The organism is Arthrobacter oryzae, from assembly GCF_003634095.1.
GTDB lineage: Bacteria > Actinomycetota > Actinomycetes > Actinomycetales > Micrococcaceae > Arthrobacter > Arthrobacter oryzae.
In genome coordinates, this window is record NZ_RBIR01000001.1 from 55,740 (window position 1) to 508,689 (window position 452,950).

General features: G+C 66.5%; 422 protein-coding genes, 2 tRNA genes, 1 pseudogene and 3 riboswitches (2 of these 428 only partly in view). Of the genes and pseudogenes, 244 read left to right on the forward strand and 181 right to left on the reverse strand.

Annotated elements, in window-relative coordinates:
• Window positions 1-2,589, reverse strand: the 5' portion of a protein-coding gene (valS, locus tag C8D78_RS00310) for a valine--tRNA ligase (protein ID WP_120949919.1). The gene continues 30 nt to the left of window position 1, outside the view; 2,589 of the gene's 2,619 nt are visible here — the first part of the coding sequence; it begins with the start codon at window positions 2,587-2,589; the stop codon falls past the left edge of the window.
• Window positions 2,590-2,639: 50 nt separating this feature from the next.
• On the opposite strand from valS, the gene C8D78_RS00315 reads away from it, so the two are divergent.
• Window positions 2,640-3,029, forward strand: a complete 390-nt coding sequence (locus C8D78_RS00315) for a DUF488 domain-containing protein (RefSeq protein WP_120949920.1) — start codon at window positions 2,640-2,642, stop codon at window positions 3,027-3,029.
• A gap of 27 nt (window positions 3,030-3,056) precedes the next feature.
• The gene (locus C8D78_RS00320) at window positions 3,057-3,845 is read left to right on the forward strand and encodes an SDR family oxidoreductase (RefSeq protein WP_120949921.1); all 789 of its coding nucleotides are present in this window, start codon (window positions 3,057-3,059) and stop codon (window positions 3,843-3,845) included.
• A gap of 73 nt (window positions 3,846-3,918) precedes the next feature.
• Here the strand turns inward: C8D78_RS00320 and C8D78_RS00325 are convergent, their stop codons facing one another.
• Window positions 3,919-4,992, reverse strand: coding sequence for an endonuclease/exonuclease/phosphatase family protein (locus tag C8D78_RS00325; RefSeq protein WP_244208164.1), 1,074 nt, complete (start codon window positions 4,990-4,992; stop codon window positions 3,919-3,921).
• A 415-nt stretch (window positions 4,993-5,407) separates the two neighbouring features.
• Between C8D78_RS00325 and ileS the strand changes: the two genes are divergently transcribed.
• From ileS to ndk, 4 genes are read left to right on the forward strand one after another with little or no spacing between them, the layout of a single operon-like run.
• A complete protein-coding gene (gene ileS / locus C8D78_RS00330) occupies window positions 5,408-8,776 on the forward strand; it encodes an isoleucine--tRNA ligase (RefSeq protein WP_120949922.1) in 3,369 nt (1,122 codons plus the stop codon).
• Window positions 8,777-8,779: 3 nt separating this feature from the next.
• Complete coding sequence (locus C8D78_RS00335) at window positions 8,780-10,138, forward strand: bifunctional folylpolyglutamate synthase/dihydrofolate synthase (protein WP_120949923.1); 1,359 nt, start codon at window positions 8,780-8,782, stop codon at window positions 10,136-10,138.
• Between the two features lie 3 nt (window positions 10,139-10,141).
• On the forward strand, window positions 10,142-10,618 hold the full coding sequence (locus C8D78_RS00340; protein ID WP_120949924.1) for a DUF4233 domain-containing protein: 477 nt from the start codon (window positions 10,142-10,144) through the stop codon (window positions 10,616-10,618).
• 53 nt (window positions 10,619-10,671) lie between these two features.
• A complete protein-coding gene (gene ndk, locus C8D78_RS00345) occupies window positions 10,672-11,085 on the forward strand; it encodes a nucleoside-diphosphate kinase (RefSeq protein ID WP_120949925.1) in 414 nt (137 codons plus the stop codon).
• 96 nt (window positions 11,086-11,181) lie between these two features.
• Here ndk and C8D78_RS00350 read toward each other — a convergent pair whose 3' ends face one another.
• Window positions 11,182-11,853, reverse strand: a complete 672-nt coding sequence (locus tag C8D78_RS00350) for a vitamin K epoxide reductase family protein (RefSeq protein ID WP_120949926.1) — start codon at window positions 11,851-11,853, stop codon at window positions 11,182-11,184.
• Window positions 11,854-12,349: 496 nt separating this feature from the next.
• Here C8D78_RS00350 and C8D78_RS00355 point away from each other — a divergent pair, with 496 nt between their 5' ends.
• From C8D78_RS00355 to C8D78_RS00450, 20 genes are all read left to right on the forward strand, one after another.
• Window positions 12,350-15,574, forward strand: coding sequence for an Rne/Rng family ribonuclease (locus C8D78_RS00355; RefSeq protein WP_120949927.1), 3,225 nt, complete (start codon window positions 12,350-12,352; stop codon window positions 15,572-15,574).
• Window positions 15,575-15,751: 177 nt separating this feature from the next.
• Window positions 15,752-15,849: riboswitch (TPP riboswitch) on the forward strand.
• A gap of 36 nt (window positions 15,850-15,885) precedes the next feature.
• The gene (locus C8D78_RS00360) at window positions 15,886-17,505 is read left to right on the forward strand and encodes a PfkB family carbohydrate kinase (protein ID WP_425266670.1); all 1,620 of its coding nucleotides are present in this window, start codon (window positions 15,886-15,888) and stop codon (window positions 17,503-17,505) included.
• A 393-nt stretch (window positions 17,506-17,898) separates the two neighbouring features.
• Window positions 17,899-18,207 (forward strand): 50S ribosomal protein L21, encoded by a 309-nt coding sequence (rplU, locus tag C8D78_RS00365; RefSeq protein WP_018773353.1) that lies wholly within the window; start codon window positions 17,899-17,901, stop codon window positions 18,205-18,207.
• 61 nt (window positions 18,208-18,268) lie between these two features.
• Complete coding sequence (gene rpmA, locus C8D78_RS00370; RefSeq protein WP_120949928.1) at window positions 18,269-18,532, forward strand: 50S ribosomal protein L27; 264 nt, start codon at window positions 18,269-18,271, stop codon at window positions 18,530-18,532.
• Window positions 18,533-18,649: 117 nt separating this feature from the next.
• Entirely contained in the window at window positions 18,650-20,236 is a 1,587-nt protein-coding gene (gene obgE / locus C8D78_RS00375; protein WP_120949929.1) for a GTPase ObgE, read from the forward strand.
• Entirely contained in the window at window positions 20,226-21,422 is a 1,197-nt protein-coding gene (gene proB / locus C8D78_RS00380) for a glutamate 5-kinase (RefSeq protein ID WP_244208165.1), read from the forward strand. The genes obgE and proB overlap by 11 nt, the downstream gene beginning before the upstream one ends.
• A 26-nt stretch (window positions 21,423-21,448) precedes the next feature.
• Window positions 21,449-22,843 (forward strand): glutamate-5-semialdehyde dehydrogenase, encoded by a 1,395-nt coding sequence (locus C8D78_RS00385; protein WP_120949930.1) that lies wholly within the window; start codon window positions 21,449-21,451, stop codon window positions 22,841-22,843.
• A gap of 80 nt (window positions 22,844-22,923) precedes the next feature.
• A complete protein-coding gene (locus C8D78_RS00390; protein ID WP_120949931.1) occupies window positions 22,924-23,163 on the forward strand; it encodes a hypothetical protein in 240 nt (79 codons plus the stop codon).
• A 55-nt stretch (window positions 23,164-23,218) separates the two neighbouring features.
• A complete protein-coding gene (gene nadD, locus C8D78_RS00395) occupies window positions 23,219-23,899 on the forward strand; it encodes a nicotinate-nucleotide adenylyltransferase (protein WP_244208239.1) in 681 nt (226 codons plus the stop codon).
• A gap of 7 nt (window positions 23,900-23,906) precedes the next feature.
• Complete coding sequence (locus tag C8D78_RS00400) at window positions 23,907-25,094, forward strand: hypothetical protein (protein WP_120949933.1); 1,188 nt, start codon at window positions 23,907-23,909, stop codon at window positions 25,092-25,094.
• Window positions 25,095-25,280: 186 nt separating this feature from the next.
• A complete protein-coding gene (gene rsfS / locus C8D78_RS00405) occupies window positions 25,281-25,682 on the forward strand; it encodes a ribosome silencing factor (RefSeq protein WP_120949934.1) in 402 nt (133 codons plus the stop codon).
• Window positions 25,683-25,835: 153 nt separating this feature from the next.
• A tRNA-Ala gene (locus tag C8D78_RS00410) sits at window positions 25,836-25,908 on the forward strand.
• 197 nt (window positions 25,909-26,105) lie between these two features.
• A tRNA-Ala gene (locus C8D78_RS00415) sits at window positions 26,106-26,178 on the forward strand.
• 230 nt (window positions 26,179-26,408) lie between these two features.
• Window positions 26,409-27,230 carry an amino acid ABC transporter substrate-binding protein gene (locus C8D78_RS00420; RefSeq protein ID WP_120949935.1) on the forward strand — a complete coding sequence of 274 codons (822 nt, stop codon included), beginning with the start codon at window positions 26,409-26,411 and terminating at the stop codon, window positions 27,228-27,230.
• Between the two features lie 36 nt (window positions 27,231-27,266).
• The gene (locus tag C8D78_RS00425) at window positions 27,267-27,932 is read left to right on the forward strand and encodes an amino acid ABC transporter permease (protein WP_208641828.1); all 666 of its coding nucleotides are present in this window, start codon (window positions 27,267-27,269) and stop codon (window positions 27,930-27,932) included.
• A complete protein-coding gene (locus tag C8D78_RS00430; RefSeq protein ID WP_120949936.1) occupies window positions 27,919-28,716 on the forward strand; it encodes an amino acid ABC transporter ATP-binding protein in 798 nt (265 codons plus the stop codon). The genes C8D78_RS00425 and C8D78_RS00430 overlap by 14 nt, the downstream gene beginning before the upstream one ends.
• A gap of 73 nt (window positions 28,717-28,789) precedes the next feature.
• Complete coding sequence (locus tag C8D78_RS00435; RefSeq protein ID WP_120949937.1) at window positions 28,790-29,149, forward strand: zinc ribbon domain-containing protein YjdM; 360 nt, start codon at window positions 28,790-28,792, stop codon at window positions 29,147-29,149.
• Between the two features lie 458 nt (window positions 29,150-29,607).
• Window positions 29,608-31,047 carry an LGFP repeat-containing protein gene (locus C8D78_RS00440; protein WP_147429501.1) on the forward strand — a complete coding sequence of 480 codons (1,440 nt, stop codon included), beginning with the start codon at window positions 29,608-29,610 and terminating at the stop codon, window positions 31,045-31,047.
• 286 nt (window positions 31,048-31,333) lie between these two features.
• A complete protein-coding gene (locus C8D78_RS00445; RefSeq protein WP_120949939.1) occupies window positions 31,334-32,500 on the forward strand; it encodes a class I SAM-dependent methyltransferase in 1,167 nt (388 codons plus the stop codon).
• A 149-nt stretch (window positions 32,501-32,649) separates the two neighbouring features.
• Window positions 32,650-33,852 carry an ROK family transcriptional regulator gene (locus C8D78_RS00450; protein WP_120949940.1) on the forward strand — a complete coding sequence of 401 codons (1,203 nt, stop codon included), beginning with the start codon at window positions 32,650-32,652 and terminating at the stop codon, window positions 33,850-33,852.
• Window positions 33,853-33,880: 28 nt separating this feature from the next.
• Here the strand turns inward: C8D78_RS00450 and C8D78_RS00455 are convergent, their stop codons facing one another.
• Complete coding sequence (locus tag C8D78_RS00455) at window positions 33,881-34,078, reverse strand: hypothetical protein (RefSeq protein ID WP_120949941.1); 198 nt, start codon at window positions 34,076-34,078, stop codon at window positions 33,881-33,883.
• 409 nt (window positions 34,079-34,487) lie between these two features.
• On the opposite strand from C8D78_RS00455, the gene C8D78_RS00460 reads away from it, so the two are divergent.
• Together C8D78_RS00460 and metE are read left to right on the forward strand one after the other, a co-directional pair.
• Window positions 34,488-35,486, forward strand: a complete 999-nt coding sequence (locus tag C8D78_RS00460) for a methylenetetrahydrofolate reductase (RefSeq protein ID WP_120949942.1) — start codon at window positions 34,488-34,490, stop codon at window positions 35,484-35,486.
• A gap of 44 nt (window positions 35,487-35,530) precedes the next feature.
• Entirely contained in the window at window positions 35,531-37,864 is a 2,334-nt protein-coding gene (gene metE, locus C8D78_RS00465) for a 5-methyltetrahydropteroyltriglutamate--homocysteine S-methyltransferase (RefSeq protein WP_120949943.1), read from the forward strand.
• Window positions 37,865-38,025: 161 nt separating this feature from the next.
• Here the strand turns inward: metE and C8D78_RS00470 are convergent, their stop codons facing one another.
• Window positions 38,026-38,532: a DUF2004 domain-containing protein gene (locus tag C8D78_RS00470; protein WP_120949944.1), complete on the reverse strand. Its 507-nt coding sequence runs from the start codon at window positions 38,530-38,532 to the stop codon at window positions 38,026-38,028.
• 98 nt (window positions 38,533-38,630) lie between these two features.
• Between C8D78_RS00470 and C8D78_RS00475 the strand changes: the two genes are divergently transcribed.
• Entirely contained in the window at window positions 38,631-40,028 is a 1,398-nt protein-coding gene (locus C8D78_RS00475) for an aldehyde dehydrogenase family protein (RefSeq protein ID WP_120949945.1), read from the forward strand.
• Between the two features lie 15 nt (window positions 40,029-40,043).
• Here the strand turns inward: C8D78_RS00475 and C8D78_RS00480 are convergent, their stop codons facing one another.
• Both C8D78_RS00480 and C8D78_RS00485 read right to left on the reverse strand, forming a co-directional pair.
• A complete protein-coding gene (locus C8D78_RS00480) occupies window positions 40,044-40,265 on the reverse strand; it encodes a hypothetical protein (protein WP_120949946.1) in 222 nt (73 codons plus the stop codon).
• A gap of 99 nt (window positions 40,266-40,364) precedes the next feature.
• A complete protein-coding gene (locus C8D78_RS00485) occupies window positions 40,365-41,285 on the reverse strand; it encodes a LysR family transcriptional regulator (protein ID WP_120950613.1) in 921 nt (306 codons plus the stop codon).
• A 348-nt stretch (window positions 41,286-41,633) separates the two neighbouring features.
• Here C8D78_RS00485 and C8D78_RS00490 point away from each other — a divergent pair, with 348 nt between their 5' ends.
• From C8D78_RS00490 to C8D78_RS00540, 11 genes are all read left to right on the forward strand, one after another.
• Entirely contained in the window at window positions 41,634-43,058 is a 1,425-nt protein-coding gene (locus tag C8D78_RS00490; RefSeq protein WP_120949947.1) for an NAD(P)/FAD-dependent oxidoreductase, read from the forward strand.
• A complete protein-coding gene (locus C8D78_RS00495; RefSeq protein ID WP_120949948.1) occupies window positions 43,055-43,831 on the forward strand; it encodes a DUF1365 domain-containing protein in 777 nt (258 codons plus the stop codon). Before C8D78_RS00490 ends, C8D78_RS00495 begins: the two co-directional genes overlap by 4 nt.
• A gap of 2 nt (window positions 43,832-43,833) precedes the next feature.
• On the forward strand, window positions 43,834-45,306 hold the full coding sequence (locus tag C8D78_RS00500) for an SAM-dependent methyltransferase (protein ID WP_244208240.1): 1,473 nt from the start codon (window positions 43,834-43,836) through the stop codon (window positions 45,304-45,306).
• Window positions 45,303-46,541: an SAM-dependent methyltransferase gene (locus C8D78_RS00505; RefSeq protein ID WP_120949949.1), complete on the forward strand. Its 1,239-nt coding sequence runs from the start codon at window positions 45,303-45,305 to the stop codon at window positions 46,539-46,541. Before C8D78_RS00500 ends, C8D78_RS00505 begins: the two co-directional genes overlap by 4 nt.
• Before the next feature lie 443 nt (window positions 46,542-46,984).
• Window positions 46,985-47,230 (forward strand): glutaredoxin-like protein NrdH, encoded by a 246-nt coding sequence (gene nrdH / locus C8D78_RS00510; RefSeq protein WP_120949950.1) that lies wholly within the window; start codon window positions 46,985-46,987, stop codon window positions 47,228-47,230.
• A 93-nt stretch (window positions 47,231-47,323) separates the two neighbouring features.
• Window positions 47,324-47,788 (forward strand): class Ib ribonucleoside-diphosphate reductase assembly flavoprotein NrdI, encoded by a 465-nt coding sequence (gene nrdI, locus C8D78_RS00515; protein WP_120950615.1) that lies wholly within the window; start codon window positions 47,324-47,326, stop codon window positions 47,786-47,788.
• 56 nt (window positions 47,789-47,844) lie between these two features.
• A complete protein-coding gene (gene nrdE, locus C8D78_RS00520; RefSeq protein ID WP_120950614.1) occupies window positions 47,845-49,965 on the forward strand; it encodes a class 1b ribonucleoside-diphosphate reductase subunit alpha in 2,121 nt (706 codons plus the stop codon).
• Between the two features lie 84 nt (window positions 49,966-50,049).
• Window positions 50,050-51,024: a class 1b ribonucleoside-diphosphate reductase subunit beta gene (nrdF, locus tag C8D78_RS00525; protein WP_120949951.1), complete on the forward strand. Its 975-nt coding sequence runs from the start codon at window positions 50,050-50,052 to the stop codon at window positions 51,022-51,024.
• Between the two features lie 256 nt (window positions 51,025-51,280).
• A complete protein-coding gene (locus tag C8D78_RS00530) occupies window positions 51,281-51,931 on the forward strand; it encodes a hypothetical protein (RefSeq protein WP_147429502.1) in 651 nt (216 codons plus the stop codon).
• On the forward strand, window positions 51,928-52,119 hold the full coding sequence (locus tag C8D78_RS00535; RefSeq protein WP_120949953.1) for a hypothetical protein: 192 nt from the start codon (window positions 51,928-51,930) through the stop codon (window positions 52,117-52,119). Before C8D78_RS00530 ends, C8D78_RS00535 begins: the two co-directional genes overlap by 4 nt.
• 177 nt (window positions 52,120-52,296) lie before the next feature.
• Window positions 52,297-52,500 (forward strand): cold-shock protein, encoded by a 204-nt coding sequence (locus C8D78_RS00540; protein ID WP_120949954.1) that lies wholly within the window; start codon window positions 52,297-52,299, stop codon window positions 52,498-52,500.
• 1,145 nt (window positions 52,501-53,645) lie between these two features.
• Here C8D78_RS00540 and C8D78_RS00550 read toward each other — a convergent pair.
• Both C8D78_RS00550 and C8D78_RS00555 read right to left on the reverse strand, forming a co-directional pair.
• Complete coding sequence (locus C8D78_RS00550; protein ID WP_120949956.1) at window positions 53,646-53,987, reverse strand: hypothetical protein; 342 nt, start codon at window positions 53,985-53,987, stop codon at window positions 53,646-53,648.
• 659 nt (window positions 53,988-54,646) lie between these two features.
• On the reverse strand, window positions 54,647-55,453 hold the full coding sequence (locus C8D78_RS00555; protein WP_120949957.1) for a hypothetical protein: 807 nt from the start codon (window positions 55,451-55,453) through the stop codon (window positions 54,647-54,649).
• A 165-nt stretch (window positions 55,454-55,618) separates the two neighbouring features.
• On the opposite strand from C8D78_RS00555, the gene C8D78_RS00560 reads away from it, so the two are divergent.
• From C8D78_RS00560 to C8D78_RS00575, 4 genes are all read left to right on the forward strand, one after another.
• Window positions 55,619-55,834, forward strand: coding sequence for a hypothetical protein (locus tag C8D78_RS00560; RefSeq protein WP_120949958.1), 216 nt, complete (start codon window positions 55,619-55,621; stop codon window positions 55,832-55,834).
• Between the two features lie 87 nt (window positions 55,835-55,921).
• The gene (locus tag C8D78_RS00565; protein WP_120949959.1) at window positions 55,922-56,326 is read left to right on the forward strand and encodes a hypothetical protein; all 405 of its coding nucleotides are present in this window, start codon (window positions 55,922-55,924) and stop codon (window positions 56,324-56,326) included.
• Between the two features lie 338 nt (window positions 56,327-56,664).
• Window positions 56,665-56,964, forward strand: a complete 300-nt coding sequence (locus C8D78_RS00570; protein ID WP_120949960.1) for a hypothetical protein — start codon at window positions 56,665-56,667, stop codon at window positions 56,962-56,964.
• The gene (locus C8D78_RS00575; RefSeq protein ID WP_120949961.1) at window positions 56,957-58,054 is read left to right on the forward strand and encodes a zinc metalloprotease; all 1,098 of its coding nucleotides are present in this window, start codon (window positions 56,957-56,959) and stop codon (window positions 58,052-58,054) included. The genes C8D78_RS00570 and C8D78_RS00575 overlap by 8 nt, the downstream gene beginning before the upstream one ends.
• Window positions 58,055-58,397: 343 nt before the next feature.
• Here C8D78_RS00575 and C8D78_RS00580 read toward each other — a convergent pair whose 3' ends face one another.
• The 12 genes from C8D78_RS00580 to C8D78_RS00625 all read right to left on the reverse strand — a co-directional run bounded on the left by C8D78_RS00580 (window position 58,398) and on the right by C8D78_RS00625 (window position 64,423).
• Window positions 58,398-58,730 carry an XRE family transcriptional regulator gene (locus C8D78_RS00580; RefSeq protein WP_120949962.1) on the reverse strand — a complete coding sequence of 111 codons (333 nt, stop codon included), beginning with the start codon at window positions 58,728-58,730 and terminating at the stop codon, window positions 58,398-58,400.
• Window positions 58,731-58,739: 9 nt separating this feature from the next.
• The gene (locus tag C8D78_RS00585; protein ID WP_120949963.1) at window positions 58,740-59,072 is read right to left on the reverse strand and encodes a hypothetical protein; all 333 of its coding nucleotides are present in this window, start codon (window positions 59,070-59,072) and stop codon (window positions 58,740-58,742) included.
• Window positions 59,073-59,126: 54 nt separating this feature from the next.
• Window positions 59,127-59,378, reverse strand: coding sequence for a hypothetical protein (locus tag C8D78_RS00590; protein ID WP_120949964.1), 252 nt, complete (start codon window positions 59,376-59,378; stop codon window positions 59,127-59,129).
• 50 nt (window positions 59,379-59,428) lie between these two features.
• Window positions 59,429-59,935 (reverse strand): hypothetical protein, encoded by a 507-nt coding sequence (locus C8D78_RS00595; RefSeq protein ID WP_120949965.1) that lies wholly within the window; start codon window positions 59,933-59,935, stop codon window positions 59,429-59,431.
• Window positions 59,936-59,955: 20 nt separating this feature from the next.
• Window positions 59,956-60,120, reverse strand: coding sequence for a hypothetical protein (locus C8D78_RS19620; RefSeq protein ID WP_167467815.1), 165 nt, complete (start codon window positions 60,118-60,120; stop codon window positions 59,956-59,958).
• A gap of 39 nt (window positions 60,121-60,159) precedes the next feature.
• Complete coding sequence (locus C8D78_RS00600; protein ID WP_120949966.1) at window positions 60,160-60,429, reverse strand: hypothetical protein; 270 nt, start codon at window positions 60,427-60,429, stop codon at window positions 60,160-60,162.
• A gap of 171 nt (window positions 60,430-60,600) precedes the next feature.
• On the reverse strand, window positions 60,601-60,786 hold the full coding sequence (locus tag C8D78_RS00605; RefSeq protein ID WP_120949967.1) for a hypothetical protein: 186 nt from the start codon (window positions 60,784-60,786) through the stop codon (window positions 60,601-60,603).
• Window positions 60,787-60,862: 76 nt separating this feature from the next.
• The gene (locus C8D78_RS00610) at window positions 60,863-62,092 is read right to left on the reverse strand and encodes a hypothetical protein (RefSeq protein WP_279629517.1); all 1,230 of its coding nucleotides are present in this window, start codon (window positions 62,090-62,092) and stop codon (window positions 60,863-60,865) included.
• A 156-nt stretch (window positions 62,093-62,248) separates the two neighbouring features.
• On the reverse strand, window positions 62,249-63,313 hold the full coding sequence (locus tag C8D78_RS20040) for an LGFP repeat-containing protein (protein ID WP_147429503.1): 1,065 nt from the start codon (window positions 63,311-63,313) through the stop codon (window positions 62,249-62,251).
• 158 nt (window positions 63,314-63,471) lie between these two features.
• Window positions 63,472-63,792, reverse strand: a complete 321-nt coding sequence (locus C8D78_RS19540) for a hypothetical protein (RefSeq protein WP_147429504.1) — start codon at window positions 63,790-63,792, stop codon at window positions 63,472-63,474.
• Window positions 63,792-64,088, reverse strand: a complete 297-nt coding sequence (locus C8D78_RS00620) for a hypothetical protein (RefSeq protein WP_120949970.1) — start codon at window positions 64,086-64,088, stop codon at window positions 63,792-63,794. Before C8D78_RS00620 ends, C8D78_RS19540 begins: the two co-directional genes overlap by 1 nt.
• Window positions 64,085-64,423 (reverse strand): hypothetical protein, encoded by a 339-nt coding sequence (locus C8D78_RS00625; RefSeq protein ID WP_120949971.1) that lies wholly within the window; start codon window positions 64,421-64,423, stop codon window positions 64,085-64,087. Before C8D78_RS00625 ends, C8D78_RS00620 begins: the two co-directional genes overlap by 4 nt.
• 233 nt (window positions 64,424-64,656) lie before the next feature.
• Between C8D78_RS00625 and C8D78_RS19545 the strand changes: the two genes are divergently transcribed.
• The 3 genes from C8D78_RS19545 (at window position 64,657) to C8D78_RS00635 (ending at window position 65,861) form a co-directional block, all read left to right on the forward strand.
• Window positions 64,657-65,178, forward strand: a complete 522-nt coding sequence (locus C8D78_RS19545) for a hypothetical protein (protein ID WP_147429505.1) — start codon at window positions 64,657-64,659, stop codon at window positions 65,176-65,178.
• A gap of 93 nt (window positions 65,179-65,271) precedes the next feature.
• Window positions 65,272-65,457 (forward strand): YegP family protein, encoded by a 186-nt coding sequence (locus C8D78_RS00630; RefSeq protein ID WP_120949972.1) that lies wholly within the window; start codon window positions 65,272-65,274, stop codon window positions 65,455-65,457.
• Between the two features lie 77 nt (window positions 65,458-65,534).
• Window positions 65,535-65,861, forward strand: coding sequence for a hypothetical protein (locus tag C8D78_RS00635; protein ID WP_120949973.1), 327 nt, complete (start codon window positions 65,535-65,537; stop codon window positions 65,859-65,861).
• A gap of 310 nt (window positions 65,862-66,171) precedes the next feature.
• Here the strand turns inward: C8D78_RS00635 and C8D78_RS00645 are convergent, their stop codons facing one another.
• Window positions 66,172-66,915 carry a hypothetical protein gene (locus tag C8D78_RS00645; protein WP_147429506.1) on the reverse strand — a complete coding sequence of 248 codons (744 nt, stop codon included), beginning with the start codon at window positions 66,913-66,915 and terminating at the stop codon, window positions 66,172-66,174.
• Window positions 66,916-67,175: 260 nt separating this feature from the next.
• Between C8D78_RS00645 and C8D78_RS00650 the strand changes: the two genes are divergently transcribed.
• Window positions 67,176-68,015, forward strand: a complete 840-nt coding sequence (locus C8D78_RS00650) for a protein NO VEIN domain-containing protein (protein WP_120949975.1) — start codon at window positions 67,176-67,178, stop codon at window positions 68,013-68,015.
• A 490-nt stretch (window positions 68,016-68,505) separates the two neighbouring features.
• A complete protein-coding gene (locus C8D78_RS00655; RefSeq protein WP_120950616.1) occupies window positions 68,506-69,891 on the forward strand; it encodes a ferredoxin reductase family protein in 1,386 nt (461 codons plus the stop codon).
• 202 nt (window positions 69,892-70,093) lie between these two features.
• On the opposite strand, the gene C8D78_RS00660 is transcribed toward C8D78_RS00655, so the two are convergent.
• The 4 genes from C8D78_RS00660 to C8D78_RS00675 form a co-directional block, all read right to left on the reverse strand.
• Window positions 70,094-71,068 carry an aldo/keto reductase gene (locus tag C8D78_RS00660; RefSeq protein ID WP_120949976.1) on the reverse strand — a complete coding sequence of 325 codons (975 nt, stop codon included), beginning with the start codon at window positions 71,066-71,068 and terminating at the stop codon, window positions 70,094-70,096.
• A gap of 861 nt (window positions 71,069-71,929) precedes the next feature.
• Entirely contained in the window at window positions 71,930-72,820 is an 891-nt protein-coding gene (locus C8D78_RS00665) for an AAA family ATPase (RefSeq protein WP_120949977.1), read from the reverse strand.
• An 18-nt stretch (window positions 72,821-72,838) separates the two neighbouring features.
• The gene (locus C8D78_RS00670) at window positions 72,839-74,290 is read right to left on the reverse strand and encodes a Mu transposase C-terminal domain-containing protein (RefSeq protein ID WP_147429507.1); all 1,452 of its coding nucleotides are present in this window, start codon (window positions 74,288-74,290) and stop codon (window positions 72,839-72,841) included.
• The gene (locus C8D78_RS00675; protein ID WP_167467817.1) at window positions 74,287-74,874 is read right to left on the reverse strand and encodes a recombinase family protein; all 588 of its coding nucleotides are present in this window, start codon (window positions 74,872-74,874) and stop codon (window positions 74,287-74,289) included. Before C8D78_RS00675 ends, C8D78_RS00670 begins: the two co-directional genes overlap by 4 nt.
• Before the next feature lie 430 nt (window positions 74,875-75,304).
• On the opposite strand from C8D78_RS00675, the gene C8D78_RS00680 reads away from it, so the two are divergent.
• The 4 genes from C8D78_RS00680 to C8D78_RS00695 all read left to right on the forward strand — a co-directional run bounded on the left by C8D78_RS00680 (window position 75,305) and on the right by C8D78_RS00695 (window position 78,209).
• Window positions 75,305-75,625: a carboxymuconolactone decarboxylase family protein gene (locus tag C8D78_RS00680; protein ID WP_120949979.1), complete on the forward strand. Its 321-nt coding sequence runs from the start codon at window positions 75,305-75,307 to the stop codon at window positions 75,623-75,625.
• A complete protein-coding gene (locus tag C8D78_RS00685; protein ID WP_244208166.1) occupies window positions 75,615-76,064 on the forward strand; it encodes a (R)-mandelonitrile lyase in 450 nt (149 codons plus the stop codon). The genes C8D78_RS00680 and C8D78_RS00685 overlap by 11 nt, the downstream gene beginning before the upstream one ends.
• Entirely contained in the window at window positions 76,061-77,092 is a 1,032-nt protein-coding gene (locus C8D78_RS00690; RefSeq protein WP_147429508.1) for an alpha/beta hydrolase, read from the forward strand. The genes C8D78_RS00685 and C8D78_RS00690 overlap by 4 nt, the downstream gene beginning before the upstream one ends.
• A 94-nt stretch (window positions 77,093-77,186) precedes the next feature.
• Window positions 77,187-78,209, forward strand: coding sequence for an alpha/beta hydrolase (locus tag C8D78_RS00695; RefSeq protein ID WP_208641829.1), 1,023 nt, complete (start codon window positions 77,187-77,189; stop codon window positions 78,207-78,209).
• 226 nt (window positions 78,210-78,435) lie between these two features.
• Here the strand turns inward: C8D78_RS00695 and C8D78_RS00700 are convergent, their stop codons facing one another.
• From C8D78_RS00700 to C8D78_RS00710, 3 genes are all read right to left on the reverse strand, one after another.
• Window positions 78,436-79,038, reverse strand: a complete 603-nt coding sequence (locus C8D78_RS00700) for a flavodoxin (protein ID WP_244208167.1) — start codon at window positions 79,036-79,038, stop codon at window positions 78,436-78,438.
• 265 nt (window positions 79,039-79,303) lie between these two features.
• Entirely contained in the window at window positions 79,304-80,161 is an 858-nt protein-coding gene (locus C8D78_RS00705) for an aldo/keto reductase (protein ID WP_120949983.1), read from the reverse strand.
• 82 nt (window positions 80,162-80,243) lie between these two features.
• Complete coding sequence (locus tag C8D78_RS00710; RefSeq protein WP_120949984.1) at window positions 80,244-81,617, reverse strand: MFS transporter; 1,374 nt, start codon at window positions 81,615-81,617, stop codon at window positions 80,244-80,246.
• Window positions 81,618-81,748: 131 nt separating this feature from the next.
• Here C8D78_RS00710 and C8D78_RS00715 point away from each other — a divergent pair, with 131 nt between their 5' ends.
• The gene (locus tag C8D78_RS00715) at window positions 81,749-82,672 is read left to right on the forward strand and encodes a helix-turn-helix transcriptional regulator (RefSeq protein WP_120949985.1); all 924 of its coding nucleotides are present in this window, start codon (window positions 81,749-81,751) and stop codon (window positions 82,670-82,672) included.
• Window positions 82,673-82,808: 136 nt separating this feature from the next.
• Entirely contained in the window at window positions 82,809-83,357 is a 549-nt protein-coding gene (locus C8D78_RS00720) for a recombinase family protein (protein ID WP_120949986.1), read from the forward strand.
• Between the two features lie 200 nt (window positions 83,358-83,557).
• Here the strand turns inward: C8D78_RS00720 and C8D78_RS00725 are convergent, their stop codons facing one another.
• Window positions 83,558-84,139 (reverse strand): hypothetical protein, encoded by a 582-nt coding sequence (locus C8D78_RS00725; protein WP_147429509.1) that lies wholly within the window; start codon window positions 84,137-84,139, stop codon window positions 83,558-83,560.
• Between the two features lie 478 nt (window positions 84,140-84,617).
• On the opposite strand from C8D78_RS00725, the gene C8D78_RS00730 reads away from it, so the two are divergent.
• Window positions 84,618-85,340, forward strand: a complete 723-nt coding sequence (locus tag C8D78_RS00730) for an AAA family ATPase (RefSeq protein ID WP_120949988.1) — start codon at window positions 84,618-84,620, stop codon at window positions 85,338-85,340.
• Window positions 85,341-85,429: 89 nt separating this feature from the next.
• Here the strand turns inward: C8D78_RS00730 and C8D78_RS00735 are convergent, their stop codons facing one another.
• Window positions 85,430-85,702, reverse strand: coding sequence for a DNA gyrase subunit A (locus C8D78_RS00735; protein ID WP_120949989.1), 273 nt, complete (start codon window positions 85,700-85,702; stop codon window positions 85,430-85,432).
• Window positions 85,703-85,794: 92 nt separating this feature from the next.
• Between C8D78_RS00735 and C8D78_RS00740 the strand changes: the two genes are divergently transcribed.
• On the forward strand, window positions 85,795-86,649 hold the full coding sequence (locus C8D78_RS00740; RefSeq protein ID WP_120949990.1) for an aminoglycoside phosphotransferase family protein: 855 nt from the start codon (window positions 85,795-85,797) through the stop codon (window positions 86,647-86,649).
• A 50-nt stretch (window positions 86,650-86,699) separates the two neighbouring features.
• Here the strand turns inward: C8D78_RS00740 and C8D78_RS00745 are convergent, their stop codons facing one another.
• Window positions 86,700-87,032, reverse strand: coding sequence for a hypothetical protein (locus tag C8D78_RS00745; RefSeq protein ID WP_244208168.1), 333 nt, complete (start codon window positions 87,030-87,032; stop codon window positions 86,700-86,702).
• A 495-nt stretch (window positions 87,033-87,527) separates the two neighbouring features.
• On the opposite strand from C8D78_RS00745, the gene C8D78_RS00750 reads away from it, so the two are divergent.
• Together C8D78_RS00750 and C8D78_RS00755 are read left to right on the forward strand one after the other, a co-directional pair.
• Entirely contained in the window at window positions 87,528-88,550 is a 1,023-nt protein-coding gene (locus C8D78_RS00750; RefSeq protein WP_120949991.1) for an LLM class flavin-dependent oxidoreductase, read from the forward strand.
• Between the two features lie 161 nt (window positions 88,551-88,711).
• Window positions 88,712-88,945, forward strand: a complete 234-nt coding sequence (locus C8D78_RS00755) for a hypothetical protein (RefSeq protein ID WP_120950620.1) — start codon at window positions 88,712-88,714, stop codon at window positions 88,943-88,945.
• Between the two features lie 112 nt (window positions 88,946-89,057).
• Here C8D78_RS00755 and C8D78_RS00760 read toward each other — a convergent pair whose 3' ends face one another.
• From C8D78_RS00760 to C8D78_RS00770, 4 genes are all read right to left on the reverse strand, one after another.
• Window positions 89,058-89,909 (reverse strand): alpha-amylase family glycosyl hydrolase, encoded by an 852-nt coding sequence (locus C8D78_RS00760; RefSeq protein ID WP_244208169.1) that lies wholly within the window; start codon window positions 89,907-89,909, stop codon window positions 89,058-89,060.
• 8 nt (window positions 89,910-89,917) lie between these two features.
• Window positions 89,918-90,154, reverse strand: a complete 237-nt coding sequence (locus tag C8D78_RS19780) for a hypothetical protein (protein WP_208641830.1) — start codon at window positions 90,152-90,154, stop codon at window positions 89,918-89,920.
• A complete protein-coding gene (locus C8D78_RS00765) occupies window positions 90,151-90,447 on the reverse strand; it encodes a hypothetical protein (protein ID WP_147429510.1) in 297 nt (98 codons plus the stop codon). The genes C8D78_RS19780 and C8D78_RS00765 overlap by 4 nt, the downstream gene beginning before the upstream one ends.
• Before the next feature lie 194 nt (window positions 90,448-90,641).
• Entirely contained in the window at window positions 90,642-91,124 is a 483-nt protein-coding gene (locus C8D78_RS00770) for a sensor histidine kinase (protein WP_120949993.1), read from the reverse strand.
• A gap of 180 nt (window positions 91,125-91,304) precedes the next feature.
• Between C8D78_RS00770 and C8D78_RS00775 the strand changes: the two genes are divergently transcribed.
• Together C8D78_RS00775 and C8D78_RS00780 are read left to right on the forward strand one after the other, a co-directional pair.
• Window positions 91,305-92,495: a carboxylate-amine ligase gene (locus tag C8D78_RS00775; RefSeq protein ID WP_120949994.1), complete on the forward strand. Its 1,191-nt coding sequence runs from the start codon at window positions 91,305-91,307 to the stop codon at window positions 92,493-92,495.
• A 179-nt stretch (window positions 92,496-92,674) separates the two neighbouring features.
• Entirely contained in the window at window positions 92,675-93,544 is an 870-nt protein-coding gene (locus C8D78_RS00780) for a class II glutamine amidotransferase (RefSeq protein ID WP_120949995.1), read from the forward strand.
• 61 nt (window positions 93,545-93,605) lie between these two features.
• On the opposite strand, the gene C8D78_RS00785 is transcribed toward C8D78_RS00780, so the two are convergent.
• On the reverse strand, window positions 93,606-94,343 hold the full coding sequence (locus C8D78_RS00785; RefSeq protein ID WP_147429511.1) for a hypothetical protein: 738 nt from the start codon (window positions 94,341-94,343) through the stop codon (window positions 93,606-93,608).
• A 442-nt stretch (window positions 94,344-94,785) separates the two neighbouring features.
• Between C8D78_RS00785 and C8D78_RS19625 the strand changes: the two genes are divergently transcribed.
• From C8D78_RS19625 to C8D78_RS00800, 3 genes are all read left to right on the forward strand, one after another.
• Window positions 94,786-95,985 (forward strand): aggregation-promoting factor C-terminal-like domain-containing protein, encoded by a 1,200-nt coding sequence (locus tag C8D78_RS19625; protein WP_167467818.1) that lies wholly within the window; start codon window positions 94,786-94,788, stop codon window positions 95,983-95,985.
• Window positions 95,986-96,417: 432 nt separating this feature from the next.
• On the forward strand, window positions 96,418-97,107 hold the full coding sequence (locus tag C8D78_RS00795) for a hypothetical protein (RefSeq protein WP_120949998.1): 690 nt from the start codon (window positions 96,418-96,420) through the stop codon (window positions 97,105-97,107).
• 297 nt (window positions 97,108-97,404) lie between these two features.
• Window positions 97,405-97,947, forward strand: coding sequence for a hypothetical protein (locus tag C8D78_RS00800; protein WP_147429512.1), 543 nt, complete (start codon window positions 97,405-97,407; stop codon window positions 97,945-97,947).
• A gap of 100 nt (window positions 97,948-98,047) precedes the next feature.
• On the opposite strand, the gene C8D78_RS00805 is transcribed toward C8D78_RS00800, so the two are convergent.
• The 3 genes from C8D78_RS00805 to C8D78_RS00815 form a co-directional block, all read right to left on the reverse strand.
• Complete coding sequence (locus C8D78_RS00805) at window positions 98,048-98,803, reverse strand: polysaccharide deacetylase family protein (protein ID WP_244208170.1); 756 nt, start codon at window positions 98,801-98,803, stop codon at window positions 98,048-98,050.
• 161 nt (window positions 98,804-98,964) lie between these two features.
• A complete protein-coding gene (locus C8D78_RS00810; RefSeq protein ID WP_120950000.1) occupies window positions 98,965-100,047 on the reverse strand; it encodes a DUF1648 domain-containing protein in 1,083 nt (360 codons plus the stop codon).
• Window positions 100,044-100,436, reverse strand: a complete 393-nt coding sequence (locus C8D78_RS00815; RefSeq protein ID WP_120950622.1) for a GntR family transcriptional regulator — start codon at window positions 100,434-100,436, stop codon at window positions 100,044-100,046. Before C8D78_RS00815 ends, C8D78_RS00810 begins: the two co-directional genes overlap by 4 nt.
• A 189-nt stretch (window positions 100,437-100,625) precedes the next feature.
• On the opposite strand from C8D78_RS00815, the gene C8D78_RS00820 reads away from it, so the two are divergent.
• Window positions 100,626-101,180, forward strand: coding sequence for a hypothetical protein (locus C8D78_RS00820; protein ID WP_147429513.1), 555 nt, complete (start codon window positions 100,626-100,628; stop codon window positions 101,178-101,180).
• A gap of 158 nt (window positions 101,181-101,338) precedes the next feature.
• Here the strand turns inward: C8D78_RS00820 and C8D78_RS00825 are convergent, their stop codons facing one another.
• The 6 genes from C8D78_RS00825 to C8D78_RS00850 all read right to left on the reverse strand — a co-directional run bounded on the left by C8D78_RS00825 (window position 101,339) and on the right by C8D78_RS00850 (window position 107,712).
• The gene (locus C8D78_RS00825; RefSeq protein ID WP_120950002.1) at window positions 101,339-102,154 is read right to left on the reverse strand and encodes an ABC transporter permease; all 816 of its coding nucleotides are present in this window, start codon (window positions 102,152-102,154) and stop codon (window positions 101,339-101,341) included.
• Entirely contained in the window at window positions 102,151-103,134 is a 984-nt protein-coding gene (locus C8D78_RS00830; RefSeq protein WP_120950623.1) for an ABC transporter ATP-binding protein, read from the reverse strand. Before C8D78_RS00830 ends, C8D78_RS00825 begins: the two co-directional genes overlap by 4 nt.
• 142 nt (window positions 103,135-103,276) lie before the next feature.
• Window positions 103,277-103,615 carry a hypothetical protein gene (locus C8D78_RS19785; RefSeq protein ID WP_208641833.1) on the reverse strand — a complete coding sequence of 113 codons (339 nt, stop codon included), beginning with the start codon at window positions 103,613-103,615 and terminating at the stop codon, window positions 103,277-103,279.
• Entirely contained in the window at window positions 103,612-104,295 is a 684-nt protein-coding gene (locus C8D78_RS00840) for a DUF2306 domain-containing protein (protein ID WP_120950003.1), read from the reverse strand. Before C8D78_RS00840 ends, C8D78_RS19785 begins: the two co-directional genes overlap by 4 nt.
• The gene (locus C8D78_RS00845) at window positions 104,292-104,981 is read right to left on the reverse strand and encodes a hypothetical protein (protein ID WP_208641834.1); all 690 of its coding nucleotides are present in this window, start codon (window positions 104,979-104,981) and stop codon (window positions 104,292-104,294) included. Before C8D78_RS00845 ends, C8D78_RS00840 begins: the two co-directional genes overlap by 4 nt.
• 124 nt (window positions 104,982-105,105) lie before the next feature.
• Window positions 105,106-107,712: a winged helix-turn-helix domain-containing protein gene (locus C8D78_RS00850; RefSeq protein WP_244208171.1), complete on the reverse strand. Its 2,607-nt coding sequence runs from the start codon at window positions 107,710-107,712 to the stop codon at window positions 105,106-105,108.
• A gap of 409 nt (window positions 107,713-108,121) precedes the next feature.
• On the opposite strand from C8D78_RS00850, the gene C8D78_RS00855 reads away from it, so the two are divergent.
• The 3 genes from C8D78_RS00855 (at window position 108,122) to C8D78_RS00865 (ending at window position 111,683) form a co-directional block, all read left to right on the forward strand.
• Window positions 108,122-108,727 (forward strand): cysteine hydrolase family protein, encoded by a 606-nt coding sequence (locus tag C8D78_RS00855; protein ID WP_120950005.1) that lies wholly within the window; start codon window positions 108,122-108,124, stop codon window positions 108,725-108,727.
• A 198-nt stretch (window positions 108,728-108,925) separates the two neighbouring features.
• Complete coding sequence (locus tag C8D78_RS00860) at window positions 108,926-110,059, forward strand: alkaline phosphatase family protein (protein WP_120950006.1); 1,134 nt, start codon at window positions 108,926-108,928, stop codon at window positions 110,057-110,059.
• A 31-nt stretch (window positions 110,060-110,090) separates the two neighbouring features.
• On the forward strand, window positions 110,091-111,683 hold the full coding sequence (locus tag C8D78_RS00865; protein ID WP_120950007.1) for a S53 family peptidase: 1,593 nt from the start codon (window positions 110,091-110,093) through the stop codon (window positions 111,681-111,683).
• Between the two features lie 343 nt (window positions 111,684-112,026).
• On the opposite strand, the gene C8D78_RS00870 is transcribed toward C8D78_RS00865, so the two are convergent.
• A complete protein-coding gene (locus tag C8D78_RS00870; RefSeq protein ID WP_120950008.1) occupies window positions 112,027-112,881 on the reverse strand; it encodes an IclR family transcriptional regulator in 855 nt (284 codons plus the stop codon).
• A 121-nt stretch (window positions 112,882-113,002) separates the two neighbouring features.
• Window positions 113,003-114,256: a glycoside hydrolase family 1 protein gene (locus C8D78_RS00875; RefSeq protein ID WP_120950009.1), complete on the reverse strand. Its 1,254-nt coding sequence runs from the start codon at window positions 114,254-114,256 to the stop codon at window positions 113,003-113,005.
• A gap of 374 nt (window positions 114,257-114,630) precedes the next feature.
• Between C8D78_RS00875 and C8D78_RS00880 the strand changes: the two genes are divergently transcribed.
• From C8D78_RS00880 to C8D78_RS00940, 13 genes are all read left to right on the forward strand, one after another.
• Window positions 114,631-116,184 (forward strand): ABC transporter substrate-binding protein, encoded by a 1,554-nt coding sequence (locus tag C8D78_RS00880; protein WP_120950010.1) that lies wholly within the window; start codon window positions 114,631-114,633, stop codon window positions 116,182-116,184.
• Window positions 116,185-116,244: 60 nt separating this feature from the next.
• Window positions 116,245-117,198, forward strand: coding sequence for an ABC transporter permease (locus tag C8D78_RS00885; protein ID WP_120950011.1), 954 nt, complete (start codon window positions 116,245-116,247; stop codon window positions 117,196-117,198).
• Window positions 117,195-119,288 carry a dipeptide/oligopeptide/nickel ABC transporter permease/ATP-binding protein gene (locus C8D78_RS00890; RefSeq protein ID WP_120950012.1) on the forward strand — a complete coding sequence of 698 codons (2,094 nt, stop codon included), beginning with the start codon at window positions 117,195-117,197 and terminating at the stop codon, window positions 119,286-119,288. Before C8D78_RS00885 ends, C8D78_RS00890 begins: the two co-directional genes overlap by 4 nt.
• The gene (locus C8D78_RS00895; protein WP_120950013.1) at window positions 119,285-120,292 is read left to right on the forward strand and encodes an oligopeptide/dipeptide ABC transporter ATP-binding protein; all 1,008 of its coding nucleotides are present in this window, start codon (window positions 119,285-119,287) and stop codon (window positions 120,290-120,292) included. Before C8D78_RS00890 ends, C8D78_RS00895 begins: the two co-directional genes overlap by 4 nt.
• Window positions 120,293-120,359: 67 nt before the next feature.
• Entirely contained in the window at window positions 120,360-123,074 is a 2,715-nt protein-coding gene (locus C8D78_RS00900; RefSeq protein WP_120950014.1) for an alpha-L-rhamnosidase, read from the forward strand.
• On the forward strand, window positions 123,071-124,060 hold the full coding sequence (locus C8D78_RS00905; RefSeq protein WP_341867104.1) for an alpha/beta hydrolase: 990 nt from the start codon (window positions 123,071-123,073) through the stop codon (window positions 124,058-124,060). Before C8D78_RS00900 ends, C8D78_RS00905 begins: the two co-directional genes overlap by 4 nt.
• A 34-nt stretch (window positions 124,061-124,094) precedes the next feature.
• Complete coding sequence (locus tag C8D78_RS00910; protein ID WP_120950015.1) at window positions 124,095-124,454, forward strand: VOC family protein; 360 nt, start codon at window positions 124,095-124,097, stop codon at window positions 124,452-124,454.
• 182 nt (window positions 124,455-124,636) lie between these two features.
• Window positions 124,637-127,393 (forward strand): glycoside hydrolase family 78 protein, encoded by a 2,757-nt coding sequence (locus C8D78_RS00915; RefSeq protein ID WP_244208173.1) that lies wholly within the window; start codon window positions 124,637-124,639, stop codon window positions 127,391-127,393.
• On the forward strand, window positions 127,390-128,400 hold the full coding sequence (locus C8D78_RS00920) for an alpha/beta hydrolase fold domain-containing protein (protein ID WP_120950016.1): 1,011 nt from the start codon (window positions 127,390-127,392) through the stop codon (window positions 128,398-128,400). The genes C8D78_RS00915 and C8D78_RS00920 overlap by 4 nt, the downstream gene beginning before the upstream one ends.
• 134 nt (window positions 128,401-128,534) lie before the next feature.
• Complete coding sequence (locus C8D78_RS00925; protein ID WP_120950017.1) at window positions 128,535-129,425, forward strand: alpha/beta hydrolase; 891 nt, start codon at window positions 128,535-128,537, stop codon at window positions 129,423-129,425.
• Window positions 129,426-129,539: 114 nt separating this feature from the next.
• Window positions 129,540-130,412 (forward strand): fumarylacetoacetate hydrolase family protein, encoded by an 873-nt coding sequence (locus C8D78_RS00930; protein ID WP_120950018.1) that lies wholly within the window; start codon window positions 129,540-129,542, stop codon window positions 130,410-130,412.
• Window positions 130,412-132,172: an FAD-dependent monooxygenase gene (locus C8D78_RS00935; protein ID WP_120950019.1), complete on the forward strand. Its 1,761-nt coding sequence runs from the start codon at window positions 130,412-130,414 to the stop codon at window positions 132,170-132,172. The genes C8D78_RS00930 and C8D78_RS00935 overlap by 1 nt, the downstream gene beginning before the upstream one ends.
• The gene (locus C8D78_RS00940) at window positions 132,150-133,439 is read left to right on the forward strand and encodes a DUF3500 domain-containing protein (protein ID WP_120950020.1); all 1,290 of its coding nucleotides are present in this window, start codon (window positions 132,150-132,152) and stop codon (window positions 133,437-133,439) included. The genes C8D78_RS00935 and C8D78_RS00940 overlap by 23 nt, the downstream gene beginning before the upstream one ends.
• Before the next feature lie 107 nt (window positions 133,440-133,546).
• Here C8D78_RS00940 and C8D78_RS00945 read toward each other — a convergent pair whose 3' ends face one another.
• Entirely contained in the window at window positions 133,547-134,614 is a 1,068-nt protein-coding gene (locus C8D78_RS00945; protein ID WP_120950021.1) for a quercetin 2,3-dioxygenase, read from the reverse strand.
• A 139-nt stretch (window positions 134,615-134,753) separates the two neighbouring features.
• Window positions 134,754-135,266: a hemerythrin domain-containing protein gene (locus C8D78_RS00950; RefSeq protein ID WP_120950022.1), complete on the reverse strand. Its 513-nt coding sequence runs from the start codon at window positions 135,264-135,266 to the stop codon at window positions 134,754-134,756.
• A 170-nt stretch (window positions 135,267-135,436) separates the two neighbouring features.
• On the opposite strand from C8D78_RS00950, the gene C8D78_RS00955 reads away from it, so the two are divergent.
• Window positions 135,437-135,742: a hypothetical protein gene (locus C8D78_RS00955; RefSeq protein ID WP_120950023.1), complete on the forward strand. Its 306-nt coding sequence runs from the start codon at window positions 135,437-135,439 to the stop codon at window positions 135,740-135,742.
• Between the two features lie 63 nt (window positions 135,743-135,805).
• Here the strand turns inward: C8D78_RS00955 and C8D78_RS00960 are convergent, their stop codons facing one another.
• Window positions 135,806-136,792 carry a patatin-like phospholipase family protein gene (locus C8D78_RS00960; RefSeq protein ID WP_120950024.1) on the reverse strand — a complete coding sequence of 329 codons (987 nt, stop codon included), beginning with the start codon at window positions 136,790-136,792 and terminating at the stop codon, window positions 135,806-135,808.
• A gap of 270 nt (window positions 136,793-137,062) precedes the next feature.
• Between C8D78_RS00960 and C8D78_RS00965 the strand changes: the two genes are divergently transcribed.
• On the forward strand, window positions 137,063-139,561 hold the full coding sequence (locus C8D78_RS00965; RefSeq protein ID WP_208641835.1) for a bifunctional YncE family protein/alkaline phosphatase family protein: 2,499 nt from the start codon (window positions 137,063-137,065) through the stop codon (window positions 139,559-139,561).
• Window positions 139,562-139,717: 156 nt separating this feature from the next.
• On the opposite strand, the gene C8D78_RS19630 is transcribed toward C8D78_RS00965, so the two are convergent.
• The 3 genes from C8D78_RS19630 to C8D78_RS00975 form a co-directional block, all read right to left on the reverse strand.
• A complete protein-coding gene (locus C8D78_RS19630) occupies window positions 139,718-139,873 on the reverse strand; it encodes a hypothetical protein (RefSeq protein WP_167467810.1) in 156 nt (51 codons plus the stop codon).
• Between the two features lies 1 nt (window position 139,874).
• Window positions 139,875-140,360: a DUF6325 family protein gene (locus C8D78_RS00970; RefSeq protein ID WP_120950025.1), complete on the reverse strand. Its 486-nt coding sequence runs from the start codon at window positions 140,358-140,360 to the stop codon at window positions 139,875-139,877.
• A gap of 170 nt (window positions 140,361-140,530) precedes the next feature.
• Window positions 140,531-141,370: an SDR family NAD(P)-dependent oxidoreductase gene (locus C8D78_RS00975; protein WP_120950026.1), complete on the reverse strand. Its 840-nt coding sequence runs from the start codon at window positions 141,368-141,370 to the stop codon at window positions 140,531-140,533.
• Between the two features lie 203 nt (window positions 141,371-141,573).
• Here C8D78_RS00975 and C8D78_RS00980 point away from each other — a divergent pair, with 203 nt between their 5' ends.
• The gene (locus tag C8D78_RS00980) at window positions 141,574-142,398 is read left to right on the forward strand and encodes a DUF1206 domain-containing protein (protein ID WP_120950027.1); all 825 of its coding nucleotides are present in this window, start codon (window positions 141,574-141,576) and stop codon (window positions 142,396-142,398) included.
• A gap of 135 nt (window positions 142,399-142,533) precedes the next feature.
• Here the strand turns inward: C8D78_RS00980 and C8D78_RS00985 are convergent, their stop codons facing one another.
• Window positions 142,534-142,710: a CsbD family protein gene (locus C8D78_RS00985; RefSeq protein WP_120950028.1), complete on the reverse strand. Its 177-nt coding sequence runs from the start codon at window positions 142,708-142,710 to the stop codon at window positions 142,534-142,536.
• A 199-nt stretch (window positions 142,711-142,909) separates the two neighbouring features.
• Between C8D78_RS00985 and ggt the strand changes: the two genes are divergently transcribed.
• The 4 genes from ggt to C8D78_RS01005 all read left to right on the forward strand — a co-directional run bounded on the left by ggt (window position 142,910) and on the right by C8D78_RS01005 (window position 148,119).
• A complete protein-coding gene (gene ggt, locus C8D78_RS00990) occupies window positions 142,910-144,739 on the forward strand; it encodes a gamma-glutamyltransferase (RefSeq protein ID WP_120950029.1) in 1,830 nt (609 codons plus the stop codon).
• Between the two features lie 1,166 nt (window positions 144,740-145,905).
• Window positions 145,906-146,868 (forward strand): family 16 glycosylhydrolase, encoded by a 963-nt coding sequence (locus C8D78_RS19885; protein WP_244208174.1) that lies wholly within the window; start codon window positions 145,906-145,908, stop codon window positions 146,866-146,868.
• A gap of 381 nt (window positions 146,869-147,249) precedes the next feature.
• A complete protein-coding gene (locus tag C8D78_RS01000) occupies window positions 147,250-147,684 on the forward strand; it encodes a DUF7144 family membrane protein (protein WP_244208175.1) in 435 nt (144 codons plus the stop codon).
• Window positions 147,685-147,813: 129 nt separating this feature from the next.
• Complete coding sequence (locus C8D78_RS01005) at window positions 147,814-148,119, forward strand: putative quinol monooxygenase (RefSeq protein ID WP_167467819.1); 306 nt, start codon at window positions 147,814-147,816, stop codon at window positions 148,117-148,119.
• Between the two features lie 145 nt (window positions 148,120-148,264).
• On the opposite strand, the gene C8D78_RS01010 is transcribed toward C8D78_RS01005, so the two are convergent.
• The gene (locus tag C8D78_RS01010) at window positions 148,265-148,933 is read right to left on the reverse strand and encodes a response regulator (RefSeq protein ID WP_120950032.1); all 669 of its coding nucleotides are present in this window, start codon (window positions 148,931-148,933) and stop codon (window positions 148,265-148,267) included.
• Window positions 148,911-150,566 (reverse strand): ATP-binding protein, encoded by a 1,656-nt coding sequence (locus C8D78_RS01015; protein ID WP_167467820.1) that lies wholly within the window; start codon window positions 150,564-150,566, stop codon window positions 148,911-148,913. Before C8D78_RS01015 ends, C8D78_RS01010 begins: the two co-directional genes overlap by 23 nt.
• Before the next feature lie 408 nt (window positions 150,567-150,974).
• On the opposite strand from C8D78_RS01015, the gene C8D78_RS01020 reads away from it, so the two are divergent.
• From C8D78_RS01020 to C8D78_RS01030, 3 genes are all read left to right on the forward strand, one after another.
• Entirely contained in the window at window positions 150,975-151,832 is an 858-nt protein-coding gene (locus C8D78_RS01020) for an ABC transporter ATP-binding protein (RefSeq protein WP_120950034.1), read from the forward strand.
• A complete protein-coding gene (locus tag C8D78_RS01025; protein WP_120950035.1) occupies window positions 151,829-152,707 on the forward strand; it encodes an ABC transporter permease in 879 nt (292 codons plus the stop codon). The genes C8D78_RS01020 and C8D78_RS01025 overlap by 4 nt, the downstream gene beginning before the upstream one ends.
• A gap of 69 nt (window positions 152,708-152,776) precedes the next feature.
• A complete protein-coding gene (locus C8D78_RS01030; protein ID WP_208641836.1) occupies window positions 152,777-153,883 on the forward strand; it encodes an ABC transporter substrate-binding protein in 1,107 nt (368 codons plus the stop codon).
• Between the two features lie 276 nt (window positions 153,884-154,159).
• Here C8D78_RS01030 and C8D78_RS01040 read toward each other — a convergent pair whose 3' ends face one another.
• The 5 genes from C8D78_RS01040 to C8D78_RS01060 form a co-directional block, all read right to left on the reverse strand.
• Window positions 154,160-154,474 (reverse strand): carboxymuconolactone decarboxylase family protein, encoded by a 315-nt coding sequence (locus C8D78_RS01040; protein WP_120950036.1) that lies wholly within the window; start codon window positions 154,472-154,474, stop codon window positions 154,160-154,162.
• A gap of 17 nt (window positions 154,475-154,491) precedes the next feature.
• Window positions 154,492-155,322: an oxidoreductase gene (locus tag C8D78_RS01045; RefSeq protein WP_120950037.1), complete on the reverse strand. Its 831-nt coding sequence runs from the start codon at window positions 155,320-155,322 to the stop codon at window positions 154,492-154,494.
• Window positions 155,319-155,780, reverse strand: coding sequence for a (R)-mandelonitrile lyase (locus tag C8D78_RS01050; RefSeq protein WP_120950038.1), 462 nt, complete (start codon window positions 155,778-155,780; stop codon window positions 155,319-155,321). Before C8D78_RS01050 ends, C8D78_RS01045 begins: the two co-directional genes overlap by 4 nt.
• A 1-nt stretch (window position 155,781) precedes the next feature.
• On the reverse strand, window positions 155,782-156,672 hold the full coding sequence (locus C8D78_RS01055) for a helix-turn-helix transcriptional regulator (protein WP_120950039.1): 891 nt from the start codon (window positions 156,670-156,672) through the stop codon (window positions 155,782-155,784).
• A gap of 141 nt (window positions 156,673-156,813) precedes the next feature.
• Window positions 156,814-160,944, reverse strand: a complete 4,131-nt coding sequence (locus C8D78_RS01060; RefSeq protein WP_120950040.1) for a Pls/PosA family non-ribosomal peptide synthetase — start codon at window positions 160,942-160,944, stop codon at window positions 156,814-156,816.
• A 422-nt stretch (window positions 160,945-161,366) separates the two neighbouring features.
• Here C8D78_RS01060 and C8D78_RS01065 point away from each other — a divergent pair, with 422 nt between their 5' ends.
• Window positions 161,367-161,762, forward strand: coding sequence for a VOC family protein (locus C8D78_RS01065; RefSeq protein ID WP_120950041.1), 396 nt, complete (start codon window positions 161,367-161,369; stop codon window positions 161,760-161,762).
• A gap of 70 nt (window positions 161,763-161,832) precedes the next feature.
• On the opposite strand, the gene C8D78_RS01070 is transcribed toward C8D78_RS01065, so the two are convergent.
• From C8D78_RS01070 to C8D78_RS01085, 4 genes are all read right to left on the reverse strand, one after another.
• Complete coding sequence (locus C8D78_RS01070) at window positions 161,833-162,285, reverse strand: hypothetical protein (protein WP_147429514.1); 453 nt, start codon at window positions 162,283-162,285, stop codon at window positions 161,833-161,835.
• 98 nt (window positions 162,286-162,383) lie between these two features.
• On the reverse strand, window positions 162,384-162,941 hold the full coding sequence (locus C8D78_RS01075; RefSeq protein WP_120950043.1) for a hypothetical protein: 558 nt from the start codon (window positions 162,939-162,941) through the stop codon (window positions 162,384-162,386).
• A gap of 130 nt (window positions 162,942-163,071) precedes the next feature.
• Window positions 163,072-165,291, reverse strand: a complete 2,220-nt coding sequence (locus C8D78_RS01080) for a transglycosylase domain-containing protein (RefSeq protein WP_120950044.1) — start codon at window positions 165,289-165,291, stop codon at window positions 163,072-163,074.
• Window positions 165,292-165,305: 14 nt separating this feature from the next.
• A complete protein-coding gene (locus C8D78_RS01085) occupies window positions 165,306-165,812 on the reverse strand; it encodes an LURP-one-related/scramblase family protein (protein ID WP_120950045.1) in 507 nt (168 codons plus the stop codon).
• 179 nt (window positions 165,813-165,991) lie between these two features.
• Here C8D78_RS01085 and C8D78_RS01090 point away from each other — a divergent pair, with 179 nt between their 5' ends.
• Together C8D78_RS01090 and C8D78_RS01095 are read left to right on the forward strand one after the other, a co-directional pair.
• Window positions 165,992-166,507 carry a mycothiol transferase gene (locus C8D78_RS01090; RefSeq protein ID WP_120950046.1) on the forward strand — a complete coding sequence of 172 codons (516 nt, stop codon included), beginning with the start codon at window positions 165,992-165,994 and terminating at the stop codon, window positions 166,505-166,507.
• Complete coding sequence (locus tag C8D78_RS01095; protein WP_120950047.1) at window positions 166,494-167,633, forward strand: aminotransferase class V-fold PLP-dependent enzyme; 1,140 nt, start codon at window positions 166,494-166,496, stop codon at window positions 167,631-167,633. The genes C8D78_RS01090 and C8D78_RS01095 overlap by 14 nt, the downstream gene beginning before the upstream one ends.
• A 73-nt stretch (window positions 167,634-167,706) precedes the next feature.
• Here C8D78_RS01095 and C8D78_RS01100 read toward each other — a convergent pair whose 3' ends face one another.
• Entirely contained in the window at window positions 167,707-168,402 is a 696-nt protein-coding gene (locus C8D78_RS01100) for a maleylpyruvate isomerase family mycothiol-dependent enzyme (protein WP_120950048.1), read from the reverse strand.
• 165 nt (window positions 168,403-168,567) lie between these two features.
• Here C8D78_RS01100 and C8D78_RS01105 point away from each other — a divergent pair, with 165 nt between their 5' ends.
• Both C8D78_RS01105 and C8D78_RS01110 read left to right on the forward strand, forming a co-directional pair.
• Entirely contained in the window at window positions 168,568-169,389 is an 822-nt protein-coding gene (locus C8D78_RS01105; protein WP_120950049.1) for a nuclease-related domain-containing protein, read from the forward strand.
• Window positions 169,390-169,870: 481 nt separating this feature from the next.
• Complete coding sequence (locus C8D78_RS01110; protein WP_167467821.1) at window positions 169,871-173,344, forward strand: choice-of-anchor D domain-containing protein; 3,474 nt, start codon at window positions 169,871-169,873, stop codon at window positions 173,342-173,344.
• A 13-nt stretch (window positions 173,345-173,357) separates the two neighbouring features.
• Here the strand turns inward: C8D78_RS01110 and C8D78_RS01115 are convergent, their stop codons facing one another.
• Both C8D78_RS01115 and C8D78_RS01120 read right to left on the reverse strand, forming a co-directional pair.
• Window positions 173,358-174,212, reverse strand: coding sequence for an alpha/beta fold hydrolase (locus tag C8D78_RS01115; RefSeq protein ID WP_120950051.1), 855 nt, complete (start codon window positions 174,210-174,212; stop codon window positions 173,358-173,360).
• Window positions 174,209-175,711, reverse strand: coding sequence for an NAD(P)-binding protein (locus tag C8D78_RS01120; RefSeq protein ID WP_120950052.1), 1,503 nt, complete (start codon window positions 175,709-175,711; stop codon window positions 174,209-174,211). Before C8D78_RS01120 ends, C8D78_RS01115 begins: the two co-directional genes overlap by 4 nt.
• Before the next feature lie 109 nt (window positions 175,712-175,820).
• Here C8D78_RS01120 and C8D78_RS01125 point away from each other — a divergent pair, with 109 nt between their 5' ends.
• The 4 genes from C8D78_RS01125 (at window position 175,821) to C8D78_RS01140 (ending at window position 179,599) form a co-directional block, all read left to right on the forward strand.
• Window positions 175,821-176,576 (forward strand): TetR/AcrR family transcriptional regulator, encoded by a 756-nt coding sequence (locus C8D78_RS01125; RefSeq protein ID WP_120950053.1) that lies wholly within the window; start codon window positions 175,821-175,823, stop codon window positions 176,574-176,576.
• A gap of 35 nt (window positions 176,577-176,611) precedes the next feature.
• A complete protein-coding gene (locus tag C8D78_RS01130) occupies window positions 176,612-177,613 on the forward strand; it encodes a zinc-binding dehydrogenase (protein WP_120950054.1) in 1,002 nt (333 codons plus the stop codon).
• Window positions 177,614-177,748: 135 nt separating this feature from the next.
• Window positions 177,749-178,741 carry a dienelactone hydrolase family protein gene (locus C8D78_RS01135; protein WP_120950055.1) on the forward strand — a complete coding sequence of 331 codons (993 nt, stop codon included), beginning with the start codon at window positions 177,749-177,751 and terminating at the stop codon, window positions 178,739-178,741.
• A 93-nt stretch (window positions 178,742-178,834) separates the two neighbouring features.
• A complete protein-coding gene (locus tag C8D78_RS01140) occupies window positions 178,835-179,599 on the forward strand; it encodes a glycoside hydrolase family 16 protein (protein WP_120950056.1) in 765 nt (254 codons plus the stop codon).
• Between the two features lie 16 nt (window positions 179,600-179,615).
• Here C8D78_RS01140 and C8D78_RS01145 read toward each other — a convergent pair whose 3' ends face one another.
• Window positions 179,616-179,936: a hypothetical protein gene (locus C8D78_RS01145; RefSeq protein WP_120950057.1), complete on the reverse strand. Its 321-nt coding sequence runs from the start codon at window positions 179,934-179,936 to the stop codon at window positions 179,616-179,618.
• 315 nt (window positions 179,937-180,251) lie between these two features.
• Here C8D78_RS01145 and C8D78_RS01150 point away from each other — a divergent pair, with 315 nt between their 5' ends.
• On the forward strand, window positions 180,252-180,908 hold the full coding sequence (locus tag C8D78_RS01150) for an aspartate/glutamate racemase family protein (protein ID WP_120950629.1): 657 nt from the start codon (window positions 180,252-180,254) through the stop codon (window positions 180,906-180,908).
• A gap of 27 nt (window positions 180,909-180,935) precedes the next feature.
• Here C8D78_RS01150 and C8D78_RS01155 read toward each other — a convergent pair whose 3' ends face one another.
• The 3 genes from C8D78_RS01155 to C8D78_RS01165 form a co-directional block, all read right to left on the reverse strand.
• Window positions 180,936-181,763 carry a glycoside hydrolase family 16 protein gene (locus tag C8D78_RS01155; protein ID WP_244208176.1) on the reverse strand — a complete coding sequence of 276 codons (828 nt, stop codon included), beginning with the start codon at window positions 181,761-181,763 and terminating at the stop codon, window positions 180,936-180,938.
• Between the two features lie 502 nt (window positions 181,764-182,265).
• Entirely contained in the window at window positions 182,266-183,087 is an 822-nt protein-coding gene (locus C8D78_RS01160; protein WP_244208177.1) for an esterase/lipase family protein, read from the reverse strand.
• Window positions 183,088-183,386: 299 nt separating this feature from the next.
• Window positions 183,387-184,007, reverse strand: coding sequence for a DUF4430 domain-containing protein (locus C8D78_RS01165; protein WP_120950059.1), 621 nt, complete (start codon window positions 184,005-184,007; stop codon window positions 183,387-183,389).
• Between the two features lie 125 nt (window positions 184,008-184,132).
• On the opposite strand from C8D78_RS01165, the gene C8D78_RS01170 reads away from it, so the two are divergent.
• Window positions 184,133-184,813, forward strand: a complete 681-nt coding sequence (locus C8D78_RS01170; RefSeq protein WP_120950060.1) for a DNA alkylation repair protein — start codon at window positions 184,133-184,135, stop codon at window positions 184,811-184,813.
• Between the two features lie 33 nt (window positions 184,814-184,846).
• On the opposite strand, the gene C8D78_RS01175 is transcribed toward C8D78_RS01170, so the two are convergent.
• Both C8D78_RS01175 and C8D78_RS01180 read right to left on the reverse strand, forming a co-directional pair.
• The gene (locus C8D78_RS01175; RefSeq protein WP_120950061.1) at window positions 184,847-186,052 is read right to left on the reverse strand and encodes a cation:proton antiporter; all 1,206 of its coding nucleotides are present in this window, start codon (window positions 186,050-186,052) and stop codon (window positions 184,847-184,849) included.
• A gap of 166 nt (window positions 186,053-186,218) precedes the next feature.
• Window positions 186,219-186,473, reverse strand: a complete 255-nt coding sequence (locus C8D78_RS01180) for a hypothetical protein (RefSeq protein ID WP_120950062.1) — start codon at window positions 186,471-186,473, stop codon at window positions 186,219-186,221.
• A 193-nt stretch (window positions 186,474-186,666) separates the two neighbouring features.
• Window positions 186,667-186,869: riboswitch (cyclic di-AMP (ydaO/yuaA leader) on the forward strand.
• A 4-nt stretch (window positions 186,870-186,873) separates the two neighbouring features.
• Here C8D78_RS01180 and C8D78_RS01185 point away from each other — a divergent pair.
• The gene (locus C8D78_RS01185; protein WP_120950063.1) at window positions 186,874-187,566 is read left to right on the forward strand and encodes a C40 family peptidase; all 693 of its coding nucleotides are present in this window, start codon (window positions 186,874-186,876) and stop codon (window positions 187,564-187,566) included.
• Between the two features lie 154 nt (window positions 187,567-187,720).
• Here C8D78_RS01185 and C8D78_RS01190 read toward each other — a convergent pair whose 3' ends face one another.
• From C8D78_RS01190 to C8D78_RS01210, 5 genes are all read right to left on the reverse strand, one after another.
• Entirely contained in the window at window positions 187,721-188,731 is a 1,011-nt protein-coding gene (locus tag C8D78_RS01190; protein ID WP_244208178.1) for a sensor histidine kinase, read from the reverse strand.
• Entirely contained in the window at window positions 188,718-189,392 is a 675-nt protein-coding gene (locus C8D78_RS01195; protein ID WP_120950065.1) for a response regulator transcription factor, read from the reverse strand. The genes C8D78_RS01190 and C8D78_RS01195 overlap by 14 nt, the downstream gene beginning before the upstream one ends.
• Window positions 189,393-189,397: 5 nt before the next feature.
• Window positions 189,398-190,174: a DedA family protein gene (locus tag C8D78_RS01200; RefSeq protein WP_120950066.1), complete on the reverse strand. Its 777-nt coding sequence runs from the start codon at window positions 190,172-190,174 to the stop codon at window positions 189,398-189,400.
• A gap of 3 nt (window positions 190,175-190,177) precedes the next feature.
• Window positions 190,178-190,978 (reverse strand): phosphatase PAP2 family protein, encoded by an 801-nt coding sequence (locus C8D78_RS01205; RefSeq protein ID WP_244208179.1) that lies wholly within the window; start codon window positions 190,976-190,978, stop codon window positions 190,178-190,180.
• A gap of 176 nt (window positions 190,979-191,154) precedes the next feature.
• Window positions 191,155-191,712 carry a dihydrofolate reductase family protein gene (locus C8D78_RS01210; protein WP_120950067.1) on the reverse strand — a complete coding sequence of 186 codons (558 nt, stop codon included), beginning with the start codon at window positions 191,710-191,712 and terminating at the stop codon, window positions 191,155-191,157.
• A gap of 264 nt (window positions 191,713-191,976) precedes the next feature.
• Here C8D78_RS01210 and C8D78_RS01215 point away from each other — a divergent pair, with 264 nt between their 5' ends.
• From C8D78_RS01215 to C8D78_RS19790, 3 genes are all read left to right on the forward strand, one after another.
• Complete coding sequence (locus C8D78_RS01215; protein WP_120950068.1) at window positions 191,977-192,174, forward strand: helix-turn-helix transcriptional regulator; 198 nt, start codon at window positions 191,977-191,979, stop codon at window positions 192,172-192,174.
• A 13-nt stretch (window positions 192,175-192,187) separates the two neighbouring features.
• Entirely contained in the window at window positions 192,188-193,393 is a 1,206-nt protein-coding gene (locus C8D78_RS01220; protein WP_341867105.1) for a type II toxin-antitoxin system HipA family toxin, read from the forward strand.
• 149 nt (window positions 193,394-193,542) lie between these two features.
• The gene (locus C8D78_RS19790) at window positions 193,543-194,688 is read left to right on the forward strand and encodes a serine hydrolase (protein ID WP_208641837.1); all 1,146 of its coding nucleotides are present in this window, start codon (window positions 193,543-193,545) and stop codon (window positions 194,686-194,688) included.
• Between the two features lie 62 nt (window positions 194,689-194,750).
• Here the strand turns inward: C8D78_RS19790 and C8D78_RS01230 are convergent, their stop codons facing one another.
• Genes C8D78_RS01230 through C8D78_RS01245 form a run of 4 tightly spaced genes read right to left on the reverse strand, consistent with a single transcriptional unit; the run spans window position 194,751 to window position 202,546 of the window.
• The gene (locus C8D78_RS01230; RefSeq protein ID WP_244208180.1) at window positions 194,751-195,659 is read right to left on the reverse strand and encodes a hypothetical protein; all 909 of its coding nucleotides are present in this window, start codon (window positions 195,657-195,659) and stop codon (window positions 194,751-194,753) included.
• Window positions 195,660-195,700: 41 nt separating this feature from the next.
• On the reverse strand, window positions 195,701-198,856 hold the full coding sequence (locus C8D78_RS01235) for an efflux RND transporter permease subunit (RefSeq protein ID WP_120950069.1): 3,156 nt from the start codon (window positions 198,854-198,856) through the stop codon (window positions 195,701-195,703).
• Window position 198,857: 1 nt separating this feature from the next.
• Window positions 198,858-199,280, reverse strand: coding sequence for an efflux RND transporter periplasmic adaptor subunit (locus C8D78_RS01240; protein ID WP_244208181.1), 423 nt, complete (start codon window positions 199,278-199,280; stop codon window positions 198,858-198,860).
• Window positions 199,281-199,336: 56 nt separating this feature from the next.
• Window positions 199,337-202,546, reverse strand: coding sequence for an efflux RND transporter permease subunit (locus C8D78_RS01245; RefSeq protein WP_244208182.1), 3,210 nt, complete (start codon window positions 202,544-202,546; stop codon window positions 199,337-199,339).
• 317 nt (window positions 202,547-202,863) lie between these two features.
• Between C8D78_RS01245 and C8D78_RS01250 the strand changes: the two genes are divergently transcribed.
• The gene (locus C8D78_RS01250; RefSeq protein ID WP_120950636.1) at window positions 202,864-203,058 is read left to right on the forward strand and encodes a DUF1918 domain-containing protein; all 195 of its coding nucleotides are present in this window, start codon (window positions 202,864-202,866) and stop codon (window positions 203,056-203,058) included.
• Between the two features lie 24 nt (window positions 203,059-203,082).
• Here the strand turns inward: C8D78_RS01250 and C8D78_RS01255 are convergent, their stop codons facing one another.
• On the reverse strand, window positions 203,083-204,537 hold the full coding sequence (locus C8D78_RS01255) for a DUF5129 domain-containing protein (RefSeq protein WP_120950071.1): 1,455 nt from the start codon (window positions 204,535-204,537) through the stop codon (window positions 203,083-203,085).
• Between the two features lie 104 nt (window positions 204,538-204,641).
• Here C8D78_RS01255 and C8D78_RS01260 point away from each other — a divergent pair, with 104 nt between their 5' ends.
• The 4 genes from C8D78_RS01260 (at window position 204,642) to C8D78_RS01275 (ending at window position 208,807) form a co-directional block, all read left to right on the forward strand.
• Complete coding sequence (locus C8D78_RS01260) at window positions 204,642-205,235, forward strand: LpqB family beta-propeller domain-containing protein (protein WP_120950072.1); 594 nt, start codon at window positions 204,642-204,644, stop codon at window positions 205,233-205,235.
• On the forward strand, window positions 205,232-206,884 hold the full coding sequence (locus C8D78_RS01265; protein ID WP_244208183.1) for a DUF5671 domain-containing protein: 1,653 nt from the start codon (window positions 205,232-205,234) through the stop codon (window positions 206,882-206,884). Before C8D78_RS01260 ends, C8D78_RS01265 begins: the two co-directional genes overlap by 4 nt.
• 49 nt (window positions 206,885-206,933) lie before the next feature.
• Window positions 206,934-207,401: an SRPBCC family protein gene (locus C8D78_RS01270; protein ID WP_120950073.1), complete on the forward strand. Its 468-nt coding sequence runs from the start codon at window positions 206,934-206,936 to the stop codon at window positions 207,399-207,401.
• A 458-nt stretch (window positions 207,402-207,859) separates the two neighbouring features.
• The gene (locus C8D78_RS01275; RefSeq protein WP_120950074.1) at window positions 207,860-208,807 is read left to right on the forward strand and encodes an alkaline phosphatase family protein; all 948 of its coding nucleotides are present in this window, start codon (window positions 207,860-207,862) and stop codon (window positions 208,805-208,807) included.
• Between the two features lie 26 nt (window positions 208,808-208,833).
• Here the strand turns inward: C8D78_RS01275 and C8D78_RS01280 are convergent, their stop codons facing one another.
• From C8D78_RS01280 to C8D78_RS01290, 3 genes are all read right to left on the reverse strand, one after another.
• Window positions 208,834-210,024 (reverse strand): alkaline phosphatase family protein, encoded by a 1,191-nt coding sequence (locus tag C8D78_RS01280; protein WP_244208184.1) that lies wholly within the window; start codon window positions 210,022-210,024, stop codon window positions 208,834-208,836.
• Entirely contained in the window at window positions 210,021-211,280 is a 1,260-nt protein-coding gene (locus C8D78_RS01285) for an alkaline phosphatase family protein (protein ID WP_120950075.1), read from the reverse strand. Before C8D78_RS01285 ends, C8D78_RS01280 begins: the two co-directional genes overlap by 4 nt.
• A gap of 95 nt (window positions 211,281-211,375) precedes the next feature.
• Window positions 211,376-212,083: an endonuclease/exonuclease/phosphatase family protein gene (locus C8D78_RS01290; protein ID WP_120950076.1), complete on the reverse strand. Its 708-nt coding sequence runs from the start codon at window positions 212,081-212,083 to the stop codon at window positions 211,376-211,378.
• A 202-nt stretch (window positions 212,084-212,285) separates the two neighbouring features.
• Here C8D78_RS01290 and C8D78_RS01295 point away from each other — a divergent pair, with 202 nt between their 5' ends.
• The gene (locus C8D78_RS01295) at window positions 212,286-213,089 is read left to right on the forward strand and encodes a thioesterase family protein (protein WP_120950639.1); all 804 of its coding nucleotides are present in this window, start codon (window positions 212,286-212,288) and stop codon (window positions 213,087-213,089) included.
• Here the strand turns inward: C8D78_RS01295 and C8D78_RS01300 are convergent.
• A complete protein-coding gene (locus C8D78_RS01300) occupies window positions 213,086-213,475 on the reverse strand; it encodes a DUF2177 family protein (RefSeq protein ID WP_120950077.1) in 390 nt (129 codons plus the stop codon). The genes C8D78_RS01295 and C8D78_RS01300 overlap by 4 nt on opposite strands.
• A gap of 16 nt (window positions 213,476-213,491) precedes the next feature.
• Between C8D78_RS01300 and C8D78_RS01305 the strand changes: the two genes are divergently transcribed.
• Window positions 213,492-214,256, forward strand: coding sequence for a lipoate--protein ligase family protein (locus C8D78_RS01305; protein WP_120950078.1), 765 nt, complete (start codon window positions 213,492-213,494; stop codon window positions 214,254-214,256).
• Window positions 214,253-215,578: a carboxylesterase family protein gene (locus tag C8D78_RS01310; RefSeq protein ID WP_120950079.1), complete on the forward strand. Its 1,326-nt coding sequence runs from the start codon at window positions 214,253-214,255 to the stop codon at window positions 215,576-215,578. Before C8D78_RS01305 ends, C8D78_RS01310 begins: the two co-directional genes overlap by 4 nt.
• A gap of 27 nt (window positions 215,579-215,605) precedes the next feature.
• Here the strand turns inward: C8D78_RS01310 and C8D78_RS01315 are convergent, their stop codons facing one another.
• The 3 genes from C8D78_RS01315 to C8D78_RS01325 form a co-directional block, all read right to left on the reverse strand.
• Window positions 215,606-216,271: a hypothetical protein gene (locus C8D78_RS01315; RefSeq protein WP_120950080.1), complete on the reverse strand. Its 666-nt coding sequence runs from the start codon at window positions 216,269-216,271 to the stop codon at window positions 215,606-215,608.
• Between the two features lie 102 nt (window positions 216,272-216,373).
• On the reverse strand, window positions 216,374-217,000 hold the full coding sequence (locus C8D78_RS01320) for a cysteine hydrolase family protein (protein WP_208641838.1): 627 nt from the start codon (window positions 216,998-217,000) through the stop codon (window positions 216,374-216,376).
• Between the two features lie 56 nt (window positions 217,001-217,056).
• Window positions 217,057-218,130, reverse strand: a complete 1,074-nt coding sequence (locus C8D78_RS01325; RefSeq protein WP_120950082.1) for an alpha/beta fold hydrolase — start codon at window positions 218,128-218,130, stop codon at window positions 217,057-217,059.
• A gap of 142 nt (window positions 218,131-218,272) precedes the next feature.
• Between C8D78_RS01325 and C8D78_RS01330 the strand changes: the two genes are divergently transcribed.
• Entirely contained in the window at window positions 218,273-218,806 is a 534-nt protein-coding gene (locus C8D78_RS01330; protein WP_120950083.1) for a GNAT family N-acetyltransferase, read from the forward strand.
• Window positions 218,807-218,903: 97 nt separating this feature from the next.
• Window positions 218,904-221,717: a cation-translocating P-type ATPase gene (locus C8D78_RS01335; protein ID WP_120950084.1), complete on the forward strand. Its 2,814-nt coding sequence runs from the start codon at window positions 218,904-218,906 to the stop codon at window positions 221,715-221,717.
• Between the two features lie 5 nt (window positions 221,718-221,722).
• On the opposite strand, the gene C8D78_RS01340 is transcribed toward C8D78_RS01335, so the two are convergent.
• The 10 genes from C8D78_RS01340 to C8D78_RS01385 form a co-directional block, all read right to left on the reverse strand.
• Window positions 221,723-222,397: a response regulator gene (locus C8D78_RS01340; protein ID WP_120950085.1), complete on the reverse strand. Its 675-nt coding sequence runs from the start codon at window positions 222,395-222,397 to the stop codon at window positions 221,723-221,725.
• Complete coding sequence (locus C8D78_RS01345; protein WP_120950086.1) at window positions 222,394-225,042, reverse strand: DUF4118 domain-containing protein; 2,649 nt, start codon at window positions 225,040-225,042, stop codon at window positions 222,394-222,396. The genes C8D78_RS01340 and C8D78_RS01345 overlap by 4 nt, the downstream gene beginning before the upstream one ends.
• A 48-nt stretch (window positions 225,043-225,090) precedes the next feature.
• A complete protein-coding gene (kdpC, locus tag C8D78_RS01350) occupies window positions 225,091-225,702 on the reverse strand; it encodes a potassium-transporting ATPase subunit KdpC (RefSeq protein ID WP_120950087.1) in 612 nt (203 codons plus the stop codon).
• A gap of 9 nt (window positions 225,703-225,711) precedes the next feature.
• Complete coding sequence (gene kdpB, locus C8D78_RS01355; RefSeq protein WP_120950088.1) at window positions 225,712-227,838, reverse strand: potassium-transporting ATPase subunit KdpB; 2,127 nt, start codon at window positions 227,836-227,838, stop codon at window positions 225,712-225,714.
• Window positions 227,835-229,502, reverse strand: a complete 1,668-nt coding sequence (gene kdpA / locus C8D78_RS01360; RefSeq protein WP_120950089.1) for a potassium-transporting ATPase subunit KdpA — start codon at window positions 229,500-229,502, stop codon at window positions 227,835-227,837. The genes kdpB and kdpA overlap by 4 nt, the downstream gene beginning before the upstream one ends.
• Before the next feature lie 7 nt (window positions 229,503-229,509).
• Entirely contained in the window at window positions 229,510-229,608 is a 99-nt protein-coding gene (locus C8D78_RS01365) for a potassium-transporting ATPase subunit F (protein WP_084475820.1), read from the reverse strand.
• A gap of 327 nt (window positions 229,609-229,935) precedes the next feature.
• The gene (locus tag C8D78_RS01370) at window positions 229,936-231,912 is read right to left on the reverse strand and encodes an APC family permease (RefSeq protein ID WP_120950090.1); all 1,977 of its coding nucleotides are present in this window, start codon (window positions 231,910-231,912) and stop codon (window positions 229,936-229,938) included.
• An 80-nt stretch (window positions 231,913-231,992) separates the two neighbouring features.
• The gene (locus tag C8D78_RS01375; protein ID WP_120950091.1) at window positions 231,993-232,616 is read right to left on the reverse strand and encodes a hypothetical protein; all 624 of its coding nucleotides are present in this window, start codon (window positions 232,614-232,616) and stop codon (window positions 231,993-231,995) included.
• 167 nt (window positions 232,617-232,783) lie between these two features.
• Entirely contained in the window at window positions 232,784-233,404 is a 621-nt protein-coding gene (locus C8D78_RS01380) for an NADPH-dependent F420 reductase (RefSeq protein WP_120950092.1), read from the reverse strand.
• A gap of 59 nt (window positions 233,405-233,463) precedes the next feature.
• Window positions 233,464-234,204, reverse strand: a complete 741-nt coding sequence (locus tag C8D78_RS01385) for an SDR family oxidoreductase (protein ID WP_120950093.1) — start codon at window positions 234,202-234,204, stop codon at window positions 233,464-233,466.
• A 168-nt stretch (window positions 234,205-234,372) separates the two neighbouring features.
• On the opposite strand from C8D78_RS01385, the gene C8D78_RS01390 reads away from it, so the two are divergent.
• Window positions 234,373-234,957 (forward strand): TetR/AcrR family transcriptional regulator, encoded by a 585-nt coding sequence (locus C8D78_RS01390; RefSeq protein ID WP_120950094.1) that lies wholly within the window; start codon window positions 234,373-234,375, stop codon window positions 234,955-234,957.
• A gap of 28 nt (window positions 234,958-234,985) precedes the next feature.
• Here C8D78_RS01390 and C8D78_RS01395 read toward each other — a convergent pair whose 3' ends face one another.
• Window positions 234,986-236,359, reverse strand: a complete 1,374-nt coding sequence (locus C8D78_RS01395; protein WP_120950095.1) for an alpha/beta hydrolase — start codon at window positions 236,357-236,359, stop codon at window positions 234,986-234,988.
• Window positions 236,360-236,758: 399 nt separating this feature from the next.
• On the opposite strand from C8D78_RS01395, the gene C8D78_RS01400 reads away from it, so the two are divergent.
• Window positions 236,759-239,266: a bifunctional lysylphosphatidylglycerol flippase/synthetase MprF gene (locus C8D78_RS01400; RefSeq protein ID WP_244208185.1), complete on the forward strand. Its 2,508-nt coding sequence runs from the start codon at window positions 236,759-236,761 to the stop codon at window positions 239,264-239,266.
• A gap of 86 nt (window positions 239,267-239,352) precedes the next feature.
• Here C8D78_RS01400 and C8D78_RS01405 read toward each other — a convergent pair whose 3' ends face one another.
• Genes C8D78_RS01405 through C8D78_RS01415 form a run of 3 tightly spaced genes read right to left on the reverse strand, consistent with a single transcriptional unit; the run spans window position 239,353 to window position 242,497 of the window.
• The gene (locus C8D78_RS01405; RefSeq protein WP_167467822.1) at window positions 239,353-240,435 is read right to left on the reverse strand and encodes an ABC transporter permease; all 1,083 of its coding nucleotides are present in this window, start codon (window positions 240,433-240,435) and stop codon (window positions 239,353-239,355) included.
• Between the two features lie 17 nt (window positions 240,436-240,452).
• Window positions 240,453-241,562 (reverse strand): ABC transporter permease, encoded by a 1,110-nt coding sequence (locus C8D78_RS01410; protein WP_120950098.1) that lies wholly within the window; start codon window positions 241,560-241,562, stop codon window positions 240,453-240,455.
• Window positions 241,559-242,497 (reverse strand): ABC transporter ATP-binding protein, encoded by a 939-nt coding sequence (locus C8D78_RS01415; RefSeq protein ID WP_167467823.1) that lies wholly within the window; start codon window positions 242,495-242,497, stop codon window positions 241,559-241,561. The genes C8D78_RS01410 and C8D78_RS01415 overlap by 4 nt, the downstream gene beginning before the upstream one ends.
• A gap of 220 nt (window positions 242,498-242,717) precedes the next feature.
• Here C8D78_RS01415 and C8D78_RS01420 point away from each other — a divergent pair, with 220 nt between their 5' ends.
• Genes C8D78_RS01420 through C8D78_RS01430 form a run of 3 tightly spaced genes read left to right on the forward strand, consistent with a single transcriptional unit; the run spans window position 242,718 to window position 245,141 of the window.
• A complete protein-coding gene (locus C8D78_RS01420) occupies window positions 242,718-243,782 on the forward strand; it encodes a hypothetical protein (RefSeq protein ID WP_244208186.1) in 1,065 nt (354 codons plus the stop codon).
• A gap of 19 nt (window positions 243,783-243,801) precedes the next feature.
• Window positions 243,802-244,341 carry a methyltransferase family protein gene (locus C8D78_RS01425; RefSeq protein WP_120950641.1) on the forward strand — a complete coding sequence of 180 codons (540 nt, stop codon included), beginning with the start codon at window positions 243,802-243,804 and terminating at the stop codon, window positions 244,339-244,341.
• An 11-nt stretch (window positions 244,342-244,352) separates the two neighbouring features.
• Window positions 244,353-245,141: a GNAT family N-acetyltransferase gene (locus C8D78_RS01430; protein WP_120950100.1), complete on the forward strand. Its 789-nt coding sequence runs from the start codon at window positions 244,353-244,355 to the stop codon at window positions 245,139-245,141.
• Window positions 245,142-245,167: 26 nt separating this feature from the next.
• On the opposite strand, the gene C8D78_RS01435 is transcribed toward C8D78_RS01430, so the two are convergent.
• On the reverse strand, window positions 245,168-246,472 hold the full coding sequence (locus C8D78_RS01435) for an MFS transporter (RefSeq protein WP_167467824.1): 1,305 nt from the start codon (window positions 246,470-246,472) through the stop codon (window positions 245,168-245,170).
• A gap of 80 nt (window positions 246,473-246,552) precedes the next feature.
• Between C8D78_RS01435 and C8D78_RS19555 the strand changes: the two genes are divergently transcribed.
• Window positions 246,553-246,915, forward strand: a complete 363-nt coding sequence (locus C8D78_RS19555; RefSeq protein ID WP_167467825.1) for a ClpX C4-type zinc finger protein — start codon at window positions 246,553-246,555, stop codon at window positions 246,913-246,915.
• A gap of 433 nt (window positions 246,916-247,348) precedes the next feature.
• Here the strand turns inward: C8D78_RS19555 and C8D78_RS01445 are convergent, their stop codons facing one another.
• Complete coding sequence (locus tag C8D78_RS01445) at window positions 247,349-247,651, reverse strand: hypothetical protein (protein ID WP_120950102.1); 303 nt, start codon at window positions 247,649-247,651, stop codon at window positions 247,349-247,351.
• 15 nt (window positions 247,652-247,666) lie between these two features.
• Window positions 247,667-248,389 carry a GAF and ANTAR domain-containing protein gene (locus tag C8D78_RS01450; protein ID WP_120950103.1) on the reverse strand — a complete coding sequence of 241 codons (723 nt, stop codon included), beginning with the start codon at window positions 248,387-248,389 and terminating at the stop codon, window positions 247,667-247,669.
• Window positions 248,390-248,766: 377 nt separating this feature from the next.
• Between C8D78_RS01450 and C8D78_RS01455 the strand changes: the two genes are divergently transcribed.
• Together C8D78_RS01455 and C8D78_RS01460 are read left to right on the forward strand one after the other, a co-directional pair.
• Entirely contained in the window at window positions 248,767-249,381 is a 615-nt protein-coding gene (locus C8D78_RS01455; protein ID WP_244208187.1) for a GAF and ANTAR domain-containing protein, read from the forward strand.
• A 118-nt stretch (window positions 249,382-249,499) separates the two neighbouring features.
• On the forward strand, window positions 249,500-250,258 hold the full coding sequence (locus C8D78_RS01460) for a GAF and ANTAR domain-containing protein (RefSeq protein ID WP_147429519.1): 759 nt from the start codon (window positions 249,500-249,502) through the stop codon (window positions 250,256-250,258).
• A gap of 25 nt (window positions 250,259-250,283) precedes the next feature.
• Here C8D78_RS01460 and C8D78_RS01465 read toward each other — a convergent pair whose 3' ends face one another.
• From C8D78_RS01465 to C8D78_RS01480, 4 genes are all read right to left on the reverse strand, one after another.
• Complete coding sequence (locus tag C8D78_RS01465) at window positions 250,284-250,784, reverse strand: DinB family protein (protein ID WP_120950105.1); 501 nt, start codon at window positions 250,782-250,784, stop codon at window positions 250,284-250,286.
• A gap of 79 nt (window positions 250,785-250,863) precedes the next feature.
• Entirely contained in the window at window positions 250,864-251,508 is a 645-nt protein-coding gene (locus tag C8D78_RS01470; protein ID WP_120950106.1) for an MBL fold metallo-hydrolase, read from the reverse strand.
• Window positions 251,505-252,590, reverse strand: coding sequence for an S-(hydroxymethyl)mycothiol dehydrogenase (locus tag C8D78_RS01475; RefSeq protein WP_120950107.1), 1,086 nt, complete (start codon window positions 252,588-252,590; stop codon window positions 251,505-251,507). Before C8D78_RS01475 ends, C8D78_RS01470 begins: the two co-directional genes overlap by 4 nt.
• A 146-nt stretch (window positions 252,591-252,736) precedes the next feature.
• On the reverse strand, window positions 252,737-252,994 hold the full coding sequence (locus C8D78_RS01480; protein WP_120950643.1) for a mycoredoxin: 258 nt from the start codon (window positions 252,992-252,994) through the stop codon (window positions 252,737-252,739).
• A gap of 335 nt (window positions 252,995-253,329) precedes the next feature.
• Here C8D78_RS01480 and C8D78_RS01485 point away from each other — a divergent pair, with 335 nt between their 5' ends.
• A complete protein-coding gene (locus C8D78_RS01485; RefSeq protein WP_120950108.1) occupies window positions 253,330-254,076 on the forward strand; it encodes an SOS response-associated peptidase in 747 nt (248 codons plus the stop codon).
• An 81-nt stretch (window positions 254,077-254,157) separates the two neighbouring features.
• Window positions 254,158-254,484 (forward strand): chorismate mutase, encoded by a 327-nt coding sequence (locus C8D78_RS01490; RefSeq protein WP_120950109.1) that lies wholly within the window; start codon window positions 254,158-254,160, stop codon window positions 254,482-254,484.
• Between the two features lie 58 nt (window positions 254,485-254,542).
• On the opposite strand, the gene C8D78_RS01495 is transcribed toward C8D78_RS01490, so the two are convergent.
• Window positions 254,543-254,929 (reverse strand): hypothetical protein, encoded by a 387-nt coding sequence (locus C8D78_RS01495; protein WP_120950110.1) that lies wholly within the window; start codon window positions 254,927-254,929, stop codon window positions 254,543-254,545.
• Window positions 254,930-255,107: 178 nt separating this feature from the next.
• Here C8D78_RS01495 and C8D78_RS01500 point away from each other — a divergent pair, with 178 nt between their 5' ends.
• From C8D78_RS01500 to pdxS, 6 genes are all read left to right on the forward strand, one after another.
• Window positions 255,108-255,446 (forward strand): DUF6504 family protein, encoded by a 339-nt coding sequence (locus C8D78_RS01500; protein WP_120950111.1) that lies wholly within the window; start codon window positions 255,108-255,110, stop codon window positions 255,444-255,446.
• On the forward strand, window positions 255,443-258,955 hold the full coding sequence (locus C8D78_RS01505; RefSeq protein ID WP_120950112.1) for a DNA polymerase III subunit alpha: 3,513 nt from the start codon (window positions 255,443-255,445) through the stop codon (window positions 258,953-258,955). The genes C8D78_RS01500 and C8D78_RS01505 overlap by 4 nt, the downstream gene beginning before the upstream one ends.
• A 147-nt stretch (window positions 258,956-259,102) precedes the next feature.
• On the forward strand, window positions 259,103-261,112 hold the full coding sequence (thrS, locus tag C8D78_RS01510; protein WP_120950113.1) for a threonine--tRNA ligase: 2,010 nt from the start codon (window positions 259,103-259,105) through the stop codon (window positions 261,110-261,112).
• Window positions 261,113-261,131: 19 nt separating this feature from the next.
• On the forward strand, window positions 261,132-261,752 hold the full coding sequence (locus C8D78_RS01515; RefSeq protein ID WP_120950114.1) for an HIT family protein: 621 nt from the start codon (window positions 261,132-261,134) through the stop codon (window positions 261,750-261,752).
• On the forward strand, window positions 261,745-262,383 hold the full coding sequence (pgsA, locus tag C8D78_RS01520; RefSeq protein ID WP_120950115.1) for a phosphatidylinositol phosphate synthase: 639 nt from the start codon (window positions 261,745-261,747) through the stop codon (window positions 262,381-262,383). The genes C8D78_RS01515 and pgsA overlap by 8 nt, the downstream gene beginning before the upstream one ends.
• Window positions 262,384-262,591: 208 nt before the next feature.
• On the forward strand, window positions 262,592-263,518 hold the full coding sequence (gene pdxS, locus C8D78_RS01525) for a pyridoxal 5'-phosphate synthase lyase subunit PdxS (protein WP_120950116.1): 927 nt from the start codon (window positions 262,592-262,594) through the stop codon (window positions 263,516-263,518).
• A gap of 208 nt (window positions 263,519-263,726) precedes the next feature.
• Here the strand turns inward: pdxS and C8D78_RS01530 are convergent, their stop codons facing one another.
• The gene (locus tag C8D78_RS01530; RefSeq protein ID WP_120950117.1) at window positions 263,727-265,739 is read right to left on the reverse strand and encodes a M3 family metallopeptidase; all 2,013 of its coding nucleotides are present in this window, start codon (window positions 265,737-265,739) and stop codon (window positions 263,727-263,729) included.
• Window positions 265,740-265,906: 167 nt separating this feature from the next.
• On the opposite strand from C8D78_RS01530, the gene C8D78_RS19890 reads away from it, so the two are divergent.
• From C8D78_RS19890 to C8D78_RS01540, 3 genes are read left to right on the forward strand one after another with little or no spacing between them, the layout of a single operon-like run.
• Window positions 265,907-266,389, forward strand: a complete 483-nt coding sequence (locus tag C8D78_RS19890) for an alpha/beta fold hydrolase (RefSeq protein WP_244208188.1) — start codon at window positions 265,907-265,909, stop codon at window positions 266,387-266,389.
• Window positions 266,390-266,758, forward strand: a complete 369-nt coding sequence (locus C8D78_RS19895; protein WP_244208189.1) for a hypothetical protein — start codon at window positions 266,390-266,392, stop codon at window positions 266,756-266,758.
• Window positions 266,759-266,767: 9 nt separating this feature from the next.
• Complete coding sequence (locus tag C8D78_RS01540; protein WP_120950118.1) at window positions 266,768-267,604, forward strand: alpha/beta fold hydrolase; 837 nt, start codon at window positions 266,768-266,770, stop codon at window positions 267,602-267,604.
• A gap of 49 nt (window positions 267,605-267,653) precedes the next feature.
• Here the strand turns inward: C8D78_RS01540 and C8D78_RS01545 are convergent, their stop codons facing one another.
• Window positions 267,654-268,307 carry a methyltransferase family protein gene (locus C8D78_RS01545; RefSeq protein WP_244208190.1) on the reverse strand — a complete coding sequence of 218 codons (654 nt, stop codon included), beginning with the start codon at window positions 268,305-268,307 and terminating at the stop codon, window positions 267,654-267,656.
• A gap of 82 nt (window positions 268,308-268,389) precedes the next feature.
• Window positions 268,390-268,905, reverse strand: a complete 516-nt coding sequence (locus tag C8D78_RS01550; RefSeq protein WP_120950119.1) for a GNAT family N-acetyltransferase — start codon at window positions 268,903-268,905, stop codon at window positions 268,390-268,392.
• 80 nt (window positions 268,906-268,985) lie between these two features.
• On the opposite strand from C8D78_RS01550, the gene C8D78_RS01555 reads away from it, so the two are divergent.
• Complete coding sequence (locus tag C8D78_RS01555) at window positions 268,986-269,525, forward strand: P-loop nucleotide/nucleoside kinase family protein (RefSeq protein ID WP_120950120.1); 540 nt, start codon at window positions 268,986-268,988, stop codon at window positions 269,523-269,525.
• Between the two features lie 26 nt (window positions 269,526-269,551).
• On the opposite strand, the gene C8D78_RS01560 is transcribed toward C8D78_RS01555, so the two are convergent.
• The 3 genes from C8D78_RS01560 to C8D78_RS01570 are packed head-to-tail and all read right to left on the reverse strand — an operon-like array spanning window position 269,552 to window position 272,129.
• The gene (locus C8D78_RS01560; protein ID WP_120950121.1) at window positions 269,552-270,019 is read right to left on the reverse strand and encodes a GNAT family N-acetyltransferase; all 468 of its coding nucleotides are present in this window, start codon (window positions 270,017-270,019) and stop codon (window positions 269,552-269,554) included.
• 26 nt (window positions 270,020-270,045) lie between these two features.
• Window positions 270,046-270,843: a type 1 glutamine amidotransferase gene (locus C8D78_RS01565; protein ID WP_279629513.1), complete on the reverse strand. Its 798-nt coding sequence runs from the start codon at window positions 270,841-270,843 to the stop codon at window positions 270,046-270,048.
• Window positions 270,840-272,129 carry a Mur ligase family protein gene (locus C8D78_RS01570; protein WP_120950122.1) on the reverse strand — a complete coding sequence of 430 codons (1,290 nt, stop codon included), beginning with the start codon at window positions 272,127-272,129 and terminating at the stop codon, window positions 270,840-270,842. The genes C8D78_RS01565 and C8D78_RS01570 overlap by 4 nt, the downstream gene beginning before the upstream one ends.
• A gap of 92 nt (window positions 272,130-272,221) precedes the next feature.
• On the opposite strand from C8D78_RS01570, the gene pdxT reads away from it, so the two are divergent.
• The 9 genes from pdxT (at window position 272,222) to C8D78_RS01615 (ending at window position 282,271) form a co-directional block, all read left to right on the forward strand.
• A complete protein-coding gene (gene pdxT, locus C8D78_RS01575; protein WP_120950123.1) occupies window positions 272,222-272,923 on the forward strand; it encodes a pyridoxal 5'-phosphate synthase glutaminase subunit PdxT in 702 nt (233 codons plus the stop codon).
• A gap of 3 nt (window positions 272,924-272,926) precedes the next feature.
• The gene (locus tag C8D78_RS01580; RefSeq protein ID WP_120950124.1) at window positions 272,927-273,682 is read left to right on the forward strand and encodes a YebC/PmpR family DNA-binding transcriptional regulator; all 756 of its coding nucleotides are present in this window, start codon (window positions 272,927-272,929) and stop codon (window positions 273,680-273,682) included.
• 49 nt (window positions 273,683-273,731) lie between these two features.
• Entirely contained in the window at window positions 273,732-274,310 is a 579-nt protein-coding gene (gene ruvC / locus C8D78_RS01585) for a crossover junction endodeoxyribonuclease RuvC (RefSeq protein ID WP_120950125.1), read from the forward strand.
• A 138-nt stretch (window positions 274,311-274,448) separates the two neighbouring features.
• On the forward strand, window positions 274,449-275,093 hold the full coding sequence (ruvA, locus tag C8D78_RS01590; RefSeq protein ID WP_120950126.1) for a Holliday junction branch migration protein RuvA: 645 nt from the start codon (window positions 274,449-274,451) through the stop codon (window positions 275,091-275,093).
• Window positions 275,086-276,210, forward strand: coding sequence for a Holliday junction branch migration DNA helicase RuvB (gene ruvB, locus C8D78_RS01595; protein WP_120950127.1), 1,125 nt, complete (start codon window positions 275,086-275,088; stop codon window positions 276,208-276,210). The genes ruvA and ruvB overlap by 8 nt, the downstream gene beginning before the upstream one ends.
• A gap of 212 nt (window positions 276,211-276,422) precedes the next feature.
• A complete protein-coding gene (gene yajC, locus C8D78_RS01600; protein ID WP_120950128.1) occupies window positions 276,423-276,845 on the forward strand; it encodes a preprotein translocase subunit YajC in 423 nt (140 codons plus the stop codon).
• 105 nt (window positions 276,846-276,950) lie between these two features.
• The gene (secD, locus tag C8D78_RS01605) at window positions 276,951-278,726 is read left to right on the forward strand and encodes a protein translocase subunit SecD (RefSeq protein ID WP_120950129.1); all 1,776 of its coding nucleotides are present in this window, start codon (window positions 276,951-276,953) and stop codon (window positions 278,724-278,726) included.
• The gene (gene secF, locus C8D78_RS01610; RefSeq protein ID WP_120950130.1) at window positions 278,727-279,746 is read left to right on the forward strand and encodes a protein translocase subunit SecF; all 1,020 of its coding nucleotides are present in this window, start codon (window positions 278,727-278,729) and stop codon (window positions 279,744-279,746) included. It abuts the gene before it with no gap.
• Between the two features lie 131 nt (window positions 279,747-279,877).
• Window positions 279,878-282,271 (forward strand): RelA/SpoT family protein, encoded by a 2,394-nt coding sequence (locus C8D78_RS01615; protein WP_425266664.1) that lies wholly within the window; start codon window positions 279,878-279,880, stop codon window positions 282,269-282,271.
• A gap of 24 nt (window positions 282,272-282,295) precedes the next feature.
• On the opposite strand, the gene C8D78_RS01620 is transcribed toward C8D78_RS01615, so the two are convergent.
• The 3 genes from C8D78_RS01620 to C8D78_RS01630 all read right to left on the reverse strand — a co-directional run bounded on the left by C8D78_RS01620 (window position 282,296) and on the right by C8D78_RS01630 (window position 285,701).
• Window positions 282,296-283,054 (reverse strand): type IV toxin-antitoxin system AbiEi family antitoxin, encoded by a 759-nt coding sequence (locus tag C8D78_RS01620; RefSeq protein WP_244208191.1) that lies wholly within the window; start codon window positions 283,052-283,054, stop codon window positions 282,296-282,298.
• Between the two features lie 102 nt (window positions 283,055-283,156).
• Window positions 283,157-284,833: a DUF349 domain-containing protein gene (locus tag C8D78_RS01625; protein WP_120950132.1), complete on the reverse strand. Its 1,677-nt coding sequence runs from the start codon at window positions 284,831-284,833 to the stop codon at window positions 283,157-283,159.
• Between the two features lie 61 nt (window positions 284,834-284,894).
• On the reverse strand, window positions 284,895-285,701 hold the full coding sequence (locus C8D78_RS01630; RefSeq protein WP_120950133.1) for a peptidylprolyl isomerase: 807 nt from the start codon (window positions 285,699-285,701) through the stop codon (window positions 284,895-284,897).
• Between the two features lie 274 nt (window positions 285,702-285,975).
• On the opposite strand from C8D78_RS01630, the gene hisS reads away from it, so the two are divergent.
• Window positions 285,976-287,319, forward strand: coding sequence for a histidine--tRNA ligase (gene hisS, locus C8D78_RS01635; RefSeq protein ID WP_120950134.1), 1,344 nt, complete (start codon window positions 285,976-285,978; stop codon window positions 287,317-287,319).
• On the opposite strand, the gene C8D78_RS01640 is transcribed toward hisS, so the two are convergent.
• Window positions 287,316-288,683 (reverse strand): APC family permease, encoded by a 1,368-nt coding sequence (locus C8D78_RS01640; protein WP_120950135.1) that lies wholly within the window; start codon window positions 288,681-288,683, stop codon window positions 287,316-287,318. The genes hisS and C8D78_RS01640 overlap by 4 nt on opposite strands.
• 108 nt (window positions 288,684-288,791) lie before the next feature.
• Here C8D78_RS01640 and aspS point away from each other — a divergent pair, with 108 nt between their 5' ends.
• From aspS to C8D78_RS01655, 3 genes are all read left to right on the forward strand, one after another.
• Entirely contained in the window at window positions 288,792-290,576 is a 1,785-nt protein-coding gene (aspS, locus tag C8D78_RS01645; protein WP_120950136.1) for an aspartate--tRNA ligase, read from the forward strand.
• 92 nt (window positions 290,577-290,668) lie between these two features.
• The gene (locus C8D78_RS01650; RefSeq protein ID WP_120950137.1) at window positions 290,669-291,505 is read left to right on the forward strand and encodes a GNAT family N-acetyltransferase; all 837 of its coding nucleotides are present in this window, start codon (window positions 290,669-290,671) and stop codon (window positions 291,503-291,505) included.
• 208 nt (window positions 291,506-291,713) lie between these two features.
• On the forward strand, window positions 291,714-291,959 hold the full coding sequence (locus tag C8D78_RS01655) for a hypothetical protein (protein WP_120950138.1): 246 nt from the start codon (window positions 291,714-291,716) through the stop codon (window positions 291,957-291,959).
• A gap of 65 nt (window positions 291,960-292,024) precedes the next feature.
• Here C8D78_RS01655 and C8D78_RS01660 read toward each other — a convergent pair whose 3' ends face one another.
• Window positions 292,025-292,672 carry an acVLRF1 family peptidyl-tRNA hydrolase gene (locus C8D78_RS01660; RefSeq protein ID WP_120950139.1) on the reverse strand — a complete coding sequence of 216 codons (648 nt, stop codon included), beginning with the start codon at window positions 292,670-292,672 and terminating at the stop codon, window positions 292,025-292,027.
• A 68-nt stretch (window positions 292,673-292,740) separates the two neighbouring features.
• On the opposite strand from C8D78_RS01660, the gene C8D78_RS01665 reads away from it, so the two are divergent.
• The 28 genes from C8D78_RS01665 to C8D78_RS01800 all read left to right on the forward strand — a co-directional run bounded on the left by C8D78_RS01665 (window position 292,741) and on the right by C8D78_RS01800 (window position 323,170).
• A complete protein-coding gene (locus tag C8D78_RS01665) occupies window positions 292,741-294,210 on the forward strand; it encodes a replication-associated recombination protein A (protein ID WP_120950140.1) in 1,470 nt (489 codons plus the stop codon).
• 272 nt (window positions 294,211-294,482) lie between these two features.
• Window positions 294,483-294,881 (forward strand): cupin domain-containing protein, encoded by a 399-nt coding sequence (locus tag C8D78_RS01670; protein WP_120950141.1) that lies wholly within the window; start codon window positions 294,483-294,485, stop codon window positions 294,879-294,881.
• A gap of 187 nt (window positions 294,882-295,068) precedes the next feature.
• Complete coding sequence (gene rpsD / locus C8D78_RS01675) at window positions 295,069-295,695, forward strand: 30S ribosomal protein S4 (RefSeq protein ID WP_091251848.1); 627 nt, start codon at window positions 295,069-295,071, stop codon at window positions 295,693-295,695.
• A 178-nt stretch (window positions 295,696-295,873) separates the two neighbouring features.
• Window positions 295,874-296,248, forward strand: coding sequence for a DUF948 domain-containing protein (locus C8D78_RS01680; RefSeq protein ID WP_120950142.1), 375 nt, complete (start codon window positions 295,874-295,876; stop codon window positions 296,246-296,248).
• A gap of 20 nt (window positions 296,249-296,268) precedes the next feature.
• Window positions 296,269-296,535, forward strand: a complete 267-nt coding sequence (locus tag C8D78_RS01685) for a DUF6167 family protein (RefSeq protein WP_208641839.1) — start codon at window positions 296,269-296,271, stop codon at window positions 296,533-296,535.
• A 186-nt stretch (window positions 296,536-296,721) separates the two neighbouring features.
• The gene (alaS, locus tag C8D78_RS01690; protein ID WP_120950144.1) at window positions 296,722-299,400 is read left to right on the forward strand and encodes an alanine--tRNA ligase; all 2,679 of its coding nucleotides are present in this window, start codon (window positions 296,722-296,724) and stop codon (window positions 299,398-299,400) included.
• An 11-nt stretch (window positions 299,401-299,411) separates the two neighbouring features.
• The gene (ruvX, locus tag C8D78_RS01695) at window positions 299,412-299,996 is read left to right on the forward strand and encodes a Holliday junction resolvase RuvX (RefSeq protein ID WP_120950145.1); all 585 of its coding nucleotides are present in this window, start codon (window positions 299,412-299,414) and stop codon (window positions 299,994-299,996) included.
• On the forward strand, window positions 299,993-301,804 hold the full coding sequence (mltG, locus tag C8D78_RS01700; protein WP_120950146.1) for an endolytic transglycosylase MltG: 1,812 nt from the start codon (window positions 299,993-299,995) through the stop codon (window positions 301,802-301,804). Before ruvX ends, mltG begins: the two co-directional genes overlap by 4 nt.
• The gene (locus C8D78_RS01705; RefSeq protein WP_120950147.1) at window positions 301,801-302,745 is read left to right on the forward strand and encodes a shikimate dehydrogenase; all 945 of its coding nucleotides are present in this window, start codon (window positions 301,801-301,803) and stop codon (window positions 302,743-302,745) included. Before mltG ends, C8D78_RS01705 begins: the two co-directional genes overlap by 4 nt.
• 26 nt (window positions 302,746-302,771) lie before the next feature.
• The gene (gene aroC, locus C8D78_RS01710; protein ID WP_120950148.1) at window positions 302,772-303,971 is read left to right on the forward strand and encodes a chorismate synthase; all 1,200 of its coding nucleotides are present in this window, start codon (window positions 302,772-302,774) and stop codon (window positions 303,969-303,971) included.
• 68 nt (window positions 303,972-304,039) lie between these two features.
• Window positions 304,040-304,603 carry a shikimate kinase gene (locus C8D78_RS01715; protein ID WP_279629518.1) on the forward strand — a complete coding sequence of 188 codons (564 nt, stop codon included), beginning with the start codon at window positions 304,040-304,042 and terminating at the stop codon, window positions 304,601-304,603.
• Entirely contained in the window at window positions 304,603-305,694 is a 1,092-nt protein-coding gene (gene aroB, locus C8D78_RS01720; RefSeq protein ID WP_120950150.1) for a 3-dehydroquinate synthase, read from the forward strand. The genes C8D78_RS01715 and aroB overlap by 1 nt, the downstream gene beginning before the upstream one ends.
• Entirely contained in the window at window positions 305,694-306,212 is a 519-nt protein-coding gene (locus C8D78_RS01725) for a tetratricopeptide repeat protein (RefSeq protein ID WP_120950151.1), read from the forward strand. The genes aroB and C8D78_RS01725 overlap by 1 nt, the downstream gene beginning before the upstream one ends.
• 155 nt (window positions 306,213-306,367) lie before the next feature.
• Window positions 306,368-306,931: an elongation factor P gene (gene efp / locus C8D78_RS01730; RefSeq protein WP_018773146.1), complete on the forward strand. Its 564-nt coding sequence runs from the start codon at window positions 306,368-306,370 to the stop codon at window positions 306,929-306,931.
• Entirely contained in the window at window positions 306,931-307,341 is a 411-nt protein-coding gene (gene nusB / locus C8D78_RS01735) for a transcription antitermination factor NusB (protein WP_091251831.1), read from the forward strand. The genes efp and nusB overlap by 1 nt, the downstream gene beginning before the upstream one ends.
• A gap of 203 nt (window positions 307,342-307,544) precedes the next feature.
• The gene (gene pyrR / locus C8D78_RS01740; RefSeq protein WP_120950152.1) at window positions 307,545-308,144 is read left to right on the forward strand and encodes a bifunctional pyr operon transcriptional regulator/uracil phosphoribosyltransferase PyrR; all 600 of its coding nucleotides are present in this window, start codon (window positions 307,545-307,547) and stop codon (window positions 308,142-308,144) included.
• Entirely contained in the window at window positions 308,141-309,169 is a 1,029-nt protein-coding gene (locus tag C8D78_RS01745) for an aspartate carbamoyltransferase catalytic subunit (protein WP_120950153.1), read from the forward strand. Before pyrR ends, C8D78_RS01745 begins: the two co-directional genes overlap by 4 nt.
• Entirely contained in the window at window positions 309,169-310,551 is a 1,383-nt protein-coding gene (locus tag C8D78_RS01750; protein WP_120950154.1) for a dihydroorotase, read from the forward strand. Before C8D78_RS01745 ends, C8D78_RS01750 begins: the two co-directional genes overlap by 1 nt.
• Entirely contained in the window at window positions 310,551-311,069 is a 519-nt protein-coding gene (locus tag C8D78_RS01755; protein ID WP_120950647.1) for a PH-like domain-containing protein, read from the forward strand. Before C8D78_RS01750 ends, C8D78_RS01755 begins: the two co-directional genes overlap by 1 nt.
• 79 nt (window positions 311,070-311,148) lie before the next feature.
• Window positions 311,149-312,360, forward strand: coding sequence for a glutamine-hydrolyzing carbamoyl-phosphate synthase small subunit (gene carA / locus C8D78_RS01760; protein WP_120950155.1), 1,212 nt, complete (start codon window positions 311,149-311,151; stop codon window positions 312,358-312,360).
• On the forward strand, window positions 312,360-315,659 hold the full coding sequence (gene carB, locus C8D78_RS01765; protein WP_120950156.1) for a carbamoyl-phosphate synthase large subunit: 3,300 nt from the start codon (window positions 312,360-312,362) through the stop codon (window positions 315,657-315,659). Before carA ends, carB begins: the two co-directional genes overlap by 1 nt.
• Window positions 315,652-316,518: an orotidine-5'-phosphate decarboxylase gene (gene pyrF, locus C8D78_RS01770; protein WP_120950157.1), complete on the forward strand. Its 867-nt coding sequence runs from the start codon at window positions 315,652-315,654 to the stop codon at window positions 316,516-316,518. Before carB ends, pyrF begins: the two co-directional genes overlap by 8 nt.
• Before the next feature lie 225 nt (window positions 316,519-316,743).
• The gene (gene mihF, locus C8D78_RS01775) at window positions 316,744-317,061 is read left to right on the forward strand and encodes an integration host factor, actinobacterial type (RefSeq protein WP_208641840.1); all 318 of its coding nucleotides are present in this window, start codon (window positions 316,744-316,746) and stop codon (window positions 317,059-317,061) included.
• Between the two features lie 39 nt (window positions 317,062-317,100).
• On the forward strand, window positions 317,101-317,673 hold the full coding sequence (gmk, locus tag C8D78_RS01780) for a guanylate kinase (protein ID WP_120950159.1): 573 nt from the start codon (window positions 317,101-317,103) through the stop codon (window positions 317,671-317,673).
• Window positions 317,674-317,712: 39 nt separating this feature from the next.
• Complete coding sequence (rpoZ, locus tag C8D78_RS01785) at window positions 317,713-317,973, forward strand: DNA-directed RNA polymerase subunit omega (protein WP_090581074.1); 261 nt, start codon at window positions 317,713-317,715, stop codon at window positions 317,971-317,973.
• Between the two features lie 52 nt (window positions 317,974-318,025).
• The gene (locus C8D78_RS01790; RefSeq protein ID WP_120950160.1) at window positions 318,026-319,324 is read left to right on the forward strand and encodes a bifunctional phosphopantothenoylcysteine decarboxylase/phosphopantothenate synthase; all 1,299 of its coding nucleotides are present in this window, start codon (window positions 318,026-318,028) and stop codon (window positions 319,322-319,324) included.
• A 78-nt stretch (window positions 319,325-319,402) separates the two neighbouring features.
• Window positions 319,403-320,638 carry a methionine adenosyltransferase gene (metK, locus tag C8D78_RS01795; RefSeq protein ID WP_120950161.1) on the forward strand — a complete coding sequence of 412 codons (1,236 nt, stop codon included), beginning with the start codon at window positions 319,403-319,405 and terminating at the stop codon, window positions 320,636-320,638.
• A 396-nt stretch (window positions 320,639-321,034) separates the two neighbouring features.
• Window positions 321,035-323,170, forward strand: a complete 2,136-nt coding sequence (locus C8D78_RS01800) for a primosomal protein N' (RefSeq protein WP_244208248.1) — start codon at window positions 321,035-321,037, stop codon at window positions 323,168-323,170.
• A gap of 1,003 nt (window positions 323,171-324,173) precedes the next feature.
• Here the strand turns inward: C8D78_RS01800 and C8D78_RS01810 are convergent.
• From C8D78_RS01810 to C8D78_RS01825, 4 genes are all read right to left on the reverse strand, one after another.
• A complete protein-coding gene (locus C8D78_RS01810; protein ID WP_120950164.1) occupies window positions 324,174-325,259 on the reverse strand; it encodes a glycosyltransferase family 4 protein in 1,086 nt (361 codons plus the stop codon).
• A complete protein-coding gene (locus C8D78_RS01815; protein ID WP_120950165.1) occupies window positions 325,256-326,182 on the reverse strand; it encodes an alpha/beta fold hydrolase in 927 nt (308 codons plus the stop codon). Before C8D78_RS01815 ends, C8D78_RS01810 begins: the two co-directional genes overlap by 4 nt.
• A gap of 12 nt (window positions 326,183-326,194) precedes the next feature.
• On the reverse strand, window positions 326,195-327,064 hold the full coding sequence (locus tag C8D78_RS01820) for an aldo/keto reductase (RefSeq protein WP_120950166.1): 870 nt from the start codon (window positions 327,062-327,064) through the stop codon (window positions 326,195-326,197).
• A 98-nt stretch (window positions 327,065-327,162) separates the two neighbouring features.
• Window positions 327,163-328,125 (reverse strand): sugar-binding transcriptional regulator, encoded by a 963-nt coding sequence (locus tag C8D78_RS01825; RefSeq protein ID WP_120950648.1) that lies wholly within the window; start codon window positions 328,123-328,125, stop codon window positions 327,163-327,165.
• A 123-nt stretch (window positions 328,126-328,248) separates the two neighbouring features.
• Here C8D78_RS01825 and C8D78_RS01830 point away from each other — a divergent pair, with 123 nt between their 5' ends.
• From C8D78_RS01830 to holA, 9 genes are all read left to right on the forward strand, one after another.
• The gene (locus C8D78_RS01830) at window positions 328,249-330,033 is read left to right on the forward strand and encodes a glycerol-3-phosphate dehydrogenase/oxidase (protein ID WP_120950167.1); all 1,785 of its coding nucleotides are present in this window, start codon (window positions 328,249-328,251) and stop codon (window positions 330,031-330,033) included.
• A gap of 158 nt (window positions 330,034-330,191) precedes the next feature.
• A complete protein-coding gene (locus tag C8D78_RS01835) occupies window positions 330,192-330,944 on the forward strand; it encodes an MIP/aquaporin family protein (protein ID WP_120950649.1) in 753 nt (250 codons plus the stop codon).
• A gap of 42 nt (window positions 330,945-330,986) precedes the next feature.
• Window positions 330,987-332,501, forward strand: a complete 1,515-nt coding sequence (gene glpK / locus C8D78_RS01840) for a glycerol kinase GlpK (RefSeq protein WP_120950168.1) — start codon at window positions 330,987-330,989, stop codon at window positions 332,499-332,501.
• A 551-nt stretch (window positions 332,502-333,052) separates the two neighbouring features.
• Complete coding sequence (gene leuS / locus C8D78_RS01845) at window positions 333,053-335,584, forward strand: leucine--tRNA ligase (protein WP_120950169.1); 2,532 nt, start codon at window positions 333,053-333,055, stop codon at window positions 335,582-335,584.
• A gap of 121 nt (window positions 335,585-335,705) precedes the next feature.
• Window positions 335,706-336,824: a DegV family protein gene (locus C8D78_RS01850; protein WP_244208192.1), complete on the forward strand. Its 1,119-nt coding sequence runs from the start codon at window positions 335,706-335,708 to the stop codon at window positions 336,822-336,824.
• Between the two features lie 93 nt (window positions 336,825-336,917).
• Complete coding sequence (locus C8D78_RS01855) at window positions 336,918-337,103, forward strand: hypothetical protein (protein WP_120950170.1); 186 nt, start codon at window positions 336,918-336,920, stop codon at window positions 337,101-337,103.
• A gap of 750 nt (window positions 337,104-337,853) precedes the next feature.
• Window positions 337,854-338,939: a ComEA family DNA-binding protein gene (locus C8D78_RS19900; RefSeq protein ID WP_244208193.1), complete on the forward strand. Its 1,086-nt coding sequence runs from the start codon at window positions 337,854-337,856 to the stop codon at window positions 338,937-338,939.
• A gap of 760 nt (window positions 338,940-339,699) precedes the next feature.
• Complete coding sequence (locus C8D78_RS01870; protein WP_167467827.1) at window positions 339,700-341,250, forward strand: ComEC/Rec2 family competence protein; 1,551 nt, start codon at window positions 339,700-339,702, stop codon at window positions 341,248-341,250.
• Window positions 341,184-342,200 carry a DNA polymerase III subunit delta gene (gene holA / locus C8D78_RS01875; RefSeq protein ID WP_120950173.1) on the forward strand — a complete coding sequence of 339 codons (1,017 nt, stop codon included), beginning with the start codon at window positions 341,184-341,186 and terminating at the stop codon, window positions 342,198-342,200. The genes C8D78_RS01870 and holA overlap by 67 nt, the downstream gene beginning before the upstream one ends.
• A gap of 127 nt (window positions 342,201-342,327) precedes the next feature.
• Here holA and rpsT read toward each other — a convergent pair whose 3' ends face one another.
• Both rpsT and C8D78_RS01885 read right to left on the reverse strand, forming a co-directional pair.
• Window positions 342,328-342,588, reverse strand: a complete 261-nt coding sequence (rpsT, locus tag C8D78_RS01880; protein WP_120950174.1) for a 30S ribosomal protein S20 — start codon at window positions 342,586-342,588, stop codon at window positions 342,328-342,330.
• A 198-nt stretch (window positions 342,589-342,786) separates the two neighbouring features.
• Entirely contained in the window at window positions 342,787-343,392 is a 606-nt protein-coding gene (locus tag C8D78_RS01885) for a type II toxin-antitoxin system PemK/MazF family toxin (protein WP_208641841.1), read from the reverse strand.
• Between the two features lie 321 nt (window positions 343,393-343,713).
• Between C8D78_RS01885 and lepA the strand changes: the two genes are divergently transcribed.
• Complete coding sequence (gene lepA, locus C8D78_RS01890; protein WP_208641842.1) at window positions 343,714-345,567, forward strand: translation elongation factor 4; 1,854 nt, start codon at window positions 343,714-343,716, stop codon at window positions 345,565-345,567.
• Window positions 345,568-345,612: 45 nt separating this feature from the next.
• Window positions 345,613-346,851, forward strand: a complete 1,239-nt coding sequence (hemW, locus tag C8D78_RS01895) for a radical SAM family heme chaperone HemW (RefSeq protein WP_120950176.1) — start codon at window positions 345,613-345,615, stop codon at window positions 346,849-346,851.
• 85 nt (window positions 346,852-346,936) lie between these two features.
• On the opposite strand, the gene C8D78_RS01900 is transcribed toward hemW, so the two are convergent.
• Together C8D78_RS01900 and C8D78_RS01905 are read right to left on the reverse strand one after the other, a co-directional pair.
• On the reverse strand, window positions 346,937-347,356 hold the full coding sequence (locus C8D78_RS01900; protein ID WP_091560291.1) for a DUF4870 domain-containing protein: 420 nt from the start codon (window positions 347,354-347,356) through the stop codon (window positions 346,937-346,939).
• Window positions 347,357-347,498: 142 nt separating this feature from the next.
• On the reverse strand, window positions 347,499-348,350 hold the full coding sequence (locus C8D78_RS01905; protein WP_120950177.1) for a DUF3097 domain-containing protein: 852 nt from the start codon (window positions 348,348-348,350) through the stop codon (window positions 347,499-347,501).
• 334 nt (window positions 348,351-348,684) lie between these two features.
• On the opposite strand from C8D78_RS01905, the gene hrcA reads away from it, so the two are divergent.
• The 3 genes from hrcA (at window position 348,685) to C8D78_RS01920 (ending at window position 351,668) form a co-directional block, all read left to right on the forward strand.
• A complete protein-coding gene (hrcA, locus tag C8D78_RS01910) occupies window positions 348,685-349,698 on the forward strand; it encodes a heat-inducible transcriptional repressor HrcA (protein ID WP_120950178.1) in 1,014 nt (337 codons plus the stop codon).
• A gap of 63 nt (window positions 349,699-349,761) precedes the next feature.
• Entirely contained in the window at window positions 349,762-350,892 is a 1,131-nt protein-coding gene (dnaJ, locus tag C8D78_RS01915; protein ID WP_120950179.1) for a molecular chaperone DnaJ, read from the forward strand.
• Between the two features lie 2 nt (window positions 350,893-350,894).
• A complete protein-coding gene (locus C8D78_RS01920) occupies window positions 350,895-351,668 on the forward strand; it encodes a 16S rRNA (uracil(1498)-N(3))-methyltransferase (RefSeq protein WP_120950180.1) in 774 nt (257 codons plus the stop codon).
• Between the two features lie 60 nt (window positions 351,669-351,728).
• Here C8D78_RS01920 and C8D78_RS01925 read toward each other — a convergent pair whose 3' ends face one another.
• From C8D78_RS01925 to arsB, 7 genes are all read right to left on the reverse strand, one after another.
• Window positions 351,729-352,649 (reverse strand): GerMN domain-containing protein, encoded by a 921-nt coding sequence (locus C8D78_RS01925; RefSeq protein ID WP_120950181.1) that lies wholly within the window; start codon window positions 352,647-352,649, stop codon window positions 351,729-351,731.
• 322 nt (window positions 352,650-352,971) lie between these two features.
• Window positions 352,972-354,090, reverse strand: a complete 1,119-nt coding sequence (srmL, locus tag C8D78_RS01930) for a PheS-related mystery ligase SrmL (RefSeq protein ID WP_120950182.1) — start codon at window positions 354,088-354,090, stop codon at window positions 352,972-352,974.
• A 223-nt stretch (window positions 354,091-354,313) separates the two neighbouring features.
• Complete coding sequence (locus C8D78_RS19905) at window positions 354,314-355,177, reverse strand: DinB family protein (protein WP_244208194.1); 864 nt, start codon at window positions 355,175-355,177, stop codon at window positions 354,314-354,316.
• Between the two features lie 47 nt (window positions 355,178-355,224).
• On the reverse strand, window positions 355,225-356,595 hold the full coding sequence (locus C8D78_RS01945; RefSeq protein ID WP_120950183.1) for an FAD-dependent oxidoreductase: 1,371 nt from the start codon (window positions 356,593-356,595) through the stop codon (window positions 355,225-355,227).
• A 37-nt stretch (window positions 356,596-356,632) separates the two neighbouring features.
• Entirely contained in the window at window positions 356,633-357,607 is a 975-nt protein-coding gene (trxB, locus tag C8D78_RS01950) for a thioredoxin-disulfide reductase (RefSeq protein WP_120950184.1), read from the reverse strand.
• Window positions 357,608-357,617: 10 nt separating this feature from the next.
• On the reverse strand, window positions 357,618-358,040 hold the full coding sequence (locus C8D78_RS01955; RefSeq protein ID WP_120950185.1) for an arsenate reductase ArsC: 423 nt from the start codon (window positions 358,038-358,040) through the stop codon (window positions 357,618-357,620).
• Between the two features lie 23 nt (window positions 358,041-358,063).
• Complete coding sequence (arsB, locus tag C8D78_RS01960) at window positions 358,064-359,161, reverse strand: ACR3 family arsenite efflux transporter (RefSeq protein WP_279629514.1); 1,098 nt, start codon at window positions 359,159-359,161, stop codon at window positions 358,064-358,066.
• Window positions 359,162-359,264: 103 nt separating this feature from the next.
• Here arsB and C8D78_RS01965 point away from each other — a divergent pair, with 103 nt between their 5' ends.
• Window positions 359,265-359,615, forward strand: a complete 351-nt coding sequence (locus tag C8D78_RS01965; RefSeq protein ID WP_120950186.1) for an ArsR/SmtB family transcription factor — start codon at window positions 359,265-359,267, stop codon at window positions 359,613-359,615.
• A 35-nt stretch (window positions 359,616-359,650) separates the two neighbouring features.
• Window positions 359,651-360,136: a GNAT family N-acetyltransferase gene (locus C8D78_RS01970; protein ID WP_120950655.1), complete on the forward strand. Its 486-nt coding sequence runs from the start codon at window positions 359,651-359,653 to the stop codon at window positions 360,134-360,136.
• A 27-nt stretch (window positions 360,137-360,163) separates the two neighbouring features.
• Here the strand turns inward: C8D78_RS01970 and C8D78_RS01975 are convergent, their stop codons facing one another.
• The 4 genes from C8D78_RS01975 to C8D78_RS01990 form a co-directional block, all read right to left on the reverse strand.
• On the reverse strand, window positions 360,164-361,135 hold the full coding sequence (locus C8D78_RS01975; protein WP_244208195.1) for a Rossmann-fold NAD(P)-binding domain-containing protein: 972 nt from the start codon (window positions 361,133-361,135) through the stop codon (window positions 360,164-360,166).
• 131 nt (window positions 361,136-361,266) lie between these two features.
• Window positions 361,267-361,686 carry an NUDIX hydrolase gene (locus C8D78_RS01980; RefSeq protein ID WP_120950188.1) on the reverse strand — a complete coding sequence of 140 codons (420 nt, stop codon included), beginning with the start codon at window positions 361,684-361,686 and terminating at the stop codon, window positions 361,267-361,269.
• Window positions 361,683-362,273: a class I SAM-dependent methyltransferase gene (locus tag C8D78_RS01985; RefSeq protein WP_120950189.1), complete on the reverse strand. Its 591-nt coding sequence runs from the start codon at window positions 362,271-362,273 to the stop codon at window positions 361,683-361,685. Before C8D78_RS01985 ends, C8D78_RS01980 begins: the two co-directional genes overlap by 4 nt.
• A gap of 192 nt (window positions 362,274-362,465) precedes the next feature.
• Window positions 362,466-363,377, reverse strand: a complete 912-nt coding sequence (locus C8D78_RS01990; RefSeq protein WP_120950190.1) for an aminoglycoside phosphotransferase family protein — start codon at window positions 363,375-363,377, stop codon at window positions 362,466-362,468.
• A 136-nt stretch (window positions 363,378-363,513) separates the two neighbouring features.
• On the opposite strand from C8D78_RS01990, the gene C8D78_RS01995 reads away from it, so the two are divergent.
• A complete protein-coding gene (locus C8D78_RS01995) occupies window positions 363,514-363,741 on the forward strand; it encodes a tautomerase family protein (RefSeq protein ID WP_120950191.1) in 228 nt (75 codons plus the stop codon).
• A gap of 52 nt (window positions 363,742-363,793) precedes the next feature.
• Here C8D78_RS01995 and C8D78_RS02000 read toward each other — a convergent pair whose 3' ends face one another.
• Window positions 363,794-364,237 (reverse strand): GNAT family N-acetyltransferase, encoded by a 444-nt coding sequence (locus C8D78_RS02000; RefSeq protein ID WP_120950192.1) that lies wholly within the window; start codon window positions 364,235-364,237, stop codon window positions 363,794-363,796.
• Between the two features lie 156 nt (window positions 364,238-364,393).
• Between C8D78_RS02000 and C8D78_RS02005 the strand changes: the two genes are divergently transcribed.
• The 7 genes from C8D78_RS02005 to C8D78_RS02035 all read left to right on the forward strand — a co-directional run bounded on the left by C8D78_RS02005 (window position 364,394) and on the right by C8D78_RS02035 (window position 370,859).
• Window positions 364,394-364,909 carry a flavin reductase family protein gene (locus tag C8D78_RS02005; RefSeq protein WP_120950193.1) on the forward strand — a complete coding sequence of 172 codons (516 nt, stop codon included), beginning with the start codon at window positions 364,394-364,396 and terminating at the stop codon, window positions 364,907-364,909.
• A complete protein-coding gene (locus tag C8D78_RS02010) occupies window positions 364,906-365,154 on the forward strand; it encodes a hypothetical protein (protein ID WP_147429521.1) in 249 nt (82 codons plus the stop codon). Before C8D78_RS02005 ends, C8D78_RS02010 begins: the two co-directional genes overlap by 4 nt.
• Before the next feature lie 161 nt (window positions 365,155-365,315).
• A complete protein-coding gene (locus C8D78_RS02015; protein ID WP_120950195.1) occupies window positions 365,316-366,404 on the forward strand; it encodes a PhoH family protein in 1,089 nt (362 codons plus the stop codon).
• Window positions 366,401-366,874 carry an rRNA maturation RNase YbeY gene (ybeY, locus tag C8D78_RS02020; protein ID WP_120950196.1) on the forward strand — a complete coding sequence of 158 codons (474 nt, stop codon included), beginning with the start codon at window positions 366,401-366,403 and terminating at the stop codon, window positions 366,872-366,874. Before C8D78_RS02015 ends, ybeY begins: the two co-directional genes overlap by 4 nt.
• Window positions 366,871-368,202, forward strand: a complete 1,332-nt coding sequence (locus C8D78_RS02025; protein WP_120950197.1) for a hemolysin family protein — start codon at window positions 366,871-366,873, stop codon at window positions 368,200-368,202. Before ybeY ends, C8D78_RS02025 begins: the two co-directional genes overlap by 4 nt.
• Window positions 368,186-369,145: a GTPase Era gene (gene era / locus C8D78_RS02030; RefSeq protein WP_120950198.1), complete on the forward strand. Its 960-nt coding sequence runs from the start codon at window positions 368,186-368,188 to the stop codon at window positions 369,143-369,145. Before C8D78_RS02025 ends, era begins: the two co-directional genes overlap by 17 nt.
• Window positions 369,146-369,290: 145 nt before the next feature.
• A complete protein-coding gene (locus C8D78_RS02035) occupies window positions 369,291-370,859 on the forward strand; it encodes an LCP family protein (protein ID WP_120950199.1) in 1,569 nt (522 codons plus the stop codon).
• A gap of 122 nt (window positions 370,860-370,981) precedes the next feature.
• On the opposite strand, the gene C8D78_RS02040 is transcribed toward C8D78_RS02035, so the two are convergent.
• Window positions 370,982-372,934: a M13 family metallopeptidase gene (locus C8D78_RS02040; RefSeq protein WP_120950200.1), complete on the reverse strand. Its 1,953-nt coding sequence runs from the start codon at window positions 372,932-372,934 to the stop codon at window positions 370,982-370,984.
• A gap of 253 nt (window positions 372,935-373,187) precedes the next feature.
• On the opposite strand from C8D78_RS02040, the gene leuA reads away from it, so the two are divergent.
• Genes leuA through C8D78_RS02055 form a run of 3 tightly spaced genes read left to right on the forward strand, consistent with a single transcriptional unit; the run spans window position 373,188 to window position 376,648 of the window.
• Window positions 373,188-374,927: a 2-isopropylmalate synthase gene (gene leuA / locus C8D78_RS02045; protein ID WP_120950201.1), complete on the forward strand. Its 1,740-nt coding sequence runs from the start codon at window positions 373,188-373,190 to the stop codon at window positions 374,925-374,927.
• A 54-nt stretch (window positions 374,928-374,981) separates the two neighbouring features.
• Window positions 374,982-375,776 carry a DNA repair protein RecO gene (recO, locus tag C8D78_RS02050; protein ID WP_425266665.1) on the forward strand — a complete coding sequence of 265 codons (795 nt, stop codon included), beginning with the start codon at window positions 374,982-374,984 and terminating at the stop codon, window positions 375,774-375,776.
• Window positions 375,777-375,796: 20 nt separating this feature from the next.
• Window positions 375,797-376,648, forward strand: a complete 852-nt coding sequence (locus C8D78_RS02055; protein ID WP_120950203.1) for an isoprenyl transferase — start codon at window positions 375,797-375,799, stop codon at window positions 376,646-376,648.
• A 90-nt stretch (window positions 376,649-376,738) separates the two neighbouring features.
• Here C8D78_RS02055 and C8D78_RS02060 read toward each other — a convergent pair whose 3' ends face one another.
• Both C8D78_RS02060 and C8D78_RS02065 read right to left on the reverse strand, forming a co-directional pair.
• Entirely contained in the window at window positions 376,739-377,749 is a 1,011-nt protein-coding gene (locus tag C8D78_RS02060) for an alpha/beta hydrolase (protein WP_120950204.1), read from the reverse strand.
• A gap of 45 nt (window positions 377,750-377,794) precedes the next feature.
• The gene (locus tag C8D78_RS02065; RefSeq protein ID WP_120950205.1) at window positions 377,795-379,489 is read right to left on the reverse strand and encodes an FAD-binding dehydrogenase; all 1,695 of its coding nucleotides are present in this window, start codon (window positions 379,487-379,489) and stop codon (window positions 377,795-377,797) included.
• Between the two features lie 174 nt (window positions 379,490-379,663).
• Between C8D78_RS02065 and C8D78_RS02070 the strand changes: the two genes are divergently transcribed.
• Window positions 379,664-380,737, forward strand: a complete 1,074-nt coding sequence (locus C8D78_RS02070; protein ID WP_120950206.1) for a quinone-dependent dihydroorotate dehydrogenase — start codon at window positions 379,664-379,666, stop codon at window positions 380,735-380,737.
• A gap of 140 nt (window positions 380,738-380,877) precedes the next feature.
• Here C8D78_RS02070 and C8D78_RS02075 read toward each other — a convergent pair whose 3' ends face one another.
• A complete protein-coding gene (locus C8D78_RS02075; RefSeq protein ID WP_120950207.1) occupies window positions 380,878-381,477 on the reverse strand; it encodes a DUF3043 domain-containing protein in 600 nt (199 codons plus the stop codon).
• A 106-nt stretch (window positions 381,478-381,583) separates the two neighbouring features.
• On the opposite strand from C8D78_RS02075, the gene C8D78_RS02080 reads away from it, so the two are divergent.
• The 5 genes from C8D78_RS02080 to C8D78_RS02100 all read left to right on the forward strand — a co-directional run bounded on the left by C8D78_RS02080 (window position 381,584) and on the right by C8D78_RS02100 (window position 386,785).
• Window positions 381,584-383,014, forward strand: a complete 1,431-nt coding sequence (locus tag C8D78_RS02080) for a dipeptidase (RefSeq protein ID WP_425266666.1) — start codon at window positions 381,584-381,586, stop codon at window positions 383,012-383,014.
• Between the two features lie 172 nt (window positions 383,015-383,186).
• The gene (locus C8D78_RS02085; protein WP_120950208.1) at window positions 383,187-383,576 is read left to right on the forward strand and encodes a HesB/IscA family protein; all 390 of its coding nucleotides are present in this window, start codon (window positions 383,187-383,189) and stop codon (window positions 383,574-383,576) included.
• Between the two features lie 206 nt (window positions 383,577-383,782).
• The gene (gene ctaC, locus C8D78_RS02090; protein ID WP_120950209.1) at window positions 383,783-384,655 is read left to right on the forward strand and encodes an aa3-type cytochrome oxidase subunit II; all 873 of its coding nucleotides are present in this window, start codon (window positions 383,783-383,785) and stop codon (window positions 384,653-384,655) included.
• A 10-nt stretch (window positions 384,656-384,665) separates the two neighbouring features.
• A complete protein-coding gene (gene ctaD, locus C8D78_RS02095; protein ID WP_120950210.1) occupies window positions 384,666-386,387 on the forward strand; it encodes an aa3-type cytochrome oxidase subunit I in 1,722 nt (573 codons plus the stop codon).
• On the forward strand, window positions 386,384-386,785 hold the full coding sequence (locus tag C8D78_RS02100) for a cytochrome c oxidase subunit 4 (protein ID WP_120950211.1): 402 nt from the start codon (window positions 386,384-386,386) through the stop codon (window positions 386,783-386,785). The genes ctaD and C8D78_RS02100 overlap by 4 nt, the downstream gene beginning before the upstream one ends.
• Window positions 386,786-386,904: 119 nt before the next feature.
• Here the strand turns inward: C8D78_RS02100 and C8D78_RS02105 are convergent, their stop codons facing one another.
• Complete coding sequence (locus C8D78_RS02105) at window positions 386,905-387,198, reverse strand: HPr family phosphocarrier protein (RefSeq protein WP_120950212.1); 294 nt, start codon at window positions 387,196-387,198, stop codon at window positions 386,905-386,907.
• Between the two features lie 278 nt (window positions 387,199-387,476).
• Between C8D78_RS02105 and C8D78_RS02110 the strand changes: the two genes are divergently transcribed.
• The gene (locus tag C8D78_RS02110) at window positions 387,477-388,268 is read left to right on the forward strand and encodes a GntR family transcriptional regulator (protein ID WP_120950213.1); all 792 of its coding nucleotides are present in this window, start codon (window positions 387,477-387,479) and stop codon (window positions 388,266-388,268) included.
• A gap of 148 nt (window positions 388,269-388,416) precedes the next feature.
• Here the strand turns inward: C8D78_RS02110 and qcrB are convergent, their stop codons facing one another.
• The 4 genes from qcrB to ctaE all read right to left on the reverse strand — a co-directional run bounded on the left by qcrB (window position 388,417) and on the right by ctaE (window position 392,758).
• A complete protein-coding gene (gene qcrB, locus C8D78_RS02115) occupies window positions 388,417-390,096 on the reverse strand; it encodes a cytochrome bc1 complex cytochrome b subunit (protein WP_120950214.1) in 1,680 nt (559 codons plus the stop codon).
• Window positions 390,074-391,147 carry a cytochrome bc1 complex Rieske iron-sulfur subunit gene (qcrA, locus tag C8D78_RS02120; protein ID WP_120950215.1) on the reverse strand — a complete coding sequence of 358 codons (1,074 nt, stop codon included), beginning with the start codon at window positions 391,145-391,147 and terminating at the stop codon, window positions 390,074-390,076. The genes qcrB and qcrA overlap by 23 nt, the downstream gene beginning before the upstream one ends.
• A gap of 100 nt (window positions 391,148-391,247) precedes the next feature.
• The gene (gene qcrC / locus C8D78_RS02125) at window positions 391,248-392,033 is read right to left on the reverse strand and encodes a cytochrome bc1 complex diheme cytochrome c subunit (protein ID WP_120950216.1); all 786 of its coding nucleotides are present in this window, start codon (window positions 392,031-392,033) and stop codon (window positions 391,248-391,250) included.
• A gap of 86 nt (window positions 392,034-392,119) precedes the next feature.
• Window positions 392,120-392,758, reverse strand: coding sequence for an aa3-type cytochrome oxidase subunit III (gene ctaE, locus C8D78_RS02130; protein WP_208641843.1), 639 nt, complete (start codon window positions 392,756-392,758; stop codon window positions 392,120-392,122).
• Window positions 392,759-392,906: 148 nt separating this feature from the next.
• Here ctaE and trpD point away from each other — a divergent pair, with 148 nt between their 5' ends.
• The gene (trpD, locus tag C8D78_RS02135; protein ID WP_120950218.1) at window positions 392,907-393,968 is read left to right on the forward strand and encodes an anthranilate phosphoribosyltransferase; all 1,062 of its coding nucleotides are present in this window, start codon (window positions 392,907-392,909) and stop codon (window positions 393,966-393,968) included.
• Window positions 393,969-394,081: 113 nt separating this feature from the next.
• Here trpD and C8D78_RS02140 read toward each other — a convergent pair whose 3' ends face one another.
• Window positions 394,082-394,363 (reverse strand): Lrp/AsnC family transcriptional regulator, encoded by a 282-nt coding sequence (locus C8D78_RS02140; RefSeq protein ID WP_120950219.1) that lies wholly within the window; start codon window positions 394,361-394,363, stop codon window positions 394,082-394,084.
• An 88-nt stretch (window positions 394,364-394,451) separates the two neighbouring features.
• The gene (locus C8D78_RS02145) at window positions 394,452-394,895 is read right to left on the reverse strand and encodes a DUF3054 domain-containing protein (protein WP_120950220.1); all 444 of its coding nucleotides are present in this window, start codon (window positions 394,893-394,895) and stop codon (window positions 394,452-394,454) included.
• 136 nt (window positions 394,896-395,031) lie between these two features.
• Between C8D78_RS02145 and C8D78_RS19635 the strand changes: the two genes are divergently transcribed.
• The 4 genes from C8D78_RS19635 to C8D78_RS02160 all read left to right on the forward strand — a co-directional run bounded on the left by C8D78_RS19635 (window position 395,032) and on the right by C8D78_RS02160 (window position 398,074).
• Window positions 395,032-395,187, forward strand: a complete 156-nt coding sequence (locus C8D78_RS19635; protein ID WP_167467829.1) for a hypothetical protein — start codon at window positions 395,032-395,034, stop codon at window positions 395,185-395,187.
• 178 nt (window positions 395,188-395,365) lie between these two features.
• The gene (locus tag C8D78_RS02150; RefSeq protein ID WP_120950221.1) at window positions 395,366-395,740 is read left to right on the forward strand and encodes a PLDc N-terminal domain-containing protein; all 375 of its coding nucleotides are present in this window, start codon (window positions 395,366-395,368) and stop codon (window positions 395,738-395,740) included.
• 135 nt (window positions 395,741-395,875) lie between these two features.
• Window positions 395,876-396,268: an SHOCT domain-containing protein gene (locus C8D78_RS02155; RefSeq protein ID WP_120950222.1), complete on the forward strand. Its 393-nt coding sequence runs from the start codon at window positions 395,876-395,878 to the stop codon at window positions 396,266-396,268.
• 168 nt (window positions 396,269-396,436) lie between these two features.
• Window positions 396,437-398,074, forward strand: a complete 1,638-nt coding sequence (locus C8D78_RS02160) for an MFS transporter (protein ID WP_120950223.1) — start codon at window positions 396,437-396,439, stop codon at window positions 398,072-398,074.
• Window positions 398,075-398,183: 109 nt separating this feature from the next.
• Here C8D78_RS02160 and C8D78_RS02165 read toward each other — a convergent pair whose 3' ends face one another.
• From C8D78_RS02165 to C8D78_RS02175, 3 genes are all read right to left on the reverse strand, one after another.
• Window positions 398,184-398,879, reverse strand: a complete 696-nt coding sequence (locus C8D78_RS02165; RefSeq protein ID WP_120950224.1) for a response regulator — start codon at window positions 398,877-398,879, stop codon at window positions 398,184-398,186.
• Window positions 398,867-400,114: a sensor histidine kinase gene (locus C8D78_RS02170; RefSeq protein ID WP_167467830.1), complete on the reverse strand. Its 1,248-nt coding sequence runs from the start codon at window positions 400,112-400,114 to the stop codon at window positions 398,867-398,869. The genes C8D78_RS02165 and C8D78_RS02170 overlap by 13 nt, the downstream gene beginning before the upstream one ends.
• Window positions 400,115-400,303: 189 nt before the next feature.
• Complete coding sequence (locus C8D78_RS02175; RefSeq protein ID WP_120950226.1) at window positions 400,304-401,665, reverse strand: DJ-1/PfpI family protein; 1,362 nt, start codon at window positions 401,663-401,665, stop codon at window positions 400,304-400,306.
• A 324-nt stretch (window positions 401,666-401,989) separates the two neighbouring features.
• On the opposite strand from C8D78_RS02175, the gene C8D78_RS02180 reads away from it, so the two are divergent.
• The 4 genes from C8D78_RS02180 to C8D78_RS02195 all read left to right on the forward strand — a co-directional run bounded on the left by C8D78_RS02180 (window position 401,990) and on the right by C8D78_RS02195 (window position 405,150).
• Entirely contained in the window at window positions 401,990-402,385 is a 396-nt protein-coding gene (locus C8D78_RS02180; RefSeq protein ID WP_120950227.1) for a VOC family protein, read from the forward strand.
• 140 nt (window positions 402,386-402,525) lie between these two features.
• Window positions 402,526-403,740 (forward strand): Fic family protein, encoded by a 1,215-nt coding sequence (locus C8D78_RS02185; RefSeq protein ID WP_244208197.1) that lies wholly within the window; start codon window positions 402,526-402,528, stop codon window positions 403,738-403,740.
• 33 nt (window positions 403,741-403,773) lie between these two features.
• Entirely contained in the window at window positions 403,774-404,535 is a 762-nt protein-coding gene (locus C8D78_RS02190) for a MerR family transcriptional regulator (RefSeq protein ID WP_120950229.1), read from the forward strand.
• Window positions 404,536-404,703: 168 nt separating this feature from the next.
• Window positions 404,704-405,150, forward strand: coding sequence for a cupredoxin domain-containing protein (locus C8D78_RS02195; RefSeq protein ID WP_208641844.1), 447 nt, complete (start codon window positions 404,704-404,706; stop codon window positions 405,148-405,150).
• Between the two features lie 145 nt (window positions 405,151-405,295).
• Here the strand turns inward: C8D78_RS02195 and C8D78_RS02200 are convergent, their stop codons facing one another.
• Window positions 405,296-405,661, reverse strand: coding sequence for an ArsR/SmtB family transcription factor (locus tag C8D78_RS02200; protein WP_120950230.1), 366 nt, complete (start codon window positions 405,659-405,661; stop codon window positions 405,296-405,298).
• A 437-nt stretch (window positions 405,662-406,098) separates the two neighbouring features.
• Here C8D78_RS02200 and C8D78_RS02205 point away from each other — a divergent pair, with 437 nt between their 5' ends.
• The 4 genes from C8D78_RS02205 (at window position 406,099) to C8D78_RS02220 (ending at window position 409,435) form a co-directional block, all read left to right on the forward strand.
• On the forward strand, window positions 406,099-406,776 hold the full coding sequence (locus tag C8D78_RS02205) for a PAS and ANTAR domain-containing protein (RefSeq protein ID WP_120950658.1): 678 nt from the start codon (window positions 406,099-406,101) through the stop codon (window positions 406,774-406,776).
• A gap of 84 nt (window positions 406,777-406,860) precedes the next feature.
• A complete protein-coding gene (locus C8D78_RS02210) occupies window positions 406,861-407,475 on the forward strand; it encodes a TetR/AcrR family transcriptional regulator (RefSeq protein WP_208641845.1) in 615 nt (204 codons plus the stop codon).
• Window positions 407,476-407,522: 47 nt separating this feature from the next.
• Window positions 407,523-408,323, forward strand: a complete 801-nt coding sequence (locus tag C8D78_RS02215) for a GAF and ANTAR domain-containing protein (protein ID WP_244208198.1) — start codon at window positions 407,523-407,525, stop codon at window positions 408,321-408,323.
• Window positions 408,324-408,601: 278 nt separating this feature from the next.
• Window positions 408,602-409,435: a sulfurtransferase gene (locus C8D78_RS02220; RefSeq protein ID WP_120950232.1), complete on the forward strand. Its 834-nt coding sequence runs from the start codon at window positions 408,602-408,604 to the stop codon at window positions 409,433-409,435.
• Window positions 409,436-409,498: 63 nt separating this feature from the next.
• Here C8D78_RS02220 and C8D78_RS02225 read toward each other — a convergent pair whose 3' ends face one another.
• Window positions 409,499-410,452, reverse strand: a complete 954-nt coding sequence (locus C8D78_RS02225; protein ID WP_120950233.1) for a DMT family protein — start codon at window positions 410,450-410,452, stop codon at window positions 409,499-409,501.
• Window positions 410,453-410,508: 56 nt separating this feature from the next.
• Between C8D78_RS02225 and C8D78_RS02230 the strand changes: the two genes are divergently transcribed.
• Window positions 410,509-411,075 (forward strand): cysteine hydrolase family protein, encoded by a 567-nt coding sequence (locus tag C8D78_RS02230; RefSeq protein WP_120950234.1) that lies wholly within the window; start codon window positions 410,509-410,511, stop codon window positions 411,073-411,075.
• Window positions 411,076-411,215: 140 nt separating this feature from the next.
• On the opposite strand, the gene C8D78_RS02235 is transcribed toward C8D78_RS02230, so the two are convergent.
• Entirely contained in the window at window positions 411,216-412,922 is a 1,707-nt protein-coding gene (locus C8D78_RS02235; RefSeq protein ID WP_120950235.1) for a phospholipase C, read from the reverse strand.
• Window positions 412,923-413,033: 111 nt separating this feature from the next.
• A complete protein-coding gene (locus tag C8D78_RS02240) occupies window positions 413,034-414,062 on the reverse strand; it encodes a DUF6454 family protein (RefSeq protein ID WP_120950236.1) in 1,029 nt (342 codons plus the stop codon).
• 302 nt (window positions 414,063-414,364) lie between these two features.
• On the opposite strand from C8D78_RS02240, the gene C8D78_RS02245 reads away from it, so the two are divergent.
• Both C8D78_RS02245 and C8D78_RS02250 read left to right on the forward strand, forming a co-directional pair.
• Window positions 414,365-417,133: an MGH1-like glycoside hydrolase domain-containing protein gene (locus tag C8D78_RS02245; RefSeq protein WP_244208199.1), complete on the forward strand. Its 2,769-nt coding sequence runs from the start codon at window positions 414,365-414,367 to the stop codon at window positions 417,131-417,133.
• A 48-nt stretch (window positions 417,134-417,181) separates the two neighbouring features.
• A complete protein-coding gene (locus C8D78_RS02250) occupies window positions 417,182-418,711 on the forward strand; it encodes an alpha-amylase family glycosyl hydrolase (protein ID WP_208641846.1) in 1,530 nt (509 codons plus the stop codon).
• Between the two features lie 46 nt (window positions 418,712-418,757).
• Here the strand turns inward: C8D78_RS02250 and C8D78_RS02255 are convergent, their stop codons facing one another.
• The 3 genes from C8D78_RS02255 to C8D78_RS02265 are packed head-to-tail and all read right to left on the reverse strand — an operon-like array spanning window position 418,758 to window position 420,974.
• Entirely contained in the window at window positions 418,758-419,285 is a 528-nt protein-coding gene (locus C8D78_RS02255; RefSeq protein ID WP_120950238.1) for a DUF427 domain-containing protein, read from the reverse strand.
• Window positions 419,286-419,318: 33 nt separating this feature from the next.
• Complete coding sequence (locus tag C8D78_RS02260) at window positions 419,319-419,984, reverse strand: class F sortase (protein WP_244208200.1); 666 nt, start codon at window positions 419,982-419,984, stop codon at window positions 419,319-419,321.
• A 54-nt stretch (window positions 419,985-420,038) separates the two neighbouring features.
• Window positions 420,039-420,974, reverse strand: coding sequence for an ice-binding family protein (locus tag C8D78_RS02265; RefSeq protein WP_120950240.1), 936 nt, complete (start codon window positions 420,972-420,974; stop codon window positions 420,039-420,041).
• A 77-nt stretch (window positions 420,975-421,051) separates the two neighbouring features.
• Window positions 421,052-421,126: riboswitch (cyclic di-GMP riboswitch) on the reverse strand.
• Window positions 421,127-421,346: 220 nt separating this feature from the next.
• Between C8D78_RS02265 and C8D78_RS02270 the strand changes: the two genes are divergently transcribed.
• Together C8D78_RS02270 and C8D78_RS02275 are read left to right on the forward strand one after the other, a co-directional pair.
• Window positions 421,347-421,625: a YciI family protein gene (locus tag C8D78_RS02270; protein ID WP_120950241.1), complete on the forward strand. Its 279-nt coding sequence runs from the start codon at window positions 421,347-421,349 to the stop codon at window positions 421,623-421,625.
• A 488-nt stretch (window positions 421,626-422,113) separates the two neighbouring features.
• Window positions 422,114-423,493, forward strand: a complete 1,380-nt coding sequence (locus C8D78_RS02275) for a condensation domain-containing protein (protein WP_167467831.1) — start codon at window positions 422,114-422,116, stop codon at window positions 423,491-423,493.
• Window positions 423,494-423,574: 81 nt separating this feature from the next.
• Here C8D78_RS02275 and C8D78_RS19640 read toward each other — a convergent pair whose 3' ends face one another.
• Window positions 423,575-424,072 (reverse strand): GNAT family N-acetyltransferase, encoded by a 498-nt coding sequence (locus tag C8D78_RS19640; RefSeq protein ID WP_167467832.1) that lies wholly within the window; start codon window positions 424,070-424,072, stop codon window positions 423,575-423,577.
• A gap of 160 nt (window positions 424,073-424,232) precedes the next feature.
• On the opposite strand from C8D78_RS19640, the gene C8D78_RS02285 reads away from it, so the two are divergent.
• A complete protein-coding gene (locus tag C8D78_RS02285; protein WP_167467833.1) occupies window positions 424,233-424,961 on the forward strand; it encodes a class I SAM-dependent methyltransferase in 729 nt (242 codons plus the stop codon).
• 13 nt (window positions 424,962-424,974) lie between these two features.
• Here C8D78_RS02285 and C8D78_RS02290 read toward each other — a convergent pair whose 3' ends face one another.
• The 4 genes and pseudogenes from C8D78_RS02290 to C8D78_RS02305 form a co-directional block, all read right to left on the reverse strand.
• Window positions 424,975-425,736 carry a phosphotransferase gene (locus tag C8D78_RS02290; protein ID WP_120950245.1) on the reverse strand — a complete coding sequence of 254 codons (762 nt, stop codon included), beginning with the start codon at window positions 425,734-425,736 and terminating at the stop codon, window positions 424,975-424,977.
• A gap of 73 nt (window positions 425,737-425,809) precedes the next feature.
• The gene (locus C8D78_RS02295; RefSeq protein WP_244208201.1) at window positions 425,810-427,156 is read right to left on the reverse strand and encodes an MFS transporter; all 1,347 of its coding nucleotides are present in this window, start codon (window positions 427,154-427,156) and stop codon (window positions 425,810-425,812) included.
• A gap of 80 nt (window positions 427,157-427,236) precedes the next feature.
• Window positions 427,237-428,130, reverse strand: coding sequence for an aminoglycoside phosphotransferase family protein (locus tag C8D78_RS02300; protein WP_120950247.1), 894 nt, complete (start codon window positions 428,128-428,130; stop codon window positions 427,237-427,239).
• A gap of 78 nt (window positions 428,131-428,208) precedes the next feature.
• Window positions 428,209-429,260: pseudogene (locus tag C8D78_RS02305) on the reverse strand (S66 family peptidase).
• Between the two features lie 132 nt (window positions 429,261-429,392).
• Here C8D78_RS02305 and C8D78_RS02310 point away from each other — a divergent pair.
• From C8D78_RS02310 to C8D78_RS02320, 3 genes are all read left to right on the forward strand, one after another.
• Window positions 429,393-430,769 carry a sensor histidine kinase gene (locus C8D78_RS02310; RefSeq protein ID WP_120950661.1) on the forward strand — a complete coding sequence of 459 codons (1,377 nt, stop codon included), beginning with the start codon at window positions 429,393-429,395 and terminating at the stop codon, window positions 430,767-430,769.
• Window positions 430,762-431,445, forward strand: a complete 684-nt coding sequence (locus C8D78_RS02315; RefSeq protein ID WP_244208202.1) for a response regulator — start codon at window positions 430,762-430,764, stop codon at window positions 431,443-431,445. The genes C8D78_RS02310 and C8D78_RS02315 overlap by 8 nt, the downstream gene beginning before the upstream one ends.
• Before the next feature lie 74 nt (window positions 431,446-431,519).
• Window positions 431,520-432,941, forward strand: coding sequence for an MFS transporter (locus C8D78_RS02320; protein WP_120950662.1), 1,422 nt, complete (start codon window positions 431,520-431,522; stop codon window positions 432,939-432,941).
• Between the two features lie 76 nt (window positions 432,942-433,017).
• Here the strand turns inward: C8D78_RS02320 and C8D78_RS02325 are convergent, their stop codons facing one another.
• A complete protein-coding gene (locus C8D78_RS02325; protein WP_120950249.1) occupies window positions 433,018-433,434 on the reverse strand; it encodes a VOC family protein in 417 nt (138 codons plus the stop codon).
• Between the two features lie 155 nt (window positions 433,435-433,589).
• Between C8D78_RS02325 and C8D78_RS02330 the strand changes: the two genes are divergently transcribed.
• From C8D78_RS02330 to C8D78_RS02355, 6 genes are all read left to right on the forward strand, one after another.
• Window positions 433,590-434,006, forward strand: a complete 417-nt coding sequence (locus tag C8D78_RS02330; RefSeq protein WP_244208203.1) for an ArsR/SmtB family transcription factor — start codon at window positions 433,590-433,592, stop codon at window positions 434,004-434,006.
• The gene (locus C8D78_RS02335) at window positions 434,006-434,974 is read left to right on the forward strand and encodes a cation diffusion facilitator family transporter (protein ID WP_120950250.1); all 969 of its coding nucleotides are present in this window, start codon (window positions 434,006-434,008) and stop codon (window positions 434,972-434,974) included. Before C8D78_RS02330 ends, C8D78_RS02335 begins: the two co-directional genes overlap by 1 nt.
• Complete coding sequence (locus C8D78_RS02340) at window positions 434,974-435,678, forward strand: cation efflux transmembrane domain-containing protein (RefSeq protein WP_120950251.1); 705 nt, start codon at window positions 434,974-434,976, stop codon at window positions 435,676-435,678. Before C8D78_RS02335 ends, C8D78_RS02340 begins: the two co-directional genes overlap by 1 nt.
• 87 nt (window positions 435,679-435,765) lie before the next feature.
• Window positions 435,766-436,392, forward strand: a complete 627-nt coding sequence (locus C8D78_RS02345) for a cation efflux transmembrane domain-containing protein (RefSeq protein ID WP_120950252.1) — start codon at window positions 435,766-435,768, stop codon at window positions 436,390-436,392.
• 561 nt (window positions 436,393-436,953) lie between these two features.
• On the forward strand, window positions 436,954-437,700 hold the full coding sequence (locus C8D78_RS02350; RefSeq protein WP_244208204.1) for a transglycosylase domain-containing protein: 747 nt from the start codon (window positions 436,954-436,956) through the stop codon (window positions 437,698-437,700).
• A 162-nt stretch (window positions 437,701-437,862) separates the two neighbouring features.
• Window positions 437,863-438,333, forward strand: a complete 471-nt coding sequence (locus C8D78_RS02355; RefSeq protein ID WP_120950254.1) for a DUF7793 family protein — start codon at window positions 437,863-437,865, stop codon at window positions 438,331-438,333.
• A gap of 113 nt (window positions 438,334-438,446) precedes the next feature.
• Here the strand turns inward: C8D78_RS02355 and C8D78_RS02360 are convergent, their stop codons facing one another.
• Both C8D78_RS02360 and C8D78_RS02365 read right to left on the reverse strand, forming a co-directional pair.
• The gene (locus C8D78_RS02360) at window positions 438,447-438,953 is read right to left on the reverse strand and encodes a DUF1772 domain-containing protein (RefSeq protein WP_120950255.1); all 507 of its coding nucleotides are present in this window, start codon (window positions 438,951-438,953) and stop codon (window positions 438,447-438,449) included.
• Between the two features lie 121 nt (window positions 438,954-439,074).
• Complete coding sequence (locus C8D78_RS02365; protein ID WP_120950256.1) at window positions 439,075-439,365, reverse strand: hypothetical protein; 291 nt, start codon at window positions 439,363-439,365, stop codon at window positions 439,075-439,077.
• 481 nt (window positions 439,366-439,846) lie between these two features.
• Here C8D78_RS02365 and C8D78_RS02370 point away from each other — a divergent pair, with 481 nt between their 5' ends.
• Window positions 439,847-440,098: a hypothetical protein gene (locus C8D78_RS02370; protein WP_120950257.1), complete on the forward strand. Its 252-nt coding sequence runs from the start codon at window positions 439,847-439,849 to the stop codon at window positions 440,096-440,098.
• A 138-nt stretch (window positions 440,099-440,236) separates the two neighbouring features.
• On the opposite strand, the gene C8D78_RS02375 is transcribed toward C8D78_RS02370, so the two are convergent.
• The 3 genes from C8D78_RS02375 to C8D78_RS02385 form a co-directional block, all read right to left on the reverse strand.
• Window positions 440,237-440,731: a GNAT family N-acetyltransferase gene (locus C8D78_RS02375; RefSeq protein WP_120950258.1), complete on the reverse strand. Its 495-nt coding sequence runs from the start codon at window positions 440,729-440,731 to the stop codon at window positions 440,237-440,239.
• Between the two features lie 259 nt (window positions 440,732-440,990).
• Window positions 440,991-442,511, reverse strand: a complete 1,521-nt coding sequence (locus tag C8D78_RS02380; RefSeq protein ID WP_120950259.1) for an APC family permease — start codon at window positions 442,509-442,511, stop codon at window positions 440,991-440,993.
• Window positions 442,512-443,975: 1,464 nt separating this feature from the next.
• Entirely contained in the window at window positions 443,976-445,226 is a 1,251-nt protein-coding gene (locus C8D78_RS02385; RefSeq protein WP_244208205.1) for an MFS transporter, read from the reverse strand.
• A 75-nt stretch (window positions 445,227-445,301) separates the two neighbouring features.
• Here C8D78_RS02385 and C8D78_RS02390 point away from each other — a divergent pair, with 75 nt between their 5' ends.
• Window positions 445,302-445,844, forward strand: a complete 543-nt coding sequence (locus tag C8D78_RS02390; RefSeq protein WP_120950260.1) for an ArsR/SmtB family transcription factor — start codon at window positions 445,302-445,304, stop codon at window positions 445,842-445,844.
• Between the two features lie 54 nt (window positions 445,845-445,898).
• On the opposite strand, the gene C8D78_RS02395 is transcribed toward C8D78_RS02390, so the two are convergent.
• Window positions 445,899-446,819 carry an aromatic alcohol reductase gene (locus tag C8D78_RS02395; protein ID WP_120950665.1) on the reverse strand — a complete coding sequence of 307 codons (921 nt, stop codon included), beginning with the start codon at window positions 446,817-446,819 and terminating at the stop codon, window positions 445,899-445,901.
• A gap of 259 nt (window positions 446,820-447,078) precedes the next feature.
• On the opposite strand from C8D78_RS02395, the gene C8D78_RS02400 reads away from it, so the two are divergent.
• On the forward strand, window positions 447,079-448,512 hold the full coding sequence (locus tag C8D78_RS02400) for an MFS transporter (RefSeq protein ID WP_120950261.1): 1,434 nt from the start codon (window positions 447,079-447,081) through the stop codon (window positions 448,510-448,512).
• Window positions 448,513-448,630: 118 nt separating this feature from the next.
• On the opposite strand, the gene C8D78_RS02405 is transcribed toward C8D78_RS02400, so the two are convergent.
• Complete coding sequence (locus tag C8D78_RS02405; RefSeq protein WP_208641847.1) at window positions 448,631-449,143, reverse strand: MarR family winged helix-turn-helix transcriptional regulator; 513 nt, start codon at window positions 449,141-449,143, stop codon at window positions 448,631-448,633.
• Between the two features lie 241 nt (window positions 449,144-449,384).
• On the opposite strand from C8D78_RS02405, the gene lgt reads away from it, so the two are divergent.
• Together lgt and C8D78_RS02415 are read left to right on the forward strand one after the other, a co-directional pair.
• Window positions 449,385-450,323 carry a prolipoprotein diacylglyceryl transferase gene (lgt, locus tag C8D78_RS02410; RefSeq protein ID WP_120950262.1) on the forward strand — a complete coding sequence of 313 codons (939 nt, stop codon included), beginning with the start codon at window positions 449,385-449,387 and terminating at the stop codon, window positions 450,321-450,323.
• On the forward strand, window positions 450,316-452,424 hold the full coding sequence (locus C8D78_RS02415) for a transglycosylase domain-containing protein (protein ID WP_120950263.1): 2,109 nt from the start codon (window positions 450,316-450,318) through the stop codon (window positions 452,422-452,424). Before lgt ends, C8D78_RS02415 begins: the two co-directional genes overlap by 8 nt.
• Window positions 452,425-452,475: 51 nt before the next feature.
• On the opposite strand, the gene C8D78_RS02420 is transcribed toward C8D78_RS02415, so the two are convergent.
• Both C8D78_RS02420 and C8D78_RS02425 read right to left on the reverse strand, forming a co-directional pair.
• Window positions 452,476-452,730, reverse strand: coding sequence for a hypothetical protein (locus C8D78_RS02420; RefSeq protein WP_244208206.1), 255 nt, complete (start codon window positions 452,728-452,730; stop codon window positions 452,476-452,478).
• A 132-nt stretch (window positions 452,731-452,862) separates the two neighbouring features.
• Window positions 452,863-452,950 carry the 3' portion of a hypothetical protein gene (locus C8D78_RS02425; RefSeq protein ID WP_120950265.1) on the reverse strand. The gene runs 233 nt beyond the window's last position, so 88 of the gene's 321 nt are visible here — the last part of the coding sequence; its start codon lies beyond the right edge, outside the window; the stop codon is at window positions 452,863-452,865.

Sequence of the window (452,950 nt, forward strand, 5' to 3'; positions counted from 1 at the left end):
CAGCACGACGTCGCTGACGGCGAGCTCGCCCTCGCCGGCGACGAGCGCCAATTCACGCGCGTTGGCCGCGGCCTTGAGATCGGCGAGCCCGGCCTTCAGCTGCGTCGTGAGGGATTCAGAGGCCGTGATCGTCGCGGACAGCACCTCGGTGCGCTGCTTGACCTTGGCCTCGGACTTGGCCTTGCGGATGCCGCTGAGGGCAGTGCCGACCGTGGCCAGGAGGGTCGTGTCGCCGTCGACCGCGACGGCGGACGGCCACTGGGCTCGGTGCACGGAACCGGTGCGCCACCAGCCCCAGACCTCCTCCGTGGCGAACGGCAGGAACGGCGCGAAGAGCCGCAAGAGGGTGTCCAGGCTGGTCGCCAGCGCAGCCAGCACGGACGCCTGCTGCTCCTCGCCGGCGGCACCATAGGCCCGGTCCTTGATGAGCTCCACGTAGTCGTCCGTGAAGTTCCAAAAGAAGCTCTCCGTGATCTGCAGCGCCCGGGCATAGTCGTAGCCCTCGAACGCCTTCGTGGCCTGCTGGACGACGTCGGCGAGCTGGGCCAGGACGGCCCGGTCCAGCGGGTTGCTCAGCACGGACAGGTCGCCGGAAACCACCGAGTCCTCGGTGGCGCCCAGGTTCAGGACAAACTTGGAGGCGTTCAGGAGCTTGATGGCCAGGCGGCGGCCGATCTTCATCTGGGCGATTTCGTAGGCGGTGTCCGCGCCGAGTTTGGCCGAGGCCGCCCAGTAGCGCACGGCGTCGGAGCCGTATTCCTCCAGGACATCGGTGGGCACAATGACGTTGCCCTTGGACTTGGACATCTTCTTCCGGTCCGGGTCCAGGATCCAGCCGGAGATGGCGGCGTGCTTCCACGGCGCGGTCTTCTGCAGCGCGTCGGCGCGGACGGCGGAGGAGAAGAGCCAGGTCCGGATGATGTCGTGCCCCTGCGGGCGGACGTCGAACGGGTAGACCTTGGCGAAGAGTGCCTCGTCGGTGCTCCAGCCGCCCACAATCTGCGGGGTCAGCGAGGACGTGGCCCAGGTGTCCAGGACGTCCGCGTCGCCGGTGAAGCCGCCCGGCACGTCGCGCCGGGCCTCCTCGTAGCCGGGGGCTGCGTCGGCGGCCGGGTCCACGGGGAGCTGGGCATCGGACGGGACGATCGGCGCGTCGTATTCGGGGTTGCCGTCGGCGTCGAGCGGGTACCAGACCGGTACCGGCACGCCGAAGAAGCGCTGGCGGGAGACGAGCCAGTCGCCGTTGAGCCCGGAGATCCAGTTCTCGTAGCGGGAGCGCATGAAGGCGGGGTGGAACTCGATCTCGTTGCCGCGGCCGATCAGCCGTTCGCGGCGGTCCTCGTCGCGGCCGCCGTTGCGGATGTACCACTGGCGCGAGGTGACCACCTCGAGGGGCTTATCGCCCTTCTCGAAGAAGTTCACCGGGTGCATGATCTTCTTCGGCTCGCCGTCGAGCAGTTCCGCGGCGGACAGGAGTTCCACCACCGCTTCCTTGGCGCTGAAGACGGTCTTGCCGGCGATTGCGGCGAAGTTGGCGCGGCCTTCTTCGGTGGTGATCCAGTCAGGGGTCTCGCCCTGGATGCGGCCGTCACGGCCGACGATTGCGCGGGTGGGCAGCTGCAGTTCGCGCCACCAGGTGACGTCGGTGAGGTCGCCGAAGGTGCAGACCATGGCGGCGCCTGAGCCCTTGTCCGCCTTGGCCAGCGGGTGGGCCCTGACCTCCACCTCGACGCCGAACAGGGGAGAGGTGACCTTCTTGCCGAACAGCGGCTTGTAGCGCTCGTCGTCCGGGTTCGCCACGAGCGCTGCGCAGGCGGCCAGCAGCTCGGGGCGGGTGGTCTCGATGAAGATCTTCTCGCCGTCTTCGGTGAAGAACGGGTAGCGGTAGTAGGCGCCCGCGACTTCGCGGTCCTCCAGCTCGGCCTGGGCCACCGCGGTGCGGAAGGTGACATCCCACAGGGTAGGCGCCTCGGCCATGTACGCGTCGCCGGCGGCCAGGTTGGCCAGGAACGCGCGCTGGGAGATGGCGCGGGACTTGTCATCGATCGTGCGGTACGTCAGGTCCCAGTCCACGGACAGGCCCAGGGTCTGGAAGAGGTGCTCGAAGACCTTCTCGTCCTCGACCGCGAGCTCTTCGCACAGCTCGATGAAGTTCCTGCGGGAGACGACGTCGAAGTCGCGCTGGTTCTTGGCGGGCTCGGCCGGGGGGCGGTAGCCGGCGTCGTAGGCGATCGCCGGATCGCAGCGCACGCCGTAGTAATTCTGCACGCGGCGCTCGGTGGGCAGGCCGTTGTCGTCCCAGCCCATGGGGTAGAAGACGTTCTTGCCGGTCATGCGCTGGTAGCGGGCCAGGACGTCGGTCTGCGTGTAGGAGAACATGTGTCCGACGTGCAGGGATCCCGAAGCCGTCGGCGGGGGAGTGTCGATCGAGTAGACCTGTTCCCGGGTGGTCTCCGGGTTGAACTTGTAGGTCCCTTCGTCAAGCCAGCGCCGCGTGAGCGCTGCTTCCAGCCCCTCCAGGGCGGGCTTGTCCGGAACGTTGATGGGGGCGGTGGTGGGCGTGTCTGTACCCTGAGTGTCTTCAGCCATGGGTCAATTCTTCCACGGCGGGCAGTGCTGACCTGCAGTAGCACGCGCAGATGGACAATTCGCCGCAAAGTTCCGCCGGAATCTTCGTGATCAAACGCATCTACGATGGCCCTTCCGACGGCGACGGCTGCCGGGTCCTGGTGGACCGGCTCTGGCCTCGGGGCGTCAGTAAGGAACGGGCCCAACTGGAGCTCTGGCTCAAGGACGTGGCGCCGTCCCCGCCGCTGCGCACGGAGTTCGCGCACATGCAGGAACGGTTCGAGGCCTTCCGCGCGGCCTATGAAGCGGAGCTGGAAACCAATCCGGCCGTGCGGACGCTCCACGCCCTCGCGGCGGAGCACGGGAAAGTGACGCTGCTGTACGGGGCGCGGGACCCGGAGACCAACCATGCCCGCGTGTTGCAGGAGTTCCTGGAGCACGGCGGCAACAGTGGGAAATGAGCCCGGCATTGCCGTTACTGTGGTGCCATGACTGAGGGAATCGACAACAACGGAAATGTAGTCCGCGCCATGGGCACCAAAGCGGCAGTGGTCACCGGAGCCAGCACCGGAATCGGCGACGCCACGGTGCGCGCGCTCCGCAAGGAAGGCTGGACCGTGTTTGCCGTCGCCCGCCGCGCGGACCGGCTTGACGCGCTTGCCGCCGAAACCGGCGCCGTCGCCCTTCCCGCCGACGTTACCGACGACGCCGACGTCGCCCGGCTGCTCGAAGAGGTGACCCGGGCCGGCGGCGCCGACACCCTGATCAACATCGCGGGCGGCGCCCGCGGCGCCGACAAGGTCGCCGAAGCCAAGACCGAGGACTGGGATTGGATGTTCCAGGTCAACGTGCTGGGGAGCATGAAGCTGATCCGTGCGTTCCTTCCCATGCTGCGGGCCTGCGGCGAGGGCACCGTGCTGAACCTGACCTCCACGGCCGGGCTGTCCGCCTACGAGGGCGGCGGCGGCTACAACGCGGCCAAGTTCGCCCAGCACGCCCTCACCGGCGCCCTGCGGCTCGAAGAGGCCGAGCACAACATCCGTGTGATCGAGGTGGCCCCCGGCATGGTCTACACCGAGGAGTTCGCGCTGAACCGCCTTGGCGACCAGGACGCGGCCGCCAAGGTCTACGCAGGGGTCGAGAAGCCGCTCACCGCCGGCGACGTCGCGGACGTGGTCCGCTACGCCGTCTGCGCCCCGCACCACGTCAACCTGGACCAGATCGTGATCCGCCCGGTGGCCCAGGCCTCCAACTTCAAGGTGATCCGCAAGGCCTGACCCTGCGCCGGCCCGGCCGCCGCGCTGACGCCGTCCCGGAACGCTGGCGCGTCGCCGTCCGCGGCGCCGGCGCTCAGCCGTCCGCCGGGACGGTCAGGGTGGCCAGCACCGCCGCGTGGTCAGACCCGGCCACGGGCAGCACGGTGTACCCGCGGCTGCGGATCCCCGGGCTGGTCACTACGTGGTCGATCACCACGCCCGGCAGCGCGAGGCCGGCCATGGGCCACGTCGGAACCAGGCGGGCCAGGGCGGCGGAGCCGGCGTCGACGAGCGGGCCGCCGGGGGCGGTCCCGTCAGTCCCTGCACCGGCGGACCCCGCCAGCATCTGGCGGAACTCGGCGTGGTCCACGGTGGCATTGAAGTCGCCCAACAGCAGCACGTTCCCCGGACGCGCCGCGCGGAGCCCCACGGCCGCCAGTTCGGTCCGCCACTGACCGGCCTCGCCCAACACCGGAGCCGTGGTGTGCACGTTGGTCACGGCGAGGGAGACCGGCCGGCCGGCCGCGTCCTGGCCCAGGTCCACGCGCGCCGTAGGGATATCGAAGGCGGAACCGGGCACCGAGTCCATCGGGACGATCGGGCGGGAGGAGAACACGGCGCCGCCTCCGGCGCCGTCCATCGCGCCGCTGATCCGGTGCGGCAGCAGCGCGCCCAGCCCCTCCGCATCCAGGCGTCTTTCCAGGGCCGGCGAAAATTCCTGGACGGCAAGCAGGGCCACCCCGTGCTCCCGCACCAGCCGGACAATCTCCGCGGCGTCCGCGTGACCCTTCCAGGCGTTTAGGGTCATGACGGTCAGTTCGGCGCCGGGACCGGTCCCCGCGGCCTGCCCGGCGCCCTGGTCCTGCTGCGGCGGATCGGACTGCCGGTCCAGGAGCCCCTGCGCAATCCGGTCCGGCGGGAACAGCCAGAGCAGCTGGAGGGCCAGGAGGGCGCCTGCCGAAAGGACGGTCCACGGCCGCCGTACCGGAAGGGCCAGCACGAGTGCCGCGCCGGCCGGGAGCACGAACCAGGGCGTGAAGGCCACAAGCTGCACCAGGGGCGCCGGCCACGGCGCCGGAACCGTCCGGAAGACGGACACTGCCGCCACGGGAGCGGCGCACAGGGCCGAGGACACCTGCCAGAGGCGGCGTGAGCCGCGGCGTTTCACGGGTGGGCCCGAGGCGGCCGGGGGACGGTCATGGCAGCAGTCTATTCAGCCGGGCCGCCGGCGTCGCCCCTGACAGTGGAGTTTGGCGCGCTGTGAAACGCCGGATTTTCTCCGGTACCATCGACTTAGCAGCTTTGACCCGGCCATCACCGGTGAGCTTCCGGAAGAACGCCCTCTCGTGCGGTGCAGATTCAGTCGCCAGCGCGCGTGCCAGGGCCAGTAGAACCGGACGGGTAAGCCCGTCACAGCAGTAATGAGCGGCCGACGCCGGTGCAGCCCCTTTCTTGAAAGGGTGCGGACTGGCGGCGGTAAGTGAGGTGGTACCGCGGTGCCGGCGTTGTCGCGAGACAGTGCACGGGCCGTCCTCGCATCCTGAATGAATACATGTGTTCGCCGCTCAACCCAGGATGTCGAGATGACTTACTACCCCAAGGCCTCCGCCGCACCCGCAGGCGCCGGTTCCACCAGCTCCGCTTCCAACGCAGCTTCCAACGCCGCTGGCGTATCCGCCTCCGTGAAGTTCCCGGAGATCGAAGAGCGCATCCTCAAGTACTGGGACCAGGACGGCACCTTCCAGGCCAGCATCGACCAGCGTGATTCTGATCTTCCTGGCGGAAAGCCCGGCAGCAACGAATTCGTCTTCTACGACGGCCCGCCGTTCGCCAACGGCCTGCCGCACTACGGCCACCTCCTGACCGGCTACGCCAAGGACCTTGTGGGCCGCTACCAGACCCAGCGCGGACGCCGGGTGGAGCGCCGCTTCGGCTGGGACACCCACGGGCTGCCGGCCGAGCTGGAAGCCATGAAGCAGCTGGGGATGACGGACAAGACCCAGATCGAGGCCATGGGCATCGACAAGTTCAATGACGCCTGCCGTGCCTCGGTGATGAAGTACGCCGACGAGTGGAAGAGCTACGTCACCCGCCAGGCCCGCTGGGTGGACTTCGAGAACGACTACAAGACGCTCAACGTGGAGTACATGGAGTCCGTGCTCTGGGCCTTCAAGCAGCTGCACGAAAAAGGCCTGACGTACAACGGCTACCGCGTGCTGCCGTACTGCTGGAAGGACGAGACGCCGCTGTCCAACCATGAGCTGCGCATGGACGACGACGTCTACAAGAACCGCCAGGACCAGACGGTCACCGTCACGTTCCCCATCACGGCAGGGGAGTCCGGGCTGTCCCGGCAGCTCGCCGGGGTGCAGGCGCTCGCCTGGACCACCACGCCCTGGACGCTGCCCACCAACCTGGCGCTCGCCGTCGGACCCGGCATCAGCTACGTGGTCCTGCCTGCCGGCCCGCACGGGATCAAGGCCGCCGCGGCCGATGCCCCCGTCACGGGGAGCTTCCTGCTCGCCGCGGACCTCCTGGGCGCGTACGCCAAGGACCTCGGCTACGGCGACGGCGCCGAGGGCGCGGCCGCAGCGGAAGCCGCGGTCACCTCCCGCCACACCGGCGCCGAGCTCGAAGGCTTGAGCTACGAGCCGCTCTGGGACTACTTCCACGACGCCGAGAAGTACGGCACCGAGAACGCCTGGCGTTTCCTCGTGGCCGACTACGTCACCACCACCGACGGCACCGGAATCGTCCACCAGGCCCCCGCCTACGGTGAAGACGACCAGAAGGTCTGCGAAGAGGCCGGCATCCCCGTGGTCCTCTCGGTCGACGAGGGCGCCAAATTCCTGCCGCTCTTCGGCCACGGCGACCTCGCCGAGATCGCCGGGCTGCAGGTCTTCGAGGCCAACAAGCCCATCACCCAGGTGCTCCGGGCGCAGGGCCGCCTGGTCCGCCAGGCCAGCTACGAGCACAGCTACCCGCACTGCTGGCGCTGCCGCAACCCGCTGATCTACCGCGCCGTGTCCTCCTGGTACGTCGAGGTCACCAAGTTCAAGGACCGCATGTCCGAGCTGAACCAGAAGATCAACTGGATCCCGGGCAACGTCAAGGACGGCCAGTTCGGCAAGTGGCTCGCCAACGCCCGCGACTGGTCCATCAGCCGCAACCGCTACTGGGGAAGCCCCATCCCGGTCTGGCAGTCCACGGACCCGGACTACCCACGCACCGACGTCTACGGCTCGCTCGCCGAGATCGAGGCCGACTTCGGCCGCCTGCCGCTGAACAACGACGGCCAGGTGGACCTGCACCGGCCCTTCATCGACGAGCTCACCCGCCCGAACCCGGATGACCCCCGCACCCCGGAAGAAGGCCAGTCCGTCATGCGCCGCGTCGAGGACGTCCTGGACGTCTGGTTCGACTCCGGCTCCATGCCCTACGGCCAGGTGCACTACCCGTTCCAGAACGAGGAATGGTTCGACACCCACAACCCGGCGGACTTCATCGTCGAGTACATCGGCCAGACCCGCGGCTGGTTCTACATGCTGCACATCCTCTCCACCGCGCTGTTCGACCGCCCGGCCTTCCGCAACGTCATCAGCCACGGCATCGTCCTGGGCTCCGACGGGCAGAAGATGTCCAAGAGCCTGCGCAACTACCCGGACGTCTCCGAGGTCCTGGACCGGGACGGCTCCGACGCCATGCGCTGGTTCCTCATGTCCAGCCCGATCCTGCGCGGCGGGAACCTCGTGGTCACCGAGCAGGGCATCCGCGACGGCGTCCGGCAGGTCATCCTGCCGCTGTGGAACGTGTACAGCTTCTTCACGCTGTACACCAATGCAGCAGCCGGCGGGCGAGGGTACGATGCGAAGCTGCGCTACGACGGCTACGCCGACACCCTGGACCAGTACCTGATGGCCAACACGGGCGAGCTCGTCCGGAACATGACCGCCCAGCTGGACAGCTACGACATCTCCGGCGCCTGCGACGAGCTGCGCGGCTACCTGGACATGCTCACCAACTGGTACGTCCGCCGCAGCCGCCAGCGCTTCTTCGACGAAAACGTCGACGCCTTCGACGCCCTCTACACGGCGCTCGAAACCGTGTGCCGTGTCGCGGCGTCGCTGCTGCCCCTGATCTCCGAGGAGATCTGGCGCGGGCTTACCGGCGGCCGCTCGGTCCACCTGGCCGACTGGCCGGACGCGGAGCTGTTCCCGGCCAATCCGGAACTGGTCGAGGCGATGGACCGGGTGCAGCAGATCTGCTCCACCGGCTCCTCGCTGCGCAAGGCGGCGAACCTGCGCGTGCGCCTGCCGCTGCAGGAACTCACCGTTGTGGCACCCGGCGCGGACGCGCTCGGAGGCTTCGCCGGCGTCGTCGCCGATGAGTTGAACCTGCGCTCCGTCCGGCTGCTCGACGCCGACGCCGCCTCCCCGGAGGAGTTCGGCATCGAGCAGAAACTCGTGGTCAACGCCCGGGCCGCGGGACCGCGCCTGGGCAAGAACGTCCAGCAGGCCATCAAGGGCTCCAAGTCCGGCGACTGGTCCGTCAGCGACGCCGGGGTGGTCACCGCGGGCGGCCTCGAGCTCGAACCGCAGGAATACACGCTGGAAACCGTCGTGGCGGAAGCCGCGGAGGGCGAAGGGTCGCGCGCAGCGGCCGTGCTCCCCGGCGGCGGCTTCGTGGTCCTCAACACCGAGGTGACCCCGGAACTTGAGGCCGAAGGCATGGCGCGTGACATGGTCCGCGCCATCCAGCAGGCCCGCAAGGACGCCGGACTAAATGTCAGCGACCGCATCAGCACCTCCGTCACGGCGAAGCCGGACGTCGTCGAGGCCCTGCTGGCCAACGCCGAGCTCGTCAAGACCGAAACCCTGACCATCGAGCTGGAAACCGTGACGGCCGACGTCAAGGAACCGCAGGTCAGTGTTGCTAAGAAAGTTGGAGCCTAAGCCATGACCGACGAATTCTCCGTAGAAAGCGTCTACGCCGAGCTGCTGGGCCGGGCGCCGGAAAACAAGATGGAGCCGCGGCTCGCCCCGCTGTTCCGGGCCATGGAAATCCTGGGGGAGCCGAACAAGGCGTTCCCGATCATCCACGTCACCGGCACCAACGGCAAGACCTCCACAGCCCGGATGATCGAGGCCGGGCTGCGCGCCCACGGCCTGAGCACCGGCCGCTACACGAGCCCGCACCTGTCCAAGGTCACCGAACGGATCAGCATCGACGGCGCCCCGGTGCCGGACGAGACCTTCGTCCGGATCTGGGACGAGATCCGGCCGTACCTGCAGATCGTGGACAGCGAACTCGAGGCCGCGGGCCAGCCCCGGCTGACCTACTTCGAGGCCCTGACGATCCTGGGCTTCGCGGTCTTCGCCGACCAGCCGGTCAACGTCGCCGTCATCGAAGTGGGCCTGGGCGGCATCACCGACGCCACGAACGTCGGCGACGGCCAGGTGGCCGTGGTCACCCCGATCTCCCTGGACCACACCGAACTCCTCGGCGACACCACCGGGGACATCGCCTACGAGAAGGCCGGCATCATCAAGCCCGGCGGCTTCCTCGTCAGCGCGGCGCAGCCGGTTGACGCGGCCCAGGTCCTGCTGGAGAAGGCCAAGGAGGTCAACGTGCCGTTCCGCTTCGAGGGCGTGGAGTTCGGCGTCGAATCCCGCACCGTCGCGGTCGGCGGCCAGATGGTCACCATCCAGGGCATCGCCGGCCGCTACGAGGACCTGCTGGTGCCGCTGCACGGCGCGCACCAGGCCGAGAACGCCGCCGTCGCGATCGCCGCGCTGGAAGCATTCTTCGGCGGCGAAAAGGCGATCGACGCCGAGATCCTCCAGGAGGCCTTCGCCTCTGTCACCTCCCCGGGCCGGCTCGAGGTGGTCCGCACCTCGCCGACCATCATCGTCGACGCGGCACACAACCCGGAAGGCATCCGGGTTTCCGCCGAGGCCATCCACGAGGCCTTCAATTTCACCAAGCTCGTGGTGGTGGTCGGCGTGCTGCGGGAGAAGGACGCCGAGGAGATCCTCCGCCAGCTCAAGGAATCCCTGGGCGGCCTCGCCACGGAATACTGCTTCACCGAGTCCAACTCGCCCCGTGCCGTGCCGGCGGAGGACCTCGCCGAGATCGCGGTTGACCTCGGCTTCGGCGAGGAGAACATCCATGTCGCCGCGAAGCTCGATGACGCCATCGAATGGGCCGTGGAACGCGCCGAGGCCGATGACGAACTCGCTGGCGGGGTCCTCGTGACCGGTTCCATCACGCTCGTCGCGGACGCCCGGATCCTGCTGGGAAAGGCGGACGCGTAAGCGATGGCCAAGCTCACCAAAGCCCAGCGCGAATGGCGCCCGGGCATGCCCAAAAAGCGGCGCTCCACCAAAGTCATGTTCGCGTCCACGGTTCTGCTGCTGGAAGCCTTCGTGGTGCTCTTCGGCACACTGGCCGTCTTCGGACTGCACCGGAACGAGTTTCCTGCCGGCCTGGTCTTCTCCGTGGGGATCGGGCTGTGCCTGGTGTTCGTGTTCACCTGCGCCGTCCTCTCCAAACCGTGGGGGGTGGCCCTGGGCTGGATCCTGCAGCTCGTCCTGATCCTGGCCGGCATCGTGGAACCGGCGATGTACCTGGTGGGGGCGCTCTTCGCCGTTGCCTGGTGGTACGGCATCCGGACCGGCATCCGGATTGACCGGGAAGCGGCCCAGCGGGAGCGCGAGCAGGCCGACTGGGATGCGGCCCACCCGGCTGACAGCGGGCCGGATCAATCGCCCGAGGCCGGTGCCCGGAACGCGTAGCACGCACCCCGTAGACTTGACCCGAACCCCCACCCCAACACATTGGAGCAGCTGTGAGCATTGAGCGCACCCTCGTCCTGATCAAGCCCGACGGCGTCGCCCGCAACCTGTCCGGCACCATCCTCGGCCGGATCGAAGCCAAGGGCTACACCCTGGCCGAGCTCAAGAAGGTCGACGCCACCCGCGAGTTGCTGGAGCAGCACTACGAGGAGCACGTCGGCAAGCCGTTCTACGAGCCGCTGGTTGAATTCATGCTCAGCGGCCCCGTGGTCGCCGCGATCTTTGAGGGACACCGCGTGATCGAGGGCTTCCGCAGCCTGGCCGGCACCACGGACCCGACGACGGCGGCGCCCGGCACCATCCGCGGCGACTTCGGCCGCGACTGGGGCCTGAAGGTCCAGCAGAACCTGGTCCACGGCTCGGATTCGGTGGAGTCCGCCGAGCGTGAGATCAAGATCTGGTTCTAGGGGATTCCCTGGCCCGCATCCGCCGATAAACAGATAAGGCCAATGTCCGCGTGCGGACATTGGCCTTATCTGTCGCCTCCCGGCGTCTGCGTCTGCTCAGTAGCCGGAGGTCCCGATGAAGACCTGGATGAAGGCGAAGAAGATCGTGGCGATGACGGCGACGTACAGCAGCGCCGTGATGATCCAACCGGCGTCGCCCAGAACTTTGGTGGGGCCGGCGGGCAGGGCGATCACGCCGTGGGAGATGTTGCGAACGCTCACCCACACAAACAAGGGAATCATGATGGCCCAGACGATCATGCAGAACGGGCAGAGGATGTGGATGGCGTACAGGGCCTGGGACCAGAGCCAGACCACAAACGCGAAGCCCAGCGTCACGCCCGCCTGAAGTCCCAGCCAATACCACCGGGCGAATTTGGCGCCGGCAAGGATGCCCATCGCCGTGGTGATGATCACCGCGAAGGCGACAATCCCGATGAACATGTTCGGGAAGCCGAACACGGAACTTTGCGGCGTCTGCATGACCTGGCCGCAGGAGATCCACGGATTAACGTCACAGACCGTGACGTGGTGCGGGTCCTTCAGGACCTCCAGCTTCTCCAGGACCAGAGCGCCGGAGGCGAGCCAGCCGATTGCGCCGGTGAGCAGCAGGAGCCAGGCGAAGGGGCGGTCACGGGTCATCTTGGGAAGTGACCGGGCCTCCGGGGCCGCGCCGGACCCCGGTTGGTGCACGGTCGCGTCGCCGGCGGTGCTGGAGATGCTGGGCATGGAATTTAGGTCCTCTTTTGATCGTTTTGACCGGGTGCTTCTGGCCCTGATTCTAACGCCGCAGGCTGGGCGCCGCAGCAGAAGAGGCCGCCGGGGGCCCGCCGGTCGCCTCCCTCGGCGGCGGCTGATTCACTTCCGGGGCCGCCTACGCCAGCTTTGACGGCGCTTGTGAGACAATGAACGTGGCTGGAACCCGATCCACATCCGGATTCCGGTCCGGCGATTTTGTTTCAAGACCGCCAATGATGAGCAGGGAGCTGAGGATCCACTGATCCCAGCTGTCCCGCAATGCCATTGGACGGCACCTGGTTGTGGCGTGTAGGTCAACGGGTTCCACAAACAATCTCGCCGGCCCTCCAGGGCTGCCGCACCCCACTGCCGGTGCGAACCTGAGGGTATCCAATTGACTTCTGTCAATGCCTGCGGGTGTTGACGCATATTTGCCCCAACGGGCGCCGAATGTGGCGGCGCATCAGGGGCAGGAGTGTCGCCACATATGGATAATGACCAGGTTATAGCCGGTAACGAAGAACTAGTAGTTGCCGAGGGAACTCAAGAGACGACTGTCACCGCAGTCGCGGACGCTCCGGTCGCGCCGAAGAGGGCCGTCCGGACCCGCCGCAAGGCACCCCTCCCGAAGGTCGACGACGCCGCGGCCGCGGAGGCCGTGGCCGAAGCCACCGCCCTGGCCGCTGAGGCCGGCTCGGACGAACCCGTCGCCGGCGAATCAGTCGAAAAGACAGTTGCACCCGAGACCAAGGCAAAGGCACCCGCCCGGCGCACCCGCGCCCGCAAGCCGGTTGCCGCACCGGAACCCCTGCCCGCGTTCGCCGAAGAGCCAGCCACCACTGCCCCCGCCGCTGCCACGGCCCCGGCAGCGGCCGAAGCCGAGGTGACCGCCGACGCCGGCGCCGCCGCGGAGAAGCCGGTCCGGCGCCGGGCCAGCCGGGCGAAGGCCGCCCCGAAGGCCGAGGAAGCTTCCGCAGCGGCAGCCGAGGAAGCCGTCGCCGAAGAGGCAGCCGCCGAAGAAGCCCCCGCGAAAGCAGAAACGACAACGAAGGCACCAGTGACGGCGCAGGCCGCCGAGGCGGACCAGCCGGTGGAAAGCCCGGCCGCATCCCTGTTCATGGAACCCGGAACCCTCACATCCGTGATCTTCCAGGCCCCCGATCTCAGCACTGTGGTGCGCCCGGTGCCCGCTGCCGCAGCAGCGGAGGCCGAGGAGGAAGAAGGCGACGAGGACGAGGACGCCGGAAGCCGCCGTCGCCGCCGCAGCCGCGGACGGCGGGGCCGCACCCGCACCTCCGCCGAGTCCGGCACCGACGCCGAAGGCTCCCTTGAAGGCACGGACGAAGAGGGCGACGAGGGCCAGGAAGACACGCTGGAAGACGGCGTGACCTCCCGCCGGCGCCGTCGTCGCCGCCGCGGCGAACAGGACCTGGAGCTGACCGGCGGGGGAGACGACGATCCGCCCAACACCGTGACCCGCGTCCGCGCCCCGCGTGCGCTGGCCGAGACGCCGGTCAACAACCGCGTCACCTCGGTCAAGGGCTCCACCCGCCTCGAGGCCAAGAAACAGCGCCGCCGCGAATCCCGGGACACCGGCCGCCGCCGCACAGTCATTACCGAGGCAGAGTTCCTGGCCCGGCGCGAATCCGTGGACCGGCAGATGATCGTCCGCCAGCGCGACGACAGAATCCAGATCGGCGTCCTCGAAGACGGCGTCCTGGCCGAGCACTTCGTGTCCAAGACCCAGCAGGATTCCCTGATCGGCAACGTCTACCTGGGCAAGGTCCAGAATGTGCTGCCCTCCATGGAAGCCGCATTCGTGGACATCGGCCGCGGCCGCAACGCCGTGCTTTACGCCGGTGAAGTGAACTGGGAGTCCGTCAACCTCGAAGGCAAGCAGCGCAGGATAGAGAACGCGCTCAAGTCCGGCGACTCCGTCCTGGTCCAGGTCACCAAGGACCCGGTCGGCCACAAGGGCGCCCGTCTCACCAGCCAGATCTCGCTGCCCGGCCGCTACCTCGTGTACGTGCCCGGCGGCTCGATGACCGGCATCTCCCGCAAGCTGCCCGACGTCGAACGCAACCGCCTGAAGCGGATCCTCAAGGACCGCCTGCCCGAGGACGCGGGCGTCATTGTCCGCACCGCGGCCGAGGGCGCGTCCGAGGAAGAGCTGACGCACGACATCAACCGCCTGCGCGCACAGTGGGAAGGGATCGAGAGTCAGGCCACGTCGACCAAGATCCTGGCCCCGGAGCTGCTCTACGGCGAACCGGACCTGACCATCAAGGTTGTCCGCGATGTCTTCAACGAGGACTTCTCCAAGCTGATCGTCTCCGGCGAGGAGGCTTGGGACACCATCGAGGCCTACGTCACCTACGTGGCGCCGGACCTCGTGGGCCGGCTGGAGAAGTGGACCAAGGACACGGACATCTTCGCTGCCTGGCGCATCGACGAGCAGATCCACAAGGCCCTGGACCGCAAGGTCTTCCTGCCCTCCGGCGGTTCCCTCGTGATTGACCGCACCGAGGCCATGACCGTGGTGGACGTCAACACCGGCAAGTTCACCGGCAGCGGCGGCAACCTCGAGGAAACTGTCACCAAGAACAACCTGGAGGCGGCCGAGGAGGTCGTCCGGCAGCTGCGCCTGCGCGACATCGGCGGGATCATCGTGATCGACTTCATCGACATGGTGCTCGAATCCAACCGCGATCTCGTGCTGCGGCGCATGGTGGAGTGCCTGGGCCGGGACCGCACCAAGCACCAGGTGGCCGAGGTAACCTCGCTGGGCCTTGTGCAGATGACCCGCAAGCGAATGGGCACCGGGTTGCTGGAAGTCTTCGGCGAGCAGTGTGAAGCCTGCGCTGGCCGCGGAATCGTCACGCATGACGAGCCCGTCGAGCACCGCCGTGCCAACACTGTCGCCGCGGAGCACTACGTGCCGCGCGCCGAGGCCGCGCCTGCCGCCCGGACCGAGCGCAAGAGCCGGCGTCGCGGCCGGGGAGGCCAGGGCCCGGAGTCCGTGCCGTCCACGCCGGCCGCCGTCCACGCCGAGCCCACCGAGGCAGAACGCCACGCCAAGGCTGAAGCCACGCGTGCCGCGCTGGCGAACATCGCCGCCGCGGCACACGCCGCCCACCTGCACGACGGTGAGGCAGCCGCCGTCAGCGACGCCGGTGCCCGCCAGGCCGCCGTCGACGCCGTGACCAAGTTCGCGGCCACGGAGGAGGCGGCCGGCCGGCCCGCGACCGTGCTGACGTTCGGCGGCGAGGAAGTGGCGTTGCCCTTCGTCGAGCACGGCGAGGACACGCCGGCACCGTCCCTGACCCTGGATCTGCTGACCGAGGCCTTCGCCAACCTGGGCGATGCCGAGGCAGCCAAGCAGGGCCAGACCCGGGACGCCGCGGCTCCGCAGGCACCCGCATCCGCCACCGCCCCCGCCCAGGCGCCGGAAGCCGTACCGGCTGCCGAGGCTTCAGCGGCGGCTTCGGACACCGCGACGCCGCGCGGCCGCCGCGGGCGCCGCAACCGCAGCGCCAGCCGAGCCCAGGGGGCGGCCAACGAGACGTCCGTGGAGCATCGCGAGGCGACCCGCTCCGCCGCGGCCGGAACGGTGCACGAGGCCAAGGCGCCCGCCGCGGCCAAGCCGGCAGGCATCCCCGCAGGGAACGAGCCGATCATCCTCGGGGTCGGGGTGCCGGCCTCGGAACTGTAGTCCCGCAGCCGTAGGACCGTAGCCGTTGGGCCGCACTGACCGGGCACTTTTCACGCCTTGTCAGACCTCGGGCTGAACGCGCAGCGGGCCCGGCCCGGACCGGACGTAACATACGTCCGCTCCGAGCCGGGCCCGTCCCGGCTTAACCGGTCAGCCCGGCCGCAGCGGCTAGGCTGGAGTCCTGACACGGGGTGCCGCGCATCGGGCCGGCTGAGATCCAGACCCGTTGAACCTGTCCGGTTAGCACCGGCGAAGGGATGTCTGACGTGCCCGCACCATCGAATCCGTCCGAGTTTCTGCCCAGCGGGTTTCTGCCCGGGTACCTGCCAGCCGGGACGCGTCCGGCCGCGCCGCCCCGCATTCCCCGCGTGCTGGCCATCGCCGGCTCGGACCCGTCCGGCGGGGCCGGGATCCAGGCCGACCTGAAAAGCATTGCGGCCAACGGCGGCTACGGCATGGCCGCCATCACGGCCCTCACGGCGCAAAACACCCAGGGCGTGCGCGCCGTCCACGTGCCCCCGGCGGCGTTCCTCACCGCACAGCTGGACGCAATCAGCGACGACATCGTCATCGATGCGGTGAAGATCGGCATGCTCGGCGACGCCGCGGTGATCGGCGCCGTCCACAGCTGGCTCGAAAAGGTGCGCCCCGCCGTCGTGGTCCTGGACCCGGTCATGGTCGCCACCAGCGGCGACCGGCTCCTGCAGGAGTCGGCCGAGGCTGCCCTGCAGGCGCTCCTGCCGCTGGCGGACCTCATCACGCCGAACCTCGCCGAGCTCGCCATCCTGCTCAAGGAGCCTGCCGCGGAGGACTGGGCGGAGGCCCTGGCCCAGGGCAAGCGGCTGGCCGCCCGGACCGGGACCACCGTCCTCGTCAAGGGCGGACACCTCCCGGCCGGCCCGTCCGAGGACGCCGTCCCCGGGGACGGACGCCCCGGCGGCGACGCCGGTGGCGGGACCGGCCCGGGCGCGGGGTGCCCGGACGCGCTGGTCAACACCGGCGGGCTGCTGGGCCAGGAGACCGTGGTGGTGCCGGGGGAGCGGATCGCCACGCGCAACAGCCACGGCACCGGTTGTTCGCTGTCCTCGGCCATGGCCACCGTGCAGGCCCGGGTGGGGGACTGGGAAGCGGCGCTGCGCGAGGTCAAGCCGTGGCTGCTCGGCGCGCTCCGCGAGGCGTCGGCCCTGGAGGTCGGCACCGGCAACGGCCCGGTTCATCACTTCCATCACGTGCAGGGACCCGCACACGGCCCTGGCGGCCGGCACAGCCAGGGTCCCGCGGAAGGTGAGTTCGCCGCAGCCCTGCGCGCCGGGGCCGCGGGCGATCTGGCGGCCATTTACGGCCTGGAGTTCATCCGCGGGCTGGCCGACGGAACCCTGCCCGAGCACGAGTTCGCCTACTATCTGGCCCAGGACGCCATCTACCTCAACGGCTACTCACGGGTCCTGGCCCGCGCCGCCGCCATCGCCCCGACTGAGGCGGAACAGCTGTTCTGGGCCCGTTCGGCGCAGACTTGCCTGGAAGTCGAGTCCGAACTCCACCGCTCCTGGCTGCGGACCCGCCCCACGGCACCCGTCCTGGGCCCGGTGACCAAGTCTTACGTGGACCACCTGCTGGCCGCCTCGGTGTCCGGCAGCTACGGGGTCCTCACGGCCGCGGCGCTGCCGTGTTTCTGGCTCTACGCCGAGGTCGGCTCCACCCTGCACCGGGAGTTCCTGGCCGCCGGCGCACCGGAGGCGCACCCCTACGCGGCCTGGCTGCGGACCTACGCCGACGAGGACTTTGCCGCCGCAACCCGGCAGGCGATTGCCTACACGGATGCGGCCGCCAGGCGCGCCTCGGACGGCGAGCGGGAGGCCATGGCGCTGGCATTCCGGCAGTCTTCGCGGTACGAGGTGGACTTCTTCGACGCGCCGAGGCTGCACGCCTGAACCGACCGGGCGTTCGCAGCCGGTAGGATGGTGGGGCACGGTTCCGGTAGTCGTTGCGGCTTCACATCGTTGAGAGCATGGTCAAGATCCTGTCGAGACCACTGCATCACTGCGGTGTGGCGCCTATCACGGACTACCCGCCGGAACCAGCCTCATTTGCGGCCGAAGGCAAAATTAGCGTATTCTAGATCTTCGGTGCTTACGCCAACACTTGGGTTATGACCCTGAGAACAGTCTGTTTGGAATTCCAAATGGATTTGTTCCGGGGGTAGCTCATGGGTTCCCCCGGGGAATCCACCGGCGTTGAGGCACAGCGTGAGCCGGTTCAAACAATTTGGGCCCAGGTTCCGCACGCAAATCTAGTAATAAACGTCGAGAGAAGTGAGTTCCCCAGTGGTGTACGCGATTGTCCGCGCAGGCGGCCGCCAAGAGAAGGTTTCCGTTGGAGACTTCGTTACCCTGAACCGCGTCCCCGGTGGAGCCGGCAGCACCTTTGAGTTGCCCGCACTGCTCCTGGTGGACGGTGACAAAGTCACGTCTGCTGCTGCGGACCTGGCCAAGGTAACGGTTACGGCTGAGATCCTCGAAGACCTTCGTGGTCCGAAGATCGTCATCCAGAAGTTCAAGAACAAGACCGGTTACAAGAAGCGTCAGGGCCACCGTCAGGAACTGACCAAGGTCAAGATCACCGGTATCAAGTAACTCCTCGTTACTGTTCAGGTTCCAGCAGATTCCCCAGAATTTTTGAAGGCAGGCATTCCAAATGGCACATAAAAAAGGCGCGAGTTCCACTCGCAACGGTCGTGACTCCAACGCCCAGTACCTCGGCGTCAAGCGCTTCGGTGGCCAGGTAGTTTCCGCAGGCGAGATCATCGTCCGCCAGCGCGGCACCCACTTCCACCCGGGTGCAGGCGTAGGCCGCGGCGGCGACGACACCCTGTTCGCCCTGACCCCCGGTGCTGTCGAGTTCGGCACCCGCCGTGGCCGTCGCGTTGTGAACATCGTGACTGCTGCAGCTGCAGAGTAACAACACGTTCTTTATCGGTGGGGCGGGCCAATAGGTCCGCTCCACCGGTGTTTTAACCGCATTACAATCATCTTGGGTCCCTTTGGGAACCCGGGGAACAGCACTGAGGAGATCCACGTGGCTAGCTTTGTAGACCGGGTAGTACTGCACGTATCCGGCGGTACCGGCGGCCACGGCTGTGTCTCCGTTCACCGCGAGAAGTTCAAGCCGCTCGGCGGTCCCGACGGCGGCAACGGCGGCAACGGCGGCGACGTCATCCTGCGCGTCGACCCCCAGACGACCACCCTGCTCGACTACCACCACGCTCCCCACCGGCACGCCACCAACGGCGGTCCCGGCATGGGCGACTGGCGCGCGGGCAAACACGGCGAGACCCTGATCCTTCCGGTGCCCGTTGGCACCGTGGTCAAGTCCAAGTCGGGCGAAGTCCTCGCCGACCTCGTCACCGAAGGCGCCGAATACATCGCTGCCGCCGGCGGCATCGGCGGCCTCGGCAACGCCTCGCTCTCCTCTCAGAAGCGCCGCGCACCGGGCTTCGCGCTGCTCGGCATCGAGGGCGAGTCCAGCGACGTCGTCCTGGAACTGAAGTCCATCGCGGACATCGCCCTCGTCGGTTTCCCTTCCGCCGGCAAGTCCAGCCTCATCGCCGCGATGTCGGCCGCGCGGCCCAAGATCGCCGACTACCCCTTCACCACCCTGATCCCGAACCTCGGCGTCGTCCAGGCCGGCGACGTCCGGTTCACCATCGCCGACGTGCCGGGCCTCATCGAAGGCGCCAGCGAAGGCAAGGGCCTGGGCCACCACTTCCTGCGCCACGTCGAGCGCTGCGCCGCCCTGGTGCACGTCCTGGACTGCGGCACCCTCGAATCGGATCGTGACCCGCTTTCGGACCTCGCCATCATCGAAGCAGAACTCGAAAAGTACGCTGTGGACATGAGCTACAGCGGAACCGACGGCGAAGTCGTCCCGCTCAACCACCGCCCCCGGCTGGTCGCGTTGAACAAGGTCGACCTGCCCGACGGCAAGGACATGGCCGAGTTCGTCCGGCCCGAACTCGAAGCCCGCGGCTACAAGGTCTTCGAGATCTCAGCCACCAGCCACGAGGGCCTCCGCCAGCTCGGCTTTGCCATGGGAGAAATCGTCCAGGCCGCCCGCGACGCCCTCGCCGCCGCCCCGCCGAAGGTGCAGGCCCCTGTGCTGCGTCCCCGCGCGGTCAACGAATCCGGCTTCACGATCCGCCGTGAAGAGAAGAACCTCGAGCCGCTGTTCCGCGTCCTCGGCGACAAGCCCGTGCGCTGGGTCAAGCAGACCGACTTCACCAACGAGGAAGCGATCGGTTACCTCGCGGACCGCCTCGCCAAGCTCGGCGTCGAAAACGAACTCTTCAAGCAGGGTGCCGTGCCGGGCGACACGGTCGTCATCGGCGAAGACGACGGCGTCGTCTTCGACTGGGAGCCGACCATGATGGCCGGCGCCGAACTCCTCGCCGCACCGCGCGGCACTGACGTGCGCTTCGCCGACATCGGCGACCGCCCCACCCGCGGACAGAAGCGCGACGAGCAGGTCGAACGCCGCGAGGCCAAGGCCGCCGCCCGCGCCGAGCTCGAAGCCGAGCGCAAGGCCGGGATCTGGACCGAGTCCGTCAGCGGGCGTCGGCCCAAGCCGCTCAAGGAGAGTGGACTGGGCGAAACAGATGACGAGTAAAACCGTCACTGTGCACGGTGCGGCAGCAACAACGGATCCGCGCCGTGAAACGGACCCCGCTGCGTTCATCCCGGCCCCCGACCGGTCCGTGCTGTCTGCTGCCCGCCGGGTGGTCGTCAAGGTCGGATCGTCTTCACTGACGTCCATCAAGGGCGGCATCTCCGAAGAGGCCCTGACCGACCTCGCGGACGCCCTCGCCCACAAGCGCAACGCAGGCACGGAGATCATTCTCGTGTCCTCCGGCGCAATCGCCGCCGGGCTCGCCCCGCTTGGGCTGGCCAAGCGTCCCCGCGACCTCGCCACCCAGCAGGCCGCCGCGAGCGTGGGCCAGGGCCTGCTGATGGCCCGCTACACCCACGCCTTCGGAGCCCACGGCGTCACCGTCAGCCAGGTGCTCCTCACCGCCGAAGACTTCATGCGCCGCAGCCAGCACACCAACGCACTGCGCGCCCTCGACCGGCTCCTCAGCCTCGGCGTCGTGCCCGTGGTCAACGAAAACGACACCGTCGCCACCCACGAGATCCGCTTCGGCGACAACGACCGGCTCGCGGCCCTCGTGGCCCACCTGGTCCGCGCCGACGCCCTCGTCTTGCTCTCCGACGTCGACTCCCTCTACGACGGTCCGCCCGCACACGGCGCCAAGCGCATCTCCCATGTGGCCGGTCCGCAAGACCTCGAGGGGGTGACAATCGGACGCACCGGCAAAGCCGGGACCGGCACCGGGGGAATGGTCACGAAGGTCGAAGCGGCCACCATCGCCGCGGGCTCGGGCATCCCCGCCCTGGTCACGTCCACCGGGAACGCTGCCGCCGCACTGGCCGGCAAGGATGTGGGGACTTGGTTCGCCGTCAATGGCGCCCGCAAGCCGGTCCGGCTGCTCTGGCTGGCGCACCTCGCCTCCGTGGAGGGCACCCTGGTGCTCGACGACGGCGCCGTCACGGCCGTCCGCGACCGCCACACCTCGCTGCTGCCGGCCGGAATAGCCGCAGTGAAGGGCCGCTTCGAAGCCGGCGACGCCGTGGAGATGGTGTCCGCCGACAACACCGTGATCGCGCGCGGCCTCGTGAACTATTCCGCCGCTGAGCTGCCGCAAATGCTGGGCCGCTCCACGCACGAACTGGGCAAGGCGCTGGGCCGCGGATATGACCGCGAAGTTGTTCATGTTGACGATCTGGTGCTGGTCTAGGACCCCTGCTCGCCTAAACTGGAACCATGACTGAGGCCCTGACTTCCGCATCCGTGCCCGCCGCCGCGCCCGACACCAACGTCCCGGCCGGCAATCCCGGGTCCGCCCGGGGATTTGACGGCGCACCGGACCCTGCCCCCGCGGGGGCCGCGGCCACGCCGGCGGAAATCGAAGCTGCCGTCCATGCGATCGCGGACCGCTCCCGTAACGCCGCCCGGAAGATGGCGCACGCCAACCGCGCCTGGAAAGACCGGGGCCTGCGCGCCATCGGCAAGGCCCTGCTGGAACACAAGAACCTCATCCTGGCCGCCAACGCCAAGGACGTCGCGGCCGGCCGGGCCGGCGGCACGGGCGCCGCGCTGCTGGACCGCCTGACCCTGAACGAGCCGCGCATCACCGCCCTCGCCGCGGCACTGGAAAATCTGGCCACGTTGCCCGATCCGGTCGGGAACGTGGTGCGGGGCCAGACCCTTCCCAACGGGCTCCGCCTCCGCCAGATCAACGTACCCATGGGCGTGATTGCCGCCATCTATGAGGCCCGTCCCAACGTCACGGTGGATATTGCCGGACTGGCGCTCAAGAGCGGAAACGCCGTGATCCTGCGCGGGGGGTCCGCCGCCGCCGCCACGAACGCCGCCCTCGTCACTACCCTCCGGGATGCCCTGGAATCGGTGGGCCTGCCGGCGGACGCCGTCCAGACCGTCGACCAGTACGGCCGCGACGGCGCCAACGCCCTCATGCGGGCGCGGGGCCGCGTGGACGTGCTCATTCCCCGCGGCGGCCGCGAGCTCATCCAGACTGTCGTGACAAACTCCTCCGTCCCGGTCATCGAGACCGGCGAGGGTAACGTCCATATTTTCCTGGACGCCTCGGCCGGGGAAGACATGGCCGTGGACATCCTCCTCAACGCCAAAACCCAGCGGCCCAGCGTCTGCAATACTGTCGAGACGCTCCTGGTCCACTCCCAGTCCACCGTCCTCCCCGCCGTCGCGGCCGCACTGCGGGCTGCCGGGGTCAGGCTGCACGTGGACCAGCGCATCCGTGCCGCGCTGCCGGCGTCGATCGAATCCGTGCCAGCCACGGACGAGGACTGGGCCACCGAATACATGGATCTGGACCTGGCCGTGGCCATGGTGGACAGCCTCGACGAGGCGCTCCGGCACATCCGGAAGTTCTCGACCGGGCACACGGAAGCGATCCTGACCAACGACCTCGCCAACGCCGAGCGGTTCATCGCCGAAATCGACTCCGCGGCCGTGATCGTCAACGCCTCCACCCGCTTTACCGACGGCGGCGAGCTTGGCCTTGGTGCCGAGGTGGGGATTTCGACCCAGAAACTGCATGCCCGCGGCCCCATGGGGCTGACCGAGCTGACCACCACCAAATGGATCGTGCAGGGCGAGGGCCAGATCCGGGGCTAGCAACGCTGTAACATGGAACGGAAGACCGGAACGGCGGACACCTCCGCCGTCGTCAATTCTTAAACTCACTAGGGGAGAACATGCTGTCGCAGCAGATCGCCACTTTCGTCGCCGCAGCCGGCGAATCCGGCCACGAGGAACTCGCGCCGCTCATTGCACCGCCGTTTGTCATTGGCGGTTCCATGTTTTTGCTCCTCGTCGTCCTGCTGCTGATCACGCTGTCCTACTCCAACCTGGGCCGGCGTCACGAGGTCGTCGAAGAGCACTCGGACCCGCACCGCCAGCACCCGAACAAGCACGATCACAGCCAAGGCCACTAATATTTCCGCCACCATGAAGCAGCGCGGCGCTAAGCGCCGCCTGCGTCTGGGTGTGATGGGCGGCACGTTCGACCCGATCCATCACGGACACCTAGTCGCGGCCAGCGAGGTCGCGGCCAAGTTCGAGCTCGACGAAGTCGTGTTCGTCCCCACCGGCCAGCCTTGGCAAAAGATGGCCAAACAGGTCAGCGAAGCCGAGCACCGGTACCTCATGACCGTCATCGCGACGGCCTCGAACCCGCGCTTCACCGTGAGCCGGGTGGACGTGGACCGTCCGGGCCCGACCTACACGATCGACACCCTGCGCGATCTCCGCACCCTGCGCCCGGACGCCGATCTCTTCTTCATCACCGGCGCCGACGCCCTGGCCCAGATTTTGTCCTGGAAAGACATCGATGAACTCTGGTCCCTCGCGCACTTTGTGGGTGTAACCCGGCCCGGGCATGTCCTGGACGGCATGGGCCGCAAAGACGTAAGCCTGCTGGAGGTCCCGGCCATGGCCATTTCCTCCACGGACTGCCGCACCAGAGTGGCCGAGGGCAACCCCGTCTGGTATCTCGTCCCCGACGGCGTCGTCCAGTACATCGCAAAGTACGGGCTGTACCACACGCGTCACGACGCTGTCCGCCTCGATGCCCGTCACGCGGAGACCAGCAGGACCGGGAACGACGCGGAGCCCGACCCCGCACAGCACGATCCAGCCTTCGAGATAACCCAACCAGCCAGCACTGAATGAGTTTGCCATGAGTCAGGAACAGCCTCCCATCCGCAGCCGCCGCGAATTGCGGCAGGCCAGAGATGAACGCCTGGACACTGCCGGACCCGGCGAGCCGACCGAGGCCGAGATCACCGGCCGCAGCCGTCGGGTCTCCGACGCCCCCGCGGACTCCGTGCCCGACGCCCCCGCGGACTCCGTGCCCGCCGGCGCGGAGCGGTCCTCTCAGGTCCGCGCGCGGGACCGTGCCGCGCTGCGGACCATCAAGGAACTGGCTGAGAAGGAAGGCCACCTGGCGCAGGGAGGGCCGCCCACGCGCCGCCAGTTGCGGCTGCTGCAGCTCGCGGCCGAGACTGCCCCCGCCACCCAGGCCAACACCATTGTCCCGTCCTCGCCGCGGACCCGGGCTACCCCGGTTGTCCCCCCGGCTGTGAAGGACGCCGGCCGGAACGACACAGCCCCGGCGGCGGACGGCGTCGGACCCGGCGGTACAACGCCTCAGGACATGACCGTGGAGCAGGCCCTGGCCGCGCGCGAGCTTCTCGTGGAGCAGGCCAAGAACCAAATGGCCAAGATGGAGCCCATCGCGGCCACGGATCCTGACGCAGTAGATCCGGCCATCCTGGCCGAGCAGATCGCCATGGCCGAGCGGGCCGCGGTGCTGAACCGCCGCGCGGCTGCCAAGCAGAAGCTCGCCGAGCAAAACAGCCAGCCGGCAGCGCCGCGGAATGATCCCACCACGGCCAACAACCTGGCCATGGTGACACCTTTGGAGTTTGAGAAGGTCCCCGGCGTGGATCGGCCCGTCATGAAGCGCCCTGCCACGTCGTATGTGCCGGTCGTGACCAACCCGGGCCCCCGGGTGGACGCGCCGCGCAAACCCGGCCTGAGGCGCCCCGGACTGTCACGCCAGCGGGCCGCGGCCGCTGCTACGGGTTCTGCCGCTGGCAGGGCCGGCGTCCTGGCCCGGGCAGAAGCGGCCGCCAAAGCGGGCACCGCACGGCCGGCGGATGCCGCGGGGGCAACCGAGGAGAATGTGGTTGGCGGGCAGCCCGTGGCCGCGCATTCGGCCTACGGCCTCGATCCCCTGGACGCGGCCACGGCCGGCCTGGGCCGGGCACGTCGTCTGCGCATGCTGCAGCTGGGCGTCCTGGCCCTCGGGGTAGTTGCCCTCATCGCCGGCATCACGCTGATTGTCACCGGGCTGGCCCGCTAGGGGAGATCAGCCCGTGCCTACCACCGCGGAGCGCCAGTCCAGCCATCGGGCCCGGCTTCGCGCCCCGGCGCTCGAACAGAGCTTCCCTGTGAGGCGGCCAAGGTTCGACTCTTTGACCGCACATTTTCACCGCTTTGATCGCCAGAAATTTTTATCACCAGAATTTTCATCACTACAAGGAGTCCCGTGACTGCAACCGATTCATCCATCACTACTGCCCGCCATGCAGCCCGCGCTGCCTCGGAGAAGCTTGCCGAGGACATCGTGGCCCTGGACGTCAGCGAGCGGCTGGCCTTGGCCGACGTCTTCCTGATCGCCTCGGCCCCGAGTGAGCGCCAGGTCAACGCAATCGTGGACGGCATCGAAGACGAACTCGCCAAGTTCGATCAGAAGCCGGTCCGCCGCGAGGGCCGCTCCGGCGGACGCTGGGTGCTGCTGGACTATTCGAACGTGGTCATCCACGTCCAGCATGAGGAAGACCGCGTCTTCTACGCCCTCGAGCGGCTCTGGAAGGACTGCCCGGTGGTCGATCTTCAGCTCGGCGACGACGTGTCCGCCAAGGCCGCGGCCAGCACCGACACGGAGTAGTCAGCGGGCTCGCCGGCCGTGCCGAAATGGGCGAATATGCCCGATTTGGAATTTTCGGAATGGCTGGTCTAAGATATTTGAGTTGCTTCGGGGAGATCCGGCGGAAGACGGAACTTCACTCGTCACTAGACGTGGCCGGGGCAGCGAAAATTCGGGGCTGTGGCGCAGCTGGTAGCGCACCTGCATGGCATGCAGGGGGTCAGGGGTTCGAGTCCCCTCAGCTCCACCGGATAATCCGCCGGAATCGAAAGATTCCGGCGGATTTTTTTGTGTCCGCATTCTGTCCGAAAAGGTGCCATGCGGTCGCCGCGGGGCCATGCCGGGCAAAGAAAGTCACCGGCCGCCCCGCCGATTGGCGCAGGCGGCGATTCTGGTTTAGGCTATTCAGGTTGCTTCAGGGAAGACGGTTTTCCCGGCAAATGAGGGGCTGTGGCGCAGCTGGTAGCGCACCTGCATGGCATGCAGGGGGTCAGGGGTTCGAGTCCCCTCAGCTCCACGAACGAAGGGAACCACCGGAGACGGTGGTTCCCTTTTTTGTGCCCTTTTGCATCCAGCGATTTTCAGGCTGCCTTGAAGGTGCATCCGTCAAGACCGTCTCAGGACCGGACGTAACAATCTGTCATTTAGGGTCTTCACCCCGAGCGGGAGCTTGCTATCGTCGCTAGGAGACGGCCGCCATGCGGCTTTGCTGGAAGGCCATTTCCGGCTCCACGACTAAGGACCATCATGAAGCGCACAGGACTTTCCGTTATCGGCCTCATCGCAGCAGCAGGACTCGCCCTCGCGGGCTGCGGGTCTGCGTCCACCTCTCCGTCCAGCTCGGCGCCGGCGGCCGGCGCCGACACGTCCCTGAGCGACGTCAAGAGCTCAGGCGTGCTCAAGGTCGGCACGGAAGGCACCTACAAGCCGTTTACGTTCCACGCCAACGGCAGCGGCGAGCTGACCGGATACGACGTGGAAATCATGAACGCCGTCGCCGCGAAGCTGGGCGTGAAGCCGGCGTACCAGGAGACGCAGTTCGACGCCATCTTCGCCGGACTCGAGGCCAAACGGTTCGACGTCGTGGCCAACCAGGTGTCCATCACGGACGAACGCAAGGCGAAGTACGACTTCTCCACCCCCTACACGGTAAGCACGGGCGTGATCGTCACGAAGTCGGACAACAACGGCATCAATTCCTTCCAGGACCTGCAGGGCAAGACCACCGCGCAGTCCCTGACGAGCAACTGGTACAAACTGGCCCAGCAGAGCGGGGCAAACGTCGAGGCCGTGGAGGGGTGGGCCCAGGCGATCACGCTGCTAAAGCAGGGCCGTGTCGATGCCACCATCAACGACAAACTGACGTACCTGGACTCCCAGAAGACCAACGATGACGGCAGCATCAAGATTGCCGCGGAAACCACGGACAAGTCGCTGAGCGCCTTCGCCATGCGCAAGGGATCAACCACCCTGACGGAAGCCATCAACAAGGCCCTCGGGGAGCTTGCCGCGGACGGGACCCTGACGAAGATCTCCAAGAAGTACTTCGACGCCGACGTCTCGAAGTAGCCCGGTGCAGGCCGCTGAGGAACGCCGCGTGCCGGCATGAATATCCACTGGGATCTCGTCTGGTCTTCCCTGGGCCCCCTCCTGACGGGAGCCATTACGGGAACGATTCCGCTGGCGCTGGCGTCGTTCAGCCTGGGCCTGCTGCTGGCCCTGCTGGTCGCCCTCATGCGGCTGAGCCGCAATCGCGTGGTTTCCGCGGTCGCAAGGATCTACATCTCCGTGATCCGCGGAACCCCGCTGCTGGTCCAGCTGTTCGTCATTTTCTACGGCCTGCCCTCTGTCGGAATCACCATCAGCCCTTGGCCCAGTGCCATCATCGCGTTCTCGCTGAACGTCGGCGGCTATGCCGCCGAGGTCATCCGGGCGGCCATCCTGTCCGTCCCCAAGGGGCAGTGGGAGGCCGGGCACACCATCGGGATGTCTCGCCGGCAGACGCTGGTACGGATCATCTTGCCGCAGGCCGCCCGGGTATCGGTCCCGCCGCTGTCCAACACCTTCATCAGCCTGGTCAAGGACACCTCGCTGGCCTCGCTGATCCTCGTCACCGAGCTGTTCCGCGTTGCGCAGCAGGTGGCGGCCTTCAGCCAGGAGTTCATGCTGCTGTACCTGGAAGCGGCCGTGATCTACTGGGTCATCTGCCTCGTCCTGGCCGGCGGACAATCCGCCCTTGAGAAGAGATTGGACCGCTATGTCGCCCACTGAAACGCCGACGCCGGACTCCGCCACGCCGGACGCCGCCCTGTTGACGGTCACAGGCCTGCGCAAGGCCTTTGGCGACCATGTTGTGCTCAAATCCATCGATCTCGAGGTCCGCCGCGGCGAAGTTGTCACCTTGATCGGGCCCTCCGGATCAGGGAAAACGACCGTGCTGCGGTGCCTGAACGGCCTCGAGGTGCCTGACGCCGGCGTCGCGGAGTTCGCGGGGCAACTCACCGTGGACTTCTCCACTCCGGCGGCCAAAAAGCAGGTTTCCGCCCTGCGGGACCGCAGCGCCATGGTGTTCCAGCACTACAACCTCTTCCCGCACAAGACCGTCCTGGAGAATGTGATCGAGGGCCCGGTCCAGGTGCAGAAGCGGCCCAAGGCCGAGGCGATCCAGGACGCGCGGGAGCTGCTGGCCCGGGTCGGCCTCGCCGACAAGGAGAACAGCTATCCCTTCGAGCTGTCCGGCGGCCAGCAGCAGCGGGTGGGCATCGTGCGGGCACTGGCCCTGCGCCCGCAGCTGTTGCTCTTCGACGAGCCGACGTCGGCGCTGGACCCGGAGCTGGTGGGCGAGGTCCTGTCCGTCATCAAGGAACTGGCGGACGAAGGCTGGACCATGGTGGTGGTCACCCACGAACTCGCATTCGCCCGCGAGGTGGCCGATGAAGTCATCTTCATGGACGGCGGCGTGGTGGTCGAACGCGGCCACCCGGACACCGTCCTGCGTGACCCGCGGGAGGAACGGACCCGGCAGTTCGTGGACCGGCTGCTGAACCCGTTCTGACACGCTCCCACCCGGGGCGGTCCGCCAGCGAAGTCAACGCTAAAGTGCAACGGGGGCGACTAAACTTGGTCGGGTGAACGACTCCCTGCCTCCGTGCCCCGAATGCTCCAGCGAATACACCTATGAAATGGGGGCGCTCCTGGTCTGCCCAGAGTGCGCTCACGAATGGGCAGCGTCCGCGGAGACCGACACGGGCACCGGCGCGCCGGGGCCCGCTGTCGTCAAGGACGCGGTGGGCAACGTCCTCGCCGACGGCGACACCGTCACAGTGGTCAAAGACCTGAAGGTCAAGGGCAGCTCGACCGTGATCAAAGTCGGCACCAAGGTCCGCGGCATCCGTCTGGTCAACGGCGTGGGTGACCACGACATCGACTGCAAGGTGGACGGGGTAGGCCCCATGCAGCTCAAGTCCAGCGTCGTGAAGAAGATCTGAGTGGTCAAGAAGATCTGAGTCGTCAGAATGATCTGAGCAGCGGCGGCCCGGGTAGAAACTCCGTACAGATCCGAGTTGTCCCGCGTGGCCCCCTGCGCCCATTCAAGTAGCGGCCACATGGCCGTCGCCAGAACTCGAGTATTGGTTACGCGTGTGCCCAAAAGTCTCCGCCCTTAGGGTGGTGGTCATCGCCAGTTGCCAGGCGCAACTGGGCTGTCGGAAGCGGGTCTCTCACATGTGCAATCGGACCATCCCCTTGATCACATACGCACTCCCGCACGGCGGCACACCCGCGCCGTAATTTGCTGCACGGACTCCATGGACCGGGGCAAGCGGACCTGGGGTTTGGAGCGGCTTAGCCCGCTCGCTATTCAGTATTGGCTCGCTGTTCAGCATCGAACGGCGCCGGCTGCATCCCGGGAGCTGAACTACAGATCAAGATGGGGGAGGGCAGACTGATGGGAAAACTCTTTCGACTGTTTCTGGCCATTGCGCTCGGCATACCGCTGGCGGGGTCGCTTGCATTTAACGGCGCGCCGGCTTTAGCAGCCGCAGCCTGCACATCGGGCACGCCGGCGCCCGCCGATCCCTATCCCGGGACCACAGCGGCTGCCACGAACTTTGAGTCGGGCTCCTTGTCGCCGTTCACCTCCTTCACCGCGGTCACGGGAACGGTGTCCGTCTCCTCGGCCTTTTCGCACTCTCCGGGCTGCTCGGCATATCTGCATGCAACGACGGACAAGGGCTCAATCGCCAATATGTCGGTCGGGCTGGCCTCCGGGATGAAGGAAGCGTACGCGGACGGCTGGTTCGACATCACCAAAGAGGGCGTAGCGGGGAACAACGTTCCGTATTTCCGCTTCTTCTCCGGCGGCATCAGGTATGCCGACGTCTTCCGGGACAACGCCAGCCACGCCCTCGTGCTCCGGACGCTCGGGACGACGGGCGCGCAGCCGTACGTCTACAACACTCTGGTGCCAACTGTCGCCTTGGGCACCTGGCATCACCTGGTAATGCACGTCGTACCCAAAGGTGCGGCCACCGGGTTGCAGATCTGGTGGGACGGCAAATCCGTGTTTGCCCAAACGGTCAACATCAGCGCGACGACCTTCGACAAACTACAACTCGGGGCCGAGCACGATCAGCAGATGGGCGACATTTACGCCGACGATGTGATCGTCAACAGCGGCTCCGAGACTCCGGGGCCGGTGCCCGGTACGCTCCCCGGCGGAGGCGGGGGAGTGACGGTCCCGGCGGCGGCCGCCACCGCGATCAAGGCGGCTGCGGCCGCGAAGCCGGCCCTTGGATCGTCGACCGCATCGATCGTCTGCGGCCTGGTCAAGGGTGGTTGTTACCAGAGCTTCCAGGCCGGCGCCGTCCACTACGCCCCGGGCGTGGGGGCGTTCGCCACCTGGCGAGGCATCCGGACCGCCTGGGGCAAAGTGGGCTACGAAAAGGGCAAACTGGGGTACCCGACCGGCAACGAAGTCTGCGGGCTGCGCAACGGCGGTTGTTACCAGAGCTTCCAGGGCGGCACCATCCACTACGCTCCGGGCGTGGGGGCGTTCGCCACCTGGGGCGGCATCCGGACCGCGTGGGGCAAGGTGGGCTACGAAAAAGGCAAACTCGGGTACCCGCTCAGCAATGAAATCTGTGGGCTGCGCAACGGCGGTTGCTACCAGGGGTTCCAGGGCGGCACTATCCACTACGCTCCCGGCGTGGGGGCGTTCGCCACCTGGGGTGCCATTCGGGCCGCCTGGGGCACCCAAGGCTACGAAAGGGGACGGCTGGGCTATCCCACAACCAACGAGTTCCCCACCGGCGGCGGCAGCGTCGCGCAGAAATTTCAGGGCGGTCGGATCTCCTGGTCCCCGGGCACCGGCACCAAGATCACCTAAGTACACCGAAATTACTTAGGCCACCAGGATGACCTAGGCCACCAGGATGACCTAGGACACCAGGATGACCTACTCCACCAGCATGACCGAGTGAGCAGGCGCGGGTTCAATTCCCGCCCCTGCCGCCTCGGCGGGAATCCGCATCCTGCAGGTCCGGACCGGTATCCGGTATAACGTAAAACGTGAGACATCAACCCTGCTGTGCAGCACCAGGGGACGGCGGACACGCCCCGGCTCACACCAGCTCTATGACCCAGGCCCAAGAAGAAACGGCGGCACAACGCGCGTGGCGGACACCAACTTCGAATCCCTCTTTGCCCGGCTGAGACGATTCCCGGACGTCGAGGCCGCCAACCTGCAGGCATGGGACGCCACGGACAAGCTCCTGCTGGAAACAGCGGTTGAGATGCACGCGGCCGCCATGCCGCACCCCGGGGCACGGCTCGCCGTGGTGGGGGACCGGTACGGGGCCCTGACCCTCGGAGCACTGACCCTTGGCGCACCAAACCTTGGTGAGGGCGGCGTCCGGGTCCATCAGGACCTCATCACCGGAGAGCGGGCGCTCCGGTCCAACGCGGACGCCTTGGGAATCGACGCAAATTTCGAACAACTCCCGTTGGGCGCGGAACTTCTGGATGGCGCCTCCTTGGTCCTGCTCCAGCTGCCCCGCTCCCTCGCGGAACTCGAGGAGATCGCCGACGCCGTCGCCCGCTACGCGGCGCCCGACGTTGTGCTGGTGGCGGGCGGCCGCGTCAAACACATGAGCCTGGGCATGAACGCCGTGCTGGCACGCTACTTCGAGGACGTCCAGCCCCAACTGGCCCGGCAGAAATCGCGGCTCCTGCTCGCCCGGCGCCCCAAGCCCGTCCCGGCCGTGCCACCCTTTCCGGTCACCGGGACGAACGAGGAGCTGGGGCTGGCCGTCTGTGCCCGGGGAGCCGTCTTCGCCGGCACCGGGCTGGATATCGGCACCAGGTTCCTGCTGGACTTCCTGCCGCAGATGCCCCCCGTCACGCATGCCATTGACCTGGGCTGCGGCACAGGAATCCTGGCCGCGATGTACGCCCGGGCCAACCCGGCGGCCCGCGTCACCGCCACGGACCGGTCCGCGGCCGCCATCGACTCGGCCCTCGCCACGGCCCGCGCCAACGGACTGGATGCCCGGATCGATGTCCTCCAGGACGACGCCATGAGCTCCCTGCCGGATGCCAGCGCCGACCTGATCCTGCTCAACCCGCCCTTCCACCTGGAGGCAGCCGTCCACGCCGGCGCCGGGATCAAGCTGATCGAGGCGGCCGGCAGGGTGCTCGCCCCCGGCGGGGAACTCTGGACCGTCTTCAACAGCCACCTGCACTACCGGCCTGCGCTCGAACGCCTGATCGGGCCGACCCGCGAGGTCGGCAGGAACCCGAAGTTCACCGTGACGGCGAGCGTCCGCGGACCGCACACCTGAAACATTCGGTTAGGACAGCGGATGTGTGGGCGCACGCCTGCACGTAACGTACGATTCTGACAAGTGCTGTGCGTGGCCAAAGACGTTTAGAGGTATCAGTGACCGAGATCCGGCAACCTTCGCCGAAGCGGGGAACCAACCTACCGAAGATGGGGGATTTCAACCTCACGGTCATCCTCGACGCCATCCGCCGCGCCCCGGGCGGCCTGAGCCGCGTGGAACTGGCGCAGATCGTCGGGCTGTCGCCGCAGACCATTTCCAACATTTCCCGCCGCCTGCTGGACCAGCACCTGATTGTCGAGGCCGGCAAGGAAGGCACCGGCCCGGGCAAACCGCGGACCATGCTGCGGCTCAATCCTGCGGGGATGTACGCCGTGGGCGTCCATCTGGACCCGGCCGTGCTCACGTTCGTGGTGCTGGACCTCCTCGGCGCCGTCGTCAGGCACTCACGGATCTCCACTCCTCCCGGCACCGATCCCCGGGCGATCATCGACACCATCGCCGCCGAAATCAGGGGGCTCATCGCGGATTCCGGGGTGGACCCGGCCCGGATCGCCGGGCTGGGGGTTGCCTCGCCGGGCCCCATCGACCTCAATGAGGGCGCGGTGGTGGACCCGCCGCTGCTGCCGGGCTGGGACCACGTCGGGCTCCGGGCCGCCCTGACCGCGGCCACCGGCCTGTCCACCCTGATGGACAAGGACGTGACCAGCGCGGCCGTGGCGGAAACGTGGGCCGGCGGCCCCAGCGGCGAGGGCAGCTTTGTCTTTATGTATATGGGCACCGGGATCGGCTGCGGGATTGTCCTAAATGACGAGGTGGTCCGCGGGACCTCGGGCAACGCCGGGGAGATCGGTCACATCATCGTGGACCCCGACGGTGCGCTCTGCGACTGCGGCCAGCGCGGCTGCGTGAAGGTCTCGGCCATTCCGCAGGTCCTCGTCGCGAAGGCCGAGGCCGCCGGGGTGCTGGATGGTCCGGGCCAGGTCCGGAGCGCGCCCGCAGTCCAGGAGCGTTTCGCCCAGCTGTGCGAGCTCGCCTACGGCGGCAACGAACAGGCCATGGAAATCATCGCCGGATCTGCCGTGCTGGTGGCCCGTGCCGTCTCGGCCGTCACCAACGCACTGGACGTCGAGCGCGTGGTGTTCGGCGGTCCGTTCTGGACGTGCCTGTCAGCGGCGTACCTCGAACAGATGCCCGGGCTTATTGAAGCCAACAGCGCCACCCGGAAGATTCACGGCATAGAGGTTGTGGGCACGGGCGTGGGGGACGACGTCGGCGCCGTCGGAGCAGCCTGCCTCGTGCTGGAACACACCTTGGCGCCCCGCTCGCAGCGGCTGCTCCTGGGAAGCTAATAGGAAGCTAGGGCGGGCCGGGCAGGAGTCAGTCGATGTCTTCTACCACCGTCCCGAAGGGGATGGTTGGGTCCAGATGCGCCTGATGGCCGTGTGGAAGGACGAGGATCCGGACTCCGTGCGTCTTCTCTGCGGCCGACTGCATGAGGACCGGCCGGACGGTGTTGATGAAACTCTCGCTCTTGCCGGCGAGGTACTCCTGGTAGCTGGCTGGAAGCTGAATCATGGCAACAGGATAGTCCTGACCGGAGGCGATGGGGAGGGCATCCGGGAGCGCGACCGGGCGACGGAATCGGCCCGGTGGGCGAACATAATTCCGCGGCGACCCACAAATAACCGTAAAGGTGCGTCTTAATTCGGACACCGACTTGAAGGGCCCCGAGATTGGGCCTTAGAGTTCTATACAAGTTACCTCAGTAACGTGTCAGCGATCCTCCGTTGACGGCTTGCCCCAGGGCGGCCCAGGAGGGTGTGGGTGCCCCCATGTGGGCCTGACATTTGCTCACGGACAACTTCGTATCAGGCGTAACAGTCGCGGCTGCGTCCTGCAGGAGTTCCCTCCGTGTTCCCCAAACTCAATTCACTGCCGGCACCCCTTTCCGGGCCACCGGCAGTGTTCACAGCCAAGGACGCAAATGTCACCACCAAGCCTTATCGACACCCATCCCAACCTGGCCGGCGCGGCGCCCGTTGCGCTGTCCTACGAGCTGTTCCCGCCGCGCTCCGCCGCCGCCGCCGAATCCCTCTGGACCACCATCGGTGAACTGGAAGCCACGGACCCGGACTACGTGTCCGTGACCTACGGCGCCAGCGGCTCCAACCGCAGCACCGCCGTCGAGCTCATCAACCGGCTCGTGCAGGAAACGACGCTGCGGCCCCTGGCCCACCTGACGTGCGTCGGGAACTCCCCGCAGGAACTGGCGGACATCATCGGCGAACTGCTCGACGTCGGTGTCCGCGGCATCCTTGCCCTGCGCGGCGACCGGCCCAAGGACGGCGCAACCCCGCCGCCCGGATCGTTGCGGTACGCCCAGGACCTGATTGAACTCATCCGCCGCGTGGAACAGCGCCGATCGGCGCTCCTGTGCGCCGGCAAGGTTGCCGTGGGCGTCGCCGCCTACCCGACCCGGCACCCGGAATCTCCCAGTGAGGCGCACGACGTCGAGGTCCTGCTGGCCAAGCAGCGTTCCGGCGCAGACTTCGCCATCACCCAGGTCTTCTTCCACACGGAGCAGTACGCCGACCTCCTGGCCCGGTCACGCCGTGCCGGAGTGACAATCCCGATCATTCCCGGCGTCATGCCGCTGACCAGCCTGCGCCGGCTCGCCCGCCTCGGCGAACTGACCGGCGTCGAACCGGCACCGGAACTTATCGACCGCCTCGCGGCAGCCGATACCGACGCCGAACGGATCAGGGTGGGCGTCGGGGCGACAGTCGACCTCGCCAATGCCGCCTTGGATGCCGGCGCCCCCGGCATCCACCTCTACACGTTCAATGAGCACGCCGCCGCCCTGGATGTGCTGGACAAACTCGCTCTACCCCGCCCGCGCAGCGGCAAGAACATCGGCAACCGGCACGGCGCCGGACGCGCCAGCGGGCTCCGCCGCGCCGCCAGCGGCCAGCTCGCCAGCTGATTGCCCCCTCGTCATCTGTCAACGACAAACTCCAAGGACCTCCCATGACTGAACAGCTCACCACCCCCTTCCCGTCCGCCTCGATCCTGGGCTACCCGCGCATCGGCCGCCGCCGCGAGCTCAAGAAGGCCATCGAGGCCTACTGGGCCGGCAAGATCGACGCCGCGGCCCTCGACGCCGCCGCCAAAGAAATCCAGCTCGGCACCGCCAAGCGTCTCCAAGGCCTCGGCCTGACCGAGGCCGCGGCCGTGCCCGGCACCTTCTCCTACTACGACCAGGTCCTCGACGCCGCCGCCCACCTCGGTGCCGTGCCGGCCCGCTTCGGGAACCTGCTCAACGCCGACGGTCAGCTCGACATCGACGGCTACTTCACCCTGGCCCGCGGCAACAAGGACCAGCAGCCGCTGGAAATGACCAAGTGGTTCGACACCAACTACCACTACCTCGTACCGGAAATCGGCCCGGAGACCGCCTTCTCACTGACCTCCAACCGGATCGTGGAGGAATTCGAGCACGCCCTGGCCAACGGTGTTGAGACCCGTCCCTACATCGTCGGCCCGGTCACGTTCCTGCTGCTGAGCAAGCCCTCCGACGACGCCCCGGCCGGCTTCAGCCCCCTGTCCCGCCTCGAGGACATCCTCCCCGTCTACACCGCGCTGCTCGGGAAGCTTGCCGCCGCCGGCGCCAGCTGGGTCCAGCTCGACGAGCCCGCCCTCGTGGTGGACCAGGACACCCCGGCCGAGGAAATCCAGGCGGCCGTCGCCCGCTCCTACGAGGTCCTCGCCGCCGCGGCCCAGCGCCCGCAGCTCTTCGTCTCCACCCCGTACGGCGCCCTCAATGGCCAGCTCGGAACCCTCGCCGCCACCGGCATCGACGCCCTGCACCTGGACGTCTTCAAGGGCGAGGTCCCGTCCGCGGCGGCCCTGGCCGCGCTGGGCAACAAGACCCTCGTCGCCGGCGTCGTGGACGGGCACAACATCTGGCGCAACGACCTCGCGGCCTCCGCGAAGAAGATCGCCGAACTGCAGAAGGCCGTGGCCAAGCTCGCCATCAGCACCTCCACGTCCACCCAGCACGTCCCGCACGACGTCGACGAGGAAGTCCAGCTCTCCGAGCAGCTGCGCAGCTGGCTGGCCTTCGCCGACCAGAAGGCCGTTGAGGTTGTCACCCTGGCAGGACTGCTGACCGACCCGGCGGCCGTCCAGCCGGCCATCGACGAGGCCACCCGCATCATCGCCTCCCGCGCCGAGGCCGAAGGCGTCCGCCGCGGCGACGTCCGGGCGCGCACCGCCGCCCTGACCGACGCCGACTTCAACCGCTCCGCCTACGCGGTCCGCGAAGCCGCCCAGGAAAAGGCGCTGCACCTGCCGCCGCTGCCCACCACCACCATTGGCTCCTTCCCGCAGACCGGCGAAATCCGCACCGCCCGGGCCCGCGCCAACCGTGGCGACCTCACCACGGAGCAGTACGAGCAGCTCATGAAGGATGAGATCAAACGCGTCGTGGACCTGCAGGAAGAGCTTGGCTTCGATGTCCTGGTCCACGGCGAGCCCGAGCGCAACGACATGGTCCAGTACTTCGCCGAGAACCTCGAAGGCTTCGACGTCACCGTGCACGGCTGGGTCCAGTCCTACGGCTCGCGCTGCACCCGCCCCTCCATCCTGTGGGGCGACGTCACCCGCAGCGCACCGATCACGGTGGAATGGGCCAAGTACGCGCAGTCCCTGACCAATAAGCCGATGAAGGGCATGCTCACCGGCCCGGTCACCATCCTGGCCTGGTCCTTCGTCCGCGACGACCAGCCGCTCGGCGAGACCGCCAACCAGGTGGCCCTGGCCCTCCGCGACGAAATCGCCGACCTCGAAGCCGCCGGCATCAAGGTCATTCAGGTGGACGAGCCCGCCCTGCGCGAGCTCCTGCCGCTGCGCAAGGCCGACCAGGCCGCGTACCTGGACTGGTCCGTGAAGTCCTTCCGCCTGGCCACGGCCGGCGCCGCGGACGCCACCCAGGTCCACACGCACCTGTGCTACTCCGAGTTCGGCGCCATCATCGACGCGATCGACGGCCTCGACGCCGACGTCACCTCGATCGAGGCGGCCCGGTCCCGCATGGAGGTTGTGCACGACCTCGAATCCCACGGCTTCGGCCGCGGCGTCGGCCCCGGGGTCTACGACATCCACTCGCCGCGTGTCCCGGGCGAACAGGAAGTCACCGAGCTGCTCAGCACCGCGGTCAAGCACGTCCCGTCCCGCCAGCTCTGGGTCAACCCGGACTGCGGCCTGAAGACCCGCGGCTACGCCGAGACCGAGGAGTCCCTGCGCAACCTGGTCACGGCCACCCGGACGGTGCGCGCAGAACTGCTCGAAGCCGCGAAGTAGACAGCCGCCCGAAGCAGGGCCTGAGTAAACGACGCCGGCCGGTCACCTCACGGTGGCCGGCCGGCGTCGTACGTTTTTAGTCATCGATTGCTGGGCAGACGCCCTTCCGGGCCCTCAAAAGGGCACGTGTGGAGCAGCCGATGCAGGGTGCGCCGGGCGAGTCAGGATTCCCAGAGGATTTCGTCGTCCACGACGCCGTCCTCATCGGCGGAGGCGACGAGGACCTCGTCGGTGAAGTGCTGGCCCAGCGTGAAGTCGAGGACGAAGTAGCGTTCCGGCTGGCCGGGGTAGATGCCCACGTGGCCCAGTTTGAGTGCCTTGAGGAAGACGTCGTCGGTGAGCTGGCTCTTGTCCTCGACGCCGAAGACCGTCCTGAGGTGCTCGTCCTTGATGGCGTTGCAATGGAAGTGGCGGTACTCCTGCGGGCTGGTGCCTTCCTGCGCCAGTTCCTCGGCGATCATCTCGCGGACCTGGTCCACGAGTTCGGGCAGGAAGCGCAAACGGTAGTCAACCTTATGCATGGCCGCTTCGTCGAAATGGTCATGCGCGTCGACATTCAGGTCAAGCTCCACGGTCTGGCCCGCCAGTTCATGCTTGGCGGTGAGATTGTGATCCCTTCCGTGGTTGAGCTCGACCTCGCCGAAGTGCTTGCTCGCTACCTTGTTCATATCTTCAACATAGTCCTGAAAACCGGTCCATTCCAGCGTTGTCAGGTTTTATCCGGCGCCGCAACGGCGGAGCCGCTGAAGGACTGTACATTGATCGAATGCAGACCGTAGCCTCTCCCGTCGCCCGCGCCCGCGCCCTGTTCGACGCCGGCACCACCCGCCCCGTGACCTGGCGGCTTGAGCAATTACGCAACCTCCGGCGCATGCTGGCCGAACGGCACGGCGAGTTCGCGGCGGCCCTCGCAACGGATTTGGGCAAGCACAACACCGAGGCGCAGCTGACAGAGATCGGCTTCGTTGCCGCCGAAACGGCGCATCTGGAGCGCCACCTGGAAGGCTGGCTGCGGCCCCGCCGTGTGCCCGTCCCGCTCCCGGTGCAGCCGGCCCGCGCGTGGACCGAACTCACCCCGCTGGGCGTCGTGCTCGTGATCGGGCCGTGGAACTATCCGCTGCAACTGCTCCTCGCCCCGCTGGCAGGGGCCCTGGCCGCAGGCAACGCCGCCGTGCTCAAGCCAAGCGAACACGCCCCGGCCACCTCCGCCGCCCTGGCCCGGTGGATTCCCGAATACCTGGCCGGGGCCGCCGAGGTGGTGGAGGGCGGCATCCCGGAGACAGCGGCGCTCCTGGCCGAACGCTTCGACCACATCTTCTTCACCGGGGGAGAAACCGCGGCCAAGGTGGTGATGCGGGCCGCTGCCGAGCACCTGACCCCCGTGACCCTGGAGCTCGGCGGCAAGTCCCCGGCCTATGTCGATGCCTCCACGGACCTGGCCGCGGCAGCCAAACGCATCGCCTGGGGCCGTTTCATGAATGCCGGGCAGACCTGCGTCGCCCCGGACTACGTCCTGGTCCGGGAGGAGGTCCAGGCGCCGCTGCAGGCCCAGCTGGTCAAGGCCATCACGGCGCTCTTCGGCACGGACCCGGCCACGAGCCCGTCCTACGGCCGGATTGTCAACGACCGCCACTTCGCCCGGCTCTCGGCCCTGGCCGACGCCAGCACCGTGGTGCACGGCGGACAGCGCGACGCCGGCGGCCGGTACTTCGCGCCCACCCTGCTTCGGCCGGCACCCGGGGACGCCGTCATGGCCGAGGAAATCTTCGGACCATTGCTGCCCCTGGTGGCCGTGCCGGGGCTTGACGAGGCAATCGGGCAGGTGAACGGGAGGCCCAAACCGCTGGCGCTCTACGTATTTAGCAAGGACCCGGCCACCCGCCGGGCCTTCGCCGAGCGGACCTCGTCCGGGGCCTTGTGCTTCGATGTTCCGGCGGCCCACCTGTCCGTCCCCGGGCTGCCGTTCGGCGGGGTCGGCGGCAGCGGCATGGGCGCCTACCACGGGGAACATTCGGTGCGGACGTTCTCGCATGAGCGTTCCACACTGGACAAGCCGCTGTGGCCGGACACCCTGGAACTGATCTATCCGCCGTACACCCGGACCAAGCAGCGGGTCATCGACGCTGTGGTCGCGCCCGTGAGACAAGGGAACCGGAAGCGCTGAGTGCCTGCCGCGCGGCTACCCCGCTTGCTCGCCCTCCCAGTCGACATTGACCCACCGCTGCCCTTCATCGTCCCAGGACTCGGTGTGCCCCAGCAGGGCAATATCGTCAAAGCTGACGTCGATGCCGTGCCCGCGGAGGGTCTCGCGAAGCTCCTCGGTGGCGGCGCGGACGGCCGCGGCGACTTCCTGGGGGTTGTCGGAGGCGACGGGGCGGGAGGCTGAATAGGTTCGGCTCATGGGCCCATCCTTATCGATCTGTCTCCGCATGGGAACCCCGGCGCGCCTGGTCCCTGCGCACAGTCCGCGCGCCCGGCCCCAAGTCCGCGCGCCTGGGCCTCAGCCGTTGCCTGTGGTTCCGAGCCGGTGCATCGTTTCGGCCAGCAGTTCCACGAACAGCTGGACCTGCGCGGTCCGCTTCTCATTGATGAGCAGGGCGAAGATATTCCGGGCCAGCCGGATTTCCGGAACATCCAGGACCACCACGCCGGCCGGACGGTGCCGCAGGGCAAGCTCCGGGACCAGGGCGGCGCCGAGTCCGGCGGCCGCCATTTCCAGGCTGGCGTGGAAGTCGTCGCTGTAGGCCACCACGCGCGGGTGCAGATTGCAGCTGGCGAAGAGGCGCTCGATCACCGTGGCGTCGGACGTGCCCGGGTGGTGCATGATCCAGGGCATGTCCGAGAGGTGGGTCGCCGCCACCTTGGAATCCGTGCCGATGCCCCAGGCCGCCGGGAGCACCACCCTGAAGTCGTCGTCGCCGATCCATTGCCGCTCCACGGTGTGCGGCCAGGCCAGGCCGGACTGTCCCACCTGGTACACCAGGGCGACGTCGAGTTCGCCGCCGGCCCGCAGGCCCTGGATGGTCTGGGCCGGCTCCGCGACCGAGACCCGCAGGTCGATGCCGAGCTTCTTCCAATCCGGGTTGCGCAGGATCGGCGGCAGCACATACGTGGCCAGGCTCGGGAAGATGCCGAGCCGCAGCTCCTGGCTTGTACTTTCCTGGGCCCGTGAGGCTGCGGCCATGAGCGCCTCGATGTCGGTGAGCACCTTGGCCGCGTGCCGGGTCATGACGACGGCGGCTTCCGTCGGCTGGATGCTGCGGGCCGCCCGCTGGAACAAGGTGACGCCGGTGTCACGTTCCAGTGAAGACATTTGCTGGGAGACGGCCGAGGCCGTGTAGCCGAGCCGCGCCGCGGCAGCCGCAAACGATCCAAGCCGGATCACTTCCACAAGGGTCCGCAGATGCACGGGGTTGATCAAGGGCTGCCCTTCGCCAGGTAGCCGGTCCACGGGGGCGGGACCGGAAATCCCGCTTCATTGTATCCGCCGCCCCGGCGGCCCGCCCGGACGCCCGCAGAGCGGGCCCGCAGAGAGTGCCCGGCGCGGCACGGCCCTGGTCAGGCGCTTATGCAGGAGAATCCGAGTTGCCGGCCCGGACGGGCGGGTGGACGGACGTACAGGGGGCCCATCAGACCCAGTCCGGCTCCCCGACTTAACGGAGCCAAAAAAAATGCCGGAATCCAACTCATCCGGCGGCCCGGCGGTGACGAATTGCCCATAAGACGTTTGGGCGGGACAAGTTTTGGACGAGACAACAGGAGCAGATCAGTGTCGCAAGCAGCAGGGATTCCGGCAGGCCGGCGGGTCGCCGTCATCGGCAGCGGAGTGGCGGGGCTGACCGCCGCCTATGTGCTGAACGGACAGGACCGGGTAACGCTCTTCGAGGCGGACTCCCGGCTCGGCGGCCATGCCCACACCCATGATGTGCCGCAGCCGAACGGGCCCACGCTGGGCGTGGACACCGGCTTCATCGTCCACAACGAACGGACCTATCCCACGCTGCTGCGCCTGTTCGCCGAGCTGGGAGTCCAAACCCAGGACTCCGAGATGAGCATGTCCGTCCGCTGCGACGGCTGCGGCCTGGAATACGCCGGCGCACGGCCCAAGGGGATCGGCATCATTCCCCGGCCGTCCACGCTGCTGCGCGGCCGCTACCTGCGGATGCTGCTGGAAGTCACCAGGTTCCACCGCCGGGCCCGCGCGCTGCTGGCAGAATCCCCGGCGGGACACGGCGCAACCCCGGGCACGGCCGGTACCGGTCAGGAGCTCACGTTGGGGGAGTTCCTGGCCCGGGAGAGGTTCAGCAGCTACTTCATCTCGCACTTCATGACCCCCGTGGTCAGCGCCGTCTGGTCCTGCGATCCCACTACCGCGCTGGCCTACCCGGCCCGGTACCTGTTCACGTTCCTGGGCCACCACGGCCTGCTCGGCGTCAAGGGCTCGCCGCAGTGGCGGACCGTCACCGGCGGCTCGCGCAGCTACGTCGACAAGGTCGCCGCGACCCTGCCGGACATCCGGCTCTCCAGCCCTGTCACCGCGGTACACAGGCACGCCGACGGCGTCGACGTCACCTCGGCGCGGGGCACGGAGACCGTGAACGAAACCTTTGACGCCGTCGTGATCGCCACCCACCCGGCTCAGGCCCTGCGCATGCTTGCGGATGCCTCGGCGGCGGAGCGGGACGCCTTGGCCGGCATGCCGTATTCGGTGAACCAGACGGTCTTCCACCGCGACCAAGCCGTGCTCCCGGCCAGCGCCAACGCCCAGGCCTCCTGGAACTACCGCCTGCCGTCCTGCGACGCCCGCCCGGACAAGGTCCTGGTCAGCTACGACATGACCCGGCTGCAGCGGCTGGAACCCGTGGACGGCGGCCGGTACATCGTGAGCCTGGGCGAATCCGACCTGATCGATGCCGCGACGGTCCTGGACCGGATGGTCTACGAGCACCCGCAGTACACCCCGGAATCGCTGAAGGCCCAGGAGCGGATCCACGGCCTCGGCGACGAGCGCGTGGCCTTCGCCGGCGCCTACCACGGCTGGGGATTCCATGAGGACGGCGCGCTGTCCGGCCTCAAGGCCGCCGCCAGGCTGGGCCGTGACTGGGACCGGCTCCCGGCCGCCAGCGGCGCTGTAAATTTGCGTGCCGTCGCGGTCGACCCGGACCTGCAGCCGGCCTCGGTGGAGGGGCCATGAGCGCCCGGTACGCTTTTCACCCGGCCGCCGTCGACGGCACCGCCACGGACCGGGCCGCTATCTACCGCACCACCATCTCGCACGTGCGGCGCTCGCCGCTAAAGAACGCCTTCACCTACCGCAGCTACAGCTGGTATGTCGACGTCGACCACCTCCCGCAGCTGCCGCGCCTGCTCCGGCCGCTGGCCGGCTTCCGGGTGGAGGACCATCTGGGCGACCCGGACGGCACCCTGCGCGGGAACGTGGAACGCTACCTCGGCACTCAAGGCATCCGGCTCGACGGCGGACGCATCACGATGCTCGCCAGTGCCCGGGTATTCGGCCACGTGTTCAACCCGCTGAGCGTGTTCTGGTGCCACGACGCCGTGGGGAACCTGCGCTGCGTCGTCGTCGAGGTTCACAACACGTACGGCGAGCGTCACTGCTACCTTCTGGAAACGGACGGCGCCGGCCGCGCGAGCGTCCCGAAGGCGTTTTACGTCTCGCCGTTCAACGACGTCGAGGGCCAGTACCGCATGAAGCTCCCCGAACCCGGTGACCGTCTCGCCGTATCGGTGGTCCTGGAGCGGGAAGGCCACCAGCCCTTCATCGCCACCATGGACGGCGTCCGCCACGAAGCGACCTTGCGGAACATCCTGTCCGCGGCGCTCGCGGTACCCCTCGCCCCGCTGCGCGTCAGCACACAGATCCGCTGGCAGGGCATCCGGCTGTGGGCACGCCGCCTGCCCATCATCAAGAAACCACACCACCCTTCACAGGAGGCAGTTCAGTGACAATGACAGAAGCGACCGGATCCGGGACGGGGCGGGCCCAGGACACCACACGCAACAGCGCCGAAAACAGGGCCGTGCCCTACACGGTCCCGCAGCCGCCGGTCACCATTGACGCAGCCATCTGGCCCAGCATCGCCACGGTGCCCTCGAGCCTCAAAGCCCGGCTGGCCGGGCGCGCCGCGGACGCCATCTTCAAGGCCGCCGTGCGGAGATTGCCACTGGAGGTCCGCTACCCGGACGGCGCGGTCCTGGGCAAGGCGCCGCAGGGCCAGGCAGCACTGGTGCAGCCCGCCCCGGGCGAAGCAACAGACAGCGCCGCCTACCCCGTCATGACCATCAACCGGCCGGAAGCCTTCGCCACCCGGCTGGGCGACGGCGGCCTGATCGGCCTGGGCGAGTCCTTCATGGCCGGTGACTGGGACGCCGACGACCTCACCGCCGTCATGGAGGTGTTCGCCTCCCGCGTCGGCACGCTGGTGCCCGAACCGCTGCAGAAGCTGCGCGGACTCTACCTGCCGCGCCAGCCGCGGAAGGAGCGGAACACCGAGAAGAACACCCGTTCGAACATCTCGCGGCATTATGACCTCTCCAACGAACTCTTTGCCTCCTTCCTGGACCGCACCATGACGTACTCCAGCGCCCTGTTCCCGGAAAGCGGCGACGCCCTGCGGAACGTGGCCTGGGATGGACTGGCCGCCGCGCAAGAGGCCAAGATCGACCGGCTGCTGGACAAGGCTGGGGTGAAGGACGGCACCCGCGTCCTGGAAATCGGCACCGGCTGGGGCGAGCTCGCCCTGCGCGCCGCCGCCCGCGGCGCCACGGTCTACTCCGTCACCCTCTCCAGCGAACAACAGGAACTGGCCCGCAAGCGCGTGGCAGACGCCGGCTACGCCGACGCCGTCACGATCGAACTCAAGGACTACCGCGCCGTGGAAGGCGAGTACGACGCCATCGTCTCGGTCGAAATGATCGAGGCCGTCGGCTTCGAATACTGGGCCACCTACTTCCAGACGATCGAGCGGGTCCTGGCCCCCGGCGGCAAGGTGGCCATCCAGGCCATCACCATCGCCCATGACCGGCTCATGGCCACCCGCACCAGCTACACGTGGGTGCACAAATACATCTTCCCCGGCGGCGTCATCCCCTCGGTCCGCGCCATCGAGGACATCACCGGGAAGCAGACCGGACTGCGTGTGCGCGAGCGCCTCGCCATGGGCGAGCACTATGCGCAGACCCTGCGCCTGTGGGAGGAACGGTTCATGGCCCGCGCGGACGAGGTCGGCGCCATGGGCTTCGACGCGGTCTTCCAGCGGATGTGGCTGTTCTACCTGTGCTACTCCCGGGCCGGGTTTGAGACGGGGTATCTCGACGTGCAGCAGATCGTCCTCGACTCTGCCTATACGAACAACGCCCCCACAAAGAGCGCCGGCGCCAAGAGCGCGGCCAAGGGGGCAGCGAAGGGAGCCGCGGCATGACGGCACAGCTCGCGGAGACCATTGCCGAGGTCCTGCGGCCCGTGGTGGGCGGGGAGCTGCCGGTCCGGCTCGTGGTCTGGGACGGCAGCGAGGCAGGACCGTCCGGCGCGCCGGTGGTCCGGCTGAACTCCCCGGACGCCATCCGACGCCTGCTCTGGGCGCCGGGGGAGCTGGGCGCGGCGCAGACCTACGTCACCGGCGAGCTCGACGTCGACGGCGACCTCAACTCCGCGCTGGAGCACCTGTGGAAGGTGGTCCGGGACCGCGGCCTCGCCGGCATCCGCCCGACGCCGGCCCTGCTGGCCGGCGTCGCCAGGATCGCCGCGGCCGCCGGGGCCCTTGGCGCGCCGCCCCAGCCGCCCGCCAGCCAGGCGCGGGTCAGGGGTCGGCTGCACAGCGTCCTGCGCGACCGCGCCGCCATCAGCCACCACTATGACCTCAGCAACGACTTCTACGCCCTGATCCTGGACCCGCAAATGGCCTACTCCAGCGGCTACTGGACCGACTCCACCCCCGGATATGGCCTCGAGGACGCCCAGCGGGACAAGCTGGACCTCGTCTGCCGCAAGATCGGCCTGGCCCCGGGCATGCGGATGCTCGACGTCGGCTGCGGCTGGGGCTCGCTGAGCCTGCACGCGGCGCAGCACTACGGCGTCGACGTCGTCGGCGTCACCCTCTCGGTGGAGCAGAAGGCGTTCATCGACGCCCGCATCAAGGAGCGCGGGGTGGAAGGCCGCGTCGAGATCCGGGTTCAGGACTACCGCGAGATCCCGGACGGCCCGTTCGACGCCGTCGCCTCCCTCGAGATGGGCGAGCACGTCGGCCAGCGTAACTACCCCGTCTACGCCTCCGCCCTGTTCGGCAACGTCGCACCCGGCGGCCGGGTGCTGGTCCAGCAGATGTCGCGGCAGGGCAAACATCCCGGCGGCGGCCCGTTCATCGAGTCGTTCATTGCCCCGGACATGCACATGCGCCCGGTGGGGGAGACGCTGGGCTTCCTCGAGGGCGCGGGCTTCGAGGTGGAGGGCGTGCAGGGCATGCGCCGGCACTACGTCCGCACGCTGGAGGCCTGGTACGCGCAGTTCGAGGCTAACCACGACGCCGCCGCCGCCATGATGGGCGAGGAAATCGTCCGCGTCTGGCGGCTGTACCTGGTGGGGGCGATGCGCAGCTTCGCCGAGGCCCGGATGGGCGTGGACCAGATCCTCTGCAGCCGGCCGGATTCGCTCGGGTAGCTTCCTGCGGCGCCGGCCGGGGCGGACTGTGAGGACACCGGTGTTAGAACAATCACGATCGAATGAGGCGGGCACCACGGTGCCCGCCTCATTCGTGTGCCCGGACACCACATGTAGTGGTTGGCGCCACGGTCCGGCGGTTCCCGAAAAGACGCGCGACACGCCGTCTGCGGTGCGACACGCGGGGGTGATTAATGTGGCTAACTACTCCACAGGGTGTGGATTACGTCCCCCAAAATGGCGGAAATCCGGACATTTGGAGGGCCCCCTCCTGTGGATTAACGGTGGGTTAAATGACATACTTGTAATACATCATCTTGGGGTCCGCGTGAGGCTCTTGCACTACATGTAGTATCGACATACAGTTCCAGCAGAGCATCAGCGAGGGACATCCGGGGCCGGGATAGCGCCCCACAGAAGACTTCAACAAAGGGGACAGGACCATGACCGTTACGGTTTACACGAAGCCGGCCTGCGTGCAGTGCAACGCGACCTACCGCGCGCTGGACAAGAAGGGCATCGCCTACCAGAGCGTCGATATCTCCCAGGACGCGGAGGCCCTCGAACGCCTGAAGTCCCTGGGCTACATGCAGGCTCCCGTGGTGGTCACGGACCAGGACCACTGGTCCGGTTTCCGTCCGGACAAGATCGAAGAACTGGCGCAGGCTTCCGCCGTCGCTGTAGCCTGAAACGCTCCGGACGCCGCTACCAGGCAAGGTTTCACGGTAGATGAGGTGAGTCCAATGGTTGCCCTGGCAACAACTGATGATCGGGTGGCCGCAATGGCTGACAGCGGGGAAGCGGTCAGCACAGCGGCTCCCGAGCTAACGCACTGCCGCCTCATCTACTTTTCCTCCACCTCCGAAAACACGGCACGCTTCGTTGCGAAGCTGGGCATCGACGCCGCCAGGATCCCCCTCTACCCGAGGGACGCTCCGCTGGCGGCCCGGGAGCCTTACGTGCTGGTGCTGCCGACCTACGGCGGCACCGGGGGAGAGGGATCTGTTCCAAAGCAGGTCATCAGGTTTTTGAACGACCCGGGCAACCGGAAGCTGATCCGCGGAGTGATCGGCGCAGGGAACACCAACTTCGGGGACAACTACTGCATGGCCGGCGACATCATCGCCGCCAAGTGCAAGGTCCCGCACCTATATCGCTTCGAACTCATGGGGACGCCGGAAGACGTCGACCGCGTACAACAAGGATTGGAAGAGTTTTGGACACGACTGTCGCAGACACAGCAGTAACCGAGGGCGCGGGCCTGCACGCCGGCACTGCCGTCGAGAAGCAGGACAAGCACGAGATGCCGGCCGCGTACAAGGGCCTGGGCTACCACGAGCTCAACGCCATGCTGAACCTCTACGGCCCCAACGGGGAGATTCAGTTCGAGGCGGACCGTGAGGCCGCGCACCAGTACTTCCTGCAGCACGTGAACAACAACACCGTGTTCTTCCACGACCTCGAGGAAAAGCTCGACTACCTCGTCAAGAACGAGTACTACGAGCGCGAAACCCTCGACCAGTACACGATGAACTTCATCCGCGAGCTCTACAACCGCGCGTACAAGAAGAAGTTCCGCTTCGAGACCTTCCTCGGCGCGTTCAAGTTCTACACCTCCTACACGCTGAAGACGTTCGACGGAAAGCGCTTCCTGGAGCGCTACGAGGACCGCGTCTGCATGGTGGCCCTGCACCTGGCCCGCGGCGACGAGAAGCTCGCCACCCAGATGGTGGACGAGATCATCGAAGGCCGCTTCCAGCCTGCCACCCCGACGTTCCTGAACGCCGGCAAGAAGCAGCGCGGCGAGCTGGTCTCCTGCTTCCTGCTCCGCATCGAAGACAACATGGAATCGATCGGCCGGTCCATCAACTCCGCCCTGCAGCTGTCCAAGCGCGGCGGCGGCGTGGCCTTCGCGCTGACCAACATCCGCGAGGTCGGCGCGCCGATCAAGCAGATCGAGAACCAGTCCTCCGGCGTCATCCCCGTGATGAAGCTCCTCGAGGACAGCTTCTCCTACGCCAACCAGCTCGGTGCCCGCCAGGGTGCCGGCGCGGTGTACCTGCACGCGCACCACCCGGACATCTACCGCTTCCTGGACACCAAGCGCGAGAACGCGGACGAGAAGATCCGCATCAAGACCCTCTCGCTCGGCGTCGTCATCCCGGACATCACCTTCGAGCTGGCCAAGCGGGACGAGGACATGTACCTGTTCTCCCCGTACGACGTCGAAAAGGTCTACGGCATGCCGTTCTCCGACGTCTCGGTTACCGAGAAGTACTACGAGATGGTGGACGATTCCCGGATCAAGAAGACCAAGATCAAGGCGCGCGAGTTCTTCCAGACCCTCGCCGAGATCCAGTTCGAATCCGGCTACCCGTACATCATGTTCGAGGACACCGTGAACCGGGAAAACCCGATCGACGGCAAGATCATCATGTCCAACCTGTGCTCGGAGATCCTTCAGGTCTCCCAGCCCACCACGTACCACGATGACCTGTCCTACGACCAGACCGGCAAGGACATCTCCTGCAACCTGGGCTCGCTGAACATCGCCAAGACCATGGACTCGCCGGACTTCGGCCTGACCATCGAGACGGCCATCCGGTCCCTCTCGGCCGTCTCGGACATGTCCAACATCACCTCGGTGCCCTCGATTGCCCGCGGCAACGATCAAAGCCACGCGATCGGCCTCGGCCAGATGAACCTGCACGGCTACCTGGCCCGCGAGCGGGTCCACTACGGTTCCGAAGAGGGCCTGGACTTCACCAACATCTACTTCTACTCGGTGGTGTACCACGCGGTCCGCGCCTCCAACCGGCTGGCCATCCAGACCGGCCAGACGTTCGGTGGTTTCGAGAAGTCGAAGTACGCCTCCGGCGAGTTCTTCGACAAGTACACGAACCAGGAATGGGTCCCGCAGACCGCCAAGGTCGCGGAGCTGTTCAAGAACATCCACATCCCCACCCAGGATGACTGGCGCGAGCTCAAGGCCTCCGTCATGGAGCACGGCATCTACAACCAGAACCTGCAGGCTGTCCCGCCCACTGGCTCGATCTCCTACATCAACAACTCCACCTCCTCGATCCACCCGGTGGCGTCCAAGATCGAGATCCGCAAGGAAGGCAAGCTGGGCCGCGTGTACTACCCGGCGCCGTACCTGACGAACGACAACCTGGAGTACTACCAGGACGCGTACGAGATCGGCTACGAGAAGGTCATCGACACCTACGCCGCGGCCACGCAGCACGTGGACCAGGGCCTGTCCCTGACGCTGTTCTTCAAGGACACCGCCACCACGCGCGACATCAACAAGGCCCAGATCTATGCCTGGAAGAAGGGCATCAAGACCATCTACTACATCCGTCTCCGCCAGCTCGCGCTGGAAGGGACCGAGGTGGACGGCTGCGTCAGCTGCATGCTGTAGCCAGCATCGCTTGAGTACGACGGCGGGCGCCCGCCCGCCGTCGTACGCTTAACTTAACGAAGAACCCAACTTTTAGGGGATGACATGACCGAGAAGGTCAAGCTGCTTAGCCACGTCGAGGCGATCAACTGGAACCGCATCCAGGACGACAAGGACGTGGACGTCTGGAACCGCCTGGTCAACAACTTCTGGCTGCCGGAGAAGATCCCGCTGTCCAACGACGTCCAGTCGTGGGCGACGCTGACCCCGGACGAGCAGCAGCTCACCATGCGCGTGTTCACGGGCCTGACCCTGCTGGACACCATCCAGGGCACCGTCGGCGCCGTCTCGCTGATTCCGGACGCGATCACCCCGCACGAAGAGGCTGTCTACACGAACATCGCGTTCATGGAGTCCGTGCACGCCAAGAGCTACTCCTCCATCTTCTCCACGCTGGCCTCCACCAAGGAGATCGACGAGGCGTTCCGCTGGTCCACCGAGAACGTGAACCTGCAGAAGAAGGCCCAGATCGTCATGGACTACTACCAGGGCGACGATCCGCTGAAGCGCAAGGTGGCCTCCACGCTGCTGGAGAGCTTCCTGTTCTACTCGGGCTTCTACCTGCCGATGTACTGGTCCTCACGGGCCAAGCTGACAAACACGGCCGACCTCATCCGCCTGATCATCCGCGACGAGGCCGTGCACGGCTACTACATCGGCTACAAGTTCCAGAAGGGTCTGGAGAAGTGCTCCGAGGAGCGCAAGCGGGAAATCAAGGACTACACGTTCGAACTGCTCTTCGAACTCTACGAGAACGAGGTCCAGTACACGCACGACCTCTATGACTCCGTCGGCCTGGCCGAGGACGTCAAGAAGTTCCTGCACTACAACGCCAACAAGGCCCTGATGAACTTGGGCTACGAGGCCATGTTCCCGGCCTCCGTCACCGACGTGAACCCGGCGATCCTGTCGGCCCTGTCGCCGAACGCGGACGAGAACCACGACTTCTTCTCGGGGTCGGGTTCGTCGTACGTGATTGGCAAGGCTGTCAATACTGAGGATGACGACTGGGACTTCTAGTCCTCCTCCTTCTTTTCTCCCTCCTCCTCGAACAAGCCCCGCGCGTTGAATCCAACGTGCGGGGCTTTTCGTTGCCTATGTGAGATTCCACAGAAGTTGGCCATTTCCCAACTTGGATGGCCACGTTCCACAGTATTTGGCCAACCTCGTGATCCAGCTGAGGAGCGCGGATGGACATCTGATCACCTGTCACCGAAACCACGCCGCGCCCGTGGCGGCTCCGGGCTCTGCCATGCCCGCGGCCTAGGCTGGACCCATGCCGCCAACACCGTTACCGTCTCCGGCCCAGCTTGCTCCCGTGCCCCTGGAGTGGTGGCAGAACGTAGCGTTGTTCAGCCCTGCGGCGGTGCTCCTGGCCGCTCTCGTGGCGGCCCTGATCAACTGGCGGATCCTGCGTCAGCGCACGCTGGCGGACCGGAACGCACTCGAGCAGAAGCGTGAAGCCGACCGGAAGGCTCTGGAACAGAAGTCCGCCGCAGACAGCCGGGCCGAATGGTGGCGGCGGGCCCAGTGGGCGCTGGAACGGGCACTGTCGGAAGACGAGGCCTCGAAGGCCCTGGGGCTTGCCACCCTGGAGGTACTGGCCCGCAGTGAACTGGCCCGGAAGGAAGAGCTGGAGCTGTTCGACATTGCCTGGAAGACGGTCAACGGCAATGCGGACGCCGATGAAGTCGAACTCGGCGGATCCCTGGCAGCAGACGAGCCGGACCGAACGGTTCACATTGTCTTGGCGGATTCGTATTACCCGGACGGAGAACGCGTTGCGGAGGACCCGGTTGTTGAGCGACTCGGCGACTTTCTTCGACGGAGGGGACTCGTGCTCAACGCTGATGTCGTGGACTCTGGTGACAACATGGGCGACAATGAAGGCAAAGTCCCCGAAGGGAACGAGGAGGGCACGCGATGAGCACCAGCACATCGGAGCATAAGAACGACCATGCTCCCCGGCATGCCTCCGCGAAGGTTTCGGGCTCGACGACCGCCTCCCAGCACCGGGTTCAGGTGGCCGCGGCCAGACTGCGCGTCACCCTCGATGAACGCCTGGGTCGGCCGACGCCGGCTGCCACCAAAGCCCTGGCCAAAGAAGAGCTCTAGCCGACCCGGCCCACTTGATCTGCTATCCGATGAGCCGCTGAAACAGCGTGCCTCGAAGGCCCAACCGTTGGCAACTTGTTGCCCCAGCGGGAGCGGACACATAGGCTCGAGGTTGTGAGTGGCTGGGATGGCAATCCGAAAAGCGGAACCGACCAGCGACCCTTGAAGGAAATCAGCATGGCAACAGGTACTGTCAAGTGGTTCAACGCCGAAAAGGGCTTCGGATTCATCGCCCCCGACGACGGAAGCGCTGACGTGTTCGCACACTATTCGGCAATCGCCTCCAGTGGCTACAAGTCCCTGGACGAGAACCAGAAGGTTCAGTTCGACGTCACCCAGGGCCCCAAGGGGCCCCAGGCGGAGAACATCCAGCCGCTCTAAAGCTTCAACGAGAGACCGGCCAGCCATTACGGCGGGCCGGTCTCTCGTCATGTCCGGGCCTGGCTAATACAGGGTTGGCCACAGACTCCGGTCGAACGCCCGCGATGCCGGGCTGATGACGGGGTCCGCGTAGATACTGCCGTTCAGCGGTGAAGCTGCATCCGACGTCGTGGTCGAACCGGGCCGCCAGACGTCCCTTCGATGCTCGGTGCTGGAGATTGGAGCCGCAAAGCGGAACGCCGTTTCGCCGGCAGCTGCCGGATCCTCAATTACAGCCATAATCTCCCCCACGGATTTATGGTCGGCAGCTGCGCTGCACCCCTGATTTGGACAGCAGGGCTTGCGGCCCGCTGAAGGTTTTTGGTCAGGGACGCGCCGAAATGTGACGTCCATCCCAGACCCCTGCAAACAGTATGCGGTGTCGGCGGCCGTGAACATAGGACTTTCGGCCCCCCTTTCCCGTCAGCCGAGGTTGGCGGCGAGCAGTTGGTGGCCAACCATTCCTTGACCCCGGCCTCGTCGTCGAAGAGCCCGGCGTCCTGGGCCTCCTCGGACTGGGCGACGATGGCCGCCCACAGCTTGCCCCGGGGAATGCCTGCGGCCGCGTGTACCGCAACTTCGACATCGAACACGAGAACGGGGCCCCGGTCGTCCTGACCGTCGAGTTGCCACGGGCCCCATCGCGGACGCCATCAAGATCCACTGGCAGAACGCCTGAGCCCCGGGGAGCGGCCCTCGGCCGTCCGCACACATCAGGTTGGACAGTGTCGGACCCGGACTCACTACCCGCGTTCCGGAGCGGAATTCCTCCTCGCCCGGAGCGGTTCCAACAGTATGGTCCTTCCCCGGATTTCCATTCTCGACCGTGTGAACGCCCGGGACAGGTTGCCGAGCTGGGACCCGTCGAGCAGCCCTCACCGGAGTTCAAGGACGCTCTCATTTAGGCCCAGGTCGCCGCGAAGAACACCTTCATCGACAACCGGGGGGAGAGGGAGAAGTTCGCCAAGCTGCCGTACGAGGAACGCATGAAGCCGGCGAACAAGCCGCCGCAGATGCCTTGGATGGCGATCGTTGAGAAACTCGTCGAGCTCGGTTGGGCGCCGCCGGTCAGCACGCCGGAAGCGGCTCAGAACTACCTGACTGTCTCAGCCGCTGCGGATCATCATGAGGGTTCCGCGGCAGCCCGAGTCGCTCGTGCAGTGCTTGTAGCCGCTGGCAGGGTATTCACCCTCCGGATAGTCGGCCCGGGCGTCCGCCATCGATGTGTACTCGTGGCCGTCGTGGGAGGCGCAGTTCTTGCAGGTGTCGCCGTCGATGAGTTCGCTCGCCCAGATCTCCGAGTAGCCCTGCAGGGGGTCGGACTCACCGGCAGCCGGCCCTTGGGGGACAGCCTGCGCCGGTGGCTCAGGGCTTTGCTCCGGCGGCCATTCGGAAGTCTTCGGCGCCACCCCGTCGATGACCTGTTTCAGTCTGTCCCAAATGCCCACGATGCATCCCCGTCTCGCGTGTAGACCCCAGCCGGGTCCGCGCCAGATTGAGTCTATACTTGCCCACGAATTGCGGCGAGGAGCGGCGTTCACCATGCCGCACACACGAAAGATGTTGGTTGCCGCTGCGTAGGCCTATGCGCAGCCGAAGAGCCCATCAGGGGCCGGCGAATCACTATGTTTCGTTGGCCTTCCTGATGGCCAGCTCAATCACTACTTCACGTGAAGGCATGGGCTGACCGTGTACTGGTTTAGTTGATTACTGAAGGGGTCACCAAGATCTGTACCGAACGGGGCGGGCGCCACAAACTTCCAATTAGACGGACCGCTTTAGCGCCAGTTTTCAGGACAACTAACCCGCGGGATTCCGCTGATACGTTGCTGGAAGTTCTTCCAAATGGGTCAACATCTCACAATCATCGATTTCACGCTATTTGAACCTGTTCCGAGTTACATGAACAAGCGTTCCGTTCTTGTTGAACCAGCGACTGATTCTGTCTTCGCCGGCTTCGCGGCCAAGGCGTAGGAGGATTCCGGCTTGGACGGGAGGATGGACATCCGCGGCGTCGTCGACGACTGGCTGGCCCAGGAACGCCCGCTGGGCTAGAGATCTCCGGAGGCCCGGTCCCGTTTGGGGCCGGGCCTCCTGCGGTCCTGGACTACTTCGCGGGTTCTCTGGTCCGGACCGGCCAGATCAGGCCGTGGCTCTCGCCCCAGTGCCCGGGAAGCGCCACCAGAACCCTGCCGCTGCCATCCCCGGCCAGCCGAAGGGTGAACGTGCTTCCGGCGGTCGGTACGGGGAAGAAGCTGATGCCGCGGGTTCCGAACCTCATGCCGACATCAGACGCGCCCTCCACACCGAGCTCCAAAGCCAGTCCGCCGGGCTTCAGGGAGGCGGACCGGACAATCCCGGTGACTTCCTGCCACGGAGCGGCTCCGAGGCGGGTCACGCTTCGGAGCCGGCGGATGGCGAGCACTGTCCACAGGGCGCAGCCAGCGAGGGGAAAAGTCAGCCAGACCCCGGTGAGACTCACCGTAAATACCCCAGCACACTGACAACGCGTAAGATTCACCCAGCCGTGGTCGTCGGGTGAGTAGCTCATGGTGAGCACCGTGCCGATGGCGGGCGCCCTGTTGCAAGGATTCCCGACGGAGACGTGATTGCGCTGCGGCTTACCGTCGATGACTGAGCTCAGGCCGAGGTCGCAGTCGACATATTTCGCGACATATTCACGCTGGCTGACTACGGTGGCACCCACCTGGGGCCAGTTGCCCCAGTACGGCTGGCCGACGTGCCAGATGATTGCCGCCGCCGCGCCGGCGAGGATGAAAAACACGATGACAGATGTCCAGGCCTTCCGCACCATGCGGCGGCGGAGATTGTCGACCTCGAGTGCAGGAGTCTCCCCGAACGGCTTGCCGTTGACGGGTAGCTCGACGCCGGGCGCGAGTAAAACGGTGCTCATATTCCCCCGATACGGTGCGCCGTTGCGGCACAGTTATGGCGAGTATACGCAGGCGAACCCGACCCCATATGTGGCTCAACCCTTCTGGGCATATTTCTCTCGCCCAGAGCCCGTTACCCCCAGATAATATGGCCGAGGGAATCGTGCGTCGTCGTCGTCAGAACGGTGCAGCTGAGCAGCCGCGCCCGGACCGCCGCCGGAACGCACGGCGCCGCGGTCTGCATCCTCACCCCGCGCACCAGCGACGTCACCGCCTTGGCCGCCGACGGCACCGCCTTGGCCGCCGACGGCACCGACGTCGTCATCGGCTCCGGCACGCACTGGGCTGCGGTCTCCGTCGAGGACAGGGTCACGCTCCTGGGCGCCGGTCCCCGGGCATGATCCCTTCGCCTTCCGCGTTGCCCGCCCCGGCCAGTTTTCTGACCGGGGCACTGCTTTTTCGTCGGGGTCCCGCGTTACGCTGACGCCATGAAGAACCGGTCCCTCGTCGCGCTGCTGATGCTGCCGCCGCTAATGCTCGTCGGCTGCGCCCCGGAAAAGTTGGCCTGCCCCGCCATGGGCTACGTCAACCTGGACGCCGTGCAGCTCGACCTGTCGGGTGTTCCCGGCGTCCTCGCCGTCTCCGCCTGCTTCGGCACCAATGACCGCTGCACCCCGGTGCCGGTCACCCGCGACAGCTCCGGCCGCTGGCTGGTTCCGCAGAAGCCGCCGTTCGTTCAGCCCGCCAACGCATCGGTCCCCATCCCCCGGATCCGCGTCGTCGCCACCCGGGCGGACAAGTCCGTCACCGATCACTTCTACACGGTCGGGCACACGCCGCCGCGCGGCGGCTGCGACAACAGCTACGAACTCCTCCCGGTGAAGGTCTCCTGATCCGCTCGGCCGCTCCCCGACGGCCGGCGCGATAGCGCAGGCCGGGTCCTGGCCCGCCCCGGCGGGTGGTTGCTGAGCCGCAGGCGAAGCGCCGGCGATCGCCGTGGGCCGCCGGAATTGTTGGCGGAGGTGGCTGGGTCGGCATAGTTAAGAGGACTCGGGGCTTCGCCCCTCGCCCATTTCGTTGCTGTCCCTAATCGACGACCGGCTCTGGGTCTTCTTGTTCCCTGACGGATCGTTTCCTGTCCGTGCTGACCCCAGCCGGCGTTGGAGAGAATCTGATCCCGGTCATCAAAGCCGCCTTCGAGGAATTCCCGGACGCGGAAAACTAACTGGAAATGCAGCTCAGCGACCCGGAGGACGGACACCGCTACGTGCTGACGTTCTGCCGGTCCAAAGGACAGACGCCGGCGGCATGGCGGGAGGCTGCGGAGCGAAAGCTCACCGAAGCGCGTGGGGAGATCCACCGTGAATACAGTGCCGCCCGGTGTGGCCTGCGCAGCAAGCCGCGGTCCAGCGAGTTCGACGACAGCTATGAAGCAGGGGTGAAAGCGGCCCTGGACGTGGTGCGACGGTTCGGTTTCCCTTACGCTGACACCGGAACCGACGACGATGGGGGTACAGGCGCCGATGAATGAACCGGGGGAGCCAGGGGAAGAGCAGCGGATTCCGCTGTGGAGGCATGATGAGGCCGGAGCCCCGGTCGCGCCCGAGAGTTGGAACAACGCCGCATATGTGCCGCCGCCGGGCTGGGACGCACATCAGGCCAACACCCACCCTTTCTATCGGGACCCCCGCGCCTACGTCGGCCCCGGACCGGTCCGGCCTGTCCGGGGCAGGCTCAAGATCACCGCGGCCGTCACCGCCGGCACGCTGTTGTTCGGCCTTAACCTCTTTCTGCATGGCTACTTGAATCCGCCGGCATTCTCTGCTGGACCCTCGAAAGGCGGGACCAGCGAGAACGGGCCGCTGATTTACCACACGGGCCCGGATCCCACTGGGTCCCGGCCACCGGCTGCCGCCGACGGATCTGAGCCGTTGACCGACTACCCGACCCCGGGGCGAGAAGAGGCAGATACACCGCTCGGCCAGCCCGCACAGGTGTGGGTCACGTCCGCCGCCTACGCCTTTACTGATACCAACAAGGACGGGAAGCCGGTCAGGTATGACCCGTGCCGGCCCATCCACTACATCACCCGCGCCGCCAACTCGCCCGCCGCCGGATCGGAACTGATCCATGAGGCCATCACCGCTGTCTCCCAGGCGACCGGGCTGGAATTCATCGACGACGGGTCCACCACGGAGGCACCCTCTTCGGAGCGCAAGTCGTACCAGCCGGGCCGGTACGGGGACCGGTGGGCACCGGTGCTGATCGCCTGGGAGACCACGGCCGAGGAGCCCAGCTTCACCGATCTCAAGGGCGAGGGCACCGTCCTGGGTCGGGGCGGCAGCGAGTCGGTCAGCGTCGGGGGCAGTGACTACACGTACGTCAGCGGCCAGCTGGAATTGAACGCTCCGGCCCTGAAGTCCCTGATCAAACAGGAGGGCCCGGCCCAGGCCCGTGGCACCATCGAACACGAGCTCGGCCACGTCGTGGGGCTGGACCACGTCCACGACTCGACCCAGCTGATGAACCCGACCGACTCCGCAGGCCTGAACAGTTACCAGATCGGGGACCTCAACGGTCTGGCCATTCTCGGCCAGGGGGAGTGCCGCCCCGGGCTCTGACCGGTGGAGCGGGCGCGGCTTGCCGCACACATGTTCCGCATGAGTACACCGCTGATGATCGCCGTCCGTGACGACGGCACCACCTACCTTCCCGGGCACGTCCCTGGGTTCCGCCTCTACCGGGGCCACCTGCGACCGCTGGTGCATGCTCTCCGCCAAGCACGGCCTGATAAACCCGTGCACCGGTCTCGAGCCTATGACATGAAGCTCGGAACCCTGTTGGGTCCGCCGATGAGGCGCTGGGCGGCTGTCGTGCGGAACCAGTTGGCCGACGGCGGAGGCCACGCCTTTACTCCATACCGCAGCCTCGACGGGGCGATTCGACGTCTGCCTTTCAGGGGGATCACCCATCGTAGGCGTCTTCGAGCAGGGCCTTGGCAGCTGCCGCTGTTTCCTGGAACCGGTCCTCGCGGATCGCCTTGATGGGCGAGTCGTACCCGAGGCGGGGATTGATGGTCAGAGCCCAGGACTGGGCGGCCGACATCCCCTGAGTACCTGCGATTTCATGCAGGACCTCAAGGGCGAACCGGAGGCGCCGCTCCACGGGCGGGGTCGGTGCCAGGGCATCCTCGCCCCACGCACCGACTTGATCCGGATTCTCGACGCCGGCGAGGGCGGCCACGACCTTCGCGGTCAGGACATCGCAGAGCTCTCGGACGGCCTCGGTAGTTTCCATGGCGCAATCCTATGCGGCGGAAAGGTGCGCGATGGGGTGCTGCTGCAGGTCGGTCAGGTGCGTGCGGACCAGGGCATCGACGGCGTGGAAGCGGGTGGGGCCGTGCTGTTTGACGCCGGAGCCGGTCCGGGACGGGGTCCAGTCGCGGACGGTGCTGTTGGGCTTGAGCGCCCCCGTGACGGAGCCGATGAGCTGCCCGTCCAGGTAGACGTCGGCGGTGGTCAGGGAGGCCGACCCTTCACCGGCCTTATGGTCCGGGCCAAGCTCCGCGGTGCGGGTGCGGTACCAAGCGGGCTTGTTCATCTTGCCGGGGGTGACCGGGCGGCGTTTGATCTCAGGCATGGCCGTCATGTGTGCGGAGACCGCTACAGCCCTCACCACCCCGGCCGGCGGCTGTCAGTCCAGGAGCAGGCGGCCTTTGGCCCAGCCCCGCACGGCGAGCAGGTCCAGATCCGTGGCGATGGGCCCGTCGCGGAAGTACCGTGAGTACACCTCATCCGGGTCAAAGGACGCGAAGGCAATCTCGTCGATGACCTGTTCGTAGGCGTCGTGGATCCTGGGGTCATCGGGCGTGGACCCGAGCTCGTCGGCCAGGGCCTGGATCAGGTCGTCGCGGGTGTGGCGGATAACGTCGTCGGCTTGGGACATCGCTGAACCTCCGGTCACGGGAACAGCAGGTGCTGTGGCTACAGGATCAGCTATTTGGCCTTCCAAGGCAAGGTATCGGCGGAGGTGCCGGCCTCGACGTGCCCGACGGGGCAGAAATCGATGCGTTCCTTGTCCGTCCGGGCGTAGATGACCATGTTGTCGGTGGCGGTCCCGGCGCCGATCAGGGCTTCAATCTCGGCCCGGGCGTCGGCCAGGCTCGCGCGGGTGACCCATTCGGTGTCCCGGCCTCCGGGCTGGGCCCGGGTGAGGAAGTCGTGGGAGTCGGCGCCGCGCGGCGGGCGGACCGGCTGCGGGGCTGCGGCGTCGATGAGGACCCAGACTTCCCGGTCCTCGTCCAGGATGATCGTCTCGTAGGCGCCGGTCATGTGCTCCCAGACGGCGGCGGTCGTCCAGGTCTCCTCGCATCCGGGTTCGACCCATTCGTTCGTGTTCTGGTTCTCGAAAATGGTCCGCAGAGAATAGGCGGCGGAGCCGAGGGAGCCGGGGGCGACGGCTTCGAGCTCTGCCTCGGAACGGACGATACGGAACGGTTGCATGGTGTCTCCTACCAGGGCATCTAGGTCTTGGTCGTCCCCTTGGAGACGGCGAACAGGGTTTCGAACTTGCCGGTGACAGGGTTGAGCTCCTGGATCGACATGTCCTCGGCCGCGCCGCGGCGGTTGTCGACGCGGTGGGTAACTGCAGCTTTCGTATGCCCCAGGGTCGTGTGGGCCTTGGTCACCGGTCGGCGGGTCGGGATGGTGGAGGTCCAGTAGCTCGGCTACGGCGCGACGGCGGCCGGGTCCCACAACACCCAGACCTCGGGGACGCCGTCGGGGCAGTGCATGGTCAGGATCTGCCAGGCCTCGTCGCTGTTCCATTCGCGGGTCGATTCGAAGCCGACAAAGATGTCGCGGCGGCCGTGGTTGGGCGTGATGCTGGTCCAGGACTTTCGGAGCGCGGAGGTAGGCACCTGCGGCGGGCAGACGATCGAGTCGTGGCGCAGGGCGGCGAGCTCTTCGGGGGTCGTGATGGTGCGGAAGGGTTCCATGCACCCTATGTGTGGGGCACGGGGGAGAAAGCTTCCCGGTCAGGCCCGGGCGTTGTACTGCTCGAGCAGCTGCGTCAGGGCGACCAAGGTGTCGCCGGCCATCTCCGGGGTCAGGTCATCGGGGGAGAAGCTGACGTAGGGGCCGATCGTCTCGATGGGTCCGGCGCCTTCTTAGCCTTCCTGGCGGACGTGGAATTCCTCAACCCTTGCCGTGGAGGCGCCGACGGTGACTTCGAGCAGGAAGTGCCGTTCAGTCTGGCCGTCCGGGTCGGCAGCGTGCTTGGCCTCGTTGGCGAGGCCGGCGTCACGAGCCGCCGATGCGGGGTGCGCCGGCCAGTCCTCGTTGTTTGTACTCACGGCATGATGCTATTCCGTGGCCGTGGCACACGCGGGACCTTGACCTGGGCTTCTGCACCCAGGGCATGGCCGGCGCTTATTGGATCCAATAGTGGGTAGGACAGGAAGGGCAGTTCGCTATCCAGGAGTACATGGAGGTAATGCGATGAGTAGTCGGGCTGTAGGTGATGGAGCCGTTCTGGAATCTCTGATCAATTTGGCCGAAGGAGGGGAACTCTCCGGTAGTCGGGTAGCCGAAGGGGCCGCGCTCTGCACCGGTCGACGCCCAGGCGCTTCGGATCGCTCCTTGGACAGGCCAGCCACGGGTTGCGGGGGAGTAGTAGATGGCACCGTGCTGGAACAGCTGGTAGGCGCCGCCGCCTTTGAGTCCGCCCATCTCGTTGGTGATCGGGTAGCCCAGTTTTGCCCAAAAGCTGTATTCCCATTCCCACGTTTGGAGGATGCCTCCGAGGATAAAGTGAGCGCCAGTTTGGGGGGTATACAGGATGTCGCCATCGTGGGCGCCGAAGAAGTCGCCGCCATCAAACGCCTGGAACACGCCACCGCCTTTGAGTCCACCGGCCTCCTCGGTCATCGGGTAGCCGAGTCGGCCGCGTTCTGCTCCTAGCGATGCGTACAAGCCCCCGATAGCGCCGTGCGTGATCGACGCACCATGCAAGCTGTTCCAGTAGATGGAACCACCCTGATACCTCTGATAAACACCGCCCCTGACTCCGGCAATCTCATCGGTCGTCGGGTATCCGAGGAAGCTGTTTTGAGACCCGGCGCCAACCCACCTGTTGCCGATTCCTCCCCTGGCGGTGCGCATGCCGGTTGCGGGGGAGGAGACGATCGTGCCGCTGGCAAAACTCTGTGCCGAGCCGCCGTCCTTCAGGCCGGACCGGATGTCGGTCGTCGGGTAGCCTAGGACACCGTTTTGGGCCCCGGCGGCGGTCCACTTGGCCCCGATGCTGCCCTCAATGACGCGGGCGCCGGTCGCTGCCGTGTAGTAGATCGAACCGTGGTCGTACAGCTGCATGGAGCCACCATTGGCGAGTCCGGTGACTTCGGTGCCGACTTCGTTGCCGAGCCGTCCGAGCGAGCCCCCGATGGAAGCCCACTTGACCTCGATTGGCGTCGGGGCGGGGGTCGGAGACGGTGTTGGTGTTGGGGATGCCGTTGACGTTGGGGACGCTGTTGGCGCCGGACTAGCAACGAGAGTCGGAGCCGCCGTCGGGGCGACGGTGGGAGACTCCGTTGGGGTTGGCGAAACTGTGGGGTCTGTCGCAGCGAATGCCGGTGAGAGGGGCGATATGCCGACGAGCATGATTCCGGCGGCGGCAATGGCGGCGGACCAGACTTTAGCGGACCGGCGCTTCGTTGACTCCAAAGAAGTGACTCCTGGTGGTGGTGGTGGTGGTCATTTCGTCCTGACATTGAGCGAGCCGAACGCTGCCCGGAGGGGCTTTCCCATTGCCTGGCGCTATGGTGCGGCCGGGGACGCAGTCGGGGTATCCGTCGGGACAGCAGTTGCCGTGTCCGTCGGACTCGCCGAGGGTGTGGGTGTCGGTGTGGGCGTGGGAGTTCGCGGGGTTTCGGGCGGCATGTTGTAGCCGTAGTGGATCATCTGGATGCAGCCACTGACCGGGTTGCAGGTCGGATCGAAGAGGACGCGTGCGGCTTGGAAGTCAACCGTCGCGGGCCACCCAGCCACGTGATAAACATCGGTTGTGGGCTGACCCATCGTGTAGCCGCCCCCGTTCTTCTGCCAGAAGTCGAACACCGGGCCGGGGATAACGTGGGTGCCAAGGAAAGAGTCGACGATGAGGTTGCCGTCAAGGAAGTGCTGCACCATATCCCCGTCCACGACACTCTGGTCCGCCACGGCGTTGCCATGCACGAAGGGACCGCCGGTGGTCATGTACTTATCCCGGATTTGCCAGAGTTGGATCTCATGCGCGTGAGTCGGATCGGTATTCACCGCGTTGAGGGTGCCGTTCCAGGTGATGAAGGAGCTCTGGAAGGATTGGGTCACAATGTCCGCCCCGGATTGAGTTCTCACGGCCGTTTCGTCCGAGGTCGGATACCCCAGAGCTGCCTCGCTGGTCTGTCGGGCGTAGAGCGAACCGATGGCGCCATGGACGGCGTGCGAGCCGGCACCGGTTGCCCAGTAGATGATCCCGCCCGTAAACCGCTGGTAGATGCCGCCGTAGCAGCAGGCCTTGATTTCATCGGTCAGGGGCAGGCCGAGTTTTCCGCTGTCGCCGCCCTGGGCCTTGTATTCGCCAAGGTTCCCGCCGTGGACCCAGTGGGCGCCCGTGGTCGCTGACCAGTAAACCGATCCGTTCCGGAAGTCCTGGACCCGGTCGCTGAAGCCCGTGTGTTCGGTCGATGTCGGGGCGCCCAGGGCCGCGGTGTGGGCCTGGTAGTAGGCGCCGATCGCCCCGTACGTGGCGTATGCGGCCTGGGCGGGAGCCGCGGCGAGAAGGCCGCCGCTCAAGAGAAGGGCGGCCGTGCACAGTGCGGACAGGGAGCGTTTCCAGGACACTGCAGGACCTCGGATTCTGCAGCTGGACGCTGCTGTCGGAGCCGGTGATCTCGGGATCCACCCGGCCGAGACAGCTTCCCCGTCCAAAGATTGTTTCCCCCGGCAACAGACTAAGGGACGCGGGGCATTAAAACGAGAGTGTGCTTGCGGTAGTTGTATCAGGCCCGCCGGTTGCCCTGTTCCTTGACGGCGCGGTAGTCCAATGCCGCCACGGTGATGCTGCGGGTGGCCGCGGCAGTATCTGTGGCCGGTCCGGAATCCACTTCGACGGCCTTCCAGATCCGGCGCAAGCGGCAGGAGCGAGCCTGCATGGTCGCGGCGAAGGCCCGGGATTCTTCCAGGAGCTCGGCGGTCTCGTCGGCGGCGTCGTGGAGCCCGCGTTCCCGAAGGCTGTCGACCATGGAGGCCAGGGCATCGAGGCGCCGGAAGATCTCGGCGGGCGCGGTGACGCCGCCGATCAGGTCGTAGGCGCGGGGCATCAGGCGACTTCCTTAGCGGTGAAGGCGGAGGCTTCTTCGGCGATTGATTCCGGTCCCCAGTCACCGGAGTGGGTCCATTCGACGGCTTTCCAGACGCCGCGCAGGGCCTGGACCCTGGCGAGGATGGATTCTTCGAAGGTCTTGATGTCGGCGAGGACGGACTCCGTGGCCGCGGCAGCTTCGTCGTGGCCGGCGTTGCGGAGGGCCTGGCCCATCGTGTCGATGGAGTCAGTGCGGTCCAGCAGGTCCGTCAAGGCGTACTGGCTGCACAGGTAGTCGAAGGATCCGCCGCTCACGGTTTGATGATCCGTCCGGACTTCGGGTCGATGACCGGGATGTTCACGGGGCGGGCGAACGTGTTGGGGCGGGGCTTGGGGATCAGGCCCAGGCGTTCCCGGGCCGCGTAGGCGGTCAGGTCGTCCTTGTCCTCGATCATCATCCACAGGCTCTGGTCATCGAGCACCGGATTGTTCGCGGCGTTCCGGCGGGCCATGACGTCGTCCTTGTCGGCGGCGAGCTCCTGCAAGGTCGCCAGGGCCACGTTCTGGTTCGCCGCGACGTGCTCGCGGCACCAGCCGCCGTCCGAGTCGTGCTGGCCGCGGTCACCGGGGAGGTTGATCAGCTCGTGCAAGCGTTCGGGCGAGGTTGCGGGGTTCTGGGCTTCGTCACCGCAGTGGGGTCATGGGCCTCATGTGTACGGACGGGTGCGTGCATCTCACCGCGGGCCTGCCCAAGGTTAATCGTCGGACAGGTAGGGCCTACGTTTGTTGACGCCGCGGCGCGGGCCTATGATGCGCGGACATTCGTCAGGGATTTTCCCGTTCCCCTGGGGGACTTTTTCGAGACCCACTAAGGAGCAACCTCATGAAACGCGCCCTCATACCGATAGCCCTCCTGTTTGGCGTTTTCGCGGGGACGGGCGCCGCCGTCGCCGACCCACCGACTACAGGCCCGCCGACACCCAACGATCCGTCCACAGTTCAATTCCAATGCCCCGACTTCATGGTCAACGCAACGGCGACTGGCAAGAGCAAGACCATCGACTGGAACAGCCGCCCTTCCCCTGCTTCCAAGCCCTATCCAGTCGTAACAGCTACGGGCGCCGATACCACTGTCACCTATACATCTGTCACACCGACGCCGAAAACGGTCACCTACAAACTCAACGGGACTTACCGGGTGGCACTTCAGTTCGACCCCTCCTTCGACATTGTGTTCAAGTCGACCGGGTGGAACGTGATGTACGTTCAACCGGGTTACGGCACACCTGGCCTGTTTCTCTCAGTGGGTCAAGTGACGTGGACTGAATTCGGACCCGCATACCCGAATGGGGGAATGACCGGTCCAGGCAAAATAACGGACATCTGCGCCCTGCTGGCGCCGTAGATCCCAGCATTCCCGATCCCACCCCGGGCCGCAGGTAGTAATCTGTGCCCCAGCGGCCGACCGGCCGGATCCATCGATGCAAAAGAGCATCCCATGGCAGGGAAACACGAGGTCTGCAAGGATAAGTCCGGCGGGTTCCGGTTCCGGCTGAAGGCGGAGAACGGTGAGGTGATCGCGTCCTCGGAAAGCTACAAGACCAAGGCCAGCGCGATGCACGGGGTCGAGTCCGTGAAGAAGAACGCCGGGTCCGACGTCGTGGATCTCACCGAGGAGTCCTGACCAGTCGATCACGGCACGAGAAGGCCCGGCCGCCCGCTGCAGGACGGCCGGGCCTTCGTCTGACTAGGAGCGGTCTGATGAAGATCGGTGCCGGGTTGAACACTGCGGTGCTGGAGGCCTGCTCGGCGGACACGACCGCCGGCTCCGGTGTGGTCGACGTCGAGGCCATTGCCGAAGCTGACGGGCTCGGCATGGCACTGGCGCTCGGGGCGGAATGTGCGGCGGCCTTGGTCGCGGCCGGCGCTGACAGGGATGCCTTCACCGGAACGGAGTTGGAGATCCCCTCGGCGGGGGCGGCGGTCTGCGGGCCGATGGCCGGACCGTACTGCGTGCCGGGGACCGGGGCTGCGGGAGCCTGCGGCTGCGCCCACGTCTTGGCGGGGCGTTGTTCGGGGTCGCCCTGACGACCGGGGCCGGGGCCTGGTCCGGTGCCTGATACGCGGGAGCGGGCGAATGAGGGACCGGCGCTGGGGCGGGTGCCGGCTGGGGAGCAGGTGCCTGGGCACGGGGCGGGGGAGGAGGAACCGTGCCGTAGGCCCCGGACCCGGACCCGGACCGGGCGGTGCCGGACTTGGAGCCGCACGAAATTCTGCGAAACGCCGGCTTTCGCCCCCAATGCTTTGCCCAACAGCCGTTGCCGGCCCATGTGCGTCCCTATGGCCTCACTCCAGCCCCTCGGCTGTAGGCCGGCAAGTCCTTGCACTCCGGCGGGCATTACTTTGCCTCAAGCTTGGCGAGGCGTTCGGCGATACCACTTCCGGCCCTGAGGGTCTTCGGGCACCGTGCCAGCCACCTCTTCAACACCGCGATCTCCTCGTCCCGCTGGCGGAGCTTCCGGTGGACGATGGCTGCCTGCTCGGTGTACCCGGGCGCCGGAATGCTGTCGCCGGCATCGCCTTCGGCTCCCTCAATGGCCTTGTAGCAGAGGACCAGAGCCTCTTCGAACCGGCCTTCACGTTTCAACTGCTTAATTGGCTCAATGAGCTCCAGGTAGTGGACACCATCGACCATGCCCCGCCGGAACTGCGCCGCCCGCGCACCCCCGCGCGCCAGTGCTTCCCGAACCATCGCTGATTTCTCCGCATGGGAGCTGTTGATCCGCTGACCAGCGGTCAGCGCCGGCGGATTCTCCCTGCTGTAGGCCCATTCGGGCTCGCCGTCACCAAGCCACACGTACGCCTTGGCCAGGAGCTTCTGCTCCCGCAGGATGTGGAGCTGGTAGTGCACTGGCTGGCTTACACCCACCGGCAGGTGCACGTCCTCAGAAGCGTAGGAGGGGAGACATCCGACCCTCTCGCCATTCACGATGACAGAAACGGCGTGCGGGTTGACCGGGTTCTCAGGCTCGCGCTGAAGTTGGGCAGTTCCCTGGTAATAGCCGCGCTCACCAAGGCCCTTCCGGGCAGCAAGGTCTTCAACGGCCTCCTTGGCAAAGGTGGTCGTACCCGCGACCTCCACGCAGCCACTGTAGCCAATCGAGAGGGAGATGACGCGCCGTTCCGTCGGTTGCTGCTGTGGTGCCACCGCTGGCCTTCCAGGTTCGCGCTTCCCTCGCTGCCGCAGCCAGGTCACCAAACCCATCGACTCCCCCTATCGTCCTGGCGGCGCCTGCCGCGGGCCTGACTCTACCAAGGCGGGGCCCGGATGTCCGGGCTGCTGTGTCCGACAATGACGCCGCCGTGCACGCTTCCCGGGCTCCGTTCGGTGATACTCGACTTATGGTTATCCACATCAAACTCAGCGACCGCAAGACTGCCGACCCCGATGATCCGCTTGGACGCTCGTGGTACGGCTACGACCCCGAGGCGACACCAGCAAATCTCTGGGAGAACAACCGCGGGGACTGGAGACTATTGGCAGAGAGAGTTGCCGCTGAGCGCTGGGCAGCACTCAATTATCAAGGCCGGGTCGTCCTGGTCGCCGAACTTGAGGATCCCGCATACGAGATCCTTCCCGGAACGACACCCCCGAAGAAGGCTCTGTTCGGCCGCGTCCTGCCAGAGGGGCACCCGGTCCGCGAAGCCCTGATGCGAACACAGGTCGTGTACTCGAGCAGGAACGCCATTCAGTATGACCCGGGCCTTGACGTTGCCGAGCCCATAGAGGCAGATTCATCTTTGGCGCTGGATTCCGAAACGGCGGATCGACCCGGCGCCGCGGGCCAAGGGCTGCAGATGGACGCCGAGGTCCGCAAAGCGATAGAGGATGCCGCCCAGGATCGTTTGATGAACTACTTCCGGGACCGCTCCTGGGCTGTCACCGATACCCGTCACAACTCCCCATACGATGCCGTCGCCGACAAGGGAACGGAGCGGATCTACCTCGAAGCCAAAGGCACCCAGAGCCGAGGGGATTCTGTCATCGTCACCCGCAACGAGGTCAATCACGCGCGCCATCACCCCGGGGCGTGCGTCATGGGGGTCTGGTCTGACATGAAGCTGGTCGACGGCGTCGTGGACCGCGGGGCGGGCAAGTTCAGGGTCCTTCCCTTCAGCCCCGACGATCAGGACTTGCGTTCCCGTGACTTCGATTGGATGCTACCCGGCACTCTGTCCTAATGACGCCCCGAGCCCGGAACCCGCAGAGTCTCCCGGACCCGAGCTTGGTGCTCCATGATCGGTAACACCCGGGAGGATCGTCCGCCAAGTGCCGCGAAGGAAGTCATCAGCCGCGGCTTTTCCTGCACAGCCGCTTCACTAGCGGCCATAAAGCGGGCCCGTTCCTCCGCGTGCTCACGGTGCGGCCGCCATGATCCTCCTTACAACCTGACCTCACCGGAACGTGGCATCTTGAGGCTTAGCAAGAGCAAGATCGAGGGGGCAGCGGAATACCTATGCAGATGATTCGGGATGACGAGGAGCGGGTGCGAGGCCGTAGGGGAGGGTGCTGGGGTCCAGAAGGGGATTCGCCATGACGTAAACCTTTCACATCGGGGCACGCTGCTCAATCGGCCCGGCACAGCCACCGCCCATGCTGGTGCCTGGTTCTCCGCGCCGCCCGTGGCTGGCCTAGGATGACGGCTAGGCGGTGCTGCACGAGCAAGCCGTGATGAAGGAGCCGAGATTCTTGGTAGTTCCGCAGCCCGGAGCCAAACCGTTGACGTCGCTCCCGGGCGTGCCCCTGCGGCGCCTCGGCCCCACTGTGATCATCATCCTCGCGGCAGCCTACGCCCTGTATTGGCTCCTGGCCCGTCCCGCGGGGGAACCTGCCGCCGGATACGTCGGCCAGCTCTTCGGCGGGGAGTCGATCCTGCTGCTCTCCATCGCCCTGGTCCTGATCAGCACCCTTCCGCAGGTGGAGCACGTGTTCGGCGGGATTGACCACGCAGCCATCTGGCACCGGCGTGCCGCAATCACCGGGACCGTCCTTCTGCTTCCGCACATCGAGCTGGCAGCCAACCCGGAGGCGACCAGCGTGGGGAAAACCCTTGCCGTCATCGGGATCTCCGGGCTCGCGGCCCTGATGGCCTGGGCCATCCTGCCGCGCTGGCGGACAATGGTCCCCGCGCGGGTGCGTGACTTGGTCCTTGGCCTCGGAAGCGCCCGGCCGGTCCGCCTGGTGGCCCGCCTGCTGGGTGGTTACGAGCGCTGGCGTGGCTTCCACCGGTTGACGGGAATATTCGTTGCGGCCGGGTTCTTCCACGGACTGCTGGACGCCAGCGCGTTCGACGCCGCCCCCGGGCTACGGTGGAGTTACGTGGCCATCGGCGGCGTCGGGCTGGCGTTCTACGCCTACCGGGAGCTCCTGGCGCGCCACTTCCTGCCGCACCACGACTACCAGGTGGACCAGGTCAAAGCGGTGGCCCCTGATCTGGTGGAGCTGAGCCTTGCACCGCTCGGCAAACCGCTGGACTTCCGGCCTGGCCAGTTCGCCATGATCTACCTGGAAACTAAGCAGGGCTGGCAACGCCATCCCTTTTCCATGTCCGGTTCGGCCCGGGACCAGCACCTGCGTATCACCGTCAAGGCGCTTGGGGACCACACAACAAGGCTTCCTGACGTTGTGCAGCCCGGAATGCCGGCGGTGGTGGGCGGGCCCTATGGCCGGTTCGACAGGCACAGGGGAACGGAACACCAGGTCTGGATTGCCGCCGGTGTGGGAATCACACCGTTCCTGAGCTGGCTGCGGTCCCTGGAGGGGGACCTGCGGGAGTCAGTCCATTTTTTTGTCACGTCGGCAGGGCCGTCCCCGTTCGCCGCGGAAATCACATCCATCGCGAAAGACTACCCAAGCCTGACCGTGCACCTGGTGGACACCGCCGTCGACGGCCGGTTGACGCCCGAGCAGGTGCTTGCCGCCGTGGACAGCCCGCCCCGGAAGCTCTCGGTCTTCATGGGTGGGCCGGATCCCATGCTCAGGCAGTTCCGGAGGACCTTCCGTTCTGCAGGAGTCCGCACAGCCAACATCCACCGCGAGTACTTCCAGTGGCGCTGAGTTGTCCGCCAGGACGAATGGGGTTGTCTGCCGATTCAGCCGCCGGCAGGATACTCACCTGATGATGAGGGGCGAAAGGCCTACGGCCTGAACGCCGCGACGCCCCGTGTACTGACTTTGTCAGATCCGAGCCAGGCCGCGCTTCAGCGTCCGTCAATCGCGCGGTTGGTGCTGCCGTCGGGTCACCTCACGCCGTCGCTGCTCAGTATCCGGCGACCGCGTGCGGGACGTAGGGGCTTTCCAGTTCCGCCTTTTCCTCGGTGGTGAGTGTCAGTTCCAGGGAGGCGACGGCGTCTGTAAGATGTGCCGGCTTGCTCGCCCCGACAATCGGCGCGCTGACCACGCTGTTGGAGCGGACCCATGCCAGGGCGACCTGGGCGCGGGGCAGGCCGCGGCGTTCGGCAATGACGCGCACGGGTTCGGCGACCGCCTTGTCGCTTTCCTCCGTGGTGTAGAGCGTCTTGCCGAACTCGTCCTTCTCCGAGCGGTTGGTTTTCTCGTCCCAGTCCCGGGTGAGCTTCCCCCGCGCCAGCGGACTCCAGGGCAGCACCCCGATCTTCTGGTCCGCGCAGAGGGGGAACATTTCGCGTTCCTCCTCCCGGTAGACCAGGTTGTAGTGGTCCTGCATGGTGACGAAACGGGTCCATCCGTTTAATTGCTGAAGGTAGAGCGCTTTGCTGAACTGCCAGGCGGCCATCGAGGATGCGCCGATATAGCGGACTTTGCCAGCTTTGACGAGGTCGTGAAGGGCTTCCAGAGTCTCCTCGATCGGCGTGGCGGGGTCCCAACGGTGAATCTGGTACAGGTCCACGTAGTCCGTTGCCAGCCGGGTCAGGCTGGCATCGAGTTCGGCGAAGATGGCCTTGCGGGACAGTCCCCGCCCGTTGGGTCCCTGCCGCATCGCGCCGTGCACCTTCGTGGCGATGACGGTTTCATCCCGGCGGGTGAAATCTGCCAGGGCCCGGCCTATGATTTCCTCGCTGGAACCGTTGGAGTACACGTTGGCAGTGTCAAAGAAATTGATCCCCGCCTCCACGGCCTGGCGGATCAGCGGCCGGCTCTGGTCCTCCGGCAGCGTCCAGGGATGCGGGCCCCGGCCCGGGTCCCCGTACGTCATGCATCCCAGTGCCAGCGGGGAGATGTCCATGCCGGTGTTGCCGAGTTTGATGTATTCCATGTTCGTCCTCCGTCAAACAGTCCCAGGCCCGGCTGCGGCCCTTGCCCCCACGCTATGTGAAGAACGGCCAACTGTTTGCACGCAAGGGGTCCCGGCCGATCCCACCGTCGCAGCGTCGCGGGCAGATGCCGCCGGGTTTGGAGAACCAGCCAGGTTGGAGCGGAGATCAAAGGCCGCCGGCTCAATGCCGAGCCGGCCGGCAGTGTCGTCGCAAGGGACTTAGACGACCCGTGACGGCAGCTTAATTCGGTCCGCTGGCCCGTGCTGTCCGGCTGCGAGGATGGCTTCGGAGACGGCGGGGCACACGCCCGATAAGGTCGATCCGATCCGTCAGAAACGGAGGTTGTTGGCCATTCGGAGCTACCCCCATCAACGCGGTTCAAGTGCGTCAGCCGACCGACTTCGAAAAAGGGCCAACTAAGTTGGAACAACCGCTCATTGAAGCGATCGAAAGTTCCCGCGAACACTGGGGTCAATTATGGAGATTTGTATAGATAGATCGGAATCTCACACTAAGTTCAAGAACGGGCATCCATTTGGAAGAACTTGTCGGCCTATTTGCAAGACTTGCAAATAGGCCGACTGTGAACTCGGTGTGAGGTTTCACGCTATTTGAACCTGTTCCGATTTACATGGAAAAGCGTCCCGATCTAGTTGAACCAGCGACTGATTCTGTGAGGTCGAAGGCTAGTTGGCGGTTTGAACGCTGGTTGGCGTAAGGGGACTAGTGGTTTGGTCTCACAACGATCGGTTAATGAGACAGGCGGGCGGCCTTGCCCGGGCTTCGGGAGTTCCCGGCGCGGCAAGGATTGTAATTGTCCGCGGTATTTGGCGGGTATTTAGCGGCGCTATTTGGCGCGCTCATGTGCCGATCAGTAGGGTTTCGCGGGCGGTTTCGACGACTTCCTTGGTGATGCTGTGGAGCTGGTTGATGTCGCGGATGCGCGTGATCTGAGTGAAGAGGCGTTGGATGAGCCGGAAGTTGCCATTGGTGATGCGGGCGACAGCGGCGAGGGCTTCGGCATCGGTGAAGTCGTCGGGGTCGATGGTGAGGCCGAGTTCCTGCCAGCGGTTTGCCAGGACGAAGGTGAGTTCCTCGGTGCTGAGGGTCCGGTAGTGGTGGGCGAAGCCGATGCGGCTATAGAGCTGGGGGTAGCGGGCGAGGCGTTTTTCGATGCCGGGCATGCCGATAAGGATGACCCCCATGGTGTGGCGGTCGTAGTAGTCCCTGACCTGCTCGAGCGCTGGAGGTTTGAGCCGGTCGGCCTCGTCGATGATGAGGAGTTCGGTCAGGCCGGATGCCCGGGAGTCGCGGTGCTCAAAGATATCGATGTTGCCCTCCCGGGCGTATTCGACCGCCCAGGAAATTCTCTGGCAGATCCGAGGCAGTTGCCGGTCGATCTCTCGGGGGCTGATAGTCACGGTGGGGGTCCAGAACGCTGTTCTGGCCTCGAGCACACGGGCAGGGACGGGCTCGGTGTTGGTTTCACCGGTCCGTTGCCATTGTTCCCATTCGGTCGCACCGGCGTAGGCGCGTGCGGAGAGGGTCTTACCGACGCCGGGCGGCCCGTAGCAGACGCCGATGTGGCGGTTGGTGCGTACCGCAGTGACGAATTCGATGAAGCGCCGATGCTCCTTGGTGATGAGAAATGCCGGCGTCTCGGGCGGGACCGGTGGCGGAGCGGCGGAAATTTCGCCGAGATTGTTGAAGAGGAAGCGGCGTCCGTCGTCATTCTCATCCTTGGCGGTCATGGGCGTTCCTCTCATGGGTCAGTCTTCGGCGTAGGTGCGGAGCCGATGCCGTTTTGGATCCGCGGGTCGCCCACCGGTTTCGGCAGGTTCGGCGGATGCCGGCGCTGCGTACCGGTCGTCGGCGGGGAGTGCGTCGGCCAGGCTGAGTTTGGTGCGCAGCTGCTTCTTCAGTTCGTTCCGACGTGCTGATCGGGCCGCCTTGAGCTGCTTGAAGGTGACAGAACCGGCGGCGAGTTCCGGGGCGATGGCACGGCAGAGGAACGTGTCTTGGTGCCAGACGCGGATCTCGGCCATGTCACGGGGGCTATAGCGGATGGTGACGCTCTCTCCGACGAAAGCGGAAAGTGTGAGGTCCAGGTAGCGCAGGCCATTGAATTGAATGCCGTCGCGGTGGACGATGCGCTGGTGTGCGACGGTCAGGAGCAGAAGGTCAAGGTCCTCGGGCCGGGCTGGCATTCTGGGGATCCATCCGCCGGCCTGCCAACGTGCTGTGGGGATCTCTCCGGTTTCGGAGTGCGTGCGCTGGTTGTACTCGTCAACGATGAACCGCTCGAGCGCGGTGTCGAGCTGTTCGAGGGTCATCGTCGGTGCCGTCACCGGGATCCCGCGGGTGCCGTGCGGGATGAAGCCGGGCAGGTGCGGCAGGAGCCCGTCGGTGAGGGTGCGATAGAACCGCTCGATCTTCCCGCGGCCCTGCGGCACGCCGGGGAGGGAATGGATGAGGCGGATGTGGGTGTCAAGGCAGACGCGATCGAGGTGGGTGCTGGTGAAATCGGCGCCGTGATCGCTGTAGAGGAGATCGGGCAGACCCATGACGGGCCAGGCCGGATGCTTCTTGCGCTGCACGGCCTGGTGAAGGGCCAGTGCCGTCTGGAGCGCGGTCGGCGCACCGGTGAAGACGGTGTAGCCCGCGACGGCGCGGGAGTAGTCATCGAGTACGACGGTCAGCCACGGGCGCGCGCGGGCGCCGCCGGCGTCGACGATCTCGATGTCCAACTCCGTGTGGTCGCACTGCCACTGCTCGTTCGCGCGGCTGGCGGTGCGCCGGTAGACCAGCTCGAACCGGTCACGGTATGCGGCGTCGCCTTCGAGCGCGATGGTGCGCAGTCCGGGATCGATGGCGGCAACGACCGCTCGGACCGTCGAGTAGCCGGGGGCGGGAAGGCCGCGGTCGAGCGCGACGTCACCGATCCGCCGGTGGATGAACGCTATGGTCGGCGCCGGCCGGCGGAGCGCGAGGCCTTCGATCGCGCCCACGATTTCGGGCGGGAGCGAATGACTCCCGCGGTCCGAGCGTGGCTGGCGGACCAGGGCCTCGACCGAGCCGCAGGCGCGGAATTCTGCCGTCCACCGTTGCAGCGTGCGGAGGGGGATGTCGGCCTGACTGGAGATCCGGGCGAGGGGAACACCGTCATCGAGGTGCTGCCGGAGCAGTGCCGCGCGGTCTTCGGCCGACAGCCGATGCTTCATAACCGGCGGTCTTCGGCCGCCTGACGGTGGCGGTAGAGCGTCGCGCGGCTCCAGCCGACAAGTCGGGCCGCGTCCTCAGCGGAGCGACCCTTCGCGCGTGCATCCTGGGCGATCGCGAGCTTATCGGCGATAACGAGCGGGTCGGACAGGGGCCGGCCGAACCGGGTTCCGCCCTGCCGCGCCGCGGCGATGCCCGCGTTCACGCGTTCGACGATCAGCTCCCGCTCGTACTCGGCAAGGGTCGCGAGCATGTTCAGCATCAGGCGGCCCGACGTTGTTGTGGGGTCAATTCCGTCCGAGATGGACCTCAAGTTCACACCGCGCTCCCGCAGCAGGTTCACCGTGTTCAACACATCGATCAAGGACCGGCCGAGCCGGTCCACCCGCCACACGACGACGGTGTCCCCCGGCTCCACATACGCGAGGAGCTTTTTCATCCCGGGCCGCTCAATAGCGGCCTTGCTCCCGGACGTGACGTCGGCGAACACATCGCGTTTCTGAACCCCGGCGTCGACAAGTGCATCGAGCTGCAACTTCGCGTCCTGGCCCGACGTACTCACCCGCGTATACCCGAGATGTCTCACCCGGCCATTGTGCCTCAGAAACCCCCGTCCGGCACGCGCCTGAGACGATTCACGGTGAGACATCTTTCCAAGACACGGGGCGGCCCGACAGGACGCCGATTCCTTCGACCCTCCGGGACACGACGTCCGTGTCTCGAAAAACTGTTGCTTTTCGAGACAACCCATCCCGGGCTCGTCGCCAGTCAGCTGTCCCACTCCTTGGCGCTGCCGGATGTCGGAACTCGGACGCCGCGCTCGTCGTCGTGGCGACCGTCGCGCTGCTGACCAGTCGCAGCAGTGATATACAGACGCTGGCCCGTGGAGGCCGATGCGACGGCCTCGCGCGATGAGCGCCCGATAGGTGTAATGACAGTTCCTCCCTTCTTCCGTCGAGCACGCGTAGCGTCGGAGGCGGGAATGACCGGTTCTCGCTTATCTCAGGAGGGATTGCATGGCACAGGAGAAGAGTCGGGCGCAGCAGTTGGTGGGGGACATCGCGCCGAAGTTGGCGGAGCTGACCGACGAGGTGTTGTTCGGCGATGTGTGGGCGCGCCCCGGGCTCTCGCCGCGGGATCGCAGTCTGATCACCGTCGCAACGCTCACGGCACTCGGACGCACCGATCAGCTCCGGTCCCATCTGGGTCTGGCGCTGGACAACGGCGTGACCCAGGAGGAGCTGGCCGAGCTCGCTACCCACCTCGCCTTCTACGCCGGTTGGCCGGCCGGGATGAGCGCTGCCACGACGCTCAAGCAGGTCCTCGATGCCCGCTGACGATGTGAGCGAGGACCCGATGGTCGTCCTGCCCGCGCCCGCCACGGTGAAGGCGGCGGCGGACCGGTTCACGGGCGACGTGTGGGTAGATGGCATCACGAACGGTGCCGGTCCTGGCACGGCGACGCTCGCGGCCGTGCGTTTCTCGCCGGGCGCGCGCACCGCGTGGCACCGCCACGCGAATGGCCAAACCCTGCATGTGACCGACGGCCGCGGGATCGTTTGCAGCCGCGACGGGCATGCGATCGCCATGAAACCCGGAGATACCGTTTACACCCCGCCTGGCATCTGGCACTGGCACGGCGCGGCGCCCGATTCGTTCATGACGCACCTCGCACTCTCCGTCGCCGGCGGCGATGTCGAATGGGACGAGCACGTCAATGATGACGAGTACACCAACGCCACAGCCAGTGTTGAGGCCAAGAGTAGGACCCGATGATGGTCGAGGATGCGAGAGCATCCGGGGAGCCTGCCGCTCCGCTGGCGATCGCGGCGCAAGGCAGCTTCGCCGTCGGCGGCGCCATCGTGACCAGGGACGGAAGCTTTGACCCTCGGAACCCGATGGATCCTGCCGGGCAGACGCTGCACGGCGACCACGCCCGTGTCAGCTATCAGGTCCCGGTTGCTGCGCGCCCGTTGCCGCTGCTGTTCTGGCACGGCTGGTGGGTGGACAGCAGTTGCTGGGACACCACACCTGACGGTCGTGAAGGGTTCCGCACCTTGTTCCTACGCCGCGGGTACGGTGTGTATCTGCTTGATCAGCCCCGGCGCGGTTCGGCGGGCAAGACGACGAGGGCCGCCGAGATCAGCACCGGGCCGAACGAGCAGTGGTTCTTCAACCAGTTCCGCCTCGGTCTGTGGCCGGACCTGTACGAGGGAGGCCAGTTCTCCTCCGATCCGGCGGCGTTGGAGCAGTTCTTCCGGGCGATGGTGCCCGACACCGGCCCGTTGGACACCGAAGTGATCGTCGCGGGGGCATCAGCGGCGATCGACCGCATCGGTCCGTTGGTGCTGGTCACGCACTCCCACGCCGGCGGTTTCGGGTGGCTCGCCCGGCTGCGCAACGACAACGTGCGCGCGGTCGTCAGCATCGAACCCGGCAGCGGGTTCGTCTTCCCCGAGGGCGAGCTGCCCGGGACGATGCCCAGCTCGAACGGCACGCTGGAGCCGGTGTCCATTCCGCTCGAAGAGTTCGAGGCGCTGACGCGGGTGCCGATCATCGTCTACTACGGCGACAACATCCCGACCGCGCCGACCGACATCGCCGGCCGCGACAACTGGCGTGTGCGCGTGGAGATGGCCCGCATCTGGGTCGACACGATCAACCGCCACGGTGGCGACGCGACGTTCGTGTCGCTGCCGGAGCGGGGCATTCACGGCAACACCCACTTCGCATTCAGCGACCTCAACAACCACGAGATCGCCGACCAGATCGCGGCGTTCCTCGCCGCGAAGAAGCTCGACTGATCACCGATCAGTCAGGGCCGCCCGGGCGCGACGACGACGGCGCGAGAAGCAGCAACCGTCCCGGCCCGGGCATCCGAGTGAAAAGGAGATGAACATGAACGACACGAACTTCGCCGCGGAAGCGGGGCCGGTGCACGACTACCGTCAGAACCCGTTCGGCCTCGTCTACGAGTACGCCATCACGGAGAACGAGCCGGGGAAGGTCAACATCCACCCCGTCAATTACATGTTGCGTGGGCTGAACATCGCCGCAAACGTCTACACCCCGGCAGGCTACGACCCGACCGGCAAGTATCCGGCGATCACTGTGGCCCACCCCAACGGTGGCACCAAGGAGCAGGTCGCCGGCCGGTACGCGCAGCGCCTCGCGGAGCAGGGCTACATCACGGTCACCGCGGACGCCGCCTACCAGGGACACAGTGAGGGCGAGCCCCGCAGCGTGGACAAGCCCTTCTTCCGCACCGACGACATTCACGGCATGGCCGACTTCATCGCCGGTTTCCCGGGCGTGGACGCCGACCGGCTGGGCGCACTGGGCATCTGCGGCGGCGGCGGGTACACGTTGAAGGCGGCCCAGTCCGACAAGCGCTTCAAGTCGGTCGCCACGGTGAGCATGTTCAACTCCGGCCGCGTCCGACGCAACGGCCTCCAGGACTCGGCACTGGACACCATCCAGGACCGGCTGCGGCAGGCATCCGCTGCCCGCGCCCAGGAAGCTGCCGGCGGCGAAGTCCTCTACGCCGGGGATGCTGACCTGACGGACGAGCAGATCGCGGCCCTGCCGTTCGACCTGTACCGGCAGGGCTACAAGTACTACTGGGGGACTCACGCCTGCCCGGGCTCGACCTTCAAGTACACGCTGAGCAGCCTGCTGGACCTGATGGCCTTTGACGCTACCGACCAGCTCCAGCTCATCGACGTGCCGTTGCTGATGATCGCCGGAAGCGAAGCCGACACGAAATATATGAGCGAGGACGCGATCCCGAAGGCGACCGGCACCGAGGATAAAGAGCTGTTCCTCATCGAGGGCGCCCGGCACATCGAAACGTACTGGATCGACAAGTACGTGGATGCTGCGCTGGAGAAGCTTGTGGCCTTCTACGCCAGAAGCATCTAGACGCAACAGAAAAGCCCCGGCGACGCCGCAGCCTGGATCAGGTGAGGGCGCCGCTGCCGCGCAGGGCGACACGGGACTGCGGTGTTCCCTCCGTTCGCCAGGCCCTCAAGCATCGGCGCGAAAGCTCTCGCGTGAGCCGGTTTGGCTGCCACGAAGTCCACTGCGAGAACCCACACCCACGTCGGCGCGCCCGTCACGGAAACCGGGAACCGGTTGGTTGGCGGGATCAGCCTGTGGCGCGTGGTCGATCTTGAAGGAGTCCGGTGCGGCGCAGCCAGGATTCGATGGCCGGTCCGGCGTCGCGGACTTCCTCCCCCCGCACTGCGAGTCCTTCGCCGATGGTCGCTCCGGGGCAGGATCCGGCGTAGTCCCTTTCGGTGGTGCCGAGTCCGCTCATGGCGTGGGTGGTGACGGGGTGGATGGATTTTCCGCTGAAGTCGTGGCTTTCGGTGAATGTCGTCATGATCATGGGTGCCCGGACGTTCCAGATGCCGCTGGCCAGCAGCACGGTGTCGTACTGGTCGATGGAGGGCAGATGGTTGACGATGGCCGGCCGGGCGTTGGTGTTTTGTTCGCGGACGTTCCGTGCCACGGTGGCGTCGTAGCTGTCCGGGTAGGGATCGACGGCTTCGATGCGGTGCACGTCGCACTTAATGAGTTTGCTGATGGCATCGGCCAGGACCTGGGTGTTGCCGACGTCGAGGCTGGTGCGGCCCCCGTAGAAGTAGTTCTCCCCGGCACGGGAGAAGTAGGCCAGCAGAACCCGTCCGCCATTTCCGGGACCCGGAATCCCCTGGGCGGAGCCGAGGGTGGTTGGGTTTGGGGGCATGGGCGTGTTCCTTTCGTCCGGTGCGCAGGCTGATGTGCCGGTAGCGATCATGGCAGCGCCCAGCCCGGTGGCAGCGGAGTGCAGGACCGAGCGCCGGCCAATAGTTCGTGGATTTGTGGTCATCACGGGTCTCCGGGTCGGGTGAAGGGCCAGCGTTGGCATCCCTGCTCGCGGTTTAGGGTGCGTTTCAAGGTGCGGCCACGGCCCGGTGCGGACACTGTCCGTTGGGGTGACCGGCCGTCACCCCAACGGACGGAGGGTCCGTTTAGTTGTAGCGGCGTCCTCCCAGCCAGCTGACCATGGCGGGGTCGCGGTGGTCGAAGAAGAGGCTGGCACCGGTGTCCAGGGTCGCGATCTGGCTCATCTGCTCCTCCGTGAGCTCGAAGCCGAAGACGTCGAGGTTCTCGGCCATCCGATCGGGCCGGACGGATTTGGGGATGACGACCACCTCGCGCTGGATGAGCCAGCGGAGCACCACCTGGGCGACAGACTTGCCGTGGGCCTCTGCGATGGCGCTGAGGACCGGATCGGTGAAGAGGTTGTTCTTGCCCTCGGCGAAGGGGCCCCAGGACTCGATCTGGACGCCGCGTTCGCGCATCAGCGCCTGGTCGGCGGCGCGCTGGTGGAAGGGGTGGGTCTCGATCTGGTTGACGGCCGGGACGATCTCGTTGTGGTCGATGAGGTCCACCAGCCGGTCGGGGTGGAAGTTGGACACGCCGATGGCACGGGCCAGGCCTTCCTTGTGGAGATCCTGCATGGCCCGCCACTCGCTGTAGTAGTCCCCGAGCGGCTGGTGGATCAGGTACAGGTCGAGATAGTCCAGTCCGAGCCTGCTGAGTGAGTTTTCAAAGGCGCGCCTGGTGTCGTCCTGGACGCTGCCGGTCGGGGCGTGCTGGATCCAGAGCTTGGTGGTGATGAAGAGGTCCTCGCGGGCGATTCCGCTGGCCTTGATCGCGGCGCCGACGGCGGCCTCGTTGCCGTAGGAGGCGGCCGTGTCCAGATGGCGGTACCCGGCGGCGAGGGCGGCCTCGACGGCGGCCTGGGTTTCGTCGTCGGGAATCTGGAAGACGCCAAAGCCCAGGATGGGCATCTGGACGCCGTTGTTGAGGGTGACGGTCTGCATGGGGTTCCTTTGTGCGGGTGTGCGGGTTATGGGTTGGTTTAGGGACGGGGTCGTGGCGGGGGCTGTGGTTCTGGGACCGTCCTTAGTGCTGTGGTCGTTTCGCGTGCCGTAGTCGCAGGGACGCGGCGATGAGGATGAGCAGGACGACGGCAGTGATGCCGAGACCAAGGCGGAGCCCGTCCATGAAGTCGTGCCCGGCGAGCAGGGCGCCATAGATCGCGACCCCGAGGGAGCCTCCGACCTGCCGGGCGGTATTGACGACTCCGCTGGCGGTCCCGGCCCGTTCCGCGGGCACGTCGTCCATGACGAGAGCGATGATCGGGGGAACGGTGAAGGACCCGCCGACGCCGACGGGAACCATGACGAGCGCCACGGCCAGGACCGGGGCATCGGCGGGTAGCAGCCACAGTCCGGCCAGGCCCAGGGCCATGAGTAGTTGGCCGGCGGCGATCATGGCCACGTTGCCGTAGCGGGCCATCAACCGGGCGGCCAAGGGGTTGAGGAGGGCGACGAGGCCGGTCATCGGAAGGAACAGCAGCCCGGTTTCCAGCGCCGTGGCGCCGCGTTGCTGCTGGAAGTAGAGGCTCTGGAGGAAGACCACGCCGTAGAAGGCGGCCATCGTGACGACGGCGATTGCCAGGGTGGTGGAGACCGTGCGTGAGCGGAACAGGTCCAGCGGGACCATGGGGTGTTTTCCGCGGGCCTGCGCCAGCACGAAGACGGCCGCCGATGCCGCGGACACGGCGAACAGGGTGAGGATTCCGGGGTTTCCGTAGCCGACTTCCGCGCCTTCGATGATGCCGTAGGTCAGGCTGGCCAGGGCCAGCACGGCGGTGACCTGCCCGACCCAGTCAAAGGGTGTCGGACGCCGGGGCGACGGCATGACGCGGGCGAGCACGAACAGTGCTGCCGCCCCGACGGGAAGGTTGACGAAGAAGATCAGCCGCCAGTCGAGCTGGGTGAGGACGCCGCCGAGCACCGGGCCGGCCGCCGCGGCGACGGAGCCGCCCAGTCCCCAGTACACGATGGCCCTCCCGCGCTGGGCCGCGTCGTGGTACGCCTCCCGGATGAGCGCAAGGGAGCTGGGGGTGATCATCGCCGCGCCGATGCCCTGCAGGATGCGGCCGGCGATGAGTACCTGGAGATTCGGGCTGAGCCCGCATGCCAGGGACGCAACGGTGAACAGGATCATGCCGAGGCCGTAGGCGCGTCGTGCCCCTGCCCGGTCGGAGAAGGTCCCGGAGAAGAGTTGCAGGGCCGAAAACATCAGGGTGTAGCCGGTGACGATCCATTGCAGGCCGGACAGGCCGCCCCCGAGGTCGTTCCGGATCGCGGGCAGGGCGACGTTGACGATCTGGGCATCCAGGGCAACAACGAAGAATCCCAGCATGGCGACCGCCAGCGAGGCGCGCGGCCGGGCCGCTGTTTGCGAAGGGCTGAGCGTGGATACAGACATGGTGTCCTTGCAGGATGGGGAAACTGGACTCCTTCAAGACAACCAGCCAATTCCTGCGCGCGGCAGTGCCTCTTGTGCGGTGTACTGGCAGTTCCTGTTAGGCCGGACCGGGCCGCCGTAGCGTAGAGGCCATGGAGAACAGTAAAGACGTCCGCGAGTTCCTCATGAGCCGGCGGTCACGCATCACTCCGGCCCAGGCCGGGCTGCCCGCCTACGGCGGAACCAGGAGGGTGGCCGGCCTCAAACGCGAGGAAGTCGCCATGCTCACCGGCGTCAGCACCGAATACTATGCCCGGCTAGAACGCGGGAACCTGCGGGGAGTCTCCGAAAGCGTCCTCGAATCCCTCGCCGGCGCCCTCCGGCTCGATGAGGCTGAACGGGCCCACCTGCTCGACCTCGCCAGGGCAGCCGGGCCAGCGCGGGCGCCGGGAACACGCCGTGTGAGGGCGGAACTGCGGCCCAGCGTTCAGCGGATCCTGGCCGGAATGACCGGCACGCCCGCCTACGTCCGTAACTCACGCATGGACATCCTGGCCGCAAACAGCCTCTGCTTCGCACTCTACGACGGCATCCTCAGCCCCGAGACGCTGCCCCTGAACCTCGCACGGTTCATGTTCCTGGACCCACGCTCCCAAGACTTCTTTCTCGAATGGGACACCCTCGCTGATGACCTCGCCGCCGCGCTCCGCACCGAAGCAGGCCGCAACCCGCGCGACAGGGCCCTGAACAGCCTCATTGGTGACCTCGCCACGGGAAGCACCGAATTCTCCACCCGCTGGGCACGGCACAACGTCCGCTTCCACCGCTCGGCGACCAAGACACTGCACAACCCGCTCGTTGGAGACATAGAACTCACCGGCGATTCCCTCGAACTCCCCGGCGAGGATCTGACCCTCATCGCCTACACCGCCGAACCCGGATCCCATGCCCAGGAACAACTCGACTTCCTCACCAGCTGGAACATAACCGGAAAACGTCCGGCAGAACCGACTCCAGCCAACGCACACACCCCAACGACCCCGCCAACTGAAGGCGAGTCGCAGGACCGGCCATGAGCGCCAAATATCGCTGCGAATAACACGCCAAATATCTCTGCGATTCACAGTCCTGGATTGTCTCGATATGCCGTCTAACAACCAGTAGTCTCACAATGGCAAATTGCTCGGGAATAAGAGAATAATGAGGGCGGCTATGGCTGTGATCGGGTACGCGAGGGTTTCCACGACGGAACAGAACCTTGACCTGCAGCTCACGGCACTTCAGGCCGCTGGCGCAGCCCGGACCTTTGCCGACAACGGAGTCAGCGGTTCCACGGTGGAACGTCCTCAGCTCTCCAAAGCCCTCGACCGGCTTGAAGCTGGTGACGTGCTCACCGTGTGGAAGCTCGACCGTCTTGGCCGAAACACCCGGCACGTCCTGGACCTCATCGAGAAGGTCCGGGCACAGGGCGCAGGTTTCCGGTCCCTGACCGAGGGACTGGACACCACGGGGCCCATGGGCACTGCCATGTTGACGATCATGGCCGCATTCGCACAACTGGAGCGCGACACCATGATCGAACGCACCAGGGCAGGACTCGCCGCGGCCGCCGCCAACAACCGCCACGGCGGCAGGCCACGCAAGGTCGATGACGTTGCCGCTGCCAGGGCCAAGGAGCTTAAGGGCAAAGGAGTCAACGCCTCCGATATCGGCAAGATGCTCGGAGTCTCCCGCGCAACCGTCTACCGGTACCTTGCATAGGCAATACGGAGAGGGGCTCCGGCACCCCGCCGACACCCAAACGGGCGCCCGTCACGGTCAGGCAGGTCGCTTCGAGCAGGTGACGTTCTGGCCTGCCGAACCTTCGGGCCGTTCCGCCAGCGATTCTGATGTTCGAACGCTCAGAGACTGAAGCCGTGTCGCAGGACGCCCAGTGGCTGGACGGCTGTTACTGCTAAGGGCTAGGGCCGATTCAGAGCCGTGTACTCGGCCCCCAGTTCCTTTGCGAGTTTCTGCAGGTCCTTGCCGCTGGCCGGCGCATGCAATGCCTCGGACGTGTCTACGACCAGCCAGTTCTTGCCAGACACGACAGAGACGGGCTGGGTTTTGGCGTCTGCGTATACCTGGTAGTCCGCTTTCCGGCCCGCTTCATCCTTGAACCAGTCGATCTGGACGTGGCCCGAGCACACGGCGGATTCGGCTTTGATCCCTTTCTCGTCCAGGGCCTTGTTGATGATCGGATCGGTCGTGGGCTTCTTCTCGCAGCCCAGGACTTTGTCAACGGCGTGGAGGGCATCGTCGAGGGAGCCGAATTCGGGTAGTCCCTGATCTACCGACTGCTGTGCAGCTGGCTGTTGCGTTGCTGGCTGTTGCGTTGCTGGCTGTTGTACAGCTGCCGGCTGTCCAGCGGCCGCGCAACTTGAAAGCAGGCACCCCAGCGCCAGAGCGGCGGCGGCATTCCTGTATTTGAGCTTGCCCATCGTCTTCAGGCCCCCACTTGTTTCGCTGAAATTATCCTGACTGCTGGTTGAAAAGTAACACATAAAGGGTATGTGAAAAACGATTCATAAAATCGGTTTACTTTCCCGATGTCTCTGGCCTTGGCCTGGCGTGTCCCGTTCACGTTAGGGCCGTGCTGCCCGACTTGCCTGGAGTGTTCAGCGCCACGAGATGGTACTCAGAACGCCTCTTTTGAATACCGCACCATCGGAGCCCTTGACCATGCAACGGTAGCTGTGGAGCGGCCTAAGCGGGACAGTTTTGCGGGCGGGGTGTACGCGAATTTCGGATTCCAGCATCTGTATGGGATTTTTCGCGGCGGGAGATCGGGCCGAGGGTGTCGCGGTGGGGGACCGGCTTACGGGCAAGTCTGTACGGACGGGGTGCGAGACATGATTCGCCGTGTTTCGAGGGTGGTGGGTGCCCGGAGGGGTGCCGTCGATGGTTCGGGCCACTTCTTGCCTCCCGTTCACCCCCTCTCAGTTGGGGGAAGACAGCGAGAGGTGCCTGTAAGAATGGGGCATGCCTCCACATAATTTTCCGATCAGACGGGTGGCTGAAGACCCGGCCCACCTTCTCGGCCGCGGTCGGTGGCCGGGTGCCCTGGCCCCTGTCGCCCAGGTTCTCGACCAGGGGCTCGATCTGACTCCGGCCACTATCTTCGTCGGTGAAAATGGGTCGGGAAAATCCACTCTCGTGGAAGCCATCGCGCTGGCTTATGGCTTGTCTCCTGAAGGCGGATCTACAGGGGCCCGCCACAGCACTAGATCTACCGAATCCATACTCGCCGATCACTTGCAGCTCGTCCGGAACGCCGGCGCCACAAGACGCGGCTACTTCCTGCGGGCGGAGACAATGCACGGCTTCTTCACTTACCTCGAGAAGAACCCGAGCACGTCCGGTCCGGACATCTCGTTCCACGACATGTCACACGGCGAATCGTTCTTGGAACTGGCGGTGGATCGTTTCCGAGGACGTGGATTGTGGGTGCTCGATGAACCGGAATCGGCGCTCTCCTTCGCCGGATGCCTCAGCCTCCTCACTGTCTTGAAAGATCTCCTCGCCGAAGGCTCCTCACAGGTCATCATGTCAACACACTCGCCTGTCCTCGCAGCACTTCCCGGCGCGCAGATTCTCGAAGTCGGCCCGTGGGGACTTCGGCAGCAGAAATGGTCCGACCTCGATCTGGTTTCCAACTGGCGGTCGTTCCTGGACTCGCCTGAAAGATACCTGCGCCACCTTTAGGGAAGGCCCGGTCAGGGATCGGCTTCCGAGCATCCCAGTCACTCGAGCGGCGATGAAAAAAGCAGCAACTGATGGACGACGCCGAGTCTTCAGCGCCCATCAGGCAGCCTTGATCTAAGTTCTTCTGCAAAGGAAGCGATGGCCTGACGCCGGTCTCGGGTAAATGCTTTCGCCTGCAGCTCCAGGACTGCCCGGCTGCCAAGCTCGCCCAAGCCCAACAGCTGACCCACCCGACGGATCGCTTCGTCCATGTCCTGTGAATCCTCGATCACCTTGAAGACCTCGTCCCGCCGATCCATCGCCTGCACCAGAGCCTCGTGGAGCATCAACTGCTGCCTCATCTGCCGCTCGTCCTCATCCATGCGGCGATTCTCGCACGACAAAGGTAGAGGACATGAGGTCCCGGTAGGGGATCCCTCCGCGGGACGTTCGGTGTAATGGCAGACTGCTGGCTATGAGCACTCGTGAGCGTGACGCCTCCGCGGCTTGGTCGGCTCTTCGGAGTGTTTGGTCGGATTTGGCGTGGACAAGCCCCGTCTACAGTCATGGAGCTTTTCATCATGTCGCGGTGCTGGGCTCAACCGGCGCCGTGCGTGTGTCCTTTGCCGCTAACCATGAGGCGCAGATCGCCCGCGAGAGCGCTGTGCTCCTCGCCGTCAGCAATGTCGGGCTCAAGACCCGCATCCCGCAGCTCCTTCGAACACTGACCGGTGGCACCTGGTCAGCGATGGCGTCCACAGTCATCGAGGGAGCCCATATGGCGGATCGGCCGTGGCATGAGGTCCGGCACTACTTCGCCGATATCCTCGACGACCTCCAAGGTGCGCAGCTACCGGCTGGCTTGCCTGCTGCACGCTCGTGGTGCGGCGGAAACTCCTGGCCTGACGTCGTTGAGCGCATCACGGCAGATTTCGGCTCTCCTGTGCGGGACGCTGCTCAAATTGTGGTGCGGGAGGTTCTCAGTCTCGAGGAAGATGTGACCCCTTCCCTCGTCCATGGTGACTTCGGTCCGCACAACATTCTGTGGGATGAGTCAGGCGCACCAGGCCTTATCGACTTCGACAACGCGTGTACGGCAGACCCTGCTATCGATGTTGCTCCCCTCATCGGGTTTTACGGCGCGGCCAAAGTAGGGGAAATTGTGGACGCAGACGTGCTGGCGCGAGCGAAGGTGTACCGCGCATCTCTACCCCTGCAGGTAGCGGCGGCCGCAGCGCTTGGCGCAGACCGCAAGCTCCAAAGCCACGCACTGTCGAACTTCGCGCGCCGGCTTGAGGCAGGAACACTTCACGATCCAGCAGCTACCTAGACATGCACGATCAGGGATCCTCGTACGGGACGCTGGCGCCGAGTCTGGCTCTACCCGTTCTCACGTCCAGGAAGAGGGGCCCCGGCCAAGAATGCCTCATAGGCTTCGCGGGCGTCCTCTTCCACCATGGGTTGTTGAGAGCTGTAGCGGCCGTCAGTTCGGTCACGCTTGGGTCCTGAGAGCCAGTATTCCTCGCCCGAGTCGACGTCGTAGAAGTTTGAGTCGAAATTTGCGTGAGAAGTACCCGTCACCCGATGCAGTGTGCGCCCCTGAAAATACGCGGTGCGCCAGGTCTCACTGAAGCGCACGCGCGAGATCCAGGACGGTCCTTTGTCCGTTCCATGGCCTGTCTTCAGCTGGACGTACATGATGCGTTCATTCACCTGCTCAGAGTAGTGACACTTAGCGTCCCAGTCGACGATCCCTTCCGGGCCCCACCCGGGCGCCAAATAGCGCCGCAAGAAGACCGCCATTTACCGCCGAAAGTCACAGCAAGGATCGCCGCTGTTTCGAAATGCCGTCCAACAACAGGCAGTCTCACAACAGCGAGTTGTTCGGGTTTAAGAGAACATGGGACGGCTAGTGGCTGTGATCGGGTACGCAGGGCACGGGCGTACTGGCGGCGGTTCACGAAGCCTTCGGCATCCTCAAGACGGCCATATGGACCGGCGGGACGCCGGAACCCTTGCCGGAACTGCCACTCTTTCTCCGCCAGGAAACTGCGACCCTGAATGATTCACTGCCACTGTGCGACCCGTAAGGGAGGCGACGGGCGGGCCGCGTCTCCGGCCGTGGCGGGGGCGGCCAGTGTCGCCGGAGGGGTGCGGGGCTGAGGCCCCGCGGGAATAAGAACCCCCGCCAAGAGGTTGGTTTGTGGTGTGAAAAACATCGGATTCCTATCCTTCGGCCATTGGACTGACCACCCGGAGTCCGGCACGCGCAACGCGTCGGATGCGCTGTTGCAGGCGATCGACCTCTCGGTCGCTGCCGAGGAGTTGGGGGCGGATGGCGCTTACTTCCGTGTCCACCACTTCGCGCAGCAATACGCCTCCCCGTTCCCGCTGCTCGCTGCGATCGGGGCACGGACAAACGGCATTGAGATCGGTACCGGCGTGATCGACATGCGCTACGAGAACCCGCTCTACATGGCGGAGGACGCCGGCGCGGCCGACCTGATCTCGGGGGGACGGCTGCAGCTGGGCATCAGTAGGGGTTCACCCGAACAGGTCATCGACGGGTGGCGTCACTTCGGCTTCGCCCCCCGCGAGGGCGAGTCGGACGCCGATATGGGCCGCAGGCACACCGAGCGTCTGCTCGAGGTGCTCACTGGCGAGGGCTTCGCGGCGCCGAGCCCCCGCCCGATGTTCCCGAACCCTCCGGGACTGCTGCGCGTGGAGCCGTACTCGGAGGGCCTGCGCGAGCGCATCTGGTGGGGTTCCGGTTCGAACGCCACGGCTATCTGGGCGGCGAAGCTCGGCATGAACCTGCAGAGCTCCACGCTCAAGGATGACGAGAGCGGCAAGCCGTTCCACGTCCAGCAGGCCGAGCAGATCGAGCTCTACCGGCAGGCCTGGAAGGAGGCGGGGCATGAGCGGGAGCCGCGCGTCTCGGTCAGCCGCAGCATCTTCGCACTGACGGACGAGCGCGACTGGCAATATTTCGGCCGCGACCGCCACAGCTCCGACCAGGTGGGCAACATCGACGAGAAAACGCGCGCGGTCTTTGGCCGGTCCTACGCGGGTGCCCCGGATGAGCTGGCCGCGAAGCTGGCGGAGGACGAGGCGATCGCCAGCGCAGATACCCTGCTGCTCACGGTCCCGAACCAGCTCGGTGTCGACTACAACGCCCACGTCATCGAGTCGATCCTGAAGTATGTGGCGCCGCAGCTCGGCTGGCGCTGACCCCGAATGGCAGATTCCCCCTAGGAGACTGCTGAATTAGGGGCTTGGTCGCCTGCGGGGGTCGCGAACGTGGAAGCTGCGCTGGATAGCCGGCGCCCTTGCCTGAGCCCGTCCCACGGCGGAATCTGTACACGCGACTTCGTCGGTGCCACACTGCGTTGATGAACATCCTCGAGTGGTGGCCTCTGGTCGACGCGGAAACACGCGGCTGGCTCATCGAGCACAACGGCGAGACGCTGCCGCCGGATGTCATCGCCGACATCATGGCGGCTACCGGAGGCACGACAGAATCTGCGTGGTGGGCTGGCGAAGCAGCAGACGGTCCCCAGCTTTCCGACCAGGCTGTGGATTGGATCGAGGCTGTCGCCAACGATGAGGAGCCGACTGCCGGCTGATATCTTCCGCCGCATCCCGCAGGCGTTCCTCTATCGGACCGGCTTGCGGGCAGTCGATGCGTCTTGGAGGCCCGCCGGAAGAACCTTGGATAGAGCGCCTCTCGCAGTTGCTTTAGCCCAGGACGGCCCACCCCCGTGGTGGAACCAGGACGACGTTCGCACCGTCATCGAGTGTCGCTTGTCCGGCTACGACGGTGGTGGCGCCCGCGGCGCTGATCCGCTGGGTGTCGTGCGAGAGGTTCAGTGCGACCACAAGCGCATCGGCGTCAACCGCGACGCGGTAGGCAAGCACCTCATTGGAGAGCTGGAGGACGTCTGTGGTCGCACGGTGCAGCCATGGGTTCCGCCTCCGCACCCCTATGAGCTCCTGGTGCACGGCGAAGATGGGTCCTCCCACGGCCGAGAGCTGGTCGGGAGAGGGCGGGAAGAGCGGCCTCACGTCGTCGTCGCCCCCTGCCCTGTCCTCCTTGACGCCCCGGTAGCCCTGCTCGTCGCCGTAGTAGATGGACGGCGTTCCGCCGACCGTGAGCAGGACGACGACGGCATGCGGGACGAGCGCTGCATCGGTGAGCTTGCTCGCGATGCGGGTGACGTCGTGGTTGCCGATGAAGGTGAGCGGTGCGTAGGAGCCCAGGAGCGCGTTGTGTCGTTCGAATGCGGCTGCGAGTTCGAAGAAGTTCGCGTCGTTGAGCGAACTCCAGACAGCCTTCCAGAGCTCGTATTGCGTGGCGGAATCGAGGCCGCCGGACCGGACCGCTGCTGCATAGTCGCCGTGGATGTACTCGCCCACGAAGTACGCGTCCGGATGGGATGCGCGGACGTGCGCCGTGACCGTGGCCCAGAACGACGACGGGACGGCATAGGCGGCGTCGAGTCGCCAGCCGTCCGCACCCCGGCGCAACCAGTGCTCCATGACTTCAACGACGAAATCAGCGACTGCGGGCTCGTCATGGTTGAGCGCCACGAGGTGACTTAGTATCCGAGGTGGTCACGAAGGTCTGCTCCCTTGGGCTCCCCGGCGTGAGCGCGACGATATAGTTCCTGATCGACCAGGCCGAGGAGTTCGCCGGCGACGGCCTGTCCCACGAGTTTCTGCACCTGGCGCAGCGACTGGCGCAAGTTCAGAAGGTCTTCATCGGGTACCAGCGACCACATTCCAAAACGGCAGAACAGCCGGCCCCCGCGCTCGGGTTTTACTTGTCCGCTCATGCGGCCACCCTCCCGGCAAGATCCGGGTGGTGTCCACGACGAGTGCGCCTTGAGCGTTGCGCCGTAAGGGTTTTGACCCCGGCCCCGGAGAGGGTCTTGAGCGCATCCGGGGAGCCGGGGTGGAGCTGGCCTGGGTCCAGGTGAACATCGAAGCCGGGCAGGACGCGCCCGGCGCGCCCCACTAATGCGAGGAGGGCGCGAACATTGTCGGACGTGAGCCGGCCGGCAGGACTTAGAGTGACGGTCGTGGCGTCCATGTCGACTGCAACGGTGACGGCGAGTTTGGCGGTCATAGAAGTCGGGTCCTCAACGAAGAACTGGAAGCCTTCTGCCTGACCTGTTTCCAGAATACAGAGACTGCCGGTGGCACCCAAAGTTTCTCGTGCCGCACGTCACATCACGTCACGCCGTCCGTGAATCCGCACTCCCATCCGACGCCAGTCTTGAGCCTGCGCCGGCCCCGAGCAGAAGAACGGCGCAGCCGATGCTAGTCCAGAGGCAGTGTTATCGTCACACAGGTTCCTGCGGCGGGGGACGATTCGATGATCATGTCTCCGCCGGCAAGGCCTACGGCCGCTCGCATGAGGCGCAGTCCCATCCCCGTGTGCCGACCAACCATGGCTGCCGGCACGTCGAAGCCACCGCCGTCGTCGGTTACTTTGAGTTGGATGCTGTGGCTCAGGCCCTGAGTGACGCAGCCGAGCCGGATTGTCACAGTTGAAGCGTGGGCGAATTTGTAGACATTGCTGAGGAGTTCCTGTGCGGCCCGGTACAGAAGAGTTGCGGATTGCCGGTCCACTTCCATTCCGTGGTGCGGAGTCTCCAGGTGCACCGCGGCTCCGCGTTCGCGGAGTGGAAGAGTCAAGCGGTCGATTGCGCCGGTTACCCCGAGGGCATGGAAGTCGACCGGGTGCGTATCGGTGAGGACGCCACGTACGGCGACGACGTCATCGCTCAGTAGTGATTTCATGCTCTAACTCTGCGCTTGCTTCGTTGGGATTTTCTTGTGCCGCGCCGAGGATGGCGCACTTGGGGCTGCATGTCGATCGCGCGGTCGGATTTGTTTCCCGGCCGGCGGGTGACCGTCGGCCTGCGCGCGGACCCTGACCTGTGGTCCTTCGCTGTCGCTTTCGTCGGTCACACTTAGCATGTGCGTACTTTTGGTGTTGAAGAAGAATTCTTGATTGTGGATCCGGACAGCGGATATCCTCTGCCCCTGGCGGGGGAGCTGCTTCGCCTTCACGATCCGGACCAAAAGCTGGCGGACCATCCGGCACCCTCTCAGATGCTGGCCGCGGAGCTTCAGCAGGAACAGCTCGAAGTCATCACACACCCACATTCCAGTCTGAGCGGACTCGCGGCCGAGATCCGGGCCGGGCGGGCTTATGCCGACTCGCTGGCCCGGATGACGGGCGCGCGGATCGCTGCCCTGGCCACGTCTCCGCTGCCGGCCACACCGACGGCCACCCGCAACGTCCGTTATGACGCCTTGATGGAGAAATTTGCTCTGACGGCCCGCGAGCAGCTGACCTGCGGATACCACGTCCACGTCTCCGTGGGCTCCGATGAGGAGGGCGTCGCGGTCCTGGACCGGATCAGATCCTGGCTGCCGCCGCTTATAGCCTTGAGCTCAAATTCCCCGTTCTGGAACGGCACGGACAGCGGGTACGCCAGTTTTCGAACCCAGGCCTGGAATCGGTGGTCCACAGCCGGGCCCACAGACGTCTTCGGCTCGGCAAAGGCCTACTATTCGCTGGTGGAAGCCCTTTCGGGCACCGGGGTGGTCACCAGCCCTGATTTTGACGCGCGTCTGTCCGTCCGTCACCCGACCGTCGAAATCCGGGTGGCCGATGTTTGTCTTGATGCGCGCGACGCCGCACTGATTGCCGCGTTGGTGCGGGCGCTGGTGGAGACCGCCGCCCGGGAATGGGAAGCCGGGCATCCACCGGACATGGTTCCCGCCGCAATCCTGCGACAGGCAGCCTGGCGGGCCAGCCGTTGGGGCTCGGAGGGTGAGCTCCTGCATCCAGTAACGCACCGGCCAGCTACCGCCAGAAACGTCGCCGACGCGCTCCACGGCCATGTCCGGGAGGCTCTGGAGGATACCGGCGATGCCTCCTACGTCGCGGAGGCACTGCAAAGGATCCTTGGGCAGGGCACGGGGGCCGGCCGGCAGCGGCAAGCGTTCGAGCGCAACCGCAGACTCTCCGACGTCGTCAAACTCGCCACGGGCCTTACTCATCAGGAATCCGCCGACTACTCCAGCCTCGATAACCCGCTCCTCGAAGGGGACATGGAAACGACTGGTCCAAGCCCGGATTTGGCCGCCGTCTCCGTCTAACGATGGCACGAGGTGCCAATTCCGGCGACAGGCGCCTTTCATGGAGCCGAAACCATGACGCCGGTGCAGTGACTTTTCCTCTTAATTGGAGTTTGGGGGCGGCAGCACGCCGGCGTGCCGGGCGGGGGCGATGATGGGGGAGCCAGATACTGTCAGCAGGGAATCTATGAGGAGTGACCATGTGCCGACTGTTCGGCCTGCACGCCGGCCCCCGGCCGGTCCGGGCCACGTTCTGGCTCCTTGATGCCCCGGACAGCCTGTCCGACCAGAGCAGGCGGGAGCCGGACGGGGCGGGCATCGGTACCTTTGACGCCGCCGGTAAGGCCCATGTGGCCAAGCAGCCGCTTGCGGCGTGGGAGGACCACGCGTTCGCCCGCGAGGCCCGGGATCTGAAGAGCACCACGTTCCTGGCCCATGTCCGGTATGCCAGTACCGGGGCGCACACGCTTCTCAACACCCACCCGTTTGAACAGGACGGGCGGCTGTTCGCGCACAATGGCGCCTTCGGAGACATCGAACGGCTCGAGCAGCGCCTGGTCGGGCTGGGGGTCGCGGATCTGGTGCACGGGCAGACCGATAGCGAACGGCTCTTCGCCCTCATTACCGCCGAGACCCGCCGCGCGGGCGGAGACGTCGGAGAAGGCATCACCCGAGCCGTCACCTGGATCGCCAGGGAGCTGCCGGTGTTGAGCCTGAACCTGATCGTGACGACCGCGACGGACCTGTGGGCTCTCAGGTACCCGGCCACGCACGAGCTGTATGTCCTGGAACGGAACCCTGCCGGCGTTCCCGGCCCCGCCGCGCCTCTGGAGGCCAGGAGCCGCCGTATCCACGCCCGTAGTGAAGAGCTCGCCATGTCCCCGCACGTCCTCATCGCCACCGTGCCGATGGATCACAACCCGGACTGGCGTCCCATAGCGGCGGGTGAGATGGTCCGCGTGGGCCCGGATCTGACGGTGATGTCCAGCTTCCCCTTCCCGGAGGCCCCGGCACATCCACTCACCCTCACGGATCTGGACCCGGCTGCGGCCGAATCCCAGAGGCAGTGACCGCGGCAGCTCCGGGATGGCCGCCCGGCAGCGGACCATGTTGCTTCAGAGGGACGGGCGATCAGGCGGCGGGCGTCGTTGCGGTCTTCTTTTCGAGCGCCTGGGCCGCATTCTGGATCTTGGCACCATATCCGCCGTTGAGCGCGGTGTCCTTGATCTTGTTGGCCTGGGTGTCCAGGTCAGCAGGCGCGGCGGCCTTGAGCGTCTTGAGGTCCGTCTGCAGGTTGGCCGGAAGCTTGGCGAAGAGCTTCGGGTGGCTGACAAGCTGGTCGGCCACCTTCTGCATTCCGGCGCCCGGGTTTGCCGAGGTGAGGGCGTTCCGCAGCTCCTGCCGCAGACCGGCCCCGGCGGTGGCGCTCTTCTGAATGTGGACGGCCCGCTTCTGGATCCCGGCGCCATACCCGCCTGACAGTGCGGTCGTCTTGATCTTGTAGGCGTCTTTCACCCGGTCAGCGGGTGCGGCGTTCTTGAGGGCCGTCAAGTCCGCCTGCAAAGCGGACGGAAGCTTGGAGAAAACCTCCGGGCGGTTGACCGCGGCTGTCGCGGCCTTCGCGGCGCGGTCCCCGGCAGCCTGCGGGCTGTCGGCTTTGAGGCGCAGGAAAGCCCCCAGGTTGCCGGCGCCTGCGTGGGCACCGGTTTTGGCGCCGGAGAACGGGGCCTCAGTTGCGGACGGTGCCGGGGCGGACGGTGACGCAGATGCGATTCCGACGCCGACTGTGGCCATTGCGCCGGCGGCCAGTACGGCGGCCGCTCCGATTCCGATACGGGTCTTCAGTGATTTCTTTGAGGGCATTGCCACTCTGTGTCCTTCCACGTGCAGTTCGTCTCTGCCGTTTCATTGCGCAGACAAGTAAGCCCTTCGACCCTATGTATCCACTCTGGGCGCAAGCTGGGTGGAACCCTCCGCACGGTCGTGTTTCGGCTCAGACCTTGAGGAGCCCATTCTGCATGCACTGGCCGGCGCTGCGTTCCCGGGCGGCCCGGGAGACCGTCAAACCACGGCGATCGCTGCGAATGGCGCTCGGCCGTCCGTGACGGGTCCGGTCAGTTCGAGCACTTACCGCTTCCAGCCCGTCAGATGACGCCCTTGCCAGGGCGGCCACGGCGTCGAGTGGACGCAGTAGAGCGCCACGCCGCGGACCGGTGCCGGGCATATCGCGGTGACCCAGTAGGCTCATCGGGATATGCCCAGGTTCAAGTTCAGGTTGAAAGTGCCCGCCCGGAAAGTCTGTGCGGCGGTGATGAGCGCCGCGCTGCTGGCGGTGGCTGTCGTGCCGGTGGCCAGTGCGGACGACGCTCCACCGTCCGGCTACCCTTCGTGGGCCGATGTCCAGGCCGCCAAAGACAATGCCACCGCAAAGAGCGCAGAGATCCAAAAGATCAACGACCTTCTGGACGGCCTGGAGCAGCAGGCGTCGTCACTCGGCGCTGCTGCGGTCAAGGCGGGCCTGGCCTACGCCGTGGCGCGCAACAATCTTGATGCCTCAACGTCAAAACTGAACGATCTGAAAGAGAAGACCAGCAAGGCCCATGCCACAGCGGCGGCACTGAGGCGGCAAACAGGAACCCTCGCAGCCCAGGACTACATGGCCGGGGGCATCAACCTGGGACCCTTCACGGTAATGGATACCCTGCAGAGCCGGGACGGGCTGCAGAAGCTGGACATGATGCAGATCGTCACCCAACGGACCACCGACACGTACAACAGTTCGCGCGCCGCGGAGGCCGTTGCCTCGTCCCTGGATGAGCAGCAGGCAGTGGTGCAGACCGAGAACCAGCGGCTCACGGGGGATGCGCAGGCGAAACTTGGCGCCGCGCAGGACGCCCAACGGGCGGCCCAGCAGAAGGTGGCCGAGGAAAAGAAATACAGCGGCACCCTCACTGCACAGCTGGCGACACTGAAGAACACCAGCGCGACCGTCGAACGGAACTACCGCGCTGGCGTCGAAGCCAGGGCGGCCTACGAGGCACAACAAGAAGCCCGCCGGCGAGCAGCCGAGGCCGCCGCCCAGGCTGCGGCCGCCGCCCAGGCTGCGGCAGCAGCAGCAGCCGCAGAGGCAGCTGCCCAGGCTGCCCCGCCGCCGAGCCCCCCGGCCACCGTGGTGCTGCCCGACATCCCCGGCGGTGCCGCCAACGATCCGGGCGGCGCCCAGGCATACGCCTCGAGCCAGCTAAGCGCCCACGGCTGGGGCGGTGACCAGATGACCTGCCTGATGAATCTGTGGACCCAGGAGTCGAGCTGGATGACTAACGCCACCAACCCCTCGAGCGGCGCTTACGGTGTGGCGCAGGCCCTCCCGCCGGAGAAGTATTCGTCCACCGGATCCGACTGGCTGACCAACTATCGCACCCAGATCGATTGGGGGCTCGGCTACATCGCGGGACGGTACGGCTCACCTTGCGGGGCCTGGGCCCACGAGACTTCCAATAACTGGTACTGACCTTGCCGCGGCGGCCACCCACAGCGTGCTTCACCCGGGCGGTTTCAAGGTCTAACAAACCCGGTTTCGGACTGGCCCAAGATCGACGCCTCCAAGGTCAACGGCAACGGCTGGTACCAGAAGTTCCAGGGCGGCACGATCTGACAGGACACCAAGGGCGCTGAACGAGCCGTCTTCAAGAGGTAGTTTTTTGGGGCAGCCAGGACGCGCCGGGCCATCGCCCGCGTCTCGCCGTTGAGCAGAGTGCCACTTGGCGGCTTGGACGAAACATATCTCTTCGGTATGGCCCGGATCACCGACGCCGAAGCGTTCAAGCGATCCCTGCGCGTCGCACCGCGCAACTGGTCACGGGAAGGGGGACGATGTTTCGGCGTCCTCCCGCTTTCTGCATGTCCGGGGAGGCGTTCCCGATCCGCCCTACACATAGGACCCATGAAGACTTCCGCCGCGCTGGCCGCCACCGCCCTTCTCCTACTCGGCCTCACCGGCTGTTCGACCGCAGCCCACAAGGCCGAGGGGGCCGCCACCGCGGCGGTAGCCCACGCCGCGAAAACAGCTGCCCACGCGTCCGCCTCGGCCGGCGCTAGCGCACCCCAGGTGTCGGCCGGCGTCGTGTCCTCCAGGGTGAAGTCAGTGCATTCCCCGGACAAGGTCGCCGTGGATGAGACCCTGGCCCCGGGCCAGTGCAAGGTCCGCGTCGTGGACGCGCACGCCGGATTGGACCTGCCGGACGCGGCCTGCACCCCGGGCGCGGTCGATCCGGCCGTTACCGAAGGCAATCTCGCCTCCACCATCTGCAAGTCCGGGTATACGACCACGGTCCGGGCACCTGCTTCGGACACCAACAAGGAGAAGGCCCTGAGCCTGACCCAGTACGGCCAGACTCGCGTCTCCTCCACGGAGTACGATCACCTAATCTCGCTCCAGCTCGGCGGCACCAACGCTGTCTCCAACCTGTGGCCGGAACCGAACCGTGCCAATGCCCCGGGCACCACCAACCCGAAAGACGCCGTCGAGACGAAACTGAACAAGGCCGTCTGCTCGCACCAGGTCACCCTGGCCGCCGCGCAGAAGGCGATAGCAGCCAACTGGGTGACCGCCGTCAAAGACCTCGGCCTCTGATCCGCCGCACCGGCCGTCAAAGGCTCAACCGCACCGACCGCGTCGTGGAAAGCGAAGGCCCCACACGCCTGGCGATCACCTTTGGGGACCTAGCCGGGGGGACCGAGTCTCCGTGCTCGTCACCTTCAGCATCGAGGAATACACGGAGATCGTGAAGCTCTCCATCGTGCATGAAAATATACCCACACTGCGGGGGCGCCACGGCCTCTGTGTGCCCCGAGATGCATTGCACAGCGTAGGCTCTGCTTGTTGGGGGGGGCACAGGAGGTGCTCCTGCACGCCAGAAGGAGCAGCCGCATGAGCCATGACCAGCAGTCTCCCTACCAGAGCCCTTGGCCTCCGCAGCCTTCTGCCCCGTGGCCCCCAGACGGGATGCTCTCCCCGCAGGACGCCGAGAAGTCGAGGCGGTGGCGCGTCGTGCTGGGGTGCAGTTCGCTCTTCCTCGCCCTCTTCTCCGGCTTCTACGCCTACATGAACATCGCCTCGGTCGCCCGGGCCACGAATGCCGTCGCGGCCGCGGGCGGCTACATCCCGCAGACCGCCATGGCCCTTGCCGTCGCCATCATCGGTGTCTTCTGCGCTCTGGCCCTTGCCTATGCGGGCATCGGGACCTGGAATATCGCCGCCCGAGGATCCACGGCCAAATCTCCCCTGATCGCCGCGATCGTCCTGGCGGGCGCTGCGTTCGTCCTCATCGTCGTCTACATGGTGACCAGGTCCACCGGGGGGTTCCAGGTCGGCGGGCTCGGCCTTAACGCCCTCATCATCGCCCGGGGCGCTATCGTCCTGCGGATGAAGAAGCTCCCTGCGTATCCCGCAGCCCCTAACTGGGCCGCCTGACTACTCGTCTGTAGGTGCGGCGCCCGATCGTCGCCCCCAACAATGCCCTTCAAATGCGGCGCCACCGGGAGTGCGGAGGCAGCATCCTGCCTCAGTCCGTCTAGCCGCCGGCGGGCGCGACGACGACGGCAGGCGAGCCCTGGTTGATCGGGTTGGCCGTCGCGGAGGGGGCCACCACCCCGAACTCGTAGCCCTTGGCCCGCAGTGCGTCGATGGTCTTGGCCAAGTAGGCCCACTGGCTCGAGGAGCAGGACAGGACGTCCCCAGCATCGTGCAGCAGGATGATTGCGCCGGGCGTCGCCTCCGCCATCACATACCTCTGGACGCGGGTCGCACCGGGGCACTCAAAGTCGCCGGGGTTGCCGACGTCCCAGTGCCAGATAACCCCGCCGCTCATACCGATGGTCTTGAGGTAGTTCGTCGCGTAAGGAGTGCTGTCGCCGTACGGGAAGCGCATGAGCTTGGGTGCCTCGCCTGTGATGGCTTTGATGGCGGCGTTCGTGCGGTCGATCTGCAGCTTCTGGCTGGCCTGGCTGATATCGGGGAAGTCGGGGTGGTTCCAGGAGTGGTTGCCGATCACGTGCCCCTCGGCCTTGATCCGGCGGACGAGGTCCGGGTACTGCTGCGCGTGGGAGCCCTCGAGGAAGAACGTCGCCTTGACGCCCTTCTGTTTGAGGACGTCGAGGACGAACGCGGTGCGCTGGGGCGACGGCCCGTCGTCGAACGTCAGGCCGATCAGCGGCTTGGTGGCGGCCTGGGCAGCCGCCACGGTGGGGCCTCCGGTGAGCAAGGCCATGACCAAGCTCGCGGCGGCCAGGGCCGCGAAGGCAATCCTGTTCTTCTTCATGGCGCTCATCTCCCGTTCCCAAGGCTGCCTGCAACCTTGCTAGGTGTGCACCATACGGCGCCGTTAAGGCGCTGTAAACACATACTCGTTAGGCGTGCCTGACGAGCGATCATCCGTCGGATCGGTTCCGGTGCCGGAGGTCTCCTCGCCGTCGCTAAGCTGTGGTGGGGTCAGCTGCCGAATCGTAGGCTGATCAGCAGGCCGATCAGCGCGGCCGCACCGGCCAGAAGCATCGCTGCCTTGGGATTGCCGAAGTTGAGAGTCCATCCCAGGCCGAACCTGCGCGGAACGAATAACGTGCGGTCTTCGCGGTTGATGTAAAAGAGCCCGCCGCGCCAGTATCTGTCGTCGTCCCGGTGGATCAGTCCGGTGTTTTCCTCGCCCTCGTTCTGCTCGCGGTTGTTCCTGGCCAGGACGACGACGGTTACCGCGACGGCGGTCAGGACCGGGAGCACGATTACCAGCGGCGCCCACGGGGTGACGGTCCCGGTCCACATGAGAAGCGATGATCCCAGCATCCCCAGATCGATCATCGCCACCAGCCCGAGAAGGGCTTTGGCGCTCAGTGTCATGTACTGGCGGTACCAGTGCGCCGAGCCGGCAGGGTGCGCCGGGTCAATGTCGGGCCGGCCGCGGAAGATGGCCGCCGCGATGCCCACGAGCAGCGCTGTCACACCGATCTGCACGAACACCAGGGAGAAAGCGGTCCCCACGGACTTGGCGGCCAGCCTGTTGGGCCTTCCCCCCGCGCCGTAGTGCACGGCGAGTATCTCGGGCATCGAGGGGTAACTGATCACGCCGATGATCACGGTGGCGGCTGTGATGATCAGCGCCGGGACCAGCCAGAGCCAGGGAAACCGCGGGGGATTGGTCCGCAGCTCGGTGTCTACTGCGATGCCTTGGTGTTGGCCCTCGTACCAGCGTCCCGCCGCCTTGGCGGCCCGGATCTCGTGGTTGGCCAAGAAGAAGCAGCCGTACCAGACGCCGACGAGCACCAGCGCCGACAGCGGCAGCAGCAGCGTCTCACCCGTTGCGGCGAAGATGATGACGCAGACCCCGACGGCGGCGATTCCGCCGAGGAGCACCCGCCATCGGTATACACGGGTCTGCCGGACCACCGTCGGGTCCCCGGCACGCTGGGCCGGCACCCGGACCCCGAACGGCACGGTCGGGCTGTTGATCGAAGGCAGCGCCAGGGCGATTGCGAGCACCAGCGCAGACAATACGGAACTCAGCACGATGGCAACGGTCATGGCGTGCCCTCTGGCTTCCTGGCGTCAAACGAATCGAGTATTGACCGGCAAATAGTGAGAACCTCGTCGGCCGGCAGGCCTCTGGCGACGGCCTCGGCCAGCAGGGTCCGAGCCCGCGCCGTCCACTCGGCCGGAAACGGCGGGTCCGCGACCGTCTGGGTCACCACCGCACCGCTCTTGCGGTTGAGCCGGATCAGGCCTTCCTGACGGAGGAGGTCGTAGGCCTTGTTCACGGTGTGGAAGTTGATTCCGAAGTCGGCGGCGAGCGTCCTGGTGGCCGGCAACGGGCTGCCCTCGGCCAGCACGCCATCGGCGATCGCCTCCACGATCTGGTCCCGGAGTTGCTGGTAGATCGGCACCTCGCTGGCCAAGTCGACGTTGAGAATCATGACTTCCACCACCACTGTTTGTTCTATAAGTTATAGAACAAACAGTGGTCGGTGGCAACGTCGCGCCGGTTGGATTTGGCAGTCCGACCCGTCTTCGGCCGGCCCGGGGGTCTGGAGCCTCCAACGGCCATTAGTTGACTGGCTGGGGCCTGCCGTGCAGGCTGTGAGGACATCGGACGAGGGGGGACCATGATGACATGCAGGCGCGGGGTGGCCGCTATCGCGGTGCTGGTCGGGCTGGCCCTTGCCGGGTGCCAGCCTGCTGCCGGGCCGCTCCCGGCCGCAGCTCCCGTAGTGGCCGTGCCCAGTCCCTCATCCGCCGAGCTCACGGCCATCATCCGGACTGCCGTCGAGGACCGCAACGGCACTGCCCTGAACGTTCCCCCGGCACCGCATCTAGCCGACGCGCAGACGACGGCGGCATATCGGGCCAAGCGCGCGCGGGATCTTCCGGTGGTGGCCCGGTCGAAGGCCGGATTCAAGTCGATGGGGTTCTGGTACACGGACTTTTCGACGACGATCACGGTGGAATCCATCGAGGTGACCGGCTCGACGGCGAGCGTGCACTTCAAGGAACTGACCGAGGAACACCAGGCCTCGGCCGCGAACGGGCCGAGCAACGTCCCGTCCGGCTACTCGCTGCCGCAGACCGCAACGTTCCGGGCATCCGCGCACGGCTGGCAGCTGGACAGCATCAGCCCTTCCGTGCATGGGGGCGGCCTGCCGATGTCCGTCGTCGAGTAGGAGGGCGGGGCCGTACCGCCTCCCGCTGTGACAGCGCATCCCTTAGGCTCTGACCGGTCCTGACGGACGGGCGTCAGGTGGGGAACGACGGCCGGGGCTGGCGGGACAGCGATGGCCCCGCGCCGCGTTCGCCGGCGATGTCTGGTTGCGGCGCGCTGTTAGACGCGTTTGGTGTCGCGGCGGAAGGCCAGGGCCGCGCCGGTACCAAAGACGATGAGCCAGACCAGGACGTTCCCGGCCGCGGCCCAGTTGAAGGCGTCGCCGGTGAGCGGGGCCCGGGCGATTTCGCCGATGCCGTACGTGGGTGTCCAGACGCCAATGTTCTGCAAGGCGGGGGTCATGGTTTTCAGGGGCTGGAAGAGTCCGCCGAAGAACGCGAGGAAGGCCAGGACCGGTCCCATGAACTGCATGACGTTTTCGGAGGGCACGAGGTAGCCGGCGAGCAGGCCCAGCGCGGTGAAGACGAGGGATCCGAGCCAGGCGGTGAGTCCGGCAAGGATCCAGATGTGCAGCTCCATGCGGACGCCGAGGAAGATCCCTGTGGCGAAAGTGCCGAGCACCGCGAGTAATCCGACGGCGAGGCCGCCGATGATTTTGACGGCAATGTTGGCTACGGGGGTCAGCGGGGTGAGCCGGAGCTGGCGGCTCCAGCCCTGGGCCCGTTCGATTGCAACGGCGCCGCCGGCGGAGGTGGAGGCCAGCATCGCCCCGTAGACAGCCATGGAGATCATGATGAACGCCGTGACGGAGGTGCCGCCCTTACTGACCGGCAAGGCTGCATTGAGCGGGGTGTCTTTGTATTGGCTGCCGAAGGCGATGAGCATGATGACGGGGAAGGCGATGGTGAAGAACAGGGTGCGCCGGTTCCGGAGGCGGCGTTTGATTTCGATGCCCAGCAGTGTCCGGTTGAACCCGCCGAAGCCCGGGACCCGGCGTTCCGTCGAGAGGGCTGCCGGGGCGGGGGCGGGGATCATTTGGTGCCTTCTTCTGCTGGCCGGGACGGTTCATCTGAGTCGGCGCCGCCGGGGTCGGACGTGAGTGCGAGGAACGCGTCTTCGAGGTTATGGGAGGTGATTTCCAGGTCGCTGGCGTCGGTGTGGGTCAGGAGGTACCGGGCCGCGGCGTCGGAATCTCTGGTGCGGATGCTCACGGTATCGGCGCGGACCTCGAACTCGTCGACGCCGGGCAGCGCTTCCACGGCGGCGGCGTCGAGGTTGCTCACGGACGCCCGGACGGTGCGGCCGGAGGCGAGGGACCTGATGTGGGCTGCGGTGCCGTCGGCCACGATCCGTCCGCGCCGGAGAAGAATGATCCGGTCCGCGTAGGCGTCGGCTTCATCCAGATAGTGGGTAGCGAAGATGACCGTCCGCCCGCGGGCGGCATCGGACCTGATCGCATCCCAGAAATCACGCCGCCCCTCGACGTCCATGCCGGTGGTTGGTTCATCCAGCACCAGCAGCCCCGGATCCGAAACCAGTGCCATGGCAAAGCGGAGCCTTTGCTGTTGGCCGCCGGAGCATTTCTCCACCCTCCGGTCCGCGATCTCGGAGATCCCGGCCCGTCCCAGGACCTCGTCCACGGGCTGGGTGTCGGCGAACAGTGACGCTGTCAGGGCCACGGTTTCACGCACCGTGAGGTCTTTGAGCAGTCCGCCGGTCTGCATGACGGCGGAGACCTGTCCGCGCGCAATTGCGCCGCGGGGCGTGTGACCGTAGATCCGCACGTCGCCGCGGTCCGGCTTGGCCAGTCCCAGGAGCAAGTCGATAGTGGTGGTCTTGCCTGCCCCATTGGGGCCAAGGAGCGCCACGATTTCGCCCGGGGCAATGGTGAGGTCGATGCCATTCACCGCGTGAACGCTGCCGAAGGATTTGTGCAGGCCGCGGGCGTCCACGGCAGCTACCGGGGCAGCCGTCAGCGCTACGGGGCCCGGTTGGGACAGAACAGCCTCGGACATCATGAACCTTTGCATCGAAGAGAAGGGGCGGGCGGACGGTCCTGCAAACGTGCCGACGGGTTTCGCCGGCGAGATGGGCAACCACACGGAGGCCCGAGTTTGTCTATAACGTACTTGGTTAGCTCACAGGCAGACCAGACGGTCATGGTGTCGGGGGTAAGTTTTTGGGTGTGAGGAGGCTACGGACTCTCACATGGTCACGATCTTGGGTTTCGCCGTCCCAAGACCTGGTGTCCCCGGAGCCGCTGCCGCTGTGGTCTGTTGCGTCGATGGGTTCCACGGAAATCAGGAGGATGCCGAGGTCCCGGATCTTTGTGAGCAGCCCGTGCAGGGCGGCTTGGTCGGGCACGGCCCCGCTGAGGCTTGTGGTGCCGTCGTCTTCGCGGGCCAAGGCAAGGCAATCGAACCAGGCTGACCAGTGGTCGTCGAGGTGACCGCCGACCCGAATCCGGTAGCCGTGGGGCACGTGGGATCCAGTCATGGGAGCCGGGCCTCGCCCGTTGACGGGGATGTCCGGTTGCCGCCGCGGCGGATGATGAACTCCGCGACAATGAGATTCAGGGCCCACCCGGCCCCCAGCATGAGGTCCGTGGTGAGTGCGCTGACGCCAAAGACGGCGTTCCCGATGCCTTGGGTGAAGACCTGGGTGCCGGCGCCGAGAGCCAACGCATAGGCGCGGGTCATCCAGGCCCGGTGACGTGCGACGTCGGCGCGACGGATCGCCGCGAAGCCGAGGATGAGGCTGGTCGCCATCCCAGTACCGAACGCCAGCCGGAAGATGTAGGCGAGTGTCCCGGTGCCGGGCTGGCGCGGATAAAACTGCGTCATCCACAGCGCGGAGAACGCGACGGCGAATCCCAGAACCAGCACGACGCGTCCGGCCGCACGGTGCCAGGCGGGCCAACGGCGTCGCAACCGGGACGAGAACTGAAAGGCGCCCAGGACCGCGTAGGGGACCGCCCCGACGATGTGCACGACCACGGGCACGGGTGAGGCCGTCATTCGCGCGTTCACCGGGAGGAGAGAGGGGCCGCCCGCCAACTCGATAAGCCGTAAGGAGCCGGCCGCGGCGGGGATCAGGACGAGGACGATGAGGGCGAACGGCACCCACCCGGTCGACCGCGTCGACCAGGCGGGGCGCGCTGCCTTGTGCAGGGTCATTTGGTGCCAGCCGGGTTGAGCGGGCGACTTGCGTCCCGGGGCAGGATTCGAATAGCACAGGCGCGCTGGTCACGCCACAACGAGTATCCCAGGCCCACCATTGCCACCCCGGTGGGTATGGCGAACAGCCTTTCGTTGACCTGCGGCAGCAAGGGAATGGCCAGTGTCGCCACGGAGCCGGCGGCTAGAAGGGCGGCGGCCCAGCGGGCGAGGACCTTGGCGCGGAACAGCCCGATCCCGAACAAGAGCCCGCCGCCCAGGAATGTGGCCGCGGACGCCAGGTTAAGGGCTTGCATCAGGCCGATGTCTCCGCTGGCGCGCCCGCCCGTGAACACGGCAAAGACGTCGTTGACGTAGCCCGGCGCCGTGTGGGCAAGAGTGGAAAAGACAACGGCCCCGATCACTTCAACACTCATCATGATGAGGTAGCCGGCGCCAAACACGAGGTACCCGATCAGGCCCAACACGCCGGCCTGCCTCACCTGGCGCAGGTACATCCCGGTGATGCCGGCCAGCGACAACCCGGCCATGAGCACCTTCAGGCTCTGGCGGACCGTGTACTCGGTGGTGGTGGCGAACTCCGCATCCAGGTGGGGATGGTTGAACTGGACGCCGATGAACAGCAGGCCTGCCGCCACGGCGGACAGGCCGGCCGCCCGGGTGAGGTTGGTGGTGGTGATGGACATCTTCGACTCCTGGGTCTGGGTTTCCGCGTCAGGGTGTCGCGGGATACTTCAAACCTAGGGAAGGGCCGGGTGAGCAAGCATCACCCCATGATGTGAGTGACAGGGTGAGATTTGGCTTTCCCGGTCACGTGAGGCCTCGGTCGCGCGCCTTGCGGACCGCGGCCCGCCGGGTGGTGACGGCGAGCTTCGCGAAAATGTGCTTGGTGTGCGTGCGGAGCGTGTTGGTTGAGATGAACAGCGCTTGCGCGATCTCCGGCCCGCTCAAATCGCCGTCGAGGAGCCGGAGCACCTGCAGCTCGCGCCCGCTCAACTTTTCTCCCACGGAGGAGGGCAACCGATGCCCCTGAGCGGGGGCTTGGGCGTAGGGCGGCGCAGCCACGTTGAGCAGCCGCTGGACGTGTCCTTCGGCGATTCCGTGGGCGGCGGCGTCGCGCAGCAGCTCCATCATCGGCGTCCCCTCGGCTAAGAAAAGCCCGGCATACCCGCCGGGTTCGGGCGCCTCCGCGAAAGCCCGGCCAAGCATCGCGCGGGCCTGCTCCCAATGTCCCTGAACGGCCAGGGCCAGAGCCTGCAGCATGCGGATCTCCATCACGCTCCCGGCGCGTCCGCCCGTCTCCGCGGACTCGAGCAGCCGCCCTAACAGGTGATCGGCCTGCCGGGGCATGCCGCCGTCGGGATGTTCCCGGTGCTGCGCGATGAGCAGCCGCACGAGCGTGAGGTGATCGAACTCGCTCAGGTAGCTCGCTTTATCCGTTAATGCCACCCCTCGTGCCTCGGCCCAGCCGGCTGCTTCCGACGTCTTGCCGTGGACGATCCAGATCCGGGCCCTCATCGCCCCGATCGGCTGCACGTCCGGAAAGAATCCAGGCAGGTAGAGCTGCTCAGCCTGGCCAAGCAGGGTAGCGGCGTCGTCGAGCCTTCCGTCGGCACGGGCAGCAAGCGCCCTGGCCACGAACCACCGGTAGCGGCTCTCAGTCATTGGCGCCCGTTCGAAGTACTCGCCAGCGGTCGTGAGGTGCCCCGCCGCGGCAGCGAAGTCTCCGGCTTCCAGGTCAAGCCCACCCAGCCCCACATGCAGTTCGGCGGTTGCCCGGGCGACCGGCTCGCCCTCGGCCTCCGCAAGCTGCAACGCGTCCTGGTAGAGCCGCCGCGCCTTACCGGGCCGGCCGGCCACGAGCCACATGTCAGCGAGCACGACGGTGCTGCTGATGGCGTCAACGAGGTTTCCGGAGGCGTGCAGACTCGCCACGGCCTGCGTGAATGTATCCAGCGCAGAAGACATCTCCCCGTTCGCCCACGCAGCCAGCCCTAGAAAGCCCGAGGCAGCGCCGCGCGCAAGATGGTCGCCGGGGCCGGCCAGGGCAAGGGCGTGCCGGGCGTGCTCGGAAGTGCCGGCCGCGTCGCCCCGCGCCTGTGCAAGCGAGGCACGATAAACGGCGATGGTTGCCGGCAGCGTCCGGAGTTCCTCAGTCTCGGGCCAGGGCGGAACTGCCCCGGACGGGACCGCGGCCAGTGCACGTTCCGCATCCTCCAGACGCGGTTCCACCCCGTGGAGGTCACCGGAGGCCATGAGCATGAATCCGTAGAAGACGCTAAGCACCGGGCTGCACCGGACGACGTCGGCGGGAAGCGCCCTCAGCCAGCCGAACAAGATTGCCTCCTGCCGGTTGCGCCGGATCATCGGCACGGCCCACTCCATCAAGTGGGCCGCCCTATTGAAGTCTTGGGCTTCCAGGGCATGCCGGACCGCTTCTTCCATCAGGTCCTTGTGCGCGTACCACGCGCTGGCGCGCTGATGCAGCAGCGGAACTAATCCAGGCTGTTCGTTGAGCAGACGCGCCCGCAGCACGTCCGCGAAGAGGTGGTGGTAGCGGTACCATTCCCGCCGGTCATCCAACGGGACGATGAATAGGTTGGCTCGCTCCAGTGCTGTGAGCATCTCTCTCCCGTCGGCGCGGCCCGTCACAGCATCGCAAAGCGGTCCGCTGAAACGGTCGAGAACGGCTGTGAGCATCAGGAAGGTGCGGACGTGATCGGGCTGATGCCCGAGTACCTCTTCGACCAGGTAGTCGACGACGTAGCGGTCAGTTCCGGCGAACCCGGCAATGAAACCGGCGACGTCCTCGCGTCCCTGGAGCGAGAGCGCGGCCAGCTGCAGTGCCGCCGCCCACCCTTCAGTACGCTGCTCCAACGCCACGACGGCCCCGGCGGAGAGGTTCAGTCCTGCCACCTCATTGAGGTATGCGCTCACCTCCTCTGCCGTGAAACGCAGGTCCGCTGCACGGAGCTCGACAAGCTCGCCGCGCACCCGCCAGCGGGGCATCGGCAGCTCGGGGTCAGCGCGGGTGCTGATCACAACGTGAACGTGGGACGGAAGGTGCTCCAGCAGGAAGACCATCCCCTTGCCCACCTCGTGACTGTCAACAAGGTGGTAGTCATCGAGCACCAACCAAACATCAGCCGGCACCATGGCCAGCTCGTTTAGGACCGTGGTCAGCACTGACTCAGTCCAGCCGTCCGATGGGGAAATGAGCTCGAGAGCAGATGACCCGATGCCTGGCACCGCTGTTTGCAGCGCGGACACAACATAGGTCCAAAAAGACGCAGCGTCGGTGTCGGAGGCGTCGAGCGAAACCCACGCAATGCGACGGTCATCCGCCTGCATTCCGCCCAGCCACTCGGCCAGGAGCGTTGTCTTACCGAACCCGGCCGGGGCAGATACCAGCGTCAATCGCGACCCGGCACCACGGCGCAGGCGATCCAACAGCCGCGTGCGTGTCACAACATTGCGTCGGGCTGGCGGGATGAACAGCTTCGTTGCGATCAGCGGACGTGCCATACGGACCCCGTTCTAAGGCACAACAACTTGGGAAGGTACGGCCAGCCGGTGCTTAAACTCCGGCAAGGGCCCGGATAGTCGAATGATACTCAGGAAGCAGGGGAGTGCAGCCCGAGGGCTGCGGTTTCGGCGTGAAAGAAGATGGGTGCCCTCACCTTACAGTCAGATGTGGCCACGTATCCGGCTACGCGGACCATTCCATGGGTCAACCCGAGCCCTTGTCCTGTGTAGGGGCCGCGGCTAGTCTGACCTCGACCGTCGGCTTTGCTGCGGGCGCTTCACCCCCGACCAGGAGGATGCCTTGAAATTTGATCCGAACACCACCGCCGTTGTACTCATCGAATATCAGAACGACTTCACGTCCGAAGGCGGCGGGCTGCATGACGCGGTCCGACCGGTCATGGAAAAAACGGACATGCTCGCCAACACGGCTCGCGTTGTAGAGGCAGCCCGCGCGGCCGGGGTCACGATAATGCACGCGCCCATCACGTTTGCCGAGGGCTACAACGAGCTCGGCAAACATCCATACGGGATCCTCAAGGGGGTCGTCGACAGCGGCGTGTTCGTCAAGGGAACCTGGGGTGCAGCCATCATCGACGAGCTGGCGCCGGCTGAGGGCGACATCGTCATTGAAGGCAAAAGGGGTCTCGACACCTTCGCCAGCACAAACCTGGACTTCATCCTTCGCAGCAAAGGCATCACCACCATCGTCCTGGGCGGGTTCCTGACCAACTGTTGTGTCGAGTCAACCATGCGCAGTGGCTACGAGAACGGGTACGAGGTGGTGACGCTGAGCGACTGTGTGGCTGCAACGTCGGTTGAGGAACACGACAACGCGATCGCATACGACTACCCGATGTTCTCCACCCCGATGACTGCCGAGGAGTTCTCCAGCCGGCTGTCCTGACTTTGCCCAAGCACGAAGGCCGCACCGTCCGGCACCCAGCCGTGGTGCGGTCCTTTGTTCTTGCCTTGGTTGAGCCGCCACGAGGGGCGCGCCGCCGCATTCCTGCTCTAAGTCATTCACCGAATGATTCCCCTGCGGTAGCGTCGTCGAATGACCGGTTATGCGGCCGGGTGATCCGGCCGAGGAAGCGGGGACGTCATGGCGAGCAGCAGAATCAAGCACGTTATGGTGATGGTCCAAGAGAACCACACCACCGATAATTACTTCCAGGGCCTGGCCCCTTACGGGGCGAACGTTGCGAAGGACTGGCCGGCCCAGGTCAACCCGCCCGCGTCGGATCAGCCCCATGACCGGCACGCCTACTACCGCTGGCTCGCCGGAGAGCACAAGGCGACCCGGACCCAGTTCGACACCGCGGCGGTCATCCCGTTTTACGCGTATCTGGCGCTGACGGGGGCGTTCCTGGAAAACCATTGCAGCGGCTTCGGCACTAACTCGACGCCTAATCATCTGCTGATCCTTGGCGGCCAGTCACCGACGCTGCGCAACCCCTCTCGGACCCAGCCGCCGCCGCTGTGGGACATGCCCTCCGTCCCGGGCCTCGCGGATGAGGCGGGCATCGGCTGGGCCTGCTACACAGGCACCGACAGCTACCCGGCCGGGTTCTACCAACAACTCAGCGGCTCCAAAAACCTGATTCCCAACGCGCACTTCGTCGCCGACGCCGCCGCCGGGAAGCTGCCGCCCTTGACTTATCTGTGGCACGACGCGCCCGAAGACGAACACCCGACCGCCGACGTTACGATCGGAATGAACAAGACCTGGGAATCCGTGGACGCCGTCGTCAGATCCGGCGGGTGGGATGAGACGGTGTTCCTGCTGACCTGGGATGACTGGGGCGGCTGGGATGATCACGTGGCCACGCCGAACATCGAACATACCCTGGACGGGGTACAACTCGCGTACGGTCCGCGGGTCCCGCTGATCATGTTCGGCGGCCCGGTCAAGCCGGGCATCGACAGCCGCTGGTCCAACCACGCCGGCATACCGAAGACCGTCATGCAGCTGCTCGGACTGCCCGAACTGGGGGTGGACCGCGTCGACAAGGATCCCGGCCTCGCCGACCTCATCGACCCCACCCGGCACAACCCTGCACCGCCGGTGTTCGGGTCGAAGATCAGCCTGCCTGCTCCGCCGCAGCCGGAGCGCAGACCCAACCCCTTGCCACCCCCTCCCGCGGCGACTTCAAATCCGGTCCCGCCGGTGGTGCTGCGTAGCGGCGGCACACTTCCGCCCCCGAACGACGTCACCCTGACCCCGAACAAGCCCTGAGCGAGAACCGTCCCACGAACGGAGCACAATCATGTCTGAGCAGAACACCACCCCGATGACCGCCGTGCAGAGTGTCCCGCTGCCAGGTTCGGAACGCAGTGCGGCGGCCGGGATCCAAGCCACGCACGGACCCGTCGATCCCTCCCGCAGGATTGAGGTGACCGTGATCCTGCGCCGGCAGGAGCCATTGACGCAGATGCCCGCCGAACCGATGTCCGGCGCCGAACTCGCCGCCCGCCACGGGGCCTCGGCCGGGGACTTGGGCCTTGCTGTCGAGACGTTCACCCGGCTCGGAGCGGAGATCCTCGAAGCGGACCCGGCCTCCCGCCGGCTGCGGCTGGCCGGAACTGTCGAACAGCTGGGCCGGATCTTCGGCACCAGCCTGGAGGACGTGACCAGCAGCGGGCCCCACGGTCAGGACGTCACGCACCGGCACCGGACCGGGGGCCTGCAGATCCCGGCAGAGCTGGACGGAATCGTCACGGCGGTCCTGGGCCTCGATGATCGTCCTCAGGCGCGTGCGCAGTTCCATGCGATCCCGCTGGCCGCAGCCGGGACCAGCTACACCCCGCCGGAACTGGCCAGGATCTACAACTTCCCTGCCGGCGCCGATGGCAGCGGTCAGAGCGTGGCCATCATCGAACTCGGCGGCGGTTTCGGTCAGGCGGACCTGGACGCATATTTCGCAGGTCTCGGGATCACCGGGCCAACGGTGACTGCCGTGGGCGTCGATGGCGCCGCCAACCAGCCCGGGCAGGACCCGGCCGGAGCCGACGGGGAGGTACTGCTCGACATCGAAGTCATCGGGGCCCTGGTACCGGCGGCGGAGATTCTGGTCTACTTCGCGCCGAACACGGATGCCGGGTTCCTCGACGCGATCATCAATGCCTCTCACGCCGCGCCGACACCGGCGGCTATCAGCATCAGCTGGGGTCAGAACGAGGACGACTGGACCGCCCAGGCACGGACAGCGTTTGACCAGGCCGTCGCCGACGCCTCGGCGCTGGGCGTGACCGTCACGGCGGCGGCGGGGGATAACGGCAGCGCCGACGCAGCCACGGACGGCAAGGACCACGCGGACTTTCCGGCCTCCAGCCCGCACGTGCTGGCCTGCGGCGGCACCCGCCTGAATGCCGACATCGTTACGGGAACAATCAGTTCGGAAACCGTCTGGAATGACGGACCGAACTCAGCCACGGGTGGCGGCTACAGCGACACCTTCCCCGTTCCGGCCTGGCAGCGCGGCCTGCCCGCCCATGCCCGCCACCGCAAACCGGCACCAAAGCCCGCCCCCAGGGGCCATGGCCGCGGCGTCCCGGACGTCAGCGGCGTCGCCGACCCGCAAACCGGGTACAGGGTCAGAGTCGACGGCGAGGACATGGTCATCGGCGGCACGAGCGCCGTCGCACCCCTCTGGGCGGCACTGATCACCCTGTTCGCCCAGTCGACGGGGCGGCGGTTCGGCCAAATCCAGCCTCTGCTCTATAGCCGGACGAGCGGGTTCCACGACGTCACCACGGGAAACAACGGCACCTACCGGGCCGCGACCGGCTGGGATCCCTGCACCGGCCTCGGCAGCCCCGACGGGACAGCCCTGCTCGCTGCGATCAACTCCGGCCTCTAAACCTGCAACCGGGTGTCCGCCGGCTTGCCCGGTTGACCGGCCGCCCTGCTCAACGCCGTCGCCCTGCAAACAGCTACGCCCCGAATTTCCGTTTCCGGCTACGGCGCACAGACCGAAATGCCAGGATGATGAAGGCCGCAAAGAACGCGACCGGCAAGAGCACGAGCGGGTTCCAGCCTTTAAGTGTCATTGATGTTCCCTCCGGTCCGCTCGAAATGCCATGCGCAGACTATATGCCCACGCAGCGGGCCGCCTCCGTGTCCCGGCCTGCGGGTCGTGGGAGTTCCCGAAGGCTGCTCCCCGGACGGCTCACCCTGCAGTTCCACTGATTGGCACGTTTGCCTTAGGCGAGCGCCTGCTGCCGCATTCCGGCGCTGGTCTCGGCGTTGAACCCGAGATTTCGTGACACCGCCCTGGCCGTGGCCTGGACCGCAGGCGCCAGCACGTTCGGGGGAGTCGCGCCGTCGGGAACCACAATGGAAAGTGCTGCGACGACGGCGCCCTGGGCATCGAAAATGGGCGAGGCCACGGAGACGGTCCGGGAGGGCGCCGATCTTCTGATCATGGCGACCCCAGTGCGGCGCACATCGGACAGCGTGCGCCGCAGTTGCCCCTCCGGCATGGCGTCCACGCCGGCCTCCTCATCAGCGGGTTGCTTGATGACGGCTTCCTGAAATGCCGTATCAGCGCCGGCGAGCAACACCAGCCCTACGGCCGTGGACCGAAGGGGTACCCGGCCGCCCACCCGGTAAGCCACCTCCGTAGCCTGCTTGGACGACAGCCGTTCAATCAGCACGGCCTCGTCCTTGTCGCGCACCGCCAGGAGGACGTGATGACGTGTCACTTCGAACAGGTCCTCGAGATAGGGCAGTGCGATTTCCCGCACGCCATGGCCGCGGGGCGACAGCGATGCGACTTCCCACAGCCGAACTCCCACAACGTATCGCCCGTCGTCGAGCCTTTCCAGCGCACCCCAGGCCACCAGTCGGGCGATCAGCCGGAGGGCCGTCGGCGCCGGGATGTCTGCGTACCTGGCCATTTCGGAAAGCGTCAGGGCGCGACGCCGGTCCGAGAACACCGCAAGCAGGCTCAACGCACGGTCGATCACGGGTTCGCCCTGCTTCGGCCGCTTGCCGCGCGCAGGGGCCGGGGTTGCGGGCCCGGCGCTGTCCGGATCCCTTTCGGGGACTGCTGTCATCTCAAATCGTTCCTAGTTCGTCGCCAGTGACCCCCACCACAATAGTGTTTCGCCCAATGAAACTCGTAGCCGGTGCGCCATGGCCGCGGCACTGTTGCGGTGGGGCGTCATCTGCGCCGGTTCACACGGACTCAGCCACCCTCCTCCCGGCCAGGCTGCCCAGGAACTTGGCGCTCTCCTTTGGGGTCCGTTCCTGCGTGGTCCGGTCCACGGCGATGAGGCCGAACTTCGGCCCGTAGCCAAAGATCCACTCGAAGTTGTCGAAGGCTGTCCAGGCGATGTAGCCGCGGACGTCGATGCCGTCGGCCAGGCAGGACTCCACGCCGGCTATCGCCGTGCGGAGGTAGGCCAGCCGCTGGGAGTCGTCGTCAGTGGACAGGCCGTTCTCCGTGACGATGACAGGGATGCCGGCGATCGTGGCTGCCTCCCGGATGGTCGCTTCGAGGGCCTCGGGGTAAATTTCCTCGCCCATCTGGTTCGTCGCGGCTCCCTCGGGGGCCGGCATCACCCCATCCGGGCCGAAGACCGTCCGGCCGTACGTCTGGATCCCCACGAAGTCGTCGTCGCGGGACGCCACGAGGAAGCGTTCGTTGACCTCTCGCCGGATCCTGTCCGCACGGTCCTGGCCGCCTTCCGTTGCCTGGATGTCGGTGTTGGCCAGGGTCCACCCGACCGGGAGCTCCGGCCGGATCGCTTTGATGGCGGCCCGGCCCTCCCGGTGCGCAGCGAGCTTGATATCGAAGCCGGCCTCGGAGACCGTGAACTGGAAGGGCGCCACGCGGCTTGCGTCGATCCCGAGCCGGTCCGCCGCCGCCGCCCACAGCGGCACCTCTGCCCTGCGATCAGGGGCCTCGCCACCCAGGCCGAGCTCCTTGAGCAGCCATGGGAGGTTGGGTTCATTGAGTGTGCAGGCAACGCCGATGAGGTCGCCGAGGTGCCTCATGGCCCGGTCGCAGAAGCGGGCAAACCGTGCGGGCGTCTGCGGGTCCTCCCAGCCGCCGGCCGCCAGCAGCCATCTGGGCGACGTGAAGTGATGAAACGTGACTACCGGCGTGAGGCCGTGCTCATGGCACGCCTCCAGCATGCGGCGGTAATGGTTGAGTTCCGCCACGGAGAAATAGCCTTCCTCGGGCTCGATGCGGGCCCATTCCAGCGAGAAACGGTAACTGGTAAACCCTAGGCCGGCGATCAGGGCGATGTCCTCGCGGTATCGGTGGTAGTGGTCGACGGCGTCCCCGGACGGTTCGGCGAAGATCGTGCCGGGAAGCCTCTCCAGGAACCAGCAGTCACTGTTGACGTTGTTTCCCTCGACCTGGTGGGCTGCCGTGGCGACGCCCCACAGGAAATCGCTCGGGAAGGCAAAAGAGTCGGTCATCTGGTTCCTTTCGATCTGAGCGCCAAGCGGCTGTGCATGGGCTGACTGTCCATCCTCCGTGGTCAATGCCGGGGGAGGCGCGGCCGTTTTCATTGGTTGAAAGGGTCGTCCCTCAGCACTCGGACACTGTGCGTCCGCCCGGCATCCGTCCGGAGTGACCCCCACCACAATACTTTTCCAATCAATGACATTCTCGTGTTTCCGTTTGAGGCGTCGCCGTGATCCTTGAGTGAGCCGGTCACCGAGCCCCATCTGACGAGAGGGGCACCGGCGCAACGGCCCGGAAGCCGGTCACGGACGATCGGCACACAGGCCGCCAAGCTCCTCCGGATGTTGACCCCCGTTTGCTGAGAAAGAATGCGAAGGCGCACTACATGAAACTTCTGAACTCCACCGCACGACGGAGCGCGGCCGTTCTGGCCGGAGCGCTTCTGCTCGGCCCGCTGACCGCCTGCGGCGGCGGGTCCCAGGCGGCATCCGCCGTCAACAAAGACGCATTGACCATCGCCGTCGACAGCGACAGCGCCTCCTTCGGCTTCGATCCCCTGCGTGTCGCCGACGCGCAGCGGCAGTTTTTTGAAGGTCTCTACGAAAACCTCATGACCCTGCAGCCGGACGGTTCCGTTGGGCCGGGCCTGGCCAAGGAGTTCCACTACAGCGCGGACAACACGGTCCTCACCTTGACCCTCAAGGAAGGGGTCACCTTCACGGACGGCGAGACCCTTGATGCGGCACTGGTGAAGGCCAACCTGGACCGCCGCAGCGACCCCGCACTCAGTGCCTACTCCGCCATCGCCAAGGGCGGCGCACAGGAAATCACGTCGGTGAGTGTTGTCAGTCCCACCCAGGTGGCCATCAAGTTCGCCAAGCCGCAGCCGGGGTTCGAAAAGAACCTCGCCTCCACCATGGGCATGGTTGTCGGTAAGAGCGGTGTTGCCGATACCGCCAGCCTCGCCAAAACCCCGGACGGCTCGGGACCCTACACGCTCGACCCCTCCACGGTTAAGGGCAACAAGTACGTCCTGGTGAAGAACGCCAAGAACGCCGACGCCGCAGACTACGCCTACAACAAGATCACCTTCAGCGTCATCCAGGATCCCCAGGCACGCGCCAACGCCCTCGTCTCCGGCCAGGCCGACGTCGCCATGCTCACCTCCCCCACGGTGGACTTCGCAAAGTCAAAGGGCCTCGGCGTGTCCCAGATCGGCGGAACCCTCCACACCATGGTTTCCTTCGACAAGACGGGGAAGACCGCACCCGCCTTTGGCAGCGAAAAAGTCCGCCAGGCGTTCCAGTACGCCATAAACCGCCAGTCGCTGGTAGACGCCCTGCACAAAGGTGATATCGCGTCCTGGAATGCCCTGCCCAAGGATTCCGCGGGCTTCACCGAAACGCTTAACACCAAATTCGCCTACAACCCGGAGAAGGCCAAGAGCCTGCTGGCTGAGGCCGGCTACGGCAACGGCTTCGAGTTCACCATCGTTGGCAGCGCTGAAACCCAGACGGACCTGCAGGCGGTCCAGAAGGATCTGGCTGCCGTCGGAATCAAGATGAACATCAAGATGGCTTCCTCCACCGATGAAGCCTTCGCGGCCGTCGCAACCACACCCCTCGGCTACGCCGCGCTCGGCTGGGACAACCCGGTGGGCCTGATGTACGGCGTGGTCCTGAACGGTTTCACCAATGTGCAGAAGGCCACCGATGAGCAGCTGACGGCCGCCACGGGCGAGGCCGCAGCCGCGAAGGACGACGCCGCCAGGAAGACCGCCCTGACCAAGCTCAACACCCGTTTGCTGGAATCCGGCTGGATGATCCCGCTCTACGAGTCACTCACCAACCAGGGTTACAACACGAAGAAGGTTCAGCAGGTGAAGTTCGCAGGTTCGAACGCCTACCCGCTGCTCTCGTCGTACGCACCGGCCAGCTAAACACCGAACCTGCCGGACGGCCACCCCGCCTTCGGGCGGCCGTCCGGCAGGACCTGACCGATGGAGGTCACCATGGCACTATTCATCACCAAGCGTCTGCTGATGGCGCTGGCCACCGTGCTGGTTGTTGCGGTGCTGGCATTCCTGCTGGTGCACGCGATGCCCGGCAGCCCCGGCGCCGTGTCGCTTGGCGCCGGGGCGTCCCAGGACGCTATCGACGAGGTCAACACACGGCTTGGCTGGAACGATCCGCTCCCCGCCCAGTTCTTCCGCTGGCTCGGTGACGCCGTCCAGGGAAACCTGGGGGCGTCCCTGATCGATGGCCGCTCGGTTAGTGCGGACCTGGGCAACAGGCTTCCGGTGACGGCCTCACTCGCGGCCGGCGCCACCGTGCTGAGCGCGGTCCTCGGGATCGGCCTGGGCGTCACGGCGGCGGTCCGTGGCGGCCTGGTGGACCGGATCGTCGGCGCGATCTGTGGCCTGGCGGTTGCCCTCCCGGCCTTCTGGATCGGCATCATCTTCGTGTACCTGTTCGCCGTCCAGTCCTCGGTCTTTCCCGCCACCGGGTACGTGCCGTTCGAGGTCTCGCCGCAGGACTGGGGCCTGTCCCTGGCTCTCCCAGTCATCACGCTTGCCGTCGGCGGAGCGGCCTTCATTGCCCGCCAGACCAGGGCCTCGATGCTTGAAGCGTTGCAGCAGGAGCACGTCCGGACGCTGCGTGCCACGGCCACCCCCACCTGGAAAATCCTCTACGTCCACGCCCTGCGCTACGCAAGCCTGCCCATCGTGGCCGGCATCGCCCTCCAATTCATCGGCCTGTTTGGCGGCTCCGTCATCGCGGAGCAACTCTTCGCCATGCCGGGTCTGGGCCAGGCCGTCCAGACCTCCGTCAGCACCCACGACGCCCCGGCCGTCCAGGGCGTGGTGGTCATCGCCACGGTCGTGGTGGTGGCCGTGAACCTCGTGCTGGAACTCGCCACCAAGTTTCTCGACCCGAAGTTGCGTGCCTCATGATCCCCAACGTCGCCCCCGCCCCTGCAGACAGTGCGCAAGCCACGGCTGCCGCAGCTGTGCAGCCCAATTCAGTGCAGCCCAAGCCCGGCCAGCGGACCGCCTTCAGCAAAGTTTCCGCGAGCCGACTCGTCGGCTCGCCCGGGGGTGTGGCCGGCATCGTATGGCTGGGAGCCCTGGTGATCGCGTCGCTGACTGCCCCGTGGTGGCTGCCGTACAAGACCGAAGACCAGGACTTCACCGCCGTCCTGTCCGGCCCCACCGCCGCGCACTGGCTGGGCACCGACGAGCTTGGCCGGGACCTCCTCAGCCGGATCTTCGCTGCCGCCGCAGGCACCTTGGGAACCTCCCTGATCACGGTGATTGTCGGCGTCGGGCTTGGAACGGCCCTGGCGATGGTGGCCGCGGGTGGAGACCGGACGGAAGGAGTGATCAGCCGCGTCACCGAGGTCATGATGTCGCTGCCCGGCACCGTCATCATCCTGGCGGTCATTGGTGCCGTCGGTACCAACATCCCGCTGGTCATGGCCATCCTGGGTGTCCTGATCTCCGCCGGCATCTACCGCGTCATGCTGGGCCAGGCCAAGTCGCTTCAGTCCCAGCTCTACGTGGACGCCGCCAAGGTGGACGGCGTAAGCACCCTGGGCATCAGCCTCCGCCACGTCCTGCCCGGACTGACCAACACCATCGTGGTTCAGTCCGCCCTCATCTTCGCCGTCGGCATGCTCATCCAGGCCGGACTGGCGTTCATCGGCTTCGGCCCGCCCATCCCGCAGCCCAGCTGGGGCGGCATGATCCAGGGCGCCTCGCAGCACGTCTACGACGCCCCGTGGCTCATGGTTCCGACAGGTGCGGTCCTTGCCCTGACCGTCCTTGCCGCGAATGCCATCGGCAACGCCCTGGGGAAGGCGCCGAATACCGCGGCATCGCACCTGCCGTCGGCAGGTGCGCGCCGCCAGCGTGGTGGTTCTGTGGCATCGGCAGGTGCCGCAGCGGACGCCGCCGTCGGCGCAGCGGCTTCGGCTGCCGACCCCCGAGCCATGCCGGCCAAAGGCCAGCTGAGCGTCCGCAACCTTTCGGTAGGGGTCGATGGAGGGACTCCGCTGGTCACGGGCGTCTCGTTCGACGTGGAGCAGGGAACGGTGCTGGGGCTGGTGGGGGAGTCCGGCTGCGGCAAGACCATGACGGCACTGTCGTTGCTGGGACTGCTGCCCGCCGGGGTGTCCGCCGCCGGCGGGCAGATCCTGTGGAACGGCAAGAACCTGGCCGCCGCCACGGAGCGCGAGATGGAAGGCATCCGCGGCCGGGACATCGCCCTGATCTCGCAGGAACCCATGCGGGCCTTGGACCCCATGTTCACCGTGGGCTACCAGCTCGCCGGGGCCATCCGCCGGCTGCGCAAGGTAGGCAAGGCCGAGGCACGTGCCGAAGCCCTCAGCCTGCTCGAAAAGGTGGGCATTGTGGACGCCAAACGCATCCTCAAGACCTACCCGCACCAGATCAGCGGCGGCATGGCCCAGCGCGTCGCCATCGCCCTGGCACTCTCCGGCCGCCCCCGGCTGCTGGTGGCCGATGAACCCACCACGGCGCTGGACGTCACCGTGCAGGCCGAAATCCTCTCGCTGCTGCGCACCCTGGTGAAGGACACCGGGATGTCCGTGGTGATGGTGACGCACGACCTCGGCGTGGTGGCGGACATCTGCGACAACGTCGCCGTGATGTACGCCGGTCAGGTGGTGGAAAGCGGCCGTACCGCCACTATTCTCGACAACCCCCGCCACCCTTACACCTTGGCGCTTCTGGCCGCGGACCCGCACGCCAACACCGCGGCGGACATGCCGGAACGGCTGGCCACCATCAGCGGGCAGGTGCCGCAGCCAAAGGACTGGCCCACGGGCTGCCGTTTCATGGCCCGCTGCCAGTTTGCCGGCGCCGCGTGCGCCGCCCCGGTGCCGCTGCTGTCCTCGGGCTCCGAGTCCGGGATGGTCCGCTGCGTGAAGGCGGACGAACTGGCCGTGGAGGGCCTGGAATGGCTGGCCACCGAAGTGCCGACTCACCGTGTACTGAAAATCGTCGAAAAGGATCTGGCATGAGCATCGAGACGGCAGAACGGCAGGACACGGCGCCAGCTGCGCCGGAGCAGCCCATGCTGGAGGTCAAGGATCTGGTGGTCCGGTACGGCCGCGGCCGGAAAGCTGCAGCAGCCCCGGCAGCGGTGGACGGCGTCAGCTTCTCCATCCGTCCCGGCGAGACGGTAGGCCTGGTGGGGGAATCCGGCTCCGGAAAGTCCACCATCGGCAAGGCGATCCTTGGCCTCCAGACGAGCGCCGGCGGCATCATCAGGTTCCAGGGCAAGGACATCACCCATGCCGGGGCTGCAGAGCGCCGCGCCCTCGGCGGCGAACTCCGGGCGGTCTTTCAGGACCCCAACTCCTCGCTGAACCCGCGCCAGAGCATCGGTGCTTCGTTGGCGGAACCGCTGCGGCTCCGCGGCGTTACGGCCGCAGTGGCACGCCAAAAAGCAGAAGCCATGCTGGAACGTGTCGGGCTGCCCCGCGAGGCCGTGGACCGGTACCCCAGCCAGTTCTCCGGCGGGCAGCGCCAGCGCATCGCCGTGGCCCGTGCCCTGATCTGCGAACCCAAACTCGTCGTCTGCGACGAAGCAGTCAGCGCACTGGACCTCTCCACCCAGGCCCAGGTGCTCAACCTCCTCGCCGACCTCCGGGATGAACACGGGCTCAGCTACCTGTTCATTGCCCACGACATCTCGGTGGTCCAGTTCCTCGCTCAGCGCGTCGTGGTGCTCTACCGCGGCCAGGTTATGGAAAGCGGGCCCGCGGCAGCCGTCACGGAGTCGCCCGTGCACCCCTTCACGCAGGCCCTCGTCGCCGCCTCACCCGTGCCGAGGGCCGCCGAACAGGCCGAGCGGAGGATGCTGCGCGAATCCCTCGGCGTCCGCACGGCTGCTGCGGTGACGGCGTCGCAGGCGGGCTGTCCCTTCAGCCAGCGGTGCCCGCTCGCCACGGAACTTTGCACCGCCGAGCGTCCGGCCCTCCGTCGGGTAGGTGCCGCCGACGTCGCCTGCCACTACGCCTGACCCCCGGCGCAGCCCAACGTCAGAACCGCGCTATCCAGCTGAACCGAATTTCAGGGAGCTTCCCCGCATGAACCACCCCACGCACCTTCGTACCGAGCACCTCAGCGAAGCCTTCGGGATTACCAATACGCTGCCCAGATTCAGCTGGACCCCGCCGCAGGGCACGGTCCGGCAGGTTGCCTACCAGCTGACGGCCAGCAACGGCTGGGACACCGGCCGGGTGGCGAGCGGCACGCACAGCTTCGTGCCGTACGGCGGGCCGGACCTTGGCTCCCGGGAGCGGTTCGACTGGACGGTCCGGACCTGGAACGTGGCCTCTGACGGTACCGAGGTTCTGTCAGCCTGGTCCGCGCCGATGACCGTGGAACTGGGCCTGCTGCATCCCGGCGACTGGACCGCGCAGTGGATCGGGCCGGACGAACCGGCGGTTCCGGAACCCGGGGAGCGCCCCGGACACGCGCTGTCGAAGACCTTCACCCTAGACGCCGCACCGGATCTTGCGCGCGTCTACGCCACAGCCCACGGCATCTACGAGCTCTTCATCAACGGCGTACGGGTGGGGGACCAGCAGCTCACCCCGGGTTCGACGAGTTACCATAGCACGCTCCAGGTGCAGGCCTTTGATATCGCCGGCCTGCTCCGGCCCGGCTCCAACGCCGTCCGGGCCGTCCTCACCGACGGCTGGTATCGCGGCACGTTCGGGTACACGCGCGTTGCCGACATGTACGGAACACAGACGGCTTTCCTGGCCCAGCTGGAGCTGGGTACGGGCGGACAACGGACGGTCATCGGCACCGACGTCTCGTGGCACGTTTCCGCGACGGAGATCGTCAGCGCCGATCTCATGGCCGGGCAGCGAGTGGATTTCCGCCGCCGCCACCAAGGAGCAGGGCGCGCGGTCCTCCGGGACGGCAGCTTCGCTGGCCTGACCGGCCCGGTGGCGCCGCCCACCCGGATTGTGGAGGAACTCGTGCCGATCTCCATCACCCGGCTCAGCAACGGCAACCAGGTCGTGGACCTGGGCCAGAACATCAATGGCTGGATCCGCCTGAGCCGGCTTGGCGCCCCGGGCGCGACTGTCACGCTGGTGTACGGCGAAGCCCTCGACGCCGACGGGGACGTCACCCAGGACCACCTCCGCCCCCATGATTTCCGCAATCCGGGGCAGTTCCTCGGCGCCGGCCAGGTGGATTCCGTGGTGGCCTCGGGAGCGCCGGGGGAGGTCTTCGAACCGCGCCACACCACCCATGGTTTCCAGTACATCGCCGTGCAGGGACTGGACGCAGACCTGGAACCGGGGGACATCACGGGCTGCATGGTCCAGACCGACCTGGAACGCCTGGGCACCTTCAGCTGCAGCGACCGCCGGCTCAACAGGCTCCACGACATTGTTGAATGGAGCTTCCGTGGCAACGCCTGCGAGGTCCCCACCGACTGCCCGCAACGCGAAAAAGCCGGCTGGGCCGGCGACTGGCAGCTGTTTGCGCCCACGGCCGCCTACCTCTTCGACGTCGCAGGATTTACGGCGAAGTGGCTCAACGACGTCCGCAAGGACCAGTGGGACAACGGGGTGGTCACGAACATCTCTCCCTCGCCGGGACCGGAGCTAACCGGGGCCGAATTCATGGCCTTCACGAACGGATCCTCAGGGTGGGGAGATGCGGTGGTCATGGTGCCCTGGGAGATCCATCTGGCCACCGGTGACACCGGCATCCTGGAACAGAACTGGGAGGCCATGGAACGTTGGCTCGGCTTCATCCGCAGCACCGCGGAGGGCGCCCGGCACCCGGCCAAGGCGGCGGCACATGGCGCGCCGGCCCCGCACGAGCAGTATCTCTGGGACACCGGCTTCCATTTCGGGGAATGGATGGAACCGGGCGGCCCGGCGCCGGACCTGTTCGCCTCCCGGTCCGCCGACAACGGCATCGTGGCCACCGCCTATTACCGGCACTCCTCCGCCATCATGGCCAGGATTGCCGCCGTACTGGGTAAGGAGGACAAAGCCCGGGAACTCGGGGAGCTCTCCGAAAACGTCCGCCGCGCGTGGCAGCGGGAATACCTGCGGGCCGACGGAACAGTGGGGAACAGGACAGTGGGGAACGGAACGGTGGGAAACAGAACAGTCGACGGCGGTACGCAGGCCAATTGTGTGCGGGCGCTCGCCTTCGACCTCGTGTCCGACGACGTTCGCGCCGCAGTCGCCGGGCAACTGGCAGGACTGGTCCGCGACGCCGGAACCCATCTGGGTACCGGGTTCCTGGCCACGCCGTACCTGCTGCCCGTCCTTGCCGACAACGGGTACCCCGACCTCGCCTATGAGCTGCTCATGCAGGACTCCGAGCCGTCCTGGCTTGCGATGGTGGACCGCGGTGCCACCACCGTCTGGGAGGCCTGGAACGGCCTCGACGCGGACGGAACAGCCCGCCAGTCGCTGAACCACTACAGCAAGGGTGCCGTTATCTCGTTCCTGCACCGCTACACCGCCGGCCTGCGCCAGGCACCCGGGAGCGCGGCCCACGAACGGATCATCATCGAGCCCCGTCCCGGCGCCGGGATCACCTCCGCGGCCACGTCGCACCGCGGCCCGCAGGGACTCATCGGTGTCAGCTGGGCGATCGACGACGACGAGATCACCCTCACGGCGACCATCCCGTCAGGAACCACGGCGGAAGTCAGGCTGCCCGGCCAGCCGAACGCCGTCGTCGGGCCTGGAACCCATACCTTCACCGCCCCTTCCGGCGGCAATGACCACCAGCCCCGACTTGCAAGGAGTGCATCGTGACCCCGGACGCCGCCACAGCCATAGAAACCGCCCCCGGCGAAACGGAACAGGCCGCACCAGCGGGGCTGCCGGCCCCGGCCTTCCCGGCGTTCCTGCCCCCGGGCGCGGCCGACGTCGTGTCGGAAAACTCTGCCGTCCACCGCGAAGTCAGCTATGCGATCGCCATCGGCTTCCGCCGGCTCGCCATGGATATCTGGCTGCCCCGCAACGCCGCCGAGACACCGGTGCCGCTGGTGGTATGGATCCACGGCGGTGCCTTCCAGCTGGGGGACCGCCGCGAGCTGCCGCCCACCTTCGCCCCCGATTCAGTGTTCCGCCGGCTGAATGAGGCCGGCATCGCGTGCGCCACCGTGGATTACCGCCACGCCCTCGAAGCGCCGTTCCCGGCGCAGCTGCACGACCTCAAGGCCGCCGTCCGGTACCTCCGCCAACACGCAGGCTTCCTGGGGGTCGACGCCGGACGGATCGGCGCCTGGGGCGAATCGGCAGGCGGACACCTGGCCGCCCTGCTGGGACTTACCGGCGCCAGGGAGGACCTGGAAGGCGGCCTCGGAGTCCAAGGCCACTCCAGTGCCGTGAGCGCAGTCGTCGACTTCTACGGGGTGTCCTCGCTGCCGGACATGCCGGCCATGAGCATTCCCCCGGGCATGATGAACGGGCCGTTGAGCGCGGCCGTGCCTAACGGCATGACGCTCGAGCCCGGCCCCATGCTGGTGGGCGGCACCGCCGACGCCGCCCTGCTGGCCGCCGCCAGCCCACTGGGCTACGTCGGCGCCGACGCGCCGCCGTTCCTGCTGGTCCACGGCGACAGCGACGGCCTGGTCCCGCTCTCGCAGAGCGAACTGCTGGCCACTGCGCTCGCCGATGCGAACGTCCGCCATGAACTCATCTCCGTCCAGAGCGGTGACCACTGCTTCTTTGGCGCGGAGGACCGGCTGGACGGGATCCTCGGCTCAGCGGTGGATTATTTTGCCCGCGAGCTCTAGGGACGGGCTCAATTTCCGGCGGTAGCATTCCGATATGGCTACCGCACGCTTCCCAGGTCTCGTCATTGATTGCCCCGACGCCGGCGCCCTCGCGGGCTTTTACGGTGCCCTGCTCGGCTGGAACGTGAAGGACGACGGTGACTGGGCCGAAATCCGCCCCGAAGACGGCAGCGACTGTATTTCCTTCCAGCAGGTGGACGGCTACCGGGCACCGGAATGGCCGGGCCAGGAGGTGCCACAGCAGATGCACCTGGACTTGATGGTGCAGGACTTGGACGAGGGCGAGAAGGCCGCTGTCGAGATGGGGGCCACGAAAGCGGATTCCCAGCCCGGCACCACCTTCCGGGTATTCCTCGACCCTGCCGGCCACCCCTTCTGCCTCTGCGTGGACTAAAGATTCTGCACTGACCAGCCACTTCGCCATGCCCGTTCAGACCCGGCAGCAGCGGGGCAGCGGAACAGGCCGGCCCTCCCACCCGGTTTCCAGTCAATGAAACATCGCTAGCGGTCGCAGTAGAGTTCCCGGGACGCTGGGGGGAGCCCAAGTCTTCCCCTTCGTGACGAATCGAGCCGACGTTGACTCCAAACACCCTTCGCTTCCCCTTGCAGGGCGCCGCCCTCCCGCTGGCTGCCGTTCCCTCCGCCCCCCGTTTCGAACACCATGAGGAGCCCCTCGGTATCGGCGAGGACCGGCCGCGGCTTTCCTGGCAGGTCGCCACCGGACTACCTGACTGGGTCCAGACCGCCTACGAACTGGAGCTCGGCCCCGATGAGGCCAGCCTGACAAGCTACGGCCGCACCGAGACCAGGGAGCAGCTCCTGCAGCCCTGGCCCGCACCGCCACTGGAAAGCCGCCAGCGCGTCGCCGTCCGCGTGCGTGTCTGGGGCAATGCCGGAGACGTGCCCTCCGAATGGAGCCCCGTTGCCTACGTGGAGGCGGGATTGCTGACCGCGTCAGATTGGCAGGCAGCCATGATCCGCCCGGCCTGGGACGAGGCCAGCGACGCCAACGAGCCGGCAGCGCGGCTGAGCCGGACGTTCGAAGTGGCCGGACCCGTGGCGTCCGCCCGGCTCTACGCCAGCGCCCACGGGGTTTACGTGGCGCACATCAATGGGCGCCGCGTGGGCCGGGACATCCTGACGCCGGGCTGGACCAGCTACCACCACCGCCTGCGCTACCAGAGCTACGACGTCACTGAATATCTGCGGCCAGGCACGAACGTGATCGGCCTTGAGTTCGCGGACGGCTGGTGGCGCGGCAATCTGGGCTTCCAGGAGAAGCGCAACACGTACGGCAACCGCACCGCCGTGATCGCCCAGCTGGAAATGACCGACGCCGGCGGGGCAGTGAGCGTGATTGGCTCGGATGCGTCGTGGCTGGCCGGGCGGGGGCCGGTGCTGTCGGCAGATCTGTACGACGGCGAAACTTTCGATGCGCGGCTCGTGAACCGTGGCTGGGCCGAGACCGGAGCGGACACCGGCGCAGGCACGGACACGCTGCAGCCCGCCGTCGTGGTTGACGGCTTCGACCCCGCAGTCCTGGCCGCACCCGACGGCCCGCCCGTCCGGGCCACCGAGGAGCTGCCGGTCAAAGCCGTGCTGGGAACGCCGTCCGGAAAGACCATTCTGGACTTCGGCCAGAACCTGGTGGGACGGGTGCGTTTCACTGTGATCGGTGCGGCCGGCACTGAGGTGGTGCTGCGGCACGCCGAGGTTCTGGAGCACGGCGAACTCGGCGTCAGGCCGCTGCGCGTGGCCAAGCAGACCGACTGCTACATCCTGCGCGGCGATTCGGACGGCGAGACCTGGGAGCCCGAGTTCACTATCCACGGGTTCCGCTATGTGGAGGTGAGCGGCTGGCCCGGCGAGCTGGACCCCGAAGCCTTTACCGCCGTCGTAATCCATTCCGATCTGGTGCGGACGGGCACGTTCGAATGCTCCGATCCGATGCTGAACCAGCTCCACTCGAACGTGGTGTGGGGGATGCGCGGGAACTTTGTCGACGTGCCCACGGACTGCCCGCAGCGCAACGAGCGGCTCGGCTGGACCGGCGACTTCCAGATCTTCGCCGCCACCGCGTCCTTCCTGTACCGGATCCCCGGTTTCACCACATCCTGGCTCAAGGACCTTGCCGCGGAGCAGGGGACCGACGGGCCGCCGCCGCTGGTGGTCCCGGAAGTGGTGGCCGAAAAGCCGCCGTTTCCGGACCGTCCCGTCATGGCCGCCTGGGGTGACGCCGCCGTACTTGTCCCCTGGGTGCTGTACCAGCGCACGGGTGACCTCGAGTTTCTCCGCCGGCAACTGCCGGGAATGGTCGCCTGGCTGGAAGCCGCGGCCCGGGCCGCCGGCCCGGAAATGCAGTTTGAGCACGGCTTCCAGTTCGGCGACTGGCTGGACCCGGCCGCACCGCCGGATTCGCCCGGTGACGCCCGCACCCCGTGGCAGCTCGTGGCGCAGGCCTACCTGGCGTACTCGGCGGCGGTGGCGGGCGAGGCCGCCGGGCTGCTGGGCCAGGACACGGAAGCGGAGCGGCTGCGCGGGCTGTCCGCCCGGTCCCGGGCGGTCTTCCGCAAGCGCTACCTCCACGACGACGGCCGGCTCCTGCCATCGACGCAGACAGCCTACGCGGTGGCCCTGCGCTTCGGCCTCCTCGAGCCGGCGGAACACCCTGCCGCCGGTGCCCGGCTGGCCGAAACCGTGGAAACAGACGGCTACCGCATCGCCACCGGGTTCGTGGGAACGCCGCTGGTCTGCGACGCGCTCAGCGATGAAGGATACACAACTGAGGCCTATCGCCTGCTCCTCCAGACCGAGTGCCCGTCCTGGCTGTACCCCGTAACAATGGGTGCCACCACCATCTGGGAACGCTGGGACTCCATGCTCCCGGACGGCAGCATCAACGCCGGCGAGATGACGTCCTTCAACCACTACGCCCTGGGCGCGGTAGCCGACTGGATGCACCGCAGCGTGGCCGGCCTGGCACCGGCTGAACCCGGGTACCGGAAGCTCTCCATCCGGCCGAAGCCCGGCGGGGGACTGTCATGGGCCGCGGCCCGGCACGAGACTCCCTACGGGGAGGCTGCGGTGCGCTGGGAGCTCGCGGGCAGGGAATTCTCGCTAGCGGTGACGGTCCCTGCCGGTTGCACCGCCGCGGTGTACCTGCCCGACGGCGGGACCACCGGCGTCGAAGTCGGTTCCGGGTCGCATTCGTTCAGCTGCACAGTTCCTTTGGACGCAGTTCCGTCAGACGCAGTTCCTTCAGACGCAGTTCCTGCAGACGCTGTTCCTTCAGCGACTGCCGATGGGGCGCGCGAGCCGGTGTTTCTGCCATGAGCCTCGACGTGGAGCTGGAAGGCCTCATGCATCACGTGGCTGAAGTGGACTCCTTCGCCGATCTCCTGGCCGATCCTGCCGGGATGCGGCGGCTGGAGGCGTTCAGCGGCGCGGATCTGCCCTACTCGGCCCCTGCCGTTCCTATCCGTTCGGTAGAAGCACCGGGGCCCAACGGACCAGTGCCCGTCCGGATCTATGGCCCCAGCGGCCGGGTGCTGGACGGTGACCGGGGTTCCACGGCTGCGGATGCGCCCGGTGCCGGACTGCCCGGCCTGGTGTGGCTGCATGGCGGCGGGTTCGCCGGAGGGACGCTGGACATGCGGGAGGCTGACCAAGCCGCCCGTGAACTGGCTGACCGGACCGGGGGCCTGGTGTTCTCGGTCGACTACCGGCTGGCCCGCGACGGTGTCCACTTCCCGGTTCCACATGAAGACGCGCTCGCGGCGTGGATCTGGGCGACGGCCCACGCCGAGGAGCTTGGCGTGGCACCGGGAGCTCTGTGCCTTGGCGGTGCCTCCGCCGGCGGGAACCTTGCCGTCGGCGCCGCCATGTATCTCAAGGATGCCGGCCGGGGGCTGCCCGCCAAGCTGCTCCTGGCCTACCCGCTCCTGCACGCCGTGCTTCCCCCTCCGGAGCCTGCCGCGCCCGACGGCAGGGTGCTTTCTAGCCTGCCGCGGATCCTGCGCTTCACCGAGGACGACTGCCGGGCAATGGTGGAGAACTACATTGGCGGGCCCGCCGGGATGGCGTCCTCGTATGCGCTGCCCGGCCATGCCGACCCTTCGGGACTTCCCCCGGTGGCGATCATCGCCTGCGAATACGATGACCTGCGTCGGTCGGCTGAGCTTTTCCGGGAATCGCTCCGCGCGGCCGGCGTTCAGGTGGCCTTCCGGCTGGAAGCGGGAGCTACGCACGGCTACCTCAACCACTCGGCGGCGCTTGGGATCGTGCAGCAGGGCCTGGCCTTCCTCGCGGCGGAACTGGACTCGGCAAAGCCCTTTCAATGATTGAAATCCGTGGTTTGCGCTGGCCCGGTGATCCGACAGTCTTAGGAGAAGACGCCGGGGCATCACGGAACCGGCGCACCAAGCGAACCAGCGCAGGAAGTGAACCGGCGCAGAAAATACCGAGGGAGTCGACCATGACGGAAGGCCGGGTGCTGAGCGGCATCGAATTCGCCCGCGCGGGCGACGACGATTCCCGCCCGCTGCTGCTTGACCTGTACCTTCCCGGTCCTGGGAGCCGGGCGGCTCTCCGGCCCGCGGTGGTCCATTTCCACGGGGGCGGCTGGCGCATGGGGGAGCGGTCTTCCCTGGGCCCGGTCCTGGACGGATTCGGCATTAGCGCCTTCGAAACCCTCACTGACGCCGGATTCGTGGTGGCATCGGCCGACTACCGGCTTAGCCATGAGGCGCACTTCCCGGCCCAGCTGCACGACGCGAAAGCCGCCGTCCGCTGGCTGCGGAACCATGCCGCCGACTACAACGTGGACCCGGACCGGATCTACGCGTGGGGTGACTCCGCGGGCGGCCATCTCGCCAGCCTGGTGGGTCTCACCGCCCATGCCGACGGCGTCAATGCCGGCGCCGCCGGTGCCGATGCTGCCGTCGCCGCGGTGGCGGCCTGGTACCCGCCCACGGACCTGGGCAGGATGGCCGAGCAAAGCCTGCCGGCCGCCGTCGCCCGGGCCGACGATCCCGGATCCCGCGAGGAACTTCTCCTCGGCGCCGTCCTGGCCGACCAGCCGGCGAAAACGGCGGCGGCCAGCCCCATCAGCTACGCCAGCGCGGCGGCCCCGCCGTTCTTCCTGGCTCACGGAACTGGCGACCGCTTTGTTCCCCACGCCCAGTCAGAAACGCTGGCCGCCGCGCTGGAAGACGCCGGTGCCGAGGTCGAGCTTCTCCTGATTGAGGGCGCGGACCACATGTGGATCCTCCCGGACCACAATCGGGCCGCAGCCGAAAAGGTGCTGGCGGCAACCGTCTCCTTCTTTCTCCGGCAAAGCCGGCCCCCGCACGCTCAGGCCATCTGACCAGCCACTCCACTGCTGCACTACAACTACAGGTTCTCTGACTACAGGGCCTCTCATTGGCGTGCCCACCTACCACCGCCGCCCCCTCCGGGCGGCACCAGAAAGGCCCACTACATGCAGTACATAGGCATCAACCACGACGGCGGCGCATGGGCGGCTGCCCTCCTCGGCTCACGGGTGGTTCCGCTGGCCCCGGTTCCTGACTTCTGGGCCGATGCCGCCGGTTGGCAGGAGAAAGCGCTCTCCCTGTCAGCCGACGCGCTGGTGGATGACTCCGGTGCCGGGCTGGACCGCGCCGACGTCACTGAGATCCCGCTGGTGCCGGCCTCCGCGCGGGTGATCTGCGTCGGCCTGAACTACAGGGCCCACGCCGCGGAAGGCAGCTACAAGGACCAGGATCTGCCTCCTTACCCCACACTGTTCGGGCGCTGGACAGCTTCCCTTTCCGTTTCAAACGTGCCGGCCCCTGTACCCCGGGGCGAAGACGGCCTGGACTGGGAAGGGGAGGTGGCCGCCTACATCGGCCGGCGCGTGGAAGCCGCCGACGAGGCCACGGCCGCAGACTCGGTCTTTGGCTACTCCACGTTCAACGACCTCACTGCCCGCCGGGCCCAGAAACTCACTTCCCAGTGGACGCTGGGCAAGAACGGTGACTTCAGCGGGCCGATGGGCCCCGTGGTCAGCCGTGACGAGGTGGGGGACCTGCGCGACGGACTGCAGGTCCGGACCCGGGTGAACGGCTCCGAAGTCCAGAACGGCAACACCAGGGACATGATTTTCTCCGTCCCGGCCATCATCGCGCTCATCAGCCAGACCTTCACCCTGCACCCCGGCGACGTCATCGCCACGGGAACCCCTGAAGGCGTGGGCTATGCGCGGACCCCGCAGTGGCTCCTGCAGGCCGGCGACACCGTTGAGGTGGAAATCGACCGGCTGGGAATCCTCACCACGCCCATCGGCACGCCGGACCTCAGGGCGAGGGCCTGATGACGGCCATCGAGAACGCCTCCCTTGAGGACCTTCCGGCGGACGTCCCGGTCCTGATTGCCGGCGGGGGACCCAGCGGGCTGTTCCTGTCCCTCGACCTCGCCCGGCGCGGCATAAGCAGCCTCGTCATCGAACCCCGGACGTCAATCGATCCGGACAGGCCAAGGGCGAAGACCACCAACGCGCGGACTATGACACACCTGCGCCGGCTGGGCCTGGCGGACACCCTGCGGAACGCGGCGCCCCTGCCCGTCTCCTACGCCCAGGACGTCATCTTCTGCTCGGGGCTGACGGGGGACGCCGGCCGGGAGATCACCCGGTTCCGCCACGCCTTCCAACTGGTTCCCGGCCGTTACGAACACCAGCCCGAGTGCGGGCAGCAGGTTCCGCAGCCCGTGATGGAAAGAGTCCTGCGGGACGCCGTGGCAGAATCGCCGCTTGCCACCCTGCTGACCGGGCTGAGCGTTGGAGACGTTGACTATGGCCACCGAAGTTCCCCCCGGGACATCTCCGGTCAGGACGGCCCGCCAGCCCGCATAAAAGTCTCGAACACCGCCGGACGCCGCCGCGCCGTGGAGTGCCGTTTCCTGGTCGGTGCGGACGGCGCAACCTCCGCCGTCCGGCGTAGCCTTGGCATCCGGTTGGAGGGCGGCTCGGCGGAACTGTCGAACATCAGCGTCCTGTTCCGTTCCCGGGACCTGGGTAACGCCATCACCCTGGATCCCGCCGTACAGTACTGGGTCCTGGGGCCGGAAGTTGCCGGCATGGTGGGGAGGATGGACCTCGAGGGCACTTGGTGGGCCATTATCCAAGGCGTGGACGGCCGTGAGTCCTTCGATGCCACCGCACTAGTGCGCTCACTGGTGGGTGCGGACGTGGACCTCGAAATTGTCGCCACCGACCCCTGGACGGCGCGCATGCTGTTGGCCCCCAGCTATGGCCGCGACGGCGTTTACCTTGTGGGCGACGCCGCACACCTGAACCCGCCCTGGGGCGGCCACGGCTTCAACACCTGCATCGGCGACGCCGCCAACCTGGCCTGGAAGATCGCCGCCGCCCTGGACGGCTGGGCAGGGCCCGCCCTGACCGGCAGCTATGAACTGGAACGGCGGCCCGTGGCGGCCCGGACCATCCGGGACGCCGCCGCCAACGGGCAGTCGCTCGCGTACCACTTCGCGGATCCCGCCCTGCGCAGCGGCGGAGCTGGCGGTGAGGCGGCGCGGCTCCAGGCGAAAGAGTCGCTCGCGGTCAAGCAAAGTGAATTCGATTCGCTGGGCCTGGTTTTGGGCTACGACTACGCTTCCTCACCCTTGGTGGTCCCCGACGCCTTGCCCGTCCCGGCCGAGGACCCCATCAGGTACTTTCCCTCGGCCAGCCCCGGTGCGCTGCTGCCTCACACCTGGCTGGACCGCTCGACGTCGCTCTACGACATCCTCGGGCCCGGCTTCACGCTGCTCGTGGACGCCGGGAGCCTTGCCGGCATGCCCGCACAGGAGGCCTATGAGCCGGTGCTGGCTGCGGCAGCCCGGCACGTCATTCCGGTAACTGTCGCCGCCGTTGGGCCTTCCGACGACGGAACCGCCATGGCCACGCACTGGCAGGCCTCCGCGGTGCTGGTCCGCCCGGACCAGCACATCGCGTGGCGGGGGACCGACCCTGCCCAGGCCGCCGCGGCCCTTGGCGTAGCCGCCGGCTGGCCTCTGGCCACCCCATCCGAAGACCCAGACAGGAGTTCGCATGTCCGAGCCGTCGTTCCGTGACTATCTTTACCCGCCCGGCCACCCGAGGGTGGCCCAGATCCGGGGCCTCGATGCACGGGGTTATGCCGAGGCGGCGAAGACTGACTCGTTCGCGGGCCCGATGATCCAGGGCTGGGCGGCCCAGTATCCCGAGCCCTTCACCGGGGTGACCAGCGATGGCAACCTCCGGCCCGGGCTGTACACCCTCGCGGAGGCACCCGCGGGGGAGGAAGCGCCCGCAGCCGCGATGACATCGGCCGCCCGGGACCTGTTGGCCGGTCTCACCCCGGACCAGACCCGCAGGCTCTGCTACGGAGTGGACGCCCACGAATGGCAGAGCTGGGCCAACCCGGAATTCATGCAGCATGACACGGGCCTGCGCCTGGAGGAGCTGGCCCCGGACGCCCGGGACCGGATCCTGGCCGTTTTGGCAGCGAGCCTGAGCGAAGCCGGCTATACGCTGGTCCGGAACCTCATGCGGATCAACGGATTCCTCGGCGACCTCGTGGAGCTGCCGGAGCTCATGAACGAGTACAGCTACAACTTCGCCCTCTTCGGTGAACCGTCCGAGACGGCACCGTGGGGCTGGCAGCTCTTCGGGCACCACGTGGCGCTCAACGCGTTGGTGGCCGGGACCCAGCTCGTGATCTCCCCGGTGTTCCTGGGCGCTGAACCGGACGTCATCGACGCCGGCCCGCACCAGGGCGTTGCGGTTTTCAAGGAGCGGATCGCCCTGGCCCGCCGTCTCATGGAATCGCTCCCCGGGCCGCTGCGGGAACAGGCCACCCTCTTCGCGGAGATGCAGGATCCGGCGATGCCCGAGGGCCGGCTGCATGCCGGGGACGAACGGCACCTGGCCGGCTGCTTCCAGGACAACCGTGTGATTCCTTACGAGGGCATCCCGGTCAGCGCGATGCCCGCGGCGGCGCGTGCGATCCTCGACGAGCTAGTGGCAGATTTCATCGCGGCCCTCCCCGACGGGCCGCGGTCCGCCCGTCACCGTGAAATCGCCGCACACTGGGACGAGGCCTGGTTCTGCTGGATCGGCGGATGGAGGGGCCAGCACGCGTTCTACTTCCGCGTGCAAAGCCCCGTGCTGGTCATGGAACTGGACCACCATACCGGCGTCTTCCTCAGCAACGACACGCCGGCTCCCTTCCACATGCACACGGTGATGCGCACGCCCAACGGCAACGACTACGGCCGCGCCCTGGTCCGCCAGCATCAGAAGGCCGGCAAGTCTCAGGAGGCCAGTCGATTTCAGAGAGTCGGCCAGGACGGAAGCTGAATCTGCGGGCCGCCGCCGACTAAACAGCCGCCGACCAAACAGCCAGGGTCCGGAACTCCGAGGAGTTCCGGACCCTGGCCGTTGCTGACCTTAGATCCTTGGCCGGGCTAGAGATCCAGCGCCGCGCGGCGCTGCGGCGGGGGACCCACCACCGTCAGATCCATTTCGGCCTGGGCCCGGCCGAAGCCTTCCATGTCCATGTAGGGCTCGCCGCCCTCCGTGTACATGTAGTCCTCGGTGGGCTTGTTGAAGTACTCGAAGAAGCCGTTGAACACCGACGGCGTCAGGAAACCGACCATCTGGGTATTGTGGGAATCGAAAGCGAAGGAATGGATGGTTCCGGCCGGAGCGTGGAGGAAGTCACCCTTGGTGAGCAGCACCTCGCGGCCGTTGGCGTAGATCCACATCCGGCCCTCCGTACAGAGGAAGTTTTCCGTGTGCTGTTCATGGAAATGCAGCGGAATGTAAGGCGATTTGGCGCCCTTGGTGTGGACGGCGAAGTAGTTCGATCCCGTGTTCGCCGGCCGGGACAGGTAGGTGAACATGGTCTGGTAACTGACCAGCCGTTCGCCCTCGCCGGCACTGAGGAAGTACGGGCTCTGGGCGGCCGGCAGTCCGACGTCCTGCCGGAAGGACGGCGCCACCCGTTCGACGTCGGGGAACGTCATGCCGAATTCCGCGCCCACCTCCGCGCACTCCCGCAGGCTGAGCTTCCGTCCCGCCGTGACAGGAGGGACGTGCGAATCGATGAGGGTGCCGACGCGTTCGTAGTAGGCCTCGGCTCCGCCGGGAGTCATCCAGTTCAGGAACCGGGTGTAGTGGCTTGCCATCCGGTACGCATGCGGGGTTCCCGGCGGGATCACCACGGAATCCCCGGGAGTCAGGATCCGGCTTTCCCCCGGCAGCCAGACATGCAGGATGCCGTCGAAGACGTACAGCGTCTTGTGTTCCACAGCATGCGTCACAAACGGCGATTCGGCTCCCATGCCGCCGGAGATGTACGCAGCGCTGAAAATTCCGCCGGTATCGGCCGCCCGGGCGATGACCGTGACCAACTGGCCGTTGATCTCATAACGGGCCCCCTCGCCCGACGCCATGTAGTACGGGACGGCGTCGCCGGGCAGCACGTTCGCAACCGGCAGCTGCTTGTTCATTTCCTCAACGCTGAGGGACATCGCATCCTTCTTTCCTGTCAATGGACCGCGGGCTGTCCCCAAGACTGCCTTGGATTCTCCGCCGCAGCGACACCCATTTCCAATGGATGAAACACTTCTGCCGCTTCGCCATGCCAGATTAGCCGGACGCTGCTGAGTGCTAGCGGTGCTCTCGGACGTAGGTGTCGGGATCGACGTCGTGTCCGGTGATACCGCCGGCGTGGGCGGCCTCGAAGGAGCAGAAGGCCAGGGCCAGGGCGTGGCGGAGGTCCAAGCTGGCCTGACGGCGGAAATCTGTCAGTCCCTCACGTTCCTCTTCGGCCATATGGTCCCCGTTGACCTTGTTCACGTTCGCCGCTGCATGCCACCACGCCGGCGAGCCTGCCTGGTGCGAGTCCACCTCGGCAATGGCGTCCCGGATCTCGTTGTGATCATGGATTGCATCGGTCGTCTCGTCCTCCGGGGAGTCCTTGCCGCCTGCGCCTGCGCCCAGGGCCAGCAGTTCGGGATAGAACAGCACTTCCTCGGCCTTCGCATGGACCTCCAACAGGATGCGAAGCCTGGTCCAGACCGCTTCCAAATCCGACGGTGGGGAGTCCTGCATCTCATCCAGGAGCGCAAACATGCGGCGCTGGTCATGGTGGTCGTTGAGAATCACATCGGTGATGTCCATGGTTGTCCCTTCTACACGCTTATGGCCCGGTGTCCGCGGTCCAGAGGCCACTCTATCCAGCCGGTGTCCGATGACGGACCGCGACCGCGATCCGGCCCCGCCCGGCCCTACCCGGATGTTGCCGTACGTCCTATCGTGGTCCTGACACATCCCGAGGGAAAGGAACGACGATGTTCACCCTGCAGATTAGCTATCCGGTCCGGGACTACGAGGCATGGAAGAAGGTCTTCGACACCGATCCCGCGGGCCGCGCCGCCTCCGGCGCCCGGTCCGTCCGGGTGTACCGGGATACGGAGGACCGGAACAGCGTGGCCGTGCTCCTTGACTTCGACACCAAGGACGTTGCGACCGCATTTCTGGATCGGCTGCGCAGCCAGGTGTGGGACAAGCCGGAGGTGATAGGGCAGCTGATGGCGGCAGCGCCGTCGGGCAGGATTCTGGAGGAGGTGGCCCGCGAGGGCCAGGGCGCGGGCTGACCGGTGGGATCCGGGCGGGTTCCCGCCCGGATCCGCTTGACGTCCCGCTCGGGTTCGTGGGCGTCAGTGCCAGAATTCGGTGAGCTGCCCGGCGAGGGTCCTGCCTTGTTTGTAGCCGGCTCGAGCGGCGGGCGGCCGCGTCGACAGATCCATCAGATTGGTGCCGAACGCGTTCAGGGAGCCGCTATCCGGCAGGATGCTTTCGACTCTGCCGCCGCCCGCACGGAGCTCGTTGACCTGCGCTGCAAGCTGCATGCCCCAGTCCAACGGGTGCCGTGTTCTGCCGCCAAGCGGTGACAGCACCAGCACCCGTCCATATCCGGCAGCCAGGTCGGCATTCTCGTTGCGGCGGTAGCCGCCGTCGATGTAACTGCTGTGGCCGGTGCTGTAGGCGAAGCTGCTCGCACAGCTGGCGGCGACGGCGTCCACCAGGTCAACCCCGCTGTGGCGGTCGAACACGACCGGTTCACCGGTATGGGCATTGACCGCCGTGATGAGCACCGGTTGGTCCGGCCAGTGCTGACTGGGCAGCCGAGTGGCGACTGTGGCGCGCCACCGCGGCCCGGAACCGTCCAACGCCGCAGCCATTTCGAGCGCCGCCGCACCCATTCTGCGGCGCATGTCGGCTGCGTCCTTAGCGGCGGCGATAATTCGGCTCGTTCTCTCCATATGGTTCGCCTGCCCCATGCCAGCGCGTCCGCCGTCGGAACCCGTCGACGCAGGCCGTGGCTGGGGTGCAGCGGAAAGGATGGCGGCAAACAGGTCAGCGGGGGTCGCGCCAGTTATCTGGGCCGCGGCCGTCGATCCGGCCGACGTACCGATGATCAGATCGGCCCCGGTCACATCCAGCCCGGCGTCGAAGAGGCCGGCGATGACGCCTATCAGCCAGGCATTGCCTGCCGATCCGCCGCCACCGAGGACCAACGCCCGCTGATCTGCGGGGCGTGCCGGCCGTGCGGCGGCGGCCTCGACCTGATCCTGGTCGGGGCCCGGCAGGCCGGAGACCGTCGTCGAAATGGAATGCAGGGGTGAAGAAGGTGTTGTTTTCATGGGAGTCGCCTTTCGCGAATTGCCTGTCGGGCGCTCCCGGTGGCGACTACCTCAGTCGCGCAGTCGTGAACTGCGGGGGAGCACCCACTACGGATACTGCGTTCATGGGACTCACCTCCAGTCGATAGATCACGATCACTGAAACGCTAGCACTAGAGCGCGCGGGCCGTACAGGAGCCTGGTGCGTGCCGGGCACTAATCGTTTTTCATTCACCCGAAAGTCACCTTACTTAGTATCTGGGTTCACGGGGCGGGCTTAGCGTCAGGGGCGTGAAAACCAATGTTAAAGTAACTGTGCGCCGAGCCGTCGTTGCGACCACGGCTCTTGCCCTCGTCGGCGGCGGGGCCGCTGCCGCCGTCGGGATTGTGGCCGGTCCCAAAGGGGACGGCACCGCCATCACTCCCATCGGCCAGGCTGTGAGCCCTGCCGGGGACCAGATCCCGTTGGGGGACCTGCCGCTAAACTCGGCGCTGTCTCCGGACGGCAAACGACTGCTCGTCACCAATAATGGCCAAGGAACGCAGTCTCTGCAGCTGGTCGATCCGGCCAATCACGAGGTTGACCAGACCATCGCCTATAAGTCCCCCGAATCGCTCTATATGGGCCTGGCCTGGAGCCCCGACGGCACCAAGGCCTACGCCAGCGCGGCAGCCAACGCGAAGATCCGCACCTACTCGTTGGCCGGCGGAAAACTCACCGAGGGCAATTCCTTCGAGCTTCCGACCAAGACGCCGGCCGGGAAGCCACTGAACCTGTACCCCGCAGGGCTGGCAATCACACCGGACGGACACAAGCTCGTCGTCGCCGACCAGCTCGGCGATGCGGTGTCCGTCATTGACACCGCCACCGGGTCCGTAACCACGACGCCGGCAGGCCACCGCCCGTTGTCGGTCACGCTCTCCAAGGACGGCAGGACCGCCTATGTCCTCAACCAGGGCGCTTCGGACGTCTCCGTCGTGGATGTAGCAGGGACAGCCCCGGTGGTGGTCAAGACCCTTCCGGTCGGACTGCACCCGAACAAGTCCGTCCTCTCCGGCGACGGCAACACGCTCTACGTGGCCAACGGCGACGCCGACACGGTCTCCGCCGTCAACCTGGGCACGGGACGCGCGAGGACGATCAGCGTCGCCCCCTACCGGGGCGCGCCGGTGGGCTCCAATCCCGACGGGCTGGCCCTGGACGAAAAGGGGGGGCGGCTGTTCGTCGCCAACTCCGGCAACAACGACGTCGCAGTTGTCGACACGGCGAACGGCACGGTTGAGGGCCTGATCCCCACCGCCTGGTACCCCTCTTCCGTCACCTACGCCAACGGCAAGCTGAACGTGACCAACGCCAAAGGCCTGGGTGCCGGACCGAACGATGGACCGGGACACCCGGATCCGGAATCCACGGCAAAGACCTCGGAAGACCAGTATTCCGGTTCAATGATCAAGGGGACGCTGAGCAGTTTCGACGCCGTCACGGGCGGTCAGCTGCAAAAAGCCACCGAGGAAGTCAAGAACAACAACCGCGCCGGGAACGCCCAGGGCGCGGTGGTGCCGCGGCGGCCTGGCGGCGAAACTCCGATCAAGCACGTGATCTACGTGGTCAAGGAAAACCGCACCTATGACCAGGTGTTGGGCAGCCTCGGCAAGGGCAACGGTGACCCGTCCCTGAACCTCTTCGGCGACGATACCGCTCCGAACACCCGTGAATTGGCGCGACGTTTCACCACGATCGACAACTTCTACGCCGACGCCGAAGTGAGCGCCAACGGCTGGAACTGGGTCACCCAGGCCAACTCGAACCCGTACGCGGAGCAGATGTGGCCTGCGAACTACTCCGGCCGCAAGGCGCCCTACCCCAGCGAAAGCAACGATCCGGAAAATGCCGCGCAGGCCCCGGACAACAGCTACGTCTGGCAGCGCCTGGCCAAGGCCGGAGTCAGCTACCGCAACTACGGCTTCTTCACGACCAACACCGCGGCAGGATCCAAGGCTGTAGACCCGGTGCTGGACGCTCAGACCGACCACAACTTCCATGGCTGGGACCTGTCGTGCCCCGACGCTCCTGACACCTTCACCCCGCAGGCGGGCGACTGCGGCGCACCACGCGTCGAGGAGTGGGCCAAGGATTTCCAGGCGAACGTAGCGGCCAACAAGGTGCCCGCGGTCCAGTTTCTCCGCTTGCCCAATGACCACACTCAGGCCACCAAGCCGGGTGCGCCGACGCCGCAGGCCTATGTCGCGGACAATGATTACGCCCTCGGAAAGCTCGTGGACACCGTCTCACACTCAGCGGCATGGAAAGACACCGCCATCTTCGTCACCGAAGATGATGCCCAGAACGGCGCGGACCACGTCGACGCCCACCGCACCCTGGGCCTGGTGATCAGCCCCTACACGCAGACCGGCAAGGTGGACTCGACCTTCTACAGTACCGCCTCCATGGTGCGGACCATCGGCCTGATTGCCGGCATCCAGCCGCTGACTCAGTTCGACGCGTACGCGACGCCGATGAGCGCATCCTTTACGGCGAAGCCGGACAACGCCGCCTACACGGCGGTCAGGCCCAGCTACGACATGAAGGCCATCAACGCTGCGACCGCTCCGATGGCCCGGCAGTCCTCGGTGCAGGACACCACCAAGGAAGACCAGATCAACGAGCAGGAATTCAACGAGTCAGTCTGGAAATCCGTCAAGGGCAACGATTCGGCCGTGCCGACCGCCCAGCACAATGTGATCGGCAGCGCCGCGACCGGAAGCGACCCCGACGGCGACGGCAAGTAGCTACACGCGCACCTGAAGCGCAGCGGTAAAGAGCGCAGCGGCCGGCCGCATCCAGCGGCCGGCCACTGCCTGCATAGTGCTTGCAATTCGTGCGGGTGCGCATGACCCCAGACGGGTCATGCGCACCCGGGTGTACCGGGAACCGGCTTTGTGGTGTCAGTCGCGGCGGTCGCGGCGGTCTTCGCGGCGGTCGCCGCGGTCGTCCCGACGGTCCTCACGCCGGTCTCCGCGACGGTTGATTCCGTGGGCGACGACAACTGCCCCGCCGACCGCGGCGGCGGTCCTGCGCCTGCGTCGTGCTGCCAGTGGCATGTCAGGCTCCTTCCTTCATTCCTTCGGCTAACTGGGCTCCGGCTTCAGCGTCGGCGTCAGCCTGGAAGGCGGCGATGACAGCCTGGGTCGGGATCCGGCCGCTGGCCACGAGCTGGCCGCCGGCCTTGCGGACGGCCGCGCCGAACGGGGCAGCCCACTGGTTCTCCCAGACGAGCACAGCGGCGGAGTGGCCGGGCTCGATCGTCTCGGCCAGGTCCATGACGTCCTGCTCCGAGAGCACCATGGCGAGGTCGGCCTCGGCCATGCGGACCGCGCCGAGCTCGCTCGGGTCAAGGTCGGAGATCTCCGCGGTCTCGAGCGTGCCGTCCATGGTTTTCCTCAGGAACACCATGTCGAGCACCCTGACCAGCTCACGGTTGACCAGGTCCTCCAGGAACGGGGCGATCTGGCCTTTCCCAAAGTCGGGCCCGGGGAACTCCACGACGAGCCAGTCCACTGGCCCTAGTTCATCCATCGTCTCAGGCATGCTGATGACCTCCGATTCTCATTGGGTTCAACGCGATCCGACGGACCGCCACAGTTCCATCCTGTTCCCCGGTGCGGTGCGGCGCCTCACCCTCGCCGGGTGAGAGTCGCGCACCCGCCCCGGGCGAGCCACGCATTTAGGGGGCCGTGCCAAGAGACCCGTGTCCCGGATCACCGAGTGTCCAGGACGGTGACGTCCAGGGGCATGCGGTTGGCGCGCCGCAGTCGTCCCGCCAGGACATTGCGCACCCCGCGGGTCACCATCGTCGTCTTGGTCAGGTCGCGGAACTCGGCGGTGTCCGACGTTACGAGGGCCAAGAGAGGGCGCGCGGCGTCGTCGGGACTCTGCCCCCACAGCCCGACGACGACCTGCAGGCCACGCAGCCGGTGCTCATACCCGGGCTGGGACGTCACGTGCCCCAGCATGTCCGTCATCACTAAACCCGGATTCAGGCCATGCACCCGGACGCCGGTGTCCTTGGATTCCAGCCGCAATGTCTCGGTGAACTGGCGGACCCAGCGTTTGCTGGACGCATACGCGTTCTGCAGCGCCACCGGGCCCTGGTCGCCGTGGCCGTAGACATTGACGAGATCGCCGTGGCCCTGCCCGAGGAACACGGGCAACGCAACCCTCGACCCGTGGAAGGTGCCGAGAATGTTCGTGCGGACCACCCGCGTGAAATCGTCGGCCGGCGTGGACGCGGTGGGCCCGAAGACGCCGGAGGCGCCGGCGTTGTTGACCCAGATATCAAGCGTTCCCAGGCCTAGGGCCTCGTCGCGTAGGGCCTCGACGTCGGCCAGCTCCCCGGTGTCACAGCGACGTCCGGACGCTGCGACTCCTTCCGAACGCAGCTGTTCGACGGCGGCCTCGACGTCGCCGGCCGATCTGGACGCAACCACCACCGTCGCGCCCTGCCGCCCCAGCTGCCGGGCCATGGCCAGCCCCAGCCCGCGTGTGGACCCTGTCACCACTGCCACGCGTCCGCGGAGGGCATCTCTTTGCAAACCCATGCTTCCCTCATACGCGCAGCGGCCGGGGAGGGCAAGTGCGCCGGCCCAATGACAGTGCCGAGACGATTGGCCGCTGGTTGGCTCCCGGAAGGGCTGTCGGGACGCCGCCGGCCGGATTTACACTGAATCATTCCGTGACGCTGGCGGGCTGGCGAGGCTGAGCGGGCAACTGAAGATCAAGTGGATATCGGGAAGGTCTGGCCATGGGCAACGCCTCGCAGAAGGCTAATCGGGCGGTATCCGAAGCAGCGTCGGCGAGCCGAAGCCCCGCCTTGCGGATCCTGGCGCGTGCCGGGTTCGTCTTCATCGGCCTGGTCCACATTCTGATCGGTTTGATTGCTGTGCAGATCGACCGGGGGCAGGGCGGTGAGGCCGACCAGTCCGGAGCCATCGGATCGCTCGCCTCGAAGCCGGGCGGTCCGTTCCTGCTCTGGGCCGGGTTTGCGGGGTGCGCTGCGCTGGCCCTCTGGATGCTCAGCGAGGCCGTCTTTGAGGTCCGCTCGGAATCCGACCCGAAGAAGAAGCTGCAAGAGGCAGGGGCGGCCGTGGGCAAGGCCGTGGTGTACGGCTTCCTGGCTTTCACGTTCTCGGTGTTCGCCTCGGGCGGCAGCAAGAGCTCCAGCCAGTCGGCCAGTGACTTCACCGCGAAGATAATGGGAGCGCCTGCCGGCGTGGTGCTGCTGATCGCGGCTGGTCTCGCGATCATCGTCTCCGGTGCCTTCTACGTCTACCGGGGCGTCACGCGGAAGTTCATGGAGGACCTGCAGGACCCCGGCAGCGCCCGCACTGCGGTCGAGTGGATCGGAATCATTGGCTATGCCGCCAAAGGCGTGGTGCTCGCCGTCGTCGGGATCCTGATCATCGCGGCCGCGGCCACCGCGGATCCATCGAAATCGTCTGGCCTGGATGGCGGCCTGAAAACCCTCGGCTCCCAGCCGTACGGGGTGTTCCTGCTCGCCGCAACGGCGGCAGGGCTTGTCTGCTACGGCGTTTACTCGATGGCCCGTGCGCGCTATGGACGGTTCTAGGTACCGCTCCAGTCTGCGGCGTCGATTACCCGGGAGTTGTGGTGCGAGCCGGATGCGGGGGACATGTTCGTCCGGACACAGCAACGGGCGCACCCCCTGTGTCAGAGTTGCGCCCGTCACTTCGCTGCAGCCAGGTCAGTCCTTTTTGAAGGCGTCCTTGACCTTCTCGCCGGCCTGCTTCAGATCGCCCTTGGTCTGATCAGCCTTGCCTTCGGCCTGCAGGCTCTTGTCGCCCGTGGCCTTCCCGGCAGCTTCCTTACCCTTGCCGCCAGCCTTTTCGGCGGCGTTCTCGATCTTGTCGCCCAGTCCCATGGTGTTTCCTCCTCTGGTTGGCAGCCGTCCGCTGCGGCCGTGACTCCATCATAAGCATGCTTATGATCAGGATTTCAAGCCCCTGGCGCCACCGGTCTTGGCTGGGACCATGACCGGCGGCCCAGGTGTTGAGTGTCGTAGGCCGGCATAGTAGCGTGACAACAACTGTCAATACGCATAACAATTAACCGGAGTGATCATGGCACATATGACACGGGGGCTGGCGGCCGTCACGGCAGTCCTGGCATTGAGCGTGACCGGCGGCGTAGTCGCCGCACCTGCCCTGGCCGAGCCGCGAGACACTACTAAGACGGCAACCGCCACGGGATACGGCGGCGCGGTAAGCACAGTGGACCCGGAGGCATCCGCCGCCGCGATTGAGGTACTCCGCAAGGGCGGTAACGCCGCGGACGCCGCCGTCGCCGCGGCCGCGACCCTAGGGGTTACCGAACCCTACAGTGCCGGAATCGGCGGCGGTGGCTACTTCGTGTTTTACGACGCGAAGACCGGCAAGGTGGGCACGATCGACGGCCGGGAGACCGCGCCGGCAGTAATGCCGCACGACGCATTCATCGATCCGGCGACCGGCAAGCCCTACAATTTCACACCCGAACTCGTCACTAGCGGCGTTTCCGTTGGCGTCCCCGGCACCCCGGCCACCTGGAAGCGTGCTCTTGACCGGTGGGGAACGTTGAGCCTCGGCGATGCCCTGAAGCCTGCCATCAACGTGGCTACCCGGGGTTTTGTGGTGGACAAGACGTTCCGCCAGCAGACCCTGGACAACAAGGCCCGATTCGAGGCGTTCCCCTCGACCAGCAGCCTTTACCTCCCTGGCGGTGACGCCCCTGCCGTCGGCAGTGTCTTCCAGAACCACGACCTCGCCGAGACATACCGGCTCCTCGCCAAGAAGGGCACCGGAAGCTTCTACGGCGGCCCGCTCGCGGCCGAGATCGCGGCCACGGTGCAGGCGCCGCCCAAGGCCTCCGGCACAAAGCTGCCGGTTCCGCCAGGCCACATGACGACGGCGGATCTCGCCAAATACCGCGCCCTGGACCAGGCGCCCACGCACGTGGACTACCGCGACCTGGACGTCTACGGCATGGCGCCGTCCAGCAGCGGCGGCACCACGGTAGGCGAGGCGCTGAACATCCTGGCGCCGTCCAACCTGTCCGGGATGTCCACGGCCGGCGCCCTGCATCACTACCTCGAGGCCAGCGCGCTCGCCTTCGCGGACCGGGGCAAGTACGTGGGGGACCCCGCGTTTGGCAGCGTCCCCACTGCCGCGCTCACAGACCCGCTCTTCGGCAAGGAGCGTGCCTGCCAGATCGACCCCCTGCATGCGGCGGCGAAGCCCGTTGCGCCGGGTGACGTGTCCTCGTACGACGGCGCCTGCCCGGCCGCCGTCGTGGCGCCTGCCGAGGAGAAGGACACCGAGAACATCTCCACGACCAACCTGACGGTCGCGGACAAGTGGGGGAACGTGGTCGACTACACACTCACGATCGAGCAGACCGGCGGATCCGGCATCGTGGTCCCCGGCCGCGGCTTCCTGCTCAACAATGAGCTGACCGACTTCTCGACCGTATACAACCAGAGCGACCCGAACCGGATCGAGCCTGGCAAGCGCCCGCGCTCGTCGATGTCGCCGACCATCATCCTCAAGGACGGCAAGCCGTTCCTCGCTCTCGGCTCGCCCGGCGGATCGACCATCATCACAACCGTCCTGCAGACGATCCTGAACCGGGTGGACCTGGGCATGACCATCTCCGAGGCGATCGCTGCACCGCGTGCCTCACAACGCAACACGGCCAAAGTCACGGCCGAGCCGGAGTTCATCGCCGCATACGGCAACCAATTGACACCCTTTGGCCACCAGTTCACGCCGTCGGGGGATGCGTTCACCTCAGCGGCCGAGATCGGCGCCGCGACCGCCATCGAGTTCCTGCCCGACGGCGGCATGGTCGCGGCCGCCGAACCCGTCAGACGGGGCGGCGGATCAGCCATGGCACTCAAGCAGTCGATTAGGTAGTGCCGGGCAGCCTGGGAAGTAGCCACGCAGCCCCCGGGCGCGTGGCTACTTCCGTTTCACCACTGCAGGAGGGATGCGAAACGGCACAACCTCAGTGCCAGCGGCGAGTATCGCTAAGATCCTGGCAAGTGAGAAGCAAGCTTTAACAGGTAGCCGCCACTGAGGATGTTGCTGCTCTGCAGTCGTTACGATGGGCTCTGCCGGGCCGGTTATTTCGGCCGGATGAATTCGGCGGCATTAGTGAAAGCCGCCGCAGTCAGGGCTTTTGTCCCGAATGTTCACGGCGAATCGTCGCCGTCCCCAGATTCCGGCGGCGCGCACCGCCGTCGTTGTTGAGCTTCTTGTCCGCCGCTGTGATGACGGACGCAAATCTACTTAGCCGCGGCATCTCCAGCAGGCCATGGAGGGTTTTACCGATGGCCGGCAGGGCAAATTCACTTCAATAAAGACTTTGCGAGGAATTCATGCGGCGACCGATTTTTGCACCTCTAGTCCTTATCGCCACAATTATCGGTCTCACTTTGGTGCCTCTGCCCGCCAAAGCAGCCGGCGGATTGGCGACCGATAAAGTGGTGAGCGGGCACCAGGGCACGGATTCGTCGACCGTCGTTTCGCCAACCTTCACAACAACTCAAACCAACGAACTGCTGGTCGCATTTGTGTCCACTTCCGGCCGGGCAGTCTCCCGGTCCCAGCAATTCACTTCCGTCACGGGGGGCGGGCTCACATGGCGCCTGCGCCAGCGGGCAAACGACCAGTACGGGACGGCTGAAGTCTGGCAGGCCGTATCTAGCGGGATTCTCACGAACGCAAGAGTGACTGCGACGCACAACGGTTCATACCCGGGGTCCATAACGGTTGCCACCTTTACGGGCGCGGACACCGTTACCGACGGGGCGGTCAAGGGAGCCAGCGGCGCCACCGGCGCGCCCACCGCCACGCTTACGTCAACCCGCACCGGTTCCTGGGTCTGGGGTGTGGGCAATGACTGGAGCCGGGCCACCCCCCGGACTGTCGGAAGCGGTCAAACAAAAGTCGATGAGTTCCTAGCCAGCAGCGATGATACGTTCTGGACACAACGTCAATCCGCACCAGGCGCAGCGGCAGCGCCGTCGAACGTGACGATCAATGACACGGCCCCCACTACAGACAGATGGAATCTATCTGTGATCGAAATTCTGCCCGCCCAAGGGGCCCAGGCGGCGCCGGTGTTTACGGCGTCCTCACCGCCGGGGTCGGCTACGTTCGGGTCGGCGTATTCGTACACGTTTGCCGCGAGCGGTAATCCGGCGCCGACGTTCCGGGTCGCTTCCGGGGCCCTGCCTGCGGGGCTGGGTTTGAACACGACCACCGGGGTTCTGTCGGGCACGCCGACGGCGTCCGGGGCGGCGACGTTCACGGTGGCGGCGGCGAACGGGGTCAGCCCCGACGCCGTCACGCCCTCGATCACGATCACGGTCAGCCCGGCCCAGTCTGCCGACGGTACTCAGGCCGCCGTCGTCTTCGGCTGGGGTCCGGTGGTTAATGGGGACGAGTTTTCCTACACCGGAGCGCCGAATCCGTTGAAGTGGGGCGTCTACAACAGCGCGGGACATGCGGGCAACGGGATCCGGAGTCCGAATGCCTGGTCCGTGGACGGCAACGTTGCCACCGTCAGTGGCGACTCTGCCGGCACTACCGGCGGCATGTCAGCGAAGTTTGCCCAGCAGCAATACGGACGCTGGGAAGTCCGAATGAAGACCAGCGCCCGGGATCCGAAATACCACCCAGTCCTGATCCTCTGGCCGAACAACAACACGTCCCCCAATTGTGCTGAGGTTGACTACGCCGAGGGAACCTCCGACACGTCCAGGATCAAGTTCTTCCTGCACTACGCGTGCAGTGGTTCGAGCTTCCAGACTCAGGCAGTGCAGCCGATCGATACCACTCAGTGGCACAACTACGCGGTCCAGTGGACCCCGGCCGGGATCACCGGCTACATCGACGGCGTGCAATGGTTTACCGACACGGATCCGGCGCACCAGCCCACGGTCGGCATGCATCAAACTATCCAGCTGGACTGGTTCCCGGACGGGACCGCCACCCTACCAAGCCAGATGCAGATCGACTGGATCCGCGTCTACAACTGACCCTGATCGCCACGGGCCGTTTGACCCTAACTGGAGTCCCTGATTCGGGATAGGCATGGTGTACCGCGGTGGTGCGTTTGTATGAATGCGGTTGAAGCCGGGGTAGGCGGCCCGGGCAGGGTGTGGGAGCACGCCCGGGCCGCCACGTTAGCCGGGCCCCCCGGGGGCGAGCAGCGCGCCGCGCCCCTCGCAACGGGTGGCCGCCGGGCACCTTGTCATGAAAGTCATGGCGATCGGCCAGCCCTTCCAGATTCGGCTGGATCCGGTTGTTTCCATCACTAGAACATCATCGGAACCGGTACTGGCTTCACGACACGACTGCGCCGCCCGTGAAGGCGACGGCAGAATATTCAACGGAAAGCGGTCGACACAATGAGTAAAATGAGTGCTGTTCATCATCCTGTTGCTTCCAGCGGCTGGACCGGTTGGGTCAGTTTCGCCGGAATCATTCTGATCATCAACGGCGTTTTCATAGGCCTTCAAGGCCTCGTCGCACTCACCGGTCCCGATACCTACTATTTGTCGACCCCACGCGCGTTGTTCATTTTCGATGCGAAGGGGTGGGGCTGGTGGAATGTGGCCCTCGGAGTGCTCCTAATCCTCACCGCCGTCGGGCTCTTCTCCGGCGCAACCTGGGCCCGAGTCGTTGCTGTGGTCGTTGCGGGCCTCAGCGCGGTCGTTCAACTGATGCTCATTCCGGCGCAGCCATGGTGGTCCCTGATCGTGATCGCAATCGACGTGCTGATCATCTTCGCGGTCATCGCCCACGGCGAGGAGCTACGGACCGGTGGAGCGGAGTCGAACGTCGATTCCTGAACCTGAAACGGCTCCCCTTGGCCGGAGTCGTGCCGTCGACGGCTCAGGCTCTCGAAGGAATCTTTATCCGAAATTTGCTTAGCTGGGAGGGACAGGCCCACCCGGGCCATCATCAGCGGAGGAGACAAAGTGCCTATCTGCCAGACAGCCCAGTATCAGGTTCAGCCCGATGCCGTCGACCGGGTCAAAGAGGCCATCGAAAAATTCGTTGACTACGTGAAGGCGAACGAACCGGGAACCCGGCTTTACTCTGCCTGGCAGGATGTCGAGGATCCCACCAAGTTCGTCCACGTCTTCATCTTCGAGGACGAGGTAGCCCACGATGCCCACGGGAGATCCGCAGAAGTAGCGGCATTCGAAGCCGTCTACCAGCCTGTCCTTACAGCCCGTCCGGTCGTGTTCACGGACTACGCGATGGTTGCCAGCAACATCTGAGGACCCGCACCTACGCGCGTCCGTGGTGCGTTTTGCAGACCCTGGAGGCTGCCTGACCGCCGTGCGTGCGCTCACTGCAAGGACCTACCTTGGGCAACCCTGCCCGCTTCGATTCGCGTCGGCAGGGGAGGCCAGAGCCGTATGGCTACGGCGTGGTGTAGGAGTTCAGTGGCCGGCCGGTGCTGCCGTATTTGAGATTTAGGGTGAGAAGGTCCTTACGTTCCAGGGCGCTGAGGTAACGCTGAGCCGTCGGGCGGCTGATACCGAGGTGGTCGGCGATCTCCGCGGCGCTGACGGGACCGCCGGCGGCGCGGACGGCGTCGAGGGCTTTCTGCATGGTGGGCTGCAGGCGCGGCCCCGGCACTGCAGCCCGGGCCCCGGCCGAACGTGCGTTGTAGAGGCTGTCAACGGTTGCCTGGTTGGCGGCTGATGCGGATTCAAGCTCGTGCCGCCACTTTTGGTAGGACTCCAGCTGTGTGCGGAGCCGGTCAAAGCTGAAGGGCTTGACGAGGTAATAGACTGCGCCGCTGTTCATGGCCGATTTGACGGTGGCCAGGTCTTGGGCTGCGGTGATGATGATGCAGTCAACCTCGGTTCCGGCCGCCTGCAGGGACCGCAGCAGGGAGATTCCGTCCTCGTCGGGAAGATGCACGTCCAACAGGAGCAGGTCCGGGGTGAGACGCGCGATCGCCTCCCGCGCGGCGGCGGCGCTGTGTACCTGGCCCACGCACTCGAAGCCTTCAACCCTGCCCACACGGGCCGCATGAATTCCGGCGACCCGGAAATCGTCGTCAACAACCAATGTTTTGATCAATGTTTGCGCTCCTGTCCTTGTCTTCAATGTCCGGGTTCGCCGGTAGCCACACCTCAAAGTTGCCGCCGGGCCCGGGGAACACGTCGAGGGTTCCCCCTGCCCGGTGCACGATTCTCTTCACTAGGGCCAGTCCGATTCCGCGGCGCATGCCCGGTCGAGGGTCTTTGGTGGAATAGCCGTCCACCACCACCTGGTCGATCTTGTCGGCGGGGACGCCGGCTCCGTTGTCGCGTACGGCGATGAAGACGCCGTCGGCGTCGTCAAACTGTACGGTCACCATGCGTGGCCGGGGCGTGTCGGCCAGCGCATCCACGGCGTTGTCCAGTAGGTTGCCGACGATCGTCAGCAGTTCTGCCTGGTCAACCTGGGGACGTTCCAGCCGGGACTCGGCCGTGACCTCGATTTGCACGTCTTGTTCGGCGGCAACGGTGATCTTCGCCAGAAGCAGGGCTGCCAGTTCTGGCGGTGCGATCCGTGAGCGCAGTCCTTCGCCGAGTGACCTTGACATGGAGGATATTTGCGAGACGTAGCCCCGGGCCTGGCCCACGTCCCCCATCTCCAGGAGGCCGTCGACGATGTGCAGCCGGTTGGCATATTCGTGTTCCAGTGCGCGCATTGCCTCCATCAGGCCCTGAACGGAGTGCAAGTCCCGGACCAGACTTTCGATCTCTGTGCGGTCGCGCAGGGTGACAACGGACCCAATGCTCCGCCCTGCGGTCGAGACGGGCATGCGGTTGACCACCAGCAGGGACTCCTCTGTCAGCGCCACCTGGTCGGCGCCGGAGAGCTTGCCCGTGAGAAGGTCCCGAAGGCGCCCTTCCGGAACCAGTTCGGCGACCGGTTTTCCCAGCGCCGCCCCGTCGATCCGGAGCAGCCGCCGGGCCTCCCCATTTATTACTGTCACCCTCCCTTTGTCGTCGAGCCCGACGACGGCCTCCCGGATCCCGTGCAGCAGCGCCTCACGCTCCTGCAAAAGCGAGGCGATCTCGGCCGGCTCAAGATCAAAGGTGACACGTTTGATCCGGCGGGAGAGCAGAAGCGAACCGCCCACGCCCAGCGCCAGGACCAGCGCGGAGAAACCCACTATCAGCCAGTTGTTCTGGACCTGGTTGTCCAGGACCTGGGTGTCCTCAATGCCCACCGACACCTGGCCTATGACCGAGCCGTCCGTCCCGAAGATCGGGGCCTTGGCGTTCGCCGACATGCCCAGGCTGCCCGCGTCGAACCCCACGTGGGTTTCGCCGTCCAGCACGGCGACGGGTTCCTCCAGCTTCTGACCGATCAGCGCCGGGACCGGGTGGGAAAACCGGATGCCGTCCCGGTCGGTAACCACGACATAGGCGGGCTGAGCGGCGGCCGCTATCTCCTTGGCGAGCCCGTCGATGACGTGCTTGGGATCCCCGGCCGCCAGGGCGGACCGGATCTCCGGCATCTGTGCGGTTGCGGTCGCAATGCCGAGGGCACGCAGCTGATACTGCCGGTCCAGGGTCTGGTTGCTGATCAGCGTGAACAGAAACCCGCCCAGGACGACTGTGAACACCAGCAATGACAGCGAGGCCAGGAGGATCTGGGTGGTCAGGGTCGAAGATTGGGCCCCGGCCCGGATCCGCCGTACTACCGACGCGGGCCTCACCGGTCTCCCGATCCAGGCGTCGCATTCACGGTGCCGCAGAAAAGGCACAAAAGGTGCATTTTTGCACTTAAAGCGCACAACTTACCGAAGCCTTCTGCCAAAAAGAATCATTTTCTAAGCTTCACATAGTTTCCGTGATTGACATCACGCGGGACACCCGAAGAAGGGAAATGACAAGGGCGTCAGAACTACCAGAAACACCCGCCTTAACCCATCCCGGCGGCCGGCGGCGTAGAGCGGGCCTGAAGCTCCAACGTCCGGTCAACGTCACAGCTGCAGGCACCGCAGCTCACTGCCGCTGTATCGAAAAGACACCCATCGAAATGGCCTGGTTCCCGGGACACCCCCTGTCGGCGTGTCTCCCAACCATTGGTCACAAGAACCGAAAGACGAAGAGGTCTTAGCACCATGAATGCTAATAATCCCAAGCGGCCCCCCGAGGTCCCCGAGAGAGCCGAGGACGCGGCAGGCATCGACATTGTCGGGCTGACCAAGCGTTACCTCACCCCCAAGGGCGAGACATTCACCGCCATTCGTGACGTGACGCTCAAGGTCGAACCTGGCCAGTTCTGCGCGATCGTCGGACCCACCGGCTGCGGCAAGTCCACGACCCTTGCCCAGGTCTCTGGCCTGGAGCAGCCCAGCGCCGGATCAGTTAGCGTCCACGATCAGATCGTTGACGGCATCACCAAGGGCGTCAGCTACATGTTCCAAGCGGATGCGCTCTTCCCCTGGAAGACCGTTCTTGGCAATGTGTTGATCGGTCCGGTACTGCTCGGCACGCCCAAGCGCGAAGCCACCGTGCTCGCCAGGGACTGGCTGCGCCGCGTCGGTCTGGCCGGGTTCGAGGACCGCTATCCGCACCAGTTGTCCGGCGGCATGCGTAAGCGTGTCGCCATGGCGGCGGCGCTGATCAACAACCCAAGGATTCTGTTGATGGACGAGCCGTTTGGCGCCCTCGACGTGCAGACCAAGGCCATCATGCAGAACGAACTGCTGCAGCTTTGGGAGGAACTGCGCCCCTCTGTCCTGTTCATTACCCACGACCTCGACGAAGCGGTCGCGCTCTCCGACAAGGTCGTCATCATGACCAGCAGCCCCGGCACCATCAAAGATGTCTTCGCCATCGATCTTCCCCGGCCACGCGGCGACGTCCAGCAAATCCGCCACGAGGGGCGCTTCCTGGAGCTCCAGGGCCAGATCTGGGAATCCCTGAAGGACGAAGTCACCCGGGCCTACAACCTATCGGCAGGTGCAGCGGCATGACCACCACAACGGCACCCCGTAAGGGCGCGCCCGCGCACGAGCAAGCGGCCGAGCTTCAGGCCTCCGCCCGGCGTGCCATGACCCGCCGCAAGACGTGGGTATGGATCGGCCGGGCCGCGCTCGCGGTGATCATTGTTGGGGGCTGGCAGTGGTTCACCTCAGCCGGCTGGGTCGACAAGTTCTTCTTCGGGCAGCCCACTGAAATCTGGACCAGCCTGGTTAATCTCGTCACGCAGGGCACGGCATTCGGCACCATCTGGGAAAACCTCGGGATCACAGTGCAGGAGGCGATCTACGGCTTCCTGCTCGGCACGGCCGTCGGCGTCGTCCTCGGGATCCTCCTGGGCTCAAACAGGTACCTCTCAGAGGTCGTCGGCCCATACATCCGGATAGTGAATTCGATCCCTCGAATCGTGCTCGGGTCCATCTTCATCGTGGCCTTCGGCCTCGGAGTCTTCCCGAAGGTGCTGCTCGCGGCGGTGCTGGTCTTCTTCGTTGTCTTCTTCAACGCCTTCCAAGGCGTCCGTGAGGTGGATCAGAACCTGGTCGGGAACGTGCGCGTCTTGGGCGCATCGCCGCTTCAGGTCGCGATTCACGTGACCATTCCATCGGCCATGACGTGGATCATCGCCAGCCTTCACACGGCGTTCGGCTTCGCGATCATTGGCGCCCTCGTCGCCGAAGTGCTCGGCGCCCAGCAAGGAATCGGCCTCATCATCAGCCAGGCACAGGGGACCTTCGACCCCAACACGGTCTTCGCCTGCATGGTCATCATCGCCATCGTGACGCTCGGCGCGGAATACCTCATCGGCCTGCTAGAGCGCTCCCTGCTCAAATGGCGGCCGCCGAACCGCTCCGAAGCCCAAGCGGTCTGACCCTCTCCGTCATCCATTCCACTTACCCACCGCTCGAATCCCCAAAATAACCAAAGGAAAAGTACACCCATGATGAAGAACAAGATCTACGCCGTCGGCGCTGCCGGAGTGATCGCGCTCAGCCTCGCTGCCTGCGGCACCAGCACAGCAAGCAGCACCAGCACGGCAACCGGAAGTCCTGCCGCCGACACCGGCTCAATGCCCACAGTGAAGCTCATGGTTGGCGGCATCGACAAGCAGATCTACCTGCCGTACCAGCTCGCGCAGCAGCTCGGCTACTACCAGAAGTACGGAGTCAAGGTTGAGCTCTCCACCGAATCACAGGGCGGCGTTGGTGCCGAGGAAGCGATGGCGTCCGGACAGGTCGACATGGCCGGTGCGTGGTACATCCACACGGTCGACTTCCAGGCAAAGGGCAAGGCCGTTACCAACCTCGTGCAGCTCTCCGGCGCCCCGGGCGAACGCATCATGTGCAGCCCGAAGGCCAACGTCCACTCGGCGGCCGATCTCAAGGGTAAGACCGTCGGCGTCACCGACCTCGGGTCGGGGACCGATGAACTCACCCAGTTCATCGCCTCGAAGGCCGGTCTTTCGAAAAGCGATTACCACACCCTCGCCGTCGGGTCCGGAGCAACGGCCATCGCGGCCATCCAGCGCGGATCAGCCGACTGCGTCATGACCACGCAGCCGACCGTGGGCGCACTCGAGAACAAGAACCTCGCTGTTTCGGCGATCGATCTCGCCACCGCTGATGGAGCCAAGGCGGCCCTCGGCGGGGAGTCTCCGGCCGCAGGTCTCCTCGCACAGTCCGACTGGGTCAAGACCCACGAGGACGCGGCGCAGAAGGTTGTCAACGCACTTGTCGACACCATGCACTGGATCAGCAGCCACTCCGCGCAGGACATTGCCGACAAGCTGCCCGCCTCCTACGTTCAGAACAGCACCATCAGCAAGGACCAGTACGTGTCCGGGCTGAACCAGGACAAGGGCCAGTTCCTGCCGGACGGGATCATGCCGGCCGGCGGTCCCAAGGTGATCTTTGACATGGAGAAGACCATCGGAGTCGACACTTCCAAGGTCACCATTGCCAACACGTTCGACAACAAGTACGCACTCGCAGCGAACAAGTTGGAAGGCTACTCGACCACCACCACGCCTGCCGGCAACGACGGCTGACCTAAAACCAGCACGGAAAGGTGTCTGCATCACAACCGTGCCGGGCAAATGACGCCTCACGATCGGCCTGCGTGGTAACACCTCACGCAGGCCGATCGCATGAAAATGAGGCCTGCAGCGTCAGCCTCCTGGAACGGGGGCAAAACGTCCCCGTGTTCAGACTTGTAGAAGTTCCTGTCGAAGCGATTCGGACCACGGGTCGATGCCCCATTTTGTGGCCGCGTCGACGCCGTTCCCGTTGCGGGCCGTGCGTCTGAGGTGCGTCGGCTGGGTCGGCTATTCGGCGAAGACCTTCTTGGCGACCTGAATGGCGGACATCGCACGGGGCCAGCCGGCGTAGAAAGCGAGGTGGATGATTGCTTCCTTCAACTCGTCCTCGGTCAGGCCGTTCTGTTTGGCCAGGCGCAGGTGGTTGGGGAGTTGCTCGAAACTTGAGGACGTGATCAGGCTCGTGACGGTGATGAGACTGCGGTCGCGTTTAGATAGTTCGGGTCGTTCCCAGACGTCGCCGAAGAGCACATCATCGGTGAGGTCGACGAGTTTCGGGGCGAAATCGCCGATGGACCGCTGGGCGGGGCTCTGCTCGGTCATGGTGTTTTCCTTTCGTCTCAGGCGTCGAAGTCAGTGCTGCGGCTGACCGAATCCCACTTGTCGGCGTCGGCGCGCAACGCGTCGAGCGCGGCACGGAATCCGTTTGAGGCGTCATTTCCGAGTAGCAACAGGTAGGGCGGGTCCTCGGATTCGACGACGTGGATTAGCGCAGCCGCGGCCTTGGCGGGGTCGCCGTTCTGTGAGCCGTGCATGGTGTCATGTTCCTTGCGCCGCTTTCCGGCGGTGTCGGCGTAGTCGGCGATCGGTTCGGCGGCCTGGGTGAGGGAACGGCCGGCGAAATCGGTGCGGAACGCGCCCGGCTCGACCGTGATCGCGCGGATGCCCAGAGGTGCGATCTCTTTGCGCAGCGACAGTGTGAGCGCTTCGATTGCGGCCTTCACTGCCGAGTAATAGCCGGACCCTTCCGGGGAGATTCGGGCGCCGATTGAGGAGAGGTTGACTATCGTGCCGGAGCGACGGGCGCGCATTCCAGGCAGCACGGCCTTGATGGTGCGGACCGTGCCGAACACGTGTGTGTCGAACAGCCGGCGCACGGCGTCGTCCTCGCCCTCTTCAACGGCGGCACGGTAGCCGTAGCCTGCGTTGTTGACGAGCACATCGACGGCGCCGAACCGCTGTTCTGCTGCCGCGACGGCAGCGGTGACCTGAGCGTCGTCGGTGACGTCGAGCGCGAGGGCGACGGCGGTGTCCGGGTAGCGCTCGGCGAGGTCCTGGATTTTCGCGGTGTCGCGGGCAGTGACGACGACGTTGTCTCCGTGCTCGAGCACCGCGACAGCGAGGGCGCGGCCGAGGCCGGTGGAGCATCCGGTGATGAGCCAGGTGGTCATAGGGCTTCTTCTTTCTGATCGTTCGTTTCGTCATCTTGTTGAAAGGCGAGCATCTGCGCGCGCCGGTATTCTTCGTCCGTGACGTGTTCGCCCCAGATGACGGTCGCGCCGTCCTTGTCGGGGAGCAGTTCGGAGAGGGCAAGGTGGGCCATGAAGTTCTCGACGGTTGCGCCGTGCCAGTGCCATTCGCCCGGTGGCGTGTAGACAGTCTCACCGGGATGCACGGCGACCGTTTCTCCGCCACGTGTCTGCACGATCGCGACGCCGTCGGTGACGCGCAGTGTCTGTCCGCGGGCATGCACATGCCAGGCGGTCCGCGCTCCGGGCGCGAAGCGCACCATTGCCGCGGTCAGGCGCGAAGGCTCCGGTCGCGGTCTGGCGACCGGGTCCACCCATACTTCGCCGGTGAAGCGATCCGGAGGCCCTTTTGTGGTCGCTGTCCGTGGTTCGATCTCCATGTCAGCCTTCGCGTGTCGACGTCGGCGCCGGGGTTTGTGTGGTGCTGGCGGCGAGGCTGCCCAGGAGGCGGAGCCGTTCCTCGGTCGGCGAGCCGGCCCGGGCCGTGTAGGCGAAAATCATCCAGCCGGGGTGATCCGGGATTTCGAGCCCTTCGTAAATGAAGTCAAGTTCACCGACGTCGGGGTGCACGATCCGTTTCACCCCGGTACGGTGCAGGCGAACATTGTGGGCGGACCAGCGGCTTCGAAAGGAGTCGCTGCGCGTGACCAGCTCACCAATCAAATTCGTGAGGCCAGTATCGTGCGGGTTGCGGCCCGCGGCGGTGCGCAGGGAGGCTACGGTGCTGTCGGCCGCGCTTTCCCAATCCGGGTAGAAAGTGCGCGATGCCGGGCTGAAGAAGATGAACCGCGCGTTGTTGCCGCCGTTCGCAGGGTCAGCCAGGAGCGGTGCCATCAATGCCCGGCCGAGCGTGTTCGTGGCGAGGATGTCCCGTTGCGCGTTCATAACCCATGCAGGCGCCCCAGTTATGGCGTCCAGGAATGCCTGCAGCGAGGGCCGCACACCGCTTGGCGCCGGGCGCCGGGCGGATACAGAACGGCGGGCGGCTGCCGGAGCAGCCGACCGGGCGAGCTCGTGCAGATACTGCGTCTCGGCCTCGTCCAAACGCAGAACCCGGCCAACAGCATCAAGGACCTCGGCCGAAACGCCGGCGAGGTCGCCGCGTTCCATCCGCGCATAGTATTCGCTGCTCGTGCCCGCAAGCATCGCGACTTCCTCGCGGCGCAGGCCCGGCACACGGCGGCGACCGCCGCTAATAATGCCTATCTGCTCTGGAGTCAGGCGTGCCCGCCGACTGCGAAGGAACTCGCCCGCTTCTATCCGATTACCCATGCCACCACTGTAGGAGCTGGCCTACGGGTAGAAACAGGAACTATCAGTTAGTGGATAACCGGCTCGCACGAACCCCAAACCGGCTCGGAACTGGTGGCCTTCGGACAGTCTGCCGGGTGCAATCATCTTTCTCGTCCCGGATCAGAGGGTCCGGACTAGCGTAATTTCGCCGGCCGGATTGCCGCCGAACCGCTTTTTGGCCGGAATCTCCTCGCCTTTCATGACGAATGAGTCGGTCTCGATCACAGCACCATCGCCCACGGTCACCCCATAGTGGATGGTGGCGTTCGTGCCCACCGTGCAGCCAGATCCGAGCCTGATGACATCGGATTTGAACGTGCCCTCCTCCAGGGAATGGCATTGAAGGCAGCTGCCGGTGTTCAAGGTGCAGTCGTCGCCGATGGTGATGAGGGTTTTTTCCGGCATGGCACAACCGTCATCGAAAACGCGCTTGCCAATCCGGACCCCCAGGAGCCGCCAGATCAGGGTCTTGAACGGTGTCCCGTTGAAAAGCTCAATCGCCGCGCCCGCACTGAGCTTCCAGAAGCGTTCGTGCCACCAGAAGTACGGCTCATAGATGGAGCAGTATTGGGGGCGAAGGTCACGGAAGCCGGCGCTGGCGCGCTCCACCACACCGAAATAGAGCACGGAGAACACCACGCTGACCACCACTGCTACAGCCATGGCGGTCGCGCCGAATGCGGGCTCGAAGGTTGCAGCCACCGTGAACAATACGTTCATGCAGAAGAGGTAGATCCAGCGGACCAGAAGGAACAAGCCAATGGTGACGGTGTTGTGACGGGTCATGGCGCCAAGCCGGCGCCGGAACTCATCTCCGGTCTTCATATAGTCAAACCGGGTATCGCGCTGCACATAGCGGGGAATCTCGAACGGTGGCGATCCGAGCAGGCCGACATTTTCCCGGAGCGGTCCATCGATGGGGATCATCACTTTGGTGGCCAGCAGACAGTTATCACCTGTTCTGGCCCCGGTAGGGAAGTACACGTCGTTCCCCACGTAGTTGTTGGCGCCGATGGTGGCCCGGGAAAGCCGGAAGGACGTGTTCGAGACATCGGTGTTGATCAGGGAGAGGCCGTCGGAAACCATGGTCCCGCTTCCAACGGCACTCAGGAAGGGAGTGTCGTGCTTCACCTCGACACCGAAGTTCGAGCCGGTCTGCTGGACTTTGCCGAGGTCGTAACCGAGCGCTTGGAGGTAGTAGACGATGTAGGGGCTGTCACCGAAGAGGTACTTGAAGAACTTCTGGTTCGAATAACGGCTGATTGCCCGGAACGCCGAGTAGTGAAGGCCATAGAGCGGGTACAACCGGTCCGGCTTGAGAATGAGGTTCTCCAGGCGGGGCAAGGTGAGGACAAGGATCAGGCCTGCCACGATCGGGACAATGAGGAGTATCAGCGATGAGTCCAGTTCATTTTGGTAGTACGTCCATCCGCTGAGGACGTCGTGGTCCGCCACCACGAAGTTGAAGACCACCCCGCCGATGCCGAGCACCAGGGGAAGGGTGATGAAGAGCAGCGTGGCGATCTGCATGGTGCAGTACGCGATAGCGCGCAGCCGGCTGCCATCTGGTGCATCGATTCTCAGGTAGTTCGTTGTGGTGGGTTGCGCCGGGGTTCCGTGCCAGTGCTGACCTTCCGGGATCGCCTGCGTGGACTGTAGACAGGATGAATGGCCCAGTTGGGCGCCGTCGCCAATGGAAGTTTCGATGTCGATGACGGTCGCTTCGCCGATGAAGGCGTTCCTGCCGATGGTGATCTGCCCAGTCTCGATAACTCCACCGCGCGCCCGGTAGCCGGAGTAGATGGAATCTTTTCGGATAACGGTTCCTTCCCCGATGGTGAGGAGGTCCGTGCAGATTGGTGCTGCCCGGGACAGGATGGCCACGTTGCGGCCGATCTTGGCCCCCAGGGCCCTCAGATAGACCACATAGAGCGGCGAACCGGCGAACAACGCCAGCGGGCTGAACCTGAGAAGCATCCGTACGGTCCAGAACCGGAAATATGGCAGGCTCCAGATTGGAATCTGCCGGCGCTTCCATCGACCGATAAGCAGCCATTTCGCCAAAAGCGGCACCAGGCACATCGCGAGGAAAACCGAGCCGCCCAGCACTATCGCCCGGAGGTAGATCTCCAACAAACCGTTGCCGTTGGCCACCCACCCGTAGCCCGAAATGATGGCGAAGGCATCGACGAAGGCATAGCCGCACAACACCAAGCCCTGCAACATCCCGCACAGCACGTACTGGACAGTGCCGGGGCTGACAATAGTCCCGTCGGACACCGGGAGCGAAGGCTGTCCCTCTATCGATTCATTCACTGGCACGTTGGTTACGCGGCCGGAAAGCAGCTCGGCAAGGCTTCTGACGGTCGGTTGCAGATAGACATCCTGCATGGCCACGGAGGGCAGGCCGCCGTGATTCCTGACCCGGGCACAGAAGCGAGCCAACAGCAACGAGTTGGCGCCGAGATCGTTGAAGAAGTTTGCCTCTGCCGACACCGATTTCATGCCGAGAGCCACGCCCAATTCGGCGGCGATGATTTGTTCCATCTCATTAGAAGGGGCCACGTACTCTTTAGCGGCGGCGCCTGCCCGGTCCCCGGTGGGAGGTGGAAGGCTCTTCCGGTCGGCCTTGCCGCTGGGGAGCACGGGGATTGCGTCCAGGCATTCCAGATATGCCGGGATCATGTAGCCTGGCAGCCGCTCGCGCAGCTTGTCGCGGATGACCGCCGGGTCCACGGCGCCGGCATCGGCGCGCAGGCTGTAGTACGCCACAAGTTCCACCAGCCCGGCCACGGGTTCGTAGGTCTTGACAACCGTCTGCGCCACTCCGGGCACCTGCAACAAGGCGGATTCAATTTCGGCCAGCTCTATTCGGTATCCGCGGATCTTTACCTGGGTGTCGATGCGGCCGTGGTACTCGATCTCTCCGTCCGTATTGAAGCGGCCGAGGTCGCCGGTGCGATAAATCCGCCCGCTGGGGTTGTTCGGTAGGCCCAGGAAATCAGGGATGAACGCCCTTTCGGTCAGGTCCGGGCGGTTCACGTAGCCCCGGGCCAGGCCGACACCGGCCAGGCCGATTTCTCCCAGTTCTCCGGCAGGAAGGGCCTGATTCTGGAGCGGGTCGAGGATGACGGCGGAGTAGGTAGGCAGCGGCACGCCGAGGGTGACCGGACGGCCCGGGTCCACGACGCTCCACGTTGCTGTCACGGTGGCTTCGGTGGGTCCGTACACGTTGAGGAACCGCCTCCCGGCCCTGTGCCAGCGCCGGACAAGATCGTCAGGGCACGCCTCGCCTGAGACCAAAAGGAACCTCAGCCCGGGGAGGTCCTCATCGATCGTTGCCAGCAGCGTGGGTACGCAACACAACGCACTGATCCGCCTGGTCCTGACATAGTCGGCGAGATCCGCGCCGAGCAAAGTAGAACCCGCCGGTTTGGGTACCAAAGTGGAGCCTGCCATCCAGGGGACCCAGATTTCCTCAACGGAGAAATCGAAGGCAATGGTCAGCCCCTGGTAGACCCGGTCCGCGGGCACATAGCCATACACCTCTGCGGCGACCCGGACGAAGTTGCAGATGCTGGCGTGCTCAATGGCCACACCTTTGGGCCGGCCAGTGGAACCGGAGGTGTAGATGATGTAGGCGAGTTCGTCCACCGGAGCGCCTTTCTCCGCGTCCGTCAGCCGCGAATCGTCCAGCATGGCCACCACAGGTTCCTCGTCATCGAGTGGCAGGGATGGCGCCGCCTCCGGCAGCTTGTCCAGCAGATGCGACTGCGAGAGCACCAGCCGCACGCCGGCGTCGTCGATGATGAACGAGAGCCTCTCAAGCGGGAAACCGGGATCCAGCGGGACGTACGCGGCCCGGATTTTGAGGACAGCGAGCATGCCCAAATAGGCGTCAACAGCGTTGTCGAACAGCAGTGCTATCCGGTCCCCGGACCGGCACCCTGATGCCGCAAGATGACGGGCCAGCTGGTTTGCCCGTGCATCCAGCTCATCGTAGGTGAGGATCTGTTCGCCGGTGTCCACCGCGATTTGGCCGGCTTTTCCCGAGGCACGCAGCCGGTCGCAACGGTCCTCGAAAAATTCGTCCAGCCGCTCTCCCGGACTCCAGTGGATGCTCTGGCTCAGCTTCGCGGCCGCCAAGGCCGGCTCGGGCTCGGGGCCGTGCCGGCTGGCGGAAGGGCCTGGTGAATGGTTCCGCCGCCCGTACCGCTTCAACACCCCGGTTGCGGCCGTGTGCTTACCCATTAGCTTCTCCTGTCATGCTCCGGGAAGCGGTTCTTGCGATACGCACAAGGGGGGAGACGCACCGGCGGCTCAGGAATGGCCGCGGATCTGAGATATGTGATTCAGGTGAAGGCCGGGGCCGGCGGACGGTCCCTGTGCCGGGCGCCCCGAGGCCGGGTGCGATGCCGTCGGCTCAAATTTCACCGGTTGTGCCACTAGGGCTGCGTGAGCCATCGCTTGTGGTGTCGCTTTCTTGATGATACGCGTGAGCTGCGACGGGCGCACCGGGTGCCGGAAAGTGGAATCGAACGGAGGCTGGCTGCTGTCCTCGACGCTGCAGGCGCGGATCAGGTGCTGGGGGAGTGACGCGGGCGCTGGCTCCCAACTCCAGCTCGAAATCCTTACCGGTTCCAAAAGGATTCGTGCGGGAATAGCATCCCGTCATGAATGCAAAACTCTTTGCCTACCTCAGTTACCCGGATGCGCCGGCGGCGCTGGAATGGATGGAGCGGATCGGGTTTGACGTGGTCCGCCGGCAGGATGGGGCTTCTGGCCAGGTCCTCCACGCGGAGGTCCGGCTCGGTGATGCCGTGCTAATGGTGGCGAGCGATGATGCCCACTATCAGCGCCCCGCCCTGATCGGCCAATCCACTGGCCAGGGGCTTTACCTGCTGGTCGACGACGTCGACGGCTTCTACCGCAAGGCCGTGGCCGCGGGGGGAACAGGCGTGATCGAGCCCGCAAGCACTGAATGGGGTGCGCAGCGCGCACGGGTACTGGACCCTCAAGGGTATGAGTGGAGTGTGGGAACCTATGAACCCGGCGCCGCCGTTCAGTAGGCGGCGCCGTTCAGTAGGCGCCGCCGTCCAGTAGGCGGCGCCGGAGGAACTGGGCCCGGGGATGCGGCGGCTACGCCACGTTGGTGTGCGCGCTCCCGGGTCCGGCATTAATTGCCGCCGCAACCAAGCGGTCGAAGCTTGCGGTCCCGTTCTCGGGAGGGACCACCGTAAAGACGGCCACCCATTTCTCCGGTGCGTTCTTCTCCAGCGTTGACGCACGGGCCACATGCAGTTGCAGCCCTGGCACTCCGCTGACAACGAGGGGTAGTTTCTCGCCGCTCTTGGCCAGGTGCCGGAATTGCTTGGCTGAAAGTTGGTCGCCGGGCCTGTTCGTGACCTCGGCGATGGCGTCATTGACCCTCTTGGTCAGCCCCCGCATGAACCTTCTCCGGGCCGAGACCGAGCGCACCGTCAGGAGTGCGGCGAAGCAGAAAGTAAACAAAATCAGGGCACCGAAACTTCTCAGGCCGGCCAGGAAGATCATCAGGAACAGGCACAGCATCATGCCAAAAATACTGGACACGATGAACTTGCCAACGGGGTTTTCGCCCGGTTGCCTTGACCAACGAACAAGAGCGACGGTGTTCTTGCTAGGCCGGTCCCGCCTTGATATTTCCATGATTAGTGCCCCTTAACTTCAATCAGCGCTTCGGCCAGGATGATTGCCTCGCGTGCGTCCTGGAGGTCGCTCAGCAGCCCCATATCCGGAACGGCTCCGGCGGCAACCGTGGAGCCGGCGAGGTCGGAGAAGATGCCGCTCAACTCTTCACGGTCCTGCGAAAGCATCCGGGAAGACGTCAGCTTAATTCTGCTCAGCTCAAGTTCCAGCAGCGACTTGTCAATCGCCTCGCGGCGCCCCTGAATGACCGCGAGTTTCTCCATGACGCGATCGACGCGGCCCCGGAGCATTCCTTCCATCTTGCCCGCCACGATGTGGAGCTCGCACAGGGCGGTGTAGGACTGCGGCGACCCCGAATGCGCGGCGAGCTGCTCACCGACGTAGCGGCGTCGTCGCTCCCAGTCCCGGACGGCGGCTTCATAGGGTTCCAACAGCAGCGCGACGGCGGCCTGGGCCTTGTCCAACGATGCGGCCCGGGCGCTCAGGCTGGTTGTGGCGGCGTCCAGCCTCGACAGGAAAGCGTCGTAATTGTCGCGAAGCTGGGCGTTATCGGTACTCATGAGCAACCGGCGCGCAGCGGCGCGGTTCCCTTCGGCGGAATTTGCCCCCGTCTCTCATGGCAAGAGAATAGAGCCTCCGAGGCCGCTGGCATAGGGTGCGGACTCGGCTCCCGCCGATTCCGGACCAGCATCACCGACACGGTGCGCGATAGAAGTTGCGGTAGCAGGGCCTCCGTGCCGCGGCGGGCGCCCGGGCAGCGGACTGCTTCCCGGTCATGGACTCGGGCGGCGGCCGGAAGGCAGCGGCGGGATAGTATCCGGCCACCTGCATCATGTAGTTCGCCCATTGCGGGCCGGCCAGCATGTACCCGTCAATGGCCTTGTAGAACTTGCCGTTGATGGTGATGTTCTGCCCGGGCCGCTTCTGGCCTTCCAGGGCGTCACCGAAGAAGGACGCGGTGGCTATTCCGCTGGTGTAGCCCACCACCCAGGTTGCGCCGTTGGTATTCGACGTGCCCGTCTTGGCCGCGGTGGGGAAGCGGCTCTGCACCTTGGGTTTGATGTAGACGCCGGACCCGCGCTTCAGCACGTCCTGCAGCACGGAGGTCACGCCGCGGGCCACCTCGGGCTTGATCGCATTCCGGCAGGAGCTGGTCTCGGCCGGAAGCTGTCGCCCTGCCGCATCGGTCACCGCCACAATGGCAATCGGTGCGCAGTACCTGCCGTCGTTGGCGAAAGTGGCAAAGGCGTTGGCCAGGTGGAGCGGCGCCACGCCTATGGCACCGAGCAGGTTGCCCAGCTGGTGCATGTTCACCCGGGCGTTATCCACGCCGCTATGGATCCCCGCGGCATCAACCATCTTTTGGATGCCGCAGAAGTCGAGTTGCGCGGCCTCGGCGAAGGTGGCGGTGTTGATGGAGTTGTACACCCCGTAGTCCACGCGCATGCGGCGGTAGTACCCGGCGTCGTTGTTCTGGAGATCGTCCGCCGCGCCGAGGCTCCTCTGTCTGGAGCTGTAGGCCCCGAGTATCCTGCCGCAGCTGGACCTCCACGGATACCCGAGCGGGTAGGAGCGCCGGGAGGCGTCCACCATGGCGTTGAGGGGCTTGCCTTCGTTGAGCCATTCCGCCAGCGTGAACGGTTTCATGGTGGAACCAGGCTGAAACCCGCCGGCGCCATTGAGGTCATTGCCGTTGGCATCCTTGGAATCGACATTGAAATTCAGCTGGCTGTCGAATTTCCCGGGCGTGGGGAGGAACACGGTGTTTTGAGCCATCGCCAGGATCTTGCCCGTGCCGGGGGCGATCGAGACCAGCGACGCGCCCCACTTGTCCGGGTTAGCGCCCGCCGTGGCATCGACTTGCGCCTGCGCAGCCAGCTGCAGCCGGCTGTCCAGCGTGGTGCTGATGGTCAGACCGCCGCGGAACAGCTTCCGCTCACGCTCCGCAAGGTCGGCGCCATAGGCCGGGTTGTTGAGGATGAGGTGGGACACGTAGTCACAGAAATAGGGCGCCATTTGCGCGCCGGCGCAGCCCTGCCTCCCCGGTGTGATCTTCAGATCCACCCGGGCGGCGACGGCGGCATCGTGTTCCTTCTTCGAAATGGAGTGGTGGCTGAGCATCTTGTCGAGAACCTGGTTGCGACGGGCGATCGCGTTTTCCGGATGGACGGCGGGATTGTAGAAACTGGGGCTGTTCACCAGGCCGGCGAGCAGCGCAGCCTGCGGCAGGGTGAGGTCCAGGGCGGTGGTGTTGAAGAAATAGCGGGAGGCCGCTTCAATGCCGTAGGCGTCCCGGGCAAAGAACACGATGTTGAGATACCCCTCGAGGATCTGGTCCTTGGTGTACTTCTTCTCCAATTCGACGGCGAGCTTCATCTCCCGGATCTTGTCGGCCATGCTCTTCTGCCCGTTGAGGACAATCTGATCCCCCCGGTCCGTCGCTACCAGGGATTCGTTGAGCACGTTGTTCACGTACTGCTGGGTCAGGGTGGAGGCGCCCTGTCTGCTGCCGTTGCTCAGGTTGGATACCAGCGCCCGGACAATTCCCTGGGGGTCGATCCCGCCGTGCTCATAGAAGCGGCGATCCTCGATCGCCACGATCGCGTCCTTGATGTAGTGCGACATCTGGTCGAGCCGGACCTTGACCCGGTTCTCCGCATAAAACGTGGCGATCGGCTTCCCGTCGGCGCTGAGCACCCTGGTCGACTCCGACGGCGGATCAATTGTCAGTTCGGAGGGAAGGCTGTTGAACAGCACGATCGATTCCTTGACGGCGACGCCGGCCCCGGCGACGGTGGGGACCAGGAGACTGGCGGCCAGAACGCCGCAGACCGCGCTCGCAGTCATGAACCCGAACAACCGCAGAAGGGTCGCGGCTACGAGGGCTCCGGTGCGTTTCCTGGGCGCCATGATGCCTGGGCAGGCTAGGTCAACGAGTCGATTGCCACGGTGATCGCAAGGAGGAGCGGAACATCCTCTCCCGCCGCGACTTCGACGCCGTAAGACTCCCGCACGCGGAACCACTTCTTCGAGATCGTGGCGACGTTATGGCCGTCACGCTCGATCTCGTACTCGTGGTCCACGATGTTGCCGTGCGCCTTCAGGTCCGCACCGTCCTTCACGTCTATGGCGAAGCGGTCCCGGAGCCCGATCAACGCCTTGTGAACGGTGGCCGCGGTATCCCCTCCGCGCTCTATTGCAACCTTGTCCCGCAGCGAAAGCTTGCGCTCCTGGATGCGCGCCACCTCGTTTCCGGAGGCGTCCTCCAGAACGAACGTGTCCCGGACGCGGATGGCCTTGCCATCGACCTTGTAGGCACGATTGCCTTGGTCGTCTTCGATCCAGAAGTCATCCCCGATCGACAGCAGCTTCTCGCGCATCTGAAACCGTTGCCCTGCCGGCTCGTCATGGCGGTGCCGTATTAGTCCCATGCCCCGACCATAGGGCCGCTTCTCCAACCGGCGCCTCACCCTAACAGGGTGGTTCGGGTGCCCCGGGAAGGGCCCGCCGTTACGCGGCAACCGGCCGGGTCAGTCGTGCCCGGCCCTATCCGCCGGTACGGCCGCCGTGCAAGCATGGCCTCAGCGACGACGCACTGTGAGGGGACCCGATGAAAGCCAACGAACTGCTGCTGGACGCCTTTGGCCGGATCCATGAGGCCGTGACCGACGCCCTTGACGGCGTCGACGATCCGGCCCTGCTCCGACGGCCGGCAGGCAACGGAAACTCCATGGCCTGGCTGATCTGGCACCTGAGCCGGGTCGAGGACGCCCAGCTCGCGTCAGCAGCGGGCCTGGAGCAGGTGTGGACCTCGCAGGGCTTTGCCGGCCGGTTCAACCTGCCGCTTCCCCAACGCGACACCGGCTACGGCCATTCGAGCAGCCAAGTCGACGCGGTGCAGGCGCCGCCGGAGCTCCTGCTCGGCTACTACGACGCCGTTCACCGCCAGACCGTCGGCTTTCTGCAGGACCTCCGCGACGACGACTTCGACCGTGTGGTCGATACACGCTGGGATCCGCCCGTCACGCTCGGCGTGCGGCTGGTCAGCATTATTGCCGATTGCCTCCAACATGTGGGGCAGGCGGCGTACGCCCGGGGCTTGAAGTCCGCACATGCCGGCAGCTAGGGGAGCCACGGACCCCGCCGACGTCCGTCAACTCTTTCCCGGACTCGCGGACACTATCTACCTCAACACCGCCACCATGAACGTCGGCAGCGCCCCTGCCAAGGCCGCCTATGACCTCGCCGTCCAGCGCTGGTCGGCCGGCCGTTTCGACTGGATGGAAGCCGAACGGGCGGGGGAAGCCGCACGCGCCATGTTCGCCGAGATCATCGGTGCGACCGCGGGGGAGATCGCCATAGTTCCGGCGGTGAGCACAGGGGCCGGGATCGTGGCGGCGAACCTGCCGCACGCGCAGCACGGGGAAAACATCGTGGTGGCCGAGAACGAATTCACCTCGAACTACTTCCCGTGGCTCCTGCTCAGGGAGCGTGGCTACGAGGTCCGTACCGTGGCACCTGACGGTGACGGCGTGTCGGCCACGGCGTTCGGCCACGCGGCCGACGGCGGCACCCGCCTGATCGCTGTAAGTGCGGTGCATTCGGCCACCGGCTACCGGGCCGACCTGCCCGCACTCAGCCGGATCGCTGGCCGTTCGGGCGCCTGGTTCTTCGTCGACGCATGCCAGGCAGCCGGTGCGGTGCCGCTGGACGTGGTGCGCGACGGCGTCGACTTCCTGGCCGCGGCCAGCCACAAATTCCTGCTGGGGTCCAGGGGCATGGGCTACCTGTACGTCCGCCGGGGGCTCCTGGACAGCCTTCGGCCAATCGTCCCAGGATGGAAGGCCGCCCGGAATCCGGCCGAGAGCTTCTACGGACCGCGCATGGACCTCTCGCCTACCGCGTCGAAGCTCGATGCGTCCCTGGCGTGGTTTCCCGCCCTGGCAGAAGAGGCGGGGCTCGGGATCTTTGGCCGGTTTGGGACCGCGGCACTGCTTGATCGCAACGCCCGGCTCGCTCGGCACCTGGAGGACGCGCTCGCGGCACAGGGCTCGGCCTACCGCCCCTTCCCCGAACAGCACCGCTCCACGATCGTCTCGGTGCCGGTGCACGACGAGGAGGCGATCCTGGCACGTTTCCGGCAGGCCAATGTGGTGGCGTCCGTCCGCGGGGGCAGGATCCGCTTGGCCGTGCATTTCTACAACCTGGAGGAAGAACTCGACCGCGTGACCGAGCTCATTGGACACAGGTGAGCGGCATCGGTCGACCCGTGGGAGTGACTGTGTCCTCCCGGGCCGGGATCGTTTCCTGAGCCAGGACCGGACCTCAGGGTGTGAGCGGGCCCCGAAGCACGCGCAGTGCCAGGGCGGTGTCACCGTCGATGACAGCGGAGTCTTCGAGGCTGGTGCGGCCCCAGAGGCCGAGGTACATCGCGGGCAGCGAGGCGGTAACCGATGCCGCGGCGGGGCCCGGGCCCAGCATCCAGCTCCGGGACCCGGCCACGTGGAAGCTCACGGCCTTTTCCGGTTGAGGCATCCGGTCCAGTCGCAGCTGCCGCGGCGCAAACATTGCCAGGACTTCATCGACGCCGTCGAGCATGAAGTCCTCGGCGAACGCCGGGACCGCCAGGCCCAGGGCCTGGCATGCGTCGATGAGGTGGATGGCATGTTCATGCGCCTGCCGCCGCAGCCAGAACCCGGCCGTGCGCGGCGGCGGCCCGAAGTTCCAGCACGCCATCCCCGGATCCAGCGCCCTCATCGCTTCGAGGAAGGACTCTGCGCCGTCGAGGAACCATTCGGCTGCAGCCGCAGCCGGCGGAACCGGCTCCGGGACAAATATGCCCTCGTGAACCACTGCGGCGGCCCACCGCTCGATCGACCCCACATGTCCGAACAGCTGGTCAAGTGTCCAGCCGGGGCAGGCCGGAACAGAGCGGGCCAGCGAGTCCTGCGGCTGGCAGGCGAGGTCACTGAGACGGTCCAGGGAGGCGGCCAGCTCGGCCAGATATTGATCAGGGGACATAGCATGAGCCTAACTCGGTGCGGGTGCGTGGATTGCAGGGCCCGTAGTTGGCCGCAGAGCCAGGAGACCCGGGGGAAAGTTTCCGGCGCACCGGCCTCCGTGCCGCGGTGGCCGGCCCCGTACCAGTAGGCTGCCTCGCATGCGTCCCACAACAGAGCCTCGGCCATGAGCGCAGGGCCGGGGCCCAGACCGCTGACCGAACGATTTGCGGCCCAGTCCGTGATCGAAGAGGTGCTGGCTCTCCAAGACCTCGTTCCGCCGCGTTCACTGCCCCGGCGGATTTTCGGGGGCAGTCCGCTCAGTGATGCCAGCCTGCCCTGGTACCAGGGTGCGCTGGGCGAAATTGCCGTGGGCCGGATTCTGGCGGGCCTGGGGCCTGAATGGCTTGTGCTCCACGCCGTCCCGGTCGGCTCGGGCTGGTCCGATATTGACCATGTCCTGGTCGGTCCGGCAGGTGTCTTCACCCTCAACACCAAGAACCACGCGGGGCAGTCGGTCTGGGTGGCAGGACAGACCCTGATGGTGTCCGGAACCAAACAACGCCATCTGTACAACTCGGCGCATGAGGCCGCCCGGGCCGCCAAACTGCTCAGCACAGCAGCGGGAGTGACGGTCCAAGTCACGGGTGTCCTGGTGATCGTGGGACCCCGGCGGCTCACAATCCGGGAGAAGCCCCGTCACGTGATGGTGCTGACCGAGCGGCAACTCCTGGCCTCCCTGCAGCGACGCAAGGCCGTATTGAATGCGGCACAGATTCAAAACATCGCCTCCGCCGCCGTCACGGCCCGCACGTGGCACACGAAACCGGCGGCGCCTGGCAACACGGAAGAACTCAGGCGAAAGTTCGCCGCCCTGCAGCACCTGGTTGACCAGGCACGACGGCGACGGGTCGCCTGGCTGCTCGGCGTTCCGGCAGTCGGCTTCCTGATGCTCAACCCCGCGGGTCCGCTCGCAGCCGCGATCGTGAACGCACTGACGAACCGTTAGCAGACCTTCAGCGCCGCGCGCGTTCCGCCGCCGCTAAGCGCCATTCCGGACGTTGAACTCGAAACGGTTCCGCACGCCCGACCCATTCCTGCGCGCGCCCGGGAACGCGTGGCCTCATCCATGCGCGCCGCCACGGTCCGGCGATCCCTCGCCCGCTGCGGGATCCAAGTAGCCGGCCGGGTTTGCCCCGGGGACGGCAAGTAGTGCCCCCAAAAAGACGAGTAGGCATCACTCGCGCGCTCCTCTGTACCGGCTTTTAGGCTCCTGAGTACTGGGTTTGTGCAGTCAATGTAGTGGTCGGAATTGGGTCTCAACCATGCGTGATCAAACAGGATTTCGAGTGATTTACGGTCATTTCGGTGACCGTGTGTGCCGCGGACGCAGGAGTGGGGCGGCGCACCCGCCACGGCACCGTGCGAGCCTGGTTTCCGCAGGGCCGTCCCGGCTCCGTCCGTGGTCCCGAGGCGCCTGGGCTGCCCTGGTGTCGGCGTCGCTCGCACTTGCCGGACTGTCCGTTAGCGAGGCCGGCGTCGCGGATGTGGGGACCATCGCCTACGATTCGCTGCGGACGGGGTGGGATAACGCTCAGCCCACGCTCACGCCGTCGGCGGTCGCGTCCTCGAACTTCGGCAAGCTCTTCTCCGCGACGGTAGACGGCCAGGTGTATGCGCAGCCGCTTGTGGTTGGCGGCACCGTGATCGCCGCGACGGAAAACAATGCCGTCTACGGACTGGACAGTGCCACGGGTGCGGCGAAGTGGACGCGCAATCTTGGGCCAGCATGGCCCGCGTCAACCGTGGGCTGCGGCGACCTTACGCCTAACATCGGAATCACCTCGACGCCGGTCTACGACCCGGCGACGAATAGCGTGTTCCTGCTGGCAAAGACCAACGACGGACCGACTGCCCAGCTCCCGCACTGGTACATGCACTCCCTCGATGTGGTCACGGGAGCCGAGAAGCCCGGGTTCCCCGTCACCATCGAAGGTGCCCCGACGAACGACCCGGGCCGCCTGTTCAACGCGATGACCGCGATGCAGCGGCCCGGGCTGCTGCTTTTGGGCGGGGTGGTGTACGCCGGCTTTGCCAGCCACTGTGATTACACGCCGTTTGTGGGCTACGTCGTCGGAGTGTCGACCGCCGGGCGGCAGACGACGATGTGGGCCACCGAGTCCGGCAACAGCACGGCCGAGGGCGGAATCTGGCAGTCCGGCGGCGGCCTGGTGTCCGACGGTCCGGGCCAGATCCTGTTCTCCACGGGCAACGGCATCTCGCCAAATCCGGGGCCGGGCTCGAATCCGCCCACCACCCTGGCGGAATCGGTGGTCCGGCTCAGCGTCGGCACCGACGGCACCCTGAAACCCACCGATTTCTTCAGCCCGGCGAACAATGCGAAGCTCAACCTGAACGACGCTGATCTGGGCTCCGGGTCTCCGACCGCGATTCCGGACGGCTACGGGACCGCCGCACATCCGCACCTGATGGCCCAAATTGGCAAGGACGGCCACATGTACCTGCTGGACCGGGACAACCTGGGCGGCATGGCGCAGGGGCCGGGCGGCACCGACGCCGTCCTGGACACGGCCGGTCCGTACAGCGGGGTATGGGGGCGCCCGGCGTTCCTCGGGACGACCAGCGGCGGGTACCTCTACATTGTCGAGAGCAACGGGTACCTGCGGGCGTTCAAAGTCGTTGCGGGGGCCACCGGCGGGGTCAGCCTCGCCGCCGTCGCAACGTCGGCGGGCACATTCGGCTTCAGCTCCGGAGCCCCGGTGGTGACGTCCACCGGGACGGACGGCTCATCCGCCCTTGTCTGGGTGATTTACACCAGCGGAGGCACCGGGGCCAACGCGGAGCTGCGGGCCTACCGCGCACTCCCGGACAGCACCGGGAACCTCAAGGAAGTGTTCAGCGCCCCCGTGGGCACGTCCGCCAAGTTCACGTCGGTGGCCACGGACAAGGGCCGTGTTTACGTGGGCACACGGGACGGACACGTGATGGCGTTCGGCGCCCCGACAACGTCAGCGGTGGGGGCGAAGAACACGGACCTCGGCAGCGCCAATGTCGGTTCCACCGCGACCGGAACCGTGACGATCACGGCGTCGCGGGCGGTAACGATCTCCTCGGTCACCGCTGGCGCCCCGTTCACGATCGGAACCGGGCTCACGCTGCCCCAGAACTTGGCTCAAGGCGGAAGCATGACGGTGCCCGTGGGCTTCGCGCCCACGGCGCCAGGACAGGCCGACGGCACGCTGACCGTCATCACGGCTGACGGCGAGACCGACCTCCTCGGCGTGCACGGCGTCGGCACGAAGGACGGCCTCGGAGCGACGCCGGCCGCGGTCCAGTTCACGGACGTGCCGACGCAGACGGTCAGCCGTGCGACGGTCAACATCGTGAACACGGGCACCTCAGCGGTCACGATCACGGGCGTCACGCTGCCGGTCAATGCGCAGCTCAGCGTCGACCCTGCGACCATGCCGGTTGTCGGGCAGACTATCCAACCCCTTGCATCGCTTCCGGTGTCCCTGGTCTTCGCTCCGACGACGGCGGCTCCTGTGGCCGACTCGCTGGCTGTCGCCAGCAACCTCGGCGGAGTGAGCGTGAACGTGACTGCGACCGCCGTCTCTGGCGCCGCGCACCTGCAGATGCCCAGCTCCCTGGACTTTGGTGACGTCCCGGTCGGGACGACGGCCACGAGGGCATTCCAGATCACGAACACCGGCAACGTTCCGATGACCATCACCAAGGCAAAGGCTCCGCAGGGGGACTTTTCAACCACCACTCCCATTGCCGAGGGTTTGAAGATTCCGGCCGGTGATTCGGCATACCAGAGCGTGACCTTCAAGCCGTCCGCCGTTGGACAGTCGGGGACGCCGGATACCTACTATCTGATCACCGCGGACGACGGCCAAGGCGCCCTGAAGGTGATGCTGACCGGCTATGGCACCGACGACCCGATAGCGGCCTACGCCTGGAAGACCGGCGCGGGCGACCCCCGGTCGGCTCTCGGCCGGTCGCTCACCCTGGAATACGCCGTGGCCGACGGAAAATGTCAGGACTATGCCCGGGGGATCATCTGCTGGTCGCCGGCGACCGGGGTGCATTCTGTCGGCGGGGGGATCTACGGCAGCTATCAGGCCGCCGGGGGCGCCGCGGGTGCGCTCGGCTTTCCGACCACCGACGAGACTGCGACGCCGGACGGCGTCGGGCGGTACAACCACTTCTCCGGCTCGGGCGGGTCGTCGATTTACTGGTCGCCCAAGACCGGGGCGCACTGGATCAAGGGCGCGATCCGGACCAAGTGGGCGTCCCTGGGCTGGGAGAAGGGACCGCTGGGGTATCCGATCACCGACGAGTCGGCTTCGCCGGACGGCGTGGGGCGGTACAACCACTTCTCCGGTGCGGCCGGGAACTCCATCTACTGGTCGCCTCAGACCGGGGCGCATTGGGTGGCCGGCGCGATCCGGACCAAATGGGCGGCCCTGGGCTGGGAGACAGGACCGCTGGGCTATCCGACCACCGATGAGAAGGCCACGCCCTCCGGTGTGGGGCGCTACAACCACTTCTCAGGTGCGAACGGGAACTCTATTTATTGGTCTCCTCAGACGGGGGCGCATTGGGTGACCGGTGCCATCCGGGCGAAGTGGGCTGCGCTGGGCTGGGAGGCAGGGCCGCTCGGCTATCCGACCACGGACGAGTCGGCCTCGCCGGACCGTGTGGGGCAGTACAACCACTTCTCCGGTGCGGCCGGCAACTCCATCTACTGGTCGCCTAAGACCGGGGCGCACTGGATCAGGGGCGCGATCCGGACCAAATGGGCGTCCCTGGGCTGGGAACGAAGCCGACTCGGCTATCCGGCGTCCGACGAGTACTCCGTTTCCGTCGGCCGGGCATCGAATTTTCAGAACGGCCGCCTGACCTGGAACTCGAAGACTTCGTGGGTCAGCGGATAACCGCGGCAGCCCGTCAGCGCAGGAATTCCCGAATCAGTTCGGCCGTCTCGCCGGCCCGTTCAAGGTGCGGCATGTGTCCGGTCTGCTCGAAAAGATGAGTCGTGGCGCCGGGCAGCAGCCGGCGCGCCTCCGCCAGGTGACCGGCCGGCAGGATGAGGTCCGAATCGCCCCACAGCACCATCACCGGTTTGCCCGCTGCGGCAATGCCGGCGAGCAGGCGGGACCGCCACCCCGGACGGATCCCCCTGAAGGTCCCAAGGTCGTGGGCCACCTCGCGGAAAGCCCGCATGGCTCCCCGCTGCGAGCCGCGGGCCACGCTCGCAGCCATCCGCTCCCGGGAGACGAAGGACCGGTCGACGAAGAGCGCACGCTCCGTCTGGTAGGCGGCCTTGGGGGTCGGCCGCAAGAGGACCCTTCCCACCACAGGCAGCGCGATCAGGCGCAGCGCCGGAGCCACGGTGGCGCCAAATCCGGCACTGTTGATCAGTACGAGGCGACGCACCTGATCCGGCCGCAGCACGGACAAACGCATCGCGACGGCACCGCCGAGCGAGTTGCCGACGACGTCGACGGCACCCAAGTCGCCCCGGGTGTCCACGGCATCCAGGAACCGGGAGACCCACGCGGCCAGGGCATCGAGGGTGTGCCGTCCGGACAGTGCGGCCGAGCCGCCGAATCCGGCGAGATCCACACTAATGACCCGATGGCTGGTGTCCAGCAAACGGTGCTGAACGTCCCAGTCGGCCAGGCTCCGGCCGATGCCGTGCAGCAGGAGGACCGGAGACCCGGTGCCGGTGTCCCGGTAGCGGGCCGGACGGCCGTCCACAGTGACGGTTTGTGGTGCTGCCAGTACCCGGTTCGCGTTCATGAGGCCGCCAGCCGTTCCGGTTTGTTCGAGCGGGATGTGGTGGACCGTCCGCTGAAGCGCAGGCCGTTGCCCAGGAGCCTGCCGAGCCGGAACATCGCGACGTCGCGGGGATAGTTCTGGTGCAGCCGCCACGGGGTATGGCCGCCCTGCTTGGGCATCTGGTCGATGCCGCGGCGGATGTAGCCGGAGGTCAGATCGATCAGCGGCCTCAGTTCGCCGACGTCGGCCGGCGCCACCGGCGTCACCGTGGTGTGGCGGCTCCGGTCCAGGTGGCGCAGGATCCGGGCCACATAGTGCACCACGAGATCGATCTTGAGCGTCCAGGACGCATTCGTGTAGCCGATCGCAAAGGCCAGGTTCGGCACGCCCGCCAGCATCATGCCCTGATACGTGACCTTCTCCGACGGGTCGACCGGGACGCCGTCGATGCTCAGGGTCATGCCGCCGAAGAGCAGCAGATTCAGGCCGGTGGCCGTCACCACGGCGTCGGCGGCCAGCTCGGTGCCGGACGCCAGGCGGACACCCGACGGCGTCAGGGTGACGATCGTGTCGGTCACGACGTCGGCGCTGCCCGAGCGGATCGCCTTGAAGAGGTCGCCGTTCGGCACGATGCACAGACGCTCGTCCCAGGGGTTGTACTTTGGCTGAAAGTGCTTGTCGACGTCGTATCCCTCGGGGAGGCGCTTCTTCACCTGGTGCCGGAGGATGCTCTTCATCTTCTCCGGACTCCGCCTGCTGATCTGGTAGCTCAGCAGTGCCCGCGCGATCCCCTTCCATCGGGAGACGACGGCCGCCAGTCGCCGGGGGACGTGCCGCGAGACGAGGGTGTCGAAGCCGTCGTCGGTATCCGGGAGGACCGCGACGTAGCCTGGGGAGCGCTGCAACATGGTGACGTGCTGTGCGGTGGAGGCCAGTGCGGGAACCAGTGTCACGGCGGTGGCACCGCTGCCGATCACGACAATCCGCTTGCCGCCCGCATCGAAGTCCGCAGGCCAGTGCTGCGGGTGGATGATCCGGCCGGCGAAGCTGTCCTGGCCGGGGAACACCGGGCTGTAGCCCTCGTCGTAGCGGTAGTAGCCGGAGCAGATGAAGAGAAAAGAACACGTGAACGTCACCGGAACGTCCGTGCCCCGGATGACCTCGACCGTCCAGAGCGAGGTTTCCGAGGACCAAACGGCGCTCACCACTCGGTGCCCGTAGCGGATCGCGCGGTCAACGCCGTAGGCGGAGGCGGTCTCACGCACATACTGAAGGATTGACGCTCCCGGAGCGATCGACGTGGACGTTTCCCACGGCCGGAACGAATAGCCGAGCGTGAACATGTCGCTATCGGACCGGACCCCCGGATAGCGGAACAGATCCCACGTGCCGCCGCTGGATTCGCGGGCCTCCAGGATGGCGATCGATTTGGCGGGGAAGGCCGTCGTCAGCCGGCAGGCCGCGCCGATGCCGGAGAGGCCGGCTCCGACAATGAGGACGTCGAGATGTTCGGCGATGATCGTGCTCCCTGATCGTTGCGGGGCGGCAAGTGCCCACCCGGTTCCCGCAGTCTACGAACAGGGTGTTGATGTAGTCAACACCCTGTTGAGAGGGTGCTACGCTGACGCCATGAACCCACCGTCCGCGGCAGAAAGTGCACCGGCCGGCGGCCCGGTGCCCGGTGCCGCCGCTCAAGTAGTCCCCAACCGGGGGCGTCGGGCCGCCAGACTTTCCGGCGACGAACGCCAGCGGGCCATTCTGGTCGCCGCGGAGCGACTGCTCGGTGGAAAGGACTTTGCCGACGTCACGATCGATGAGCTCGCGCGGGGTGCCGGCATCTCGCGGCCGACGTTCTACTTCTACTTCGCTTCGAAGCAGGCTGTGCTGCTGGCGCTCCTCGACCAGGTGGCGCACGAGGCCGAAAAGCGGACGGCTGATGTATTCAAAGATCTCTCCACGGCGCCGTCGGCCGCCTGGCGCAGGGCCATCGAGGCCTTCGTCGGGACCTTCGCGGCGCATCGGGGCGTTTCAGTGGCTGCCGCGGCGGCGCGGTCCTCGGAACCCGAACTTGCCGCCGAGTGGGCCACCCTGACCAACCGCTGGATCGACGCCACGGCGGCCGCGATCCGGGCCGAACGCGACCGCGGCGCGTCGCCGGCCGGCCCGGAGCCGCGGCTGCTGGCCAGCGCGCTCAACCTGCTCAACGAACGGGTGATCACGGCGGCCCTGACCGGGCTCGATCCGGCAGGACCGGATCCGGCGGGGCCCGCACGGTCGGCGGCGGCCCTTCCGAGCGCCGTCGATGATGCCGTCGATGACATCGTCGAGACCTTGCTCCACATTTGGCTCACCAGCATCTATGGAGCGATGCCGCCCGGCCTTTGACGGTCCCACGCACAGCCCACTTCGAAGGAGAAATCATGCTCGCAGGCCGACTTAACGTTAGGACCGCCGCGTTCGCGGTCGAGGAGGTGCCGGACCCGGTCGCGGGTCCCGGCCAGATCCGGATCGCCGTCGCCGCGGCCGGCGTCTGCCTCTCTGACGTCCACCTCATCGAAGGAATGCTGAAGCCGCTCTATCTCAGCGGCGATACCGTGACGCTCGGGCACGAAGTGGCAGGCGTGATCGATCAGCTCGGCGACGGCGTCGAGGGACTGCGGCTCGGCCAGCGGGTCCTCCTGCAGGCCGGCGAGGAGCGGGACGGCACCGTCCTGACCCGCGGCGTGGACTACGACGGCGGCTGGGCCCAGTACGCGGTGGCCTCGGCCGGCACGGTTGTTCCGCTGCCGGACAGTCTTCCCTTCGAACAGGCCTGCTTCATCCCCGACGCTGTCTCGACCCCCTGGGCGGCCATCACCTCGACCGCCGGGGCCCAGCCGGGCAAGTCCGCCGGAATCTGGGGCGTGGGTGGCCTCGGTGCCCATGCCGTGCAGCTGCTCCGGCTCGTGGGCGCCGCGCCCATCATCGCCGTCGACCCGCTCGAAGCGGCCCGTGGCCGCGCTCTGGCATTCGGTGCCGACGTCGCGCTCGACCCCGGCGATGCCGGATTTGCCGCCGCCATGAAAGTGGCGACGCGGGGCCGGGGGCTCGCCACGGCGTTCGACTTCGCCGGGGTGCCGGCGGCGCGGGAACAGGCTGCGAGGTCCTTGGGTGCCGGCGGCAAGATGGTGCTCGTGGGTCTGACGGATCAGCCGCTGCACATCAGCAACGGGACCCTTTTCAGCTACCTGAGGCAGCAGATCCTGGGCCATTACGGCTCCGCTCCCACGGACGTGACCGATCTCGTCGCGCTCTATGAGCTGGGCCGCATCGAGTTCTCGCGCTCGGTCAGCCGCGTGATGCCGCTGGCCGAGGCGGCCGAAGCGGTGCGGATGCTCAGCGAGAAGGAGGGCGATCCGATCCGGATCGTGCTCAAGCCGTAGCAGGCCCCGCCACTCGGCCGGCCGGTCCTGCGGGCCCGGTTGGCCGAACCGGGTGGCGTCGGGCTCCGGCTTGCCGCACCCTTGCCGGGAGGCATCCATCGGAGGAGGATGATCGGCACATGCAGGAGGCCGGTCATGATCCAGCTTGGCAAGTTTGAGAAGTATCTGATTGAGGAATTCTTCGACGATTACCGCTCCGGCGCCATGAGCCGCCAAACGTTCACTCGCCGGGTGGCGTTCATCACGGGCAGCATGACGGCGGCCTCGGCGGCGATGCTCCTGGTTGGATGCACCCCCGAGGAGGTTCCCCGAGGCACCGACCCCATGCCGGCGCCGGTCCCGTCGTCTTCAGGATCAGCTGCGGGCAGCGCGCCGGCCGGTGGCTCGCCTGCGGGCGCCGTTCCGGGGGCCAAGAGCCCGCTCTCGGTCCCCGAGGGCGCGGCCGGACTCACGACGGCGGTCATCCGTTTCCCGGCAGGCGGCACCGGCATCAGCGGCTATCTGGCCCGGCCGGAGCATGGCGGACCCGGACCCGCCGTGCTCATCTGTCATGAGAACCGCGGGCTGACCCCACATATCCAGGATGTGGCCCGCCGCTTCGCCAAAGCCGGGTACGCGGCATTGGCCCCGGACCTGCTCAGCCGGGAAGGCGGAACGGCGGGCATGGACCCGGATGCCGTGCCCGGGGCCCTGACCAAGGCCGGAGCCCGGCGCCATGTGGCCGATTTTGCCGCAGGATTCGATTACCTGAACGCCCAGGGCTTTGTTGACCACGGGCGGATCGCCATGAACGGCTTCTGCTTTGGCGGCGGCATCACCTGGCAGGCCGCGACGGCCCTCCCGGGGCTGAAGGCAACCTCCGCGTTTTATGGACCCGCGCCGGATCTGGACAAGCTGTCAGCCATCAAGGCCGCAGTCTTTGGCGTCTACGCAGAACTGGACCAGCGGATCACCGGCGCCATGCCGGCACTCCGGGATGCCTTGGCCGGAACCAGCGTCCGGCACGAGCTCAAGGTCTATCCCGGCGTGGACCACGCGTTCCACAATGACACGGGGGAGCGTTACAACCAGGAGCAGGCCACGGCCGCGTGGAACGACACCTTGGCCTGGTTCGGCAGGTATGTCTGAGAGCCGGGGGCCACGGCCCACAGCCGCCCGATGCGGCGGGCAGCTTGCGCCGCCACTTCCGCACCCAAGCTCTAGCTGTGAAAGGCAGGAGTCATGATGTTTGCCATGCGTACGGCGGCGGCATTGGCCGCGGCCGGAACTTTGGTCCTCACCGGGTGTGCCGCCGCCCCCGCCCCCGAACGGCAGTCCGTCCTGGCCGCCGTGGCGTACAGCACCCAAGCCGCCGTCGTCCGCGGATGGGGACCGGTCCTTGCAGGGGATGAGTTCAATTATGCCGGCCGGCCTGACCCCGCGAAATGGAACGTCTTCGACGGCCCGGGGCATGCGGGCAAGGGGATCCGGAGTCCGGGCGCGCTGGTGGTCGGCGGAGGCGTGGTGACGGTCAGCGGGAACGCGGCGGGTACCACGGGCGGCATGTCGGCCAGATTTGCCAACCGGAAGTACGGGCGCTGGGAGGCGCGGATGAGAACCAGTGCGCGGGATTCGCAATATCACCCCGTCCTGCTCCTGTGGCCCAACAACAACAAATCGCCCACCTGCGCCGAGGTGGACTACGCGGAAGGCACTGCGGACACCACCCAGATCAAGTTCAACCTGCACCATGCCTGCCACGGCCCGAACTTCCAAGCGCGGGCCGCACGGCGGATCGACACGAGGCAATGGCACAACTATGCAGTCGAGTGGACCCCCGCAGGGATCGTCGGATACCTCGACGGGATGGTGTGGTTTTCGGATTCCAGCCCGGCGCATCAGCCCACGGTGGGAATGCATCAGACGGTCCAGCTGGACTGGTTCCCCACCGGGGCCCACACCAAACCCAGCCAGATGCAGGTCGACTGGATCCGCGTCTATCGGTGAAGGACCCGGGCCACGGCTACTCTCCCGCGGCGCGGTCCCGTTCGACCCAGTTGATCGCTTCAAACGTCCCCTCGGCGGGGGCCGTTGCAGCTTTCAACGCCGCGAGGTGCTCCGCCAGGGCCCTTTCGGGCTGATCGGGATATACCGCTAGCTGGCGGCGAAGCATTTCCCGGGCGTGCTCATGTTCCGGCTCGGCGTCGGCGAGGACGGCTTCGATGATTCTGGCGACTTGATTGCGGATTCCGACGGCAGCAGCGGCACGTTTCGCGCCGGATGCCAAGTCAACGGAATCATGTTCCTGGGGGTGTCCAGGAACGGACGATGGCTCCACCGACATGGGCTATTCCTTTGATCATAGTTCCGGCTGAGCCCGGAACCGGTCTTCCGCCTTCCCCCCATCCCGGGTGCGGCCCCGGATCCAAAGGCGGACCACCGACTCACACCATATATCGGGGCCGGGCCGCCAACCTGAAGGGATGCGAAGTTTTTCCCAAGGTGATGCGCAGGTCGCGGCGTCGATGCGGTGGATGTCCCCTTCCGTCGTCATCACAACAGCACCGCAGTGCTTGCGTTGGTCATCTTCCGGAAAAGACATGGAAATACTCCCCGGGTAGCCTCGCCCCATCGAATCCGTTCGGAAAGGTTGTACATCATGCGAGTTGGACTGATCCGGGTGATGACGACGTCGGACCGCCGCCTGCTCAACGCCCACGGGAAACTCCTGCAGGAGGCATTTGGCTTCACCGTCACCTCCCGCTGCATTCCGGACCAGCCGTCCGGCGTCTACGATCAGGCGTCGCTGGAGTCTGCGGCACCCAAAGTGGTTCATCTGGCCCGGGAAATGGCCGGCGACGCCGATGCCCTGATCATTAGTTGCGCGTCCGACCCCGGACTTGCCGCAACCCGGGCAGCCGTGGACATCCCGGTGATCGGCGCGGGCTCGGCAGCCGCGGCTGCGGCACTGACCTTTGGCGGCAGAATTGGTGTCCTGGGGCTCGGATCCCATGTACCGGGCCCGATCGCGGAATCCCTGGGCGAACGCATGCTGCTCATCGACGGTGCACTTGGGCAGGTCGAAACGCCCGACGCCTTCCTCATGCCCGCCGGGATCTTCGAGGCTCTCGCCGCGGCCCACATGCTTGTTGATGCCGGCGCCGACGTGATCGTCCAGGCCAGCACGGGCCTGAGCAGCATCGGCATGGCGGGGGTGCTCCGCCGCCGGCTCGGGGTGCCCGTCATCGACGCCGTGACGGCAGCAGGCTCCATGATCGTCTCGGCGGTGGTTTCCCGCGAACTGCAGCAGGTTTGAGCCCGGGTAGAGCCCGCTTAGAGGCGCCTACTTGTAGACGCGGACCCAGTCGACCTGCATCTGGGAAGGCTTGGTGGCCGATCCGTCCGGGAACCAGTCCAGCTGCAGCGTCTGGTGCATGCCCACAGAGGGCAGGTGTGCCAGGTTGGTGTCGGAGAAAGTCTTCACGCCGTCGATGTATCCGGTGATGCCGGCCGGAGTCCATTCCACTGCGTAGTTGTGCCAGAGCGTGGTGTCGATGGTCTTGGCCGCCGTTGTCTGGAAGTTCGAGCCGCCGCAGCCATAGTGCAGGAAGAACTTAATCTGGGCAGTGTTAGTGGTGCCCTCGGCATAGTCGATCTCGGCGCAGTTGGGGGAGGTGTTGTTATTGGGCCACAGGATCATCACGGGGTGGTACTTCGGGTCCCGGGCGTTGGTCCGCATCCGTGCTTCCCACTTGCCATATTTCTGTTGCGCAAATTTGGCGGACATGCCGCCCGTGGTGCCCGCCGAGTCGCCTTTGACCGTGGCCACACCATTGGCAACTGACCACGCCTGCGGACTCCGCACCCCCTTGCCGGCGTGCCCTGCGCCCTTGAAGACGCTCCACTTGGTGGAGTTCGGGGCGCCGGTGTTGGAGAACTCGTCGCCCGCAACAACCGCCCCCCAGCCGCGGGCGGTCGCGGCCTGCACGCCATCGGTCGCCGCGACGGGGGCCTGAGCGGTAACGGGAGCAGCCGACGCCGGACCCTTCAGGGATGCAGCCCGCGCGCGGCTGGCCGGAGCCGGAACGACAGCCGCGGCGGTCCCTGACGGGGCGGCTCGGTGATTCGCAGCCGCGGAAGCTGTCCCCGCGACCGCCTTGGGGGCGGACACGCTGGCCGCAGCCTTGGGCGCAGTGAGTGCAGTTGAAGCCGGAAAGGTAGGGGCCGCGGCGGGGCGTGAGACCGGGCTGGCCGCGGATGTGGCCGCAGTTTCCGTCATGGAAGCTGCGCTGCACCCGGTCAGGGTCACTGCGCCCAGGGCCAGCGCGATGGCTATCTTATTGAAAGGTGCCTGCTTGAAACGTGCTTGCTCTAACGGTGTTTGCTTAAACAACGGACCCCTCCGGGCAGTGACTGGCACGCTCCACCGTCGTTTCCAGTGCGGCGGCGAGTGCGGGAAGCTTCATCCGGCCCCTGCCGGAAGGGCATGGGCGAGCAGACGCCGAACGGCGCAACCAGGCCCGGAATACGGGCGGCCCGGGGCCCTGCATTGGGGCCGGCCATTCACGGCCAGCGGCCAACGTTACTTGAGCGTTACCTTTGGCTGCAACCCGGGCAATAGGCGGGCCCACGCCTGATTCGGCGTGGGCCCGGAATTCTTTTTTGAGTTGCCGTTACACGCAGGCGGGTTGGTACGCGGCGTCGGCGGGGCGCCCGGACCCTTGAGCCAGCGCGTCGGAGACGAGTCGCTGGACGACGGGGTCGTTTGGAGTCTGATCATGATCGATCACGTCAGCGGGGCACTTGTCCTGGATGGTGATGTTCGTGACCTGCTGGGGCGAGCCGGCGAGGAACTGGCTTTGGTAAGGCGTCACCACCTCGTCATGCGTGGTGGAGATGACCGTGTACGCGGGCCCGGGAACAGTATCCCCGATGGAGTTGAGCTCGGCGAGGAAGGGCGAACCCGCCTGCTGGTCCGAGCAGGCCTGGCAGTTGGAACCGCCCACGGAGGTGGCGGGCGGGACGTAGCCGGGTGAGGGGACGATCAGTCCGCGGGTGCCGTGGTTGGACGGAGCGATGCCGATCAGCTGGTTTACCTTCTTGGCGCCATTGAGGAATCCCATGTAGTAGCGCGGCATCATGCCGCCCTGGCTGTGGCCGACCAGGTCGACCTTCTTTGCCCCTGTCGAGGCCAGTACGGCATCCACAAACGGGGCGAGCTGCCGGGCGGAGTCGGCGACCGGGCCCGTGGCGTCGACGCCGTTGGTCGCGCCGTAGTTCAGCGCGTAGACGCAGTAGCCCTGGTTCTTCAGTGCCGGCGCCATGGTGGCCCAGTTCTTCGCCATGTTCTCGAACGTTCCCGGAACCAGGACCACAGGGTAGGGGTGGGCCGCAGAGGGCTTGCAGGACCAGTCGTTTGCCCCGGGAGGCGAGACGTCGACGGTGGCGGCCTGGGTTGCCGGGGCGGCGGCCATGGATGCGCAGAGCAGTGCCATAGTCGCAAGGATTGCGGGTTTGATCAGATGGGGCACGGAAATACCTCTTCGTTTGGACGCGTCGGCAATGACGGTCTGCATGGAAAGAAGCGAGGTAGGGGATCACTCCCCGCTGTGATCCGGCTCACTTCTATCACTTCATGCTAGGAAAGGCATCCGCGGGCCCCGGTAGTTCTGAACGTTTGTGCACCGCTTTCTCGCTCGTCGGCGACTTTTAGGCGTTGCTCGTCACCTCGTTGCACGTTCGTGCAGTTGGATGCCTGCGAGGGCCGGGTGCTGGCCCGGAACGTTTAGGTGCCCTATTCGCCGGCGGGGAAGTCGTAGGCGGCCGGGATCGTTGCCGGAGCGGCGCCGTAAGACAGGACGATCTCGTCGTGCCCCTTCAGCGGGAGGTCCCGGATGCCGGCGTCGTGCTTCTGGCCGTTCACGTAAAGGGTCCAGCCGTCCAGGGAACCGGTCCCGGTGCCGGCGGCACCGCTGCCGCCGAGGACGCCCCATTCAGTCAGGAGCTGCCCGAGCGTGAAGACCTGACCGGCCGTGGGGGACTCGATGTGGATCACGCCGGTGGTGTCGTGCGTGTGCAGGGCTGAGATGCCGTTGGCCCTGTTGTCCGGGCCTGCCGTAATGCCGATATTGGCGGGCACCGGAACAGGCTTGCCGTCCTTGAGCACGTCCAGATGGGCGTGGTAGTGGTCCACGTTGCCCTCGGCGGTCAGCACCGAGAGGCCTGCCTGCGCGATCCGGCCGGGCGCTCCCGCGATGTCCAGTGCAAAATCCGCGGCGGGTGCCGACGACGTCCCGGTGGGCTCGGGCGACGGCCCTCCGGCCGACGTCGCAGTGGACGGCGCGGGGGCGGCGCAGGCGGCGACCCCCATCGTCATGGCGGACAGTGCGACGGCGAGTGCCAGTTTGGTGTGCATGGTTGCGTTAACCGCTTTCGATCGGAGGCTTGCCCTAACAGTCTAGGCAGAAGGGGCGCGCGGGACTCTCCGGGCGGACATGCGCCGCGTTTCCGCTACGGGCCGCGCCGGGAAAGAATGGACGCGTGAGTGATGCTGGCGAATTCATCGACGCCGCGCTGCAGCGGGAGAGTTCCTGGAGCCGTGCCGAGGAGCTGCGGTCGCGGCTGGGAAAGGAACCCGGGGCGGACGGCCTGCGCTTCTACGGCGCCTCCGTGGGCGCCGTCCGCGGAACCGTCCGCAATGCCGGGCGCCGCTATCCGGGGCTGTCCCATGATGAGATCACGGCGCTCAGCTCGGAACTGTGGAGTGTGCCGGTTTTCGAACGGCGCCTGGCGGCCGCGGTGCTGCTGCAGGCCAATGTGACACTGTTGACCAACTCCGACCTCACCCGGCTGGAGGGCTTCATCCGGGAGGCGCGGGCGCGTGACCTCGTGGATCCGCTCGCCGTCGAGGTCGTCGGGCCCCTCCTGGACGGACTCGACCTTCTGGCCAGGCTGCGGGCGGACAGCGTCCTGGACCGGTGGATGCGTGACCCCGATCCCTGGTTGCGCCGGGCCGCGCTGCTCTCGCCGCTGCTGGCCCTGCGCGCCGGCCGCGGGGACTGGGACAGGTTCGTCCGCCACGCCGGTTCCGTGTCCGGGGATCTTTCCGGGCGGTCCGCCCCTGACTCCGACGCCGCAGTGGTCCGGGAGGCAGTCTCCAGGGTTCTGGCGGACACGGCGAAAAAGAGGCCCGAGCTGCAGTTCACGTCCGTCGGAGGGTGATGATCCCACGCCGCGGTGCCGGCGCGCCCTCGTTCAGCCTTTTGGGTCGCCCGGGTCGCCCTGGCCGACCGCGCTGCCGGCTCCGCCGGATTTTCCGCGGGCCTCCGCGGGTAGCGCGAACCTCTTTGCCGCCCGTGATCCGGCCACCGCGCTTGCGGCGATGGTGATCAGCGCGCCCATCAGCAGGGCTGCTGCCTCGCCGGGGAGCAGGACCTCAAGCTGCGTGCCGATGCTCGCGGCCGCCACCGGGACACCGAGTTGGGCCGCTGACAACACGCCGAGCGGCAGCGGGAGCCCCAGGAATGCCAAACCGGAGTGCGTCAGCAGCGTCCCTACTCCCAGGGCCACTCCGAGCGCAATCATGTCCGGATGCCCGGCCAGGTCCTTGAGTGTGAGGGAGGCGCCCAGCCAGACGAAGAACAGCGGGCTAAGGAAGCCGTCGCTGAGGGCAAACAGCTGCCGGGCCAGCCGCCGCGGCTCGCCGACGGCTGCCACTACCAAGCCGAAGGAAAAGCCCGCCATCATCACGGAAATGTTGCCGAAAGTCGCCACACCGGCAAGGGCAAAAAGGACCGCCAGTTGTAATCTCAGCTCCAGCGCGAACTTGCGGTTTTCCGAGAGCCGGTGCACGCGCCCTCGGATTCCTGTTCCATCCAGCCAGCGCAGCACGAGAAAAAGCCCCAGAGCGCAGCCCATCACGATGAGTAGGGTTAGGGCCGACCGGCCGGCGTGCGGCGGATCCACCAGGAGCGGCAATGCCACAATGCAGGCTATGTCAGCGATCGCCACCTGCGCCGTCATCGAAACGACGTCGGGTCCGCCGAGGCGAAGGGAATCTACGATCGGCAGGACCAGGGCAGCCGACGAGGACGCCAACAGCACGACGTAAAGGGGAGCATGTCCAGTCCCGAAAAGCAGGCCGATGCCGGTTCCGACCGCCACCCCTGCCGCCGCGGCCGCCGCGGCCCGGCGGGCACCTTTGCCGAGAGCCGACCGGATCTGCGGATCCCGGACGGGAACATGGGTTCCGGCCACAAACATCATCAGCGCAAACCCGATGTTGGCCAGCAGGACGAACGTCGGATCCGCAGGGTTCACCAGGCCCAGGCCTGACCGGCCGATCATGATGCCTGCCAGCAGTTCGCCCAGCACCACCGGCAGCCGCCAGCGCACCGGCAGGGCCAGCAGTGGACCGGCCAATGCAACGACGGCGATCAGCGATAGGGTCAGGAACGTCATGGCTCGCCGCACCGCCCCGGCACCTGGCGCAACGGGGGAGCACCCGTGGCCGGGACGTCCCCGTGGGTCGAGTCCTTCGTCATGAATTGAGACTAGTCCCGTCCACCGCGAAGTGCGCCTACTGTGGTGTGCGCCGACTGTGCTGTGCGCCTACTGCGCCGTGCGCCTAGGGCGCGGGCCGCCGCTCCACCACCGCGTACGCCTTGCCGTCCAGAAAGGCCCAGTCATTGACCACCATGAACCCGAGGGCGTCCACCCGATCGTTCAGGACGTGCTCATCGAAGCCGCCGTCCCGTGGCTCCGCATCCCAGGTGGACACATGGACGTCGCCGCCGTCCAGGATGAGCAGTTCGGTGTTTACGTCGAAATCCTCCTGGGGCTGATTGCTCAACTGGCAGATGGCGACACAGTGGCTGTTCATTTCGGGCCTCCGGTTCGAGGGTTCGACGGCGGTGCTGGTGGCACCATCCTATGTTCGACATGCGGCGCCGCCCTATGGGCATTTGGCCGGGCATTTGACGGACGGCACCAGATCTGCCGTTATCTGAATGTGACATTGGAGTCCGGTTCGCGTTAGCGTGGAGATATGCCCGTTGTCTCCGATACGGGCGCTCCCCAGCCGATTGCCTAACTCTGCCGCGGCCCGGGGTAACTCGCATCAACGACCGGCAGAGACGGGGAAACCACTTTTTGGCCTGCTGATACGCAGGTCTCGGGGTGAAGCCGCACGGTGCCCGCAACGACGGGCCCGGGAGAGCGGCCGGGTGACTCCCATCCGAATCCGACAGCTCACCTCGCAGGCATTGGGAGAGGCTACATTCATGTCTTCAATCAGTACTTTTGCGCGCCATGCCGCCGTCTTCACCGCCGCGTCCGGTCTGGTCCTCACCAGCGGAATGGCGGCCAACGCCGCAGCAGCACCTGCGCAGCGCGACTCCGCCCCGGCGTCCAATGTGGACGTCAAGACACTCGTCAGCGCGCCGGTGAGCGCCGATTCGAGCGTCAAGATCAGCTTCGACCGCCCGGCGGTGGCCACCGTCGCCGCGCCGGTCATCGAACAGCCCAAGCCTGCTGCCGTGGCTCCGGAAGCGGCGGCTCCCGCAGCACCGGCCGCCCCCGCGGCTGCACCCCAGGCACCGCTCAAGGCAGTGGTGCAGGTGAAGGCCGCTCCCGCCGCCCCGGCGGCGGCACCGGCCAGTGGCCGCAACGCCATCATGCTCTCGTCCGCCTACAGCCAGCTGGGCATCACCCAGGACTGCACCGCCATGGTGGAAAAGGCCCTGGGTGCCGCAGGCAAGCCGGTCGGCGACATCGGTCCGCAGGCCTTCCTTGGCCTCGGAACCGTTGTGGCGACTCCCCAGCCCGGCGACATGGTGGTCCAGTCCGGGCACGTTGGCATCTACGCCGGCAACGGCCAGGTGATCAGCGGCGGCATGAACGGCACGAACCAGACGATCGTCCACCCGCTGTCCTGGCTCACTGCGACCGGCGGCGTGACGTTCGTGCGGGCCTAGGCCGAACGGGCCCTTAGAAGCCTGGATAGTCCGGAAAGACCGGCGATCGATTTCCCTTGGGGGCAAGCGATCGCCGGTCTTTTCTCTGTCCTCATGCACCGCGTGAGCGCTGCGTTGCCCTGTTTACGGTTGCCCTGCCTGGCTACGGGACTTCTCAGGCATTCCCGATCCCGGCTAGCGGGAGCGTCATCTTCATGACGGTCCCCTCGGGACCGGTCGACGCCACCTCTACGCTGCCCCCGGCAGCGACGGCAATCTCCCGCACCAGGGCCAGGCCGATGCCGAAGCTCCGCTGTCCCTGGGATCCGCCGGCGCCGGAAGTCCGCACGAAGCGGTCAAAGATCCGGGCCTGGTCGACGCCGGTGATTCCTGCACCCGTGTCCGCCACGGTAATGACCGCGTGACCCTGCTCCACCGACGTCGTGATGTTGACCCGGCCGCCTGGAGGGGTGTGGGCAAGGGCGTTGTCGGCCAGGGCCAGCACGGCACGGCGCAGCGCATTCGCGTCGATCCGTGCCAGCGGGCGGGCATCGGCGGAGAAAGCGAGGCGCACGTCCCGCTGGTCCGCCACCAGCCGGAGGCTCCCGGCGACGCCGGCGGCGGCGTCCGCGAGGTCTGCGGGCGCCGCCGAGCGGTCCGGGGCGTCAGCGGTTGCCGCGAGGAGCAGCTCGTTGACAATCCCGGTCAGGGTGGCGGCGTCCTCCCGGATCCGGGCAAGGTCCTTTGCCTGCCTGGAGCCGGGCTCGGTGTTGCGCTGGGCCAGCTGGATCCGGGTGTCCAGGATGGTCAGGGGCGTCCGCAATTCGTGGCTGGCGTCCTGGACGAAGCGCCGTTGCCGGGCCAGGGCGTCGCCGAGCGGACGGATGGCGCTGCGCGCGCTGAGCCACCCGACGAGGCCCGCCAGTACTACGCCGGCAACCCCGGCGATGACCATGGCCTTGAGCACATCCCTGGAATCCAGGTACGCGTAGGCCGTTCCCGCTGCCGGGCCCGGCACTTCCGGATGGGACAGCTGATTCATGAGGTACAGGGCCGTGACTGCGAGGAGCCCCAGGACCATGACGGCACACGCGGCGCTGATCCGGAGGGCGACCTTCAGCGAGGCCTTGCGCAGTGTGACGTGGTCCGGATTTTCGGGCAGTGTCCCCGCGTTACTCATGCGCATCGCCGATCTGATAGCCGACGCCGTGGACGGTGCGGATGACTGCCTTGGAGATTTTGCGGCGCAGATGGTGAACGTAGGTATCGATCACGCCTGGCTGGTCGGAGGCATGGAAGTGCGCGGCGAGGAGTTCGTCCCGGGTAAAGACCCGGCCGGGCTCCGCGGCAAGGGCCGCGAGGAGCTGGCCTTCTTTCGCGGTCAGTTGCACCGAGTGCCCGTACACGGATCGGACGGAGCGCAGTGCCGGGTCGAGCTCCCAGTTCCCGATCGTCAGCGCTGCTGGGACCGGGGCGAAGGTGCGTGTCAGGGCGCGCAGCCGGGCCGCCAGTTCGCCGGCGTCGAACGGCTTGGTCACGTAATCGTTGGCACCGGCGTCCAGGCCCCGCACTTTCTCCTGGGCATCGCCGAGCGCGGTCAGGATCAGGATGGGGGCGGTAATGCCTTTGGCCCGCAACGCCGCGATGAGCGAGATGCCGTCCATCACGGGAAGCCCGCGGTCGATCACCATCACATCCCAGGCCTCGGTCAGCCCCAGATGCAGGCCATCCTGGCCGTCGGTGACCAGCCGGACGCGGTAGTCAGGGTCCAGGAGTTCGGCGATGAGCGGTCCCAGCACGGCGTCGTCCTCGACGAGCAGCAGGGACGGACGGTCAGCGGTTGTCATGGCACCTATTCTTCCGTGGCCATTTCCTTGCTCCGCAGTCCGTCGCCGCTTGGATCCGCCGTGTCGCTGGCTGCCCCGGTGACTGTGGCTGCCCCGGTGACTGTGTCTGCGTCGGTTCGTGGGGCTGCGCCGCGGGTATTGCGCCGGCGCCGCAGGAACTGCACAAGTGCCGGCACCACCGAGACGAGGACCATGGCCACGGCGATCACGTCGATGTTCTTGGCGATAATGTCAAAGTGACCCAGCCAGGTTCCCAGAAGCGTGACCGAGGTGGCCCAGGCCAGCGCGCCGACGACGTTCCAGAGGGCAAAGGCCTTGTATTCATAGCGCGCGATCCCGGCACTGAGCGAGGCGAAAGTCCGGACCATCGGCACGAAACGGGCCAGCACGACGGCGGCGCCGCCGTGCCGCCGGAAGAAGTCCTCCGTGGTGGTCAGGTGCGCCGTCTTCAGGATCCGGGCATCGTCCTTGAACCATCGCCGGCCAAAGGTCCGGCCCAGCATGTAGCCGATCTGGTCGCCGGCGATGGCTGCCGCGGTGACGACGCCGATCAGCACCGGCAGGGTCAGTTGCAGTTGTTGATGCAGGAGGCCCGCGGTAAACAGCAACGAGTCTCCGGGCAGGAAAGGGAAGAGAACACCGGATTCGATGAAGACCATGAGCGCAATGACGCCCAAGGCGGCCGGGCCGAGGCCTGTGAGCAGGCTTGCCGGATCCAGCAGCGACGGCGTTCCGGTGGACTGCGCGGCCGGAAGGGCCGCCCAAACGTCAACGATATGCATCTCTTATGTCCTCTCGGAGCCCGGCGACCGGGTGGCCTGGCGGGGGGCAATCCGGGTGGCGAACCGCGGGGCGGCAAGGTTCCACAGCCCGGTGAGGACTACCACCGCTGCGCTCGCAGCGAGGAAGGACGCCGCGACGTCGGTGGGGTAGTGGACGCCGATGTACAGCCGTGACCAGGCCACGACCAGCGCCATCACTGCGGCGCCGACTGCCGTGACTTTGGCCAGGCGGGTGCCGCGGGCCAGGAAGTACAGTGCGAATCCCAGGGCCACCGCAAAGGACACATGGCCGCTTGGGAAACTGTTGGAGCCCGTTTCCGGAGACAGGGGATCGAACAGCAATGCCGGGTTGGGCCGCTGGCGGGCCACGATGGTCTTGAAGATTTCACTGGCCACCCAGCCGGACGATGCCACCAGACCGAACGCTATCGCCTTGAACAGGCCGCCGCGGAACAGCCAGATAAAAAGAGCCGCCGCGCCAATGAGTGCAACGCCGGCCACCGGACCAAACACCACGTTCAGCACCATCGTGACGGCGGTCAAGGCGGCGACGTGATGCTGGCTGAGATCCTGGTCGACACCGAGCTCGGCGGCGCTGAATCCCGGCGTCAGCTGCACCGTCAGGCCCAGGGCCAGCACGGCTGCGGACAGCAGGACGCCCAGCAGCAGCCAGTGGCGGACCCGGGGGAGCGCCCACGGCCGTGGTTCCGCAAGCCGTGGTTCCGCAGCGGTGCGCAGGGCGGCGGGATGCACGGCGGGACTGCTAGGCGCAGTATCGCGTTCGACAGGGGCGGGTCCAGTCATGGGATCCTCCGGTTCGGGACAAGGGCGCCCGGATCGGCACCGTGTTCCACTCTTCCGCCTGCCTCTTAAGAAACGCTTAAGAAGTGTCGGCCCCAGTGCTAGCGGGCATTGAGCGCCACTGGGGGGTGTTGAGTGCCATCGGGTGTGGAGGGCGGCCGGGTGTTGCGTGCCGCCGGCTATACGGCGTAGCGCAGCAGCGCGACCCCGTTGCCAAAGCCACGCGTCTCCATGAGGCGGAACTGTGCCCGGGTATCCGCTGACTTGAAGAGGGGGCGCCCCTGGCCAATCAGGACGGGATGGACGTACAGCCAATACTCATCAATCAAGCCGAGCCGCCGGAACGTGTCGGCAAGGTCGGCCCCGCCGAGGGCGAGGTCTCCACCCGGCTGCGCCTTCAGCTCCAGAACCTCCTCTGCCACCACGTCCCGGACCACGGTGGTGTTCCAGTCCGCCGCCGTCAGCGTCCGGGAGTAGACGATCTTGGGCATGTCCCTCCAGATCCGGGCAAACTCGGCCACCGGGGCGGGACTGGCGGGATCCGCATCCGCCGTCGGCCAGAACTCTGCCATCAACTCGTGCATCACCCGGCCCTCCAGAAACGCGCCCATGGTGACGAGGTGGTCGTTGAAATGGCGGTGCAGCTCGTCGTCGACCATGTGCCAGCTCAGGTCACGGTCCGGGCCCTCGAAAAATCCGTCGAGGGACACCTGCATGGCAAGGATGATTTTCCGCATCGCCGCTCCTTCCTCCGTCTCCAGTGGCACCAGAGTACGCCGCGGCGAGATCCTGCCGGTTGGGGCCGGGGGAGAGCCGGCGGACCGTTGAATGCCTCAGTCCGGCAGGATCTTGCCGAATTTAGAGCAATGCGGCAGGATGGGAGCCAGCAATCGATAGACCGGCAGCATCCTGCCGGACTGTGGAGTGCCGGGCTGAGGAGAGCGGGGCTGAAAGGCGCCGGGCGGCGGATATGGAAGGCGGGCGTAGGAGTGAGTACCGGAATGGATGATGCGCTGGCGGTGGCGGCGGGGATCCGGCATGCCCGTAAGGATGCCGGACTTACGCAGGAGGACCTTGCCCACCTGGCCGGGACGTCGGTGCGCACCGTCCGGGCCATTGAAACAGGCGCCGGCAATCCGTCGCTGCTGGCCGTCATCGCTGTCAGCAATGTTCTCGGCCTGCATCTGGCTGTCCAGTGATTGCAGTCCAGTGATGGCCCTCCTCATGCCCGGGGACCTGCAGGACCTGAAGTTTGTCCGGTCCGCAGACGTTTACAAAAACGGGATTTTAGCCGGTCACCTGAGCCGGTCCGGATCCGGCGGGGTGAGATTCGAATACCTCCCGGACTATGCCGATTCAGGCCTCCCCGCCGTGGCTGTTTCCCTCCCGGTATCCGCGACGACGGTGGAGACCCCCGCCGGGGCGCTCCCGGCCTTCTTCGCCGGACTCCTGCCGGAGGGTCACCGCCTCACGGTCCTGAAGAATGCGATCAAGACGAGCTTCGACGACGAACTGACCCTCCTGCTGGCTGTGGGCGCCGACGTTCCGGGGGACGTCCAGGTGGTCCCCGCGGGCGTGCCGCCTGTGGAGCCGCCCAGCCTGGCTGATACGTCCCGGCCGGAGGAACTGGACTTTTCCGAGCTGGCCAACGCCGTGGATCTCCATGGCCTGCCGGGAGTCCAGCGCAAGACGAGTGCTTCCATGCTGACCACGCCGCTTGCCGTGCGGGGCCACCGGTACCTGCTCAAGCTGGATCCGCCGGAGCATCCGCATCTGGTGGTCAATGAGGCCGCGCACCTGCGGGCAGCGAGGTCGTTGAAGATACCGGTGGCCAGGAGCAGGCTCATCGCAGACCGCAACGGCGTTCCGGGGCTCCTGGTGGAACGCTTCGACCGGGTGAAAGATCCGGCCGGCACGTGGGTCCGGCTTCCGGTGGAGGACGGCACGCAGGTGTTGGGGCTGCCGCCGGCGGCCAAATATGGCCTCAGTTCCGAGCAGGTTGCCTCGGCCCTGGCCGGGATCTGCAAGGCCCCGGTGGTCGCGAGCCGCAACCTCTACCTGCAGTTTCTCTTCGCGTGGCTGACCGGCAACGGGGACCTCCACGCCAAGAACCTGGCAGTCCTTGGCAACGGTCGTGACCGGACCATGGCCCCGGTCTTCGATGTCCCGTGCACACTGTTGTACGGCGACGAGACGCTCGCGCTGCCGGTCTCTGGAAAGACCAGGAACCTCAGGGCCAGGCACTGGGCCGAGTTTGCCGCCGCGCTGGGCCTTCCGCCGAGAGCGGCGGCCGCAGCCAACAGCACCGCGCTCGCCGCCGCCGGCACGGTCCGGATTGAAGATCTGCCGTTCACCGGATCCCCGCTGCGGGGGACGCAGCGGGAGTTGGGATTCCGGCGTCGGGAACTGACCGGCTGACCCCAGCTTTTCCCAAGGTCCGGCCCTTGCCCCGGGAACGGCGAGGGTAAAGAATGCAGGAACGTCATGGCCATACCGCGGTCAGTCACTTTCGGGGGGAAGAATGATGCGGGCGAACTTCTGCGAACCGCAACCCGGGCGGTGCCCGGATGAGTGAGCCGGCACGCGACGACGCGTCCCGCGGATACCGGGACCACCCCCGATCAAAGCCCGGGCCGGGGTCCATTACCCGGCGTTTGCGGCGGCACCGGCCGCACTACCTGACTGCGGCCGCCGTCGCGTTTGCCCTCGTTGTTGCCGGTGTCTCCGCCGGCGTCCAGTCGGGGGCGCCGGTTGATTCTGCGGCCGCCGCGGCGACGCCGTCCGGCACTGCCGCTGCGTCCCCTCTTACGGCCGTCCCCGCATCGCCGGCCCCGGCCGCCAGCGGCGCCGGCCGGGCAGCTTCGCCGAAAGCCACTCCTCCGCCCGCAACCGCGGCCGCGCCGAAGGCCGGCAAGGTCCCGGCTGCCGTTGCCCCGGCCGCCGCCCATAAACCCGCTAAGGTGCCCGCGGCGGCCGCCCGCAAGCCCGCTGCGGTGCCGGCAGCGGCCGCCGTCGCGGCGCCGGCGATCAGTCCCGAACTGGACGGCCAGATCGGCGCGATCATCGCGGCCAACAGCGCGTACGCGCTGGGGGTGTCCCTGATTGATCTTTCGGACGGCGTGGTCCACGGCTACGGAGTCCAAGGCAATTTCGTGGCGGCCAGCACGGCCAAGATCCTTGCCGCATCGGCTTACTACCACCTCGTGGAAACCGGCCGTGCCTCGCTGGCCGCCCCGATGGGCGGCACGACGGCGGGGGACCAGATCCGGCAGATGGTCCAGCAAAGCAACAACAATTCCTGGGCGCTGATCCTCTCAGCGGTTGGCTACTGGGGCATTGCCGCCTACGCGGCGTCGATCGGGATCACCTACGACTGCACGGTGAACCTGCTGACCCCGGAAGAAATGGCCCGGACCTTGGAGTTGCTCTATGCCGGTCGGCTGCTCAGTGCCCGCCACACCGCCCAACTGTTGTCCTACATGCAGAACACGAACTTCGAGACGCTGATCCCGCCGGCGGTTCCGCCGGGGATCGAGGTCTTCCATAAGTACGGGCTGCTCTATGGAAACCTGCACGACGCCAGCATCCTGGTCAAGGGCAGCCGGGCGTTCGTGTTCGTCGTGTACACCCGCGGCCTGAGCGAATCGGACATGGGCCCGCGGACCCGCATTATTCAGAAGCTCACCCGGACAGTCACCGGCGCCCTGTTCTAGCAACGCCCTGTTCTAGCAAACGCCCCGTTCCAACAAACCCATTCACGTGGAACTAGACGCCGTCAGCACCCGGCACGGGCCCTTTCCGTGGTGCCGTAGACCGCCGGGCTGACCGTGTAGCCGTGGTGGTCCTGCGCCAGCGCTTGCTTGTTGACGTCGGCAAGGGCGTCCTCGTCCAGCATCGTGGTCGAGTCCAGTTTCAGGAACTCCTGGCTGTCGCCGCTGGAGGCCGTGACTTTGACGGTCCCTACTCCTGCGCGGTAGTACTTCTGCTGGTGGCCGGCCGCCGACCCGTCGAGCGGGTTGTACTCGTCGACCTTGAGCGTGCCGGATTTCCTGCTGACCACCCGGCCGCAGTCCAGGAAGCCAATCGACGGCGCTGACGCCTGCGTATAGGGGCCATTTTTGGTTGACGGGCGCGCCAGCATCGCGAGCCCGGCCCGGGCCTTGTGCACGCCGGCGATGAATGTGCTCGGCGCGCCGGCAAACTTTCCGGCGTCGAACTCCTCCGGGTACTCGCCCAAGAGCCAGACCGCGCCCTTCTCGGTCTGGGCAAAGAAGGCCAGTTCTGATTCTTGCAGGATTCCGTCGGAGTAGTCACGGTCCCACAGGACAACCGTGCGGACGTCGTCGATCACCTTCGTCAGCCCGGTGACGATTGAGACGATGCGGTGTGCATGGACCTTCGGCGGGCTCGTGGTGAGGTCCTTGACGGTGCCGTTGTACTCGGAACGCGTCCCGGGTTTCATCGGGAGCCACGCGTTGTCCACCTCGGGTTCGTCCGGGAAATTTCCTGCCTTGAAGTCCGGGAGCGATCCCGGGCCGCAGTCGGTCGGGGCGCCGGCGCTGGCGTGAATACCCGGCTGGGCGCCGGGGACCGCCGCGCCAGTGCCGGCTTCTGCCGCGTTGGCGGTGAAGAGTGAAAGCGGCAGTGCAAAGCAACTGGCCAGGGCAATCATTTTGCGGAACATCGGATTTCCTTTGCGGCTTAGACCGCGGCCCGTAGCCGCGGTCAGGCTGGCGTTGGCGCGGCTGCGGCGCGCTCCCGTTCACGTGTCTTCCTGGATTTGGCGAACCGGAGATACAGCGAGGGGACGATAAACAAATTGAGCAACGTGGAAGTCGCCAGGCCGCCCAGGATGACGACGGCCATGGGGTGTTCAATTTCGTGGCCCGGAATATTACCCATGACCACCAGCGGCACCAGTGCCAGGGCGGTAGCCAGGGTAGTCATAAGAATCGGCGACAGCCGTTCCGCGGCCCCGCGCAGCACCAGGGCACGGCCAAACGTCTCTCCTTCATACGTTTCCAGGTGCTGGCAGTGGTTGATCAGCAGGATGCCGTTGCGTGCCGCGATCCCCATCACCGTGAGGAAGCCAACGAGGGAGCCGAGGGACAGGACTCCGCCGGTCAGGTAGGCGGCGATGACCCCGCCCACGAGGGCTACGGGCAGGGTGAGCAAAGACAACACTGCCAGCCGCCAGCTCCGGAAGGACGCCTGCAGAAGCAGCAGGATCACGGCAAGGGCCGCCGCGGAGTAGATCATCAGGCGGTTCGCTGCTGCCTCGCGCTCGGTGTACTCGCCAAGGAGCTGCACGCTATAGCCGGTTGGCAGATCCAGGCTCTGCATACGCGACTTCAACTGGCCCACCACGTTGCCCAGGTCTGCTCCCCGGGCCAGGAAGGCGCCAACTTCCACGCGGCGGGATCCGTTGGTGCGGTCGATCTGGTTCGGCGTCGCCTGCAGGCTCACGCTCGCGACGTCGGCAAGGCGCACCCGCTGCCCGCTCGGCGTATCGATGGGCAGGTCCTGGATGCTGGTAACGCTGGAGCGGGTGGCCGGGGTGCTCCAGACCTGGACGTCGTAGGCACGGCCGTCCCGGAACACGTCCCCCACCTCCTCGCCGGCCACGAGCGTCGCGGCCGCACGCCGAACGTCACCTGGTTTGAGCCCGTACTTCTGGGCGGCGGCCAGGTTGACCGTGACGGCGATCTGGGGAACTTCCACTTCAAGGGAGACATGCGCGTTCTCGGTGCCCTCGATCTGGTCCATCAAGGCCTTGACCCGCTGCGCCTGTTCCCGGAGCACGGTGAGATCGTCTCCGTAGACCCGGACCAGGATCGGCTCGCTGGCACCGGTGATGACCTCTTCAATCCGCTCCTTCAGATAGGTCTGGACATCACGGTGCAGCCCCGGGTAGCCGCTGACCACTGCCTCGACGGCGGCCACGGTTTTGTCGTAGTCCGCGTGCCGGTCGATGCTGATCCAGTGTTCGCCGGCGTTGACACCGACGATCTCGTCGGCGGCGAAGGCCTGCCCAATGTGCGTGCCGCAGTTCAGGACGCCCGGGATCTTGAGGAACTCCTCGCAGCCGCGCTGCGCAATTCTGTACTCCTCCGCGGCAGAGGTTCCCGGTTCCGAGATCCAGTGCATCAGGAAGTCCCGTTCCTTGAACACCGGGAACAGGGACGAACCCATCTGGGGGGCGAGGACTAGGCCCACCACCGCCAGCACGCCAAAGCCCACGTAGCCGTAACGGGGCCGTTTCATGGTCCGGGACAGGACACCGTGGTAGCCGCGTTTGAGCACACGGACCAGTGGGGGATCGCGCTCTTCAAGTTTGGCGTTGCCGAGCAGGATCAGGGCCAGGGCAGGCGTGAGCGTCAGCGCCACGAGCATGGAGGCGAGGACGGCCAGGGTGTAGGAGACGGCCAGCGGCCGGAAGAAGACGCCGGTCAGACCGTCAAGGAAGAAGATCGGTACGGCGGCGACCACAATGATCAAGGTTGCGTAGACAATCGGGCTCCGCATCTCCAAGGAGGCTTTCAGGACCACCGATGACGCGGATTCGACACCGCCGGAGCCCTTGATAGCCGCGGCACGGCGCTGCCGGAGCCGGCGCATGATGTTCTCGACGTCGATGATCGCGTCATCCACCACGACGCCCACGGCGATGACCAGTCCAGCGAGGACCATCGTGTTGATCGAACTGGACGTGAAATAGAGCACCAGTGCGGCAGTGAGCAGGGACAGGGGAATGGCGATGATGCTGATCAGGGCCGTGCGCCATTGGAAGAGGAACGCGACCAGGATCATGACGACGAGCAGGCAGCCCAGCAGCAGCGCGACGCTGAGATTGGAGATTGCCTCTTCAACGAAGCTGGCGGGACGGAAGATCGTGGTGTCGAACTTGATGCCGCTCAGGCCCGGCTGCAGCTCGTGGAGGGCCTCTTCCACTCCCTTGGTCACGTCCAGGGTGTTGCCCCAGGGCAGCTTTTCGACGATCAGCATGAGCCCGTGCCCGTTGTTGATCACGGCATCACCAATGAGCGGCTGATGGTCCTCCACCACCCGGGCCACATCTCCCAGATGCAGCGCCACACCGTTCTTTTCCCGGATGGTCACCTGGGCCAGATCGGCGGGCGTCTGGATCGGCTGGACGTGGCGGACCCCCATCCGCTGGGTCGGGCTGTCAATGAAGCCGCCCGTTCCGATGAACCGTCCGGGCGAGTATTTCAGCAGGCCCGCGTCGAGGGCGCCGGCGGTGACTTCCATGACCTGATTGAGCGAGACGTTCTGGGCCTTGAGCTTGTCCGGTTCCACCTGGACCTGAAGCATTTGGAGCCGCTCGCCCCATATGGCCACGTTGGCCACGCCGGGGACCCGCAGCAGCCGGGCCCGGATGGTCCAGTAGGACAGCATGGACATTTCGATGAGCGAATGCTCCGAGGACGTCATCCCGATCTTCATCACGCGGCTGGTCGCAGAGAGCGGCTGGAGCATCACGGGCGGGGCGGCCCACGTGGGGAGCGCCGCGGTCACCGAGGCCATCCGTTCCGAGACGAGCTGGCGGGCGTTGAGAAGGTCCGTGCCTTGGTGGAAGAGCAGCACGATCGATGACAGTTGCGGCACGGACTTGGAGCGGATCTCATCCAGGCCGGGCATGCCGCTCACGGCGGCCTCGATCGGCACACTGACAAGCTCCTCGACCTCCTGGGCGGTCAACCCGAGGCACGCGGTCTGGATTTCCACGCGCGGCGGGGCGAATTCCGGGAAGACGTCCACGGACGCGGCGCCCAACTGCAGCGAACCGAGCAGCATCACGGCGCAGGCGAGGGCCACGACGACCGTCCTGAACCGCAGGCTGATCCCGATGAGCCAGCGCATGTCACTCGCCCGTGTCGAATTCGGCGCCGAGAAGTTCCGCGGCGCCTGTCGTGACCACCACTGTCCCTGCCCGCGGCCCGTCCGTCAGGACGGCGACGTCGCCGTTGATGCGCTGGACGGTGATGGACTGGCGGATGTAGACCCGGGGCTGGGGGTTGGTGTAGACCCATGTGTTTCCGGTGCTGTCGTACAGTATGGCCGCGTAGGGAACCGTGAGCTTCCCGGAACGGGGATCCACGGCAGTCTTGGCCGTCGCGATTCCGACCCGTTCAATGGCGTGCTCAGTGAGGGTGAGCCGGTGCAGGTCCGTACCCGGTACTGCGGCGACCACCGCCGGGTCGCCTTCGGGCGGGGCGGCCGCCGGGGCTTGGCCGCACCCGGCGACGCCTAGAGCGGTGAACACCGTGAGAAGCGTTCCGACCATAACTTCAGTGACCTTATTGCCCCGACTCGAGGATGTTAAGGGAGACGATGTGGAGTTCATGACGGTTCCTGGCTTTCAGTTCGTTCAGCCGCGCCCGGGCCGGGCTGCTCGCTCGGGGCTTGCTTCGGCTCGGCGCGAAGCAGCACGGCGGGCACCACAACCAGGGTGAAGAAAGTTGTTGTCAGCAGGCCGCCCCAGATGATCACGGCAAGCGGCTGGATGATTTCGGTTCCGACGACGCCGCCGGCGAGGACCAGCGGCAGCAGCGCCAGGCCGGTGATCAGCGTCGAGACCAGGACGGGTCCCAACCTCTCCCGGGCCCCGCGGACCACAAGATCGGACCACGGCGCCGCGGCGTCCCCGGCCCGCAGGCTGCGGATATGGCTTGTCAGCAAGAGGGCACCGCGGACGGCGATTCCCAGGACGGCGGCGAAGGCGACGAGGGTGACCAGCGAGTTGATTCCGCCCGTGGCCTGGGCGGCCAGCACACCGCCGGACAGTGCCAGGATCAGGCCCAGGAAGAGCGGGGCGGCAAGCCGCCAGGTCCCCGTCGCCGTCTGCAGCAGCACCAGGATGCCCGCCGCGGCGACCGCCGCGAGCAGCCAGAGCCACTGGTAATTGCTTTGCTGCTGGGCATACTGGGTGAGGATCTCCGCGTGATAGGACATCGGGAACTGCATCTGCTGCAGGCCGGCGTCGATGTCGCGCTGGATGTCCGCCAGCGGGCGGCCCTGGATGTCGGCCTTGACGTCGACGCGCCGGGAGGTGTCGTCGTGCAGGATCACGGACTCATTCGCCACCATGTTCACCTGTGCGACGTCGCCGAGGCGGGCATGGCCGCCGTTGGGGGTGTCGATGATCAGGTTGCGCAGACTGTCCAGACTGTTGCGGGTGGCCGCGGCCCCCTTCACGATGACCGAGAAGACTTTTTGCTGTTCGTAGAGGTTTCCGACTTCAATGCCCTGCACGAGGGCGGCAGCCGCACGGCGTACGTCGCCGGGGACGACGCCGGCCTTTTGTGCCGCGGCCAGGTTCACCTTGACCTCGGCGATCGGCTGTTCGGCGGGCAGGTCGATGTGGGGATTTACGACACCCGCCGTGTGTTCCAGAAGCTTCTGGACCTCTGCCGCCTTTTGCCGCAGGATAGCCGGGTCGAGGCCATAGACCCGGACGGCAAAGCCGCTGTCCGCTTCCTCCCGGATCTGGTCAATGCGTTCCTGCGGGTACGTCGAGATTTTGCTGGTGAGGCCCGGATACCCGGCGATCACGCGGTCGACGGCGGCGGCTGTGTCGGCGTACGACGCGTCACCTGAGACTGTCACCCACAGCTCGCCGGAACTGACGTCGCCGACCTGGTCGGAGGTGATGGCGCGCCCGACGTGTCCGCCTACATTGGCCACGCCGGGCAGGGCCCGCAGCTCGGCGGCGGCCGCCTGGGTAATCCGGCTCATTTCCTGGTCCGAGGTGCCGGCAATCGCATTCCAGTGCACCACCAGGGTCTTGTCCGCCAGCACCGGCACCACGGGATGGCTGCCGGCCAACTGGGGAGCGAGCGCGAGTCCGGCCAGGGCCACCACCGCTGCGGCGGCAAACACCCAGCGGGTTCTCCCCGCCACACGGGTCACGAATCGGCCATAACGGCCCTCAAGCCGCGTCAGGGACCGCCGGTCCGGCGCCTTGGAACCGGCAGGAAGGACAAACGCGAGCGCTGCCGTGACGGTGAGGGCGACGATCATCGAGACAACCAGGGCAATCAGGTAGCTCTGGACCAACGGCCCGAAAAGTGCGCCGTTCTCACCGGCAATGAAGAGCGCAGGAGTGAGCGCCAACGCCATGATCAGCAGCGAGTAGAGGATCGGCGTGCGCACTGTTCGCAGGGCCTCCGGGATCACCGAGTCCCGGAATTGCCGGTCCCGCGCCTGTGCGGTGTCCATCCCGGTGCCGTCCGTCCCATGCTGGGCCGAACCGTGGCGGGATCCTGCTTCGGCGTTCCGCGCCCGGGCGATGCCGGTGAGGTCTTCCGCGACATCGCCCACGATGACGGCCAGGGCCAGCACCATGCCGGCCAGGACCATGGTGTTCATCCCGGTGCCGCGCCAATCGAGGACCAGCGCGGCCGCGGTGAGCGATACCGGAATCGTGATCAGGCTGATCAGGGCCGTGCGCCAGGAACGGAAGAACCCGCCAAACATGGCAACGATCAGCAAGAGCGTAATCAGCACGGCGATGCCGAGCGTCCCGACTGCGTCGTCAATAAAGGACGCCTGCCGGTAGACGCTGGTGTCGATCGTGACCCCGGGCAGGCCCGGCTGGAGGGCGCGGAGGGCCTCGTCAACTCCCCGGGTCACGTCCATGGTGTTCGTCTCGGGGAACTTCTCGATGACCAGCACCAGTTCGGCGTCCTTGCTGAGCAGGGCGTCGCCGATCAGCGGCTGGTGGTCGGTGGACACCGTGGCCACATCCTTGAGCAGGATATTCCCGGCCGGGCCCTCGATGGGGACCTGGCCCAGATCCTCCGGTGTGGTGATGGGCAGGACATGCTGGACGCCGATCCGCTGGTGGCCCGTCTCGAAGAAGCCGCCGGTGCCAGGTGTCGATGCCTCCAGGTAGCTCAGGGGGGAGACCCACACGGAGTTGCCTGTCGTCTTGATGACCTCGTCCAGGGTGACGCCCTTGTCCTGGAGCCGCGCCGGGTCCACCAGGACCTGGAGTTGCTGGTCCCGCTGTCCCCAGATGGCCACGTTCGCGACCCCCGGCACGGCCAGGAGCCCGGGTTTCATGGTCCAGCGGGCCAGGACGGACATGTCGATGGCCGACATCGTTTTGGAGGTGAGCCGGATCATCATGACGCGGCTCGTCGAAGACAGCGGCTGCATCAGTACCGGTGCTGCCGAAACGTTGGGCAGCGCGCGTGCCTGGGTCAGCCGCTCCGAGACCAGCTGGCGTGCGCGCATGAGGTCTGTCCCGGGTTTGAAGACCATTTGGATCGAGGACAGCCCGGGCACGGACTTGGACCGGATGGCGTCCACCCAGGCCACTCCGTTGAGCAGGTCGGCCTCCATGGGGGAAGTGATGAGCTGCTCGACCTCGGCCGCCGAGAGTCCCAGGGCTTCAGTCTGGATCTCCACTTGCGGCGGGGCGAATTCCGGAAAGGCGTCCACGGACATGCTCGGCAGGGTGGTGAGCCCGAGGGCCAGGATGCCTGCTGCCGCCGCCAGAACCAGGATCCGGAACTGCAGAACCCAGCGGATGATTGCGCTCATCATGGCCAGCACCCCGCTGACCGCACGGGAGTGAGCGCGTCAAACGAATCAGTGTCGAGAGAATTCGCGTCTGGATAATCGGGGTCGAGGTGCCGGCATCGTCGGGGGTCCGGGTCGTCGCGGTGAGGCGGGCCGTGGAGCGGGCCGGTCACGAAACTGATCACCGGGAAAAGTGATTTGAAGGCTTTTCCTGTTTGGCCAACTGCTCCGATGGAATTCACGGCGCGGCTCCTCAACTCAAGGCCATAGCGCCCCCCAGCCGTCAAGAGCAATAATGATCTTCGGGCACACACGCGTCAATAGAGATATAGGTGATGGCCATGAAGGCAGTCGCAGGGGACCGCATCGTCATTCGGGGAACCACCGTCGAGTCCACGGACCGGCATGGCCTGATCGTCGAGGTGAAGGGGGCCGATGGGGCGCCTCCGTACCTTGTCAGGTTCGATGACGGCCACGAAACGATCATGTTCCCGGGCGGTGATTTCGTCGTCGAACGCACCGGGGAAGGGCCCTAAAGGCGCTATACGGCAGGCTCGTGACTAGAAACCCGACGAGCTCCCGGACCCGGAAAAGCTGCCGCCAGTGGACCCGTAGCCGGTAGTGGTTCCGCCGCCGCGGGCGCTACTGACGCTGCTGACGCCGGTGCTGAAGCCGGAATTGAAGCTCGGGACCGAGAAGAAGTAGTAGGACGGATACACCGTTCCGAGGATGCTCGGCTCGTAGGATCGGCCGTACCGCGCCTTCGTCCCGGCCTGCGCGCTCTCCATCTCGGTGCGCATGAGTTCGGCTTCCTTCTCATTGCGGGCATAGGCGTCGATCACGGTGTCGGCGTGATTCTTCAGCAGCTCCGCGAGATGGGTCCGAGCGTCGCGCAGCCGGTCCAGCGCCGTCTCAGGAGTGATCGCGGCGTCTGCCAGTTCCGATGACCAGCGTTCAAGATCGCTGCGGCTTTCATCGCGGAAGGACCTCAGCGCTGCCGCCGTTGCTGTGGTTCCCTCGCCGCGGGGCTGGCTCAGCAGTTCCTCGAGGCCATCCAAGTCATGACGGAAGGGCGCGACCTGTCTGTCCCACGCGGACTGCCAGGAGGCTCCGCGGTTGAGCAGCGCGTTAGTATCCGCGATCACGTCATCCAGCACGTCGAGTTCCGCGGCGGCATCGGCGTAGCTCCGGATGAGTTTGAGGGTGGGCCGCCGGCTCAGGTCCCGGCTGCTGAAGGCATGCACCTGGTTGGAGAGTTCGGTCGCTGCGTTGTAGCGGGTCATGAACGTGCGGTGTTTCTCCAGGACCGTGCTGCCGTACCGGGAGGATTCGGGAATGGTGCTGGCGTTGAGCTCGGTCACCTGCAGGTCCATGCTGACGTTCGCGAAACTGGCGTCGCCGCGGGCGAGTTCCTTCCGGCTGGCCACCCGGGTCCGCCACCGGACGATCAGCCACGCCGCGGCGCCGCAGACCGCGGCCGCCACGGCCGCCAAGGTTGTCACGAGGAAAGCGGTGGACCGGTACCACGGCTGGTTGATGAGTTCGGCGCCGCGGCGGATTCCTGCGATGGTGCCGTCGGTCCACTGGGCGTCGTGGAAGAGCTCCTTGGAGGCGTTCTGGATGTCCTCACGCTGTTGCGGGGAGACCTTGCGGTCCTCACCCATATACGTCCCGACATGCCGCCCCACCGGGTCCAGCGCGAAGATGAACAGCCCGTCCGCCCACTTCTGTCCGTCCGGGCTGATCCACTCGGGGTGTTCGGCGCGGGCGAAGCGCAGGACTTCCTCATTCAGGTTGTCCGCGGCGGTGCCGTTGTACGTGTAAACCGCCACCTTGGTGGGCTGGTAGAAGTCCGTGGACTGAACGGCGGGCAGGAGCGTCTTCTGATCCAGGACTCCGGCGCGGTCTTCAACCACGACGGCGGTCGGCGTCACGGCGAGCGCCGCGTGGGCGCCGCCGAGGAGCCCGACCATGAGCACAACCACAACGGCGAGGGCTTTCCGCATGATTCCCATTTCCCGAGCGTAGTGGCTGGCACCAACCGCGTCGACGAGACGCCGTGGAAGGGGGGGCGAATGACATCGTGACCGGGCGCGGGCCCGGCGTCCATACTTGCGGCATGAGCCCGCAGCCTGAAGGACCACCGGAGCAACCCCGGACAGAGGATTCCCCCGCAGAGGAACCCGGACCGGAAAGACCCCGGACGGAGGAACCCGGACCGAAGGGACCCCGGACCGAGGAACCCGGACCGGAGAAGCCGCGCCGCGCTAGGCCGGATCCGACGCTCCTGGGCGTCCTGGCCGCGATCGCGCTGATCGTGATCATCGCGCTTGCCGTGGTGTTCACCCGCGGGGAACCGGCGCCCCTGGCCGCATCAACGCCCGCCGGCGTCGCGCAGCGCTATGCCGCCGCCGTCATTGCCGGGGATGAGGCGGCCGCCTCCGTCTACCTGACTCCCGCCGCCCGGAACAGGTGCACGGCCGAGCCCCGCCCCATGGCCCGGAATCTGCGCGTCACGTTGGTTTCCACCACCGAGCGGGCGGAATCCGCGGACGTGCGGGTGCTCATCACCGTGTCAGAGCCCGGCGGCCCCTTCGGCAGCGCCGAATACCAGGTTGAGGATGTCTTTGACCTTGTCAGGTCGGGAAACGGCTGGCTGATCGACACCGCACCCTGGCAGCTGACAGTGTGCCCGGGGCAGGTGAAGCAATGAGCGCCCAGCGGACCGTGCGCCGGCTCATCACCTATGCCCTGCTGTTCGCGCTGGTGGTGATCACCGCCGTCGGGCTCAGCGGGCTGCTGGGCCGGCTGTTGGTGGCGGGGACGGAACTGGCCACGGACGACGTCGCCGGGCTGGCGCGCTCGCTGGCTTTCGCCTTGATCGGCGGGCCGCTGGCGGCGCTTTTGTGGTGGGCGGTATGGCGGCGGCTTGATGACCCGGAGGAGCGGTCCGCCGTCGGCTGGGGTCTCTACCTGGCTGGCGCCTACATGCTCGCCCTGCTCCTGGCCTCCACCAACGTGCTGAACACCATCTCTTCGCTGATCGGCGGGGAGGGCCCGGAGTGGCGGCTGTCCCTGGCCACCGGCCTGGTGTGGTCCGCGGTTTGGGCCTGGCACCGGTGGATGTGGCGTCACCCCCGGAAGAATCCGACGGACCTGGCCGACGTCCCCACGGTGCTCGGCGCGGTCCTGGGGCTCATTCTGGGCGTGGGCGGTGCCGTCTCGGCCCTCTCCACCCTGTTGGATACCGCCCTGCGGGGAGCAGCGACTGAGATCTCCGTCGGCAAGCCGTGGTGGGTTTCGGCGCTGCAGGCCCTGGTCTGGGCGGCCGGCGGAACCGCCGTCTGGTGGTGGCATTGGAAGCACGACGGCGGCCGGCAGCTGCGGACCGGGCTGGCCGACGTCGCGCTCATCACGGTTGGGGTGCTCGGCGCGGGCGTCCTCACCCTGGGCGGAGCCGGCGTGGCGCTCTTCGTGGTCCTCCGGCTGCTGTTTGACCGCACCGAATCCCCGGAACTCCTGCTGGAGCCCCTCGCGCCGGCCGTGTCCGCGGCCGCCATCGGCTGCCTCGTCTGGGTCTACCACCGCAACATCGCGCGCGGGCGCTCGGAGGCCACCTTGCAGGGCGGCAGGCTGGTGACCTCCGGCGTCGCCCTGATCGCGGCGGCGTCCGGGATCGGCGTGATCGTCAACTCGGTCCTCGCCATGACGGCCGCCCCGCTCGCTGGCGCCGGGGCCAGGACCCTGCTGCTGGCAGGCATCAGCTCCCTCCTGGTTGGCGGGCCGGTGTGGTGGCTCGCGTGGCGTCCCCTGGATCAGGCGGCGGCGACCGGCACCGGACAGTCTGCGCGGCGCATCTACCTGGTGGCCGTGTTCGGCCTGAGCGCCGTGGTGGCGGTGGTCACGCTGCTGGTGATCGGTTTCCGGATGTTCGAGTTCTTCCTGACCGACGTCGGCGGCGGAATCCTTGTGGACCGGATCCGCGCACCCCTGGGGCTGCTGGTCGCCACCGGACTCGTGTTTGCATACCATTTCGCGGTGTGGCGGCAGGACCGTGCCGGCCTTGCCGCGGCTGGCCCGGTGCCTCCGCGAACCATCGGCCACGTGATCCTCGTGGCGGGTTCAGACCCCGCACCGCTGCGGCGCGTCATTGGCGAGGTCACCGGGGCCGGGGTCACAGTCTGGACGCGGGCCGACGGCCGTGCCGGCGGGGCTGCCGGCGCTGCCGGCGGGGCACTTCCAGGGAACGCCGGGGCCGCGGAGGCCCAGCTCGCGGCCGCCCTGGAAGGCGTGGCGGCAGCCCGGGTTCTGGTGATCGCGGATCAGCACGGCGGAATCGACGTCATCCCGCTGCGGGGCTGACCGGCCTGCCCTGCCCCGGCCCGGGGCCGCCACCGCCTAGGATTGCGGCATGTCTACCTATGAAGTAACCCGCAGCGCAGTCATTCCAGCACCGGCCGAGGCCATCTTTCCGCTGGTCAACAGCTTCCATGAATGGACCAAGTGGTCCCCTTGGGAGGCGGTCGACCCTGCCATGGAACGCAGCTACTCCGGCAGCGAATCCGGCGTCGGCGCCAAATACGCCTGGAGCGGGAACCGCAAGGCCGGGTCCGGCACGATGGAAATTGTTGACACCGCCGAGCCGCGGAACATCAAGATCCGGCTCGAGTTCACCAAGCCCTTCAAGACCGTCAACCCCACCTCGTTCACGTTCACCCCGGCGGGCAACGGCACCCAGGTCACCTGGACCATGACCGGAGAAAACAAGGGCATCGGCAAGGTCTTCGCCCTGTTCATGAACATGGACAAGATGGTCGGTGCGGATTTCGAAAAGGGTCTCGCCGCACTGGCCACTGCCGCCGCACAGCCAGGAGCCTGACAGGGAGTACCCGCCACCGGGCCCGGAACCTGTGCCGCGTTCTTGGCCGGACGTTCCCTGCCCCGGCCGTTCCTGGACCGGTGGCGGAGCCGGCTGAGTCCATTCACAGCCAGTGCCGAGGCTGTTCGCGGGTTTTCTTGATTAGGCTGTGTCAGAGTGCAACCACGAATGCCGCCATTGCCACGCTGATCGGATGAACGAGAAAGCCGGAATCCATGAGTCGGAACGCCGCCAGACCCCAACGACGAATCGCCGTGCGGCTGCTTGTTGCAGCAGTCCTCGTGGTGTCAGCAGCGGCGTGCACGCCCTCACCACCCGGCGGCCAGGCAACCGCCTCCGGTACTCCCAGCACGGCACCCGGCACAACACCGGGTGCCGGCACTCCGTCCGGTAGCCAGTCTCAGGGACCCACGGCCGGGGAAAGCCCAACCGGGCAGGCCGGCTCCAAGCCGGGGCACGTGTTCGTCATCAACCTCGAGAACAAGGGCTACTACAAGGTCTGGGGCGAGGGCTCCGAGGCCACCTATCTCTCACAGACGCTCCGCAGCCAGGGCGTCCTGCTGTCCGACTACTACGGGATCGCCCATAACTCGAACCCGAACTACCTGGCCCAGATCTCCGGGCAGGCATCCAACGAGATGACCCGCGCCGACTGCACCACCTACGACCCGTTCCAGCAGACGGGGACGGCTGCCCTGGGTCAGGTTGAAGGAACCGGCTGCGTGTATCCGGCATCTGTCCCCACGGTCGCCGGACAGCTCAGCACAGCCGGCAAGACCTGGAAAGGCTACATGGAGGACATGGGAACACCGTGCCGGCATCCGGACCTGGGCGCGAAGGACACCAGCCAGAGCGCCCAGGTGGGTGACCAGTACGCTACCCGCCACAATCCGTTCGTGTATTTCGAATCCATCACCTCGTCGGCGGACTGCCAGCGCAATGTGGTGGATTTCAGCGAACTCGCCCATGATCTCCAGTCCGTGGCCACGACGCCGAACCTGTCGTACATCTCGCCCAATCTCTGCAATGACGGCCATGACGAGCCGTGCGTCGATGGCAGCGCCGGGGGACTGGCCGCCGCGGATGCCTGGTTGAGCCGGCAGGTCCCGGCAATCCTTGCCTCCCCGGCGTTCAAGCAGGACGGCATGCTGGTGATCACCTTCGATGAATCCGAGGGCAAGACGACGGGACCGTCCGGGCTGCTGCCCGGAGGGACTGCCGGCGGCAAGATCGGTGCGCTGGTGATCTCGCCGCTCACGAAGGGCGGAACGACGTCGGACCGGGCCTACAACCACTTCAGCCTGCTGGCCAGCATCGAGGACGCATTCTCCTTGCCCCGGCTCGGGTATGCCGGGGCGCCGGGTTTGAACAGCTTCGGCGCGGACGTTTTCAACGCCGGCTCCTGACTTCGCTGCCGCCGCCGCATTGCCTCTCAGACGCCCGCGTTGTAGACATCGAGCCCGAAGCGGTTCAGCCCGGGTGCCCCCGCGTAGCCCAGATAAGGCAGGCCGAACGTGTCTTCAATGCTGGCCAGCAGGCTGTAGTGGTTGTAGGGGGTGGTGGACCAGGTCCCGCCCTTGGTGAAGGGTGAGAGCACGAGCGCGCCGACGCGGCCGCCGCCCGGGCCCGTGATGCCCGGCTCGGGGGAGTTGGGCCCGGAAGTTTCGCCGCAGCAGGCGGTGGCGTCCGACTGGGGTCCGTCGGATTCGTCGAACGTGATCACCAGGACGCCGTCTTGCTTGAACGCGGGGGAGGAAGTGATGGCCGGCACCCACTGCTTGAGCCACTCGTCCGCGCTGGCCAGCCCGCCGGGCTGCCCGTCGACGCAGGGGGCGTCGTGTCCGTCATGGCAGAGGTTCGGCGTGATCATGGACAGGTTCGGGGTGGTGGCGGCTGAGGTGAGGTCCGTCTTCAGCGCGGTGAGGTCGACGTCGTTCCGGGCACAATCCGGCGAATCGGTGATCCCGGCAAAATAGACGAACGGGTTGTGGCGCGCCGCGTACTGGTCGCCGACCCTTGCCTTCTGAGTGTCATCCACCGCGCCGAGGGCCGGGTGGCGGCATGGCGTTCCCATGTCCTCCATATAGCCCTTCCACGTCTTGCCTGCCGCCGTTAGCTGTCCGGCGACCGTGGGCACGCTGGCCGGGAAGACGCAGCCATCTCCGACGGCTTGGCCTTGGCTGGCCGTCCCGGTGCCGGCGAACGGCGAGTACGTCTGGCAGTCGGCCTGCATTTGCGGGTTGGGTCCCTGTCCGGAGATCTGGGCGACGTAGTTCGGCTGCGAATTGTGCGCCGTCCCGTAGTACTGGTTCAGCAGCACCCCCTGGCTGCGCAGCGTCTGCGAGAGATACGGCGCGGCCGAGGCCGGGCCCCAGGTCGTGTCGTAACCCTTGTTTTCGAGGTTGATCACGAAGACATGCTTGGCCCCGGGCAGGAAGCCTTGGCCCGCGGTGGTGGCGGCGGGGGCTGCCGCATTGGCTGGCGTACCCGCCGTCGCGGCCTGGGAGCCGTAGCTGAGCGACGCGGCCGCGAGCACGAGCAGCGCGGCCGAGGCGAACCGCTTCAGGGTGCGGCGGCTGCGCTGCCGGCGGGGTTCGGGGGCGGTTGCGGTGGTGGGGTTCACGGGAGTTTCCATCCGTCGGCGAGTGCTTTCTGTTTGAGGCCGGACCATTCTTCGGCCGGAGGCGGGCCCACCGGGGCGCAGGCCGGGCCGGCCGCGAAGGGCGGGACAAGGTACTTGGGCGCGTTGAGGTTGGCCGGTGTGCCGAAGTCCAGGACTTCGGCAATGTTGCGTGCTGCCTTGTCCCGCGGCGTCAACGCCGGCAGGTTCCAGCGCCATTCGATGGCTTTGAGAACGGAGGTGTGGTCGTAGACGTCGTGGGCGACGTACCGGCGTCGGGCCCGCGGGGAAATGACGACCGAGGGCACCCGGAAACCGCGCAGGGCCGTGTCGGGGCTGGCATCGGGGGCCGATGCCGGCGCGACGTGGTCGTAGAAGCCGCCCCACTCGTCGTAGTTGACCACCAGCAGGGTGTTGGCCCAGCCCGGGCCGGTGGTGACGGCGTTGTAGACCTCGGCCAGGAATGTTTCGCCGGAGCGGATGTCGGCGTGCGGGTGGTCATCGCCCGACGTTCCCGAGCCCTCGTCCGTGAAGCGCGGATCCACGAAGGAGACCGCCGGAAGGGTCCCGGCGCCGGCGTCGGTCAGGAACTCGGAGTAGTGGTGCGAGATTCCCTGGTATTTGGTGCCCCAGAGCGCGGTGAAGGGGATGTCCCCGTAGTAGTACTTGCCGGAAACTCCGGCCGCGGCCAGCCGGTCCCAGATGGTCGGCAGGGTGCTGGTGACGGTGGAGTTGTGGATCCGGTCCGTCGCTGCAGCGTGCTGGTAGAACCGGTTCGGGTAGGTCTCGGCCATCGTGGCGGCGAAGTACCGGTCGCACACCGTCCAGTCCGGAGCGGCCTGCCGCCAGAAGTCGAGGTCGGCGGCCTCGTAGTAGCCGACCGCGAATTCGTCGTTTTCGCCGGCCCGCAGCCAGCCGTTGTTTTTGCCGTCGTTGTACTGGATGCGGCCGCCCTCGTAGGAGTGGTCCGGATCCGGGTGGCCGCAGCCCTGGAAGTCTGTCAGGTGGTGCGTGCTGTGCGGGATTCCGTAACGGTCCGTGTACGTCAGGCCGGACTGGATGCCGTCGGCACCGGGCAGCCAACCCAGGAAGTGGTCGAAGGAACGGTTTTCCATCATCAGCACGATGATGTGCTCGATGCCCGACGTGTCGGCCGGGGGCAGGGCGGGTGTCGCGGCCTCGGCGGGCCGCCAGCTGGTGCCGGCGGCCAGCGTGGCCGTTCCGGCGGCGGTCAGAAATGTACGTCTCGAGAAGGTCACGCCCAGCAGTAGATCACGGAGAGGTTACGAAATGAACGCCTTCGGGGCCGGGTTCATCGTTTGTTCACCGGGTGTTCGTCTGCCCTGACCTGCGGCTAAGGCGCCGTGGGGTCCGAACCGTTACCGGACGCTTCCTGGCCGTATTCGGCTGAGATGAGGATGGGGAGGTGATCCGATGCCCCGCGGGGCAGCGTCTCAACGCTTTCGATATCCAGCCCCTGGGAGGTGGCGAAGTCGAAGTGGCCCTTGAAGACCTTGTACCGCGTGTAGGTGCGGCGGTCGCTCATCGTGAGGTCGTAGCCGGCGTCCTTCATCTGCGCGGTCAGGGACTTGGTGAAGAACGGATAGTTGAAGTCACCGACCATCAGCGACATGAGGCCGCCGCCCATGCTGAGCAGCTCGGCGTGGGCGGCATGGATCTGGTTTCGGCGCAGCGAGTTCGACGCCGTCAGGGGTGCCGCGTGGAAGGAGGCGATGACGAGCTCGTGGTCGGTCTCGTTGTCCGTCACGCGGGTGCCGATGAGCCGCTCATGCGCGGGTGCCAGGACCCGGTCATGGAGGGACTTCTTCAAGGCGAACGTCTGGGTGTCATAAGCCGTGAAGCGGTCCTTGCGGTAATAGATCGCCAGGCCCAGCCGGTTTCCCCGGGTGGCGTCGGCCAGGTGCAGGTTGCCGATCGTGGCCGGCAAGTCCTCGGTGTCGCACTCCTGCAGGCACAGAGCATCAACCTCGAAATCGCGGGCCAGATCGGCCAGCTCTCCACTGGCTTTGTGCTTGCGGAGGTTGTAGCTGATGACTCGAATCAGGAGGGCACCCCTTCGGATGATAGTTTCGGACGCTGTGACCGAGTCTACCCAGTCCGGTGCCCTGAAGGGTGCGCATTGACACGGGAGCCGTCCATAAATGGTCCGCTGCGTCCCCGGTCGGAAAGCGCAGCGCGGGGCTGCCCGCGGCTCAGGCGATAGGCTGGGGGAAATTTCTGATGGAAGCTGCGAAAGGTCGATGTTGACTGCTGAACTACCTGTTCTGGCCGAGGGCGATTTCTACTATGAGGCGCTGGGCGGCGGGCGTTACCGCTCCACGATCCACGCCCAGGGCGCCTGGAACGAGCACGAGCAGCACATGGCCCCGGCGTCCGGGATTATGGCCGACGCCCTGGCCAGGCATGAGCCGCGCGGGGATATGCGGATGGCGCGTCTTAGCTACGAGATCCTCGGCCTGATCCCCGGCGGGGAGTTCGACGTCGTGACCTCCACGCTCCGCCCCGGCCGGACCATCGAACTGGTCCAGGCCGAACTCGTAGCCGGCGGCCGGACGGCCATCCGCGCCACCGCCTGGCGGATGATCACCTCGGACACCTCCGCAATTGCCGCCTTCGAGGATCCGCGGATCCCGGCTCCGGACGAGTGCGAACCCTACGACGCCGCCAGCATCTGGCCCGGCGGCTACATTGCCTCGCTGCACATGCGGATCGCCGAGGGCCACCGGGCCGGCTCAGGGACCGTGTGGCTGCACACCGACTATCCGCTGACCGACCAGGCGGACACCGGTGACCTCGCCCGGCTGATCGGCCTTGTGGACACGGCGAACGGCATTGCCGCCCGGGTCCCGCCGGGCAAGGGCAGCTACGCCTTCCCCAACCTGGACCTGCAGATCCACATGTACCGGCAGCCGCAGGGGGAGTGGCTGGGACTGGATAACGAGGTCTCGTTCGGCACGGACGGGATCGGCCTTACCTCCACCGTCCTGCACGACCTCAGCGGCCCGTTTGGGCGCGCGGAACAGATCCTGACGCTGCGCAAGTCCTAGTTAGAGTGGAAGACGAGCCAACCGGCCAGCGTGGCCAGCGCTGTCAGAGCGGCGCCCCACAGGATGTCGACGACGATTAGTTGCCACGGCCAGGTCTTGAGCGTGGCGGCGTTGGTCAGGTCGTAGGTGGCGTAGCCAAACACGCCTAGCGCGGCGCCGTAGCCGACGGCGCTGAGCCAGCTGCCGCCGTCGAGCGCTGGTGTCAGGGCGAAGAACACGATCCCGGCAATGTAGATCACGTAGAACACCACCGCGTACCCTAGATTGGGCTTGTCGGCCAGGAGACCGCCGATCTGGCGGCGGTAGAACGGATTCATCGACTTGAGCCAGATAGCGTCGATTATGGCGAACGCGGCGGCTACGACGAGGAATTGCAGAATGACCATAAGGGAGCATAACAACATGCCGCAGGCGCCAGCCGGACCCCGGACGCTGACGGTGGTGCGGCAGAAGGAAACCCTTGGCGCCGCGGCCGACCTCGACTTCGCGCTCGGGCTCCTCCAGAAGGTCAAGACTGGTTCGCTGGGTCCGATGCTCAGGCTTTACCGCCCGGTTCCCACCGTGGCCTTCGGGCAGCGCGACACTCACCTGCCCGGTTTTGAGGCCGCCGCCGCAGCCTGCCGGGACCAAGGCTTCGAACCGCTGGTCCGCAAGGCCGGCGGCCGTGCCGCGGCATACCACCAGGGAACGCTCGTCATCGATCACCTGGAACCGGATACGGACGCGATTGCCGGGGCCAAGGGACGATTTTCGCTCTTTGGCGGACTGCTCGCCGGCGCGCTGCGCGACGCCGGCGTGGATGCCGGCGTCGGCGAGATTCCGGGGGAATACTGCCCCGGCGAGTTCAGCGTGCACGGCAGGGACCCCCGGGTCCCGGACCATCTCGTCAAGCTGGTGGGAACCGCCCAGCGGGTTGTTGCCGGCGGCTGGCTGTTCAGCTCCGTGATCGTGGTGGAGAACTCCGCCCCGATCCGCGCGGTCCTGGAAGCCAGTTACGCTGCGCTCGGCCTCGATTGGAACCCGGCGACGGCGGGCGCGGCCGACGACCTCGTGCCGGGCCTCGACGTCGACGCGGTCGAAGCGGCCGTCGTCGCCGCCTACGGCCGCTACGCCTCGCTCAGCGACGCGGAATTTGTAACCGTGCTGAATAAGGTTGAAGCGGTATGACTGTGAACCTTTCCTTCGACGCGCCGTGTGGCCCGATCACGGGATGGCGCGACGGCGCCGTCGTGCGTGCCACCGGCATTCCCTACGCCACCGCGCGGCGGTTTCAGCCGCCCGCGCCGGCAGCCGACTGGTCCGAGGTGCTGGAGGCGACATCCCTGGCCCCGGCGTGCCCGCAGGCTCCGGTGCCCTTCCTGGACGACGTCCTGGGTACCCGCTACGGCGAGCTTCCCGGCAGCGAGGATTGCCAGCGCCTGTCCATCACCTTGCCTGCCGGCCTCGACGGCGGCGAGCGGCTGCCGGTGATGGTCTGGCTGCACGGCGGATCCTATACGTCCGGATCGGGCGACCTGGCGATCTTCGATCCGTCGGCACTGGTGGCTGAAACCCGCGTGATCGTGGTCTCGGTGACGTACCGGCTGGGCCTTTTCGGATATTTGTCCACCAGCACTGGCCGGCCCGCCAATCTGGGCCTGCTGGACCAGATCGAGGCGTTCCGCTGGGTGCAGCGCAACATCGGCTCGTTCGGCGGGGACCCAGGCAGGGTCACCGCGTTCGGACAATCGGCGGGGGGCGACGCCGTCGCGCATCTCATGGCAACGCCTGGCGCCGCGGCTCTCTTCCAGCGGGCCATCATTCAAAGCGCGCCCCTGGGAATTACGCGCGGGCGGCAAAAGATGAACGCCGCCATGGGCGTCGCTGCGGAGGCCGTCACGGACGCCACTCCGGCGATGGACGTCGTCGCCCTCGAGGAGGATGTTGCCCGGACCGCGAGGAAGTTCGGCCTGATGGCGGCCATGCCGTTCGGGATCCAGTACGGGCATGCACCGCTGCCCGGGGAGTCCGAACTCGACGAAGCCTGGAATGCTGCTGCGCCGGGGATCGATATCCTGATCGGCCATACGGCGGAGGAGGCCAGGCTGTTTCTGCCGCGAAGCCCGCACCTGAGCACCGTGGCGAGGATTCCGGTGATCGGCAGCGCCCTGCTCAAGGCAGTCTCCTGGCTGGTCACGGAAAAGGTGTACGGCAAGGCGGCCAGAGAATTTGCCCGGCGGCATGTTCGCGCGGGCGGACGGGCCCACAGCTACGTGCTGTCGTGGGGGGCGCCGGGGAACCGGTACGGGGCGGCGCACACCATTGACCTGCCGCTGCTGTTCGGTCACCAGCAGACGTGGGAGGCGGCCGGGCTGCTTGCTGGTGCCACCTGGGAGGACATCAACGCTCACGGCCGGGCGATGCGGGCGCTCTGGGCACGGTTCGCCTACGGCGACAGCCTCGGCGCCCGCGGGGAGATTTCCGGCTCCCTCCGGTACCGCTCGGTCTGAACCGGAGCCCTAAGGAGACCAGCACGCTCAAGGCAGCGAGGTCAGCGCGGCGGCGATCACCCACAGCAACGCGAGGGTTCCGACGGCGATCATCGGCAGGTTCCACGTCGCGGTCACTGTGCCTGCGGAGGGGCGGAGTCCGGCGGTGCCGGCGTCCTGCCAGGCCTTGGCGATCTGGTCACGGCCCGTCGCTACCGCCGGCTGGTGGCTGATCCGTTCATTGCCCGGGAGGATGCTGAAGGGTCGGCTTTTCAGATCGCTGACGTGCTGAAAACCGGATTCGAACGAGCCAGGCGGGGTCGGCGCACCCCAGCTCACGTACTTCTTGCCGCCGGCCCTGACAGCTACGGCGTAGCGGACCTCGATGTCCTCGATCGTATCGAACGGGATCCGGAAGCTACGCAGTCCGTTGATCACCTCGAACCCGTCGCTATCCGCGCGGAGGCACGGCCGGCACTGGGCCACGTAGACCAACCAGGACACCAGAACCAGCCAGGGGGCGGCGTGCAACGCGGCCCCGGATTCGCCGCTGGCCGCCAGCCAGCACAGCGTGCCCGCAACGGCGGCCCACGCGATCGCGGCGACCGGGCGGCTCGACGCCGAGCGATATGTTCTGGATTGCTGCGCTGACCGCTGGGTGGGCGCTGAGCCGTTCGCCTGCGGCGGGCGCGCGGTATCTTTTGACGCTTTCAATGGTCCCCCTCCATGCCCGAGTCGTCGTCGGGGTGAGAGAAATGTACCGCAGCATTGCCCGGCTGGCTGGTCATGGCCGCGTGCGATTGCGGCAGCTGCGGATTAATCGCGGTTTGCGGCGGCGTCGCGTCCTGCCTGCGTGCTCGCGAAGATGTCCGGCCTCGGCGTGGGGGTGCCGTGCTTCACGGCCTGGATCCACTCGTCGGTTGAGAGGACAGAGGCGAAACGCGACTGCAGTACTACGAGCACCGCGGTGTGCAGTTCCTCGGCTCCAAGGGATCCGGCGCGGTTGGACATGGCCAGGGTGCCGGTGGCGTCGGAGAGGAACTCGACGTTCAGGCCGCGGTGTGCTGCGTCCCGGGCCGTTGATTCATCGCAGTTCTGCGTCATGTACCCGGCGATCACGATCGTGTCGATGCCGTGGTCCGTGAGCCACCCGGCGAGGTCGGTGCCCGTGAAGCAGGAGGGGAGGGTCTTTTCCATCACGTGGTCGTGACCGCGGCTGCTCACGACGGGATGCAGGTCGAATCCGTGGCTGCCGCGGGCGAAGATCGGTGAGCCCTCGGGTGCCGTTTGTTGAACGACGACGACGGGAATCCCCGCTTCTGCGGCGGCGTCCATGGCCTTGCCGACGTTGGCCAGGCTCACCTCCGGGTGTGGGAAGCCGATGGGCAGATTCCCGGAGATGTATTCGTTCTGCACGTCGATGACGAGAAGGGCGCGGTTCACTTGGCTCCTTGCGTGGGCGTAGTCAGCGGGCGAGGGGTAGCCCGCCGATTGCGATCCTAACGGCCTTTCCTGGTTCCCGGCAGCGGCGGCCATCCGCGCCGTCTGACTCGTCCCCTGCCGGCCCGGTTGGAAGGCAGGATCCGGCCATGGGCGTCCTTGTTCCGGCCGATGTCTTCAGGGCTGCTGTGTTCAGCGCTGGAGTGTTCAGCGTTGCGGTGGCCGGACCGCAGGTCATCGAGCAGTGACTGCACTTGCTCCGGACTCTCGATGTGGGCGAAGTGGCCGCAGTGCGGGAGCGTCACCGTCCGAAGGTGCGGGACTAAGCCGGCCAAACGGCTCAGGTCCGTCGGAGGTGTCAGCACATCGTTGTCCCCGCGGATCGCGAGAACCGGGCAGAAGATGCTGCGCCACCGGTCAAAATCGTAGCCCGCCGCAGCCCGGGCGGCTGCGGAGAAGCTGGCCGGCCGAGCCTCGTCGCCGAGCCCGCGGATCACCGTCCCGGGAATGGCCGCGGCGTCCGCGAAGAACGGGGACATCAGCGGTCCCATCACTGGTGTGGCGCTGATTCCGCGGACGAGTGCCGACCCTGCCGGACCGAGGACGGTCATCGCGCGCATGACCAGCAGCAGACCAACAAAGGCCGGAAACCTGAACAAATTGTGCATCGGCCTGCGTGCAGCCTCTGACACGCCGAATGTGGTGGCCGAGATGGCGGCGACGCTGGCTGTCCGTTCCGGCCACGCCGCGGCAATGTGGAGCGCCAGGAAGCCTCCCATGGAATGACCCACAAGATTCCACCGCTGGTAGCCGAGCGAGTTCAGTACCCCGGTGACGGCGCGTGCCATCGCCTCGATGCTGAAATGTTCAAGCTGGGCCCCGTTCGTGGATTCGCCCCAGCCGGGCAGGTCAATCAACACCCGGGCACGGGCAGGGGCCACCGAAAGCAGTGCACCAAAAGTGGTCCAGGATCCCGCGGCGCCGTGAAGATAGACATCCGCTGCATCGGACGCTGGCCCGGGGCCTCCGGCGCCCTGCTGGACACGCACCGTGCATGGACCCAGCTCTGTGGGAAATGTTTGCCGCCGCAGCCCTGCCGTTTCCGGGGGTACGGTTTCCTGCTCAACGTTCATCGTCACCCTCTGCTCTTTGTCTCGGAAAGTGGTTCGGAGCCGCACAGGCGCCGGACCGGCGACGGCGTCAACTAAACGCCGGAGTCCGCCGCCTCGTGCGCGTCGCACGGAACCGCGGGCCCAAGTTGATACATTCGGGATCATGAGCACTCCGGATATCAGCGTCAGGGCCGCGACCGAAGACGACGCCGCCCGGCTGGCCGAGGTCCATGTTGCGGCATGGCGGGCAACGTACCGCGGAGTCATGACCGATGAATATCTTGACGGTCTCGACGTCGTCCGCGCCGCGGCCGCGTGGCGCCGCAACATCGGTGCGCCCGCGGTGGGGATTGAGCACCTTGTTGTCCTCAGCGGCACGGACGTTGCCGGATTCGCCATTCTCGGCCCTGCCTCCTCCGGCTCCGCCCCGACTACCGGTCAGCTCCATGCGATCAATGTGCATCCGGACTGGTGGGCGCAGGGCCTGGGTTCCGTCCTCTTTGAAGCCGCCGAACAGAAGCTGATTGAACTCGGCTATGACAGGGCATTTCTCTGGGTGGAGAAAGGCAACACCCGGGCCATCAACTTCTACAGCAACCGCCGCTGGCTCGCCGACGGGGAGACCCTCGAGGACGCGAGATTCGATCCTCCCGTGGCCGAGAACAGGCACAGCCGGACATTTCCGCGCGTGCATTGATCGCGGGCGCCGACGTCCTCCTGTAAATCTTCACGTCAACTCATGTGGGCCGTTGGTCTCTACCAGCCGGGGCACCGGAAATTATGGAATGGCTAGCATGAGCCCGGACGGGAGCGTCCCAGATAGTGCCGCGCTTCCGGTCGGGGCGGGATCGGGGGACGAAGCGCCGGTTGTGCCGGATCCGCAGGAACCACTTGAACGGTTGCTGAGGGATCTCCGAAGCCGGCGCGAGGGACTCTCAGAGCGGGAAGCGACGCGGCGGCTTGTCGTGTTTGGCCCTAACCGGCTGACCCGGCGCGGGAAGAGGAACTGGGCAGCCGAGCTGGGCCGGCAGTTCGTTCATCCGCTGGCTTTGTTGCTGTGGCTTGCGGCGGCGCTGGCGTCTGCGACCGGCACGGGGGAGTTGGCCGTCGCGATTTTGGCCGTGATAGTCCTGAATGCCCTGTTTGCCTTCTTCCAGGAGCGCCATGCCGAGCGCGCCGTCGAAGCTTTGTCGGCATATTTACCCGCACAGGCGCTGGTACTTCGCGAGGGCGCCGAAATCCTGGTTGATGCCGTGCGGCTGGTTCCCGGCGATGTGATTGTGGTCAGGGAAGGTGACCGGGTGTCGGCGGACGCGCGGCTCCTGACGGGTTCGGTGGAGATGGACATTTCCACGTTGACCGGCGAGTCGCTGCCGGTGTCCAGGAGCGCCGACGTGCACCCGTTTGTGAAAGTTCCGCTCCTGCAGGCCCGGGATGTTGTGTTCAGCGGCAGCAGCTGCACCGGCGGCGAGGCGGCGGCGGTGGTCTACTCGACCGGAATGCGCACCGAGCTTGGCCGTATTGCGGCGCTTTCGCAGCGTGTCGGGCAGGAACCAAGCCCGCTGGAGCAACAGGTGGCCCGGGTCGCCCGGCTGATCGCCATCATCGCCGTCGGCATGGGGGCCGCCTTCATCCCGGTCGGCATGCTTCTGGCCGGACTCTCGTTTGGCGACACCTTGGACTTCGCCATCGGGCTCCTCGTCGCGAATGTGCCCGAGGGCCTTTTGCCGACCATTACCTTGGCTCTCGCGGTCGGTGTCAGGATCCTCGCCCGCCGCGGGGCCCTCGTGAAGAGGATTTCGGCGGTTGAGACTCTTGGCTGCACGAGCGTGATCTGCACGGACAAAACGGGCACCCTGACCATGAACCGCATGCAGGTCCTCAACTTCTGGACCTCGGACGGGCAGCAGGATCTCCTTGCTCTGCGCCCGCCGGCTGCACCGGATTCGGCAGCAGGGCGCTTTGCAGTTGCGGCGGTGACGTGCAGCAACGCCCGGCTTCCAGACCTGGCGGGGGAGGTGGAAACCGGTGACCCGACCGAACTGGCTCTACTTCATCTCGCGGCGGACCTGGGCGCCAATCCCGACAGGTCCGGGGTTGAACGGCTGTCTCAGTTCCATTTCGATCCGGTCCTGCGGCGGATGTCCACCCTGGACCGTGACGGCTCCGGGACAGTCCTGCACACCAAGGGTGCACCGGAGGAGATCCTCCCGCTCTGCTCCCTCATCGCAGCCGGCGGAACAGACCGTCCCCTGACAGAGGCAGACCGACAAACGATCATGGCGGTCACGGACGAGTGGGCCGTGCAGGGACTTCGCCTGCTCGCGGTGGCCGACCGGCTGATGCACGATCAGACACCCGTGGGAATCCCGCGCGCGGACGCCGAGAAGAACCTGACGTTCCTCGGGCTGGTGGCGATGTTCGACCCGCCACGACCCCAGGTTGCCGAGGCCGTGGCCCAGTGTCATTCGGCCGGCATCCGGCTCATTGTCGTCACGGGCGACAACGGGCTGACCGCGGCCGGCATCGCCCGGCGAGTAGGCATCGGGGGCGACGGGCCCCAAATCATCAACGGCGCCGAGCTGGACCAGATGAGTGAAGCCGAGCTGGACAAGTTGTTGGGAACCGGAGCCGAGCTCATCTTCGCCCGCAGTTCACCCGAGGCAAAGCTGCGGATCGCCGACGCCCTCCAGGATCTGGGGCATGTCGTTGCCATGACCGGCGACGGCGTGAACGACGCACCGGCCCTTCGCCGCGCCGATATCGGCGTCGCAATGGGAAAGTCCGGGACCGATGTGGCGCGCGAGGCGGCGACCATGGTCCTCACAGACGACGACTTCGCTTCAATTGTCAGCGCCGTGGAAGCGGGCCGCCGGGTCTACGACAATGTGCGCAAATTCATCGTCTACATCTTCGCCCACGCCACCCCAGAAGTCGTCCCGTTCCTGATCTACGCGGCCTCCGGGGGAAACATCCCGTTACCGCTGACGGTGATGCAGATTCTCGCCATCGACCTGTTCACCGAGACACTGCCCGCCCTCGCCCTCGGGCGCGAGGCTCCGGAACCGGGCCTGATGCAGCGTCCGCCCCGGCTCCGGAGTGAGAACGTCATCAGCCGCCTCATGCTGGTGCGCGCCTGGGGAGTGATGGGCGGAGTATCCGCGGTGCTGGTGAGCGGCATCTTCCTGGCAACGCTGCTGGCCGGAGGCTGGACGTACGGAGCGGACGTCGCGGCAGGACCCCTGAACCTGGTGTGGCGGCAGGCCACCACGATGACCTTCCTGGGAATTGTTGCCTGCCAGGTCGGAACCGCCATGGCTGCCCGCACGCAAACCGTGTCCCTCTTCACGATCGGCCTGACCACCAACCGGCTCCTGCTCTGGGGGATCGCCTTTGAAATTGTGTTCGCCGCAGGCGTCGTCGTCATCGAACCCCTGCAGGCCATATTTGGCACCGCCGTGCCCGAAGCCTGGGAGATCCTGCTGCTGCTCCCGTTTCCGGTCCTGGTCTGGGGCGGCGACGAGGTCCTGAAATTATGGCTCCGGCGGCGGAACGGCACGGTGCCTGGGGCCGCGGAAACCGGGACGGCGCCCGCAGCTGAGCAATGACTCCGTCAGGGCTGGAACCTATACCCGATGCCGGCCTCGGTCATGAAGTGCTTGGGGTTGCCGGGGTCTGGTTCGAGTTTGCGGCGGAGCTGGGCCATGTAGACGCGCAGGTAATTGGCCTCCGTGGTGTAAGCCGGGCCCCAGATTTCGGTGAGGAGCTGTTGCTGGGTGATGAGTTTTTCGGGGTTGCGGACCAGGAGTTCCAGGATTCCCCATTCGGTTGGCGTCAGGCGCACGTCCTGCCCGTTCCGGGTGACACGTCTCATGGCCAGGTCGACGGTAAAGGAGGCTGTGGTCACGACGGGCGCTTCGTCGGCTTGGATGCTCCGGCGTTGGACGGCGCGCAGCCGGGCAAGGAGTTCGTCCAGTCCGAAGGGTTTGGTGACGTAGTCGTCGGCGCCGGCGTCCAGCGCCCTGACCTTATCGTCGGAGCCGTGCCGGGCGGAGAGGACCAGAACAGGCACGACGCTCCATTGCCGGAGCCGGGTGATGACCGTGGTTCCGTCGATATCGGGCAAGCCCAGGTCGAGGATGATGACGCCGAAGGCGTGCCGGGCCGCTGACCGGACTGCGGATTCGCCGTCCGGGGCTGTCACGACCGTGTATCCGTGGGCGTGCAGGGTGATCTTGAGGGCTTTGAGGATGTGGGGGTCGTCGTCGACCACCAGCACGTCGTTCACAGCGTGCCTTCCGTGCTGGCCGAGGGCTGTGTGTGGTGGTGGCGCAGGAGCGCCGACTGGGCCCGAAGCGGGGCTTGGGTGGCTTCCGGGTTGAAGGCGGTGCCGGCGGAGAGGGGCAGCCGGATCACCATGGTCAGTCCACCGCCGGGTGTCTGTTCGGCGGTGAGGGTTCCTCCCATGGCCTCGGTGAAGCCCTTGGCCACGGCCAGGCCGAGCCCGACCCCGGTGGTCTGGGGGAGGTCGTCGAGGCGCTGGAATGGCTGAAACATCCGGATGACGCTTTCTGCGGGGACGCCCTGGCCGTGGTCGATGATGCGCAGTTCTCCCGCGGGGCGCCCGCGCAGGCTAGCATGGCTGAGCCCTCCGGCCGCTCCGACGAGAACGACGTCGGAATCGGGCGCATATTTGACGGCGTTCTCCGCAATGTTCGCGATGACGCGTTCGAGCATTCCAGCGTCGGCGTCGACTTCGGGCATGTTTCCCGGCAGCTCAACCCGCACCCTATGTGCCGGAATTCCGCGGAGGGCGGCCGGTATCACTTCGTACCAACGCACCGGTTTGATGAGTGGGTTGACGGAGTCGGAGGTGATACGTGACATGTCCAGCAGGTTGCCCACCAGTGCGTCCAGCGTGTCAGAGCATTCATCGATGGTGGCTAGCAGGTCCTGTTGCTCGTCGTCGGTGTAGTGACTGCCAGGCTGTCGGAGTCCTCCAACGGCCAGTTTGATGCCGGCCAGGGGGGTGCGGAGGTCGTGGGAGACCGCACGGAGGATGGATGTGCGCATGGTGTTGCTTTCGGCCAGCCGCACGACTTCGCTGCGGCTGGCCGCCAGTTGCTGGCGTTCGAGTTGTGCGGCCAGGTGCACGCCAAAGGCTCCGAGAAGTCGCCTGTCGCTGGCCGGCAGGGTCCGGCCGCAAAGCACGAGGCGGGTGGTGGGGTCGATCTGTTCGTTGTTTTCCGCAGTGTCGGGTGCGCCGGGTGGGATTTCTCCGGCCTCGGCGACGAGCCGCCAGCCAGTGTCTGCCGCCGTTCCTGATCCGGCAACCCCGACGGAGGCGTAGAGCGCGGCGCCGCTGACCTGGAACACGTCAAGGGCCTGTTCCAGGAGACCTCTCAAGCTGTCCTCGGCGCCGGCTGCGCCGCGGATGAGGTCGCCCAGGGTGGTGGCCTCCGCGCGGGCCCGGGCGGCTTCTTTGGACCGTCGGGCGGAGAGGTCGACGACGACGGCGACCGCCGCAGAGACCCCGACGAAGAGCAGAAGTGCGAGGAAGTTCTGCGGGTCGCTGATGGTCAGGGTGCCCACCGGAGGAGTGGAGAAGTAGTTGACCAGCAGGCTGCTCCACAGGGCGGCGAGGATTGCGGGCCAGAGTCCGCCGACGAGGGCGACGGCAACGGATCCGGCGAGCTGGACCAGCGCCGCCGTGGCCACGGTTTGATCAGGGTTCAGGGAGATCAGCATCTGCAAGATGACTGGAAGCAGGGCGGCCAGGATGAAGCCTGCGGTGACCCGGATACGCCCGAGGTCCCGTTGGTGCCGCGGGCCGGCGCCGCGGCCGCCGAGCGGGTGGGAAACCATGTGGACGTCGATGTCGCCGGAATCGCGGACCACTCTGGTTCCCACCCCGCCGCCGAGCAGCGCGCCGAGGAGCCCGGCGAGCTTTTTGTGGCGGGAGATGCCGACGACGATCTGGGTGGCGTTGACGCTTCGGGCGAAGTCCAGGAGCGCGGCCGCCGGGTCTTCACCGGTCACGACATGGTAGCTGCCGCCGAGGTCCAGGATCAGGCGGCGCTGGGCCTCCAGTGCCGTCGGTGACTCGGAGGCGACACCGTCGGCGGCCCGGACGTGGACGGCCAGGAGGTCCCCGCCGTTGACCCGGTTGAGGATCCTGGCACCGCGACGGATGAGGACCTCCCCTTCCGGGCTGCCGGTCAAGCCGACCACGATCCGTTCCCGGGCGGGCCAGCTGGCGTCGATGCCCTGTTCGGCCCGGTACCTGGCCAGGCCTTCGTCCACTCGGTCCGCCAGCCACAGCAGCGCCAGTTCGCGCAGGGCGGCGAGATTTCCGAGGCGGAAATAGTTGGTGAGGGCGGCGTCGATCTTCTCGGCCGCGTAGATCTTCCCGTCGCTGAGCCGCTGGCGCAGCAGCTCGGGTGGAATGTCGACCAGATCGATCTGGTCCGCCCTGCGCACGACGTCATCAGGCACCGTCTCGGCCTGACGGACGTCGGTGATGGCGTTGACGACGTCCCCGAGGGATGCCAGGTGCTGGATGTTGACCGTGGAGAGGACATTGATGCCGGCGTTGAGGAGTTCGTCGACGTCTTCCCAGCGTTTGGTGTGGCGGCTGCCGGGGATGTTGGAGTGGGCGTATTCATCCACTACCGCGGTTTTCGGGGCGCGGGCCAGAACAGCGTCGAGATCCATTTCCTCGAACTCAGTGCCCCGGTAGGGCAGGCGCCGGGGCGGAATAATTTCCAGCCCCTTGAACAGGGCCCGGGTGTCGGCCCGCCCGTGGTCCATGGCGAACGCGACGACGACGTCCTCACCGCGTTCGCCGAGCCGGTGCGCCTCTTCGAGCATCTCGTAGGTTTTGCCGACCCCGGGCGCGGCGCCCAGGAAGATCCGCAGTGTTCCGCGTGCCATCGGGCTATCCTCCCGCCTCGACTCTCACCCGGATACTCACCTGGACGCTCACTTGGCTTGCGCCGTGGCGGACAGGTCGACGTTGAGGGCGGTCACGTTGACGGAGGGCTGGCCCAGGAAGGCCGTCAGGCCGCTGGTGGTGTGCTTGGTGACCAGGGACATTACGGTGTCGGCGCTCAGATGCCGGGCAGCGGCGACGCGGCGGACCTGCAGCTTCGCATAGGCCGGGGAGATGTCCGGGTCCAGCCCTGAGCCGCTGGCCGTGACGGCATCGGCGGGCACCTGGTCCTTGCTGATGCCTTCGGCGGCGGCGACGGCGGTCCGGTTCGCGGTGACTGTGTCGAGGAGTGTCGGGTCGTTGGGTCCGAGGTTGGACGCCGAGGACGATGCCGGGTCCCATTTCACGGCCGAGGGCCGGGCATGGAACCACCGCGGGTCCTGGGCTCCGGCGTCGGTGGTAGAGACTTGGGCGATCAGCGCGGAGGCGGCCGGCGTGCCGGCGCTGTCCCTGATGATGGAGCCGTTGGCCTGGTAAGGGGCGATCAGCTGCCCTGCGCCGAAGACGGCCAGCGGGTAGGCCACGCCGAGGACCAGGGTGGCGAAGAGCAGGAACCGGACTGCGGTGCCTGCCTGCCGGAGGTAACCGGTGAGTGCGTTCATGAGGGATTCCTAGCCGATTCCGGGGATGAGGGAGATCATCAGGTCGATGATCTTGATGCCGATGAAGGGCGCGATGAGCCCGCCGAGCCCGTAGATGAGCAGGTTCCGCCCCAGGGCCCGGTTGGCGGACACGGCACGGTATTTCACGCCGCGGAGCGCGAGCGGCACCAGGGCAATGATGATCAGGGCGTTGAAGATCACCGCGGACAGAATCGCCGAGGACGGGGTGGCCAGGCCCATGATATTCAGCAGTCCGAGCCCCGGGAAGGCGGCGGTGAAGAGGGCCGGGACGATTGCGAAGTACTTAGCGACGTCGTTGGCGACCGAGAACGTGGTCAGGGCGCCGCGGGTGATGAGCAGCTGCTTGCCGATGCCGACGATGTTGATGAGCTTGGTGGGGTCGGAGTCGAGGTCCACCATGTTGGCGGCGTCCTTTGCGGCCGGGGTTCCGGAGTTCATGGCGACGCCGACGTCGGCCGCGGCCAGGGCCGGGGCGTCGTTGGTGCCGTCCCCGGTCATGGCCACCAGCCGGCCCTGGGACTGCTCGTTCTTGATGACCGCGAGTTTGTCCTCCGGGGTTGCTTCAGCCAGGAAATCATCGACCCCGGCTTCGACGGCGATGGCCTTGGCGGTGATGGGATTGTCTCCCGTGATCATCACAGTGCGGATGCCCATCTGCCGCAGTTCCGCGAAGCGGGCATGCATGCCGGGTTTGACGACGTCGGCGAGGTGGATGGTTCCCAGGATGTCCGCGCGGCCGTCTTTGCCCACCTGGGCGACCAGCAGGGGAGTGCCGCCCTGTGCCGAGATCTCCGTGACCCGGTGGTCGACTTCTGCCGGGGTGTGGCCGCCGTATTCTGCGACGAAGGCCGCCACGGTGGAGGCGGCGCCCTTGCGGATCTGCAGGCCGTCAAGGTCCAGCCCGCTCATGCGGGTGCTGGCGCTGAAGGGGACGACAGCGAAATTGCCGGAGCTGCGTTCCAGCGTGGCCAGGTCAGATCCGGTCACGCCCTTGTCCGCGGCGAGGTCCACGATGGAGCGTCCCTCGGGGGTCTCGTCTGCCAGGCTGCAGACCCGGGCGGCGTCGATGAGTTCGGTTCGCTCCACGTGGTTGGCGGGGTAGAAATTGACGGCGCGGCGGTTGCCGTAGGTGATGGTGCCGGTCTTATCCAGCAGGAGGGTGGTGATGTCCCCGGCTGTTTCCACGGCGCGGCCTGAGGTGGCCAGGACGTTGTGTTGGACCAGACGGTCCATGCCGGCGATGCCGATCGCCGGGACGAGCGCGCCTATTGTTGTGGGGATCAGGCAGACCAGCAGGGCCACCAGCACGATCGGGGACGGCGTCGCGCCGGCCAGGGACGCGAACGGGGCCAGGGACATGGTCACGGCCAGGAACACGATGGTCAGGGACACGAGCAGCACGTGGAGGGCGATTTCGTTGGGGGTCTTCTGCCGCACGGCGCCCTCGACCAGTTTGATCATCCGGTCGATAAAGGTTTGTCCGGGCTCGGCGGTGATGCGGATGACGATCCGGTCCGAGAGGACCCTGGTTCCGCCGGTAACGGAGGAGCGGTCGCCGCCGGACTCGCGGATCACCGGGGCTGATTCGCCGGTGATGGTCGATTCGTCGACGCTGGCGAGGCCTTCGATGATTTCGCCGTCCGAGGGGATGACGTCCCCGGCTTCGCAGATGACGATGTCACCCTGCCTCAGCTCCGTGCCGGGGATCTCCTTGGCGGTGCCGTCGGGCTGGCGGAGCCGGGCCTGGACACCCTTGCGGCTGGCCCGGAGGCTGTCGGCCTGGGCTTTGCCCCGGCCTTCGGCGATGGATTCGGACAGGGTGCCGAAGAGGACGGTGAGCCACAGCCACGCCGTGACCGCGATGCCGAACACGGAGGGCCGGTACAGGGAGATCGCCGTGCACAGGGCGGCCCCCGCCAGCACGGTGAACATGACCGGGGAATGGATCATCTGCCGTGGGGAGAGTTTCCGGACGGCGAGCGGCAGGGCGGCGATGACGGATGCGAACGTCAGTTTTGCCGGCGCCTTGGTGTGGTGTTTGTGTTCGCCGGGGGTGCCGAGGGGGTTGCCGTCGGCATAGGTCTGGGCGGCGATGTCCGTTCGGGACGGGGTCATTTCAGGAGTCCTTCTGCGAGCGGGCCCAGGGCCAGGGCCGGGAAGTAGCTGAGCGCGGTCATGATCACTGTCACGCCGAGCAGCAGTCCGCCGAACAGCGGGCCGTGGGTGGGGACGGTGCCGGCCGAGGCGGGAATCTTGGCCTGACGGGCGAGGGACCCGGCCAGGGCCAGGACCAGGACAATCGGGAGGAAGCGGCCCAGTAGCATCGCCAGGCCCATCATCGTGGAGAGGTACGGACCCGAGGTGGTGATGCCGCCGAACGCGGAGCCGTTGTTGTTGGCCCCGGAGGTGAAGGCGTAAAGCACTTCGCTGAACTGGTGCGGACCCGTGGCGGGTGCGTTGGCCATGGCGTCCGGGAGCAGGACGGTGATACCCGCCAGGGCAAGGACCACGGTCGGGGTGACCAGGATGTACATGGCGGCGAGCTTCATTTCCGTCGGTCCGATCTTCTTGCCGAGGTACTCCGGGGTGCGTCCGACCATGAGCCCGGCGATGAAGACGGAAATAATTGACAGGATCAGCAGGCCGTAAAGACCAGACCCGGTTCCGCCGGGTGCGACTTCACCGAGCATCATATTGACCATGGCCACGCCGCCGGCCAGCGGCGGCAGGGAGTCGTGGGCGACGTTCACGGCGCCGGTGGAGGTCAGCGTCGTGGCCGTGGCGAAGATCGCGCTTGGCGCGGGGCCGAGGCGCTGTTCAAAGCCTTCACCCAGACCACCGGCCGCCGCCGTCGCGGTTCCCTGGCCGGTCGAGACCGCCCAGCCCATCAGGGCGGTGGAAGCCAGCCACAGAATGCCCATGACGGCCGCGACCGTGTAGCCCTGCCTCTGGTCACCGACCATCCGGCCGAAGGCGTAGGGCAGCGCCGAGGGGATGAGCAGGAGCAGGAACACCTCAAAGAGGCTGATGAGGGCGTTGGGGTTCTCGAACGGGTGGGCGGAGTTCGCGTTGAAATAGCCGCCGCCGTTGGTCCCGAGCTCCTTGATGGCTTCCTGGGACGCCACGGGGCCGCCGGGAATGCTCTGGCTTATCCCGGCGGCGTGGTTGGTGACGTCGGTGGGCCAGAAGTTCTGCACCACCCCGCCGAGGACCATCACTATGGCCGCGATGAACGCGAGTGGCAGCAGGACCCGGAAAGTGGTCCGGGCCAGGTCAACCCAGAAGTTCCCCAGCCGCTGCGTCCGGGTGCGGGCGATGCCGCGGATGAGGGCCACCACGACGACGATGCCGACCGCGGCGGAGAGGAAGTTCTGCACCGCAAGCAGGGCCATCTGCACGAAGATGCCCACTGTGGCCTCCGGGACGTAGGTCTGCCAGTTCGTGTTGGTCACGAAGGAAATGGCGGTGTTCATGGCAATCCACGGGTCCACGCCGGGCAGCGATCCCCTGCCGGGCAGGACGCCCTGCAGCCGTTGAAGGCCGAACACGGCCAGGATGGAGACGGCCGAGAACGCCAGGACGCTGCGCAGGTAGACGGACCAGGTCTGGTCGGTGGTGGCGTCGACCCCGGCGAGCCGGTAGAACAGGCGCTCGGGGCGGCTGGACGTCGTGCCCACGAAAACCCGGGCCAGATAGACGCCTAGGGGTTTGTGCAGAGCCGCCAGGACAATGAGCAGTGCCGCCACCTGGAGGATAAATGAGCCGGAGTTGAAGGTCATGATCCGGTCACCATTTTTCCGGATGGATCAGGACGGCCAGAAGGTAGCCGAAGAGGCAGAGCCCGGCGATGAGCAGGACGAGCCACATGATCGCGTCGGCGCTCATCGTCCGGCCTCCGGCCCGTCATCGGTAGCCCCGACCATTCCGGCCAGGACGTGGCCGATCCACATGACGAATCCCATGGCCACCATGAGGATTCCAATAACAGCCAGGTCGGCCATTGCAGGTTCCTTTCATCCGCGCCCCGTTTGCGGGGCTACTGAAAGTCAACTCCCCTCCGGAGGCAAATAACCGGGTCCTGATGGTTTCTTAACACCCTGCATGCGGATTTTGATGCGGTCTTAACGTGCGCGGAAATTGAGGACAGATTCTGAGTCCTCGCTTCGTGTATTTGGGGGGCCGAGTCCGGCCGACGGTGCCAGCAGACGGCGCTTAGCCGACGTGGACCCAGGGCCGTTTGGTCACGTCGGGTTCGGCTTCCCGGAGCACTTCGCGGGTGACGGGGGCGATTTCGCCTTCCCCGAACGCGAGGAAGCGCAGGAGATTGCTGACCGGGTTGCCCTCGGTCCAGCGGAAATAGATGTGCGGCATCAGGCCGGTGACGTCCCGGATGTGCAGGAGCACGGAGGCGATGGTGTTCGCCACCACGGGCCCGTGGACCTCCAGGATATGGAAGCCGTGCCGGGTCACGCCGTGGACCTCCAAGGCCGTCTCAAAGTCGGAGGAGTCGTCCACCACCACTTCCAGGAACAGGGCCTGGTAGTCCACCGGCAGATGGCTGACCTCGATCGCGGAGGTCAGTTTGTCCCGGTACGCCTCCGGGCTCAGGCGCAACGGTTCGTGGGCAATGATCGCAATGGGGCCGTCCAGGTTGGAGGAGACAAACTCCAGTGCCTGCCGGTCCATATGGACGTGGGTGGCGTGCAGCTCGAAGGAGCGACGGATGCGCGAGAGCAGGGAAATGACGATGATCCCGACGATGAAGAACGCGGCGATCCGGATGCCTTCGGGCCGTTCAAAGATGTTCGCCACCGTGGTGTAGATGAACACGACGGCGATAATCCCGAAGCCGACGGTGCGTTTGCGCTGTTTCCGGCGCCGGGCGGAGAGCGCCACGGCAACCGCCGCGGAGGTCATCAGGACCAGGACGCCGGTGGCGTAGGCACCGCCCTGGGCGTCGACGTCGGCGTTGAACAGCCAGGTGATCAGGAACCCGACCAGTGTGAACACCAGGACCAGCGGCCGGACCGCGCGGGCCCACCCCGGCGCCATGCCGTACCGGGGCAGGTACCGGGGCACGAGGTTCAGCAGCCCGGCCATGGCGGAGGCGCCGGCAAACCAGAGGATGGCGATGGTGCTGATGTCATAGACGGTGCCGAAGCCAGCGCCCAGGTACTCGTGGGCGAGGTAGGCCAGAGCGCGGCCGTTGGCCGGTCCGCCCGGCTGGAAGTCCTGCTCCGGGATCAGGATGACCGTGGTGAAGCTGGTGGTGATCAGGAATGCACTCATGATGACGGCCGCGGTGGTCAGCAGCCGCCGGGCGCCCTCGATCCGGCCTACGGGCTTGTCCTCGGTGTCACCGGCGCGTCCCTGGATCTGCGGCATGACCGCGACGCCGGTCTCGAAGCCGGACAGGCCCAGGGCCAGCTTGGGGAAGACGAGCAGGGCGATGCCCACCACCATCAGCGGGTTTCCGTGTTGGGTGGTCAGGGCCAGCCACCAGTTGTCGACGGCGACCGGCTGGGCAAACACCTCGAAGATGGTGGTGACAACCACCACGACATTCAGGCCCAGGTAGACGCCCACGAGCACGACGGCGACGCCGATGGCCTCCTTGAACCCGCGCAGGAAGACGGCGCCCAACAGGGCGAGCAGGAAGAGCGTGACCGGCACGTTCTGTCCCTGCATCCAGCCAGGAACCAGTGGGTTCTGGATCGCGTGGGCGGTGGCGTCGGCGGCGGAGAGCGTCATGGTGATCATGAAGTCAGTTGCCGCGAACCCCAGCAGGACCAGCACGAAGAGCTTCCCGCCCCAGCGCGGCAGGAGCCGCTCCAGCATCGCGATGGAACCCTCGCCCCGGTGGCTTTCCCCGGCCACCCGGCGGTACACGGGCAGCGCGCCCAGCAAAGTCACAGCCACCAGCACCATGGTCGCCAGCGGCGAAATCACGCCGGCCGCGAGCGCGGCGATGGCGGGCTGGTAGCCCAGGGTGGAGAAGTAGTCCACGCCGGTCAGGCACATCACCTGCCACCACCGATGCTTCTTCAGGTGCGAGTCACTGACCGCGCCCGGTCCTTGGTGGATGCCCTTGGCGTCCTGCAGGCCGAACAGCAGCCAGCTCCTGAAGTTCTCCTTGGCCCCCGGTCCTGGTGCCGACGGATCCGCGGGCGGTCTGCTCATTGTGGTCATCTATGCCTCTCCGCGCGATGCCCACCATCGTGATTACTGCCGACGATACACCGGCCCCGGGAGCCACTGACAGGCCGTCATCAATTTTGACGGATCCTTAACGCCGGGACTTCGATGTAGAGGATGGCGCCGGCGGCGGCCGGCAGGTACCAGTGACTGCGAAGTCGCGCCGGCCGGTAGATGTGTCCGAACGGGTCCTTCACCTTGACGTGCCCGAGGGGCTTCAGCCGGGCGAGCCGGCGATCGATCTCCTCGATGCCCGGCACTGACGAGCCAACGCCGTCGATGTCCAGAGACCACGCTCCCTCCGCCGGACCCCGCCCGTGTTCCAGGGCGAGGGTTTCGAAGAGGTCCGACACCACCTCGTCCCCCGTCCGGGGGTAGAAGCGCCGGAGCCGGTGCTCATCGGGATGGGCGCTCTGCGCATGGAGCCACGCGTGGCGAAGCCAATGGAATTCCACCGGTCCCAGCGCGGGGCCGAGGACCATGTGACGGTCCGGATCCAGCACCAGGCGGTAAGCGATGCCGCTGCGGTCGATGATGCACGCAGCTTCATCGACGTATTCAAACGCCCCCATAAGTTCCTTTTCCGACCGGTGGTAGGAAAAGTCCCCGCCGTCATCGACAGCGACGAAATCCCGGTTGGGGCCTGCTGTGGCCGGAAGGCCCGATGCGTCCCGTATCCGCCGGGACCTGGTGTTCATTCTGGTTGGCTCCTGCCGAGGATCCGGACTGCGGCCACGGCGGCTGCAGTGTCCTCTTGTTTCATCACACCACCGCCGAGTCCTCACGGGGACGGGCCTTAACGCTATCCATATGCCGGAGGCCCGGATATTTGCGCGTTCTTAACGCCCCGGACCAGCCGGAACCCTCAGATGTCCCGGGTGAGGATCTTGAAGCCCACGCCGCGGCCCAGGCCCTGCTCGAACGCGAGGGTGAACCAGAGTTTGACGAAGTCATCGACGATCCCGGCCTTGGTGGCGTCGCCGACGCGGACGGGGCGAAGTCCGGTGGCGCCAATGAGCTCTTCGACGGTCTCCTGGCCGGGGCCCGCGGGACCGGCGTAGAGCATGTCGCCGTTTACACCCTGGTAATCGGCGTCGGCGAAGTTCTCCCAGCCGAGGCTGTTGAACGCACGGTAGATGCGGGCGGCCGGTGCGTGCTCGCTGATCAGGGCGATGCTGTTCATCGTGGCGCCGCCGGTGTTGTTGGTGGCGTCGATGACGATCTTGTTCTCAATCGCGGCGGACATGGCGGGGACCGCTTGATCCATGGCGGCCCCGTTGATGGCCAGGAGGACGACGTCTGCGGCGGCGATTGCGCCGTTGATGGTGTCGCGGCCGGCACCGATGCGGTTGGCGTAGGCGGTGAGGTCGGCGTCGTCGGGGGAGCGGACGCCGAAGGTCACCCGGTAACCGGCCTCGGTCCAGCGGCGGGCCAGCGTCCGTCCGATGATGCCGGCGCCGATCACGGCGAGCGTGGGCTGTGTCATGAGGATTCTCGATTCTTGGGGGTAGGTGTGCGCGGCGGCGCAGGGGTCGCAGGGGAGCGTTAGCTCACGTGGACGCCGCCGTCGACGTCGATGACCGTTCCCGTGACGAAGGTGTTTGTCATCAGGAACAGCGCGGCGGAGGCCACGTCCTCGGCCTTGCCGACGCGGCCGGCCGGGACGGCGTTGCCGTAGCCGGCGTACATGCCCTGGCGCATTTCCTCGGGCATGCCGGAGTACGCCGGGGTGTCTACGAGGCCGGGGGCGATCACGTTGACCCGGATCGGGGCCAGGTCCAGGGCGTTGGCCTTCCCGAAGGCCTCGAGGGCGGCGTTCACGGCGGCCATGACGGGCCGGCCTGGGGCGTGTTTGCGGCTTGCGCCGCCGCCGACCATGGTGATCGACCCGTCCTGGGCGATTGCGCCGGAGGCCGCACGGACGGCGTCGTAATAGCCCCAGAACTTGATGTCCATGAACGGCCTGGCATCGGCGGACGAGAGGTCGCGCACCGAGCCCATCGCACCCGGCCCCGCGGACAGGACCAGGTGATCAAATGCCCCGACGCGGTTGAACAAGGCCTCAACCGAGGCGGTGTCTGAAATGTCGACGTGTTCAGTCCGCACGGGCGCACTGAATGTGCCGTCAGCGCGCTGCGGGTCGCGGCTGGCGACTGTGACGCTCGCGCCGGCAGCCAACGCCTTTTCCGCCGCGGCGCGGCCGATGCCGGATGTGCCGCCGACGACGAGGACATGCTTGCCCGCCAGGGCGGGTTCGGCCTGCAGGTTCTGTGAAACAACACTCATGGTGGGATTCCGTTCAGTTCGGTGGCGCCCCGACGATGTGACGGAGCGTTCTCAAACCATCTTGTGACGGAACGTTCCGTCTGTCAAACTGGAGGGGAACGAATCCCTTCCGCCCGTCGTCGGGCCGGAGAGTGACCGAGGACGCTGAACAGGACAGGCAGGAAAAACATGGCGCGCAAGACGGCCGCTGAAAACCGACAACACGTGCTGGCCTCGGCCGGTCCGTTGTTCTACCGCCAGGGCATCCGGGCCGTCGGCATGGACCAGATCATCAAGGAAGCCGGCGTTGGCAACGCCACCGTATACCGTCAGTTCCCCACCAAGGACCATCTGGCGACCGCCTACGTCCAAGAGCGCGCGGACGCCTGGTTCACGCGGATGCGGGAGGCGGCCGGCGCCGTGGAGGATCCGCGCGGAAAGATCCTGGCCGTCTTCGAAGTCACCGCAGGGGATATCGGCGGAGCGACGTATCGGGGTTGCCCGATGCTCAATACGCATACCGAGTTCCCCGACCCTGCCCATCCGGCCCACGCCGTCGCGGTTGCCCACAAACTGCAGGTGTGCGACTGGTTCCGGGCTTTGGCGGAGGGCGCCGGCGCAACCAACCCTCAAGAATTGGCGGAGCAGCTGCTGCTGGTACTCAACGGCACCCTGTCAACGGCTGCGGTCCTGGGCCCGGACGGTCCGGCCAGGCAGGGCCTCGCCATGGCCCGGCAGCTGGTCACTGCCGCATGCGGCCAGACTGGGCAGTAACCGGGTCCGTCAGTAGCTGCCGGCACGGTCAACGATGAGCCAGGCCGAACCTCTGAAACAGCACCGGAAAGCCGGTCTTGAGCCCGTAGGTCACGGCGTCTCCGCGGTGGCCGATCCCGGCCCCCACGAACCGTTGCGTCGTCATTCCGGCGGCTTTTGCAGCAGCCGCCGCCGTGGCGCTTTGCGGCCCGTACTGCGGGTCGATTGCTCCGCTGGTAAAGATGGCGAGCTCATCGGTGTACGTGTGGGCTTTGAGGATTGTGGAGGGCTTCTCCGCAGTGAACGCGGCCTCGTTGCCGCCAAAGATGGTTGCTATCGTATTCTCCGGCGAGCCGTCCACCGGATCCAGTTCCCCGGAGATGCTGAGCATGGAGCCGAATATCTCCGGCCTCTTGGCCGCGAACGAGAGTGCGCATTCGCCGCCGTTGGAGTATCCGGCCACCGCCCACTGGGTCCGATCGGTGGCCACGTTGAGGTTCTTGCGGATGTAGTTCACGACGTCGGTTGTGACATACGTGTAGACGTTTCCCTTGGGGGAGTCAACGCAGACAGGGTTCCGGTAGGGGTTGCCAAGCTGGTCGATGGTGAGGAGCAAAGGGGCCAGGCCGTGGTTTTGCCGCGCCAGGGCATCGAGTTCCCGAACCGCGGACTTGCTCTGTTCGGGGCCGCCCGGCTGCCCCATCATCATGACGATGATCGGCAGATCCGGCGGATTAGCCACCAAGGCAGCGGGTGGGAGGTAGAGGAAAGCATCGCGGGCATGGAATCCGGAGGCGTCGGCAGGAATCGTCACAGCGCCGCTCCGCCCGACGGCCGGCATTCCCGCAGGCGGCTTCCAGGCCTGCCACAGGGCGGACTCGAGCCCTGAGCGGTGCACGGGGTTCAATTTGGGCAAAGTCAGGTGCTTCGTCAGGTTTATCCCCAACATTGCTCCCAGCGTCGGGTTGAGCCCATACCCGTTATTGATGCCGAGTGCCGCCGTCGCAATGAAGAGCACAGCGGCGAGGACGGCCACCGCCTTCCGCCACCAGCGGGACCGCCACAGGCTGACGGCAGCCAGTCCGACGCCCGCGAACGCGCAGACCACCCAGACGCGGGTGTCCGAGTCCAGTGGGAGCCCGAAGACGTCCAGCATGACTTCGGAGACGAACAGGACGACGGCTCCGGCCAGGGCGCCGCCGGCCACGGCCGCAGCCGCAGTGAGGAGCCATTTGCGCCAGGGCGGCAACTGCGAAGCGCGCGACGGAGAGCCGCCCTCCCCGGCTGATGCCGCGGCGCGGCCGGTCGGACGCCACCGAAGTCCGGCGCGCAACACCAGAAACAGGGCTGCCAAGGCGGAAAGGGCATAGAAGGCGTAGAGCAAGGGGCTTTCGATGACGCTGAGGCTGAGAAGCCGCTCCATCCCGTCTCCTCCTGTCCGCCATTTGGATTCATGGCCGCCGGCCGGTTCGCCGGGCCCGGGGTGCCGCTCCGGAGTGACCTCAGCTCCCTTATGACGCTGTTATAGCACGCCTGCCACCGACGAAGCTGGGAACGTGAGCGCTGTTCCCATCGCAGTATGTCGGCCCTGCGAAGTCTGCGCGTGCCGGCCCTGTGGCGACGGTGTATGGGCAGAAAGGATCTATGCCGGCGCGCACGTCGGTGATCAAATGGAAGCTACAGGATGGGCCTGTCTGATTGTCCCGAAATCCTGAAAGGATGCATCGTGCCAGAATCGCCGCCCGTAGCTAAACCCAGGCGGTTCCGTCGCCGCAGTTTAGTGCGCTGGCTGGTGCCGGTGTTGCGCGGGGCTCCTGTCACGGTGTCGTTCGTTGTTGTCTTCTGGATCCTGGGTCTGCTGTCGTCGAGTATCGTCTCCGGCCCGGCAGTGCAGTGGAGGGCGAATGTGGCGGCGACGGCGCATTCCTTGCCCAGTCATTGGTGGGCGGTGCTGGCTGCCGCCTTCTGGGCCAGGAACCTGCTCGGCTACGTGACAGGCACGGTCCTGGTGCTCCTGGTTTGCATTCCGCTGGAGCGGCAGATGGGGAGCAGGAATTTCTCCGTCGCGGCCGTTGTGACGCAGGTCGCGGGCATGCTGGCCGCGGCGGGATTTTGGGAGGCCACCCGGGCACTGATGGGGAGCTGGGCCCGGGAGATGAGTGGGTTGTTCTTTCTGGGCCCGAGTGCGTTCATTTGCGGCACCGCCATGGCTGCGACGGCGTCCATGGGGGCGCTGTGGAGGCGACGAATTCGCCTGGCCCTCTTCGGGCTGCTGATCCTCCTCGCCCTCTACAGCGGCGGTTTCGCCGATCTGGGGCGCCTTGGAGCCGGTGCCGCGGGCGCACTTCTGGGCCCGATCCTTTTGGGACGTCGCCCCCGGCTGGTGCGCCCGGTCAGTTCAAAGCACGAGGGAAGGGTGCTCGTAGCCCTGCTCGTGGCGGTTTCGGCCGTCGGTCCGGTCGTCGCCGGTCTGGTCCCGCACGCCGTGGGGCCGCTCGCCGTGTTGCGCTTCCTGTTCACGGACATTCGGCCGGTGGACCCCCAGACGCTGCAGAAGATCTGCGCAGTCCCGGCCCAGCATCGGGCCTGTGAGGCTGCGCATCTGCAGCTGAGAGCGGGGGCCGGCGCTATTTTCATGGCGATTGTTCCGTCATTTCTGCTCCTGCTGCTCGCCGAGGGCCTCCGGCGCGGACGGCGCTTCGCCTGGGCCGGCGTATTGGTGGTCCAGGCCGGACTGTCACTGCTGGCATTCACGACGCTGGTGGGGGTGCTGCAGGCAGCCGGTCCGAACACGGTCGCCGGACAGTTGGTGGACGCGAGCCAGCCTGGCCACAGCACCCAGCCGCTGGCACTTGTTGTCCCGCTGCTTGTCCCGGTGATGATATTCGTTGTGGTTTTGGCATGCCGTGAGTTGTTTCCGGTCACCGCACCCCGCGGCACCTATACCCGGCTCGCCCTGCAGGTCCTGGCCCTGGCCGGACTCCTCAGCCTCGTTTACATCGGCGGCGGGCTGGTCCTCGCGCCGGGCTTCACCCCGGTCCCCGCCGCGGCCGATCTGCTGGCGGATACGCCCGACAGGTTCCTGCCGCTGGGCTTCGTTGGAGACGTTCCGCCTGCCTTCTTTCCCGAGACCACGCTTGCCGTTTTGCTCTATGAGGGAGTCGGCATAGTGTTCTGGGCCGTCACGGGGGTGCTGATGCTCAAGTCCTTTGTGCGCCCGAGCCAGCCCCGGCACGGCGATGACAAGGAGAGAGCCCTGGCAATCCTCAAATCAGGGGAGGGAAGTTCTATCTCGTGGATGACCACCTGGGCCGGGAATACTTATTGGTTCTCCGCCACCGGCCGGAGTTTCGTCGCGTACCGCGTAATCGCCGGCATTGCGCTGACGGTCGGCGGGCCTGTCGGACCCGGGAACCTGACTCCGGCCGTAGTCACTGAATTCTCTGAATTCTGCAGGTCCAATGGGTGGACACCCTGCTTCTACTCAATTTCGGCGGAGGTCCGGGACGCCGCATCGCGCCTGGGCTGGGATTCGGTCCAGGTTGCCCAGGAAACCGTCCTGCCTTTGGATTCCCTGTCCTTCAAGGGAAAGCGGTTCCAGGATATTCGTACTGCCTTGAACAACGCGGCCAAGGCCGGAATTTATGCTGAATGGGTTCGCTATCCCACAGCAGGCCTGAATCTTCAGACGCAGATTCTGGCGATCTCGGAAGAATGGGTGGCCGACCGGACGATGCCGGAAATGGGATTCACCCTTGGCGGCGTCGACGAACTGAACGACCCTGAAGTCCGCTGCCTGCTCGCCATTGACGCCCAGCAACACGTGCACGCGGTCACGTCGTGGCTTCCGGTCTACCGCAACGGACGGATTGTGGGCTGGACGCTGGACTTCATGAGGAGGAGGAGCACCGGGTTCCGGCCGGCAGTCGAGTTCCTCATTGCTTCTGCGGCAATGAGCTTCAAGGGCGAAGAGTGCGACTTCATCAGTCTCTCTGGTGCGCCATTGGCCCGAGTCGCTCCGGCCCTCCACCCGGACGCGACGTCGCCGGGGCCGGCAGAGGCCGCCGGCCTGGGAAGATTGCTGGATCGCCTCGGATCCGCGCTGGAACCCGTCTACGGGTTCCGGTCCCTCCTGGCCTTCAAGAGCAAGTTCCACCCGGTCTATGTCCCCCTCTTCATGGCCTATCCGGACTCGGCGGCCCTGCCCGGAATCGGAAACGCACTTACCCGCGCCTACCTGCCCGATCTGTCCTTGGGCGAGGGGTTCAGGATCCTGCGGAGCATACTGAGCGAACATGTAGGGTCCGTTGGCCGCGCGGGCCGCCGCTGACGCTCCCGGGAGACGGTCGGTGTCCCAAGGAGTGCCATCGAGCCCCAAAATTCTCCCGTTTGTCCGACCCAAGGCTTGCAGCGGCCTTAGAAGGCGTCGAGCCGCCGCCGCAGTGACACGATGCCCAAAGCCAGGCCGCCCGCGGCCGTCAGTACCAGCACCGCTACGTCACGGCCCAGGTTCTCAGTCGACTGGTAGAAGATTGCGGCCTCCAGCGCATCCACCCCGTAGAACGTAGGGGTGAAGTGCGCCAAGGCCTGAATCCAATCGGGCAGGAACGCCGCGACGCTGATTCCGCCGCTCAGGAAAAACAAGTAGATCGCCACGTTGATGCCGACGGCCGATACCGGGGCGAACCGGCGGAAAGTGCCTCCAAGGGCGGCCCCGACGCCGGCCGCCGCGAGTGCGATCAGCCCGATCACCGCCAGTGCCGGCAGCCAGTACCACCCCGCAGGCTGCAGGAAGCCGGAAACGGCCGCCAGGATCAGCACCACCATTGCCACCAACATGGTCATCACCCAGCACCCTAGGATCTTCCCGGCGATCAGGACGCCGCGGCCCACCGGCGCGAGCAACAGCGCCTTGATGGTCAGGTCCTCGAACTCCCGGGCGGTGGCCAACCCGCCGTTGACGATGCCCATGAGCGTGAGGAGCAGCACGAGGACGGGCACCAGTTCGAACTGCACGAGGTCGACGTCGTGCGGCCTCAGATCGGACTCGGCGACGCCGACCATGACGGGGTTGTCCGGTTGGCCAGCGTAGAAGCGCGTGATTGCGGCCGGCAGCGACCTGCGAAGGTCGTTGGTGAAGTCCAGGTTCAGATTGTTGATACGGATCCGCACCGGGTCCGGCCGGTGCATCCGGTAGTCGTCGTCGAAGGAGGCCGGGATGGTGATAACGGCCGCAACCTGGAGGGTGTCGAGCAAATGCGCGGCCTCATCCGGGGCCGCCGCCTGGACGCGGAACGCGTCGGAGTCATTAAGGATTGAGACCAGGCGCTGAGCCTGCGGACCGTTGCCCTCGACCACGACGGCCACCGGATTGCGCCCGGTTGCGCCGGCCACGATGAAGATGATGAGCAAGAAAGCGATCGGCGGCAACAGGCTCACGGCGATCGCCGACGGCGTGCGCGCCCACGTCACAATGTCTTTGGCCGCGATTGCCAACACTGCCCGGAGCGATCCCATCAGCGCGCGACCCCCCTCCGGCCGAAAACAAGGGCGGTGATCACGACCGTCAGAACCGTGAATCCGGCCAGCACCAGGGTGTCGACAGCCAGGTCCTGGGTGGCCGTCTGGTAGCCATGGAAGGCGTGCTGGAAGGCGGCGATCGCATAGGTCAGCGGGGACACGGCGGCGATCGCGCCGGGAACGGCGCCGAGCCAGTTCGCCGGTCCGAACGGCCCGCTCAGGAAAAACAGCGGCAGGACGCAGGCGACGGCGAGCGGGATGGCCTGCTGGCGCCGGCGCACCAGCGTTCCGGCCAGAACGCCGAGGGCAAGAAAGGCGGCGATCATCAGCAGGCCGAAACCGAGCACCTCCCAGGGATGCAGGGGGTGAACCCCGATCAACAAGATGACGACGCCCAGCACCAGAACTGCCGAGGCTGCGGTGAGCGCGGCTGAGCCGAGTATCTTTCCCAGCCCGATCGTCAGCCGGCTCACCGGCGCCAGTGCCAGTTCCTTGACGGTGCCCAGCTCATAGTCCCGCGCGGCGTTGACGCTGCCCTGCAGCAGCGCGGCGAGCATCAGCCCGGCCACCACAATGCTCACGGCCAAGTAGGGAACGTAACCGGTGTCGTGCGCCTGGACGTCGGACTCAAGCGCACGCACGACGACTTGTTCAGGGAACGCATTGGCGTAGAAGGATGTTATCGAGAGCGGCAGTGCCCGTCGGATGTCGTTGGTGAAGTCGACATTGAGGTTGTTGACCTCGACCGGGATGTCCACCCTTGTCCCGGCGCTGACCGCGGCATCGAAGTCCTGGGGCACTGTCACGACGGCGACGACCGATCCCGCCCGGATCTCGCGCTCCGCGTCGGCCGAGGAGGCCGTGTGGATGAAGAAGGACTGCGAGTTGTTCATGGCCTGGAGGAATTGCCCGGCCAACGGTCCCGGGTCGTTCATGACCACCGCGACCGGCGCCTGACCTCCGCTGAGGGCGAAGAGAAGGAACAGCAGAAGGAAGTTGATTGGGATGATGAGGCCGGCTATCGCGAACAGCGGTTCCCGGAGGGTGAGGCGGATGTCCGCCGCTGCGACGGCCCGGACCACGCGCAGGTTGTGCCGGAGGCTCATTCCCTCAACTCCTTGCCGGTCAGGCTGAGGAAGACCTCGTCCAGGCTTGGCTCGCGGCTCTGGATCTCCTCGAGGCTCGTGGATGCGACCACCGCAGTCACGACCTTGCCGGTGACGTCACCGCCGCCTTCAACCGTGACCTGAATTGATCCGTTGGACGCAATAGCGGAGACCACACCTTGTAGGGCGCGGACCTCCCGAACGAGGTCTTCCGTGGGCGCCGGCTGGGTGCGTATATCAAGTACGGTGTCACCGAAGCTGCGGCGCAAGTTCGACGGCGAGTCCAGGGCGACGAGGCGCCCGCGGTCGATAATTGCCAGGCGGTCGCAGAGGACGTTCGCCTCTTCAAGGTAGTTCGTGGTGATGAGCACGGTGGATCCGCGTTCCTTGAGCTCGAGGATCCGGTCCCAGAGCGCGCGCCGGCTCTGCACATCGACCCCGAGGCCGGGCTCGTCGAAATAGAGCAGCTCGGGGTCGTGGAGGAGCGCCCGGACCAACGCCAACCTTCGCTTCATGCCGCCGGAAAAGGTGGAGACGCGGCTCTTCCGCCGTTCCTCCAGCTGTGCGAGCTCGAGCAATGACGTAATCCGCTCCTGGAGGCCTTTCCGGGGCACGTCGAAGAGGTCCGCGTGAAAGCGCAGGTTGGCCTCTGCCGTCAGCTCCTCGTAGAGGGCATTCTCCTGCGGCACCGTCCCCAGGGACCGCCGGATCCTCTGTGGATCCGCAACCATGTCCACGCCAAGGACCGTAACCCTGCCGGCGGTCGGCCGGCTCAGGCCGCTAATCATGTTGATGGTGGTTGTCTTGCCGGAGCCGTTGGGCCCGAGCAGGCCGAAGACCTCCCCGCGTTCCACGCGCACGCTGAGGTTGTCGATTGCGGTGAAGGAGCCGAATCGTTTGGTGACTCCGATGAGCTCGATGGCCGTTACGGTCATGCCCTTATCTCCTAGGCCACAGGCACACGGTGCGGCCACCAGCCTGATCGGGCGGGGCCTCGGCTCCATGATGGGACCGGGTCGAATAAAACACAAGCGGCAGGGGGTGGAGGGCTCTGGCGGTCGGCCCCCGGGAGGTCCACGCTTTAACTTATCGGCGCTGGCCCGTGGGGCGGGGCCCGACCGCCGTCGGCGGCATACGGGGTGGAAGGAGAACGAGATGGTTGGCACAGCAGTCCCGGCCCTTAGGGCCGGCATGCGGCGGGATCTGGTGACACAGCTGCTGGGGATCTGGCTCCTACTGGCGGTCTTCCTGGACGGCTGGGCACACCTGCACGTTCCCGGCCTGGAAACGTTTTTCACCCCCTGGCACGCCGCTCTCTATTCCGGCCTCCTGGCTATGGCCGCGTGGCTGGCCTCCCTGATCTGGAGGAACCGGGAGCCCGGGCAGCCACTCGCGCGTGCAATACCGGCCGGCTACCGGGGCACCGTTGCCGGAGTGGTCCTCTTCGCCCTCGCCGGCGTTCTGGATCTGCTCTGGCATGAAATCCTGGGCATCGAGGTCTCCCTCGATGCGCTGGTCAGCCCCACCCACCTGCTGCTCGGGTTCAGCCTTTTCCTCATTCTCGGCACCGGCGTCCGCAGTGCCCGGGCCGGGAGCGGGCGGGACGCCTTCGCCTGGACGCCGCCGGCATTGCTCTCTGTCGCCCTGATGACCGGATTGGGCGCCTTCTTCCTCATCTACTGCTCGGCTTTCGTCCGGGCAGCGCCGGCCCTGCCGTACCTCCCGACGCCGATCGGCAGCCCCGGCCACAGCCAAGCGGAGCTGCCGGCGGCGATCGGAATGGCCAGCTACCTGGTGACCACCGCGCTGATCATCGTCCCCTTCCTCTACACCTGCTCCCGAACCCAACGGCCGCCTCGCGGCATCGTCACCCTGCTGGTCGCCGTCGTGGCGTGGCTGCCCATCGCCATGTCGGGGTTCCGCCCGGCGGCGCTCGCCGGGGCGGCGGGGGCCACGGTGGCAGCAGTTGTGGCGGATGTGGCACTTGCCCGCGCGGCCGGGCGCATGACCGGCCGTCGGCTTCCGGGGGTGAGCGCCCTGCTGGTGGCGCTCCTCTGGACGGGCCAGCTGGTGGGCATTGCCTTGGTGTCAGGGATTGGATGGCCTGTGTCCATGTGGCTTGGAGCCATCGTGTTGAGCTCGGCAGTGGCAGCCGGTCTCGCTTTTGCCAGCTCCTGGAACTTTAGGAGCCCGCACATTCCCGAGGCGTCGCACCCATAGGAGGTCCAAAATGATCAGCATGGCCGCATCCGAAGAGACCCCGCGGGAGAAGAGACGCGCAGCCATTGGCACGGCGCTGTTCGCCGTCGCGCCGGCGACGGCGGCCGGACTCGTTCCGTGGTTGCTGACGCGCTGGCAGGTGAAGCGGCCCGTGCCGGGAGGGCTGCCCGCACAATGCGTCGGCGCCGTGCTCATCGGTGTGGGCGCAGCAGTAATCACGAGTTCCTTCGTCCGGTTCGCCGTCGAAGGACTCGGGACTCCGTCCCCGTTTGCGCAGACGAAGCATTTGGTGGTCGGTGGTTGGTACGGGTACGTGCGCAACCCCATCTATGTTGCCCTCACCGCTTCGATTACCGGACAGGGCCTCTTGCTTGGGCAGCCCAAACTTTTTGGTCTTGCCGCCTTGGGCGCCGTTCCGGTGGCCGCATTTGTGGTGTTCCATGAGGAGCCGACGCTGGCACGCAAGTTCGGTCCTGAGTACGAGGTTTACCGCGAAAACGTCCCGCGCTGGGTGCCCAGACTCACACCCTGGCGGGTGGGGCCCGCCCCCGCGATGTAGCGTGGAGGCCGATGACTCTTTCTGAAGAATTTCTCACTGCGTATGACCGGCAACTCCGCACTGATGCGGAAACTCCAAGCGCGATCGCCGTTGAACATCTTGGGCCGTTGCGCCTGGTGACTTTCGCAGGCGGCCGGGGCTTCGTGACGTATCAGGATCTCGGCGGGGCAAGCGCCCAGACGATCGCGCAATGGGTGGCCGAGGCCCTTGCGTTCTACCGGAGCGATCCGGCAATCGTTCGGGTCGAATGGAAGACCCGTGGACACGATTATGCGCCCGGACTCCGCGAGACGCTGCTCGCCAACGGATTCGAGGCCGACGAAACCGAGTCGATCATGATCGGGCCGGCAGGCGCGTTGACTGCCGATGTGCGGCTCCCGCCCGGAATCAGCCTGCGGCGGATCACCGAAGAGCCGGACATTCGCGCCATGAGCGCCATGCAGGACGAAGTTTTCGGGGACGCCGTCTCCGCCGGCAACGCCGAGGCTATCCTGCGCCGGGCGGCCCTCGACGACGGCATGGAACTGTGGGTGGCCGAACACGAGGGATCGATTGTGAGCGCCGGCCGTCTCGAGCCGGTGCCCGGCACGGAATTCGCGGGCATCTGGGGCGGGGCGACCCGGGCCGGGTGGCGCGGCCAGGGTATCTATCGCGCCCTCACCGCGGCCCGGGCGCGGGCCGCGGTGACCCTGGGCAAAACACTCATCCATAGCGATTCAACGGAATATTCACGCCCCATCCTGGAACGCTACGGATTGCTCCGGGTGTCAACAACCACCCCGTATTACTGGCGTCGCTGAAGCCCCGGAAGCGCGGCAACGGCCGGTCAGCCGGCCGCCTGGACGGTTTGGTTGTCCAAATCCGCCGGAAATTCTCGCCAGGTCCGCACCGGTGAGAATGCGATGGGAATTGCAGAGCCTCCGGCAAGCAGTGCCCAGATCCAGAGCACGGATTGAACGCCCAGCCAGGCGGCCAGGGCGCCCCCGGCGAGGCTGGCGACCGGCATGACGCCGAGGACAAACAGCCTGTTGCTGGCCATGACTGTTCCGATCGCGTGGGGCGCTGCGATGCGCGGGATTATGCCGGCGCCCGCCACGGAGGTGACCACCACCAGGAAGGCCCACCCGAAGGCGGACGCGCCGAGCCAGAGTGCCGGGAACCAAGGCAGGACCGCGGCAAGCGGAGTTAGTGCGGCGGCCGGACCACAGGCGATGCCGGCAAGAATCCGCGTCTTACCAATGCCGTGCCGGTTGAGGATGGCCGGTGCCGCGAAGGATGCTGCGAGTCCGCCCAGGGCCGCGAAGGTGCCCAATGCCGCGAAAACAGCCGGGCTGATCCCCAGCACGGTGAGGGCGTAAACCGCCGTGGCGGCACTCCCAACCATGGTGGCCGCATTAAGAATCATCCCGGACAGGAAAAGACCCCTCAGGGCCGGGTGGTGAATCGTGAAAGACAAGCCCGCCCGTGCCGCCGGCCAGAACCGCTCGTGCTCCCGCGGCGGGGTCATGTCCTCATTGGCCTGGATGCTCATCAGGGACAGGGCGGACAGCGTGTAGGAAATTCCGGCCGTCACCAGGACGAACGGTGCGGCGATGACGCCAAGGAGCGCCCCCGTCACAGACGGGGATCCGGCGGCGACCGCGCTCGCAGCGGTCTGCAGCCGGGCATGGGCATCGCTGATCCGCTCCCGGCCCACCACGGACGGCACGAAGGCGCCGTGGGCGGTCGTGAAGACGACGTCGGCGACGCTGATCAGGGCCGCGCAGACCAGCAAGTGCCCCATCGTCATCGCACCGGCCAGGTAGGCTGCGGGAACGCTGAGGACCACCAGCGCCCGGACGACGTCCGCGATGATCATGAGCCGGCGCCGGCGGTGCCGGTCCACCCAGACCCCGATCGGCAGGCCCAGGACGAGGAACGCGCTCATCCCCAGTGCGTTGAGAATCCCCACTTCCAAGGGGCCGGCCCCAAGCATCGAGACGGCAACGAGCGGGATCAACACCCTGCTGGCTTCGTCTCCGATGCCCTCGAACGCGCTGGCAATCCACAACTTCCGGAATGCGACCAGCCGCAGGAGCGGAGTGCTGGCGGGTGGCCTGGTTCCGGCGGATACAACGTTCTGTAAGGTCACGCCTGACAAGGTGTCAGGATTTACCTGACAAGTCAACTATGCTGGACGGTAGTATCCGATCACCCGCAGGGAGAATCAACTTGAACCAGGAACCGCCGCTGGCAGGACCCCTGCTGTGCAGCTTCTGCGCGAGATCGGCCGGCACCTCGGGACCCCTTGTTGCGGGCCCCGGCGTCGCCATCTGCCGGGATTGTGCCGAGGCCTCCGTGAAGATGCTCGACGGAAACGATGGCACGCCGGCGGACGCTCCTTGGACACGGATGAGTGACGATGAACTCCTGGCACACTTGCCGGAGATCGCCGCCGTCGCCTCTCAGGTCGAAGAGCGCCTCGGCGCCTGGGTGGGGACCGCGCGTGAAAGAAACGTCAGTTGGGCCCGCGTAGGTGCGGCGCTGGGCATGACGAGGCAATCAGCGTGGGAACGCTTTCAGCACGCGCGCTGAACCTGAAATGCGTCAGCCGAGGTCTTTCATGCTGCGCGGGGAATTGATATTCTGAATCCGGTCAGGAAGGGGCCCTCACTTCGTTGTTGGGAGCCCCTAGCTCATGGCCACAGGACTCGGTGTCACCGTCATTGCCGACGCTGGCACTTTGACGTCCGCCGTGAGGCCGCCCGGACCCCGGGCCGAAGCCCCCATCCCCGACCTGCGCGCCGCCTCCGGCGGGCTTGGTTTCCTGCACGCCCGTCCGCGCCTGGCCGCCCGGCCTGGCCGGCAGCGCCCAAGGCCGGGTCCCGGCGTCCCCTAGACCAGCGCGGATGCGACCCTGTGAAAGATCACGCGTCGGGGGCGGGCCGCATCCGCGCTAACACCCAGTTGCAGCGAGTGGCGCCTTGAGCCCGGGAAGTCAATGAGCAGCATCCCGTGAACCGTTGCACTACGGGCTCTGTTCAGGACCGCTGCCCTCGTCTGCTTTGCCTGTATCTGGTGTGCTGTAGGGCGCCCGCGGCGCGGGGGAGTTGAGCGCATCCAAGCGTTCATTGACGGCGTGGGCGAGGATGTCGCGCTGGAGGTCCGGAAGTGACATCGCCCCGTGCAGGTATGCCTCCACCTCGAACTCGCCGGCCTGTCCACCCAGCGTGAAGTATTTGAGCCACAGTTCATCGAGGCTTAGCCCGGTGTACGGCAGTGAAGCAGCAATGCCGCGACGTTGCTCGCTTTCCTCATTGCTTAGGGCCATAGTTTCGCCTTGTGATCACGTGCCGGACGACGCGGCAAAGCGGACCAGCGCCGCTGCGGTCTCGTGCAAGGTCTCCCCTGACCGGCGTGACATCGCGATCAGGGTTCGGAAGGCGTCATCCGCTCCGGTGTTGTCCCGGGCCATGAGCAGGCCTTTGGCCACGCTGATCGTGTCGCGTTGAAAAAGAGCGTCCTGGAGTTGATTGCTCAGTGCTGACGCGGCCTCGCGGGCCTGGGCGTGGATGACAAACAGCGCTGCCTGTTCAGCGAACAAGCCCAGCAGCCGGACGGCGTGGCCCGTGAAGTGCCCCGGCTCGCGGCCGTAAACCTTGACCGCCCCCACAGCCGTGCTCCCGGTCAGAAGCGGGCTGCTGGCGACCGACCCGATGCCCAAGGAAGAAATTGCGGCGCTCCACGTCGGCCACCGGTGGTCGGCGGAGGCATCGGCGACGAGCACGGGATGACCCGAAGCCCACGCTGTGAGGCACGGACCCTCGCCCAGTTCGAACTGGAGCGAGTCCGCCCGTGCAACGATCGCTCCTGATGAGGCCGCCGTGAGCCGCTGACCCGAGGCATTCATCAGGCTGACGCCGGCTCCCGTCGTGCCGGGAACGGCGGCGACGGCGGCATCCGTGATCAGGTGCAGGGCGTGCGCAACCGTTTCCTCGGAAAGTAACATCCGCGACGCGCGTGCAAAGACCGCGGTAAGTTCATCCGCCAAGGGCAGATCGGTATTCATGTTCCACCTCGACAGGTTTCACTGTGCCGTGGCGGGGCGCTCCGGCTGCGGATTCCAGCATAACCGGCCTCGGGCGGCGGGACACCTGTTCACTACGTTGCGGCACGCGTAGTGTGAGAAGAGGAGATACCCCCGGGAAATTCCCACCGGCCGTCGTTCTTCACAGCCAGGTTGCGTACGAGCTAGAGCGCGCATCCGCGAGACAGGGCCTCCGCAGGGTCGGCCCCCAGGAAGAGGACGCCGTCACGTTACAACCAGGGGCTGCACCCACCGCGGAACAGCTCCAAGACCTGTTGCTGGAGAGCCCGGGTTTCACCGATTTCCTCCTCAGCCTTTCCACGCTGGCTGCCGCAGCATTTGGAGGTAAGAATCCCATGATGTGTGCCATCACCGTTGAACGCGACGGAAGCCCGGCCACGGTCGCCAGCAGCGGACCCGAGGCCCAACGCCTGGATGAAATCCAGTACAGCCTGCATGACGGGCCGTGCCTGACCGCGCTGCGGACCGCTCAGACAATCCTGGTGACCGATGTGGGTGCGGATCCGCGCTGGGCAGCCTACGCCCGGGACATGTCGGCGGAAAACGTCCGATCGGTACTCGCCGTGCCGATACCCACCGACACCGGGTCGGGGGCGGCCCTGAATTGTTACTCGTCCGAATCGGGGATTTTTGAGCCTGGCACCGTCGAACGGGTGCAGACGTACGCGGCGTCGATTTCCAACATCCTGCGCCTTGCCCTGAGGGTTCATCCGGCGCCTCCCTACCCGGAGCATCTGCGGTCAGCCCTGCAATCGCGTGCCGTGATTGATGCCGCCGTGGCGCTGGTCATGGCCCAGAACCGGTGTAGCCATGACCAGGCACTGGCCCTGATCAGCCGGGCGTCCACCATCCAAGGCACGCGGATGCATGACATCGCCGCTGACATCGTCGCCGGCACGTCGCCGGACTCCGGTTCGACGGAGCAACACGGCACGGATCCGGCGGGGAACTAGCCGGGCGCCATCGATCAGTGCGGTGCCCTGGCGGGGGACTGCGCACCGATGCTGTCCAGCGGGGCCCGCTCCTTGGCCAATGTAATATGATTTATTCTCATGGCGGAAGGGGGCCGGGGTGAAACTCGAGGAACAGCGATTGGGCGGCACCACTACCGCCGACGCACTTCAGGAGCTCGTGCTGGCCAGCGCGGACCTGGACGAATTTCTTGGCGAACTGGCCCGGCTGGCCGCCGACGGACTTTCCAGGGGAGGTCTGCCCGTCGTCTGCGCCGTAAGGGTAGCGAGGCCCAAGAAGCCCGCCCGGACCGGCGCGGGTGGCCCGCACGCACTGGCCCTGGCGCAGATGCAGAGCCGGGACGGCGATGGGCCCGCCATCGCGGCCATGGGGGAGGCACGCACGGTTTACATCAGGGATCTGACGCAGGGTAACGAGTGGCCCGAATTCGGCAAAACGGCGGCCGCAGGGGGATACCTCGCCGTCCTCAGCATCCCGATTACGCTGGACGACAAAGGTGGGAGTGATCACCGGGCCGCCGTCAGCTTCTACGCCGGGCGCCGTTCCGGGTTTACGGCCGGCGATATCGGCACCGCGGAAGACTTTGCCAGGCAGGCCTCGCGGCCCTTGCGCCTGTCCCTTCGTATCGACCGGCTGCAGGAGGCCCGCGACGACCTGGAGAAGGCCATGCAATCACGTGCGGTGATTGACATGGCAATCGGCGTCATCATGGCGCAGAACAGGTGCCGCCCGGATGAGGCCATCACGGTGCTGCGTAAGGCCTCCAACGCACGGAACACCAAGGTCCGCGACGTCGCGGCGTCAATTGTTGCCTCAATCGCCGGTACCACGGATATCCATTCACGCTTCGAGGTGTAAACGCTGAAGGGATCGGCCAGCGCCGTCAGGCGCGCGCCGCGAGGATCTGTTCACGCAGGATGTCCGCGTGGCCGCAGTGCTGGGCGAGTTCCCTGAGCATGTGCAGGTAAACCCACCGCAGCGGCAGCGGGCCGCGCCGGTTGCCCCTGACGACGTCGTCAAGACCGAGCGCTGCGGTCCGCCGTCGTGATTCCTCGCAGGCCCGGCTGTGGGCGGCCTGCAGTGCCGTGACGGTGTCGGCCTCTTCGAGGATGAATGATTCATCGGGGGTCGCCGGGATGCCGATCTCCTGCCGGCTCCTGCACGTGATCGCCTCGTCGAACCAGACCTTCTCGACGAAGGTGGCGTGCTTGACCAGTCCCAGGAGGGTGGTCCGGGAAGGCACCAGCGACGCCCGGGCTTCCTGCTCCGTCAGCCCGTCCAGGCAGTCATGCAGGGCCGCCCGGTGTTCATCGAGGAAAGCATCGAACTGGGTCTTGAGGTCTGCGGTGAAGGTTGCAGGATCTGTGCTGGCGAAGGGGCTCATGGCCCAACAGCCTATTGGCGGGAGGCCCGATCCGGAAGTCCGGACCGGGCCACCGGATCAGCCCCGTGCCTGGACGCCGTCAGTGTCCCCGCGCGATCCATTCCTCAAGGTGCGGGGATTCCGCTCCGATCGTGGTCGGATCCCCGTGGCCGGTCCGTACCACCGTGTCCCCGGGCAACGGCAGGAGCCGGTTCCGGATGGACTCGATGATGGTGGGGAAGTCGCTGAAGGAACGCCCCGTGGCCCCCGGCCCACCCTGGAACAGGGTGTCGCCGCTGAACACGGTGCTGTCAGATTCGGTGCCTTCGCCCGCCAGCAGGAAGCACACGGACCCGGGTGAATGGCCGGGGGTGTGAAGCGCGACGAGGGTGGCGCCCCCGACGTCGAACGTGTCGCCGTCGGCGATGTCGCGGTCCGGTTCTGTCCCGGGGAAGACCCGCTCCCAGAGCATCCAGTCCTCCCGGTTCAGGTACACGGGGGCGTTTACGGCCGTCCGGACCTCGCCGACGGCGCGGATGTGGTCATCGTGGCCGTGCGTGAGCAGGATGGCCGTGACCTTCCGGCCCGCGACGGCGGCGGCCACGGCAGCGGGATCGTGGGCGGGGTCGATGATGACGCATTCGGCGTCATCCCCGACGATCCACACGTTGTTCTCGACGTCCCAGGTTCCGCCGTCGAGCGAAAACGTCCCGGCGGTGACCAGCCGGTCGATCCTGATGCTCACAGCTCCACCACCGAGCGCAGCACCGCTCCGGCGTGCATCTTCCCGAAGGCTTCTTCGATCTGGCTGATGGTGATCCGTTCCGTCACGAAGGCGTCGAGGTCCAGCTTGCCCTGCCGGTAAAGGCTGATGAGCATGGGGAAGTCGCGCGAGGGCAGGCAGTCGCCGTACCAGGACGACTTCAGCGAGCCGCCGCGGCCGAACACATCCAGCAGCGGCAGCTCAAGGGTCATTTCGGGGCTTGGCACGCCGACCAGGACCACGGTGCCCGCGAGGTCGCGGGCGTAGAAGGCCTGCTTGTACGTTTCCGGGCGGCCGACGGCGTCGATCACCACATCGGCGCCGAAGCCGCCGGTCAGTTCCCGGATCGCCTCGACCGGGTCGACGGCGGAAGAGTCCACCGTGTGGGTGGCGCCGAGATCCTTGGCGCGCTGGAGCTTCTTGGCATCGATGTCGACGGCGATCACGGTGGTGGCGCCGGCAAGCACCGCGCCCGCGACCGCCGCCACGCCAACCCCGCCGCAGCCGATCACGGCAACCGAATCGCCGCGCTGGACGTTTCCGGTGTTGATCGCGGCGCCGATGCCGGCCATGACGCCACAGCCGAGCAGGCCGACGGCGGCAGGGTCGGCGTCGGGGTCCACCTTGGTGCACTGACCGGCCGCCACAAGGGTCTTTTCGGCGAAGGCGCCGATGCCGAGCGCGGCGGTCAGCTCCGTGCCGTCTTCCAGCGTCATCTTCTGGGTCGCGTTGTGGGTGTTGAAGCAGTACTGGGGCTCACCGCGGCGGCAGGCCCGGCACTCGCCGCAGACGGCGCGCCAGTTCAGCACCACGCGGTCGCCGGGGGCAACCTCAGTGACGTCCGGCCCCACGGCGCTGACAACGCCGGTGGCCTCGTGGCCGAGCAGGAAAGGGAAGTCATCGTTAATAGCACCCTGCTTGTAGTGCAGATCGGTGTGGCAGACACCGCAGGTGAGGATGTCCACCAGGGCCTCGCCGGGGCCCGGATCCGGCACCAGGATCGTCTCCAGGGTGACGTCAGCATTCTTGGAACGGACTACGGCGCCTTTGACTTTATGGACCATGGATAAAGCTCCTCTGCTCTGAACGCGGGGTACCCGCACAATTTATCTGCACAATTTATCGGCACAACGTATCGGCACAACGCGCGACGGCGCGGCCCTTGGGAGGCCGCGCCGTCGTGGTTTGCTGTCGTTTTCGGGAGGAAGGGCTAGGCGGCGAGCCGGCTCTTGACCTCGGCCGCGGAGGGGTTCGTGGCGGCCGTGCCGTCGGGGAACAGCACGGTGGGGACAGTGCGGTTGCCGCCGTTGAGCTGCTCGACGAGATCGGCGGTGCCTTCGACTTCCTCGATGTTGATCTCGGTGTAGCCGATGCCCTGCGCGTCCAGCTGCTTCTTCAGCCGGGTGCAGTAGCCGCACCACGTGGTCGAAAACATGGTGACGGTGCCGATTTCGGGGGTAAAGTCCACGAAGTTCTCCTCAAGCTGGTGGTCGGGGCCGGCCCGGAGCGCCGGGTCCCCGCTGAAGTCATACATCACTTCAATAACCGTACAGCGCAGCGCGCTATTCCCGCACGGCGGTCCACGGCGGTCTGCTGCGGCCACTGCGGCCACTGGGGAGCAGGGCGGCGTCGGACCCCAATTCGCGGGAAAGCTGCGGGGTCGCCGGAAAGTTCCGGCGACTCCGCACGTGTCCGGCGACCTCGGCGGCCCGACTCCGCACGTGTCCGGCGACCCCGGCGACCCTCGGCGGGCACGGCGGCGGCGCGGATGACATGGGATAGGTGCGGTGGCATGCTGGGGGCATGTGTGGACGCTACGTGATGGCCCGGGCCGTCGGAGACCTTCTGGCCGAGTTCGATGCCCGGCTCGAAGAAGAGATCGTGATCCCGCCGTCGTGGAACGTCGCCCCGACGGCGGACGTGCCCATCCTGCTTGAACGGCTCATCGACGGCGCACCGGTGCGGCAGCTGCACATTGCGCGCTGGGGCCTGGTTCCGTCCTGGGCGAAGGACCCGGGCATCGGGTCGAAGATGATCAACGCCCGCAGCGAGAGCGTGCTGGAGAAGCCCGCCTTTCGGAAGGCGACCCGTTCCCGCCGCTGCGCCGTCCCCGCAGACGGTTACTACGAGTGGAAGGGCGAAGGACGCAGCAAGCAGCCGTACTATGTGCACCCCCGCGACGGCGCCCCGATCGTGTTTGCCGGGCTGTACGAGTGGTGGAAGGACCCGACGAAGGCCGACGGCGACCCGCACCGCTGGATGCTTTCGACCTCGATCATGACCACCGACTCCCCGCCGGAGGGCTACGCCGGGGGGATGCTGGCAGAGTTGACTGCTCTGCATGACAGGGTTCCGCTGCCGATGAGCCGCCAGACGATGCAGGCCTGGCTGGAACCGGACGCCGGGGACGCCGCGGCCCTGGTGGACCTGGTCCGCGCGGGGGCGCACGATGTTGCGGAGGGCTGGACAATCGACGCCGTCGGAACCGCCGTCGGAAATGTGAAGAACGATTCCGCCGACCTCATTAAGCCCGTTGGGAGCCTGTTCTAAGATCCCAGGGGTCAGGACCCGCCCGGAGGCGGACGGCCCAGGAGTTGGAGTCGACTCGCGACGGCTTCTTTGGATACTGTCATGGACATGTCCACAAATCACGGATACGACAAAGACGCCCAGGCCGACAAGGCACAGCTCGCAGCTGTGCGGGTGGCAGTGGACGAGGTGGATGAGCAGATTGTGGCGCTGATCGGCCGCCGGGAGCGCCTGATCAGAATCGCCGGCACCCTGAAGGCGGACAGTGCGGAAGTGCGTGCGCCGGGCCGCGTGGAGCGCGTGATCGAACACGTCAGGGCCACCGCGGAGAGGAAAGACATCGACCCCGAGATCGTCGAGAAGACCTACCGCGCCATGGTGGAGGCTTTCACCGCCCTGGAACTCGAAGTATACAAAGCCGGCAGCTAAGGCTCCCTGCCGGCTAAGACCCGCGGACCTTGGTCGCCGCCGGGCCCGCCCCTGGGGGTTAGAGGGACTCTTCCACAGGCACGTTGGCCTGGTACTCGCGGCCGTCGGCGTCGCTGAACGCCGTCATGAGATGCCCCTTCGGCAGACCGAGCACGGTCGTGAGCGGGAAGCGGCCGGTAATGGTGTTGCCCGAGTGCTCGACGCCCTTGAGATCGAAATTTTCCTCGGTGCCGTCATGGCTGAAGCAGTAGAAAGACACAGCCTCGCCGTTCATGAACTCGATCCCCATTCTGCGCTGATGGGAATAGTCCGGGGTAGCGGCCAGGAGCCCCACCACGTAGGCACCCTGGCCGGGAATGTTTCCGTCTATATCAAAAGTCGCCACCAAGATTGAATCTTTGGCGGCGATGCTTACGTGCTTCAGGAGTGCGTTGTGGGAGCTCATGGCTCAATCCTGCTACCTGCACCTGCGTCCGTCCACCCCTGATCTGGGTTTTGTCGCCTCTCCGACGTAGACTGGTTTTATTCGAATATATGTTCGAATTTTGGGTGTGAACATAAGTTCTCAACAGGGAATGCCGGCAAGCGACGGGCTGGTGGCATGCGGACGCGCGGGAGGCAGTATGGGGATGTTTAGCGAGTCCGTGGAGGTCGCCTGCACTCCGTCCGGGCTGCCCCTGCGCCTTCACTGGGCGGGCCGGCAGTACACGGTGTGCGCGGAACCGGTCCGCTGGTATGAACGCCGCCAGTGGTGGACGGAGGAAAGCCGGGCGCCGCTCGGGAGCGGCCCGGGCCTGGTGGACCATGAGATCTGGCGGATTCAGGTGCGTGCCGCCGGGCAGGACGCGGCGGACCACACGGTCCTCACCCTTGACCTGAGCCGGCACGTCGGCAGCGGCCGCTGGCGGCTGGTGAGGATCCACGACGCCCTGCAGCCCCTCCGGAAGACCGGAACAGCATGAACTTCACCCACCTGCACGTCTCCACCGCCTTCAGCGCCCACTATGGCGTCTCCTGGCCGGAGGAACTGGCGGCGGCCGCGGCCGCCGACGGTGCCACCGCACTGGCCTGCACAGACCGTGACGGGCTGTACGGCACCGTCAAACACCTGAAGGCGTGCATGGCCGCCGGGCTGGATGCGATCGTCGGGGTGGAGCTTGCGGTCTTTGACGACGACGGCGACCTCCGCACCCAGCTCGGGGGACGCGTGGTCGTGCTGGCGCACGGACACAACAATGGCGCCGGCTACCGGGCGCTGTGCCGGCTGATCTCCGACGCCCACGCCCGCACCACGGGCAAGGCGCAGGGAGCGGTGCCGGTGGCCGTCACCCGGGCCGAGTTGGCCTCCCGCACGCTGCACCCGGAAACCCTCCAGCCGGTCCTGACGGTGCTGATCGGCCCTGATTCCGACGTCGGGCGTGCCATGGGCGGCCGGCGGTACCTGCGGCCCCGCACCCTGTTCAAACGCTGGCTGGATGCCATGCCGCCCGGAACGCTGGCAGCAGAGGTGGTATCCCAGCTCAGCCCGCCGGGGGAGCCGCTGAGCACCGCCCATGCGGTGCGCATGCTCAAACTCGCCGCAGAACACGGTGTGCCCGCCGTGCTGACCAACGCCGTCCGGTATGTCGCCGAGGACGGCGCAGCCACCGCCGATGTCCTGGACTCGGCCCGCACCCTCAAATCCCTCCACGAGCTCTCCGCCGCCCCGCTGCTGCAGCCCAACGGGCAGGGCTGGCTCAAATCGGCGTCCCGGATGCTGCAACTGGGCAAGGAGATCATCCACGCCGCCGGGTACGGCACGGCAGACCTCAAGCGGCTCCTCGCCCAGACCGAGGCGCTCGCGGACCGTTGCCGCATGGATCCGGTGGCAGACATGGGCTGGAAACAGCCCGTTGTCCCGGAAGCGTCCGTGATCGGAATCGACGGGGACGCGCTCGCAGAGTTGACCTTGCGCTGTGAGGCCGGCATCGGCCGCCGGTTCCCGGGAATCTCCGGGGAACGGGAACAGCAGATGCGGAACCGGCTGGAGCACGAGCTAAGGATCATCGACTCGCTGGGCTTCGCCTCCTACTTCCTGACCGTCGCCGAGGTCTCCCGGATGATCCTTGCCATGGGCGTCCGGGCGGCCGCCCGCGGTTCGGGCGCCTCCAGCCTGGTCAACTACCTGATCGACGTCAGCCAGGTGAACCCGCTCCAGCACGACCTCATCTTCGAACGCTTCCTCTCCCGTGACCGCGCCACCCTCCCGGATATTGACATCGACGTCGAAAGCGCCGAACGGCACAACGTCTACCGGAAGATCTTTGAGCGCTTCGGAGCCGAACGCGTCACGCTGATGAGCATGCAAAACGGCTACCGCGCTCGCGGTGCCGTGCGTGACGCCGGCATGGCCCTGGGGATGGACGACGGCGAGATCGGGGAAATCGCCAAGCAGCTGTGGCGGTTCTCGGCCCGGCACTTCCGCGAAGCCCTCGTGGAGAAACCCGAGCTGAAGGAATTCGCGGACCGGGTGGATCAGCGCGGCTTCGGCGAAAACCAGCAGCTGGACCTGCTGGTGGACCTCACGGAACGGCTGGACCGGCTGCCCCGCCACATTTCCATGCACCCGTGCGGCGTCATCCTCGGCGACGCCACCCTGCTTGACCGCACCCCCGTACAGCCCAGCGGCCTGGGCCTGCCCATGAGCCAGTTCGACAAACACGACATGGACCCCATGGGCATGCTCAAACTCGATGTCCTTGGCGTCCGGATGCAAAGCGCCATGGCCTTCGCTGTCAGGGAGGTCATCCGGCTTCACCCTTCCAAGGCCGAGGTGGTGGCCGCCGGCGCGCACCCGGCCGGCCCGGACGGGGCGGGCCCGGATTACATCGCCGAGGACGGGCACATCGACCTCAATGCTGTCCCGCTGGATGACGAACCCACCTTTGAACTGATCCGCAGCACCCACACCCTGGGCTGCTTCCAGATCGAATCCCCGGGCCAGCGCGAACTGATAGGCAAGATGGCGCCCCGGGAATTCAACGACCTCATTATCGACATCTCGCTGTTCCGCCCCGGCCCGATGAAATCGGACATGGTCCGGCCCTTCCTGGAGCACCGGCACGGATTCGCCCCCGAGGTCTACCCGCACCCGGACCTCAAGCCGGTCCTGAAGGAGACCCACGGGGTCACGGTTTTTCACGAACAAATCCTCAAGACCTTCGACGTCATGACCGGGTGCGGGCTGGCGCGCGCCGACGAATTCCGCCGGGCGCTGGGCAACGAGGTTCTGGAAGCGCAGGTGGAGGAGTTCTTCCGGAAGGAGGCACGGGCCCGGCATTACAGTCCCGAGGTGGTGGACAAGGTCTGGGGCACGCTGAAGGCCTTTGGCAGCTTCGGGTTCTGCAAGGCCCACGGCGCCGCCTTCGCCGTGCCCACCTACCAGTCTGCCTGGCTCAAGGCGCACCACCCCGAGGCGTTCCTCGCCGGGCTCTGGGAGCACGACCCCGGCATGTACCCCAAGCGCCTGCTCGTCGCCGAGGCCCGCCGGCTGGGCATCCCCATCCTTGCCCTCGACATCAACCGGAGCCAGGCGGAATACCGGGTGGAGCGGGTGGAATCCGGGCCGGACCGGGGCAAACTGGGCATCCGGCTGAGCCTGAACGGCATCTTCGGCCTCTCCGGCGCCGAGCTGAAACGGATTGTGGCCGGCCAGCCCTACGATTCCCTGGCGGACCTGCGCGCCCGGTCTCGGCTGAGCAGGCCGAGCATCCAGCGGCTGGCCCAGTTGGGCGCCTTCGATTCCCTGCACAGGGCATCCGGGGGAGCCGCCAACCGTGCGGACCTGGTCCAGCACCTGCAGAAGCTCCAAGCCCGGCCCCAGCGGAAAGGCATTGAGGTCATCGAGGGACAGCTGGCGTTGCCACTGGGGGACGTGGAGCTGAAGAACCTCAAGGCGGTGCTCCCCGCGCCCAGCATGGTGGACAACGTCCGGGCGGAGCTGGACCTCATGGCCGTGGACGTCAGCGAGCACCTCATGACCAGCCACCGTCCGTTGCTTGACCGGCTGGGCGTCACCACGGCGGACAGGCTGCTGGGGCTGCGCAACGGCACCGAAGTGCTCGTCGCCGGGGTCCGGGTGGCAACCCAGACCCCGCCCATGCGCGGCGGGAGGCGGGTGGTGTTCATCAGCGTCGACGACGGCACCGGCTGTGTGGATTCGGTCTTCTTCCACGAGGCACAGGAGCAAGCCGGTTCCTTGCTCTTTGGCACCCGCCTGCTGCTGATCCGCGGCACCACCCGCCGGACCGGGCCGCGGGGGATCAGTATCAGCGCCAACATGGCCTGGGACCTCAGCCGGCCGGAGACTCTGCCCTTCCCTGAAACGGCATCCGGGGGCGCCGGTCAGCACGAGCCCTGCCTGCCCGGCCCCCTGCCCGGCCCCTTGGACGGGATTAGCAGGAACTTCGCCATCACCGGGCTGGGCGGCTGACCCTGTCCCGGGCGCGGCCGGCGCTGCGTTGCGGCCGGGCCGTGGCGCGTTGGTTGGCCTCCGGAGAAACCGATAGCATGGACGAGGCTGGCTGTGGTCCCCGTACGCCACAAGCTACGAAGCCTTAACTTTGAATAGGAGACACCCGTGTCAGATGCCCAGCAGATCACCCTTCTCGTCGACGGCGAAGAGACCAAGGTGACTACCGGGACCACCGGCGCGGAACTCTTCTTTGAGCGCCGCGACGTCGTTGTGGCCCGCGTCAACGGCGAGTTGAAGGACCTGGACCAGCCCCTCCCCGAGGACGCCACGGTGGAGGGCGTCACCATCGATTCCCCGGACGGGCTCAACGTCCTGCGCCACTCCACCGCCCACGTCATGGCCCAGGCCGTGCAGCAGCTGCGCCCCGACGCGAAGCTCGGCATCGGGCCCTACATCACGGACGGCTTCTACTTCGACTTCGACGTCGCGGAACCCTTCACACCGGAAGATCTCCGCCAGCTCGAAAAGATGATGCAGAAGATCATCAACCAGAACCAGAAGTTCGTGCGCCGGGTGGTCGCCGAAGACGAGGCCCGCGCTGCAATGAAGGACGAGCCCTACAAGCTCGAACTCCTGGGCAAGAAGAACGCCGCCGCCGAGGCCGGCGAGGGCGTTAGCGTCGAAGTGGGCGCCGGCGACATCACCATTTACGACAACGTGGACCGCAAGAGCGGGGACAGCGTCTGGTGCGATCTGTGCCGCGGCCCGCACCTGCCGAACACCAAGCTGATCTCCAACGCCTTCGCGCTGACCCGGTCCTCGGCAGCCTACTGGCTGGGAAACCAGAACAACCAGCAGCTGCAGCGCATCTACGGCACCGCGTGGCCCACGAAGGACGCGCTCAAGGCCTACCAGGAGCGCATCGCCGAGGCCGAGCGCCGCGACCACCGCAAGCTCGGCGCCGAACTGGACCTGTTCTCCTTCCCGGACGAGCTCGGCTCCGGCCTGCCGGTGTTCCACCCCAAGGGCGGCATCATCCGCAAGGCCATGGAGGACTACTCACGGCAGCGCCACGTTGATGCCGGCTACGAGTTCGTCTACACCCCGCACATCACCAAGGGTCACCTGTACGAGGTTTCCGGCCACCTGGACTGGTACCGCGAGGGCATGTTCCCGGCGATGCACATCGACGCGGAACTCAATGAGGACGGCACGGTCCGCAAGCCCGGCCAGGACTACTACCTCAAACCGATGAACTGCCCCATGCACAACCTGATCTTCCGGTCCCGCGGCCGGTCCTACCGCGAACTGCCGCTGCGGCTCTTCGAATTCGGCTCGGTCTACCGCTACGAGAAGTCCGGCGTGGTGCACGGGCTGACCCGCGTCCGGGGCATGACCCAGGACGACGCCCACATCTACTGCACCCGCGAGCAGATGAAGGACGAGCTCACCACCACGCTGAACTTCGTCCTCGGCCTGCTCAAGGACTACGGCCTGGACGACTTCTACCTCGAGCTCTCCACCAAGAACCCGGACAAGTTTGTAGGCGACGACGCCGTGTGGGAGGAGGCCACCCGCACCCTGGCCGAGGTGGCCGAAGCTTCCGGGTTGGAGCTCGTCCCGGATCCGGGCGGAGCCGCGTTCTATGGCCCCAAGATTTCGGTCCAGGTCAAGGACGCGCTCGGCCGCACCTGGCAGATGTCCACCATCCAGCTGGACTTCAACCTGCCCGAGCGCTTCGAGCTCGAGTTCCAGGCCGCCGACGGCACCCGCCAGCGGCCGGTGATGATCCACCGCGCCCTGTTCGGTTCCGTGGAGCGGTTCATGGGTGTGCTGACCGAACACTACGCCGGCGCGTTCCCCGCCTGGCTGGCGCCCGTGCAGGTGGTGGGTATCCCGGTGGCGGAGGCCTTCAACGACTACATGTTCGACGTCGTGGGACAGCTCAAGGCCGCCGGCATCCGCGCCGAAGTGGACATCTCTTCGGACCGCTTCCCCAAGAAGATCCGCACGGCCAGCAAGGACAAGATCCCGTTCGTGTTGATCGCCGGCGGTGACGACGCCGAGGCCGGCGCGGTTTCCTTCCGCTTCCGGGACGGCAGCCAGGACAACGGCGTGCCCGTCGCCGAGGCTGTCCAGCGGATCGTCGACGCCGTGCGCAACCGGACCAGCTAGGCCAACGGAAGGGCAGTTCGTGCAGGAATCCACAGGGGCCGGGCCGGAGTATCCGGGCGACCACGCCGTGACGGACGACTTCGGCCTGGCCGGGGTCCCGGACGCTTTCCAGCGTCTGTGGACCCCGCACCGGATGGCGTACATCAAGGGGGGCCAGCACCAGTTCAAGGACCCCAATGACTGCCCGTTCTGTGCCGCGCCCGAGCGGGGGGACGAGGAATCCCTGATCGTGTACCGGGGACGCACGAGCTATGTGGTGCTGAACCTCTTCCCGTACAACCCCGGGCACCTGCTGATTTGCCCCTACCGGCACATCCCCGATTACACGGATCTCACGGTCGAGGAAACGGCGGAATTCGCCGAACTGACCCAGACCGCCATGCGGGTGCTGCGCAAGGTCGCCAACCCCACCGGTTTCAACCTCGGGATGAACCAGGGCGTCACCGGCGGGGCGGGCATTGCCGGACACCTGCACCAGCACGTTGTGCCGCGCTGGGGCGGGGACGGCAATTTCTTCCCCATCATTGCCCAGACCAAGGCGGTCACGCAGACCCTCGGCGAGGTCCGCCAGCAGGTGGCCGACGCCTGGCCGCAGGAAATTCCAGCGCGGCAGGACGCAGCCGGGGAGCAGGATGCTTAACCGGCACGCGCGCGGGTTCTTCACCGCCCTGTTTTCTCCGGTTGCCCGCTGGCTGTTGAAGATCGGCGTCTCTCCGGACGCGGTCACGATCGTCGGCACGCTCGGGGTGGTGGTCGGCGCCCTGGTCTTCTACCCGCTCGGGCAGCTGTTTTGGGGAACCGTCTTCATCACCGCCTTCATCTTCTCCGACGTCGTTGACGGCATCATGGCCCGGATGCAGCACCGCGGCGGACGGTGGGGCAACTTCCTGGACTCCACCCTGGACCGCGTTGCCGACGGCGCCTTGTTCGCCGGCGTCGCCGTCTGGTTCTTCACGGGCGGCACCAATCCGCCGATCGCCATCGCCGCCGTCGTCTGCCTCGTGCTGGGCATGGTTGTCTCCTACGCCCGGGCGAAGGCCGAGGCGCTCGGTTTCCAGGCCAACGTCGGCATCGCCGAGCGGGCCGAGCGCCTGGTGTCCGTGCTGGTGGTCACGGGTCTCACCGGACTGGGCCTGACCCCGGTCGTGCTGCTCGTAACGCTGTGCCTGCTCGCAACCGCGAGCCTGGTGACAGTGATCCAGCGGATCGCGACCGTCCACCGCCAGTCGCTGGAGGAACCTGACGGCACCGCCTCCGAACGGGCTGCCTGACGGCGCCACGCGTCGCAACGGAGGCCGGGCCGAATGCCCGCCGCCAGGCGGGATTCGGTTGCTGTAACCAGAATTCTGCGGCGCCCCGGCCGGGGGCTAGTATTAGCTTTACCGGCCAATGGATCCGGTAATCCGGTGTGTGCGAGACACGGCATGAACGTGCTGTCCGCGCCCCGGCGAGGTCATCTATCTACCCATAGGGGTTTTTGTGTCTACACCTGATGTAAGCAGCGAAGCCGGCTCGTCCGCGAAGAACGTCACGGGCAGCAGCCGCGTCAAGCGCGGCATGGCGGAGATGCTCAAGGGCGGCGTCATCATGGACGTCGTCAACGCCGAGCAGGCCCGCATCGCCGAAGACGCCGGTGCCGTGGCCGTGATGGCGCTGGAACGCGTTCCCGCCGATATCCGCGCCCAGGGCGGCGTGTCCCGCATGTCCGATCCCGACATGATCGACAAGATCATCGCCGCCGTATCCGTTCCGGTCATGGCCAAGGCCCGGATCGGCCACTTCGTCGAGGCGCAGGTCCTGCAGTCCCTCGGCGTTGACTACATCGACGAGTCCGAGGTCCTGACCCCGGCCGACTACACCAACCACATCGACAAGTGGAACTTCACCATTCCGTTCGTCTGCGGTGCAACCAACCTCGGTGAGGCCCTGCGCCGCATCAACGAAGGCGCGGCGATGATCCGCTCCAAGGGTGAGGCCGGCACCGGCGACGTCTCCAACGCCACCACGCACATGCGCCAGATCCGCGCCGAGATCAAGAAGCTCGCCAACATGGCCGAGGACGAGCTCTACGTCGCCGCCAAGGAACTGCAGGCACCGTACGAACTGGTCAAGGAAGTCGCCGCCACCGGTAAGCTCCCCGTGGTGCTGTTCACCGCCGGCGGCATCGCCACCCCGGCCGACGCCGCGATGATGATGCAGTTGGGCGCCGACGGCGTGTTCGTCGGCTCCGGCATCTTCAAGTCCGGCAACCCGGCGCAGCGTGCCGCCGCCGTCGTGAAGGCCACCACCTTCTACGATGACCCGGACGAGATCGCCAAGGCCTCCCGCGGCCTGGGCGAGGCCATGGTCGGCATCAACGTCGACGAGATCCCGCAGCCGCACCGCCTGGCCGAGCGCGGCTGGTAACTCGCGTTGGGGGCGCCGGACGGCGCCGATCCTCTGCCGTTCGACTGCTTCTCCACAGACTCGGCGCCGAGGCGCCTCGCCAATGGAGCCTCTGCACCCTCTCTTATTAAGCCAAGAGAGTTTGGCGCGATAGTCGCCAGCTGCTAACGACGACGCCGGCCCGTCACCTTTCCAGGTGGCGGGCCGGCGTCGTTTGCGGATTGGACGGTTATTCGAGGCCGCGGCGCTTGAGGAGCGGTTCGAGTTCCGCGTCGCGGCCGCGGAAGGCCCGGAACGACTCCAGCGGGTCCCGGCTGTTGCCGCGGGACAGCAGCTCGGCGCGGAAGAAGTCCCCGTTGGCGCGGCTGAGTCCGTCGTGTTCCTTGAACCATTCCACGGTGTCGGCGTCCAGAACCTCGCTCCAGATGTAGGAGTAGTACCCTGCGGCGTACCAGCCCCCCGCGAATATGTGCTGGAAGTAGCCGGTGCGGTAGCGCGGGGGGATCAGGCTGTGGGCGATCCCCGCCGCTGCCAGGGCCTTCGCCTCGAACTCGACGGCGTCGTCCGGGATGTCGGAGCCGTCCAGGACATGCCAGGCGAGGTCCAGCAGGGCCGCGCCGAGGTATTCAGTGGTGCCGAAGCCTTCACCCCAGAGCTGCGCGGCGTTCAGCTTGTCCACGGTTTCCTGCGGCAGGGCCTCCCCGGTCGCGTGGTGCCGGGCATAGTTCGCCAGGACTTCGGGCCACATGATCCACATTTCGTTCACCTGCGACGGGTATTCCACGAAGTCCCTTGGCACGTTCGTACCGGAGAACCGCGGATAGGTGACGGCCGAGAACAGGCCGTGGAGGGCGTGGCCGAACTCGTGGAACGTGGTGCGGAGTTCGTCCAGCGTCAGCAAGGTCGGCTCACCGGCCGGCGGCTTGGAGATGTTGAGGTTGTTGATCACCACGGGACGGGTGTTCAGGAGTCCGGACTGTTCCACCAGGGAGTTCATCCACGCGCCTCCGCGCTTGGTGTCCCGGGTGTAATAGTCGCCCAGGAAGAGGCCAAGGTCCGTGCCGTCGGAATTCTTGACCTCCCAGACCCGCACGTCCGGGTGATAGCCGGCGAGGTCCTTGCGTTCGTGGAAGGTGATCCCATACAAGGCGTTCGCTGCGAAGAACACGCCGTCGTTCAAGACTCTGTCCAGCTCGAAGTACGGGCGCAGGGCCTGCTCGTCCACGGCATACCGCTCACGCTTGACCTTGGCCGAGTAATACGCCCAGTCCCAGGCCTCGAGCGGGTGGCCGGCGGCCTCGGCCAGCGCCTCCGCCTCCGCGTCGGCATTGCGGACGGCGGCAGGGGCCAGCCGGCTCATCATGTCCTGCACGGCCTGGAAATCCGGTGCCGTCTGCCGGTCCACTGTCAGCTCGGCAAAGTTCGCGAACCCCAGCAGGGCGGCCTTCTCGGCGCGGAGCCGGACCATGTCCTTGACCAGGCCGAGCACGTCGAGGCTGCCGCCGTCGCTGCCCCGTCCGATCGAGGCCTCGTAGAGCCGACGGCGGACATCCCGGTTTGCCAGGGCGGCCATGGCGGGCTGGTTGCTGGGCTGGATGAGCGTCAGCAGGAACTTGCCCTCATGCCCGGCGGACCGCGCTGCCTCGGCGGCGCTGGCGATGTCGTCCGCAGGCAGGCCGGCGAGGTCGGCGGCGTCCTCCAGCAGGAGGGCGGCGGACTTCATGCCTTCCTTGACGCGCTGGCCGAATTCGGTGCCGAGCCGGGCGAGCTCGGCGTTGAGCTCTTTGAGCCGCGTCTGGCCGGCGTCGTCCAGTTGGATGCCCGAGGCCCGGAACTCCTTGAGGTATTCCTCCACGAGCCGTGCGGACTCCGCGTCCAGGACGGTGCCGTCCAGCGAGGCGAAGCGTTCGTAGATCCTGCGGTTGAGGTAGACGGCGTCCTGATGGGCGGAGAACAGCGGGGAGAGGCGGGTCTCGAGCTCGCGGATGGCATCCGAGGCGTCCGCGGACACCAGGGTGAAGAACGACGCGGCCGCTCGTTCCAGGAGCCGCCCGGAGCGCTCCATGGCCAAGGCGGTGTTCTCAAACGACGGCGCCTGGGGATCGTCCACGATCGCCTGGATTTCGGCAAGATGCTCGGCCAAGCCGGCCTCAACGGCTTCGGCGTAGTGCGCGTCCTCGATGTCCGCGAACGGCGGCAGGCCGTATGGCAGGGGGCTGGGGCTCAGGAGGGGATTGGTCATGAACCGACTCTTCCATGCAGGACACGGGTTCTCAATGACCGTCTCAGTGTGTTGTGATTGCGCTCACCGTAGGATGGGACGGCAGGGACTACCGCCACGGGAGGCAGAAGCTGGAAGGCGCCGGCTGTTGCGTGTAAGGCCGCTTCCAGGAAGCCGAAGGGGAACATATGGAGACGCTGAATGAACGACGCCGGGCGGTCGCCGTCCCCGGGGCCGTCCTCGCCGTGTTCGAGTTTGGCCCGGAACCGGGCCCGGACGTGCCCACCCTGCTCCTGGTGCACGGCTATCCGGACGACCACCGGGTGTTCCTGCCAGCCATCCGCGAACTGGCGCGGACCCATCACGTCGTGGCCTATGACACGCGGAACGCGGGCGCCTCGGCCGTCCATGCTCCGGATGGGGACTATTCGTTGAAGACCCTTGTGGACGATGCCTTCGCCGTAATGGCCGAGACCGACGCCCGGGCAGTGCATCTCGTGGGACACGACTGGGGATCGATCCAGGGCTGGGCTGCCGTGCAGGACCCCCGGACGCCGGCGCGCATCAGTCGGTACACAAGTATTTCCGGGCCCGACCTGGGGCACTTCTCCCGTTGGGTCCGTGACCGGGCCAGGGACCCGCGGGCCTGGCCGGAGCTGGGCGGCCAGTAGGTGCGCAGCTGGTATATCGCGGCGTTCCTGGTCCCGGCGCTTCCAGAAGCCGCCTGGCGCCTGTTCCTAACGCGGCGCTACGAAAAGACGGCTCGGCGCGGCGTCGGCAGCGATCCGATCCGCGGCCTCGCCCTGTACCGCAGCAACTTCCGCGGCCGCCGGCCGCCGGCCTCGACCGGCCGGGTGGGCATTCCCGTGCACGTGGTGGTTCCGCTGAAGGATCCCTTCCTCTCGCCGGCCCTGGTCAAGGGGCTCGAGGCGTGGGTGGACGATGTGACCATCACCAGGGTTGACGCCGGACACTGGTGGCCGGCCGCCCGGCCGGCCGATTTCGCGGAACTGCTGCGGCAGTCCGAACAAGCTCAGTAAGGCGGCGTCATGGCGGGGGCAGCCAGGCGCGATCGGGCAGTTCAGAGCGGGGTATTCCGCAACGGGATGGAGTACGTGACGTGGGGGCGGGGTGCAAAGTCGTTGCTGTTCATCCAGGGCGGACCGGGGAGCGTCGTGCCCCATGGGCTGCTGGGCGGACTGTTCCGGCGGGAGTTTGATCCCTACCTCGACGCGGGTTACGCCGTCTGGATCGTCACCCGCCGGCGGAACATGCTGGCCTCACACACGAGCGCGGACATGGCCGAGGACTACGCGCATGTGATTGCGGAGCAGTTCGGCGGCCGAGTCGATCTGGTGTTGGCCAAGTCATTCGGCGGGATGATCGGGCAGCATCTGGCCGCACGCCACCCGGAGTCCTTCCGGCGCATCGCCCTGGTGGCCACGGCAGCCGAGCTCAGCGCCTGGGGCAAGGACGTGGATCATCGGATGGCGGCCGCCATCGCCGCGGGAGACCCTGGCGGCGCCGGAAGCGTCCTGGCGGAATACGTCCTCCCCGGTCCACGGACCCGCTGGCTCCGGGACCTGCTCGGACCCGTCGTCGGCAGGCGCGTGCTGAGCCGTCCCGGCTGCCCGGCCACGGACGTCCTCACCGAAGCCCGGGCCGGGCAGGCTTTCGACGCGCGGGCGGAGCTGCCGCTCATCCGTCCGCCCGTCCTGCTGCTTTGCGGCGGGCGTGATTCGTTCTTCCCGAGAACGGTTGCGGAGGAAACTGCGCGGCAGATTCCAGACTGCACGCTCGTCGTCTATGAACGGCTGGGACACCTCCGGGCGGCGTCCAGCAGGAGGGTGCCGCGTGACGTCCTGGCCTTCGCCCGGGCCCGCTAATGGCAGGCTGGGCCGATCGGCAGCCGACACGCAGAAGTCTTCGAAATCTCTATGTGCGCTGGGGCCTCGACACTTTTGGAATCCAGCAGCGAACCGTGTCGCGGTATTGCTGGAATTCCTCGCCGAACCGTTCCTTGAGGTCAGATTCCTCAAGGGGCCTGACGGCGTAGTTCCACACCTGCGAGCCCACGACCGCGTAGGCGATGACAAGCCATGACTGCAGAATGAGTCCAATCGCGGCGCCCTGGACAATGCCCGCGACCGCCATCGGATTGCGAATCCACCGATACGGGCCCGCGATGACCAGGCGGTTGGGCATCGCCGATGGCAATGGAGTGCCGTCTCCCCGCGTCGACATCACCACTGCCGACCAGAGGCCAAGAGCGCTGGCGGGTACCAGAACCGCGGCACCTAAAGGACCTGCAAACGATGCTAGAGGTAGATCCACCTCCCAGCGCTGTGCGAAGAATGCTATGGCCAGAGGAAGCACCGCCAGGACGAACCCCCAGAAGAGGACGATTTGCCCAAATGTTGCCGCCACGTGGATGGCAGCGGTCGAGCGGTTGACGGCGGGACGGAAAGCGAACGGACCGCTGATGATCCAAGCGATCGGAACCCGCCCCAGCATGAGGAGGCAGAGCGCAATCAGGGAACCTGCGGTTGCAGCCCCCACCGAACCAGGGGCTTCACCGGCTGACTCCAATCATCAATGGTCCGTGCCTGCTTGTGGATGGAGTTCGTTGCGATGGGGGAGTGTCCTGTGTGTGCCCCGGCCGGGAGACGCGCTAACTGGACGGTGCTGAGGGCGTGGCATGCCGGACCATCCGCAGCTCGGGGAGTTCGTGCCAATCGGGCGGCAGCAGGGTGCGTTTCCCGTCGGGACGAAACCCGTGCTTGCCATAAAAGGTTCGCGCCCGCGGGTTTGCCTCAAGGACCCAAAGGTAGGCCGGGGAGTCGCCCAAGGCGGCCGCCAGCAAGGCGGCGCCGAGCCCGGCGCCGTAGGTGCGGTTCAGGGTGTAGAGGGCGTACAGCTCCAATGCCTGGGGCAACTCCTCGTCACGCCCGGGGCCGGCATCGGCAAATCCCACGATTTCGCTGGTTTCGTCCAGGGCGATGATCCGGGGTTGCGGGCTGTCCAGGTATGGTCGGCGTCGTTCCACCCGTTCGGCCATGGTGGCGCGCCGGGCCTCGAAGAACGCCGGGGGCAGGAGGTGGCCGTAGGACTCCTCATGGGCAAGGGTGTGCATCCGGACCAGGGCATCAGCATCGTCAGTCGTGGCCTGGCGGATCTCATATTCCATCTGCCCAGCCTAATGTCGGCCGTGCCGCCCCATACAGCCGCCGCGCCCCATCACCTGCACGCTAATGGCAGACTGGGCCGGTGGACAGCTACGCGAACCAGAAAGCCACCCGCCGGCCGGCCATGGTGCATCCGCGCCCCACGGTCCATTTGCTTTGCGGACTCAACGGTGCGGGGAAAACGACGCTGGCCAGGGAACTGCAGACGGCACTTCCCGCCGTGCGCTTCAGCCTGGACGAATGGATGCTGCGGCTCTATCCCGGCGTCCACTTCGCAGCCGCGGAATACGCGGGCCTCGCCGAGACCTGCAAGCTCCTGATCTGGGAAACCGCACGGCAAGTACTGGATTCCGGCACGGACGTTGTCCTGGACTGGAACCAGTGGAGCCCTCAACGCCGCGCTCTCTGGCGGGAAAAGGCCGCAGCAGCCGGGTTTCCGGCCGTCCTACACCACGTACAGACACCGCTGGAGACCGCCATCGAACGCGTTGTTACCCGAACCGCGGGCGGGGACCCCTGGGCCCACCGCCTGGACGCGGGCGGCGTCCGGCATCTGGCCGGCATCTTCGAGCCGCCAGGGCCCGACGAAGGGCTGGAAATTCGGTCGGTCTCCGGGCGCTAAGCGGACCATTCGGCCAAGGCCGGCGGCTACCCGGCGTCGAGCCCGAGGGTCATGAAGACGCTGTTGGGGTCGGGCACGTAACCGGCAAACGGCGGGCAGGCCGCGAAGCCGTGCCGCTCGTACAGCCGCCGCGCGGGGGCAAAAAACTCCTGGCTCCCTGTCTCCAGGTACAGCCGCCGGTACCCGCCGGCCCGGGCCTCCGCAACGAGATGGCGCAGCAGCGCCGAGGCAACCCCCCAGCCGCGCGCCCATTCCGCGGTGCGCATTGACTTGATCTCGCCGTCGCCGGGGGCCAGGCGTTTCAGCGCCGCGCAGCCCAACAGCCGCGAGTCCGCCCGGGCCGTCCAGAAGCTGATCTCCGGCCCGGCGAGTGCGGCGGGGTCGAGGGCATGGACGCTTTCCGGCGGGGACGTCGCGTACATGTCGGCGAGGTGGCCGGCCAGGAGTTCCTGGACGTCGGCCCGTTCCGGTGAGTCGCGGTCAATCAGCATCATGCCGCCGGATGCGCCTGCCACAAACGTCAGCGGGGCCGCCGGGCGGCGTGCTCACGGGCCAGCACCGCGTACGAGTCGTCCGGGTTGCCTGGCGTGAAGCTTCCGTATTTACGTTCGACGGCGGTCCGAATCAGGAAGTCCGCCAGCGCCGGGTTCTTGGGAAGCAGCGAGCCGTGCAGGTAGCTCGCCACGATGTTACGGTAGCGGGCCCCTTCCTGGCCGTCTGCGCTGTTGTTGCCGGTGCCCTTGGCCGTAGTTCCGAGCGGCTCGACGCCGGGTCCGAGCGTGGTCTGGCCGCTGTGGTTCTCGTAACCCAGGATGCTGCCGAACTCGGGGGAGGAGACGGTGACGTTGCCGATCAGGCGCTCGTCGGTGCCGTGTGTTTCCACGTCCAGGACGCCGATGCCCGGAATGACCGAACCGAGGCGGGTCTTGAAGAATTTTCCGAAGAGCTGGTAGAGGCCGCAGATGACGAGCATCGGGGTCCCGTCATCGGCCAGCGCCTTCAGCGTGGACTCCCGCGAGAGGAGGTCGTCCTGGATGACGAGCTGTCCGCTGTCCTGTCCGCCGCCGCCGACGATGAGGTCCACGTCTGCGGGGAAAGGGTCACCCACGTTGTATTCGAGCAGCTCCGGCGTGTAGCCGTGCCAGCGCAGCCGCTGCGCCAGCACCAGGGCGTTGCCCCAGTCGCCGTAGATGTTCATGTCCCGCGGGTATAGCTGCAGGACCCGGATGGTTCCCTTGCTGGGCGCGGCCGGTTCTTCGGGCGGGAGTTCGTGCCCGAAGGAGGGCTGGTGCGGGGTTTCGGGGGACTGGGGGGTCATGAGACCACCTCCACTGTGGTGATTTTGGACAGCTCGCGGCGGATGGCGAGCATGGCCGTGTAGGTGCAGAAGATCCGTTTCGGTTTGCCCTGGCCGCCGCGGATGAACGCGGCCAGCGCCGGCGCGATTTCTGTGTCGACGGCGCCGATGGCGACGTCGTCGTACTGCAGCCGCAACGCCATGTCGTAGGCGCGGGAGCCAGTGAGCTGATCCACACCGCCGTCGCGAAGGGTGTCGAATTCGACGTCCCACAGCCAGGACATGTCCCGGCCGTCGGCGTAGTTGTCGTTGATGGCGATCATCGTGGCGTAGCCGGCTGCCGGGAAGGACTTCAGGCCGAGCCGGAACCCGCTGGGGTTCTTGACCAGGACGAGCTCGAGCGGCAGCCCGTCGACCACAAGGCTTTCGCCGCGGCCGAACGCCGGCGCCACCTTGGACAGCGCCGCGACCAGCCCGGGCTGGTCGGTGCCCGTGCCGCGGGCGGCCGAGACCGCCCGGGCCAGGGTGAGCGCGGCGGCGGCGTTGAAGATGTTGTAGACGCCGCGAAGCAACATCGGCGTGGTGACGGTCGCGCCGTCGAACTCGAAGGAGGCGTCATCGACGCCCACCCGGCGCAGCACGACGTCGGCAGCCGGCCGTGCCGGGGCGTCCGGCACCGGGCTCCCCGGGGCCGCGCGCATGTCGTCGTCGTTGGGGAAGGTGCTCAGCAGGGAATCGTCAAGCCCGAAGTAGAGAACGTCCGGTCCGTCCAGGGTCGCGGCGATCCGGGCGACGCGCGGGTCTTCGCGGTTCAGCACCACGGTCCCGGTGGTTTTGGACGCGATGTGCTGGAGCAGCTCGGCGGTCTTGTCGATCTCGCCGAAACGGTCCAGCTGGTCGCGGAGGACGTTGAGCAGGAGGCTGTACCGCGGCGGGACCTTGTTCACGAAGTGGACGGCATGCGCCTCGTCCAGCTCCAGGATTGCGACGTCGGCATCCAGCCGGCCCCGCCAGTCGACCTCGCCCAGGAGCGCCGCGGCCACGCCGCGGGTGAAGTTGCTGCCGGTGCGGTTCGTGAAAACCTTCAGCCCCTGGCTCTCCAGCAGCTCCACCACCATCTTCGTGGTGGTGGTCTTGCCGTTCGTGCCGCTGACGACGGCGACCCCCAAGGGGAGCGCGGACAGTGTCCGCTGCATGAAACCGGGATCAATTTTTTCGACCACAAGCCCGGGGAGGGCCGAGCCTCCGCCCCTGAGCCGGGAGACCCGGCGGACGAGCTTGCCGAGCGGAACGCTGAAGTAAAGCATGCTCTGTAATATATCCCAGCAGCGGCATGGAACCCGGACGCCGGGGGCCGGTGCATGCCTTCCGGGGGTGCCCGGCACATTATGCTGTGGGGATGACCACCCCCTCTTTCTCCCCTGAATCCCGCGCGGGTACAGGCCTCCGGGTCGGAGTCCTGGCGCTCCAGGGCGATTTCCGGGAGCATCTGCACGCCGTGGAGGCCACTGGTGCTTCCGGCGTCGGAATCCGCCGCCCCGCTGAACTTGCTGGCCTGGACGGGCTGATCATTCCCGGCGGGGAATCGACCACGATCGACAAGCTCTCCAGGATCTTCGGTCTCCGCGATCCGCTACGCGAACGGATCCGGGAGGGCCTGCCCGTCTACGGCTCCTGCGCCGGCATGATCCTACTGGCGGACGAGATCGCGGACCCGGCCACGGACCTGGCCGGAAATCCGCAGAACACCTTCGGCGGACTCGACATCACCGTCCGCCGCAACGCCTTTGGCCGGCAGCGCGAGTCCTTCGAGACGGACCTCGAATTCAGGGGACTGGAGTTCAGCGCCGTCGGCGGCGCCGTGGCACCCGTCCACGCCGTCTTCATCCGCGGCCCCTGGGTAGAGCGCGTGGGCGACGGCGTTGAGGTCCTCGCCCAGGTGGAACCGTCGAAAGCCGGTCATCCCGAGTCCCTCGACGGGACAGCTAGAATTGTTGCTGTGCGTTCCGGCCAGCTGCTGGCCACCTCCTTCCACCCGGAAGTGACGGGGGAGAAGCGCGTGCACGAATTGTTTATTCGAATGATCAGAGGGGAAGCGTAAAGCATGTCAGGCCACTCCAAATGGGCGACGACCAAGCACAAGAAGGCTATCCTCGATAGCCGCCGGGCCAAGTCGTTCGCCAAGCTGATCAAGAACATCGAAGTCGCCGCCCGCATGGGCGGCCCGGACCTTTCCGGCAACCCGGGCCTGGAACTCGCCGTCACGAAGGCCAAGAAGACATCGGTGCCCGCGGACAACATCGACCGTGCCATCAAGCGCGGTGCCGGCCTCACCGGCGAGGTCGTGGACTACACCGAGATCATGTACGAGTGCCGCGGCCCGCAGGGTTCGGCGCTGCTGATCGAGTGCCTCACGGACAACAAGAACCGCGCCGCTTCCGAGGTCCGGCTTGCCATCTCCCGCAACGGCGGCACAATCGCCGATCCCGGTTCGGTCAGCTACCTCTTCAGCCGCAAGGGCGTCGTATCGCTGCCGAAGAACGGCCTGAGCGAAGACGACGTGCTGATGGCAGTCCTGGACGCCGGAGCCGAGGAAGTCAAGGACAACGGAGACTCCTTCGAGATCCACTCTGAGCCCACCGACCTGCAGGCCATCCGTGATGCGCTCAAGGAAGCCGGGATGGAGTACGACACCGACGAGGCCGAGTTCGTGCCCTCGATGCAGGTTCCGCTGGACCTCGAGGCCGCCAAGAAGTTCATGAAGCTCGTGGACGCCCTGGAAGAACTCGACGACGTTCAGAACGTTTACAGCAACGCCGACCTCAGCGACGAAGTGCAGGCCGCACTGGAAGCAGAGTGACGCTGTCACCTCGCCGCGACGCGCGGGGCCCGGCCGTGACGGCCGGCCCTTGACGCTGCGCGTCCTGGGGGTCGACCCGGGCCTCACCCGCTGCGGCATCGGCGTCGTGGATGTCGAAAAGAACCGACGGGCCACCATGGTGGCCTTCGGCGTCGTGGGGACCTCCCCCGAGGAGAGCCTGGACCAGCGGCTGCTGGTCATTGCCACCTCCATCGACGAGTGGCTGGACCAGTACGAGCCGCACGTCCTGGCCGTGGAACGGGTCTTTTCCCAACTCAACGTCAGCACGGTCATGGGCGTGGCCCAGGCCTCCGGGGTGGTCATTGCGGCCGCCGCGCGCCGCGGCATCCCGGTGGCCCTGCACACGCCGTCGGAAGTCAAGGCTGCCGTCACGGGGAGCGGTACCTCGAACAAGGACGCCGTCACCAAGCTGGTCACCAAGATCCTCCGGCTCGATGCCCCGCCGCGCCCCGCCGATGCCGCCGACGCCCTGGCCCTGGCCATCACCCACGCCTGGCGGGCCGGGAGCGGCGCCGCTGTTGCCACCACTGGACCAGGCAGCCTGTCCCTCACCCCGGCCCAGCGGGCATGGGCCGACGCGGAGGCAAAAGCGCGCCGTGCGCGCTGAATGTCCGGGCCCCTTGCTACGCTATTCGTAGATATGTTCGGATAGCCGGGTTGCCGGCAGTACGCGTCTCTGATGTATCTGTTCGCTGTTGTATCTGTCGCTGTTATTTCTTTTCGCTGTCATCCCAGGAGCCCGGCCTTGATCAGTTTTCTTCGCGGAACCGTAGCCCATGTCGGCCTGTCTTCCGCCGTGATCGACCTCAACGGCGCCGGCATGAGCGTCAACGCCACGCCGCAGACCCTCAGCGGCCTCCGCGTGGGGGACGAGGGGAAGCTGTTTACGTCCCTGATCGTGCGGGAGGACTCGCTGACCCTCTTCGGCTTCGCCAGCGACGACGAGCGGGAAGTTTTCGATGTCCTGCTCAGCGTCAGCGGCGTCGGGCCCCGCCTTGCCTTGGCCGTGCTGGCCGTCCACGAGCCGGAAGCCATCCGGGTGGCCGCCCACTCCGGTGACGGCAAGGCCTTCACGAAGGTCCCCGGAATCGGGCCGAAAGTGGCCGGCCGGATCGTGCTGGAACTCGCCGGCAAGCTCGTGCCGCACGGCACGGCCGGCGCCCCCGTCGCATCGGTGTCCGCCGAATCCGTCTGGAAGCCGCAGGTCATCGCGGCCATGACAAGCCTTGGCTGGTCCGAAAAGGACGCGGCCGCCAGCATCGACAAGTCCCTCGCCGATTCTCCGGACCTCGCCGCGAACGGCAATGTGGCGGAAATCCTCCGCGCGACGCTGCGCTGGCTCGGGCAGGACGGCGCCCGCGCAGGAAACCGGGTAGGCGCGCGTGGCTGAGCCGTCGATCGTCGCGGGCGGAGAGGAACCGGAGGAGCGCGCCATCGAAGCCGCCCTGCGGCCCAAAAACCTGCACGACTTCGTGGGCCAGCACCGGGTCCGGAAACAGTTGTCCCTCGTGCTCGAAGCCTCGCGGATGCGCGGCCGCAGCGCGGACCACGTGCTGCTCTCCGGCCCTCCAGGCCTGGGCAAGACCACGCTGTCCATGATCATCGCCGCCGAAATGAACGTTCCCCTGCGGATCAGCAGCGGTCCCGCCATCCAGCATGCCGGCGATCTCGCCGCCATCCTCTCCTCACTTTCCGAGGGCGAGGTCCTGTTCCTGGACGAAATCCACCGCATGTCCCGCCCCGCTGAGGAAATGCTGTACATGGCCATGGAGGACTTCCGCGTCGACATCGTGGTCGGTAAGGGAGCCGGCGCCACGGCCATCCCGCTGGAACTGCCGCCCTTCACCCTGGTCGGCGCCACCACGCGGGCCGGTCTGCTCCCCGGGCCTCTGCGTGACCGCTTCGGCTTCACCGGCCACCTGGAGTTCTACTCCGTTGAGGAGCTGGAGTTGGTGTTGCGTCGTTCGGCCGGCCTTCTGGACCTGAAGGTCAACTCGGCAGGCTTCAGCGAGATCGCCGGACGGTCCCGCGGCACGCCCCGAATTGCCAACAGGCTCCTGCGCCGGGTCAGGGACTGGGCGCTCGTGAACGGCCTGGAGCAGATTGACGCCCGGGCGGCGTCCGCGGCCCTGGACATGTATGAAGTGGACAAGCGCGGCCTGGACCGGCTTGACCGCGCCGTTCTGGAGGCTCTCATCACGAAGTTCGGCGGGGGACCGGTCGGCCTGTCCACACTCGCGATCGCCGTGGGCGAGGAAACGGAAACGGTGGAGACCGTCGCCGAGCCCTACCTTGTGCGCGAGGGACTGCTGGGCCGCACACCCCGGGGACGCATTGCCCTGGCACCGGCCTGGACGCACCTGGGGTTTGCCGTTCCGGCCGGCGTGTTCGGGCAGGACCCGCTGGAACTCTTCCAGACCGAGGAGCTGGACGACGGTCCGTTCGGCGGATCCGGCGTCGCGCTGGGTGAAGAAACCGGTCCGGAGCGGATCCGAAACGGCCGCTAACACCGTTCCTTCAGCTTTTCCCTTTAGACTGGTATGACGCTCGGCACGTTCGGGTTCGTTTCCGTGGGCGGAGAGCAGGGTGCCGCCGGCGGCTGGGGGATGGTTTCGCTGCCAGCTTGCTGTGCAGAGCGCTGCCCGCGCCGCCCGGAGCAAACGGACGTTGCTGAAAACCAGCTATGCAAGTACAGAACGGAACTTTCCCCTTGGATCCAATGACAATTCTCCTGTTCGTCATGCTTGGCGTGTTCGTCTTTATGATGTTCCGCCGCAATAAGAAGACGCAGCAGCAGCAGGCGCAGCTCCAGTCGAAGTTCGGCCCCGGCGTCGAGGTCATGACGAGCTTCGGGCTTTTCGGCCGGATCGTCAACATTGACGAAGCGGAGAACAAGGTCACGCTGGAACTTTCCCCGGGCAACACGGCCACCGTGCACCGCCAGGCTGTCACCAAAATTGTGGAGCCTGTGGTTGCGGCCGAGGAGCCGACCGTCGTTCCCGACGACGCGTCCTCTCTCACCACCGAGAAGGTCAACGCTGAGAACACGGACAGCGCCTCCCCGCTGAACGAAGCCCCCAGCGCTGAAACTCCCGAGGAAACCCTGCGCCGCCTCAACGACGAAGGCAAGAAAGACAGCTAGTCTGCCTAACTTAGCTATCCCGCGGAAGCAACGGCTGCGGGCATCCGCCGGCGGGGTCCAGTGCCCGCGCCGGCGGATCCGCCGTAAATAATAGAAAGATCGACAATGGCACGAACTGCCCCCAAAAACTCAGCCATCAGGATGCTGGTCTGGCTTGGCGTAATCATCGCCGCCATGACGGCTGTCCTGGCGGGCGGCACCATTGCCGGCCAGGCCAGCTGGGCTCCCAAGCTCGCCCTGGACCTTGAAGGCGGTACCCAGATGATCCTGGCGCCCAAGGTTGAGGGCGGTTCGGGCATCACCGAAGACCAGCTCAACCAGGCCGTGGCGATCATTCGTCAGCGCGTGGACGGCTCGGGCGTAGCGGAAGCGGAAATCAGCACGCAGTCCGGCCGCAACGTCGTGGTCAGCCTCCCGGGAACACCTGCCAAGGAAACCCGCGCCCTGATCCAGGCCTCCGCCGACATGAACTTCCGGCCCGTGCTCCAGACAGGCGCCGGCGCAGCGGTCCCCGCGGCCTCCAGAACTCCGGACGCCAAGCTGCCCAAGCCGACGGCCGCGCCCGCCAACAGCAGCGACCAGAACTGGATTACCCCCGCGATCTACAAGCAGTTCGAGGCACTCGACTGCGACCACCCGTCCCAGGACAAGCAGCAGCGTTCCGACCCGGCCAAGCCGCTGGTGACCTGTGAACCTGCATCGGCCAAATCCCCGGCCATCAAGTACATCCTCGGTCCGGTAGAAGTCAAGGGCTCGAACATCAAGTCCTCGTCGTTCCAGCTGCAGCGCGGCGCCCAGGGCGCGGTGACCAACGAATGGGCTGTGAACATCCAGTTCGACGACGCGGGCACCACCAAGTTCAAGGAAGTCACGCAGCGGCTGTACCAGTTCTATTCCGCCGGCGGCGGCCAGACCGGCTCGGATCCGCGGGCCCAGTTCGCCATCGTCCTGGATGACCAGGTCATCTCCGCCCCGCGTTCCCTCGCCGTCATCACCGACGGGCGGCCGCAGATCACCGGCGGGTTTACCGAGGAATCAGCGAAGGCACTCTCCGATCAGCTTCGTTTCGGTGCCCTGCCAATCAGCTTCGAGATCCAGAGCGAACAGCAGATCTCGGCAACCCTCGGCGGGGAACAGCTCCGCATGGGCATGCTCGCCGGCCTGATCGGCCTGCTGCTGGTGGTGGTGTACTCGCTGTTCCAGTACCGGGCCCTGGGCTTCGTGACCGTGGCTTCCCTCGTGATCGCCGGTGTGCTGACGTTCCTGGCCATCGCCATCCTCGGCTGGACCGAGAACTACCGCTTGTCCCTTGCCGGTGTCGCGGGCCTGATCGTGGCGATCGGCCAGACGGCCGACTCGTTCATCGTCTACTTCGAACGCATCCGCGATGAGCTCCGGGAAGGCCGCGGTCTGGTCTCGGCCGTGCAAAACGGCTGGAAGCGGGCCAAGCGCACCATCCTCGCGTCCAAGGCCGTGAACCTGCTGGCCGCTGTGGTGCTGTTCTTCGTGGCGGTGGGCAACGTCCGCGGCTTCGCATTCACGCTCGGCCTCACCGCGATCGCCGACCTCATCGTCGTCTTCATGTTCACCCACCCGACCCTGCAGCTGCTGGCCCGGACCAAGTTCTTCGGCGAAGGCCACCGGTTCTCGGGTCTGGACCCGAAGCGTCTGGGTGCGGTCCCGCTGTACCGCGGCGCCGGCAGAGTCCGCACGCCGGAGGACAAGCCCGTGGCAGTCGTGCGCGCCAAGAACACCGGCGCCGCCGCAGAGGCAGAGCGCCGGATGACGATTGCAGAACGCCGCCTCGCCGAAAAGCAGGAGCAGGCACAACAGGCGCAGCTCGCCGGTTCCTCCAAGAGCGCGTCCAAGGAGGGCAAGTAAATGGTCAACTTCTCAACGTTCGGCAATGAGCTGTACACGGGCAAGCGCTCGTACGACTTCGTCGGTTACCGGAAGATCTGGTTCCTGGTTGCCGGGATCGCCGTCGCCCTCTCCATCCTGATCCCCATCGCCAAGGGCGGCTTCAACCTCGGTATCGAATTCCGCGGCGGATCGGAGTTCACGGTCTCCAACGTCCGGACCACCGATAGCTCGCTCGGCGAGAAGGCCGTCAAGGACGTGGTTGCGGGAGCCGTGCCGCGTGTGGCCAACGTCGCCGGCACCACCATGCGCATCCAGACGGACAAACTCACCGACGACCAAACGCTGCAGATCAAGGAAGGCCTCACCAAGGCCTACGGCGTGACGGACAACGAGGTAACTTCCACGTTCGTCGGCCCCACCTGGGGTGCGGACGTCACGAAGCAGGCGCTGCTGGGCCTGGCGATCTTCGTGGGACTCGCCGCCGTGCTGATGGCGCTCTATTTCCGGACCTGGAAGATGTCGCTCTCGGCCCTCGTCGGCATGGCGGTCACGATGTTCATTACCGCCGGGGTCTACGGCCTCAGTGACTTCGAAGTGACACCGTCCGCCATCATCGGTTTCCTGACCGTGCTCAGCTATTCGCTGTACGACACCGTGGTGGTGTTCGACAAGATCAGGGAGAACACCTCGGACATCCAGGCGTCCACCCGGCGTACCTTCGCCGAAGAGGTCAACCTCGCCATCAACCAGACCCTGGTGCGCTCCATCAACACGATGGTGGTGGCCATTCTCCCGGTCGGGGCGATCCTCTTCATCGGTGCCGGGCTGCTCGGCGCCGGAACGCTGCGGGACCTCTCCCTGGCGCTGTTCGTGGGCATCCTCGTCGGCACCGCCGCAACCATCTTCATCGCGGCCCCGCTGTACGCCGCACTCCGGCAGGGCGAACCCGACCTGGCCAAACAGGCCAAGCGGGTGGAGCACCGGCGCGCCGAGGCGGCAGCCAAGACCGCCTCGGCGGCCACCCCCGCCACGGCCTAGGCGGGCAGCAGGCGGGCCGGAGAACGTCGTTTACGGCGGACTCCGGCCCGTCGTCGTATCCCGGCGAGTTATCGAAGTATCCTGCTGCGGGAATACACTTGAATAATTAACCGGTCGCGAGAGGTGCTCCATTGGAAGAACGTTCGACGCCGGTGCCGGAGGCACCAGCGGACAAGGGCCAAGGCCAGGGATCTCAGACTGGCGTGGTGGCTCCCGGACGTCCCGATGTTGCCGTGCCGGTCGACAATTCGGGTGCCCGGCCGACCTTCCCCGGCCGACGGGAACGTACGCGGTCCCGTCTGGCCCGGCTGACCGGGCGGGGTGCCCCCGCGTACTCCCCGATCCTGGAGCCCTTGCTGCGCACCGTGCGCGCCAATAATCCCAAAGAGGACTTCGACCTCATCCAGCGCGCCTTCGTGGTGGCCGAGCGTTGCCACCGGGGCCAGAAGCGCAAGAGCGGCGACCCGTACATCACGCACCCGGTGGCAGTGGCCACGATTCTGGCCGAACTCGGACTGAGTGGCACCACGCTGGCAGCGGCCCTGCTGCACGACACGGTCGAAGACACCTCGTACACGCTGGCAGACCTGAAGGCCGAGTTCGGCCCGGAGGTGGCCATGCTCGTGGACGGGGTCACCAAGCTGGACAAGGTCAGCTTCGGTGAGGCGGCCCAGTCCGAGACTGTGCGCAAGATGGTCGTGGCCATGGCCAAGGACATCCGGGTCCTGATGATCAAACTCGCCGACCGGCTCCACAACGCCCGCACATGGCGTTTCGTCTCCGCCGAGTCGTCGGCCCGCAAGGCACGCGAAACCCTGGAAATCTTCGCGCCCCTGGCCCACCGGCTGGGCATGAACACCATCAAGTGGGAGCTGGAAGACCTCTCCTTCGCCGCGCTGTACCCCAAGGTGTACGAGGAAATCGTGCGGATGGTGGGGGACCGGACCCCGGAGCGGGAAAAGAACCTGGCGGTGATCCGCAACCAGATCACCGAGGACCTCCGGGCGGCCAAGATCAAGGCCACGATTACCGGACGGCCCAAGCACTACTACTCCATCTACCAGAAGATGATCGTCCGCGACAAGGACTTCGACGACATCAACGACCTCATGGGCGTCCGTGTCCTGGTCGACTCGGTCCGGGACTGTTACGCGGCGCTCGGTGCGATGCACTCGCGCTGGAACCCGTTGCCCGGGCGGTTCAAAGACTACATCGCGATGCCCAAGTTCAACATGTACCAGTCCCTTCACACCACGGTGATCGGCCCCGGCGGCAAGCCGGTGGAAATCCAGATCCGCACGCACGAGATGCACCGCCGGGCCGAGTACGGTGTTGCAGCGCACTGGAAGTACAAGGACCAGCCGAACCGGACGGCCGAAGGCCCCGGCAGCCCGCGCGACGGCGACATGGGCTGGCTGCGTTCCCTCGTGGACTGGCAGCAGGAAACGTCGGATCCGGGCGAGTTCCTCGACTCCCTGCGCTTTGAGATCAACGCCCGGGAAGTGTTCGTCTTCACCCCCAAGGGCGAGGTCATGGCCCTGCCGGCCGGATCCACCCCGGTGGACTTCGCCTACGCCGTGCACACCGAGGTGGGCCACCGGACCATCGGCGCCCGCGTCAACGGCAAGCTCGTACCGCTCAACAGCGAACTGAACCACGGCGACTGGGTGGAGATCTTCACCTCCAAGGCCGAGGGCGCCGGTCCCAGCCAGGACTGGCAGCACTTCGTCAAGAGCGCCCGGGCCCGGAACAAGATCCGGCAGTGGTTCAGCAAGGAACGCCGCGAGGAAGCGATTGACCGCGGCAAGGACCTTCTCACCAAGGCCATGCGGAAGCAGAACCTCCCGCTGCAGCGGCTCATGACCCACGACGCCCTGGCAGCGATCGCGGAGGATTTCAAGTACGCCGACATCTCCGGGCTCTACGCCGGCGTGGGCGACGGCCACACCTCCGCGCAGTCCGTCATGGAACGTCTGGTCGAAAGCCTCGGCGGGAACGAGCATCCCGACGATGAGCTCGCCGAGGTCTCCATCCCCACCCAGGTCAGCAAGGTCCGCTACTCCGACTCCGGAGTTGTGGTCCGCGGTGTGGACGACGTGTGGGTGAAACTGGCCCGGTGCTGCACCCCGGTCCCGCCGGACCCGATCCTAGGCTTCGTCACCCGCGGCTCCGGCGTCTCCGTGCACCGGACCGACTGCACCAACGTCAGTGGCCTGATGGACCAGCCGGACCGGATCGTGGAAGTCGACTGGGCGCCCACCCAGTCCAGCGTCTTCCTGGTGGAAATCCAGGTCGAAGCGCTGGACCGCAAGTCGCTGCTCTCCGACGTCACACGGGTCCTTTCGGAAAACCATGTCAACATCCTGGCGGCCAGCGTCCACACGTCCACGGACAGGGTGGCGATCTCCAAGTTCGCCTTCGAGATGGGCGATCCCAAGTACCTGAGCCACGTGCTCAGCGCCGTCCGCAGGATCGACGGAGTCTTCGACGTGTACCGCACGACGGGAAACCGCCGCCGCAGCTAGCCGTCACAACTTAGCCCGCGGCAGCTAGCCCGCGGCCGCGGGGTCGCCCGGCCGCGGCCTGATGGCGGCCAGCTTGGCCAGCGCCGCCCTCTTGTACGGCAGGCGCGGGCTGGCGTCGATAGCGAGCCGGAGCAGCCGGAGCCGCACCCCCAGTTCGGGACGGGCCAGTAGCGCCCGCAGAGCCGGCACAGCCCGCTCCTGCTCCACGTGGAGGGCGACATCCACAGCCGTGCGCAGCGGGCTGGACACCATCAGCCCGCCCATGCTGACGACGTCGAGCGGCCCCAGCCGTACCTCATGGAACGTGCAGCCGCGCATGGATCTCAGGCTGGAAATGCGCCGGTTGGCGTCCACGAGCAGCGCAAGCCGGTCAGGCTCCGCGGCGCAGCCGTAGATCCAGGCCGCGGTCATGCGTCCCGCCACCACCCGTTGCCGGATGGCCGGAGCCACCGCCAAGGACGCGGCACGGGCACGCAGCTGCGGACTGGCAACGACGCCGGGCGGCAGGTAGCCGCGTTGATACAGCTGCGTCAGCAGTCCGTCGGAGGCCATCGCCTGCAGCTCCGGCCAGGAGAACATTGCGCCGGGGGAGTAGAGCGCGCAGTGTTCAGGCCCCGGACCCGGCGGGCCCGGGGCGCCGTGACCCAGACCGGGCGGCCCCAGAACGGTGGTTGCCGAAGGGGCCGTGTTTGCCTGAGGAGCGGTGTTTTCCGTACCTGCGGTGATTGCCGGAACTGTGGTGTTTGCCGGAACTGTGGTGGGAGCGCGGGGCCTGACTGCCATGCCGCCATCGTTCCCGGTTACCCGGGCACGGAACAGGCCCCGCATCGGTCATGTGGATAAACCGAAACGAGGCCTGGACTGGATCTTTGGCGTGCTGCTTGTTTAGGAGAGTTCGCTCGCCGAGCGTTCGAGCTGCTCAAGCCACGCTTCGCGGGCCTCGAGGGCCTCCTGGGCTGCCTTGATCTTTCGTTCGTCGCCAGCCTTCTCCGCCTTGGCGAGATCGTCCTTCAGACCTGCAATGGCGGCTTCGAGCTGGGACAGCGCGCTGTTGGTGCGTGCCTTGGTCTCCGGGTTGGAGCGCTTCCAGTTTTCGTCCTCGGCGTGGCGGACTGCGTCCTCCACCTTCCGGAGGCCGGCCTCGATGCGGCTCATGTCGGCGCGGGGGACCTTGCCGGCTTCTTCCCAGCGGTCGCGGATGGACTGCAGCGCCTTCTTGGCGGCCGCGAGGTCCTTGATCGGCAGGAGCTCGTTGGCCTCGGCCAGGAGCGCCTCCTTCACGAGGAGGTTTGCACCGTATTCCTGGTCGATTTCGTCGTTGGCTGCCTGGCGGTTGGTGAAGAACACGTCCTGGGCGGCGCGGAAGCGGGCCCACAGGGCGTCGTCGTCCTTGCGGCTGGCACGGGGCGAGGCCTTCCACTCATCCATCAGGCGACGGTACTCGCCGGCGGCAAAGCCCCAGTCGGTCGAGGAAGAGAGTGCCTCGGCCTCGGTAATCAGCTTCTCCTTGGCGGCCTTGGCTGCCGAGTTGTTGCTGTCCAGCTGGGAGAAGTAGGCGCGGCGGTGCCGGTCAAATACCGTGCGGGCGGCGCGGAACCGCTTCCACAGCGCGTCTTCGTTGCTGCGTCCGAGCCGGACGCCGCTCTTCTGCGCGGCCTTCCAGCTTTCGAAGAGCTCGTTCATCCGCGCACTGGAGGTCTTCCACTGGATCTGCGCGGGATCGTGCCCGGCGATTTCCTCGGCCTCGGCCACGATGGCCTCGCGTGCAGCCAGCTCGGCGGCGCGGACGGCGTCGTGCTCGGCCTTCTCGGCCTTCTCGAGCTCACCGATCTGGATCACCAGGGCGTCCAGCCGGGCCTCGGCGGAGCGGAAGTCGCCCACCATGTTCCGCTCGGCGAGCTGCTCGCGCAGGTGGGTTACGGTCTTCTGCATGTCAGCCGTGGGAGCCTTGGAGCTCACGCGCTGTTCAAGCAGGACGATCTGGGCCAGGACGTCCTCGAACTTCCGGGCGAAGTAGCCCAGCGCCTCGTCGGCGCTGACGCCGGGGTACTGGCCTACCGGATACTCCGTGCCGTCAACTGTCAGGAAGACGTGACCGTCACCCTCAACGCGGCCCCAGCGGGCAGCTTCGGCCAGCGAAGCCGCGGAGGACACTGCCGCCGGCGCGGGAGCCGGTGCGGCCGCCGACGGCTTGGCCTTCGGGCGGGCAGCGAACGCTGCCGGGCTCGGCGCGGGGCGGGCAGCCGTCGATGGACCCGGCGACGGGGCGGGAACAGCAGAGGGCGCGGTCTCAACGGCCGCGACCGGATCGGTGGCAGGTTCCACGGCGGTCTCAGCCAGGGTCTCAGCCGGGGTCTCGGCCGGCTCGGCGGCGTCCTCGCCTGCTGTCGCCGGGGCTTCCGGTGTCTCGGCGGCGTCCTCGCCTGCCGTCTCCGGTGCTGTCGGTGCCTCGGCCGCCGTGTTTACGGCAGCGCCTGCAACGTCGGCAGGGGTTGCCTCGGCTTCGGTTTCGTTGGCAGCTGCTGTTGCCAATGTTTCGTCGGATTTCTGACTGTCTGTCACCGCTAGAAGTCTTTCGCTTGGAGGGAAATACCGGGACCACGGCCCTCAGGGCCGCGGCTGGTTACTTCAGTGAGAACGAGTCTATCGTGACTGGTTCCGCAGGTGCGCCGTCGGTGGCGCTGGCGCCCGGCTTCAGCCCCGCGGCAGCGACCTTGCTTACCACGTCGAGTCCCGAGGTGACTTTGCCCACCACGGTATAGCCGCCGGCGGCATCCGCCGGGATGACGGTGTCCTTGTACACAATGAAGAATTGGGTGCCGTTGCCGTTGGCGTTGCCGCTCGTCCGGGCCACGGCGATGGTGCCTGCCGGGTATTTATTGTCCGCCGGCGTGTTTTCCAGCGGACCCCACGTGTAGGCCGGATCGCTGCTGCCGTCACCGGTCTTGGATCCGCACTGCAGGACCCCGAAGTTCGCTCCCGTGGTGAGCCGGTGGCAGCTGAGGCCCTTGTAGAAGTTCTGGTCGGCGAGGGATTTGAAGACCGCCGCGGCCTGCGGGGCCTTCGTTCCGTCCAGTGCTAGGCCCAGCGTGCCGCGGTTCAGCTTCAGGGTCCCGGTAAAGGTCTTACCCGCGGCGGTTTCCGGCTTGGGGATGTTGGCGGCATTCGTGGCGGCGGCCGTCGGCGTGGCGGAGGCTGACGGGGCGGCAAGTCCCTCCTGCGCGGCCTTGAACTCTTCCTCGGTCGGGTTCGACGAAAACACGGCAAGTTGCAGGATCAGGGCCAGCCCGATGGCGGCTGCACCGGCGCTGATGGCCAGAACGTTGTCGCGCTTGCGGCGCTTGTCCTGGTCCCGGCGCAGGCCGCGCCTGGCCTCCATCTGCTGGACACGCCGCTTCGCCTCACGTGCGTTGCGTGAACTGGCCGCCAAAGGTCCTCCTGGTTGTAAGGCCGTGACCGCAACGGGCCGTGGGCGCCGTCGCGGTAACGGCAGCAAGCTGCCGGCAGTCCCGCCGGCCGGCCCCGTTGGAAGAAGCAGGCGCCGACCGCATAAACTGACTGCCGCACACAGTTTATGCACGACTGGCCGGTCTGCCGCCTATCTACGTTACGTTTCGACAGATAATGGCGCCTGACGTCCGCGCGCGAACAAACTGCGGAAGCAACAAGACACCGCAGTAGTAACCAGAGGAGAAAATTTCACCATGGCACGCACAGCCTCCCTGTCAGGATTCCCCGAGTGGCTTCCCGAGGAGCGGCTGGTGGAACTCCATGTTCTGGACACGTTGCGCAGGACGTTCGAGCTTCATGGATTCTCCTCGATCGAGACCCGCGCCGTGGAAACGGTGGGGCAGTTGCTGCGCAAGGGAGAAATCGACAAAGAGGTCTACGGCCTGAGCCGGCTCCAGGACGACGAGGGAGACGCGTCGGCCAAGGCCGACCCCCACGCCCTTGCCCTGCACTTTGACCTCACGGTGCCCTTCGCCCGCTACGTCGTGGAGAACGCCGGCTACCTGGCGTTCCCGTTCCGCCGCTACCAGATCCAGAAGGTCTGGCGCGGCGAACGCCCCCAGGAGGGACGGGCCCGCGAGTTCACCCAGGCGGACATCGACGTCGTCGGCGACGGCGACCTGCCGTTCCGCTACGACGTGGAAATCGCGCTTGTGATCGCCGAGGCGCTCAATGCGCTGCCGATCCCGGACTTCCTGCTGCGCATCAACAACCGCAAGCTGGCAGAGGGTTTCTACACCGGCATCGGCCTGACGGACACCGCGGGCGTTCTCCGCAGCATCGACAAGCTCGAAAAGGTCGGCCCTGCGAAGGTGGCCGAGTTGCTCAAGGAAGAACTCGGCGCCACCGACGAACAGGCGCAGGCCGCGCTCAAGCTAGCGAGCATCCGCACCGGAGACACGTCCTTCGTGGCGCAGGTCCGGGCGCTGGGGGTCAGCAATGAGCTCCTCGAGGAGGGCCTGAGCGAGCTGGAACAGGTGATCGCCGCCGTCGTCCAGCGCGCGCCCGGCCGCGTGGTCGCCGACCTCAGCATCGCCCGCGGGCTCGACTACTACACCGGGACCGTGGTGGAAACCGTGCTGGTGGGGCATGAACAGCTGGGCTCTATCTGCTCGGGCGGCCGCTATGACGCCCTGGCCAGCAAGGGCAACCGCAAGTTCCCCGGCGTCGGCCTCTCGATCGGCGTGACCCGTCTGGTGTCGCGGATCCTGAGCCAGGACCTTGCCAAGGCCTCCCGCGCGGTTCCGACCACCGTCCTGGTGGCGCTCAACAGCGACGACAGCTGGGGTGCGGCCCAAGACGTCGCGGCGCAGCTGCGCAGCCGCGGGATTGCCACGGAGGTGGCCGCGAAGGCCGAGAAGTTCGGCAAGCAGATCAAGTTCGCCGACCGGCGCGGCATTCCGTTTGTCTGGTTCACCGACGACGACGGCAAGCACCAGGTCAAGGACATCCGATCGGGCGAGCAGAACGACGCCGATCCGGCCACGTGGACTCCCTCGGAGGAGGACTTGCACGTGCGGGTTATCGCCGCGGGCTAGTTCTCCGTGGACGTGCCGGCCGGTTTGGACGTGCCGTCAGCCCGGCGCAGCCTGAGGACAAGGAACCGCCCGGCCACCCCGACGGCCAGTACTGCCGCCATGACCAGCATCGAGGCCGGCGGCAGGGTCACGGCCAAGATCAGGCAGCCGAGGAAGCCCAGCACATTGAGCCAGCGCGGCGCATGCCAGGGCCGGGCCGCCAGGGTGAAGGCAGCCGCGTTGGTCACGGAGTAGTAGATCAGCACCCCGAAGCTGGAGAATCCGACAACGGTCATCACATTGGTGCTCAGCAGCAGGACGATGACGACGGCGGCGACCGCCAGTTCCGCTACGAACGGGACCGTGTGGGTGCCGCCCACCCGGGCCAGCGGGGCGGGAAGGTCGCGTTCCCGGGCCATTGCCAGGGTGGTCCTGCCCACTCCGGTGATCAGGGCCAGCAGTGCGCCAAGGCACGCGGCCGCCGCCCCCGCCTGGACGAACGGAACGCCGGCGCTGAGCTGGGAGACTGCCACCGCGTCCAGCAGTGGCGCCGTCGAACTCGCCAGCTGCTGAGGGGGCAGGTGCCACTGCAGCAGGGCAGCCAGGCCCAGATAGACCACAAAGGCGCCGGCCAGTGCCGCCAGAATGGCCCGCGGGATGGTCCGGGTGGGGTCCTTGACCTCCTCGCCGAGGGTGGCGATCCGCGCGTAGCCCGCGAACGCGAAGAACATCAGCCCGGCAGCGGGAAGGATGCCCCAGCCGCCGCCGGAGACCGTGGCGGGGTTGGCCGGTCCAGGCGATACCGCCGGGGCGCCCACCGGGTGCGGGCCCAGCAGTGACGCCACGGCGACGAACACGAGGGTCGCCAGCACCACGGCCAGCAGGATCCGCGTCAGCAGCGCGGTCCGGGTGATGCCCAGCAGGTTGACCCCGGTGAGAACCACGACGGCGGCGACCGCCAGAGCGGTGGCGTAGGCCGGCGCCACGTAGTGCCCGAAGGTGAGTGCCATCGCCGCGCAGGACGCCGTCTTGCCCGTCACGAAACCCCAGCCCGCCACGAAGCCGGGCCACTCGCCCAGCTGCCGTCGGCCGTACACGTAGGTGCCGCCGCTGGCGGGGTACCGGGCGGCCAGCTGCGCCGACGCGACGGCGTTGCAGTAGGCGATCACCCCGGCCACCGCCACGGCGAGGGTCAGCAGGGGCCCGGCCAGGGCCGCGGCAGGGGCGAACACGACGAACACGCCGGCGCCCAGCATGGAACCGAGGCCGATCGCCGTCGAATCGACAACGCCGAGCCGGCGTTGGAGCTGCGGCTGGCCGGGCCTGCCGGCGGAGTCCCGGCCGGGGCGGTCACCGGACTGGGTTCCTTTATGCCGGGTTGCCATGGCGGAAGGGCCCTTTCCAACGGGTAAACTCGAACGGGATCGTTCCAGTAGCGATCCTATTGAACATTACTTTTGATTTTCCCTCTGTCTTCTTCAGAAAGGCGTGCTGTGCTGCGCACACATGACCTCGGATCTCTTCGCTCCGAGCACATTGGACAAACCGTAACCCTCGCCGGCTGGGTCGGCCGGCGTCGTGACCACGGTGGTGTCGCATTCGTTGACCTGCGCGACGCGTCCGGCGTCGCCCAGGTTGTGGTCCGTGAGGAAGAGGTCTTCCACGGACTGCGCAACGAGTACGTGCTGCAGATTGTCGGCACCGTGTCACAGCGCCCCGAAGGCAACGAGAACCCGGCGCTTCCCACCGGCGAGATTGAAGTCATGGCCGAGAAGGTCACCATCCTCAACACCTCGGAACCGCTGCCGTTCCAGATCGACGAGCACGTCGAAGTCGGCGAGGAAGCCCGCCTGAAGCACCGCTACCTGGACCTGCGCCGCCCCGGCCCCGCCCGCAACATGCGCCTGCGTTCGGAAGCTAACCGCGTGGCCCGTGAGCTGCTCCACCAGGACGGCTACGTGGAGATCGAAACGCCCACGCTGACCCGTTCGACGCCGGAAGGCGCCCGTGACTTCGTGGTCCCGGCACGCCTGGCCCCGGGCTCCTGGTACGCGCTGCCGCAGTCCCCGCAGCTCTTCAAGCAGCTGCTGCAGGTGGGCGGTTTCGAGAAGTACTACCAGATCGCCCGCTGCTACCGTGATGAAGACTTCCGCGCGGACCGCCAGCCCGAATTCACCCAGCTGGACATCGAGGCCAGCTTCGTGGACCAGGATGACATCATCAGTCTTGGCGAGAACATCGTCAAGGCGCTGTGGAAGCTGATCGACGTCGAGATCCCCACGCCGATCCAGCGCATCACCTACCACGACGCCATGGCCCGCTATGGCTCGGACAAGCCGGACCTGCGCTTCGGCCTGGAACTGACCGAGCTGACCGAGTTCTTCAAGGACACCAACTTCGGTGTCTTCAAGGCCCCCTACGTCGGTGCCGTGGTCATGCCCGGCGGCGCCTCCCAGGCCCGCCGCGCCCTCGACGCCTGGCAGGAATGGGCCAAGCAGCGCGGCGCCAAGGGCTTGGCCTACGTGCTGTACAAGGAAGACGGCGAACTCGCCGGTCCCGTCGCCAAGAACCTGACCGACGCCGAGCGTGCGGGACTGGCCGACGCCGTCGGGGCCAAGCCCGGGGACTGCATCTTCTTCGCCGCCGGCGAGAAGACCCCGTCCCGCGCCCTCCTCGGCGCTGCGCGCGTGGAGATCGGGCACCGGACCGGCCTCATCAACCCCTCCGACTGGGCGTTCTGCTGGGTCGTGGATGCGCCGATGTTCGAGCCGGCCGCCGCTGCGGTCGCGTCCGGCGACGTCGCCGTCGGCGCCGGCAAATGGACCGCGGTGCACCACGCGTTCACCTCGCCCAAGCCCGAGTTCATGGACTCGTTCGACACGGACCCCGAGTCGGCCCTGTCCTATGCCTACGACATCGTCTGCAACGGCAACGAAATCGGCGGCGGCTCGATCCGTATTCACGAGCGCGACGTCCAGGAGCGGGTCTTCGAGCTCATGGGCCTGGACAAGGAAGACGCCCAGACCAAGTTCGGGTTCCTCCTGGAGGGCTTCAAGTTCGGTGCGCCTCCGCACGGCGGCATCGCCTTCGGCTGGGACCGGGTGGTCGCCCTGCTGGCCGGTGTGGAGTCCATCCGCGACGTCATCGCGTTCCCGAAGTCCGGCGGCGGCTACGACCCCCTGACCCAGGCGCCCGCTCCCATCACGCCGCAGCAGCGCAAGGAAGCCGGCGTCGATTTCAAGCCCGAGGCCAAGAAGCCCGAAGACGGCAAGAACTGACCCTCTGGCAGTGTTAGCAGGGGCTTCCCGGGCAACCGGGGAGCCCCTGCTCCCTTTATGGCGGCAGTACTCGTTCTGAACGGAGAACCTCGATGGACCTGAGCCCACGCCCCGCCTCGAAACCCGCACCGGCTCCCGCGGCGGTCCCCGGGCTGGAGGAGCTGATGGATGGAGCGTGGCCCGCCATCGACCGGGAGGAGTCCGGCGGCTGGGTGATGCGGGCCGCGTCCGGCGTGACGCAGCGGGCCAACTCCGTCTGGGTACGGGAGTCCGGCGCGGACCCGCACCGGCAGGTGGCCGCGGTCCGGGCGGCGCGCCTCTGGTACCGGAACCGCCGTCTTCCGCTGATCTTCCAAGTCTTTGACGGGCCCCGCTCCGCGGCCCTGAACACGGTGCTCGACGACGAGGGGTTCACCCGGCAGTCCGAAACCCTGGTCCTGGCGCGCAGCTCGGAGCCCGGGCCGGACACCGGCGGCCCGGACCCGGCCGTGGAAATCTCCGCCGAGCCGTCGGCGGAGTGGCTGGACCTGTGGTGGAGCGTCGACGGCCGCGGGGGAGCGGCCGAGCTCGCCGTGGCCCGCAGGATCCTCGAAGGGTGCCCGGCCGCCTACGCCCTGATCCGGGACGACGACGGCGTGCCCGCCGCCGTCGCACGGCTCGCCCTGCCCCGCCCAGCGCCCGGCGGATCCCGCTGGGGCGGCCTGTACTGCATGGCTACGCGTCCTGACGCGCGGCGGCGTGGCTACGGCGGCCGCATAGTCCGGGCGCTACTGCGCGAGGGCGACGCCCGCGGCGTGGCGGGCTGCTGGCTTCTGGTGATGGCGTCCAACGCCGACGCCAGGACCCTGTACGCACGGGCCGGCTTCCGCGAAGCCTGCCGGTATCTCTACCGGCAGGAGCGGCCGAAACGGCACCTGACCGGCTGCTGAGGATTGTGGCCGGCAACGGAATGGCGCCTTCCTCCGCCGGGCAGCCCGGCAAGGCTGCCCGGTCGCGGCGTCTTGCGGTTTGGGGCCTTTCAGCACTGGGAGCCCCCCGGCATGGCCCGGGATAGTCGGAAATGAAGGAGGACACCTGACCTCCGGCGCCCGGCATGCTGGGAAGGGCGGCCACTTTCACCCTTCATGGAGGCGTCTCATGAGAGTAACTATCGCCGAAACCGTGGCCATGATGGCCATCGGTGACGGGGTCCTCGGAGCGTTGTTTCCGGTCGAGCACTGCACCCGGTGGGATGTCGGCCCGAAGCCGTGGCGTGAGTGCATGCGCATGTTCGCCAGGCATCCCGAGATAACGCGGACTATCAGTGTTCTGCAGATCGCCCTCGGCATTGCATGGGCCGCGAGCCTGCCTGCGACACCGGTGAAAGGCAAAGCCCGCACCTAGGAGCCGGCGCCTGGTGTGCGTTCCGGGAGCGACCTCCGCTCCGACGGATCCCGGCGAATGCCGCACTACTGCACTGGATCCGTCACGAGGATCCGCACCGAGCACAGCTCCGCCGCGGCCTTCTTCAGGACCGCGGCGCGCGGGTCCGGGACGTCCAGGAACGCCAGCCGCGGCAGGCCGGCGTAGCGCTTCAGCACGGGCTCGGCGAGCACCTGATCGGCGAGCGTGCGGTCGCCGCCCGGCGCGAGGTACTCGATCGGGTGCGGGGCGAAGATTCTGCCGGCGTGCTCGGCGACCGCCTCCACGAGGGCATCGGCCTGGTTGGCCCGCCGCCGGGCGAACCGCTGCTGGGACCAGCCCCCGGCAGCGGTCCGTGACTGGACGTGGCGCGTGCCGGTCTTGGACGCGAGCACGGCGCCGCCGCTGACCACGGCCACCGAATAACCGCCGCGGCGGACCAGCACGGTGCCGATGGTCCGCGGCTGCCCGGCCAGGGCGGCCAGCCGCGTCACCGCGTCGCCGCCGCGTCCGGGCCGGCCGTCCACGGGCCAGGGCGCCTGCAGCAGCGCCACCGCGCCGTCCGCGGCGCTCAGCCGCAGGCCGGCGTCGAGCTCGTCTTCCACCACGGCGCCATGGCTCGCCGCGAAGCGCTCCACCCACCCCGCCAACCGGCCGCCGGAGACAAAGGCCACACGGGACTCGGGGCTGGACATGGCGGGTCTCCGTTGGGGTAGTCGGGCGGGGTGTCGGGGCGGGCAGGAACTAGAAGTAGCCTATCTATGTGGATGATCTCTTTGGCGCAGGGCGGGACAATGCCGACGCAGGCGACGCCGACGCCGGCTATGACGACGGCGGAACTGACCAATCCGGCAGCGCCCGGTCCGCGGCGCGCTCCGCCGCCGGTGCAGGGTCGCCGCGGAGTCCGCTCGCCGTCCGGATGCGGCCGCGCACCCTGGATGACGTGGTGGGCCAGCAGCACCTCCTCGGCCAGGGCTCGCCGTTGCGCCAGCTCGCCGCCGGGTCTGACGCGACCGGCCCCGCGGGCCCCAGTTCGCTGATCCTTTGGGGGCCTCCCGGCACCGGCAAGACCACGCTCGCTCACGTGATCGCGAAAGGACCCGGCCGGAAGTTCGTTGAACTGTCCGCCATCACCGCCGGCGTCAAGGACGTCCGCCGCGTGATGGACGAGGCCCTGACCGCGCGCGATCTGTTCAAGACCACCACGGTGCTCTTCCTCGATGAGATCCACCGTTTCAACAAGGCACAGCAGGACGCGCTGCTGCCCGGCGTCGAGAACCGCTGGGTGGTTCTGGTGGCGGCCACCACCGAAAACCCGTCGTTCTCCGTGGTGTCCCCGCTGCTTTCCCGCTCGCTGCTGCTGACCCTCAAACCCCTCACGGACGCCGACGTCGAGGGCCTGCTCCAGCGGGCCGCCACGGATGTCCGCGGGCTGAACGGCAAAGCCGAACTCAGCCCCGACGCGCTGGCCCACCTCGTCCGCCTCTCCGGCGGCGATGCCCGCCGGGCGCTGACCGCCCTGGAGGCGGCCGCCGGTGTGGCGTTCGGGGACGCGGACGACGCCGACGGAATCGCCACGGCGGCGGAGAACGCTCCGGTGCAGATCGAACTCAAGCACACGGAGCGGGCCCTCGATGTCGCCTCCGTCCGCTACGACCGGGCCGGAGACCAGCACTACGACGTCGCCAGCGCCTTCATCAAGTCAATCCGGGGTTCCGACGTGGACGCCGCCCTGCACTACCTCGCCCGGATGCTCGAGGCGGGGGAGGACCCGCGGTTCGTGGCCCGCCGGATTGTGATTTCCGCGGCCGAGGACGTCGGCATGGCGGACCCGACCGCGCTCCAGACCGCCGTCGCAGCCGCCCAGGCTGTCCAGCTGATCGGGATGCCTGAGGGCCGGATTATTCTTGCCGAGGCCGTGGTTCACCTGGCCACCGCGCCGAAGTCCAACGCCGCCTATATGGGGATCAACCAGGCGATCGCGGACGTCAGGGCCGGGCTCGGGAACGGAATCCCGGCCCATTTGCGCGACGCCCACTACCCGGGCTCAAAACAGTTGGGCCATGGCAAGGGCTACAAGTACGCCCACGACGCCCCGCACGCCGTGGCCACCCAGCAGTACCCGCCGGACGATCTGGTGGGCCGCAATTACTACGAACCCACCGCCAACGGGGCCGAACGCGACATTTCCACCCGGCTCGAACGGCTCCGGAAGATCATCCGCGGCAGTTGACGTTCCCCTGGATATTGCCCCCAAACGGCCCTGACCGGCGGCTGGCCTGCCGCGCCCCGCGGTGCCGGAATCCACCGTTGACACCGGGACCAAGAGGTCTAACGTGGAAAGAGGAACTACGTCAGCACGGATCTGCTGGCTGTTCGTGCGGCGCAGGGGACAGCGGCTCACTTCGCCGGCTCTGGCCACCCGGACCCCGGAACGGCAGCCGGCTTCGTTTCACCCAAGATCTTCCAGCGAAAGCGTCTCCGCCCGTCCCCAGGTAGGGTCCTATGACCATCAATTGCGTTACCGCCATGGCAGTCAAGTCCTTCGATCTGCCCGACAGGAAACGGTGCCCGGACAAGGCCGAATTCGATCTGTGCACCGTGAACGATTACTCGGTCGCCAAGCTGATCCTCGGCCCGGGCTGGCGGTGGTCTGTGGATACCAGACCGTACGAGCAGACCGACGTCTGCCTGCACCACCATCTGGGCTTCTGCATCTCCGGGATGATGGAGGTCGAGACGGCTGAAGGGCTGCACTCCCTGATCCACGCCAACGACACCTACGCCATTCCACCGGGCCATGACGAATGGGTTGTGGGCACGGAGCCCTTTGTGGCCGTGGAATTCATAGGTGCGGCGTCGTTCGTGCGCAGGGCAGGCCGCGGCGTGCACGCCCGCATCTGAATGGGGACGCCGGCCGGATCATGGTAGGCTGGTTCGTTGTCTGGCAAGGCACGGACGCACAATCCATTGAAACTTCGCGTTTGATGAGGGTTGCCCTGTGCCCAGTAGCAAAAGGCAGCGGTTGGCCGATGCTCTCCATCGTGGAGGCCAGTAACACTGACACACCGCAGATATTGGAAGGACACAAGTGGCTAACAACACTCGTGCTCGCCGTACCGCACGCCTTTCGCGTGCACTCGGCATCGCTCTGACCCCCAAGGCCGCCAAGTACATGGAGCGCCGTCCGTACGGCCCCGGTGAGCATGGCCGTGCCCGCAAGAAGCAGGACTCCGACTACGCCGTACGTCTGCGCGAAAAGCAGCGTCTGCGCGCCCAGTACGGCATCCGCGAAGCCCAGATGACCCGTGCATTCGAAGAAGCACGCCGTACCAAGGGCCTGACCGGTGAAAACCTGATCGAACTGCTCGAAATGCGTCTTGACGCCCTCGTGCTGCGTGCCGGCTTCGCCCGCACCATCGCCCAGGCCCGCCAGCTGGTTGTGCACCGCCACATCCTCGTTGACGGCATCCGCGTTGACCGTCCGTCTTTCCGCGTCGGTGAGGGCCAGCTGGTCCACGTTCACAGCCGCAGCGAGACCATGCCTCCGTTCCAGGTCGCAGCAGCCGGCGCTCACCGCGACGTCCTGCCGATGGTTCCGGCTTACCTGGACGTCAAGCTTGACGCCCTCCAGGCCCGACTGGTGCGTCGCCCCAAGCGTTCCGAGATCCCCGTGACCTGCGAAGAGCAGCTCGTCGTGGAATTCTACGCGCGCTAATCAAAGGCACCACCTACAAAGAAGCCCGTGGCAAGCGCCGCGGGCTTCTTTGTATGTAAGGTACTTGGGGGAGTTCCCCGGGAGCCGTTTCTGCTTGCCGGCAGAAACTGCCGGCGAAATCCGTCGGGACCCGACGCAACGAGCAGGTATCCCCTGCAGTTCAAGGAGATGAGTGTCTATGTCTGGTGGCGATATTGCCGGCCTGATCGCGGCTGGAGTGTTCGCACTGCTGGTCCTGCTGCTCGCCGTGCCGATCCTGAAGCTCGGGGGCGTGTTTGACGAAATAAGGACCTCCATCCGCTCGATCAGCGACGGCGCCACCCCGCTCATGGACGAAGTGACGGCCACGGTGTCCACCACCAACGAGCAGCTGAAGAAGGTCGACGGCATCGCCTCCAACGTCTCGGACGCCTCCGCCAACATTTCGGCGCTGTCCTCCCTCATGGCCGCCACCGTGGGCTCGCCGCTGATCAAGGTGGCTGCCTTCAGCTACGGCGTACGCTCCGCCTTCGCCAGCCGCAAAAAGCCCGCCACCGGCCGCCGCAGCCGCTAGCCCTCCGGGAGAACCTGCTAATGAACAGAATTATTTGGATGGGAATCGGCGTCGCGATCGGCGTCATCGCCTTCCGTAAGATCACCGAAGCAAAGTCCGCACTCGGCCCCGAGGGACTCAACCGTGCCGTGGGGCGCCTGGCGGACGGCGTGTACGATTTCGCGGATGCAGTCCGTGCGGGAATGGGGGAGCGGGAAGCCGAACTCCGCTCCGCGCTCGGTATCGACACCACCATCGAGGCGGGCCCCGGCGGCCTGATCGCCCGCCGGGATGCAGTCCGGCGCTAGCCGGGAGAGAATTACTAAGTACGGTGCCCTTCACGGGCGTCGGCAAGTTGGCACCACCCGGGAAGAGTCCTGGAATGACAGGGCGGCTCCGGTGCCGGACATCAGCTTGTCCCGCGGCACAGACGCGGGCCACACAACGCAATGCATATTGAACGCAGTGCATATTGAAGGGTAAGAAATCAGCTCATGAAGTCGCAGGAGATCACCAAGCGCTGGATCGACTTTTTTGTCAGCAAGGGACACACCGCCGTGCCCTCCGCCTCCCTGGTCTCCAGCGACCCCTCCCTGCTGTTCACGGTGGCCGGCATGGTTCCGTTCATCCCGTACCTCACGGCCCGTGAAGAGGCCCCCTACCAGCGGGCCACCAGCGTGCAGAAGTGCATCCGGACCGGTGACATCGAGGAAGTCGGCAAGACCGCCCGTCACGGCACCTTCTTCCAGATGTGCGGCAACTTCTCCTTCGGCGACTACTTCAAGGAAGACGCCATCAAGTTCGCGTGGGAGCTCCTCACCACCAGCGTGGACGACGGCGGCTACGGACTGCCGCCGGAGCGGCTCTGGGTCACCGTCTACGAAGAAGACGACGAAGCCAAAGAGCTGTGGCTGAAGAACACCGGAGTCCCCGCCGAGCGCATCCAGAGGATGGGCAAGGCCGACAACTACTGGTCCACCGGCCAGCCTGGCCCGGCCGGCCCCTGCTCCGAGATCTACTACGACCGGGGTCCCGCCTACGGCGTCGAGGGCGGCCCCATTGCCGACGAGACCCGCTACGTCGAAATCTGGAACCTCGTCTTCATGCAGTACCAGATCGACAACGTCCGCTCCAAGGTGGACTTCGACATCACCGGCGAGCTGCCCAAGAAGAACATCGACACCGGCCTCGGCATGGAACGCCTCGCGATGATCCTGCAGGGCGTCGAGAACATGTACGAGACCGACCAGGTCCGTCCCGTGATCGACCGTGCCGCGGCGCTGTCCGGCCGCGAGTACACCTCGGCCGAGACGCCTGAGGACCCGCACCACACCGACGACGTCCGGATGCGGGTCGTCGCCGACCACATCCGCTCGGCCCTCATGCTGATCGCCGACGGCGTGACCCCCTCCAACGAGGGCCGCGGCTACGTGCTGCGGCGCCTGATCCGCCGTGCAGTGCGCTCCATGCGCCTGCTGGGCGTCGAAAAGGCCTGCCTGCCCGAGCTTCTGCCGGCCTCGCGGGACGCCATGAAGGGCGTCTACCCGATCGTCGAGACCGACTTCGAGCGCATCAGCCGGATCGCCTACGCCGAAGAGAAGGCGTTCCTGCGCACCATCGCCTCCGGCACGGCCAGGCTCGAGGACGCCGTCAAGGAGTCCAAGGCCGCCAACCAGCCGCTGTCCGGCGCGGACGCCTTCGCCCTGCACGACACCTACGGCTTCCCGATCGACCTCACACTGGAGATGGCCGAGGAAGCCGGGCTCAAGGTCGACGAGCCCGAGTTCCGCAAGCTCATGCTTGAACAGCGCCAACGCGCCCAGGCCGACGCCAAGGGTAAGAAGGGCGCGCACGCTGACCTCAGCGCGTTCCAGGAACTCCTCTCGCAGGGCGAAACCGTCTTCACCGGCTACACCGAGCTCCAGGGCGAGTCCAAGGTCCGCGGCATCCTTTCCGCCGGCCGGAAGGTCTCCCAGGCCTCCACGGGTGACGAAATCGAACTGGTCCTCGCGGAGACCCCCTTCTACGCCGAGGCGGGCGGCCAGGCGGCCGATACAGGGCTCATCACCGGCGACGGCTTCGTCGTCGAGGTCTTGGACGTCCAGCGACCCGTCAAGGGCCTCAGTGTGCACAAGGCGATCGTCCGCGAAGGCGAAATCGGGTCCGACTCGCTGGTCCAGGCCGCCGTCGACCGGGAACGCCGCCACGCCGCCGAACAGGCGCACACTGGCACGCACATTGTGCATGCGGCCCTGCACCAGATCCTCGGCCCGGAGGCCCTGCAGCGCGGCTCATTCAACAAGGCCGGCTACCTGCGCTTCGACTTTGCCTGGGGTGAGGGCCTGAGCGCCGCAACCCGGTCCGAGATCGAGGAAGTCTCTAACATCGCCATCCGCAACAACTTCCGGGTGGAGACCAAGATCATGGGCCTCGCGGAGGCCAAGGCTCTCGGCGCGATGGCCCTGTTCGGCGAGAACTACGGCAACGAGGTCCGGGTCGTGGAGATTGACGGCGCCTGGTCCCGCGAACTCTGCGGCGGCACCCACGTCGAGAACACCTCCCTGATCGGCAGCCTGTCCCTGCTCGGCGAACAGTCCGTGGGGTCGGGAAACCGCCGCGTCGAAGCCTTCGTGGGCATGGACGCCTTCCGGCACCTCGCCGCGGAGCGGGCCCTGGTCACCGAGCTCACCGAAATGCTGAAGGTTCCCTCCGGGCTCCTCGCGGACCGGATCGCCAGCACGCTGACCAAGCTCAAGACCGCGGAAAAGGAGCTTGAGCGCCTGCGCAAGGCCCAGCTCACGGCTGCCGCGGCCCAGCTGGCCGGTACGGCAACGGATGCCGCCGGCGTGAAAGTGATCGCGCACGACGCCGGCCAGGTCAGCGGCGCGGATGATCTGCGCGGCCTGGCCCTGGACCTTCGGACCCGTCTTGGCTCCGAGGCCGCCGCTGTCGCCGTCGCAGGCGTCAGCAACGACCGTCCGGTGATCTTGATCGCCACGAACGAGGCCGCCCGGGCCGCCGGGGTGAAGGCCGGGGCCCTCGTCCGTCTGGCCGCCGGTGTGCTCGGCGGCGGCGGCGGCGGCAAGGATGACGTCGCCCAGGGCGGCGGCACCGACGCAGCCCAGGTCGGCGCTGCCCTGAGCGCCGTCGTGGACGCCATCACCCGGCGATAAGCGGATCCTCCATGACTGAAGGAGCTGTGGCCGGCGTCTATCCCCGGGGTGTGAAGCTCGGGGTGGACGTCGGCACCGTCCGCGTGGGTGTGGCCCTCTGCGACCCCGAGGGGATCCTGGCGACTCCGCTGCGCACGCTGCAGCGGAACGTGAAGAAGAACACTGATGTGCGCATCCTGGCCGCCTTGGCCGCGGAGCTGAACGCCGTTGAGATCTTCGTGGGACTGCCGCGCACCATGCGGGGCGAAGAGCACGCCTCCGCCAGGATGGCCACAGACTATGCCCTCCTGCTGGCCCGGTCGCTGCAGGAGGCGGGAACGGACGTGCCCGTGCGCCTGATTGACGAGCGCCTCAGCACGGTGACAGCCCACCGCAACCTGCACGAAGCTGGCATGAGCAGCAGAAATCACCGTACAGTGGTTGATCAGGTTGCGGCGGCAGGTATTCTGCAACATGCGATTGATATGCAAAAGGCCAGGGGAACGGAGGTCGGAAACCGCGTGTACGCGGAGTCTGCGCCGGGGCCGACCGGAGACGGCGCACAGACCGGACCGGCAGTACAGACGCACTCTTCAGACAATGGAAGGCTACAGTGAGCCCGGTCAACAGTGATGACTCCTCCGGTGATGCCCTGAGTGGCGCCGGCCGACCGCTGACGCGCAAAGAGATCAGGGCCCGGGAAAAGCTCCTGGCGACGCAGGGACACAACGTGATCCCGCCGCAGGCCTTTGAGACCGGACAGGACGATCCGGCGACGGCGCCTGCACCTGAGAGCGAGCTGCCGCAGGCCGCACCGGAACTCCCCGGAGTTGCCCCCGAGTTCCCCGATAACGCTCCGACTGTGCACGAGGATCATGAAGAACCTGTGCACGACGTCGCCGCTGACGAAGCGCCGGCGCGCCATGACTTTACGCAGTTCACCCCCGTCCGCGACGACCTGGCCCACGAGGAGCCGGTCCGCGAAGAGCCCGTTCACGAAGAGCCCGTTCACGAAGAGCCCGTCCGCGCGGACCCCGCCCACGAGGAGCCGGTCAGTGAGGACCTGGCCCACGAGGAGCCGGTCCGCGAAGATATCGCCCGCGAGGACGCCGTCTACGCGATAGCGGGCCAGCACGGCTACGCAGCCGGCCACGAGGCGACCGCCCACGAGGCGACTGCCCACGGCGCCGTCCAGCACGAGGGCTACGCACTGCACCCCCACGATCTGGGACAACAGGACGCGGCCCCCGATTTTTACGAGGACGCCAGCGACCCCCACGCCGCGGCGCAGCCGGTCGCCGAGTACCACGACGAACCGGGCCACGAACTGATGGCCGGAGCCAGCCGCTATGAAAAGGGTCCCTCCAAGAAGGTCCGGCGCCGGCGGCGCTTCCTGGCACTGGTGCTGACGCTGACCGTGTTCGTCGTAGCCGTGGCCGTGGGCGCACAGTTCCTCAAGCCCCTCCTGGGCGGGGACACCGTGGCCGACTATCCGGGCCCCGGGACCGGGGAGGTCACCATCACGGTCGAACCCGGAGCGGGGCCGAAGTCGGTGGCCACCGAGCTCGTATCCAAAAAGGTGGTGGCAAACGCGGACACGTTCCTCAAGGAGTTCGCCGCCTCCGGCGGAGCGCTCAGCCCGGGCACCTTCACGTTGCGCCAGGAAATGAAGAACTCCGATGCGGTGGACATCCTGCTCAACAAGGACAAGGGCAAGGTCATGTACTTTGCGCTGAGCGCCGGGCTGCGGGTCGGCGAATCCCTGCAGGCGATTTCCGAGGGGACCGGAATCTCGCTGGACACTTTGAAAGCGCTCAGTGATGCGCCCACGCAGTTCGGCCTCCCTGCCAAGGCCAAGAACCTGGAGGGCTACCTGGCCCCGGGGGAGTACCGCTTCCCGCTGGGATCTTCCGCCAAGGACATTCTGAAGAAGCTCGTCGGCAACACCCTGGACGAACTCAAGGCCCAGGGCGTCACCGACCCCGCGAAACAGTACGACATCGTGACCGTGGCCAGCATTGTCCAGGCCGAGGGCGGCCAGGCCGAATACGGTGATGTGGCCGGCGCCATTTACAACCGCCTCAAGCCCAACAACACCGAGACCAACGGGCTCATCCAGTCCGATGCCACAGTCACTTACGGATTGGGCATCCGGAGCTTCCACATCGATGAAAACCAGAAGGCCGACAAGTCGAACCCGTACAACACGTACGCCAACAAGGGCCTGCCCGCCGGACCGATCGGCTCGCCCGGCAAGACGGCCATCGACGCCGCCGCCAAGCCCAAGACCAACAACTACCTGTACTGGGTCACCATCAACCTGGACACCAAGGAGACCAAGTTCTCCAAGACCCTGGCTGAGCACCTCGGCTACGTGGCGCAGTACGACGCGTGGTGCCAGGCCAACCCGGGCCGCTGCGTATGACGCTTCGGGCGGCCGTGCTCGGGCATCCCATCAGCCATTCGAAGTCACCGGCGCTGCACCGGGCCGCCTACGCCCACCTGGGCTTGGACATCGCCTATTCCGCCATCGACGTGACGGAGGCCGCGCTGCCCGGATTCATGCGGCAGGTCAGGGATGAAGCGCGCGCGGACGGGTCCTGGCGGGGGCTGTCGGTGACCATGCCGCTCAAGACCGCCATGGCGGCCGAAGTGGACGAGGTCCGGGGCGTGGCGCGTGCGCTCGGGGTCGTCAACACTGTCGCCTTCGAACCCGACGGAAACGGTGGTGGCCACAGCCGTTTGGTCGCGTACAACACCGACGTGGCCGGCATCGTCAATGCGCTCCGGCACGCGGGGGCGGTCACGGCGCCCACCGCAGCGGTCCTCGGCGGGGGCGGGACTGCGGCGGCTGCCGTCGCGGCCCTCAAGGAACTTGGTTCCGCGTCCGCGGACGTGTTCGTCCGCGATGTCAGCCGCGCAGCAGAGGCCCGCGCGGCCTCCGTGGCCGTTGGTCTGCCCATCCGCGTGTTGCCCCTGCAAGGCGCCGGAGCCGCCGTCGCGATGGCCGACGTCGTCATCTCCACTCTGCCGCCCCACGCGGCCGACGCGCTGGCCGGGGAGCTGGCAGGAGAAGTGAAAGCTAAGCCGTCAGGAGTGCTGTCTCCCGATGCCGGCGCGGCAGGTCTGCAGGAAAAAACCGGCGGCATCGCGGGCGTGCTGTTGGACGTCGCCTACGATCCGTGGCCCAGCCGGATTGCCGCCGTCTGGCAGGATGCCGGCGGTACCGTGGTCCCGGGACTTGAAATGCTCCTCTACCAGGCGGTGGAGCAAGTGCGGCACTTCACCGGGCTGGGCGACGCCATGCCCGCCGGAGTCATAGATGTGATGTGTGACGCAGTCGGGGCGCCCCGACGGGTGTTCTAAGCTCCCGACGTGGCAGGATGGAATTTATGTTGCGTTGGTTGACTGCCGGAGAATCCCATGGCCCGGCACTGGTCGGAATTATTGAAGGCGTGCCCGCCGGTGTGGAAGTCACCAGCGGCCACATCAGCGAGGCCCTGGCCCGCCGGCGGCTCGGCTACGGCCGCGGAGCGCGGATGAAATTCGAGCAGGACGTGGTCACAATCCTCGGCGGCGTCCGCCACGGCCTGACCCAGGGCGGCCCCGTCGCCATCCAGGTCGGCAACACCGAGTGGCCCAAGTGGGAACAGATCATGTCCTCCGATCCGGTCGATCCGGAAATCCTGGCCGACCAGGCCCGGAACGCTCCGCTCACCCGGCCCCGGCCCGGCCACGCCGACTTCACCGGCATGCAGAAATACGGCTTCGACGAGGCCCGTCCGGTCCTGGAGCGCGCCAGCGCCCGCGAGACGGCCACCAGGGTTGCCCTCGGCACGGTCGCCGCAGCGTTCCTCAAGCAGCTTGGAATCGAACTCGTCTCCCACACCGTGTCCATCGCAAGTGTGGCCGTACCGGAAGGCCGGCCGTTGCCGGTCCCGGACAACGTCCTGGCCCTCGACGCCGATCCGCTGCGCTGTTTCGACCGGGAAACCTCGGACGCGATGGTGGCCGAGGTCGACGTCGCGCACAAGGAAGGCGAAACCCTCGGGGGAGTCGTCGAGGTGCTGGCCTACGGCCTGCCGCCGGGACTTGGCAGCTACGTCCACTGGGACCGGCGCCTTGACTCGCGCCTGGCCGCGGCCCTCATGGGCATCCAGGCCATCAAGGGCGTTGAAGTCGGCGACGGCTTCCTCACGGCTGCCCGCCGCGGCTCGGCCGCCCACGACGAAATCGTCAAGGATTCGGACGGCAAGATCATCCGCACGTCCAACCGGGCAGGTGGGATCGAAGGCGGCATGAGCATCGGCGACGTCCTGCGCGTCCGCGCGGCCATGAAGCCGATCGCCACGGTGCCGCGCGCGCTCAAGACGGTGGACGTCAGCACGGGGGAGGCCGCCAAGGCCCACCACCAGCGCTCCGACGTCTGTGCGGTCCCGGCCGCCGGCGTGGTCGCCGAGGCCATGGTGGCCCTGGTCCTCGCCGAAGCGGTCACGGAAAAGTTCGGCGGCGACTCCGTGCAGGAGACCGCCCGCAACATCAAGGGTTACCTGGACAACATTCCGGCGGCCCTGGACTCGATCGGCCACTAGTGCCGGCCGGGAACAACGAACAGCCTTCCGCCGCGGCCAAGCCCGCGGCTACGCCCGCCGCAGAGCCTCTGGGCCCGATCGTCCTGATCGGACCAATGGCCGTGGGCAAATCGGCGATCGGCCAACAGCTCGCCCAGCACCTGGGCTGGGCTTTCGTGGACACCGACGCCGTCGTGGTGGCACAGCACGGCACGATCGCCGAGATCTTCGCCAGCCGGGGCGAACATGCCTTCCGTGAGATGGAGGCCCGGGCCGTCGCGCATGCGGTCGAGGACGCCCGGCGCGGCCAGGCTGTCATTTCCCTCGGCGGCGGGGCCGTCCTCGACTCGGGAACGCAGCAGCTCTTGGGCCGCTGTACCGTGGTGTATCTGGAGTGCGACGCCGAAACTGTGGCGGAACGCATCGCCCGGAATTCGGGCCGGCCGCTCCTGGCCGGCGACGCCATGGGCCGGTGGCGAACCCTGTTCGCCACCCGGCAGCCGGTTTACGAACGGCTCGCAGACCTCGTCCTCGATGTCCGGCGGGGCAGTATCCCGGAACTGGCTCACCGGCTGGAAGATGCGCTGGGGGAGTACGTCGCGGCCAAATCCGCAGCTGTGCCCGCCCCGGCGGCGACAAAGGAAGTTGAATAGTGAGTACCGAAGCAACCGTCATCAAGGTCACCGGTCAGACGCCCGCTGAGAACTACGACGTCGTGGTTGGCCGCGGCCTCCTGGCAAGCCTGCCGGGCCTCCTGGGCGAACGCGTCAAGCGTGTTCTGGTGATCCATCCCCGCGCGCTCAGGCTCACCGGCGACACCGTCCGGGAAGAGCTGGCCGCCGCCGGTTTCACCGCCCTGACAGCGGAGATCCCCGACGCCGAAGAAGGCAAGCACATTGAGGTGGCGTCCTTCTGCTGGCAGGTGCTGGGGCAGAACGACTTCACCCGCTCGGACGCCATCGTCGCAGTCGGGGGCGGCGCCGTGACGGACCTCGCCGGCTTTGTCGCCGCGACCTGGCTGCGCGGCGTCAAGGTCATCCACATGCCCACCAGCCTGCTGGGCATGGTCGATGCCTCCGTCGGCGGCAAGACCGGCATCAACACGGCCGAGGGCAAGAACCTGGTGGGCGCGTTCCATCCGCCCGCGGGCGTCCTCGCGGACCTCGACACCTTGGACACGCTGCCGAAGAACGAGATCATTTCCGGCATGGCCGAGGTCATCAAGTGCGGCTTCATCGCCGACCCCGCCATCCTCAACCTGATCGAAAAGGACCCGTCCGCGGTCTCCGATCCCCGCTCCGACGTGCTCCGGGAACTCATCGAACGCGCCATCAGCGTCAAGGCCCGGGTGGTCTCGGAGGACCTGAAGGAGACAGGCCAGCGCGAGATCCTGAACTACGGCCACACCCTGGGGCACGCGATCGAACTCGCCGAGCGCTACTCCTGGCGGCACGGCGCGGCCGTCTCGGTGGGCATGATGTTCGCCGCCGAGCTCGCCCGCAGCGTCGGCCGGCTCAGCGACGCCGACGCCGACCGGCACCGCAGCATCCTTGAAAGCCTGGGGCTGCCCATCACGTACCGCCGCGACCGCTGGCAGGCCCTCCTGGACGGCATGCGCCGGGACAAGAAGTCCCGCGGTGACCTCCTGCGCTTCGTGGTCCTCGACGGCGTCGGCCGGCCGGGCATCCTCGACGTCCCCGACACGTCGCTGCTTTTCGCCGCTTACCAGGAGATTGCCTCCTGATGAACATGGTCAAGGGCGGCACGAGCGAGTGGCCGGACGCGGGGTTTCCCGGGATCCGGATCAATCCGCGGAGCCTCATGCCCCAGATCGTCAACGAAGAGGTCATGGCCGAGGCGTTGGCGGCATCCACGGACCCCGGTGACCTGATCCTCGTCCGCCTCGTCGAAGGGCACGCGGCCGAGGCCGCCGAACTGCTCGCCGAGGCCCGGTACAAGGACCCGGACTCGCTGCGGCTGCGAATCTTCGAGGCGGACGTGCTCAGGGTTTCTAACCGCTTCGACCGCGCCGTCGAGGTCTTCCGTCAGCTCCTCGCAGAAACCCAGGGCACCCTGGAAGAGGCCGCCGTCCGCCAGCACCTGGGCCGGTCCTACTTCGCTGGCGGCAACGTGGGCGCCGCCGTCGAGTCCTTCGCGAAGGCCCTCGACCTGCGCGTGGCCGGCTCCGCGGACGCCGCGCTCATTTACGCCTCGGCGGTGGCCCTGCAGCGCGCCCGGGAAGTGCTGGAACAGCAGTCCTGAACCGCCGTCAGCCAGCGTTGCCCGGGAACCGGTAGAATAGAACTTGGATTTTTGACAAACACGCGCTGGCGGCCCGATTGGCATGCCGGCCCGGCATATGACGTCAGGCCGATAGCACCGGCCCGATGGAACCAGATAGAAACGAAGAGGATACTGTGGCAACCACAAACGACATCAAGAACGGCACCGTCCTCAAGCTTGAGGGCCAGCTTTGGAACATCATCGAGTTCCAGCACGTCAAGCCGGGCAAGGGTGGCGCGTTCGTGCGCACCAAGATGCGCAACGTGATGTCCGGCAAAGTGGTCGACAAGACCTTCAACGCCGGACTGAAAATCGAGACCGCCACGGTGGACCGCCGCGACTACCAGTACCTGTACCAGGACGGCGCCGACTTCGTCTTCATGGATACCTCGGACTTCGACCAGCTCACGGTCTCCGCCGCCACCGTCGGCGACGCCACCAATTTCATGCTTGAGAACCAGATGGTCAACATCGCCATCCATGAGGGCAACCCGCTCTACATCGAACTGCCCCCGAGCGTCGTTCTCGAGATCACCTACACGGAGCCGGGCCTGCAGGGCGACCGCTCCTCGGCCGGCACCAAGCCTGCCACCCTCGAAACCGGCTACGAGATCCAGGTGCCGCTGTTTGTCGAGAACAACACCAAGGTCAAGGTCGACACCCGCGACGGCAGCTACCTCGGCCGGGTCAACGACTAGTGAGTGCCCGCGGTAAGGCCCGGAACCGGGCCCTGGATGTTCTCTTCGAGGCAGAGCAGCGCTCCGCTTCGGCGTTCGATGTACTGAAGTCGCGTCGGGAGCAGACCGACCAGATCGTCAACCCCTACACCCTCGAAATCGTCGAAGGCGTGGTGTCCCACCAGGCCGCGATCGACGAGTTCCTGGAGACTTATTCGCAGGGCTGGACCCTGGAGCGCATGCCCTCCGTGGACCGCATCATCCTGCGAATCGGCACCTGGGAACTGCTCTACAACGACGACGTCCCGGATGGCGTGGCGGTCAGTGAGGCCGTGGCCCTGGCCAAGACGCTCTCCACGGACGAGTCGCCGTCGTTCATCAACGGCCTGCTCGGCCGGCTGCAGCAGCTGAAGCCCTCGCTGCTGGCCTGAGCCCGTTCAGCACCAGCTTCACCAAAGGACCGCCCCCGCCGCATGGCAGGGGCGGTCCTTTTTGCATGCCTTCCGTCCGAACTCTTCTGTGACGTAGAACGCCCGGCCAGGGACCGGACCCCGGGTGCCGCTGTGGTAATTTGAAAGAGCAAATAATCCTTTTTTAATTCCGTCCCGTGAGGCGGGGAAAGGGGAGACGAGCTTTGACTTCAGTGCCTTCAGCACCGCGTCCTGCGACGGTTGTGCTCACCCGGGTTGTCCTCAACCAGGCTGACATCGACCGTGCGCTTACTCGTATCGCCCATGAAATTCTCGAGGCCAACAAGGGCTCCCAGGACCTCGTCCTGTTGGGCATTCCCCGCCGGGGCTATCCCCTGGCTGTGCGCCTCGCCGCTAAGATCGCCGCCGCGGATCCCACCGTTGACGCCGCCGCGATCGTCGGCCAGCTCGACGTCACGATGTTCCGCGACGACCTCTCGCACCAGCCCACGCGCCCGCCGTACCCCACCCAGCTGCCGCGCACCGGGATCGACAACAAAGTGGTTGTGCTGATCGACGACGTACTCTACTCGGGCCGGACCATCCGCGCGGCCCTGGATGCCCTTATCGACCTCGGACGCCCCCGGATCGTCCGCCTGGCGGTCCTGATTGACCGCGGCCACCGGGAATTGCCGATCCGCGCGGACCACGTGGGCAAGAACCTGCCCACCTCGTCATCGGAAAAGGTCCGCGTCCGGCTTGAGGAAACCGACTCCGTAGACGGCGTCCCCGTCAACGAAGTGGTCATCGAGGCCACCGCATGAGGCACCTGCTCTCCACCGAAGACTTGAGCCTGCAGAACGCCATCCGCATCCTCGACACTGCCGAGGAAATGGCAGCCGTGGGGGAGCGTGAGGTGAAGAAACTGCCTGCCCTGCGCGGCCGCACCGTGGTCAACCTCTTCTTCGAAGACTCCACCCGTACCCGTATTTCCTTCGAGGCCGCAGCGAAGCGGCTCTCCGCCGACGTCATCAACTTCGCCGCGAAGGGCTCCTCCGTCTCCAAGGGAGAGTCGCTCAAGGACACCGCCCAGACGCTGGCGGCCATGGGAGCCGACGCCGTCGTGATCCGGCACTGGGCCTCCGGCGCCCCGCACCGGCTCGCCGCGACCGACTGGATCGACGCCGCCGTCATCAACGCCGGCGACGGCACCCACGAACACCCCACCCAGGCCCTGCTGGACGCCTTCACCATGCGCCGGCACTGGGCCAAGCTCGCCGGCATCCCCTCCACGGGGGCCGATCTGCAGGGGATGCGCGTCGCAATCGCCGGCGACGTCCTGCACTCGCGGGTGGCACGCTCCAACGTCTGGCTGCTGCGCACCCTGGGCGCCGAGGTCACGCTCGTCGCGCCTCCCACCCTGCTGCCCATCGGCGTCGAAAAATGGCCCTGCACGGTCAGCTTCGACCTCGACGAAACCCTCGCCAAGGGGGTGGACGCGATGATGATGCTCAGGGTCCAGGGCGAACGGATGAACGCATCCTTCTTCCCCACCACCCGGGAATACTCACGCCGCTGGGGCTTCGATGACAACCGGCTCCGCGCCCTGGACACCCTGGGGCTCAAAGACACCATCATCATGCACCCCGGCCCCATGAACCGCGGCCTGGAAATATCCTCGGCCGCGGCGGACTCGCCCCGCTCCACCGTCCTGGCGCAGGTCCGCAACGGCGTCTCCATCCGGATGGCAGCGCTGTACCTGCTGCTCTCCGGGGAGACCCGGGAACCGGCCGCCTCCTCCCACGCCGCCAATCCGAACGCCACCTATTCCCACCAGGAGAGCCACTGATGGCCGAACAGCAACAGCATGCAAGCAACAGCGGCGCCTACCTCATCCGCGGTGCCGCGATCCTGGGCGGAGCAGCCGAGGACCTCCTGATCCGCGACGGCATTATCGCCGCCCGCGGCCCGCACCTGGACGCCGACGGCGTCGGGGTGGGGGACGCGACAGTCATTGAGGCCGCCGGACTCGTGGCGCTGCCCGGCATGGTGGACATCCACACGCACCTGCGCGAGCCCGGCCGCGAAGATGCCGAGACCGTGGAAACCGGCACGCGTGCCGCCGCCCTGGGCGGTTACACGGCCGTCCACGCGATGGCCAACAGCACGCCTGTGGCGGACACCGCCGGCGTCGTCGAACAGGTCCTCACGCTGGGCCGGGCCGCCGGCTGGGTGGACGTCCGCCCGGTGGGTGCCGTCACCGTGGGCCTTGCGGGGGAGCAGCTCGCCGAACTCGGCGCCATGGCCGACTCCCGCGCCCGGGTGCGGGTCTTTTCCGACGACGGCATCTGCGTGCACGACCCCGTGCTGATGCGCCGCGCGCTTGAATACGTCAAGGCGTTCGACGGCGTCGTCGCCCAGCATGCGCAGGAACCGCGCCTCACCGCCGGCGCCCAGATGAACGAGGGCGAGGTCTCCGCCGTCCTCGGCCTTGCCGGCTGGCCCGCCGTCGCCGAGGAAAGCATCATCGCCCGCGACGTTCTGCTGGCCCAGCATGTCGGTTCCCGCCTTCACGTATGCCACGTTTCCACGGCCGGGTCGGTGGAGATCATCCGCTGGGCCAAGTCCCGCGGCGTCAACGTCACGGCCGAGGTCACCCCGCACCACCTGTGGCTCACCGATGAGCTGGCCCGCAGCTACGACCCCGTCTACAAGGTCAACCCGCCGCTGCGCACCGACGCCGATGTCCAGGCCCTGCGAGCGGCGCTGGCCGACGGCACGATCGACGTCGTCGGTACCGACCATGCGCCGCACCCGAGCGAGCACAAGGAATGCGAGTGGGCGCAGGCCGCCATGGGCATGACCGGCCTGGAAACGGCGCTGTCCGTGGTCCAGCACACCATGATTGAAACCGGGCTGATGGGCTGGGCCGACTTTGCCCGCGTGACCTCCACCGCACCGGCCGGCATCGGCCGGCTCCAGGACCAGGGCCGCCCGCTCGAGGCCGGCGAACCCGCCAACGTCATACTCGTAGACCCGGCTGCGCGCTGGACCGTGGACCCTTCTAAGATGGCAACCATGGGCCGTAACTCTCCGTTTGCCGGCCGGGAACTCCCCGGCAGGGTGGTGGCGACGTTCTTCAAGGGCCACCCGACCGTCCTCGACGGCACACTCAATACCCCGTACCGGTGGCCGGACGACGCCGCGGACGCCCCGGCGGTTCGGTCCTGATGGTCAAGGACCTTTCCCTGCTCCTCACACTGGTCCTGGTTGGCGTCGCGCTGGCGCTGATCTGGCTCGGCTGGCGCAACCGCCTGCGCCGCCAGTCCGACGTCGAGCCCCTTCCCGGGGTCCCCGCCGAACTCGGTGCCCCGCTTGCTGAGGCCGACGGCCAGTACGTTGCCTCCACCACCGCCGGCGACTGGCTGGACCGGATCGCCGTCCAGAACCTGGGCATCCGCACCAACGCCGGGCTCAGCGTGTACCCGGAAGGGGCGCTGTTCGAGCGCGCAGGCGCCGGCCCCGTGTTCATCCCGGCCGGAGCGCTGACCGGCGTGCGCCTGGAAAGCGGCATGGCCGGAAAGTTCGTGGAAAAGGACGGCCTGCTGGTGCTCAGCTGGATGCTTGGCTCGCACGAGCTGGACACCGGCTTCCGGACCCGCCGTGCCGAGGACAAGGACCTGCTCCTGGCCACCCTCCAAGATTTGATCTCCGCAGCCCCTCAGGCAGAAGCCGATAGTGGAAAGTAAAGACGTGACGGACCCCAACGCAGTGTCAGAGAAAACAGTGTCAGAAGAAACAGTGGCAGAAACAGTGTCTGAAGAAGCAGTGACAGCAAACCCCGCTGCAGCAGCATCCACCCCCGCGGTCCTCGTGCTCGAGGACGGCCGGATTTTCCGCGGCACCAGCTACGGCGCCACCGGCAGTGCCCTTGGCGAGGCGGTCTTCGCGACCGGCATGACCGGCTATCAGGAAACCATCACCGATCCCTCCTACGCCCGGCAGCTCGTGGTCCAGACCGCGCCGCACATCGGCAACACCGGCGTCAACACCGACGACGCCGAGTCCCGCCGGATCTGGGTGGCCGGTTACATCGTCCGCGACGCCGCCCGCCGGCCCTCCAACTGGCGCTCCGAGCGGTCCCTGGACGACGAACTCGCCGAGCAGGGCATCGTCGGGATCCAGGGCGTGGACACCCGCGCCATCACCCGGCACCTGCGCGAACACAAGACCATGCGCGCGGGCATCTTCTCCGGCGACGCCGCCCGCGCCACGGACAAGGAACTCACGGACGCCGTCCTGGCCAGCGCGCCGATGGAGGGCTCCCGGCTCGCCGAGGAAGTCAGCGTCGACGCCGCGTACACGGTGGAGCCCAAGGACTTCGGCTGGGACGGCGAGCCGCGGTTCAGCATCGCCGCGATCGACCTCGGCATCAAACGCATGACCCCCGTCCGCTTCGCCGAACGCGGCGTCCGGGTGCACGTGCTGCCCGCCACCGCGACCCTCGCCGATGTCCAGGCCGTCAACCCCGACGGCTTCTTCATGTCCAACGGCCCGGGCGACCCCGCCACCGCGGACAACCAGGTGGCTCTGCTGCGTTCCGTGCTTGATGAGAAGATCCCGTACTTCGGCATCTGCTTCGGCAACCAGATCCTGGGCCGCGCGCTGGGCTTCGGCACCTACAAGCTGCGCTACGGCCACCGCGGCCTCAACCAGCCGGTGATGGACCGCCGCACCGGCAAGGTCGAAATCACCTCGCAGAACCACGGCTTCGCCGTCGACGCCCCCCTCAACGGCGCCACCCAGGCGCCCGAGGAGCGCTACGGCCGCGTCGAGGTCAGCCACGTGAGCCTCAACGACGACGTCGTCGAGGGCCTCGCCTGCCTCGACATCCCCGCGTTCTCTGTGCAGTACCATCCCGAAGCGGCCGCCGGACCGCACGACGCCGCGTACCTCTTCGACCGCTTCATCGAGCTGATGGCGGACGCTGCTTCCGCAAAAGAGACTTCCACCGACTCCAAGACTGAGGACAAGAAGTAATGCCCAAGAGAACTGACCTCAAGAGCGTCATGGTCATCGGGTCCGGCCCGATCGTGATCGGCCAGGCGGCCGAATTCGACTACTCCGGCACCCAGGCGCTGCGCGTCCTCAAGGAGGAGGGCCTGCGGGTCATCCTCGTCAACTCCAACCCGGCCACCATCATGACGGACCCCGAGTTCGCCGACGCGACCTACATCGAGCCGATCACCCCCGAGGTGGTCGAGAAGATCATCGCCAAGGAGCGTCCCGACGCGCTCCTGCCGACCCTGGGCGGCCAGACGGCCCTCAACACGGCCATCGCGCTGGACAAGAACGGTGTCCTGGAGAAGTACAACGTCGAGCTGATCGGCGCCAACATTGCCGCGATCGAGCTCGGCGAGGACCGCGAGAAGTTCAAGGGCGTCGTGGAGCGCTGCGGCGCCGAGTCGGCCCGCAGCCACATCATCCACACCATGGACGAGGCCATCGCCGCCGCCGAGGACCTCGGCTACCCGATGGTGGTCCGGCCCTCCTTCACCATGGGCGGCCTCGGCTCCGGCCTGGCCTACGACGAGTCCGACCTCCGCCGGATCGTCGGCCAGGGCCTGCAGTACAGCCCCACCTCCGAGGTGCTGCTCGAAGAGAGCATCCTCGGCTGGAAGGAGTACGAGCTGGAGATGATGCGGGACAAGAACGACAACGTCGTGGTGGTCTGCTCCATCGAGAACTTCGACCCGGTTGGCGTCCACACCGGCGACTCGATCACCGTCGCCCCCGCACTGACCCTTACCGACCGCGAATACCAGCGGCTGCGCGACATTTCCATCGCAGTCATCCGCGAGGTCGGCGTCGACACCGGCGGCTGCAACATCCAGTTCGCCGTCGAACCGGACACCGGGCGCGTCGTCGTGATCGAAATGAACCCGCGCGTCTCCAGGTCCTCGGCGCTGGCCTCCAAGGCCACCGGTTTCGCGATCGCCAAGATCGCCACCAAGCTCTCCCTTGGCTACACCCTGGACGAGATCCCCAACGACATCACCCAGAAGACCCCGGCATCCTTCGAGCCGACCCTGGACTACGTGGTGGTCAAGGTCCCGCGCTTTGCCTTCGAGAAGTTCCCGGCGGCGGATCCCACCCTGACCACCACCATGAAGTCGGTGGGCGAGGCCATGGCCATGGGCCGGAACTTCACCGAGGCCCTGCAGAAGGCCCTGCGCTCCCTCGAACAGAAGGGCTCCCAGCTGGACTTCAGCCACGTCCCGGAATGGGAAGTCGCCGAGCTGATCGAGAAGTCCAAGCGCCCCACCACCGAACGACTGCACCAGGTCCAGCGCGCCCTTCTCGGCGGCGCTACCGTGGAGCAGCTGTTCGAGGCGACCAAGATTGATCCCTGGTACCTGGACCAGCTCCAGCTCCTCAACGAGATCTCGCTCGAAATCCGCAAGGCCCCGGCCCTGACCCACGAGATGCTCCAGCGCGCCAAGCGCCACGGGTTCTCGGACGAACAGATCGGCGCCCTGACGCACAACTCCGAGGCCGTCGTCCGCGGCGTCCGGCAGGCCCTGGGCATCCGCCCGGTCTACAAGACCGTGGACACCTGCGCGGCCGAGTTCGCCGCCTACACCCCCTACCACTACTCGTCCTATGACGAGGAGGACGAGGTGGCGCTGCACGCGAAACCCTCGATCATTATTCTCGGTTCCGGGCCGAACCGGATCGGGCAGGGCATCGAGTTCGACTACTCCTGCGTCCACGCCTCCATGGCCCTGCGCAAGGCCGGCTACGAGACCGTCATGGTCAACTGCAACCCCGAGACTGTCTCCACCGACTACGACGTCTCCACCCGCCTGTACTTCGAACCGCTCACCCTCGAGGACGTCCTGGAGGTCATCGCGGCCGAAGAGCGCACCGGCGGCGTCATGGGCGTCTTCGTCCAGCTCGGCGGCCAGACCCCGCTCAAGCTCGCGCAGCAGCTCGCCGATGCCGGCGTGCCGATCCTCGGCACGTCCCCGGAAGCCATCGACCTCGCCGAGCACCGCGGCGCGTTCTCCCAGGTGCTCGACAAGGCCGGGCTGATCTCGCCGAAGAACGGCACCGCCGTGTCCTTCGAGGACGCCAAGAAGATCGCGGACGAGATCGGCTACCCCGTCCTGGTCCGCCCGTCCTATGTCCTGGGCGGCCGCGGTATGGAAATCGTCTACGACGAGCCCAACCTCTCCCGCTACATCGCGAACGCCACCGAGATCACCCCGGAGCATCCGGTGCTGATCGACCGCTTCCTCGAGGACGCCGTCGAGATCGACGTCGACGCCCTGTACGACGGCACCGAGATGTACCTCGGCGGCATCATGGAGCACATCGAGGAAGCCGGCATCCACTCCGGCGACTCGGCCTGTGTGCTGCCGCCCATCACGCTCGGGAACAACGTCCTGGAGCGGGTCCGCACCGCCACCCTCGCCATCGCCGACGGCGTGGGGGTCCGCGGCCTGATCAACATCCAGTTCGCCCTCGCCTCCGACGTCCTCTACGTCCTGGAAGCCAACCCGCGTGCCTCACGCACCGTGCCGTTCGTGTCCAAGGCCACCGGCGTCCAAATGGCCAAGGCCGCAGCCCTGATCGGCACCGGCGTTACCATCAACCAGCTCCGCAGCGCCTACAAGATGCTGCCGGAAACCGGCGACGGCTCCACGCTGCCGCTGGAGGCGCCGGTCTCGGTCAAGGAAGCCGTGCTGCCCTTCAGCCGCTTCCGCACCCCCGAGGGCAAGGTGGTGGACTCCCTGCTCGGCCCGGAAATGCGTTCCACCGGCGAGGTCATGGGTATCGACAAGCACTTCGACACCGCCTTCGCCAAGAGCCAGGCCGCCGCGAACAACGCCCTGCCCACGGAGGGAAAGATCTTCGTCTCGGTAGCGAACCGGGACAAGCGCTCTGTGATCATGGGTGTCAAACGGCTCTCCGACCTCGGGTTCGAGATCGTCTCCACCGGCGGCACCGCGGACGTCCTGCGCCGCAACGGTATCCAGGCCACCCCCGTGCGCAAGGTCGCCGAGGGCTCCAGCGCCGAGGGCGAGGGCACCATTGCCGACCTCATCGTCGCCGGCGAGATCGACATGGTGTTCAACACCCCTTCCGGCGGCGAAGCCCGCAGCGACGGCTACGAACTGCGGGCGGCGGCAACGTCCATCGGCATTCCGTGTATCACCACCGTCGCCGAATTCAATGCCGCGGTCCAGGCCATCGAGGCGCTGCGCACCTACGAATGGTCCGTCACGAGCCTGCAGGAGCACGCCGCGTACCTCAAGGCCCTCCAGGATGCCTGAGGCACGCAGCGCGGCACCGGCCGGCCGGGAGACGTTCGGCTCCCGGCTGGGCCAGGCCATGGCGGAGCGCGGGCCGCTGTGCGTCGGCATTGATCCGCACCCGGCACTGCTGCAGCGCTGGGGCTTGACGGACGACGTCGCCGGACTGGAACGCTTCTCGCTGACCGTCTTGGAGGCCGTGGCGTCCCTCGCTGCCGCGGTGAAGCCGCAGGTGGCCCTCTACGAAAGGCACGGCTCGGCCGGGATCGCCGTGCTCGAACGCACCCTGGCCGCGGCGGCCGAGGCCTCCGTGCTGACCATCGCGGACGCCAAACGCGGTGACATCGGCTCCACTATGGCCGCCTACGCCGACGCGTGGCTGCGCGACGGCTCGGCCCTGGCCGCGGACTCGGTCACTCTGAGCCCGTATCTGGGCTTTGAGTCGCTCCGGCCGGCACTGGACCTGGCGGCAGAGAGCGGGCGCGGCGTGTTCGTCCTCGCGCTCACGTCGAACCCGGAAGGCGCCTCCGTCCAGCATGTCGGCGGGGCGGACTCGGTCGCGCGGCGGATCACCGAGGCGGCCGCCGAAGAGAACCGGCGCTACGGCGGGTCCCTCGGTTCCGTCGGCCTTGTGGTGGGCGCGACCGTGGGGTCCGCACTCACGGCGCTGGATCTCGATCTGGCGGCGGTCCGCGGACCGATCCTGGCCCCCGGCCTGGGTGCCCAGGGGGCCACGCCCGCGGACCTGCGGCGCACGTTCGGCGCGGCATATCCCCAGGTCCTGGGCACCTCCAGCCGGGAGATTCTCGGGGCCGGACCGGGGCTGACCGGCCTTCGGGATGCCGCGCGGCGCACCCTCGACGAGCTCCTCGCCGCCTGACAGCCACGCCCGGGCCGGCTGCGTCCGGCCCGGGACGCCGGCCTTCCGTTTGCGCCCGGTTCCGGACCGGTTGCAACCGATTCGAAGCAGGTTGCAGCCGGCCCCGGGCGCAGGTCTTCCTGATCCGGCGACGGCCGCAGATTCCCATTGATTTCTGCCGCCGCCAGAAGGTAGGTTCAGGTCAAGGGCATGGGTGCCCCGTCCCGCCATGCAGGGAGGACTTCAGTGAGTTTGAGACCCCTCACGCCGCAGGAGCGTTCCGACGCCCTACGCAAGGCCGCTGCCGCAAGGGCCACCAGGGCCGACGCCAAGGAGCGCCTCAAGTCCGGTGAGTTGACCATCGCCAAAGTCATCAGTTCCGCGGAAACCGACGACGCCATTGCCCGCATGCGGATTGTCGAGCTGCTCGAAGCCCTGCCGGGGATCGGCAGGGTCCGTGCGGCGGCCATCATGGAACAACTCGGCATCGCACAATCCAGGCGGGTCCGCGGCCTGGGAATCCACCAGCGTCGGGCGCTGGTAGATTTTATTGACGACAAGTAGTTCGCTCCGCCGAGCTGCCCCCACCGCCCAAAGGAATATGTGAGCAAGAAACCGGGACTGACAGTCCTCGCCGGCCCGACGGCTGTTGGCAAAGGCACCGTGTCCACCTACATCCGGGACAACTACCCCGGCGTCTGGCTGTCCGTATCCGCCACGACCCGCCCGCCGCGCCCGGGGGAGCAGGATGGCACCCACTATTTCTTCAAGTCAGCCGAGGAATTCGATTCCCTGGTCGAAAACGGCGAACTGCTCGAGTGGGCCGTGGTCCACGGCCAGAACCGCTACGGCACGCTGCGCAGCACGGTGGACGCCGCCATCGCCGAGGGCCGCTCAGTGCTGTTGGAGATTGACCTGCAGGGCGCCCGGCAGGTCAAGGAGGCCGTACCGGACGCCCAGTTTGTGTTCCTGGCGCCCCCGAGCTGGGACGAAATGGTCCGCCGGCTGGTCGGCCGCGGCACGGAAAGCGCCGAAGAACAGCAGCAGCGGCTGGAAACCGCTAAACTAGAACTTGCCGCTGAACCGGAGTTCGACCACACCGTCATCAATGATGACGTTCGACGGGCAGCGGACGAGCTTGTTTCACTCATGGGGCTGACCCCGAACCCGCGCTAGGCGCCGGGACGCACCGGCCCGTTAGAATTTGGAGAATTCGTGTCCACGAACCTTGAAGGCATCATCAACCCGCCGATCGACGAGCTCTTGAAGGCCGCCGACTCGAAGTACGGACTGGTGATTTTCGGTGCCAAGCGCGCACGCCAGATCAACGCGTACTACGCCCAGCTTCACGAGGGCCTGTTTGAGTACGTCGGCCCGCTGGTCGACACCAAGCTGAACGAGAAGTCCCTCTCGATCGCCCTGCGCGAGATCAACGAAGGCAAGCTCGTTTCCACGCCGATCGAAGCCGCAGAGTAATTCCCTTCACGGGAAGAGCAAAGTAAACAGACTGCCTGTTGACGGAGATCACGTGCGCATAGTCCTCGGAGTCGGGGGAGGGATTGCCGCCTACAAGGTGGCGTCGCTCCTCCGGCTTTTTACTGAAGCCGGCCATGACGTCACGGTCATCCCCACCGAGGCAGCCACCCGGTTCGTCGGCGTTGCCACCTGGGAGGCCCTTTCCGGTCACCCGGTCAGCAACAGCGTTTTCGACGCCGTCCACACCGTCAACCATGTCCGCCTCGGCCACGAGGCCGAGCTGATCGTCGTGGCGCCGGCCACCGCCGACCTGTTGGCCCGCGCGGCCAGCGGCCAGGCCGATGACCTCCTCACGAACACCCTGCTGATGGCCGGCGACTGCCCGGTGCTCATGGCCCCGGCAATGCACACCGAAATGTGGCAGCACCCGGCCACCCAGGCCAACGTCGAAACCCTGCGCAGCCGGGGCGTCACCGTGCTGGAACCCGCCAGTGGACGGCTGACTGGCGCCGACTCCGGTCCCGGTCGCTTGCCCGAGCCGGAAGCCATCTTCACCGCCGCAATGGCCCTCGCCGGAGCGTCTGCCGTTCGGTCGGCCCCGGCCGGCGCGGACGTGGAGCCGGACACGGGCCAGGCCGAGGCCGGGCCCTCCGTGGTCCGCCCCCTCGCCGGGCTCACTGTCACTATCAGCGCCGGGGGCACCCGTGAGCCGCTGGACCCGGTCCGGTTCCTGGGGAACCGTTCCTCCGGCAAGCAGGGCGTCGCCCTCGCCGCCGCTGCCCGCGACGCCGGCGCCCGCGTCCGGCTGCTCGCAGCCCACATGGAAGTGCCGGCGCCCGACGGCGTCGAGCTCCTCCGGGTCGAAACCGCCCTGGAACTGCGCAAGGCAGCGCTGCACGCGGCAGCCGACTCCGACGTCGTCATCATGGCCGCCGCGGTTGCGGACTTCCGCCCGGCGGACGTCTCGGGCACCAAGATCAAGAAGCGCGACGACGTCGCGGACCCTGTAATCAACCTCGTGCGCAACCCGGACATCCTGCGTGAGCTTGTCGAGGTCCGGGACGCGGCCTCCAGGACCCAGCTGATCGTCGGCTTCGCGGCCGAGACCGGCGACGCCGGCGGCGACGTGCTGGACTATGCCCGGGACAAGCTGCACAGGAAGGCCTGTGACCTGCTGGTGGTCAACCAGGTGGGCCGGGACAAGGTCTTTGGTGAAGACACCAATTCCGTAGTCATCCTTTCCCGCACCGGCTCCGAACCCCAAGAGGCGTCGGGTTCCAAATCCGACGTCGCGGCTGCGGTGATCGATCGGATCAGCGCCGAGCTGAGCCGGGTTGTCCCGCCGGCGTAGGCCCGGCGTAACCAACGTCTCCTTAGCATGGGGACACACGCCGCCGGACGTCCGTTTTCCAACCAGTAAGGTAGTTGAGTGACTTTACCGCTGCACATCCCCGACTTTCACGGGTCTACGCCCGCCGCGCTCCGGCTCTTCACCTCCGAGTCGGTGACTGAAGGCCACCCCGACAAGATTTGCGACCAGATCAGCGATGCGATCCTCGACGCCCTGCTCGACAAGGACCCGGAGTCGCGGGTTGCCGTGGAGACGCTGGCCACCACCGGTCTGGTGCATGTCGCCGGCGAGGTCACCACGGACGCCTACGTCGAGATCCCGCAGATCGTCCGGGAGACCATCCTGGGCATCGGATACGACTCGTCGGCCAACGGCTTTGACGGCGCCCGGTGCGGGGTATCAGTCTCCATCGGCCAGCAGTCCAACGACATCGCCGGCGGCGTGTTCAACTCGCTCGAAGCCCGCGAAGGGCGCCAGGAGGACGACTACGACCTCCAGGGCGCCGGCGACCAGGGCCTCATGTTCGGCTATGCCAGCGACGAGACCCCCTCCTACATGCCCGTGCCGATCTGGCTCGCGCACCGGCTCTCCGAACGCCTCACCGAGGTCCGCAAGAACGGCGAACTGTCCTACCTGCGCCCGGACGGCAAGACCCAGGTCACAGTGGGTTACGACGGCGACCGCCCGGTGTCGGTCGAGACCGTGGTCATCTCCAGCCAGCACGCCGAGGGCACAAGCCTGGACCGGCTCCGGGCCGATCTCGCCGCGCACGTGGTGGAACCGGTCATGGCGCTGTCCAACCTGGACATCTCGCGTACCCGCAACATCCTGAATCCGGCCGGTGCCTTCGTCATCGGCGGCCCGGTGGGGGATGCGGGACTGACTGGCCGCAAGATCATCGTCGACACCTACGGCGGCATGGCCCGCCACGGCGGCGGTGCGTTCTCCGGCAAGGATCCGTCCAAGGTTGACCGCTCGGCCGCATACGCCATGCGCTGGGTCGCCAAGAATGTGGTGGCCGCCGGCCTCGCCAAGCGCGCCGAAATCCAGATCGCCTACGCGATCGGACAGGCCCGCCCGGTCGGAACCTACGTTGAGACGTTCGGCACTGAAACGGTCGACCCGGCCCGCATCAGCGCGGCGATCGCCGAGATCTTCGACCTCCGCCCGCGCGCCATCATCGACGCCCTAGACCTCAAGCGGCCGATCTACGCGAAGACGGCCGCCCACGGTCACTTCGGCCGCGAGGATCCGGACTTCACCTGGGAACGCCTGGACCGGGTGGACGAGCTGAAGGCGTTCTTCAACGCCTAGGCCCGGGACCGAGCGGTGCTCCTGAGACTGTTTTGGCAGCGCTTCACGCCGGCACAGGCCCCTGACGGCCTAGGCTTTGCGGCTCAGGTTTCTGCCGGCAGAGTTTCGGCGTCGCGGGTCGTCCCAAGGCTGACGGCTAGTTTTGTCAGAGCCCTGTGATCTGCTGTAGCCAGGCCGCCTCCCGGCGGCCTGGCTACTTGCCGTTTGGCTCCCGTTCCCGGACGGAGACTCCGGTGAGCCGTGGTCAGTGGCGCAGAGTGCGTGGTCTAGTGTGAACCGATGTCGAACCGATCCGGAGGGGAGGTGCCAGCCGTGAGTCCTCAGCGTTCCGGTAGCGTGCACGGGGAACCCCAGCAGCTTTCCCTGCTCCAGGGTTTTCCCGCTACCACCGCGCGGATGGCCGGACCGGCCCTTGCCGGGGACCTGCCAGTGGCCCGGGTGCTGATCGAATCCTCGCTGCCGCACCTGGACCGCCCCTTCGACTACAGCGTGCCAGCCGCCCTTGACGCCGAGGCCCAGCCCGGCGTCAGGGTCAAGGTCAAGTTCAATGGGCAGGAACTGGCGGGCTACCTGCTGGAACGTGTGGCGAATTCGGACGCCGGTCACCCCCTGGTACCCCTACACAAAGTGATATCGCCCGTCCCGGTCCTGACCCCTGCGGTGGCCGAACTTGCCGGCCGCATCGCCGCGCGCTACGCAGGAACCGTCAGCGATGTCCTGCGGGTCGCCGTGCCGCCGCGGATGGCAAAACTCGAAAAGGAGTTCGCTCCCGGCGGCCGCCTCGACCCTGAGCTGTTTGGTGCTGAGTTGCCGGGTGCCGAGGTCGGTTCTGAGGAGATTGGTTCTGCGACCCATGCGTCGATTCAGCCGGCCGCCGCGGGCAGCGCCTGGGCCTCGTACCGCAACGGGCCCGCCTTCCTCGCCCATCTCGGTGCGGGGGAGTCTCCCCGGGCCGTGCTGACGGCGCTGCAGGGGTACGGTCCTGGCGGCTGGCCGCGGCTGGTCGCCGAGGCTGTGGCGGCGGTACGCCTGTCCGGCCGCGGCGCCGTCGTGGTGGTGCCCGACTACCGTGACCTTGACCGGGTGGAGTCGGCCCTCCTGGATGTCCTTCCTGCCGGCGACGTCGCCCGGCTGACCGCGGACGACGGCCAGACGCCGCGCTACCGCAGTTTCCTGCGCCTGCTCAGCGGCGCCGCCGGGGTCGCAGTGGGCACCCGGTCCGCGGCGTACGCGCCGGTGCAAAATCTCGGGCTCGTGGTCTGCTGGGATGATGGCGACGACCTCCACATCGAACAACGCTCCCCGTACGCGCACTCCCGCGAGGTCCTGCTGCTCCGTGCCGGCCAGGAGGGGGCCGCGTGCCTGCTCGCCGCCCACTCGCGCAGCACCGAGTCCGAGCGGCTGGTGGCCTCCGGCTGGGCGCGGGCCGTCGACGCGGAGCGAACCGTCGTTCGCCGGACCGTCCCGCGGGTGCTGAACACAGCCGACAGCTTCGAACTCGAACACGACCCGCTTGCCCGCATCGCCCGCCTCCCCGGCGCCGCGTGGCGGGCTGCCAAAGAAGGCCTGGAACGTGGCCCGGTCCTGGTCCAGGTGGCCCGCGCCGGCTACGCCCCCTCGCTGGTGTGTGAAAACTGCCGGGAACCGGCGCGTTGCACTGCCTGCAGCGGGCCGCTGGCGATCGCCGGTCCCAGTGGCGGCAGCGCTTCCGTGCCGCAGTGCCGCTGGTGCTCGGCGCCGGCCCCGGCATGGCGCTGCGGCACGTGCAACGGTGTGCGGTTGCGGCGCGGCGCCGCGGGAGCCCTGCGCACGGCGGAGGAGCTGGGCCGGGCGTTTCCGGGAAAGCCGGTCATCACGTCCTCGGGGGACCAGGTTAAGGCCACCGTTCCGGATGCGAAGGCCCTGGTGGTGGCTACCGTGGGGGCCGAGCCGGTGGCGGCCCGCGGGTACGCCGCGGCCCTGTTGCTGGACGGCGACTCGCTGCTGCGCCGGGAAAACCTGAGGGCCGGCGAGGACGCGGTCCGCCGCTGGTTCAACGCTGCCGCTCTGGTGCGGCCGGCACCCGACGGCGGCCTGGTGGTCATTACCGCCGACGACGCCGCGGGCGTCGGCGCCCTGCTGCGCTGGGATCCGGCCGGGTATGCCAGCCGGGAACTGGCCCTGCGTCAGGAGCTGGAGTTGCCGCCCGCCGTGCGCGTCGCGTCCGTCACCGGCGGCAGGACCGCCGTCGGACATTTCACTGAGGCCGTGCAACAGCGGCTGGCGGCGCAGGGAATCGTGCTGCGGGTGGCCGGGCCAGCGCCCGTCGTGCTGCCGGCGGCTGCGGGGCCGGGACGACCGGCGTCACGGGACCTGTCTTCACGTGATTCCTCGCCGCGGGATTCCGGCGAGGAGGTCCGGACACTGCTGTTCATCCCCTATGCCCGGGCCGCGGAGGTCACGGCCGTCCTGCGGGCCGTCAAATCGGCAGCGGCAGCCAAGCGCAGTGATGACCCGGTGCAGTTGCGCCTCGACGGCGTGGACGTCCTCTAGGACATTCCCGGCGTGCCGGCGCGTCGGTGCGTCGGCGCACCCGGCGTCCCCGGCGTGCCCGGCGTGCCCGGTGTGCCCGGTGTGCCCGGTGTCCCCGGTGTCCCCGTTGTGCTTCCCGACGCCGAGGCTACGAAACCTGGGTCCGCATACTGGCGGCCATTCGCCGCAGATGGCCGGTATGAGGCTCCTTTTCCGGCCATCTGTGGCAAATGGGTGCTCGGCGACTCCTGAATCGCGGGCCTTCGTGGCGAATGGGTGCTCGTGGCTCGTGTCTTGCGGGCATTCGTGGCAGATGGGTGTCCGGCGTCCATTCGCCGAAGATGGCCGGTATGAGGCTCGTATTGCGGCCATCTGTGGCGAATGGGTGCCGGGCGGGTTCTGTGCTGCGGCCCTCTGTGGTCAACGGGTGCTCGACGACGCCTGAATCGCGGCCCTAGGTGGCGGATGGGTGCTCGTGGCTCGTGTCCCGCGGGCCTTCGTGGCAGATGGGTGTCCGGCGGCCATTTGCCGAAGATGGCCGGTATGAGGCTTGTATTGCGGCCATCTGTGGCAAATGGGTGCTCGACGACGCCTGAATCGCGGGCCTTCGTGGCGGATGGGTGCTCGTGGCTCGTGTCCTGCGGGCCTTCGTGGCAGATGGGTGTCCGGCGGCCATTCGCCGAAGATTCGCCGAAGATGGCCGGTATGAGATTTCGTATTGCGGCCATCTGTGGCAAATGGCTGCTCGGCGACTCCTGAATCGCGGGCGTTCGTGGCGAATAGGTGCTCGACGCCTCCTGAACTGCGGCCCTATGTGGCAGAAGTGTCCGGCCGGCCATTCGCCGAAGATGGCCGGAATGAGGCTCGTATTGCGGCCATCTGTGGCACATGGGTGCCGGCCGGTCCGGTGTTGCGGCCCTCGGCGGCTCCTGGCCCCCCCCGGCATCCCGTTCCCGCTGCGTGGCCGGCGCGGAGTGGATCGCGCCGGCCACTGGAAGCCGTTCCGGCTATGAACGGCCGTGAACTACTTCTTGTTCCTTGCACGGAGCGCGGCGGCTTCCTCGGCGACGGCCACGAGCCGACGCGCCGACTCGTCCCAGCTGAAGTCGGCGGCCCGCTCCACGGAACGGCGTGACCGGGCCTTCCACAGATCAGGATCCTCGAGTTTGCGTACTGCCTCGGCAAACTCCGACGGCGAGTCCGGATGCACGTAGCTGACGGCGTCATCGCCGACTTCCCTGAAGATCGGTATGTCGCTGGCGATCACGGGCGTGCCGTGCGACATCGCCTCGACCAGCGGCAGCCCGTAGCCCTCGGCCCGGGAGAGGCTGATCAGGGCGGTGGTGCGTGCCAGGAGCGTCTCGTATTCGGCGTCGGTCACGCCGTTGTGAAAGACGATGTTTGCGCCCAGCGGGGCCAGGGCCTCGAGTTCGGCCCTCCGCTCCGGGGTGATCCGGCTCAGCAGGTGGAGGGTCATGTCCGGCAGTTCCGCCATGCCGCGGATCATCGTCTCCACGTTCTTGTAGGGCATGAAGGACCCCATGTAGAGCAGCGTCTTGTCGGCCCCCGCCCCGGGGTCGCGCGGTGTGTGACCGTGCTGGGGGGCGTTGCCGACAATCCTGACGGGGCGTCGGGTCAGCCGGTACTTGGAGATCAGGGCCGCCGTGGTGGAACTGATGGTAGCCACGATGTCCGCCCGGTTCAGCAGGATCCGCTGGGGCCAGAAGGCCTTGTGGTAGAGGCGCCACAGGACCCGGACGGGTGCCGGCAGGAACCCGGGAGGCGCGGGGTGCTCGTAGTAGATCAGATCGTGCAGCGTCAGGACCAGAGCGTACTTCCGGCCCCAGCTGCCCATGGTCTGCATGGGGCATACCACCACGTCGGCGCCCAGCTTGTTGACCCTTGCGGCCACGAAGAGCTCGGCAGGGGACAGCGGGCTGTTGATCACGGTGTACGGAACGTCCGGCAGGAGCGCGAGCTGGCGGGGGTCGCTGATCAGCATCGAGACATCGGCGATCTTGGCGGCCGCCGCGATCAGGCTGGCGCCGTAGCGGCTGATGCCGTCGTGGTGATCCAGCCGGGTGAAGCGGGCGTCGATGAGAATCTTCATGCGGCGTGGTCCTTGAGGAAGCGTCGGATGTAAAGGGCGGCGGGTTCGGGAGTTTCGTAGTGGATCAAGTGCCCGACGCCGGGAATGACTTCCAGCGTCCCGTCAGGAAGCCGCGCCACGAGTGTGTGCTGGTCCGCCAGCATGGCGATCTCGTCCTTTTCCCCGGCGATTAGCAGAACAGGCAGCGTCAGCTGGCCTGCCACCTCCGAGACATTGTTGCCAACCGAGGCCTTGAAGGCTTGAAGCAGGCTGTCCCGGTCAGCGAAGGCGGAAAAATAGGAACTGTGCTGGGCATGCACAAACCGACGGAGGTCTTTGTCCGGGGTCTTGGCCATGGTCACGCTCATGACCCGCACAATCGCCTGGCTGCGCAGCAGGCCCAGGCCCAGCCGCTGGGGCAGACGCGCCGCGGCCTCGTAGTAGAACACCGCAAGCTTGGTCATCAGGCCCTTGGCTCCCTCGAGGGCGGGCGCGGCGATGGGATTGACCAGGATCAGTTCAGCCACGGCACCCGGGTTGGCCGCCACAAAATGACTGGCGATAATCGAACCGAACGAATGTCCCAGCAGGACGGTGTCCGCCCCCAGGCCCAGTGCTGCCATGAACCCGCTGAGGAACCCGCCGTAGGCCGCGACGCTGTGTTCGGTGTCCGCGAAGGCGGCCGAACCGCCGAAGCCCGGCAGGTCCGGCATGATTAGACGCATGTCCGTGAGCTGATCGGCGACCCGGAGCAGGCCGTGGTGGTCACCGCGGAACCCATGGACCACCAGGATGGTCCGGGTCTCCGGTGTGGTCTGGACCGGTTCGTAGACCCAATAGGCGATGCGGGTGCCGTCAACGTCCGCGTAGGCAGCCCGGGTACGGGCGGCGAGTGCGTTGCTGAACAGGGGCGTGCGTGAGGATCCGGTGTCCACTTGTTCCATTGGTTCGAAATCCTATGCGACGTTGTCGGGGTGGGAGCCGGTCCGGAAGCCGCGCTCAAGGCCTGCGATCTCCGTCATGTCCAGCGGGGTGAGCTCAAAGTCGAACACATCACGGTTTTCATGGATACGCGCGAACGAGCTGGCCTTCGGGATGGCGATGTTGCCGAGCTGCAGATGCCAGCGGAGGATGATCTGCGCTGGCGTGCGGTCGTGTTCGGCGGCGAGGGCCAGGATTACCGGGTCCTTCAGGACCTGGCCGCGGCCCAAGGGACTCCACGCCTCGGTGCGGATGCCAAGGAGCCCGTGCTTTTCCCGCAGCTCGTCCTGCTGCAGCCAGGGATGCAGTTCAATCTGATTGACGGCAGGCACAACCTCCGCCGTTTGCAGGAGCCGGTCAAGGTGTTCCGGCTGGAAGTTCGAGACGCCGATGGCGCGGACCTTGCCTTCGCGGTACAGCGTCTCCAGGGCGCGGTAGGTGTCGGGAAAGAGGCCGCGCCGGGCGCACGGCCAATGGATCAGGTAAAGATCGATGTACTCCAGGCCCAGGTTGGAGATCGAAGTGTCGAACGCCCGCATCGTGGCGTCGTAGCCGTGGTCGTCATTCCAGACCTTGGTGGTGATGAAGAGGTCCTGACGGGACACATAGGGTGCGGTTTCCCCCGGCCCGCCGCCCGTGCCCTCAAACCCGGACAGGGCGCCGATGCCCTTGCCGACGCCTGTTTCGTTGCCGTACATGGCGGCCGTGTCGAAGTGGCGGTAGCCGGCCTCGATGGCCGTGGTCACCAGATCGGCGGCGTCGGCCGGAGGGACCTTGTACAGTCCGAACCCCAGCCGGTCGATCAGTACGCCGTTGTTCAGGGTCAGCCGGGGGGAGATTCTCATGACACTGACTTTACCCACTGGTGCTCCCTTGTGGCGGACGGCGACTGGCGTCCCCCGCCCGGGGCCGGCCCGCCCGGGGCCGCCCCGCCCCGCGGCCGTCACGCCAGCCCGTCGAACCGGACCAGCCTGCGTGCGCTGGCTTCGTCGAGGATCAGGTCCGTGGCCAGCCCTGCCGCCAGCGCGCCCCTGAGCCCATTGATCTTGGACGCGCCGGACACGACGCAGATGCGGCGCCGCACCTGACGAAGCTGGGCGAGGTCCGGCCCGGTGGACCGCTCGTTGAGCGTGATGCCTTCCGAGGAGCCGTCGGCACGGAAGAACACCGTGGCGACGTCACCCACCACATCGGAATTCGCGAGGACGGCCAGGTCGTCCTCATCGAGGTACCCGCCGGCGTAAACATGGCTGGGGTAGTCGGCGTCGACCGATCCGACACCAAAGATCGCGATGCTCATCCGGGCCTGCAGGTCCAGGATGCGCTGAACACTGCGCTCATTCCACATGGCCGTTTTGGTTTCGGCGTGATCAAAGAAGGCCGGCACGGGGAACTGTTCAACCCGGGCCCCGTAGGCGCTCCCGAACCGCCGCATGATGTCCGAGGCATAGGTGATGCCGGTGGTCTGCATGTTCCCGGCACCGTTGAGCTGGACGATCACGCTGTCGTGGGTGATCTTTCGGGTCAGGTGCCGGCTCACGGCGCTCAGGGTCGAGCCCCAGGCGACGCCGATGATGGCGTTCGAGTCCACCAGCGGGCCGATGGTCCGGGCAGCCTGCATGGCCACCCGGTCCAGTGTTTCCGCTTCATTGAGGGTGTCGACCACCGGAACGACGTGCACATCCACCTTGTATTCAGCCCGGATCATGCTCTCAAGTTCGGGCCCGGTGTCCAGGGGGCTGCGGATCTGGATCTGCACCAGACCCGAATCGCGCGCCGCAGAAAGCAGCCGCGACACCGTGGAGCGGGATGTCCGGAGCTCACGGGCGATGGCGTCCATGGTCAGGTCCTGGAGGTAATACAGTTGCGCAGCGCGGAGGGCATCGGACTGGCGTGGAGGTGTCATGAAATTTCCCGTCTGCACGTTTGTGCATAGTGCTTGACTCCATTTTCCATTACTCCAAAGAATAGTCTTGAACGGCGCCGCGCCTTGGGCGTGCCGCACAGAACCAAACCCAAGGGAGCAGTTTTGGGACAGAAGGACTCAGCCCGCACACCGGCCAACGATCGGGCCTCGGTGCAAAAGCTGCGGACCCGGCGGCACGCGCAGGTCTTGATCATCGGAGGCGGCATTAACGGGGTGGGCACCTTCCGTGATCTGGCCCTGCAGGGCGTCGACGTGGCGCTCGTGGAGCGCGGGGACTACTGCCAGGGCGCCAGCGGCGCATCGTCCCACATGATCCACGGCGGGATCCGGTACCTCGAAAACGGTGAGTTCCGGCTTGTCCAGGAGTCCGTGGTCGAACGGAACAGACTCCTGCGGATTGCACCGCACTATGTCAAGCCGCTGCAGACCACCATTCCCATCTTCAGCACGTTCTCCGGAGTCCTGGCGGCACCCATGCGCTTCCTGACGCACAAGCAGGGCAAGCACACCGAGCGCGGAGCTTTCCTTATCAAGCTCGGCCTCAGCATGTACGACTTCTTCTCCCGCGACGGCGGCACGGTCCCGCGCCACCAGTTCCGCGGACGCAAGCGGGCGCTTGCCGAACTGCCGCGCCTCCACCCGGGAATCAAATACGCGGCCACCTACTTCGACGCCTCGGTCCACAACCCCGAGCGGCTCACCCTCGATGTGCTCCAGGACGGCGAGAAGGCCGGCGGTGCGGACAGCCACCTGGCACGGGCCAGCAACTATGTCTCGCTCGTCTCGGTGGGCGCCGCGGACAGCGCGGGCGTCGCGGGGCCCCCGGCCGGCACCACCGTCCAGCTGCGCGACGAGCTGACGGGCGAGGTGTTTGATTTCACCGCCGACATCATCGTGAACACCACGGGCGCCTGGGTCGACCTGACCAACGAGGCCATGGGGGCGGCGTCGTCCTTCATGGGCGGGACCAAGGGATCGCACATTGTGCTGGACCATCCCGAGCTGCTCGCGGCGTGCAACGGCCGCGAAATCTTTTTCGAGCACACGGACGGCCGGATCGTGCTGATCTACCCGATGGGGGACCGCGTCCTGGTCGGCACCACCGACGTCGACGCCGACATGGCCCAGGATGCCGTCTGCACCGAGGCGGAAATCGACTACTTCTTCGACCTGATCGGCCACGTGTTCCCGGACATCGCCGTGGATCGCGGGCAGATCGTCTACACGTTCTCCGGCGTGCGCCCGCTTCCGAAGCACGACGCCACCCAGCCCGGTTTCGTCAGCCGTGACTACAGGATCGAACGCCGCGCGGCGGCCGGCGGGGCGGTCCTGAGCCTCGTGGGCGGCAAATGGACCACGTTCCGTGCCCTCGCCGAGCACCTGAGCAACGACGTCCTGGCCGAACTCGGCATGGAACGGAAGCTCTCGACGTCGAAGCTCGCCATCGGCGGAGGCGCCGGCTTCCCGGACAGCGAGGACGGCGTCCAGCGCTGGATCAAGGCTCACATGTCCGCAGGCCGCGACGCCGCCCGGGTTACGGGTCTGCTGACCCGCTACGGGACGCGGGCCGAGGAGGTCATCCGGTTCCTGGACCGTGCCAATGCCGCCAAGCCGGACCGGCTGCTGCACTCCACGCGCGAGCTCAGCACACGGGAACTGGAGTTCATGGCGGCCAACGAGCAGATCGGGCACCTTGTGGACGTTCTGATCCGCCGCACCTCCCTTGCCTTCCGGGGGCTGGTCACCGGAGAGCTGCTGAACGAAGTCGCCGACATCCTTTCCGGCCCGCTCGGTTGGGACGCGGCCCGCCGCGCCACGGAGATCAGCCACGCACAGGAGGTGCTTCAGAGGTTCCACGGCGTCCAGGTCCACAGCCTGGTCGCCTGATATGACTTGCGTGCCCGGGCAGGGAAGCCCGGGTGCAAGCACTGCGCGGCCCGCCCCGGCGGCTGGCGCAGTGGCTGGCCGGCAGCACCAACATGCTGCCGGCCCCACGGCCACTCAAACTCGCGAAGGGCCGACAACAGAAAATAGAGGAGTCAAAGATGTCTCTTGGAATAGTTTTCCTGTCCGAAGTATTCGGAACCGCAATGCTGACCCTGCTGGGTTGCGGCGTTGTGGCCAACGTTGCGCTCCGAAGCACCAAGGGCAACAACGGCGGGTTCCTCATGGTCACCTGGGGGTGGGGCATTGCCGTCTTCTGCGGTGTGTATGTTGCCGCCCGGTCAGGGGCTCACTTGAACCCCGCGGTCACTTTCGGTCTGCTGCTCAACGGCAAGAAGCTGTACGCTCCAGGCGTTCCGGTCGACTTCGCATCCACCCTGACCTACTTCGGCGGTGAACTGCTCGGCGCCTTCCTGGGTGCCGTGGTGATGTGGCTGGCCTACCGGCAGCACTTTGACCTCGAGCAGGAACCCGCCAGCCAGCTGGCCGTCTTCTCTACCGGCCCTGCCATCCGCTCCAGCGTTTGGAACCTGACCACCGAGATCATCGGCACCTTTGTCCTCGTGTTCGTCATCCTGACCTTCGGCGGGACACCTTCCGGACTTGGCCCGCTGGCTGTCGCACTGCTGGTTGTCGGCATCGGTGTTTCCCTCGGCGGCCCTACCGGCTACGCCATCAACCCGGCCCGTGACCTCGGCCCCCGTGTCGCGCACGCCCTGCTCCCCATCAAGGGCAAGGGTTCCTCCGACTGGAGTTACTCCTGGATCCCGGTCGTCGGTCCGCTGATCGGTGGCGGCCTCGCCGGCATCGTCGCGGCTGTCGTGCCGATCATCGCCCCCGTACTCCCTCTCTAAACCCCAGTTCAACTGCCACGCTAAACAGACAAGGACGTCAATATGAACCAGTACGTAGTCGCCATTGATCAGGGCACCACGAGCACCCGTGCCATCGTCTTCGACCACAGCGGCAGCATCGTCTCCTCGGGCCAGATGGAGCATGAGCAGATCTTCCCCCAGGCCGGCTGGGTGGAGCACAATCCCGCAGAGATCTGGAACAACACCCGCGAAGTGATCGGCTCGGCCCTGTCCAAGGCGAACCTGACCCGTCACGACATCGCCGCCGTCGGCATCACCAACCAGCGCGAAACGGCGGTGGTGTGGGACAAGAACACCGGCGAGGCCGTGTACAACGCCATCGTGTGGCAAGACACCCGCACCCAGCCGATCGTGGACGAGTTGGCCAAGGACGGGGGACCGGAACGTTTCAAGCAGAAAGTGGGCCTGCCGCTGGCGACCTATTTCTCGGGCACCAAGATCAAGTGGATCCTGGACAATGTCGAGGGCGCCCGGGCCAAAGCGGAAGCCGGCGACCTGGTGTTCGGCAACACGGACTGCTGGGTGCTCTGGAACCTGACCGGCGGAACCGACGGTGGCGTTCACGTTACCGACGTGACCAACGCCTCGCGGACCATGTTCATGGACCTCGAGACGCTGTCCTGGGACCAGGAAATCCTGGACGCTTTCGGCGTCCCGGCTTCCATGATGCCGGCCATCAAGTCCTCCTCCGAGGTCTATGGCACGGTGCACACCTCCCAGCTGCTGCGCGAGGTTCCCGTGGCCGGCATCCTGGGCGACCAGCAGGCCGCCACGTTCGGCCAGGCCGCGTTCGATGCCGGGGAAGCCAAGAACACCTACGGCACGGGCTGCTTCCTAATCTTCAACACGGGAGAGGAAATCGTCCACTCCAAGAACGGGCTCCTGACCACGGTTGGTTACAAGCTAGGCGACGCGGCGCCGCACTATGCGCTGGAGGGCTCCATTGCCGTGACGGGGTCGCTGATCCAGTGGCTGCGGGACAACCTCGGAATGATCGGCAGCGCTCCGGAGGTCGAGAGCCTGGCCGCCTCGGTGGAGGACAACGGCGGCGTGTACATTGTGCCGGCGTTCTCCGGCCTCTTCGCGCCGTACTGGCGTTCTGATGCCCGCGGCGCCATCGTGGGCCTCACTCGTTATGTGAACAGGGCGCATATTGCTCGCGCGGCACTGGAGGCCACGGCTTTCCAGACCCGTGAGGTCCTGGACGCGGTCAACGCCGACTCAGGCGTGCCGCTGACGGAGCTCAAGGTCGACGGCGGCATGGTCGCCAACGACGCCCTCATGCAGTTCCAGGCGGACATCCTCGGCGTGCCGGTTATCCGTCCGAAGGTGGTCGAGACCACGGCGCTGGGCGCAGCCTACGCCGCGGGCCTGGCCGTCGGGTTCTGGAAGGATCTGGGCGAGTGCTCGGCCAACTGGGCCGAGGACAAGCGCTGGGAGCCGCAAATGGACCAGGCCGAGCGGGAGCGGCAGATGCGGCTCTGGAAGAAGGCCGTCACCAAATCCATGGACTGGGTTGACGCGGACGTCAAGTAGGCGCCAACTACAACCCAAGCTGAGCCCGCCAGGCGGGCGAAGCCCAGATGGGACAAGGAAGAGCTCCGGTCAGGTCACCGGCCGGAGCTCTTCCTTGTCCCCGGCCAGCGTTCCAGCGTCATGCTCACGCCGCTCCGGGCCTTGACCACGGCGTCCCGCAAAATCGGCTCCCGTTCGACGGCACCGCGAAACCCTGGCGCCCCCGGGCAGTCGGTTCAGCGCGAACCAGCCCAAGGGGCTAAAGTGGTCCTATGCGCGCTGTGCTCCTGCTTAGTTAGCCGCCGGCATCCGGTCGAGACCTCAAGCCACAAGAGATCTCGAAATGCCGAGCGGCGGCCCCTCCATCTCGAGGGGCTTTTGTGTGTCCGGGGTCCGTTCCCGGCCGCAGGGCAGACAGCACAGCAGTCGAAAAGCGTAAGGACTGCGCGGAGTCAGGGCCGATCAACCGGCCCTGACGGTGCAGACTTGAAGGTAGACAGGCCTGGCGGCAGGCAGGCCTGAAGGTAGACAGGCTTGACTTAACAGGCCGCATAGAACAGAAGAGGCCAGTAGTGAGCGTTCAGCCGGAAACACAGACCGGATCACCAGCAGCCGCGGCGGAGGGGCCCGAGGAAGGCGCCTACAGCTTCGCTGCCATGGAAGCCAAGTGGCCGCAGGTCTGGGACGACCTGAAGGTCTTCACGCCGCTCGACGACGGTTCCAAGGAACGCCGCTACGTGCTGGACATGTTCCCTTACCCCTCGGGCGACCTTCACATGGGCCACGCCGAGGCGTTCGCGATGGGCGACGTTGTGGCGCGGTACCTGCGCCAGCAGGGTTACGACGTGTTGCACCCGATCGGCTGGGACTCCTTTGGCCTTCCCGCGGAGAACGCCGCGATCAAGCGCAACGCGCACCCCAGCGAGTGGACGTACGCCAACATCGACACCCAGGCTGCGTCGTTCAAGCGCTATGCCATCTCGGCTGACTGGTCCCGCAGGCTGCACACCTCGGACCCCGAGTACTACCGCTGGACCCAGTGGCTGTTCAAGCGCTTCTATGAGCGTGGACTGGCCTACCGCAAGAATTCTCCGGTCAACTGGTGCCCCAAGGACCAGACCGTGCTGGCCAACGAGCAAGTGGTCAACGGTGCCTGCGAGCGGTGTGGCACGCCCGTCACCAAGAAGTCGCTGAACCAGTGGTACTTCAAGATCACCGACTACGCTGACCGGTTGCTCGATGACATGGACGAACTGCGCGGGCACTGGCCCGAGCGAGTCCTGGCCATGCAGAAGAACTGGATCGGCCGCTCCGAGGGCGCCCACGTCAACTTCGTGATTGAAGCCGACGCCGGCAAGCCCGCCAAGGAAGTCACGGTCTTCACCACGCGCCCGGACACCCTCTACGGTGCCACGTTCTTCGTCGTCGCCGCCGACGCGCCGCTCGCCGTCGAACTCGTCACCGACGAGCACGCCGCGGCCCTGGACGCCTACCGCGAACAGGTCAAGGCACTGTCGGAGATCGAGCGCCAGTCCACCGAGCGCGAGAAGACCGGCGTCTTCACCGGCCGTTACGCGACCAACCCGCTCAATGGCGAGAAGCTGCCCGTCTGGGCCGCCGACTATGTCCTGGCCGACTACGGCACCGGCGCCATCATGGCTGTCCCGGCCCACGACCAGCGCGACCTCGACTTCGCCAAGACCTTCGACCTGCCCGTCCGGGCCGTTCTGGACACCGGCGAGGACGATCCGGCGGTGACCGGCACTGCCACCACCGGCGAGGGCACCCTCATCAACTCCGGCGCACTGGACGGGCTGCCGAAGGCCGAGGCCATCCCGGCCGCCATCGAGATCCTGCGTGAGCTCGGCACAGGTGAGAAGTTCGTGAACTTCCGCCTGCGCGACTGGCTGCTGAGCCGGCAGCGGTTCTGGGGCACCCCGATCCCCATCATCCACTGCCCGGCCTGCGGCGAGGTCCCGGTCCCGGACGAACAGCTGCCCGTAACCCTGCCCGCGGACCTGCGCGGCGAGGACCTGTCCCCGAAGGGCACGTCCCCGCTGGCTGCCGTCGGGGCGTGGGTCAACGTCGAATGCCCCGCCTGCCACGGCCCGGCCAAGCGCGACACGGACACCATGGACACGTTCGTAGACTCGTCCTGGTACTTCCTGCGCTTCGTCTCCCCGCAGTACACCGAGGGGCCGTTCGACCCGGCCAAGATCAACGACTGGATGCCTGTTGGGCAGTACGTCGGTGGCGTCGAGCACGCAATCTTGCACCTGCTCTACGCACGGTTCTTCACCAAGGTCATTCACGACCTCGGCCTGATCGACGCCGACGAGCCCTTCCGGGCACTGCTGAACCAGGGCCAGGTGCTCAACGGCGGCAAGGCCATGAGCAAGTCCTTGGGCAACGGCGTGGACCTCGGCGAGCAGCTGGACAAGTACGGCGTAGACGCCGTTCGCCTGACCATGATCTTTGCCTCCCCGCCGGAGGACGACGTCGACTGGGCGGACGTATCGCCGTCGGGCTCCGCGAAGTTCCTGGCCCGCGCCTGGCGGCTCGGCCAAGACGTCACGAGCCAACCCGGCGTCGACTTCGCCACCGGTGACCGGGCCCTGCGCACCGTCACCCACCGCACCATCGCCGACGCCCAGACGCTGCTGGACCACAACAAGTTCAACGTGGTTGTGGCGAAGCTGATGGAACTGGTCAACGCGACCCGCAAGAGCATTGACGCAGCCGGCGGGGCCGGCGGCGCCGATCCCGCGGTCCGCGAAGCTGTCGAAACCGTTGCCGTCATCCTGAGCCTCTTTGCGCCCTACACGGCCGAGGACCTGTGGAACGTCCTCGGGCACCCGGCGTCGGTGGCCAACGCCGGCTGGCCCACTCATGACGACGCGCTGCTGGTGCAGGACACCGTCACCGCCGTTGTCCAGGTGCAGGGCAAGGTGCGCGACCGCCTCGAGGTTTCGCCGGACATTTCCGAGGACGAACTGCGCGAACTGGCGCTGGCCTCGGAGAACGTCCAGCGGGCCCTGGACGGCCGCGCCCTGCGCACGGTAATCGTGCGGGCGCCTAAACTGGTCAATATCGTCCCGGCCTAGCCGGACGAACCAGCGTGGCACTGGCCGCCGGCATTTGCCGGCGGCCAGTGTCACATCGTCACCTGCAGGGACTCTGCAGGCAGGCGATTTGTCCATGCGTCCCGACAGCAGGAGGTTCCCCGTGCCAGACCGCGAACCGCCAGGCTGGCCGTGGCTGCGCGAGCGGCTGGTCCGACTTCGGCAGGGCCCCCACGCGGAGGTTGTCCCGGAGCCCGTGCCCGCAGCCGTGCAGGTCGCGGTGGTCACGGACTCTGCGGCCGCGCTGCCCGCCGACTGGGTTAGGGAGTTCAGCGCCGACGGTGCGCTCACTGTGGTTCCAATGCCCGTGATGGCGGGTGGAGATATCTACGGTGAGGGGGATGACGACATCACCGAGATGATCGCCCTCGCGCTTGCCAGCGGCAAGCCCGTCAAGACCTCGCGCCCCTCACCCGGGCAATTTGAACACGCGTACCGCACGGCCAGCGAGCGTGGCTTCCGGTCCGTGGTCTCGATTCATATCTCCGGCGCGCTGTCCGGAACAGCCGACGCCGCGCGCCTGGCAGCCGAACGCGTCGACATCCCGGTTGAGGTTCTCGACTCGAGGACCGTCGGCATGGCTCTGGGGATGGGCGTGCAGGGCGCGGTTGTCGCGGCCGCCGACGGGCGGACCGCGGCCGAGGTGAAGTCCTTCGCGCAGGACAGGTTGGCCCGCACCAAGGTGTACTTCTACGTTCCGAGCCTGGAGCAGCTGCGGCGGGGTGGCCGGATTGGGGCGGCTGCCTCATTGTGGGGAACCATGTTCTCCATCAAACCCATCCTGGCCGTCGAGGACGGCCGGATCATCCCGCTGGAAAAGGTCCGGTCTGCGGCGAAGGCGATTGCAAGGCTGGAAGAAATTGTCAGCGCCGACGCTTCGGCACGTCCCGCCGGCCGGGCGCGGCTTGCAGTGCATCACTTCGGCAACCAGTCCGAGGCCCAAGAGCTTGCGAGGCGCCTGGCGGCAGCGTTGCCGGCGTGCCCGCCGGCGCAGATTACTTCCCTCCCGGCGGTTCTGGCCGCCCATGCGGGGCTCGGCGTGCTGGCGGTGATCGTGGGGGAGGGCAGTACCCCCGGAGGCGCGGATGGCGCCACTACTTCCGGCCACGGCGGGGCGGACGGCGCCACTCCTGCCGGCGGCGCCACCACCACTGTCGGCGAGGACCGGGGCAGCAGGCGGAAGGGCGGGGCTGGCCGCGCAACGGCCCGGGCGGGAGACTAGCCCGGGAGACCTCCCCGACGCGCGAAGGGCTGGCCGGGACAGGGCGCTGGCGGTACAGTCACTGGACCGAACCACACCGTACCGGAGGCCGCCATGGCAATGCAGGTGCACCACGTAGCCCAGTTGGACCGCGACGTTGCGGAAGAGGTGACCAAATGGCTGAAGTACCTCAAAGGCCAGGTGACCAGCGTCCAGTTCCTGACCACCACCGTGCCGGATCCTAAGGTCCCCGACACATGGCGGGTGCAGTACGAGGCCTACATCACGTACCAGCAGTAAATCCCCGCGTGTAGCTGCGCATTAGGGCGTTGGGCCGGGCGTGGGCGAGAGCGTCGGCTGAGGGGCCGGCTGGGAGATGGGCGGGGATGTCGGCGGTGTCGCCGCCTGCCCCGGCTTGATGGTGTAGCTGGGCTGGGGGGCAGAACCGTTGACCCAAAGCGCCGCACTCACCCTTCGGGCATTCCCAGGCTCCACCCACCAGAACACCTGGACGTTGCAGTGGTACACAACCGTCACGTTTGCGACCGCGCCCGCCGACGGAACGGAGCGAATCGATGTGGCGGCCGTCTTCGTGGTCCAAATGAAATTCTGATCGGCTGTCATCCCCGCCGTGCCGTCAACCGTCACGTGCGCTATGCCGTAAAGGCCGTACTGGGGGCAGAAGCTGCCGTCGACGGAAAAATTGACGACTTGGGTTGAAGTCGCTTGCATCGGCTCCGATAGCGGGTCTGCCATCGCGGCCGGGGGGAACATCATGGCGCCGCAAAGGGCCACGGCTGCCGCAGGCCCAATCAAGCTCTTCATTGCACACCAGCTTTCGACGCCTGATGGTTAAATCCAGGCGATCAGGGTTGCCCCCAGCCGGCAAAGTCTTCTCGATTGCTTGCTGACGTTATCACCGGTCCCGTGAGGCCACCAGCGTAGGGAGTACTTGCCCGGTGGCATGAAATTACGCGAATTACGCAGGTATATCCACATACCCGAATCCCGGCATTTCTGCGTGGTCGAGGCCTGCCTAGAGTAGATCCCATGTCACGCCGGAAGCCGGGAGCCCTATCCGCATTGGGGATCTTGGGTGCCCGGGAACGCCTGGAGTCGACTCTTGGAGGTGCCGTGGACGCCGCGGGTGCCGCAGCGGTCGCGAAAGCCGCAGCTGCGGGGGACGGCGGGGGCGGCGCGGACGTTGCAGACGCCGGGGACGCAGGCCGTTCTGAGGTGCGCCCCCGTGACCTGCTCGAATCTCACGCCGCGGCGCCGGGGTTCTCCCTGGCAGGGCCGTTCCCCCTCGCAGGGCCGTACGCCGTCCCGGGGCCGCCGGCGGAGGACGGCGGCGGCTACGACTGGCGCCTATCCGGGGACGCCTTACCCCCGCACTCCGGACCCGCGGGTCCACTGCCCGGGCGTCGGAGCGCCGGACGGGCGCCGGTCTCCGCGCGTCTGCGGTACCGGACCGGGGTGCGGGCGGCAGCGTTGTTGGGGATCCTCGCACTGGTGCTGGGCGGCTGCTTCTGGTGGCAGGTCGCCACCGGGGGTGCTCAGGTGGTGGCGCTCAGCAAGTCGGCGCCGGCTGCTGACGAGGCAGCTGGCCAGGAGGCCGTGGCCACCAGCACCCCGCCGGAACAAGTCCCCAGCGACGGGCCGGGGAGCATCACGGTGCATGTTGCCGGCGCTGTGGCCAGACCCGGGGTGGTTCAGCTGCCCGCTGGCAGCCGGGTTCACGATGCGATCACAGCGGCCGGGGGAGCCACGAATCTTGCGGAGCCGGACAGGCTCAATCTTGCAGCCGTGCTGGAGGACGGCCAGAAGATCCTGGTGCCGGCCCGCGGCGACCCCGATACAGCCGACCCGGTTGGCGGCGGCACTGCTTCGCCGGGTCCGGGTGCGGGTGCGGGTGCCGGTGGCACCGGTCCGGGCGGTGGTGGTGGAAGGATCAACCTCAACACCGCCGGCATCGAGGAACTAGGGACGCTTCCGCGCGTCGGCCCGGTCCTGGCTCAGCGCATCGTGGACTGGCGCCGGCAGCACGGGCGGTTCAAAACCGTGCAGGAGCTCGACGCCGTTGACGGCATCGGTCCGAAGTTGCTCGAGGCGCTGCTTCCGCTGGTGGGTGTCTAACATGGCCCGGCGTGGCATCGAGAGCGCACGACGCACGGACGTGGCAGGGCCAAACGGGAGCGGGTCCGGCGACCCCGACGTTGCGGAAGGTCGGCGGAGCCGCTGGCAGCGCTATGTCGATTCTGCGGTCCTTTTCCCGGCGCAGGCTGAATGCTCTGGCTATGGCGGGACATCGAAGCAGGAACAAAAGCAGAGGCAGGAACAGGAGCAGGAACAGGAGGCTGCCAACCGGGTTCTCGGAGCCGGCCGGGCCGGGCCCGGAGTGCGGAGGCCGCGACCGGGCGATGCCATGCCGGGTCAGCACCGCGAGCAGCACTATTCCTCGCATGCAACCGTGCCTCTTGGGGAATCTTTCACAAGTCGTCTCGCCGGACGGCTCGTCTGGCATTTGGGGTTCCAGCCCGCGCGCGACCCGGGATCGCGTCGGGGCATCACGGACCAAACGCAGCGGACCGATCTTCGCCTGGTGCTGCCCGCGCTTCTGGTCTGGGGGACGGCAGTCGCCGGAAACTGGTGGACCCCAGGAGAATTGGCCGCTCTTTGCACCAGCATGGCGGTGGCCGCCGGAATCGTGCTCTGCCTGGCTGCCCGGAAAAATGCAACGTCGGCCAAAACAGAGCGGACAGGAACAACGCTGGCAAGGTTTAGATTGTCGGCCAAGCCCGGGCGGGCGAGTGCCGGGCGGCCAACCACCGGCGGGGGAGCAGCCCCGCGTGGCGGCCCTCCAAAGCCGGCCACCCGGCGGGCCTTTCGCGCCACGATGGCACTTGCCCTGATGTTGTCTGTGGCGGCGGGAGCGCACGCCGCCGTGGATGCGTCCCGGCGGCACGACGGGGCGATCGCCGCGGCGGTTGCCGCCCGCGCCGCCGTAGTCGCGGAACTGGAGATTGCCGGCGCCCCGCGCCGTCTCAAGACACCGGGAGCCGGCGGCCTGGCCGACCGCTGGGCAACTCCGGCGACGCTGAAGGAGATGACTTTCGACGGCCGAATCGTCACCGGGGAAGCCCGGCTCGTCGTCATGGGCGGAGCGGCCTGGGAACACGCCGTCGCGGGCCAACGCCTCCGCGCGACGGGCAGGCTCCGGCCGGCAATGCCGGGCGCGCCGGAAGCGGGAATCCTTTCAGCCTCGTCCAATCCAACGGTGCTGCGGGGCCCGGGGCCGTGGCAGCAGGGCCCCAGTGAGCTGCGCAGTGCCTTCACCGTCGCCGCGGCACAGTTCGGGGGCGACGTCGGCGGTCTCCTGCCCGGAATGGTCACGGGTGACACCAGCGCCCTGGACACGGATTTGGAGGGCGTAATGAAACTGGTCGGGATGACGCACCTGACCGCCGTCAGCGGCGCGAACTGCAGCCTGATCCTGGGGGCGCTCCTGCTGGCTGCCCGCACCCTGCGGGTTCCGCGCACCGCAGCCGCCGCTGGCAGCGTAGCGGGACTTGGGCTGTTCGTCCTTATGGTGGGGCCGGACCCCAGCGTGCTGCGGTCGGCACTCATGGGGGGCATCGGCCTGACTTCCGTCGCCCTTGGCCGGGCAGGGCGCGGGCTCAGCCTGCTGTGCGTTGCGGTCGTTGGACTGTTGCTGGCGCAGCCCGCCCTGGCCGTTAGTTTCGGTTTCCTGCTCTCGGTCCTGGCCACACTGGGAATTGTGGTCACCGGACGCCGCATTATCGACTGGCTGCCGCCGGGTGTGCCGCCCTGGGCGGCGGCAGGGCTTGCCGTGCCCCTCTCAGCGCAGCTTTTCTGCGCGCCGGCCATCGTCCTGCTGCAACCCCAGTTCAGCCTGTATGCATTGCCCGCCAACGTGGCCGTTGCGGCACTCGTGGCCCCCGTGACTCTCCTCGGGACGGCGGCGGCCGCACTCCTGCCCGCGGTCCCGGGTGCCGCGGAGCTGTTGATGGCCGCGGCAGCCGTCTTCACCGGTGGCGTGGCGGGGACCGCCCGCTTTTTCGCGGCCCTCCCGGGCGCAGCCCTGCCGTGGCCGGAGGGGCCCTTCGGCGTCGCAACTATGGGAGCGTTTTCCGGGACCGTGCTGGCAGCCCTCTGGCTTGCACTGCACCCGGCCGTAGTGGCCCGGTGGGCCCTGGCGGCACACGCAAGGACCGTCGCCGTTCTCGACTTCGGGTCCCACGCGACTGCGCACCACGAAGTGCGCGCGGCGGCCCAGCAGGCGGCCCGGCGCAGCTTGGAACACCGGTCCGGGCGTGGGACGCTTAGAGTCCACAAACCAATTCCCGGGAGGAAACACGAGTGGCTGCTGCCCAGACCCAACGGCCCAGGACCTCAGCGTCGAAGATCGCCACCTGGCGCGACGTGAGCCCCGCTGCCGTCGTGCTGGTGGGCGGCCCGGAGGACTACCTGGGCTCGCGTGCCATGGACCGCATCCGTGCGCAGGTCCGCGAGGCGGCGCCAGACGTCGAAGTTACCCGGCTCAACGCCGGCAGCTACACGGCCGGGTCCCTGGCCATGAACGTCAGCCCGTCGCTGTTTGGCGAACAGAAGCTCATTGAGGTTGAGGGAGCCGAGGCGATGAACGATGCGTTCCTCGCCGATGCGCTGAAATATGTGGCGCAGCCGGAACCCGATGCTGTGCTGGTGCTCCGCCACGGCGGGGGAGTCCGCGGCAAGAAACTGCTGGATGCCATCAAGGCTGGCGGCTGGCCCGTTGTTGACTGCCAACCGCTGAAGAAAGACGCCGAAAAGATCGCGTTCGTCACTTCAGAATTCAAGACGGCCTCCCGGCGTATCGATCCCGACGCCGTCCATGCCCTGGTCAACGCGGTCGGTGCCCACTTGGCTGAACTGGCTGCCGCCTGCAGCCAGCTGATCGCGGACGCCACCACGGGCGTGGATGCCGCCATGGTGGACAGGTATTACGGAGGCCGGGTCGAGGCCACTGCCTTCAAGGTCGCCGACGCCGCCATGGCCGGCAACGGGCCCCTCGCCCTCTCCACCCTCCGCCACGCTCTTGCCACCGGGGCGGACCCGGTACCGATCGTGGCGGCACTGGCTTCCAAACTCCGTGCGCTGGCTAAGGTGGCCGGCGCGCAAGGGTCGTCCTCGCAGATTGCCAAACAACTGGGGATGCAGCCCTGGCTCGTGGAACAGGCCCAGCGGGAGGTGCGGCGGTGGACGCCCGACGGTCTGGTCCGCTCCATCCAGGTCACGGCCGAGGCAGACGCCCAGGTCAAGGGCCTGTCCCGGGATCCCGTCTATGCCGTTGAGCACGCGGTAACCGTGATTGCCACCTCGGTCCGCGGTTCCTGAGCTCCCGTCTGACCCGGGGGTTCCCGGCTGCCCGGGGCTCCCGACGCAGTGGTTCCGGTTTAACTGGATGTGGCCGGCACCCATCGGGTGCCGGCCACAATCATCAGTTCAGATGAACTGGAAAACCTTAGAGTGCGTTGACCTTCTTGGAGATCGCCGACTTGCGGTTTGCAGCGTTGTTCTTGTGAAGAACGCCCTTGCTGACAGCCTTGTCCAGCTTACGGCTGGCAGCAAGCAGAGCAGCAGATGCAGCATCCTTGTCGGTGGACTCAACGGCGGTGTTGACGGCGCGGATGGCAGTCTTCAGCTCGGACTTGACTGCGTTGTTGCGCAGGCGAGCCTTTTCGTTGGTCAGGATGCGCTTCTTCTGGGACTTGATATTAGCCACGTGTGAACTCTCTTTTTCAATGCGGAAAATGGTCTAGAGGGCTTTCAGATTGGCCATTGACTGAGCGGCGTGGGGATACCTATGGCGGCCAACCATCTGTGGCCGTCGACCTGCACGGACACACAGCTGTCAATAATAGCAGAGATGGCGCCGCGGGGACGCGTCCGGCGAGTCGCGGCCGCGCCGGCCACGCGGCGGTCAGCTCCAGCCGTGGCGCTGGCGCAGGGCCGAAGCGACGACGCTGAAGCGGCCCGAGTCCAGGATGGCGCCTTCGCGCCGAATGTCCTTCGCGTTGATCTGAAGGACGCGGTCCAGCTTCGCCTCACTGGGCCGCCACTGACGGTCCCAGGGGCCCGTGCCAATGTCGACGTAGTCGTCGGCGCGGCGGGCGTCGCCGTCGTGGTCCTTGCTGGTCAGCATCAGGCCGAGGAGGTACCGGCCGCTGGCGCCCACCAGGAGTACCGGGCGGTCCTTGCCCTGGGAGTAGTCCTCTTCATAGGGCACCCAGGTCCAGACAATCTCGCCGGGCTCGGGCAGGCCGTTCGGCGCGGGGGCATAGTGCACGGTCGCCCGTCCGCGGAAGTCGCCAGGGTACCGCCCTGTCAGCCCGGCGGCAGGCGCCCCGCCCGCAGCGCGCGCCGGAGACCCCGGCCGGGACTGGGCCGGCCGCCGCTTACCGGCCGGCTTAGCTGCCGGCTTCCCTGCCGGTCTGCGGGTAGTGCCCGGGGCGGAGCCGCCGAGTTTATCCAGGAAATGCAGCGCGTCGCGGACGGCGCTGCCGATCGAGCGTAAGTTCCAAGCCATGGGGAAACCATACCGGCAACCCCTTGGCGGAGAGGCCGCCAGGACTGGGCCCGGACGCGGCAAAGCCCCGGCGGGGCGGCGGCAGCACGGTGGCAGGCGGCCGGGCCGTGACGGCCGTGGCGGCCGGGCTGCGCGCCGAATATCGATCGAAGAATCCACGGGACCAAACGGAGTCCGCACCGCGAACCGGGAATGCAGGCCCACACTCCCGGACGTGGGAGACTATAGGGACCACAAGAGCGCCACGTCGCAGGATGGGAAACCAGCATCCGCCCCGATCCGTGGAAGAGCCAACAGTAATGCCAACAGTTAGGACCCTGCGTGTCTCCCATGGCCCGCACCGCCCCGGTGCCCGCCGCAACAGATCCGGCCATCATCCGGAACTTCTGCATCATTGCGCACATTGACCACGGCAAATCCACATTGGCCGACCGGATGCTCCAGTACACCGGAGTGGTCCAGTCCCGTGACATGAAGGCCCAGTACCTGGACCGCATGGACATTGAGCGCGAACGCGGCATCACCATTAAGTCCCAGGCCGTCCGGATGCCGTGGGAGCTCGACGGCACCAGCTACGCGCTGAACATGATCGACACCCCCGGCCACGTTGACTTCACCTACGAGGTCTCCCGCTCGCTCGCCGCCTGCGAAGGCGCGATCCTGCTGGTGGACGCGGCCCAGGGCATCGAGGCCCAGACCCTCGCCAACCTCTACCTGGCGATGGAAAACAACCTCACGATCATCCCGGTCCTGAACAAGATCGACCTCCCGGCAGCCCAGCCCGAGAAGTACGCGGCGGAACTCGCCAACCTGATCGGCGGCGACCCCGACGACGTGCTCCGCGTCTCCGGCAAGACGGGCATGGGCGTCGAGGCCCTGCTGGACAAGATCGTCCGCGACCTGCCGGCACCCGTGGGCGACCCGAACGCCCCCGCCCGCGCCATGATCTTCGACTCGGTCTACGACACGTACCGCGGTGTGGTCACCTACGTCCGTGTGGTTGACGGCATGTTGCACCCCCGCGAACGCATCCAGATGATGTCCACGCGCGCCACCCACGAACTCCTCGAGATCGGCGTGAGCTCCCCGGAACCCACCCCCTCCAAGGGCCTCGGCGTCGGCGAAGTGGGCTACCTCATCACCGGCGTGAAAGACGTCCGCCTGTCCAAGGTGGGCGATACCGTCACCAACCTGGCCAAGCCGGCCACCGAATCCCTCCCCGGCTATGCGGATGCCAAGCCGATGGTCTTCTCCGGACTGTATCCGCTGGACGGCACGGACTATCCGGTGCTCCGCGACGCGCTGGAGAAACTGATGCTCAACGACGCCGCGCTGGTGTACGAACCCGAGACCTCAGCGGCGCTGGGCTTCGGCTTCCGGGTGGGCTTCCTAGGCCTGTTGCACCTGGAGATCACCCGCGAGAGGCTCGAACGCGAGTACAAACTGGACCTGATTTCCACCGCCCCCAACGTGGAATACGAGGTCACGCTGGAGGACAAGAAGGTCGTCCACGTCACCAACCCCAGCGAATACCCCACCGGCAAGGTCGCGGAAGTCCGCGAGCCAATGGTGTCCGCCACCATCCTGGCCCCGAACGAGTTTGTCGGAGCCATCATGGAGCTGTGCCAGAGCAGGCGCGGCGTCATGGGCGGCATGGACTACCTCTCCGAGGACCGGGTGGAAATCCGGTACCGCCTGCCGCTGGCCGAGATCGTCTTCGACTTCTTCGACATCCTCAAGTCCAAGACCCGCGGCTACGGGTCCCTGGACTGGAAGGCCGACGGCGATCAGGTGGCCGATCTGGTCAAGGTGGACATCATGCTCCAGGGCGAGCAGGTGGACGCGTTCTCCGCGATCACCCACCGCGACAAGGCCTATGCCTACGGCGTGATGATGACCGGCAAGCTGCGCGAGCTCATCCCGCGCCAGCAGTTCGAGGTTCCCATCCAGGCTGCGATCGGCTCCAGGATCATCGCCCGCGAAAGCATCCGCGCCATCCGCAAGGACGTGCTGGCCAAGTGCTACGGCGGTGACATCACCCGAAAGCGGAAGCTGCTGGAAAAGCAGAAGGAAGGCAAGAAGCGCATGAAGATGGTGGGCCGCGTCGAGGTCCCGCAGGAAGCCTTCATCGCCGCCCTCACCACGGACGAGTCCAAGGACAAGGCCAAGAAGTAGCAGTGCTGAACATGATTGTTGCGGCAGCGTCGGCAGGCCGGGCCCGTGCCTAGCGTTCTCCCGCTCGGCGACCCGGCGCCGCCGGACGGACTCCTGCCCGCCCAGGCGGCCGAGGGAGCGGACCAGCGCGCCTTCGGACTCTACGTGCATATCCCGTTCTGCGCGGTCCGCTGCGGATACTGCGACTTCAACACCTACACCGCCACCGAGCTCGGCGGCGGGGCATCCCAGGACGCCTACGCCGCCACTGCGATCGCGGAAGTAAACTTCGCCGCCGCCGTGCTGAAGGAGACAGGCCTGCCGGAGCGCCCGCTCAGCACGGTCTTCTTCGGCGGCGGCACGCCCACGCTGCTCCCGGCGGAGGATCTGGCGCGCATTCTCACCGCCGCCATCGCGGCTTGGGGCTTGCAGCCCGGCGCCGAGGTGACCACGGAAGCCAACCCGGATTCCGTCACCCCCGAGTCCCTCCAACTGCTGGCCGACGCGGGGTTCACACGGGTCTCGTTCGGCATGCAGTCGGCGGTGCCGCACGTCCTGAAGGTCCTGGACCGGACCCACACGCCCAGCCGGGTGCCGGAAGCGGTGCGGTGGGCCCGCAATGCAGGCCTGGCCGTCAGCCTGGACCTCATCTACGGGACGCCGGGGGAGTCACTGGAGGATTGGCGCTACTCCCTCGAGACCGCCCTGTCCTACGCCCCCGACCACATCAGCGCATACGCGCTGATTGTCGAGGACGGCACCAAGCTTGCCGCGCAGATCCGCCGCGGCGAAGTGCCCGGAATCGACGACGACGACCACGCCGCCAAATACGAGCTCGCCGACGAGCTGATTTCCGCGGCCGGCCTGGCCTGGTACGAGGTCAGCAACTGGTCTCGCACCCCGGACCAGGCGTGCCGGCACAACCTCGCCTACTGGCGCGGGGATGACTGGTGGGGCATCGGACCCGGGGCTCACTCGCACGTCGGGGGCGTGCGCTGGTGGAACGTCAAGCACCCCACCGCCTACGCCAACCGCCTCGGCGCCGGCGTTTCGCCCGCCGCTGGACGGGAAACGCTGGACACCGAAACCCGCAACGTCGAACGCATCATGCTCGAGGCCCGCCTGAACTCCGGACTCGATATCCCGAGCCTCGGAGGCCTGGGGGACACGGGCCGGCACGCCGTCGCTGGCCTGATCGCAGACGGCCTGGTGGACCCCGCCGCCGCTTTCCACGGCCGGCTGGTCCTCACGCTCAAGGGCCGGCTGCTGGCCGACGCCGTGGTCCGCAGGATCCTGCCCGACTAAGCCTGGAAGACGCACAAAGAGCCGGCCGCTGGACCCTGACGGGCAGCGGCCGGCTCTGTCGTTGAGAACCGGCGTTAGGGCCGGGTTATTTGATCCAGCGGAGGTTGAACTCGTAACGGTGCGGCTGGCCCCGGTTGACGTGGATGCCGGCCGCCACGGAGAAGCACGTCACCGCGATCCAGATCACGGTGGCCAGGACGGCAAAGAGGTTTCCCACCACGGGAATGAAGACCAACAGATTGGCGAGTACTGCGGCGATGGTCGGCGGCAGCGTGAAATTCAGGGCTTCCTTGGATTCCTGCGCCGTGAACGGCCCACGGTCCTTGAAGATCAAGTAGATCAGCAGCGAGGGCACGCAGCCCAGGATGCCGCCGAAGTGTGCCAGCGTGGCCCACTGCCGGTCTTCGCTGGCCGTGAGGGGCAGCGCATTTGCCGGAACGCCATGGTACGGGGGCTGGCCATGGCCGGCCTGGTTGTCCGTGTGTTCGCGTGCGTTATCTGCCACGGTGTAGTCCTTCGGATTGCGGTGATGCGTTGCTGCCGGGGTGGTGCTTTGAATAGCCGGAATCGCGCTGGAAGCGCGACCGACCTCTCAAGAATACTTGCTCGGGCGCGATAACGGAGATCGTCGGGCCGGCCGCGGCGGTCTACGGCACGGTGAGAAAGTCGATAACCTCTTCCACCCGCCCCAGGAGGGACGCCTCCAGATCCGCATAGCTGCGCACGGCCCCCAGGAGTTTTTGCCAACCGAGGCCGATGTCCTCCTTCGTGGAGTGGGGCCAGCCGAAAGCCGTCAGAATACCGGTCTTCCAGTCCACACCGCGGGGGATCACAGGCCAGCGCTCGATCCCCAGGACCGCGGGCCGGATGGCCTGCCACACGTCCACGTAGGGGTGGCCCACAATCAGAACGTTGCCGGCGGCGCCGGGCGAGGCCATCACGGCCTGCGCGATCCTCGACTCCTTGGAATCGGGGACGAGGTGGTCAACGAGGACACCAAGACGGCGCCCCGGGCCCGGACCGAACTCCGCCACGGCGGCCCGGAGGTCATCAATGCCATGGAGGGGTTCGACGACGATGCCCTCCACCCGGAGGTCGTCGCCCCAGACTTTCTCCACGAGCTCGGCGTCGTGCTTGCCTTCCACCCAGATACGGCTTGCCTTGGCAATCTGCGCGCGCTGCCCTGCCACCCGCACCGAGCCCGACGCCGTCCGGCCGGATCCGGCGGCAGGCGCAGCCTTTTTCGGAACCGGAGGCATCAGCCGGATCGGCTGCCCCTCCAAAAGGAAACCGAATCCGAGCCGGAACGACCGGGACTTGCCCCGCCGGTCCTCCAGCGCCACCACGTGCATGCCACCGGACTTCTCGACCCGGGTAACGGCGCCCACCCAGCCGGACTGGACCTCCTCGAGGACCATTCCGCGTTCCACCGGGACTTCCGGCAGCTGCGTCTTGGCGGGGGCGGACAGGTCCTGGGGTCCCCAGTTCTGGTACGACATCTCTACACGCTTACTTTGCACTCGGATTTTTACGGCGGTCAGCTTGTACTGCGGTCAGTGGAACTCTCCGGGGGCCGGAACCGGGCCGCTTGGGGGCGGCAACGGAAGCAGCTGCCCCGGTCTCAGCACCGACGTGACGGGAAACTCGACCCCGCTGGCCACGCCTGGAGCGAATCCAATGCTAACAACGCGGCGACTCATATTAGACTGGTTAGCACTTAGGCATGTCGAGTGCTAACCCCTGACCAGTCGCGGACCGCCCTTGCAACTTGTGGACGCGACTTCGGATACTGCGGGCGGCACCGGCTGCGGGACAGTCGATTGGAGGTGGAGCGTGAGCGAACCGCGCAAACTCGAAGTGCTGCGGGCGATCGTGGAGGACTATGTCCATTCCCGCGAGCCCGTCGGTTCCAAAGCGCTCGTCGAACGGCACCATCTCGGAGTCTCCAGTGCCACGATCCGCAACGACATGGCGGCGCTGGAAGACGAAGGCCTCATCACCGCGCCGCACACGAGCGCCGGCAGAATCCCCACGGACAAGGGCTACCGGCTCTTCGTTGACCAGATCTCGGCGGTCAAGCCCCTTTCCCCGGCCGAACGCCGGGCCATCCAGGCGCTCCTGGAAGGATCCCAGGACCTCGACGACGTCCTTGACCGGACCGTGCGGCTCCTCTCCCAGCTGACCAACCAGGTCGCCGTCGTGCAGTACCCGCTGCTCAGCCGCGCCAGGGTGCGGCACATCGAGTTCGTGCTGCTGGCGCCCCGGAAGGTGCTGGTGGTGCTGATAGCGGACACCGGCAAGGTGGAGCAACGCGTGATCGACGTCGGGCAGGACCTTCCCGACGACGCCGTGGCGGAACTGCGCAACCGTTTCCTGGCAAGCCTCTCCGGTACACCGCTGAGCCTCCTGCCGCAACTGCTGCCCGCCGTCGTTGCCAGCGGGCCGCCGGCGCGCCGCGGAGCAGCCCAAGCCCTGGCCCGCGGCCTGGAGGCCCTGGCCACGAGCAGCCGCGAAGAGCGCATGGTCATGGCCGGCACCGCCAACCTGGCCCGCTCGAATGTGGACTTCCCGCTCAGCATCGGCCCGGTCCTGGAGGCCCTCGAGGAGCAGGTGGTTATGTTGCGCCTGCTCAGCGAAATGGCGGAGGACCCGCGGGGCGTCACCGTCAGCATCGGCCGCGAAAACCCGTACGACGGGCTCGCCGAGGCCTCGGTGGTGGCTACCGCCTACGGGCCGGACGCCACGGCCAAGGTGGGCGTGCTTGGGCCCACCCGGATGGATTACCCCACAACCATGGCCGCCGTCCGCGCGGTGGCCCGCTACCTTTCGAGGATTCTGGGGCCCTGACCGGCGCCGGACCTGACGCTACTTTTGCCCCAAAGGCAGTACAACAAGGAAGAGAAACAAACTTTGACCAGCCACTATGACGTTCTTGGAGTCTCCCGCGATGCAACGGGGGAGGAGATCAAGAAGGCCTACCGGAAACTGGCCCGGACCCTGCACCCGGACGTGAACCCGGGGGAGGACGCCTCGGACCGGTTCAAGGCCGTCACGCACGCCTACGAGGTCCTCTCCGATCCGCAAAAGCGCCGGGTCTACGACACTACCGGGAACGAAAACGGCACCGACAACGGCTTCGGCGGCGGCAGCTACGCGGGCCAGGGGTTCGCCTTCCAGGACATCTTCGAGACCTTCTTCGGTGCAGGCGGCGGCCAGGGCGGCCCGGCATCCCGGGTCCGCCGCGGCCAGGACGCGCTGATCAGCGTCCGGATCGACCTCCGCGACGCCGTGTTCGGCGTCAACAAAAAGCTTGAGGTGGACACCGCCGTCGTCTGCCCGACCTGCGAGGGCTCCTGCTGCCGCGAGGGCAGCCACCCCGTCCGCTGCGACATCTGCGGCGGCAGCGGGCAGGTCCAGCGCGCCGTGCGCTCCATCCTGGGCCAGGTCATGACCTCCGCCCCCTGCGGATCCTGTGAGGGGTTCGGCACGGTCATCAAGGACCCCTGCAACGAGTGCAGCGGCCAGGGCCGGATCCGCAGCCGCCGCTCCCTGACTGTCAAGGTACCGGCCGGCGTTGCCACCGGCACCCGCATCCAGCTCTCCGGCCAGGGCGAGGCCGGGCCCGCCGGCGGTCCCGCTGGTGATCTGTATGTGGAGATCAGGGTGAACAATGACCCCACCTACGTCCGCGACGGCGACGACCTCCACGCCAGCCTCAACATCCCGATGACGGCCGCCGCGCTCGGTACCGAGATTTCGCTGGAGACCTTCGACGGCGAGCAGGAGATCGATGTCAAGGCCGGCACCCAGTCGGGCGAGGTCATCACCCTGCGCGGCCTCGGTGTCACGCACCTGCGCGGCCACGGCCGCGGCGACCTGAAGGTGCACCTCCAGGTCGAAACGCCGGTCAAGCTCGATCACGTCCAGGAAGACCTTCTCCGTCAACTGGCCAAGCACCGCGGCGAACACTTCACGCCGGGAAAACTCGCTGCCAGCGGCGGCGTCTTCGCCAAACTGCGGGATCGGCTCGGTAACCTGTAGCGGTGAGTAACCCGGTCTTCTTCACCGCCCCCGGCACCCTGGACCAGCAGGTCCCCGGCTCCGTTTTTGTCCTCCAGGGCGCCGAGGCCCGCCACGCCGTCACGGTCAAGCGGCTCGCCGTCGGGGAGGCTGTGGACATCGCCGACGGCGCCGGAAAGCGCCTGACCGGCACGGTGACCGCCGCCGCGCCGGGCGAGCTGAGCGTCGAGTGTCAGGACGTGGCAGACGAGCCGCGGCCCGGCATCCGGCTGGTCTTGGTCCAGGCACTCGCCAAGGGCGACCGCGACGAGCTCGCGGCCGAAACGGCGACCGAACTGGGCATCGACGCCGTCATTCCCTGGCAGGCGGAGCGGTCCATTGTCCGGTGGAAGGCCGAACGGGCCGCCAAGGCCCACGCCAAGTGGCAATCGGTGGTCACAGCGGCCGCCAAGCAGGCACGGCGGGCATGGATCCCGGAGGTCCGGGCCGCGGTGGACGGCCCGGGGCTGCAGGCGGCCGTCGCGGCCGCCGACCTCGCGATCATTCTGCACGAAGATGCCGTCCGCCCGCTGCGGCAAGTGCTCGAGTCGTGGCTGGAAGCTTCCGCGTCCGGTGAGGCCGGACCCCGCGAAGTGCTGCTGATCGTGGGCCCGGAGGGCGGCATCAGCCCCCGGGAGGTGACCCGTCTGTGCGACGCAGGGGCGGTCACGGCTCTCTTGGGGCACCATGTGCTGCGCTCGTCCACCGCGGGGCCCGCCGCTACCGTTCTGGCCAGCGACATCCTCGGCCGCTGGTAGCAGGCTGCAGGCGCTTCGACCGGCCGGCTGAACGAGGCTGCCGCTACTGTTTGGCCGAGGTTATTTAACCGTGAAGCCCCGGGTGTCCTGGAACAATTCCTTGGCGCTGTCTGACGCGTCCACCTGGGACACCCGGACTTCGTACCGGCCGGGGCCGAGATTCGCGGACAGCGTGAACAGCCCGGGCTGCACGGCGTTGGTCGAGGCAGTGGTGGTGCCGTTGAGATAGGCGGTCTTGGCGTTATCGGCGTCGACCTTCAGGATCTCCCAGTGAAGTTTTCCGCCCTGGGCGGTGCTGCGGCCGCTGATTTTGACCGACCCGTCACCCACCGAATCGCCCTCCTGCGGGTCGATGATCCACACGGGGGCCACCAGCCCGGCGCTGCGGGAGGTCGGCGCGCCCAGCCGGACGTGGTTGAAGGCCACGTAGTCCGTGTGGCCGTCGACCAGAATCACCACCTGGACCTGCTGTCCGGAATCGATCAGGCCCGCGCTGGCCGCCGCGGCCGTTGCCGTGTACACAAGCTGCTGGATGGCGCGCTCTGCCATGGCCGCGTCCACGTTGCTGTTGAAGGCATCGGCGGAAACGTCAACGGTGATGACGTTCTCGCCGGAGATCGACGTCGCCAGCTTCTTCGGGTTCTGCCAGGGGGTAAAGAAATCCGGGTCAAGCGGCGTCTGGGACATCATGACCCGGAGGGCGCGGGTGACCGGGTTGTCCTGATCGGGAACGTCCCGGAACTCGCGGTAAAGGAACGCGTTGTCATTGCTCCGGCCGATCCAATACACCGGAGCCTTGTTCGACGTCTGGGCTGTCTCGAGCGGAGCGCTGGTGGTCGGGGCGCCCGACGCCGGGGCAGGAATCAGTTCCGACGGGCTGCTGGAGTTGGTGATGCCCTCCTGCGGCGTCGCCACGCAGCCGGACAGGAGAAGGGCCGCGGGCAGCACGAGCACCAGCGCGGCGCGGCGAAGGCCCCCCACTGGTGACTGCTGTCCTGCACGCTGCCTGATGATCCCGCTGTCCCTTCATGTACCGTCTCCGCGGTCCGCGGAGCCGTTCCGTTTATGGGCGGCATGGGCCGCCGGTTGCCGCCCGTGCCGCACCCTCCGGGCAGACCGGACAGGCGACCGCGGACAGCCGATTTCCAGCATGGCACACGGGTGCAGCGCGACAGCCGGGTTTGGGCCCCGTCGCCGGAACTGCAACGGGAACGATATGAGGCCGATACAAAGTTGATACCAAATCGGGGTGTGGGCCGCTGTGCCGGCACGCGGAGAGTGTGCTGGCACAGCGGGGAACGCGCTACCCTGCGATGAGTTCCTGGACCTGGCCTTCATGCAGGGCGATGTAAACATCGTCCCGGATCTGATTCGCCTCCGGATCTGTCATGGTCCGGGCGAGCGGGCGCAGCACCAGGCGGATCAACGCATTGGCCTGCCCATCGCGGCTACGGAGCCGCTCCTGCGCTGCCGCGGGAAGGTCCCTGTGCGAAGTGAGGGCCAAGAGTTCGACGCTTTCCAGGTCCTCGGCTTTCCGGCCCAACGCGGTCCGCACCCGGTCCCCGAGGACTTCGCCATCCAGGTCCCCGGGAACGAGGATCGAAATGTCCCGGCGGATGGAAGGCATTTGGGAGACGCGTTTCCACGGCGACAGGTCCAGCATCTGCCGTTTGATGCGAGGGTCCGTAGACCGAAGCAACCTGATGTCAGGGATGCCTTTGCGGAGCATTAGGGCCCGGTCCAAACCCATCCCCAGCGCCAGTCCCGACCACTTCGCGGGATCCAGCCCGGCTTCGGAGAAGAGATGCGGCGCCATCAAACCGCATTCCGCGAGTTCGAGCCATTCCCCGGCCATGAGGACATCGACCTGCACGCCGTCCCGGGTATAGGGGTGAACCGCCGGAACTGCACGCCATTGCGCTCCCGGAAGCACCGCCTGCACCACTAAGGCGATCATGTCCTGCAGGGTGCCAGAGCCGAGTTGTGCCCGCGAGCTGACCCGCCAGAGGTCCACCTGATGGGGCGTCCCCACGTGCGTGCGGTCGATGGAATCGCGCCGATAGACCAGGCCGGGGATGGCCCAGAGCTCGTCCATGGATTCGTCGGCATCCAGGGCCCGCAGCAGCGACGGGACGGACGCCGAGGTGTGGCTGCGGAGCATGACCGTCGGGCTGACGTAGCGGGAGTATTTCTGATCCCGCGTGACAGCCGAGGTGCTGAACCCCAAGCGGTCGTAGTTGTCGGCCACACTCACCAGGGGGCTGTGGCGAAGGATCCGTTCCCGCACGCTCCATTGCCCGCGGAGCGTATCGATGACCCCTTGCAGCAGTGCCTGCATGGCATGCGGCTGGCTTTCCGGATCGGAGAGATCACGGATGGTTAGGGCGTCCTGGAGTTCGGAGGGACTGAGATAAGTGAGCATTGAGGGTCCTTGTGTTCGGATTCAAGTGGTGGCTAAATCCCCCCGACTCAAATCCGGCGCCAGGACCTAGGCGCGCGCCTCAGTGCCCTCGCGACCGGAGACCGGCCGGGGGCACGTAAATCGACGCGTGGAGAGCATGGAGCGACTCTACTCCCAAAAGTGCGTGCATGGAGCGGTGGACCGGATCCGAACGGTCCGCCGGACCTCCGAATTCGGGGAAGCGTTAATCTCCAAGACTCAACTGCCGGGCGTGGAAGTCGAAGTGCAGCGTGGGGTAGGCGTAGACGTCCCGGACGGTCATGACGGGCTTGAAGAAGGGGTCCCACTTGTCCGGGAACGGCATGGACCGGGCCAGGGACTCCGGGGTCTCGCGTTCCAGCCTTCGTGACAAGGCCAGGATCGTCTTATCCAGTTTCCGGCCCATCCGGTGCCTGTTGTAGACGAGGGCGGCGGTGCGGGAACCCCAGTAGTTCACGGCGTCGAACGGGCGGGTGCCCGCGTTCAGTCCGGCGGCGAACGCAATGCCCACGCCCCCGGGGAGCCTGCTGACCGCCCGGACCAGGGGAAGCAGAGCGCGGACGACCATGTATCCGAAGACCATGTGGAAGAGCAGCTCTTCATTGGTCCACCGCGTGCCGTGGCTTTTGCGGCGCAGTGCCTCCGGCGTTGCGCTTCCCAGCCAGGCGTCGAGGCGGTGGACGGCGCGGCGGTACCCGGCCGCGATCTCCTCGCCTGTCGGCTCGTGGGCCTGCGCTCCCACCCTCAGGTCAGCCGGCGGCTGTGGCCTGACGCCGCGGATCGCCTGGCGGAGGGATTGCAGGTCCGGCTGTCCCGACAGGCCATGCCCGCTCGGGTACAGCCGGCAGGTGACGGCCGGCAAGGCGTTGGACGGGTAGAGATCCGTCCCGTCAATGATGAAGGTCGGTGATCCGCGGAACGAGGCGGCGGCCGCGTCAGCGTCCGTGGTGATTTCGGTGACCGTCAGCAGCGCCGGATCGATGCCCTCCAGTTCCAAGGCGCTGGCGAACAGCTCCCGGGCCGAGGCGCCGTGGGGGCAACCGGGAATCGTCAGCAGTTCGATGCGCATGGCCTCATTATGGCCCCGGACGCCAACGCGGCGGCCGGGGCATCAGCTCAGGTGCCTGCGCCGGATCGTCCGTGAGTCAATCCGGTGGGGAAGCCGACCAGCACCGGCTCCGGGGCCGCGCAGCAAGTGGACTCTGATGCGGCGGCTGCCGGAGCGTCGCAGCTGGTGCCGGCGTCGGAGGAGCACACGCCGGTTTCGGGCAGTTCGAGCTGCACTTTGTCTGCCGCTTCGCGGTCACCGGCCAGGGCTGCGGCGACGGAGCGGACCTGTTCGTAGCCGGTGGCTAGCAGGAAGGTCGGCGCGCGGCCGTAGGACTTCATGCCGACGATGTAGAAGTCCTTCTCCGGGTGGGCCAGCAGTGCCGCACCGTGCGGGGGGACGGTGCCGCAGGAGTGGAATTCCGGGTCGATGAGCGGCCCGAGTTCGGTGGGCGCCTCGACGGCGGGGTCCAGGTTCAGCCGGAGCTCGCGCAGGATGGCCAGGTCGGGGCGGAAGCCGGTGCAGGGCACCACGACGTCGGCCTCCAGAGTCCGGCCGTCAACGGCCTCGACGGAGACGTGCGAGGCGAGGGATTTCAGCGAGGCTATGCCGAAGCCGGTGTGCAGTTCGATGGTTCCTGCCTCGACGAGGCGGCGCAGGCGGGCACCCAGCTGGCCGCGGGCAGGCAGGCCGTCGGCGTCCCCGCCGCCATAAACCTTCTCGGCGGACGCCCCGCGGAGCGCCCAGAGGATCCGGGTGTCCGGTTCTTCCTTGGCCAGGGCGGCGAGGCTGATCAGGGTGTTGGCGGCGGAGTGTCCGGCGCCGACGACCAGGACGCGGCGGCCGGCAAACACTCCACGGTCGCGGCCGGTGACGTCGGGCAAGGGCGAGGAGATCCGGTCCGCGGCGGTGTCTTCGCCCATGGCGGGAAGCCCGGAGGTCCCGAGCGGGTTCCGGGTGGACCAGGTGCCGGAGGCGTCGATGACCCCGGCCACGGTGTGGTCGCGGCTTCCGCCGTCCTCGTGCTCGACGCGGACGATGAACGGTGTGCTGTCGCGGTTGCGGGTGTGGGTCTTGTCGAGGCCGGCGCGGGTCACCGCGATGACCCGGGCGCCGGTCTGCAGCTTTGAGCTGATGGCCGGGTGCGCGGCCAGCGGGGCGAGGTAGCTGTCGATGAGTTCCCCGCCGTAGGGGAGGGCGGTGGGCCGGGGAGACTCCCAGCCGGAGGCCTCGAGCAGGCGGACGGCGGCTGCATCGATGTTGTACCGCCAGGGGGAAAACAGCCGGATGTGGCGCCACTGCTCGATTGCGGCGCCCGCGGACGGGCCGGCCTCGAAGATCAGCGGTTCGAGGCCGCGTTCGATCAGGTGGGCCGCGGCCGCCAGGCCCACGGGCCCGGCACCGATGACAGCAATGGGAAATGAAGTGTTTACAGCCATGGTGTCCTCTGGTTCGTCCTTAGGGTTGGCCTGATGCTCAGGAGTGCGTCGGTTCCTCGACGAGTGCCGTGGCGATACTGTCCGCGTCCTCCAGCGCGGCAAGGTAGCGTTCGGCGTCCAGTGCCGCGGCGCAGCCGGTGCCGGCGGCGGTAATGGCCTGGCGGTAGCGGTGGTCCACGGCGTCCCCGCACGCGAAGACACCGGTCAGGTTGGTGACCGTGGTGGGCGAGTCCACCTTGATGTAGCCCTCGGCGTCGAGCTCCACCTGGCCGTGCAGCAGCTCGGTGCGCGGGACGTGGCCGATCGCGACGAAAATCCCCGTGGCCGCCAGCTCCCGGGTGTCACCGGTGCGGGTGTCGGTCAGGGTCACGCCGGTGACCTTGGACTCGCCGTGGATCTTGGTGATGGCGGAGTTCCAGGCGAAGCGGATCTTGGGGTTGTCCTTGGCGCGCTGGGCCATGATCCGTGAGGCGCGCAGTTCGTTCTTGCGCACGACGACGGTCACGGACTTTCCGAAGCGGGTCAGGAAGGTTGCTTCCTCCATGGCGGAGTCGCCGCCGCCGACGACGATGATGTCCTGGTCACGGAAGAAGAATCCGTCGCAGGTGGCGCACCAGGACACGCCGTGGCCGCTGAACCTCTTCTCTTCGGGCAGGCCGAGTTCCTTGTAGGCGGAGCCGGTGGCGAGGATGACGGCAGGTGCTTCGTGGGTCTCGCCGCCGCCGGTGACGACGCGCTTGAGGTGGCCGGCGAGCGTCACGTCGGTGACGTCGTCGAATACCACCCGGGCGCCGAATTTCTCGGCCTGCTGCTGGAGCCCGTCCATCAGCTCCGGACCCTGGATGCCGGCGGGGAAGCCCGGGAAGTTCTCCACCTCGGTGGTGTTCATCAGGGCACCGCCCGCGGTGACGGCCCCGGCGATGACCAGCGGCGCCAGCCCGGCGCGGGCGGCATAGATCGCCGCGGTGTAGCCGGCGGGGCCGGATCCGATGATGATCAGCTGTTCAGTCATGACTGGGCTCCTACCTGGCGGCCGGGGTGAGGGAGGCGATGAGGTCCTCGATGCGGGCCTTGATGTCGTCGCGGATCGGCCGGACGGCGTCGATGCCCTGGCCGGCGGGGTCTTCGAGTTCCCAGTCCTCGTAGCGCTTGCCCGGGAAGATCGGGCAGGTGTCGCCGCAGCCCATGGTGATGACGACGTCGGATTCCTTCACGGCCTCGGTGGTGAGGACCTTGGGGATTTCGGCGGACATGTCGATGCCGAGTTCGGCCATGGCCTCGACGGCGGCCGGGTTGACCTTGTCCGCGGGCTGCGAGCCGGCGGAGCGGACCTCGATGGCGCCCTGGGACAGGGTGGTGAGGAAGGCGGCGGCCATCTGGGAGCGGCCGGCGTTGTGGACGCAGACAAACAGGACGGACGGCTTCTTGGCGGTTTCGGTGCTCATCGGAGGTCTCCTGGGGTGTGGGGCTAGACGAAAATCGGGCTGGGAGCGAAGTAGCGTTTGCGGGCCTGCAACGCCACGTAAACCAGTGCAACAAGGACTGGGACTTCAATCAAGGGGCCGACGACGCCGGCGAGGGCCTGCCCGGAGGTAACGCCGAACGTGCCGATCGCCACCGCGATGGCAAGTTCGAAGTTGTTGCCGGCGGCGGTGAACGCGAGGGTCGTGGTTTTGGCGTAGCCGAGGTCCAGCCAGCGGCCGATCAGCATGCCGGCGCCGAAGACCACCAGAAAGTAGACGAACAGGGGCACCGCGATGCGGGCGACATCCAGAGGGCGTGAGGTAATGGTGCCGCCCTGGAGGGCGAACAGCAGGGTGATCGTGAAGAGCAGGCCGTAGAGCGCCCAGGGGCCAAGCCGCGGCAGGAACGTCCCTTCATACCAGTCCCGGCCCTTGGTCTTTTCGCCGATGGTGCGGGTGAGGAATCCGGCAAGGAGCGGCAAGCCAAGGAATATGAGTACCGAGGCCGTGATCGCCCAGAAGGAGAAGTCGGCACTGGTGGCCGGCAGTCCCAGCCAGACGGGCAGCACCTGAAGGTAGAACCAGCCCAGCGCGCCGAACGCGACGACCTGGAATACGGAGTTGATGGCCACCAGGACGGCGGCGGCCTCCCGGTCACCGCAGGCGAGGTCGTTCCACACCATCACCATCGCGATGCAGCGCGCAAGGCCGACGATGATCAGTCCGGTCCGGTACTCCGGCAGATCCGGGATAAAGATCCAGGCCATGGCGAACATGAACGCCGGCGCCAGAACCCAATTGAGCACCAGCGAGGTGATCATCAGTTTGCGGTCGGCGAGGACGCGGTGAGTTTGGTCGTAGCGGACCTTGGCCAGCACCGGATACATCATCACCAGGAGTCCGATAGCGATAGGCAGGGACACCTCGCCGATCTTCACCGCTCCCAGTGCAGTGTTGAGTCCGGGAACAAAACTGCCGAGCAGAAGTCCCAGGAGCATCGCCGCCACGATCCAGACCGGGAGAAAGCGGTCCACGGTGGAGAGCCTGCCGGCGGTGTCGGCCTCTCCGGGCGCGGGCGGCGGTGTTCGAGTCTGGATGCTCACGGGGCTCCTGTGCTGCTGTGCTGCTCGGCAAGATTGATGAATGTCGATATCTGAAGTATCACTGCCTATATCGATCAATGTCAATCTTGTGCATAATGGGTTTATGAGCTCTCCGCAAACACTCGAGCCCGCGGTCGACGCGGACTGCTGCGCGCCGACGCAGAAACCGGCGATCAGTGCCGGCGAGGCGCATCACAGGGCGCTGGTCTTCAAGGCCCTGGCGGACCCGAACCGCCTGCGCTTGCTCTCCATCGTCAAGAGGGCCGACGGCGGCGAGGCCTGCGTCTGTGACCTTACCGAACCGCTGGACCTGGGACAGCCCACCGTGTCACACCACTTGAAGATCCTGGTGGAGGCAGGACTGCTCAGCCGGGAAAAGCGCGGCACCTGGGCGTATTACTCACTCGTGCCCGGTGCTGTTGAGCGCACCGCCGGGCTTTTGGCCTCCCTGTGATCGGACAGAACTCGCCGGCCGCCGCGATTCGTCCCATGCGCGACGACGACTGGCCGGCCGTTCGCCGGATCTACCGCGAAGGCATCGACACGGGTCATGCCACTTTTGAAACCGAGCCGCCGGAGTGGGAGTACTTCGACGGTTCGCGGCTTCCGGACCATCGTCTGGTGGCCGAAACGGAAACGGGCTTAGTGGTGGGCTGGGCCGCGGTGTCCGCGGTCTCTTCCCGCCCCGCCTACGCCGGCGTGGTGGAGCACTCGATCTACGTTTCCGGTCAGGCGCGCGGACTCGGCGTGGGCACGGCACTGCTGAAGACCTTGACCGTATCGACGGAGCTGGCCGGGATCTGGACCATCCAGGCCAGCGTTTTCCCTGAAAACCAGGCGAGTCTGAAGCTCCACCTTGCCCAGGGGTTCAGAATCGTGGGCCGCCGGGAACGCATCTCTCGATCCACGCACGGTCCGCGGCCCGGTCAATGGCGGGACACCCTTCTCATAGAGCGCCGCTCGGCTGCGATCTGACTCCTGGAGTCGGCGGCTCTGGCTCGTTCACTCCGCCGGGACAGCCCCTGCGCCTTTCGCCGGCAAGTCCCGGGTGCCGGTGAACGCGTCCTCGCGTGAGTAGTCGAGGTAATGCTCGAGGAAAGGATCGCCCGTTCCCGGCACCCTTCCGGCGGCGGCCTCCTTCACAAGCCAGTCCACCTGCCCCGGAATCGTCTGAGCGAACGTTCCGACAGGCTCATAACCCAGGTCGAGGGAGGCCTTCGTGCTGAGGACAAGCGGGGGCCGGTAATCCCAGGGATGGTCGCCGAGGCCGGCGGGGGCTGCGTCATCGAGCAGCACCTCGTTCCATTCGTGGCCGAGGTACCGGGCGATCACGCCGGCAATCTGCCGGGCGTTGGGCGCGTCCGGATCGGCGCTGTTGAGGATCCGTGCCCCGGGTGCTGCGGCAACCGTTTCCACGAGGGCGGCCGTGTTGACGGCCGCCGTCGTGTGGTCCCCGCCCTGCCCCTCGTGGGCCAGGAACACCGCCGGTCGCCGGTCGAGAATCCGTTTGACGAACATCCATTCCCGGGGGCGGGCGGCGCCTTCCCCATGCACCTTCGACGCCCGGATCACCGTCACCGGATAGCCGCTGTCCAGCAGCGCATGCTCCGCGGCCACTTTGTTGGCACCGTAGCCCAGCGGGGAGTCGTACACACGTGCGCCGGGATTCATGGTCGGGTTACTCTCCACAACGGGGGCGTCGAAGCGCGGCGGCACCACGGAGTTGACGTGGTTGCCGGCCGGATCAACATATACGGCCTTGCTCGACAGCATGACGGCGGACGTAACGGCACTGAGGTGTGGCAGCAGTTGCCGGGCGTCGGCCTCGGTGTAGCACGCGGCGTCAACAAGGAGATCCGCACCCCCGCCCAGAACCCCTGCCAGGGCGGGCCCGTCACGTCGGTCGGCAACCAGGAAACGCGCTCCGGCGGCAGCGAGGTCCGCCGGCATCTTTTGCTGCGTCCGGCCTGTCATGTCCACCTCCCAGCCTGCACTTATTAGGCGCCAGGCAATGGCACGTCCCAGAACACCCGTTCCTCCAAGGATTACAGCCCGATTCATCGTCCGACTCTAACGGACGGTACGAAGCGCGCCAGGAGCGGCGGTCACTTTCGTGGGTCGGTCCGAAGGATATGTCGCAGCACTTCAGCGTAGGGGCGGTGTGCGAGGTTCAGCCCAAGGGCATCTTCGGGGCAAAGCCAGCGCGTTTCCGAGTGCTCGCCCGTGGCAAGGTTGGCGGGAACGCCCGACCGCGTGTCCAGGACCCAGCCTGAGAGATGCAGCCCGTCGGGGGAGGCCACGTTGTCCCGGACCGTAAAAGCGGGGGCAGAAGCCGGCGCCCTGACCGTGACGCCGATTTCTTCAAGAAGCTCCCTGGCCAGCGCTTCACCGGCGCCTTCGCCATCCTCGATGTGCCCGCCGGGGAAGTCCCACGTATCCGGGTACCATCTCGCGGACGGAAGACGGTGGCACATCAGCACGCCGAGTGGCCCGACGAGTACGCCGACGGCAATGCGGTGGGTCATGGGAGCGGTCGATTCGGCCTGGCATCCGATGCGCGAGGGTCACGGCCGCGGGGCGGTTGGCCGGTACGTCTCGCGAGGATGAATGCTTGCGCGTGGGTTTCATTTGACCGCGGCTGCCGGGTCAGCTGGGCGGCGATGGTGAAACCGTTGCGGGTGAGGAGCCGGGCGGTATCGGCGGGGTCGTGTAGACAGACGGTGAGAGCCACATCGTGTCCATAGGCGCGGTCAACCGCCCGTTGGCCAGTGCCAGCGTGGCAGCCCAGGAGCACATGAGCTCCCGGGCCGGTTACGCGTGCCAGTTCCGTGACGATATCCGGCACATGTTCTGGCGGAGTGTGAATCACGGAGTACCAGGCCAGGACACCCCGGAAGCGGGCGTCGGGATAGGGGAGCGCGGCAAGGTCGCCGGTCTTGAAGCGACGACGGGGATGGGAGATCCGGGCCTGGGCGATCATGGCCTCCGACAAGTCCACCCCTTCGACATCCAGCAATCCCTCGAAGGACGTGTCGGGAAGAACCCGCGCGTACGACGCCGCCACGGCGTTGTAGGCCGCGCGGACGGAACCGTTAGTGCTCTCAGGGATCATATGTAGAGCGGCACCTCTCCAGGGTCAGGCGTTCGTTATGGCGGCAAGCAGACCTTGGCCGGCGTGGTGGAGGCGTGCCATGACCGCAAGCCTAAGCGCGCCCGCACCTCGACGGACTGCGCCACGCGCCGGGCCGGAGGCGCGCCGTCGAGATTGTGTGCGGACCCCCGCCGGTGACGGCAGGGAGAGCGGTCAAGAACACCGGGAGATGTCGGCGATGACCTGCTCGATCTGATACTTGGACACTCGCGCGAGTGCTGGGTTGGTGTCCACATAGTAGGGATAGGCGACGAGTCCAATCGAGAGTGCCCAGGCGCGGCCACGCCGCCACATGGGTTCGTCGACGTCCAGCGCGTCCCGAAATATCGCGCGCCCGGCGTGGTCGAGCAGGTTCCAGGCGACGATGAGGTCGACTGCCGGGTCGCCGATGGCGAGGCCACCCCAGTCGAGGACAGCTGCCAGCCGGGACCCGGAGACCAGGATGTTTCCGGGTTGCAGGTCTGTATGAATCCAGGGCCGCCCACCGTCCCCCTCGGAGACTTGTCGGGCCTCCTCCCAGGCCGCCGTCAAGAGCGGGACGTCCAACAGGCCCTCACAGCTGGCGATTGCGGATCGGGTGGGCGCGTCCCGGGCAGCCAGCGGACCACCCCGGTAGGACCGCAGGGGACCGACGGCCATGTTCTTCCCGACGTCAATGCCATGAAGCGCACGGACGAAGCGGCCGAGATCGGCGGCCAGGGCCGGTCCGGACGCCTGGCCCGGGGACGGGTTCTGCCCGCTCAGCCAGCCGGACACTGTCCACGGCCATGGGTAGCCGCGCCCTGGTGTGCCTTGTGCGAGCGGAACCGGCACCGCGACAGGCAATTGCCGGCTGAGCAGGGGCGCAATATCCAGTTCCTTCGTCAGCGAGGGAACCGCGGAGGCAATGCGGGGAAGCCGGACGACCAGCCGGTCACCCAGCCTGAGCATGACATTGTCCGTCCCGGTTGCCGCCACCGGCGCCAGCGGCAGTCCGGTCCATGCCGGGAACTGGTCCGCAATTATAAGGCCGACTTGATCGATGCTGATGTCGGGCTCCGTGTCATGCAGTTTGGCGATCAACATGACTGCAACCTATCCCGTTGCTCCGGATGCGCCGCTGACCGTCTGCTCGGCGTCGTCCGTTGCCGCACCGGCCGGCAACGATAACAACTCCGCCGGGTCTCCAACCGGCCGACGGCGGTCATGCCAGAATCGGTAGATGCCACTCATACAGGTCCTCAATGCGTCCCCGTCCTCGACCGCAAGGAAGCGCGAGCTCCTGGCCGCGCTGACGGCGACCTACGCCGATGTCATGGGAATCCGGCCGGACACCATCCGGGTGGTTCTGCACGAAGTGCCTCGGGAGAATTGGTCGGTCGCCGGAGTCACCCTGGCTGACTCGGGCCAGGATGAATCAATTGGAGTGCCGGCGCCGGGCTCGGAATAGCTGCGGCCGCTGACGTCCAAGGCTGAGACCGAGCCTTTGGATCAAAGCCGGATCAAAGCCGGAGCAGGTTCAATTCCCCGGCGGACCGGAAACCCAGCCGGGCGTAAAAATCCCGTGATTCGGCAGAGGGCGAAAGCACAATCCGTACGGCCTTGATGCTCTGCGAGAACCCAATCGACGCCTCCACGAGCCGGCCGCCGATGCCGCCGTTCCGGAAATCCGGCAGCACGTAGGCGTTTCCCAGATAGACCCAACAGGACGTTTCCGTCCCGGGCTTGGGCATCCTCTCGAAAATCATCAGGTTGAGCATCCCCACGAGCTCGCCGTCGTGATCAGCCACAAAGAATTTTCTGGGATTGGCCTCCATCCAGTCCCTAAAGGCCGCCTCAAAGGCCGGGTCTCCCTGGAGCGCAGACTCCTGCTCTGCCGCCCATGCGGCCCTCAGCGCTGCCAGTCCGGGCATATCGCTCGGACGGCTTTCACGAATTGTGGTCATGGGATCAGCCTATGCCGGCACTCGAGCCTCGTTTCTTACGTCATGCAACGGGTGCGTGACGCACAGTGTCGCCGCGCGACGACGCGTTTCGGCCGCGGTTGGGAAGCCGCGGCCGGGGTGGTTGATTGGGGGCTACCAGCGTCGAAAGGACCCGCAATGACCAAACAATCTGATCTGAACCCGACGAGACTCCGCCACGTCCTCGGACACTTCGCCACCGGGCTGACGGTGATCACCGGAGCAACCACGAACGGCCCCGCCGGGTTCACCTGCCAGTCCTTTTCGTCCCTGTCGCTGGAGCCGGCGCTGATCACCTTCAGCCCGGCGCGGACCTCCAGCACCTGGCCGCTGCTGCGGGAGGCCGGGCGGTTCACCGTGAACATCCTGCCGGCCGAGCACCAGCACCTGGCGGCGCAGTTCGCCCGATCCGGGGCGGAGAAGTTTGCCGGCGTGAACCACTGGCCGTCACCGCTCGGAAACCCCGTACTGGAGAAGTCGCTGGCCTGGGTGGACTGCGAACTGCACCAGGAGTACGACGGCGGGGACCACACCATCGTGGTGGGCGCCGTCCGGGCCCTGAGCGCCCGCGCCGACGCCGAGCCCCTGCTCTTCTACAAGGGCAGTTACCTGGGCGTCCGGTCCCGGGCCGGCGCGCTGGAGAGCGTGGCATGACCAGGCTGAAGTCATTGTCATGGCGTGGAGGGCGCCGCGGCTCCATGCCGGCGGACAACGTCATCGCCGGCGGCGGCGGGCCGGCTGAAGGGGTGCGGCCCGCGTGGCCCGTCAAGAAGGTGGCACGGCCCGTTCCGCCGGCCGACGGGGACGTTCCGGAGCCCCAGATCCCTGAACCGCCGTTTCCGATGACCGGCGCCCACTGGCTGGATGGGTTCGTCATTTTCGGAGACACCTACCCGTAACAGCAACGCCGCGGCCCGGCCGGCTTCGCGCGTGCCGCGCTGGCGTAAGATGGAAGGACCCGTTGACCCCGGCCACGGATGGTGCGAACCGCCGTCGGCTTGGATCACGGGGACCGACCATATTCATACTGGAGGGGACCAGAGGCCCGCGGGCCAACACCATGACTGAAGCAGCGAACGGCAAGGCCCGGTTCAGCGCCGGAGAGCGCACCGCAGGGGAATTCCCCCACTCCCTACCAGGGTTGCGGACGGAGGTGGTCTTGTTCGACGACTCAGAACAGATGGTCCAGTCGCTGGGCAGCCATGACGAAGCTTTAAGGTTCATCGAAAACCAGTTCCCCGCCGTTGATTTCCATGTCCGGGGAAACGAGCTCGCGATCAGCGGCCCAGCGGCCGACGTTCCGCGCATCATGCGCCTGCTCAACGAAGTCCGCGGCCTGGTGGCCAGGGGAACCGTCATTACCCCGGCCGTCCTGCAGCAGCTGATCTCCCTGCTGCGCAGCCAGTCTCTGCAGAACCCGGTGGAAGTGCTGACCACCAATATTCTTTCCACCCGGGGCAAGACCATCCGCGCCAAAACGCTGAACCAGAAGAACTATGTGGACGCGATCGACGCCAACACGGTGATCTTCGGGATCGGGCCGGCCGGCACCGGCAAGACGTACTTGGCCATGGCCAAGGCTGTCCAGGCCCTGCAGCAGAAGGAGGTCAGCCGCATCATCCTGACCCGCCCTGCAGTCGAGGCGGGGGAGCGGCTGGGCTTCCTGCCGGGAACCCTCAGCGACAAGATCGACCCCTACCTGCGGCCCCTCTATGACGCCCTGCACGACATGATGGACCCCGAGTCCATTCCGCGGCTCATGGCCGCCGGCACCATCGAGGTTGCCCCGCTGGCGTACATGCGCGGCCGTACCCTCAACGACGCGTTCATCATCCTCGATGAGGCCCAGAACACCACGCCGGAACAAATGAAGATGTTCCTGACCCGTCTGGGGTTCGGCTCCAAGATGGTTGTCACCGGTGACATCACCCAGGTGGATCTTCCCTTCGGCACCCGTTCGGGACTGCGGATTGTCGAGGAGATCCTGCAGGGGATCGAAGACGTCAACTTCTCGGTGCTGGACGCCTCCGACGTCGTCCGGCACCGCCTGGTGGGCGACATCGTCAACGCCTACAGCATCTGGGACGAAGTACAGAGGAACCGGGTCAAGCACTCCGTAGCCCGGGAAACGCGGGGAGAACGCGCATGAGCATTGAGGTCAACAACGAATCCGGCGTGACGGTCGACGAAGCCGAGATGGTGGCCCTCGCGCGATTCATCTTCGAACGTCTCTACATCCACCCGCAGGCGGAACTGTCCATCCTGCTGGTGGACGAACCGGCCATGGAAAAGCTGCACATCGAACTCATGGACGAGCCCGGCTCCACCGACGTCCTGTCCGTGCCCATGGACGAACTGACCCCGGGCACCCCGGACAAGCCGACGCCGCAGGGCATGCTCGGCGATATCGCCATCTGCCCCCAGGTGGCCGAAATCCAGGCCAAGAACGCCGGCCACTCCACCCAGGACGAGATGCTGCTGCTCACCACGCATGGCATCTTGCACCTGCTCGGCTATGACCACGCCGAGCCGGAGGAGAAGGAAGAGATGTTCGGCCTGCAGCGCGAACTCCTGACCGCTTTCACCGGCAAAGCGGCCCCCTCAGAGACGATTCAGTGACCCCACTGATCCTTGCCGGCATGGCGCTGGTGTTTCTCAGCTTTGCCGCGGTGCTGACCGCAGCCGAGTCCGCTTTCAACTTCCTGCCCCGGCACGACGCCGAACAGGCGGTCCTGCACAGCCGGGGCACGTCGCTCAAACGCATCCTCGCCCACCCCGTGGGGCATATGCGCGCCCTCCGGTTCTGGCGGGTCTGGTTTGAGATGGCCTCCGCCGTCGCCGTGACCGTGCTGCTGCACAGCATGCTGGCCAACGTCTGGCTGGCCGGACTGGCGGCCACCGGCATCATGGCCGTGGTGGGTTTCGTGATCGTCGGAGTGTCCCCGCGACAGTTCGGCCGAGTCCACTCCGCCGCCCTCGTGCGGTTCAGCGCCCCGATCGTGCGGTCCCTCTACGCTGTCCTGGGCCCGATCCCGGGCTGGCTCGTCCGGCTCGGCAGCGCCGTCGCCCCCGGCGCCCCGGCCGACAACGAGGCATTCTTCAGCGAAGAGGAATTCCGCGAACTCGTGGACCGTGCCACCGAGTCCGACGTGATCGAGGACAACGAGGCGGAGCTGATCCAGTCGGTCTTCGACTTCGGTGACACCCTGGTCCGTTCGGTCATGGTTCCGCGGACGGACATCCTCACCATCGACTCCGGATCCAGCCTGCGGCGCGCGATGGAGCTGTTCCTGCGCTCCGGGTACTCGCGGATCCCGATCATCGGCGAAAACACGGACCAGATCCTGGGCATCGTGTACCTCAAGGACGTTGCCGCCGTGCTCCACAACCTCGGCCCGGACGACGAGCCGCCCGTGGTGGACAAACTCGCCCGCGAGGTCCGTTACGTGCCGGATTCGAAGCCGGTCAGCGATCTGCTGCGCGAACTGCAGAAAGAATCCACGCACGTTGCCATCGTGATCGACGAATACGGCGGAACGGCGGGGCTGGTGACCCTCGAGGACCTCATTGAGGAGATCGTCGGGGAGATCGTGGATGAGTACGACACCGAAAGCGCCGAGGCCGTGGCTCTCGGCGACGGGAGCTACCGGGTCAGTGCCCGCATGAGCATCGATGACCTCGGCGAGCTCTTCGACCTGGAGCTCGACGACGACGAAGTGGACACCGTCGGCGGCCTGCTCGCCAAGGCCCTCGGGCGGGTGCCGATCGTCGGCAGTACCGTCGAGGTCCACGGGCTGTCCCTTCGCGCCGACCGGCTCGAGGGCCGCCGGAACCGCGTCAGCCACATCATTGCGGCCGCCGTACCAAAAGAACAAACTGACCTTGAAGACCTTCTCGACGAGGCCGCACCAATCCAACAGGGAGTCCTACGTGAGCAAGCAGAATAAGTCCGACGGCGAAGCAGCCCACGGCGGCTACCGCGCCGGGTTCTCCGTACTGGTCGGGCGCCCGAACGCCGGCAAGTCGACCCTCACCAACGCCCTGGTCGGCCAAAAGGTCGCTATCACCTCGGCCAAGCCGCAGACCACCCGCCACACCATCCGCGGCATCGTGCACCGGGACGACGCCCAGCTGATCCTCGTGGATACCCCGGGCCTGCACCGCCCCCGCACCCTGCTGGGCAAGCGGCTCAACGAACTCGTCGCGGACACCCTCGCCGAGGTCGACGCAATCGGCTTCTGCCTGCCGGCCAACGAGAAGATCGGCCCGGGAGACAAATACATCGCCGCCCAGCTCGCCGCCATCGGCAACAAGCCGATTATCGCGATCGTGACCAAGGCCGACACCGTGGACCGCCAGGGCCTCACGGAGCAGCTGCTCGCCGTCGCCGCCCTGGGCCGCGAAGTCCTGGGCGAGGACGGCTGGAAGGATATTGTCCCGGTTTCCGCCACGGACGGTTTCCAGGTCGAAACCCTGGCCGACGTGCTGATCAGCCACATGCCGGCCTCGCCGCCGCTGTACCCGGACGGGCACCTGACGGACGAACCGGAAGCGGTGATGATCGCCGAACTCATCCGCGAAGCCGCCCTCGAAGGCGTCCGCGACGAGCTGCCGCACTCCCTGGCCGTCGTCGTCGATGAAATCGTTCCGCGCGAAGGCCGGCCCGAAGACCGGCCGTTCCTGGACGTCCGCGTCAACCTGTACGTCGAACGCCCCTCGCAGAAAGCCATCATCATCGGCAAGGGCGGCGCCCGCCTCCGCGAGGTGGGGACCAATGCGCGCAAGGCGATTGAGGCGCTGCTCGGCGCCCGAATCTACCTCGACCTGCACGTGAAGGTCGCCAAGGACTGGCAGCGGGACCCGAAGCAGCTCGTTAAACTCGGCTTCTGAGCCGGGTCATCAACCGAGGCTCCAAGCCGGGGCTGAAAGTGGGCCGCCGGCCCGTCGCGCCGCTCCCAAACGCGGACCATCGGCATTTTCTCAGATTCGGACACTAAAATGGGCAAACTCCCGTTCGTGAAGGAAGGCTCAACAAGTGGTTCGACCCCCTGACAACCGTGCCGACGGAACCGCCCCGCCGGTCCGGTCGGCAGCCGCTGCCCGCCACACGGCCGATGCCGCCGTCGGTCCGGCCCGGCATCTCGGTGCCGCCCGGCGGACGCCCAAGTGGCTGAAAATCACCACGGGCGTCATCGCGGTCCTCCTGGTGGGCGTGATCGCCTTCGGCGCCTACTGGGCCATCCGGCTTCAGGGCAACATCACCACGGCCCCGCTGAGCGCCGGCAGCATGAAATCCGAGAACGCAGTGAATGACTCGACGGACCGGATGCAGATCCTGATCCTCGGCTCGGACACCCGCGACGGGAAGAACTCCGAGTACGGCAACAGCAACGACTCGACCGGCTACGGGCACTCGGACGTGATGATGCTCATGGACATCTCCGCCGACAACAAGCGCGTCAATGTCATCAGCTTCCCGCGCGACCTCCTGGTCGACATCCCCCAGTGCACTGATCCCAAGACGCACAAGGTCTACCCGGCCCAGAGCGGCGTCATGATCAACTCCGCAATGTCCGAGGCCGGCATCGGCTGCGCCGTGGACACCGTCAACAAGCTCACCGGCCTCCAGATCGACCACTTCATGATGGCCGACTTCAACGCCGTCAAGGAACTCTCCAACGCCGTCGGCGGCGTGCAGGTGTGCGTCAGCGACGCCGTCTATGACCCTGACTCGAAGCTTCGGCTTCCCAAAGGCACGTCCACTGTCCAGGGCGAGCAGGCGCTGTCGTTCGTACGCACCCGGCACGCCTTCGGCGACGGCGGCGACCTCGGTCGCATCAAGGCGCAGCAGGGATTCCTGTCGTCTTTGACCCGAAAAATCAAGGATGACGGCACCCTTACCAACCCTTCCCGGATGCTCGGCATCGCTGACGCGATCACCAAGAACCTGACCATCGACGAAGGACTGGCCTCGGTGCCGACGCTGCTTACCGTGGCCAACCGGCTCAAGAACATCGACGTCGGCAAGGTGGCCTTCGTGGCGACGCCGACCGTGCCGGCCGAATCTGACCCGAACCGGCTGCAGCTGGCCGAGCCGGCAGCGTCCCAATTGTTCACGGCAATGCGCAACGATGTAGACCTGACGGACCCGACCGCGAAGCCGAGCGCGACCGCGACTGCCCGGGCCACCGCCAAGCCGACGCCGAGCGCCGCCGCGCCGGCCTACGACAAGACGCTGCAGCCCGTCACAGTGGCCAACGGTTCAGGAGTGCCCGCCCGGACCCAGGCGATCATGCAGACCCTCCAGGGCGCCGGCTTCACGCAGGTGGGCCAACTAACAGCACAGCCTGTCGCGAAAACGGCTGTCTATTATGGCGCGAACTTCGCCGACGTGGCCGCCGACGTTGCGGCTCTGCTCGGGGTGGCTCCGGGCCAGGTGCTCCCGGCCGCCGGAGTCGCCGGAGTCCAGGTCTACTTGGGTGCCGACTTTGCCAACGGCGCTCCGACCGCCAACGCGGCTCCTGCGCTGCCCAAGGACATCGTCAACCAGACCGCGGGCGACACTGTTTGCCAGAAGGCGAATCCGGAGTTGATCACCCGTTAGGCAACGGCATTAAGGCCAAGGCCCCGTCCAGATTCTTCTGGACGGGGCCTTGGCCTTATGCCGGGTGTCGCACTTCGGGTCCGCGGGCCATCGGCGGCCCCGGAACCGCCGATGGCTGATGGTCACCAGATGCTGACGCGCTCCTGCGGTGGCATCCACATGCCGTCCAGCTCGGTGACACCGAAAGCTGCATGGAAGGCGTCGAGGTTCTTGGCGATCGCGTTGGTGCGGAACTCGTTGGGGGAGTGCGGGTCCGTGGCGAGCCGGCGGATGGCCTCCTCGTTCCGCATGACCTGCCGCCACCCCGCGGCCCAGGACGCGAAGAACCGCTGGACGCCCGTCAACCCGTCGAGCACCGGGGGTTCCTGCCCGTCGAGGCTGATCAGATAGGCCTTGTAGGCAATGGTGAGGCCGCCGAGGTCGCCGATGTTCTCACCGAGGGTGAGCTTGCCGTTGACGTTGTGGCCGGGCGCAGCGGTGGGGGAAAGGGCATCGAACTGCGCCACCAACCGGGAGGTGAGGGCCTCGAAGGCCGTCCGGTCCTCCTCGGTCCACCAGTTCCGGAGCAGCCCGTTGCCGTCGTACTGCGATCCCTGGTCATCGAAGCCGTGGCCGATTTCATGCCCGATTATGGCGCCGATGCCCCCATAGTTGACGGCGTCGTCGGCGTCGGCGGTGAAGAACGGGGGCTGCAGGATGGCGGCCGGGAACACGATCTCGTTCAGGAGCGGGTGGTAGTAGGCGTTGACCGTTTGCGGGGTCATGAGCCATTTCTCGCGGTCCACGGGCTTGCCGACCTCGTCGAGGTGCCGGTCGACGTCGGCGCTGTGGCCGCGCTCGACATTCCCGAGCAGGTCGGCGGGATCGATCTCCACGGCGGAGTAATCGATCCACTTGTCCGGGTAGCCGATCTTGCCGCGGAAGGAGTCTAGTTTCTTCAGGGCCTCCAGCTTCGTTGCCTCGCCCATCCACTCCAGCCCCGTGATGGAGTCCCGGTAGGCGGCGATCAGGTTGGCGACGAGGGACTGCATGCGTGCCTTGTTGCCCTCGGGAAAATGTTCGGCGACGTAGATCTGGCCGACGGCCTCCCCGAGGGCCGCCTCGACCACCGCGACGCCGCGCTTCCAACGGTCCTTGATCCGTGGCGTGCCGCTCAAGGTAGTGCCGTAGAACGCGAAGTTCGCGTCCACGAAGGCGGCGGACAGGTACGGCGCGGCAGAGCTGACCACCCGCATGGCGAGCCATTCCTGCCAGGTTGCCAGCGGTTCGGTATCTAGCAGCGAGGCCGCGCCGGAGAAGAAATCGGGGGTGCTCATGACCAGTTCGGCACGCTTCTCCGGCACGATGCCGGCGGCGTCGAACCAGTCGGCCAGCAGCGGGAACAGTTCGGCAGCCTCGCCGGCGGACTTCAGGTTGTAGGTCTTCTGCGGGTTCCGCAGTGTCACGTTGTCCCAGTGATGCGAGGCCAGTGCCGTTTCCAGCGCCACTACCCGTGCGGCCGCCCCCGCGGGGTCGGCCAGCTCCGCCAAGCCCAGCATGGCCTGGACGTGCTCCCGGTAAGCCTGGACCATCGGTGCGAACTTCTCTTCACGGTAATACGACTCGTCCGGCAGTCCGAGGCCGCCCTGGCCGGTGTAGAGCAGGATCCGGTCCGGGTTTCCGGCATCCGGGGCGGGATAGATGTAGAAGAGTCCCGCGACGTCGGCGCGGAACAGCCGTCCGGCCAGGGCCACGAGGTCGGCCACCGACGTCGTGGCGAACACCTCGGCCAGCCGTGCCCGGAGCGGGTCCAGGCCTTTCGCTTCCGCCGCGGCCTCGTCCATGAAGCTGTTGTAAAGGTCGCCGATCTTCCGTTCGACGCCGGCAGCCTCGACGCCGCGGGCGGCCGCCCGCTCGATGATCTCCTTCACGGCGAGTTCCGAAGCATCGCGCAGCGCCGTAAAGGTGCCCTCCAGCGGCCGGTCGTCCGGAATTACCGTGGTCTTGAGCCAGCCGCCGTTCACGTGCTGGTACAGGTCATCCTGCGGGCGGACGCTGGCGTCAAAGGTGGACTTGTCGATCCCCGAAAGTGGCACGGATGCTCCTTTGAGTGGCAGCCCGGCACCGGAGCGTGAGCCGGTGCCCGGTCTGCATGGTGGACGTTGCGGTGGTATGGCTCCTTCATCTTACGCACCCGTGTTACTGTGAAATGGTGCGCGCAGAACTGCTTCTTCTTAGCTGCCGCGGCGAGGCCTCAGACGCGATCTAGCGCAAGGCCCACCCTCGCTGCGGAGTTTGTGTTGCCCGGCCACCCTTTCATCAAGAATCACAGAAAAGGCCCCGATAGTAATGCGAAACGCACAGAAGCCCTCAGGAATGCCGGTCCACCGCTACATCCCGTTCCAGGACCAGATCACCGTTGAACTGCCGGACCGCACGTGGCCGGACAAGGTCATCACGAAGGCCCCGCGCTGGTGTGCCGTGGACCTGCGCGACGGCAACCAGGCCCTGATTGATCCCATGAGCCCGGCCCGCAAGCTAAAGATGTTCGACCTGCTGGTCCGGATGGGCTACAAGGAGATCGAAGTCGGGTTCCCCTCGGCGTCGCAGACGGACTTCGACTTCGTCCGCCAGCTGATCGAGGGCAACCACATTCCCGACGACGTAACGATCCAGGTGCTGACCCAGGCCCGCGAGCACCTGATCGAGCGGACGTACGAGTCCCTCGTCGGCGCCAAGCAGGCGATCGTCCACCTCTACAACTCCACGTCCGTCCTGCAGCGCCGGGTCGTCTTCAACCAGGACGAAGACGGGATTCTGGACATCGCGTTGCAGGGTGCCCGGCTGTGCAAGAAGTACGAGGAAACCCTCGCCGATACCCATATCACCTACGAATACTCGCCCGAATCCTTCACCGGAACCGAGCTGGAGTACGCCATCCGCGTCTGCAACGCGATCGCCGACGTCTTTGAGGCGTCGGCGGACCGGCAGGTCATCATCAACCTGCCAGCCACGGTGGAAATGGCCACGCCAAATGTCTACGCGGACTCCATTGAGTGGATGAGCCGGAACCTGCACCCGCGGGAGGGCATCATCCTCTCCCTGCACCCGCACAACGACCGCGGCACCGGCGTCGCCGCCGCCGAACTGGGCTACCTGGCCGGCGCGGACCGGATCGAGGGCTGCCTCTTCGGCAACGGCGAGCGGACCGGCAACGTGGACCTGGTGACCCTGGGCCTGAACATGTTCGTCCAGGGCATCGATCCCATGATCGACTTCTCCAACATTGACGAAATTCGCCGCACGGTTGAGTACTGCAACCAGCTGCCGGTTGCCGAGCGCGTACCGTACGGCGGGGACCTCGTCTTCACCGCGTTCTCCGGTTCGCACCAGGACGCCATCAAGAAGGGCCTGGAAGCCCTCGAAAAGGACGCCGCCGCCGCCGGCAAGGACGTCGCCGATTACACCTGGCAGGTCCCGTACCTGCCGGTGGACCCGAAGGACCTCGGCCGCAGCTACGAGGCCGTCATCCGCGTCAATTCGCAGTCCGGGAAGGGCGGCGTCGCCTACCTGCTGAAGAACGAACACAACCTGGACCTGCCGCGCCGCGCCCAAATCGAGTTCTCCGGCGTCATCCAGAAGCAGACCGACACCGTGGGCGGCGAGGTCAGCGGCGCCCAGCTCTGGCAGGTCTTCCAGGACGAATACCTCCCCTCCACTGCTGCTGAGACGCAGTGGGGGCGCTACGCGCTCGGGGCCATTGGCACCGAAACGGACGAGGCCGGGGCGATGACCCTGACCGCGTCGCTCAAGATCGACGGCAACCAGGTCCGACGCACCGGGACCGGCAACGGCCCCATCGCGGCCCTGCTGAGCATCCTGCGCGAGGACGGCGTCGACGTCCGTGTGCTGGACTACAGCGAGCACGCCCTGTCCGAGGGCGGCAGCGCCCTCGCCGCCGCCTATGTCGAATGCGCCGTGGGCGAGCGGGTGCTGTGGGGTGTCGGGATCGACGCGAACACCATCACGGCGTCGCTTAAGGCAGTGATCTCGGCCGTGAACCGGGCCATCCGGGACGCCCGCGCCTAGGTTGTCAGCCACTGCGCCGCCGGTTCATCCGGCGGCGCAGTGCTGCTTTCCGCAATGGCAGCGTTTTCCCGAAAGACAGTGCGAAGATTAACCGTGGCCCAACCTTCCTCCTATGCCTCCCGCGCGTACCGCGATGACGCCGTCGTGCTGCGCACGCATAAACTAGGCGAGGCCGACCGCATCATCACCCTGCTGACCAAGCACCATGGCCAGGTCCGGGCGGTGGCGAAGGGCGTCCGCCGCACGTCCAGCCGGTTCGGAGCCAGGCTGGAACCGTTCATGGTTGCCGACCTCCAACTGATTTCCGGGCGTACCCTGGACGTTGTCACGCAGGCCGTGGCCAAGGGGGCCTACGGCAGCAACATCGCGGCGGACTATGGCCGGTACACCGTGGCGGCCGCCATGACTGAAACGGCGGAGAAGCTCACCGACGTCGACGGCGAGGCCGGCACCGCCCAGTACAACCTGCTGGTCGGGGCGCTGGCGTCGCTAAGCCGGGGCGACCACGCAGCCGAACTCATCTTGGACTCCTACCTGCTCCGCGCCCTCGCGACCGGTGGCTGGGCGCCCAGTTTCACCGATTGCGCCCGGTGCGGCGCAGCGGGCCCGCATGCTGCCTTCTCCGCACCGCTGGGCGGCATGGTCTGCCACAACTGCCGGCCGCCAGGTTCCCCGGCGCCGGCTGCGGAAACGGTGCTCCTGCTGGGCGCCCTGCTCACCGGGAACTGGACGACGGCGGATGCCTCGGCGTCCGTGCACCGCCGGGAAGCGGCCGGCCTCGTGGCCAGCTACCTGCAGTGGCATTTGGAACGAGTCCTGAAATCCCTCAAACATGTGGAGCGAACGTAGAAGTGGCACTGGGAAGAAGCTTGGGAAGGAACCTGGAGAAGAACCAGGCGAAGCAGGCCAACGCAAGGCGGCGCACAGCGCCGGTGGTGGCCCCGTACCCGCATCCGTCAGGCGCTGTTCCGCCCGCCATTCCCGCCGAATTCATCCCCCGGCACGTGGCGATTGTCATGGACGGCAACGGTCGCTGGGCGAACCAGCGCGGGCTGCCCCGGATCGAGGGACACAAGGCGGGGGAGCCTGCCCTCCTTGACGTCATGGCCGGCGCGATCGAGCTCGGGATCGAGCACGTCAGCGTGTATGCCTTCTCCACCGAGAACTGGCGCCGCTCCCCGGAAGAGGTGCGGTTCCTCATGGGATTCAACAAGGACGTGCTCCGCCGGCAGCGGAACCAGCTCGATGACTGGGGTGTCCGCATCCGCTGGTCCGGGCGGCGCCCGAAACTGTGGGGCTCGGTGATCCGCGAACTCGAGGAAGCCGAGGACTACACCAGGGGCAACAGCACCTGCACATTGAACATGTGCGTCAACTACGGCGGACGCGCCGAGATCGCCGACGCCGTCGCCGCGATCGCGGAGGAAGTCGCCCATGGCCGGCTCAAACCGGGCGCCATCACCGAACGCACCATCCAGAAGTTCCTCGACGAGCCCGACCTGCCGGACGTGGACCTGTTCCTGCGCAGCTCCGGCGAGCAGCGGCTGTCCAACTTCATGCTGTGGCAATCGGCCTACGCCGAGTTCGTCTTCATGGACACGCTGTGGCCGGACGTGGACCGGCGGACGCTGTGGGACGCGGTGGAGATCTACGCCCAGCGGGACCGGCGCTACGGGGGAGCGGTTGATGCCGCTCCGGCCGCCGGGGCCGAGGGCACCTAGGCAGCCTCTCACGGGGATTGCCGACGGGGATTGACGGGAAACCGCCGGAGGCCGGCGCGGGTGAACGGTCACGGGCCGTCGTGGGCCGCGTCAGTCGAACACGTAGGCCCTGATCCATCGGGACAGCCGCGCGTACGCGTCCGCACGGACCCGGGGTGCGGAAAGGAAGACGTCGTGCAGGGCGCCGTCAATCCGTTCCAGCGTGACGGTGCGGCCCAGGCTGAGGGCGCGCAGGGCGATCGTGTTCACGTCCAGGACCGCGTCTGTGCTGCGCATCGATTCCTTCCAGAACATCCCGTTGGCGCTCGCTCCCGAAATCAGGACAAGGATGGGCACCTCGATGTTCAGCCCGCGGGCCACCCTGGCCTGGCCGGCGAGTACGGCGCTGAGCCAGCCGGCGCGGACCGGAAAGGCGTGCGGCGGGCGGTAGGCGTCGTCCAAGGCCCATTCCCCTTCCGCGGAGCTGCTGATGCTGCGCCAGTAGAAGGCTCTTTCCGGGAGCCGGATCACCGACTCGGGCCAGAACCGGGCGAAGGGCTCCACCATGGTCCTTGCGGCCCGGCGCAGGGCCGGGCTGCCATGAACCTCCAGCCACGGGCTGTCGAGGACCAGCTGCGCGGCCACCCCGGGGTGCCTGTCGGCCCACAGCGCAGCGATCAGGCCGCCGGTCGAATGGCCCATGAGGGTCAGCAGCGGTGCCGCGCCGCCCGGCCGGAGCGAGCCGATGATGCCGATCGCCGCCGTGATTTCGGCGTCGTAGTTGTCCAGGTCCGAAACGTAGCCGCCGTGGGTGCCCGGCCGCAGGCTGCGGCCGTGGTTGTGCATGTCCAGCGCGAAGAACTCGAATCCCTTGCCGGTCCAGAATTCCGCGAGCTCCTCGTTGAAGAAGTAGTCACTCCAACCATGCAGGAAGAGCACCGCCCGGTCCGGCGGCGCGGCCGGGGCCCCGGGGCCACGTTCCCCTGAGAGTTCCGCGGCCTCAGCCGGTCCGTGGGGCGTATGGCGGACCAAGGTGGCGGTGCGCAGCACGCCATCGGCGCCGGCGGCCTCGAAGGCGCACGCCTGGAAGTCATCCCCCAGTATGTCGGTCCGCCACTGCATCGATTTCCTCCTGCCCGCTGACTCTGCCGCTGGTTGCGTCCCTTGCTACACTGCCGCCGCTGCGGCGCGGCCCGCCGACCGGCCGGAGAAGAGGCACCCGCCCAGGAACGTTCCCTCGAGTGCCCGGTAGCCGTGGATGCCGCCGCCGCCAAACCCGGCGGCTTCACCGGCGGCGAACAGTCCCGGCACGGGTTGCCCGGCGGAGTCGAGGACCCGTGACTGCAGGTCCGTCCGGAGGCCGCCGAGGCTCTTGCGTGTGAGAACGGAGAGCCTGACGGCCAGCAGGGGGCCGTGGCGCGGATCCAGCAGCCGGTGCGGTGGTGCCACCCGCATGATCTTGTCCGTGGCGAAGCGGCGGGCGGCCCGGATGGCAGCCAGCTGCGGATCCTTGCCTAGTCCGCTGGAAAACTGCCGGTCCCGGGCGCGGACCAGCGTGTCTAGGGCCGCGGGGTCGATGAGGTTTCCGCCCGCCAGATCGTTCATTTTCCCGGCAAGCTGCGTCGGAGACCCGGCCTGGAGGAAGTCGACGCCGCGGTCCAGGAACCGTTGCAGGGGCGTGTCGCCGCCAGGCCTTCGCCTCGCCGCCAGCAGCCGGACATCCTTGCCGGTGAGGTCCGGGTTCTGCTCCGAGCCGGACAGGGCGAACTCCTTCAGGGCGATTGTCCTGTTCAGGACAAACCAGGAATGGTCATGCCCCGTCGCCAGGATGTGGCGCAGGGCGCCGAGGGAATCGAAGCCGGGAAACAGGGGAGGGGGGAGCGGGCGACCCGTGGCGTCCAGCCACAGGGCGGACGGTCCCGGCAGGATCCGGATGCCGTGCCGGGGCCAGACCGGGGCATGGTTGTGGATTCCCTCCGGGTAGTGCCACATCCGGTCGCCGTTGATGAGGCTGCCGCCGGCACGGCTGACGGCCGGCAGGAAGTCCCCGTCCACGGAGGCGGGCACGCCGCTCAACATAGTTTCGGGCGCCGCGGCTTCCGGCCACTGGTCGCGGACCATGGTGTGGTTGCCGCCGATCCCGCCGGTCGTCACCACCACGGCCGCCGCGGCGGCCTCGAAACCGCCGGCCGTGCGCCGGTTGGACGCTTCACCCCGCCCCGCGGTGCTGGCCTCGAGCAGCTCGCCGCGCACCCCGCTCACCCGTCCGGCCGTCTTGATGAGCTCGGTGGCGCGGTGCCGGAAGTGAAAGCTCACGCGACCGGCGGCGACGCCATCGCGGAGTTTGGCAAGGAAGGGCGCTACCAGTGCAGGTCCCGTGCCCCACGCGACATGGAAGCGCGGGACCGTGTTGCCGTGGCCGTCCGGGCCGTAGCCGCCGCGCTCGGCCCACTGCACCAGGGGGAACAGCCCCACGCCCAGGGAGGTGAGCCAGGCCCGTTTCTCGCCGGAGGCGAAGTTCACGTACGCAGCCGCCCACTCCTTCGCCTGTGCGTCCTCCGGCCGGTCGAATCCGGCGGACGCATGCCAGTCGGCGAAGGCCAACTCCTCGCTGTCCCGCACCCCCAGCCGCCGCTGTTCGGGGGAGTTGACCAGGAAGAGGCCACCGAAGGACCAGTGGGCCTGGCCGCCGACGGACGCCTCCGGCTCCTGATCCAGCACCGCCACCCGCCGGCCCGCGGCATAGGCCTGGGCCGCCGCCACGAGGCCGGCCAGTCCCGCGCCGATCACCACGACGTCGGCCTCGATCCGGGGATCCCGGGCCCCGCGTCCGCCCGTCCCGACACCGTCATTGCTGGTCATGGCTTCATGCTAACTCGCCCCGGTTCACTTCCGGCGCCGCGCCTGTGGCGCGCGGCGCCGCAGGCACAGCCGCGGCCGCTGGCGCAGGCACGATTGGCGCCACGCCGGCAGTCACACCACGGCACGCCGAGGGTCCGGTTTGGTCTGGGCGGTTCCAACCGGAAAACTAGAGCCATGCGCGTATATCCCACAATCTTCCGGCTGGCCTTCTCATGGATGGACGCCGAACGCGCCCACAAGATCGGGTTCCGGGCGATCCGCCTGGCCCACAGTTGCGGCGCAGGCCGGGTGCTGCAGAAGTTCACCGCCCCGGCGGCCTCGCTGCAGACCCAGGCGTTCGGACTGACCTTCCCCTCGCCGTTCGGCCTCGCGGCGGGCTTCGACAAGGAAGGCCACGGCATCGAGGCGCTGGCCGAGCTCGGCTTCGGCCACGTGGAAGTCGGTACCATCACCGGTCAGGCCCAGCCCGGCAACCCGGCGCCCCGGCTGTTCCGCCTCGTGGAAGACAGGGCGGTCATCAACCGGATGGGCTTCAATAACGATGGCGCCGCGGCGGTGGCCCCGCGCCTGAAGTCCGCCCGCGCCGCCCTGCAGCGCCAGCACCCCGGCGTGCGGCCCGTGATCGGGGTGAACATCGGCAAGAGCAAAGTGGTGGGACTCGACGATGCGGTCTCGGATTACCTGATCAGCGCGCGCAGCCTCGCTCCGGCCGCGGACTATCTTGTGGTCAACGTCAGCTCGCCCAACACGCCCGGCCTGCGGCTGCTGCAGGACGTGGAGACCCTGCGCCCGCTGCTGACCGCCGTGGGCGAAGAAGCGGATAAAGCCGCTGGCCGCCACGTTCCGCTCCTGGTCAAGATCGCGCCCGACCTCAGCGATGAGGACATCGACGCCGTCGCACGCCTGGCGCTGGACCTGAAGCTGGACGGCATCATTGCCACCAACACCACCATCGCCCGTACCGGACTGTCCTCCAGCCCGGACACGGTCGCGGCCTGCGGAGCCGGCGGCCTGTCGGGGGCGCCGCTGAAGCAACGGTCCCTGGAGGTCCTGGCCCGGCTCAGGAACGCCACGGCCGGCGCGCTCACTCTCGTCTCGGTGGGCGGCGTCGAAACAGCGCAGGATGTCCAGGCCCGGCTGGACGCCGGCGCCACCCTGGTTCAGGGGTACACGGCCTTCCTCTATGAGGGACCGTTCTGGGCCGCCCGCATCAACCGGCTGCTCGCCAAGCACCCCAGCCGGCGCTAGATCCCGCACAGCCGGGCCGGCGGGCGAAGCCTCCGGAACGAGGGCCCCGTCAAAGAAGCCTGCACCGACGCGAACACGGCGAAGCCCCCGGCAGTTAACTGCCGGGGGCTTCGCCGTTCAGGAATTCTAGAGGTGGACGATCAGGCGGGGAACTGGCCGCGGGCGACCTGCGGCTTGGGCAGGCGCAGGCGGCGGAACTGCAGGGAACGCATGCAGCCGTACCAGACGGTGCCGCGCTCCACATCGCCGAATTTTTCGCTCAGACGCTTCTTGAGTTTCCGGGAGAGGATGAAGACGTCCACGAAGACGGCCAGGAACATGACCCAGAAGGCGCCCAAGACGTAGATCATCTGCTGGCTGGAGGCCGGCACAAGCAGGGAGATGACCACAAACAGCAGGGCGCCGAACATAAGGTACTCGCCCAGGCTGAAGCGGGCATCGACGAAGTCACGGGTGAAACGCTTCTGCGGACCCTTGTCGCGGACCGGCAGGAACTTCTCGTCACCGCTGTCCATGGCCTGCCGCATCTTGAGCCGCTGCTCCGTGACGGCGGTGCGCTCGGCCGCCTTGGAAGCCTTGCGGTCCTCCGGCACGAGCGGACGCTTGCGGGCCGCCTCCTGGGCGCTGCGCTTGGGCGTGGGCGCACCCTTGCCGGTCACGGTACCCCGGGCTGCCGCCTCGGCCGCCTGCTGGTCAACTACGTTTTGCGCCGCTGGCGCTTCCTTTTTACGTCCAAACACCCCTAAAGAATACCCCGCAGATACCGGTGCGAGACCCAGCCCACACGGCGTCGGCGCCGTCATGGCGCTGTTTGTCGTGATTGAGCGCACGGGTAGTGTTTTGGCCATGACTTCTTCAACCGCGGGGAACCCGCAGACCACCATGGATCACGCCGGCACCATCAAGGCCGGCGCCCTCCGCCAGGCCGTTGCCGAATCGTTCGATCAAACGATTAGCCAGCTGAAGGACCTTGTTGCCATTCCGGGCATTGCGTGGCCCAGCTTCGACCCTGCCCCGCTGAACCGCAGCGCCGACGCCGTCGCCGGCCTCGTGCGGGCCAGCGGCTTCGACGACGTCCGGATTCTCCGCTGCGACAAGGAGGACGGGACACCGGGCGGGCCCGCCGTCGTCGCCCGCCGCCCGGCCGCCGAGGGGAAGCCCACCGTGCTGCTCTACGCCCACCACGACGTTCAGCCCACAGGCGATCTAGCCCTGTGGGAAACCGAGCCGTTCACCGCCGTCGAACGCGACGGGCGGCTTTTTGGCCGCGGTGCCGCGGACGACAAAGCCGGCATCCTCGCCCACATCGCCGCCTACTCAGCAGTGACGCGTGTGCTCGGGGACGAACTCGGCCTGGGGGTGACGTTCTTCTTCGAGGGTGAGGAGGAGGCCGGCTCGCCGACATTCCGGCAGTTCCTGGAGACGCACCGCGAGCTGCTCCGCGCGGACGTGATCGTCGTGGCCGACTCCAGCAACTGGAAGGTCGGCGTTCCCGCCCTCACCACCAGCCTGCGCGGCCTGGTGGACGGCACCATCGAAGTAAGGGTCCTGGACCACGCGGTGCACTCGGGCATGTTCGGCGGCCCCGTGCTCGACGCGCCAACGCTGCTGGCCCGCCTGATCGCGACACTCCACGACGACGAGGGCAGCGTAGCGATCGAAGGGCTGGTGGGCCGGGACGACGTCGCCGTGGACCTCACGGAAGAGGAATACCGCGCCGATGCCTCCGTGCTCGACGGCGTGAAGCTCGCCGGAACCGGGAGCATTGCCTCACGCATGTGGACCAAGCCCGCGCTGTCCATCATCGGCTTTGATGCCCCGGCCGTGGACGTCGCCTCCAACACCCTGCTTCCGCGCGCCCGGGCCAAGTTCAGCCTGCGCCTGGCCCCGGGGCAGGATCCGGCCGCGGCCATGGACGCCGTCCGCAGGCACGTGGAGTCCCACGCGCCCTTCGGCGCCCAGGTGGTGTTCACGCCGGGGGAGAGCGGCAACTCCTTCCTGACCGACACCAGCTCCAAGGCTGCGGCCGCGGCCATGTGGGCTCTCGGTGAGGCCTGGGGCGTGCCGGCCGTGGAAATGGGAATCGGCGGGTCCATTCCGTTCATTGCGGACCTGACCGAGCTCTACCCGGACGTGCAGATCCTGGTGACCGGAGTCGAGGATCCCGACTCCCGGGCGCACAGCGCGAACGAATCCCTGCACCTTGGCGATTTCCGGAACGCGATCGTCGCCGAGGCGCTGCTGCTGGCCCGCCTGAACGAGGAAGGCGCGGCCTAGCTCGTCGCGCCCCGCTCCGTTCCCGGGGAACATCCAGCCGCTTCCGACGGTTACGTCAGAAGTTAGAGCTACAGGGCTGCGCGACGTAGCATGTAGCTATAGCCCATACCGTTTAAGTAGGGGCGGGCACCGTGCAAGCGGAGCCGCCACCACCGTTGCAAGAAGGTAGGCCATGAGCACTACAACTAATGAAAACAGCGCAGGCGCCACGGCCACTGAGGCCAGCGAACTGGCCACGCACGAGGTCAAGCTGACCGACGTCGCGGCCGGCAAGGTCCGCAGCCTCCTCGAGCAGGAGGGCCGCACCGATCTGCGCCTCCGCGTTGCCGTGCAGCCCGGCGGTTGCTCAGGTCTGATCTACCAGCTCTACTTCGACGAGCGGCTGCTCGACGGAGACGCTGTGCGCGACTACGACGGGGTCGAAGTGGTCGTCGACAAGATGAGCGTTCCGTACCTCAGCGGTGCCAGCATCGACTTCGAGGACACCATCTCGAAGCAGGGATTTACGATCGACAATCCGAACGCCGGCGGGTCCTGCGCCTGCGGAGATTCCTTCCACTAATTCCTTCCACTAAGGCCGGGCATATTGCCCGGCCTTAGTGCCGCCAGGCCTCAACGATCGGGACCCTCAAAAAGCTCCCGACGCACGGGGCGGACATGTGGGCGAAAACTCCCGGGGAGCGGTAAGCTCTACACCGAGTAGTAAAACTTTTCGTTTGTCCTGCCCGTAATTCGCGGGACAACAGCAACAAGTAGGAAGGGCCGTCTGTGAGTTCGCAGAACCGAACCGGCAGCCGACGCAAACAGATCACTACGATCACTGGCTTGGCACTAGCCGGCGCGTTGGCTTTGACTGGATGTTCACCAGAGGTAGAGAAGGGTTGGTTGCCCACCGAGCGTGGCACCACCAGTAATACTGGCCTCATCATGGACCTCTGGGTCAACTCATGGATTGCCGCGCTGGTCGTCGGCATCATCACCTGGGGCTTGATGATCTGGTGCATCGTCGCTTACCGTCGCCGCAAGGGCACGGTGGGTTTCCCCCGCCAGAACAGCTTCAACCTTCCCCTGGAAGTGTTCTACCTGACGGTGCCGCTGTTCATGGTCCTGGTGTTCTTCTACTTCACCGACCGCGACCAGCAGCAGATCGATGACCGCTCCAAGCCGGCCGACGTCGTCGTCGACGTCCGCGGCAAGCAGTGGGCATGGGACTTCAACTACAAAAAGGGCGCCGTCGTCACCGAGGACCTCCACGAGACCGGTGTCCAGGCCCACCTGACCGGTAACAATGTGGACAAGGAAAAGCTGCCCACGCTCTACCTCCCGGTGAACAAGTCCGTTGACTTCGAACTCAACTCCCGCGACGTCATCCACTCCTTCTGGGTGCCTGCCTTCCTGCAGAAGCGGGACATGATCCCCGGCAAGACCAACTACATCCGGTTGACTCCCACCAAGGAGGGAACCTACGACGGCAAGTGCGCCGAACTCTGTGGCGAGTACCACTCCGAAATGCTGTTCCGCGTCAAGGTTGTCTCCGAAACGGAGTTCCAGGCGCACATGAACCAGCTGCGCCAGGACGGAAACACCGGCCTGCTCGGTGACGAGTACGACCGCAACCCGGTCCCGACCGAAACCAAGTAAGGGGAGCGACGTGGCAACTTACACTCAATCCGCCGGGATCCTCGAGGCTCCCGTAGTACCCAGGTCCAAGGGACGCATCGTCGTCAACTGGATCACCTCGACCGACCACAAAACGATCGGGTACATGTACCTGATCGCGTCGTTCATCTTCTTCTGCTTCGGCGGCATCATGGCCCTGCTGATCCGCGCCGAGCTCTTCGAGCCGGGCATGCAGATCCTGCAGACCAAAGAGCAGTACAACCAGCTCTTCACCATGCACGGCACCGTCATGCTTCTGATGTTCGCGACGCCGCTGTTCGCCGGCTTCACCAACGTCATCATGCCCCTGCAGATCGGCGCCCCCGACGTCGCGTTCCCGCGACTGAACGCACTGGCCTTCTGGTTCTTCCTCTTCGGCTCCACGATTGCCGTCTCGGGCTTCATCACCCCGCAGGGCGCCGCATCCTTCGGCTGGTTTGCTTACGCGCCGCTGTCGGACACGACGTTCAGCCCCGGCGTGGGCGGTGACCTCTGGGTCTTCGGCCTGGCGCTCTCCGGCTTCGGCACCATCCTCGGCGCCGTCAACTTCATCACCACGATCATCTGCATGCGCGCCCCCGGCATGACCATGTGGCGGATGCCGATCTTCACCTGGAACGCCCTCGTGACGTCCATCCTGGTCCTGATGGCCTTCCCGCCGCTGGCCGCCGCGCTGTTTGCCCTCGGTGCCGACCGCCGCTTCGGGGCCCACATCTTTGACCCCGCCAACGGTGGCGCCGTCCTCTGGCAGCACCTGTTCTGGTTCTTCGGCCACCCTGAGGTGTACATCATCGCGCTGCCGTTCTTCGGCATCGTCTCCGAGATCTTCCCGGTCTTCAGCCGCAAGCCGATTTTCGGTTACAAGGGCCTGGTTTACGCGACCATTTCCATCGCAGCACTGTCCGTGACCGTGTGGGCCCACCACATGTACGTCACCGGCTCGGTCCTGCTGCCGTTCTTCTCCTTCATGACGATGCTGATCGCGGTTCCGACCGGTGTGAAGTTCTTCAACTGGATCGGCACCATGTGGCGCGGTTCCATCACCTTTGAAACCCCCATGCTGTGGAGCATCGGCTTCCTGGCGACGTTCCTCTTCGGCGGCCTGACCGGCATCATCCTGGCCTCCCCGCCGCTGGACTTCCACGTCTCGGACTCCTACTTCGTTGTAGCCCACTTCCACTACGTCGTCTTCGGCACCGTGGTGTTCGCCATGTTCGCCGGCTTCTACTTCTGGTGGCCGAAGTGGACCGGCAAGATGCTCAATGAGCGCCTCGGCAAGATCCACTTCTGGATGTTGTTCCTCGGTTTCCACGGCACCTTCCTGATCCAGCACTGGCTCGGCGTCGAGGGCATGCCCCGCCGCTACGCCGACTACCTGCCGCAGGACGGCTTCACCTGGATGAACCAGTTCTCGACCATTTCCTCGTTCGTCCTGGGCGCATCGCTGATCCCGTTCTTCTGGAACGTGTACATCACGTGGCGCAGCAACGAACGCGTGGAAGTTGATGACCCGTGGGGCTTCGGCGCCTCGCTTGAGTGGGCCACCTCCTGCCCGCCGCCGCGCCACAACTTCACGTCCCTGCCCCGCATCCGCTCCGAACGTCCTGCCCTGGATCTGCACCACCCGGAGCTCGCCCAGTCTTACACCGCGGAATCTCCTGCTCCGGCAGCGGCTGCCCTCGGTAACGCCGACCAGAAGGACACCGGCAAGTGAAAATCGAATCTAGAATCTTTGGCCTCGGTGTTTTCTTCTTCGTACCGGTGGCATTCATCTACGGCTACCTGACTCACTGGAGCGAATGGGTGGGCGCGCTGGCCATCCTGCTGGTTGGTGGCCTCGCCGGCATGATCGGCGCCTACCTCGGCTTCACCGGCCGGCGCGTCGGCATGCGCCCCGAGGACCGCAGCGACGCTGAGATCCACGAAGGCGCCGGCGAGCAGGGTCACTTCAGCCCCTGGAGCTGGTGGCCGCTGGTTCTCGGCATGTCCTGTGCCCTCGGATTCCTCGGCATGGCCGTCGGATTCTGGATTGTCTTCATCGCGGCTGGCCTCGCCATCGTCGCGCTTGTCGGCTGGGTCTACGAGTACAGCCGCGGTGACCACGCGCACTAGCACCACCCGGACAAAGAGTTCATGACGTACGACGGCGGGCCCCACCGATGGTGGGGCCCGCCGTCGTTTGCGTGTGCGTCGCCCGAGCCCGGGAGCTGCCCGTAGGGCCTGCCGGCCTCTCAGGCGGGGGCGGAGGATTCCAAGAGGGTGCGCAGGTCCTCCAGCGCCTTTTGTGCCTCGGGGAGGCTGCTGCGGCCCGGTATGGCCGCGGCGTCGATTGCCAGTTCCACCTCACAGCCGCATTCAAAGTCCTCCGTCATTACCTCCAGTAGCGAGCGGGCGTCGACGCCCGGCCTGCCGTCCTTGCTGATGGTTACCGGAAGCCCGGTCGCCGTGACGGCCCGGACGAATACTGCCGCCGGACGGGCGTGCAGGCCAATGGCGGCCGTGACGATTGCCTTGCAAACTGGCAATGGGACTCCCTTGTGCTGGTGTTGATTCTGCTGGTGCTGCCGGCGAGCGGACGGCTCCGCGCGGTTAGGGGACTGGTGGCGACCGGCGGCCGAAGCTCCGGGCTCCCTGCGGAGACCGTGACTTCCATGGCCCCGGCCCGGTCCCACCTTCAAGGGTAGCCGTGGGGGAGGGGAGCGCACGACCGGTAGGGCCGGTGGTCTAGACCTCCCGGGCGGCGCGCTTATCCTTGAGGTATGAGTGCATTTTCCACGTCGAACCGCCGTCGAGGGCGTACGCCATGACATCCTCTAACGCCGCGCGGATGGTTGGCGATATCGACCGGCAGAGCGGCATCCCCATCTACGTCCAGCTACGGGAGATCCTCCGCGCCCATATTGCTGCAGCCTGCCCGCCGGGTTCGGCACTGCCCTCCGAGCGGGACCTTGCCGTGCGGTTCGGCCTTGCCCGGATGACCGTCCGCCAGGCCATCGATGCGCTGGTGGGCGAGGAAGTGATCGAACGCGTCGTGGGGCTGGGCACGTTTGTGCGGAAGCCGAAGCTGGATCTCCAGGTCAAGCTGACCTCGTACAGCGAAGAGATGCAGCGCCGCGGCATGGTTCCCGCGGCCAAGGTGCTGAGCTTTGAACAGATCGGCGCCAGCGCTTTCCTGGCCCGTGAGCTGCAGCTGGAGGAGGGCACGCCCCTGGTCCGGTTCCGGCGGCTCCTGCTGGCCGACAACGAGCCCATGAGCGTGGACGAGAACTTCATCCCGGCGCACCGGGTGCCCGGCCTTCTCGACGGCGAACCGCCCACGTCCCTCTACAACGTACTCAGCGAACGGTACGGCCTGGTCATGGAATGGGGCGAGGACATGATCGAGGCCACCGCCGCTTCGCCCTCGACGGCCAGGCTGTTGAACGTCGAAGTCGGCACCCCGCTGTTGAAGATTCAGCGCCACGCATTCGTGGCCCGGGCCATGGTGGACTATTCCGTGTCGTACTACCGCGCGGACCGCTACAAACTCTGGGTGCCGCTGCAGCGCCCCGGCGTCCGGCCGACCCGCAACTACGCGTCGGGGTACCGCCAGTAGCCATACAACGCGGGGTCACTTCGCGCCCATAAACCCCCTCGGGATGGGCGCGAAGTGACCCCGCGTTGCTGTCGATTCTGTGGGAACGCAGGAAGGCCCGGTCCCTTTGCGGGACCGGGCCTTCCTATTTAGTGCTGTGTGGCGCCGGCTAGTGGCTCAGCGTCTTCTGGGCGTCAGCCGCTTCGACTGCCTCGTGGCTGCCGTGGTGGCCGTGCGCGGCCTCCAGCTCGACGGGGGTGACGGGGGCAACCCGGTCCTCGAAGAACCAGCGGGACAGCTTGGCGCGCCGCCTTTCCTTGCGGTCCACGACGCCGTGTTCGTTCGGCACGGCGGGCAGCGGGGAAGGTGACTCGAAGCCGACCAGCTTGTAGCGCTTGTACTCGTCCAGCGGGGCGTGGACCTCGATGAACTCGCCGTGCGGCAGACGCACGATGCGGCCGGTTTCGCGGCCGTGCAGGGCAATCTCGCGGTCCTTGCGCTGAAGTGCCAGGGCGACGCGCTTCGTCACGATAAACGCGATGACCGGGCCGATGAAGAACAGCGCGCGCAGCCAGTAGGTCACATCGTTCAGGGCCACGTGGAAGTGCGTGGCGATGAGGTCCGAACCTGCCGCGGCCCACATGACGCAGTACCAGACGAAGCCGGCCATGCCGATCGCCGTGCGGGTCGGCGCGTTGCGGGGACGGTCCAGGACGTGGTGCTCGCGGTTGTCCTTGGTGATCCAGCGTTCAATCCACGGGTAGGTGAACATAACCGTGAAGAGAATGCCCGCCGGGACGAGGGCCGGCAGCAGCACGTTGAACGTGAACATGTGGCCGAACCAGATCTGTTCGACTTTCCAGTCACCGATCGTGCCCGGCATCAGGCGCAGCGCGCCGTCAACGAAGCCGATGTACCAGTCAGGCTGCGTGCCGGCCGAGACCGGCGAGGGGTCGTACGGGCCGTAGTTCCAGATCGGGTTGATGGTGAAGAATGCGGCCATGATGGCCACGACACCGAACACGATGAAGAAGAATCCGCCGGCCTTCGCCGCGTAGACCGGGCCCAGCGGGTAGCCGACGACGTTGCCGTCGTTGCGGCCCGGGCCGGGGTACTGCGTGTGCTTGTGCACAACCACCATGAAGAGGTGCATCACGATCATCAGCAGGATGAGCGCGGGTACCAGGAGGATGTGCAGCATGTACAGGCGGCTGATGATCATGGTGCCCGGGAACTCGCCGCCGAAGAGGAAGAACGAGATGTAGGTGCCAATAACCGGGATGGACTTGATAACGCCGTCGATGATGCGCAGGCCGTTGCCGGAGAGCAGGTCATCGGGGAGCGAGTAGCCGGTGAAGCCTGCTGCCATGGAGAGGATCAGCAGGACGCTGCCGACAACCCAGTTCAGTTCGCGAGGCTTGCGGAATGCGCCCGTGAAGAACACACGGAGCATGTGCACAGACACGGAGGCGACGAACAGCAGGGCTGCCCAGTGGTGCACCTGGCGCATGAACAGGCCGCCGCGGACATCGAAGGAGATGTTCAGCGAGGAGCTGTATGCGACCGACATCTCGACGTTCTTCAGCGGCGTGTACGAGCCCGCATAGTGCGTCTCCGCCATTGACGGGTCGAAGAAGAAGGTCAGGAAGGTGCCCGAGAGGAGCAGGATGACGAAGGAGTACAGTGCCACTTCGCCGAACATGAATGACCAGTGGTCGGGGAAGACCTTCCGGCCGAATTCGCGCAGGATACCGGAGCCGCCAACACGCTGGTCAACGAAGTCCGTGATGCGGCCGCCTTTCGTCTTTGCGACGAAGACGGGGGCATCAGGAGTTAGGGATGAGGACATGCTGCTCACGCTCCCAGTAGCTCGGTCCAACGGGTTCATGGAAGTCGCTCGTCGCGACCAGGTAGCCTTCGGAGTCCACTGCGATAGGCAGCTGGGGGAGAGGGCGGCTGGCGGGGCCGAAGATAACCTTGCACTGTTGGGTCAGGTCAAAGGTTGACTGGTGGCACGGGCACAGTAGGTGGTGGGTCTGCTGCTCGTACAGCGCAACAGGGCAACCAACGTGGGTGCAGATCTTGGAGTAAGCAACGATTCCGTTGTAGGCCCAATCGATGCGTTCCGGGGAAGGGTGGAGCTCCGCCGGGTCCAAGCGCATGAGCAGGACAACGGACTTGGCCTTCTCGTTCAGCTTGCCTTCACTCAGTTCGTTCAGCCCTTCCGGGATGACGTGGAAAGCGGAGCCGATGGTTACGTCCGCGGCCTTGATGGGAGTGCCATCGGGGTCGCGGGCGAGGCGCTTGAGCTTGCCGTCCGGGCCCGGGGCCCACATCGTGTGGGCCAGGGCGAAGTCCGGCCGGGGGCCGAGGTCACCGAAGATGGCCAATGCCGGCAGCGGCGCGAGTGCGACCGCGCCAAGCAGGGTGTTGCGGATCAGCGGCCGGCGCTTGATGCCGGTCTCTTCCACAATGTCATCGACGATGCGCACCGCGGCCTGGCGGTCTTCCTCTGTGCGGATCGCGTGGCGCTCTTCCGAGACCTCGTGATCCGGCATGAGGGCCTTGGCCCAGTGGACGATGCCCGTGCCGATGCCCAGCATCGCGAACGCGGTGCCGATGCCCAGCAGGGCGTTCTGGAGCCGGATCGTGGCGATCGAGGAATCATTCCCCAGATCGATCGCAAAGTACGACACCAGGAATATCAGGGTGCCAACGACCGAGATACCAAACAGAAGGGCTACCTGCCGTTCTGCTTTCTTTGCGGCCCTCGGGTCCGTGTCAGCCAGGCGCAAACGGTGCGGGGGAATTCCAGGATCCTGGAACTTCTCCACCTCATTCTGACCAGCCGTAGCTACGGTGCCCGAGTGGTTCGGACTGCCGTCACTATGGTTGCCCATAATTCGCCTCATCCTTCTCTCGTCTCGGCGTGTGCCGAGTTAGGTTTCAATTCAAACTGCTGATGAGCCAGCAGAAAATTCTTACAGGTGCAAGGTCCGCTTAGGACGTGCGGGAGGTCAGCCAGATCGTGAACGCGATGATGACGCCCAGCCCGGCAATCCAGACGAAGAGACCTTCGGAGACCGGCCCCAAAGCACCAAGATCTGCGCCGCCGGGCGAACCGTTGGACTCGATCTGCTTCAGGTAGGTGATGATGTCGCGCTTGCCCTCGGGGGAGATGTTCGCGTCATTGAAGACCGGCATGTTCTGGGGGCCGGTGACCATTGCTTCGTAGATGTGCTGGCCGGAGACGCCCGCGAGAGCCGGGGCAAACTTGCCCCGGGTGAGGGCACCGCCGGCAGCGGCAGCGTTGTGGCACATGGCGCAGTTGGTGCGGAAGAGCTCTCCACCCTTGGCTGCGTCGCCCTTACCATCGATGACGCTGGCTTCCGGGATGGCAGGACCGGGCGCGAGGGAGGCAACGTAGGCAGCGAGCTGCTTGGTCTGCGCCTCGTTGAACTGGGCGGGCTTCTTCTCGGCCTGCGGGCCGTTCATCTGCATGGGCATGCGGCCGGTGCCGACCTGGAAGTCAACGGCTGCGGCGCCGACGCCCACAAGCGAGGGCCCGGACTGGGAGCCGCTGGCACCCACGCCGTGGCAGGTGGCGCAGTTGGCGGCGAACAGCTTGCCGCCTTCGGCTACGTCGCTTGCGCTGTAAGTGGTGTCGGCCTTGGCTTGGTTGACGGTGGTGGCAACGGCGTACAGCCCACCCGTGACCAAGAGGCCCATCAGCAGCAGCGCAATTGCTGCCAGTGGGTGACGTCGCTTCTGCGAGATTGCCTTCACGTGGTGGTTCCTTTTTTCGATCCTGCGGTGGCTCCGGGAGCCGCTTCTTGAAATTCTGCCTCTTGTAGAAAAAGAGTCAAGCCGGCCTACTTGAGGACGTAGATGACCAGGAAGAGGCCAATCCAGACGACGTCCACGAAGTGCCAGTAGTACGAGGTGACAATCGCCGAGGTCGCTTCAAAGTGGCCGAACTTCTTCGCTGCGAAGGAGCGGCCCATGATGAGCAGGAAGGCAATCAGACCGCCGATGACGTGCAGGCCGTGGAAGCCCGTCGTTATGTAGAAGGCGGAACCGTAGGCGTTCGTAGACAGCGTGACGTGCTCGGAAACGAGCATGGAGTACTCAGTCGTCTGACCGGCCACGAAGAAGGCACCCATGAGGAACGTGAGGATAAACCATCCGTTCATCCCCCAGCGGGTGAAGCTGAAGACTCCGCCGGTCCGGCGCGGCTGAAGCCGCTCCGCGGCGAAGACGCCCATCTGGCAAGTAAAGGAACTTGCCACGAGGACGATCGTGTTAACGAGCGCAAAGGGGAAGTTGAGCTTGGCTGTCTCTTCGGCCCACATCAGTCCGGACGTCGAACGGAGTGTGAAGTACATGGCGAAGAGACCGGCGAAGAACATCAACTCACTGGACAGCCAAACAACGGTTCCTACAGAAACCATGTTCGGGCGGTTCAGCGTCGGGTGCGCCGGGGTACTGGGGGCATGGGTCGCAGATGTCACATAGACATTATGTCTATAAAAGTCCGTCCTGCCCAACGCAAACCGCGTTTTCGGAGGACTTTTTCTACAAAGACGCGAATTCGCGCGGAAAAGTTCCCGGAGGGGTTCACATTGGTCTTTGCGGTGCCGACCTCGATAGCATCGGGAGGTGACTTCTCAGGCATCTGCACAGGCGGCAGGCAACACCTGGCCGCGCCTCATCAACGCGCTCATCGGCGGCGCAGACCTCACCGCCGAGAGCACCGAATGGGCCATGAACTCAATCATGTCGGGCGAGGCGACGCCGGTCCAGGTGGCGGGGTTCCTCGTGGCCCTGCGGGCCAAGGGCGAGACCGTCGATGAAGTCGCGGGCCTGGTCGAAGCCATGGTGGCCAACGCCAATCCCATTGAGATTGCCGGTGAGAAGCTCGACATCGTCGGCACGGGCGGCGACCAGCAGAACACGGTCAACATCTCCACGATGGCCGCGCTGATCTGTGCCGGCGCCGGCGCCAAAGTGGTCAAGCACGGCAATCGGGCGTCGTCGTCGTCGTCAGGATCGGCAGACGTACTGGAGGCGCTCGGCGTCAGGCTGGACCTGCCCATTCCGCGTGTGGCACTCAACGCCGAGGAAGCCGGGATCACTTTCTGCTTTGCCCAGGTGTTCCACCCCTCGATGCGGTATGCCGCCGTCGCCCGGCGCGAGCTCGGTGTGCCAACAGCCTTCAACTTCCTGGGCCCCATGATCAACCCGGCCCATGTCCAGGCGTCCGCCGTGGGCGTCGCCAACGAGCAGATGGCGCCTCTGGTGGCCGGCGTGCTGGCCAAGCGCGGGAGCCGGGGCCTGGTGTTCCGGGGCAATGACGGTCTGGACGAGTTGACCACCACAGGCCCGTCGCGGGTGTGGGAAATCCGCAACGGTCAGGTTACCGAGCAGATGTTTGATCCGCGTGGTCTTGGCATCCGGCAGGCCACGCTGGAAGAGCTGCGGGGCGGTGACGCCGCGGCGAACGCCGCCGTCGTCCGCGCCGTCCTTTCCGGCGCGCCGGGGCCGGCCCGCGATGCGTCCCTGCTCAATGCCGCAGCCGGCCTGGTGGCGTTCGACCTCGACGCCGCCGGCCCACTGGCGGACCGCATGGCCGCCGCGCTGAAGCGGGCCGAGGCATCGATCGAGTCCGGCGCCGCGGCCGCGGCGCTGGACCGGTGGGTCGCGTTGTCACAGGCCGCGTGAGCGTGCCGGCCGTGCCGCCCGCACGTGCCCTGAAGATCAGCGAGTTATAGAAAAAGACGGACCCGGCAGCTGCTGCCGGGCCCGTCCCTGAGGCTGGGTAATGCGGTGTGCGCCTACTCCTCGAATCCGAGCGCAAAGGCCGCATCGAGGTCGTGCTGGGAGTACGCACGGAATGCGATCTGGGTGGTGGTGTGGACCACTCCCTGAACCTTGGAAAGCTTGTCCGCGATGACTTCCGCCAGATCGTCGTGCTTGGCGACCCGGGCGATGGCGATCAGGTCCCATTCGCCGGTCACGGAGTAGACCTCACTGATTCCCGGGATGGCCGAGATTTCCTCGGCCGTCTCGGGGATGCGTGAAGCGTCTGTCTTGATCAGGACGAATGCGGTGACCACGTGTGAGCCTTTCCGGATCGGTTGCGCCGTTTACAGGCCTGTCGGCGGGGCCTGCGAGGGCGCTGCCATCTTTTGCAAGCCTAGTGCATTAGGCCTGCAGGCGGCGGGAACGCAGCCGCCTTACGCCGGCCACCACAAGGCGATAACCGAGCAGGAAAACACCGAGGCTCAACAGGGCCACAATGATGAAGGGCGGCACCACCGTCTGCCCGGTGACGGCCCTCAGGATCATCCCGACGCCAACGGTGCCAAGCCAGACCGCGACGCCGGCCGGCCACAGCCGCAGCGGGTCATGCCACAGCCGCAGGGCAAGCCATGCCAGGGCCGCGCCCGCCAGGAACGGCCAGGCCGTCGCAAAGACTCCAGTGATGATCTCCCCGCGCTGGTGCGCATCACGGCCGATCGCGGCGAAGAGCAGAATCAGGAGCGCATCGGCGCCGGCGGCCAGGGCCGCCGAACGTCCGCCCCGGCGGCCGGGTTGAGACCTGTCCTGGGCTGTCGGGCGGGGGAGCTGAGGGCTAGGAGAAGGCATGCATCCAAGCCTAGTCCTGTCGCGCCGGCCCCGTGGCCGCGCCGGCCGGCGGAAATCCTTGTGCGCCCGCATGCCCCTCCGGCCCGGGTCGGCGTGGCCCCCGGTTCCCAGGGCGGCCCGCCCCTATGATCGTTGGATGAGTATCGACGCCGTCCCGGAGGCTACCGTCCCGGTGCAGCCCGAAGCCCAGCTGGACGGCCAGCTGAGCATCAATGACATCCTGCTCGAACTCGGCCAGGCTCCGGTGGTTCATCCTTCCCCCGACGCGGCCAGCGAAGTGCACTTCTTCTAGGACCACCGCCCGGCGCTGCCTCGCACGTCGTCCCGCTCGTGTACCTGTCCCGACGGCCGATTGACACGGGCGACCCCATGCGTAGGCTGGTGGCGAACCGGCAGGCCACCCCTCCGATGGGCCACTTCAGCCGTTCAGGGTCGCAGCTGCATCACCGGTCTCGCGAAAGGCGAAGGTCATGGGATTTTGGGATGTCATCTGGCTCATGTTCTCTGTGGTGATGTTTGCCGCCTACCTGATGGTGCTTTTCCTTGTCCTCAGGGACCTCTTTTCGGACAGTCAGCGCCCCGGCTGGGTGAAAGCGTTGTGGTTACTGGCAGTTCTGCTGTTCCCGCTGCTCGGTTGCCTGGCGTACATGCTGTTCTACGGGCAACAAATGACCGCGCGACAGTCGGTACGGCAGGATGCGCGGGGGGACGACATGGCTGAATATGTTCGCCGGACGGCCAGCGCCAACCCGGCGGAACAGATCGCCGCGGCGAAGAAACTCCTCGACGAAGGCACGATTACTGCCGATGAATTCCAGATGCTGAAGGCCCGAGCCCTGGCCTAGGCGGACCCCGGCTGGCCCAGGGCGCCCGGCGGCTCCACCTCGCCAAATACAGGCCTAATGGTCCTAACCGGCGGCCGCGGCGGGGACTACTTTGGCGCCTAAGGGATGCCAGCAGGGCTTCCTCAGAACGAAAGGATGGCTCCCGTGGAGCAATTCTGGAACGTCATTTGGCTGTTCTTTTGGGGGTTCGCGTTCGTCTCTTACCTTTTCGCCTTGTTTGCGGTCATCACGGACATTTTCCGCGATCGCGAGCTCAACGGCTGGCTTAAGGCGATTTGGCTACTATTCCTGGTCTTCGTGCCGTTCCTCACGGTCCTCGTCTACCTGATCGCCCGGGGCCGCAGCATGGCCGAACGCCAGGCCCGGAGTGCCCAAAGGGCGGACGCGGCCACAACCGAATACATCCGTTCCGTGGCCGGAGCGTCCCCCACCCAGGAAATCGCCAAGGCGAAGGAACTCCTCGACGCCGGCACGCTGACCCAAGGCGAGTTCGAAGCGGTCAAGGCCAAGGCCTTGAGCGGGGCCTGACCGCCCACCCGCCTCCTTGATCCGGCGGTCCGGCCAGGACCGTCCGCGGGGCCGCCGGCCGCCGGTGAGCCCTGTTGCTCCCACCGTTCCAGTGCCAAGTCGTGAGCAGGCGCACGCCGCACACCAACTGCGGCCGCGCAAGGCACCTCGAGAATCGCGTATCGCCCAATGAAAAAATGGACCGCCGGCATCATCCTCGGATGCGCACAGTTCGTCATGGTGCTGGACAGCACCGTGATGAATGTTTCCATCTCCACGGTCGTGAAGGACCTGAACACGACCGTCGCCGCTATGCAGGCCGCCATCACGTTCTACACCCTGACCATGGCCTCCCTGATGTTGTTGGGCGCCAAGCTTGGCGACGTGTGGGGGCGGCGGCGCGCGTTCGTCATCGGCTCGGTCATCTACGCCTGTGGCTCCCTGCTGACCGCGCTCAGTCCCAACATTGCGGTGCTGTTCCTTGGCTGGTCTGTGATCGAGGGGGTCGGGGCGGTGCTGGTCATACCAGCCATCGCGGCGCTTATCGCCAGCAACTACCAGGGCCAGGACAGGGTGACCGGTTTCGCGATCATCGGGGCGACCTCGGGCGCCGCCGTCGCCCTGGGGCCGCTCATCGGCGGCTACGTCACGACGTACCTGAGCTGGAGGTATGTGTTCGTTGGCGAAGTAGTGGTGATGGCGGGCGTCGTCGCCTTCTCGCGGCTTGTGCCGGACTCCAGCCGCCCGCAAAGAATCAAGATCGATGTTGTCAGCGTCCTGCTCTCGGCGGCGGGCCTGATCCTGATCGTATATGCCATGCTCCAGAGCAAGACCTGGGGCTGGATTTTGCCCAAGCAGTCCCCGGAGATCAACGGCGTTCCGATTAATCCGCTGGGCCTGTCCCTGGTGCCCTACATGATTCTGGCCGGCGGGTTCTTGCTGTGGGCCTTCTTCGCCCGGCAGGAAGCGTTGATCCGGCGCGGGCGTCCGCCGCTGGTCCACGTCTCGATGCTGTCCATCAAACAGCTGCGTTCCGGTTTGTCCGTCCTCGCCGCGCAGTACATGATCACGGCGGGTCTGTTCTTCATGATCCCGGTGTATTTGCAGATGACCCTGGGGCTCAATGCGTTGGAAACCGGCATCAAGATTTTTCCGCTCTCCGTTTCGCTGATCCTGTTCTCCGTTGTTGGCACCCGTCTGACCGCCATCTGGTCACCGCGCCGCATTATTCGGCTCGGACAGGTCGTCCTGGTCGTGAGCAGTTTCGTCCTACTTGGATCAGTCGACCTCGAGCTGCGCAGCGTGCTCTTTGCGGCGGGAATGTTCTTCGCGGGAGCCGCCCTGGGGCTCCTGGCATCCCAAATCGGCAACGTGACGATGTCGAGTGTCGGCGTCGAGCGGTCCAGTGAGATCGGCGGGCTCCAGGGGATCTTCCAGAACCTCGGCTCCTCCCTGGGCACCGCACTCATCGGATCGGTCCTGATCGCATCCCTCTCGAGCTCATTCTTGGGTGCGGTGGACAGCAGCAGCCTGCCGAGCAGCGTCAAGGATCAGGTCGCGGCCAGCACCCAGTCGGGCGTCAACATTGTGCCGGTGTCCACCGTAAACGACATCGCGACGACGGCGGGCCTGTCAGCCGAAGACGCCGCGACGCTGACCACGCTCTACAGCGACTCCCAAGTGTCCTCGCTCCGCGCCTCGATGGTGGCGCTGGTGTTCATCGCGTCGCTGTCGCTGCTGTTTTCCAAGAACATTCCCACCGAACTGGTCCGGCGGAAGCCGACGGACGAACCAGAGAACGATACCGCCCAGTCCAGCACCGCGTGAGCTCCGCGCATTACGCTCGGGCGCCCGGCCCTGCAACCGGGGCCCAGGGGCGGCGGCCCACCAACGCGGTGAATACCGTGAGGCCATGTTGAGGGTCGATTTGCTCCGGTCAGGTCGTCCGGGAGCCGGTCAGGCCGTGTTCATAGGCGAAGATGACGGCGTGCACGCGGTCCCGCAGCCCGAGTTTCATGAGGATGCGGCCCACGTGGGATTTCACCGTTGATTCCGCCACGAACATCCGATTCGCGATCTCAGTGTTTGTCAGTCCGCCGGCGATGGCCGACAGAATCTCCCTTTCCCTGGCGGTCAAGGCCGTCATGGCGTCCTCGCCGGCTGAGGAGGGACCGGAGGGAAGGCTTTGGCTGAAGAGATCCAGCATCCGGCGGCTGACCCTGGAGGAAATGGCGGCGTCCCCGGCGGCGACTGCCCTGATGGATGCGAGCAAATCGGCCGGCGCTACATCCTTGAGCAGGAAGCCACTGGCCCCGGCCCGGAGTGCTGCAAAGGCATACTCGTCGAGATCGAACGTTGTAAGGACGATGACGCGCGACTGCGGGCACTCCCGGACTATGCGCCGGGTAGCGGCGATACCGTCCGTGCCCGGCATGCGCACATCCATCAGCACCACGTCTGGCGCCAGGAGACGACACATGTCGATGCCAGTACTGCCGTCGGCCGCTTCCCCTGTGACTTCGACGCCGTCCTGGGCATCGAGCACCATGCGAAATCCCGTTCTGACGAGTGTCTGGTCGTCGACGACCAGTACCCGGACCGGGAGAGCGGACGAGGCAGCTACCCCAGCCATGGGGCGCCCTTCTGCGGCGGGAACCGGGCGGTCACGGACCATCCACGGCCGGCAAGAGCGCCGGCGTCGAACGTGCCGCCATAGAGTGTGACGCGCTCACGCATTCCCACGACGCCGCGCCCGGCATGGTCGGACGGGACCGTCCGATGTTGCCCGTCGTCGGTGACGGAGACAATGATCTCCTGCGCGGTGAACTGCGCATTGACCGTGACCACTGTGGCCGCCCTCCCGTACTTAAGTGCGTTGGTGAGGCCCTCCTGGATGACGCGGTAGATCACCAGTTGGATCCCCGGGTCGGCAGGAGGAATACCGGCCGAATGCAGGACTACTGGAAGGCCTGCAGAACGGAAAAGTTCCACTAATTCGGGAACATCCGCCATCCCGGGCGAGGGTGCCAGCGCTCCGGTCGAACCCGTGGTCCTGCCTTCGTCCAGGACTCCGAGCAACCGGCGCATGTCCGCCACCGCAACGCGACCCGTCTCGGCGACCTGGCGCATTGCGTGGACGGCACGGGCGGGATCAGTAGGAGCGATCTCCGCCGACCCATGGGCCAGGGAAATCATCACAGCCAATCCGTGCGAAACGATGTCGTGCATCTCCCGCGCGATCGCGTTGCGCTCCGCGGCAGCTGCAATGCCGGCCAGATGCTCTCGCTCGCGCGAGAGGCGGTCGGCGCGGTCCACGAGGGCGGTCAAGTAGTCGCGCCGCGTGCGAACATTCAGCCCGATCAGTGTCGCGAACACCAGCAGGGCAATCGCCTGAACGGCCTGGACCAGATCCATCGAACGGGGCAGCAGCATCGCAGCGGCAAGGAGGCTGGCACTGGTCCCCAGCAGGCCGAGGGCCGCGTGCCGCGCCGACCGGTAGAGGGCCACGGCAAACAGCGCCATCGCTGTTGCCACCGCAGCGAAGCTCGCCGGAATCGAAAACGTGAGCACCATGATGCCGCCCGTGACGGCCAGCGAAACCATCGGAGTCCGGCGGCGAAACAACAGCGCCATGCCGGAACCAATCACAGCAATCAGGGGCAGAGCGAGGCCCGTCCCGTTGGTCCCGGCAACGTCAAAGATGATCGCTGTCGCCAGTGCCGGCCCGGTGTAGGAGGCGCAGACCAAGAGATCTGAGATGCCCGGACGGAAGCGCCCGTCTCGCGGCGGTGACGTTGTCGGGACCGGCGCTGTCCAGGCCGCTGCCGGCAGCGCGGGCCGGTCTGCTGTGTCCCCGGTCTCGGTCATGATCGGGACTCTACCGGTCGTCGGGTGCAAAGCGGCATAAGAACGGGTGCGATCGCGACGCATGAATCGGATGCGGCACTGCCGGCCTCACGAACGAGGTGCATCGTAGGCCCTTGCCGGGGGCGGACCTGCCGGTGCCGGCGCATGATCGCCATGACTCTTTGGTCTGACCGCCGATCCGTGTCGCCTTCATGACCGCTGTCCGGCAGCGCGGCGGCGGATCCTGGACCCAAGGATAGCCGGGAGGGAACCCGTCAGCACGGCGAGCAGCAAGCCGAGTGCGAGCAGCGCTGGAATCCGGAGAGAGGTTCCTCCGGCCGGAAGGGTCAGGTGCGACGTGGGATAGTCGATCATCTTGGCTGCGGACAGCGCGGTGGCACTGCCGGCATGGCCTGCCAGGTACTCAAGGGCGCCGTCGAATCCGAGCACCCCGCCAGCGCCGGCAAAGGCATCGAGGGGAACATTGCGCGACGCGGCCCAGCCACGCAAGTGCGGATCAATGTCTTGGATCCCAGCCGCCCCGGGGGCAACCACTTTGTCCACCGGAGGCGCCTCGCGTTCCGGAACGGTCAGGAGAATCAGCCCGTGTTTTGTGGTGACGGTGCCCTTGGTGGCGATCGCCACCGTCCGGGCCGCGAAGGACATGTTGTAGACCTCGAAGGCGCTGGCGACGTCGATTTCGCCCACCCCGTTGAAGAGCCCCACGCCGATTGTCGGCCGGAGCCACGGGATGAGGGCGTTGAGCCCAACGGGAATGTCCGAGGCGTCGAAGGACTGGACGGGAATCTGGGCCGGCGCCGCGGCCGACCAGCCCGGGTAGTCCACGAGCCGGGCGACCCGTTCGGCTTCGACGGCTCCTGCCAGGTCCGCCATGACGTGCAGGGCGCCTGGTATGCCAGAAGTTACTCCACCTGTGGTGGTGATCGTGCCGTCCTGGACGAATCTCAGGCCTCCCATCCATTGGACCTCGGGATGGCTCTGCTTGAGAGTGCTCAGCCGGGACCAATGACTTGTTGCCTTATGTCCGTTCAACAGACCCGCCCCGGCCAGAACCATCGACCCATTGCAGATGCCGAGGACACGGGCGCCGCGACCGGACTGTTCCACGATCCACTCCCGCAACGCGGCTTCTTCGGGGCCTTCCGGGGCGCCGACGGCCGGGACGACCACAACGTCCGGCTTGCGGGCCTTGCCCGCTGCAACATCCCCGAACGTGTACGTGGGGATGATCGCCGGACCACCGTCGACGGCGGCCGGGGCGGCGGACGCCGCGATCGTGTATACCGAGAATTTCGGGGAGTTGGCAAACACTTCGTAGGGAGCCAGAACGTCACTTCCGACCGTGCCTGACGCGCCCAGGACAACGGCTACGACTATCGCCCCGGAGGAAGAAGGCCGATTCGCCGGCAGGTCTTGCGATTCGCGCGCCGGGCGGACGTGAGTTTCTGCATCCGAGACCCGAGCGCCTGCAAGAGCTAGCGTCGTGGCGGCCAGGAGGGACAGTCCCACCGAAAGAGCGAAGTGAATAAGGCGTCTTGAGCGGGAAGCCATGAGCGAGTCTCGATTCCGTTTGGTGTGCGGGGTCCTGCATTGCCCTTCACGCTACGGATTGGCGATTACATGCACATCGGCCCCAGGGACTCAACGGAACAGGCGCAACTGATACCCGGGTACGAGGCGATCGCACCCTCGGCGGCGTTCTGTACGTCGCAGGTTGCATGGCCCCTCGCTGCTGACCGAACATGCTCCCAAGGCGCGGAACCGGACACCGAACATCAAGCGGCCGCGGTGCCTCCCGACGCCACCTGCAGGGCGCGTCGCATTTTGCCTTCGGCCCTTGCGCTTGCACACCACGTACCGGGTACTGTGAGGCGCATGGAGATGCGCCTCGAGGTTGTACAAGTGCCAGTCACTGATGTGGACACAGCTAAGTCGTTCTACACAGACCGGCTCGGTTTCGCCCTAGACCATGACGTGGAGTACATACCCGGCATGAGGGTCGTCCAACTGACGCCCCCGGGCTCCGCCGCCTCAATCGTCATTGGCACGGGAATGACGGGCATGCTGCCGGGCAGCCTGGAAGGCTTGCAACTGGTGGTCCCGGACATGGCGTCGGCACGCGCCGAACTTCTCGCACGAGGAGCGGAGATCAGCGCGGTGCAGGACCTGGGCGGAGTCGCTTTCGCCTATTTCAGCGATCCTGACGGCAACCGCTGGGTCATACAGGAAGCCACCCAGCCGGCTGGCAGGGAAGCCTCTCAGCAGGCGTAGCCTTCGGCTCGGCATGGGGCCGCTGCAGGTCCACGCTGTCCCCAGAGCCGCCAAGCCGGCCCGCACTACGCGGCTCAGGAACCAACGCTTCCGGGCAATAACGCGCGCGTTATTTAGATTTAGCTACTAAAGTCTAAATAATGAGCATGCAATTTAGGCTTCCGGGTTCAAGGAGCGGCTGGCCCGCGCACAGCAGCGAGACCATGCCGTGGAAGTCCTCCGGGCGGCCGCCCCGGGAAGTCCGGGAGTTCACCGAGGTAGAGGTCTCGCTGCCGCCCATGATCGCCGAATGCTGGTTCGATCCCGGCCGGGAGACGATTGTCGCACTCGAGGAAGCCGCCGTTGCCGTGGCATCCCTCGACGTCACGGCCGAAACCCGGATGGACGCCATCAGTGGATTCCTGCTCCGCAGCGAGGCCGTCTCGTCCTCCAAGATCGAGCACGTCGACGCCAACCGTGACGACTACGCGCGGGCCATGATCGGACTCAAGGCCAGTGACGACGCCCGCTCCATGGTGGCCGCGGCCGATGCCGTTCAGGCGATGATTGACGACGCCGGGCGCACGGGGGAGATCCGGCTGGAAGCCCTGCTGGCCGCCCACTTCACCCTGATGAAGGACGACCCGATGGATGGTCCCCACGCCGGCAGGCTCAGGGACGTGCAGAACTGGATCGGCGGTAGCGATCATTCACCCCGGGGGGCCATCCATGTCCCTCCTCCGCCGGAGCTTGTGCCGGGCCTGATGGAGGATCTGATGGTCTTCTGCAACCGCCGGGATGTCCCGATCATGGCGCAGGCTGCGATCGCGCACGCCCACTTCGAGTCCATTCATCCGTTTACCGACGGTAACGGCCGGATCGGGCGGGCCCTTATCGGGGCGATCTCCCGGCGTCGCGGGCTCACGAAGAACACGGTGACGCCCATCGCGTCGGCGATGGTCGCCGACGTCGGCACGTACTTCAGCCTGCTCAACGGCTACCGGTCCGGTGACGTGGACCCGTTCGTGCTCTACCTGGCCCGCTCCGCGGTCCGCGCATCGGATGCAGCCAGGGATTCCGTGGCCGCCCTCGATGCCCTGCCGGGCATGTGGCTGGAGCTGGCCCGGCCCCGCAAGGGATCCGCGGACGAGAGGATTATTCCGTGGCTGCTGGAGCGGCCCGTGTTCGAGGCCCACAGCGCCGCCCATGCTGCCGGCGTTGCCGAAAGCTCCGTCTATGCGGCGCTGGAGCGCCTCTCCGGCGCCGGGGTGATCACCCCCGTCACCCGGTCAAAGCGAAGCCGTGCCTGGGCCGCGACCGAAGTGCTCGACGAGGTGGACCGGCTCAACACCAGGTTGGCCGGCAAAGGGTATTGATCCTCACGTGGCGTGAGGATCTACCGTGGTCCCATGACGGAGACAACGCGGGCAGTAGATCAGTGGAGCATCGGCCAATTTGCCAAGGCATGCGGCGTTACGGTGCGGACGCTCCATCACTACGACGAGATTGGGTTGCTCCCGGCCAGCCAGCGGACGGTTGCCGGACACCGCCGCTACACCGGGCAGGACGTGCGGCGGTTATACCGGATCCGGGCGCTCCAGATGATCGGACTCCCGCTTGCGGACATCGCCGCAACGTTGGAGCCCCCGCCCGATGACCTGGCCTCGATGCGCACGGTCTTGGAATCACAGTTGATGCACATGCGCCGTCAGGCCGAACAGATCCAGACCGTCAAGGACCGGATCCTGGACCTGCTTTCGCGCATCGACGTGGCCGCCATGCCGTCTGCCGAACAGTTCATGTCAACGTTGGAGATGATCACCGTGCTCGAGAACCACTTCACACCCGAACAGCGCCAGAACCTGGCCGATCGGAGGGCCGAACTCGGCGCGAGCAGCATCGAGACTGCAAAGATCCGGTGGGTCGCCCTGGTCGAGGAAGGCCTCCGGTATGTCTCGGACGGAACGCCGGCATCGGATCCGTTGGTCCGGGAGTGGGCAAGGGCATGGGACGAACTCGGATCGATGTTCCACTCCGGTGAGCAAACCAAGACTGCTGCCCGTGCCATGTGGCAGGAGAATGCCGCCTCCCTCAGCGCCGGTCTTCCATGGCCAACGGAGCAACTGGCCGCACTGCTGGTCTACCTGGAAGAGGCAAGGACGCGGCCCTGAGCGTCCTGGCGGAGCAGGCGGGCTGCCTGCATCCAGTTGCCCGACCGGACCTGCCTGCCGGGTGGCCCCATTTCCCGTGTAGCCGGTGCTTTTTGGCGGCGCTGGATGCACTATGGAAGGAAGCCGGGCTGTCTTCTCAGCCCCCTCCAACGACGAGGACGGCACATCATGACGAGCAACAAAGCACAGACGGTACTTGCGCTGGCCGCAGTCTTGATCGGGCTGAGCGGGTGTGCCGGAGGCGGCGGGACGCCGACGTCGGCCCCCGCCACGACGGCCGGCACGTCGGCCAGTATGTCGATGGCGCCGTCAGCGTCGGCAGGTTCGACGATGACAGGGTCGGGAAGCGGGACCGCGAACGCCGCGGCGTCGGGAATCACCGTCAGTAACTACGCCTACCAGACCCCGGTCTCGGTCGCACCCGGCGCGAAGGTGACGGTGACCAACATGGACAGCGTCGAGCACACGGTGACCGCCGACCAAGGATCGGCCTTTGATGTGGAAATCAAGGAAAACGGCGGAACGGCAACATTTACCGCCCCTGCGCAGCCGGGAACCTACGCCTTCCACTGCAGGTACCACCCCAACATGCACGGCACACTGACGGTCAAATAGGAAGAACACCCGGTCAAACGAGAACAGCGCCGTGCCGGACACCTTTGCACGCACAGGGCACCAAACCGGACGACGGGGGTGCGGAGGCGGTGTCCTAGTGAGCTGGGCGAATTAGTGAGCTGGGTGAATTAGCGAACGGGGTGTCCTAGCGAATTGCGTCCTGGTTCGCTGCTTCGCCGAGCGGGCTAAGGGTCAACCGGCTCGTGTGGAGGAGTGTACCCAGCAGCGAGCGGGCCGCAGCGAGCAGGACGTTGACCTCGGGACTGGCCAGTTCATAAAACAACCGCCCGTCGCGTCTTGAGGGGACGATCAGGCGCTGGCGGCGGAGCAGACTGAGATGCTGCGAGAGGTTCGACGGCTCCAGGCCCGTGTCGTCGCGAAGCCTGCTCACGGCAACGGGCCCATCGGCGAGCATCTCAAGGAGTTGGATACGAGCCGGGTGGCCCAAAGACTTGAAGAGTTCGGCCTTCACATCTACCAGGACCAGGCCTGCGGGAAGATCATCCGGCATCGGGACCTCCATCCTTCGCATTCGGTGTTCTGAGCCCCGCGTCTGCGCGGAACCCGCCGACAGCAATCTAGCGTGTGCGAGACAGAAAAGTCTGTCTCGCACTACCCGCGATAGGCCCACCCGCACGTACATCGTAGCGCCGCGCCGCCGTCGTGTCGCCGTCGCCGGTTGAGGCGTGGTTGCCTCTTGCGCAGACGCTAGACGTAGTTCAGACTTTCATAAATTCATCAATTCGATCCGGTCGCCTTCGCATGACCGGCATTGTGCGGGTGGGTTCAGGCTGTTCCCGGTGACAAGGGCGTCACCGGGAATTTGTCCCGCTTTCAGGAGGGTTCGATGACCATTATGTGCCAACTGTTCACCATCTCCCGCGCGTCCCGGCCGGCCGGACCGCCCGCGGTCATGACGACTCTCACCCAGGGCAGCTAGACATGTCCATGACACGGCTGAAAACGCTGCAGACGTTCTCCAGCGCGTTGGTCGGCGAGGCCTGCTTGGCCGGAACCTTTCACTACGATGTGATGTCCCGCGAGCTGTGGTGGTCCGAAGAGATTTTCCGGATTCACGGCTACCACCGGGGGGAGGTTGTGCCGACGACGGGCCTCATGATGTCGCATCTGCATGAGAACGACCGGAAGAGGTGCCGGGAAATTTTCGAGGAGGCGGCCCGCGCTGGTGGATTCTTTGCCAGCTACCACCGTCTTTACGACGCACGCAGGCGCGAACGCACGGTCCTGACGGTGGGGGAAGGGGTGCCGGGCGGCGACGGGAAACCGCTGTTCATCGATGGTTTTATCCTCGATCTCACCAGGACGGTTCAGGTGGAAACGGACCGGTCCTCGCGCGAGGCCATCGCCGGAGCCATAGGGACGCGGGATCTTATCGAACAGGCCAAGGGCATCCTCATGGGAATCCTTCACATCGGTTCGGACGCAGCTTTTCAGCGGATTTCCGCCTACAGCCAGCACCACAACTTCAAGGTGGCGCACACGGCCTCCGCGATCGTCCGGCTCGCCAACAACACTGACGACACCGCCACGCTCCGCAGTCTCATTCATGCACTGGACACGCGGTTTTCCGCGCGGCACGACGCCGGCCGGGTCCTTAATCCATAGCCGGCGCTCCGCCGCAGGAACAGGTGCCGGGCTCCAAGGCAGACCAGTCTGTTCGCCTTGCTGCAGTGTAAAATCTGTTGCATCATGACTGCCTACGACGCCGGTCCTACGTTGCTGCCCGCCACCGCCATGGCCGGCCGCGATGATCCCGTGGACCGAATTCTCGCCACCGCCTACGAGTTGTTCTCCCGGCGCGGCATCCGCGGCGTTGGCGTCAACGAGCTGATCAATAGTTCGGGGGTCTCCAAGGCGACGTTCTACCGGCATTTTCCGGCCAAGGACGCCCTAGTGCTTGCCTTCCTGGAACTGCGCGATCAGGTGTGGACGGTTGACCTCATCGTGGCCGAGGCGCGGCGGCGGGGCAGCACCGCCGAAGAACAGCTGCTGGCCGTCTTTGACGTGTTCGAGGACTGGTTCCAGCGGGAGGACTTCGAAGCGTGCTCGTTCATTAACGTCCTGCTGGAGATGGGGCCGGGACACCCCCTGGGCCAGGCAAGCATCGGGTATCTCAGCCGCATCAGGGGCCACATCGAGGCCCTGGCCCAGGAAGCCGCGCTGGACCGGCCGGAGGAGTTTGCGCGCTCCTGGCACATTCTGATGAAGGGCTCCATCATCTCGGCCACTGAAGGGGACACTCTGGCTTCCCGGCGCGCCCAGCAGATGGCACGCTGGCTCATCGAGCACCACCGGACGCTTTAGCCGCGCGGGTTAGCCGCGGACGTCAGTCCCGCGGCAGAGGGACCTTCATGTTTCCGGTCGAGCCGGGTAGTCTCACCCGAATGGGCCTGTGGGGAGGAGCTGGGATGGCATCGGAGGAGCTGTGGCTGCATGGGGCGGTAGCTGACGAGCTTCAGGATCTGGTGCTGGAGAGCGCCGATGTTGAGGATTTCCTCCGTGAACTGTCCCGGTTCGCGGCGGACACGTTGTCCAGGCCCGGGAGGCCGGTGGTCTGCGGGGTCACCGTCACAAGGCGGAAGAAGCCGGCGGCGACGGCGGCGAGCGATCCGGAGGCATTCGCGATGGATGAGATCCAGAATGCGGCCGGGGACGGTCCTTGCCTTGCGGCCATGAGGGACCTGAAGACCGTGTACGTCCGGGATCTGGCGCGCGACCGGCAGTGGACGACGTTCTCAGAAGCCGCCGCACGGCGGGGATACCTGTCGATTCTGGGTGTGCCGGTGGAGCTCGAAGACCAGACACGGGCCGCGCTGAACCTTTATGCCGAGGACGCTTCCGCGTTTAGCCCTGATGACATCCTCCAAGCGGAGAGTTTCGCCCGCCAGGCATCGAAGGCCTTGCGGCTCGCCCTCAGGATCGGGGGTCTCCATGACGCCCGGGACGACTTGATCGCTGCGATGGCATCGCGCACCGTCATTGACATGGCCATCGGGGCAATCATGGCGCAAAGCCGGTGCTCGCCGGAGAAGGCTTTTGCGTTGCTGAAGGACGCATCCAATACCCGCAATACCAAGCTCCGGGACGTCGCCAGATCCGTGATCGAATCGATCGGCGGAACAGCCGACATGCCGACACGCTTCGACGTTTAGGCCCGTGCGGGCCATCAAAGAACTTCCCGCTTCAATGTGCGGGCTGGTGGCGGAAGGCCCGGGGTGTCCCGTGTGGGGCAGCGGCGTTGTTAGCGCGTCAAGCTAGACGACTTCCTTCTGGAGGTCAGCCAGGAAGCTGGATGCGACGTCGCGGGTGAAGCCGCTGCGCGCGACGATCCTTTGTCCGTACCGGATTGCCCGGAGGCGGAGTAATGTGCGGATTCTCAGTGAAGGGCCGATCTGTCCCCGGTTGTTGACGCACTTTAGGAGGTCCGGCGATGCACGATACAGGCGATATCAAGGGTGGGGTCCTTGTGGGTGCGCCGTGGCTTGCGGAGCACCTGCACGATCCAGGGCTTCGTCTGATCGAGATCGACGTGAATTCGACGGCCTATGACCGCGGGCACATCGTGGGTGCTCTGCTGTGGAATGTCTACCGGGATCTGAAAGACGGCAACTACCAGCTCATCGAGCAGACCGCTGTCCACGAGTTGGTAGCCGGTTCAGGTATTGCGCCGGACACGACGGTGGTCTTCTACGGCTATGGACCGGCGATGGGCTTTTGGCTGCTGAAGCTCTACGGCCACTCCGATGTCCGCATTCTTGACTGCTCGCGAGACATATGGAAAGAGGCCGGGCTTCCGTGGACCACGGAAGTGACCACGCCGGCCCGCACAGAGTACCGACTGCCCGACCAAGATGAACGGCTCCGGGCCGACCGGACGCGGGTGCAGGCGGCAATTGATGAAACATCGGTCACGATTCTGGATGTTCGCAGTGAACTTGAATTCCGGGGCGAGCGGTTCTGGCCGTCAGGTGGTCTCGAACCGGGCGGTCGCGCGGGCCACATCCCCTCGGCCGTCCACCTTTCGATTGACGGCTTGCGCAACGAGGCCGGGGCGTTCCGAGGCGTTGAAGAATTGCGTAAAATCTTTGCGCCGATAGACCGCGGCGGCGAGGGAGAGGTGATCCCCTACTGCACCATCGGAATCCGGGCCTGCACGGCATGGTTCGCTCTGACTTACCTGCTTGGACGGGAGGGCGTGCGCGTCTACGAAGGGTCTTGGGCCGAATGGGGCCGGATGCCCGAGTCGCCGGTGGAAACCAACTGATGCGATTCGTCCGCTTTGCCGCTTTGCCGCTTGCCCGGCCCGGATTGCCTCCTGCAGGACTCTTCAGCGCCCGACGGCGGATGGGTCAGCCCCGCGTCCGTGACCGCGGCTCGGAGGCCGTGAAGCCGGTCTCTTCACAGTGGCGAGGAGGAAGACGCCGGCGACTGCTGTGGCGCCGGCGAGGACAAAGGCGACGAATGCCAGCGGCGGGGCGGCGTCGGCTTCACCGAGGATTGTGACGCCGACGGCGACCGCAACCAGGGGATCGATGACAGTCAACCCGGCGACCACAAGGTCCGGTGTGCCCCGGGTGTGAGCGTTCTGGACCAGGAACGTTCCGGACAGGGCGGCAATGACCAGCCCCGCCAAGCAGGTCAAGGACAGCCATTCGAAGTCGCCCTGGAACAGCCGGGCGATGACGGTCTTGGCCAGAGCCGCCACGAAGCCGAACAGGATTCCGGCGCCGCATGTAAAGATGACCGCGCCCCACCGGTGCCGCCAGAGGACGAAGCCGGTCCCGAGCCCTGCCAGGACGACGCCGAGCAAGGCCAGGATCGTGATGAGGTGCCGGTCGCTGACCTCAACGTCCCGCGCGGACACGGCTGCGACAGAAACGAAGGCGCCCACTCCGCCCACGCACAATGCCACGGCTATCAGGGCGCGGCGGCCCGGTGACCTGCGACTGGTACGGGCGGTGGCCAACGTGGTCACGACCAGGGCGACCGCGCCGATGGGCTGGACCACGATCAGCGGCGAAAACCTCAGGCTTGTCAGCTGGAGAATTATTGCCACGGCCAGCATGGCCGTGCCGCCCAGCCATACCGGCTTGCGAACGAGCGCCTGGAGCCGTCCTCCGCCCATACTTCCGGCGGCGTGCCCAGGGGCCGGTCCCTGCTTTTCGATACTTCTATGCTGGAACAATGTTCCAAGCGCGAGGAGCACGGCCCCGGCTGCGGCGATCGGGATGCCGAGCCAGTGGGAGGACATCAGGGCCGGCTCGGCCGCAGTTTGGATCATTACCCGACCTTACCGAACGAACGAGCACTGAGGTTCACCCTGTCTATTCTGGAGCCATGACTTCTCCCCGCACCGTTCTTCTCGCCATGGACTTCCAGTACGGCATCGTCGAGCGCGCCGGCACACCGGCAGCGCTTGAAGCCGCCGAGCGTGCGGTCACGGCAGCACGCGCAGCCAAGATCCCCGTGTTCTTCATCCGCGTCGCGTTCCGCCCCGGCTATCCGGAAGTGGCCGCTTCAAATCAGAGCTTCTCGCAGACCGCACGGAACGCCGGCGACACCATGACCGAAGCACATCCCGGCACTCAGGTGCACGAAGCGCTGGCGCCGCGCATCGACGAGCCCGTCGTCACGAAGAGGCGTATCAGTGCGTTCACGGGCAGCGATCTCGAAGTATTGCTCCGCGGCGCGGCGGCCGAGCACATCGTCCTTGCGGGCATTTCCACCAGCGGCGTCGTGCTCTCCACCGTCCGTCAGGCTGCCGATATGGACTATCGCATCACCGTCCTAGAGGATGCCTGCGCCGACCCTGACACCGAGGTGCACCGTGTTCTGATGGACAAGGTCTTCCCGAGGCAGGCAGAGGTCACCTCCACTGATGCCTGGATAGATTCCCTCGGCTGACCTCGATAACCCGTTCTCAATGAGAAACGCCACCCGGCGGCCTGCCGGGTGGCGTTTCTCAGCGGATTGCATGGCTGGCGGCTATTGTCCCGGCCGGAGCAGGCCGGACCGGGCCGCAGGATGCTGCTGCGCAGCGGAGTTTACCGGCCGGAGTTTTCCCGGCCGTTCCCGGTGGCGGTTATTGAGGCTACGGCGCCGGTCTGTTCGTTGAGCAGCACCGTGTCGTTGCGCTGCTTGCTGAAGTTGAACATGGCGTTTACCGAGCCGGCGCTGGCGTCGGCAGAGGCGTCGCCGATCTGGCCGGTGTGCCAGTTGTCCTCGATGAAGCGCAGGATCGAGGCCTGATCGGTCTCGGTGTGGTCCACGTAGTTCTTCTTCGCGAAGGGGGAGATGACCACCAGGGGCTGGCGGGGACCGGGGCCGCAGCGGTCAGCGTAGCCGCCGGCCATCGGCACTCCGCCGGCCGCGGCATTCTGGCACCAGGCGGCGTCGTCGGCGTTGTTGGAAGAGTTCTTCACCTTCGCGGCAACGTGGTCGTACCAGCCGTCCGAGTCGTCGTAGGCGAGGACGACGGCCGTGTTTTCCCAGTTCTTGGATTTCTGGATCTGGTTGACGGTGCTGGTGATGAATTTCTGCTCATCTATCGGGTCAGAGTAGGCGGCGTGGCCGTCCTGGAACATGCCTGCCTTCAGGAAGGACACCGCGGGCATGTTGTCGGTGTTGACCACCTTGTTGAACGCGGTGAGGTCGTACTGATGGTTCGCCTGGCCGTTGTGGCCGATCTCCGCGTCGGATGCCGGTGCCAGGTGGTGCGGGTTGGCGGTGGAGGCGTAGTACTGGAACGGCTGGTGGTGCGGGGAGTAGTCAACGACGCTGGCGCCGGCGGCGTTCGTGTGGCTGGACAGGCACGATGCCGGGGTGGTGGCGGTTGCGGCGGTGGTCGGTGTGAAGCCGCCCTGGAACCAGCCCCAGGAGGTGCCCTTGGCGTTGAGCAGGTCGCCGATGTTCCTGCCGTTCATGCCGGCCAGGTTGCTGGTCTTGGCGTGGCTGCTGTTCGAGCAGTCGTCGTGGACCGGGTCGGGGTCGTTGATGACCGTGCCGACGCCGTTCGCGTCCGGCTGGCGAACGGTGTAGTCGCTCCCGGCCGGTGTGACGGGCTGGCCTGCCGCGGTGTATTCGGTGGCTCCGTGGGTCTGGCCGGAGACCAAGTTCAGCGCTCCCGGGGTGGACGGCCCGAACACGGTGCTGAAGTGATTGTCGCTCATGGCGTAGTTCTGGGCGTAGTTCCAGATGCCGGTAACGGTGTTTCCGTCGTAATAGTCCATGGTCAGGCCGGGCCGGCCGTACTGGTTGGTGCCGCAGGCGTCCCGGCTGGTGTTTTCAACGAATTTGTCCATCAGGCCGCCGTTGTACGCCTTCTGTTCGGCGCCGTAGTTGTGGTCCTGGTCGCAGGTGACGGCCTGCATCGGCGAGAGCCGGGACGGCTGCGCCGCGTTCGGGTTGTTCGGTGCCAGCAGCCCGGCCGTGGCCAGGGTGTCGATCTTCTTTGGCGTGTTCTTCGCCGCGCTGAAGGCGGCCGCCTTAGTGCTTGTGCCCTGCTGGGTTTCGCCGGGAATATTGGCGGCCTTGGGGTAGGTGGCGAAGTAGTGGTCGAACGAGACGTTCTCCTGGAAGATCACCACCACATGCTTGATCGGTGTCGCGGTGCCGTCGTGTGTCTCGCCGGCTGCGGCCGGGCCGGCGCCGACGCCGACCAGGCCGGCTGTCAGTGCCGATGCCGCCAGGGCTGTTGCGCTCGTAGCGGCGGCAAGCCTCTTTCGGCTGAATCGTTGTGCTGGGTGGGGCATGGGAATTCCAATCATTGATTGCCCGGGGGCGAGGTGAATGAGGTTGGGAAAGAGTTCGTTGAGCGGGCCGCCGGCCGGCGCGGATGCGCCGTCCGCCGTCGCCGCACGCCTTTACTTGGCGGGAGTGGCGGTGGCTTCGTAGGTGAGGATTTCGGTGCCGTTGCCTTCGTCGCCGTTGTCGGGGGCCACCTTCATGGTGAGGTGGTCGCCGTCGGCGGTCATTTTGAAGGGGTTGCGGGTGGCAACGTGCCCGGCAGTGGACCACTGCTGGAAGGGGACGTCGCGGAGAACGTTGCGGGTTTTGAGGTCCATCATTGCCATGCCGCCGAGCTCGTAGGTGGCGCCGGTGCCGCCCGCGGCCGGGGCCTGCGGAAGGTTGGTGATTCCGCCACACAGCATCTGGGCGGTGGGGACGTACTGGCAGTCCTGGTAGTCGATGAAGTAGTTCGGGTTCTTCCAGGTCGAAAGCTGTTTGCCGTGCAGGTCCCATTCCGCGAAGCGCCGCGAGCCCCAGGTGTTGCCGATCAGGTGACCGTTCTCCTTGTCCATCACGATGCCGCCGAGGTGGTCCTTGACCTCGAACTGCTTGTGAACGTCCAGGGTGTTGGCGTCGACGCGGTAGATGATGGCGCTGCTGTCAGGCCGGTACTGGGCTACGGGGACCCAGACGTTGGTGCCGTCGAAGTCGATGCCGCCCGGGTGGTACATGTCGCCCTCTCCGAGGGTGATGTCCTTTTGCAGGTTGCCGGCCTTGTCCATCACGAACAGGTGTCCGATGCCCTTGCCGGGAGTGCGGTCGAACCCGTTCTGCGGAGTCTGGAACTTCGTGGTCGGCTCGATGATCTGAACGGCAGAGAGGAAGATGTGGTCCGGGCTGTAGGCAATTCCCTCGGTGTGGTAGGTGGGGAAGTTCAGCTTCAGCTTCGATGTTTGCCGCCAGGTGGTGTTCCGGTCGACACCATTGAACGCCTCGGCCAGCGACGTGGCCGTTCCCCTGCGGCTGCCGGATTCGGTGTTGTTGGCCCGGGGCTGGTCATGGCTCCCGGCGGCCTGGGCTGCCACGGTGCCGCTGATTGCGGCTGCGGTCAGCATGATGGCGGCAGCGGATGTGAGGATGCCTCGGGTGCGGGTCGTGCTCATGGGGGAGCCTCTCAGATGTTGGGTCGTATCGAGAGATCGTCACGTTACTTGCCGGTAGTTAACCCTCCAGAGCGGGCTGGTGAACAGCAGGTTGCGACTAGCCCACCGGTGAACATCGAAGAACGAACGGTGAATTATTGCTCCGGAGCAACCCGGGCGGTGCGCCCCTTGGTAGCATCGGGCTAGATGGGCACACCCGGCGCGGTGCGTGGCGTCGTTGAAGCCTGACGATGACCAAGTTGGGGCCATGATCGGGGTAGGTCTTGCGAGGTTCGGCTGTTAGCGCTTCCTGAGAGGACGTCATGACCGACGATACGATGCCGCCGGGGGCGCCTCCCGCCCTGACGGCGGAACATGCCCGGCTGGCCGAGGCCACGGGCGCGGCGGAGGATGTCCTGTTCGAGGCGAATCCCTGGTACGAGTGGGGACCGTACCTGTCGGAGCGGGCCTGGGGCACGGTTCGGGAGGACTACAGCGACAGCGGCGACGCCTGGGAGTACTTTCCGCACGATCACGCCCGGTCCCGTGCGTTCCGGTGGAACGAGGACGGCATGGCGGGACTGTCCGATATTCACCATGATCTCTGCCTGGGCTTGGCCCTGTGGAACGGGGCCGACCCAATCCTGAAGGAACGGATGTTCGGGCTGACCGGTCCGCAGGGCAATCACGGGGAAGACGTCAAGGAATACTGGTGGTACCCGGATGCGCTGCCCAGCCATGCGTGGCTGCGGTGGCGGTATCACTACCCCCAGGCGGCGTTTCCCTATCAGCAGCTGGTCGAGGAAAACGCCCGTCGCTCCCGGGACGAACCCGAGTTCGAGCTGCTGGATACCGGTGTGTTCGACGGCGGCCGGTACTGGTCGGTCGATGTCGCGTACGCGAAGGCCTCGCCGACCGAGGTACTGGCCCGGATCACCATCGAAAACCATTCATCCGAGGAAGCGGCGATTTCAGTATTGCCGACCCTGTGGTTCCGGAACACATGGCGGGTTACGGGCGAAGAGGCGCCGTCGTTGGTCCTGGACGGGGACGGTGTCGCGGTAGAACACCCGCGACTGGCCGGCTACCGGCTCGATGCCGCTCCCACCAGGGAGGGCGTGCGGCCGGAGGCGTTGTTCTGTGACAACGAGACGAACACGGCCCGACTGTTCGGCGCAGCTCCGGTCACGGCCTATCCGAAGGACGGCATCAACGATCATGTGGTCTCCGGCGCGGACACCGTAAATCCGCAAAACCGGGGCACCAAGGCATCCTGGTGGTACCAGGTGACCGTGCCGGGCGGAGGACAGGTCGAGCTGCGGCTGAGGCTGCACCGGCCGTCCCCTGACCGGACCCCGCCCACCGCCGGCTGGTCCGGCTCCTACTTCGATGACGTCATGGCAGCGCGGGAGCGGGAAGCGGACGAGTTCTACGCGGCGATCGCCCCCAAAGAGATCGGTGCCGTGCCCATGCAGGTGATGCGCCAGTCCTGCGCGGGGCTGGTCTGGAGCAAGCAAATGTACCCGTACCGGGTCAACGTGTGGTTGGACGGGGACCCCAACCAGCCGCCGCCACCGGCCGGGCATCGCAACGGCCGGAACACGGGCTGGCGGCACCTGGACTCGTTCGACGTGCTTGCCATGCCCGACCCCTGGGAGTACCCGTGGTTCGCGGCCTGGGATCTGGCATTTCACTCCATCACGTGGGCGCACCTGGATCCCGCGTTCGCCAAATACCAGCTGTTGGTGCTGCTACGGGAGTGGTTCCAGCATCCCAACGGGGCGCTCCCGTCCTACGAATGGAGCTTCGACGACGTCAATCCACCGGTCCATGCACTGGCCGCCATCCGGGTTTTCGTCATCGACGGCGGCACCGACGTCGAATTCCTGAAACGGGTGTTCCACAAGCTGCTGCTGAATTTCACGTGGTGGCTCAACCGGCAGGACCCCGACGGGAACAACCTCTTCGGCGGCGGCTTTTTGGGTTTGGACAACATCAGTCCAATCGACCGGTCCCACCTCCCGCCCGGCTTCAAGCTGGACCAGGCGGACGGTACCGCGTGGATGGCCTACTACTCGGTGGCTATGCTGACCCTGGCTACCAAACTCGCCGAGTACGACGTCGTCTATGACGATATGGTCGTGAAATTCCTGGAACAAGCCGTCCTGATCATGGACGCGCTGGAGGATTCCGGATGCTACGACACCGAGGACGGCTTCTTCTACGACCGGCTCACCGACCCTTCCGGGAATAGCGTCTCGATCAAGGTCCAGACGCTCGTCGGGTTGATCCCCGCACTGCCCGCCGTCGCGCTCCCCACCCAGAACACGGAACGGATCCGCCGCCTGCGGAAGCGGTTCGCCCGCCGGCTGGAACAGACCGATCGTCACGAGATCCTTGATTGGCAGGTGCGTGGCACGGGGGATTCCCGGCGGACGCTGATGTCGGTCGTCCCGGTGGATAAACTTGTTCGGCTGTTCGGCACCTTGTTCGACGAGGAGGCGTTCCTGTCTCCCCACGGCCTGCGATCGCTGTCCAAACGGCACAACACCCCCTACACGGTTCCGGGGCTGCCCACCGCGGCCATCCAGTACGAACCGGCCGAATCGCGGACGGCGATGTACGGCGGCAATTCCAACTGGCGGGGACCGGTGTGGTTGCCTGTCAACTACCTCATCATCCGGGCCCTGCTGCAGTACGACCAGTTCTTCGGTCCGGACTTCACCGTCGAATACCCCACCGGCTCCGGTCACCACCTGACCCTGCGAGAGATCGCCGGGGACCTCGCCGATCGGCTGGTGAGCATCTGGGTCCCCGGGCCGGACGGACGCAGGCCGGTCTACGGTGCCGTCGACCTCTTGCAGAACGATCCCGCGTGGAAGGACAACCTGCTCTTCTACGAATACTTCAACGGCGACAACGGCGCCGGACTCGGCGCCATGCACCAGACCGGGTGGACCGCTCTGGTCGCGGACCTCCTCCTGGACCCACCGCACCGAAGCCACCGGATGGTGTTCGGGGACATTCAGGAGCCCGAGGCCACGACAGGAGCGCCGGAAGAAGAACCGGGAACCCCTGGCCAGCAAGACTGAGCGAGAGTTGTCCGGCTCAGGCGAGTCACGATCGGAGAGCGAGCAGTGATGAACGGGATGGTAGTGCCGGAGCGACCACCGGGCCTGACGCCACCGGCGGCCCACCCCTTTATCTACGAGATCAACACGTGGGCATGGCTCGAATCAATCAGCGGGGAAGAAGGCAGACCCATTGATTTGGGCTCCGTCCCGCAACGGCACTGGGACGAGATTGCCGGCCGGGGCTTTGATTCGGTCTGGTTGATGGGCGTCTGGCGCCGCAGCCCCGCCGGAATTGCGATCGCATTGGCAAACCCATCCCTGCGGGCCGATTTCCAGGCCGCTCTTCCCGATTGGCGTGAAGAGGACGTCGTCGGGTCCCCATACTGCGTGCGGGACTACGTGGTCGACGACCGCCTGGGTGGGCCCGCGGGTCTTTCCGCCGCCCGGGCGGCGCTGGCGGTGCGAGGCGTCCGGTTAATTCTGGACTTCGTGCCCAACCACGTCGCACCGGACCATCCGTGGACCACGGAGGCGCCCGGGCTCTTCGTGGCGGGAACCGCGGCGGATCGTAACCTGGATCCGACGTCCTTCGTCGAGGTAGGCGGCCGGGTGCTAGCCAACGGGCGGGACCCCTACTTTCCGGCGTGGCCGGATGTCGTTCAGCTCAATGCCTTCGACCCCGCGCTGAGGTCGGCGGCCGTGGAGACCCTGAGGACCATTGCAGATCAATGCGACGGGGTGCGTTGCGACATGGCCATGCTGGTCATGAACGATGTCTTCGCCCGCACCTGGGGTGCTCGCGTCGGACCGGCTCCGGGCACGGAGTACTGGCCAACAGTGATCACTGCCGTCCGTGAAACCCATCCCGGTTTTGTGTTCCTCGCGGAGGCGTACTGGGATCTTGAATGGTCCCTGATGCAGCAGGGCTTCGACTACTGCTACGACAAGCGTTTGTATGACCGTCTTGTCAGCGGCAGTGCGGAGCAGGTGCGGCTGCACCTGCTGGCGGAGCCCGCATATCAGAACGCCCTTGTTCGTTTCGTGGAGAATCACGACGAGCCTCGTGCCGCGGCCTCGTTCGGAGCCGCCCGAACAAAGGTAGCGGCGGTGGCGGCCCTGACCCAGACCGGTGCGCGGCTGATTCACCACGGCCAGCTGATGGGGTGGCGGGTGCGCCTCCCGGTGTTCCTCGGCCGTTTCCCCGCCGAGCCGGCCGATGACCAGCTCGCGGAATTCTATCGCCGGCTCCTGGCGGCTCTCGCCGACCTAACCTTTCGGGAGGGCCACTGGCAGTTGTGCGAACGGTCGGGGTGGCCGGGGGACAACAGCTCCGATAACCTCGTCGCGTGGAGCTGGGACGGTGCCACCCGGTGGCTGATCGTGGTGAATCTCAGTGATGCACCCGCAACAGGCCGGGTGAGCGTTCCGTGGCCGGAACTGCGCGGTCACCGGTGGCAGCTGACCGACCCGACCCGGGACATGAGTTTCGACCGCGCCGGTGACGATCTCGTCGACGGGCTGTTCGTCAGGATTGACCCGTGGCAATGGCATTTGCTCCGCCTCGACCGAGCGCAAGAAAGCACTGACCACGGCTGACGGCAAGGATCCGAACCCGCCCTGCCGGCGCGCTAGAGCGATCAGCTCACCACCCGGTAGTGCCCGGGCCACCCTTGAACGGGCCAACGATTTGCGCGGTGATCCATCCGCCGTAGAAGTCACCTTCCTGGAAGGTCACCTGCTCGCCGTTGACCTCACAGGAGTCCATGTGCGCCGGGTACAGAGCAGCTCGAGTGCTGAGCGCCTCGAAACCCCGGGCGGGGTCCGGGTAGGTCCAGCCGGCGCGGGGAACGACGACTCCGCCGGCAACGACGTCGAAGTAGTGCGCCTCTCCCTTGAACTCGCAGAAGCTGGTGCCCTCGACCGGGACAAGGACACCTTCAGGGAATGCCTCCAAAGGCAAGTAGTAGACCGGGGGATGACTCGTCTCCAGGACGCGGACCGCATCGGTGGTGTCGGCAATGACCTGGCCGCCAAGCCGCACGACGACCCCGTCCGGTCGCGGCTCCACCCTCGGCGGCCGCGGGTAGTCCCACACCGATTCCTGACCGGCCTTGGGCGTGATGGGCTGGGGACGCCGGACGAAGCCGGAAAAACCGTGAGCGGGGGTCATATCACCATGCTGTCACGGATCCGCAGTCCGCTGTCAGGGAGTCGGTGTCCGGTCCGCGGTGATGACGATGTTCGTTCCCCAGAGGTCTGCGGTGTAGCAGCTGATCAGGATGAGCCTGTTGGGGACCTTGTTCCAAATGGGGCTGTCTTTGAGCGTGTTCTTGTTTTCAGTGGAAACGGCTTTGACGGTGTATGTCGCAGGTCCGGATTTTGTCGTGACGACGATCCGGCCTCCGGGTTTCGCCTGGCTGCTCAGGTGGTTGAAGGCGGAGTCCCGGCCTTCCCAGCTGTGGCCGATGATATATGTGGTGTCGGCAGAGCCCGGGCTGCCGAAAGGGGTCAGCCAGTAGGCGTCCAGTGTCATGGGCGGAACGATTGAGGCAGGCCCTTGGACTGGCGGTGTCAGGGGCAGGACGCCCTGGTCCATGCCGACATCGGCGTACGTGATGTGCAGCGGAGGGGAGCCTTGGGGCGCGGGCGTGGCCGGCATGGAGGTGGGCCGGGCATGGACAGGTGCTGGCGTTGTCGCCGCGGCGCCGGGTGCGTGCGCGGGCGGAGGCGTGGCAGGTGTTGCCGTGAGACTGAACATAACGCCCAGTGAGACGGCGATCAGGGCGCCGCCGGATATGAGCCTGACTCGCGGCCGGCGACGGGCAGGTGGCCTGGCGGGCGCACCCTCGGCCGTGATCTGATCATCCACGCCGGGGCGCTCCCGTGGCAGCATTGGGGATGGCCAAAAGCGGGTCTCCGCGTCTCATTTGTTCCGCTGGAACGGACGCTTTCTCCGGGTCAGCATCCAAGCCCCGATCAGGCCCGTCGCCACAGCGGCCGTGCCGATTGCCGGCCCGGCATTAGGGGCCTCCGCGGCCGTATCGATATTCAGCCCACGGCCGGACACGGTTCGGGGGGTGACGGCCGGCGGTGCTGTCGCAGTCGTGGCGGCGGCTCCGGCGGCTGACGCTGACGCCGTGACACACCCGGGCATCGTGAAGACGTTGGTGTCCAGCGATACTTGCCCGTTCCGGGCGAGCGCCCTTCCTTGGACGGTGGTGCCGGTCGTCGCGGTGATTGAGGTCAGGGCAAGAATATTCCCCTTGAAGGTCGACGCCGTGCCGAGGGTTGCGGAGCTGGCAACCTGCCAGTAGACGTTGCAGGCCTGGGCGCTGTTGGTCAGGACAATGTGGCTGGCCGAGGCGGTCGTCAGGGTTGAGGCGACCTGGAAGATGAACACCGAGTTGGGGTTCCCTTGTCCGTTGAGGGTCAGGGCGCCACTGACGGCCAGCGGACCGGAGGATTTGTATACGCCCGGAGTCAGAGTCTTCCCGACGAGGTCACCGGCCACGCTTGCGGTCGCCGCGCGGCCGGCCGCGTCGTTGTAAGCAGTGGTCAGATCGGACTGGGCCTGCAGGGCCTGGGCGTCGCCCCGATGGATGGCACCGGCCGCGATGCCGGGCCGAAAGCCGGTGATCGCACTGCCCGGGTTCACTCCGAGCTCTCCGCCCAGCGTCGTGGGTCCTGTGTTGGTAACTGTTGTTCCCCCCAGGACAGAGTACGCAGCCGCCGTCCCCAATCCCACCGGGGCGTCGGCGGCGTAAGCCGGGGACTGCCCGGCTACTGCCACAGCCAGCAGTGCAGCCGCGCCGATGGCGGCGCCGGCTGCGGTGCGACGTCGTTCCCGGGGACCGCGCATACGGGATCCGTCACTGGATGCGTCTTGGATATGGGTGTGCCTAGGAGAGATTGAAAGCATAATCGGGACCCTTGCTGATCGGCGGCCCGGCCGACCACTGGGGCCCCGTAGCTTTGCGTACCGGACTCGCGCGCGGTTTGCCCTTGTCGACGAGCGAATGCTCGATCTGCCCTAACCGTAACAGCAGGAAGCAGCAAATCATCAGCACGCTTGACGGGTTCCCTCAGTTTCAGCCTTTCGGCCGGACTTTGATTGCCGAGCTCTGCCCGCAGTTTCACCGGTGACGAAGGCCCGGATGAGGTGAGGACCGGGATGAAGAACGGGTGAGCCGGGCCCCGCGTGCTTGCAACGCTCATCGGTAGAATCTGTCACATGGAATTCGTCGTGTTGTACAGCCTTCGCGAGGGCGTCGACCGCTCACGCCTTCTCCAGACGTACCCCCGCCACAAGGATTACTACGAGGCCTTCCGCGCCTCCGGCGGCGGCCTCGTAGCGCTGGGCCCGTTCCAGACCCCGGATCCTTCCGCCGGGTCGATGGGGATATTCACGTCGCGCGAGGATGCCGAGCGTTTTATCGCCGGTGACCCCTTCGCCACCGAAGGACTCGCCGACCCCCGAATCCTCGAGTGGAACGCGGTTTGTTTCGAATAGGAGCAGGCCCATTCGGACAGAGGCGCTTTTGGTCGGCGTTCTCCGCTCCGCATCTCTTCGAGATCCAGAGGCATCTGGCGTGGCGACGGCGTTCACGGCCGGCTTCCACCTTCTAGTCCAGCGTGCCCACACAGGCATCGGAACCACGCCTGTCACCCGAGTGCCACTAACCTGATGGATCTGTGGAGCCGGCACGTGGCGACGTGCCGGCGGCTGGGACCACGGGCCGCCAGGTGACCGGCTTGCAGACCCCCGGGTTTTCCGCCGAGCCTCAAGGGCATGCGGGCACGGTACTGGGGTCCTTTCATGGGTTCATGGGACGTTCATTCTCCGGCCGGAGTCCGAACCCCGCCCGGACATTACCCGGCAGTAGTTTCTCGTGTGTTCCGTTCGCTGGCAGGCTGGGGCCGCAGCGGCAAATGACCGACGTGAGGACTGCAGTGAAGCCGATTTCTTTTGATGATTTTCGTCCTGCCCTTGGGTTGTTGATGGAGTGGAGGGTCGGGCCGCAGACGTCGGCCGCAGCCGAATCCGTTCCGGCCGGGCCGGAACCCTTGTCCTACAACCAGGAGCTGCACTTGAGCTCGGCCCGTGCCGCGCAGGTCGCGGGCCTGCCTGGCAACCCGTGGGTGGGTGCCTCTTTTGAACTGGAAGGGGCTTTCCGGGCTGATGCTCTGGGCCACGCCTTCGAATCCTGGCTACGGCGTCATGACGCGCTGCGCGGTGGCTTCCGGTGCGCCGGGCCGGGTGTTGAACGGTTCACGGTGCCCGCGGACGAGGTTTTCCTGGTCCAGGATGAAGCCGTCGCATTCGCAGCCGCGGATGAGCTGCATGCCTATCTGGGCCGGCGATTTGCCGAAGGGACCGATCCCTTTGCGTGGCCTCCGCTGGTCATGGGTGCCATCAGCCGTGACTCGTCGACCACGGTCTTTGTGGCAATGGACCATGTGGCCGCGGACGGTTACTCCCTGGCTCTTGCGGTATGGGAGCTGCAGACGACATACGAGGCGCACCTTCAGGGTGCACTGCCCGAGCTCCCGGAGACCGGCGGCTTCCTGGAATATTGCGCGGCAGAACGGGACTTCGGCGCCAGGATCTCCGCTGATGACCCGGCAGTGGGGGCATGGAGGGACCTGGTGCGCAAATGTGGCGGAACGGCCCCGACCTTCCCTCTGGATCTCGGCGTCGAAGCCGGCCGGACGTGGCCGCAACGTGTCTATAACCGGTGCCTTCTCCGGCCCGCGGAAACCGACGCCTTCGCTGCCGCCTGCAAGGATTCCGGAGGATCCGTGTTCGCCGGACTGCTCGCTTGTATGGCCTTAGCCGTCCGGGCGATGACCGGGAACGAGGAATTTCGTACGGTAACCCCGCTGCATACGCGCAGCAGGCCACAGTGGCGCCCCGCCATGGGCTGGTTTATCACGTGCGCGCCGCTGAGTTTCTCACTCGAGGGGGTCCAGTCCTTCGCTGAGGCCCTGGAGCGGGCCCAGCTCAGCGTTCAAGGGGCGGTGCGGCTGGCCCATCACCCCGCACTGAGGATGATCGAGCTCCTGGGCAATGAGTTCCGAATCACCCGCCGGGATCTTTTTTCCATGGTCTCCTTCACGGACTATCGGAAAATGCCGGGCGCGGATCGGCACGCGGAGTCGAACCCGGTCACCATTGGCCGTGTGACCGAGGCGGATGACAGCCACGTTTGGCTCTCACGCCAGCACGACGGGCTGCACATCAGCATCCGGCACCCCGACGCTCCGGTCGCGGCTGACGTGCTGGACGAGTACACCCGGTTGATCCGGGACGCCGCGACCCGCGTGCTGCTGGGATCGGACCCCCTGCTTGCCCCTGTCGCAACTTTCGCCGGCGCGTGAGCCCTGGACCCGCACAAATGGATCCGCACAAGAGGACCCGGCGCGTGCCAGGAGGCGGGGCGCACATGTTCCGTATAGGCCTCAGTCGTAGTCGTATTCGGCGTCATCGTCCGTGAGGCGGCGGAAATCCCGGGAGAGGTAGAGGGCCATCGCCGCCGAATTGTTTTCGTCGACGGTGACGGTCACTGTGCTGAGGCCCAGGGTGTGCAGGACGTGCATGCAGTGCAGGAGGAGTTCTTCGGCGAGGCCTTGACGGCGGTGGTCCGGGTGGGTGAATAGTTCATCGATGACTGCTTCGCCGTCACGTTCGGTGATGATGATGGCGGCTGTAATCTTCCCGCCGGGCCCGGACGTTACGAGCGACGCTGCTTCGGCTGTCCGGTTGCGGCCCCAGTCCGGGGAGGTGCCGATCCAGCCGAGATCGCGGCCGCGCTGCTGCGCACCGGCGTCGGCGTAAATGTCGCGGTGCAGACTGGCCAGCTCAGGGATATCGCCGGGTTCCAGGGGCCGGACAGGAATGCGGGCCGGTGTGTTGTTCTGGTGTCCGGTCACTGCAACAAGGGTGATCAATGCGTTCATGAGGGCGCTGCCTTCCCCGGCGTGCGGACGACACCGTTGAACCAAGTGTCCGGCATTGCTTCCGGGTGCGGAAGACACAAGACCGCAACGATCTCCGGGGGAGCTTTGCCGGCTCGGCGCACGCCGGACAGGACCGACTCGTTTCTGTAGCGTGGGCACGGTGACGGACAACCATGCTTCGGACTTGTATGACGCAGTCAATAGCTGGGGCCCCAGCGACGACTTTTTCCTGGGATTCGCCATGGCCGTCCCCGGCGGCCGCGTCCTTGACCTCGGCTGCGGCACCGGAGGACTGACGATCGCCGCGGCTAAAGCGGGCTGCTCCGTCATGGGTGTTGATCCCGACCACCCATCCCTCGAGGCGGCCCGCGCGAAACCTGATGCAGACAGGGTCGAGTGGATATACGGCAACTCCCGGGCCATTCCGGCAAATGCGCGCTTCGACGTCGTCCTCATGACCTCCAACGTGGTTCAGGAGATTCTCGACGACGTCGAACTTGCCCGCTCACTGGCTGACATCGCGGCACATCTTGTCCCCGGCGGCCGCCTCGCCTTCGATGCACGCGATCCCAATGCCCGGGGCTGGGAAGCCTGGACCAAGGAACGCAGCCACAAGATCGTCCGTCTCCCCGGAGGAGACAGCCACCACTGGTACCAAACCACTCACGTAGATGAACAAAGCGGCCTGATCGATTTCTGTGCGCACGAGATCGGCCCGGACGGGACCGCGCATGTCACGTGCGGGCCGTTGCGCTTCCGCTCAGAAGACCAGCTGCGTGCCATGCTCAGCGACGCGGGCATAGTCGTCGATGAAGTGTTTGGCGGCTATCGCGGCGAACCTGTGGGACACGGCGTTGGTGCTCTTACATTCACCGGACACCGTCAGTGAGGGATGGGCATGATCAGGGGCCCTGCCTCACGAGAGCTTGTTCCCAGGCTGCCTGATTCCGAACTACGTACTGAGCGGCGGCACGCCAGTGCTCGCCGTGTCCATGGACATACATATCGGCCCAGGGCTGGAAGCCGGTCGTGTGCGAGGACTTCAGGAGATTGAACATCGCGGCTGTCCGGTCGGCCATAGCGGCCGGGAGAGCCTTGCGGAGTGTGTCATCGGCGTCGTAGCCGTCCACGACGGCGCGCAGTCTCAAAGCGGCATCTTCCACCGGCTGCCCGTCGAACAGGTGGCCGAATGACTGCGCAGAGTATGCCAGATCCCACAGCCGGGTGCTGGGCCCGGCACCATCCCAATCGATGAAGACCCAGCGGTCTCCCATGATGAGGTTCCATGGCGCGAGGTCGTTGTGGCACATCAGATCCGGATTCTCAGCCGGGAGCAGCATCTCCCAGCTGGACAGGCTAGGGATCACGACCGTTTCGCTCGCATCATGAATATGCCTAATCATCCGGCCCACCCGTTGCAGTTCGTCCTGCCCGAGCGGCGACTGATCCAGCGCGAGTGTGCCTTCGATGTATTCGACCACGTGCCGGCCGGCGTCGTCCCGGCCCAGGGGCTGCGGTACATCCACCCCGGAGGATCGGAGCGCACCAAGATAGCTCTGCACGGCGGAAGAGTGCTTCAGCCAGGGTTTCCGGACGGTCTGCCCAACGCGCACCACACTTTCGGACGCATTACCCCCAGTCAGCGCCTGCTCATGCTCAGCCATCCCATCACGCTACTTGGCCGCACGCCCGGTAGCCAAAGACCGTTGGGCGCAGTTCGGAGCGGGTGGCCGCCGCCTAGGGAATGAGTGCCTCTTCGTCGGAGAGTTGCTGGACTTCGATCCGCGCGCCTCTGAACCTCGAGAACAGAAGCACAAGTGAGGCCAGCAGGAGGAAGACGGTGGCCGCCCAGAGCGCCGCTTCGGTACCCGCGACAGTGGCTATGACGCCGCCTAAGGGGGCTCCGATGACGATCATCCCCCGGTTTATCGAGCGCCTCGTGGCACTCATGCGGGCTATGAGCCGGTCCGGCGTAACAGCCTGCTGGTAGCCCATTTCCAGTGGCCCTTCGACTCCCATGGCCATGCCGAACAGCAGCTGCCCGAGGCCGGCCAGGGCAAACGCAGCCCACAACTCTCCGGGCCAGTACAGGGGAGCGCCGTAGGTGTCTCCCGCGTGTTGCCCGCCGGCGGCGAGGGGCGCCACCGCCACCAGAGCGACAGCAAAGGGCTGGGCCAGACGTGCCGCAACCATGGCGGTGCCCGTACCCCATCGGTGCCCCAGCCGGGTGGACAGGGTGGTTCCCACCACGGCCCCGATCCCGGAACATCCCATCACCAAACCCAAACCCAAGGAGCCCAACCCGAGGTCGTTCAAAATCACCGTCGGCAAGACGGCCCCGAGGATGGCCGAACCGATGAACCATATGTGGGTACTCCACGCCAAAGGCGCCAGATGGGAATGGCCGTAAACCCACCGCAGACCCTCCGCGACCTTGCGGTGAAATCGTTGCTTGCTTCGAACTGGCGCCTGACCGGATGGCCCTTTCAAGCTGAGGAGAACCCCTGCCGAGAAGAAATACGAGACGGCATCCACAAGAAGCGCCCCAGGGGCGCTCACCAGTGCGACAAGACCGCCGGCTACGGCGCTTCCCGTGGTTTGGGCCACGGTATCGCTTTGCTGGAGCCGGGCGTTCGCCTTGGTCAGCAAGGATCTGGGGACCAGCTGGGGGAGGAAGCTCTGGTACGCCGCGTCACTGGTCAGTGCGAGGGTTCCAAAGGCGAACATCAGGATGACTAAAGCCGTAACCGAGATGGTCCCCGTCGCCGCTGTCACGCACACGCCCGCAAGGATCAGGCCCCGGCCGACGTCTCCGCCAATGAGCACCGTTCGGCGGGGCAACCGGTCAATCCAGACTCCGGCAACCAGGCCGAAGAGCAAATACGGGGTCCATCTCGCCGCATTGACCAGCCCTTGGTCCAGCGGCGTGCCGTTCATCGACACCAGAATCAGGAAAGACAATGCCAAAGTGGTTATGTAGGTGCCGAAATCGGACACGGTCGAGGCCAACCAGAATCTGACAAATGCCGGATACCGGCGAAGCTTTGGCTCCGTTGCCGAATCGCCGGTGGCAGAGATGCCCACGGTGCCCCCAATCATCTCGTAGGCGTCGAGCCTAGCGTGCCGCCGATCCGCTGATCCGCTGATGCGTGCTTGGTGCTCGCTTAGCGGATGCCGGCGAGGTGGCGCATAAGCGTCACCTCCGCGGTCTTCGCGGTGCGGCGGGCGAGTGAGACTGCCATGATCGGGGCGAAGTTGCGGCACCAGAGCCACAGCCGGTCGGCGTCGATCGGTTCGGCGAAATCAGCGAGTTGCCGGCATCGGCTGCGAATGGCCGCTTCGCTGTCCGCCCCGGACATGGCCAAATCGGTGAGGTCCATCGCTGGATCGCCAATGCACGGGCGAGGATCGATCGTGACCGTCCTGCGCCGGTCGCCGACCCGCAGAATGTTGCCGGGGTGAAGATCACCGTGAAGAAGCGTTGCTCCTTCATTTGCCATATCCAACGCAGCCTCGCGAGACCGGCGCCAGACGGCATCGCCGACTGGTGGGTTCGGGAGGGCGTGTCGACGGCGGTCCCACAACTCGAACACGAACTCCAGCCGTTCACGGGCAGCGGGAACATCGGCGGGCGGTGTCCCGCGCGGCAGGTAGAGGTCGCCGATGATGCCGGCAACATCCGCGATGCCCCATGCAGCATCTGCCAGCCCGGCGGCGTCGGGGAGCCATTCGAGCAGGATCGCGCCGCCGGTGGCGTCCGCGTTGACCAGGTTAACGACGGCGGGGGCGTCCGCCCAGTACCTCAGCGCGGCCGCCTCCTGTTTTGTGATCGTTGGGTCGGGTGAGAGCTTGAGCGCGTACCGCGATCCGTCCGTGATCGACACGCACTCGACAACGGCGCCCGTCCCGCCCGCGTGGACACTGCGTGGGTCCAGCCCCCACTCCTGACACAGCGCTCCAACGGTCGGCCCGACGTCGTCGATCCAGGCCGCAGCGGCGGGGCCGAACCGGTCGAGAAGCCGGCCGCGGGCAGCGGCGGGAAGTGCAGCCTGTGTCATGTAGCGATGCTAGGCGTTCCGACGCCATCCCTGCGAATGCCCCGGGCGGTCCCCCGGTGCGGACTCCGCCGGGCCCAATCAGGCATAGCTGGCGGTAACCGTCTTAGCAGCGCCGTCGAGTTGGATTGAACCGCCGTAGGGGAGGATCCACTGCGGCCGGGTGTGTCCGAACGGGACCCCGATGCAAACGACGGCGTCCGGGTTGTAGTGTGCGATTTCGGTGCTGACCACATCTCGCTGCGCCGCGCGCAGCCGGGCCCGTTCGGCGGCAGGCGGAACCTGCCCGTGGATGCTGACGGGAGGCCTGGCGACCATCACGCCGGCGACCGCCTCAAGGACACCCCGCTCGCCGAGCGCTCGAACCCATCGCTTGACCCAGTCTGCCGGAGCCAGCAGTTCGCTGGTTTCGAGGATCAGGATTGCGCCCCGGAGCGCGTCGGCGGGGGGAGCCTGTCGGCGAGGGCGAGCTGGTCAATGACTTCGACGCAGCCGCCCCACGTGTGGCCGGAGACCGCGCGTTCCGGGCCTGTCCACGCCCAGGGCTCGGTGGGCCCGCGGTCGCCGTATTCCACGAGTGCCCGGGGGTCCAGCCAATCCGGGCCGAAGTCCTCCGACTCCCCGGGGTCGGTGATCTGGAGCTGGCCTCCAGTGAGCAGCGCGGCCCGCAGGGAAGCGAGGTGGACGTCGTCGGCGCCCGGCCCGGCGCCGAGATGGACTTGGGTTGACCCGCCGTAATACGCGGGTATCCCAAGTGACCACAGCCAGTTGAGCACGTTGGTGTTGTCGCTGTAGCCGATGAAGATCTTGGGATTGGCAACCGCCGCCGACTCGTCCAGATGCGGTACGACGGTGATCTGGTCGTCGCCTCCGATGGTGGCGAGAATCGCCCGGATGCCGGGATCGGCAAATGCCGCATTGATGTCCGCCGCCCGTTCCTCGGGACTGGATCCGAGCTTGCGAGTCGTCGGGAACTCCACCGGGATCAGGCCTGTGGCGGCTGTTAGCCGCCGCATCGCCTGCTCGTGCACGGCCGGGGCCAATCCGGGCGCCGCGAACGAGGGGGAGAGGACCGCGACCCGATCGCCCGCCCTCAGCTTCCGAGCGGACAAGTTCCGTTGCGAAAGTTCCATTCACTCATCGAACCAGACGGGGGCACTGAGACCGGCGCAAAACTGGCTCAAAGAATGAATTATCTGCCTTTTGGGTGGAGATTGCCGTGATATGCGGAGGGCGGGGTGATTGCCGTGGATATGGTGACTGGCATGGAACCAGTTCTGAAATTTGCGCGGTGTTGGGGCGCCCCCGCGGCGGCCGTCGTCTTCTTCTCTCTATGGTGCATCGCCGAGGCCGGCAGAATGGGAGGATCCTGGCTGACGTGGTCCGGGAACTGGCCGCTGGCCTTGATGACATTGGCTGTTGCCACGGCTTCGTGGAAGCCGCTGGTGTCCCTCGGGTTCACGGCGGCGCTCCTCGCCGGACAGTTAAGTCATGCCCTTCCGCCGATGTATTCCAACCACTGGGCCATCTACCTGGGCTCCTTTGTCGCCCTTGGCTTCATATTGTGGACCGCCCCGCCACGGCTGCGGTACATCGCAGTGGGCGCGAATGTGGCCGCCGCTGCCATCATGACTTTCCTGATGCTCTCGTGGCGATACGGCAACGGCGTCGGTTGGTACCGCCCTGCCTATGCCGGCGACCGGTGGATGCTGCAGGACTATGGCTGGCAACTGTTTGCGCTCCTCCTGCTGATCGCCGGGTCCTGCGCCGCCGTCGGACTTCTGCTGGCGCTGTTTCAGGAACGGGGCAGTCTGTTCCGGGCCCGTGAATTGGCGCAGAGCAGCCTGAAGGAAACCGAGATCGACCTGATCGTGGAGCAGGAACGGACACGCATCGCGCGGGACCTGCACGACGTCCTCGCCCATTCACTGGCTGTCATCGCCGCCCAGGCGGACGGGACCCGCTATCTCAGCACGGACCAGCCCCAGGCTGTCCTGAATGCCCTTGACACCATCGCGCGGTCAGCGCGCAGCGCTCTCGGGGACGCCCAACGCGTGATCGAGGGTGTCCGCGATGACGGCCTGGTGACGCCCCAGCCGCGGCTGAGCGACATTCCGGCACTCATCGAAGGCATGCAGCGCGGCAGTTTGAAGATCCACCCCTCCGAGTCCGGGGAGCCGGTGGAGCTCTCCACGGGACAGGAGATGGCGGTCTTCCGGATCGTTCAGGAATGTCTGACCAATGCCCTCAAACATGGCGGGCGCGGCACCGATGTGCGGCTCCATTTTGACTGGAGCGGCCCGGGCCTGACACTGCACGTGGCTTCTGGCGTCGCCCAAGCCGGCAACGACGGCGCTGGGATGCCGGCCTCGTCCCGGGTCGGGAGGGGACTTCCCGGCATGCGCGAGCGGGCCCATCTGGCCGGCGGCTGGCTGACAGCCGGCCCGGACGGGGAGCACTTCCGGGTGGCTGTCTTCATTCCCTACGGCACCCGGGAAGCGCGGCCAGGCGACGATACAGTGGGCGCCGGAGCCCGGCATGCCTTCGGTGACGATTCCGGCGCGGAAGCTCAGCCTGTGCTGGCCGCGCCGGGTCTTCCCGGGCTGGCTGGGGCCGCAAGGGAAGCGGACCACCGTGGCTGATGCCGGAGCGCGCATCACAGTGGCCCTAGTGGATGACCAGCCCTTGTTCCGGGCGGGTATCCGCATGCTGGTGGAAAGCCAGGGGGACTTGGAACTCTCGGGCGAGGCCGGTGACGGGGGAGAGGCCGTGACCCTGGCGATCGAGCGGCGCCCGGACGTTATGCTGATGGACCTGCGTATGCCGGTCATGGACGGCGTCGAAGCGACGCGGCGGATCGTGCAGCACGCCGCGGCGGCGGGAACCGACAAGCCAAAGATCATCGCGCTGACCACGTTCAACCGTGATCAGGCCGTGGTCCAGGCCGTGCAGGCCGGCGCGAGCGGGTATTTGCTCAAAAGCGCGGAACCGGAATTCCTCCTGGCAGCGATCCGGACCGTTCACTCCGGCTACTCGGTCATCGCCCCAGGATCCATCCATTCCCTCTTCGAGCATGCTGCCCGCAACGCTCCAGCTGCGGGTCCGGACTTGACAGTGCTGAGCGTCCTGTCCGTGCGGGAGCGGGACGTCTTTCTACTCGCGGCCAAAGGCCTCAGCAATGGTGAAATGGCCGAGAGTTTGTTCGTCTCGGAAGCAACCATCAAAACTCACCTGCGCAGCGTCCTGGACAAACTGGAACTCCGCAGCCGGCTCCAACTGGTGGCATTCGCCCACGAACGCCGGCTATTGGGTACCTGAAAAGTTGCTGTGAGGACTCCGGCCCGCGTTAGCTCCAGCGCTTAGTGTTTACTGGGAGGGTGAACCTCCCGGCGGTGGCTCGTACGCAAGCACTCGTACTCTGGATCGCGATTCTCGCGTCCTTTGTGTCTTTCCTCGACAGCAGCGTCATTAACGTGGCGCTGCCCGCCATTTCACGGGAACTGGGCGGCGGCCTGTCCACACAGCAGTGGGTTGTCGATGCCTACCTGATCACCCTGGGCTCACTGATCCTGGTTGCCGGTTCGCTCTCTGATTTGCTGGGACGCGTTGTGGTTCTCCGCGCAGGCCTGATCGGATTCGGCGCGACGTCCGTCATGTGTGCGCTGGCGCCGACGGTGGAGGTGCTGATCCTGGCGCGGGCCCTTCAGGGCGCCGCGGGCGCTTTGCTGGTGCCCAGCTCCCTCGCCCTGATCACGTCACACTTCGACGGGGCGCCGCGGGCAAAAGCGATCGGGCAGTGGACCGCTGGAACCACAGTGGCCTTCATCGCAGGACCGTTGCTCGGCGGGGTGCTTGTCGATTCTGTGGGCTGGCGTTGGGTATTCGGAATCAACGTCCTGCCCATTGCCGTGACCCTGTATCTGCTGGGCACCTTGCGGGCCAAGGACGTGCGCCAGGTGGGGGTGCGGATCGACTACCCGGGCGCCGTGCTTTGCGTCTTGGGGTTGGCGGGGCCGGTCTTCGCGCTGATCGAACAAGGGAACTATGGCTGGGGGAGCCCGCCCATCATGGCGCCCCTTATCCTCGGTATTCTGTGCCTTGCCGGATTCATTTGGCGGGAACGGACCGCTCAGCAGCCGCTGCTCCCGCTCAGCCTTTTTAATGTCCGGAACTTTTCGGTCGGCAATGTGGCTACAGCACTTATTTACGCAGCGCTGTCCACCGGGGGATTCATTGTGGTGCTCTTCCTGCAGCAGGTTGCGGGTTTTCCGGCGACCCTGGCGGCACTGGCGTTGCTTCCCGTCAGCATCGTCAGCATCCTCCTTTCCTCGTGGTTTGGTTCGCTGGCCGGACGGTTCGGGCCCCGCTGGTTCATGGCGCTCGGTCCCGCGCTGGCCGGTGGCGGCTACCTCCTGATGCTCGGGGCTGAATTACCGGTCAACTATTGGACCCAGCTACTGCCCGGGATCCTGCTGTTCGCGCTCGGGCTTTCGGCGACCGTCGCGCCGCTCACTGCCGCCATTCTCGGGTCGGTTTCCGAACGGCAGGCCGGCATCGGCTCGGCAGTGAACAACGCCGTCAGCAGGGTTGCCGGACTGATAGGCATCGCGCTGGTGGGCCTCGTCGTGGCCGGCCAACTTGATTTGGGGGGATTTCACCGGGTGGTGGCCTCGACGGCGGTGTTGCTTATCCTCGGGGGCATAGTCTCCGCCGTCGGAATCCAGAATCCGGTCCGGAAGCCAGAAGCCAAAAAAGGACAGCATGACGCAGCGGGAAACACACACCTCGGCCAGACTTTCAGGCGTGGCCGATAGGGCTGCGGGCGTGAGGCCCGGCCAAGGTCGGTGAATTATGCCCTGCTTCTGCGGTCGGCTATTGCGGGTCCGGACGCTAGTCCTTGGCGCCGGCGATATTGACCAGCCAGGCTACGCCAAATTTATCGGCGCACATCCCGAACGTGTCGCCCCAGGGCGCTTTTTCCAGGGGCATGGACACGGTGCCGCCATCGGAGAGCTTTTCCCAGTATCCGCGGAGCTCGTGGTCGTCTTCGCCGCTGAGGGAGATGCTGAAGGTGTTGCCCGGCTTGAATTCCATGCGGGCGGGAGTGTCCGATGCCATCAGGGTGAAGCCGGAAGGGGATTCAAGCTGTGAATGCATCACCAGGTTCTCTTCGGCGGGATCCTGGCTCGCGTGCAGGTCGGCAAAGGTGCTGATGGCCAGCTCACCGCCGAAGACGGCCTTGTAGAACTCCATCGCTTCACGGGCGTTGTCGCGGAAGCTGAGGTAGGGATTGAGACGGGTCGTCATGATCAATTCTCCTAGGTTGTTGGGGCGATCATTTCACCACCGGGCCATGCTAGCAGCGGGTCACAGGCTCGCAACAGGGGGCTCGGAACAGGGCATTCTTGGGTCTGCCGTGGCTATACTGTCATCTGAATAACTGTTCAGATGTTGGAGGTTGTGTGGGTCCGCGCGAAGCCATCGATGAATGCGCTGTAAATCTGGTCGACCCCGACAAAGTCGCAATTGTCCGGGGTGCTCTGCCCTCAGACCATGACATTGCCGAACTGGCGGACGTGTTCTCGCTCCTGGGCGATCCGGGTCGGCTGCGGCTGTTGACGTCGCTGCTGGAAGGCGGGGAGCTGTGCGTGTGCGATCTCGCGGCGACCACCGGAATGAGGGAGAGCGCTGTAAGCCATGCGTTGCGCCTGCTGCGGGCCCATCGCGTGGTTTCCGTCTCCCGGCGGGGCCGCATGGCGTATTACCGGCTGGATGACGCGCATGTCCGGATGTTGCTGGATCTAGGTCTTACCCACACCGGACACACCGTCGTCGTTCATCCCGAGCGCACCGATCCAGCGTGGAAAGAGGACGGCTGATGACTGCCAAGGTGGCCAACCACCACGCCCATGACGCTGCAGGCAAGCAGTCTCCGGCCAGTCACGACGGCCACGGCCACGGAATAGCCGCGAACGCCGACCGGCGTTACCTGGTTATCGCGTTGGCGCTGATTGTCGGGTTCATGATCCTGGAGGTGGCCGTCGCGGTCGTTTCCGGATCTCTGGCCCTACTCTCGGATGCCGGGCATATGCTCACCGACGCCGGAGCCATCGCCGCCTCCCTGTGGGCCATGAACCTGGCCGCGCGGCCGGCGCGGGGTATCTGGACCTTCGGCTTCAAGCGCGCGGAGATCCTCTCTGCCGCCGCCAACGGCGTCACCTTGCTGGTCATCAGCGCCCTCGTAGCCGCGGAGGCCATCCACCGAATTCTTGAGCCGCCTCCAGTCTCGGGTGGACCCGTCCTGATCGTGGCCATCCTGGGGGTCCTCGTGAATCTCGTGGCGGTGTGGGTGCTGGCCAAGGCAAACCGGGCCAGCCTGAACGTGGAGGGATCCTTCCAGCACATCCTCACGGATCTGTTCGGGTTCATTGCCACCGCGATTGCCGGCCTCGTCGTCCTGACCACTGGCTTTGCCCGCGCGGACGCCATCGCCTCCCTGATCGTGGTGGCCCTGATGCTCCACGCCGCATGGGGCCTGCTCCGGGACTCCGGAAGAATCCTTTTGGAAGCCGCACCGGAAGGTGTTGACCTGGACCAGATCAGGGAACATCTCCTGGAAACAGAGCACGTTCGCGACGTCCACGACCTGCACGTCTGGACCGTCACCTCTGACCTGCCCGCGCTATCTGCGCACGTCGTCCTGGACGAGGAATGTTTTTACGACGGACACGCCCCCCGCATCCTTGATGAGCTGCAGACCTGCCTGACCGGGCATTTCGACGTGGAGCATTCCACGTTCCAGCTCGAACCCTCCGGCCACGCGGTGCACGAAGCGGGAACACACTGATGGCGGATTCTCAGCCCCTGCCGTCGGGCCCGGGCACGCACGCAGGTGAGGACGCCTCTGCCTGTGCTGACGGCTGCCGCGCGCCGGACGTTCCCGCCGTTCGAGACGTTGTCTGGATCAGGAACGCCCGCATCGCGCGGCTGCTGTCCTGGTTCAGCCTGGCGTGGATGGTTCTGGAGGGGGTTCTGGGCCTGGTTGCCGGCGGCGCCGCGGGCTCGGTGTCCCTGATCGGCTGGGCGCTCAGCTCCGCAGTCGAGGGCCTGGCGAGCATCATCGTCATCTGGCGGTTCACCGGATCCCGCACCCTCTCCGAAACCGCAGAACGGCGAGCACAAAAAGCAGTGGCCATTAGTTTCTGGCTCTTGGCCCCCTACATTGGCATCCAATCTGTCATCGACCTGACCACCGGGCACCGGGCCGAAAACAGCCTCCTCGGGATCGTCCTCACCGCGGCCAGTCTGATCGTCATGCCGGTCTTGGGCCTCGCGAAACACCGGCTCGGCGCCCGGCTGAACTCCGGAGCCACCACAGGAGAAGGAACCCAGAACCTGCTCTGCGCCGCGACCGCCGCAGCTGTCCTCATCGGCCTCGCCGGCAACGCGATCTTCGGCGCCTGGTGGCTTGACCCGCTCATCGGACTCGTCGTTGCCGCCGTCGCCGTCAAGGAAGGCCGCGAAGCATGGAAAGGCGAAGACTGTTGCTGACACCCCCAAGCCGCCATCAGCCACCGCCGTGCGCCCGGAAGGGCCCGCATGACCAGGAACAGACCCACCGTAGGGAAACAGGAACCCATGGCCAGAACTAACGGCATCACCAAAACGACAGGCCCCGAACTGCTGCTGCGCCGCGGGCTCCGCCTTGAATACGCGACCCTGGGCTGGAACGTGATCGGCCTCGGCGTCCTGGCCGCCGCGGCCCTTGGCGCCGGATCACCGGCGTTGGCAGGGTTCGGGCTGGATTCCCTCATCGAAATCTTCGCGTCCCTCGTCGTGGTCTGGCAGCTCAAGGGCATCCACAAAGATCGGGAGGCCCGGGCGATGCGCCTGATCGGGGTGGCCTTCGCGGTCCTCGCCGCCTATCTGGCAATCCAGCTGGCTTTCGTCGTCGCGGCCGGACTGCGTCCCGCCACCTCCGGATTAGGAATCGCGTGGACGGCCCTGACCTTTGTGGTCATGCTCGCGCTGGCCTTAGGGAAGATCCGCACCGGACACGCCCTGGACAATCCAGTGTTGCGTGCCGAAGGGAAAGTGACCCTGGTCGACGCCTACCTGGCCGGCGCCGTCCTGGCCGGGCTGCTCCTGAACTCCCTCTTCGGATGGTGGTGGGCCGACCCGCTCGCCGGTGCCGTCATCATCTACTACGCCGTCAGCGAGGCACGCCACTCCTTCAAGCACGACGCCGACGCAAACATCGCATGAAACGGCCATCGGCCTGACACTCGCCGCCGATGGGCCCCCCACGCACGGCCAAAGCTGATTTCAAGACTCTTCGGCAATCCCCCGCATATTTGGCTGAAAGCATCATTCGGGGAGGCCCGGTAGAATTTCGTCCCATCCTTTATCCCTTCAGGGGTAACCGGCGGCGACAGCGAAGGCAGACCGATGGACATCCCCAAACCACCAATTGCGCCTCGGCGTTTACGGCCGGACCGGCTTCCTCGATCTGGTGCGCCGGCCAAAGTTGTGGTTTCCCCGGTGCCCGTCCCGTTCGCGCCCGGGCCCGATCAGGTACAACAGCCGGTCTCTCAGTCCGATCAGCCTCGGCGGATTCCACAGAGCCGGAGGGATGAGCCGGCCCGCGTCATTCCTTACCCGGGACCGGACACCGGGACGCCCCAAGGGCCGTCGACGGGGCCGGATCAAGCCCGACGGCGGGTTCGTCCGGGTGGTCAGCCAGGCAGGCGTCCCAAACGGAAGTGGCGCCGGAGGATACTGCTGGCCCTGATCGCCCCGTTGGTTCTGGTCCAGATCATTGCCTTCATGTTCAGCATGGGCGTGACACCGCCGCGCACCGCTTACATGCTGGAGGCCGGCGAGCCAAACGTCTACCAGTTCGTCTCGATCGATCACATCAGTCGGCACCTGCTCGCTGCGACCATCGCCCACGAAGACGAACAGCTCGGCACCCGCAGTGGCGCCTTCGACCTCGGAGACTTCCAGGCCAGGGCCCAGGCATACTTCCAGGGAAAGCCCGACCCCAGTGGTTCCACCATCCCCCAGCAGTTGGTCAAGAACATCTTCCTCTGGGACGACCAAAGCGCGCCTAGGAAAGGGATTGAGGCCGTCCTGGCAACCCAATTCAGCTACACGTTGAGCCCCCGGCGGACCCTGGAGCTGTACCTGAACTACGCCCAGTTTGGCCCCCATCTGTACGGTGCTTGCGCGGCCAGCTGGTATTACTTCGGGACACCGCCGTGGAACATGACCGACTACCAGTCCGCGCAACTGATGGGCGTTCTTCCACTGCCGGATCTGGTCAAGCGGGATCCCAACGGAGGCATCTTCCTGGGTGCGGGCGTCCACCCCGCCGTGTGGAATTTGGTGAACGGGGCCGCGAACGTCTGGGTTCCTCAGCAGCTCACCGGCCTCGGCGGATGGCAGGCCGCCGTCGCGACGGTGGGCATCACCGACACCGCCGATAGCCACGCTGACCGGCGCGCCGATGGCGATGCGTGCTCGACCATGCCTCAAAGCGTCAAGGACCGGATCCAGGCTGAAGCCGGCTAGTGCGGCCAAGGCGTCGTCGCCAAGTCTGATCGCTTTTTTGATGTCCGAATTTTCATGGACGTGGTGTCTCTTCAGGGGTACGCTGACCTTTGCTCGGCTCCGGTGGATTCCGGTCTGAGCTGCGCCGACGTAGTCGCGGTCAAATAGTTTCCGGGGGATTAGATGACAACACTGTTTGAGGCCGAGGACGTGGTTCACTCTCCCGCAGGGGCCGATCTGTTGTCCTACAGGCCGAAGGACGGCCCGGCATCCCCCGGCTCGGGCCCGGCGAATGTCACGGTGGAAAACACAGGCGAAGGGATCGTCCGGATCACGTTGCGCCCCGGATCCAGGATCAGCCTAGAGGACGGCATCCGGGTCCGGGAGCAGTACTTGGCTTCGACGGGCGGGGCGGGGGCCGCAGTGCTGCTGCAGATCACGGGCGTGGAGAGTGTCAGCCGCGATGCGTTCCGGTTCTTCAGTGAGGCGTCCACCATCACCGCCTTTGCGATTCTGGGCAGCACGTCCGTGGACCGCGTGATTGCGCATGGCCGGCGCGGGCTGCCGCTGCCCCAGTGTCCGAGCGAGTACTTTTCCGACGAGCAAGACGCCCTCGTGTGGCTCCGCGACCTGACGACGGCGGCCACGGCATAGACGCCTGAGTCGAGGCGGAGCCGGCCGAACTGGTGACCCGCCTTTGTGGTCTCGCCTCGGCACCCGGCACCGGCACCGGCGCCGGCACCGGCGGCGCGCCAAGGACTCTCGCGTTAGCCGCGGCCTTTGAGCCGGATGATTCGTGCCTGGTGGATGGCCGCCAGGGCGACGGCGCTGGCGGCGAGTCTGAAGGCATGGACCCGGTACCAACGCTGCAACAGGGGCTTGCGGCGCATTTCGCTGAGCGGTTGCGGGCTGAAGAACAGTTTGGGGTTGATGTTACGGAGCAGATACACGGTAGCGGCCGCACCGGAGGTGGAACCGGCGGCCGCCGCTATCAGCCATGGCCGGCTGTCGATACGATTCCAGCCGGCCGCCAGGGCGGCGATGGCGGCAGGGGCGATGAACGGTGCCATCGGGGCGTAGTACCGGCCAGGGCTTCCCGCGCCGAAGGGGGAGCGAGGGAGTTCACGGCTCGCTTCGGCGGCCGCGACCCGGTGGGGAATTTTGACGATGACCTCATAGAGATTGCCGAAAAACCAGTACGCATGGCCGAACTCCGCGATACCCAGGAGCCGGTCAGCGAGCAGGCCCTCACGGCTTGCGAAATTCTGTCCCATGCCCACAATCTACCCCTGGCTGCCCGTCCAGGCTGCGCGGGTCAGAAACCCACCCTCCGGACTTCAACGCGGTTCGGTGTGCGGGCACGTCCTGTTCCGGGAGTTCGACAATCCCGCCAAGTCAGACGGTGGCTGGAGGATTTGTTGTGGCAGGGACCCTAGCCTGACGGCGTTGTGCCAGCACGCCACAGAACGCGATCACGACGAGGACAAAGCTTATGAGAACTGATGCGTTGACGACGAGCGACAGTTCCATTTGGTGGGGCAGGAGCATGGTCTGATCCCACCCGGCATCGTCGGCGCGATTGACGAAGTCTGCATCGATCGGATTCCACAAGATGGCTGCGGCGCTTGTAGCCGCCAGGGCGCAGAGGCTCAGGACCAGCTGGATGACGGACAGTGCGGATGGCATTCCAGTGTGACGCGTCGGACGTTGGTCCAAGATTCCCCCGTGTTGTTTCGATGATGGCCGTTCCAGCCGCTGCCAGCGGCCCGGATCCATATATGGGTGAGACCCGCAAAAAGGATACCGCTGACCATGCCAACGCTCATTGGCTCCGGTATGACGACTATCCCGGGCCACAATCTTTCGATTTTCCCGACATGGACCAGGACCGCGACGAAGAGACCCAGCTACAGTGACACATCACCCCAGCCAATGCTTGTCGCCGCATACTCCCGTATTGGATCCGAAGGTCCCCCTTGTCCAAACGGCGAACGTCATGCGAGAGTGCACGAATAGTGGCGGCGGTTGCACCGAAATGTCGCCCGGACACTAATGGGGAAGCAATGAAAACTCGAAAAGTCGGCGCGATCTGCATTAGTGCGGCAATGGCAAACCTCCGCACGGTGAACGAGGAGCGCACAGGGAACGTGAACCTGGTGACACCCAAATGAATGAATCCGATGCTGAGGTCTGGCGCAAACTCAGCACAATTCCAGTTCGTGTGTATCGCCAAATGACCCCCACCGAGTATCAGGTGCGCGTGGCCGATGTCCTCAACCTTTTTGACATCGAAGCGGTGGGCGACGAAACGGGTGTACATTACGGGGGCGAGGGCGTTGCGCTGGAAGATCAGCCTCTACTCGCGGCCATTCGCATACTCATTGGACGGCGATTCGGCGTCCCGGATGATCTACAGTAGCCCGACCGTAGGGACCCTTCGGCGCTAATGCCGCGTTCCTTAAGTTGTGGGACGGTTGACTCTAGCGGGGCAAAGTGGCTGCCGTGAAGGCGATGCCCGCGGAGTGTCGGTCCGGCGCGGCCGCTGAAGATCCATGTCCTAGGCTTGATTCTCGCGGCATTGCCGCATTGAGATAACTTCCCACATCTGGTCACGCATCGGCGTGAGCCTCACAACCTCGGTTCCCCGGAAGCCAAGGGACTCGTAGAGGCTTCGGGCCGGATTGTTTTGGGCGATCACGCCCAAGGTTAACTCGGTAACGGTCGGGGTCCCGAAGGCTTTGGCCCTCAACAGCTCCACCAGCTTCCGCCCTAATCCTTCGCCCCGACGGTCTGGATCGACGATTATGGAGCCCAGACGGCACACTCTCGCCTCGTCGTCGAACAGCAGGGTGCCGTGCCCAAGAACGGCTCCGGTGGTTCCGTCGATTCCAGTCCAGTACTGGCGTAGCGAATTGGTCAAGTACAGCTCCAGCTGGAATCGGGTTAGAGGCCAGGAGAACGTCGGTCCTGTCCACATCACCATGGCTTCCTCGTCGTGGACCCAGCCCAGGAAGACGTTGATATCGGCGGCTGACGTGGGCCTTAGCAACATCCCTGCAGTCTATGCACAGCACGGCCTTCACATGCGACTCCATGCTGGTGTCTCGGCCGAAGACTGACGGGAAATACGCGATGTCATGTGTGCGTCGTGGCATGTTGCCTATCGCCACAGGAGCCGGGTTCCAAGAACGTTCCCCGCCACGGAGGCCTTTTCATGGCAGGTGGGTTGGGCCGGCAGGACGTTAGTCCGTCGACCCAACCCACCCACCGCGCTCGAGTCGCTTGAAGCGACCCAGCTTGGCCCCCTGTCTTTATTTTTGAGCAGCAGCTCCTGCCGCGGCGTTGTGCGACCTGAGTAGGGCGGCGATTTCTATCGCATCGCCGGTGGGCGCCCCTGACTTGCTGTCCGGGTTCGTGATGAAGAGGTAGAGCAGGCCCACCCCTGCCACGATGGCCAATCCGATGAGGACGATCCAGTCGTTGAGGAGGACGCCGGTGTGGCCGGGCCAGGCGAGGAGGATCATGGCGAAGACACCGTAAACGAGAGCTGCGACGTTCACGGCAAATCCTGCCTTGCCGAGGTTAAAGGGCCCCGCCGGGTGCCAGCCCTTGATCCGCTGGCGTAAGGATGCCAGGACCACAGACTGGAAGGCGACGTAGATCCCGAGAACGGCGAAGGCTGTTATCTGGTTGAGGAGACCGTCCGGACCGATGTAAATGATGACGCACAGCAGCAGCGGGATGGTGCAGGCCACGATTAGGGCGTTTGTAGGGACCTTGCTGCGTTCGGAGACTTTCGCCAGCCAGCTATGTCCCGGAAGCATCCCGTCACGTGCGAAGGAGAACAGCAGCCGGCTCGCAGCGGCTTGGAGGCTTAGAACACAGGACAGGAAGGCGGTCAGGGCGACGACAAGGAACAATTTTGCCCCCACGTCGCCGAGGGATGCCTGAAGAATGAGCGGGATCGGGTCTGTGTCGTTGCCGGAGACGATATCTGCCAGATCGGGTGCTGCCAGAACGTATCCGCCAAATGCCAGCAGCGCCGATACTCCGCCGACAAGAATTGTCATGATCATTGCCGTGGGAATGCGGCGGGCAGGGTCTTCGACTTCTTCGGCTACGTCGCCGCAGGCCTCGAAACCATAGAACAGGAATAGCCCGGCAAGCGCTGCGCCCAGGAATGCGCCGAGGTAGGACCCGTCGCCCTCGACGCCCATTGAATTGAAGAACACGCCGAATTCCTGTTTGCGCTGGAAGATCAGCAGGTACACGCCAACGGCAATGACGCCGATAAGCTCAGCTGCCAAACCGATTCGGGCCACTCTGGCCAGGGTCTTGGTGCCGGTGAAGTTCAGTCCGAGTGCCAGGACGAGGAAGACCACTGAGAGAGCCAGGGTGAGTTCTTTGGTGACGGTCAGATCAAAGAGGCTGGCCAGGAAGCCGCTGCCGAACTCGGCGATTGCCGTAATCGTGACGATCATGGCCCAGATGTAGACCCAAGCCGCCATCCAGGCGTAGCGCCGACCCCACAGACGCCTAGTCCAGGGATAAATGCCGCCGTGTATCGGATACTGCGAAACGACTTCGCCGAAAATCAGGGCGACCAGCATCTGCCCCGCACCGACGATGATCATCCAGAAGATCGACGGCGGCCCGGCCGTGCTCATGGCCAGCGCAAACAAGGAGTAGACCCCTACGAGAGGTGAAAGGTAGGTGAACCCAAGCGCAAAGTTTGACCACAGGGTCATGGACCTGTCGAAGGAATCCTCGTACCCCAGTGCAGCCAGATGGTCTCCATCGGCCAGACGCGGGGATGAGCCGTTTTTTGACATGTTGCCTTCCGTGAAAGAGTCGGTCCTGCCGGCGGCGGTCGATAGTCCGTTGACGCGCGGTCAGTACTTGAGAGTCGATGACACTGGTCCTGAAGTCTTCAGTTAGACGGCGCTGAGACGAAATGTCCGGAGCGCCTTCTCACACCCCGCGAGGCATCCGACGGCCGCTTCGCCGGCCAGACCGGTGAAGCCACCAAGCCTGACGGATCAGTAGAAAGTGACTTGAGTCATAAAGAACTGTCTGAGGCTATGGTGCGGCTAGCGGATCGCATATGGAAGATTGCACATAGGCGACGCGTCTATTCGTCACTAATGCACAATAAATTACGTGCTGATAATCAAATGTTGCCTGTACGGCACCAAATACTGGTGATAATCGATTTGTGCCGGTAGCTGCCCACGGCCAGTGAAATAGACGCTGTTGACGCTGCCAAGCGCGTCAACGCTCTTAGAGCGCGTTCTCTTTGACCCAATCTATTGGTCAGGACTGCGGACGTTCCTCCAAAGTTCGAAACGGAGCCTACCGCACTGGAACCACCGTTTTGCTACGACGCTCAGGAGGCTTCATCCGGTTGAAAGACGCCAGGCAGTTCGCTCTACGATGGTGAATCCCAGCCTGTTTAGATTGCTGAGGCTTGGCGATCCCGGCGCCGCGGTGGCTGTGGCCAAGGCGGCACCCAGCTGTACAGCATGTGAGAGCCGGCAGGCCAGGAGTGCACTTTGAGCCCCAGTGCGTCGCGCTGCCGGAAGCGTTGACGCTCCGCCAAGTACAGCGCACGTGGCATGTAGGGACATCGCTCCTGCAGCGAACGGAATTCCATTGCGCGAAGCGGTGAAACGAAGAATGGCGGGCAGAGCGGCCTCGGTCCGGATTAACGCTCCTAGTTGGTCCGACGCCGCGTAGCCTCGTTCAAGGACTTCCAGGAAGCGTGTCGTCTCCTCCTGGCCGAACACTTGGCCTATCCGCCACGGTGTGGCTCCCATTTCGGCCCGGCTGTATGCATGGCTCAAGGGCAGGATGGCGAGTGGACGTGCCGGGGCGGGTTCGTAACCCTGGCCTCGCAGCCATCCGCTGAGCTTCTGAGTTGGGGCCGTTGCAACGACCGTTATCCGGCAAGGGGCCGGGAACCGCTCGACGACGTCGGACAGGGCCTCGGCCGACTGCTCGGTTACGCCTTCGATGGTGTTGAGGAACTCATAGTGATCCGAGGTTGCCATGCTTGCCCGCAACCCGCCAATGCCGAAGGTTTCGAACCTGCCCGGTAGCCGCGAACCTGCCGCCGCATCGAGCAGGAGTTTTTTGCGGGCGAATATCGCTTGTTCCGCGGCTTCAACAGGCACTTCCAGGGAACTTGGCATCTCCGAACCCTAACCCCACCGCGCGGGCCGGCTTCAGAGGCGCACGTGCACCGGCCTCACAAACTGCTGTGTTCGCACCGCCGACTCAAGGGTGGCCAGCGCAACTTAGGATTCGACGTCGGCCGCGGCAATTGCCTTGTCCGTCAGGATTGGCATCATCACCAGCAGTGCGAGGGCCAGTCCTCCCATGATGCCGAACATGACCTGCAGTCCGAGCCATTGCGCCAGCACGCCGCCCGCCGCGGCCCCCAGCGGCATAGTGCCCCAGGCCAGCAGGCGGTAGACGCTGTTGACTCTGCCGAGCAAGCGGTTGGGGGTGATGCGCTGGCGCAGGGACACGGTGATGACGTTCCACAGGACGGTCAGTATGCCGCCCACAAAGAAGATGGGGCCAAGGATATACGGGTTGTCGGTCATGGCGGGCGCACCTACGAACAGCGCGACCCCGAGGACCGCGAGCGTCAGGGACTTTGACCGGCCCAGCCTGGCTTCCGCCCATTCGGAGATGAACGAGCCTGCGAAGGCGCCGAGAGCGGAGGTCGTCAAAAGCAGGCCGAACCCCACATCGGACAGTTTCATGTCTGAAGCGGGCCCGACGGCAAACAGCACCAGGACCGCGAAGGCCGCGCTGGACGCGAAGTTGAACACGCCCGTCATCACGGCAAGCGTGCGAAGGATCTTCTGGTTCCAGAGGAACCGCAAACCCTCGCCGATGTCGAAGCGCAGCGTTGTTGTCTGCTCCCGTTCCATGCGGAATGCCCCCGGAACCAGGAGCAGGCCACCGACGGCGGCAAGCCAGAGCGCCGCCGGCACGGCAAGGCCCGCAACGACGCCGATGGCCACCAGCAGTCCGCCCAGCGGCGGACCAACGAACTGGTTGGCGGTGAGCTCGACGGCGTAGAGCCGGCCGTTGGCGCGCGAAAGCTGATCTCTGTCCACTACCTGGGGCATGATCGACTGGGCGGACGTGTCGTAGAGCGTTTCGGCCACGCCCACCATCAATGCGACAACATACAGGGCCCAGATGGAGCCGAAATCCAGCAGGATCACGGCGGCCAGCATGGCGGGAAGTATGCCGCGGCTGACGTTGGCCCACAGCATGATCTTGCGCCGGTCCAGTCGGTCGGCGAGCGCTCCGGCAGTCAGTGCGAATACTAGCCAGGGGAGTGTCGCCGCGACGCTCAGCCCGGCTATCAGTGTGGGTGACTGCGTGAGCTGAATGGCCAGCAGGGGCAGAGCGATCTTGAAGACGCCGTCCGCGAGATTGGAGAGCCCGGATGAGGTCCAGAGCTTCCAGTAGGACGCGCCGAGCGGCGCACGATTCCGTGCTTTCACCTGCATGGCGGAATTGGTCATGTGGTGAACAATTCCCTATGAATTGAAAAAGTTCAAGGGGGTTGAATCCAGTACATCAATTTGTAGGATGAGTGCATGACGGATTCAGAGCAGACGAGTGCCGACGCCACGAGGCCCGCCGCAACCGCCCGCGAAATTAGGGCACTCGCCCATCCGCTGCGCTTGAGGATCCTGCGCCTGTGCGGGCTACACGAACTGACTAACAAGCAACTCGCCGATCGACTGGGCCAGGATCCTGGGACGATGCTCTATCACGTGCGGCAGTTGCTGGCTACCGGATTCCTTGAACCCGCCGCGGTCCGCACAGGAGAAAGTGGTGCGCTCGAAAAGCCCTACCGTTCCACGGGGCGATCCTGGAATCTGGACACAGCACTGGGTGAAGCTGGTCCTGACGGTCCGTTGGCACCGGTCGAGGCGTTTCGGGAAGAGCTGACGGAAGCAGGCCCGGATGCACTGGCCAGCCTCTCACGCTTCGTTCTGCATCTCTCCGAGGCAGACGCCAAGGACCTCATCAATCGCGTCCACGCAGTGCTCAGCGAATACACCGACACGGACCGGGAGCGATCGGAGCAGCCGGCATACGGCGGCATCTTCGTTCTTCACCGGTCGTCAGACTAGGCCGGGTGCAGCCCACATCAGGCCACGACCGTGCCGGATGCTCCCGTCGCGCGCTCAGCTCAGCGGCCGGTGCTGTTCCAGAACGTCCCTGGCGGTGGTCCACGTCCGGCTGCCGTACCGGTCGTTGCTGATGTAACGCAGGTTTGCGTCGCCGCTGAACATGCTTGCAAAGTACTGCATGCCCTGCCACGGCGGGAACGGATCGTCGGAGGCCGGCATGAGGGCTTTGACGGCCCTGCTCATGGCAGTTAGGGAACCGACACTGCCCGCGTAGAGGAGCCGGAACCGTGTCCCGGTCAGCTCGGACATCGTAGACGCGAGGGTCCTGGCCGTGACCTGATCCCCGGCGATCTGCAGGACGCGGGGCGCCCGTTCGTCGAGGGCGGCGGCGGCGGTGTACCTTGCCGTGTCGTCCTTGGTAGTGAAATCGAGGACTTGGTCCGGGTCGGACCAGAAGAGCACACGGTGCCGGGAGAACAGGATCATTGGGGCCTGGCCGGAGAGCATATCGGTGAAGGCGCCGTTGAGGATCGATGTGGCCCGGATTTGGGTTGCGTCCAGTCTCTCGGCAAAGTCTCGGCGGAGCTGCAGGTTCCGGTTGCTTCGGGGACGGATACCGCGGTAATCGATGGAGAAGTCGGAGGGGACGAAGCGCGGCACGCCCACCGAGGCTGCCGCCTCCAGCAAACGGGATTGAGCGCCGATGATTGTGCCGTCCAGGCCGTTGATCGCCGAGACCACGCAGTCAACGTCCGTGCAGGCTCGTCGGAGGCTAGCCGGATCGTCGTAACCCGCGGGGATCACTTCGACGCCATGGGTGCGAAGCTCTGAGATCCGTGCCGGGCTGGTCGCGGGCCGCGTCAGGACCCGAACGGTGGCCCCGAGGGCGAGCAACTCGCGAAGGATCCTGCCGCCAAGGTCGCCGGTGGCGCCGGCCAGAAGAACGGTGCCCGGAGGCGGTGTAGTCGGAGTCATGGTCCACACCTCACGTGATGCCTGGCAGAAAAGCGATAGTGGGCCCAAGCCTACCAACGGCCGTTGCCGGCTCTGGGCGCATCCCACTGGTCTGGGCTCCCCGCACACTTTGGCTTGGGGGCTACCTTCAGCGGACGCTCGCTGGAACCATGAAAGGAGGTCCGGGACTAATTCGTTGAAGGACGCAGTTATGCAGTCGGAGCCGGAACCGGCTCTGCGAGCCACGCGCCTCGGGCGCCGACGGGAACGAGATCATCTGATGACAACGCCTGCCGAGGGGGTCGGCTTCCGCTCTAAACGCGGACCAGTCCTCATTGCCCTGATGCTCTCCACCGGTCTGGTCGCGATCGATGCGACGGTGGTGGCGACGGCGGTGCCCTCGATCGTGCATGACATCGGCGGGTTCACGTCGTTCCCGTGGCTATTCTCTGCCTACCTCCTGGCACAGGCAGTGTCGGTGCCCGTCTATGCGAAACTCTCCGACACCATCGGCCGCAAGCCGATCATGCTTATCGGAATCGGCCTGTTCCTGCTCGGCTCCATCCTGTGCGGGGTTGCGTGGAGCATGCCGGTCCTCATCGCATTCCGCGTGGTTCAAGGCCTGGGCGCCGGAGCGGTTCAGCCGATGGCCATCACGATTGCCGGTGACATCTACACGCTGGCGGAGCGGGCAAAGGTGCAGGGCTACCTGGCGAGCGTGTGGGCGGTCTCCTCAGTTGTGGGACCGACACTCGGCGGAGTCTTTGCCTCACTCGGGTTCTGGCGGGGCATCTTCCTCGTGAACATCCCGCTGTGCCTGGTGGCCGGGTGGATGCTGGTCCGGTCGTTCCACGAGAATATAGAGCGCGTAAAGCACCGGGTCGACTACCTGGGGGCCGGGCTGCTCACGGTCTCGCTCACCCTGCTCATCCTCGGAGCCCTCGAGGGCGGCCAAGCGTGGGCCTGGAACTCCGCCATCAGCAGTGCAGTGTTCGCTGGCGGAGCTGTTCTGTTCGCCGGGTTCATCCTTGTCGAGCGGCGGGCGGCGGAGCCGGTTCTGCCGCCCTGGGTGGTATCCCGGCGGCTGCTGGCGACCACCGCGATGATCTCCTTCGGAGTGGGAGCGGTCATGCTGGGCCTGACCTCCTACGTTCCCACGTTCCTCGAAGGAGCCCTCTCGACCTCTCCGATCTTCGCCGGGCTCGCCTTGGCGGCACTGACGATCGGCTGGCCCATCAGTGCGTCCCAATCGGGCCGGCTGTACCTGCGGATCGGGTTCCGGAACACGGCCATGATCGGCATCACCGTCACCGTCATCGGCACTGGGGTCCTGGCCCTCACCGCGTCCACGCCCAGCATTGCATTGGTCGCGGGCAGCTGCTTCATTGTGGGGCTCGGACTCGGACTCGTTGCAACACCGACCCTCATCGCCGCCCAGTCGAGCGTCGAGTGGAATGAGCGGGGCGTGGTCACCGGTACTAATCTCTTCGCGCGATCGATCGGCAGCTCCATTGGCGTCGCGGTTTTCGGCGCGATAGCGAACGCCGTTTACGCCGGCACCACCCACGGCGACACGGATCCGCACACGATCGTGGCGGCCTCCACCGCCGTGTTTATGGCCGTGATGATTGTCGCCGTGCTCACGGTCGTCGCCGTCATCGGCATGCCCGCCACAAAACCGGTCAAGCAGGTCCAGGCTGCCGCCCGGGGGTAATCCGGCCGCCTTTCCCTTGCAGCACGAGCGCAATCGCCCGGACGATGGCCAGGCCGAGGCCGTAAAGATCACTAAGTCCTGGACGGGGGCTTTCTGGTCCGGGCGGTGACGGGGTGGTTCACGGTCCTGCGTGCCCGTCCCGGATCTCGTCGTCGGTCTCCAGCAACGCCGCGAGGGCGGCCAGGGCAGGTACGGCGTCTTCGATGGCCTTCTGGTAGTTCTCCGGCAGCCGCCGCAGGGCATGCCCGAGCCGGCGGTCGTTGGCCGCTTGCCATGCGTTGAGCACCTCATTTCCCTTGCCGGTCAGAGTGAGGTTTACCGATCGGCGGTCGTCGGCGCGGGTCAGGCGTTCCACCAGTCCGGAAGTCACCATCTGCTGAACCAGGTTGCTTACCGTGTTGGTGGCCAGACGCTGACGGGCGGCGAGCCCACTGACACCCAGGCCGGGTTCGTCGGCAAGCCGCTGGAGGACTTCCACCTGGGCCATAGGCAACGATTCCCAAGGAAACTCCTGCCGCACGCTAGAGCGCAGAACCCGCCGCAGGCGGGTGATGGCACCGGTCAAAGACCACGCGCCGGGGCCGGCCTGGGCCGAGCCCATTTCCATGACAATTGCGTCGGCTGCCTTCATGGTCACAGCCTATCTTGATGCACGCACCTATAGAGTAGTTCTGTAGCAGAACGAATTTCGTGTTTTCGGCCCTTCCGGGCCGAACTCACGCCTTCCGTCGGCGCAGCAGGCGGTGCGGCTGCCGGGCGGCCTCCTCCGCCGCTGACTCCCGGATGAGGGGCGGCGGCCCGATCGGCCGGTATTCGGGACCGCTTATGCACCGCCGCGCCACGACAATTTCCAGACAGGATCCTTCTTCTCCATGACTGCCAGTGATTCCTTCATTCCGTCCCCGACCGTCAGCGCGTTCCATGTGGGCCCGCTGACAATCCATTTCTATGCCCTCTGCATCATCGCCGGGATTGCGGTTGCTGTCTGGCTTGGGTCCCGTCGCTGGGCGGCCCGGGGCGGACACGCGGGACAGGTGTTGGACATCTGTCTGTGGGCTGTTCCCGCAGGAATTATCGGCGGACGGCTGTACCACGTCATCACCGACCCGGAGCTGTACTTCGTTCCCGGCAGGAACCCTTGGAACGCCTTCGCGATTTGGGACGGCGGCCTGGGTATCTGGGGCGCGATCGCCGTCGGGTGCCTCGGCGCGTGGATTGGTTGCCGCAGAGCAAACGTCTCGCTGGTTGCCTTCTTGGATGCGGTGGCTCCTGGCGTGCTCTTCGCCCAGGCCCTGGGCCGCTGGGGAAACTGGTTCAACAACGAACTCTACGGCGACCCGACCACGCTGCCGTGGAAACTTCAGATCCACCAGATGGACAACGCCACCGGGTCTGCGCTCACCGATGCTTCCGGCGCCCCGGCGGTGCTCGGCTATTTCCAGCCCACCTTCCTCTACGAATCCCTGTGGTGCGTGGCGGTCGGGTTTCTGGTCCTCTACCTGGACCGGCGTTTCAGCCTCGGAGCCGGGAGCGTCTTCGCTCTCTACGTCGCCGGTTACACCGCCGGGCGGTTTGCCTTTGAACTCATGCGCTCCGACTACGCCAACCTGATCCTGGGGCTCCGGGTCAACACCTGGGTCGCGGCACTGATCTTCCTGGCCGGCGCGGCCGGATTTGTCACGTTGTTTCGACGCGGCCGCTCAGTTGCCGTCCCGGCTGCCGACGCCGACATCGACGCCGCCCTGCGGCCGCCGTCGCCCGGGCCGCGGCCGGAACCGGGCCTCGCCTCGAAGGAACACACCAATGCTTAGTAAGGACTCGCGCTGGGGGAGGATCCTTTCGTTCGTTGTTGCCGGCGCACTCTGCGGCGTTCTGGTCGCGGGACTATTCCTCCCGGCTACCGCCGTGGCAGGCACGGCGCTCAGCAATTCGATCGGCGTCTTTGACCGCTTGCCCGATGATCTGGATATGAACGCTCCGCCCGCGGCCTCGACCGTTCTCGCCAACGACGGGTCCGTGATCGCCACCTTCTACGCGGAAAACCGCGCACCCGTGGCACTGGCCAAGATGTCCCCGTTCATCCGCGACGGGATCGTCTCCATCGAGGATGCCCGCTTCTACCAGCACGGCGGCATCGACGCCACGGGGATCCTCCGGGCCCTCGTGGCGACGGCCCAGGGCGGACGCCAGGGGGCCTCTACCATCACGCAGCAGTACGTGAACAACATGATTATCGAATCCCTGGTGGCCCAGGGCAAAGGCGACGAGGTCAAGCTGGGCTACGCCAAGACGATCGGCGACAAGCTGCGGGAAATGAAACTCGCCATCGCCTTGGAGACGAAATACTCCAAGGACCAGATCCTGCAGGGCTACCTGAACATCGTCTATTTCGGCAATGGCGCCTACGGCATCAACGCCGCCGCCGAAGAGTATTTCAATGTCCCGGCGAGCGCACTGACGCTCCCCGAGGCCGCGGCCCTGGCCGGCGTCGTGAACAGTCCCGTCTACTACGACCCGCTCACCGAACCTGCCCATGTGGTGGCCCGCAGAAACGAAGTCCTGGACAAAATGCTCCAGCAAGGACGTATCACGGCGACTCAGCATGACGCCGCGGTGAAAGCGCCCATCGGCCTCAATGTCCATAGGAGCGCCCAGGGCTGTTTCGGCGCCACGACGGCACCGTATTTCTGTGACTATGTCCAGCGGTTGATCCTCAACGACCCGGCCTTTGGGGCGGACGAAGCGGCCCGCAAGAAGCTCCTGAATCTGGGCGGGCTCACCATCCGCACGACGCTGGACCCGAAACTTCAGAAAGTAGCGCAGGAGCAGGTTAGCGCCTCCATGTCCGCGGCCGATCCCCTGCAGCGCGGATCCTCGCTCGTCAGCGTCCAGCCCGGCACCGGCAAAGTGCTGACCATGGCTCAGAACACGGTCTACAACCCCGCCACGGCGCCGGGAAACTACACGGGAAACTTCGCCCTCCCGGAAAAGGACGCCAACGGACAGCCGCTTGACGGGGCAGGCGGATTCCAGATCGGGTCCACCATGAAGCCGTTCGTCTTCGCCGAATGGCTTAATTCGGGTAGATCCATGGGCACCGAGCTGGACGGGTCGGTCCGCCTCTACAAGCCGGACTTCCCCTGGCAGAACTCCTGCGGCAGTACGACAGGCTCATATGATCCGGCGGCAGGTACCCACCTCCTGCCCAACGATGACCCCAACCATTACTTCCGGATGAGCGTCCTGCGGGGCCTGTACCAGTCGATCAACACCATCACGTTCCAGTCCGCTGCCCAGCTGGATTTCTGCAATATCCAGAAAATGGCCACGGCGGCCGGAGTCACGAACGGACACACAAACCAGCCCTACGACCTATCCAGCATCGCCAGCCTGATCGGGACCGAGGACGTCGCTCCACTGTCCATGGCCAACGCTTACGCCACATTCGCGGCCAAGGGAGTCCATTGCGACCCGATCGCGCTGGAGTCAGTCACCGGTCCGCACGGCCGGAACTATCCTGTGCCCGGCGCGGACTGCCGGCAAGCCATCTCCCCGGATGTCGCCGCCGGCGTCACGTACGCCCTGAAGAACGTGCTCACCAGAGGTTCCGGCTACAACATCCCGGTCAACAAGAGCTACGACATCTTCGCCAAAACCGGCACCACCGACGGAAACACCATGACCTGGACCGTCGGCGCCACCTCCGGCATCTCCACGGCTTCATGGTTTGGAAGCTACCAGGGCATTGGCCCACGCTGGATCAACCAGGACATCACGATCAACGGCAAGTACTATGCCGCCGTGGACGGCGCCGATATTGCCGGCGGCCAGTGGGCCCGCCTGATGAATGCGGCCGCGCCAAAGTTCTCCACCGCACCCTTTGCCCGGCCGCCGTCCTCCATGCTGGGGTGACGGCCCGCGAGAAGCAGCGTTAGCACGCCCCAAGCCGGTCAAGAGCCGGGCCTAGCTCCGGAAGGAGGATTCCAGCACGCGAAGCAGGGGAGCGGAGCCACCCTTGAGGTGGTCGACGGGTCGGCCACGGGCGAGATCCTTGGACGGGGTGATCATCCAGACGGTGAAGTTGTTGTGCGGAATCTGCAATTCGATCGCACGCTGGAAAAGGTCTAAGACCGTCGGGTGCAGGTGGCCGCCGGCAAGGAACTGGAAACCCGGACAGAACGTGCGGTCGTCGATGAAGACGCGCACAAGCTGCTGCATCACCGGTTCCGGGTCATCCAGGAGCTCGGCGAGGCGCCGACGGACATGTTCCAGGGCGGGCAGCGTGAATTCCCGTCTGATCCCTTCCCACGTCTGATCAGGGATTGGTTGGCGGCTGGTTCGCACTGTCGCCTAACCGGCGTCGTTGATGTCGTCAAGGAGCCACCGGCCGCCGGACGGTTCACGGCGCAGCGTGAAGGTCCGCAGTGCGGAGCTGGAG

Excerpts from the sequence above, each read along its gene's own strand:
- C8D78_RS00315 (WP_120949920.1), top strand. The coding sequence starts at position 2,640 with ATGGACAATTCGCCGCAAAGTTCCGCCGGAATCTTCGTGATCAAACGC.
- C8D78_RS00320 (WP_120949921.1), top strand. The coding sequence starts at position 3,057 with ATGACTGAGGGAATCGACAACAACGGAAATGTAGTCCGCGCCATGGGC.
- ileS (WP_120949922.1), top strand. The coding sequence starts at position 5,408 with ATGACTTACTACCCCAAGGCCTCCGCCGCACCCGCAGGCGCCGGTTCC.
- C8D78_RS00335 (WP_120949923.1), top strand. The coding sequence starts at position 8,780 with ATGACCGACGAATTCTCCGTAGAAAGCGTCTACGCCGAGCTGCTGGGC.
- C8D78_RS00340 (WP_120949924.1), top strand. The coding sequence starts at position 10,142 with ATGGCCAAGCTCACCAAAGCCCAGCGCGAATGGCGCCCGGGCATGCCC.
- C8D78_RS00350 (WP_120949926.1), bottom strand. The coding sequence starts at position 11,853 with ATGCCCAGCATCTCCAGCACCGCCGGCGACGCGACCGTGCACCAACCG.
- C8D78_RS00355 (WP_120949927.1), top strand. The coding sequence starts at position 12,350 with ATGGATAATGACCAGGTTATAGCCGGTAACGAAGAACTAGTAGTTGCC.
- rpmA (WP_120949928.1), top strand. The coding sequence starts at position 18,269 with ATGGCACATAAAAAAGGCGCGAGTTCCACTCGCAACGGTCGTGACTCC.
- proB (WP_244208165.1), top strand. The coding sequence starts at position 20,226 with ATGACGAGTAAAACCGTCACTGTGCACGGTGCGGCAGCAACAACGGAT.
- C8D78_RS00385 (WP_120949930.1), top strand. The coding sequence starts at position 21,449 with ATGACTGAGGCCCTGACTTCCGCATCCGTGCCCGCCGCCGCGCCCGAC.
- C8D78_RS00390 (WP_120949931.1), top strand. The coding sequence starts at position 22,924 with ATGCTGTCGCAGCAGATCGCCACTTTCGTCGCCGCAGCCGGCGAATCC.
- nadD (WP_244208239.1), top strand. The coding sequence starts at position 23,219 with ATGGGCGGCACGTTCGACCCGATCCATCACGGACACCTAGTCGCGGCC.
- C8D78_RS00400 (WP_120949933.1), top strand. The coding sequence starts at position 23,907 with ATGAGTCAGGAACAGCCTCCCATCCGCAGCCGCCGCGAATTGCGGCAG.
- C8D78_RS00420 (WP_120949935.1), top strand. The coding sequence starts at position 26,409 with ATGAAGCGCACAGGACTTTCCGTTATCGGCCTCATCGCAGCAGCAGGA.
- C8D78_RS00425 (WP_208641828.1), top strand. The coding sequence starts at position 27,267 with ATGAATATCCACTGGGATCTCGTCTGGTCTTCCCTGGGCCCCCTCCTG.
- C8D78_RS00430 (WP_120949936.1), top strand. The coding sequence starts at position 27,919 with ATGTCGCCCACTGAAACGCCGACGCCGGACTCCGCCACGCCGGACGCC.
- C8D78_RS00440 (WP_147429501.1), top strand. The coding sequence starts at position 29,608 with ATGGGAAAACTCTTTCGACTGTTTCTGGCCATTGCGCTCGGCATACCG.
- C8D78_RS00450 (WP_120949940.1), top strand. The coding sequence starts at position 32,650 with ATGGGGGATTTCAACCTCACGGTCATCCTCGACGCCATCCGCCGCGCC.
- C8D78_RS00455 (WP_120949941.1), bottom strand. The coding sequence starts at position 34,078 with ATGATTCAGCTTCCAGCCAGCTACCAGGAGTACCTCGCCGGCAAGAGC.
- C8D78_RS00460 (WP_120949942.1), top strand. The coding sequence starts at position 34,488 with ATGTCACCACCAAGCCTTATCGACACCCATCCCAACCTGGCCGGCGCG.
- metE (WP_120949943.1), top strand. The coding sequence starts at position 35,531 with ATGACTGAACAGCTCACCACCCCCTTCCCGTCCGCCTCGATCCTGGGC.
- C8D78_RS00470 (WP_120949944.1), bottom strand. The coding sequence starts at position 38,532 with ATGAACAAGGTAGCGAGCAAGCACTTCGGCGAGGTCGAGCTCAACCAC.
- C8D78_RS00475 (WP_120949945.1), top strand. The coding sequence starts at position 38,631 with ATGCAGACCGTAGCCTCTCCCGTCGCCCGCGCCCGCGCCCTGTTCGAC.
- C8D78_RS00480 (WP_120949946.1), bottom strand. The coding sequence starts at position 40,265 with ATGAGCCGAACCTATTCAGCCTCCCGCCCCGTCGCCTCCGACAACCCC.
- C8D78_RS00495 (WP_120949948.1), top strand. The coding sequence starts at position 43,055 with ATGAGCGCCCGGTACGCTTTTCACCCGGCCGCCGTCGACGGCACCGCC.
- C8D78_RS00500 (WP_244208240.1), top strand. The coding sequence starts at position 43,834 with ATGACAGAAGCGACCGGATCCGGGACGGGGCGGGCCCAGGACACCACA.
- C8D78_RS00505 (WP_120949949.1), top strand. The coding sequence starts at position 45,303 with ATGACGGCACAGCTCGCGGAGACCATTGCCGAGGTCCTGCGGCCCGTG.
- nrdH (WP_120949950.1), top strand. The coding sequence starts at position 46,985 with ATGACCGTTACGGTTTACACGAAGCCGGCCTGCGTGCAGTGCAACGCG.
- nrdI (WP_120950615.1), top strand. The coding sequence starts at position 47,324 with ATGGCTGACAGCGGGGAAGCGGTCAGCACAGCGGCTCCCGAGCTAACG.
- nrdE (WP_120950614.1), top strand. The coding sequence starts at position 47,845 with ATGCCGGCCGCGTACAAGGGCCTGGGCTACCACGAGCTCAACGCCATG.
- nrdF (WP_120949951.1), top strand. The coding sequence starts at position 50,050 with ATGACCGAGAAGGTCAAGCTGCTTAGCCACGTCGAGGCGATCAACTGG.
- C8D78_RS00530 (WP_147429502.1), top strand. The coding sequence starts at position 51,281 with ATGCCGCCAACACCGTTACCGTCTCCGGCCCAGCTTGCTCCCGTGCCC.
- C8D78_RS00535 (WP_120949953.1), top strand. The coding sequence starts at position 51,928 with ATGAGCACCAGCACATCGGAGCATAAGAACGACCATGCTCCCCGGCAT.
- C8D78_RS00540 (WP_120949954.1), top strand. The coding sequence starts at position 52,297 with ATGGCAACAGGTACTGTCAAGTGGTTCAACGCCGAAAAGGGCTTCGGA.
- C8D78_RS00555 (WP_120949957.1), bottom strand. The coding sequence starts at position 55,453 with ATGAGCACCGTTTTACTCGCGCCCGGCGTCGAGCTACCCGTCAACGGC.
- C8D78_RS00565 (WP_120949959.1), top strand. The coding sequence starts at position 55,922 with ATGAAGAACCGGTCCCTCGTCGCGCTGCTGATGCTGCCGCCGCTAATG.
- C8D78_RS00570 (WP_120949960.1), top strand. The coding sequence starts at position 56,665 with ATGCAGCTCAGCGACCCGGAGGACGGACACCGCTACGTGCTGACGTTC.
- C8D78_RS00575 (WP_120949961.1), top strand. The coding sequence starts at position 56,957 with ATGAATGAACCGGGGGAGCCAGGGGAAGAGCAGCGGATTCCGCTGTGG.
- C8D78_RS00580 (WP_120949962.1), bottom strand. The coding sequence starts at position 58,730 with ATGGAAACTACCGAGGCCGTCCGAGAGCTCTGCGATGTCCTGACCGCG.
- C8D78_RS00585 (WP_120949963.1), bottom strand. The coding sequence starts at position 59,072 with ATGCCTGAGATCAAACGCCGCCCGGTCACCCCCGGCAAGATGAACAAG.
- C8D78_RS00590 (WP_120949964.1), bottom strand. The coding sequence starts at position 59,378 with ATGTCCCAAGCCGACGACGTTATCCGCCACACCCGCGACGACCTGATC.
- C8D78_RS00595 (WP_120949965.1), bottom strand. The coding sequence starts at position 59,935 with ATGCAACCGTTCCGTATCGTCCGTTCCGAGGCAGAGCTCGAAGCCGTC.
- C8D78_RS00600 (WP_120949966.1), bottom strand. The coding sequence starts at position 60,429 with ATGGAACCCTTCCGCACCATCACGACCCCCGAAGAGCTCGCCGCCCTG.
- C8D78_RS00610 (WP_279629517.1), bottom strand. The coding sequence starts at position 62,092 with ATGCTCGTCGGCATATCGCCCCTCTCACCGGCATTCGCTGCGACAGAC.
- C8D78_RS19540 (WP_147429504.1), bottom strand. The coding sequence starts at position 63,792 with ATGCCCCGCGCCTACGACCTGATCGGCGGCGTCACCGCGCCCGCCGAG.
- C8D78_RS19545 (WP_147429505.1), top strand. The coding sequence starts at position 64,657 with ATGAAACGCGCCCTCATACCGATAGCCCTCCTGTTTGGCGTTTTCGCG.
- C8D78_RS00630 (WP_120949972.1), top strand. The coding sequence starts at position 65,272 with ATGGCAGGGAAACACGAGGTCTGCAAGGATAAGTCCGGCGGGTTCCGG.
- C8D78_RS00635 (WP_120949973.1), top strand. The coding sequence starts at position 65,535 with ATGAAGATCGGTGCCGGGTTGAACACTGCGGTGCTGGAGGCCTGCTCG.
- C8D78_RS00650 (WP_120949975.1), top strand. The coding sequence starts at position 67,176 with ATGGTTATCCACATCAAACTCAGCGACCGCAAGACTGCCGACCCCGAT.
- C8D78_RS00655 (WP_120950616.1), top strand. The coding sequence starts at position 68,506 with ATGAAGGAGCCGAGATTCTTGGTAGTTCCGCAGCCCGGAGCCAAACCG.
- C8D78_RS00660 (WP_120949976.1), bottom strand. The coding sequence starts at position 71,068 with ATGGAATACATCAAACTCGGCAACACCGGCATGGACATCTCCCCGCTG.
- C8D78_RS00665 (WP_120949977.1), bottom strand. The coding sequence starts at position 72,820 with ATGACCGCCAAGGATGAGAATGACGACGGACGCCGCTTCCTCTTCAAC.
- C8D78_RS00670 (WP_147429507.1), bottom strand. The coding sequence starts at position 74,290 with ATGAAGCATCGGCTGTCGGCCGAAGACCGCGCGGCACTGCTCCGGCAG.
- C8D78_RS00680 (WP_120949979.1), top strand. The coding sequence starts at position 75,305 with ATGGCACAGGAGAAGAGTCGGGCGCAGCAGTTGGTGGGGGACATCGCG.
- C8D78_RS00685 (WP_244208166.1), top strand. The coding sequence starts at position 75,615 with ATGCCCGCTGACGATGTGAGCGAGGACCCGATGGTCGTCCTGCCCGCG.
- C8D78_RS00690 (WP_147429508.1), top strand. The coding sequence starts at position 76,061 with ATGATGGTCGAGGATGCGAGAGCATCCGGGGAGCCTGCCGCTCCGCTG.
- C8D78_RS00695 (WP_208641829.1), top strand. The coding sequence starts at position 77,187 with ATGAACGACACGAACTTCGCCGCGGAAGCGGGGCCGGTGCACGACTAC.
- C8D78_RS00700 (WP_244208167.1), bottom strand. The coding sequence starts at position 79,038 with ATGCCCCCAAACCCAACCACCCTCGGCTCCGCCCAGGGGATTCCGGGT.
- C8D78_RS00705 (WP_120949983.1), bottom strand. The coding sequence starts at position 80,161 with ATGCAGACCGTCACCCTCAACAACGGCGTCCAGATGCCCATCCTGGGC.
- C8D78_RS00710 (WP_120949984.1), bottom strand. The coding sequence starts at position 81,617 with ATGTCTGTATCCACGCTCAGCCCTTCGCAAACAGCGGCCCGGCCGCGC.
- C8D78_RS00715 (WP_120949985.1), top strand. The coding sequence starts at position 81,749 with ATGGAGAACAGTAAAGACGTCCGCGAGTTCCTCATGAGCCGGCGGTCA.
- C8D78_RS00720 (WP_120949986.1), top strand. The coding sequence starts at position 82,809 with ATGGCTGTGATCGGGTACGCGAGGGTTTCCACGACGGAACAGAACCTT.
- C8D78_RS00725 (WP_147429509.1), bottom strand. The coding sequence starts at position 84,139 with ATGTGTTACTTTTCAACCAGCAGTCAGGATAATTTCAGCGAAACAAGT.
- C8D78_RS00730 (WP_120949988.1), top strand. The coding sequence starts at position 84,618 with ATGCCTCCACATAATTTTCCGATCAGACGGGTGGCTGAAGACCCGGCC.
- C8D78_RS00735 (WP_120949989.1), bottom strand. The coding sequence starts at position 85,702 with ATGGATGAGGACGAGCGGCAGATGAGGCAGCAGTTGATGCTCCACGAG.
- C8D78_RS00740 (WP_120949990.1), top strand. The coding sequence starts at position 85,795 with ATGAGCACTCGTGAGCGTGACGCCTCCGCGGCTTGGTCGGCTCTTCGG.
- C8D78_RS00755 (WP_120950620.1), top strand. The coding sequence starts at position 88,712 with ATGAACATCCTCGAGTGGTGGCCTCTGGTCGACGCGGAAACACGCGGC.
- C8D78_RS19780 (WP_208641830.1), bottom strand. The coding sequence starts at position 90,154 with ATGAGCGGACAAGTAAAACCCGAGCGCGGGGGCCGGCTGTTCTGCCGT.
- C8D78_RS00765 (WP_147429510.1), bottom strand. The coding sequence starts at position 90,447 with ATGACCGCCAAACTCGCCGTCACCGTTGCAGTCGACATGGACGCCACG.
- C8D78_RS00770 (WP_120949993.1), bottom strand. The coding sequence starts at position 91,124 with ATGAAATCACTACTGAGCGATGACGTCGTCGCCGTACGTGGCGTCCTC.
- C8D78_RS00780 (WP_120949995.1), top strand. The coding sequence starts at position 92,675 with ATGTGCCGACTGTTCGGCCTGCACGCCGGCCCCCGGCCGGTCCGGGCC.
- C8D78_RS19625 (WP_167467818.1), top strand. The coding sequence starts at position 94,786 with ATGAGCGCCGCGCTGCTGGCGGTGGCTGTCGTGCCGGTGGCCAGTGCG.
- C8D78_RS00795 (WP_120949998.1), top strand. The coding sequence starts at position 96,418 with ATGAAGACTTCCGCCGCGCTGGCCGCCACCGCCCTTCTCCTACTCGGC.
- C8D78_RS00800 (WP_147429512.1), top strand. The coding sequence starts at position 97,405 with ATGAGCCATGACCAGCAGTCTCCCTACCAGAGCCCTTGGCCTCCGCAG.
- C8D78_RS00805 (WP_244208170.1), bottom strand. The coding sequence starts at position 98,803 with ATGAGCGCCATGAAGAAGAACAGGATTGCCTTCGCGGCCCTGGCCGCC.
- C8D78_RS00810 (WP_120950000.1), bottom strand. The coding sequence starts at position 100,047 with ATGACCGTTGCCATCGTGCTGAGTTCCGTATTGTCTGCGCTGGTGCTC.
- C8D78_RS00815 (WP_120950622.1), bottom strand. The coding sequence starts at position 100,436 with ATGATTCTCAACGTCGACTTGGCCAGCGAGGTGCCGATCTACCAGCAA.
- C8D78_RS00820 (WP_147429513.1), top strand. The coding sequence starts at position 100,626 with ATGATGACATGCAGGCGCGGGGTGGCCGCTATCGCGGTGCTGGTCGGG.
- C8D78_RS00825 (WP_120950002.1), bottom strand. The coding sequence starts at position 102,154 with ATGATCCCCGCCCCCGCCCCGGCAGCCCTCTCGACGGAACGCCGGGTC.
- C8D78_RS00830 (WP_120950623.1), bottom strand. The coding sequence starts at position 103,134 with ATGTCCGAGGCTGTTCTGTCCCAACCGGGCCCCGTAGCGCTGACGGCT.
- C8D78_RS19785 (WP_208641833.1), bottom strand. The coding sequence starts at position 103,615 with ATGACTGGATCCCACGTGCCCCACGGCTACCGGATTCGGGTCGGCGGT.
- C8D78_RS00840 (WP_120950003.1), bottom strand. The coding sequence starts at position 104,295 with ATGACCCTGCACAAGGCAGCGCGCCCCGCCTGGTCGACGCGGTCGACC.
- C8D78_RS00845 (WP_208641834.1), bottom strand. The coding sequence starts at position 104,981 with ATGTCCATCACCACCACCAACCTCACCCGGGCGGCCGGCCTGTCCGCC.
- C8D78_RS00860 (WP_120950006.1), top strand. The coding sequence starts at position 108,926 with ATGGCGAGCAGCAGAATCAAGCACGTTATGGTGATGGTCCAAGAGAAC.
- C8D78_RS00865 (WP_120950007.1), top strand. The coding sequence starts at position 110,091 with ATGTCTGAGCAGAACACCACCCCGATGACCGCCGTGCAGAGTGTCCCG.
- C8D78_RS00870 (WP_120950008.1), bottom strand. The coding sequence starts at position 112,881 with ATGACAGCAGTCCCCGAAAGGGATCCGGACAGCGCCGGGCCCGCAACC.
- C8D78_RS00875 (WP_120950009.1), bottom strand. The coding sequence starts at position 114,256 with ATGACCGACTCTTTTGCCTTCCCGAGCGATTTCCTGTGGGGCGTCGCC.
- C8D78_RS00880 (WP_120950010.1), top strand. The coding sequence starts at position 114,631 with ATGAAACTTCTGAACTCCACCGCACGACGGAGCGCGGCCGTTCTGGCC.
- C8D78_RS00885 (WP_120950011.1), top strand. The coding sequence starts at position 116,245 with ATGGAGGTCACCATGGCACTATTCATCACCAAGCGTCTGCTGATGGCG.
- C8D78_RS00890 (WP_120950012.1), top strand. The coding sequence starts at position 117,195 with ATGATCCCCAACGTCGCCCCCGCCCCTGCAGACAGTGCGCAAGCCACG.
- C8D78_RS00895 (WP_120950013.1), top strand. The coding sequence starts at position 119,285 with ATGAGCATCGAGACGGCAGAACGGCAGGACACGGCGCCAGCTGCGCCG.
- C8D78_RS00900 (WP_120950014.1), top strand. The coding sequence starts at position 120,360 with ATGAACCACCCCACGCACCTTCGTACCGAGCACCTCAGCGAAGCCTTC.
- C8D78_RS00910 (WP_120950015.1), top strand. The coding sequence starts at position 124,095 with ATGGCTACCGCACGCTTCCCAGGTCTCGTCATTGATTGCCCCGACGCC.
- C8D78_RS00920 (WP_120950016.1), top strand. The coding sequence starts at position 127,390 with ATGAGCCTCGACGTGGAGCTGGAAGGCCTCATGCATCACGTGGCTGAA.
- C8D78_RS00925 (WP_120950017.1), top strand. The coding sequence starts at position 128,535 with ATGACGGAAGGCCGGGTGCTGAGCGGCATCGAATTCGCCCGCGCGGGC.
- C8D78_RS00930 (WP_120950018.1), top strand. The coding sequence starts at position 129,540 with ATGCAGTACATAGGCATCAACCACGACGGCGGCGCATGGGCGGCTGCC.
- C8D78_RS00935 (WP_120950019.1), top strand. The coding sequence starts at position 130,412 with ATGACGGCCATCGAGAACGCCTCCCTTGAGGACCTTCCGGCGGACGTC.
- C8D78_RS00940 (WP_120950020.1), top strand. The coding sequence starts at position 132,150 with ATGTCCGAGCCGTCGTTCCGTGACTATCTTTACCCGCCCGGCCACCCG.
- C8D78_RS00945 (WP_120950021.1), bottom strand. The coding sequence starts at position 134,614 with ATGTCCCTCAGCGTTGAGGAAATGAACAAGCAGCTGCCGGTTGCGAAC.
- C8D78_RS00950 (WP_120950022.1), bottom strand. The coding sequence starts at position 135,266 with ATGGACATCACCGATGTGATTCTCAACGACCACCATGACCAGCGCCGC.
- C8D78_RS00955 (WP_120950023.1), top strand. The coding sequence starts at position 135,437 with ATGTTCACCCTGCAGATTAGCTATCCGGTCCGGGACTACGAGGCATGG.
- C8D78_RS00960 (WP_120950024.1), bottom strand. The coding sequence starts at position 136,792 with ATGAAAACAACACCTTCTTCACCCCTGCATTCCATTTCGACGACGGTC.
- C8D78_RS19630 (WP_167467810.1), bottom strand. The coding sequence starts at position 139,873 with ATGCCACTGGCAGCACGACGCAGGCGCAGGACCGCCGCCGCGGTCGGC.
- C8D78_RS00970 (WP_120950025.1), bottom strand. The coding sequence starts at position 140,360 with ATGCCTGAGACGATGGATGAACTAGGGCCAGTGGACTGGCTCGTCGTG.
- C8D78_RS00975 (WP_120950026.1), bottom strand. The coding sequence starts at position 141,370 with ATGGGTTTGCAAAGAGATGCCCTCCGCGGACGCGTGGCAGTGGTGACA.
- C8D78_RS00980 (WP_120950027.1), top strand. The coding sequence starts at position 141,574 with ATGGGCAACGCCTCGCAGAAGGCTAATCGGGCGGTATCCGAAGCAGCG.
- C8D78_RS00985 (WP_120950028.1), bottom strand. The coding sequence starts at position 142,710 with ATGGGACTGGGCGACAAGATCGAGAACGCCGCCGAAAAGGCTGGCGGC.
- ggt (WP_120950029.1), top strand. The coding sequence starts at position 142,910 with ATGGCACATATGACACGGGGGCTGGCGGCCGTCACGGCAGTCCTGGCA.
- C8D78_RS01000 (WP_244208175.1), top strand. The coding sequence starts at position 147,250 with ATGAGTGCTGTTCATCATCCTGTTGCTTCCAGCGGCTGGACCGGTTGG.
- C8D78_RS01020 (WP_120950034.1), top strand. The coding sequence starts at position 150,975 with ATGAATGCTAATAATCCCAAGCGGCCCCCCGAGGTCCCCGAGAGAGCC.
- C8D78_RS01025 (WP_120950035.1), top strand. The coding sequence starts at position 151,829 with ATGACCACCACAACGGCACCCCGTAAGGGCGCGCCCGCGCACGAGCAA.
- C8D78_RS01030 (WP_208641836.1), top strand. The coding sequence starts at position 152,777 with ATGATGAAGAACAAGATCTACGCCGTCGGCGCTGCCGGAGTGATCGCG.
- C8D78_RS01040 (WP_120950036.1), bottom strand. The coding sequence starts at position 154,474 with ATGACCGAGCAGAGCCCCGCCCAGCGGTCCATCGGCGATTTCGCCCCG.
- C8D78_RS01045 (WP_120950037.1), bottom strand. The coding sequence starts at position 155,322 with ATGACCACCTGGCTCATCACCGGATGCTCCACCGGCCTCGGCCGCGCC.
- C8D78_RS01050 (WP_120950038.1), bottom strand. The coding sequence starts at position 155,780 with ATGGAGATCGAACCACGGACAGCGACCACAAAAGGGCCTCCGGATCGC.
- C8D78_RS01055 (WP_120950039.1), bottom strand. The coding sequence starts at position 156,672 with ATGGGTAATCGGATAGAAGCGGGCGAGTTCCTTCGCAGTCGGCGGGCA.
- C8D78_RS01060 (WP_120950040.1), bottom strand. The coding sequence starts at position 160,944 with ATGGGTAAGCACACGGCCGCAACCGGGGTGTTGAAGCGGTACGGGCGG.
- C8D78_RS01065 (WP_120950041.1), top strand. The coding sequence starts at position 161,367 with ATGAATGCAAAACTCTTTGCCTACCTCAGTTACCCGGATGCGCCGGCG.
- C8D78_RS01075 (WP_120950043.1), bottom strand. The coding sequence starts at position 162,941 with ATGAGTACCGATAACGCCCAGCTTCGCGACAATTACGACGCTTTCCTG.
- C8D78_RS01080 (WP_120950044.1), bottom strand. The coding sequence starts at position 165,291 with ATGGCGCCCAGGAAACGCACCGGAGCCCTCGTAGCCGCGACCCTTCTG.
- C8D78_RS01085 (WP_120950045.1), bottom strand. The coding sequence starts at position 165,812 with ATGGGACTAATACGGCACCGCCATGACGAGCCGGCAGGGCAACGGTTT.
- C8D78_RS01090 (WP_120950046.1), top strand. The coding sequence starts at position 165,992 with ATGAAAGCCAACGAACTGCTGCTGGACGCCTTTGGCCGGATCCATGAG.
- C8D78_RS01095 (WP_120950047.1), top strand. The coding sequence starts at position 166,494 with ATGCCGGCAGCTAGGGGAGCCACGGACCCCGCCGACGTCCGTCAACTC.
- C8D78_RS01100 (WP_120950048.1), bottom strand. The coding sequence starts at position 168,402 with ATGTCCCCTGATCAATATCTGGCCGAGCTGGCCGCCTCCCTGGACCGT.
- C8D78_RS01105 (WP_120950049.1), top strand. The coding sequence starts at position 168,568 with ATGAGCGCAGGGCCGGGGCCCAGACCGCTGACCGAACGATTTGCGGCC.
- C8D78_RS01115 (WP_120950051.1), bottom strand. The coding sequence starts at position 174,212 with ATGAACGCGAACCGGGTACTGGCAGCACCACAAACCGTCACTGTGGAC.
- C8D78_RS01125 (WP_120950053.1), top strand. The coding sequence starts at position 175,821 with ATGAACCCACCGTCCGCGGCAGAAAGTGCACCGGCCGGCGGCCCGGTG.
- C8D78_RS01130 (WP_120950054.1), top strand. The coding sequence starts at position 176,612 with ATGCTCGCAGGCCGACTTAACGTTAGGACCGCCGCGTTCGCGGTCGAG.
- C8D78_RS01135 (WP_120950055.1), top strand. The coding sequence starts at position 177,749 with ATGATCCAGCTTGGCAAGTTTGAGAAGTATCTGATTGAGGAATTCTTC.
- C8D78_RS01140 (WP_120950056.1), top strand. The coding sequence starts at position 178,835 with ATGATGTTTGCCATGCGTACGGCGGCGGCATTGGCCGCGGCCGGAACT.
- C8D78_RS01145 (WP_120950057.1), bottom strand. The coding sequence starts at position 179,936 with ATGTCGGTGGAGCCATCGTCCGTTCCTGGACACCCCCAGGAACATGAT.
- C8D78_RS01150 (WP_120950629.1), top strand. The coding sequence starts at position 180,252 with ATGCGAGTTGGACTGATCCGGGTGATGACGACGTCGGACCGCCGCCTG.
- C8D78_RS01160 (WP_244208177.1), bottom strand. The coding sequence starts at position 183,087 with ATGGCACTGCTCTGCGCATCCATGGCCGCCGCCCCGGCAACCCAGGCC.
- C8D78_RS01165 (WP_120950059.1), bottom strand. The coding sequence starts at position 184,007 with ATGCACACCAAACTGGCACTCGCCGTCGCACTGTCCGCCATGACGATG.
- C8D78_RS01175 (WP_120950061.1), bottom strand. The coding sequence starts at position 186,052 with ATGACGTTCCTGACCCTATCGCTGATCGCCGTCGTTGCATTGGCCGGT.
- C8D78_RS01180 (WP_120950062.1), bottom strand. The coding sequence starts at position 186,473 with ATGAACAGCCACTGTGTCGCCATCTGCCAGTTGAGCAATCAGCCCCAG.
- C8D78_RS01185 (WP_120950063.1), top strand. The coding sequence starts at position 186,874 with ATGTCTTCAATCAGTACTTTTGCGCGCCATGCCGCCGTCTTCACCGCC.
- C8D78_RS01190 (WP_244208178.1), bottom strand. The coding sequence starts at position 188,731 with ATGCGCATGAGTAACGCGGGGACACTGCCCGAAAATCCGGACCACGTC.
- C8D78_RS01195 (WP_120950065.1), bottom strand. The coding sequence starts at position 189,392 with ATGACAACCGCTGACCGTCCGTCCCTGCTGCTCGTCGAGGACGACGCC.
- C8D78_RS01200 (WP_120950066.1), bottom strand. The coding sequence starts at position 190,174 with ATGCATATCGTTGACGTTTGGGCGGCCCTTCCGGCCGCGCAGTCCACC.
- C8D78_RS01205 (WP_244208179.1), bottom strand. The coding sequence starts at position 190,978 with ATGACTGGACCCGCCCCTGTCGAACGCGATACTGCGCCTAGCAGTCCC.
- C8D78_RS01210 (WP_120950067.1), bottom strand. The coding sequence starts at position 191,712 with ATGCGGAAAATCATCCTTGCCATGCAGGTGTCCCTCGACGGATTTTTC.
- C8D78_RS01215 (WP_120950068.1), top strand. The coding sequence starts at position 191,977 with ATGGATGATGCGCTGGCGGTGGCGGCGGGGATCCGGCATGCCCGTAAG.
- C8D78_RS01220 (WP_341867105.1), top strand. The coding sequence starts at position 192,188 with ATGGCCCTCCTCATGCCCGGGGACCTGCAGGACCTGAAGTTTGTCCGG.
- C8D78_RS19790 (WP_208641837.1), top strand. The coding sequence starts at position 193,543 with ATGAGTGAGCCGGCACGCGACGACGCGTCCCGCGGATACCGGGACCAC.
- C8D78_RS01230 (WP_244208180.1), bottom strand. The coding sequence starts at position 195,659 with ATGTTCCGCAAAATGATTGCCCTGGCCAGTTGCTTTGCACTGCCGCTT.
- C8D78_RS01235 (WP_120950069.1), bottom strand. The coding sequence starts at position 198,856 with ATGCGCTGGCTCATCGGGATCAGCCTGCGGTTCAGGACGGTCGTCGTG.
- C8D78_RS01240 (WP_244208181.1), bottom strand. The coding sequence starts at position 199,280 with ATGGTCGGAACGCTTCTCACGGTGTTCACCGCTCTAGGCGTCGCCGGG.
- C8D78_RS01245 (WP_244208182.1), bottom strand. The coding sequence starts at position 202,546 with ATGATGAGCGCAATCATCCGCTGGGTTCTGCAGTTCCGGATCCTGGTT.
- C8D78_RS01250 (WP_120950636.1), top strand. The coding sequence starts at position 202,864 with ATGAAGGCAGTCGCAGGGGACCGCATCGTCATTCGGGGAACCACCGTC.
- C8D78_RS01255 (WP_120950071.1), bottom strand. The coding sequence starts at position 204,537 with ATGGGAATCATGCGGAAAGCCCTCGCCGTTGTGGTTGTGCTCATGGTC.
- C8D78_RS01260 (WP_120950072.1), top strand. The coding sequence starts at position 204,642 with ATGAGCCCGCAGCCTGAAGGACCACCGGAGCAACCCCGGACAGAGGAT.
- C8D78_RS01265 (WP_244208183.1), top strand. The coding sequence starts at position 205,232 with ATGAGCGCCCAGCGGACCGTGCGCCGGCTCATCACCTATGCCCTGCTG.
- C8D78_RS01270 (WP_120950073.1), top strand. The coding sequence starts at position 206,934 with ATGTCTACCTATGAAGTAACCCGCAGCGCAGTCATTCCAGCACCGGCC.
- C8D78_RS01300 (WP_120950077.1), bottom strand. The coding sequence starts at position 213,475 with ATGGTCATTCTGCAATTCCTCGTCGTAGCCGCCGCGTTCGCCATAATC.
- C8D78_RS01305 (WP_120950078.1), top strand. The coding sequence starts at position 213,492 with ATGCCGCAGGCGCCAGCCGGACCCCGGACGCTGACGGTGGTGCGGCAG.
- C8D78_RS01310 (WP_120950079.1), top strand. The coding sequence starts at position 214,253 with ATGACTGTGAACCTTTCCTTCGACGCGCCGTGTGGCCCGATCACGGGA.
- C8D78_RS01325 (WP_120950082.1), bottom strand. The coding sequence starts at position 218,130 with ATGAACGTTGAGCAGGAAACCGTACCCCCGGAAACGGCAGGGCTGCGG.
- C8D78_RS01330 (WP_120950083.1), top strand. The coding sequence starts at position 218,273 with ATGAGCACTCCGGATATCAGCGTCAGGGCCGCGACCGAAGACGACGCC.
- C8D78_RS01335 (WP_120950084.1), top strand. The coding sequence starts at position 218,904 with ATGAGCCCGGACGGGAGCGTCCCAGATAGTGCCGCGCTTCCGGTCGGG.
- C8D78_RS01345 (WP_120950086.1), bottom strand. The coding sequence starts at position 225,042 with ATGGCACGCGGAACACTGCGGATCTTCCTGGGCGCCGCGCCCGGGGTC.
- kdpC (WP_120950087.1), bottom strand. The coding sequence starts at position 225,702 with ATGAACGCACTCACCGGTTACCTCCGGCAGGCAGGCACCGCAGTCCGG.
- kdpB (WP_120950088.1), bottom strand. The coding sequence starts at position 227,838 with ATGACCCCGTCCCGAACGGACATCGCCGCCCAGACCTATGCCGACGGC.
- kdpA (WP_120950089.1), bottom strand. The coding sequence starts at position 229,502 with ATGACCTTCAACTCCGGCTCATTTATCCTCCAGGTGGCGGCACTGCTC.
- C8D78_RS01365 (WP_084475820.1), bottom strand. The coding sequence starts at position 229,608 with ATGAGCGCCGACGCGATCATGTGGCTCGTCCTGCTCATCGCCGGGCTC.
- C8D78_RS01370 (WP_120950090.1), bottom strand. The coding sequence starts at position 231,912 with ATGACCACAATGAGCAGACCGCCCGCGGATCCGTCGGCACCAGGACCG.
- C8D78_RS01375 (WP_120950091.1), bottom strand. The coding sequence starts at position 232,616 with ATGAACACCAGGTCCCGGCGGATACGGGACGCATCGGGCCTTCCGGCC.
- C8D78_RS01380 (WP_120950092.1), bottom strand. The coding sequence starts at position 233,404 with ATGACACAGCCCACGCTCGCCGTGATCGGCGCCGGCATCATCGGACGG.
- C8D78_RS01385 (WP_120950093.1), bottom strand. The coding sequence starts at position 234,204 with ATGAGTGTTGTTTCACAGAACCTGCAGGCCGAACCCGCCCTGGCGGGC.
- C8D78_RS01390 (WP_120950094.1), top strand. The coding sequence starts at position 234,373 with ATGGCGCGCAAGACGGCCGCTGAAAACCGACAACACGTGCTGGCCTCG.
- C8D78_RS01395 (WP_120950095.1), bottom strand. The coding sequence starts at position 236,359 with ATGGAGCGGCTTCTCAGCCTCAGCGTCATCGAAAGCCCCTTGCTCTAC.
- C8D78_RS01410 (WP_120950098.1), bottom strand. The coding sequence starts at position 241,562 with ATGAGCCTCCGGCACAACCTGCGCGTGGTCCGGGCCGTCGCAGCGGCG.
- C8D78_RS01415 (WP_167467823.1), bottom strand. The coding sequence starts at position 242,497 with ATGACCGTAACGGCCATCGAGCTCATCGGAGTCACCAAACGATTCGGC.
- C8D78_RS01420 (WP_244208186.1), top strand. The coding sequence starts at position 242,718 with ATGGTTGGCACAGCAGTCCCGGCCCTTAGGGCCGGCATGCGGCGGGAT.
- C8D78_RS01425 (WP_120950641.1), top strand. The coding sequence starts at position 243,802 with ATGGCCGCATCCGAAGAGACCCCGCGGGAGAAGAGACGCGCAGCCATT.
- C8D78_RS01430 (WP_120950100.1), top strand. The coding sequence starts at position 244,353 with ATGACTCTTTCTGAAGAATTTCTCACTGCGTATGACCGGCAACTCCGC.
- C8D78_RS01445 (WP_120950102.1), bottom strand. The coding sequence starts at position 247,651 with ATGGCCCTAAGCAATGAGGAAAGCGAGCAACGTCGCGGCATTGCTGCT.
- C8D78_RS01450 (WP_120950103.1), bottom strand. The coding sequence starts at position 248,389 with ATGAATACCGATCTGCCCTTGGCGGATGAACTTACCGCGGTCTTTGCA.
- C8D78_RS01455 (WP_244208187.1), top strand. The coding sequence starts at position 248,767 with ATGTGTGCCATCACCGTTGAACGCGACGGAAGCCCGGCCACGGTCGCC.
- C8D78_RS01465 (WP_120950105.1), bottom strand. The coding sequence starts at position 250,784 with ATGAGCCCCTTCGCCAGCACAGATCCTGCAACCTTCACCGCAGACCTC.
- C8D78_RS01475 (WP_120950107.1), bottom strand. The coding sequence starts at position 252,590 with ATGGTCCATAAAGTCAAAGGCGCCGTAGTCCGTTCCAAGAATGCTGAC.
- C8D78_RS01485 (WP_120950108.1), top strand. The coding sequence starts at position 253,330 with ATGTGTGGACGCTACGTGATGGCCCGGGCCGTCGGAGACCTTCTGGCC.
- C8D78_RS01490 (WP_120950109.1), top strand. The coding sequence starts at position 254,158 with ATGGACATGTCCACAAATCACGGATACGACAAAGACGCCCAGGCCGAC.
- C8D78_RS01495 (WP_120950110.1), bottom strand. The coding sequence starts at position 254,929 with ATGAGCTCCCACAACGCACTCCTGAAGCACGTAAGCATCGCCGCCAAA.
- C8D78_RS01500 (WP_120950111.1), top strand. The coding sequence starts at position 255,108 with ATGGGGATGTTTAGCGAGTCCGTGGAGGTCGCCTGCACTCCGTCCGGG.
- C8D78_RS01505 (WP_120950112.1), top strand. The coding sequence starts at position 255,443 with ATGAACTTCACCCACCTGCACGTCTCCACCGCCTTCAGCGCCCACTAT.
- pgsA (WP_120950115.1), top strand. The coding sequence starts at position 261,745 with ATGCTTAACCGGCACGCGCGCGGGTTCTTCACCGCCCTGTTTTCTCCG.
- C8D78_RS01530 (WP_120950117.1), bottom strand. The coding sequence starts at position 265,739 with ATGACCAATCCCCTCCTGAGCCCCAGCCCCCTGCCATACGGCCTGCCG.
- C8D78_RS19890 (WP_244208188.1), top strand. The coding sequence starts at position 265,907 with ATGGAGACGCTGAATGAACGACGCCGGGCGGTCGCCGTCCCCGGGGCC.
- C8D78_RS01540 (WP_120950118.1), top strand. The coding sequence starts at position 266,768 with ATGGCGGGGGCAGCCAGGCGCGATCGGGCAGTTCAGAGCGGGGTATTC.
- C8D78_RS01550 (WP_120950119.1), bottom strand. The coding sequence starts at position 268,905 with ATGGAATATGAGATCCGCCAGGCCACGACTGACGATGCTGATGCCCTG.
- C8D78_RS01560 (WP_120950121.1), bottom strand. The coding sequence starts at position 270,019 with ATGATGCTGATTGACCGCGACTCACCGGAACGGGCCGACGTCCAGGAA.
- C8D78_RS01565 (WP_279629513.1), bottom strand. The coding sequence starts at position 270,843 with ATGACCCCCCAGTCCCCCGAAACCCCGCACCAGCCCTCCTTCGGGCAC.
- C8D78_RS01570 (WP_120950122.1), bottom strand. The coding sequence starts at position 272,129 with ATGCTTTACTTCAGCGTTCCGCTCGGCAAGCTCGTCCGCCGGGTCTCC.
- pdxT (WP_120950123.1), top strand. The coding sequence starts at position 272,222 with ATGACCACCCCCTCTTTCTCCCCTGAATCCCGCGCGGGTACAGGCCTC.
- C8D78_RS01580 (WP_120950124.1), top strand. The coding sequence starts at position 272,927 with ATGTCAGGCCACTCCAAATGGGCGACGACCAAGCACAAGAAGGCTATC.
- yajC (WP_120950128.1), top strand. The coding sequence starts at position 276,423 with ATGACAATTCTCCTGTTCGTCATGCTTGGCGTGTTCGTCTTTATGATG.
- secD (WP_120950129.1), top strand. The coding sequence starts at position 276,951 with ATGGCACGAACTGCCCCCAAAAACTCAGCCATCAGGATGCTGGTCTGG.
- secF (WP_120950130.1), top strand. The coding sequence starts at position 278,727 with ATGGTCAACTTCTCAACGTTCGGCAATGAGCTGTACACGGGCAAGCGC.
- C8D78_RS01620 (WP_244208191.1), bottom strand. The coding sequence starts at position 283,054 with ATGGCAGTCAGGCCCCGCGCTCCCACCACAGTTCCGGCAAACACCACA.
- hisS (WP_120950134.1), top strand. The coding sequence starts at position 285,976 with ATGGCACGCACAGCCTCCCTGTCAGGATTCCCCGAGTGGCTTCCCGAG.
- C8D78_RS01640 (WP_120950135.1), bottom strand. The coding sequence starts at position 288,683 with ATGGCAACCCGGCATAAAGGAACCCAGTCCGGTGACCGCCCCGGCCGG.
- C8D78_RS01650 (WP_120950137.1), top strand. The coding sequence starts at position 290,669 with ATGGACCTGAGCCCACGCCCCGCCTCGAAACCCGCACCGGCTCCCGCG.
- C8D78_RS01655 (WP_120950138.1), top strand. The coding sequence starts at position 291,714 with ATGAGAGTAACTATCGCCGAAACCGTGGCCATGATGGCCATCGGTGAC.
- C8D78_RS01660 (WP_120950139.1), bottom strand. The coding sequence starts at position 292,672 with ATGTCCAGCCCCGAGTCCCGTGTGGCCTTTGTCTCCGGCGGCCGGTTG.
- C8D78_RS01670 (WP_120950141.1), top strand. The coding sequence starts at position 294,483 with ATGACCATCAATTGCGTTACCGCCATGGCAGTCAAGTCCTTCGATCTG.
- C8D78_RS01680 (WP_120950142.1), top strand. The coding sequence starts at position 295,874 with ATGTCTGGTGGCGATATTGCCGGCCTGATCGCGGCTGGAGTGTTCGCA.
- C8D78_RS01685 (WP_208641839.1), top strand. The coding sequence starts at position 296,269 with ATGAACAGAATTATTTGGATGGGAATCGGCGTCGCGATCGGCGTCATC.
- alaS (WP_120950144.1), top strand. The coding sequence starts at position 296,722 with ATGAAGTCGCAGGAGATCACCAAGCGCTGGATCGACTTTTTTGTCAGC.
- ruvX (WP_120950145.1), top strand. The coding sequence starts at position 299,412 with ATGACTGAAGGAGCTGTGGCCGGCGTCTATCCCCGGGGTGTGAAGCTC.
- C8D78_RS01705 (WP_120950147.1), top strand. The coding sequence starts at position 301,801 with ATGACGCTTCGGGCGGCCGTGCTCGGGCATCCCATCAGCCATTCGAAG.
- aroC (WP_120950148.1), top strand. The coding sequence starts at position 302,772 with ATGTTGCGTTGGTTGACTGCCGGAGAATCCCATGGCCCGGCACTGGTC.
- C8D78_RS01725 (WP_120950151.1), top strand. The coding sequence starts at position 305,694 with ATGAACATGGTCAAGGGCGGCACGAGCGAGTGGCCGGACGCGGGGTTT.
- C8D78_RS01745 (WP_120950153.1), top strand. The coding sequence starts at position 308,141 with ATGAGGCACCTGCTCTCCACCGAAGACTTGAGCCTGCAGAACGCCATC.
- C8D78_RS01750 (WP_120950154.1), top strand. The coding sequence starts at position 309,169 with ATGGCCGAACAGCAACAGCATGCAAGCAACAGCGGCGCCTACCTCATC.
- C8D78_RS01755 (WP_120950647.1), top strand. The coding sequence starts at position 310,551 with ATGGTCAAGGACCTTTCCCTGCTCCTCACACTGGTCCTGGTTGGCGTC.
- carB (WP_120950156.1), top strand. The coding sequence starts at position 312,360 with ATGCCCAAGAGAACTGACCTCAAGAGCGTCATGGTCATCGGGTCCGGC.
- pyrF (WP_120950157.1), top strand. The coding sequence starts at position 315,652 with ATGCCTGAGGCACGCAGCGCGGCACCGGCCGGCCGGGAGACGTTCGGC.
- C8D78_RS01800 (WP_244208248.1), top strand. The coding sequence starts at position 321,035 with ATGGCCGGACCGGCCCTTGCCGGGGACCTGCCAGTGGCCCGGGTGCTG.
- C8D78_RS01810 (WP_120950164.1), bottom strand. The coding sequence starts at position 325,259 with ATGAAGATTCTCATCGACGCCCGCTTCACCCGGCTGGATCACCACGAC.
- C8D78_RS01815 (WP_120950165.1), bottom strand. The coding sequence starts at position 326,182 with ATGGAACAAGTGGACACCGGATCCTCACGCACGCCCCTGTTCAGCAAC.
- C8D78_RS01820 (WP_120950166.1), bottom strand. The coding sequence starts at position 327,064 with ATGAGAATCTCCCCCCGGCTGACCCTGAACAACGGCGTACTGATCGAC.
- C8D78_RS01825 (WP_120950648.1), bottom strand. The coding sequence starts at position 328,125 with ATGACACCTCCACGCCAGTCCGATGCCCTCCGCGCTGCGCAACTGTAT.
- C8D78_RS01835 (WP_120950649.1), top strand. The coding sequence starts at position 330,192 with ATGTCTCTTGGAATAGTTTTCCTGTCCGAAGTATTCGGAACCGCAATG.
- glpK (WP_120950168.1), top strand. The coding sequence starts at position 330,987 with ATGAACCAGTACGTAGTCGCCATTGATCAGGGCACCACGAGCACCCGT.
- C8D78_RS01855 (WP_120950170.1), top strand. The coding sequence starts at position 336,918 with ATGGCAATGCAGGTGCACCACGTAGCCCAGTTGGACCGCGACGTTGCG.
- C8D78_RS19900 (WP_244208193.1), top strand. The coding sequence starts at position 337,854 with ATGTCACGCCGGAAGCCGGGAGCCCTATCCGCATTGGGGATCTTGGGT.
- C8D78_RS01870 (WP_167467827.1), top strand. The coding sequence starts at position 339,700 with ATGGCACTTGCCCTGATGTTGTCTGTGGCGGCGGGAGCGCACGCCGCC.
- C8D78_RS01885 (WP_208641841.1), bottom strand. The coding sequence starts at position 343,392 with ATGGCTTGGAACTTACGCTCGATCGGCAGCGCCGTCCGCGACGCGCTG.
- C8D78_RS01905 (WP_120950177.1), bottom strand. The coding sequence starts at position 348,350 with ATGTCGTACCAGAACTGGGGACCCCAGGACCTGTCCGCCCCCGCCAAG.
- srmL (WP_120950182.1), bottom strand. The coding sequence starts at position 354,090 with ATGCTCACTTATCTCAGTCCCTCCGAACTCCAGGACGCCCTAACCATC.
- C8D78_RS19905 (WP_244208194.1), bottom strand. The coding sequence starts at position 355,177 with ATGCGCATCGAACTGCTGACGATTCCCGGTTGCCCCCACGGCGCCTCG.
- C8D78_RS01945 (WP_120950183.1), bottom strand. The coding sequence starts at position 356,595 with ATGGCTGTAAACACTTCATTTCCCATTGCTGTCATCGGTGCCGGGCCC.
- trxB (WP_120950184.1), bottom strand. The coding sequence starts at position 357,607 with ATGACTGAACAGCTGATCATCATCGGATCCGGCCCCGCCGGCTACACC.
- C8D78_RS01955 (WP_120950185.1), bottom strand. The coding sequence starts at position 358,040 with ATGAGCACCGAAACCGCCAAGAAGCCGTCCGTCCTGTTTGTCTGCGTC.
- C8D78_RS01965 (WP_120950186.1), top strand. The coding sequence starts at position 359,265 with ATGAGCTCTCCGCAAACACTCGAGCCCGCGGTCGACGCGGACTGCTGC.
- C8D78_RS01970 (WP_120950655.1), top strand. The coding sequence starts at position 359,651 with ATGCGCGACGACGACTGGCCGGCCGTTCGCCGGATCTACCGCGAAGGC.
- C8D78_RS01975 (WP_244208195.1), bottom strand. The coding sequence starts at position 361,135 with ATGACAGGCCGGACGCAGCAAAAGATGCCGGCGGACCTCGCTGCCGCC.
- C8D78_RS01980 (WP_120950188.1), bottom strand. The coding sequence starts at position 361,686 with ATGACCCACCGCATTGCCGTCGGCGTACTCGTCGGGCCACTCGGCGTG.
- C8D78_RS01985 (WP_120950189.1), bottom strand. The coding sequence starts at position 362,273 with ATGATCCCTGAGAGCACTAACGGTTCCGTCCGCGCGGCCTACAACGCC.
- C8D78_RS01990 (WP_120950190.1), bottom strand. The coding sequence starts at position 363,377 with ATGTTGATCGCCAAACTGCATGACACGGAGCCCGACATCAGCATCGAT.
- C8D78_RS01995 (WP_120950191.1), top strand. The coding sequence starts at position 363,514 with ATGCCACTCATACAGGTCCTCAATGCGTCCCCGTCCTCGACCGCAAGG.
- C8D78_RS02000 (WP_120950192.1), bottom strand. The coding sequence starts at position 364,237 with ATGACCACAATTCGTGAAAGCCGTCCGAGCGATATGCCCGGACTGGCA.
- C8D78_RS02005 (WP_120950193.1), top strand. The coding sequence starts at position 364,394 with ATGACCAAACAATCTGATCTGAACCCGACGAGACTCCGCCACGTCCTC.
- C8D78_RS02010 (WP_147429521.1), top strand. The coding sequence starts at position 364,906 with ATGACCAGGCTGAAGTCATTGTCATGGCGTGGAGGGCGCCGCGGCTCC.
- C8D78_RS02015 (WP_120950195.1), top strand. The coding sequence starts at position 365,316 with ATGACTGAAGCAGCGAACGGCAAGGCCCGGTTCAGCGCCGGAGAGCGC.
- ybeY (WP_120950196.1), top strand. The coding sequence starts at position 366,401 with ATGAGCATTGAGGTCAACAACGAATCCGGCGTGACGGTCGACGAAGCC.
- leuA (WP_120950201.1), top strand. The coding sequence starts at position 373,188 with ATGCGAAACGCACAGAAGCCCTCAGGAATGCCGGTCCACCGCTACATC.
- recO (WP_425266665.1), top strand. The coding sequence starts at position 374,982 with ATGGCAGCGTTTTCCCGAAAGACAGTGCGAAGATTAACCGTGGCCCAA.
- C8D78_RS02060 (WP_120950204.1), bottom strand. The coding sequence starts at position 377,749 with ATGCAGTGGCGGACCGACATACTGGGGGATGACTTCCAGGCGTGCGCC.
- C8D78_RS02065 (WP_120950205.1), bottom strand. The coding sequence starts at position 379,489 with ATGACCAGCAATGACGGTGTCGGGACGGGCGGACGCGGGGCCCGGGAT.
- C8D78_RS02070 (WP_120950206.1), top strand. The coding sequence starts at position 379,664 with ATGCGCGTATATCCCACAATCTTCCGGCTGGCCTTCTCATGGATGGAC.
- C8D78_RS02080 (WP_425266666.1), top strand. The coding sequence starts at position 381,584 with ATGACTTCTTCAACCGCGGGGAACCCGCAGACCACCATGGATCACGCC.
- C8D78_RS02085 (WP_120950208.1), top strand. The coding sequence starts at position 383,187 with ATGAGCACTACAACTAATGAAAACAGCGCAGGCGCCACGGCCACTGAG.
- C8D78_RS02110 (WP_120950213.1), top strand. The coding sequence starts at position 387,477 with ATGACATCCTCTAACGCCGCGCGGATGGTTGGCGATATCGACCGGCAG.
- qcrB (WP_120950214.1), bottom strand. The coding sequence starts at position 390,096 with ATGTCCTCATCCCTAACTCCTGATGCCCCCGTCTTCGTCGCAAAGACG.
- qcrA (WP_120950215.1), bottom strand. The coding sequence starts at position 391,147 with ATGGGCAACCATAGTGACGGCAGTCCGAACCACTCGGGCACCGTAGCT.
- C8D78_RS02145 (WP_120950220.1), bottom strand. The coding sequence starts at position 394,895 with ATGCCTTCTCCTAGCCCTCAGCTCCCCCGCCCGACAGCCCAGGACAGG.
- C8D78_RS19635 (WP_167467829.1), top strand. The coding sequence starts at position 395,032 with ATGAGTATCGACGCCGTCCCGGAGGCTACCGTCCCGGTGCAGCCCGAA.
- C8D78_RS02150 (WP_120950221.1), top strand. The coding sequence starts at position 395,366 with ATGGGATTTTGGGATGTCATCTGGCTCATGTTCTCTGTGGTGATGTTT.
- C8D78_RS02155 (WP_120950222.1), top strand. The coding sequence starts at position 395,876 with ATGGCTCCCGTGGAGCAATTCTGGAACGTCATTTGGCTGTTCTTTTGG.
- C8D78_RS02160 (WP_120950223.1), top strand. The coding sequence starts at position 396,437 with ATGAAAAAATGGACCGCCGGCATCATCCTCGGATGCGCACAGTTCGTC.
- C8D78_RS02165 (WP_120950224.1), bottom strand. The coding sequence starts at position 398,879 with ATGGCTGGGGTAGCTGCCTCGTCCGCTCTCCCGGTCCGGGTACTGGTC.
- C8D78_RS02170 (WP_167467830.1), bottom strand. The coding sequence starts at position 400,114 with ATGACCGAGACCGGGGACACAGCAGACCGGCCCGCGCTGCCGGCAGCG.
- C8D78_RS02175 (WP_120950226.1), bottom strand. The coding sequence starts at position 401,665 with ATGGCTTCCCGCTCAAGACGCCTTATTCACTTCGCTCTTTCGGTGGGA.
- C8D78_RS02180 (WP_120950227.1), top strand. The coding sequence starts at position 401,990 with ATGGAGATGCGCCTCGAGGTTGTACAAGTGCCAGTCACTGATGTGGAC.
- C8D78_RS02185 (WP_244208197.1), top strand. The coding sequence starts at position 402,526 with ATGAGCATGCAATTTAGGCTTCCGGGTTCAAGGAGCGGCTGGCCCGCG.
- C8D78_RS02190 (WP_120950229.1), top strand. The coding sequence starts at position 403,774 with ATGACGGAGACAACGCGGGCAGTAGATCAGTGGAGCATCGGCCAATTT.
- C8D78_RS02195 (WP_208641844.1), top strand. The coding sequence starts at position 404,704 with ATGACGAGCAACAAAGCACAGACGGTACTTGCGCTGGCCGCAGTCTTG.
- C8D78_RS02200 (WP_120950230.1), bottom strand. The coding sequence starts at position 405,661 with ATGCCGGATGATCTTCCCGCAGGCCTGGTCCTGGTAGATGTGAAGGCC.
- C8D78_RS02205 (WP_120950658.1), top strand. The coding sequence starts at position 406,099 with ATGACACGGCTGAAAACGCTGCAGACGTTCTCCAGCGCGTTGGTCGGC.
- C8D78_RS02210 (WP_208641845.1), top strand. The coding sequence starts at position 406,861 with ATGACTGCCTACGACGCCGGTCCTACGTTGCTGCCCGCCACCGCCATG.
- C8D78_RS02215 (WP_244208198.1), top strand. The coding sequence starts at position 407,523 with ATGTTTCCGGTCGAGCCGGGTAGTCTCACCCGAATGGGCCTGTGGGGA.
- C8D78_RS02220 (WP_120950232.1), top strand. The coding sequence starts at position 408,602 with ATGCACGATACAGGCGATATCAAGGGTGGGGTCCTTGTGGGTGCGCCG.
- C8D78_RS02225 (WP_120950233.1), bottom strand. The coding sequence starts at position 410,452 with ATGATCCAAACTGCGGCCGAGCCGGCCCTGATGTCCTCCCACTGGCTC.
- C8D78_RS02230 (WP_120950234.1), top strand. The coding sequence starts at position 410,509 with ATGACTTCTCCCCGCACCGTTCTTCTCGCCATGGACTTCCAGTACGGC.
- C8D78_RS02235 (WP_120950235.1), bottom strand. The coding sequence starts at position 412,922 with ATGCCCCACCCAGCACAACGATTCAGCCGAAAGAGGCTTGCCGCCGCT.
- C8D78_RS02240 (WP_120950236.1), bottom strand. The coding sequence starts at position 414,062 with ATGAGCACGACCCGCACCCGAGGCATCCTCACATCCGCTGCCGCCATC.
- C8D78_RS02245 (WP_244208199.1), top strand. The coding sequence starts at position 414,365 with ATGACCGACGATACGATGCCGCCGGGGGCGCCTCCCGCCCTGACGGCG.
- C8D78_RS02250 (WP_208641846.1), top strand. The coding sequence starts at position 417,182 with ATGAACGGGATGGTAGTGCCGGAGCGACCACCGGGCCTGACGCCACCG.
- C8D78_RS02255 (WP_120950238.1), bottom strand. The coding sequence starts at position 419,285 with ATGACCCCCGCTCACGGTTTTTCCGGCTTCGTCCGGCGTCCCCAGCCC.
- C8D78_RS02265 (WP_120950240.1), bottom strand. The coding sequence starts at position 420,974 with ATGCGCGGTCCCCGGGAACGACGTCGCACCGCAGCCGGCGCCGCCATC.
- C8D78_RS02270 (WP_120950241.1), top strand. The coding sequence starts at position 421,347 with ATGGAATTCGTCGTGTTGTACAGCCTTCGCGAGGGCGTCGACCGCTCA.
- C8D78_RS02275 (WP_167467831.1), top strand. The coding sequence starts at position 422,114 with ATGGAGTGGAGGGTCGGGCCGCAGACGTCGGCCGCAGCCGAATCCGTT.
- C8D78_RS19640 (WP_167467832.1), bottom strand. The coding sequence starts at position 424,072 with ATGAACGCATTGATCACCCTTGTTGCAGTGACCGGACACCAGAACAAC.
- C8D78_RS02290 (WP_120950245.1), bottom strand. The coding sequence starts at position 425,736 with ATGGCTGAGCATGAGCAGGCGCTGACTGGGGGTAATGCGTCCGAAAGT.
- C8D78_RS02300 (WP_120950247.1), bottom strand. The coding sequence starts at position 428,130 with ATGACACAGGCTGCACTTCCCGCCGCTGCCCGCGGCCGGCTTCTCGAC.
- C8D78_RS02310 (WP_120950661.1), top strand. The coding sequence starts at position 429,393 with ATGGAACCAGTTCTGAAATTTGCGCGGTGTTGGGGCGCCCCCGCGGCG.
- C8D78_RS02325 (WP_120950249.1), bottom strand. The coding sequence starts at position 433,434 with ATGACGACCCGTCTCAATCCCTACCTCAGCTTCCGCGACAACGCCCGT.
- C8D78_RS02335 (WP_120950250.1), top strand. The coding sequence starts at position 434,006 with ATGACTGCCAAGGTGGCCAACCACCACGCCCATGACGCTGCAGGCAAG.
- C8D78_RS02340 (WP_120950251.1), top strand. The coding sequence starts at position 434,974 with ATGGCGGATTCTCAGCCCCTGCCGTCGGGCCCGGGCACGCACGCAGGT.
- C8D78_RS02345 (WP_120950252.1), top strand. The coding sequence starts at position 435,766 with ATGGCCAGAACTAACGGCATCACCAAAACGACAGGCCCCGAACTGCTG.
- C8D78_RS02350 (WP_244208204.1), top strand. The coding sequence starts at position 436,954 with ATGTTCAGCATGGGCGTGACACCGCCGCGCACCGCTTACATGCTGGAG.
- C8D78_RS02355 (WP_120950254.1), top strand. The coding sequence starts at position 437,863 with ATGACAACACTGTTTGAGGCCGAGGACGTGGTTCACTCTCCCGCAGGG.
- C8D78_RS02360 (WP_120950255.1), bottom strand. The coding sequence starts at position 438,953 with ATGGGACAGAATTTCGCAAGCCGTGAGGGCCTGCTCGCTGACCGGCTC.
- C8D78_RS02365 (WP_120950256.1), bottom strand. The coding sequence starts at position 439,365 with ATGCCATCCGCACTGTCCGTCATCCAGCTGGTCCTGAGCCTCTGCGCC.
- C8D78_RS02370 (WP_120950257.1), top strand. The coding sequence starts at position 439,847 with ATGAATGAATCCGATGCTGAGGTCTGGCGCAAACTCAGCACAATTCCA.
- C8D78_RS02375 (WP_120950258.1), bottom strand. The coding sequence starts at position 440,731 with ATGTTGCTAAGGCCCACGTCAGCCGCCGATATCAACGTCTTCCTGGGC.
- C8D78_RS02380 (WP_120950259.1), bottom strand. The coding sequence starts at position 442,511 with ATGTCAAAAAACGGCTCATCCCCGCGTCTGGCCGATGGAGACCATCTG.
- C8D78_RS02385 (WP_244208205.1), bottom strand. The coding sequence starts at position 445,226 with ATGACCAATTCCGCCATGCAGGTGAAAGCACGGAATCGTGCGCCGCTC.
- C8D78_RS02390 (WP_120950260.1), top strand. The coding sequence starts at position 445,302 with ATGACGGATTCAGAGCAGACGAGTGCCGACGCCACGAGGCCCGCCGCA.
- C8D78_RS02395 (WP_120950665.1), bottom strand. The coding sequence starts at position 446,819 with ATGACTCCGACTACACCGCCTCCGGGCACCGTTCTTCTGGCCGGCGCC.
- C8D78_RS02400 (WP_120950261.1), top strand. The coding sequence starts at position 447,079 with ATGACAACGCCTGCCGAGGGGGTCGGCTTCCGCTCTAAACGCGGACCA.
- C8D78_RS02405 (WP_208641847.1), bottom strand. The coding sequence starts at position 449,143 with ATGAAGGCAGCCGACGCAATTGTCATGGAAATGGGCTCGGCCCAGGCC.
- lgt (WP_120950262.1), top strand. The coding sequence starts at position 449,385 with ATGACTGCCAGTGATTCCTTCATTCCGTCCCCGACCGTCAGCGCGTTC.
- C8D78_RS02415 (WP_120950263.1), top strand. The coding sequence starts at position 450,316 with ATGCTTAGTAAGGACTCGCGCTGGGGGAGGATCCTTTCGTTCGTTGTT.
- C8D78_RS02420 (WP_244208206.1), bottom strand. The coding sequence starts at position 452,730 with ATGCAGCAGCTTGTGCGCGTCTTCATCGACGACCGCACGTTCTGTCCG.